This window comes from Saccharopolyspora erythraea, assembly GCF_018141105.1.
GTDB classification, from domain to species: domain Bacteria; phylum Actinomycetota; class Actinomycetes; order Mycobacteriales; family Pseudonocardiaceae; genus Saccharopolyspora_D; species Saccharopolyspora_D erythraea_A.
The window spans coordinates 3,763,716-4,225,088 of sequence record NZ_CP054839.1 but is presented as its reverse complement, the minus strand read 5'-3'; the positions used below and the strand labels follow the sequence as shown (position 1 = coordinate 4,225,088).

The following is a 461,373-nucleotide window of genomic DNA, read 5'->3' as shown; positions in this document are numbered from 1 at the left end:
GATCTCGCCGGTCGCCAGCGTGAGCACGTGGATGCCGTAGCGGCCGCCCGTCTCGGCGGCGAAGGCGACGCGGGTTCCGTCCGGCGAGAACCTCGGCTCGCGCTGGTCGGTCTGGCCTCCGGTCAACCGGGTGAGGCCCTTGCCGTCGCGGCCGGCCAGGCAGAGGTGGAAGTTCCCGTCCTGGTAGGACTGGAAGACGATCCTGCTGCCATCCGGGGAGAAATCGGGTTCGGTGGTCTCCTGCAACACGTCGGTCAGGCGGACGGCGGCACCGCCGCCGATGGGGATCGACCAGAGAACGTTCAGCAGGTCGACGACCACCGAGTCGGCGCCCGGCGCGACCGCGGCGGAGGCGTTGGTCGCCTGCGTGACCACGACCTCGCGGCTGCCCGGCGCGCCGGGCTGGGCCAGCGCCACCGGCGCCTGCCCGACGCCGTCGAGGAACCAGATCGCACCCGCGCCCGCCGCGGCCTGGCCGCCCCTGCGGAACAGAGCTCGCCGTGAAAGATCCACACGCACCTCCTGTGAGCGACTCCCCCAGCCCAGCGCGCCATGATCGGCTCCGACAGTGTCGGCGGGATGGTTTAGCGATCACAGAGACTGTGTTATTGATCACAAGTGGTTGTGCGGCCCGCCATCCGAATCGGGAGCCGCTCCCCCGGAGGCACCAGGAGGTTTCGCACGTACGCCTGACCAGCGCGAACGACGCCGGACGCGAGCGTGCGCGTCCGGCGTCGCATGCCGGCCCAGTACTTCACGGGCGGGCGGCGGTTCCGGTGTGCTCGCCGGAACCGCCGCGAGCACGCAGCCGTCGAGAACGACCCGCTAGCCTTCCTCACCCTCGAAGAAGTCGCCGACCTCGTCGACGACCTCGCCGAGCACCATGCCGCCGACGATGCCCGCGGCGGCACCGGCCGCCGCTCCGGCGATCATGCCGCCCATGCCCGGGCCGTGGTGCTCGCCGTGGTGACCGTGGTGGCCGTGGGGGTGATGCTCGTGGTGACCGTGCGGCATGGCGTGCCTGCGCTCGGCGACCTGCGTGAGCCACTCGTCGATGCGGGCGGCCCAGTCGATGTGCTCGGCTTCCTCGTAGCCGGCGTGGAAGCGCCCGAACGCGTCGTGCGAGGGTGTGAAGAATCCGCCGCGCTTGTCGGCCTCCAGCACCACGTCCAGCCCGTGCGGTCCGGCGACGAAGGTCAGCTCGACCTCGTTGACACGGCCCGCGTACTGTCCGGGCGGGTAGAACTCGATCTCCTGGTAGAACGGCAGTTCCTGGTGCACGCCGTGCAGGCGGCCGTGCTCGAGGTCGGCGTGCTTGAAGTGGAAGCCCAGCCGCGAGAACGCCTCCAGCACGCGCTCCTGCGCGGGCAGCGGGTGCACCGAGACCGGGTCGAGGTCGCCCTTGTCGACCGCCTTGGCCACCGACAGCTCGGTGCGCACGCCGAGGGTCATGCCGTGCAGGTGCCGGCCGTAGAACTCGGTCACCGGCGCCTCCAGCGGCACCGGGAACTCGAACGGGATCACCCGGTCCTCGCCCTCGGCCAGCTCGAAGCGGCCCGCCACCACGACGCGGTGGAACTCGACGACCGCGTCGCCGTCGTGGCCGCCGTGTTCGGTCTCGATCCGGGTGACCAGGCCGAGCGCGACGTGCTCGATGGTGACCGCCTGGGAACCGCCGGTGATGCGCACCTCGCCGGCGAGGACCTCACCAGGGCGGGTGCTGGGGTGGTGGAGCACCGTGTCCACCGAGGGGCCTCCGATGCCGAGCGCCCCGAGCAACTTCTTGAAGACCATCTGCCGGTCCGTTCCTTTCCTGCCGTTCCCGCCACGACGGTGGCTTCCGAGGTCGATCAGCGGTGGCGGTGCCACGCGGGAGCGCGGCTCCGCTGATCACCGCCAACACGTCCAACGCGGGTCGGCGGCGACTGGTTCCGGACCGCGCGAGCACGGTACGTGATCATCACGACACCACCGGAATGGGCGAACCCAGGCAGGTGCGGTGGAAAAGACCGCGGGCGGGGCCTCCCGGAGGAGACCCCGCCCGCGGCGCTTCACTTGAACGGACTCAGACCAGCGGCCGGTCCGTCGGCGCGATCGGCGCGGGCAGCACCTCGCGCTCGGTCAGGTAGCGGTCCACCCCGGCCGCCGCCGAGCGGCCCTCCGAGATGGCCCACACGATCAGCGACTGGCCCCGGCCCATGTCACCCGCGGTGAACACACCGTCCACAGTGGTCATGAACGAGTCGTCGCGCGCGACGTTGCCGCGCTCGTCAAGCTCCACGCCGAGCTCTTCGAGCAGACCGGCCCGCTCCGGGCCGACGAAGCCCATCGCCAGCAGCGCCAGGTCGCACGGCACCTCCTGCTCGGTGCCCTCCACGGGGACGAACCTGCCTTCCTCGCGGCGGACCTCCACCAGCCGCAGCGCCCGGACGCGGCCCTGATCGTCACCCAGGAACTCCTGGGTGTTGACCGAGAACAGCCGCTCGCCGCCCTCCTCGTGCGCCGAGGACACCCGGTAGACCATCGGGTAGGTCGGCCACGGCTGGTGCTCCGGCCGGGTCGAGGGCGGGGTGGGCATGATCTCCAGCTGCGTCACCGACGCCGCGCCCTGCCGGTGCGCAGTGCCCACGCAGTCGGCACCGGTGTCACCGCCGCCGATGACCACCACGTGCTTGCCCTCGGCGTTGATGGGCGAGCTCCCGAGGTCGCCCTCCTGCACCTTGTTGGCCAGCGGCAGGAACTCCATCGCCTGGTGCACGCCGTCGAGCTCCCGGCCGGTGATGGGCAGGTCCCTGGCCTGCGTGGAGCCGCCGGCGAGCACCACCGCGTCGAACTCCGCGCGCAGCTGCTCGACGGTGACGTCCACGCCGACGTCGACGCCGGCGCGGAACTCGGTGCCCTCCGCGCGCATCTGGCCGAGCCTGCGGTCCAGCCGGTGCTTCTCCATCTTGAACTCGGGAATCCCGTAGCGCAGCAGGCCCCCGATGCGGTCGGCCCGCTCGAAGACCACCACGTCGTGACCCACCCGCGTGAGCTGCTGCGCGGCGGCCAGGCCGGCCGGGCCGGAGCCGACCACGGCGACCTTCTTGCCGGTTCGCGCCGACGGGGGCTGAGGCTGGACCCAGCCCTCGTCCCACGCCCGGTCGACGATCTCGATCTCGACCTGCTTGATGGTCACCGGGTCGGAGTTGATGCCGACCACGCACGCCGCCTCGCACGGGGCGGGGCACAACGTCCCGGTGAACTCCGGGAAGTTGTTGGTGGCGTGCAGGCGCTCCGCGGCGTCGCGCCAGTCGTCGCGCCACACCAGGTCGTTCCACTCCGGGATCAGGTTGCCCAGCGGACAGCCCTGGTGGCAGAACGGGATGCCGCAGTCCATGCACCGGCCGGCCTGCTTGCGGACCTTGCCGGACTCGAAGTCCTGGTAGACCTCGCGCCAGTCGAGCAGGCGCAGGTCCACCGGACGGCGCTGCGGCGTCTCCCGCTGGGTCGTCAGAAATCCCTTCGGGTCAGCCATGAGCGGCCTCCATGATCGCCTCGTTCACGTCGCGGCCGTCCCGCTCGGCGGCCGACCGCGCCGCGAGCACCCTCTTGAAGTCCTTCGGCATGACCTTGCCGAAGCGCTCGACGGCGCTGTCCCAGTCCGCCAGCAGCTCCCTGGCGACCTGCGACTCGGTCTGCTCGAAGTGCCTGCGCAGCCGGTCGGTGAGGAACTCGCGGTCGGCCTCGTCGAGCGGGTCGACGTCGACCATCTCGTGGTTGACCCGCTGCGGGTCGAGGTCGAGCACGTAGGCGATGCCGCCGGACATGCCCGCGGCGAAGTTGCGCCCCGTGCCGCCGAGGATCACCACGCGGCCGCCGGTCATGTACTCGCAGCCGTGGTCGCCGACGCCCTCGACGACGGCCGTGGCACCGGAGTTGCGGACGCAGAAGCGCTCGCCCACAACACCGCGTACGAACAGCTCACCGCTGGTCGCGCCGTAGAGCAGCACGTTGCCCGCGATGACGTTGTGCTCGGCGGCGAAGGACGCCGAAGCGTCCGGACGCACCACGATCCGGCCGCCGGAGAGGCCCTTGCCGACGTAGTCGTTGGCGTCGCCGAGCAGCCGCAGCGTGACGCCGCTCGGCAGGAAGGCACCGAAGGACTGGCCCGCCGAACCGGTGAAGGTGACGTCGATGGTGTCGTCGGGCAGGCCCTCGCCGCCCCACCGCCGGGTCAGCTCGGAACCGAGCATGGTGCCGACGGTGCGGTTGACGTTTCGCACCGGAATGTCCAGCCGCACCGGCGTGCCTTCCTTCAGCGCGCCTTCGCAGAGCTGGATCAGGGTGTTGTCCAGCGCCTTCTCCAGACCGTGGTCCTGCTCGACGACCTGGTGCCGGGCGGCGCCGGGCTCCAGCTCGGGCACGTGGGTGATCGGCGCGAGGTCCAGGCCCTCGGCCTTCCAGTGCCGCACCGCGGCCTCGGTGTCGATCAGCTCGGCGTGCCCGACGGCCTCGGCCACCGAGCGGAAACCGAGCTGGGCCAGGTACTCCCGGACCTCCTGGGCGACGAACTCGAAGAAGTTGACGACGTACTCGGCCTTGCCGTCGAACTTCGCCCGCAGCTGCGGGTTCTGGGTGGCCACGCCGACCGGGCAGGTGTCGAGGTGGCAGACCCGCATCATGATGCAGCCCGAGACCACCAGCGGCGCGGTGGCGAAACCGAACTCCTCGGCACCCAGCAGCGCCGCGACCACCACGTCGCGACCGGTCTTGAGCTGCCCGTCGGTCTGCACCACGATCCGGTCGCGCAGCTTGTTGGCCAGCAGCGTCTGCTGCGTCTCGGCCAGGCCGAGCTCCCACGGGCCACCGGCGTGCTTGATCGACGACAGCGGCGAGGCACCCGTGCCGCCGTCGTGGCCGGAGATGAGCACGACGTCGGCGTGGGCCTTGCTCACACCCGCCGCGACCGTGCCGACACCGACCTCGGAGACCAGCTTCACGTGGATGCGGGCCTTCGGGTTGGCGTTCTTCAGGTCGTGGATGAGCTGCGCGAGGTCCTCGATCGAGTAGATGTCGTGGTGCGGCGGCGGCGAGATCAGCCCGACGCCCGGCGTCGAGTGCCTCGTCTTGGCCACCCACGGGTACACCTTGTGGCCCGGGAGCTGGCCGCCCTCGCCGGGCTTGGCGCCCTGGGCCATCTTGATCTGGATGTCGTCGGCGTTGACCAGGTACTCGCTGGTGACGCCGAAGCGGCCGGAGGCGACCTGCTTGATCGCCGAGCGCCGCGAGTCGCCGTTGGCGTCCGGGGTGAACCGGTCGGCGTCCTCACCGCCCTCACCGGTGTTGGACTTGCCGCCCAGCCGGTTCATGGCGATGGCCAGGACCTCGTGCATCTCCTGGGAGATGGAGCCGTAGGAGATGGCACCCGTGGCGAACCGCTTGACGATCTCCGAGACCGGCTCGACCTCCTCGATCGGCACCGGCTTGCGCGCGCCCTCGCGGAACTTGAACAGCCCGCGCAGGGTCATCAGGTCCTTCGACTGGTCGTCGACGGCCTTGGTGTACTCCTTGAAGATCTCGTAGCGCCCGCTGCGCGTGGAGTGCTGGAGCTTGAACACCGTCTTCGGGTTGAACAGGTGCGGGTCGCCCTCGCGTCGCCACTGGTACTCACCGCCGACGTGCAGCGTGCGGTGCGGCGCCTGCACGCCGTCGGACGGGTAGGCCCTGCGGTGCCGCTCGGCGACCTCCCCGGCCAGCACGTCGAAGCCGACGCCGCCGAGGCGGGAGGTGGTGCCGGTGAAGCACTTGTCCACGACCTCCTCGCCGAGCCCGATCGCCTCGAAGATCTGGGCACCGGTGTAGGAGGCCACAGTGGACACGCCCATCTTGGACATGGTCTTGCGCACGCCCTTGCCCAGCGCCTTGATCAGGTTCGCCGTCGCCTGCCTGGCGTCGGCCTCCTTGATCACGCCACCGCGGACCAGGTCCTCGACACTGGCCATCGCGACGTACGGGTTAACGGCGGCGGCCCCGTAACCGATGAGCAGAGCGACATGGTGGACCTCGCGGACGTCGCCGGCCTCGACGACCAGCCCGACCTGGGTGCGCTTCTTCTCGCGCACCAGGTGGTGGTGCACCGCACCCGTGGCCAGCAGCGACGGGATCGGCGCGTGCTCGGCGTCGGCCGCGCGGTCCGAGAGCACCAGTACGTGCGCACCGGCGTCGACCGCTTCCGAGACCTCCTCGCAGATCTCGTCCAGCCGCTCACGCAGCGCCTGACCGCCGCCCGCGACGTCGTAGGTCATCCGGATCGTCGCGGGGCGGAGCCCGGGGCGGTCGCCGTCGTCGTCGATGTGCACGATCTTGGCGAGCTGGTCGTTGTCCAGCACCGGGAACGGCAGCACCAGCTGGCGGCATGCGTCGGGGTCGTGGTCGAGCAGGTTGTGCTCGGGCCCGACGTGGGTGCTCAGCGAGGTGACCAGTTCCTCCCGGATCGCGTCCAGCGGCGGGTTGGTGACCTGGGCGAACAACTGCGTGAAGTAGTCGAACAACTGCCGCGGGCGCTTGGAGAACGCCGCGAACGGCACGTCGTTGCCCATCGAGCCGATCGGCTCGGCACCGCTGGTGGCCATCGGCCCGAGCAGCACACCCAGTTCCTCCTGGGTGTAGCCGAAGACCTGCTGGCGGTGCACCAGCGAGTCGTGCGAGGGCAGCTCGCGCTCGCGGTCGGGCAGGTCCTCCAGGTGCACGACGCCCTCGTCGAGCCACTGCTGGTAGGGGTGCTCGGCCGCCAGCCCGCCCTTGATCTCCTCGTCGTCGATGATGCGCCCGGCATCGGTGTCGACCAGGAACATCCGGCCCGGCTGGAGCCTGCCCTTGCGCACCACGCGCTCGGGCTCGACGTCGAGCACGCCGACCTCGCTGGCCAGCACGACCAGGCCGTCCTCGGTCACCCAGTAACGGCCCGGACGCAGACCGTTGCGGTCCAGCACCGCCCCGATCTGGGTGCCGTCGGTGAAGGCGACCAGGGCGGGGCCGTCCCACGGCTCCATCAGGTAGTTGTGGAACTCGTAGAAGGCGCGGCGCGCCGGGTCCATCTCGGCGTGGTTCTCCCACGCCTCCGGGATCATCATCAGCACCGCGTGCGGCAGGCTGCGCCCGCCCAGGTGCAGCAGCTCAAGCACCTCGTCGAAGGTCGCCGAGTCGCTGGCGTCCGGCGTCGCGATCGGGTAGAGCCGCTGCAGGTCACCGGGGATCAGGTCGGTGGCGAGCATGCTCTCCCTGGTGCGCATCCAGTTCCGGTTGCCGCGCATGGTGTTGATCTCACCGTTGTGCGCGATGAACCGGTACGGGTGCGCCAGCGGCCACGACGGGAACGTGTTGGTCGAGAACCGGCTGTGCACCAGTCCGATGGCGCTGGCGAAGCGCTCGTCGCCCAGGTCGGGGTAGAACGCCGGGAGCTGCGCCTCGGTGAGCATCCCCTTGTAGACGATGGTGCGCGCCGACAGGCTCGGGAAGTACACGTCGGCCTCGTGCTCGGCGCGCTTGCGCACGCAGAAGGCCCGGCGCTCGAACTGCAAGGCCGTCTCGCCCGCATCCGGCCCGCTCGCCTCGCCGTGTCCGAGGAAGAGCTGCCGGAACGAGGGCATGACCTCGCGCGCCGCCCATCCCGCGCACGACGCGTCGGTGGGCACCTCGCGCCAGCCGAGGACCCGCAGTCCTTCTTCGGACACGATCCGCTCGATCAGTGCCACGGCCTCGGCCGCGGCCTCCTCGTCGGCGGGCAGGAACGCGGTACCCACCGCGTACGCGCCCTCGTCCGGCAGCTCGAAGGGCACCGCTGAGCGGAAGAAGGCGTCCGGGATCTGGGTCAGCAGCCCGACACCGTCGCCGGTGTCGGGGTCGGCGCCCTTGGCGCCCCGGTGCTCCAGGTTCCGCAGCGCCGTCAGTGCTTTGCCGACCAGGTCGTGACTGCGTCGTCCGCGCAGGTCGGCCACGAACGCGACACCGCAGGCGTCGCGGTCGTTGGCGGGGTCGTAGAGCCCCCGCGCTTCGGCGCTACGCTGCGCCGCTCTCACATGGTGGGAATTAGGCATCGGTCCTCCCCGTCGCCAGGCCGCGGGCCGCGCGAGGGCGGAGTCACTCGACGCGTGCCCGCAAGAACCTTTCGGGCACTGACAAAAGGATGCGCCGTTGCACTCTCGGTCAGTTTGAGGCACTCTACATAGCGAGCGTCCGGAAAGCTACCGTTAAGTAACACGAGTTAATAACGCGTGACCGGTCCCACCCAATGGGAGCAACGGCGGCCACCCCCGCTGACCTCGCGAAATTCCGGCCGCCCGCGGTCCACACGCGACTCCGCAACCCCCGGTCCGTGGCGTGGTTCACGATCACCTTGTCGGCGCGGCGAAACACACGCTACCGGCCACCCCGCAAAGCACGAGCCGATGGGTGACCTGCCCCACAAATCCCTGGCGCCGCTCGGACGCCGGTGCCCGCCAGTCCACAGTCGACCCGTTGCGACGCGGATTCAGCGTGCTCCAGCCATGATCGATGCGACAGCGGGCTCCGAGACCTCGGACGCCTGGACCCTCGACCGCCTCGCACACCTGACCAGCAGCAAGAGCAACACCACTCCCAGCAACAGGTACGGGTTGCCGACCAGGTGCTGTACCGGCGTCCAGGGCCCGCCGCTGGGCATCCACCGGAAGGACGCGGTCAGCACCGCCAACGCGGTGACCACCCCGGCGGCCAGCCACCCCGCGCTGCGTTCCCGGACGGCGCAGGCCAGCATCACCAGGATCGCCGGCACGCACCACACCCAGTGGTCGGACCAGGACGTCGGCGAGACCAGCAGCGCCACCAGCGCGTTGGCCACCACCGCCAGCGGCGGTTCGACCCGGGCGATGGCGTATGCGGCGAGCAGGACGACGACCACGCACAGCACCGCCCACACCGCGGTCCGCAACGAGTGCGGCAGCTCCGAACGCGCGAGCGCCCCGGCGATCGACTGGTTGGTGTGGAAGGCCGAACCGCTGACGCCGTTGGCCGGGCCGCTTCCGAACCAGTAGTCCAGCGAGGCCGGGAAGCTCAGCAGGAAGCCCAGCACGGTGCATCCTGCCGCGGTCACCACGCCCGTCACCGCTGCCCGGAAGTCCTTGCGGACCAGGAAGAACAGCAGGAACGCCGCCGGCGTCAGCTTGATCGCGGCGGCGATGCCGACCAGCAGCCCGCGCGGCCAGCGGGGAGCGCGCGCCAGGCAGTCCATCGCGGCCAGGCCCATCAGCGCGATGTTGATCTGGCCGAGGCCGAAGGAGGCGTAAACCGGCTCCAGGAACAACGTCCACGGCAGCAGCGCCGAGGCCACCGCCAGCGCGGCGCGACGGCCCAGGTGCGGCCAGGCGTGCCGGGCGACCAGGTACAACGCGGCACCGATCGCCGCCAGGTCGACCGCGTAGAGCGTGAACAGGCCCGCCACGTGCGGGAGCAGGGCCAGCGGTGCCAGCGGCAGCAGGGCGAACGGCGGGTACACCCAGGGAAGCAGCCTCTCGGCGCTGGTCATCGGCGCACCGTGCATGATGTCGCCGCCGGAGAGCCAGGTGTGCACCGCCCACCGGTACACCTGGTAGTCGATCCCGGCGTGCTCGTCGACGCCTGCGCGGCGCAACAGCACCATCACCGCCAGCGACAGCAGCACCGCGGGCACCGACAGCGCGATGACGGCGTTGGAGTGCCGGACGAGCTTCTCCTTCAGTCCGAACCGGTCGAGCACCGTCACCGCTGGACCGGACTCTGCTGGCACCGTGGCCATGGGGCCCTCTCGATCGTGCGGCCTCGTCCGCGATCGCTCGAGGTGATCGGTGACGATCTCCGACGCTGCACAACGCTCGGCCGCGGGGACTCAAACCCGTCGAAGAACCGCAAGACTCTAACCCACGGCCGCGCACGCGCGGGCGCGCCCCCGCGCGAAGCGGCGCGGAGATCGGAAAACAGGCCGGCCGACGCTCCTGCGCGGGCTGGGCCGCGGCACTCACGCTCCGCGGCGCGCGTGTCCCGAGTAGACCGTGGAACCGCCCTGATCAGCGCATTCGACGACTCGGCACCGCGCTCCACCGACACCGGCCGGATCATGGCGATCACCCCCCGCCGCCCCGCCGCGGCGGCTAAGCTGAAGGTCATCATCGGCGAGGAGCGGAACACCACGTGATCGAACGAGTGCTGCCCGAAGGCGCGACGTGGGTCGAAACGTTCGACGACCCGGCGGAGGCGACGCTGTTCCCCGAGGAGGAGGCCGCCATCGCCCGCGCCGTGGACAAGCGGCGCCGCGAGTTCACCACCGTCAGGCACTGCGCCCGGCGGGCGATGGCCGAGCTCGGCGTGCCGCCCGCGCCATTGCTGCCCGGAGAGCGCGGAGCGCCCCGGTGGCCGGCAGGCGTCGTCGGCAGCATGACGCACTGCGCGGGCTACCGCGCGGCGGTCGTCGGCCCGGCCGACAGCGTCGTGACCATCGGGATCGACGCCGAACCGCACGAGCCGCTGCCCGAGGGCGTGCTGGACGCCGTCTCGCTTCCCGAGGAGCGGGCACGCCTGCGCGAACTGTCCACACAGGACGGATCGGTGCACTGGGACCGGGTGCTGTTCAGCTGCAAGGAGTCGGTCTACAAGGCGTGGTTCCCGCTGACCGGGGCGTGGCTCGGCTTCGAGGAGGCCGACCTGACCTTCGACGCCGCGGGCGGCACTTTCCACGCCCGGCTGCTCAAGCCCGGAGGCCAGGCCGAGGGGCGCCCGCTCACCGAGTTCGCCGGGCGGTGGCTGGCCGCCGACGGGTTCGTGGCCAGCGCCATCGTGTGGCTGCGGGGCCGGTGACGCACACGCCGAACGGGCGGCCGCGTGGCGGCCGCCCGTCTCAGGGTCCGTACCTCAGGCTGCGCCGGCGGCCTTGAGCGCCGACGCGACGGACACGACCCGCTTGGCCTGCACCGCGGCGGCGGTGCGAGCGGTCTCGTCGACCTTGAACTGGCCCTGGCCGTCGACGTGGCTGGTGCCGTAGGGGTTGCCGTCGACGAACTTCGAGCCGTCGGTGAAGCCCGGCGCGACCAGGATGCCGCCGAAGTGGTGGATCGTGTTGTACAGCGCCAGCAGCGTGGACTCCTGACCGCCGTGCAGGGTCGCGCTGGAGGTGAAACCGCTGTAGACCTTGTCGGCGAGCTCCCCCTGCGCCCACTGGCCGCCCAGCGTGTCGAGGAACTGCTTGAGCTGCGAGGACACGTTGCCGAACCGGGTCGGCGACCCGAAGATCACCGCGTCGGCCCACACCACGTCGTCGGCCACGGCCTCCGGCACGCCCGCCGTGGCGTCGGCGTTGGCCCGCCACGCCGGGTTGGCGTCGATCGCCTCGTCGGGCGCGAGCTCCCGGACCTTGCGCAGGCGGACCTGCGCGCCGGCGGACTCGGCCTGCGCGGCGAGTTCGTTGGCGATCTCGGAGATGGTCCCCGTCGCCGAGTAGTAGATCACGCTGAGCTTGACCGGCTCACCCATAACCGCTGACTCCTTCGCATGGGACGGGTCGTCCCGGCCCGTTGTCGCAGTGCCGGAGGCGGTACCGCGGCACCGGTGCCGCTCCACCAACCGGCCTCTTCACTTGCAGTGCAGACACTACCGACGCAATATCTTCCACGCAAGCCATTTGCCCGCGAGTCACTTGCGGTAGACTCTCGTGGCAGCGCTGGAGCAGGGAGGAGCAGGCCGGTGAGCAGCGAGAACACCGCCCGGCAGGGGTCGGCGGTCGACCCGTGCACCGACGACGACGAGATCGTCACCTGGTGGGGCCTGGTGATCGAGGGCTACCACGTGACCCAGGCGAAGCTCGACGCCGAGCTCGCCGAGCGCTTCGAGCTGGCTCCCGCCTCGTTCGACATCCTCCTGCGGCTGGTCCGCTCCCCCGACTGCCGCATGCCCATGACCCGCCTGGCCCGCGAGGCCGCGCTGAGCAGCGGCGGGTTCACCAAGGTGGCCGACCGGCTGGCCGCGGCCGGCCTCATCCGCCGCGAACCGTGCCCGTCGGACCGCCGCGTCACCTACGCCACTCTCACCGACCACGGCCGGGACGTCGCCGACCAGGCCAGGCGGGCGGCGGCTCGGGTGCTGCGCCAGCGCGTGCTCGCTCCGCTGGGCGTGGAGCGCTCGGCGGATCTCGCCGACGTCATGCGGGTTCTGCGCGCGGCCAACGGCCGGGAGTGCTCCGGCTGACCACGCCGCGACGCGTTCGCCCGCGCCCCGCGACGGGACACGGGCGAACGCGCTGGGCCGCTGGTCGGAGCCGCCGAGCGACTGCTCACCGGACCCGTTCGCGCACCCACACCCCGGCCGGCTTGAGCGGATCGGTGCCGGTGTAGGGCCCGCTGTCGCAGGTCCCCTCCTCGAACACCGCGCCCGACCGGTGGTCGTCGGAGAAGTTCCAGTTGGTCCAGCTGATGTTCTTCTCCGCCATCAGGTCGAGATAGCGCTGCGCCATGCCGAAGTCGTCGCCGCCGTCACCGGAAGCCTCCTGGGTGCCGAACTCGGTGACGAACAGCGGGAGCCGGTCCGCCGCCCGCGACAGCGCGCGCAGGTACTCCTCGCCGTGGGACGCGGCGTAGAAGTGGAAGGTGTAGAGGATGTTGTCCGCGTCGACCGGGTTGTCGACGATCTCCTGCTCGTCGGCTCCGTCGGAGACTCCCAGCGACGACCACGCGCGGGTGCCGACCAGCACCACCGAGTCGGGGTCCTGCGCCCGGATCACCGGGATGACCTGCTCGGCGTAGCTCTTGATCGCGGACCACTCGACGCCGTTGGGCTCGTTGGCGATCTCGTAGAAGACGTTGGGCTTGTCGCGGTGGGTGCGGGCGACCTCGGCGAAGAACGTCTTGGCCCGCTCCAGGTTGTAGTTGGGGTCACCGGGATCGAGCATGTGCCAGTCGATGATCGCGTACATCCCCCGCTGCGTCGCGGCCTCGACGTACTGGTTCACCATCGCGGTGAAGCGTTCCGGGTCCTCCTCGTAGCCGCCTTCCTGGATATACATGGAGATCCGCAGCACGTCGGCCTGCCAGTCGTGGGCGAGCGCGTCCAGCGAATCGTTGTTGACGCACTGGCCGTACCACTGCAGGCCGTGCGTGCTCATGCCGCGCAGCTGCACCGGCGCGCCGCTGCTGCCGCACAAGGTGTTGCCGCACACCGAGAGCTTGCCGTTCGCCGCCACCGGGGTGGGCTCGGGCGCGGCAGGCGGCGAGGCATCGGCGACCGCGCCCACCGCGACCAGCATCGCGGCGAGAGCCGCCGCGCGAAGGGAGTTCTGCCATCTCATGAGCGTTCTCCTTGCCACGGCGGCGGAAAACAACAGGGAAGGAAGTTTCCGGTTGCGGGACCGTAGCGAGGTGCCCGAAAGATCGTCAAGGAATCCGGGGACGCAGCGGCACAACGGCGGTACCGGCCCCGCCGGACGGCGCAGTGCGGAGACCGGCTCCGGCCGCAGCGGCTCATGCGCGGCTTCGGGGCACGGCGGCCGGGCACGGCGACCGTGCACAGCGGCCCGGGCGCGACGGCAGGGCGCGGCGGGCCGCCGCTACCCCGTCATCGCGTCGACACCGGTGAGCGCGCGGCCGATGATCAGCTTCTGCACCTGGCTGGTGCCCTCGTAGAGGGTGAGCACCCGCGCGTCGCGCAGGTACTTGCCGACCGGGTACTCGTCGATGTAGCCGTAGCCGCCGAAGACCTGCAGCGCGTTGTTGGCCACCCGGACCGCGGTTTCGCTGGCGTGGTACTTGGCCATCGACGACGCAGTGGCCAGCTCCTCCCTCGGTACGCCTCGCTCGGCGAGCGCCGCGGCCCGCCAGGTCAGCAACCGCGCCGCCTCGACCTCCACTGCCGACTCGGCGAGCAGTTCCTGCACGAGCTGGTGCGCCGCGATCGGCTTGCCGAACTGGACGCGCTCCCCCGCGTAGCGCACCGCGGCGGTGAGCGCGGCCTGCGCCACGCCCACCGCTCCGGCAGCCACCGAGATGCGGCCCTTGGTCAGCGCACCGAGCGCGATGCCCAGGCCCTTGCCGGCAGTGCCCAGGCGGACGGAGTCGGGGACGCGCACGTCCTCGAGCACCAGCTCGGCGGTCGCCTGGCCGCGCAGACCGAGCTTGCCGTGCAAGGTGTTCGCGGTGAAACCCGCAGTCGCGGTCGGCACCAGGAACGCCGTGACCCCTTCCTCCGCCCGCGCGAACACCAGGGCCACCTCGGCCCAGGTGCCGTTGGTGATGAACATCTTCTGGCCGCTGAGCAGCCAGTCGTCACCGTCGCGGCGGGCGCGGGTGGCCAGCGAACCGGCGTCGGAGCCGGACTCGGGCTCGGTGAGCGCGAAGCACCCGATGGCCTGACCGCTGGTGAGCCGGGGCAGCCACCGCTGCTTCTGCTCCGGCGTGCCGTGCGTGGCGATCGACTTTGCCACCAGCCCCAACGACACCGACACGATCCCGCGCACCGACGAGTCCCCGCGGCCGAGCTCCTCGATGACCAGCGCGTAGCTGAGCATGTCGGCCTCGACGCCGCCGTACTCCTCGGGGATGGTCAGTCCGAGGAAGCCGAGCGCGCCGAGCTTCTCCACCACTTCGAGGTCGACCTCCTCGCGGCGGTCCCACTCGCGCGCGTGCGGCACGATCTCGGCGTCGACGAAGTTCGCGGCCATCTCGCGGAAAGCGGCCTGGGTGTCGTTGAGCTGGAGGTCCATCGGGTTCCTAGTCCTCACCGCCGCCGAGGACGTCGGCGGGCGTGGTGCCGGTTTCGGTCAGTGCGAGGCCGAGCTCGACGCGCTCGACCAGCCAGCGGCCCGGCCGGTAGCGCGGATCGCCGGTTTCGGCGTGCATGTTGCGCAGGATCGCCAGGATCCGCTCGCGCCCGGCGTGCTCGCCCCACTCCAGCGGTCCGCGCGGGTAGCCGAGCCCCAGGCGCACCGCGGTGTCGATGTCGGCGGGGCGGCCGATGCGCTGTTCGGCGATGCCGCAGGCCGTGTTGACGATCGAGGCCAGCAGCCGCTGCGCGATCGTGGCGGGTGCGTCGGCGGCCACCGTGACCGGCAGTCCGGTGGCCGACAGCGCGACGTGGGCGGAGGCGGCGGCAGCGGTGTCGGCGGCCGGGTGCACGGCGAGCACGAGCCGGGAGGCGAAGTCGCCGAGCGGGTCGACGCCGAACACCCGCTGCACGGGAAGCCCTCGGCTGCGCGCGACCTGGGCGGCGCTCCGGCCGTACGGGGTCACCAGCAGGACCGCGTCCTCCGACGGTTCCTCCTCGACCACGACACCCGCCTCCCGCAGCAGGGAGACCAGCCGGTCCCGGCTCTCCGGCTCGGTGTCGTCGACCCACACGGGCCTGCGCGGGGCGTCGGGAGCGGCTGGCTCGGGCGCCTCCTGCTTGACGCCGTCGACGTAGCGGTAGAAGCCCTCGCCGGTCTTGCGCCCGAGCAGCCCGGCCTCCAGCCGGGACCTGGTGATCCCGGACGGACGCAGCCGCGGGTCGCCGTAGAAACCGGACCAGATGCTCTCCAGCACCGGGTGCGAGACGTCCAGGCCGGTGAGGTCGAGCAGTTCGAACGGCCCCATCCGCAGGCCGAGCACGTCGCGGGCGATGCGGTCCACATCGGACGGTGCCACCGCGGACTCCGACATGATCTGCAGCGCTTCGGTGGCCAGGCCGCGTCCGGCGTGGTTGACCAGGAAGCCCGGGGTGTCGGCGGCCAGCACGGGCTGATGCCCGAGTCGGCGCACCAGCTCCACCAGGCCGGCCGGCAGGTCCTGGCGGGTGCGGGCGCCGGGGATCACCTCGACCAGCTTCATCAGCGGCACCGGGTTGAAGAAGTGCAGACCGATGAACCGGGACGGGTCGGCCAGCGCGGCCCCGATCGCGGTCACCGACAGCGAGCTGGTGTTGGTGGCCAGCACCGCGTGCGGCGGGCAGATCTTCTCCAGTCCGGCGAAGAGCTCGCGCTTGGTGTCCAGGTCCTCCCGGACCGCCTCGACGACCAGGTCGCAGGAGTCGGCAGGCGCCAGCGGGTCGCCGACCGGCCGCAGCCGCGCGGTCGCGGCGCCGGCCTCCTCGGCGCTCATCCGGCCCTTGGTCACCAGCTTGCCGAACATCTCACCGACGTGGTCGACCGCCGCCGACACCGCCTCCCGGCGGGCGTCGGCCAGTTCGACGGTCAGCCCGGCCGCCGCGGCGAGCTGCGCGATGCCACGCCCCATCACGCCGGTGCCGATCACCCGGACCACGTTGACCTGCTGTGCCCACTGCCCCATCGCAGCATCTCCTCCAGAAACCGTCGTAGGACCCGCTCGGCGGGCCGGTGACCGCGTACCGGCCGGTGGCCCTCAGCGTAGATAGACCCGCCGCGGGTCGATCTCCTCCCGCAGCAACCGGAGCTCGCGGTCAGTGGGCGGCTTCGTGGTCGTCAGCTCGGCGTCGACCTCCAGCGGCCAGCCGGTTGCCTCGCGGACCTTGTCGGCGTCGACGCCCGGGTGCACCGCGACGAGCCGAAGCTCGTCCTCGGGGCTCTCCCGCCGCAGCAGTCCGAGTCCGGTGATCACCGTGGTCACGCCCCGCCCGCGCACCGGTGCGTCCGGCACGGCCGCCCGCGCTCGCGCGGGTCCCGGGCTGGTGCAGAAGTCGAGCTCGTCGACGAAGGAGCGCCGGTCGTGCCTTCTCATCACGACGAACACCTCGCGGGAGCCGGCCATCACCTCGGCCGCGCCGCCCGAGCCGGGTAGCCGGGCCTTCGGCCGCTCCCACTCGCCGATGACCGTGCTGTTGAGGTTGCCCCACCGGTCGACCTGGGCGGCGCCGAGGAAACCGACGTCGACGTGGCCGCCCTGGAGCACGAAACCGAACAGCGCCGACATGCTCAGCACCGACTCCGCCCCCGAGACCAGGAACGAGTCGCCGATGGACTCCGGCAACCGCTGCGGGTGCGCCCCGTACACGCCGGACTCGTAGACCAGGCCGACGTCGGGTGCGACGGTGCGCTGGGCCAGCGCGACCGCCAGCGTCGGCAGGCCGATGCCCGCGAACACCCGGCGCTTGCCCGCCAGCTCCCGCGCGCTGAGCACGCTGAGCAGTTCGGTGGTGGTGTACTCGGCGTCAGTCACGTGCGGCTCCGTAGTCGACCGGTGCGGACAGCGCGGATCTCGGCGTCAGGTCGTCCCAGTGCTGCTCGCCGAGCTTGGCCAGGTACTCGGAGTGGTCGGCGAGGTCGTACACCCACTCGTCGAGCCACTGCCGCAACCGCTCCGGGTCGCGGCTGATGTCCGGCCACGCGCGGTAGAAGGCCCCGTCGCGCTCGTAGTAGCCCTGGACGTAGGAGGGGTGCGCGCCGCGCGGGCACTCCACGACCGCGTCGACGACGAACTCCGGTATCAGCGTGCGGTTCGGGTCGGAGCGGATCACCTCCGGCGCCACGACCTCCTCGACGACCACGATCACCTTGCGAGCGGCGAAGGCCACCTCCTGCTGACCGCCGAGCATGCCCCAAACCTGGGTGTTGCCCGCGGCGTCGGCGCGCTGCGCGTGCAGGATCGCCACGTCCGGGTTCAGCGGCGGGACCGCGTGGACCGTCGTCCCGTCGTCGAACGGGGAGCGGACCGTCCGGATGTTGGGGTTGACCCGCGGCAGGTCGCTGCCCGCGTAGGAGCGCAGGGGGTAGAACGGCAGCCCCTGCGCCCCGGCCAGGTAGCGGCCGAGCAGCCCGTAGTGGCTGTACTCCTCGAACTCCAGCGGTTCCGGGTCGGCGTCCTCGACGCGCCTGCGCAGCTCGTGCAGCGATCCGACAGCGCTGTTGCCGACGAAGGAGGAGATGAGCTTGCGGGCGACCCCGGCGGCCAGCATCTGGTCGAAGACGATGTCGGCGGTCATGCGGACCAGCGTCAGGTCCCGCCTGCCCTGGCGGATGATCTCGTGCCCGGCCGCCACCGGGATCAGGTGCGTGAAGCCCTCCAAAGCCACCACGTCCCCGTCGCGCACGTGCGCCGAGACGGCCTCGCGCATCGTGGCGGTGCGGTCCTCGCCCACCGTGACCTCCCTCGGTTCGGGTGGATCCAACCAACCACGCCGCGGCGAGAGCGTCCAATACTGAATTCAGACGCCAGTAAGATGGAATGCCGAACAATCGAGGAGGTGCGCCGTGGAGTTCCGCCACCTGGCCGGGTTCGTCGCCGTCGCCGAGGAGCTGCACTTCGGGCGCGCCGCCGCGCGCCTGCACATCGCGCAGCCGCCGCTGAGCCAGCAGATCCGCCAGCTCGAACACGAGCTCGGGGTGCAGCTGTTCGAGCGCAACACCCGCTCGGTGCGGCTGACCTCCGCGGGGCAGGCGATGCTCGACCCCGCCCGGCAGGTGCTCGCCGACCTCGATGTCGCGACCCGGGCCGCGCAGGCAGGCGGGCGCGGCGAGATCGGGCGGGTCAGCATCGGCTTCGCCGGGGCGAGCAGCCACGAGACGCTGCCCCGGCTGACCCGCGCGGTCCGGGCGAGGCACCCCGGCATCGAGCTGGTGCTGCGCGGCCAGACCTACTCCGGCGAGGCGCTCAACAAGGTCGCCGAGGGCGAGCTCGACCTGGGATTCGTGCGGTTGCCGGTGCGCCGCGACGGAGTCGCGGTGCGGCTGGTCGAGCACGAGCACCTGGTCGCGGCGCTGCCCGCCGAGCACCGGCTCGCCGGACGAAGCGAGATCGACCTCCCCGACCTGGCCGACGAGCCGTTCGTGACCTTCCCCGGCACCCGCGGCTCAGCCGTCCGCGACGCCCTCGTGCACGCCTGCGTCACCGCGGGGTTCCACCCGCGGATCGTGCAGGAGGCGCCGGACTCCTACACGATCCTCGCGCTGGTCGGCGCAGGCGTGGGGGTGACGCTGACGGTGTCGTCGGTGCAGCACATCCGGACCGAGGGCATGGTCTACCGCCCGCTGGCGGGCCCCTCGCGGCCGATGTCGCTGGCCCTGGCGTGGCGGCGCGACAACCCGTCGGCCGCGCTGCGGTGCGTGCTCGCGGTCTCCGAGGAAGCCATGCCGACGCCGGAGTGATCCAGCCGGGCACAGCCGACTCCAGCGTGAGCAGACCCGGAAGCGATTATGTCGATCCGTGTCTTGCTGCGCGCCTGATTTGGTATTGGACGGTATCGCGCGCGGCGTGTCAGGGTGGCCGCTACCGCAGCCCGTGAGCCCGATCACGCCCTGCGGCCTCCGCTCGCTTCCCAGGACGACGCAGTCCTGCCCACGAGGAGCCCGTCCATGAGCCAAGCCGTACCCGACACCAGAGTGGCGCGCCGAGCCGGTATCGCCTCGTTCACCGGCACGACCATCGAGTGGTACGACTTCTACATCTACAGCAGCGCCTCCGCGCTGGTGCTGAACAAGGTCTTCTTCCCCACCGTCGACCCGGCCGCGGGCACGCTGGCCGCCTTCGCCACCTTCTGGGTCGGCTTCCTGGCCCGCCCGGTCGGCGGTGTGCTGTTCGGTCACCTCGGCGACCGGATCGGCCGCAAGAAGACGCTGATCACCACCCTGCTGCTGATGGGCGGCGCGACCACGTGCGTCGGGCTGCTGCCCACCTACGCCACGATCGGCGTCGCCGCGCCAGTGCTGCTGGTGGTCCTGCGCATGCTGCAGGGCGTGGCCATGGGCGGCGAGTGGGGCGGAGCGGTGCTGATCGCCTCCGAGCACGCGCCGAAGGGCAAGAAGATCCTCTACGGGGCATTCGCCCAGCAGGGCTCCCCGGCGGGCAACGTGCTGGCGACCCTGTCGTTCCTGCTGGTCGCCCAGCTTCCCGACGAGGCGTTCTCCACCTGGGGCTGGCGGATCCCGTTCCTGGCCTCCGCGCTGCTGGTGGTGGTCAGCCTGGTGATCCGGCTCAGTGTCGAGGAGTCGCCGGAGATGCGCAGGCTGATGGAGTCCAGGACGGTGGCCAAGCTTCCCATCCGGGACGTGCTGCGCAGCTCGCCGCTGGTCATCGCGCTCGGCGTGGGCGCGTGCACCATCGCGGTGTCGGCCACCTACTTCAAGTCGACCTTCGCGCTGTCGTGGGCGGTGTCGGACCTGGGCTTCCAGCGCTCGACGTTCCTCACCGTCATCCTGGTCGCCGGCATCGCCCAGCTGATCTTCCAGCCGCTGGGCGCCGTGCTGGCAACGCGCTGGGACCTGCGGCGCGCGGTCACGGTGCTGCTGGTGCCCGAGCTGGTGCTGATGCCGGCGATGTTCTGGCTGATCAGCACCGGGTCGCTGGGGCTGTCGATGCTCGGCATGGCGGTGGCGACCCTGCCGCACGCGATGTACTACGCGGCGCTCGCGGGCATCCTGGCCCAGTCATTTCCCGCGAACGTGCGCTACACCGGAATCTCGCTGTGCTACCAGCTGTGCACGACGCTGTTCGCCGGTACCGCGCCTATGCTGGGCCAGTACCTCATGAACATCAGCGGGTCCATCGTGTCGGTGGTGTTCCTGGCGGTGGCCCACGTGCTGTTGACTCTGTTCTGCGTGCTCGCCCTGCTGCGGCGCGCACCGTCCACCGAGGGCGAGCCCGTGGCCGAACGGCCCGTGGTCGCCCGGTCCGCCTGACCCGACTGCAAGTGAGGAGCAGCAATGCGCGACGCGGTCATCTGTGAACCGCTGCGAACCCCGATCGGCGGCTTCGGCGGGGTGTTCAAGACCGTGCCCGCGGCCGAGCTGGCCGCCACGGTGATCACCGCCCTGCTGGAACGCACCGGGCTCCCGGGCTCCGCGGTCGACGAGGTGATCCTCGGCCACTGCTACCCGAGCTCGGACGCACCCGCGATCGGCCGGGTTGCCGCGCTCGACGCGGGCCTGCCGGTCGAGGTCGGCGGCACCCAGATCGACCGCCGTTGCGGCTCGGGTTTGCAGGCGGTGCTCGACGCGGCGATGCAGATCCAGACCGGGGTCAGCGACGTGGTGCTCGCGGGCGGCGCCGAGAGCATGAGCAGCGCGCCCTTCTACACCACCGAGGCGCGGTGGGGCATCCGCGGCGCGGGTCTGCAGCTGCACGACTCGCTGGCGCGCGGCCGGGTCACCGCGGGCGGCGTCAACCACCCGGTGCCGGGCGGCATGCTGGAGACCGCCGAGAACCTGCGTCGCGAGTACGGCATCTCCCGGCAGGAGCAGGACGAGCTGGCGGTCCGCTCGCAGCAGCGCACCGCCGAGGCGGTCTCGGCCGGGCTGTTCGAGGAGGAGATCGTGCCGGTGACGGTGCGCTCCCGCAAGGGAGACACCGTGGTCACCGCCGACGAGCACCCGCGCCCGGACACCACGCTGGACAAGCTGGCCGCGCTGAAGCCGGTGCTGGGCAAGTCCGATCCGGACGCCACCGTGACCGCCGGCAACGCCAGCGGCCAGAACGACGCGGCGGCCGCGTGCATCGTGACCACGTCCGAGAAGGCCGCCGAACTCGGCCTGCGTCCGCTGGTGCGCCTGGTGTCCTGGGCCCGGGCTGGCGTGCCACCGCGCGCGATGGGCATCGGTCCGGTGCCCGCGACCGCCAAGGCGCTGGAGCGCGCCGGCCTGGGGCTCTCCGACATCGACCTCATCGAGCTCAACGAGGCGTTCGCCGCGCAGGTGCTGGCCTGCACCCGGGAGTGGGAGCTCAAGCCCTCCGACCTCGACCGGCTCAACGTCAACGGATCGGGCATCTCGCTGGGGCACCCGGTCGGCGCCACCGGCGGACGCATCCTGGCGACGCTGTCGCGGGAGATGCGGCGCAGGCAGGCCCGCTACGGCCTGGAGACGATGTGCATCGGTGGCGGCCAGGGTCTGGCGGCGGTCTTCGAGCGGATCTGACCCCGGCGGACCGGGCCCGCGCGGTCGGCGCGAGCCCGGTCCGTCCGGTCAGGACGCGCCCTGCGCGCTGGGGTGCGCGCCGATCTCGTCCAGCTCGCGTCCCTTGGTCTCCGGCGCCGCGACGGCCATCCACAGCGAGGCCAGCAGCAGGAGAACGCCGATCACCGCGAAGGTCATCGGCAGCCCGAGGTGCGGCCACAGCAGCGAACCGAAGATCAGCGGCACGAACCCGGCACCGATGCGGCTGACCGTCGAGGCCCAGCCGAACCCGCTGGCGCGCAGCCCCGTCGGGTACAGCTCCGAGACGTAGGCGTAGAGCGCCGGGATCGTCAGCTCGATGAGGAAGCCGAACGCGGTGATCCACGCCTTGGCCGCGAAGTCGATGTCGAGCTGGTAGGCGAACAGCACCAGCGACAGCGCCGCCAGCGGGCCGCTGGCCCCGATCACCCACTTGCGCCCGATCACGTCGACCAGCCACGCCGACACCAGCACCCCGACGATGCCGATGGCGGTCATCAGCGTGGTGACCATGAACGCCGCGTAGTTGCCGTAGCCCTGGCTGATCAGGATGCTCGGCAGCCAGGTCAGCGCGCCGTAGTAGACCAGGAAGACGGTCAGGAACAGCGCCCACGACGCCGAGGTGATACCCGCGCTGAACCGCCACAGGTCGCGCAGCTGCCCGCCGAGCGCCCGAGGTGAGAGCCTCGCCTTGGGCGCCGGTTCGGGCAGCGCCCACGGTTCGGCGGGCGCGCCGGTGCGCCGCACCAGCGCGTCGATCACCGCTCTGGCCTCCTCCCCGCGTCCCTTGCGGACCAGGTACATCGGCGACTCCGGCACCGAACGGCGCACCCAGAACAGCAGCAGCGCGGGCAGCACCATGACCAGCAGCAGCACCCGCCAGCTTCCGGTGGCCACGATCAGCCCGGCCGAGACCACGCCGCACAGCGTCGCCCCGATCGGCCACCACACGTCCATCGCGGTCAGCACCTTGCCGCGCACCTTGGCCGGGGTGAACTCGCCGACCAGCGCGTAGTCCACCGGGATGCAGCCGCCGAGGCCCACTCCGGCCAGGAACCGGAACACGCAGAAGGTGACGAAGTCCGGCGAGGCCGCACCGGCCACCGAGAACAGCGAGAACATCAGCAGGGTGAGGCTGAACGCGCGCCGGCGGCCGATGGTGTCGGCGATCCAGCCCCACACGATCGCGCCGACCGCCATGCCGATCAGGTTCGAGGTGCCCACCCAGCCGCGCGCGCCGGGCGAGAGGCCCCATTCGGCTCCGACGAGCGGGATGAGGAACCCGTTGAGGGCCACGTCCCACGCGTCGAACATGAACCCGAGGCCGCCGATCACGAAGATCATGCCCTGGGTGTTCCACTTCCACGGCAGTTCCTGGACGACCTGGTCTCCGGTCTTCATGGGAAATCCAATCGGTCTGGGCCGGCAGTGCGGACCTCAGAGGTCCATGATCGCCTTGCGCTGCCCGCCGTCGAGCGGGATGTGCGCGCCGTTGAGGTAGCTCGCCCGCGGCGAGGCGACGAAGGTCACCACGTCGGCGACCTCGTCCGGTTCGCAGATGCGGCCCAGCGGCAGCGACGCCAGCGCCAGCTCGTGCGCCCGGTCGCCGGAGACCTGCTTGTCGCGGGCGAACGCCGCTTCCAGACCCGCCCACCGGTCGGTGTTGACCGGCCCGGGGTTGACGGTGTTGCAGCGAATGCCCATCGGTCCGTACTGCTCGGCCACCGACGAGGCGAAGTTGATGTCGGCGGCGTTGGCCGCGCCCGCGGTCATCTCCCAGTAGGACGGCTTGAGGCCGTCGTTGCCGACCACCAGCACGATCGACCCCTCACCGCGCTCGCGCATGTGGCCGATCACCGCGCGCACCGTGCGCACGTAGCCGAGGAACTTCAGCTGCATGCTGCCCAGCCACTGCTCCTCGGTCAGCTCCTCCAGCAGCCCGCCCGGGGACGAACCCGCGCAGGTCACCACGATGTCGATCTTGCCGAAGCGGTCGATGGCCGCCTGCACGCACCGCTCGACCTCGGCGGTGACGCTCATGTCCCCGGCCAGCCCCAGCGCCTCGCCGCCACCGGCGGCGGTGATCTCCTTGGCCGCGCGCAGGATCTCGGCCTCGGTGCGCGAGACGACCACCACGTCGCAGCCCTCCGCGGCGAGCCGCTCCGCGGTGGCGCGGCCGATGCCCTTGCTGGCGCCGGTGACCAACGCGGTCTTGCCGTCGAGCTTCAGATCCATTGCGGACTCTCCCTTGTCGCGTCGGGGCTCACTTCGCGCCCGTGGTGGATGTGCTCAGCGAACGCGGATCCCTGCCGGGCCAGCGGTCGTTGCCGACCTGGGCCAGGAAGCGCTCGACGTGGATGTTGAACAGCTCGGGTTCCTCGAGGTTGGTGACGTGGCCGGTCTTGGGCAGCACCAGCAGGCCCGCCCGCGGCATGGTGCGTTTGAGCATGAGGTCGGTCTCCAGCACGCCCTCGTCCTCGTCACCGGCGACGATCAGGGCCGGAACCTGGCAGCCGGCCAGCTCGCCGCGCAGCGCGTACAGCGAGGGACGCGCCTTCTGCACCGCGCGCATCGTCAGCGCTGCACCCACCGGGTCGTGCTCGGCGAGCACGGCCACGTGTTCGGCGTGCCCGCGCGGGTCCTTGGTCTCGAACTGCACGCGGGCCGGGCCGTAGCCGTACCACTGGGCCAAATCGGCCGATCCCTCGGTCTCGAAGGCGGCCGCGACCTTCTCCGACTCGGCGCGGAACCTGTCCTGGGCGTCGGGATGCGCGCCGTAACCGCACCCGGCCACCACCATGGAGCGGGCCCGGGACGGATAGCGCAGTCCGAAGTGGAGGGCGCAGAACCCGCCCATCGAGTTGCCGACGACGTGGGCGGACTCCGCGCCGATGGCGTCGAGCACCGCGGCCAGGTCGTCGACCGCCCGGTACTGGCCGTACGCGGCGGGATCGCCCGGCACGTCCGACGGCGGGAAGCCCCGCGCCGCGTAGACCACGCAGCGGTAGGAGCGGGAGAAGTGCCTGATCTGCGGCTCCCAGGAGCGGTGGTCGCCCGCGAACTCGTGGACGAACACCAGCGGGACACCGCTGCCCGCCTCCTCGTAGTACAGGCGCACTCCGTCGTCGGTCGTGGCGTGGGGCATCCGGGCCTCCGTTTCCAGAACTCGTCTCGCGGCCGCGGCCGCTACCTGCGGGGAACCTCCCCGGTGAACACGGCGCCGTTCTCGGTGCGTTCGCGGGCGAGCCTTTCCAGCAGCCGCTCGCCGTGCACGACGTGCTCCTTGGCCCTGCGCACCGCGTCGGGGTCGAGGCCGGTCACGGTGCGCGCGACCGCCAGCGCCTCGGCCAGCGGGTCGTCGGCGACGCGGTCGAGCAGTCCGATGCGGACGGCTTCCTCCGGCTCGACGAAGCGCTGGCTGAAGATCAGTTCGAGGGCGTGCCTGCCGACCGTCGACGGCAGCGCCCACGGCCCCACCGAGAGCCCGTGCGCGGGACCGACGAAGCGGAAACGGGCGCGCTCGGACCCCAGCCTCACGTCGCAGGCCAGCGCGAGCTGCGCCCCACCGCCGACCGCCGCGCCGTCGATCGCCGCGATGACCGGCACCGGCGCGATGATCATCTGCTCGAACAGCGCGTACAGCTCGTCGCTGACCGATTTGCGTTCGGCGTCGGGGACCGCGAGGTCGGCTCCGGCGCAGAACCGCCCGGACGTCTGCGAACACACCACGATCGCCCGGGTGCCGGGACCGGCACCGGAGATGTGCTTGCGCAGCGCGGCGACCAGCTCCAGGTCCAGCGCGTTGTGGACCTTCGGGCGGTCCAGCGCCAGCAGCAGAACGCCGGCTTCGGGTTCGGAGGGCTTCAACGACGTGCTCATCGGCGCCCCAGCAGGGTCACGACGCGGCGGGCGGGCACGGTGTAGCGGTCGGCGCCGACGCGGACGGTGGCCTCGACGATCTCGTCGGCCAGCACGCCGCGCCGCCCGCCGCGGCCGCCCAGCAGCCTGCCCGCGACGACACCGACGGCGAGCGCGGCGGCCAGCGGCGCGATCCGCTTGGCAAGCGGTAACGCGACCAGCGACATCCCGTCGAGCTCGGCTCCGGCCGCCTGCGGTTCCGGTGCGGGTGCGGCGGTCGGCGGCGCAGAGGCGGGCTCTGCGGGTGAGGCGGCCGGAGCGGGTTCGGCGAGCAGGCCGCTGAGGTTGCCCGCGAACTGCTCCATCAGCTTCTGCGAGACGTCCCCGAGAGCGCCGCGCCCGAACTGGGCGACCTTGCCCCGGATCACCAGATCGGTGTCCAGCGACAGGACGCTTCCGTCGTCGTGCGGGCGGACCTGGACCCGCACCTTGGCCTCGGCCGCGCCGCCGCCGTGCTGGTCGGCACCCCGCGCGTCGAGAACGATGCTGCTGCCCGCGCGGTCGACCTCCAGGAAGCGCACGACGCCGCTGTAGGCCGCCGAGATCGGCCCGACCTTGACCTTCACCTTCCCCTGGTAGCCGTCGTCGCCCGAGCGCCCCTGCAGGGTGGCCCCCGGCATGCAGGGCGCGACCCGTTCGACGTCGTTGATCAGGTCGAAGACCTGCTCCGGCGGCGCGGGCAGCACCACCTCGTTGGTCAGCCGCATGGCAACTCCTCCCTCTCGCCGCGGCGAGCACGTCAGTTCGCGAGCTCGGCGACCCGCCCCGGTCCCAGTGGCAGGTGGCCGACATCGCCGGACAGGCCCAGGGCATCGCGGACGGCGTTGGCGACGGCCGCGCCGACGGCGGTGATGCCGCCCTCGCCCGCGCCCTTGACGCCCAGCGGGTTGTCCGGGCTGGGCGCGTCCTCGGTCACCAGCGCCTCGACGACACCGGGGACCTCCGCGGCCGTCGGCAGCAGGTAGTCCATGAACGTCGTCGCCTGGGGCTGTCCCTGTTCGTCGTAGTGGAAGTTCTCGTAGACCGCACCACCAAGCCCCTGTGCCACTCCCCCGAGCAGCTGACCCTCGACGAGGGCGGGGTTGACGGCCCTGCCCACCTCGTAGGCGACCAGGTAGCGCAGCACCGAGACGTGCCCGGTCCCCCGGTCGATGTCGACCAGCGCCACGTGGACCCCGTAGGGGTAGGTCATGTGGTCGGCCTCGAAGACGCGCCGCGCCTGGAGCCCCGGCGCGGTCCCGGCCTCCAGGTACCTGCTGCCGGGCGCGCATGCGGCGGCGACCTCGGCCAGCTCGACGCGTCGGCCGCCGGCGGCGAAGCCCGCCCCGTCCTGCTCGACCCACGCCTGCGGCACGTCGAGCATCAGGGCGGCGACCTGCCGGGCGCGCTCGACCACCGCCTGGGCAGCGAGGTCGACGGCGTTGCCCGCCAGCACGGTCGAGCGGCTGGCCCAGGACCCGAGCCCGAACGGCTGGAGCTCGGTGTCGCCGTTGACGACGTGGACCGCGGTGTCGTCGACGCCCAGCCGGTCGGCGGCGATCTGGGCCAGCGCGGTCTCGATGCCCTGCCCGAGCGACGTGCCGCCCGAGTGGACCCGCACCAGCCCGCTGGGTTCGACCAGCACGTCGGCGGTCTCGTGCGGTCCGAGCCCGCTCTTCTCCAGAAACACCGCGAACCCGAAGCCCGCCGTGCGGCCCTCGGCGCGCAGCCGCTCGGCTTCGGCCCGCCACGGCAGCGTCCGCTCCAGCGCGGTGCCGAGCAGCCCCGGGTAGTCGCCCGCGTCGAGCACGACGTCGGTGCCGAGCGCTCGCAACGGCCGGACGTGCGGCATTTCGTCGGCTCGCAGCAGGTTGCGGCGCCGCAGCTCGGCGCGGTCGAGACCGATCCGGTCGGCGGCCACGTCGAGCAGGTGCTCCCTGGCGAACGTGCCCTCGTAGCGGCCGGGCGCGCGGTAGGTGCCGCACGGCGTCTTGTTCGTCAGCACCACGTCGACCGCGGCGTGGTAGGCCGGGACCCGGTACGGCCCCGGCAGCATGCCGATCGTCAGCTCCGGCACCAGCAGCCCGTGCGTGCGCAGGTAGGCACCGTTGTCGTGCACGATCTCGTCGCGCAGCGCGAGCAGGCGCCCGTCGGCGTCGAAGGCGGCGGCCACGCGGTGGCGCTGCTGCCTCGAGTGGTTGAGCGCGACCAGGCTCTCCGCGCGGTCCTCGGTCCACTTCACCGGACGTCGCAGGTGCCGCGCGAGCCACGGGATCAGCAGGTCCTCGGGGTAGAACTCGCCCCGCGCGCCGAAGCCGCCACCGGCGTCCATCGCGTGCAGGCGGATCCGCTCCTGCGGCATGCCCAGCATCCGCGCGAGCACTCCGCGGTTGAACACCGGGACCTTGGTCGCACCCCATACCTGCAGCGTGCGCGCGGCGACGTCGTACTCGGCGACCAGTCCGCGCGTCTCCAGCGGCACCGCGGCGTGCCTGCCGACCTCCAGCTCGAGCTCGACGACGTGCTCCGCCGCCGCGAACGCCTCGGCGACGTCCCCGTACCCGGCCTCCAGCGTGGCGGCGGGCTTGGTGCCGGTCGCCTCCACCGCGGCGGGCAGCTCCCGCAGGTCGACCACGACGAGTTCGGCGGCGTCCTCCGCGGTGTAGGGGTCCTCCGCCACGACCACGGCCACCGGTTCGCCGACGTAGCGCACCCGGTCGGCGGCGAGGACCGGTTGCAGGCTCTCGGCGGGTTCGTCGCCGCGCGGCAGCCGGATGGGGATCGGCGGGATACCGGCCAGGTCCGCGCCGGTGATCACGGTGAGCACACCGGGCACGCCCCGCGCCTGCGCCGTGTCGATGCCGAGGATCTCGGCGTGCGCCGAGCCGGAGCGCACCACGCGGGCGTGCGCCTGGCCGATGCGGTCGACGTCGTCGGCGAAGCGGCCCAGACCGCGCAGGAGCCGGTCGTCCTCGTGCCTGCGCACACTGGTGCCGATGACGCGGTGCCCGACCGCCGCGCCGGTGGCCGGCGCCGCGGTGCCGGTGGTGCTCATGCCCGCTCCCGCCTGCTCTCGGCGACCTCGGTGACCGCCTCCACGATCCCCTGGTACCCGGTGCAGCGGCACAGGTTCGCCGAGACCGCCTCCCGGATCTCCTCCCTGGTGGCGCCGGGGTTCTCGGCCAGGAACGCCTCGGCGAGCATCAGGAAGCCCGGCGTACAGAACCCGCACTGCAAGCCGTGCCTGCGGGAGAACGCCTCCTGCAGGTCCGACAGCCGGTCCCCGTCGGCAAGGCCCTCCACGGTGCCGATCTCGGCGCCGTCGGCCTGCACGCCGAACATCAGGCACGAGCGCGCGGGCACACCGTCGACCAGGACGGTGCACGCCCCGCAGATGCCGTGCTCGCAACCCAGGTGCGTGCCGGTGTAGCCGAGGTCGTGGCGCAGCACGTCGGCGAGGGTGCGCCGGGACTCGGCCAGGACCTCGTGGGGCTCGCCGTTGACCGTCAGGCTGATCAGGTGCTGGTCCTTCATCGGTTGCGCTCCAGGGCTCGGTGGATGTGCTCCGGCCGGACGGGCAGCGCGTCGAGTTCGACGCCGGTGCCGCGCAGGGCGTCGTTGACCGCGTTGAGGACGGCGGCGGGCGCGCCGATGGTGCCGCCCTCGCCCATCCCCTTGGCACCCGTCTCAGTGAACGCGCACGGCGTCTCCAGGTGCTCGACGCCGATCTCGGGGATCTCCGAGGCGGTCGGCACCAGGTAGTCCATCAGGCTTGCCGCGGTCGGCTGGCCTTCGGCGTCGTAGCCGATCTCCTCGTACAGCGCGCCCGCGATGCCCTGCGCGACGCCTCCGCGCACCTGGCCGTCGACGATCTTCGGGTTGATCACCACGCCGCAGTCCTCGACGACGAGGTAGCGCAGGATGCGCGGACTGCCGGTTCCGGGATCGAGCTCGACCACGACGCCGTGGGTGGCGTTGGAGAACGTGCCGGAGGTCAGCACGTCGAAGGCCGCCTCGGCCGACAGGCCGGGGTCGACGTCCTTGGGAAGCCGGTTCGCCCGCAGGTAGGAGACCTCGGCGACCTCGGCGATCGGCAGCCCGTCCTCCTGGTTGTCGCGGCGGCGGCACCAGCCGTCGACCAGGTCGACGTTGCCTGCCTCGGTGTCGAGCAGGTGCGCGGCCACCGTCCGGATCTTGTCGGCCAGCCGGGAGGCCGAGAGCCGGACCGCGCCGCCGCCGATGGCCGCCGAGCGGCTGCCGAAGGTGCCCCAGCCGTAGGAGACCAGGTCGGTGTCGCCCTGGCGGACCTTGATCCGGTCCGGGTGCAGGCCGAGCTGGTCGGCCGCGATCTGCGCCAGGGTCGTCTCGTGTCCCTGGCCGTGCGCGGAGGTGCCGGTGGTCACCGTGACCCAGCCTGCCGGGTCCATCCGCGCCTCGGAGATGTCGTAGCCGGGAACGACCGCCATCTTCCGCTGCGCGAACGCCTCGGTGCCGTACCCGGTGCGCTCGTTGAAGCAGGCGAAGCCGATCCCCACGCGCCGGTCGCCGTCGCGGGAGTCGAACCAGCCCTCCTCGCGGAGGCGGCGCTCGCAGAGGTCCAGGGACTCGCGGTAGGAGCCCGGGTCGTAGGTGATGCCGTTGATGCCGGTGTAGGGGAAGGAGTCGATCAGGTTCCTGCGGCGCAGCTCCAGCGGGTCCACCGAGAGCTCGCGGGCGGCGCGCTCCATCAGCCGCTCCATCACTGCCACGATCTGCGGGCGGCTGACACCGCGGTACGGCGCGGTCGGCGCCTTGTTCGTCGCGACCGCCCTGGCCCGCGCCCGGTAGCGCGGAACGCGGTAGACGCCCGGCAGCTCCGCCGAGGCCATCAGCGGCTCGACCCCGCTGGTGAACGGGAACACCGAGTACGCCCCGACGTCGCAGCGGATGTCGGCGTCGAGCGCGAGGATGCGGCCTCCGGCGTCGAACGCTGCCCGCACGTCGTACTGCTGCTGGCGGCCGTGGAAGCTGGCCGACAACCCCTCGGAACGGTCCTCGATCCACTTCACCGGCCTGCGCAGCCGCAGGGCCGCCGCGGCCGCCGCGATCTCCTCGCGGCCCACCACGCACTTGAGCCCGAACCCGCCGCCGACGTCGGTCACCACCACCCGCACCTGCCGCTCGGCCAGGCCCAGGCAGCGCGCGGCGGCGGTGCGGACCTGGTGCGGCACCTGGGTGGAGACGTGCAGGACGAGCTGCTCGTCGCGGTCCACCCACTCGGCCAGGCAACCCCTGGGTTCCAGCGGTAAGGCGTTCTGCCTGCCGGTGCGCAGGGACGTGCGCACGACGCAGGGCGCGGAGGCCAAGACATCGTCGATCTCGTCGTCGCTGAAGGGCGCGACGTCGAGGAACGTGTTGGCCGCGAGTTCGTCGTGCACGCCCTGAGCCCCCGGTGCCAGCGCCTCCTCGATCGAGGTGACCGCCTGCCGCGCTTCGAAGTCGACCGAGGCCCGCTCTGCGCCGTCCTCAGCGGCGTACGGGTCCTCCGCGAGCACGATCGCCAGCGGTTCACCGGCGTAGCGCACGGCGCCGGTGGCCAGGATCGGCATCGAGGTCGCGGTGAACTCCTCCCGGTCCAGCAGCGCGGTCAGCCCGGAGACGCCCAGTTCCCCGCTCGCGAACGCCGCCCGCACACCGTCCACGCCGGACACCTCGGACAGGTCGACCGACACGCGGGCCGCCGAGGCGACCGGGCTGCGGACGAAGGCGGCGTGCAGCGCGTCCGGCCTCGGCCGGTCGTCGACGAAGCAACCGCGACCGGTCAGCAGCCGGTGGTCTTCCTTGCGGGCGAACGACTTGCCGATCCAGCCCTGTCCGTGCCCGGTCATACCGCCGTCGCCTCCCGGCACGCGCGGGCGACCAGCGTGCGGGTCAGCATCCGGCGGTAGTCGGCGCTGCCGTGCGCGTCGCTGCCCGGATCGATCGCGGTGGCCGCCGCCTCGGCGCAGGCAGTGAACAGCTCGTCGCCGATCTCGGCCCCGGACAGGACCTCCTCGGCCTCGGGAACCCGGACCGGCACCGCGTCGACCCCGCCCAGCGCGATCCGCCCGCCGCGGCACATCCCGCCGGCCACGTCGAGGTCCACGGCGGCGGCCACGATCGCGAAGTCCCCGGCGCGCTGGGCGAACTCCGTCAGCGCCGCGTGCGGAGCGGGGCGCGGGAACACGACCTCGACGATCATCTCGTCGGGACGCAGGGCGGTGTCGAGGAAGCCGAAGAAGAACTCCGCCGCCGGGATCGAGCGCCGCCCGCTGGTGCTCTCGGCGACGATCTCGGCGTCCAGCAGGACCGCGAGCAGGCACCACTCGGCGGTGGAGTCGGCGTGCGCGAGGCTGCCGCCGACGGTGCCCCTGGTCCGGATCGGGTAGTGGCCGATCCAGCGCGCCGCCCTGCTGAGCACGCCGAAGGAGTCGGGGATCCGCGGTGCGCGGGCGGTCTGCACCTCGTGGTGCGTGGTCAGCGCGCCGATGCACAGCGCGGCGCCGTCGGAGCGCAGGTAGCGCAGGCCGTCGACGCGGCCGACGTCGACCAGCGCGGTCGGTCGCGCCAGCCGGAAGTTCATCATCGCGACCAGGCTCTGGCCGCCCGCGAGCAGCTTGGCGTCGTCGCCCAGCTCGGTGAGCAGCTCGACGGCGCCGCGGACGTCGTGCGCGCGGTGGTACTCGAACGGTGCCGGCTTCACGCGGACTCCAATCGGCGCGGTAACGCACGGCCTCGCGCGGCGGTGAGCGGGCGCGGTCGGCGACCGCACGACGACCGGCCGGACAGCGCGAGGGTTGGCATTACCGTCGCGGACCGCGCGATGGTTCGCACGCCGGTCGGCAGGTGGCGGGGGCACGGTCGGGTGTCGGCGCACAGGACCGTGCCGGTGTGGCGGCCCTGTCGGGCGTCGCCGCAGCGGCGCCTGGCCGTCTCGGCGGTGCGGCTTCGTCGGGTGGTGACGGGCCGGCTTCCGGCGGTCTCGTCGGCGCGGCGCTGCCGGGCGACGGCGGGTCGGCGCTCGGCCGTGTCAGTGGCGCGGCTCGGCCCTGCGTCAGCGGTCCGGCGCACGGCCGTGCCGGTGGGGCGAGTCGGGCGGGCGTCATCGGACCGGCGCCCGGCCGTCTCGGCGACGCGGCGCTGTTGGGCGTCGGCAGACCGGCGCACGGCGGCCGTTTCGGCGTTGCGGCTCCGTCGGACCTCGACGGGCCGACGCACGGCCATGGCTGCAGGGCGGCTCCGTCGAAGGTCAGCGGACCGGCACACGGCCATCCCAGCCGCGCGACTCAACCGGGTGTCGGCGGGCGGCTGCAAGGTGGCCGTGTCGGCACGGACACTCGCCTTGCCAGCCGGGAGCGGTGGCGCGATCACTTCCGAGGGCCGTCGATGCCGAGCGGTAGCCGACCGCGGCGGGGAGGAAGGGCGGGGCAGGCGCTCGCTCGCGTTGGGGACAGGGTCCATGACGGCTCTCCTCTCGGTTGCCGTCGGCCTGACACTTCGTGCGATTTGATATACCATATCGCAAACCTGGTGGTCCAGCCTTCGCCGACCTCGCACGAACCCGAGCCTAGAACGCGGTTTTCGTTGTGTCACCGGCGAAAGCGCGGTACCACCAGGAGCGGACCCGGCGTGCTGGAGGACGCATTGGCGGTATCCGAGGAGTCCCGAAACCGGACGGCGTGGCTGTGCCACGGCCCCGAAGTCCACGTCGAAGACCTCGTCGCGGGCACGCTGCCGGGAGCGCTGCGCCCCGGCGACGGGCCCGCGCTGCTCTTCCCCGCCGAGAGCGAGCACTGGCTGGGCCACCGCGCGCTCGACGAGCGCAGCCGGCGCACCGCCTCCTGGCTGCTGAGCCGCGGTCTCGCCCCCGGCGACCGGGTTCTGCTCTGCGGTGGCAACTCCGCCGCATTGGTGGTGGCCTACCTGGCGATCCTGCGAGCCGGCGGCACCGTGGTGCTGGCGAACCCCGCCTACACCGCCGATGAGCTCGCCCACCTCGTCGACGACAGCCAGGCGGCGTGGGCCTTCGTCGCCCAGCCCGCGTCCGCGCTGGTCGACGTCGCGAACCAGGTCTCGCTCGACGAGCCGCTCCCCGAGCTCGAACCAGGTCCGCTCCCCCGGATCGGTACCGCTGACGTCGCCCTGCTCGCCTACACCTCCGGCACGACCGGCGCGCCGAAGGGCGTTCCGCTGACCCACGCCAACCTGCTCTCGTCGATCCGCGCCGCTATGCACGCGTGGCGCTGGAGCGCAGGCGACGTACTGGTGCACTCGCTGCCGTTGAGCCACCAGCACGGGCTCGGCGGCGTGCACGCCACGCTGCTGGCCGGTTCGTCGGCGGTGGTCCTGCCCCGTTTCGACGCCGCCGAGCTGGGCGATGCGATCCAGCGGCACGGCGCCACGGTGCTGTTCGCGGTGCCCGCGGTCTACGAACGCCTCGTGGCCGAGGTTCCCGGCGCACTGGGTGCTCCGAGCCTGCGGCTGGCGGTCAGCGGCTCGGCTCCGCTGTCGCCGGACCTCGCCGGGCGGATCGCGGCGGTCATGGGCGAACCGCCGCTGGAACGCTACGGCAGCACCGAGAGCGGGCTCGACGTGTCCAACCCCCTCGACGGTCCCCGCGTGCCCGGCACGGTGGGGCTGCCGCTGCCGGGCGTCGAGCTCCGCATCGGCACGGACTCCGGCGATCCGGTCGAAGACGGCACCGAAGGCGAGATCCTGCTCCGCGGGCCGCAGGTGTTCTCCGGCTACTGGAAGCTCCCCGATGCCACGGCCGAGGCTTTCCACTCCGGCGGCTGGTTCCGGACCGGCGACCTCGGCCGGATCGACGCCGGCACCGGCTACCTGCGCATCACGGGCCGCAAGAAGGAGCTCGTCATCACCGGCGGGCTCAACGTCTACCCCCGCGAGGTGGAGCTCGCCCTGGAGAAGCATCCGGCCGTCAGCTCCGCGGCGGTCGCCGGGCTGCCCTCGCGGCGCTGGGGCGAGCAGGTCACCGCGTGGGTGGTCGCGGAGTCGCGGGTCTCGGCCGAGGAGGTCGTGGCCCACGCCAGGAAGCTGCTGGCACCGTACAAGTGCCCGAAGCAGGTGTTCTTCGTCGACGCCCTCCCGCGCAACAGCATGGGCAAGCTGCGGCGCTCGGAGCTGCGCGAGCCGCTGGACACCTCGGAACTCGACAAGGCGGTGGCGAAGCTGTGGCGAGCGGAGTTTTGAGCTCCTCGGTGACCGGCCTCGCGGCGCGGTTGCGGGCGTCCGGCACCACCGCCACCGAGCTGGTCGCCCAGGCGCTCGGCGCCGCGCGCGCGAGCACGACCGGTGCGTTCGTCGAGCTGCTGCCCGAACGCGCGGCGCGGGACGCCGCGGTGGCCGACCGCGAGCTGGCCGCCGGGACGGATCGCGGCCCGCTGCACGGGATTCCGGTGGCGGTGAAGGACAACATCGACGTCGCCGGTGCGTGGACCCGCTGCGGCACGCGCGATCTCGGCCACCACCGCGCCGAGCGGGATGCGGCGATCGTGAGCGGGCTGCGCGACGCGGGCGCGGTCGTGATCGGCAAGACCCGCACCCACGAGCTGGCCTGGGGAATGGTGACACCCGGCTGCCGAAACCCACTGGACCCGGCGCGGATCACCGGCGGCTCCAGCGGTGGCTCGGCCGCCGCCGTGGCCGAGGGCGTCGTCCCTGTCGCGCTGGGCACCGACACCGGCGGTTCGATCCGCAACCCCGCCGCGCTGTGCGGCGTGGTCGGCATCAAGGCCGGGGTGGGCACGCTTCCGACCGATGGCATCGCGCCCCTCGCCCCCACCCAGGACTCGCCGGGAGTGCTGGGGGCGACGGTTTCCGACTGCCGCATCGCGCTGACCGCGCTCGGTGCGGAACCGACCGGGCAGCCCGTGCGCAGGGTCGGCGTGATCCGCGACCGGTGGGCCGGGCGGGTCGAGCCACCGGTCGCCGCCGCCGTCGACGACGCCGTGTCACGTCTGTGCGAAAGCGGGGTGGACGTGGTGGAGGTCGCCGTGCGCAACTCCGGCCTCGCCCCTGCGGCGTCCTACGTGATCATGCTCGCGGAGTCGGCGCGGCACTGGTGGCCCGCCGACCCCGACCAGGTCGGCCCGCAGGTGCGCGAAGTGCTGCGGCTCGGCGCGCGGGTCGCCGATGCCGACTACCAGCGGGCGCTCGCGGTCCGCCGGTCGATCATCGCCGGGCTCGACGACGCCTTCGGCCAGGTCGACGCGCTGCTGCTGGCGAGCTCACCGGTGCCGGCGAGCAGGATCGGTGACGAGCTGACCGAATGCGCGGGCCGGATGCTGCCGGTGCAGGCCGCGCACGCTTCCACGACTTCCCTGGCCTCGGTGTCCGGTGTACCCGCGCTGTCGGTGCCCGGCCTGCCGGGGCCGGGGGGACTGCCCACCGGCGTGCAGTTCCTCGCCCCCACGACCGACCCCCTGCTGCGCTGCGCGGAACTGCTGGAGCGCGGGCGCGGCGACGCAGAGAACGGATGAGCCTTGTCCCAGCCGCTGTACACCAGCAAGACCGAACTGGTCACCAGCATGCTCCGGGAGATGATCGTCACCGGTGAGCTGGCGGCGGGAACCACGCTGCGCCAGCGCGATCTGGCCGACCGGCTCGGCGTGAGCCCGACACCGGTCCGCGAGGCGCTGCGCAGGCTCGAGTCGGAGGGCCTGATCACCACCGACGCGCACCGCAGCGCCACGGTCGCCGAATCGGCGTTCGACGCCAAGGAGGAGAACTACCTGATCCGCGCCGCTCTGGAATCGCTGGCCGCGCAACTGGCGGCCAAGCGGATCACCTCGGAGCGGTTGTCGGCGATCCAGTCGGTCAACGACCGGATCGCCGGACTGGCCGAGGACGACCGAGCCTACGGCTCGCTCAACCGCGACTTCCACTTCGCCATCTACCAGGCCGCCGAGAGCCCGGTGCTGCTCTCGCTGATGCGGATGCTGTGGCAGTCGATGCCCGACGGGCCCAAGGTCGCGCGCTCCCACCGCGAGTCCGCCGAGGAGCACCAGGCGATCATCGACGCCCTGCGCGAGGGCGACAGCGCCCGGGCCGGTGAGCTCACCCGCTCGCACATCGTCGGCAGCACCCATCTGGAGGACGAGCGCCCGGCCAGGCGCAAGGGAGGCCGCTGACGCGGGGACGCTGCGGAGCACGAACGGCGCCCCAGGGACCATCCCTGAAAAGGGGTACTCTGCGCGACGGCATTCCCACCACCCGATGGGTACTCCACTGCTGAACACCCGCGTGGGTGAACCCGAATCCGGATCCGGATGCTTTCCGTACTGCTGGATCTCAATCCACTGAGGACGGAGCTTCGGAACGCTCACCCTTCGACGTCCCGATCGAATGTACTCGCTTGCGCGGACGCATACCGAGGGTCTACCGACCCCACCCACGACCTGCACCGCACACCGAGCGCAAGACCCCGACCGAACTCAGCATGGGGTTGCTGGCCGGTGACTGGGGAGGGGTCGATGGAGCAGGAGTCACGCCCGGAGGCGGCAGGTCAGGAAGCCAGCGAGCTCCTGACCGCCAGGCCCGCCGCCGACCCGGGGCGCCCCGGACCCGGCCCCGCACTGTCCACACCGGACCCTAAAGATCTCGTTCCGCTGCTGCGCGACGCGCTCGGCGCCCGCGCGGACGCATCGCGCTGGCGTGTCGCCGAGGGAGAACCGTGGTGCATGGTTTCCCCCTCCGGCGCCCGGGAGGTGCTCCAGGGCTGGAAGCTGCACGTGTCGGCCACGATGGGGACCGCGGGCGCGGTGTTGCAGCGGTGCCTGCCCGTTCTCCTCGATGCCGAGCGCCCTTTCAAGTTCGCGATCACGCTGCACCACGTCTACGCCCTGAACTCCGGGCACGCGCCGCGCTACGGCGCGGGCAAGTTCCTGACCTGCTACCCAGGGGACGACGAGCAGGCGGTCGAGCTCGCCGAGGCGCTGCACCTGGCGACCACGGGGCTGAGCGGTCCGGTGATCCTCTCGGACCGCCCGTACCGGCCGGGGAGTATCGTGCACTACCGCTACGGCTCGTTCGCCAACCGGCGCGTCCTGACCAACGACGGCCTGTACCGTCACATCATCAGCAGCCCCGCCGGGGAGCCGGTGCCCGACCTCCGGGAGCCGCGTTACACGCCGCCGGAGTGGGCGCGATGCCCCTTCCCCGCCGCCGAACCCGCGCCCGCGCCGTCCTCGGGTGACAGGCGGATCCTGCTCGGTGACCGCTTCGCGGTGCGGGAGGCGATCCGGCACGCCAACAAGGGCGGTCTCTACCGCGCTCAGGATCTGCGCACCGGAAAGCCGGTCGTGATCAAGGAGGCCCGCCCGCACACCGTCGTCGGCTCGGACGGCACCTGCGCCCAGGACATGCTGCGGGCCGAGGCCCGGGCACTGGAGGCACTGGCACCGCTGGGCGTCACCCCCGAGGTCGTCGAGTTCTTCGAACAGAGCGGGCACCTGTACCTGGCCATGCGCGACCTCCAGGGGCCGCCCTTGCGGCGGTGGGTCACCGACCGGTTCCGGCAGCACGGGCCGCGCGGGTACCTGCCCGCCGCGCTGCGGCTGGCGGAACGGCTCGTGGACAAGCTGCAAGCGGTGCACGAGACCGGACTGGTGCTGCGGGACTTCACGCCGAACAACGTCATCGTCGTCGACGACGAGCCGTGGCTGATCGACTTCGAGCTGTCGGTCCGCGCCGGGGACACGACCGGCAGGCTCTCCGCGGGCACTCCCGGCTACGCCGCGCCGGAGCAGCTGCGCGGCAGCGAGCCAGACCAGTCGGCGGACCGCTTCAGTCTCGGCGCGACGCTCGCCTACGTCCTCACCGGGGCCGACCCGCGCCTTCCCGAGGACGAGCCGGCGGGCCGGCCGCTGCGGGAGCGCCTGTCGGTGTGGCTGCCCACGGTGACGGCCACCGAGCTCCCGGCCTCGGTGACCGCGCTGATCACCGGCCTGATGGACGACGAGCCGGCCAACCGGCCCGCTCCGTCGCACGCCCGGACGGTGCTCGCGGCGGCGCCGGGCCTCGGGCATCGCTCCAGCTCGGTCGAACCCTTCGACGGCGACGAGTGGCAGGAAGCCGTCGACGGGATCGTCGACCACCTGCTGGCGACGATGAACCCCGACGATGACGACGCGCTCTGGCCCGTACCGCGCCCTGTCAACGACCCGTGCAACGTCCAGCACGGCGCTGCCGGTGTTCTGGGCGCTCTGACCTCGTACTACCGGCTGCGCGGTGGTGGCCGGGTCGCGGAGGCGATCGGCACGGCCGCCGAGTGGATCCGCCGGCGGATGCGGCAGGACGGGTTCCGCCCGCCCGGGCTGTACTTCGGCCGGGCCGGCATCGCCTGGGCCCTGCACGACGCCGCCGCCGCGCTCCGCGACCACCCCGCCGCCGACGACGCGGTGGGACTGGCCAAGGAGCTGCCGACCAGCTGGCTCAGCCCGGACATCACCCACGGGATGGCCGGGATCGGGCTCACCTACCTGCACTTCTGGCAGGTCACCGGCGACGCCGAGTTCGCCCATCGGGTCCGGCAGTGCGCCGAGGCGCTGCTGCGCTCGATGCGCCACGACTCCGACGGGCCGTTCTGGCAGGTGCCCGAGGACGCCGACTCCATCTTCGCCGGGCAGCGCTTCCACGGCTTCGCCCACGGCACCGCGGGAGTCGGCTACTTCCTGCTCGCGGCGGGGGAACTCGGCGGAGCGGCATGCGAGACGACCGCCGAGCAACTGGCACGGCCGCTGCTGCAACACGCCGTCGTGGACGAGGCCGGGGCGCGTTGGCACAGCGGGCTGGACACGGCGGAACCGCTGCTCCCCCACTGGTGCAACGGTTCCTCCGGGGTGGGGACGTTCCTGGTGCGGCTGGCCAGGCTCACCGGTGACACCCGCGCCAGGGGCATGGCCGAGAAGGCGGCCTCCGCCACGGTCGAGCACAGCCGGACCGGCGCCGTCGGCCAGTGCCACGGCTTGACCGGCAACGCGGAGTTCGTGCTCGACATGGCCGACTTCCTCGAGGAACCCGCCTACGTCGCCACCGCGCACCGGATGGCGCATGCCGTCTTCGGACGCCGGGTCTACCGCGACGGGCGGACGGTGTTCACCGACCCGGAGGGGCACGTGTCGGCGGAGTGGGCCGACGGCGTCAGCGGTGTGCTGGCGTTCCTGCTGCGCCTGCGCTACGGCGGGCCGCGCCGGTGGATGGCCGACGCCGGCGGCTGGACCGGGCAGCGGTGAGCGCGCCGAGCACGACCGCCACCGGGAGCGCGGTGGTGCGGTCGAACTTCAGCTTCGCTCCCGGCGGACGCCACGCGGCCTGCGTGCGGACGCGGGGCGCGGAGTCGGTGTTCGAGATGTGGGGGTTCGACTCGGGCGCGGCGAGGCTGCTGCGGCAGGAGCCCGCCCCGCACCGCGGCGCCCAGGCGCAGCCGCTCGCCGACGGCCGGGTCCTGCTTTTCCCCAACTCGTCCGAGCCGCACGAGCTCGTGCTGCTCGATCCCGAGGGGGGCCGCCGGGTCCTCAAGCGAGTCCACGCGGTCGCCGGGTACCTGCTGCCCCACCCCACGTCCTCGGCGCTCGGAGTGCTGGTCGCACGCGAGAGCGCCTGCCAGTCGGCGATCTGGCGGGTCACGGACGCCGGAGCCGAGCTCGTGCTGCGACTGCCCGGTTGGGTGTCCGGCGGCGTGTGGCTGGACCCCAGGCTCGAACTGCTGGGCGCCAACCTCACGACGGGCCAGGGACGGTGCGACGGCGTACTGGTCGACCTGGGGCGGAGGCGCTGGCGGACGATCCTTTCGCTGTCCCCGGAAAGCCGCGACAGCATCGTCGCGTGCCATCCCGGCACCGGCCTCCTGGTGATCGAGACCAACGCGGGCGGCCACCACCGGCTCGGCTGGGCGCGGCTCGACGGCGCGAACGCGGTCAGCTTCCCGGAGCGGCTGGACGAGGACGGACTCCGCCACCGGGCGCTGGCGATCGACCCGCCGGGCAAGCGGGTGCTCGTGCAGAGGCAGCGCGGTGCGGTGACCACGCTGCACGTCTACACGCCGCACGACGACCAGTTGCGGCAGCTCGCCATCCCCACCGGGGTCACCCGAGGGCGGGCGCACTGGTCCACCGCCGCGATCCGGGTGCCGTTCTCCTCCCCCACCAAGCCGACGACGCTGCTGACGATCACCTCGTGCGAGGAGACGTCGTACCTGCCCGACGACGGCGCGGGCGGCGAGTGGGTGGACGCCGAGCTCGTGCGGCTCAGCGCCGCGGCCGGAGGGGTCGAGGCGATCGTCTACGGCAGGGACTGGCTGAGGTCGGACCGTCTCGTGCTCGCGCTGCACGGCGGACCGCTGTCGGCGTGGCGCATGCAGTTCGAGCCGCTGTTCCAGGCGCTGGCCTCCGCGGGGGTCGCGGTCGTGGCGCCGAACTACCGCGGCAGCACCGGCTACGGGCACGAGCACCTGAGTCCGGTGCTGGAGGCCTGGGGCGGCCCGGATCTCGACGACGTGGTGGCCATCGGCGCCGACCTGGGCTCGCTGCGCGCCGACCTCCCGCGGCCGATGGTCCTCGGCGTCAGCTACGGCGCGTTCCTCTCGCTGCTGGCGGCCAGCGCCGCGCCGAAGCTGTGGTCGGCGTGCGTCGCGTTGGCGCCCCTGCTGTCGGGGGCACGCCTGCACTCCGCGAGCGCGCCATGGGTCGGGCATCGCGCGATGCGTTTGGGCGCTCTGTCCGAAATAGACGATCAGCTCGGTGCGCGCGACGTGTTGCGGCTGTGCCCGGAGATCTCGGTTCCGCTGCTGCTGATGCACGGCACCGATGACGACGTGATCCCGGTCGGCCAGTCGAGGGAGCTGCGCGACCGGCTGCTGGAGTCCGGCTGCACCGATCTGACTTACCAAGAGGTCCCCGGGAACCACCACGAGGTGGTGACCGGTGTGTCCGCGGTGGTGCGCAGCACCGTGGCCCGCTTCTGCCGCACGTGGGGGCGCCCATGACGTGAGGCGGATCGGGTGCGTTCGGGCTCGGGGCCATCCCCGGGCCGGAGGTGGTGACCGACCACCGATCGCAGTTCCAACCGGAAAACCCAGGAGGTATGTCATGTACGACGAATTCGAGCTCGACGTGACCGCTCTGCAGCAGCTCCCGGAAACCGACCCGATCGACCAGGACGGCGTGCAGTTCGGCGGCGGCGACCAGTGCCTGCTCGCGTCGAACTGCCTCCTCGCCAGCCTGCTCATCGACGACTGATCCAAGACATCCGCTGCTGGGCGGAAGTGGCCGCGCGCGCGGCCACTTCCGCCCGCTCGTTCGTACCAGGGAGGAGTCGGATGTCCGACGTCGCCATGGCGCCGCCGCGACGGCGCGGCTTCGCGCGCTTCCTGCCGCTGGAGCACACCGAGGGAGAGGACGGCGCCGCCGGGCGCGCGCTGCTCGTCGAGTGCCTCCGCGAGTGTCCGCTGTGGAGTTCGGTGCTGGTGCCTGCGGTCATCGCCAGGGCCGCCGCCGCGCTGCTGCTGCCCGCCGCCGTCGCGGAAGGCATCGACGCCGCGGTGACCGGGACTGGTGTGACGAGCGCGGTCCTCCACGTCGGTGTCGTACTGGCCGTGCTCAGCGCCACCGACGCCGCCACGGAACTCGCGAACGCCTACTACCTGGCCTCCGTCACCGCCGACCTGCGCAACCGCTTCATCCGCCACGTCCTGGCGCTCGGTGTCGCGGGCCGCCGCCGCTTCGCCTCCGGCGACCTGCTCTCCCGCCTGACCACCGACACCGCCAAGCCCGCCGGTTTCCTCCTCGTGCTGCTCAACATCGCGGTAGGACTGCTCACCCTCGCCGGTTGCGCGGTGGCGCTGTGGGTCATCGACTGGACGCTGGCGGTGACGCTGCTGGTGGGGATCCCGGTCGCGTTCGGGATAGTCCGGCTGTTCCTGTCGAGGACGGCCAAGCACTTCCTGCGCTACCAGCAGATCCAGGCCGACATCGTCGCGCGGTTCCTCGACGCCCTGCGCGGCGCCCGCACGATCCGCGCCAACGGCACCCAGGTGCGCGACGCGGCGCGCGTGCTGCGCCCGCTGGGCGAGCTCAACACCACCGGACGCGCGGTGTGGAAAGCCCAGGGACAGATCGGTTGGCAACTGCTGCTGCTCATCCCGCTGCTGCAGATCGCGGTGCTGTGCGTCGGCGGGTTCGCCCTGGCCGCGGAGCGGATCACGGCGGGCGAGTTCGTGGCGTCGGCGGGCTACGTGCTGCTGGCGGTTCACGGCTTCGAAGCCGTCGAGAGCATCGTGATGGTGCTGAAGGCCCAGATCGGCGCGACGCGGGTGGCCACCGTGCTCTCCACACCCGCTCGGGAGCCGGGTTCGCCGGTGGTGCCCGACATCGGGGCCGGTCGGCTCGACCTGCGCGGGGTCACGGTGCGCGAGGGCGACCGGGTCGTGCTCGACAACGTCTACCTGCGGATTCCAGCGGGCAGCAACGTCGCCGCGGTCGGCAGGTCCGGCTCCGGCAAGTCGGTGCTGGCCGCGGTCGCCGGACGGCTGGTGCACCCCTGCGGCGGCACCGTGACCTTCGACGGCGTCGCCTTCGCCGAGGTTTCGGAGTCGGCGTTGCGGACCTCGGTGGCCTACGCCTTCGAGAAGCCCGCGCTGCTGGGCCGCACCATCCACGACGCCATCGCCTACGGACGTCCCGGCGCCTCCCGCGCCGAGGTCGAGCGGGCCGCGCGGATCGCGCGGGCCGACCACTTCGTGCGCAAGCTCCCCGACGGGTACGACACCCCCGTGCGGGAGGCGCGGTTCTCCGGCGGAGAGGTCCAGCGCCTCGGCCTGGCGCGGGCGGTGCTGGTCGACGCGCGGCTGGTGATCCTCGACGACGCGACCAGCTCGCTCGACGCGGCCACCGAGGTCCAGGTCGCGCACGCCCTCGACCGCGTGCTGGCCGGGCGCACGTGCCTGCTGGTCGCGCACCGGGCGTCCACGGCCGCGCGCGCCGACCTGGTGGCCTGGCTGGACGAAGGGCGCGTCAGGGGCTTCGCCCCGCACGCGCAGCTGTGGTCCGACCCCGCCTACCGGGAGGTGTTCGGTGGCTGAACCGAGCAGTGTCCAGGCCGGGTTCGCGCTGCTGCGCAAGCGGCTGCGCGCCAACCGGTACGCGATGAGGAAGCTGATCATCTGGTCGTCCCTGGAAGCCGCGCCTCCGCTGGTCTCCGGCCTGCTGGTGGCGGCGGCCATCGACCGCGGGTTCCTCGCGGGTCGTCCGGACCTGGGCCTGGTGTGGCTGTCGGTCCTCGCGGCGGTGCACTGCCTGGCGGCGGTGGCGACCCGGCGGGTGTACCCGTGGCTGGCCGAGATCGTCGAACCGCTGCGGGACTACCTGGTCACCGCCCTGGTCACGGCGACCGTGCGCCGCGCGGTGGCCCAGCTCGCACCACTGGACGGCGCGAGCGTGGCCCAGTCGACCGACCAGGTCGACAGCGTGCGCAACCTGGCGGCGTCGGTCCTGCGCAACGCCCGCCAGTTCCTCACCGCACTGGTCGCCGTGGCCGGACTGGCGTTGCTGTCGCCGCTGATCGCCGTAGTCGTCGCGCCGATGGTGGCGCTCGCCGTGTTCGGGTTCCTGCGGGTGCTGCGGACACTGGTCGCCAGGCAGCGCGAGGTCGTGCTCACCGGCGAGCTGGTCACCCGCGAGGCCGAACCGGTCATCGACGCGATCCGCGACGTCGTCGCGTGCGGGGCGCAAGGCCGGGCCGCCACGGCAGTGGCCGCCGCGGTCCACCAGAACGCACGGGCGGCCCGTGCGTATGCGCTGACCCGGGTCGCGCGGGTACTGGTCCTGGCGGTGGGCGTGCACCTGCCGCTGCTGGCGCTCCTGCTGCTGTCACCGTGGCTGGTCGCACACGGTGCGGCCACCGCGGGCGTCGTCGGCGGCGCGGTGGTGTACCTGGCGCACCAGCTCGATCCGGCCATGCGGTTCCTGGTGAACGCGGGCAGCACGTGGCTGGTCGCGCTGGGCGTCGTGCTCGGGCGGCTGGCCGAGGTCACCCGGCGCGACCCCGTCCCGCCGGAGACCGGCGGGGCGCTGCCGGTCATGGCTCGCGACATCCGCGCCGAGGGCCTGCGGTTCGCCTACTCGCCCCACGCCGCCCCGGTCGTCGACGGCCTGGACTTCGCCATCGCGGACGGCACGCACCTGGCGGTGGTGGGGCCCAGCGGTGTCGGCAAGTCCACCCTGGCCGACCTGATCACCGGCATCGCCCGCCCGCAGGGAGGCCGGGTGCTGCTGGGCGGTGTCGACATCGCCGAAGTGGCCGACGTGGTCCTGCGGCGCGAGATCGCGCTGATCCCGCAGGAGGCCTACGTCTTCGCCGGCACGGTCCGGGACAACCTGACCGTGCTCAACCCCGACGCGACGCGGGAGGAAATGGAACACGCAGCACACGAGGTCGGCGCCACCGCGCTGATCGACCGGCTCGGGGGCTGGGACGCCGAGATCAGGGCGGGCGCCGACACGCTGTCGGCGGGTGAGCGCCAGCTCATCGCGCTGACGCGGGTGTGGTTGTCGCCGGCACGCGTCGTCGTTCTCGACGAGGCGACCTGCCACCTGGACCCCGAGGCCGAGGCACGGGCCGAGGCCGCCTTCCAGCGGCGCGGCGGCACGCTTATCGTGCTCGCGCACCGCATCAGCTCGGCGATGAGGGCGCAGCGGGTCATGGTGATGGACGGCGAGACCGCCGTCATCGGCACGCACGAGGAGCTGCTGACATCAAGCACGCTCTACGCCGACCTGGTCGGGTACTGGCGCGGCGCGACCGTGCCGGCTCCCCGCGGCGAATCGTCCACACCGGACGGAACGGCGGCGGGAGCGGTGCGGCCCTGAATGCCCGTCCTGGGTCTTTGAAGCGGCGAAGCCGCTTGGCCCACCCCCCGCAACCCGCACCGCCGCGGGTTCTCAGGCGCCCTCTGGCGAGGACAGCTTTTTCGCAGCGTATGGCTGATACGTCAGAAAAAGATCCCGGAGCCAGAGGGCGCCTGAGGTAACGCCACCGGAAGCGCCACGCACGGCGAGTCCTAAGACGCGCAGGGATTCCTATGCTCTGAGGTTGGGCTGATCGATCACCCAGAGCCAGCTCCCGTCGGGCTGGCGCCTGGCGACCTCCGCGGTCGTCACGCCCCGCGCCAGCTTCGTCGCGGTGAGCGCGATTTCCCCGTTGCGCAGCACGGGAAGCGGCTCACCCGGCGTGAACACCGGCCGGTCGACCAGGAGCTGTTCGTAGACCTTCCTGATCTGCTCGCTGCCCCGCACCACCTGGCCCGGCCGGAACGCCAGCACCGCGTCCGGCTCGTAGAGCTCCACGAGGCCCTCCACATCACCGGCGTTGGCGCGTTCCACGAACAGCCGCGCCAGATCTTCGGGGCGGGCGGCGCGTTCCCGCTCGGTCATGGCACCCGCCCCCGCGCGCCGGTGCCGGGCGAGAGCGGCGTTCGGCGGAGGGCCGGACCTGCCAGTCCGGGCCCTCCGCCGAACGCGTCGGGTGAACGCGGTCGCATCAGCTCGCACGTTCGCCGGTCCGGGCGGCTACGCCCGCGCCCGGTGGAAGATCAGCCGGTAGATGATGAGCAGGACCAGCGACCCGATGACCGCCCACACGAAGCTCATCACGTTGAAGCCCGACACGCCTCCGCCGCTCACGGCCGATCCCAGCCAGCCGCCGAGCAGTCCGCCGAGCACACCGATGATGATCGTCACGATGATCCCGCCCGGATCCTTGCCCGGCATGATGAACTTGGCGATCGCGCCGGCGATCAGCCCGAAAACAATCCAACTCAGGATGCCCACCGGATTGCTCCCTTCGGCCTCGGAATCCGTCTTGGCCCCATGGGTGCCCTCCGACGGGCGCGGTCACACATTTCTCCCTCACGACACCGTCCCCCGCGAACGCGCTCCGTCGCCCAAGTCAGCTCCCGACCCGACCGCACCAGTAGCATGACCAGCCGCGATGCCGCAGACCACCACCCGGGGCCGATGCCACGGCGGGGCGGAGATCACACTCGTGGCAGCGCTGGGAACACCCGGTCGACACGGCGCCGAGCCGCGGTCGCGGCGTTGGTATGACGACCCGAACGACCTACCAGAAGTGCGGAGGTCAGGCCGCGAGCGGCTCGGCGAGAGCGGACAGCCATTCGCTCCACTCGCCGGCTCGCGAGGGCGGTCCTGGCACGATCGCGGTACCGACCCACGACACGACCGGCCGGATGCCGTGCAGCGCGTTGACGAACCACGCTTCGCGCCCGGCGAGCCCGGACAGGTCGCACTCGCGGTACTCAATCGGTACGCCCAGGTCAGCGGCGCGGTCGACGACCAGCCCCGCGGTGACGCTGTCGAGCACGGGAAGCGACTGCGACGGCAGGCAGAGCACGTCGTCCTCCCACCACAGCAGCGCCGAGGTCGCGCCTTCCACCACGGTTCCCCCGGAGGTGGTCAGCAGCGCCTCGTCGGCACCGGCGTCGACGGCGCGGGCGCGTGCACGGCCCAGCCACGGCAGGTCCGGTCCCTTCGTGCGCGGCGCACTTCGCTCGTCGGGGCCGTCCAGCGGCCACACCCGGATCCGCGTGCCGAGCGGCGGTGCGGGGCGGACGCGCAGCCGCAGGCGCGGCCCCGGCGCGGCGGTGACCAGCTCGACCCGGGGGAACCAGTCGCCCTGCCGCGGCAGCGCCGCCACGACGGCGTGCCAGAACTCGCCGAGCTCCTCCGGCCCCACGTGCTCTGCGCACACCGTGCCGAAACGCGCGCGGTGCCGGTCGAGCGCCCGCACCCGGCCGCCGGTCACCAGCCATGAGTCGGCGGCCGCCATCGGAGCGTCCTCGACGGGTGCGGCGAGCAGCCCCTCCCGCCGGTCCCAAACGTAGGACTCGGCGGCGAGTTGCGGAACCGAGCGGCCCACTGTCAGTACCTCCCGCGTGCGGTCTGGTCTTCTTCGGCCCGCAGGTCGCCTGCTCCAGCCATTCGCCGAACGCCGGGACCACCGGAGAGAGCGCGGCGGCGCGCCGACTGATGCGGTTCTTCGGCCGCAGGTGGGCCAGTGCCGACCCGGTGGCTCGCACCGTCCTCAGTGGTCAGCAGCACCTCGCCCGGTCCCACATCGACCGCGGTGACGCCGGAGATCGCCGAGGCCAGGCCGGGACTGGCGCGATCGAGCAGCGCCAGGGACTCGCGATGGACGAACAGGGCGCGGTTGCCCTGCCGGACCCGGTTGGCGGGGTCGGCCTCGAGGACGGTGACCTCCAGCCCGTAGGACCGCAGCGCGACCGCCGACAGCCCGACCGGGCCCGCTCCGACGACGATGACCGCCGCCCGGGAGTTGGTGTTCCGCGCGCTCACTGCGTCTGCGCTCCTTCGCGTTCGGCTTGTCCGGAACCACCGCCGAGCCCTCCGGCCACCGCGACCAGCACCGCTCCGGCGACCTGGACGGCGCCGAGAACGACCAGCACCGCTGTGAAATCGGCGCCGCTGATCACGGCGACCAGTTGCTGTCCGGCGCTGGCGCCCACGTGCAGGGCGGAGGTGCAGAGCACCACGCCCGCACCCCGCGCGGGTGCGCTCAGTTCGCTCACCAGCCGCGTCAGCCCCGGTGCGACCACCATGATGGCGGTGACGAACACCAGCATCAACACGCCCACCACCGGCACCGAGTCACTGGCGGCGGTGTCAGCGCGCAAGGGTTGCGGCCGCTCCCGCGGCCAGCGCCAGGCCCGCCCGGTGGGTGGCGCGGTAGCGGTTGGGCAGCGGGATCGCCACCATCGCACCGACAGCGCCGCCAAGCTCACCAGCGCCAGTCGCGGATCGTGATGCTCCCCGACGCACCCCGCCAGGCGGCTCGCTGCTCACTCCGTTCCGGGCAATGTCGCGGCTGGTCATGCGTCCACAACTGGGCGCCCGGTCAGCAGGGCGACGACCCGGTCGAATTCTGGTTCGAGGAACTGCGGCGGACCGGGACGTGGAAATCCCCGCACCAAATCGCGGAAATGCCGCGCGTGGTAAAGTGATCAAGAAGTTGGAATGCGTCTCGCTTTCGGCTTCGGGGCGAATCGCCCGTTCTTCCAGCGAGTCGGGCGAGCCCGCAGTTCCGAGCACCACCCTGCCGCGGGAGCCATCCGGCGGCAGGCGCACCATCGCGGAAGTTCGAGAATCCGGGGACTTCGAGCACCACGGCAGTTCCTGCGACGCAATTCGGAACCGCCGCCGTTCACGGCACCGAGAAGCGCCGTCAGCGGATTCACGAAAGCGGCCGGACCCGCGGTCGCCGATTCCGCACCGATCAACACCGCGACTCCCGCGGCCGCGGCTCCCGCCGACGGCGGATTCCCGGCGCGCGGCCGCACGACACCGGTAAGGATGGTCAAGTTGCCACAAGAGGCACGAATCGAGCTCGCCAAGGCGTGGGGCGAGGGCTACCGCGCCCTCGCGGGAATGCACGCCGCGGTCGTCAACTCCGGCCTGGACCACACGCTGAAGGAACTCGTCTTCATCCGCGCCTCGCAGATCAACGGGTGTGCGTTCTGCCTGGACATGCACACCAAGGACGCACGCGCCGCGGGCGAGACCGAGCAGCGCATCTTCGCGTTGAACGCCTGGCGCGACACCGACTTCTTCACCGAGCAGGAGCGCGCCGTGCTGGCGCTGACCGAGGCCATCACACTGGTCACCGAGGGGCACGTGCCCGACGACGTCTTCGACAACGCCAGAAAGCACTTCGACGAGGAGGGCCTGGCCAAGGTCATCATGGCGATCGTGCTGATCAACGCCTGGAACCGCACCGGCGTCACGCAGCGCAGTCCCGTCGGCGGCTACCGGCCCCCGGCGAACTGACCTCCGGTCCACCGGACGGATTCCCGGAACGCCTCCAGGCATGACCGGCCGGCGCCGCCGCCCCGGGCCGGCGGCGCCACCGGCGTTCCTGCTGGCGGAGATCCACGACGGCCGATAGCGTCTTGCGCAGCAGTACGCAGCCCCGGGAGGCCCACCATGGCAGTTCCTCGTCGCGTGGTCATCGTCGGTGCCGGGCTCGCCGGTGCCTCCGCCGCCGGTGCGCTGCGGGAGCGCGGTTTCGACGGCGAGATCCTGCTGTTCGGCCGCGAGCGGCACCGGCCGTACGAGTTGCCCGCGCTGTCCAAGGAGATCCTGCTCGGCAACGCCGACGAACCCGCGTGGGTTCACGACGAGAACGCCTACGCCGACAGGGACATCCGCCTGCACAGCGCGACGGCGGTGGAACGGGTGTCGCTCGCCGGTCACAGCGTGCTCGACTCCGAAGGCGAGGAGCACCGCTACGACCGACTCTTGCTCGCCACCGGCTCGCACCCGCGTGCGCTGCGCGTTCCCGGGAGCGACCTGCGCGGCCTGCACCTGCTGCGCACGCTGGACGACTCGCTCGCGTTGCGCACGGCGTTGCGGCAGGCCGAGCGGGTGGTCGTGGTCGGTGCGGGCTGGATCGGCTGCGAGGTCGCGGCAGCGGCCCGCTCCCACGGGGCGGCGACCACCGTCGTCGACCCGCTGCCGCTCCCGCTGCGAGGTTCGCTCGGCGACGAGATGGGCGAGGTGTTCCGCGCGGTGCACGCCGAGCAGGGGGTCGACTGGCGGCTCGCCACGGCGGTCGCCGGGTTCACCGGTGAGGACCAGCTGACCGGCGTCGTGCTGACCGACGGCACCGAGATCCCGGCCGACATGGCGGTGGTCGGCGTGGGAGCCGCGCCCCGGCTCGGCCTCGCCGAGCAGGCGGGGCTGATCCTGACCAACGAGGTGCCCGGGGGCGGTGTCGCGGTGGATTCGACGCTGCGCACGTCGGATCCGGACGTCTTCGCCGCGGGTGACATCGCCGCGCCCGACCACCCGGTCCACGGGCGCATCCGCGTCGAGCACTGGGCCAACGCGAAGGACCAGGGAGCCCACGTCGCGGGCAACCTGCTCGACGCGGGGCAGCCGTACCGGGCCGAGCCGTACTTCTTCACCGACCAGTACGAGCTTGGCATGGAGTACCGGGGACTCGCCGACCCCAGGCACGACGAGCTGGTGGTCCGCGGCGACCTCGGCGCACGCGAGTTCATCGCTTTCTGGTTGCGGGAGGGCCGCGTGCAGGCCGCCATGAACGTCAACTGGTGGGACGACGGCGACGCGCTGCAGGCACTGGTCGATCGCCACGCCGAGGTCGACGCGCGGCAGCTGCGCTCGGGCGACCTCGCCTCGCTCGTGCCGTAGCCGACGGCGGCTCGCTCCGGTCAGCGGGGTTCGCCGGCGCGCCGAACCAGTCATGTCCAATGTGGACCACCCACGCAGACGAGGCGGATCGCTCGTGCGTCGCACATGGCCGTGGGGCTTCGTTCGGCCCCGCCGCGACCCACCCGGTTGATACGATCACGAACGTGAGCGGCACCGCAGAAGGCAAGTTGTTCGCCACCAGCGACCTGCACGTGGGCTACTCCGAGAACCGGGAGATCGTGAAGCGCCTGGTACCGGAGTCCGACGACGACTGGCTGATCGTCGCAGGCGACGTCGGGGAGTCCACCAAGCAGATCGAATGGGCGTTGGCACTGCTCAGCAGCCGGTTCTCGCGGGTGCTGTGGGTGCCGGGCAACCACGAGCTGTGGACGCCGTCGAAGGACCCCGTGCAGCTGCGCGGCGACGCGCGCTACCGCCACCTGGTCGAACTGTGCCGCAGTCTCGACGTCGTGACGCCGGAGGACCCCTATCCGGCGTGGGAAGGCGCCGGCGGACCCGCGCGGGTCGCGCCGCTGTTCCTGCTCTACGACTACTCCTTCCTGCCGCCCGGCACGTCCAACAGCACCGAGGCGCTGAAGAAGGCCTACGACACCGGCGTGGTGTGCAGCGACGAGTTCCTGCTGCACCCCGACCCGTACCCGAGCAGGGCGGCCTGGTGCGAGGCCCGGGTGACCGAGACGGAGAAGCGCCTGGAGGCGCTGGACGACGACATCCCGCTGGTGCTGGTCAACCACTACCCGCTGGTGCGCAAGCCCACCGACGTCCTCTACTACCCGGTGTTCGCGCAGTGGTGCGGCACCGAGCGCACCGCGGACTGGCACCGCCGCTTCAACGTCAGCGCGGTCGTGTACGGACACCTGCACATCCCCCGCCGCACGCGCTACGACGGCGTGCCCTTCGAGGAGGTGTCCATCGGCTACCCGCGCGAGTGGGGCAAGCGCGGTCACCCGCACGGGCTGGCGCGTCAGATCCTGCCCCTGCTCGACCCGGCGGACGGATCGTGACCGGCGGCGCTCCTGCCGACCGGGCGGGAGCGCCGACCGGCGACAGCAGGAAGGTGGAAACGAGCATGCCGAACGACGTGGTGGAGCTGATCCTGGCCGACCACCGGCGTTTCGAGGACCTGCTGCGCGAGCTGCGCAGCTCCGAGGGCGACCGGGAAAAGGCGCTGGGCGAACTCTCGGAGCTGCTCGTCGCGCACGCCGAGGCCGAGGAGTCCGACGTCTACCCGGTGCTGCGGCGGTCCTCGCAGGTGGACTCGGAAGAGGTCGAGCACGGCGCGGAGGAGCACGCCGAGGGCCATGCGGCGCTGCTCGGCCTGCTCGAGGCGGGCGGGCCGGGGACGCCGGAATGGGACCGCAAGCTCGAGGAGCTGAGCGAGTCGCTCACCCATCACCTCGACGAGGAGGAGCGCACGATCCTCAACGACGCCCGCGCGACGCTGGACGAGGCGCGCCGCGGCGAGCTCGGCGAGGCGTTCCTGCGCGCCCGCCGCGCCAGGATCGAGGAAGGCTGCGGCAGCGTCGAGTACGTCCGGGCGCTCGTCGAACGCCAGTCGTGACGCGCGGGCCGGCGGCCCGCCGGGCGCGGACCGCCGGCACCGTCGTCAGTTGACCACCTGGTCGACGAAGGAGACCAGGGCCTGGAAGAACGCGATCGGCGCGTACAGGACCGCCTTGGCACCGTCGTCGAGGGCGGACAGGAAACCGTTGACCCCGCTGGCGGCGCGCGACGGATCCTGCGCGATCACCACCGCGGCCACGACCACGGCGATCACGAACAACGCGACCAGCGCACCGACCAGGCGCAACCAGAACCGCAGCCGACGTCTGACCTTGCGAACCGCACCTTCTTCGGTCTTGGACATCGATCCTCCCGTTGCTCTCGCATCCCGGCCGGCGGCCCGCCAGGCCGGGCCGTTCCCGGCCGGGCGGGAGTGATCCCCTACGAGACCGTTGCCCCGGGCGCATGGGAACCAAACCAGCACCGGCGCACATGATCGATCAACCGGACTCGCGGTCTCTGGCCCTGACACACCGCGCCCGGCCGCCGCAACCGCCGTTCGAGTCGTTCACACCTTGCGAGGACACCGCCATGGAATTCGGGATGCTGACGATCGGGGACCTGCTGCCGGATCCCCGCACCGGAGCCCGCCCCAGCGAGAACGACCGCGTCCGGGCGCTCAGCACGCTCGCGCGCCGGGCCGAAGAGGCGGGGCTAGACGTGTTCGCGCTGGGAGAGCACCACAACCCGCCGTTCGTCACCAGTTCCGGCAGCACGCTGCTGGCCTACATCGCCGCGGTCACCTCGCGGCTGGTGCTGTGCACCGGCTCGACCCTCATCACCACCAACGACCCGGTCAGGATCGCCGAGGAGTTCGCCACGCTCCAGCACCTGGCGCCCGAACGGGTCGAACTGATCCTCGGGCGGGGCAACACCGAGGCGGTCTACCCGTGGTTCGGCAGGAGGGCCGAGGACGGCGTGGAGCTCGCCGCCGAGAACTACGCGCTGCTGCACCGGCTGTGGCGGGAGGAGGACGTCGACTGGGACGGCAGGTTCCGCACTCCCCTGCGCGGATTCACCTCGGTACCGCGACCGCTGGACGGCTCGCCGCCGCCGGTGTGGCACGGCTGCGTGCGCCAAACCGAGACCGCCGAGAACGCCGCGCGCTACGGCGACGGCTTCTTCATCAGCAACCTGTTCATCCCGATGGGCCATTTCGGGCCGCTGGTCGAGCTGTACCGGCGGCGCTACGAGGAGCACGGCCACGGCCGGGCCGAGGACGCCGTCGTCGGCGTGGGCGGGCAGATCTTCATCCGGCCGAGGTCCCAGGACGCGGTCGAGGAGTTCCGCCCCTACTTCCACAACACCCCCGTCTACCGCGAGCAGACCTCGCTCGAGCGGGTCATGGAGACCACCGCGCTGAGCGTGGGCAGCCCGCAGCAGGTCATCGACAAGACCCTCACCTTCCGTGAGCGCTACGGCGACTACCGCAGGCAGCTGTTCAGCCTCGACCTCGGCGGCATCCCGCTGGACACCGCGCTGGAGCAGATCGACCTGCTCGGCGAGCACGTGCTGCCGGTCCTCCGGCGGGAGACCGCCTCCGGGCAGGCCGGTGCTAAGTTGGTCGGATGACCAGTTCAGGTGGAGCCGGGCGGGGTGCCCGTCGCCGGGCGCACCTGGTGGAGGTCGGCGTGGAGCTGCTGGCCGAGGGCGGCTGGCCGGCGGTGACCACCCGGGCCGTGGCCGAGCGCGCGGGCGCCAACCTGGGGCTGATCCACTACCACTTCGGCGGGTCGGCGAACCTGCACGCCGCCATCGCCCGCCGGGCGACCGAGGTGGTGGTCAACCCGGTCCTCGACGAGCTCCTCGGGGCACGCGACGAGCACGCCGCGCTCAGCGCGCTGCGCAGGCTGCTGCCCGCCACCACCGACGACACGAGGGCGACGCGGCTGGCCGTGGAGCTGATCGCGGGAGCGATGCGCGACCCGCTGCTCGGGGAGGTGCTGCGCGACGAGCTGCGGCAGGCGCGTGCGGACCTCGCCGACCGGCTGGGGCAGCTCCACCGGGACTGGACGCCGCAGCGCCGGATCGGCGCCGCGACGCTGATCGTCGCCCTCCTCGACGGGCTGATGCTGCACCGGATGGTCGATCCCGAGCTACCCGCGGACCAAGCCCTGGAGGCCCTGCGGGAACTGGTGGCGCGAACGGACTCGTGACCGCGGCTACCGCGCGCCGCGCACCTCGATGGTGGACAGGAGCTCGGCCGTGGCCCGCTCGATCTCGTCCACCGCGCGGTCGAAGGCCGCGGCGTTGTGCGCCGCGGGCTGCCGGAAGCCCGACACCTTGCGCACGTACTGGAGCGCGGCGGCACGGATGTCGGTCTCGGTCACCTGCTCGGCATAGGGCGGGCGGAGCGTCTTGATGCTGCGGCACATGCCGGCATTGTGCTCCGGCGCACCGACAGGCGCCGCGCGGCATCGCTCATGCGGCAGCACGGTCGAGCTCGATCGCGCTCGCCGCCCTCGCGCCGAGCCAGCGGAAGAAACCGCTTCCCGCCCGCGACGAAAGGACGCGGTAGAGCTGGTTGCGCCGCCAGATCGCCGCCCGCGTGGGCGGGGCGAAGAACGGCCCGACCCGCGCGGCCCCTTTCTGGCATTCAGTCGCGTAGCCGCGGATGCGCCGCTCGTACCGTTCGAAGGCGACCCGGTGGTCGCCTCGGGCCGCCGCCAGCTCGGTCGCGAGCACGTACGCGCACACCACGGCCAGGCCGGTGCCCTGGCCACCGAGCGCGGCGCCGTAGCCGGCGTCGCCCAGCAGCACCACCCGCCCGGTCGAGTAGCGGTCCAGGTCGACTCGGCTGATCGAGTCGAAGTGGAGGTCGGTGGTGTCCGGGAGCGCTGCCAGCAGGCGCGGCACCTCCCAACCGACATCGCCGTAGGTCTCGGCTAGCAGCTCCTTCTGCTGCTGGAGGTCGTAGCGGTCGTAGCCGGCGTCCGGGGCGGCGAAGACGAGGATCGCCCGCGCCACGTCCGGATCGCCCGTCGCCGCGATCGCCGCGCCGCGGTTCGGCACGCAGTAGCCCAGCGCGGTGCGCCGCAGACCGAGGTGGTTCGGGACGGTGAAGCTGGCGAAGCAGTGGCCGAGGTAGTGCAGGAAGCGCGAGTCAGGGCCGAACGCCAGCGCGCGGATGCCCGAGTGCAGCCCGTCCGCGCCGACCACGAGGTCGAAGGTGCGGGGGCCTGCCCGCTCGAAGGTGACGTCCACGCCGCCCGGGGTCTGCTCCAACGAGGTGACGCGGTCGCCGAAGACGTACTCGGCGTTGCCGCGGGTCGCGTCGTGCAGGATGCGCACCAGCTCACCGCGTTCGATCTCGACGTCACCGCCGGTGAACTCCGCGGGGAGGTCGACCAGTCGCCGTCCGGTGGCGTCCACCACCGACTGCCTGCCCATCCGCGTCCGGTGGCGCCTGATCTCGTCGAGAACTCCCATGCGCTCCAGCACGCCCAGGTGCGCCGGGCCCCGGAAGTCCACCGCCTGCCCGCCACCGCGCGGTGCGGGTGCGCGTTCGACCACCGTGACGGTGAAACCGCTGCGGTGCAGCCAGTACGCCAGCGACGGCCCGGCGACTCCCGCGCCGGAGATCAGGACGTTGCCGTTGTTCACCACAAACCTCCCAGGTTCGCAGCCGCAGGGCCTTCCGGTACGCCGTACAGCTCGGAATGTCGTTATGCCGTAAGAGGTTATTGCGACGGTTTGGTGCGAGAAGCGGGTGGCTGACCTAGTGCACGCGCGCGAAGTCCACCAGCAGCAACGGTAGTCGGATAAGGTCGTCGTGGGTCTTTGCACTAGTGCAGTTCTCGCGAGCAGTGGAAAGGGACCGTGGACACTCCGCCCTGCCTCCGCGTCGTGGCCGAGATCCGGCGGCGGATCGCCACCGGCGAGCTGGCGCCGGGCGATCGGGCGCCCTCGACCCGGCGCATCTGCCAGGAATGGGACGTCGCGATGGCCACCGCAACCAAGGCGCTCGCGGTCCTGCGCCAGGAAGGTCTCGTGCGGACCACGCCGCGCGTGGGCACGGTCGTCGCGGGAGCCGAACCCGCCCCCGCGAGGGAGCCGAGCCGCGAGCACATCGCCCGCGCCGCGATCGCCATCGCCGACTCCGAGGGCCTGGCCGCGCTGTCGATGCGAGGACTCGCCGCCAAGCTCGACATTCCCACGATGTCGCTCTACCGGTACGTCGAGGGCAAGGACGACCTGCTCCTGCTGATGGCCGACACGGCCTTCGGCGAGGAGCGGATGCCCGCCGAACCGCACCCGGACTGGCGCGGGCGTCTGGAGGAGTCGGCGCGCTCGCAGTGGGCGCTGTACCGCAGGCACCCGTGGCTGGCGCACGTCGTCACGGTCTTCCGGCCGCTGCCGTTGCCCAACGTCGTGCACCACGCCGAGTGGGCGCTCGGTGCGCTGCACGGCCTGGGGCTGTACCCGGCGACGATGCTGCACGTGCACGTCGTGCTGTACGGGTTCGTGCAGGGGCTGGCCGTGAACCTCGAGGCGGAGGCAGGCGCCGAGTCCGACAGCGGGCTCACCGAACGGCAGTGGGGCGCTGCCCAGGCGTCCGCCTACGCCGTGCTGGCCGCCTCCGAAGACTACCCGGCGTTCGCGCCCGTGCTCGCCGCCTTCGCCGACGGCCACGACCTCGACCTGGACTCGGTGTTCGAGTTCGGCCTCGCCCGGCTGCTCGCGGGCGTGGAGCGGCTGGTCGGCGCCGACTGACCCCGGCCGCTAACGCGGCATGAAGCGCACGAACGGGATGCGCCGTCCCACCTCGCGGTAGTCGGCCGCGGAACCGTCGACGGCGAAGCCCATGAACCGGGCCAGCTGACGGGCCGCGGCCGGGTGGCGCGGGGCGTAGCGGGCCATGAGTTCGGCGCCCTCCTCGGCGGGGAGAGAAACGGCGGTCACCGGGAACGTCCGCCCGCGCACCTGGATGGTGACCTGCGGTGTTCGCAGGACGTTGCGGTACCAGTCGGCGTTCGGGCCGAACCCCGAGGCGACCACGTAGGAACCGTCACCGGGCTCGTGTTCGACGACCTCGACGACGACCTGTCGCATGCGCCCCGACACCCGGCCGACGTGGTTGATCAGCAGGAAGCGCCCGCCCAGCAGGCGGCCGAGACCCATCCGGCAGAGCCGGACCGGAATCCGGAAGAGAAGCCGCGCGAGCCCCGTGGGCGGACGGCGGCGGCCGAGGTCTTCCATTCCCGCTCCCGTCTTGGTCGATCGACCAAATTGGTCGCCCGACCAAGATAGCACGGCGGCGGCGCGTGTTGGCCGGTTCCGCGGTCGTGCGGTCACGGCCCGCGGCCGGGCCGCCCGCCTCGGATCAAGCTGCACCGGCCGCCCGGCCCCAGGTCAGGCTGGGCCAAGCCGCCCCGCCTCGGATCTGCTGCACCGGGCAACCCGGCCTGGGATCAGGCTGCACCGGGCCACCGGCCTCGGATCAGGCCGCGCCCAGTCGCGCGGCCACCGCCTCGGCCTCGCGCAGCACGCGGAGGACGTTGCGACCCGCCAGCTTCGCGCAGTCCTCCTCGCTCCAGCCGCGCTCCAGCAGCTCGGCGATCAGCACCGGGTAGCAGGAGACGTCGCCCAGCCCCTCCGGCAGGTCGGAGACCCCGTCGTAGTCACCGCCGAGGCCGATGTGGTCGATCCCGGCCACCTCGCGCGCGTGCTCGACGTGCGCGAGGACGTCCGCCGTGGTCGCCGCGGGCTTGGGGTGGCCGGCCTCCCACCTCGCCGCGAAGTCCTCGCGGGCTTCGAGGTCCCGCGGATCGCCGCCCTCGCGGCGCATCGCCTCGCGCAGCTCGGCGTCCCAGGCCGCCCGCGCCTCGGACACGAACGACGGCACGAAGGTGACCATGCAGACACCTCCGTTGCCGGTCAGCCGCGCCAGCACGTCGTCAGGGACGTTGCGCGGGTGGTCGGCCACCGCCCGGCACGAGGAGTGGCTGAACACCACCGGTGCCTCGGCGACGTCGAGCGCCGCGCGCATGGTGGCCGGCGCGACGTGGGACAGGTCGACGAGCATGCCCAGCCGGTTCATCTCGCCGACGACCTCGCGGCCGAAGTCGTTGAGTCCGCCCACCGCCGGCTCGTCGGTCGCCGAGTCCGCCCACGGCACGTTCTCGTTGTGCGTCAACGTCATGTACCGCACGCCGAGCCGGTGCAGTGCGCGGAGCACGCCGAGCGACTCGGCGATGCAGTGCCCGCCCTCGGCGCCCAGCAGGGACGCGACCCGGCCGTCGGCGAACGCCTTCTCGGCGGCATCGGCCGACCGCACGATCGCGAGGTCCCGCGGGTAGCGGGCGGCCAGCTCGTGGACGAGCTCGACCTGCTCCAGCACGGCGGTCACCGCGTGGTGGCCCGTGTAGCCGCATGGTACGTAGACCGACCAGAACTGGCCGCCGACCCGGCCCCGCCGCAGCCGGACCAGGTCGGTGTGCAGGCCCGGCTGCTCGACGGCCACGTCGAGCGGTCCGGGGTCGACCCGCGCGGGGTCCGCGCCGACGCTCTTGCGCAGCGCCCACGGCAGGTCGTTGTGCCCGTCGATCAGCGGGGTGCGCTCCAGCAACGTCTTGGCGCGGTTCAGGGCATCGGCTGTCGGCACGCGGTCTCCTCACGTCGTCACGGCGTCAGTGCCCTCCGCACGCTATCCCGGCGCCATCGGCCGACGCGCGGAGTTTCCCGTGCGACCGGACCGGACACGCGCGGGCCCGGCGGGTACCGAGTGGAGCACCCGCCGGGCCTTCGCGTCCACGATCAGGACGCGAGCGGATAGCGCAGCACCGCACCGATTCCGTCGGTGAGCTCGACCGAGCCGGGTTCCACCAGCACCAGCTCGGCGTCCACGCCCGCGACCGCGCGCACCAGCGCCGCGCTGGCGGGAGCGGTGGAGATCTCCTCCACGCCCATGTCCCGCAGCGGGCGCTCGTCGAGCGCGACCTGGCTGGCACGCGGACCGGTGCTCAGGTCGGACACGTCGTGCGCGGACTTGGACCACAGCAGTACCTGGACCTGCTCGCGCTGCAACGCCTCGACCGTCGGCTGCCAGCCCTCGACGGCGCGGCTGTGCCTGCCGCGCTCCTGTTCGAAGAGCCCGACCACCTCGTCCACGCGCGCCGACACCGCCGAGCCGACCGCCTCGTCGACCTTGGCCTCCAGCGGTTCGACGGCGGCCTTGCGGTCCCTGGCGCCGGCGTCGGTCTCCACGACCAGGTCCTGGACTCCCTTGCCGAGCCGTTCGCGGACCAGCTTGCGCTGCTGCACCTCACCGGCCAGCACGATCGCCTCGGCGCTGACCTTCTCGGCCGACCTGGTGATCTCATCGGCGGACTTGACCGCGTTGTGCTTCCAGGTCTCCTCCGCCGCGTGCTGGTGGTGCTTCTGCAGCTCCTCCGGCGCCGAGTGCGCCTTGTGCACCGGGTGGTCCTCGCCCTCGACGGTGCGGGTGCTCATCTCACCCTCGGCAGGCACGACCGTCAGGTCCGCCCCGACGTGGTCGACCACCGCCACGACGTGCGGCAGGCGGGGCTCACGCGCTTGCAAGTAGGGCATCAGGTGCGGCAGCGGACCGTAGCTGACGTGCTCGTCGGAGGCCAGCTCCGAGGGCAGCCCCGGCATCTCGCCGGTGAACACCACGCCCGTCCGGTCGGCGACCAGCACCTGCGCCCGCCTGCCGGTCTCCTGGCGGTGCTGTCCGACCCTCTCCTCCAGCGACGACAGGACCGCCTCGTCGACGCCCCGGCCGGCGAGCTCCTCGCGCGCCGCGCGCCAGCGCAGCCCGACCGCCTTGCCCGCGTCCTCGGCGTCGGCCGAGGTGTCCAGGTACACCGTGGCGAACGGTCCGGGACTGCGGTAGATCTCCTGCAGGAATGCCAGTTTCATGGCCACCTCCACACGAACTCACGCGCTGCGCGCCTGGCTGCGGTGCGCACCTTCGCCGATCTCCTCGACCGCCTTCGCGCAGAAGGCGGGCAGGTCCTGCGGCCGGCGGCTGGTGACCAGCCCGGCGTCGACCACGACCTCCTCGTCGACCCACTCGGCTCCCGCGTTGCGCAGGTCGGTGGCAAGGCTCGGGTACGAGGTCAGCCGCCGTCCGCGAACGACATCGGCCTCGATCAGCAGCCACGGCGCGTGGCAGATCGCCGCGACCGGCTTGCCGCGGGCGAAGAACTCACCGACGAAGCGCACCGCCGACGGGTCCTGCCGCAGGTTGTCCGGGTTGGCAACGCCGCCGGGCAGCACCAGGCCGTCGTAGTCGGTCGGCCGGACCTCCGAGACCACCTTGTCGACGGTGAAGGTGTCCGCCTTGTCCAGGTGGTCGAAGGCCTGCACCGATCCGGGCCGCACGGACACCAGTTCGGGTGTGCCGCCGGCCTCCTCGACCGCCTTCCACGGCTCGGTGAGCTCCACCTGTTCGATTCCCTCGGCCGCGACCAGGAACGCGACCTTCCGCCCTTCCAGGGCCATCACATACCTCCCGTGGTCGTCGCCACCAGCCCAGGCTTGCCCAGGCGGGGAGGCGGGCAAACATCGACGCCGACGGCCACAGTGGATGATCGGGGGACCGGCTCCGGGCCAGATCGCGCCGTTGCGCCCCACCGCCGCCTGATCAGCGGCTTCCCGGCGCCGGACGCGGGCGCGACCGAAGATCGCGATCGCCAGGAACCCGATCAGCAGGGCCACGAGCACGCCCGGGTGCGCACCGGCCCACGCCCCGCCCCGGCCGCCGAGGCCCAGCGGGCCGAGCAGGTAGCACTGCCAGCCGGCCGCCTCGTTGGTGACCAGGCCCCAGCCGATGGCGGTCGCCACCAGCAGCACGGCCGCAGGCAGCACCCGGACTTCGCAGTAGCGCCCCGCAGGCCGCTGGAGGTCGGTCTCGCTGTAGTCCCGGCGGCGCGAGGCGACGTCGGCGATCATGATCACACAGTCGGCAATCGCGGCGGTGTCCGGGCAGGTACCGGGAGTAGTCGGCCGCGACAGCGAACAGCGCGAGGATCTTCGTCGTGGTACCGACGCGAAGGAGCCGTAACTCAGCCCCAGCACCGAGACGTTGACGCCGAACCACGCCGCACGGGCGGCGCGATCACCGGAAATCCGCCGAATCGCACCAGTTCCGCGACCGCGGGCACGGTTTCGCCGCCGATGCCCGGTTTCCGCGAATCCGGCGTATGGCCTGCCCCGTGGCGAACTTCGGACACTTTCCACGTTTTGGCGTCATGGAAACAGATTTCCTGTCGTGCGTAGGCTGGTCTGCGAACCGAAGCAACACCGAACGGAGGACCACGTGACCGAACCGACCCAACCCCCGAAGCCGTCCCGGCGGACGCTCGGGCGGGGTGGCCCGCGGGTCAGCGCCATCGGGTACGGCGCCATGGGCCTCTCCGGCGTCTACGGCGCGGCCGACGACGCCGAGTCGCTGCGCCTGCTGCACCGGCTGCTGGACCTGGGCGTGGACTTCGTCGACACCGCCGACGCCTACGGCGACGGGCACAACGAGCGGCTCATCGCCGGACTGCTCGCCGAACGCAGGCAGGAGGTGTTCCTGGCCACCAAGTTCGGCGCGACCGCCGACTCCGGGCTGGGCAGGCCGGAGAACGTGCGCCGCTCCATCGACGCCAGCCTCGGCAGGCTCGGGACCGACCACGTCGACCTGTACTACCTGCACCGCCTCGACCCGGACACGCCGATCGAGGAGACCGTCGGCGCGATGGCCGAACTGGTCCAGGCCGGCAAGGTGCGGCACCTGGGGCTGTCCGAGATCAGCGCCGCGACCCTGCGCCGGGCGCACGCGGTGCACCCGATCGCCGCCGTGCAGCAGGAGTACTCCCTGTTCACCCGCGAGCCCGAGGCGGAGCTGCTGCCGGCGATGCGGGAGCTCGGAGTGGCGCTGGTCGCCTACTCGCCGCTGGGCCGCGGTGTGCTGACGGGCGCGTTCCGCGAGGTTTCCGACGTGGAGAACCTCCAGGTGCGCCAGCAGCGCTACCCCCGCTTCGCCGAGGAGAGCCTGCGGCACAACATCACCCTGGTCCAGCCGTTGCGCGAGCGCGCCGAAGAGCTCGGGCTCACCCCCGCGCAACTGGCGCTGGCGTGGCTGCTCGCGCAGGGCGACGACATCGTCCCGATCCCGGGCAGCCGCCGGATCGGCAACGTCGAGGCCAACATCGTCGCGGCCACCACGCAGTTGGACCGGCGCGTCGCCGACGAGCTCTCGGAGCTCTTCCCCGCAGACGTCGCCGCAGGTGAGCGCTACCACCCGGACGGCATGGCGCGGCTGGACCGCTGAGGTCCCGCCCCCTCGCCGAGCGGTCCCCGCGCGGGCCGGGGTCTTGCGGAAATGTGACGACCGTTCAATACTCCGCACATTGTCCTCGGCCCGCATGAGGGGGAACGACGTGGTCCACGGCAACAGCCGCCCGTTGGAGAAGGACGTCGTCCGGGACCTGCGCCGCGAGCTGTCCTACGGCCAGTACCTGCGCCTGGACCGGCTGCTCGACGCCCAGCACCCGGTCAGCGAGCCAGAGCACCACGACGAGCTGCTGTTCATCATCCAGCACCAGACCGTCGAGCTCTGGCTCAAGCTGATCCTCCACGAGCTGCGCACCGCGCGGGAGCACCTGGCCCGCGACGAGCTCAAGCCCGCGCTCAAGCAGCTCGCCCGGGTCAAGCACGTCCAGCACACCCTCACCGAGCAGTGGTCGGTGCTGGCGACCCTCACACCGGCGGAATACGTCGAGTTCCGCGGGTTCCTCGGCAGGTCGTCGGGGTTCCAGTCCTACCAGTACCGGGCGATCGAGTTCATCCTCGGCAACAAGAACGCCGAGATGCTGGAGGTCTTCGCCCACGACGAGTTCGCCCACGAACTGCTCAACGGCCTGCTGAAGGAACCCAGCGTCTACGACGAGTTCGTGCGTCTGCTGCACCGGCGAGGGCACGACGTCCCCGCCGCGTTCCTCCAGCGCGACGTCAGCCTGCCGCACACCTTCACCCCCGAGCTGGTGCCGCTGTTCCGCGGCATCTACGAGACGGCGGCCGAGAACTGGGACGCCTACGAGGCGTGCGAGGAACTGGTCGACCTGGAGGAGAACTTCCAGTTCTGGCGGTTCCGCCACCTCAAGACCGTCGAGCGCACCATCGGGCTCAAGCACGGCACCGGCGGTTCCAGCGGCGTGTCGTTCCTGCGCCGGGCGCTGGAGCTGACCTTCTTCCCGGAGCTCTACGCCGTGCGCACGGAGATCTAGGTGAGCGCCGCCCATCCGCGCGACGAGTGGCTGCGGGCGGTCTCGGCCTGGTGGGGGCGGTGGTTCGGCCGCTGCGCGGTGCGCGTCCGCGACGGCGTGGCGTCGGAGCCGGTCCCCGAAGCCCCCGCGGGCGTGCCGACGCGCGGGGTCGAAGGCACGCTGCTGCCCGGTCTCCGCGACGCGCACGTCCATTGCGGACTCGTCGACCTCCGGACCGTCCGCGCGGGCGGAATCTCCACCGCCGACGATCTCGGCAGTCCCGCGGACGTGCTGTCCCGGCTGCGCGACGATCCGGCGGCACCCCGCCTGCGGTTCGCGGGTGCCTTCCTCACCGCGCCGGGCGGATATCCCAGCGACCGCGCCTGGGCGCTGCCGGGCAGCTTCCGCGAGGTCGGCTCCGCTGCCGACGCGCGGGTCGCGGTGCGCGAACAGCGGCGGATCGGCGCGTCGTTCATCAAGATCGCGCTGCACTCCGGCGCCGGACCGCTGCTGCCGGAGTCCGTTGTGGACACCATCGTGACCACCGCGCACGACGCCGGGCTGCCGGTCGTGGCCCACGCCGAGGGCGAAGGCACCTTCGGCATGGCGATGCGGCACGGTGTGGACCGGCTCGCCCACACCCCGTGGACCGAGCAGCTCCCCGACCGGGTGCTCGCCGAAGCCGCCGAGAGCATGGTGTGGATCAGCACCCTCGACATCCACGGCCACGGCGCGGACACCGAGGCCCGCCGGACCGCGATCGCGAACCTGCGTACTTTCGCCGGGTACGGTGGCACCGTCCGGTACGGCACCGACCTCGGCAACGGGCCGCTCCCGCTCGGCGTCAACACCCGGGAGGTGGCCGCGTTGCTCGCCGCCGGGCTGAGCCCGGACGAGGTGCTGGCGTCAATGACCGACCGCGAGGCCCCACCGTGCTGGGTCGCGGGCGGGCTCGACCTGGACCCCGGCCGCTTCCCCGGTTCCCTGTCCACCGCGCGGGTCCTCGGCTGACCCGCCCCGCGAAAGGCGCCCCGACGTGCTCGACTTCCAGCAGCAGGCGAAGGAACTCGACGAGGCCGATCCGCTGCGCGACTTCCGGGAGCGCTTCCTCTCGCCCGAGGACTCCGACGTCGTGGCCTACCTGGATGGCAACTCGCTTGGCCGCCCGGCGCGGGAGACCGCCGAGCGGATGGACGAGTTCGTCCGCGGCACCTGGGCGCGGCGGCTGATCCGCGGGTGGACCGACGAATGGCTGGACTGGCCGCTCACCGTCGGCGACCGCATCGGCCGCGTGGCGATCGGCGCAGGCCCCGGCCAGGTGGTGGTCGCCGACTCGACCACGGTCCTGCTCTACAAGCTGGCCCGCGCCGCGGTCGCGGCCCGGCCGGGACGGCGTGAGATCGTGCTCGACACCGACAACTTCCCCACCGACCGCTACGTGCTGGAAGGCATCGCCGCCGAACGCGACCTGGTGCTGAGGTGGATCGAGACCGACCCGGAGGCCGGGATCACCGCGGAGCAGGTCGCGGAGGCGGTCGGCCCGGACACCGCGCTGGTCGTCTTCAGCCACGTCGCGTACCGGTCGGGATACCTCGCCGACGGTGCGGCCGTCACGCGCGCGGCCCACGACGCGGGTGCGCTGGTGCTGTGGGACCTGTGCCATTCGGCCGGATCGGTCCCGGTGCGACTGGACGACTGGGAGGCCGACTTCGCCGTCGGCTGCACCTACAAGTACCTCAACGGCGGACCGGGCTCGCCTGCGTTCGGCTACGTCAACCGCCGCCACCTCGACGACCTCCGCCAGCCGATCTGGGGCTGGATGGGCAGGCGCGACGCCTTCACCATGGGCCCCGGCTACGAGCCTGCCGAGGGGGTTCGCCGGGTGCTCAGCGGCACACCTCCGATCCTGGCCATGCTGCCGCTGCTGACCGGGCTGGAGATGCTCGAGTCAGCCGGCATCGACGCCGTCCGCGCGAAGTCGACGGAGCTGACCGGCTACGCGCTGCGGCTCGCCGACGAGTGGCTGCTGCCGCACGGTGTGAGCGTCGGCTCGCCGCGCGCGGCGGAGCGCCGCGGCGGTCACGTGACCCTGCGCCGCGCGGACTTCGGCGAACTGATCGACCCGCTCTGGCAGCGCGGGGTGATCCCCGACTTCCGCGCCCCGGACGGCATCCGGATCGGCCTCGCACCGCTGAGCACGAGCTTCACCGAGGTGCACCGGGGCATGTCGGTGCTCGCCGAGCTGGTGCGCTCTGAGGGATGACGCTGCCGGCGGGTGTCAGAGGAGCTTCCAGAGCCAGCCCAGCGGGCGCAGGCCCAGCGTGCGCGCGACCGACCGGGACGCGTGGTTGCCCGCGCTCGTGCTGTAGAACAGCACCTCCCTGTTCCGCCGCTCCCGTCGCGACCACGCCGCGACGACCGCGGGCGCGAGACGACGACCGCGGAAGTCCTCACGGGTCCAGATGCCGGCTTCCGCGGCGACGGAGTTGGCCGCCGGCGAGAAACAGATCGACACCGGCGAACCGCCGTGGACGGCCATCGCCCACTCCCCGCGCTGCCCGGTGATCAGTTCCGACCACTCCCCCGGCTCCCAGTCGGCCGGGCGCATGAGCCGCTCGGCGGCTTGCTCGCCCTTCACATCGGAGACAATGACGGGCAGCGCCGCGTCGGGTCCGCCGATGGCGCGGTCCTCGGGAAAGACGTAGGTCGGGCCGCCCTCCACCTCTGCCCCCAGGGTCTCGCCCAGGCGCGCAAGAACACGGGGAACTTCCCCGGGCGCGTAGTGCTGCTCATCGATCGGGAGCCCCGCAGCGGCGTCGTCGGCGGTGGACGGGCCGAGCGCCAGCAGCCGCGCCCGTGGCGACCACGACCACACCGCCCGGATCTGCCGGTCCCGAACCCGCACTTGCGCACCATCGGCGACGAGACCGAAGATCACGTCGATTTCCAGTGCGAGCAAACGCTTCTCGTCGCTGTCGACGCCTCCGCCGGTCGGCTCCCGGGGCTCCACTCCTACGGCCGGGGTTCGCCGTACCAGCGCCACTCGACCAGGCGCGGGCGGCCGGGCAACTCCACACGTCCGGTCGCCCAGAGCAGCGTGCGCCACGGATCGTCGTCGACCGGCACGTGCGGGAAGAGCCTCGCCAGCGCCCGCGAGCAGAGATCACCTGGCGGTGACCAGTCGAACCCGAGTCCCTCCGCGAGGTCGTGCAGATGGACCAGCGTCTCGACCACGCCCATCGCGGCGAAGCCCTCCGGGTCCGACGCCCCGAAGACGTGGTGCGCGCGTACTTCCGGCGGTGTGGTGCGCACCATGGCGACCAGCAACGCGCCACTGGCCTCCAGCACCTCCATCAGCCCCGCGACCCCGGCCGCGCGGTCGGCGTGCACCGCGTTGGCAGGACCGCCGGGCCTGCGGCTGTGCCAGACGAAGGGAACCTCTCTGTCGGCCGGTGGCCTGCGTGGGCCCAGCTGGACGGCGTATGCGAACAGGTCGTCGCCGAGGTGCTCGACCGTCTCCCAGCAGTCCCATTCCAGCGAACCCGCCTTGGCGCTCCACCGCTCCAGCGGTACCTCCCGCATCGCGGCGGTGGCGAGTTGGACCGCCCGGTCCAGATCGTCGGCGGTCACCTGTCGTTCGGATCCAGACATGCCGGTGACGGTAACGGCTGCCGGGCTGCGGAGTCGCCGGATTTTCAGCGGCAGCACCGTCGAGAACAGCTGTCTATAGCTGGCCTCCGCGCGGCGGGTGGGTCCCGTTGAGGGCGTATCTGCCGATGTGCTGGACCTTCCAGCGCACCGGGTCGTGCAGGGTGTGCGTCCGGGCGTTCCGCCAGTGCCGGTGCAGGTTGGTCTCGGCGAGGCTGGACCGGGTGCCGGACACCTCGAACAGCGCGCTGCCCAGCTCGACCGCGGCGCCGCCGGCGAACGCCTTCGCCGTGGCCACCGCGATCGAGGCAGCCGCGGCCGAGTCGTCGTCGAGGTCGGCGCGGGCCTCGTCGATGGCGGCTCCCGCCTGGTCGAGCAGCGCTTCGGCGGCCCGGACGCGGATCTCCAGCTCGCCGAAGCGCTGGATGGTCAGCGGGTCGTCGCTCGCCCGCTCGACCCCGCTGTCGGCCCACGGCCTGCTGCGGGTGCGCACGAACGCGGTTGCCTCGTCCAGCGCGGCACGCGCGATGCCCACGTCGATCGCGGCGTGCAGAACCTGCGCGAGCGCGCCGTGCAGTTGCGGACGTTCGAAGGTGCGGTGGTGCGCGACGACGTTGGCCGCGGGTACGCGCACCTGCTCCAGCCGGACCGTGCCGCTGGCCGTGGTCCGCTGCCCCATGCCGCCCCAGTCGTCGACGACGGTCAGCCCGGCGGCGTCGGACGGCACGTAGGCCACCCGCAGGGCGTCGTCGTCATCCTTGGCCAGCACCGGGATCCAGTGCGCCAGCAAGGCGCCCGTCGAGTACGCCTTCGTGCCGTCGAGGACGAAGGCGCCGCCGGGACCCGCGGTGAGCCTGGTGCGGATGTCCTGGGCGTTGCGGCTGCCCGACTCCGACTGCGCGTTGCCGAACCGCCGTCCCGCCAGCACCTCGGCGAAGAAGAACCGCTGCTGCGCCGGCGTTCCGTTCTCCCGCAGCACGTTGACGTAGACGACGTGGCTCTGCGGGATCTGCGCGATGTTGGGGTCGGCCGCGGCCAGCAGCCGGAAGACCTCCACCAGGGTGCGGGTCGACACCTCGGCACCGCCGTGCTCGGCGGGCACCGTGACGCCCAGCAGCCCGCTCGCCGACAGCACGTCGAGCTCTGCCACCGGCAGTCTTCGCCGCGCGTCCCGTTCCGACGCACCAGGGGCGAAGTCCCCGGCGAGCCGGCGCGCCTGTTCCAACGCCTCTGCGTCGCTGCCGATCACGTGCGCCCGCGTCGTGGCCTCGGCTGTCATGTGGCTCCTCGGGTGGGGCCGGGGCCGGCCGGAGCCGGCCCCGGCGGCGATCAGGTGTACCAGGTGGGCTCGGGGAGCTCTCCGAGCAGCGCGTACCGGCCGACCTCGACCCGCTTGTAGGCGACCGGGTCGTGCAGGCTGTGGGTGCGCAGGTTGCGCCAGTAGATGTCGAGCCCCACGGAGCTGGCGGTGGCCCGGGCGCCCGTCACCTCGAAGATCCGGTTGCCGATCTCCAGCCCGGTTTCGATGATCCGCTGCTTGGCCGCGGCCACCAGCACCGCGACCTCGCCGCGCTGCTCCGGGGTGACCGATTCGCGCTCGGCGTGCAGCAGCTCCTCGATCGCCGCACCCGCCCTGTCGACAAGCGACTCGGCCGCCCACAGCTTGGCCTGCAGGTCGCCGTAGGTGTCGAGGATGTGGAACTCCTCCGACGCGTGCTGCTTGTTGTCGCCGCCGTAGGGCCACGGGCGGGTCTTCTCGGTGGTGTAGGAGGTCGCGTAGCGCAGTGCCCCCTGCGCGATGCCGAGGTAGAAGTTGGCGAAGACGAGCTGGATCGTCGGCAGGTTCAACGTGTTGTAGGTCAGCGGCTGGAACTGCTTGTCCACGTAGCCCGCCGCCGACTCCCACGGGACGCGCACGCCCCGGATCTCCACGCTGCCCGACTCGGTCAGGCGCTGGCCGAGGTTGTCCCAGTCGTCGTTGAACACGATGCCGTCCTGCTGGGAGGGCACGATGGCGAAGACGTGCTTGTCGGTGCCCTCGATCACCCCTTCCAGCACGGTCAGGTCGGAGACCTTGCTGCCGGTGGAGAACGACTTGCGTCCGTTGTAGACCAGATCGTCGCCCTCGTCGGTGATGACCAGGTCGTGGTCGCGGGGGTTGACCGCACCGCCGAAGAAGTGGTCGTTGGTGGTGTAGAGCTCCTCCACGGCCGCGATCTGCTCCGGCGTGCCCACCAGGCGCACCGCCCAGGCCCACAGGTAGTGGTAGCCGAGCAGCTGCCCGATCGAACCGTCCCCGGCGGCCACCGCCCGGGTGACCCGGTAGGCCGTCGACCACGACTGCCCGCCGCCGCCGTGCTCGACCGGACCGAGCAGCGTCACCAGCCCGGAGTCCTTGAGCAGCCGGACCTCCGCGTAAGGGGTTCGGTTCGCGCGGTCGCGATGCACCGCGTCGGCCGCCAGCACGGCGGCCACCTCGTCGGCCCGCCGCACCCAGCCCTCGGCGGTGGTCGGGCGGTTCTTCCAGCTCACTGCGTTCTCTGTCGCTGTCACAGCTTCTCCCTGGTTTCCGGTGGTGCTCACTGCTTCACCGCCGCGCCGCTGCGACGGCCGGTACCTCGCCCGTTCGGTCGAGCTCGGCCTCCAGCTCCCGCACGATGGGCAGCACGCGGGTGCCGAACTGCTCGACGTCCTCCAGGTAGTGCAGGAAACCCAGCAGCAGGAGGTCCGCACCGCGCCTCTTGTACTCGACGATGCGGTGCGCGATCTGCTCCGGAGTCCCGATGAGTCCCGTCCGGAACCCGTCGTTGTACTGCACCAGGTCGGCGAACTCGGAGTCCGCCCACATCCCCTTTCCATCCGAAGTGGACTTGCCGGCCTGCGCGACCGCCTTGCGGAACCCCTCGACGGCCTCGGTGTCGGCCTTGGCCACGATCTCCCGCAGCACCTCGCGCGCCTCCGCCTCGGTGTCGCGGGCGATCACGAAACCGTTGAGCCCGAAGCGGACCGCGCGCCTGTTCTCGGCCGCGAAGGCGCGGACGTCGGCGACCTGGCCGGAGAAGCCGTCGAAGTCCTTGCCGTTGCTGAAGTACCAGTCCGAGACCCGCCCGGCGAGCCTGCGGGCCGCCGTGGAGTTGCCGCCCTGGAAGATCTCCGGGTGCGGCCGTCCCGGCACCGGGTGCGGCTGCGGGCGGAGGCTGAAGTCGTGGATCCGGTAGAAGTCGCCGTTGAGGTCGAAGTTCGACTGGGTCCACAACCCGCGCAGCACGCGGATGAACTCCTCGGTGCGCCGGTAGCGCTCGTCGTGCTCCAGCCACGGTTCGCCGAGCCCGGTGAACTCGTCCTTGAACCAGCCGCTGACGATGTTCACCGCGAACCGGCCCTGCGACAGGATGTCCGCGGTGATGCCGAACTTGGCGAGGATGGCCGGGTGCCACAGCCCCGGGTGCGCGGCCACGATCAGCTTGAGGCGCTCGGTGGCCAGCAGCAGACCGAGGCTGAAGGCCGCCGGATCGTGCTGCTGCGCGGCTCCGTAACTGGAGGCGTAGCGCACCTGGCTCAGCGCGTACTCGAAACCGCTGTTCTCGGCGAGCACCGCGAGCTTCTTGTTGTAGTCGAAGCTGAACTCGGTTCGCTGTTCGATCTTGCTGGTGACCAGGCCACCGCTGACGTTGGGAACCCAGTAGGCGAACTTCAGCGGCTCAGAGGGGGCGTCGCTGGACATGTTGTCTCCATCGGGAAAGCGCAGGATGCATCAAGCACGACGGTTCCGACGCGGAAGGCGGCGGAACACCGTCGTCAGGAAAGGCACGTTCGACCGCCTCGCGGCGGAGTTCGCCGGATAGCTCAGGCGATCACCGGATGCGGGAGGAACCGAGGGCCCGGTGAGGGAATCCGGGCGCGGGAAAGATCAGGAGCGGCGACAGGCCTGCGCCACCACGCGGTTGAGATCCACGTGACGGCGCTTGGTGAGCCGGCTTCCTGGGAACACACCGTCATACGACCAAAGCGGGACAGGGGTGTCAACAGCCCGCACTCGGCCGTTCCACTCCTCGGACGGAGGGTCCGCACACTCTCGAGGCTGTGCGACTCTGCCGACGTGTCCTCCGATCAGACCCCCGAATCCGGGCGGACGGCCGATGTCCGCACCGTCCTGGTCTCCAGCGTCATCGGCACCACCGTCGAGTGGTACGACTTCTTCCTCTACAGCACGGCCGCCGGGCTGGTGTTCGACCAGTTGTTCTTCCCCAGCGACGACCCCTACACCGGGACGATGCTGGCGTTCGTCACCTTCTTCGTCGGCTTCGTCGCCCGCCCGCTGGGCGGAGTCCTCTTCGGACACGTCGGCGACCGGATCGGACGCAAGCGGACCCTGGTGTCCACAATGGTCCTTATGGGGCTGGCCACCGCGGCGATGGGCCTGCTACCCACCTACCAGCAGGTGGGCATGCTCGCGCCGGCCCTGCTGGTGCTTCTGCGACTGCTGCAAGGGCTGGCCATCGGCGGTGAGTGGGCGGGCGCGGTGCTGATGGCCGTCGAGTACGCGCCGCCCGGCAGGCGCGCCCGCTACGGCGCCTGGCCGCAGGTCGGACTGGCGCTCGGACTGGGCCTGGGCACCGGGTTGTTCGCGCTGCTGGGCAACTCGCTCGACGAGCGCCAGTTCCTGGAGTACGGCTGGCGGATCGCCTTCGGGCTCAGCATCGTGCTGGTCTTCGTCGGCCTGGCCATCAGGCTGCGGGTGTCGGAAACCCCGGCGTTCCGCCGAATGCGCGCGTTGGAGGGCGCCGCCCGCGTGCCAATCCTCGAGCTCTTCCGGGAGCCGGTGCGCCGGCGCAACACTCTGCTGGGACTGCTGTCGCGCTGGGCCGAAGGCGCCGCGTTCAACACCTGGGCGGTCTTCTTCATCTCCTACTCGACCTCGACGCTCGGCATGGCGCGCAACGACGTCCTGGTCGCCATCATGGCGGCCTCGATCACGCTGGCCGTGCTGATCCCGGTTTTCGGCACCGTGGCCGACAAGTGGACGCCGCGACGCACGTACGCGCTGGGAGCCGCGGCCTACGGCGTTCTGGTGTACCCGGCGTTCCTCGCCTTCCAGAGCCGCGATCCGCTGCTGGTCGGCCTGGTCGTGGTGCTCCTGCTCGGTGTGGTGCACGCCGTCATCTACGCGCCGCAGGGCACCTTCTACGCGCAGCTCACACCCGTCCGGCTCCGCTACACGGGGATGTCCTTCGTGTACCAGTTCTCCGGCATCTACGCGTCGGGGCTCACTCCGCTGATCGTCACCGCCCTGCTGGCGGCCGGCGGGGGCTCGCCGTGGCTGGCGTGCGGCTACCTGGTGCTCACCGGCGTGGTCGGCGCCGTGGCGGCGCTGGCGATCCGCGAGCGCGATCTCTTCGCCACCGCCGAGACGACGACGGAGGCCGGGTCGCGCGAGTCCGTGCACGCCTGACCGCGAACGACACCGACGCCCGTCCGGGCGCCGAAACACCCATCCCGGAGGGGAGAACCAGATGAGCACGCACACGACCACCGCGAGGTGGGACGAACCGGCCGGACTGCACGCACGGGCCACGGTGGTCCTCGCCGTGGGGCGGGGCGAGAACCCGGCCGCCTACCGGCGTCTCGGCGAGCGGCTGTCCGCCGACGCCTACCGGGTCCGGATCGCCGGTGACGCCACGGCCGCCCCGGACGAGGTGACGACGCAGGTCAAAGCCCTGCTCGACGATGAGTCCGACCCGGCGCCGCGCGTGCTCGCCGGGTCCGACGCCGGGGCCCTGTTCGCCCTCCGGCTCACCGCGCAACGCGCGGTCGCTCCCGACGCGCTGGTCCTGGCGGGTCTGCCCGGTCCCGGGCGCATACCGCGTTTCGAGTCGTGGGAGGACGAGCTGCGGGAACGCACCTCCTGCCCCACCCATCGGCAGCGGCTCACCGACACCGGCAGCGGTTCGCTCGCGGTGGACCTGCCGCCGCAGTGGCACGACGAGGTGGACCTGTCCGGGATCACCGTGCCGGTGCTCGGCCTGCACGGCACCGATGACGCGATCAGCCCGCGCGCGGGAGTCCGCGGCGTCTACGCGCGGATGCCCGCCTCGAGGCTGACCAGCGTCGCCGGCGGCAAGCACGACGTCCTCAACGACCGCACCCACCGCAGCGTGGCCGCGACGATCGTGCTGTTCCTGGAATCCCTGCGGCAGAACGGGGAAACCGTGCGTGACACCGACCTCAGCGTCGAGCGGGGGATCGTCCGCGCCGCCGTGACGACCGGCTGAGGCGTTGACGGGCCCGCGCCCGTGGCGGGCCCGTCAACGCGGGGTCCGACGACCGCCGGAAACTCCCGGTTGGTTCAACGCGTTCAGTCCTGCGCGAGCTCGGGCGGAAAGCCGCCGGTGGCGATGGGGCCCCAACGCTCGATGGAGATCCGCAGCAGCGTCTTGTTCTGCCGCGCCATGGCCTCGCGGTACTCGTCCCAGTCCGGGTGCTCGCCTGAGATGCAGCGGAAGTAGTCGACCAGGCCGTCCACCGCCTCCGGCATGTCCAGGACCTCGGCGCGGCCGTCGATCTGCACGTAGGGGCCGTCCCAGTCCTCCGACAGCACGCAGATGGACACCGCGGGGTCCCGGCGGGCGTTGCGGGCCTTGGCGCGCTGCGGGTAGGTCGACACGACGATCCGGCCGTCGCCGTCGATCCCGCAGGTGACCGGCGAGAGCTGCGGCCTGCCGTCGGCGCGGTTGGTGACCAGCAGGCCGCGGTGCCTCGGACGCGCGAACTCCAGCAGCCCCGCCAGGTCGACCCGGTCGGTGGTGGCGATGGACGGTGCCATGACTCGCTTCCCTTCACCGGCGCGGCCGGACCCGCACACCGGCATCGGCGTCGTGTTCGTGGGGCCGGTGCGGCGTGCACTTGCACCGGCCGCCTCCACCCTAACCAACGCGGCCGCGCCGCGTGCGGTCACGAGCGCTCGCCCACCGCCGGCGCGAACAGGGTCCCGCGCACGCAACCGCGCAACGTCCGCACGCCGACCACGGCCCATGCGCAGACCAGTCCCGTGTAGAACAGCACCGCCGCGACGGCGAACACCGCGGCGTGGCTGCGCTCGGCGAGCTCGCTGGTGCCGGTGACGACCACGCCCAAAGGGAAGGTGAACGACCACCACGTCAGGGAGAACGGCAGCTTCGCACGTGCGGTGCGCAGGGTGATGAGCGCGGCGATCGCGGCCCAGAAGACCGCGAACCCCCACACCGGAATCCCGTAGACGAGTCCGAACACGGCAAGTCCGGTCGAGTACGGCGGTGGTACGGCCAGCGGCGCGACATCGCCGAGCAGGTTGGCCGCGGTCACCGACTGCCCGAGCGGGCCGAGCACGATCCACAGCGTCGGCACCAGCACCGCCGGGCCCTGGTTGTGCTGGGTGAGCCGCCACCAGACCAGCGTGATCACCACCGTGGAGGCCAGCAGGCCGGCGCCGAACATCGCGTAGCAGGCGATCAGCACCGACGTCCTCGCCTGGCCCGCCGCGGCGTGCGGGACCAGCAGGGCACCGCCCGCGGCCGCGACCATCGGCGGCACCAGCGGCATCAGCCAGCTCGCGAACACCGAGTCCGGAGCGGACCGGTGTCTGGTGAACATCCACAGCGGAACCAGGACCGCCGCGGCGAGACCGGTGACGGCACCGGCCGACCACAGCGCCCACGCGACGGCGACCGCCGTGCGGTCCCCGAGAACCTGCCTGCCGGCCAGCAGCGTCCCGGCTCCGACCGTCAGCAACGCCATCGGTGGCGCGCCGAAGTACTGCACCAGGAACGGGTCCGTCACACGCGGACGCCCGCGTCGACGGGCGAAGTGCAGCGCCCAGGTGATGACCGCCCCCCACGAGCAGCACCACGGCGAGCAGCCACACCGCGGTGGCGGCGAACGTGAGCGCGGGCGCGCGCACCGGCAGCGTCGCCGCGGCGTTGGCCACGATGCCGGTGCCCATGACAGAGGTGAACCAGTTCGGCCCGAAGTTGTCGACCAGCTGGCGCACGCGTCCGCCTCGGCCGCGAGGACACGGCGGGGCCGGGGCGCGGGTTCGCCTGCTCTCGGCGAAGCGCGGGATCACACCCTTTCCCAGCCGCGTTGCGGTTTGCGGTTCCCGACCAGCCGGTCACCCGACCGGCTGCGGTAGACGATGTGTGGCCGGAACAGGTAGTGCACCGGCGCGCTGAACGCGTGCACGAGCCTGCTGAACGGCCAGAGCGCGAACAGCACCAGCGCCAGGGCCGCGTGCATCTTGTAGTCGAACGGCGCCTGGGCCATCAGCTCCGGATGCGGGTTCAGCAGGAAGATGTCGCGGAACCAGGGCCCGATGGTCTCGCGGTAGTCGTAGGGGCCGCGCACGCCGTTGTCGACGGTCGTGGTCCACAATCCGGCGAGCATCACCAGCGCCAGCACGGTGTAGACGATCCGGTCGCCGCGCGAGGTGGCCTTGCGCACCGCCACGTTCCGCAGCCGCCGCCACAGCAGCAGCGCGAACCCGGCGATGGCGGCCACACCGGCCACGAACCCCATCACCAGCGAGACGACGTGGTAGTTGTGCTCGGTGACGCCGACGAGCTCGGTGAGCTGCTTCGGCACCAGCAGGCCCAGCACGTGGCCGCCTGCGACCATCAGCAACCCGTAGTGGAACAGCGGGCTGGCCACCCGCAGCACGCGCGCCTCGTGCAGCTGGCTCGAGCGGCTGGTCCAGCCGAACTTGTCGTGGCGGTAGCGCCAGACCGTGCCCACGACGAACACCGCCAGCACGACGTAGGGCAGCACGCCCCACAACAGAAGGTCTGTCGGGCTCACCTGTTGCCTCCTCTTGCGGCCGACGGGTACGGGTCCAGGCCGACGTGCTCGCGCGGAGGCGGGCCGACCGGGATCTCCTGGCGGTGTTCGCGCGGCATCGTGCTCAGCACCCCGCGGACGGCACCGACGTAGGGGGTGGTGACCTCGTCGAGCTTGCGCGCCAGCAGCTCCAGCGCGGGCCGGAAGCGGGCGAGCAGCCGCTCGCCCTCCCGCACCGCCGCGGGCCCGCCGGTGGCGGTGAACTCCAGCAGCACGGGCAGGTAGTCCGGCAGTTCACCGCCCTCGACCTGGAAGTCGTGCGACCGGTAGAGCGCCACGAGCTCGGCCAGCGCGCCACCGCGCAGCCGGGTGTCGCCGTGCAGGTACCAGGTCAGGTAGAGACCGCGCCGCGGCTTTGTGTCGAAGACCTCCACGTAGTGCTGCTCCGCCTCCCGGGCGGGCGTGCTCCTCAGGTGCTCGACGACCGCGCGCAGGTGCCCGGCCGCCTCGTGGTCGCCGAGCTCGCCGACGCAGTCGCCGAGCAGGCCGAGGTTCCGCCGCAGGGCGTCGTCCGGGTAGTGCAGGCACCACGCCGCGACCTGCCTGATGACGGCGTCGGTGCGTGCCGACGCGTGCGACCGCCTGCCGAACAGCCGCATCACGAACGCGCCCGGGTGTCGGGGAACATGCCGTCGGGCCGTCCCTCGCCGTTCCAGACGAACAGGTCCGTCCCGCCGGACTTCAGCGGCGGACCGCCCATTCCCGGGCCTCCGTCGGTGTCGAGGCTGCACGTCGTGGCGATGGACTCCAGCTCGTGGGCGTCGCCGATGCCCGCAGTGGGGATCACGTAGCGCTCGTCGTACTTGGCCAGCGCGAGCAGCCGGTACATCGAGCCCACCTCCTCGGCGGTCAGCCCCGCCGCGTCCAGCGGTGCGGCGTCGGGCTGCTCGCCGAGGTTCACCGACCGCATGAACGAGCGCATCGCCGCGAGCTTGCGCAGAGACGCCCTCACCGGGCCGACGTCGCCCGCGGTGAAAAGCTCGGCCAGGTACTCCACCGGGATGCGCAGCGCGTCGATGGCGCCGAAGAGGTTGCCCGCGTCCTCCCCGTCGAAGCCGGTCCCGGCGACCGCGTCGACCACCGGCGACAGCGGCGGGATGTACCAAACCATCGGCATGGTGCGGTACTCCGGGTGCAGCGGCAGCGCCACCTGGTAGGTGCAGATCAGGTCGCGCACCGGGGAGCGGCGCGCCGCCTCGATCCAGTCGTGCGGGATGCCCGCGCGTTCGGCCTCTGCGGCCACCGCGGGATCGTCCGGGTCGAGGAAGAGGTCGCGCTGCGCGGGGTAGAGGGCGTGGTCGTCGGTGACGGCGGCCGCCTCGGACACCCGGTCGGCGTCGTAGAGCAGGACCCCGATGTAGCGCAGCCGCCCCACGCACGTCTCCGAGCAGATGGTCGGCTGGCCGACCTCCACCCTCGGGTAGCAGAAGGTGCACTTCTCGGCCTTGCCGGTGCGGTGGTTGAAGTAGACCTTCTTGTACGGGCAGCCCGACACGCACATCCGCCAGCCCCGGCACTGCTCCTGGTCGACCAGCACGATGCCGTCCTCCACGCGCTTGTACATCGCGCCGGAGGGGCACGAGGCCACGCACGACGGGTTCAGGCAGTGCTCGCAGATCCGGGGCAGGTAGAACATGAACGACTGCTCGAACTCGAACTTCAGCTCCATCCCCAGCTCGTCGCGCAGCTTGGCCACGACCGGGTCGGCGTCGGAGTGCTCGGGCATGCCGCCGAGGTCGTCGTCCCAGTTGGGCCCCCACCGCACGTCCGCGGGAGCACCGGTGATCGCCGACGTCGGCCGGGCCACCGGGGTGTCGTCGCCGAGCGGGGCGTCGGTGAGGTTGCGGTAGTCGTAGGTCCAGGGTTGGTAGTAGTCGTCGAGCCGGGGCATGTCGGGGTTGGCGAACAGCGAGGCGAGCCTGCGCAGCCGGCTCCCGCTGCGAAGCCGCAACCGGCCCCTGCGGTCCAGCTCCCACCCGCCGCGCCAGTGCTCCTGGTCCTCGTACCGGCGCGGGTAGCCCTGACCGGGCCGCGTCTCGACGTTGTTGAACCAGACGTACTCGACGCCGCCGCGGTTGGTCCAGGTCTGCTTGCAGGTGACCGAACAGGTGTGGCAGCCGATGCACTTGTCGAGGTTCATCACCATCGCCAGCTGTGCCATGACGCGCATCAGTATTCGACCTCCTGGTCGCGGCGGCGGATCGTGGTGACCTCGTCGCGCTGGTTGCCGGTCGGGCCGTGGTAGTTCAGCGCGAACGACTGCTGCGCGTAGCCGCCGATGAGGTGGGTGGGCTTGATCTGGATCCGGGTGAGCGAGTTGTGGATGCCGCCGCGCCGCCCGTCGGTCCGGCTCTTGGGGACGTTCACCGTCCGTTCCTGCGCGTGGTAGAGGAAAACCGTCCCGGTCGGCATCCGGTGCGAGACGACCGCGCGTGCGACCACCACGCCGTTGCGGTTGACCGCTTCGACCCACTCGTTGTCCGACACACCGATGGCCGCTGCGTCGGCCGGGCTCATCCAGATCGCCGGGCCGCCCCGCGAGAGCGTCAGCATGATCGGGTTGTCCTGGTACTCGGTGTGGATCGACCACTTCGAGTGCGGGGTGATGTAGCGGACCACGACCTCGGCATCGCCTCCGGGACCGATGCGCGGTTCGCCGGAGAGCCGGTGCAGGTCCAGCGGCGGCCGGTACACCGGGAGCTGCTCACCGAGCTCGGCCATCCAGTCGTGGTCGAGGAAGACGTGCTGGCGCCCGGTGAGGGTGTGCCACGGCTTGAGCTGCTCGACGTTGATGGTGAACGGCGAGTAGCGCCGCCCGCCCGACTCGTCACCGGACCACTCCGGACTGGTCACCACCGGAGCAGGCCGCGACCTGGTGTCGGCGAAGGTGATCCGGTGCCCGGCGTCGTGCTCGGCGATCCGCGCGAGCGGCCGGCCGACGCGCTCCTCCAGCGCGCGGAAGCCCTCGACCGCGAGGCGTCCGTTGGTGGTGCCGGAAAGGGCGAGGATCGCGTCGGCGGTGCGGATGTCGGTGTCCAGCCGGGGGCGTCCCGCGGCCGCGCCGCTGCGGGCCACGCCGTTGTGGGCGCCGAGCCGGCTCAGCTCCTCTCCGACCTCCACGGTGTAGCCCTTGATCGTGGTACCGAGCTTGTCGAGCAGCGGCCCCACCGCGGCGAGCTTGTCGGCCACCGCGGGGTAGTCCCGTTCGATGACGGTCAGGGTGGGCAGCGTCCGCCCGGGAACCGGTTCGGTCTCCCCCGCCCGCCAGTCCAGCAGGACTCCGCCTGGCTGCGCGGTCTCGCCCGGAGTGTCGTGGCCGAGCGCGGTGGCGACCACGTCGCGGCGCACACCGAGGTGGTCGCGGGCCAGCTCGCTGAAGCGGCGCGCGATGGCGTGGAAGGCGTCGAAGTCGGTGCGGCACTGCCAGGGCGGGGCGACCGCGGCGTTGAACGAGTGGACGAACGGGTGCATGTCGGTGCTCGACAGGTCGTGCTTCTCGTACCAGGTCGCGGCGGGCAGCACGACATCGGAGAACATCGTCGTGCTGGTCATCCGGAAGTCCAGCGACAGCAGCAGGTCGAGCTTGCCCTCCGGAGCGTGCTCCGGCCTGCTGACCTCAGAGGACCTGCCGATGTCCGGTGCCTCCCGCGCGCGCAACGAGGAGTCGGTGCCGAGCAGGTGCCGCAGGAAGTACTCGTTGCCCTTGGCCGAGGACCCCAGCAGGTTCGACCGCCACACCGTGAGCACCCGCGGCCAGTTGGACTCGGCGTCGGGGTCCTCGCAGGCGAAGCCGAGCTTTCCGGAGCGCAGCTCGTCGACGACGTGCTGCACCGGGTCGGCGCCCGCCCGGTCCGCCTCGTCGGCCAGGTCCAGCGGGTTGCGGTCGAACGTCGGGTAGGACGGCATCCACCCGGCCCGCGCCGACCGCGCCACGCAGTCCGCCGCGGTGGTCCCGGCCAGCTTTCCCGAAGCGCCGGGCCAGGCCAGGGCGCCGGTGTCCAGCGTGTCGTAGCGCCACTGGTCGGTGTGGGTGTAGAACCACGCGGTGCCTATCATCTGCCGCGTCGGGCGATTCCAGTCCGCGGCACTGGCCAGTGTGGACCAACCGGTGAGCGGGCGGATCTTCTCCTGACCCACGTAGTGCGCCCAGCCGCCGCCGTTGCGGCCCTGGCAGCCGGTGATCAGCAGCAGCGTCAGGAAAGTCCGGTACACCTCGTCGGAGTGGAACCAGTGGTTGGTGCCCGCGCCCATCAGGATCATGCACCGGCCCTCGGAGCGGATCGCGGTGTCGGCGAACTCCCGGGCGATGCGCGTGACCCGCTCGGCCGGCACCGAGGTGATCCGCTCCTGCCACGCGGGCGTCCCCGCCGACTCGGCGTCGTCGTAGCCCTCGGGCCACTGCCCCGGCAGGCCGTCCCGGCCGACGCCATACTGCGCGAGGAGCAGGTCGAAGACCGTTGTCACCAGAGGACCTTCCGGACTCAGCCGGACCGCGGGCACCCCGCGGGTGACCTCCCGGCCGAGACCGTCCGGTTCGTCGAAGCGGGGCAGGCGCACCCGCACCGCGTCGGCGCGCTGTCCGAGCACCTCGGCGCCGTGCAGGCTCAGCAGTGGGCTGGTCTCCTCCAGATCCAGGTTCCACCGCCCCGGTTCGCCGTCGTTCCAGCGGAAACCCAGCGATCCGTTGGGCACCTGCGGCCTGCCGGTGCGCTCGTCGACGAGCACGGTCTTCCACGCCTCGTGCTCGCCTTCGCGGCCCAGGTCGGCCGCGGTGACGAACTTGCCGGGCACCAGGCCCTCGGGCCGCTCGGCGAGGGTGACCAGGAACGGCAGGTCGGTGTAGCGGCACACGTAGTCGGTGAAGAACGGTGTGCTGCGCTCGACGAAGAACTCCCGGAGCACGACGTGGCCCATCGCCACCGCCAACGCGGCGTCGGTGCCGGGGTGGGCCGCCAGCCACTCGTCGGCGAACTTGGTGTTGTCGGCGTAGTCCGGCGACACCACCACGACCTTCTGGCCCCGGTAGCGCGCCTCGGTCATCCAGTGCGCGTCGGGAGTCCTGGTTACCGGGACGTTGGAGCCCCACATCATCAGGTAGGCCGCGTCCCACCAGTCCGCGGACTCGGGGACGTCGGTCTGGTCGCCGAAGACCTGCGGGGAGGCCACCGGCAGGTCGGCGTACCAGTCGTAGAACGACAGCATCGGCGCCCCGATCAGCGACATGAACCGGGAGCCGACGGTGTGCGAGACCATCGACATCGCCGGGATCGGCGAGAAGCCCGCGACGCGGTCCGGGCCGTGCTCGGCGATGGTGTGCACGTGCGCGGCGGCGATCATCTCGACCGCCTCGTCCCAGGAGATCCGCACCAACCCGCCCTTGCCGCGCGCCCGCTGGTAGCGCCGCCTGCGCTCCGGGTCATCCACGACCGACTTCCAGGCCAGCACCGGATCACCGGTCTCGCGCCGCGCCTGGCGGTACATCTCCACCAGAACGCCGCGCGCGTGCGGATAGCGCAACCGGGACGGCGAATAGGAGTACCAGGAGAAGGACGCGCCGCGGGGACAGCCGCGCGGCTCGTACTCCGGCCGGTCCGGTCCCACCGACGGGTAGTCGGTGTCCTGGGTCTCCCAGGTGATGATCCCGTCCTTGACGTAAACGTTCCACCGGCACGAACCGGTGCAATTCACGCCGTGGGTGGAGGGGACGACTTTGTCGTGGGCCCAGCGGTCGCGGTAAAACGTATCGCCGTCCCGGCCGCCCTCCCGGTAAACGGTTCGCAGATCATCGGAAGTCTGCGCCCTTGAGAGCAGTCTGCCGATTCGGAGCAGCGCGTCACCTGCGGAAGCAGCACTTCCCTCCGCACCGCCGCGCGTCGGTACCGCACACATAATCGACTCCGGTTCCCGTTCGAATGCCGACGAGGCAACAACACGCTACGCCGCGCAATAGTAACGTTTCAACGCCCCACTCGCTGTGAAATTTGCCACCAAGGGTAACCATCCGAATGCGCAACGTGACCGTTTTGCGGCATTGTTCGCGGCTCGCCGATTCGCCCCGGTTCGCGCCGATTGATTTGCTATTTCGCATTCCGGAGAGGAATCCGACCAGGTTTTCTAACACTTTTGCATGCCTTTTCCGATCAGCGCCCTCCCACTTGTGCATGATCGGGCTTCGGGCTCCGCATCAGGCCACGCCCATTCCGAATCCGCAATTCGCTCTCACCGAATGGGTGATTCAGCGCGAGCGCGCCGGAAGCGGTCGGTTTGCGACACTTCCGCCATGGGGCCCACACCGGACTCCGGCCGCGACCGCGGTGCGGCGCTGCCCGTCGACTACGACACCGATCCCGGCCGGTTCACCGCCAACCAGGCGGCCACCCGCCTGCTGTCCGCACGCGGCGACATCCATCCCGTCGTCGCGCACCGGATCGCGGCCGAGGGCTGCCGGACCGTGGTCGACATCGGCGGCGGCAACGGCACCCTCGCCCGGTTGCTCGCCGCGCGGGGCCTGCGCCCCGTGGTGGCCGACCGGGCGGGCCACGTGTCGCGGGCGCCTCGCCCCGCGGTCCGCGCCGACGCGCTGCACCTGCCGTTCGCCGACGGCGCGTTCGACGCGGGGGCGGCCTTGTGGATGCTGTACCACCTGCCCGATCCGCTCCCCGCGCTGCGGGAGGCGCGGCGCGTCCTGCGCCCCGGCGGACTGTTCGCCGCGTGCACGAGCAGCCGCTTCAACGACCCCGAGCTCGGCTCGGTGCTGCCGGGCTGGGGAGAGCCGCTGAGCTTCGACGCCGAGAACGGACTGCCACAGCTCGCCGGCGTCTTCGATGTCGTCGAGGTCCAGCGCTGGGACGAGCCGATGGTGGAGATCCCCGACGGCGAGGCGCTCCGCCTCTTCCTCAGGGGACGCGGGCTTTCCCGGCAACGGGCCACCGAAGCCGCGCAGCACTTCGGGACGCCGTTGCGCGTCACCAAGCGCGGCATGCTCGCCTGGCTGCGCAAGCCGTAGACGAGCCACGGCCCTCCCAGGGAACCCGGGAGGGCCGTGGCTGCCGGAGGCGTCGGCTCAGCTCTTCACCGCGATGTCTTCGGCGCCGGCTCGAGCCGCGAGCGCCGAGAGCTGCTCGGCGGCCCGCTCCCGGAACCGCTCGACACCGGCGAGCTTGATGTCCTCGTATCCCCGGACCAGCTCGGGCAGCTCGGCGATGGCCGCGACCTGCTCGGTCGTGCCGGAACCGAGGTGGCGCAGCGCCTGCTCGACGAGCCTGCGGTACTCGCCGACCAGCTCGCGCTCGACCCGGCGGACCTTCGCGTAACCGAACACGTCCAGGCGCGTACCGCGCAGGCGGCGGGCCGAACGCAGCGCGCGGAACGCGACCTCGGCGGTGCGGCGCAGCCGGATCTTGCGCTTCATGCCCAGCGCACGCAGCACCGGCGGGTGCAGCAGAACCGAGACCGAGGCGCCGGATCCGAACTCGTCGCCGAGCCGGGCCTTCTCCACGGTGTCGAGGTGCAGTCGCGCCACCTCGTACTCGTCCTTGTAGGCCATCAGCTTGTGCAAGCCCTTGGCGTAGGCGACCGCGACGCGTTCGCCGCCCTCCTCGCCCGCGCGCTCGCGGGCGATCCCGGCCACCCGGCGGACATCCCGCGCGTAGCGCTGGGCGTAGGTCTCGTCCTGGTAGCCGACGAGGTCGGCGACCCGCGTGGCCAGCACCCGGCCGAGCTCGCCCGCCTCGTCGCCCGCGATCCGGCGCGCGGTCGCGTCGACCTCGACGACCGCGCGCTCCTGCGGCGCGAGCGCCCGCTCGACGGCATCGCGGTCCAGCACCGCAGCGCGGCCCCAGCGGAACGCCGCGAGGTTGGTTTCCACGGCCGCGCCGTTGAGCCGGATCGCCCGCTCGATCGCCTCGGCGCTCATCGGCAGGCACCCGCGCTGGAACGCCGCGCCGATCATCAGCATGTTCACCGGCATGTGGTCGCCGAAGAGCGCGTCGGCCATGCCCTGCGCGTCCAGCAGGACCTGCTCGGCGGTGACCGCCGCGATGCGGTCGATGGCGTCCTGCGGCGAACCCGGCACCGGGACGCGGTTGGTGACCATCGCGGCCGTGGGTACCACGGCGGTGTTGACCAGCGCGATGGTCCGGTCGGCCCCGGCGGTCTCCAGGTTCTGCTCGGCGGCCGCGCCCAGCAGGTCGAAGCCGATCAGGACGTCGACGGTCGACTTCGACGCGCGCAGCGCCCCCGCCACCGGCTGCTTGGAGATCCGGACGTCGCTGACGACCGGGCCACCCTTCTGCGCGACACCGGTCTGCTCCAGCCCGGCCGCGTGCAGGCCGTCCATGTGCGCGGCCATCTGCAGGATCTGCGACACGGTGACCACGCCGGTGCCGCCGATTCCGGGCATCCGCAGCAGCACACCGTCTTTCTGGGGGCGGTCGGCCGGCGCGGTCAGTTCCACGGGCAGCGCGGGCACCTCTCGCCGGGGCCGGGTGCCGGGCTCGACGAGCAGGAACGACGGGCAATCCCCCTTCAGGCAGGTGAAGTCGGAGTTGCAGGACGCCTGGTGGATGCGCGTCTTGCGGCCGAACTCGGTCTCCACCGGCTGCACCGACAGGCAGGTCGACTTGTCCCCGCAGTCGCCGCAGCCCTCGCACACCCGCTCGTTGATCACCACGCGTTCGGCGGGCGTCGGCAGCACGCCGCGCTTGCGCAGGCGGCGTTCCTCCGCCGCGCAGCGGTCGTCGTGGACCAGGACCGTGACGCCCTCCACCGCGGCCAGTTCGCGCTGCACGTCGGCGAAGTCGTCGCGGTGGCGCACCGTCGCGACCGGGTCGAGGGGAACACCGCGGTAGGTGCCGGGCTCGGCGGTAGTGACCACGACCTTGCGCACGCCCTCGGTGGCCAGCCAGCGGGTCAGCGCCGGGATGTCGAGCCTGCCCTCGGCGCGCTGCCCGCCGGTCATCGCGACCGCGTCGTTGTAGAGCAGCTTGTAGGTCACGTTGACCCCCGCCGCGACCGACGCCCGGATGGCCAGCGAACCGGAGTGGTGGAACGTGCCGTCGCCGAGGTTTTGCACGAAGTGCCGGTCGTCGGTGAACGGGGCGAGCCCGTTCCACTGCGCGCCCTCGCCGCCCATCTGGGTCACGCCGACCTGGTGGCCCCGGCCCTCGCCGTCGAGCAGCACCATCACGTGGCAGCCGATGCCCGCGCCCACGAGCGTGTCGTCGTCGGCCCGCGTGGAGGTGTTGTGCGGGCAGCCCGAGCAGAAGTACGGGGTGCGCGGGGCGATCGTGGGCAGCTCGATCCGCGACCGCCGCGGGTTGGCGGTGCGCAGGTAGGCCGCCGCGCTCTCCGGCAGGCGGTCCTGCCCGATGCGCCGGCCGAGGGCCAGCGCGACGTCGCCGGCCGACAGGGTGCCCCTGACGGTGAGCAGCGGACGCCCGCGGTCGTCGCGGCGCCCAACGACCAGCGGTGCGTCGGAGCGCCGGTACATCGCTTCCTTGACCTGGGCTTCCAGGAAGGGCGTCTTGTCCTCGACGACCACGACCTCGTCGAGGCCCTCCAGCATCGAGGCCAGGTGCGCGTGGTCCAGCGGGTAGGGCATGCCGATGCGGACCAGCCGCAGGCCGAGCGCCTCCATCGCGCCCTCGCCGATGCCCATGTCCTCCAGCGCGCGGAGCACGACGGCGTGGGCCAGGCCGGAGGCGACCACGCCGGTGGTGGCACGGCGGGCGCTGAAGGTCACCTTGTTCAGGCCGTGGGTCGTGCCGTAGGCGCGGGCGAGGTCCAGCCGCCGGGTGAGCACGTCGAGCTCCGCGTCCAGCGCGGGCTGCCCCAGCAGCTGAGCCGAAGCCCGGTCGGCGGTCCCGGGCACCGGGACTCCGTGACCGAGCGCGCCGAGGTCGACGGTGGCCGAGGCGTCGGCGATGTCGGCGACGATCTTCAGGCCCGCCCACAGGTTCGCGGCCCTGGACATCGCGACCGCGTGCAGACCGAGCTCGATGATCTCCGGGACCGAGGAGGGAGCCAGCAACGGCATCGCCAGGCTCTGGCACATCTGCTCACTGGCGCTGGGGATGGTGGAGGACTTGTTGCCCGGGTCGTCGCCGATCCAGGCGACCGCGCCGCCCAGCGGTGCGGTGCCCGCGATGTTGCCGTGCCGGATGGCGTCGGCCGCGCGGTCCAGCCCGGGGTTCTTGCCGTACCAGAAGCCGGTGACCCCGTCGTGCCTGCGCCCCGGCACCTGGCGCAGCAGCTGCGTGCCCGCGACGGCCGTGGCTGCCAGCTCCTCGTTGAGCCCGGCCTGGAACACCACCCCCTCCGGCTCCAGGAAGCGCTTGGCCCGGCCCATCTCCATGTCGAGCCCGCCCAGCGGCGAGCCCTGGTAGCCGGACACGAACGCGCGCGTGCCGAGGCCGCGCGACTCGTCGAGCCTGCGCTGCTCCAGGGTCAGCCGGACCAGCGCCTGGATGCCGGAGATCAGTACCCGGCCACTGTCTGCCGTGTACTTGTCGTCGAGCGACACGGCGGCGGGGTCGGTGTGCATGGCGGTCTCCATCGATGCGTGGTGAGTTGCGCCACAGCACAGCGGCGATCGCGGGGACCGCGCAAGCAGCTGGCCAGAAACGGTGTCGATCACGCAAAATCCTGTACTCGAGGTTCCGTCTGCGAGAGTTTCTTTGCGTGACGGGTGACGACTCCGACGGCAGGGCGATACGAGCTGGAGCAGGCATGGCGGAAGAGCTGGTGGACGCGGTCGACCATTCGATCCTGCGGCTGCTGCGCGAGGACGGCAGGCGCACGTTCTCCGAGATGGCGGCCGAGGTCGGGCTGTCGGTTGCCGCGGTGAAGCGGCGGGTGGACCGGCTGCGCGACATCGGGGTGATCACCGGGTTCACCGTGCAGATCGACCACTCCAAGCTCGGGTGGGCCGTCGAGGCGTTCACCGAGCTGCGCTACCTCGGCACCACCGGGGCGGGCGAGATCGTGCAGACGGCCTCGGCGCTGCCGGAGGTGCAGGCGGTCTTCACCATCGCGGGCGACCCGGACGCGCTCATCTGGCTGCGCGTCCGCGACGTCAACCACCTCCAGCAGGCCATCGAGCGGCTGCGCCGCTCGGGCAACGTCACCGGGACCAAGACGCTGATGGTGCTGGGGACCTGGATGCGCAGTTGACGCAGCCGCGGCGCGCGTGATCCGGCCGTCGGCAGTGCACTCCTGGGAAATCGCTTTCCCTTCCACCGCGCGGAAAGGGTCCTGCTGTGCGTGGAAGTGGCGTCCGGCACTCGCGACTTCTCCCGTGCGGGAACCTCTTCCCCTGGTGACCTTCCCCTCGTGGTGGGACATTCGCCGCACCGGCAGCACTTCCCACCTGGAGGGGTCATGTCCCACCACCTCAGCGGACCCGACCTGCGGTCTCCCGGCGACGACGCGCGGCTGGACCTCACCGACGTCTTCGCCTTCACCGCGCCGTCCGGTGACCGCACCGTCCTGATCATGAACGTCAACCCGTTCGCCCCCACCCGGGGCGAGCACTTCCACCCCGACGCCGTCTACCGGATCAACGTCGACACCGACGGCGACTCCCAGGCGGACGTGGCCTTCAGCTTCGTCTTCTCCCCGCCGGTCGACGGCGGGCAGACCGTCTCGGTCCACCGTTCGCTGGGACGGCGTGCCCAGTCCCACGAACCCGGCGTGGAGCGGCTCGTCGCCGACGCCCCGGTGAGCTTCGGCTCGGACCCCGCGATCGTCACCGCCGGCGGCCTGACCTTCAGCGCCGGCATCCGCAGCGACCCGTTCTTCGCCGACCTCGACGGGATCGTGCACGACTTCCAGTGGACCGGCCGCGACTCGATGGCCGACCAGAACGTCTTCGGCATCGTGCTGGAGATGCCCAACGCCGAGCTCGGGTCGAACCCGCTGATCGGCGTCTGGGCCAGGGTGAGCCTGCGCCGCGACGGGCAGCTGGTGTCCATGGACCGCGGTGCGCACCCCTCGCTGACGGCCTACTTCAACTCCGAGGACGCCAAGGACACCTACAACGCGCGCGAGCCCGCCGACGACTGGGAGAACTACCGCGACGCGTGGACCGCCGTGCTCCAGCACACCGGCGGCTACGGCGTCGAGGACGCCCACCGCGTGCTTCGCCAGGTCCTGCCCGACATCCTGCGCTACGACCGCAGCAGGCCCGTCGCCTACCCCAACGGCCGCAAGCTCACCGACGACGTGACCTCGGCGCGGCTGAACATGGTCTCCGGCGGCCGGATCACCACCGACCACATCGGTCCGCACCACGACCTGCTCGACCGGTTCCCCTACCTGGGCAACCCGCACCCGGTCGGGGCCGCCGCGATGAGCGGCTGACCGCGAACGGCAGCGGACCCCGGCCGCCCTCGGCAGCCGGGGTCCGCGCGGTGGTGCGGGTCAGCGCATGCCCGCCATGGTCCGCTCGATCTGGTCGGCGAGCTTGTTCATGATCCGCGCGTAGGAGGCGTAGCTCATCGGCGCCACGGCGTCCCACTCGACGAAGCGGTTCGCGGCCGCCGCGGGCTGGGCGGCGAACAGCGGGTTCTGCTTCATCTGCTCGGGGTTCATCGACGCGCGGCGCGTGTCCCACAGCAGGATGTCGCCGTTGTAGGCGTTGGCGTTCTCCCACGACAGGCGCTCGAAGTACCCGCCGCCCGCGGTGTCCGGGTGGGCCGGAGTGGTGATCGGGAGCCCGAGCTCCCTGACGTAGTAGTCCAGGTCGGGGTTTCGCGCGGGGACGACCACGAAGTACTCCTGCGGGGTGCCGCCGACGGCCAGGATCGTGCGGTTCTGCGACCGCAGCCGCTCACCGAGCCCGCGCAGCCGCTGCGCGGCGGCGTTGAACGCCTCCTCGTCCGCGCGCACCCGCGGCGAGTCGACGTCGCCACCGAGCGCCCGTGCCAGCTCCTCGTACTTGCGGATGCTCTCGGGCAGCGCCACGCCGGACTGCTGGACGCCGACGGTCCGCACGATCGACTTGACCGTCTCCTCCTGGTCCTGGGTGAGGTGCCACAGCCCCGCGAACTCCGCGTACTTGCCGCTGACCAGCAGATCGGGGTGCAGGGAGGCGACCCGTTCCATGTTCAGCTCGCCGTATGCCGGGCCGGTGACGTCGGTGACCTCGGCCGGGTTGACGCTGCCCGCCTCGTTCTCGGTGCTGCCGTCGTCCTTGACCAGCGGACCGAACGTGCCCACCACGCCGACCCCGAAGTCCTTGAGCGCCCCCGCCGCCGACACCTGGGCGATGACGCGCTGCGGGCGGTGGTCGGCGTTGACGGTGACACCGCGGTCGTCGGTGTAGGACCACCGGCCGCCTGCGGAGTCTGCCGCCGGCTCCGGTGAAGCGCAGCCGGCCAGAGCACCGGTGACGGCGACGAGCCCGGCGATGGCCCCGATCTTGCGACGCACGTGAACCTCCTGAAGCATTAAGGTTAGGCTAAGCTAGCACGCGATCAGACGTAGGAACGTTGGCGGAGGTCACACCCATGACGAAGGCGCGCACGGCCAGGCGGCGGCACGACGGGCAGCCTGGGTACCGGATGTACGTGGTCCGGGTGGCGCGCGCCGAACCCCTCGGGCCGAGCTTCGTGCGCCTGACCTTCACCGGCGACAGCCTGCGCGGGTTCGGCGCGGGCGGCGCCGACCAGCGCATCAAGCTGCTGCTGCCGCAGCCGGGCCGCACGATCGACGACATCCCGCACGGCGAGGACTGGTACCCGCGGTGGCAGGCGATGCCCGACGACGTGCGTCCCACGATGCGCACCTACACCGTCCGCGCCTACCGCCCAAAGGTCGCCGAGATCGACGTCGACTTCGTGCTGCACGGCGTCGACGAGGGCCACGGCGGTCCGGCCTCCCGGTGGGCGGCCGCTGCCGCCCCCGGTGACATCGCCGTCCTGTGCGGCCCGGACCGGCCGGGCAACGGCCGGATGTGGGGCTGCGAGTGGCTCCCGCCCGAGACGACGAGGCAGGTGGTGCTGGCCGGCGACGAGACGGCCCTGCCCGCGGTGGCCTCCATCGTGGAGTCGCTGCCCGCGGACGCGCGGGGGATCGTCTGCGTGGAGGTGCCGACCGCCGGGGACGTCCAGTGGTGGCGGGCGCCGGACGGTGTGGAGATCCGCTGGTCCATCCGGCAGCGGGGCAACCGCCCGACTCCGCACGGCACCCTGCTGGAGACCGCCCTGGCCGACGCGCTGGCCGAGCTGTGTGAAACCGACCGCCGGGCGGGCGTCTCGGAGCTGGACGACGTCGACGTGGACACGACGTTGCTGTGGGAGGTTCCCGAGCAGCGCGAGAGCGTGGACGCCACCGGCGGCGAGCTCTACGGCTGGCTGGCGGGCGAGGCCGCGGTGATCAAACGTCTGCGGCGGATGATGGTCAGCGACTACGGCGTCCCCCGCGGCTCGGTGGCCTTCATGGGCTACTGGCGCCAGGGCCGCTGCAACTGACCCCAGCGGGAGAACTCCGCCGGGGCGCATCGCGGGGCTGACCGGCGCTGTGCCCTGGGAGCGGATTCAGCGGGAGTAGAGCTCGAAGGCGACGCCGCGCACGCCGTGGTCCCGCTCCACGGAGTCCATGATGCCGGTGAGGAACGAGCGCGCCTGCTCACCGGGTTCGGTGTCGCCGAGAGCGGCCAGGTACGTGCGGTGCTCGGTGAGCGAGGCGATCCCGCGCTCCTGCGAGCGCGTACCGACCTCGGCGATGTGCGTCGGCTGTGGCGAACCGGCGACCGCGACCCAGCGCACCCCGCCCCAGGGTTCGAGACCGCCCTCGCGCAGTTGATCGGGGAAGATCCACCGGTTGCCCGCGTCGCCGGCCGCGTCGAGAGCGGCACGCCCCACCGCACGGTGGTCGGGGGTGTTCCACGCCCTGCCGCCCCAGGTGTCGTGGTGGTTGAGCGTGATCAGCAGCTCGGGCCGGTGCCGCCGGATCGCCGCGGTCAGGTCGCGCCGGAGTGCGACACCGTCCTCGATCACCCCGTCGCGGTGGTCCAGGAACTCGACCACGGACACGCCGACGACGTCCGCGCTCGCCCGCTGTTCCGCCTCCCGGACCCGCGCGCTCTCCCCCGGCTCCAGGCCGTCGATGCCCGCCTCACCTCGGGTGGCGAGCAGGTAGGCGATGTCGCGGCCGGCGTCCGTCCACTCCGCCACCGCGCTCGCCGCGCCGTACTCCAGGTCGTCGGGGTGCGCGACCACCGCCAGCGCCCTCGACCAGTCCTCCGGCATCCGCTCGAGTTTCTCGACCACACCGACCTCCTCGCCGACTGCGACCAGTTTCCCCCACGCAGCAGGCGGATGCGAGTCCATGCCCGGCTTCTCGGCAACCGCGAGCCGGCTTCAACCAAACGTCCACATTGGACGACTCTCGAGGCCGGCCATCCGTCTTCAAGCGCCCTTCCCCGCGGGCGGGAGCGCGCCCATGGTCTGCAGGTGCGCCATCGACCCGTAGCGCTCGACTAGACGGGCGAACTCGGCCTGGTCGTGGAACTCCAGGGCCCCGGCACCGAACTCCTTGGCCACCTCCACCGCGTATCGGGCCGCGGCGGCGATGTCGGTCTCGTGGCTCGCGCCGGTGGCGCAACCCGGGACCGCCGTGGCCGTCACGATCGCAAGTCCCACGACGGAGACGTCGGTGGCCGTGGCGGGCTGCAGGATCGAGTTGATGTGGTAGATCCCGTTGCCGTACGGCGTGATGTCCTGCGTGGTCACCGGGTATGTCACCAGCGGCTCGCCGGTGACCGTCTCCAGCAGCGCGCCCAGCCTGTCGGACACGCGCAGCACGTAGCCCTGCCGGACCGTCGGCGACAGCGCCAGGCCCTTGTGGTTGATGATCCGGTTGCCCTTGGTGGTGTCGATCGAGAGCACCGCGTCCATCTCGCGGGTGACCTCGTGGGCGTTCATGGTCGCCATGTCAACCGGCGAGTCCATGAACGGCACAGGATCGTGCGGCCGTGTCGGGGCGTCCGGGCACACGTGGGTCCGGATCGTCACGTCACCGGGCAGGACGTCGCCGCGGGCCCGCATCGACAGCAGCTTCGCGGCGGCGGCCAGCGCGGCGGCCGCGCCGTCGCCGTCGGAGACGTAACCGGTCGTCTCCGGGCGGGCCCCGACACCGCCGAGCCTGCCGACCACACCGAGCGTCGGCGCGTCGCCGCCGGCGGACTTGCCCGCGAAACCGGGGACGTGCACGCGGACGAAGTCCGTCGTACCCGCGCGGCCGCTGACCGACGTGCTCGTGACCAGGCCGGACTCACCGGCGATGCGGTCGAGGTGGTCGACGACGTCGGCCCCGCCGACCTCGGGGTGGTCGAGGAGGTCCATCACTTCGAGGACATGTTTGAGCATGGGCGCCCCTACGGGGTCGTGGACGCGGTCCGGCCTCGGGCGGCCCGCGTCGTCGATCGCTGGAGTGCGGCGCCCGCGGACAGGACGGGGGTCCATCCGCGGCGCTCGCGCGGCCACCGGCGGCGGATCGCGCCGCGCTGTGGTGTGGCGTTCACCGGGGGCGTTCGGAGCGGCCCCGGCGACCGCCTCGCTGCGGGTCATCGACCACGCCGGGCAAGGATTTCCCGCTATTCGCACAATGGCGGGATGGCCGAACCCGGAACCGCCCCTCGGACCCCGGCCGGTCTCCCGCAGACCGCCGACCGCGCGTTGCAGGTGTTGCTGGCCTTCGACCGCTCCCGCCCGGAGTGGGGCGTCACCGAGGTGGCCTCCGAGTTCGGTCTGCACACCTCCATCGCCCAGCGGCTGCTGGCGGTGCTGGCCCACCGCGGGTTCCTGGTGCGGGACTCGGCCAACCGCCGCTACCGGATCGGTCCGGCCGCGCTGCACCTGGGACGGATGTGGGACCGGGCTGGAGCGCTGGACATCCTGGTGCGTCCGCTGCTCGCCGAGCCGGCCGAGGCCACCGGACACAGCGCGCTGCTGTCGGTGCCCGACAGCGCGCACATGCGCTGCGTGCTCGCCGTGGACGGCGCCGACGGCCGGCTGCGGGGTATTTGCTGGTCAACGAGCTGTATCCGGCGCACGCCGGCGCCACCAGCAAGTCCTACTACGCCTTCCTGCCCGACGAGCAGCGCACCTGGCTGTTCACCGACCGGCCGCTGGCACGGTTCACCGAGCGCACCGTCACCGACCTCGCGCTGCTGGAGCGCCAGTTCGCCGAGGTCCGCGAACGCGGCTGGGCCTACACGGTCGGCGAGTACGACCCCGGGGTCGCCACGCTCGCGGTGCCGGTCTTCCTGCGCGACGAGCCCTACGGCAGCCTCAGCGTCGGGTGGTCGGCGGAGCGGTTCGACCACGACCCGGCCGAGTGGGCGGACCTCCTGCGCGAGGTGAGCTCGCGCATCCGCCTCCGGCTGACCCACCCCGCGCCCCGGCGTGCCCGCCGGTAGCCGCTCAGCGCATCACGTATGCGCTGCCGGGGAGCGCGGCAGCCCTGCGACTGGACCGGTTCCCCTCAGCTGCGGCGCTTGGCCTCGGCGCTGACCGAGCCGGTGGCGAGCTTCTCCAGCAGGCCGATCAGGATCGTGCGCTCGGGCCGGGTCAGCGTGGACGCCCACGCCTGCTCGCGCTCGTTGTGGGCGGTGTAGGCACCGAGGATGGCTTCCCGGCCCGCCTCGGTGAGTTCGAACGAGACCACGCGGCGGTCGCGCTCTCTCTGCCGCCTGGAGATCGTCCCGTCCCGCTCCAGTGTCTTGACCAGTGCGGACACCGCCGCCCGGCTCATCCCCGAGAGCTCGGCGACCCGCTTGCCCTCCAGCGGCCCGGCCAGCCAGAGCACGAAGAGCACGCGGAACCCCGGCCAGCTCAGGCCGCGCGGCCGGTGCACCGACGACTCCAGGTCGTACACCAGCGCGCTGGTCGCCCGGTGCAGGGTAAGCACGAGCCGCATCGCGACCGGGTCGACCTCCGGCAGTTCGCGGGAGGTCCGGTCGACCGCGTAGTCGACGAACGAGATGTAGTCCAGGGAGTCGGCGGCGGGTTCTGCTGGCATGAGCCCAGGCTAGAGGGCGGCTCGTGCGCCGTGCGGGCGCGTCGCCCGCCGCATCGCACGTGCTGCGAGCAGCCGTTCGGTGGCTTCCACTGGGTGTGCGCGCCGCGCTAGCTTCACCCCAGTTGATCAAAGCTTTGACCGAGGAGGGGCCGATGTCGGCGAAGCCGTTCGCGTCGTCGGGTGACCTGGCCGACAAGGAGCAGACGCTGGAGGTGCTGGCCGACGGCGTGTACGCGCTGACCGCCGAGGGCGATCCGAACGTCGGCGCCGTCGAGGGCGAGGACTTCCTGGTCTGCTTCGAGGCCCTGGCCACGCCCACCGCGGCCCGGGAGTGGCTGGCCAGGCTGCGCGAGTACACCGACAAGCCGGTCAAGTACCTGGTGCTGTCGCACTACCACGCGGTGCGGGTGCTGGGCGCGAGCGCCTTCGACGCCGAGGTCGTCATCGCCCACGACAACACCCGCGCCCTGATCGCCGAACGCGGCAAACAGGACTGGGAATCGGAGTTCGCCAGGATGCCCCGGCTGGCCAAGGACGCCGCGTCGGTGCCCGGGCTGACCTGGCCGACGCTGACCTTCTCCGACCGGCTCACCATCGACCTGGGCGGCGACCGGGGCAGCCTCGAGCTGCACTACTGCGGCCGCGGGCACACCGAGGGCGACCTCGTCGCCTGGCTGCCGCAGCAGCGCATCCTGTTCGCCGGCGACCTGGTCGAGGCCGAGGCCGCGCTCTACACCGGCGACGCCTTCCACCGCGAGTGGGCGACCTCCACTCTGGACGCCGTCCGCGCGCTCGGCGCCGAGGCGCTGGTCGGCGGCCGCGGCGCGGTCAGCCGGGGAACCGACGCGGTGCATGCGGCCATCGACCAGACCCGTCACTTCCTGGAGGTGATGATCCAGGAGGTCGGCGCGGTCCAGCAGCGGGGCGGCACGCTCAAGGAGGCGTTCGAGGCGACCCACGCCGCGCTGGTCGGCACCTACGGGCGTTGGCCGATCTTCGAGCACTGCCTGCCGTTCGACGTGGCACGGCTGTGGGACGAACTGTCCGGTGTGGAGCGGCCCGTGATCTGGACACCGGAACGGGACCGCGATGTCTGGGACCTGTTGCAGGGCTGAGCGAGGACCGGATGAGCGCACGGCATGGACGCGTCGCGGTGATCGGCAACGGACCGGTCGGCCAGACGGCGGCGCTGCTGCTGGCCAGGTGGGGCGTGCGGGTCGTGGTGCTGGACCGGCGGCCGGAGCGCGACCGCGCGGGTTCGCGCTCGATCTGCCAGCAGGGCGACGTGCTCGACGTGTGGGAGAGCGTCGGCGCGGGGCGGCGCATCGCCGACGAGGGCCTGACCTGGACCACCGCGCGCACCTTCTACCGGGACGCGGAGCTGTTCAGCCACACCCTCGGCGACCGCGGGCACGCCCGCTTCCCGCCGTTCGTCAACCTCTCGCAGGTCCGCACCGAGCAGATCCTCGACGAGCGGATCGCCGATGAACCGCTCGTCGAGGTCCTGTGGGACCACGAGGTCACCGAGCTGGAGCAGGACGCCTCCGGCGTGCTGCTGCGCTGCGGTGCCCGGACGTTCGCGGCCGACTACGCGGTCGCGTGCGCGGGAGGCCACGGCGACGAGGTACGCCGGATGCTGGGCGTGACCTTCGCCGGGCACTCCTTCGACGACCGGTTCCTGATCTGCGACATCCGTGCCGACCTGCCCGGGTGGGCCCACGAGCGGCGCTTCCACTTCGACCCCTCCTGCAACCCGGGACGCCAGGTGCTGATCCACCCGTGCCCCGGCTCCACCTACCGAATCGACTGGCAGGTGCCGCGCGACTACGACCTGGCGGCCGAGTCCGAGTCGGGAGCGCTGGACGCCAGGATCCGCGCGGTCATCGGCGACCACGACTACGAGATCGTCTGGAAGTCGGTCTACCGCTTCCACTCGCGGCTCGTCGACCGGATGCGGGTCGGCCGTGTGCTGCTCGCCGGCGACTGCGCGCACCTGGTGGCGCCGTTCGGCGCGCGCGGGCTGAACTCCGGGGTCGCCGATGTCGAGAACGCCGCGTGGAAGATCGCGTTCGCGTTGCACGGCGGGGCGGGCGAGGGCCTGCTGGAGAGCTACCACGCCGAGCGGCACCTCGCCGCCCGCGAGAACCTGGCCGTCACCACGACCACGATGGAGTTCCTCGTCCCGCACGGTGAAGCGCAGCGGGAGCGGCGGCGACGGGTGCTCGACAGCGCTGTGTCGGACCCGGCGGCGCGCGCCGAGGTCGACTCCGGCAGGCTCAGCGAACCGTTCTGGTACGCGGCGTCTCCGCTGACGACTCCGGACCCGAGCCGGGCGTTCAACGGACGGCCGCCGCGCGGACAGGCACCACGTCCGGGGCCCGGGGTGCTCGTACCGGACGCTCCGCTTGCCGGCCCTGACCGCACCCGCTTCCGCGAGCTGGCCCGGGACGGGTTCCTGTTCCTGACCACTGCGGGGGTCGATCCGGCACAGGTGCGCGACTGGGTGGCCGACATCGACCTACCGCTGCGCGTGACGTCGCTGGCGGAGATCGACGGTGCGGGCGCGCTCTCCTCGGCGCTGGAGGCGCGTCCGGGCGAGGTGTGGCTCGTACGGCCGGACGCCCACGTCGCCGCCGTCGTGCACCAACCGAGCGGGAACGCCCTGCGTACCGCGCTCAGACGCGCACTCGGCCACCCGATCGGCGTGCCGCACCCGCGCGGAATCCCCCGGAACCCCGCCGTGGAGTCCGAAAAGGAGGGTGGGCGCAGCTAGCAAGCACGGACAGGCATGAGAAAGACCGCAGCCTGAGTTTCCTAGGAGGTGTTGCGGTGCGGTTCCACGACGGTCACGCCCGGGCCAGCTCCCCCGCCCATCGCGGCCAGCGCCTCCGGTGCCTGCTCCAGGCCGATCACGTTGGTCACCAGCAGGTCCGGGCGCAGCGAACCGGTGGCGACCATCTCCATCATCGCCGGGTACTCGTGCGCGGCCATGCCGTGACTGCCCAGTACCTCCAGCTCGAGCGCGATGACCCGCGACATCGGCAGGCTCGGGTCCCCCGCCGCCTGCGGCAGCAGGCCGACCTGCACGTGCCTGCCGCGGCTGCGCAGGCTCGCGACCGAGTTGGCGCAGGTCTGCGGGCTGCCGAGCGCGTCGATCGACACGTGCGCACCGCCGCCGGTCATTCCGGCGACCGCCTCGGCCACGGGTACCGGCAGCGCCGAGGGGTCCAGGCACTCCTTCGCGCCGAAGCGGCGCGCCAGGGCGAGCGCGTCCGGTGAGATGTCGACCGCGATCACGGCGGCACCGCAGGCGGCGGCGATCATCACCGCGGACAGCCCCACCCCGCCGCAGCCGTGCACCACGACCCACTGCCCAGCCGTCACCCGGCCCTGGGCGACCACCGCCCGGAAGGCCGTCGCGAACCGGCAGCCGAGCCCGGCCGCGGTCGCGAACGACATCGCGTCCGGCACGGCCACGAGGTTGACGTCGGCGTTCTCCAGCGACACGAACTCGGCGAAGGACCCCCAGTGCGTGAAGCCCGGCTGCGTCTGGTGCGCGCACACCTGCTGGTCGCCCCGCGCGCACTCGGCGCACCGGCCGCACGCGCAGACGAACGGCACCGTGACCCGGTCGCCGGGCCGCCAGTTGGCGACCTCGGCGCCCACCGCCTCGACGACGCCGGACAGCTCGTGCCCGGGCACGTGCGGCAGCGCGATGTCCGGGTCGTGGCCCATCCACCCGTGCCAGTCGCTGCGGCACAGCCCGGTCGCCTCGACACGCACCACCGCGCCGAGCCGCGACGGCTCGGGATCGGGCACCTCGCGGACGACGGGGGTCCGGCCGAACTCCTCGAACACCATGGCACGCATCGATCGCACCTCCTCACCCCGGCACCGCTCGGCCGGCACACTGCTGCACGGGCTCCCCAACCTATCGAACCGGTTCGCGCGCAATTCCGGTTGCTCCGGTGGATAGCGTTGTCCACATGGCATTCCCGGAGGTTTCGACGTCCCGGTTGAAGCTGCGGCGAGTGCGCGAGAGCGACCTCGACGCGTTCGCCGCGCTGGAGGCGTCGCTGCGCGCCCGCGAGGAGCCTCCACGCAAGCCACCGGAGGTGCTGGACTGCGCGCGTTTCCTCAACGCCTTCGTCGAGGTCTGGGACCGCGGCGAGCACGGCTACTGGACAATCCTGCTCGGCGAACGTGTCGCCGGATTCGGTGGTGTGCAGCCGAAGCTGTGGCGCGACCGGCGCTGCTGGAACCTCTACTACCGCGTGGCTCCGGAATTCTGGGGCATGGGCATCGCGACCGAAACGGCGCGCGCGGCGATCGCGGCCGGCGCTTCCGCGCAGCCCGGGTGGCCGGTGCTGGTGGAGACCAGCCCGTCGAACGCGTCCGCGATCAGGGTCGCCGAACGCGTGGGTCTGACCAGGCAGCCCGCGTGTCCGGACGGCGAGTACGCGGTCCTGCTGCTGGAGCCGGGCGCCTGAGCCCGGCTCCCGGCCGGGCTCAGGCGGGCACGCCCGGCGTCTGACGTGGTAGTCGCGGCAGCCTCAGGTCGTCGATCCACCTGCGGACCGGCTTCGGGAAACAGCCCCATCGGCGCGGCTGCGCGCGCCCAGGATTCCTCAACGGCACCTCTACCTCCCGGTACCTCACCATTGCGGGCAATTCTGATCGCGCCGCGAAGCGCCCGGGAGGGCACAAAGTCACCGCTCGTCAGCCGTGGAGCTCCCGGTAGGCCCGTTGCGCCCCCGGGTGCAGCGGCACCGCGCCGGTGCCGGTCAGGGTCCGGACATCCAGGAACTGGGTGCCGACCGCCTGCCGCGGCACCAGCCGGGACGCCTGGCCGACCAGCACGCGCACGACCGTCGCGGCGACGTCGTCGGGCAGGCCGGGCGGGCACACCAGCAGGTTGGCCATGCCGACGGTCGGCACCCCGGCCCCCATCCGGTAGGCACGCGGCGGCACCCACACCTGCTCGCAGACCGCGTACCCGCACAGCCCGGGCACCGATGCCTGCAACGGGACCAGCCGGATGCCGCTGCGTTCGTCCAGTGCGCGAAGCGCGGGCGTGGGCACGCCACCCGACCACAGCAGCGCTTCGATCCGGCCGTTCTCCAACGCCGCCACCGCCTCCTCCAGAGGCAGGGCCAGCGTCCGGGCCTCGACTCCCGCGCGGGCCAGCAGGCGGGTGCCGAAGAACGTGCTGCCGGACTTCGGCGCGCCCAGCGACACCGTCCGCCCACGCAGGTCGGGCAGCCCGCGGATCGGGCTGTCCACCGGCACGACGAGCTGGACGTAGTTCTCGTACAACCGGCCCAGCGCCCTGACCTGCACCGGGGGCCCCAGCTCCCCCCGCGGTGCGGCCTGGGCCACGTCGGCGAGCAGCAGCGCGAGCTCGGCGCGGCCGTCCCGGAGGAGCTCGACGTTGGCCACGCTGCCCTCGGTGTCGAAGACGGTGGGCCTCAGCCGGGAGTCGGCAAGGGCGATCTCTTCGGCCAGCAGTGCTGCGAACTCGGAGTAGAAGCCGCCCCGCTCCCCCGCCGCGATGCGCAGAGGCAGCTCAGGCCCAGCCGGCGCGCACGCGGGCAGCACGCCGGCGAGGATCCCGGCGGCTCCCAACCGAAGCAGCCGACGGCGGTCGATGCCACTCACGGTCGATCACCTCCGTCCCGCGCGACCGGCAGTTCCACCCGAACCGACAAACCGTGCGGCTCGACCCCGGCCACGCGCAGGGAGCCTCCGCGTGCGGTCGCGAGCCGGTCGGCGATGGACAGCCCGAGCCCGGTCCCCCGGCTGCCGCGGTCGCGGTCGGCCCGCCAGAACCGGCCGGTGGCCATGGCCAGCTCGTCAGGTGCCAGTCCGGGGCCGGTGTCGGTCACCGCGAGCCGGTACCACTGCCGGTCGGCGGTCTCGGAGACGGTCACCTCGGCACCGGTGCCCGCGTACTTGACCGCGTTGTCCAGGACGACGTCGAGGATCTGGGCCAGGTCGTCCCGCGCGCACCGCGCGTCGACGCGGAACGCGGGCGGGTCGCCGGTGCGCAGCACGACGCCGGCGTCATCGGCGGCGGAGCGCCAGGCAGCCACCCGGTCCGCGACGACCGCGTGCGGATCGCACGTGGAGCCGTCGGCACCACCGTCGCGGTCGGCCGCGCTGTCGTCGGCCGTCGACAGCACCAGCAAGCGGTCCAGCAGCGCCTCCAGCCGCTCCACCTCCTCGACCGTGGACCGGTAGCTGGCCATGGCCTCCGGCTGGATCCGCCGCTCCAGCGCGTCCACCCGCAGCCGCAGCGCGGCCATCGGGTTGCGCAGCTGGTGGGAGGCGTCGGCGACCATGCGGCGCTGCCGTTCCTCGGCCTCGGCCACCGCCTCCGACATGCCGTTGAACAGCCCGGCAAGGGCACGCAGCTCCGGAGGTCCGGCGCCGACCGCCACCCGGGTCTGCCGGGAACCGGCGGCAACCGCGCGGACCCCGGACTCCAGCTCCCCGAGCGGACGCAGGATCCAGCGCGCCACGACCAGGGCCAGCACCCCGCAGGCGGCCAGCGCGCTGACCGCGCCCAGCGCGATCAGCGCCCACTGGCGGGAGATGTCGGCGGCGGCCGCGCGCACCGACACCCGCATCACCACCGCCCCGGTCACCCGGGTACCGCTGCCCACCGGGCGGTGGCGCAGCACGTCCTCGCCCGACCACGGCCGCAGCGGCGCGAGCTGCCCGGACGGCTCGTTGCGCAACGCCTGGTCGATCGGCTCGGCGACGTCCGCGGCTCGCAGCCCGCCGGTCTCCACGATCGGCCCGCGGTCGGCGCCGACCACGACCAGCGGCTCGCCGTAGAGCTCGGTGTAGCGGGTGGCCTCGCTGACCAGCTGGGCGACGTCGCCGGTGCCGCTGGCCTGGTCGGCCAGCGCGGCGAACCGGTCCAGCGCGCCGCTGCGGGACAGGGCGAGCTGCTGGGTCCGCTGAGCGGCGGTCACGCCCAGCAGCGGCAGCGCGAACGCGGCGACCGCCACGATCGAGAAGGTCAGCAGCACCAGCAGCAGGCGCCTGCGCACGGCGCTACTCCCCGAACCGGTAACCGAACCCGCGGATCGTGGTCAGCACCCGCGGGCGGTCGAGCTTGGCGCGCAACTGCGCGATGTGCACGTCGAGGGACCGGGAGATGGCCAGGTAGGCATCGCCCCACACCTCGTCCATCAGCTTCTGCCTGCTCACCGCGGTGCCCGCGTGGTTGGCCAGCACCGCCAGCACGTCGAACTCCTTCGGCGTCAGCTCGACGTCGCGTTCGCCGACCCGGACGCGGCGGGTGCGCAGGTCCACCCGCACGTCGGCCGCCGCCACCACCTCGCTCGCCGGCGAGGTGGCGCTGTGCCGCCGCGTCACCACGTCGATGCGGGCCAGCAGCTCGGCCATCCGGACCGGCTTGACCAGGTAGTCGTCGGCTCCGGAGCGCAGCCCGCGGACCACGCTGCGCTCCTCACCGCGGGCGGTCAGCACGATCACCGGCAGTTCGGCGACCCTGCGCAGCTTGCGGAGCACCTCCAGGCCGTCGACGTCGGGCAGCCCCAGGTCGAGCAGGACCAGGTCGTGCTCGCGGTGGCGGGTCAGCGCGTCGGTGCCCCGCGAGACCCGCGTCGGGCGGTGGCCGTGCGCGGTGAGGACGTCGACGAGGGCGTCGGCGACGCCGTCGTCGTCCTCGACGAGCAGCACACGCACGGCCACCTCCCGCTCAGCTCGGCTTGCTCGGCTGCGGGGCGTCCTCCAGCGACGAGCTCTGCGAGGTCTCGCGCATGCAGAGGTACACGACCAGCGAGACCAGGACGCATCCTGCCACGTACCAGTAGAACACCGGCTCGTTGCCCGCCTGCTTGAGCCACAGCCCGACGAACTCGGCGGTGCCGCCGAAGATCGCCACGGTCAGCGCGTAGGGCAGGCCGACGCCGAGCGCGCGGATGTTGGTCGGGAACAGCTCGGCCTTCACGATCGCGTTGATCGAGGTGTAGCCGGTGACGATGACCAGCCCGGCCAGCATCAGCGCGAAGGCGGCCACCGGGTTCTGCGTCGAGCTGAGCAGCGTCAGCAGCGGCACCGTCAGCAGGGTGCCGCTGACGCCGAAGCCCAGCAGCAGCTTGCGGCGGCCGATGCGGTCCGACAGCGCCCCGGCCAGCGGCTGGATGCACAGGAACACCAGCAGCGCCAGGAAGTTGATCCAGGCGACGGTGCCCTTGTCGATGCCGGAGGTGTTCACCATGAACTTCTGCAGGTACGTGGTGAAGGTGTAGAAGGCGACGGTGCCGCCGAGGGTCAGGCCGACGACCAGCAGGCACTCCCTGGGGTGGCGCAGCAGCGCCCGCACGGTGCCGCGCTGTTCCGAGCCGGACGCCGACTCCTTCTGGTAGCTGTCGGTCTCGTCCATGCCGCGGCGCAGCCACATCACGACCAGCGCGCCCACCGCGCCGATCACGAACGGGATCCGCCAGCCCCACTCGGCCATCTGCTCGCCGCTCAGCATCTGCTGCAACACGATCTGCACGCCGAGGGCGGTGAGCTGACCGGCCACCAGGGTTACGTACTGGAAGCTGGAGTAGAAGCCCCGCCGCCCCGTCGAGGCGACCTCGGAGAGGTAGGTGGCCGACGTCGAGTACTCGCCGCCCACCGAGATGCCCTGCACCAGGCGGGCCGCCAGCAGCAGCGCGGGCGCGAGGATGCCGATCGAGGCGTAGGTCGGGGTGAGCGCGATGACCAGCGAGCCCGCCGCCATCAGCGTCACCGACAGCGTCAGCGCGGCACGCCGGCCGAAGCGGTCCGCGTAGCGGCCCAGCATCCAGCCGCCGAGTGGACGCATCAGGAACCCGATCGCGAACACGCCCGCCGAGTTGAGCAGCTGCGCGGTCAGGTCACCCTTCGGGAAGAACGCCGATGCGAAGTAGACGCTGAAGGCGGTGTAGGCGTACCAGTCGTACCACTCGATCAAGTTGCCGATGGAGCCACGCATGACGTTGGCCACCACGCGCCGTTCGCCGCCCGGCCGCGCCGCCGGTGGAGCCGTCGCCACCTGTCCTGACATACCCGTCCTCCTTTCGTGAACGGACTCACATTGAGGTGGCGGCGAGGCCGCAACAAGAACGGACGGCACTCCTTTACATCCGCTTAAGGTGGAAGTCACATGTTGATCACGCGGAGCGGCTACTGACCTGCGGTTTCTCCGAATCGGAGCTGTTCATGATCGCAGTGTGATACGACCGGTTCCGACCTAGGACACCCCGCCGGACCTGGGAATGAGCGCGGCAGTCCGCTCGGCCGCCTCGTGGGCGACTTCGGGCAGCACCGAGGTGTAGATGTCGGCGGTGATACTCCGCGACGCGTGGCCCAGCATCGCCTGCACCACCTTGATGTCGACCCCGGCCGCCAGCGCGAACGTCGCCGCGCAATGGCGTAGGCCGTGGAGCCGGATCGGCGGGAGCCCCGCCCGCTTGGTCAGGACGCGGAACCGATAGAGGACCCGAGGGGGGTTCAGCGCCGATCCATCCGAGTCGGTGAACACGCGCCCGGAGTTCACCCACGCCTCGCCCAGGCGAAGCCGTTCGGCGACCTGCGTCTTGCGGTGCTCCCGCAGGACCGCCACCGTGCCCGTGTCGAGCGCCACCGTGCGCTCCCCCGCCTCGGTCTTGCTCTCCCGGATGGTGAGCGTGCGCGCGTCGAGGTCGACGTCCCGCCATTCGACGCGACATCCCCGGGTGGAAGCTGAACCGCGAGGAAGAGATCAAGCGGTGGTATAGAAATCGATCCGAGCACCGGACCGACGACTGTACCGCTTAGCGAAAAGGATTCGACCGTGACGGATCAATGGCCCAATCCGTAATCAAGTCGCGCGGCCGCCGACGAGAGAAAGAAGAAGTTCCGTTCAGGCGCCCTGACAAACGAGCCCACGTCCGACACGAGGACGTGAGCTCGTTGTGTTACATGGGTCAGACGGTCAGGTGGTCGAATTCGCCGGCCTTGGCACCGTCGATGAACGCGCGGAGCTTCGCGCGGTCGGTCGTGATGATGGTGGTCGTGTCTTCGCTCTCCACGAGGTGGATCGCACCGCCCTTGCCGGGCGCGAGGTGCAGGCACTCCTTGCCGTCGATGTGGCTTTGGCTGGCCTTGACGAACTCCAGCTCTTCGCCGTCGACGGTGAGCTTCAGGACTGGCTTCATGACGTGTCCCCTTCTTCGGGGTCACACGTACCGCGGCACCGACTGTAGCGACCCGGGGGGGGGCGCATGATCGATACGCCGACCGGGTGGTCGTCTCAGTCGTCCCAGACGACCGCGCCGGGGCGTTTCAACACGATCGGGCTCGACGTGATCGGGTTCCCGTCTCCCGTCTCGGCCTTGAAGATCTGTTCGTACTTGCTCCGCTGGCGCTCGATCTTGCTAGCGATGTCCCACTCGTCTTTCTTGACGTACTGCACCCGCCCGTCGCTCATCATCCGGGCGAGGTAGTCGAAGACCCAGTCCGGCGCCTTCGTGTGGTCCCAGTGGCTCCCGCACGCGAAGCAGTCCAGGCGGAAGACCGCCTGGCGAATGTCCGCCGGGAAGTGTGCGGCCTGGAGGCGCGTGTGCTCGTACGGGTGTAGGCACAGGTGCGGCTCGGCCCAGATGGGGCTCGGGTACTCGGGGTCTCGCCCCGGTGCAATACCAAGGTTGGTGTAGTCCACTGCCCTACTCCCCTAACGCGGCCGGGCCGCGGTCGTTCGGGTGGTCGCGTACCGCGCCGATCAGAGTAGCGCCGCGTAGCCGCGTGGTGACAGGGGGCACACACTCGAAGACCCCGCCGTGCGTGGCGGGGTCCCCAACAAGGCTGGCTGCTCATCCGCCAGTGATGCCCCCGACTGACTTGGCAGCCCCGGGAAGCAACCCATCGAGAGGTCCCTCGCCCTGCGACGACGAGGACCCCAATATGTCACCAATGCTGATGAGGCCCGCCGAAGCTGGCCCCGCCCCCAAAACCACCAATCCAGCCGCCGCAAGAATGGCCGCGGTCAAAGATCGCGCGCGCATTTGAATCCCCTCCCATCAGCGAACATGTGCATCCGAGACGTACCGAACACGCGCCACGCGCGCAGGCTCAGGGCGCCGATCGGCGGTCACACGTCCGCGAGGATCAATCGGCATCCCAGGCGTAGCGCAGCTCGTAGCCGACACCGGACATGACCATGTCGTTGACCTCGACGAGGCGATCACCGCTGTAGGTGCGCCGCTGCACGGTGAGCACCGGGCCGCTGCCGAGGTCGAGCATCTGCTTCTCGTTCGCATCGGGCATCCGCGCGCCGACGATCTCTTCGTGGAAGGTCGGCTCGAAGCCCAGATCCTCCAGCCGGGCGTGCGCACCGCCGGCTCCTGTGTCGACCTCTTCGAGCGCGGTCCCGCGGGTGATCTCGCGCGGGAGCCGGGAGACGGCGAGCATCACCGGCTGACCGTCGGCGCGCATCACGCGGTCGCGGATGCACAGCTCGTCGGTCTCCTCGATCTTGAACAGCTCGGCGAACTCCTGCGCGGGCTCGAACCACACCCGCACCGAGGACGAGGGCGTGAAGCCCTGGTTTGCGGCTTCCGCGAGAAACGCCGCCTCGTTGCGCTGCCGCCGCGCCTTGGACAGCCGCTCGCGCGAGTCCACCCGCTTCACTACCCGTGGTGGTGCCACGAAAACTCCAACCCCGTGCCGCATGTGCACCAGGCCGGCGTCCCGCAGCTCCGCGAGAGCCTGCCTGATCGTCGTGCGCGATGCGTCGAACCGCGCGATCAGCTCGGGCTCTGCGGGCAGCTTGTCGCCGACACCCCAGACCGCCGAGTCGATCTCGCCGCGGAGCACGTCCGCGATCTCCCGGTAGCGGGCCGTTGCGTTCATTCGGCACCTCTCACACGTCTGGGTCGTCTTGCCTGGCTCCCATGATCTCACTTGTAGATCGCTTGCCAAAACTCGATCACGGTGGCTAAGGCACCACTCGTCTCAGACGAGTAGAACGAGTGGAGCTAGCCGATGGCCGCCCAACCCGCCCTGAGCACCACCACTCCCTCGCCGTCCAAGTACTTCGGAGAGGTCGCGTACTGGATCTGCCCACGGGGCTCCGGTGTCCGGCACGCGACGACCACACGCCCCGGGGCGCTGGTCAACGGGAGCGCGATCAAGGCGCTCGGCGGCTGCGCGATCACCGTGCCGATGGCGACTCCCAACGACCGTGTCCCGCGCAGTCGACCGGTCACCGCCCAGTGCGAGGACTGCAAAGCGGTCGTCGTGGAGCGCGGACTCATCTCCCGCATCTGGGACTTCTAAGACCGCTCGGCCGGTGGCACGTAACGACACCAGAAAATGGTGGTCATACGTACCGCAACCACCGGACCGAGCAGCCTCCCCCACGTCATCCCCAAGACCGCCTGGCGCGGGGGAGGCACCCATCTTCGATGGTCCAGCCCACGCTGCGGAATTGGGCCGCTCCAGTCGGCGAGGGCCTCTGGCACGCCATCGGCGTCGGCGGGCGCCACCCCGTCGCGGTCTGCGGCCACGAGCTGCGGTGGCCGCTGTACCGCGCCGTCGGCGTCATCCCGCCGCTCGCCGATGGCAGAGGCATTTGCCCGACCTGCACCACCGCTGCGGGCCTGTGGGCGCTACTCCCCCGATCCCCCGCCCCGGTGCCGCCGGCACGGCGCGAGTCCCCCGCCTCGTGTGCGCCGCCCCGACACCCGGCACCGGGGCGGGAACCCAACCCACCACGGACTCGTCATCACTGGCGAGGGGCTGCACCTTTGTGCTTCGCATCGACCGAGATCGTCAGGGGTCGCTGGCACGATCACCGCCGGTCGAGCTGCGAGGTGATCCGTGTCGGTCGAAGAGGTTGCGGCGAATCTGAGGCAGGCGCTCGGCAAGATCCCGGCCGAGGCACTGACACGAGCGGGCCAAGAACTCTCCGAGGCGATCGAGACGCTGCGACCGATCGCATCGGAGAGCACCGACCCCGAACTTCACGAGGCATCCACCCAGCTCGAAGAGGCTGATCGGGAAACCGATCGCATCATCGGGATATGCAACCGGGTTCGAGAGCTGGTCACCGGATACCTCGATCAAATCGGCGCGAACGCCCAGCCCGACTCGAACTCGCCCGCCGGCGCGCGCGAACCCGCCAGGCCCCAGCCGAAGAGCCAGGTCGACAAGCTCCGGGAGGAATTGCCGGTTCACTGCTGTACGTGCCGCCGCCCACGAGTACTTCCGCACCGGAGGAGGGCAGCCAACCTCCATCGAGTGGCGGCCGGGCCGCCCCATGGCCGGGCGCTCCAACACTCTCAGATGACGATCTTGCTGGGCGGCGGTGTGTGATACGAGTGTGATGCGACGAGGACCGGAGCGGGGTACCACCGGACATCACAGCCAAGCACGAAACCGCAGGTCAGACAGGATTCGCTGACACCCGGCGGGACCGTCCATCACGGGGCGTCAGGCGTGCGATCGAACATCCGCTCAAGGTGGAAGTCACGCGCCTGATCACTGGGCGCGGTAGCGCTTGCGATCGCGCCTGTCCGCCGGTATCCGCTGGTCAGGGCTCTCCCGCTAGTCGCCGACGCGGGCGGCGAGCTTGGGTTGCCCTGGCCCGGAAAGTTCCCCGGCCACGCCGCGGCGGCCGGCCATGGTCATGAGCAGGGCCTCGGCCGGGCCTCGGGCCTGCGGTCCCCGGCCGCACGACCCGTCCAGGTCGGTCGCCACCAGCCGAACGCCGCGAGCGCGCCCGGCCCCGGATCGGAGGTGCCAGCAGGGCGCAGCGCAGGGCGGGCAGCAGCCGTTCCACCGGGATCTCGCGCGGTCGCCCCAGCGCACGCCGGATGTCCTGGTGGTGGATGAGCCCGTCGAGGAAGGCGACCATGCCCCCGAAGGCCGCGGGCAGCCCCCGTGGGTCCAGATGCCGGTGCAGCACGGCGAGCAGCTCGTCGGTGCCGCGCGCGTTGTACTCGGCCATCCCGATGGCGTTGATGCGTGAAGACCGGAATGCACCGTTGGCGAAACGCCGGGCAAGTGACCTGCCGTCCAGTTCGTCGTAGCTGACCACGTGCGCCACCACGTCGCGCACCCGCCATCCGGCGCACAGGCTCGGGGCGTCCCAGTCCCAGGTCCGCGCGCTCTTCCCGAGCCAGGCGACGCGGATCCATGGTCGCCTGTATAGCCACCGCGCCACCCACCTGACAACGGCACCTCGCCTCTCCGGCTGTCGAACACCGCCGGCAAATTGGTCGGGGACGCCCGGACGGGTGAGAATGGGTGCTCCTCACCCGAGCGGTCGCCGGGAGGTGGGCCATGCACGAAGGTGGCCCGGGGGACGGCCCCGCCCCGGACGTGGAAGCGGTCACGCGGCGCGACGACGAGCAGCACCCCGACGAGCTGGCCAGGCATTTCGCGCGGTGGCGCAGCGAGCTGGCCGAACGGCTGGCCGCCGAGCACGGCGCCGACGGGCGGCGGCTGCTCGCCCGCTACAGCGGGGCGTTCCCGGCCGGGTACCAGTACGAGGTGCCGGTCGAATGGGCGGTCGACGACATCCTGCGCCTGGAGGGGCCGGACACGCCGCTGGGCACGCTGTACTGGGACCGGCAGCGGCCCGGGGACCTGGTGCGCTTCCGCATCCGCTGGCCCGCGCCCGCCCCGCTGCTCCAGGACGTGCTGCCGATCTTCGCAGGCCTCGGGCTGCGGGTGGCCGACCACCGCTCCTACGAGATCGCCCCGGCAGGCGCCGGAGGGGCGCGGATCGACGACTTCGGCCTGGTGCACGCCGCCGGGGCGCTCACGCCGGAGCTGGCGACGCTGTTCGAGGAGACTTTCGCCGCGATGTGGCACGGCCGGGCCGAGCCGGACGGCTTCAACGAGCTGGTCCTCACCGTCGGGGTCGGCTGGCGGGAGGCCGCGCTGGTCCGCGCCGCCTACCGCTACCTGCGGCAGTCCGGGTTCGCCTTCAGCCAGCCCTACGTCGAGCAGGCGGTGGCCGACCGGCCCGACTTCGTGCGGCTGCTGCTGGAGCAGTTCCGCGCCAGGTTCGACCCCGACGCGCGCGACGGACCCGCCGCCGGGGAGCTCGACGCCGCGCTGGAGGCCAGCCTGAACGAGGTCACCGGCCTCGACGAGGACAAGACGCTGCGCAGCGTCCTCGCGTTCTTCCGGTCCGTGGTCCGCACGAACTACTACCAACGGACCGATGACGGCTCACCCAAGGACTACCTCTCGTTCAAGATCGACCCGTCCGGCATCCCCTTCGTCCCGCGCCCGCGTCCGCTGTTCGAGACTTTCGTGTGCTCGCCGCGCGTCGAGGCGCTGCACCTGCGCGCGGCGCGGATCGCGCGCGGCGGCATCCGGTGGTCCACCCGCCCGGAAGACTTCCGCACCGAGGTGCTCGGGCTGATGAAGGCGCAGACGGTCAAGAACGCGCTGATCGTGCCCGGTGGCGCCAAGGGCGCGTTCGTCGTCCGGCGACCGCTGGCCGGCCTCAGCCGCGCCGAGTCCGAGGCGGAGGTGCGCGACTGCTACGCCACCTTCATCCGCGGGATGCTGGACATCACCGACAACCTGGTCGACGGGTCGGTGACGGGCCCGCCGCGGGTGCTGCGGCAGGACGATCCGGACCCGTACCTGGTGGTGGCGGCCGACAAGGGCACCGCGCGGCTGTCGGACCTGGCCAACTCGATCGCCGCCGAGTACGGGTTCTGGCTCGACGACGCGTTCGCCTCGGGCGGCTGCACCGGCTACGACCACAAGGCCATGGGCATCACCGCGCGCGGCGCGTGGGTGTCGCTGGAACGCCATTTCGAGGACATGGGCCTGGACCCGCAACACGACGAGTTCACGGTGGTGGGCATCGGCGACATGTCCGGTGACGTGTTCGGCAACGGGATGCTGCTGTCCCGGCGGATCCGGCTCGTCGGCGCCTTCGACCACCGACACGTGTTCCTGGATCCCGACCCGGACGCGGAGACCTCCTACGCCGAGCGGGAGCGGCTGGCCGCGCTGCCCGGTTCGACCTGGCACGACTACTCCCGAAAACTGATCTCCGAAGGCGGCGGGGTCTTCTCCCGGCAGGCGAAGTCGGTGCCGCTGTCGCCGCAGGTGCGCAGGCTGCTCGGGGTCGGCGCGGAGTCCCTGGAGCCGCCGGAGCTGGTGCGAGCGATGCTGCGCGCCCCGGTCGACGTGATCTGGAACGGCGGGATCGGCACCTACGTCAAGGCTTCCGCGGAGTCGCACCTGGACGCCTCGGACCCGGCCAACGACTCGGTGCGCGTCGACGCCGGGCAACTGCGTTGCCGGACGGTGGTGGAGGGCGGCAACCTCGGGCTCACCCAGCGGGCGCGCATCGAGTACGCGCTGGGTGGCGGGCGGATCAACACCGACTTCATCGACAACGCCGCCGGGGTCAACACCTCCGACCGGGAGGTGAACCTCAAGATCCTGCTCAACACCGCGGTCGCCGACGGCGAGATCACCCGCGCGCAACGCGACGAGATCCTCGCCGCCAACGCCGACGACGTGGCGCGCGCGGTGCTGGAGGACAGCAGGCTGCAGACCCGCGTGCTCGGCGTGGTGCAGGCCGACGCCGCGGTCTACCTCGACCAGCACGCGCAGGAGATCCACAACTTCGAGCGCCACGGGCGCCTGGACCGCGAGCTGGAGTCCCTGCCCGACGACGACGGGATCGCCGAACGCCGGCAGGCGGGCATCGGGCTCACCCGGCCCGAGATCTCGGTTCTGCTCGCCCACGCCAAGAACGCCATCACCACCCAGCTGTCCGAATCGAACGTGCCCGGCGAGCAGCACCTCGCCGAGGAGCTGGTGAACTACCTGCCCGCCGCGCTCAGGTCCCGGTTCGGGCCGCTGATGCGCCGGCATCCGCTGCGGCGCGAGATCCTGACCACCGCGCTGAGCAACGACCTCGCCAACCACGTCGGCACCGGTTTCTTCTACCGGCTGGAGGAGACGACCGGAGTGTCCACACCGGACTCCGCTCGCGCCTACCTCGCGGTGCGCGACATCTTCGGGCTCAACGCACTCTGGTCCGAAGTGGACGCACTCGGTGCCCGCTGCCCCACCGAGGTGCGCACCGAGATGCTGCGCGAGCTCCAGCGTTTCTCCCAGCACGGCACCCTGTGGTTCCTCCGCAACCGCAGGCCGCCGCTGGACATCGCCGCCGAGGTCGAGTACTTCCGCCCGCAGATCCGGCAGCTCGTGCCGGTGCTGGCCGCCGCGCTGGCCGGGCCGCAGGCCGAGGCTGTGCAGCGCCAGAGCGAGGAGCTGGCGACCGCCGGCGTGCCGTTCCTGCTCGCCGGCCGGATCGCCGCACTGGCCCCGCTGGCCGCCTCGCTCGACGTGGTCGAGATCGCCCACGACCGCCGGGACGTCGGCTACGTCGCGTCGGTCTACTCGGCGCTGGACGCCGCGCTGCGGCTGGACTGGCTACAGGACCAGATCGTGGAGCTGCCGTCGGAGTCGCACTGGGCACTGCTGGCCAAGATCTCGCTGCGCGACGACCTCTTCGCGCAGCGGCGCAGGCTGACCAGCGCGGCGCTCAGCCGCTACGTGCCAGGGCAGGACACCGAGGACCTGGTGCACAGCTGGCTCGGCGCCAACGACGGCCCGGTCCGGCGCTGCCGCGAGACCGTCGCGCAGCTGCACCGCGCCGGGCAGCTCGACGTCGCTATGCTCTCGGTCGCGTTGCAGGACCTGCGCAACCTCGCCCAGATCGGCATGCAGGCCGAGCCCGAAACGGCAGCATGGGGCCGCCGCTGAACCGGGCTGGAGCGCTTTCACCAGCGGCCTCAGCCGCTCGCGGTGCGGGCCCCCCTTCCGCCGCTGAACCGGGCTACCTGGACACCTGCTCGGTCACCGGACCGGTCGCGGCGAGGTGGCCGCGTGCCAGCCACCGCTGAAGCTCCTCCTGCACCAACGCCAGCCCGGGACGTGCCGCGGGGTCTGCGTCCAGCGCCGCCAGTAGCAGGCCGCGATGCGCGCTGCGTCCGGGCAACCGGGTGCAGGGCGCGGCGTGCGCGGCGGCCATCAGCGCCGACATCTGGCTCTCCCGCCTGCCCCTGGGCGGCTCGCCGGTCAGGGCGTAGCTGACCGTTGCGGCCAGCTGCCAGGCGTCGGAGGCCGGGGTCGTCGCGGTGCCGGTGGCGGTCTCGGGAGCCAGGTAGTCGGGCGTGCCGACCATCGTGCCCGGCGAGGTCAGCGTCACGTCGCCCTGCGCCCGCGCGATGCCGAAGTCGATCAGGTGCGGTGCGCCGGAGCCGTCGACGATCACGTTGGACGGTTTGATGTCGCGGTGCAGCACGCCCTGTTCGTGCGCGGCGGCCAGCGCGCCCGCCAGGGTCGTCCACAGCCGTGCGGCAGCGACGTCGGTCAGCGGCCCGCCCGTGGTGACCAGATCCGAGAGCCCCTGGCCCCGGATGTACTCCATGACGATGGCCAGGCCGGTCTCGTCGTCGACCACGTCGTAGACGTGCACGCAGTTGGGGTGGTTGACCGCCGCCAGCGCCCGGGCCTCGCGCAGCGTCCGCTGCACCGACACCTCGTCGTCGGTGTTGGCGATCTTCACCGCGACCATCCGCCCCAGCTGGTCGTCCATGGCCAGCCACACCGACCCGAAGCCGCCGTGGCCGAGCCGCCGGATGCGGCGGAAGCGGTGTCCCCCGGCGCCGGCCGGCACGTCGGGCGGCTGCTCCGAGGGCGGGTGGCGCTGCGTGACCATCGGCGGCGCGGCGGCCGTCAGCGGCGGCTCGGCGGCCGTCAGCGGCCGTTCGGCTGCCGGCGCCGGCTGGACGGCGGTCCTCGACCGTGCCGGCCGGGACGGCGGCACGCGCGGCGGTGCCTCCGGCCTCGGCTCCGGGTGCAGGACTCCCAGCCTCGGCGCACCGACCAGCCGGACCAGCACGCAGCCCACCAGGGCGGCGGGCAGGAAGCCCAGCCACAGCAGCGCCGCGGTGTTGGCGCTCAACCAGGTGCTGAGGACGGCGAACACCGCGAACGGCAGCCACAGCAGGCGGGCGGGCCACAGCGGCCCCCGCCGGAACGCCAGCACCGCCTGCACCCGCACCACCAGCAACGACAGCAGCGGCAGCACCAGCGTGGCGCCGTAGGCGGCCAGGCGCAGCGGGGCCGCCGTGTTGGTGACCTCGTCGAGCAGCGCGGTGGGCGTGCCGAGGTAGTCGAGCTCGGGCGGCAGGACGCAGTGGGAGTTGCCCATCGAGGCGACGTCGGCGCTGCGCAGCCCGGCGGGCACGGTGCCCGCCGCGGCCTGCTCGTAGAGCCGCGCGACGGCGGTGAAGGCCGCCAACGGCAGCACCGCCCCGAAGACCACGCCCACCGCGGCGAAGGGCACGACGGTGCGGGGTGAGTAGGCGTTCCCGGTCCACCTGCGGACCAGGGCGACAACCACCGCACCGGCCAGCGGCAGGCACGCGAAGACTGCGCCGCACGCGGCGGTCGCCCACGTCCAGCCGCCCGGGCAGGTGCCGGGCACGACCGACCAGCGAAGCCAGGACAGCAACCGGCTCACCAGCGCGACGACGAGCTCCACATCCCCTCCCCCGAGAGGGCCGTGGCCTGCCACGGCGGAACCGCCCCACCACCGGGTCCGGCCGCCCGCGGGCGTCAGGACACCCGGCTCTTGCGGTCGAGCATGGCGCGGTCCGCGGTGTCCAGTGCCGACAGCAGGTCCCGGTGATCGGTCAGCGCGGCCCACCCGACGGTGACCGTCACCGGTGTACCGACCACCAGAGCGTCCCAGTTCTCGGCCGCGACCGCAGAGGCGATCCGCGCGCCGATCTCGCGCGCGGTGACCAGGTCTGTTCCGGGGAGGAACACCACGAACTCGTCACCGCCGTAACGGGCGACGAAGTCGCCCCGGCGGACCGTTCGCGCGAGGATCGCGGCGACTCTGCGCAGCACCAGATCACCCGAAAGGTGGCCGTGGACGGTGTTGACCGCTTTGAACCCGTCCAGGTCCACCACACCCACCACGGCGTGCGCGGGCCGGTCGTCGGCCTCCGCGATCCGGCGGTGCAGGTGCCTGCGGTTGGGCAGCGCGGTCAGCGGGTCGGTCAGCGCCTCGTTCTCGTACTGGCCGACGATGCGGGTCAGCGCCTCGTGGTCGAGCTGCACCCGGGCGCCGGCGACCAGGCGTTCGCGCAGTGCCTCGCCGTCCGCCGCCGAACGCCGGGTCGCCTCCCGGTCGGCGGCCAGGGCGGCGCGGAAGTCGCCGTCTGCCTGGTAGGCGATGGCGCGCACCCGGCAGATCTCGGCGGCCCCCAGCGTGTAGGGGTGGACCTCGCGGTCGGTCAGCAGTGCGAGCGCGTCCCGCGGCCTGCCTTCGGCGACGGCGGTGCAGGCGCTCACCAGCAGGCGCAGGTCGGCGGCCTCCCAGCCGGTCGCCTCTGCCGCGAACAGCGCGGGGTCGGCGTGCGCCGGCTCGCCGAGGGCGCGCAGCCGTGCCGCCGCGTAGCCGTAGTAGTACTGCTCCACGCACCACATCGCGGTGGGCGCGGTGCGCCTGCCCCAGGTGTCGAGGACACCGCGCAGCATCCGCACGCATCCCTCGGTGTCGCCCTGGTGGTCCTTCGACACCGCCCAGCGCACCGCGATCTCCGGCAGCGCGTGGTCACCGGGGGCCAGCCCGATGAGCTGGCCGGTCTCATAGGCCCGCTCCGCGGCGACCGCCGCCTGCGCGTGGAACCCGACGTAGGACTGGGTGACGGCGAGGTTGTGCCAGGCGTTGACGGCCTCGATGCAGGGCCGTTCCACCTGCTCCAGCTCGCGGGCGCTGTGCGCGAGGTGGCGGATGCAGCGCTCCAGGGAGTCCTGCACCGCGATGATCGCCGCCAGCGCGTACAGATCGCCCAGCAGCGCGTGATCGCCCACGTCGTCGAGCGTCTCGAAGGCGCGGTCGAGCAGGGGCGGGCATTCGGCCATCCGGCCGAGGTTGAACAGCGAGCCCAGCCGCAGCACGAGCGCCCGCCCCTCGACCCGCGGGTCCCCCGACGCGTCGGCAACCTGGGCGGCCAGGCGCGCCGCCGCGTCGTCGTCACCACTGCTGATCAGCCGCCTGATCTCGGTGAAGGGCGGATCGTCGCCGTCTTCCCGCGACAGCGCGATGTCCGGGGGCGTCATCGCCGTCCCTCCGCCTGGCCTGCCACGGCGACGATACTACCGCCGCGGCACTTGCGACGGCGCGAAAGCGAGCGATCACCGCGAGGTTGCCGGCTGCCGGTGATCCGACCCGCATGCCGGCTCGATCGCGTGCCCGCACCAGTTCGGTTCACTGTGGACGGATGGCATCACCACTTCCGCCCATTGGAAGCAGAAGAGAGCAAATGTCCTCTTTGGACACGAATGCGGGATCAGGAAGCCGTGCGCCCCAGGGCGTGGCGCAGGGCCGGTTCGAGGTGGCGGAAGCGGAACGGGTGCCGAACCGCCAGCAGTTGGCGCGGAACGACGCGCTGGCCGGCCAGCGCCAGCTCACGCGCCCCTTCTCCACCCAGGACGACACGGGGCGCGAACGACGGTGTGGGCAGCAGCGCGGGCCTGCGCAGCACGCGACCGAGTGTGCGGCTGTACTCGCGGTTGCGCACCGGGTTGGGCGCGACCGCGTTGACCGGCCCGCGCAGCCGGTCGTCGACGAGCGCGCGGTAGTAGACGTCGATCAGATCGTCGATGCCGATCCAGGAGGTCCACTGCTCGCCGCCACCGAGCGGACCGCCGAGCCCGGCGGCGAACAGCGGGTGCATCAGCCGCAGCACTCCGCCCGCCGCGGTCTGGACGATGCCGGTGCGGACGTGGACCACCCGCGACCCCGCCGCTCGAGCGGGTTCGGCGGCGGACTCCCAGTCCTCGACGACCTCGGCGAGGAAGCCGTCACCGCGAGGGCTCTCCTCGGTCAGCGACTCGTCGCCCCGGTCGAACCCGTAGCAGCCGATGGCCGATGCGGTCACGAACGTCCCGGTCCCCGTGCGCGCGGCGAGCTCGGCGAGCCGCGCGGTGGGGCCCACCCTGCTTTCGCGGATCCGCCGCTTGTGCTCGGCGGTGAAGCGCCCTGCGATCGACGCGCCCGCCAAGTGCACCACCGCGTCGACGCCGTCGAGCAGGTCCGGGGCCGGTGCTTCGGGCTCCCACTGCCGCTCGTCCTCCGCTCGCGGAGTGCGGCGGACCAGCCGGAGCACGCGGTGGCCACCGGTGGTGAGCAGAGCGGTCAGCGCCGTGCCGACCACGCCGGAGGAACCGGACACCGCCACGGTCAGCGGCTCCGGCCGGTGCTCGCGGGCCCAGCGGTGCGCCGCCAGGTCGTCGGCGAGCTGGCGATGGCGGTAGGCGAACATCGGACGCAGCGCGCGAGCCGGAACGGTCGTATCGACGGTGTCGGTGAGCCGCGTAGTCCCATCGCTCGCTTCGGAGAACGCATGGGTGTGCCGCCACCGGATCGCCGGGCGCAGCAAGGGCGAGGCCAGTTCGTCGGCGAACCGGCGGGGTGGGTCGTACGCCTCGGGATCGTGCTGGGCCACCCATCTCATCCCGCCCGGCAACGCGAGCACGGCCTGCCCGTCGCGCAGCGAACCGGCCTCGGCCACCACGCGCGCCGGCCCCCACGGCGGAGTCAGCCGGGTGATCGCCCCCGGACGTCCGTGCCAGGCGAACACCTCGTCGATCGGCGCGTCGATCATGCTGGAGTGCACCAAGCCCATGGCCGCGCAGGCTAGCGGGTCCGGCCGTCCGCGCCCAGCCGAGTGGGTGAGCGGCAACCGATGAGTGTCCGCGATGCCGCCCGCTCCGGGCGGAGGCACAGTGGCGGACACCGGACCGACGAGCGAAGGCGGGAGCACCATGACGACGGTGATCGCGCTGTTCACCCGCGACCTGCGGGTGCACGACAACCCGATGCTGGCCGCCGCGGCGGAGGCCGAACGCGTGGTCCCGCTGTTCGTCCTGGACGAGGAGATTTGGCGCTCGCGCTTCGCGAGCGCCCGGCGGACGCGTTTCCTCGACGAGTCGCTGACCGACCTGGACGCGAACCTGCGCGAGCTCGGTGCGCGGCTGGTGCTGCGCCGCGGAGCGCTCGTCGACGAGGTGTGCCGGATCGCCGAGGAGGTCGACGCGGCCGAGGTCCACATCAGCGCCGACGTCAGCGGCTATGCGATGCGCAGGCAGGCCCGGCTGGCCGAGGCGCTGTCCGCCCAGCGCCGGGAGCTGCGCTGCCACGACGAGGTGGTCACCGTGGTCGCTCCGGGCCGGGTGACGCCCGGTGGAGCGGACAAGGACCACTTCACCGTCTTCACGCCGTACCTGCGCCGCTGGCTGGAAACCGGCAAGCGGCCGCTGGCCGGCGAGCCGCGACGGCTGCGGCTGCCATCCCGGCTGGCCATCGGGCCGCGCCCGGCCGGTGGCTCCGCGGACAAGACGTGGCCCGGTGGCGAAACCGAGGGACGTCGGCGCGCCGACCGCTGGCTCGGCGGCGGGGTGCGCGCCTACCACGAGCGCCACGACGACCTGGCCGCCGACGCGACCTCCCAGCTCTCGCCGTACCTGCACTTCGGCTGCCTCTCCGCCCGCGAGCTCGCCGACCGCGCGGGCCGCGGCGAGGGACCGGAGGCGTTCGTGCGGCAACTCGCGTGGCGGGACTTCCACCACCAGGTGCTGGCCGCCCGCCCCGAGGCGGTGCGCGAGGACTACCGACCGCACGGCGACCGCTGGCACCGCGACGCCGAAGCGCTGCGCGCGTGGAAGGACGGCCGCACCGGCATCCCGATCGTCGACGCGGGGATGCGCCAACTGCTCGAGCAGGGCTGGATGCACAACCGGGCACGGCTGGTCACCGGCAGCTTCCTGACCAAGTCGCTCTACCTCGACTGGCGCGCGGGCGCCTGGCACTTCTTCGACCACCTCGTCGACGGCGACATCGCCAACAACTGCCTGAACTGGCAGTGGGTCGCCGGCACCGGCACCGACACCCGCCCGAACCGGGTGCTCAACCCGCTCCGGCAGGCCGACCGGTACGACCCCGGCGGCGACTACGTCCGGCGCTGGGTACCGGAGCTGGCCGGGCTCGGCGCCGGCGACGTCCACCGCCCCTGGCGGCTCGGTGACGACGAGCTCGGCAGGCTCGGCTACCCGCCCCCGATCGTCGACCTGGACCAGGCCCGGGAGCGCTTCCTCGCCCTGCGCCAGCGGTGATGCGCCGCCGATCTCACGTTCGCGGCGGCTCGTGCGTCTACCAGGTGTGCCGATGAGACCTTTCGAGCAGATCGTGGCCGACTACGGGCCGGTGGTGCTGCGGGTGTGCCGCGCGGTGCTGGGGCCCGTGGACGCCGAGGACGCCTGGTCCGAGACGTTCCTCGCCGCGCTGAAGGCGTACCCGGACCTGCCGGGTGACGCCAACGTGGAGGCGTGGCTGGTCACGATCGCCCACCGCAAGGCCATCGATGCGACCAGGGCGCGGGCGCGCGGCCCGGTCGCGGTCGCGGCCCCGCCGGAACGCCCGGCCGCGACCGGGCGGCCCGAGCAGTGGGACGGCGACCTGTGGGCCGCGCTGCGGGAGCTTCCCGCCAAGCAGCGAGCCGCGGTCGCCTACCACTACCTGGCCGGCCTGCCCTACAAAGAGATCGCCGCGATCACCGGCGGCAGCACCGACGCCGCGCGCCGCGCCGCAGCCGATGGCATCCGGCGCCTGCGCGCCACCTACCCGCTGTCCACCAGCGACGAAGGAGGGACCCGATGACGAGCTCGTCGGACCCCGGGGCCGAACGACTGTTCGCTTCGCTGCCCCCGAACGACGACGACGCCCACGCACGCCTGCACGCCCGGCTGGTCGAGGCCGCGCAGCGGGAGGGTGTCCTGGACATCGGCTACCGCACGATCGACAGCCCGGTCGGGCCGCTGCTGCTGGCGGCCACCGAGGCGGGGCTCGTGCGCGTCGCCTACGCCCGCGAGGACCACGACGGGGTGCTCGCCGGGCTCGCCGCGGCCGTGAGCCCGCGGATCCTCAACGCACCGGCACGCCTGGATGCCGTCGCACGGCAGCTCGACGAGTACTTCGCCCGCACGCGCCAGCACTTCGACCTGCGCCTGGACCTGCGCCTGTCGAAGGGCTTCCGCCGCCAGGTGCTCGCGCACCTGCCGGAGATCGGCTACGGGCGCACCGAGAGCTACGCGCAGGTGGCCACCGCTTCGGGCAGCCCGAAGGCCGTCCGCGCGGTCGGCACCGCGTGCGCGACCAACCCGCTGCCGATCGTGGTGCCCTGCCATCGGGTCGTCCGCTCCGACGGCTCGTTCGGCGGCTACGTCGGCGGACCCGAGACCAAGCGAGCGCTGTTGGACCTGGAGGGAGTGGCATGAACGACCGGACCGCATTCGCCGACCGCGTCGACCAGGCGGACTGGGACGCGGTGTACGCCGAGATCGACGACTACGGGTGCGCGCTGCTCCCGCGGCTGCTCACCTCGGACGAAGCCGCCGAGATCGCCCGGCTCTACGACGATCCCGAGCGCTTCCGGACGACCGTCGACATGGGCAGGCACCGCTTCGGGAAGGGCGAGTACCGCTACTTCCGAGAGCCCTTCCCGCAGGTGGTGGCCGAGCTCCGCAGCGCGTTGTACCGGCGGTTGCTACCGGTGGCCCGCGACTGGAACACCAGGCTCGGACGCGACGCGCGGTGGCCCGACACGCTTGAGGAGTGGCTGGCCGAGTGCCACCGCGCGGGCCAGTCGAAGCCGACGCCGATCCTGCTGCGCTACGACGCGGGCGGGTGGAACGCGCTGCACCGCGACCTCTACGGCGACAAGGTCTTCCCGCTGCAGGTCGTGGTCAACCTCGGCGAGCCGGGCGTCGACCACACCGGCGGTGAGTTCCTGCTCGTCGAGCAGCGCCCGCGCGCGCAGTCCCGGGGCACCTCGACGTTGATCCCGCACGGACGCGGGCTGGTGTTCACCACCCGGGACCGGCCGGTGCGCTCGGCGCGCGGCTGGTCGGCCGCCCCGGTGCGCCACGGCGTCTCGGCGGTGCGCTCCGGACGCAGGCACACCCTGGGCCTGGTCTTCCACGACGCGGCCTGACCGCACTCATCGGCCCAGCGGGACACGCGGGCCGCGCGGGTCGGCGGGCGCCAGGCAACTGGTCAGCGGGTCGACGAGCGAGCACAACGCGGGCGGCTGGACCAGCTCGTGCCCGGCCGGGGCGCCGCCCTCGGCGATCACCTGCCGGTAGGCGCCGACGGCGTCGGTCGGCCTGCGCGTGAGCGCCGGATCCGCGAGCGCGTCCACTGTGTACAGACCGAAGCGCGGCCGGTAGCTGCCCCACTCGTAGTTGTCCGTGATGCTCCAGTAGTTGTAGCCGATGACGTCGATCCCGTCGGCCTTCGCCCGCTGCACCCAGAAAACCGTGTCGCGCAGGGCAGCCGTGCGGGTGTAGCCGTCCTCCCGCGGCTTGGCGTCGTCGGTCGGCATCCCGTTCTCCACGACGTAGAGCGGCAGACCTGGATAGCGGTCGGAGTAGAAGCGCAGCGCGTCGTAGATGCCCTCGGGCTGCAACCGCACCTTCCAGAAGTCCGCCCATGCCGCGTGGATCGCGCTGAGGTTGCCCAGCGCGAGGCCGTAGTAGTAGTCGATGCCGACGAAGTCGAGCTTGTCGCGCACCTGGTCCATGAACCACAGGTCGGTCACGGCGTTGAAGCCCGACAGGAACGCCTGGTTGCTGGTGACCTTCCCGGTCGGGTCGATGCGGTGGACCAGGTCGTAGGCCCGCCGGTGCGCCCGCACCACGTTGGCCTGCGCCCGGGGCAGCCGGAACACGTCGAGCGCGCCGATCTCCATCTCCCGCTGCAGGAAGACGACCGGCTCGTTGATCGTCACCCACAGCACTCCGGCTCCCCGGTAGCGCTGCACGATCGCGGCGCTGAAGGCGAGCCAGTCCTCGACCGTCCGGTCCTCGGCCCAGCCTCCCAGGTCGGCCACCCAGCCCGGGTGGACCCAGTGGTTGAGCGTGATCATGGGCGTCATCCCGGCGTCGGTGATCCGCCGCACCACGTCGTCGTAGTACGCCAGCTCTGCCTCGTCCCAGACCCCGGGGGCCGGTTGCACCCGGGCCCATTCCACCCCGAAGCGGTAGGTGTTGACGCCCATGTCCCGGGCCAGCCGGATGTCTTCGGGGTAGCGGTGGCGGAAGTCGGTGGCGTTGGCGTACGGATCGACCTCGCCACCGCCCGCGCCGACGTACCTGGACCAGTTGCTGTCCGGGGCCGATCCCTCGGTCTGGTAACCGGACGACGCCACGCCCCAGTAGAACGACCGCGACCGGTCCGCGGCGCTCGCGGGCGCCGTGCTCAGCGCCGACACCAGCGCGGCGACCAGACCCACGACCGCGCCCCGGAAGACCAGACCCCACATGTGAAAGAAATTTATCTTTGTCGGCGGCTCCGATCAACGGCGCATCAGGACTCTCGTGAGGTCCCTGGCCAGCGCCACGATCAACACCAGGCCCGATCCCAGTGCGGCCACGCCGATCCCGAGCAGGAGGACCGTGTCGAACGTGAAGTGGAACCACTGCTCCGCGACGGTGGCGGGACCGGAGTCCCTGCCATTGACGTAATACCGGCAGGACACACCCGGCGAGGGCGTGCAGGTCGGCGTGTAGTGGACGATCTCGGCCAGCGCGAACCAGGTGACCGCCCCTCCACCGAGCGCGAAGACGATCGCGATCGCGGCCAGGCACAGGTTGATCAGCACCCCTCGCAACACCGCACCCCACTCCCGCTCTTGCGATGGGCCGGTCGGCGGCTCCGATCAACGCGCTTCGGGTTCTCCGACGACCTCACCACTCCGCGAGCGACCCGTCGTCGTGGCGCCAGACCGGGTTGCGCCAGCGGTGCCCCAACTCCGCCGCTCGCTCGACCGCCTTCTCGTCGACCTCGATGCCCAGGCCCGGCGCGGTCAACCGCTCGACGTGCCCGTCGTGGTAGCGGAAGACCGACCGGTCGACGAGGTAGTCAAGCAGGGCCGAGCCGCGGTTGTAGTGGATGCCGAGGCTCTGTTCCTGGATCAGCAGGTTCGAGGTCGCGAAGCCCAGTTGCAGGCTGGCCGCCAGCGCGATCGGCCCCAGCGGGCAGTGCGGTGCGACCGAGACGTCGTGGGCCTCGGCCATCGACGCGATCCGCCGCCCCTCCGAGATGCCCCCGGCGTGCGAGAGGTCCGGTTGCGCGACGGCGATCCCCTTGTCCAGCACGCGTTTGAATTCCCACCGGGAGTACAGCCGCTCGCCGGTGGCGATCGGATGCTCGTCGCGGCGGCGACGGCCCCGATGTGCTCGCTCATCTCCGGGACCAGCGGTTCCTCGACGAAGAACGGCAGGTGCGGCTCCAGCAGCGGCAGAACCCGCCGCGACATGGCCGCCGACAACCGTCCGTGGAAGTCGACCGCGATGTCGAAGTCCTCGCCCACCGCCTCGCGCACCCCGGCCAGCCGGTCGACGACTCCCCGCACCGCCGCGGGGGTGTCGATGGGGAGCATCCGCGCCGAGCCGTTCATCTTGATCGCGGTGAACCCCGCGGCCTTGCGCTCCAGCGCCGACTCCGCCAGGCCGGACGGTTCGTCGCCTCCGATCCAGCTGTAGACGCGGACGCGGTCGCGGACGTGCCCGCCGAGCAGCTGGTGGACCGGCACGCCCAGCGCCTTGCCCGCGATGTCCCACAACGCCTGGTCGATCCCGGCGACGGCGCTGGAGAGCACCGGACCGCCCCGGTAGAACCCGCCCTTGGTGAGCCGCTGCCAGTGGTCCTCGATGCGCAGCGGGTCCTCGCCCACCAGGTAGTCGGCGAGCTCGCCGACCGCCGCGGCCACCGTGTGCGCCCGCCCCTCGACCACCGGTTCTCCCCAGCCCGTGACGCCCTTTCGGTGTCGACCCGCAGGAAGCACCACCGCGGTGGGACCAGGTAGGTGCGCAGGGATGTGATCTTCACCGGTGCTCCCCTCCCGACGTCGCACACGGACGGGCGGAATCCTATGCGCGCGGGATCGCATCGGGCACCGCTCGCGCCCTCATCGCAGTCCTACCCGTGCCGCAGCGGACTCCCACTTTCCCGGGTCACCACCCGGCCGGTAGCGGCGGAGCCGCTGCGTCCGGGCGACCAGGCACCTGCCGGCGGCGAGGTCGGCCACGGATCCGCTCGCCCGCGCCTGCACGAGCAGGTTGCCCAGCGCCGTCGCCTCGGTGGGGCCGGCGACGACCGGCACGCCGCAGGCGTCGGCTGTGAGCTGGCACAGCAGCTCGATCCGGCTGCCGCCGCCGACCAGGTGGACGACGTCGAAGCCGCGTCCGCTGAGCCGCGCCGCTTCGCGCAGGGTGGCGCGGTGGGCCAGAGCGAGGCTTTCCAGCACGCACCGCGTCACCGCGGCCGGGTCGGCGGGTGGGTGCTGTCCGGTTCGCGCGCACTGCGCGGCGATCGCCGAGGGCATGTCGGCGGGCGCGATCAAGGCGGCGTCGGTCGCGTCGACCAGCGCCGCGAACGGGGCGGCCCCGGCGGCCTGTGCCAGCAGTGCCGGTTCGTCCACGGCACGGCCCTGCCGCTGCCAGCTGCGGACGCACTCGTGCAGCAGCCACAGCCCCATGGTGTTGCGCAGATACCGGACCGTGCCGTCGACGCCGAGCTCGTTGGTGAAGTTCGCCGCGCGGGACTCCTCGGTGAGCACCGGCCGGTCCAGTTCCAGGCCCGCCAGCGACCAGGTTCCGCAGGAGACGTAGGCGAACCGGTCCGCGGTGGCCGGGACGGCCGCCACCGCCGAGGCGGTGTCGTGCGAGGCCACCGCGGTCACCGGCAGCCCACCTGCGATGCCCGCCTCGCTCGCCACCCTGTCCCGCACGTTTCCCGCCGGTTCGCCCGGCGCGCGCAGCGCGGGGAACAGGCGGGACGGCAGGCCGAGCCGGTCCAGCAGCGGCCTGGACCACGATCGGCTGGTGGCGTCGAACAGTCCGGTCGTGGAGGCGTTGGTGACCTCGGCCCCGACCGCGCCGGTGAGCCAGTAGACGAGCAGGTCCGGTACCAGCAGCAGCGTCTCGGCGCGGTCCCAGTGGGCGGTGCGCGCGGCGGCCGCGAGCTGGTAGACGGTGTTGATCGGCAGGCGTTGCAGCCCGCAGATCCGGTAGTGCTCGGCGTCGTCGACGCAAGTCCGCACCAGCTCGACGCCGCGCACCCCGCGCTCGTCCCGGTAGTGGAACGGGTTGCCGAGCAGCGCGCCGTCACCGTCCAGCAGGCCGAAGTCGACCGCCCAGCCGTCGATTCCCACCGAGACGGGTGCGTGCGGCTGCGCGAGACGAAGCCCGCAGAGCACTTCGCGGTACAGGCCCAGCACGTCCCAGTGCAGACCGTCGGCCAGCCGGACCGGGTTGTTGGCGAACCTGTGCACCTCGTGCAGGTCGAGCTCCCCGGCCCCGAACCGGCCGACGATCACCCGGCCGCTGGAGGCACCGAGGTCGACCGCCGCGAAAGTCCTCTCCACAACGACCCCTTCCGCGCGTCAGCGCAGGAACGCCGCGGGAACCCCGGCATCCACCGGCACGTGCGTTCCGGTCGTGTGCGACAGGTCGCCCGCGACCAGCGCGAAAACGGCGTTGGCGACGTGTTCGGGCAGGACTTCCCGCTTCAGCAGCGTCCGCCGCGCGTAGAACTCGCCCAGCTTCTCCTCCTCGACCCCGTACAGCGCCGCGCGCTGGGCGCCCCACCCGCCGCCGAAGATGCCCGACCCGCGCACGACGCCGTCGGGGTTGATCCCGTTGACCCTGATGCCGTGGGTGCCGAGCTCGGCCGCCAGCAGCCGAACCTGGTGCGCCTGGTTCGCCTTCGCCGCGCCGTAGGCGAGGTTGTTCGGGCCTGCGAAGACCCCGTTCTTGCTGGCGATGTAGACGATGTCGCCGCCGATGCCCTGCGCGATGAGCACCCGCGCGGCCTCCCGCGCGACCAGGAAGGAACCCCGGGCCATCACGTCGTGCTGGCGGTCCCAGTCCGCGACAGTGGTCTCCAGCAGAGGTTTGGACAGCGAGAGCCCGGCGTTGTTGACCACCAGGTCCACGCCGCCGAAGGTCCGCGCCGCCACCGAGAATGCCTCGGCGACCTCCTCCTGGTCGGTGACGTCGGCGCGCACCGGCACCGCACGGCCGGGCCCGCCGAGCTCGGCCGCCGCCGCTGCCGCCGCCTCGGCGTCGATGTCGGCCAGCACGGCGCAGGCGCCCTCGGCCACCAGCCGCCCGGCGGTCGCCTTCCCGATGCCCGAGCCCGCACCGGTGACCAGCGCGATCCGGCCAGTCAGCGGCCGGGGCCCGGGGCGGCGCCGCAGCTTGGCCTCCTCCAGCGCCCAGTACTCGATGCGGAACTTCTCGGCCTCGTCGATCGGCCGGTAGCGCGACACCGCCTCCGCACCGCGCATCACCTCGATGGCGTTGCGGTAGAACTCCCCCGCCACGCGCGCGGTCTGGTGGTCGGCGCCGAAAGAGAACATCCCGACACCCGGCACCAGCACGATCGCCGGGTCCGCTCCGCGCATCGCCGGTGTGTCCTCCGTGGCGTAGCGCTCGTAGTACGCCCGGTACTCCCGCCTGTAGTCCGCGTGCAGCTCCTTCAACCGCTCGACGACCTCTTCGAGCGGTGTCGCGGGCGGCAGGTCGAGCACCAGGGGACGGATCTTGGTGCGCAGGAAGTGGTCCGGGCACGACGTGCCGAGCGCGGCCAGCCTGCGGTGCTCGGCGCGGGAAAGGAAATCCAGCACCTGTTCGTCGTCGCAGTAGTCGCCGACCTGGCGGCGGTCGGTGGAGGCCAGACCGCGGATCACGGGCGCCAGCTCTGCCGCGCGCGAGTGCCGTTGCGCCGTGGGCAGCGGTCCACACCCCTCCAGAACCGGTCCGAACGGCTCGGCTCTGCCACGTTCGCCCAGGAACCGCTCCGCGGTGCGGATGATCCACAGCGAGTTGCGCTCGCACTCCTGGCTCGTCGCTCCCCACGCGGTGATCCCGTGCCCGCCGAGGATGACCCCGACCGCCCGCGGGTGGGCGCGCCGCACCTCGGCGATGTCGGCGCCGAGCTGGAAACCCGGACGCCGCCAGGGAACCCACACCACCGCGTCGCCGAAGCACTCCCGGGTCAGCTCCGGGCCGTCGACGGCGGTCGCCAGCGCGATGCCGGAGTCGGGGTGCAGGTGGTCGACGTGGCCCGCGTCGAGCAGGCCGTGCATCGCGGTGTCGATGGAGGGCGCCGCGCCACCCTTGCCGTGCAGGCAGTGGTCGAGCAGGCCGACCATCTCGTCCTCGCGCTCCACGCCCGGGTAGACATCCGCCAGTGCGCGCAGGCGCTCCACGCGCAGCACCGCCAGCCCGTCCTCGGTGAGGGTGGAGAGGTCACCGCCGGAGCCCTTGACCCACATCACGGTCTCCTGCGCGCCCGTCACCGGGTCCGCGACCGCGCCCTTGGCCGAGACGTTGCCACCGGCGTAGTTGGTGTTCCTGCGGTCCGCGCCCAACCGGTGGGCGCGCCCGAGCAGGCTCGCGACGTCGCGGTTGCCGGTTGTGACGTCCGGGTTTCCAGTCATGTCCGCCTTTCCACGCGCCGCGTGATCCCGGCCGCCGCGCTCCGCTTCCTCGTTCACGCGCCCCATCCCGCCTGCGCCCCGCCGACCCGCTCGGCGGCGATCCGCTTGCCGTATCCGCTGCGGTGGTAGGCCGCCACCGGGTCCGGGTCCAGGCCCATGTCGGTGCGGACCTCCGCCAGCAGCGGGCGCACGTCGGTGTTGTAGGCGTCCATCAGCACCGCGTTGGCGGTGAGCACGTCACCCTCGCGCTGCGCCCGCGACAGGGCGCCGGCGTCGACCAGCAACGCCTTGGCGGTCGCTTCCTGCACGTTGAGCACCGAGCGGATCATCGCCGGGACCTTCGGCTCGATGTTGTGGCACTGGTCGAGCATGAACGCGACACCGGCGTCCTCCAGCGCGCCTGCCCGCACGATCTCGTGCATGATCCGGAAGAGCTGGAACGGGTCGGCGGCACCGGCCATCAGGTCGTCGTCGGCGTAGAAGCGGCTGTTGAAGTGGAACCCGCCGAGCTTTCCCCTGCCCAGCAGGAACGCCACGATGAACTCGATGTTGGTGCCCGGGGCGTGGTGGCCGGTGTCGACCAGGACCTGCGCGCTGTCGCCGAGCGCTGCGCAGTGGGCGTAGGCGGTGCCCCAGTCGGGCACGTCGGTGGCGTAGAAGGCGGGCTCGAAGAGCTTGTACTCCAGCAACATCCGCCGCCCCGGCCCGAGCCGGTCGCGCACCGCCGCCAGCGCCTCGGCGAGCCGGTCCTGCCGCGCGGGAATCGAGTCCTGGCCCGGGTAGTTCAACCCGTCGGCGAACCACAGGCTCAGCGTGCGGGATCCGGTTGCCGCCATGATCTCGACGCACTCCAGCAGGTGTGCCAGGGCCTTCGCCCGCACCGCGGGGTCCGGGTTGCACACGCTGCCGAGCCGGTAGTCGTCCTCCTGGAAGACGTTCGGGTTGACCGCGCCGAGCTCGATCCCGAGATCGCCCGCGTACGCGCGCAGCTCGGAGTAGTCGTCGACGCGGTCCCACGGGATGTGCAGCGCGACGCTCGGCGCCACTCCGGTGTGGGCGTGCACCTGGGCGGCGTCCTCGACCTTCTCGAACGCGTCGCGCGGCACCCCTTCCTGCGCGAAGACCTTGAACCTGGTACCGGAATTGCCGTAGGCCCACGACGGCGTCTCGATCCTCAGCGACTTCAACGCCGCCTTCACGGCGGGAGATGCGGACATTCGTGCTGGCTCCAGACAACGCTTTCCCAGGACCGCCTGCGGCCGCACCGACACCTCCGGCGACTCGGCGGACGGACCGCGGACAGATGCTTGAAACGTTTAATGCAGGGCAGGCTAGCCCGGCGGCATTGCGAGCGTCAACGCGAAGGCCGACATACGCCCGAATGCGAAGAGTCAGCCACCCATACAGCCCACGGCGCCGTTGATTCGAACGCCTTCCCGTGTTGAATCGGCCCAAGATCGAAGCCGGAGCGGGTTGACGATCAGCTCCCGCACGTCTACCTTTCCAAGGCTATAAATCGTTTCACACACGTGGCCGATACCGTCTTCGGTGGCAGACCCACCGCGGCGGCGCCACCGCCGCGACCGGAGCCGCTCCCCCGCCGATAGCCGAGCGAAGGACACCGCATGACACCCCTTGTGTCAACCTCAAGATCGAAGTCAGGCTGCGGTCTGTTGTTCGACCTGGTGTTGGGTGGCTCGGTGCAGGGTCGGGTCGTAGGGCGTGTTGTTTTGCCAGCAGCGCCACATCACCCTGACCCAGGCTCGCGCGAGGATGCGGGTGGCGTGGGGGTGGTCCTTGCCCGAGGCGCGGGCCCGGTTGTAGATGTCGGCGGCCCAGGGGCTGGCAAAGCGACTGTTCGCGGCGAAGGTGGTGATCGCCAGACGCAGGCGTTTGTTGCAGGCCCAGCGAAACGACACGCTGCGTTGTTTGCCGGATGCCTTGGTGACCGGGGTGATCCCGGCCAGTGCGGCGATCGCGTCGGGATGGCCGAACGCGGCGCGGGCGTCGCCCCACTCGGCCAGGATCTGGGCTGCGTTGATGGTGCCGGCACGGGGGAAGGACCGGAAGATTTCCCCGTCGGGGTGGGTCTTCATCTTCTCGGCGATGCAGCGGTCGAGGTCCTTGATCGCGGTATTGAGTGTGGTCAGAAGGGTGACTTGGGCCAGCACGGCGTCCCGCACCCCGGCACAGAGGTCGGGCTCGGTCACGCCGGCCGGAGCGGCACGCAGGCGGGCCAGCAGCACCGCAGCGGGCTTCTTGCCCGAGTAGCCCTGTTCGGCGCAGAACGCGGCCAGCCGCTTGTCGGTCAGCCTGGCCGCGGACGCGGCCGTTGGGTACCGGGTCAAAAACGCCAGCGCGATCGCCGAGGCGACGTTGGCAAAGATCGCCTCGGCTCCGGGCCAGTAGGCCTGCAACAGCGCGGCCAGCTGGTTGGTCGCAGCCACCCGGGCCTCGACCAGGTCGGCTCGGGTACGGACCACGGCGCGCAATCCCTTGGTGTGACCCGACAACGGCGCGGCGGGACGCAGCCGGTGGATGCGCACCCGCAGGTAGTCCGCGATCACCGCGGCATCACCAGGGTCGCTCTTGGCGCCGGAAAGCACCTCGGCTTCACGCCACGCCTTGATCGCGTTGGGTTTGACCGGCAGCACCGGATGCCCTGCCTCCAGCAGCGCATCCACCAGCCGCCCGTCCGGGCGCTCGATCGCGATCGGCATCTGCTCGGGCCGGCCGAGCTTGCCCAACCGGGCGGCCAGCCGAGCGAACCCGGCGGCGGTGTGATCGATGGTGAACGCGACGACCCTGCGGCCGTCCCGGTCCAGCACACACACAGCGTGTTCGACCGCGGCCCAGTCAATCCCGACGAAGAACAACGGCCCATCGTGCTGCGACAACAACGATGCCGCCTTCCTGATCACAATCCAGGGCAGGCACCAGACGGACACGAGGGAACCGACAGCAGAGTGGTCACTAACCGGCGCTCTACGGCGCATCCCTTTGTCATCGCTTCACGGTTCCAGGGAAGCCGGGGGCGGCAGTGTCATGCAAGCCCTCGAAGGGCGACCAAACCAGGCCGTCACCCCGACTTCCGCCTAGTTCCTACCACAAGCTCCATCCAAGAGCTCGCACGGAAGAGGGTGCACTAGTGACCGGATCGTCTGACAACGCCGTCCATCCGGACCAGACCGCGCCACCCGCGCAGCAGTGGAGGTGGTCGTTCGTTGCCGCGATGGCCGGCTACATCGACGCCGGGTCGATCGTGGCCGGTTCCGTCGCTCTCGGCTCCTGGGTGTCGCACTACGGGCTCTCCGACAGCACGATCGGCCTGCTGGGGGCGTTGAGCCCCAACGCGATCTCCGCCGGCGTCGGCGCGCTGGTCGGCGGATACATTTGCGACCGCTACGGGCGCAAGAAGATCTACGCCTACGACCTGCTGCTGTACATGTTCGGCACCCTGCTCATCGTCTTCGCCGCCGACGTCTGGATGGTCTTCACCGGCTACGTCCTGGTCGGCCTGGCCGTGGGCGCCGACATCCCGGCGTCGTGGAGCCTGATCACCGAGTTCTCGCCCGCGCGGCGCCGCGGCAGGCTCGGCGGGCTGGCACAGGTCCTGTGGTCGCTGGGCCCGGTCGTGACGCTGCTGCTCGGGCTCCTCCTGCAACCGCTGGGGATGCTCGGTGTCCGGCTGCTGTTCGCGCACCTGTTCCTTGTCGCGCTGGTGACGTGGTGGATGCGCCACGGCGTCGGCGAATCCGCCCGCTGGGAGCGGGAATCTCGCGCCACGGCGGGCACTTCGCACCCCCTGCGGGCGCTGCGCCTGCTGCTGTCCGGTCGCGGGCTGACCGCGGTGCTGGTGCTCACCGGCATGTACGGCATCTGGAACCTCTTCGCGGGCACCAACGGCTTCTACACCCCGTACCTGCTCGCCGCGATCGGCGACCAGAGCGAGGCCGCGAGCGTCGGTCTGCAGTGCCTCTACTTCCTGCTGGTGGCCGCGTTCACCGCGCTGGTGTTCATGCCGCTCAACGACCGCGTGAACCGGCGGGTGATGTTCGCGGTGTCGAGCCTGGTGCAGCTGGCCGGCGTGCTGCTGCTCGCCTTCCTCCCGCTGAGCTCGTCGGTGGCGCTCGGCTACATGGTCGCCATCGGCGTCGGCGGCGGGTTCGGCGCGCAGCACTTCTTCCAACTCTGGTCGGGCGAGCTGTTCCCCACCAGGCTGCGCAGCACCGCGCAGGGCCTCATGTTCGCCGTGGTGCGCATCGGCCTGGGCTTCTGGAGCCTGTTCGTACCGGCCGTCAGCGCCACCGGGTTCCACAACCTGGCACTCATCCTCGCCGGTTTCCTCGTGGTCTCCGGTCTCATCGGCACCCTCTTCGGCCCGAGGACCGAAGGGCTCTCCCTGGAGGAGATCGAGGCGCGGCACGGGTGGAGCGCCGACACCGCATCACCACGGGCGGCGCCGGCCGCCGACTGAGGAGGCAGGGGTGGGGTCGACCTCACCCCTGCCTCGGCTCAGTTCACCATGCCTACCGCCGATTCCCGGCCTGGGCAGGTGAGCCGGCTTCGGCGAGACCGGCCAGAGCCCGCGGCAACGGGCCGTGGTGCAGGACACCGAGCCGCTGGGTCGCGCGGGTGAGGGCGACGTATAGCTCGGCCGCCCCGCGCGGGCCGTCGGCGAGGATCCGCTCCGGTTCCACGACCAGGACGGCGTCGAACTCCAGGCCCTTCGTGTCCGACGCCGCCACCGCGCCCGGCACACCCGGTGGCCCGATCACGACGCTGGTGCCTTCGCGATCGGCTTCGTCCCGCGCGAACTCCTCGATGACAGCAGGCAGCTCGTCCTCGGTGACCTGCCTGGACCACGGCCGGACCCCGCACGAGCGGACCGACTCCGGCGGCTGGACCCCGGGTGCGAACTCGGCGAGCAACGCGGCGGCGACGGTCATGATCTCCGCAGGAGTGCGGTAGTTCACCGACAGCGAGCGGTAGACCCAGCGGCCGGGCACGTACGGCTCCAGCATCGCGCCCCACGATGTCGCACCGGCCGTCGACCGGCGTTGGGCGAGATCGCCCACCACCGTGAATGAGCGGTTCGGACAGCGCCGCATCAGCACCCGCCAGTCCATTTCGGACAGTTCCTGGGCCTCGTCGACCACGACGTGCCGGTAGGTCCAGTCCCGGTCCGCGGCGGCTCGCTCGGCGAGCTCGCGGGTGTCCTGCTCGACGAAGCGGTCCGCGAGGTCCTCGGCGTAGAGCAGGTCCGTGGCGAAGAGGTGGTCCTCGTCGTCCATCGAGTCCTGGCGGTCGACGAGGATGTCCATCACGCCGGCGGCGTACTCCGCCTCGGCCTTCCGCTCCCGCTCGGCGGCCAGCTCGGCGGACTTCTCAGCCGCCTTGTCGCGGCCCAGCAGGTCGACCAGCTCGTCGAGCAACGGCACGTCCGAGACCGTCCAGGCGTCGCCATCGGCACGCGACAGCGCTTGGTCGGCGCCTGCCGCCCGCAACCGTTCCGGCGACGTGTACAGCGACGCCAGCAGCGTTTCCGGTGTCAGCATCGGCCAGAGCTCGTCGAGCGCGGCGGTGAACCTGTCGTTGCCCGCCAACTCCGCGAGCAGGTCCGCCCGCATCTGCTCCCGCGCTTGGCGGTCCGACCGGGACAGCCAGCCCCGGCCGATCCGGCTGATCGCCCGTTCGGTGAGCACATACGTGACGATCTCGGTGAACACCGCGCGGGCCTCGTTGTGCGGTAGCCCGCTCGCGCGCGCCTCCTCCCTTGCCCACTCCGCGGTCTCGGCGTCGATCCGCACCGTGACGTCGCCCAGCTCGATCGGCACCGGCTCCTCCGGCAGCCGCTGCCGATCGGCGACCGCCGCCGCGAGCACGTCCAGGATCTTCAGCGAACCCTTGACGCGCGCGGCCTCCGGGGTGTCGTCGGCGGCGACGCGCAGACCGGGCACGAAGTCGCCGGTGGTCATGAACACCACGTCGGACTCCCCCAGCGACGGCAGAACACGGCCGATGTGGTTCAGGAACGCCGGATTGGGGCCGACCACGAGCACGCCGTGGCGTTGCATCCGCTCCCGCTGGGTGTAGAGCAGGTACGCGACGCGGTGCAGCGCCACCACGGTCTTCCCGGTGCCGGGGCCGCCCTCGATCACCAGCACACCCGGGTGGTCGAGCCGGATGATCCGGTCCTGCTCGGCCTGGATCGTCGCCACGATGTCGCGCATCCCCTCACCGCGCGGCGCGCTGACCGCCGCGAGCAGGGCCGCGTCCCCTCGGTCGGCACCGCCGGGGCGGCCGAACACCTCGTCGGTGAAGTCGGCCACCTGCCGCCCGCGGGTGTGGAACTGGCGGCGCCGGCGCATGTCCTCCGGGGACACCGCGGTGGCGACGTAGAACGCGCGGGCCGCCGGCGCCCGCCAGTCGAGCAGAACCGGTTCGTACTCGTTCTCCTCGTCGAAAAGGCCGATCCGGCCGACGTAGCGCCGTTCGCCGGAGAGGCTGTCCAGCCGGCCGAAGCACAGCCCGTTGTCGGCCACGTCCAGCCGCTTCGCCTCCCTGGCCAGGGCGCGCACCTCGACATCCCGTTCCACGGGTGTCCCACCGTTCCCCCGCAACGCCGCGTCGTACTCACCCTTCACCCGCGCCCGCTCGGCGTCGAGCCGCGCGTAGAGCCCGGCCACGTAGCCGCGCTCGGAGCGCAGTTCGTCTTCGTACTCCTGGGTTGACACATTCCCCTCACTGCGGCTTGTTACCGATCTTCGTCGTCGTCCAGTCCGGCACTTTCCCCCGGTTGGACGTTCTCGCGTGTTCACGCCGACAGTTCCCCGGCTGACGGCACACGCCCTGCGCGACTCCCGTTTTCGCAGGTCCCGGCTTCGGCTGGCGATTCTGCGGCATACCCCGGGTCTTGCCGCAAGCCCCCCGGTGCGCTATATGTTGAGAGTGGCGGGGAGTACGCACTCCCCCTTCGGCATCGCCTGCCGCCGCCCGCTCCGCGGTCAAGCACACCCGCGCTCATCGAAAGTGGACAGACGTTCCAGCGGTGGTGCTCCGGCCTCTCTCGCGCCTGCGGAGCTGTTACAGCACTCCTGGCAAGTACCGGACCGAGCGTCGCCTGTTTCGAACGCGCTGCTCCCGACTCCGGCAACTAGCTGTCAAATCCGCGTTCCGGCCTCGGGCACCCACCTACCTTGTGCGGAGTCGGCGGCACCACCGAGCCGGGCCGCGCCCACACCACGGCAGCGACCACGCTCGGCCGCGGCGGCCCCGCCCACATCGGCGCCGCCGGTGACGACCGACCTGGTACCGGAACGACCGATTGGAACCCGATGCCGCACATGGGTGCCCCGCTGCCGAGGTCCGCGTCCCCGATGCCGCGGGAGGCGGTGCTCACCGAGCTCTGCGAGTCCCTGTTCGCGCCGCTGCCGCGCAGCGACCAGCGCAGCAAGGGCGTCCAGTACGTGCGCGGGCTGCTCTCGGCGTCGGGCCGCAAGTCGATCCGCAACATCGCGGCGGCGACCGGCGGCAGCGCTTCCGAGCAGGGGCTGCACCACTTCGTCAGCAGTTCGACCTGGGACTGGGCACCGGTGCGCCATGCCTTGGCCCGCCACGTCGTCCGCACCCGCCCACCGCGGGCGTGGGTCGTGCGACCGGTGGTGATCCCGAAGACCGGGCGCCATTCGGTCGGCGTCGAACGGCGGTTCTTCCCCAGCGCGGGCCGCGTGCTCAACGCCCAGCAGGCGGTCGGCGTCTGGGCCGCCTCCGAGGTCCGGTGCGATCCCGTGGAATGGCGGCTGCGCCTCTCCGAGCGGTGGCTCTCCGACGCCGCCCGGCGCGCGCGTGCCGCGATCCCGCGGGAGATCGAACCGGAGACGCTCGGCGACTGCACCATCGCGGCCTACCTGACCGCGATGTGCCGCGGTGGGCTCCCGAGACTGCCGGTGATCTCCGACGGGCGCGACACCGACCCGTTCGCCATGACGCGGGCGCTGCAGATGACCGGAACGCCCTCCCTCACCCGGATCGCCGGATCACTCCCGCTGGTGGTCACCGACCCGACCGCGGGCCCGCGCGGCGCGGAGCCGCGGCCGGCAAAGCACATCGCCAACGCGGCCAAGGCCAGGCGCCGGCCCGCCGCGGGCACCACGCTGGCCGCCGGTGTGCGGGTCAGGATGCCCGGTGGCGCCGGGCGCTTCCAGCGCGACGACCTCCTGCTGCTCGCCGTCGGCGAGGTCGGCGCACCGTGGGCGGGCGAGCTGTGGCTGACCGATCTCGTCGACCTGGCGCCCTCGGAACTGCTGCGGCTGAGCCGGCTGCTGCGCCGGGTGGAGTCGGACTTCACCGGCATCACCGAGCAGGTCGGCATCATGGACTTCGCCGGTCAGTCGTTCGACGGCTGGCACCGGCACGCGACGCTGTCGTCGATGGCGCACGCGGCCACCGCGCTGGACGACCGCGACAGGAGTGCGCTCACCTGCGCGTCGTGAACCGCGTCACCATCGGCCACGTTCACCGGGACGGTCCACCAGCGCGGATCGCACCAGCTTGCGCGGGTGCAGAGCGGGGCGTCGCGGCCGGGTGGCCTCCCTATACTCGCGATCATGCCGGTCGAGGAGCACGGTCATCAGAACGTTCCCGCATCGCTCGGGGACGACGCCCGCCAGAAGCTCGCCGCCGACGCCGCCGTCCTCCGCGACCTGCACGTCCCGAAGCGCCCGCTGGTCCTGCCCAACGCCTGGGACGCGGTGACCGCGAGGCTGGTCGAGGAGGCTGGATTCCCCGCGGTGGCGACCACCAGCCACGCGGTGGCCGAGTCACTGGGCTTCGACGACGGCGAGGGCGCTCCGGCAGCGGAGATGTTCGCGGCCGCGAGGCGCGTCTCACGGACGGTGTCGGTTCCGGTGACGGTGGATTGCGAGTCCGGCTACGGGCTGCCCGCGGCGGAGCTGGTCGCCCGGCTGCTGTCGGCGGGCGCGGCGGGGTGCAACCTGGAGGACACCGACCACCGCACCGGCGGGCTGGCCGATCCCGGCTCCCACGCAGCACGGCTGGCCGAGGTGCGCGCGGCCGCCGACGAGGCCGGGGTCCCGCTGGTGATCAACGCGCGGGTCGACGTGTTCCTCCGCGCCGCGCTCACCGGCGATTCCCGCCCGCGGTCCGAGCTGGTCGGCGAAGCCCTCGAACGCGGCCGGGCCTACCTCGCCGCCGGTGCCGACTGCGTCTTCCCCATCATGGCCGGCGATCCCGGCACCATCGGCAGGCTGGTGGCGGGACTCGACGGTCCGGTCAACGTGCTGCACGAACCGGACGGACCCGCGCTGTCGACACTCGCCGAGCTCGGTGTGAGCCGCGTGTCGCTGGGCCCCGGGCTGTTCCGGGCGGCCGAGAACTGGCTCCGCGGCGAGCTGCGGAGCCTGTCGGAAAGCGTGCGCGAATCGGCCGGCTGAGCCTCGTGGTCCGGTCGCCGGCGAGTGCAGGCGACCGGGCGCTCATGAGGCCAGTTCGCCGTCCCCGACGAGGATCGAGCGCTGCAGATCCTGAAGTCCCCGGTTGGGTTCCAGCCCCAGCTCGCGGGTCAGGGTCTCCCGCGCGTCGTTGTAGACGCGCAGCGCGTCGGCCCGGCGTCCGCGCTGGTAGAGGGTGATCATGAGCTGCCGGTAGAACTCCTCGTGCAGCGGGTGCTCGGCGATCAGCATCCGCAGCAGCCCGACCAGCTCCTGGTGGCGGCCGAGAGCGATCCCGGTGGAGACCACCGCTTCGAGGCACTCCAGCCGCGCCTCCTCCAGCCAGGTCGAGTACCTGCTGATGATCGGCCCGCCCCGCACCTCTCCGAGCACCGGCCCGCGCCACAGCGACAGCGCGGACTGGAAGGACGTCGACGCCTCCTCGTAGCGCTGCATCCGCATGCACACCCGGCCCTTGTCCATCAGCCGCTGGAAGGCGTGCACGTCGAGGGCGCCGGGACCGACGTGCAGCACGTAGCCGGGCGACCTGGTGGTGATCGGTCTGCGCTCCTGGCCGAACCCGCCGAGGAACTTGCGCAGCTGCGACACGTACACGTAGAGCCCGTCGACGGCCCGCCGGGGCGGGTCGTCGCCCCAGATCTCGGTGACGAGCTGGTCGACCGGGACCACCTGGTTCGCCCGGAACAGCAAGGCCGCCAGCACCAATTCCACGTGCCGCGAATTGACCGGGACATCACCTCCCTGGTCCACGACCCGCAACGGTCCTAGCATTTTGTACCGCAAACTTCCTGACCCCCAGGACAAGCGATAGTTGGCCGCCACCGACACCCGCGCGACCGGACTCCTTGCAGAGTTCGATTATGTACCACCTCCAATCATGCAAGCGCAACAGCCGCGAGCGTTCGGAGCAGCCGTTGGCGCCGTCTGGTTCAGCACCGCCACGAATCAGCTCAGCCGGACAACGACATTCCACGCGCCGTGGTTCCCGCGACCGCCACCCGCCAGGACGGCGCATCGGAAGTCGTTGCAGTGGCACGGATCGGAGCCTGCGGGGGAAACGGACCGATCACCGGCGCGGCACCGCCGAACGGGCGCCGCACACCCCGGTGTCCGGCTTCACAACAAATACTCCCAATTCGGGTAACGACACGCTTCCGCGCTTCGCTGCGCGGCCGGACACCAGACGTCGCACGGCACCATTCCGCCGCATAAGAGCCATTTTAGATTCGCATTAGGTGGTGCGGTGACAATGAGCGGCGCCAACTCCCGCGGCCGGAAGGCAATGGCGTGAGTCCGCAACGACGCACGTGTGATGCATTTCCGCTGCATTCCTGGTGCATCGCGGCCGGATCGCACGCGTTGCCCGAAGCCTTCCGATGCCCGCGCCGCTCGGCCGTCCACCGGTCGGCGCACCGCACCGCGGACGGGGGTCCGGCACGAACACGTTCCGAACGCATGGGGGTTAGAACCGTGAGCACACTGGAACAGCCGCGGACGCGGCGCAGACCCACCCTGGGCGAGCTGTTGCACCACGCCGAGAAGATGGCCGAGATCGCCGTCGCCCTGCACGAGGACCACCGCACCCCCGCCGCCGCGCGGGTCGGACCGCCGGAGTCGCCGGAGCTGGTGGTCGCCAAACTGATCCACCAGGCCGGGCATCGCGCGGTCTCGGTGCGGACGAGCTGCCCCGGATGGCCGGCGTCCGGCGAGTCCCAGCTGTTCCACCACCTGCAGACCGAGCTGCTCGAACGCGGCGCGGCGATGCGTCTGCTGGTCGGCACCGGCGCGGGCACCGACGTGGCAGGCCTGCGCGGCCTGGCCGGTTCCGGCGCGCGGGTCCGGATGTCCTCCGGTGAGCTGCCCGTCATGACGATCGTGGACGGGCGGACCTGCCTGCTGGGCTCGGCCGGGGAGCACGGGCGCGTCCAGCTCGCGGTCGTCCACGACCCCGCGGTCGTGCGGGCGTTGCAGGTGCTGCACGACACGACGTGGACGCACGCGTTCGGGATCGATGCGCTGCGGGACATGGACATCGACTGGGACGACGAGTCGGTCACCCGGCAGGTGCTGCGCCTGCTGGGGGCCGGCTACACCGACGAAACCGCCGCGCGCAAGCTCAACCTCTCGGTCCGCACCTACCGCAGGCACATCGCCCACCTGATGGCGCGCCTCAAGGCGAAGTCGCGGTTCCAGGCCGGGGTGCTGGCGGCAGCGCTGGGACTGATCGAGCCGGAGCAGTTCGGTTCCAGCACCCCCGGACCGGGCGCCGCACCACCCGGACGCTGACGCCTGCGGCGTGCGCTCACCCGGGCGCCTCGAAGGTCAGGATCCGCTTCTCGGCCATGAGCGGCCTGGTCAACGGCGGCTCCGGCAGCCGGAAGCGCCTGGCCCAGGGCGGCGCGGCGCCGGCGATGACCCGGACCGACTGCTCGGCGCGCACCCGCTGCGCGCCCATCCGCGTGATGAGCGTGAGCCTGCCCGGTTCCCGGTGCGCGCCGCCACTGACTCGGCGTCGAGCACGGCGGCGAGGTGCGAATCTGTGACAGTCATCTTCCGCTCTTGGTCTGACCGGTCCGGACCTTGGTGGTTGAGCCGGGCTCGCGCGGCCCCGCCGACGCGCCCGGTTTTCCGGTGGTGCGGGCGCGATGGGCGAGGGCGGCGTCGACCCCGCACCGGCGGCGAACGGCCGCCAGACCGGTTCCCGGCTCGGACGAGCGCTCGCTCCTGCGCCGGACTCGATGTGGCCGGTCGAATCTTGCAACGGTTCAGCCGCCGCGCGACGCCGTTGACAGCTTGTTGCCGCATCGCGTTTCCGGGGCCCTGCGTCGGCGGCTGAGGTGCCGGGCTGTCCCCCGAACTTCCCCGAACCACCGAAAAACAGCACAGGACACGGAATTGGCCAACGCATGACCCAAAAAAGTCCTTTTCGTGACCTGCTCTGCTGATGTCCAGCTCTAGAGTGTTGCTTCCACAGGAGACGCCGGCCGGTCACTTGCCGTTCGTTCCACCGCAGCGCGCGGTCGGCTACCCGACAGAAGAGGCCACGCCATGTCCCACATCGCCATCGCAGGCCGAAGGCTCCACTACGAACTCGCCGGCAGTGGTCAGCCGGTAGTGCTCGTGCACGGTTCGTGGGACGACCGCTCCGGCTGGGACCCGCTGGTGCCCCTGCTCTCCTCGCGGCTGCACGTCCTGCGCTACGACCGGCGCGGCCACGGCCGCAGCGACGGCGGCACCGCCGCCGGAGCACTGAGCGAGGACGTCGAGGACCTCGCCCGGCTGCTCTGGGATCTCGGCCACGCGCCCGCCCACGTCGTGGGGCATTCCTACGGCGCCACGGTCGCGCTGCTGCTGGCCGCACGGCATCCGCGGCTGTGCCGCGGGGTGACGGTGCACGAGCCACCGCTGTTCGGAATGCTGGCGGACACCCCGCACAACGCCGAGTTCGACGACGTGCGCGAGCGCGCGGCAAAGGTCGCCGAGCTGCTCGGCGCGGGCGAGCGGGAGGTGGCCGCGCGGATGTTCATCGACGAGGTCGGGTTCGGCCCCGGCACCTGGGACGGCGAGCTCGATGCCCGGCGCAGGAGCACCTTCACCACGCACGGGCCGGTGTGGCTGGCCCGGATGGCCGACCCGGAGCCACCCACGCTGCGCGCCGAGCACTTCGCCGAGATCAGCACGCCCGTGCTGCTGACCCGCGGTGATCACGGGCTGCCCTGGTACCGGCCGATCATCGACCTGCTGGCCGACGCCATCCCCGGCGCCCGGAAGCGGACGCTGCACGGCTGCGGGCACGCGCCGCAGAACACGCACCCGCGGGAGTACGCCGCCATCGTCACCGGCGAGGCGACCGCCCCCGCCGAAGGCTGACCCCCGCGGCTTCCTCGGAGAGGCACCGGTGGCCACCGCCATGCGATGCGGGCGGCCACACCGGCGCCGAGCGAGTTTCCCGGTCGCCATGGCAACCGGGAAAACGACGGCCTGACGGGACGCGTGGCGTCAGATGACCGGCTGAGCGGGTTTGGCGAGCCTGCGCACCAGCGCGTCGGCCACCTGGTAGCCGTTCTCGATGGCCCCCTCCAGGTCCGGGTGCCAGCTGCTGCGGTCGGCCCCGGCGAAGTGGACCAAGCCGTGCGGGCGTTTGAGGTGCGGGCCGTGCGCGGTGAGCTGCCCCGGCGCGAACGCCAGGTAGCTGCCCTCCGACAGCGGGTCGGCCGCCCACCGCTTCGCCTCGGTGTACAGGCGCGGCTTCGTCAGCTCGAAGACGTCCGCCAGATCCTCGAAGAGCACCTGGACGTCGAGGTCGGCGGACTCTCCCGTGGCGAACCCGGTGGCCACCCGGCGGCCCCGCAGCCACGCCGCGGGAAGCGGCGCTCCGCCGATCACCACCCGGTGCTTGACCTTCACCGGCTCCTTGCTCACGGCGATCAGCTTCGTGGCCCGTCCGAAGCGCAGCGCGCCGTAGAGTGCCTGCTGCTGCGGGTCCAGAGGCGGGTCGAACTCCAGCGAACCCGCCTTCGACACCGGCACCGCGACCACCGCCGCACGGGCCTCCCAGCACTGGTGCGGGTCGGCGTGCACCGCGACCTTCTCGCCGTCCTGGACGACCCGGTTCACCGGCGTGCCCAGCACCACCTGGCCGCGCAGCCGCTCCCGCAACCGGATCGACAGCTGCTGCGTGCCCTCCGCGATCTGCAGCGAGAGACCATCGCGCAGCGTCGGCAGGATGCCTCCGGCGCGGTGCACCCACCACACCACTTGCAGTAGCGAAAGCCGGTCGGCGGGCACGGTGGAGAAGCTGGCGAACCCCGAGTCGAGGAGGTCGCGGGCGTGGCCGTGGACGTGCATCCGGTCCAGCCAGGAGGACCAGGACTGCTCGTCGAGCTCCGCCGCGCGGGCGGCCGTCCAAGGTGCGATCGGAGAGACGCCGACTGCCATGCGCTTCAGCTCGCGCAGCGCGCGCAACGCCGCCGGCGCCTCCGACGGGCGGATCCCCGGTACGCGCGACACCCGCGCACCGCCACCGGTCCGCCACATCACCGGCGCCACGCCGTGGAAGGCCGACGGCCGCACGGTCAATCCGAGCTGACGTGCCAGCCCGCGCACGTGGTGGTGGTGCGGACCGAAGTTCTCCGCGCCGAGCTCCACGACCTCCCCGTCCACGACGCGCGATCGGGTGTGCCCGCCCACCTCGTCGGACGCCTCGACGGTCAACGTCGTCAGCCCGGCCTGCTCCAGGTTCCACGCGGCGCTCAGACCGGCCAGTCCGGCGCCCACGACGACGACATCGACGACGTCGGCCATCGTCCACCGCCTCCCCACGGATCGTGGCGGCGCCCGTTCCGCCCCGCGAACGGGAGCCGCGAACGGGCCCGGCGCGGCGGATGGCAACCGCCTCAACAAGTCGCATTCACTGTAGTTCTGCTTTAGTGCCATGGTCTAGTCATTTGAACTGGATCAGCTTCCTGCCAGCAGGTTCTCAGGCGGCCATGGCGGGGTCTTCGACCTCCCACACCGCGCAGCGCTGCGAGGCCAGCCAGTCCAGCGCGCGGCCGGTACCGGCTCCGGAGATCGACACCCGGAACCGCCCGACGAGGGTGCCCGCAACCGGGACGACACCACCGCCGAGGTAGGTCATCGCGATGCCGAACCGGCTGACCGCCAGCGGGAGGAGCGAGCCCACGGCCGCGTACCCGACGAGCACGACGTCCACGAGACACGCATCGCCCGGCAGTCCGGAATGCGGCGGCCCCGCGACGACGGGACCCGCGACCGGGTCCAGCAGCAGCTCCGCGGTCCGGCTGCGCCGCCTGCCCAGCAGTTCGAGCACCGGCCCGCTCTCCAGCACCCGCCCGCCGTCGAGCACCACGACGTCGTCGCAGAGGCGGCGGACCACCTCCGAATCGTCGGTGGCCAGCACCACGGTGAGCCCGAGCTCGCCGCGGACCCGGTCCAGCACGGTCGCCAGCGCGCCCCCGCCGCCGGAGCCCACGTGCTCGTCGGCGTCGTCGAGCACCAGCACCGACGCCCCCGCGGCGAGCACCTGTGCGACCTGCAACCGGCGCAGTTGCTCCGGGCGCAACTGGAACAGGCTCGCGTGCGACTCCGCCCGCAGGCCGGTCAGCTCGAGCAGTTCGGCCACCCGCACCTGCCGCGCGACGCGGTCGAAACCCGCCAGCTCGAACGGCCGGGCGACGTTTCCCGCCACCGTGCACTCGTGCAGCAGCGCTTCGCTTTCCGGCACGAAGCCGACAGGTCTGCGCGCAGTGCGTCTTCGGCCGCCACGCCGCAGCGCCACCGGACGACCGGAGACGGTGACGCGGCCGGAGTCGGTCGCGTCGAGCCCGGCCAGGCAGCGCAGCAGCGAGGTCTTGCCCGAACCCGCGGGCCCGACCACGCCGCAGATCGTAGCGGGCGGGACCCGCAGGTCGACCCCATCGAGGACGGGCACCGCCCGGTGCGGATGGGTCTTGCAGAGGTTCTCGACCGCGAGCACAGCAACTCCCCCGGAAAGGCCGCACACCGGACGCGAGGAGGACCCGCTCCTGCACCGGCGGGGCAGGTGACCACCACACCGCACGGGAACCCGCGAGCCCGCGCCCGGAAAAATCCCAGCGGATGTGAGTACTACTTCAGAGCGATACTCTAGCCATATACGTCCTATCGTGCTGTTATCGATCTGATGCTTTCTGAATATGCCACGGACAGTCGATCGAAGTGAACATCCACCACGGGCGGGCATCGCATCGGCGCCACGGTGGCGCGAGGCCGTCCGCGGACCGGCCCACCCACCGGACGGCCGCACCGCGAACTAGACCACCGCCCTAGACCATGGCTACAGTCCGGTGTCGGCGGCAGCCGCCTCCCGGCCACCTCCAACACTCCCGCCGCCGCGAGACGAGGACGGGCATGACCACACACGAAGGGGGCCGGGGCGGACCTCCGCGCGCGACCGGTCCGATGATCTTCATCCTCACCCTGGCGATGGCGCTGCCGATGCTGCTGCTCTACGCCATCGGGGTGCTGGGCCCCGTGCTCGTCTCCGACCTGCGGATCAGCCGCTCGACGCTGGGCTCGCTGACGGCGGTGTGCTTCGCCGTGGCGGCCGTCCTGTCGCTGTGGGCCGGCCAGGGAGTCGGCCGGATCGGCGCCCGCAGGGCCACGATCGCGCTGTTCGGCGTCGTGGCGCTCTCCTTCGGGCTGATCTCGGTGAGCACGAGCTTCGCGATGCTGGTGGCAGGCGTGGCGCTGTGCGGACTCGCCCAGGCGCTGGCCAACCCTGCCACCAACAAGGTCATCGCGCTGCACGTCCCGCCCGAACGCCGGGGCTCGGTGGTGGGTGCCAAGCAGTCCGGGGTGCAGCTGGCCGCGCTGGTCGCCGGTGCCGCGCTGCCCACCGCCGCCGTCCTGCTGGGGTGGCGGGGCGCGCTGGCGCTGGTGATCCCGGTCTCCCTGGTCGCGCTGGCGGTCTCCTGGTCGGTCATCCCCGGTGAGCAGCCGGCACCGCTGGCGGCGGGGTGGTCGAAGCTGGTCCGCCCCAACGCGAAGCTGAGCTGGCTGATGCTCTACCAGCTGTTCCTGGGCGCCGGGCTCGCCGCGTTCACCACGTTCCTGCCGCTGTACGCCACCGAACAGCTCGCGACCGGCGAGCAGCAGGCCGCGCTGATGATCGCCGGCTTCGGCATCGCGGGCATCGTCGCCCGGATCGGCTGGACCTCCCTGGCGGGCAAGCTCGCCGAGCCGCACGGGCTCCTGCTCGGGCTCGCGCTGGCCGCGGCGGTGTTCGTCGGCGCGGTGTGGGCCAGCGGCTGGTTCGGGCTGCTGCCCGCCTGGATCGGCAGCATCGGGATCGGGTCGACAGCGGTCGCCGCCAACGCCGTGTGCATGCTCGCGGTCGTGCGTGACCGCTCGTACGGGCAGGTCACCCACGCGTCGGCGCTGGCGTCGCTGGCATTCTTCTCCGGTTTCGTGGTGAGCCCGCCGCTGGTCGGCGCGGTCGCCGACGCGGCGGGCGGGCTCGGTGCCGCGTGGCCCGTCCTGGCGCTGGAGCTGGTGCTGGCGGGCGGCTGCGCGGTCGGCCTGCGGCGGGCTTCGGTCGCGGTGCGGGCCGCCGAGGACGCCCGGTGAGCGCCGCTCCTGCGTGGTCGCCCGGTCCGGCCGGCGAGAGCTGGCAGGCTGCGGAAACGGCGGCCGGACCGTGGTCGCCGGACCGGGTGCACGGAGGTGCGGTCAACGCGCTGCTCGGGCACCTGCTCGGCGCGGTCGCGGCGGACTCGCGGGGCGAGCTCGTCCGCGTGACCGTCGACCTGCTGCGCCCGGTCCCGCTCGAACCCCTGACCGCACGCACGCACCTCCTGCGCGACGGGCGGCGCTACTCGGTGGCCGACGCGACGCTGTGCGCCGGCACGCCAGTGGCCCGCGCCGCGGCGCTGTTCGCCGTCCGCGACCAGACCGACGACCGCACCGCCGAGTCGTCACCACCGCTCACACCGCCGGAGAAGTGCCTTCCGCACCGCGAGCACGCGGCATGGCCGTCGTTCAACGACGAACACCTGGAAATCCGCTTCGACCCGGACCCACCGGACGGGCTGGCCGCGGTGGCCTGGGTCCGGCCACGCACGCCCCTGGTCGCCGGCAGCACGCCGGTCTGCGGGGTGCTCGCGGCGTCGGACCTGCTCACCGGGCTCAGCGGTGGCATCGGAACCGACGACCGCGCCGCGCTCAACGTGGACAGCACGGTGCACCTGGAACGTTCGCCCCGGCCGGGGTGGATCGGCATCGCGGCGCACCCGCTCGTGCGGCTGTCCGGCGCCCCGGTCGCCGAAGGCATCGTCCACGACGAGCACGGCAGGGTTGGGTCGGTGCGCCAGAGCACCGTGCTGGTTCCGGTGTGACCGGCTGGGCCCGTGCGAAGCCGGCATGGGTCAGCCTGCCGAGCCCGCCTCCACCTCGGCCTGCTCCGCCCTGGACGCGTTGCCCAGCACGTTGATCAGCAGGGTGCGGAGCTCGCGGCGCCGCCGCTCAGGCACACCGGCCATGAGGTCCTGCTCCAGCTCCGCGGCGATCTCCTGGGCGTCGGCGATCAGCTCCTCGCCGCGCTCGGTCACCACCAGCACGTTGCGCCGCCGGTCGCCGGGATCCCGGCGCCGCTCGACCAGTCCGCGGTCCTCCAGGTCGTCGACGACGGAGACCACCGAGCTCGGCTCGACCTCGAGGCAACCGGCGAGGAACTGCTGGGTGCACTGCTCGGGATGCAGGTGCAGCACGCTCAGTACCGAGTAGTGGCGCGGCCGGACGTCGAGGCGCTCCAGGCGCGAGCGGAACAGCTCGGTCGACAGGGTGCCTGCCTTGGCCAGCAGGAATCCGATGTTGTCGGCGATCCAGGGCGGCGCGGCGTCCCGGTCCCGTTCACTGTTCTTGGCCACACCGCACTATAGCCGACCTGCGCCAACGACTACTAGACAACACAGTTCGCCCGCTGAACGAATCTCAGCGCCCGCGACGGGGCGGGAACCAGGCACCGCAGCCCGTGTCTTTCGGTGCCGCAGAGCATGAAGACGGCGCCAGCGGGCGACAGCGCGAGCACCGGAAGTCGGCACACGCTTGCCAACTAGATGGCAAACCCTATTATTGTGCTGCCTAACTGTTCAGGAGGAAAAATGAATCCATCGCTGCGGTGGTGGGCGCTGACCCTGGTCGTGGCCGCCGAGTTCGTGGTGTTCCTCGACATCGCGATCGTCAACGTCGCCCTGCCCACGATGCGCACCGATCTCGACCTCGGCGCGGGCGAGGTGTCGCTGGTCGTCGACTCCTACCAGGTCATCTTCGGCGGCCTGCTGCTCGTCGGCGGCCGCATCGCCGACTTCTTCGGGCGCAAACGCGTGTTCCTGCTCGGCTTCGCGATCTTCACCGCCGCCTCGCTCGGTGCCGGACTGGCCACCAGCGGCGCGCTGCTGATCGCCAGCCGCGCGGTGCAGGGCCTCGGCGCGGCGCTGCTGGTGCCCGCGACGACCGCGCTGATCGTCGCGGTCTTCCAGGACGAGCGCGAGCGCTCCAGGGCTTTCGGGATCTGGGGAGCGATGCGCGCGGGCGGAGCTTCCTCGGGTGCCGCGCTCGGCGGCCTCATCACCCAGGCGCTGGGCTGGGAATGGGTCTTCCTGATCAACGTGCCGATCGGGATCGCCGTCCTGCTGGCGGGTCCCGCGCTGCTGCCGCACCTCGACGCCGACCCCGGCGCCCGCCCCGGTTTCGTCGGCGCGCTCCTGGGAACCGGCGGTCTCCTGGTGCTCAGCGCCGCCTTCGTCGAAGCGCCCAGCGCGGGGTGGACCGCCCCGCTCACGCTCGGCCTGACGGCGGGGGGCGTGGTGCTGCTCGTGCTGTTCACCGCGCTCCAGGCGCGTTCGAGCAACAAGCTCGTCCCGGGCCGGGTGCTCACCCGCACCGTGGTGGCCACGACCACGGTCAGCCTGCTCTACGGCGCCTCGCACATCCCGCTGTTCCTCCTGCTCTCCTTCTACCTGCAGAACAGCCTCCGGTACGAGCCGCTGCTCGCGGGCGCCGCGATGCTGCCGGTCGGCCTGGTCGTCATGGCCTCCTCGGCGACCCTGGTGCCCCGGCTGATGAGCCGGTTCGGCGCGCGCTCGACGCTGCTGACCGGTCTCGGGCTGCTCGCGGTCGCGCTGCTCGTGCTCGCCAGGGCACCGCACGACGGCGGCTCGTACTTCGTGGACGTGCTGCCCGCCGGCGTGGTGGCCGCGGCCGGACTGTCGTGCTGCTTCTCCGGGGTCACCGTGCCCGCCGTGGAGTCCGTTGCCGACCAGGACACCGGGATCGCCTCCGGCCTGGTCAACAGCGCGCAGCGGATCGGCAGCGGTCTGGGCGTGGCGGTCCTGCTGCCGCTGCCGGCGGCCGGATTCAACCCGCAGACACCCGCACTCGTCGGTGCCGCGGTGTTCGCGGCACTCGGAGCACTCGTGGCGATGGCCGCGATTCCGCCCAAGCAGACCGGGATCTCCGAGGTCAGGCAGGCTGAATCCGCGCGGTAGCAGCGGGTCCACCATTGACTGTTTCTGTAGTACTGCTCTAGTGTGCGACTCGCATAGCTGCCGACCGGCCGCGGCTCACGGCGGAAACGTCCACAACGGCGCGCGGTACGCCGCCGCGGCCGGAGGCTGACGTGGCCGTGGCAGCGCTCCCGCCGCAACGGCCGCACCTCCACGGCCGGTCCGACCTGAGGAGAAGCCGTGCCACACTCTCGCGGTCCGCGTGCCGACATCAGCCCACTGCCCGCCGTCATCGGGGCCGACCTGCGCGTGCCGGTGGTCTCCGGCGAACTCGTGCCCCACGCCAACCTCGACCACGCCGCGACCACACCGTGCCTGCGCCGCGTGCACGACGCGGTGCGCGACGTGCTCCCGTGGTACGCCAGCGTGCACCGCGGCACGGGCTTCGCCTCCCAGGTGAGCAGCCGCGTCTACGAGCAGGCGCGCGACTCGCTGCGCCGGTTCACCGGCGCGGCGGCCAACTCGGAGGTGCTGTTCACCCGCAACACCACCGACGCGCTCAACCTGCTCGCCCGCTGCCTTCCGCGGGGCACCCCGGTGCTGCGCTTCGACACCGAGCACCACGCGGCACTGCTGCCGTGGGCCACGGACTCCGTGGTGGGACTGGGAATGCCGGACTCGCCGGATGCCGCCGCGCGGCTGCTGTCGGCGGCTTTGCGCAGGCTCCCCGCGGGACCGAAGCTCGTCGTGCTCACCGGCGCGTCCAACGTCACCGGCGAGTTGTGGCCGGTGGCCGAGCTCGCCGAGATCGCGCGCGGGCACGGCGCCCGTACCGCGCTGGACGCCGCCCAGCTCGCACCGCACCGCCCGCTGCGCATGGCCGAGTGGCAGGTCGACTGGGTCGCGCTCTCCGGCCACAAGATGTACGCGCCCTTCGGCGCGGGCGCGCTGATCGGCTCCTCTGAGTGGCTCGCCGGCGCCCGGCCCTACCTGGCGGGCGGCGGCGCGACCGCCAACGTCACCGCGAACTCGGCCGACGGCGCGCACGTCACATGGTGCGGACTGCCCGCCCGGCACGAGGCCGGCTCCCCGAACGTGGTCGGCGCGCACGCGCTGGCGGCCGCCTGCGACGAGCTGACCGAACTGGGCTGGGACCTGGTCACCGCGCACGAGCAGGCTCTCGTCGAGCGGCTGCGCGAGGGGCTGGCGGCGTTGCCCGGTGTGCGGCCGCTGTCCATGTGGCCCGGCAGGCCGGGCGTGGGTGTGGTCTCCTTCGCCATCGATCCCCACGCCGGCAAGACCACCGACGCCGACCTGCTCGCCGCCGCGCTGTCTGCGGAGCACGGCGTCAGCGTGCGCAGCGGGCTTTTCTGCGCGCACATGCTCACCAGACGCCTGATGTCGCGGACCGGGGCCGAACCGGGCCCCGCGCTGCGCGCGAGCGTGGGCCTCGACACCACCCCCGAGCACGTCGACCGGCTGCTCGCGGGCCTGGAGCAACTGCTGCTCGACGGCCCCAGCTCCCACTACCGGCTGCTCGACGGCCGGTGGGCACCCGACCCCGACCCCCGCCCCTTCCCGGCCTTCCTCGGCGAAGCCGAGTTGCCCGCGCCCGCCTGACCGCTCGACGACGACACGAGGCGCCGATGACCCGCCGCACCCGGGCGGATCGGCCGCAAGCGGCCGAACGGCCGAATTCCCGGAGCACCCACGACGGAAACCGGGCGCCATGATTTTGCCGCCGCAATCAGAACGCGCGAACCGATTTCGGCGAATTCGCGGAATTCGAAGATCTCACCTCTCCCGGATTCCCTCGAATGCCGGTTGCGCGCTAACCTCGGTCGCGAGCTCACAGCCATGAGGGGCCAACCGGAGCCGCACCGCGAAGCGCCGGCTCCGAGTGACGCGCTTTGGGCGATGTTTCCACTGAGGCCATTGAACATCTTGGGGGTTTCGTGCGACTGGGACACGTGTCGTTATCCACCGGTACTCCTTCCAGTACGGAGGCGTCTCGCATTTCCGCGGCGCTGCGCGGACACGACGGCGTTCGCGATTGCGTCGTCGTACCGAACACAATGTTCCCGCAGGCGGGAGCGGGCCTGGTCGCCTACGTCGTCCCCGACGTCGACCCGGTCGACCACCGCCGCGCCGTGCGCCACGACTACACCGCCGTCGTCGACAAGATCACGACCGATTCCCGCGGGCGGGAATCATCGGGGGCCGGGCGTGACGCGCACAACTCCCACCTCGTGGCGAAAAGCGTTCTCGAGCTGGCATGCGGAAGTGGACGGGAACGCTTGGCCCGCGCAATCGACGCCGAACGCTATTTTGGTTTAGACCTATCTTTCGTTGCGCTCAGCGATGTGGGCGCCTCGGCACGCCGAAGCGGACTCCGACAGGTCGAGCTGACCCTAGGTGACACGATCGACGCCGAACTGTTCGAGGGTGACGATTTCGACTTGGTGGTGTGCGATTCACCCGCGCACCGCTTCCCCGACGCCGAGTACCTGCGCCGCGCCCTGACCGCCGCGCTCGCGGCGACCGGGTCCGGCGGCCGGGTGCACTTCGGCGGCATCCGGGATCTCCCGCTGGTGCGGGCGATGCACGCCGCCTCGGTCGTGTCCGGCGCGCCCGACGACGTGGAGGGCTCGGTGCTGGAAGAGCGGTGGCGGCGGCAGCTGTCCGAACAGGGCGAGCTCCTGGTGGACGCGCGCTGGTTCCGGGACTTCCCCGGTGCCGCGCACGTCGAGGTGCGCCCGCGCCCGGCCGGCTCCAGCGAGTCGGCGGCCCCGTTCTCCTTCGACGTCGTCGCCTGGCGCGACGGCACCCGCCGCACCGTGGAGGTGCCGACCTGGCTGCACTGGTCGGTCGGCGCCCTGGACCAGGCGGCCGCGCTGCTGGCCGACCGCGTCGAGGCGCTGGGGCTGCGCCGCGTCCCGCGCGCCGGTGTCGCGGGCGCGGTCAAGATCGCCAGAGTGCTGGAGAACCGCACCGGCACCCCGGCGGGCGAGCTCCGGATGCTGGCGGCCGAGGTCGACGCCGCCGCGGTCCGCCCCGAGCACCTGGCGGCGCTGGGAGCGCGCTTCGGCTACGACTGCCGCTTCAGCCGAGCCGGCGGGTGGCCGGACGGCGAGCTGGACGTGGCGTTCGTGCGGCGGTCCGACGACCAGGCCCCCGGATCCGCACCGCTGCCGCGGTTCCCGTTCGGCGAGCTCGGAGACCGGGCGCATGCCAACGATCCGGTCCACCACAGCCTGCTCGCCGAAGCCCGGACGTGGCTGGTTCCCGAGCTGCGACGGCACGCGTCCAAGGCGTTGCCCGCCCACCAGCGACCGCTGGTCCACCACCTCGTCGCCGAGCTGCCCCGCACCGAGCACGGGGCCGTGGACCTGGCGATGCTGCCGGCGCCGGACGAGACTCCCGGCCTCGGCCTGCTCGACCGCACCGCCATCTGACGGCCGGGCCCGGCCGCCTGGTGCGTCGGCGGCCGGGCGTCGTCGGCGTCCGCGATGCCCCTAGCCGACATCCGTGCTGTCTGCGATCGCGGTGCGGGAAGGCGGTTCCCGCACCGCGGCGCAAGGGTCCGCTGGAACAGTCACTCAGGCGGGCGCGGCGAAGTCGTCCACCGGGTCGGTGAAGTCGAACCCCTCGGAATCGGCGTAGGTCTTCAGGATGCGCGGTGCCATCTGGCTGATCTGCACCTCGTCGGCGCCGTCGTAGATGCGGGTCGAGCGAGCAGCCCGGTACATCACCGACAGCGGTGTGTCGTCGCACAGGCCCTCCGCGCCGTGGACCTGCACGGCGCGGTCCAGCACCGCGACCGCGGTGCGGGAGGCGGCCAGCTTGGCCACACCGAGGTCGACGTGCAGCCGCCCCTGGTCGATGCGCGCCGCCGCACGGCGAACGAGTGCACGCGCGGCGCTGATCTCGGCGTAGCTGTCGGCCACGTGCTGGCCCAGCAACTGCTTGTCCGCCAGGTGACCCCCCTGCACCCGGCGCGAGCGCAGACGTCGGCACATCAGGTCGAACCCGCGCTGGGCCTGGCCGAGCCAGTGCATCGACCGAACCGTCCTGGCCAGTCCGAGCCGCTGCTGCACCACCGCCAGCCCCGCGCCTCGTTCACCGACGACGTGGCTGTGCGGGACCCGCACGTCGCGCAGCTCGACCTCGCACTGCCCGGTGAAGTGCCCCAGGACCGGCAGCTCGCGCACGATGCCGAAGCCGGTCGCGTCGGTGGGCACGACGACGAGCGTGAACGCGTCCTTGGGATGCTTGCCCAGGCCCTCGCTGCGCGCCATCACCGTCATGAACGTGGCGCGGTCGGCGTTGGAGATGAACCACTTGCGCCCGCGCACGGTGCACCGGTCCTGGTCGAAGCGCACCTCGGTGGTGAAGCCGGAGACCTCCGAGCCGGTCTTGCCCGGCTCGGTCATCCCGTAGCTGGGCACCGCCTCCCCGCGCACCACCGGCAGCAGGAAGCGCTCCCGCACCTGCGGGGTGGCGAACCGGTCGAGCATGTGCACGTCCACCACGGTCTCGGCCCCGAACACGGCAGGCCCGTAGAACGAGCGGCCCTCCTGCTCGGCCACCAGCAGGTAGCTCGTCAGCGGCAGGCCCGCCCCGCCCAGCGAGGCGGGGTAACCGATGCCCCACAGGCCGTGGCTGCGGGCCTTGCTCTGCAACTCGACGAGCAGTTTCGCGCACACCTCGCGGCCGGCGAACATCTCCGGCTCGGCCGGTACCACGTGGGTGTCGACGAACTCCCGGACGCGTTGCGCCAGTTCCCGCGCCCTGCTCGGCGCCTTCGGTTCCGCGGTCATGGCTCTCCTCCCTCAGACCCGGGCCGGCTCGTCGCCGCGGGTGGCCGTGAAAACCTCGGTTGCCTGCCGCGCCAGCGCGCGCTTGTCGACCTTGCCCGCCGGTGTGAGGGGGAAGGCGTCCATCTCCAGCAGCACCTCCGGGAACTTGCGCGGCTCGAGGCCCTGCACGCGCAGGAACTCGGCCAGCTCCGCCACGTTGGGCACCCCGGCACCCGGTACCGCGACCAGACAGGCGGCGATGCGCTGACCGAGGTCCGGGCACGGCACCGGCACGCACGCCACGCTCAGCACCGACGGGTGCGCGGCGATGACGCCCTCGACCTGCGCGGGACTGATGTTGGAGCCGCCGCGGATGATGACGTCGCGCTTGCGGCCGCTGAGCCGCAGCCGCCCGACCGGGTCGATCACGCCCAGGTCGCCCGTGCGTGCCCAGCCGTCCGGCGTCCGGTAGCGCTCGTTGAGCTCCGGCGCGTTGACGTAGCACATCGGCGACATCGGGCCCCGGGCCAGCACCTCGCCGACCTCGCCGGGAGGCAGGTCCGCACCCGAGTCGTCGACGATGCGGATGCTGCAGACCGACGGGTTGGGCACGCCCACCGTCGTCTTCGCCGCGTGCGGCGGGTCGTCGAGGCCGTTGTGGCAGTTCACCCCGTCCGCGGAACCATAGAGGTTGATCAGGGTGCAGCCGAAGTCGGCCACGCAGCGGTCGACCGTCTGCGGGTCGATCAGCGAGCCGCCGGTGATCAGCGCCTGAAGCGACGAGGTGTCGGTACCGGCGAACTCCGGGCTGCCGATCATCCGCTGGAACATCGTCGGCACGCCCGCCAGGTGCGTGGGCCGGTGCTCCCCGATGGCCCGCAGCGCCTGGACGGGGTCGAACTTGCGTTGCAGCACGAGGGATCCGCCCAGCGCGCACAGCACGCCGAAGGTGCAGCAGGACCCGAACGACGATCCGAGCGGGATCAGGAACATGGCGCGCATCGGCTGCCCCGGCCGCTGCAGCCGCTTCAGGAACTGTCCCCGGCCCCCGATGAGGGCGTTGTGCGAGTAGGCCACGATCTTCGGCTCGGACTCGGTGCCCGAGGAAACCAGGTACCGCACCGCCGTGTCGGGGTCGGGGCTCGGCAGGTCGTCCGGGTCGGCCGGATCGGCGGCGAGCAGCTCGTCCACTGTGGTCGGAGCTTCCGCGCCGTGGACCACGACGTGACGCAGGTGCGGCAGTTCCGGTCGCAGCTCCGCCATGGTCGCGGCCAGGTCGACGTCGCCGTAGCGGGCGGGAATCACGGTCACGACGGCACCGGATCGGCGCAGCAGCGAGAGGACGTCGCGATGGCCCCGCCCGGTCGGGAAGGGCAGGACGGTCGCGCCCAGTGCCGCGGTCGCCAGCTCCACCGCGCAGGCCAGTGCGGAGTTCGGCAGCTGGCAGGCCACGACCTCGCCGGGGCGCACGCCCAGGTCGCGCAGTCCCGCCGCCAGCCGCAGCGCCTTCTCCCGCAGTTGCGCGTAGGTCGTCACGCCGTCGTCGTCGAAGACGGCGGGCTGGTCGGGTTGTGCGGCGGTCTTGCCGAGGAAGAGGTCGAACACGGCCGCGCCCGGGTAGATGCCCTCCTCCGACCACAGGCGGCGCAGGTGCTGCGGTACGAGGTCTGGCAACGGCAGAGTGCTCACTGGAACCTCCATGGAGAAGCGACCACAGCGCAACCGTGGTGCTGGAAGACGTCTGCGAAGTCCTCGCGTCGCGGCAGGTCGGCGAGGTCGATCTCGACCTGGGCGGCGGGCACCGCGTGGCGGCGAAGCAGTTGCTCCCACTCGTGGGCCGGCCGCGCGGCCAGTGCGGTACGCAGCGGGCCGGCCAGGTCCTGCGGCCTTGTTCCCGGAGCCGGAGCGAGGCCGGTCGCCGCGGTCAGGCGCTCGATCTCGTCCTCGTCGGCGCACACCGCGAGCAGTCCGTCGGCGGTCTGGAAAACCTCGTCCAGCGCGGGGGATTCGGGCGTCTCCCCGGCGAGTTGCTCCGCCAGCAGCGTCGTCGCGGCCGACAGCAGCGACGTGTCGACGCGGCAGCCCGCACCGCTGCGCCGCACCGCGATGAGACCGGCGAGGATTCCCTCGGCTGCGACGAAACCGCCGAGCACGTCCAGCAGCGTCATCAGCGACGGGTGCCGGTCCTCGCCGCCGGGCGTGACGGCGTCGGCGACACCGGCGTGCGCCTGCACCATGAAGTCGGTGCCCAGCGGCGGCCGCTCCCCCAGCGCGCTGCCCCAGCCGGAGGCGTAGGCGTACACCAGCCGCGGGTTGACCTCGTGCATGTGCTCGGCGTCCAGGCCGAGCTGGGCTGCCTTGCCCGGCGCCCAGTTGTGCAGGAAGACGTCGGCGTCGCGGACCAGCTCCAGCACCGACCGCTGCCCCGCGGGGTCCTTGATGTCGATCTCGACGATCTGCTTGGCGTGGTTGAGCGCGGCGAACCGGGCCGAGACATCCCCCGCCATGGGCGGGATCCCGCGCAGCGGATCGCCGCCCGGCGGCTCGATGCGGATGATCTCGCCTCCGAGCAACGACAGCAGCCGGGTGGCCATCGGCCCCTGCACTCGGCGCGAGGACTCCACGATCCGCATGCCGGCGAGCGGGAGCTCCCCGGCCGCCGGCGGATCGGAGTGCGCGGAGCCCTCATCCCGGGCTGCCGCGGGGGCGAACTCCCACGGCGCACCGCTTCCGCGGGAAGGCCACAGGTCCGGGTCCGCGCGGCGCTCGGCCACCGTCCGGACCCGGCACACGCTCATCCCGGTCCGCTCCGCGATCTCGGTGATGCGCGCGAAGTCGTGCTCGCGCAGCGCCTCGACGAGCCCGGGGGCCAACGGGCTGACCGCACCGGGATAGCGCAGCACGAACGGCCGCCAGCTCCGGCTGACCGCCTCGATCGGCGCGCCGACCTCGGCCCAGAACCGCTGCCACGGCTCGACGTCCAGCGCCTCCAGCTCGAAGAGCACGCCGTCGGACGAGACGAACGGCGGACGCGGGCTGCCGTCCTGTGCCCCCGGCAGCAGCTTCTCGGCGTCCTCGGACGCGCTGGCCGCGCCGATGTACTGCGCGACGGACATGACCGCCGCGTGCTCGAGCGCCAGGTCGACAGCACCGACCGGCGCTCCCCGCAGCCGGGCGAGGGTCGCGGCGAGCACTCCCTGCACCGCGGTGACACCGGCCAGCACCGACGCGTAGTCCACGCCGATGCGGCGGACGACGGGTTCGGCGCGGCTGTGCACCGACATCAGGCCGCACCGAGCCTGCGCGGTGCTTTCGCGGAACGTCCGGTCCGGGTCGGCACCGCAGACCCCGCGCAACCGCAGCTCGACGGAGCCGTCCAGGCCTGAGAGGGTGGTGACGCCGGGATCGCACTGCTCAGCGACAGCTCTTCTGGCGCCGAGCAGGCCGAGATGCGCGTCTATCACGCGCTGCGACACCCCGAATCCGGTCGGAAATACCTCGCCGCGCGCATACTGCATGCCCGAAAGCGGGCCGTGGTCGAACGGAGCAAGATCCTGCACCGCGTTGAGGGACGGGCCTGCGGTCACGCGGTTACCTCCCCAGCAAAGGAAATCCGGTCCCCAGTGGATACGGAAAACGGCGGTCGTACCGGTGTCGGCCGACCGGTGCCTGCGCGGATTCCCGCGCACTCGGCGAACCGCGCTGGGAGTAGAGCACTAGAGTTGTGGTCTAGTCAAGCAACGCCGTGACCAGCTCAGTCGGCCACCTCCGCCGAAACTCTCGCCGATTACGACGTCTGGAGCCCGCGGACCGCGCCGGAACCGGGCACGGTCCGGTCACGAGTGGCTCAAACCAACTGGACCAACGCGCTGGAGCGCCACTACAGTCCGTCGGCGGGAACGCCGATTCCGGGGGATGGTGAGCGATGGCCGGCTACGAACGAGCACTGGAACGATCACTGCTCGGGGTGCGGACCACGCTGGAGGAGGTCGGCGACCGGTTCCCGATGTTCGCGCGGCATCCCGGCGACACCTGGACCACCTCGCGCCGGGGTTCGTGGACGGGCGGATTCTGGGTGGGCCTGCTGTGGCTGCGCGCCGCCGTCACCGGCGAACGAGCACACCTGCGGACGGCCTCGGACTGGACGGAGTCGCTGCTGCCGCGCGCCGACGACTCCACGTCGACCAGGGCCATGACGTTCTGGTACGGCGCGGCGCTCGGACACCTGCTCACCGGCGACGCGCGGGCCGCCGAGGTCGCGCACATCGGCGCCAAGGCGCTCGCGGCGGACTTCCGGCCGGAGCTGGGCATCATCCCGATGGGCACGGCGTTCGGCACCGGGGACGCCGGGCTGCGCGAGTCCTTCGTGGACCCGCTGGCCGCGCTCGTGCGGCTGCTGCCATGGGCGGACGGTGCTCACACCGCCCTTGCCCGCTCCCACCTCGACGAGCACGTCCGGCTCTGCCTCAACGCCGGCGGCGCGGTGTCGGCGCACCTGCGCTGGGATGAAGCGACCTCGCAGCTCCGCCCAGAGCCGCGCCCCGGCACCTGGTCGCGGGGACAGGCGTGGGCACTGCTGGGCCTCGCCGAGGCCGCGACCGCACTGGACGGCGCGTACCTGCCGTTCGCGCACGCGGTCGCCGAGCACTGGCTCAGAACCCGGCCGCACCAGCCGCCACCGGACCGCACGGACGGCCCGCCCGCCGCCCTGGACACCTCGGCGGCGGCGATCAGCGCGTCGGCGCTGATCACGCTCGGGCGCAGGTGCGAGTCCGGTCGCCGCTACCGGGACTTCGCGATGGCCACCGTCGACGCGCTGGTCGGCGAGCACCTCACCGGGACCGGGGCGCTGCTGCACGGCAGCTACCGCACCGGCCCGGACGGCACCGAGTCCGTGGAGACGGTGTGGGGGAACTTCTTCCTCACCCTCACACTGGCACAGCTCACCGGCGCGGTCGGTCCGCTGTGACCGACTCCCGGCGCGACTCCCCCGCTCCCGACGCCGTCCGCGGCCGGCTCGGCAGGCGCGCTCAGCTCAGGAGGTGGAAGCGCAGGGTGCTCACCGCCCAGCGCTCCCACTCCGGAACCGACCAGCCGCGGTCGACCACGAGCAGCTCGAACACCTCCGGCCCCAGGATCGTGAACGAGATGTCCACCGCGCGCTGCAACGTCAGCCCCTTGGGCAGCGCTTGCTTCTTGCGCAGCGCCAGCAGGAAACGGCGTTGCACGATGCGGCGCTGCTCCTGGTTGTTGGACCACAGCTCGGCCACGGTCGGGTCGGTGTCGGAGGCCCTGGACAGCACGTTGAGCAGCGACGCGACCCGCCGGTAGACCTTGGCGGTCCCCTTCACCTGGAGCTCGAGGTGGCGGACCGGGTCGGGCTCCTCGATCACCTCGCGCACCCAGGCCCGCTCCAGGGTGGGCACCGGCTCGTCGTCACCGGCGACGGTGAGGTCGATCAGCCGCTTCAGGATGTTGGTCTTGTTCTGGAAGGTGAAGTACACCGTCTGGACCGCGACTCCCGCCTTCTTGGCGATCATGTCCATAGTGGCGCTGGAGTACCCGCGCTCGACGAACAGGACCAGCGCAGCGTCGAGGATCTTGTCAGCGGCACCCTTAGCCTTCTTCGCGGCCATGTGGCTCCTTGCGTCGCGCCGGATCGGGAGGGGGGAGGGGGTGGACATCAATCTAACTCACCGTCATGGACGAAGGGGGCCGACACCCGGCCCCGCGCGGCCCGGTGCGATCACTGGCCTGTGCGTTCCTACTCCGCGAGACGGCGCATGTGGAAGGGCCGCCGGGCGCCCGATCACCGGGATCGGCGTCCTTCCCGCCGCGCGCGGTGCTCCCGCGCTCCCGCACCTGCGGCCGTGAGCCGGGATCGACAGCAGGCGCGTGGTCACGCTCGGTGGTCACGCACTCTCGGTCCGCATCGGACCCGGACGCGCCACGAGTACATGGCTTCGGCTTTCTGTATCGATTCACTGGTGAGCCCATGCAGGTGACTTCCGGGCGCCGCGACACCCCGCCCGATCCGGCCACCAGAGTGCTTGACTAGAGTATCGCTCTAGTGCTTTGGTAACGACGTCCGTGGTCGTGCCCGAACCGAAGGAGAGGCCGCCGCATGGCCGTTGAGCACGACTCGCAGGCAACTTCGCGCCGCCTGCTCCTCGCGGTGGTCGCCGACGGCACCAGTCGCGGCTGCGCCGAATCCGCATCCGCGGCGCTGGAGCACCTGACCGGAGAGGCCGGCAACGCCCCGCAACCCGCACAGCTGCGGGAGGTGGTCCGCCGGGCACGCAGGTTCCTCGACCTCGCGGTGCCCGAGGCCGAGCCCGGGCTCGTCGTCGCCGAGTCGCTGGACGACCTGGCCGCGAAGCTGGCGGCCGACCCGGACCCGCGCCCGGCGACGCTGACCCTGCTGGTGCTCGACCACCGCGAGTTCCGGAACTCGGCGATCGAGGCGGCGGCCCGCGTCGAGGAGCGCTTGGCCAAGCTCACCGCCGCCCTGCCCGAGCGGGTGCGCTTCGCCCCCTCCCCCGCAACCGTCCAGCTGCACACCGATCCGCCCGCGCAGGCCCGCATCGGCCTCGGCGCGTTCGCGCCGCGCTGGCCCGCACCGGTGCCCTGGGCCGCCGTGGCCGACCTGGTCTGCTCGTTCACCGACTCGGTGCAGCTGGAGCAGATGTCACGGCTGCACGTCCCGGTGCCGCCGACGACGCTGGCCACCGCGATCGCCGGCTTCCTCGACGAGCGGGCCGGCACCGCCTGGGGGCTGCACTGCTACACGGGCTCGGTCGTCGCGCGCGCGATCGACGACCTTGAGAGCCACGCGTCCGCGAACGGGAACCCGGTGCTGCGGGGGCCGAGCGAGCACAGCCTGGCGTGCGCGATGCACGCGCGCTGGCAACTCGACGGCGCTCCCGGGCTGGTCGTGGTGACCAGCGGGATGATCGACGAGCTCCGGGGGACGCTGGCCAACCTGCGTTCGGCGCGGGCGAAGGGCTTCATCCTGTGCGCCGACTCCAAGCCCGGCCAGTGGTACCCGTTCCAGGGCACGATCAGCGCCGCGGAGGACTCCCGCGAGGTGGTCCGGGCCAGGGGACTGCCCGTGGTGCACATCGACCACACCTCCCGCATGGCCGAGGGCCTGTCGGCCGCCTTCGCCGCGTATGACGCCGGTCAGGGGCCGGTCGTGCTGTTCGCGACCAAGGAGGTCCTCGACAGCGCCAAACCCGTCGAGATCACCCGCGGGGAGCCCGCTCCCGCGCGGGCGTCGGCCGTGGTGCCCGGATTCTCCGAACTGCTGCGGCTGCTCGAAGGCGAACCCGTCCGGCTGCTGTGCCAGCCCGGCGCGCTGCGCCCCGGAGCTGCCGACCGGTTGCGGGAGCTCGCGCGCCGGACAGGTCTGGCGTTGGCGGACTCCCTGACGCAGCCGGGCGTGGTTTCCCGGTACCACGGGGGAATCCGCGTTCCCGAGTACCTCGGAACCATGAGCCTGTACGGAACATCGCCGCGAGTCCACGAGTTCCTGCACCACGACGACCGCCCGCGTCCCGCCGACGAGCAGGCGCTGCTGTTCCTCGGCAGCCGGATCGAGGAGATCGACACCCTGCTCTCGCCCCGCAGCCTCCAGCGGTCCCGGATCGTGCAGGTGGCCGAGGACGACCGCGACCACGCCCCGTTCACCGACCTCGGCCTGGCCTGCCCGGCCCCCGAACTGCTCACCGCACTCCTGGAGCGCGTCGACGTCGATCCCCGGGTGCTGGCGGCGCGGCGTGCGGCGATCGAGTCCACGAGGGACTCCTTCTCCGACGTCGTCGGGCTGGTACCGGCGCTGCCGATGACCCCGAACTACTTCTTCCGGCAGCTGCACGACGTCCTCGACGAGCTGATCCGCGAACGCGGCTACCACTACACCGGCGTCTACGACGTCGGACGAGCCGGGCTCTCGGCGGTCTGCGACCTGCCGAGGACCGGCCCCGGGTTCTCCGGCTGGGCCGGGCGGGCGCTGATGGGCGACGCGCTGCAGTCGGTGCCCGCGATCGCGCTCACCCGCGACGACAACGTGCTGGCCTTCGTCGGTGACGGCGCGTGGGCGATGGTGCCCGACATCCTGCCGACGCTGGTGCAGCAGATCGCGGCGGACGGCCGCCCGCACCGCGGCAACCTCACGGTCTTCCGGTGCGTCAACGGCGGCCACTCCATCATTCGCACCTACCGGGAAGCACACCGCCCGTCGGCGGTCAGCGCGCAGACCGGCGTGCTGAGCTTCGTCGACGACGACTGGACCCGGCACGTCGACGACGTCACCGTCCGCCACCGGCGGATCATCTCCGCCGATCCCGGCGAGCTGGCGGCTCTTCTGACCGAGCCGGCGGCCATCAACCTCTGCACGGTCCAGCTGGCGCACAACAACGAGGGCGACGGCCTCGGGCTGGCCGGCCTCGGTTGGCAGCGCGACGTCCTCTCCGAACGCGGCCTGGCGTTCACCGCGTCGAACCGCCGGCCCGCGCGGCCGGACAGTCCGATGAGGACCGACGCGTGATGCCGCGCTGCTGCCGACCGCGACTTCGCGCGGATTGGAGAAGCTCGTGAAGTTCGGTTTCCTCGCCCACCCGGTGAACACCGGGCAGCTCAACTACGTGCGCGCCGCGGCGCTGCTGTCGAGCATGGCCGGCGAACGAACCGGCCGCGCGGCGTCCGGCACCGCCCGGCACACCGTGCCCATGCCGATGTTCGGCACCGTGGTCTCGGCCACCGGCGACCGTTGCGAAGGCGACCTGCGGTACCTGCCCCACACCGCCGAGGACCTGTTGCGCCGCGCGACCGACGCCGTCGACCACGTCGTCGCCCAGGTCGAGGACCTGCGCCGGTCGGGCGCTCAGCTGGTGGGGCTCGGCGGGGCGACCTCGATCGTCGGCAACCGCGGGCTCACCACGCAACGACGCGTCGACGTGCCGCTGACCAGCGGGAACTCGCTGACCACCTACTCGGCGCACGAGTTGCTGCGCACCGTCGTCGCTCGGCTGGGCCGGCGTCCGTCCGACGTCGAGATAGGCATCGTCGGCTTCCCCGGCGCGATCGGCCTGGCCATGGCCAGGCTGCTGCTCGACGACGGCTGCCGGCTGCACTTGGTGCACCGCAAAGGTCGGATACGGCCCGAACAGCTCCTGGACGAGCTGCCCGCCGACGCGCACGAGCGGGTCACCATCGGCGACGACGTCGCCGAGTGCCTGCGGCGCACGCGTCTGATCGTGGCGGCCTCCTCGGCAGGCGGCCTCATCGACTGCGACGACCTGCGACCCGGCTCGGTGGTGGTCGACGTCGCGCTGCCTCGCGACGTGCGGCGTCCCGTTCGCGAGCGCCGCGACGTGCTCGTCCTGGACGGCGGCCTGGTCTCGGCCTCCGACGCGGTGGTGCTCGACGGGATGGAGGCGGCCACCAGCGAGCAGATCAACGGGTGCCTGGCCGAGACCGTCGTGCTCGCCCTTGAGGAGCGCGCCGAGTCGTTCAGCATCGGCCGGGAGCTCGACCCCGGGCGCGTGCGCGAGATCGGCGAACTGGCCCGGCGGCACGGTTTCCTGCCCAGCGCGCCGTCGAGCTGGGGCCGTCTGGTCGGGCTCGACCGCCTCGACGAGCTGCCCGGCTGGTCCGCCGCGCGGCCGGACCCGGCCGAGGCGACCAGGCGCCGCTTCCGCGACAACGTCAACCCGCCGCTGGCCGGCTTCTACGCCGTGCACGGCATGGACCGCGTGTTCACCCGCGGCAGCGGCAGCACGCTGACCACCGCAGACGGCGTGGAGTACCTGGACTTCATCGGCGGCTACGGCAGCCTGAACGTCGGGCACAACCACCCCGCCGTCACCGCCGCGGTCACGGAGTTCGTGGCGTCCGGAGAGCCCACGTTCGTCCAGTACGCCTCGATCCCCCACCGGACCGCCGAGCTGGCGGAGCGGCTGTGCGAGATCGCGCCGGGCGGCATGCGGCGGGTGTTCTTCAGCAACTCCGGCGCGGAGGCGGTCGAGGCGGCGCTGAAGCTGGCCAGAGCCGCCACCGGCCGCACCCGCTTCGTGCACGCCGAGAACAGCTACCACGGCAAGACCTTCGGGGCGCTGTCGGTGACGGGCCGGGACCACTACCGCGACCCGTTCCGGCCCGTGTTGCCCGACTGCGTGGGAGTGCCCTTCGGCGACGAGGACGCCCTGCGCGAAGCGATCGCGGGTGCGGCGGCGTTCATCGTCGAACCCGTGCAGGGCGAAGGCGGCGTGGTCCTCCCGCCGCCGGGCTACCTCACCGCGGCGCAGCGGATCTGCCGCGAAGCGGGCGCGGTGTTCATCGTGGACGAGATCCAGACCGGACTCGGGCGCACCGGTGCGATGTTCGCCTGCGAGCACGAGGGCGTCGAACCGGACGTGCTGTGCGTGGCGAAGTCGCTGTCGGGCGGGCTGGTCCCGATCGCCGCGACGCTGTCCACCTCCGAGGTGTGGGACGCCGCCTACGGGTCGTCGTCGGGATCGCTGCTGCACACCTCCACCTTCGGTGGCGGCAACCTCGCCTCGGTGGCCGCGCTGGCCACCCTCGATCTGATCGAGTCGGAGAAGCTCGCGGCGCGCGCCGAGGTGATGGGGCGGCGTCTGCGGGAGGCGCTGACCGAGGCGTGCGCGCCGTTCGAGTTCGTGGGCGAGGTGCGCGGGATCGGCCTGATGAACGCGATCGCCTTCGACGCCCGCTACGACGGGGCCGTGCGCACCGCGGTCGAGGACATGGCCTCGCGGCTGCCGGGTGACTTCCGGGCGATCGCCCGGCTCCTGCCCGACCCGGTGCGGGAGGTGCTGCGGCAGGCCGGCTCCAGCGTGGAGACCGCGCTCGGCGACCTGCTGTGCCTGCGCTTCGTGGCAGCGATGGGCCGCGACCACCGGATCCTCACCTTCGTCACCGCCAACCGCAACCAGGTCGTGCGCCTCCAGCCACCGCTGGTGGTCACCGAGGCCGAGCTCGACCGGTTCGCCGAATCCGCCCGCGCGGTCTGCGAAACCGTCACGGGCATCCACAACAACTGGGAGTGATCATGGACCGCAAGGAGATCTTCGGGCGCATCGAGCAGGTGCTCTCCGAGCAGCTGGGCATCCCCGCCGAGCAGATCACCGAGGAGGCCGACCTGCGCGAGGACCTCGGCATGGACTCGCTGGACCTGGTCGAGCTGGTCAGCGCGCTCGAGGACGAGGTCGGCATGCGCGTGGAGCAGAACCAGCTGGAGGGCATCGAGACCGTCGGGCACGTCATCACCCTGACCCTCGACCTCGTGGCTCAGCTGACCACCGCCTCGGCTGCCGAGAAGCCGGAATCGGCGTCGTGACCGGCCTGCACGAGGTCGTCGTGACCGGCATGGGCGTGGTCAGCCCGCTGGGCGTCGGCAGCGAGCAGTTCCACGCCAACCAGCAGCTCGGCCGCAGCGCCGTCCGGCGCGTCACCGCCTACGACCCCGGCGACGACCCGGTGCGCATCGCGGCCGAGGTGGACCTGCCCGAGCAGTTCCAGTTCACCCGGCGCGACCAGCTGCGCACCGACCGGTGCACGCAGCTGGCGATCGTCGCCGCCCGGCTGGGCGTCGAGGAGGCCAAGCTCGACCTCGCCGCGTCCGACACCTCGCGCATCGGCGTGGTCATCGGCTCCGGCATGGGCGGTGTGGGGACCTGGGAGCGCAACTGCCTGGCACTGCACGAGTCCGGAGTGCGGGCGATGCGCACCAAGACCGTGCCGATGTCGATGATCAACGACCCGTCGGCGTCCATCGCGATCCGCTACGGCACCACCGGCCCCTGCACGACGGTCACCACTGCCTGTGCCTCGGGCGCCGACGCGCTGGTGACTGCGGCGCAGATGATCCGGCTCGGCGAGGCCGACGTGGTGCTGGCAGGCGGTGCCGAGGCGCCGCTGTCGCGCAGCGTCCTGGCCGGCTTCGCGCGCCTCGGCGCGCTGTCGGAGGACAACGACGCGCCCGAGAGCGCGTGCCGTCCGTTCAGCGCCGACCGGACGGGCTTCGTCATGGGCGAGGGCGCGGCGGTGCTGGTCCTGGAGTCCGCCGAGCACGCCACCGCGCGCGGGGCGCAGGTGCGGGCGCGGCTGGCCGGCTACGGGCGCTCCGCCGACGCCTACCACGTGACGATGCCGCACCCCGAGGCCGCCGGTGCGCGGGCGGCCATCGTCGCGGCGCTGCGCGACGCCGGTGCCCGGCCGTCCGACGTCGACTTCGTCAACGCCCACGGCACCGGCACCGCGCTCAACGACCACGCCGAAGCCCTCGCCATGCGTGCGGTGTTCGGCACCTGCGTGGAGCGGATCCCGGTCACCGCCACCAAGTCGCTCACCGGGCACTCGCTCGGCGCGGCGGGGGCGGTCGAGGCCGTGGCCACCGTGCAGGCGGTGGCCAGCGGGGTCATCCCGCCCACGGCCAACCTCCGGGTCCCCGATCCCGAGCTCGGCATCGACGTGGTCCACGGCGGACCGCGCGAGGCGCGCATCGGCCTGGCGCTGTCGAACTCGTTCGCCTTCGGAGGGCACAACGTCGTGCTCGCCTTCGCCCCACCCCTGTAGCGCTCCGACGACACACCTCGAGGACCGGCCATGACCGCAACGCCCGTGCGATCGCAACAACAGCAGAAGCCGCCATTGCTGGCCCGGGTGGGCGCGGGAGCGGCACGCCGCTTCCGCGCGGTCCTCGTGCTGGCCGCACTCGTGTGCGGGGCGGCGCTGGCGCTCAGCGCCGGCGTCAACGACCAGCTCGCGGGCGGCGGCTACACGCCGTCGGACTCCGAGTCGGCGGTGGCGCAACGGACGCTGAGCGAGCGGTTCCAGGGCGGCACCCCGAACCTGGTGCTGGTGGCCGAGCCGGCGGCGACGCTGGACGCTCCCGAGACCGTCGACGCGGCGCGGCGGTTGCAGCAGGCGGTCCGGGACTCCGGCAAGGCCGACTGGGTGCACTCGTTCTGGGAGACCGGCGACCCGGCGCTGGTCGCCCCGGACGGCCGCGCCGCGATGTTCGCGGTGCGCCTGAGCGGCGAGGAGGACCACGCGCAGCGCGCGTCGCGCGACCTGGTGCCCGAGCTGCAGCGCGACTTCCCGGGACTGCGCCTGTCGGCCACCGGTGAGGCGCAGGTCAACGCCGAGGTCAACGAGCAGAGCCAGGTCGACCTGGTGTGGGCGGAGCTGCTCGGCGCCCCGCTGGTCGGCCTGTTGCTGCTGCTGGTGTTCCGCACCCCGCTGGCGGCGCTGCTGCCGCTGGCGATCGGCGCCGTCTCGGTGACCCTGACGCTGGCGGTGCTGACGCTGCTGACCGAGGTCACCGACGTGTCGATGTTCGCCATGAACATCACCACCGCGCTGGGCTTCGGCCTCGCGGTGGACTACAGCCTGTTCATCGTCACCCGCTACCGCGAAGAACTCGCAGCGGGGCGCACGATGGACGAGGCCATCGCCACCAGCACCGCCAAGGCCGGCCGCACCGTGCTGTTCTCCGCGGTGACCGTCGCGGTGTCGCTGGCCGCACTCCTGGTCTTCCCGCTGTACTTCCTGCGGTCGCTGGCCTACGCGGCACTGCCGGTGGTGCTGATCGCGGGAATCGCGAGCATCGTCGTGCTGCCCGCGCTGCTGCGGCTGACCGGCCGGCACCTCGCGCGCTGGGACGTGCTCAGCCGGTTCATCGGGCCACCTCGCACCGAGGGGCCGATGTGGCACCGGATCGCCACGTCGGTCATGCGGCGCCCGCTGCTCACGTCGCTGCCGGTGATAGCACTGCTGCTGGTGTTCGCGATCCCCTTCGCCGACGTCCGCTTCGGGCTCACCGACGAACGCGTGCTGCCGCCCGACGCCGGCTCCCACCGGGCCGCGGCGATCGTCGACGAGCGGTTCCCGCAGGCCAAGCAGACCACCGTCGAGGTGCTGCTCACTGGCGCGGGACCGCAGGAAGCGGAGCGCTACGCACAGGAGCTCTCCCGGCGCGCGGGCGTCACCGGTGTCCAGGCTCCCGGCGCGGTCTACGTCGAAGGCGCGCCGGTCGCTCCGGGCCAGCCGGCGCGCACCAGCGACGCGACATCCTGGATCACGATGGCCGTCGACCACGAGCCCTACGACACCGCGGCCGAGGAACTGGTGCGCTCCGTGCGGGCGGCCCCGGCGCCCGGCGAGCTGGCCGTCGCCGGCGACACGGCGGTGCTGGTCGACACCAAGGCGAGTCTGCTGGAACGGCTCCCGGCCGCGCTGGCACTGCTGGGCCTGAGCACCCTGGTGCTGCTGTTCCTGTTCACCGGCAGCGTGCTGATCCCGTTCAAGGCCATCCTGATGAACCTGCTCAGCCTGACGGCCAGCTTCGGCGCCGCGGTCTACGTCTTCCAGTACGGCAACCTGCGGTGGCTGGTCGGCGACTTCACCGTGACCGGGCACATCGAGGTCACCATCCCGGTGCTGATGTTCTGCATCGCGTTCGGGCTCTCGATGGACTACGAGGTCTTCCTGCTGTCCCGGATCCGCGAGCAGTACCTGATCGGCGGCCACAACGAGGAGGCGGTGGCCATCGGGCTGGAACGCACCGGCCGGCTGGTGACCGCGGCGGCGGGCATCGTCGCGGCGGTGCTGCTGGTGCTGGCCACCTCGCAGCTCTCCATCCTCAAGCTGCTGGGCGTCGGCCTCACACTGGCGGTGGTCGTCGACGCCGCGCTGGTGCGGGCGGTCATCGTGCCCGCGTTCATGCGGCTGATGGGCCGGGCCAACTGGTGGGCACCGCCGTTGCTGCGCCGGGTGCACCGCAAGATCGGGATCTCGGAGTCGGGGGACTGAGGTGGAGATCGACCCCGCGGTCATCGGGCGCTCGTACCCGGGCGTGGCACCGCATCCGGTCGGGGCGGGCGAGATCGCCCGCTTCGCCGACGCGATCGGCGATCCCCACCCCGCCTACCGCGACGCCGAGGCGGCGCGGGCGGCCGGGCACCCGGCGGTCGTGGCACCACCCACCTACCCGATCGTGCTGTGCGGGGCGGCGCTGGAACGGCTCATGGCCGACCCCGACCTCAACCCGGGCGGCCTGGCGATGGTGCACCGGGGGCAGAGCTTCGACATCCGGCGCCCGATCCGCGCGGGCGACCACCTCCGGATCACCCCCACGATCACCGGCCTTCGGATACTCGCCGGCGTACCGGCGCTGACCGTCACCACAGATATATCCACAGTGGAAGGCGAACCGGTGTGCACGGCGACGTCGTCGGTCGCGCTGATCCCGGCCGGGGCGGCGGATTCGGAGGCAGCCGGGGCCGGGTCGACGTAGGCGATATCAAACGTTCTCGTGCGGTGCTGCGGGCGCCAGCCGTGCCACTGGTGGTAGCGGTGAGTGCTTCCCGGATGCCTGGAACGCCTGGATCACGAACGCGGCGAAGCGCCGGGAAGCCGCGACCCCGGGCGGCTGTCGATCCCGCGCGGATGCCCCGGTTGGCCATGAGCATGAGGACCAGGTCGTCGAGGACGAAGTCAGGGCGCAGGTTGCCGGTTGCCTTCGCGCGACGGGCCACTTCGGCAACCGCCTTCAGCGCGTGCTCGCGGTCCGAGGCGAGATCCTCCGCGTCCGGACAGGCGGACATGAAGGCTTCGGTGAAGCCCCGGTCGCGTGCGTGCATCTCGCAGGTCTTCTCGATCACGAGGCGGAAGCCACGCCACGGATCCGGATCGGCAGTCCCTTCGTCGACGAGGGCGCGACATACGCGCACCTGGCCCGCGAAGACTTCGGCAACCAGCATCCGCTTGGTCGGGAAACGCCGGTACACGGTGGCGGGGCCGACTCCGGCGCGCCTTGCGATCTCCCGCATCGGCACGTTCAGACCCTCGGCGGCGAACAGCGCGCGGGCCGCGTCGAGGATGCGCTCACGGTTGTCGTGTGCGTCGGAGCGCAGGATGCGAGGCAAACCGTCGGTCACCACTCTCACTTTAGCCAACCGGACGGTGGCGTCCGTTAACGTCGGCGGGCGTGAGAGCTGCGCTGATCCGTGTGCGGCCCCTCGAACGACCACCGGCGTCCGCCGCACGGCGACCGTGCGCGGCGCCTGGATGAATCCCGACAGACCCAGGACATGGAGACGGCGTGAAGGCAGTCGCGATCCGGACGTTCGGACCTCCCGAGGGTCTGGCGGTCATCGACATCCCCGCCCCGGCCCCCGCTGCCGGCCAGGTGCTGATCGAGACGGAGGCGATCGGCGTCGGCGGGGTCGACATTGTGATCCACAGCGGTGCTCTCGCTTCCTCCGGATTCGAGGGAGGCCACATTCCCGGAAGCGAGATTGCGGGCCTCGTGACGGCGGTCGGCGACGGCGTCGACGCGTCATGGGTCGGTCGGCGCGTGTGGGCGCTGACCGGCGTGGGCGGCGGCTACGTCGAAAAGGCGGTCGTCCCGGCCGAGGAGATCGTCCCGCTCCCGGCGAACCTCTCCGCTGCCGACGCGGTGACGCTCGGCAGCTCCGGAGTGGTGGCACATTTCGGCCTGGCCCGCGCCCGCTTCGCCCCTGGTGAGTCAGTGCTGGTGCGCGGCGCGGCAGGCAGCATCGGGATCATGACCGTCCAACTCGCCGCGCGGGGTGGCGCCGGCGCGGTGGCGGTCACGACGTCGTCGGCCAAGCGCGGGGCTCGCCTGCGCGAGCTGGGCGCCACCCACGTGCTGGACCGCAACGGCGAGGGAGGCGAGGACGCTCCCTCGGGCTACGACGTCATCATCGACATCGTCGCCGGTGCGGACATGCCCGCGTTCTTCGCCAAGCTCAACCCGAACGGTCGAATGGTGGCCGTCGGCATCGTGGGAGGGCAGCCGCCGGCGGAGTTCGGCATGGAGATGTTCGCGGCGTTCCGGAAGTCGATGTCGTTCGCCACCTTCAGCGCCGACACCGTCCCCGAGTCCGACCGGCGTGCCGCCACGACCGAGCAGTTCGCTGCCGCTGGTCGCGGTGAGCTGCCCACGGTGGTGCACGAGCTGCTGCCGTTGGACCAAGCCGTGCTGGCGCACCGGAAGATGGACGCCGGCGAGGTGTTCGGCAGGGTCGTGCTGACCCCGTGACCCCGGCGGGCACTCACGATCTTGGTCGTCCCGCAACGCTTCTACGGTTTCGCCACACTGCCACACGCATCAGATGGTGGTCAGGTCGTCGAGCAGCGATCGTGCGGCGGTGAAGTCGGCCGGGCCTCCGGCCGCGGCCACGTAGGAGTCCGGTCGCAGCAGCGCGAAGCGCTCCCTCGGTCCGCCCAGCGGGAAGTGGGCGACCACGTCCGGCAGCTCGCCGGCCAGTTCCCGGCCGCGACGGGCGAGCTCGCAGTCCGGACCGCCCCAGGTGACGAGCTGAAAGCGTCCGGCGAGGCGGTCGTCGGGCTTGGGGAGCAGGTGCGGGTTGCGGGTGCCCGGCCGCGGTGACGCCCGCCAGGCCGACGACGAACGAGCCTGGCGCTCCTCGCCAAGCAGCACGTCCGGGTAGCGGCTGCGCCAGCCCGCGAGCAGCGGCGCCCACCAGCGGTCCATCGCCCCCACCGCTTCCAGCCCGCCCCACACCACGTCGCGGACCCGCCGGGCCAGTGGCCCGGCCACCGCCTGCCGGGCCATCCGGCCGGTGGTGGCCAGGGTCTGGCGGATGGCGACCCGCCGTTCGGCCTCGTAGCTGCGCAGAATCGCGGGGTCGAACCTGCCGTGGACCACGCCGGCGAGCTTCCAGGCGAGGTTGCGGGCGTCCTGGATGCCCAGGTTGAGCCCCTGCCCGCCGATCGCGCTGTGGACGTGCGCGGCGTCCCCGAGGAGGAACGCGCGGCCGGTGTGCAACGTGGCGGCCGCGCGCTCGTGGCTGACGAAAGTGGACAGCGCGCGCAGCTCGCCCACGCGCAGACCGCCGGGTCCGCGTTCGTCGAGCAACCTCTGCACCTGCGCCGGGCTCACCTGCGTCCCTTCGGCGATGGCGCCGGAGATCCGGAACTCGCCGCCGGGCAGCGGTGCCACCAGCACCACGCCGGTCTCACCGAGGAAGTAGTGGATCGAGTCGCGGCTTATCTCGCCTTCGAGCCGTCCTTCGGCGAGCAGGAACGTGGTGGGCAGCTGCTCGCCTTCGAAAGACACGCCGAGCTGCTCGCGGACCTGGCTGCGCAGCCCGTCGGCCGCGATGAGCCAGTCCGCTTCGAGGTCGGTCGTCGTGCCGTCGGGGTGCTGCGCCGACGCCACGACCGACTCGTCGTGCTGGACGACCTTGGTGATCCGGACGCCGCGTTCGGCCGAGCCCCCGTACCGGACGAGCGCCTGCTCCAGCAGCGCGCTGGTCCGCTCCTGCGGCAGCAGCAGCGGGGCGTTCTCGGCGCCCAGGCCGACGCGCACCGTCCGGCCAGTGCTGAGGTGGTAGGACAACGCTTGGGGGCGCAGCCCCGCTTCGCGCGCGGTCGCGCCCACGCCGAGTTCGTCCAGCACCTCCAGCACCGGCGGCCACAGCAGGATGGCGCGCGATCCGGTGCCGGCCACCGGCTCGGAGTCCACGATCGTGACCCGGACCCCGAGCCGCCGGAGCTCCGCGGCGACCGCGAGCCCACACGGGCCCGCTCCTACGACGAGAACGGTGTCGTGCTGCTTCATCGGGTCTCCTCGGCTGGAGTGGCCGTCAGCCACTCGTGGACGATCTCGGCGGTGCTCGCGGCGTGGTCCTCGAGCACGGTGAAGTGGTCGCCGGGCAGTACGGAGCCGTGATGCGGCTGGTGCCACTGGCGGTCAGGTGCGTCTTGCGGCTGTTCGGCCGCCTGCCCCAGCAGGACGGGCGCGCCGATCTCGGCGGGTTTCCAGTCCGACAGCAGGCGCAGGTAGCCGCCCATCGCGGTGAGGCGGGTGTCGCTGAGCGCGTCGAGGCCGGTCAGCCGGGCGAACATCCCGTCGAGCACCGCGGGCGCGAGGCCGGGGCCCGGCAGGAAGGTGTCGATCAGCACGACCGCGGCCGGCCGCATTCCGTCGCGTTCCAGCGCCGCCGCGACCGCGTGGGCGAGCAGTCCTCCGGAGGAATAGCCGACGAGCGCGGCCGGAGCGTCCCCGGTCCTCGTCCGCACCGCGTGCGCTGCGGCGTCGACCAGTGCGTCGAGGTTCGCCGGCAACGGCTCGTCCGTAGCGAACCCCGGCAGCGACAGTGCGGACACCGCGCGCCGACCGCGCAGCGCGGCGGCGAACCGCGCGAACTGGTGGGCCCCGGAGGTGGCGAGCACGGAGGGCAGGCAGATCAGCTCGGGCCCCTCCCTGCCCTGCGCCAGTTCGGCGACACCCGGTGCCGCACCGCAGTCGGCGGCGGAGTCGAACGCGGGACGCAACTTCGCGGCGACCGACAGCAGATCGACGAACTCCGCGGTCTTGCCAGCTTCCCTGGCCTGCGCGTACATGGCGGAGATCGGGTCCGCTCGCGGCTCGGCGGCGTCTCCTACGAGCTCGCTCCTCAGGTACCGGGCGAGGTCGTCGGCCGTGCGGTGGTCGAACAGCGCCGACGCGGGCAGCCGGAGTCCGGTCGCGCCGCTGAGCCGGTTCCGCAGTTCGAGCGCGGTCAGCGAGTCGAAGCCCTGCTCCAGGAACCCGCGCTCCGGGTCGACCTCCGACGGTGTGGCGTGTCCGAGAACCGAGGCGGCCCGCGTCCGCACCAGGTCGACCAGCACCCGGTGCTGCTCCTGGGCACCGAGCCCGGTGAGCCGGGCCGAGATGCCCGCGGACTCGGTCGGCGCGTCCGCGGCTTCGGGCCGGAACTCCGCGATCAGCGGGCGGGGGCCGGACGCGGCGTACGCGGCGGCGAACCGCTGCCAGTCCAGGTCGGCGACGACGACCTGCGAACGGCTGCATGCGTACCGCAGTGCGGCGAGCGCGCGTGCCGGTGGGAGCAGGCGGATGCCACGTCCGCCCAACCGCTCGGCACGCGCCCGGTCGGTGTCGGGGTCGGTGCCGTCGGCCCACGGTCCCCATGCGATCGAGGTCGCGGGCAGTCCTCGGGCACGCCGGAACCCGGCCAGCGCGTCCAGCGTCGCGCTCACCGCCGCGTAGGCGCCCTGCCCCACCCCGCCGAACGTGCCGGCGACCGACGAGAACAGCACGAAAGCGGCCAGGTCCGCTCCGAGGGTCAGCTCGTGCAGGTTCCAGGCCGCTTCGACGCCGGCGCGGAACACCCGCTCGACGCGCTCCGGGCCGAGCGCGTCGAGCGGCGCCTCGTCCAGGAGTCCGGCGGTGTGCACGACCGCGGTCAGCGGGTGCTCCTCCGGTACCGACGCCAGCACCTTGGCCAGCGCCTCGCGATCAGCTGGATCGCACTCGGCGATCCGCACCCGCACGCCCGCAGCGCTCAGCTCGGCCCTCAGATCGTCGTCGGCCGCTGCTCCCGGATCGACGGTCAGCAGCAGGCTCTCCACACCGCTGGCGGCCAGCCACCGTGCGACGTGCGAGCCCATCGGTCCGCAGCCGTCGGTCACCACCGTGGTACCCGACGCCGGCCATGCCGTCTCCTGCCGTTCCTGCGTCCGGGACCGGGCCAGTCGACGAGCGCGGACTCCGGACTCGCGCACGGCGAGCTGCTCCTCTCCCCGCGAATCCGCCAGGACCGAGCACAGCAGCCGCAGCGCATCGTCGTCGGGGTCCGCGGGCAGGTCGACGAGTCCGCCCCAGCGGCGCGGCTCCTCCAGCGCCACGGTCGAACCGAGCCCCCACACTGCGGCCTGGCGGGGCCGGACGACCGGGTCCGACTCGTCGACCGAGACCGCGCCGGAGGTGACCAACCACAGCGGCACGTCCACCGCTGACGTCGACAACTCCCGCACCAGTGCGAGATTCGCCGCGAGCCCGGTGCACACCGCGGGATGCCGGGGATGCGGCCGGTCGTCCAAACCCAGCAACGAAACCACGCCTCGCAGCTCGTCCTCGGCGAACCCGTCGGCCACCGGCTCCGGGTCGAGGTCGTGCGCGGACAGCTCGACGCGGCGCACCCGTGCGCCGTGCCGTTCCATCGCCCGCACGCACTGCTCGGCCCGCGCGGACTCGACGGACGGGACGACGACGAGCCATACGCCGGACAGCCGGGGAGCGGCGTGGTCGCGCACCGGCTCCCACCCGACCCGGTACCGCCAGGAGTCCACAGCGGACTTCTCCAGTCGATCCCGGTTCCACGAAGCCAACGCCGCGGTCACCGGACCGAGCTGATCTTCGCCGACGTCGAGCACCTTCGTCAGCGACGGCAGGTCCTGCCGGTCGACCGCATCCCAGAACTCGGCCTCCTCCGGGTCGCGGGAGTCCCGGACCTCAGCGCGGCGGGGCTTGGGCCAGTACCGCTGGTGCTGGAACGCATAAGTGGGCAGGTCGATCCGGACAGCACCGGTGCCGCCGTAGCTCGCGGCCCAGTCCACGTCGACGCCGCCGGCGAACGCCTCTCCCGCCGACCGCAGGAACCGCGCCAAGCCGCCCTCGTCGCGACGCAGCGTCCCGGTGGTGCTGACGCTCGCCCCCAGTTCGTCTGCCGTCTCCTGGACACCTGGCATCAGCACTGGATGCGAACTCACCTCGACGAAACAGCCGTAGCCCTGTCCGAGCAGAGTGCGCACCGCTTGGTCGAAGCGGACCGGTTCGCGCAGATTGCGATACCAGTAAGCCGCGTCCAGCTCTTTGCCATCGACCCACTCGGAGATCACCGTGGAGTAGAACGACACCTCCGCAGTTCCCGGTGCGATCCCGGCCAACGCCTCCGGCAACCGCTCGGCCAACGCCTCCACATGAGCGGAATGCGACGCATAATCCACCGGAATCCGCCGAGTACGCACCTCACGGCCGGAACACTCGGCGAGCAATTCCTCCACCACGTCGACATCACCGGACACCACGGTCGAAGACGGTCCGTTCACCACACCGACGGAGAGCCGATCACCCCGTGACCGCACCATTTCCTCGACTTCGCTGACCGGTAGCGCGATGGAAGCCATCGCGCCCCGCCCCGCCAACATCTCCGCGATCAGCCGACTCCGCACGCACACCACACGCGCCGCATCCCGCAACGACAACACACCCGCCACACACGCCGCCGCGATCTCACCCTGGCTATGACCCACCACCGCCGCGGGCACGACACCATAGGACTCCCACAACGCCGCCAACGACACCATCACCGCAAACGACACCGGCTGAACAACATCAACCCGATCCAACGACGGCGCACCCACACCACCACGCAAAACGCCCAGCACCGACCAATCGACAAACCGCTCGATCTCCTCAGCACACTCGGCGAAGCGCGCAGCGAACACCGCCGACTCGGACAACAGGTCCACAGCCATCCCCTGCCACTGCGCACCCTGACCCGGGAACACGAAAACCGCCCGATCCACCCCGCTCGCAGACCCCGCGTCGCCGCGGCCCTCCGCCAACTCCGCGAGCTGTTCAAAGAACTCCTCGCGGTCGACACCCACCAAGACCGCACGGTGGTCGAGCACCGGACGCGAGGCGAGGGAGAACCCGATGTCGGCGAGGTCGGCGCTCTCGTCCGTCGCCAACGCCACCAGCCGTTCCGCGTACCCCGACAGAGCTTGCGGTGACTTGGCCGAAAGCACCCACGGGAGCACCGGCGCGCGGTTCTGCCGGGGATCGGTGGTCGCAGGCTCGGGTTCAGGTGCCTGTTCGACGAGCACGTGGGCGTTCGTGCCGCCGACGCCGAAAGCCGACACACCCGCACGCCGGGGCTGGTCCCCCTCCGGCCAGCGGACCTGCTCGGTGAGCAGTGAAACCGCTCCGGCCGACCAGTCGACTTCGGATGAGGGTGCGTCGACGTGCAGAGTTCTGGGCAGCACACCCGCCCGCATCGCCATGACCATCTTGATCACACCGGCAACACCGGCAGCGGATCCGGAGTGGCCGATGTTGGACTTCACCGAACCCAGCCACAGCGGGTGGTCGGCAGGACGATTCTGCCCGTAGGTGGCCAGCAACGCGTGCGCCTCGATCGGGTCGCCGAGGGGTGTGCCGGTGCCGTGGGCCTCGACCGCGTCCACCTCCGCCGACGAGATCCGCGCCGCGCCGAGCGCCTGGCGGATGACGCGCTCCTGCGACGGACCATTCGGCGCCGTCAAACCATTGCTCGCACCATCCTGGTTCACCGCACTACCACGAACCACCGCCAACACCCGATGCCCAAACCGCCGAGCATCCGACAACCGCTCCACAACCAGCAGACCCACACCCTCCGACCACGCCGTCCCATCCGCCGCCGAGGCAAACGACTTGCACCGCCCATCCGGCGCCAACCCCCGCTGACGACTGAACTCCACGAACCCCGCGGGAGTGGAGAGCACCGAAACCCCGCCTGCCAGCGCGAGCGAGCACTCGTCGCGGCGCAGCGACTGGCACGCCAGGTGCAGCGCTACCAGCGAAGACGAGCAGGCGGTGTCGACGGTGACCGCGGGTCCCTCCAGCCCGTAGGTGTAGGAGATGCGGCCGGACAGCACGCTCAGCGCGTTGCCGGTGAGCAGGTAGCCCTCGAGGTCCTCGTCCGCCGCGCTGACGAGCATGCCGTAGTCCTGCGTGCCGCTGCCGACGAAGACGCCCGTCCGGCTGCCGTGCAGGCGGTGGACGTCGATCCCGGCGCGTTCGAACGCCTCCCACGACGTCTCCAGCAACAACCGCTGCTGCGGATCCATCGCCAACGCCTCACGCGGCGAAATCCCGAAGAACCCCGCATCGAAACCCGCCGCGTCGTCCAGGAAACCACCCTCACGCACGTAACTCCTGCCCGCACGATCCGGATCCGGGTCGAACAACCCCTCCACATCCCAACCCCGATCACCCGGGAATCCCGAGATCACGTCGCGGCCTTCGGCGACCACCCGCCACAGGTCCTCCGGGGAGCCGACCCCGCCCGGGTAGCGGCAGGCCATCCCCACCACCGCGATCGGCTCCGACTCGCGTTCGTCGGCCTCCCGCATCCGCTGGCGCGCCTGGTGCAGGTCGACGGTGACCTTCTTGAGGTACTCGCGAAGGCGCTGGGCGTCGTCGGTCATGGTCAGCTCAACTCCGTGTCGATGAACCGGAAGATCTCCTCGTCGCTGGCCGCCCCGATGCGTTCGGCGGCCGACACCTCGTCGTTCGCCGGTACCGGTGCCAGTTCGGTGACCAGTGCCTGCAACCGGGTGAGCACCCGGCGGCGCTCACCTTCGTCGTCGAGCGCGGAGACGGTGCCGCGCAGGCGGTCCAGCTCCTCGTCCACCGAGCCCGCGACGGGCGCGGCCGGGGTGAGCTGCCGAAGCAGGTGCTCGGCCAGCCGCTCCGGTGTCGGGTGGTCGAAGACAGCACTCGCGGTGAGCTTCGCGCCGGTGGCCGCGCCGAGGCGGTTGCGCAGTCCGACCGCGGCGAGCGAGTCGAAGCCGAGCTCGGTGAACGCCCGCCCGGCAGGCAACGCCTCCGGCGCCGGATGTCCGAGCACGGCCGCCACCTCGCGGCGGACCAGCTCGACGAGCCGGCGTTCGCGCTCGTCGTGGGACAGTCCGGCCAACCCTGCCGCGAACTCCTGGCCGTCTTCCGCTGCCTCGCCGTTCGCGGCGCCGAGCACGCGGCGCACTTCCGGCAGTTCCGCGAGCAGCGCGCTCGGCCGGGCCGCGTTGAAGGCCGGAGCGAACCGCTCCCAGTCCACGTCGACGACTGCGACCGCCGTGTCCCCGTTCAGCAGCGCATCGCGCAGTGCGCCGAGTGTCCGTTCGGAGGGCATCGGCAGCACCCCGCGCTTGCGGAGCTGCTCGCGGCGAGCCTGCTCGGTGGTCTCGTCCTCGGCGCCCATGCCGGCGTCGGCCCAGGGCCCCCAAGCGATCGAGGTGACCGGTCTCCCCAGAACCCGCCGCCGGTCGGCGAGCGCGTCGAGAACCGCGTTCGCCGCGCCGTAGGCGCCCTGTTCGCTACCTCCCCAGACACCTGCGACCGACGAGAACAGCACGAACGCCGCGAGGTCGGTGTCCAGCGTCAGCTCGTGCAGGTTGAGCGCGCCGCGCACCTTCGCCCGCGCGGTGGCGGCGAACTCCGCGGGCCCGGCGTCCAGCAGGGCACCGGCACCCAGCACCCCGGCGGTGTGCACGACGGTGGTCAGCGGCAGGTCCGCGGGAATCCCGTCGAGCACGCGCGCCAGTGCGTCGCGGTCGGCGACATCGCACGCCGCCAGCGTCACCGGCACGCCCAGCTCCGCTTCGAGCGCGTCGTGGTCGATGCCCGTGTCGTCGTCGACGGTGAGCACGAGGTGCTCCGTCCCCTGCTCCACGAGCCACGCCGCCACCCGCGCACCCATCTGTCCGGTGCCGTCGGTGACGAGCGCGGTGCCGCTCGCCCGCCACTCGCGGGTCGCCGCGGTCTCCGCCAGCGGAGCCCGCACCAGCCGCCGTCCCACGACTCCCGACTCGCGGATCGCCACCTGGTCCTCGGCACCGGTGGCGGCGATGACCGCGCAGAGCCGATCGGCGGAGTGCTCACCGGCCTCGGCCGGGAGGTCGACGACACCGCCCCACTGCCGCGGCAGTTCCAGTGCGACCGTCCGCGCCAGGCCCCACACCGCGGCTTGGCCGAGGTCGCGGACCGGGTCGGCGTCACCGGTGGAGACCGCGCCGGAGGTCAGCAGCCACAGCGGTGTGCCGGCAGCCACGTCCGCGACCGCCGTGACCAGAGCCAGGTTCGCGGTGAGGCCGAGCGGAAGCGACGGATGGTCCGGATGTGCGCCCTCGGCGAGCGCGAGCAGCGAGACGATTCCACCTGGTTCCCCTTCGGCGGCCAGCTCTGCGCTCACGGTCGTGCGGTCGGCTTCCGCGGCGTCGACGACGATGCGCACGACGTGGACGCCGCGTTGTTCCAACGACCGCGCGCACTGGTCGACCCAGGTCTTCACAGCCGGGTCGCTCGGCGCGACGACGAACCAGGTTCCGCGCAACCCGGCCGCGGGAGCTTCGGGCACCGGACGCCAGGCGACGCGGTAGCGCCAGGAGTCCAGCATCGAGCGGTCCCGCTTCGCGCGCCGCCACGACGAGAGCGCGGGCAGCGCGGAGGCGAGGGACTGGTCGCCGTCGAGGCCGAGCAGGTCGGTCAGCGCCCTGGGATCATCGGCCTCCACCGCGTTCCAGAAGCCGGCGTCATCGGTGTCCCTCGCGCCGTCGTCACCGCCGGCGGCCTCCAGCCAGAACCGTTCGTGCTGGAAGGCGTAGGTCGGCAGGTCGACCCAGCGCTCGGCGCCGCTGAACGCCGGCGACCAGTCCACCTCGGCGCCGTGCACGTGGGCTTCGCCCACCGAGCGCAGGAACCGGTCGAGCCCGCCTTCATCCCTGCGCAGCGATCCGACGGCCCGCGCGCCCTCCGCGGTCTCGTCGATCGCCGGCACCAGCACGGGGTGCGGACTCACCTCGACGAAAAGGCCGTGCCCGTCCTCGGCCAGGCAGCGCACCGCCTGTTCGAACCTCACGGGTTCACGCAGGTTGCGATACCAATAAGCCGCATCCAGCTCTTCGCCATCCACCCACTCGGAAGACACCGTGGAATAGAACGGCACCTCCGCAGACCGCGGCGCGATCCCGGCCAACGCCTCCGGCAACCGCCCGGCCAACGCCTCCACATGAGCAGAATGCGACGCATAATCCACCGGAATCCGCCGAGTACGCACCTCACGGCCGGAACACTCGGTCAGCAATTCCTCCACAACCTCGACATCACCGGACACCACCGTTGAGGAAGACCCGTTGGTGGCGGCCACCGTCACGCGTCCGTCGAACCGCCGGATCATTCCGTCGACCTCGTCAACGGGCAGCGCGATGGAAGCCATCGCGCCCCGCCCCGCCAACATCTCCGCGATCAGCCGACTCCGCACGCACACCACACGCGCCGCATCCCGCAACGACAACACACCCGCCACACACGCCGCCGCGATCTCACCCTGGCTATGACCCACCACCGCCGCGGGCACGACACCATAGGACTCCCACAACGCCGCCAACGACACCATCACCGCAAACGACACCGGCTGAACAACATCAACCCGATCCAACGACGGCGCACCCACACCACCACGCAGAACGCCCAGCACCGACCAATCGACAAACCGCTCGATCTCCTCAGCACACTCGGCGAAGCGCGCAGCGAACACCGCCGACTCGGACAACAGGTCCACAGCCATCCCCTGCCACTGCGCACCCTGACCCGGGAACACGAAAACCGCCCGATCCACCCCGCTCGCAGACCCCGCGTCGCCGCGGCCCTCCGCCAACTCCGCGAGCTGTTCAAAGAACTCCTCGCGCTCGACACCCACCAAGACCGCACGGTGCTCCATGCTGGCCCTGCGCGCGGACAACATCTGTCCGATGTCCGCCGGGTCGGCGTCGGTGGTGGCGAGCCAGGCCCGCAGCCGCGCCGCCTGGTCGCGCAGCGCGGGTGTGCTCCGGGCCGACAGCGGCCACGGGACCACTGCCTTCGGTGTCTCCGGCCGCTCCGCGCTCTTCTCCACCGGCGCTTGTTCCAGCAACACGTGCGCGTTGGTGCCGCTGATGCCGAACGAGGACACCGCCGCGCGCAACGGATGGTCGTCTCCGGCCCACTCGACCGGCTCGGTCAGCAACGACACGTCACCGGCCGACCAGTCCACGGCGGCCGACGGTTCGTCGACGTGCAGGGTCCTGGGCAGCACACCCGCCCGCATCGCCATGACCATCTTGATCACACCGGCAACACCGGCAGCGGCCTGCGTGTGCCCGATGTTCGACTTGATCGACCCCAACCAGAGCGGCCGGCCGGCGGGGCGGTTCTGCCCGTAGGTGGCCAGCAACGCCTGCGCCTCGATCGGGTCGCCCAACGCGGTGCCGGTGCCGTGCGCCTCGACGACATCGACGTCCGCAGTGGACAGTCTTGCGTCGGCGAGCGCCTGGCGGATGACCCGCTCCTGCGACGGACCATTCGGCGCCGTCAAACCATTGCTCGCACCATCCTGGTTCACCGCACTACCACGAACCACCGCCAACACCCGATGCCCAAACCGCCGAGCATCCGACAACCGCTCCACAACCAGCAGACCCACACCCTCCGACCACGCCGTCCCATCCGCCGCCGAGGCAAACGACTTGCACCGCCCATCCGGCGCCAACCCCCGCTGACGACTGAACTCCACGAAGGTGCCGGGTGTCGCCATGACCGTCACGCCACCGGCCAGCGCCAGGGAGCACTCCCCCTGTCGCAGCGCGCGCACTGCCAGGTGCAGAGCGACCAGCGACGAGGAGCACGCCGTGTCCACCGTGACCGCCGGGCCTTCCAGCCCGTAGGTGTAGGAAAGCCGGCCGGAGGCCACGCTGCCCGCGGTGCCGGCGCCGAGATATCCCTCCACCGACGCGGGTGTGGCCGGCAGCCGGGTGGCGTAGTCGTGGTACATCACGCCGACGAACACGCCGGTCTGGCTGTGGCGCAGTCCCGCGGGGTCGATCCCGGCGCGTTCGAACGCCTCCCACGATGCCTCCAGCAACAACCGCTGCTGCGGATCCATCGCCAACGCCTCACGCGGCGAGATCCCGAAGAACCCGGCATCGAAGGCAGCCGCGTCGTGCAGGAAACCGCCTTCCCGGACGTAGCTCTTGCCCGCGCGGTCCGGATCCGGGTCGAACAACCCCTCCACATCCCAACCCCGATCACCGGGGAACGCCGAGATGCCGTCCTCGCCGTTGGCGACCAGCCGCCACAGGTCCTCCGGTGACCGCACCCCGCCCGGGTAGCGGCAACCGATTCCCACGATCGCGATGGGATCGGTGTCCGCAGCCGCCGTGGTGGTGACCGGCCGGACGCGCTCCGGGGCCGCGTCGGTCAGCCGCTGCCGGAGGTGCTCGGCGACCGCCGCCACCGTGGGGTGGTCGAAGGCGAGGGTGGCGGCCAACCGCACTCCTGCCGTCCTGGTGAGACGGTTGCGCAGTTCCACCGAGGTCAGCGAGTCGAAACCGAGATCGGTGAACGCGCGCTGAGCGTCGATCGCGTCCGGCCGATCGTGCCCGAGGCTGGCGGCGACGGCCGCGCGGACGGTGTCGACCAGCAGCCGGGTCTGCTCCGCCTCGCCGAGGCCCGCCAGCCGGGGCGCGAGCGTCGACGTCGTGGCGCGGTCGGGCCGCGGTGCGACCTTCACCAGGCCGCGCAGGAGCGGCGGGAGCTCGCCGGTCCGCGCCTGTTCGCGCAGGGCGGCGGTGTCGAGCCGCACCGGGGCCAGCAAGGTCCGGCCGGTGGCGGCGGCGGTGTCGAACAGCCGCATCCCCTCGTCCGGTGCCAGTGCGGACATGCCGAGCCGCGCGAGCCGCTTGCGCGCCGCCTCGTCTAGCTCGCCGCTCATGCCGCCCGACCACAGCCCCCAGGCCAGGGACTGCGCGGGCAGCCCTTCGGCCCGCCGGTGCATTGCCAGGGCATCGAGGAAAGCGTTCGCGGCGGCGTAGTTGCCCTGTCCCGGGCTGCCCAGCATCCCGGCTGCGGACGAGAAGAGCACGAACGCGGTCAGCGGCGCTTCGCGGGTCAGCTCGTGCAGGTTCCACGCGGCGTCGGCCTTCGGCCTCAGGACCCGGTCGACCCGTGCCGGGGTGAGCGACTCCACGACACCGTCGTCCAGAACCCCGGCGGCGTGCACGACGCCGGTGAGCGGACGCTCGCCGGGAATGGCGTCCAGAAGTGCCGCCAGGGCCTCGCGGTTCGCGACGTCGCACGCCGCGATGGTCACCGTGGTGGCGCCGAGACCGATCAGCTCCTCTTCGAGTGCACCGGCGCCGTCGGTCGCGCGTCCGCGACGACCGGCGAGCACGACGTGGCGGACTCCGTGTTCGGCTACAAGATGCCGGGCCACCTCCGCACCCAGCGCGCCGAGTCCCCCGGTGATCAGCACGGTGCCGTCGCCGTCCCAGCGCGGTAGGTCGTCCGCTTCGGCGCGCTGCGCGCGGACCAGTCGCGGCGTCAGCACGGCGTCCCCGCGAAGTGCGACCTGCGGTTCTCCGGATGACACGGCGCTGAGCAGGGCAGCGCCCGGCGCATCGTCCACGTCGAGCAGGCCGAAACGTCCCGGGTTCTCCGACTGCGCGGACCGCACGAGGCCCCACACCGGTGCGGCGGCCATCTCCGGCACGTCCGCACTGTCTCGAGTGGCGACGGCTCCCCGTGTCACCAGCACCAGTCGCGTCGCGTTGAACCGATCGTCGGCCAGCCATGTCTGCAACAGCGGCAGTGCGCGGTGGGCGAGTTGTGCCGCACCCGAAGCGGCGTCCGAATGCATCGGCGCCAGGACCACCTCGGGCAGTTCGGCGGCAGCCGCGGATTCGACGTCCGGGTAGACCACGACCTCGGCCCCGGCTGCCCGCAGTTCCTCCGCGACCCCGAGGTCGTCACCGAGCACACCAACCGTGCCGGGCACCGCAGCCGGGCCCGACCGGGCGGCCCACTCCACGGCGAACAACGCATCAGCGTCACCGGAGGAGGCGAGCAGCGACTCGGGAACCGGCCGCAGCACCAGCGATTCCACCGACGCCACCGGTGCGCCGGTCTCGTCGTGGACGGCCAACGAGGCAGTGCCCTCGCCGGTGATGTCGACCCGCACGCGCAGGGCCGTGGCCCCGGGCGCGTGCAGCGTCACGCCACTCCACGAGAACGGCAGCCGCGCCTGCTCGCCCTCTCCGCCGAAGCCGAGGACGTGCAGCGCGGCGTCCAGCAGCGCCGGGTCCAGGACGAACCCGCCGACCGGAGCTCGTTCGGACTCCGGCGCGGCGACCTCGGCGAAGACCGTGGTGCCCCTCCGCTTCGCGCTGCGCAACCCGCGGAACGCGGGGCCGTATTCGAACCCGCGCTCGGCGAACACCTCGTAGAGCCCGTCGAGGTCGAGTTCCTCACCGTCGTCCACCGGCCAGTCGTCCGGTTCGCCGGCAACGTCGACCACGGGCGCGAGCGTCCCGCTCGCATGCCGCGTCCACGACTCGGAGAGCGCGGAGTCGGGTCGCGAGTAGCAGTCCAGCGCTCGCCTGCCGGACTCGTCGGCAGGCCCCACCACGAGCTGGAGCGCGACCTTGCCGTGTTCGGGCAGCACCAGCGGGGCATCGATGGTCAGCTCGGCCAGTTGACCGCACCCGAGTTCCGCGCCCGCGCGCAACGCGAGGTCGACGAAGGCGGTGCCGGGCAGCAGCACCCTGCCGGACACGACGTGGTCGGCGAGCCACGGGTGGCTCGCGGCCGAGAGGCGTCCGGTGAACAGGAACCCGTCCTCGTCGGCCAGTGGCACCGCCGCGCCGAGCAGCGGGTGGCCGAGCGCGTCGAGCCCGGTCGAAGACGCGTCGGCGCTGGTGCTCGGCAGCCAGAACCGCCGCCGCTGGAAGGCGTAGGTCGGCAGCTCCACCCGCGCCGGCTCCCGGCCCGCGACGACGGCGGACCAGTCCGGCTCGACCCCGTGGACGTGCAGCCGGGCGACGGCCTCCAGCAGACTCGGGCCTTCGGCGCGGTCGCTGGGCGACAACGGCACGATCACCGCGTTCTCAGCGGCTTCCGGGAGGCAGTCCTGCGCCATCGCCGACAGCACCCCGCCCGGGCCGACCTCCGCGAACGCGGTGACGCCTGCCTCGGCGAGGCGCTGGACGGCGGGCAGGAACCGCACGGCGCCCCGCAGGTGGCGTACCCAGTGCTCCGGCGCGGCGATCTCCTCTGCGCTGAGCACCTCGCCCGTCGCGGTGGACACGATCGGGATCTCCGGCCGTGAGAACTCCACCCCCGACACCGCGGAGCGGAACTCTGCGAGAATTCCGTCCATGTGCGGGGAGTGGGCGGCGTGGCTGACCCGCAGCCGCCGGATCCTGCGTCCCCGTTCCTGCCACTGCCCGGCGATCCGCTCGACGACGTCGGCATCGCCGGAGAGCACCACGGAATTCGGACCGTTCACGGCCGCGATGCCGACCCTGTCCTCCAGGCCGGCCAGCATCTCCGACACCGCATCTTCGCCTGCCTGGACCGCGACCATCGCACCTCCGGCCGGGGCTCGCTGCATCAGCCGGCCCCTGGCAGCGACGAGCGCCGCCGCCGCGTCGAGGCCGAGCGCCCCGGCCACGTGGGCGGCGGTGAGCTCGCCGATCGAGTGCCCCGCGACGAAGTCCGGGCGCAGGCCCCAGCTCTCCAGCTGGCGGAACAGCGCGACCTCGACGGCGAACAGCGCCGCCTGGGTGTACTCGGTCTGGTCGAGCAGCTCGGCCACCTGCGATCCCGCCTCGGCGCGCAGCACCTCGCGGACCGGGCGTCGCAGGTGGCGGTCGAGCTCGTCGCACACCGCCTCGAAGGCGCTCGCGAAGCCGTCGAACTCGGCCGGCAGTTGCAGGCCCATGCCCAGCCGTTGCGAACCCTGCCCCGGGAACAGGAACGCGAGCTTGCGCGGACCGGTCGCCGCACCGATGACGAGGTTCGCCGCCTCCTCGCCCGCCGACAGCGCGTCGAGTCCCCGCAGCAGATCCGCCCGGTCAGCGCCCAGTACGGCTGCCCGATGCGGGTGCATGGCCCGTCCGGCGACCAGCGAGTAGCCGACGCTCGCGGTGTCCTGCTCCGGATGCGTCTCGGCGTGCGCCCTGAGCCGGCTCGCCTGGTCGCGCAGTCCTGGCTCGGTGCGGGAGGTGACGATCCACGGCAGCGGACGGGGTTCGGCGCCCGACGGCCGCGCGACCGCCTCCGGGGCCTGCTCCACGATCACGTGCGCGTTGGTTCCGCTCACGCCGAAGGACGACACGGCCGCGCGGCGCGGCCGCTGGCTCTCCGGCCACGGAGTGGTGCCGGTCAGCAGCGCGACCGAGCTCGGCGACCAGTCCACGTGCGGGCTCGGCTCGTCGACGTGCAGCGTCCGGGGCAGCAGCCCTTCCCGCAGCGCCAGGACCACCTTGATGACGCCCGCGACACCGGAGGCGGCCTGAGTGTGGCCGATGTTGGACTTGATCGACCCGAGCAGCAGCGGCCGGTCCGCCGGCCGGTCCTGGCCGTAGGTCGCCAGCAGCGCCTGCGCCTCGATGGGATCGCCGAGCGTGGTGCCCGTGCCGTGTGCCTCCACGACGTCGACGTCCTCGGTGGACAGCTTCGCGGCAGCGAGCGCCTGGCGGATCACGCGTTGCTGCGACGGGCCGTTGGGCGCGGTCAGGCCGTTCGACGCGCCGTCCTGGTTCACCGCCGAACCCCGCACCACGGCCAGCACCCGGTGCCCGAGCCGCTGGGCGTCGGTGAGCCGCTCGACGAGCAGCATGCCGACGCCCTCGGACCAGCCGGTGCCGTCGGCCGAAGCGGAGAACGCCTTGCAGCGCCCGTCGGCCGCCAGCCCGCGCTGCCTGCTGAACTCGACGAACATGCCCGGAGTCGCCATCACTGTCGCCCCGCCGGCCAGCGCCATCGCGCACTCGCCGCGGCGCAGCGCCTGCGCCGCGAGGTGCAGCGAGACCAGCGACGACGAGCACGCGGTGTCCACCGTCATGGCCGGCCCTTCCAGGCCGAAGGAGTACGCGATGCGGCCGGACGCAACGCTGGCCGCGCTCCCGGTCAGCCGGTAGCCTTCGACGCCCTCGGCCGTCTGGTGCAGCATGGGGCCGTAGTCCTGGCGCATCACCCCGACGAAGACGCCGGTCTGGCTGCCGCGCACCTGCCCGGGGTCGATTCCCGCCCGCTCGAACGCCTCCCACGAGGTCTCCAGCAGCAGCCGCTGCTGCGGGTCGGTGGCCAGCGACTCGCGGGGGTTGATCCCGAAGAAGTCGGCGTCGAAGTCGCCGGCGCCGCGCAGGAACCCGCCCTCCCGCACGTAGGACTTGCCCGGCCGGTCGGGGTCCGGGTCGAACAGCGAGTCGAGGTCCCAGCCGCGGTCGGTGGGGAAGGCGGTGATGCCGTCGCCGCCGGCCACCAGGAACCGCCACAGCTCTTCCGGGGTGGACACGTCCGGGGGAAACCGGCACGCCATGCCGATGATCGCGATCGGCTCGTCCTCGGCGACCTCGACGGCCGCGGACACCGGGGTCCGCGGGGTGGCGCCGAGGACTTCCAGCCTCAGGTGCTCGACCAGGACCTGCGGTGTCGGGTAGTCGAACACCAACGTCGCGGGAAGCCGGATCCCGAGCCGTGGCGCGAGCCGGTTGCGCAGTTCGACCGCCGACAGCGAGTCGAAGCCGAGGTCGCGGAACTCCCGCACCGCGTCGACGGCTTCCGCGTCGCCGTAACCGAGCACTGCGGCGGCCTCGGCGCGGACCAGCGCGAGCAACGCCTGCTCCTGCTCGGCCGCGGTCATCCCGGTCAGGCGGTCGCGCAGCGAGGTTTCCCCGTCCCCGGTACGCGCTTTCGCCGCGCGCCGCGACGGTGTTCTGACCAGGCCGCGCAGCAGGTCCGGAGTCGTCTCGCCCGCTCTGGTGCTCAGCTTGGCCGGCACCAGGACCGCATCGTCGAGCGCGAGACCCGAGTCGAGGAGGCGCAGGCCGTCCTCGGCGGAGAGCGCGGCGACACCGGAGCGCTCCATGCGGGCGAGGTCGGCCGCGGTGAGCCGCCCGGTGATCCCGCTGCTCTGCTCCCACAAGCCCCACGCCAGCGACAGCGCGGGCAGCCCCTCGGACCGCCGCTGGTGCGCCAGCGCGTCCAGAACGGCGTTGGCCGCCGCGTAGTTGGCCTGGCCCGGACCGGCCAGGGTGCCCGCGAGCGAGGAGAACAGCACGAACGCCGCCAGGTCGTGGTGGCGGGTCAGCTCGTGCAGGTTCCACGCGGCGTCGGCCTTCGGCCGCAGGACGCGGTCGACGCGCTCGGGCGTCATCGACTCCAGCAAGGCGTCATCGGTGACACCGGCTGTGTGCACCACCGCGGTCAGCGGATGCGCTTCGGGGAGCGCGGAGATCAGGGCGGCAACAGCGTCCCTGTCTGCGACGTCGCAGGCCGCGATCGTCACGTCGATGCCGAGCTCCGCCAGCTCCGCTTCGAGCCGCCGGGCGCCCTCGGCGTCGCGGCCCCGCCGGCTGGTGAGCACCAGGTGCCGCACGCCGTGCTCGGCGACGAGGTGCCTGGCCACGAGGGCACCCAGCGTCCCGGTGCCTCCGGTGATCAGCACCGTGCCGCCGGGGTCGAGCGCGGCCGGCACGGTGAGCACGACCTTGCCGGTGTGCCGGGCCTGGCTGACGTGCCGGAACGCTTCGGGGGCGCGCGAGACCGGCCAGGAGGTGATTGGGGGAAGGCTCAGCGCGCCGCGTTCGAACAGCTCGAGCACCTCGGCGAGCATCACCTGCACCCGCTCCGGTGGGACGCGCATCAGGTCGAACGCCTCGTAGGCGACACCCGGATGCGCCTCGGCGACCTCGTCAGCACCGCGGATGTCGGTCTTGCCCATCTCCAGGAAGCGACCGCCGCGCGGCAGCAACCGCAGCGAGGCGTCGAGGTGCTCACCGGCGAGGGAGTTCAGCACCACGTCGACACCGCGCCCGCCGGTGACGGCGAGGAAGTGCCGTTCGAAGTCGAGAGTCCGCGAGGACGCCAGGTTCTCCTCCTCCACGCCCAAGGCGCGCACGGCGTCCCACTTGCCCGGGCTGGCCGTGCCGAAGACGTGCGCACCGAGGTGGCGGGCGAGCTGCACGGCCGCCGTGCCGACACCGCCCGCGGCGGAGTGCACCAGCACCGACTCGCCCGCCCGCAGCGCACCGAGCTCGACCAGCCCGAGGTAAGCCGTCAGGTAGGCGATCGGGACCGCGGCGGCCTGCTCGTAAGACCAGTCGCGGGGGATGCGCGCCACGGTGCGGTGGTCGGCGACCGCGAAGGGGCCGAACGATCCGCCGAACAAGCCGGTGACCCGGTCGCCGGGGGCCAGGCCGGTCACGTCCGGCGCGACCTCGGTGACCACACCCGCGCCCTCACCGCCGAGCTGGACCTCACCCGGGTACATGCCCAGCCCGATCAGCACGTCGCGGAAGTTGACCCCCGCGGCGCGCACGGCGATCCGGACCTGTCCAGGCTTCAGCGGGGCCTGCGCCTCCGGTGCCGGGACGAGCGCGAGGTTCTCCAGCGTCCCCTTGGCGGTGACGTCGAGCCTCCACGGCCCCGACGGCGCGGACAGCGCCGACCGCCTGGCCAGCCGCGGCACGAGGACCTGGCCGGCGCGGACGGCGAACTGCGCCTCCCCGGAGACCAGCACCGAGGGCAGTGCGTGCGAGGAAGCCGCCGAGTCGTCGAGATCGGCCACCACGATCCGGCCCGGGTGTTCGGCCTGCGCGGAACGCAGCAACCCCCACAGCGCGGCGTGGCCGAGCTCCCGGACGTCCGGGGCGACCGCGCCCGACGTCACGACGAGGAGCCGCGTCCCGGCATACCGCTCCTCGGCGGCGAACCGCTGGACCAGCTCCAGTCCCCACCGCGTGGTCTCGCGCACCGACGCACCTGCCGGTGCCACGCCGACCACGACGTCGGGCACGACTTCCGCGGCGACCAGCCCCTCGATGTCGGTGAAGGAGTCGACACGCAGATCCCCCAGGTCGGGCAGGAGATTCGATGCGCCGAGCACGGCCCAGCGACCGACGGCGGGTTCACCGGTCAGCGGCAGCTCTTCCCATGCGAGGTGGAAAAGCGAGTCGTGCGGCCGTGAGGCGTCCGGCGTCGCGGCGGGCAGCGGGCGGAGCACCAGCGAGTCCACCGAGGCGACCGGCGCGCCGTCGGCATCGGCCAGCTCCAGAGCGACCGCGTCACCGTCAGCCGGTGCGAGCCGGACCCTCAGGTAGGACGCCCCGGTGGCGTGCAGCCGGACGCCACCCCATGCGAAGGGGAGCTGGGCCTGCTCCGCGTCCGGGCGAAGGGCGAGGGCGTGCAGGGTCGCGTCGAGCAGTGCCGGGTGGATGCCGAACGAGTCCGCCGCCGCGATGCCGGAATCGGGGAGTTCTATCTCGGCGAAGACCTCGGCACCGCGCCGCCAGGCCGCCCGCAGCCCCCGGAACGCGGGTCCGTACTCCAGGCCGAGCGCTGCCAGCTCGTCGTAGAGGGCCTGCACGCTCAAAGCTTCGGCGCCCGAAGGCGGCCATTCCCGCGATTCCACTGGCGCCTCTGGAGCGCTCGGGCTCAGCGCTCCGGACGCGTGCAGCGTCCACGGGTCGTCGTCCTGCGCGTCGTCCGGCCGGGAGTGGACCTCGATGCCCCGCGTGCCGGACCCGTCGGGCTCGGACACCTCGATCTGCAGGCATGTCGCGGCGTTCTCCGACAGGGGCAGCGGTGCGTGCAAGGTGAGTTCGTCGATCCACGTGTAGCCGACCCGGTCTCCGGCGCGCACCGCCAGCTCGACGAATCCCGTGCCCGGGAACAGCACCTTCCCGGCGACGACGTGGTCGGCGAGCCACGGTTGCGACTGGATCGACAGCCTGCCGGTCAGCAGCAGCCGGTCCGAGCCTGCCATGGAGATCGCCGCGTCGAGCAGCGGGTGCTCGGCCGCGCTGATGCCCGACGAGCGCAGTGCGCCGACGGCCTGCCTGCTCTGCAACCAGTAGCGCTGCCGCTGGAACGGATATGTCGGCAGGTCGACCCGTCGAGTCTCGTGCTCGGCGAACACGCCCTCCCAGTCGACACCGATGCCCCGGACGTGCAGCTGCGCCGTCGCTGACAGCAGCGACCGGCTCTCCTCGTGGCCGGCGCGCAGCGCGGAGGCCGCGGCGATGCCGGGAACGCACTCCTGGGCGGCGGAGCTGAGAACGGTGTCGGGGCCCAGCTCCAACAAAGTGTTCACGCCTTGGTCGCCGAGGGTCCGCATGCCGTCGAGGAAGCGGACGGTGTCACGGACATTGCGCACCCAGTAGTCCGGACTGACCAACTCCGCACCGGCAAGCGCACCGGACACCGTGGAAACGAACGGAATCCGCGGCGCGTTCAGCGACACCGACGCAACGATCTCGCGGAACTCCTCCAGCATCGGATCCATCAACGGCGAATGAAACGCATGACTCGTCCGCAACCGCTTCACCCTACGGCCCTGGAAACACTGCTCGATCTCCGCGACCGCGGACTCATCTCCCGACACGACGACCGACAACGGACCATTCACCGCCGCGATGGAAACCCGGTCGCTCAACAACGGCGCGACTTCTTCTTCCGAAGCCGCCACCGCCACCATCACCCCAGAATCGAGGGCTTGCATCAACCGGCCCCGCGCCGAAACGACCTTGCACGCATCCGCAAGCGACAACACCCCAGCAACATGAGCAGCCGCCAACTCACCCACCGAGTGGCCCAGCACGAAGTCGGGAGCCACGCCCCACGACTCCAACAGCCGAAACAGCCCCACCTCAACCGCAAAAGTCCCGGACTGCGCATACAAGGTCTGATGGATCAAGTCGTGGTCATCACCGGACAACACCCGCTGAACCGGCACATCCAACCCAGCACACACCGCACCGAATGCCTCAGCGAACACCGGAAAGCGAGAACACAACCCCGCACCCATCCCCCAACGCTGACCACCCTGACCACCAAACACAAAACCCGACTTGCCCGGAGTCGTCCGTCCGCGTACCGATCCGGTTTCGGACAGCCCGCTCAGCAGTTCGTTCCGCCGCTCCGCGATCACGACCGCGCGGTGGTCCAGGGCCGCCCGCGAGGTCGCCAGCGAATACGCCACGTCGGTGAGGTCCGCCGCGGGATCGTCGGCGAAGTGCGCGGCGAGGCGTTCCGCCTGCGCGGTCAGTGCTGCTTCGCTGCGAGCAGAGAGCAGGAACGGGGTCGGGCCGATGCTCCTCGGTTCCCGCGGCTCATGCGACGGGTCGCCTTGTTCGAGCACGACGTGCGCGTTGGTTCCGCTGATGCCGAACGATGACACCGCGGCACGACGCGGGCGATCGACCTCAGGCCACGCCACCGCATCCTTCAGCAACGACATGGCACCCGAAGACCAATCCACATGCGAAGACGGCTCATCCACGTGCAGAGTCTTCGGCAGAAGGCCATGGCGTAACGCCATGACCATCTTGATCACGCCCGCCACACCAGCAGCCGCCTGCGTATGCCCCAGATTCGACTTCACCGAACCGAGCCACAACGCCAGCTCACGTCCCTGCCCGTACGCGGCCAACAACGCCTGCGCCTCAATCGGATCACCAAGCGCAGTACCCGTACCATGCCCCTCAACCACATCAACATCCTGAGTGGACAAACGGGCATTGGTGAGCGCCTGCAAGATCACCCGCTGCTGCGACGGACCATTCGGCGCCGTCAATCCATTCGACGCCCCATCCTGATTCACCGCCGAACCACGCACCACCGCCAACACCCGATGCCCGAGCCGCCGAGCATCCGACAAACGCTCGACCAACAACATCCCCGCACCCTCGGACCAACCCGTGCCATCCGCACCATCCGAAAACGCCTTGCACCGACCATCCGCCGCCAACCCACCCTGACGAGCGAACTCCACGAAGGTGCCCGGGGTCGCCATGACGGTGACACCGCCCGCGAGCGCCATGGAGCACTCACCGGATCGCAGGGCCTGCACCGCGAGGTGCAGCGACACCAACGAGGACGAACAGGCCGTGTCCACGGTGACCGCCGGCCCCTCGATCCCGAAGGTGTAGGCCACCCGGCCGGTCGCGATGCTCGCGGCGTTGCCGTTGCCGATGAACCCCTCAAGCTCGCTGGGCACCGCGTCCATCAGGGTGGCGTAGTCGTGGTACATCACGCCCGCGAACACACCGGTCCGACTCCCCCGAACCGACAACGGATCAACACCAGCCCGCTCGAACGCCTCCCACGACACCTCCAGCAACAACCGCTGCTGCGGATCCATCGCCAACGCCTCACGCGGCGAAATCCCGAACACCGACGGATCGAACTCAGCCGCCTCGTGGAGGAAACCGCCTTCGCGCACGGGAAGGTCCCGCACGTCCCACCCGCGGTCGGCCGGGAAGGCCGACACCGCGTCGGTGCCGGCGGCCAGCAGCCGCCAGAGGTCCTCCGGCGAGGTCACGCCGCCCGGATAGCGGCACGCCATGCCGACGATCGCGATCGGTTCGCGGTGGGCGTCCTCGACCTCGCGGAGGCGGCGCTGCGCGTTCTGCGCCTCGGCCAGGGCCCGCTTGAGGTAGTCCCGGAGCTTTTCCTCATTCGCCACGCGAGTTCATCCCCCTGCTGCGTTCGCTTCAGTTCGACCCGAGCTCGTCGACCAGGCCGAACAGCTCGTCGTCGCTCACGGTCGAAAGGTCCCGGTCATCCGGGTGGTCGTTGTCGTCGCCCCACTTCGCAAGCAGGGCGGTGAGCCGCATCGTGATCCGCGACCGATCGAGCTGTTCGGCCGACGCCTCGGCCAGGGCCGCCTCCAGTCGGTCCAGTTCCGCCGACACCGACGCGGCCGGGTCCGCGCCTTCGAGCGGGAGCTGCGTCAGCAGGTGATCGGCGAGGGCGGCGGGATTCGCGTAGTCGAAGACCACCGTGGCCGACAGCCGGACATCGGTCGCCGCCGACAGCCGGTTGCGCAGTTCGACGGCGCTCAGCGAGTCGAAGCCGAGGTCCTGGAAAGCCTGTTCCACGCCGATGAGTTCCGGCGACCCGTACGCCAGGACCCCGGCGACCTCCCGGCGGACCAGGTCGAGCACGGTCTGCCGCCGTTCGGCCGGGGGCTGCCCGCCGAGGCGGGCGAGGAGCGAACGCGGTCCGGACATCGCGACCCGCCGTTCCGGTCTCCTGACGAGACCGCGCAGCACCGGGGATATGTCGTGCTGTCCGGCGAGTGCGGCGGTGTTCAGCCGCATCGGGAGCAGGACGGCGTCGTCGGTGGCGAGTGCGGTGTCGAACAACCGCAACGCCTCCTCGCTCGGCATCGGCACGATCCCCGACCGAGCCATCCGAGCCAGATCCGAATCCGACAACCCACCGGTGATCCCACTGCGCTCCCCCCACAAACCCCACGCCAGTGAGTGCGCGGGCAGGCCCGCGCTGCGGCGCCGGTGCGCGAGCGCGTCGAGGAACGCGTTGGCAGCGGCGTAGTTCGCCTGCCCCGCGCTGCCGATCGTGGCCGCGGCGGAGGAGAAGAGGACGAACGCCGACAGGTCGAGGTGCCGCGTCAACTCATCCAGCACCAACGCACCGTCCACCTTGGCACGCAGCACGCCCTCCACGCGCTCGGCGGACAACGACGACACCACACCGTCGTCGACCACACCCGCCGCGTGCACCACGGCGGACACCGGGAACTCCGCCGGAACCGACGCCAGCACCCCGGCGACCGCCTCCCGATCGGCCACATCGCACGCCGCGACCGAGACCTCGGCACCGAGACCCGCCAACTCGCCGACCAGGTCGTCGGCGCCGCCGGAACGGCTCAGCAGGAGCAACCGCCGCACACCGTGCTCGACGACCAGATGGCGAGCCACCAAACGACCCAGCACACCAGTGCCGCCGGTCACCACCACCGTGCCACCGGCGTCCCACACCACCGAGCCCGATCCCGGCACGCGCTCCAGGCGCGGCGCGAAAACCCGGCCCGACCGCACCAAGCACTCCGGTACATCGACAACGCCGGGCAGGGCTCGGCAGGAGGCCGGGTCGTCATCCAGGGCCACCACCGCGACCCGACCGGGGTTCTCGGCCTGGACCGAGCGAAGGAATCCCCACACCGCCGCGGAGGCCATGTCGATTTCCGGGTCCCCGGTGCACACGGCCAGCCGCGTCGAGGCGAAGCGCGGCTCGGCCGACCAGGTTTGGACGATGTCGAGCATCCGGACCGTCGCCCGCGTCGCACCGCCTGTCGTGCTGCCCGCGATAACCACCACCTCAGGCGGCTCGTCGCCGCTCGACAGGCATTCGGTCAGGTCGGCGTAGGACCTGGGGACCGGCAACGCCTCTTCGAGCGCTTCGAGGCCGGTGCCGACGAGCGCCCAGCGCTCCGTTCCGACATGGGACGCGGACGTGGTCTCCGGGACCCAGGACATCCGGAACAGCGAACCACCGCTGGACGCGGCGATCTGGTCGCTTGTCACGGGGCGGACGGTCAGCGACTCGATGGAGCCGACCGGCGCGCCCGTGCCGTCGGCCAGCGACACGGCCACGGTGTCCTTGCCAGCACGGGCGATCCGCACGCGCAGCTCCGACGCACCCACCGCGTGCAGACCCAGACCGCTCCAGGCGAACGGCAGCGCGGCACCCTCCAGGTCCGCGCCGGACAGGTAACGGATCGCGTGCAACGCCGCATCGAGCAACGCCGGGTGCAACCCGAAGCGCACGGCGTCCGCGTCATCGGGCAAGGCCACCTCGGCGTACAGGTCGCCGCCCCCGTGTCGCCACACCTGCCGCAGGCCCTGGAAACGCGGCCCGTAGTCGAGCCCGGCATCCGCCAGCTCCGCGTAGCAGGAGGAGACGTCCACGACCGCGGCATCCCGCGGCGGCCATGCCGTCAGGTCCGCGGCTTCCGCGGCGACCGGCCCGAGGACGCCACGCGCGTGGCACGTCCACCCCTCATCGTGGTCACGGGGTTCGGGACGCGCGTGGATCGTCAGCGGCCTGCGTCCGGCAGCGTCGGCTTCCTCCACCCGGAGCTGGAGCTGGACAGCGCCGCTCTCCGGGAGGGTCAGCGGCACTTCGAGGGTCAGTTCCTCCACCCCGCCGCAGCCGGTTTCCTCCGCCGCGCGCAGCGCCAGTTCGGCGAGAGCGCTGCCGGGAACGACGACCGCTCCGTGGACCAGGTGGTCGCCCAGCCACGGGTGCGTGCGGCGGGAGATCCGGCCGGTGAAGATCGTGCCGTTGCCCTCGGCGAACTCGACCACGGCGCCGAGGAGGGGGTGCTCGTCACCGTCGAGCCCGGCCGCGCCGACGTCACCGGCGTCCTCATCCGCTTCGAGCCAGTAGCGCTGCCGCTGGAACGGATACGTCGGCAGGTCGACCTGCCGGGCGCCGGTCCCCGCGAAGTACGCCGCCCAGTCGACGGCCGCACCACGGACGTGCAGCCTGCCCAGGCAGTCCGAGACGCTGTCCGGCTCGGGGCTGTCGCGACGCAGGACCGGGAGGAACGCGGCGTCGGAGTCGGGCAGGCATTCCTGGCCAGCCGCCGACAACACCCCATCCGGACCCAGCTCGACGAACGTGTCGACACCCTGCTCATGCATGGCCCGAACACCATCCAGGAAGCGCACGGTGTCACGGACATTGCGCACCCAGTAATCGGCAGTCTTGACCTCGTCATCGACAAGAGCACCCGTCACCGTGGAAACAAACGGAATCCGGGGAGCACTGAGCGACACCGACGCGACGACGGCGCGGAACTCCTCCAGCATCGGATCCATCAACGGCGAATGAAACGCATGACTCGTCCGCAACCGCTTCACCCTGCGACCCCGAAAACGCTCCTCGATCGCGGCGATCTCGGACTCCTCACCCGAAACCACCACCGACGACGGACCATTCACCGCCGCGACCGCCACCCGGTCGGACAACAACGGAACAACCTCATCCTCCGAGGCCACCACCGCCAACATCACCCCCGGCTCCAAAGCCTGCATCAACCGGCCACGAGCCGCCACCACCTTGCACGCATCCCGAAGCGACAACACCCCAGCAACATGAGCCGCACCCAACTCACCCACCGAATGACCCAACACGAAATCGGGAACCACACCCCACGACTCCAGAAGACGAAACAGCCCCACCTCAAGCGCAAAAATCCCACACTGCGCAAACAAGGTCTGATCGATCAGACCCCGATCGTCACCGGACAGCGCCTCACCAACCGGCACCCCCAACTCATCACACACCGCACCAAACACCTCAGCAAACAACGGGAAACGAGCACACAACCCCGCACCCATCCCCCAACGCTGACCACCCTGACCACCAAACACAAAACCCGACTTGGTCGGAGCCGCCAAGTGCCCGGTCGTGGAGCCTTCCGCCAGTGACGCCAGGTTCGTGATGAGTTCCCGGCGGTCGGCCGCCGTCACGGACTCACGGTGTTCGAGCGATGAGCGGGACTTCGCCGTGGAGTAGGCGATGTCGAGCACGGTGAGTTCGGGGTGCGCCTCCACGTGGCGGCGCAGCTGCTCGGCCTGCTCCCGCAGTGCTTCCTCGCTTCGGGCGGAAAGGAGCACCGGAGCACCGCCGCCCGCTTCCGCCGACTGGGCGTCCTCGGCCGGTGGAGCCTGTTCGATGATGACGTGGGCGTTGGTTCCGCTCACTCCGAAGGAGGACACCGCGGCGCGGCGGGGCCGATCCACCTCGGGCCAGGCCACCGCATCCCTCACCAACGACACCGCACCCGAAGACCAATCCACATGCGACGACGGCACACCCACATGCAACGACTCCGGCACCACACCACGCCGCAACGCCAACACCATCTTGATCAGGCCCGCCACCCCAGCAGCCGCCTGCGTATGCCCCAGATTCGACTTCACCGAACCCAACAACAACGGCACAGACCGATCACGACCATAAGTCGACAACAACGCCTGCGCCTCAATCGGATCACCAAGCGCAGTACCCGTACCATGCCCCTCAACCACATCGACCTGATCCGGGCGGAGACCCGCGTTCGCCAGCGCCTCACGGATCACCCTCTGCTGTGATGGCCCGTTCGGTGCGGTGAGACCGTTCGAGGCCCCGTCCTGGTTCACGGCCGAACCCCGCATCACCGCCAACACCCGATGCCCCAGCCGCCGAGCATCCGACAGGCGCTCGACCAACAACATCCCCGCACCCTCGGACCACCCCGTGCCATCCGCACCATCCGAAAACGCCTTGCACCGACCATCCGACGCCAACCCACCCTGACGAGCGAACTCGCGGAACGGGGTGGGTGCGGACATCACCGTGGCCCCGCCGACCAGCGCCATCGAGCACTCCCCCGCTCGCAGCGACTGCGCCGCCAGGTGCAGGGCGACCAGCGAGGACGAGCACGCCGTGTCCACGGTGACCGCCGGCCCCTCGAGCCCGAAGGTGTAGGCCACCCGGCCGGATGCGACGCTGCCGAGGTTCCCGTTGCCCAGGTAGCCTTCCAGCTCACCGGGGATCTGCCGGACGCGTGCGGCGTAGTCGTGGTACATCACGCCTGCGAACACACCGGTCCGGGAGCCCCGAACCGACAACGGGTCAACACCAGCCCGCTCGAACGCCTCCCACGACACCTCCAGCAACAACCGCTGCTGCGGATCCATCGCCAACGCCTCACGCGGCGAAATCCCGAAGAACGCGGGGTCGAAATCTCCCACGGCGTCGAGGAACCCGCCCCGGCCGATGGGCAGGTTCCGAACGTCCCAGCCCCGGTCTGCGGGAAAGTCCGCGATGACGTCGGTGCCGTCGAGAACGACCTGCCACAGGTCTTCGGGTGAGTTGATGCCTCCCGGATAGCGGCACGCCATGCCGACCACGGCCAACGGTTCGTCGTCCCTGGCGGTCACCGTCGCCGGCGCGCTGGAGACCGCCGGCTGTCCGGCGACCTGGCCCACCAGGTGCGCGGCGAGGGCGTTCGGCGTCGGGTAGTCGAACAGCAGCGTGGCGGGCAGCCGCAGTCCGGTGATCTCGTTCAGCCGGTTGCGCAGTTCGACGGCGGTCAGGGAGTCGAAGCCGAGTTCGGAGAACGCCTGGTCCGGGCCGATCGCAGCGCCGGAAGGGTGGTCCAGGACGACGGCGGCCTGACCGCGGACGAGTTCCAGCGCGACCTCGGCGCGCCGGGACTCGGAGAGCCCTTCCAGCTGCGCCGCCCATGAGGAACCCCGCTCCCGGAGCGGCTGCCTGCGCCGCGTGCGCACGAGACCGAGGAAGACCGCCGGTACGTGGTCCAGCCGTTGGAGAGCGTCGACGTCCAGCCGCATCGGGAGCAGGACGGCGTCGTCGGTGGCGAGTGCGGTGTCGAACAACCGCAACGCCTCCTCACTCGGCATCGGCACGATCCCCGACCGAGCCATCCGAGCCAGATCCGAATCCGACAACCCACCGGTGATCCCACTGCGCTCCCCCCACAAACCCCACGCCAGTGACTGCGCGGGCAGGCCCGCGCTGCGGCGCCGGTGCGCGAGCGCGTCGAGGAACGCGTTGGCAGCGGCGTAGTTCGCCTGCCCCGCGCTGCCGATCGTGGCCGAGGCGGAGGAGAAGAGGACGAACGCCGACAGGTCGAGGTGCCGCGTCAACTCATCCAGCACCAACGCACCGTCCACCTTGGCACGCAGCACCCGGTCGAGCCGCTCCGGTGTCAGCGCGGAGACAACTCCGTCGTCGACGACACCGGCGGCATGCAGCACCGCGCGCAACGGGAACTCCGCCGGAATCGATGCCAGCACCTCGGCGACGGCGTCCCGATCCGCCGCATCACAGGCGGCGACCGACACCTGGGCACCGTGCGAAGCCAGCTCGGCATCCAGGCCACCGGCTTCGCCGGAACGACTCAGCAGCACCAACCGGCGCACGCCGTGCTCGACCACCAGGTGCCGCGCCAGCAGACGCCCCAGGGCTCCGGTGCCGCCGGTCACCAACACCGTGCCGTCGGCATCCCACACCACAGGCTTCTGCCCGTGCACCCGCTCCAGCCGCGGCACGAACGCCCGGCCAGTGCGCACCAAGCACTGCGGCTCGTCCAGCGCACTTCGCAGTGCGTTCCACGAAGCCGGGTCGTCATCGAGATCGACCGCAGCGACGCGACCGGGTGCCTCGGCCTGGACCGAACGCAGGAGACCCCACACCGCCGCGGACGTCATGTCCGCGACACCCGACTCGTCGGCGACGGCGCCTTTGGTCACGAAAACCAGGCGCGCATCGGCGAACCTCTCGTCGGCGAGCCACGACTGGACGGTCTCCAGCACCGCACCGGCCTTGGCCGATGCCGAGTGATCGTCCGGGTCGACCAGGACGAACACGTCGGTCACGGTCGTTCCGCCGTCCAGCGCATCGCCGAGCGCGGCCAAATTCGGGTAGCGGGATGCGGGCCGCCCGAAATGCCCGTCGCCGACCACCGCCCAGCCGTCGCCCCCGCTGTCGGTACCTGACTCGAACGGCACCCACCGGAGCCGGAACAGCGATTCGCCTGCATCGGCTCGGGCTGCCTCGATCTGCTGCGCGCTCACGGGGCGCAGTGATGCGGAATCGATCGCGGCCACCGGCGAACCCGCGTCGTCGGCGATGTCGACGGTGACGGCATCGCCGCCTGTGTGCGAGAGACGTACTCGCAGGGACGAAGCGCCGGTAGACCACCACCGCACGCCACTGAACGCGAAAGGCAGGCGGAGCGGACCGTCCGGTGACGCCACCGCGAGCGCCTGCAGAGCGGCGTCGAGGAGGGCCGGGTGCAGGCCGAAGTCCTCGGCATCACTGACCACTTCGCCGGACAGCACGATCTCGGCGAAGACCTCGTCGCCGCGGCGCCAGGCCGCGCGCAACCCCTGGAACGCCGGACCGTAGTCCAGTCCGGAGTCGGCCAGTGATTCCTGGAGCTGGACGAGGTCGACCTCGTCGGCGCTGCGCGGCGGCCATTCCTGGAATCCGGGGGCGGACTTTTCCTCGCTCCCGGCGAGAACACCTGTGGCGTGCGTGGTCCACGGGCCTTCCACATCGGCGTCGCCTGGCCGAGCGCAGATCTCGACCGTTCGACGCCCCGTCGCGTCCGCGGTGCCGACAACGACCCGAAGCGCCACGTCACCGCTTTCCGGCAGCACCAGCGGTGCGGCGAGCGTGATCTCCTCGACCCCGCTCGCACCGGTCACCTCGGCCGCGCAGCGCGCGATTTCGACGAAGGCGGTGCCCGGGAACAGGATCCGGCCAAGTACCCGGTGGTCGGCGAGCCAGGGATGCGTCCGGACGGACAACCGCCCGGTCAGCACCGGACCCGTCTCGCCCGGGATCGACACGAGGGCGCCCAGCAGCGGGTGGTCGAGCGTGCCGATCCCGGCGGATCTGATGCCGCCGGCCGAAGCACCCGGCTCCAGCCAGTAGCGACGGTGCTGGAACGCATACGTCGGCAGATCGGTCCGGCGGACGTCGAGGCCGTGGAACACGGCTTCCCAGTCAGGCGTGCGGCCGCGCACGTGGAGCTTGCCGATCGCGGCCAGCGCGCTCTCGGTTTCGGGCTGATCGCGGCGCTGGATTGGCACGAAGAGCGCATCCGAGTCGGGCAGGCATTCCTGGCCAGCCGCCGACAACACCCCATCCGGACCCAACTCGACGAACGTGTCGACACCCTGCTCATGCATGGCCCGAACACCATCCAGGAAGCGCACGGTGTCACGGACATTGCGCACCCAGTAATCGGGTGTCGTGACCTCGTCATCGACAAGAGCACCCGTCACCGTCGACACGAACGGAATCCGGGGAGCACTGAGCGACACCGACGCGACAACCTCGCGGAACTCCTCCAACATCGGATCCATCAACGGCGAATGAAACGCATGACTCGTCCGCAACCGCTTCACCCTGCGACCCCGAAAACGCTCCTCGATCACGGCAACCTCGGACTCCTCACCCGAAACCACGACCGATGACGGGCCATTCACCGCCGCGACCGCCACCCGGTCGGACAACAACGGAACAACCTCATCCTCCGAGGCCGCCACCGCCAACATCACCCCCGGCTCCAAAGCCTGCATCAACCGGCCACGAGCCGCCACCACCGTGCACGCATCCCGAAACGACAACACCCCAGCAACATGAGCCGCACCCAACTCACCCACCGAATGACCCAACACGAAATCGGGAACCACACCCCACGACTCCAGAAGACGAAACAGCCCCACCTCAAGCGCAAAAATCCCACACTGCGCAAACAAGGTCTGATCGATCAGACCCCGATCGTCACCGGACAGCGCCTCACCAACCGGCACCCCCAACTCATCACACACCGCACCAAACACCTCAGCAAACACCGGGAAACGAGAACACAACCCCGCACCCATCCCCCAACGCTGACCACCCTGACCACCAAACACAAAACCCGACTTGCCGATGCGGCCGGCGGTCCCCGTCAGCACGTCCGCCGCGGGTGCGCCCTTTTCAAGCACGTGCAGGCCATCGATGAAGTCCTGGCGGGCGGAGCCGAGAAGTACCGCGCGGTGCTCGAACGCGGAGCGCGTCGTCGCCGCCGAGTACGCGATGTCGGCCGGATGTGCTTGCGGGTGCAGCTCGGTGTGCCGTCGCAGGGCGGCGGCCTGGTCGCGCAGGGCGGTTTCGCTGCGAGCCGACACCACGAGCGGGACGGCCGACGGCGGGCGCTTCGCGGTCGCCTCCGCCGCGACTCTTTCCGGCGCCTGCTCCAGGATGAGGTGGGCGTTGGTTCCGCTGATGCCGAAGGCGGACACCGCCGCACGACGCGGCCTGTCCTCCGGCTCCGGCCACGGCTGCGGATCGGTGAGCAGGGAGACCGCGCCCGACTCCCAGTCCACGTGCGACGAGGGCCGGTCGACGTGCAGTGTCTTCGGCAGGAGGCCGTGGCGCAGGGCCATGACCATCTTGATCACGCCCGCCACACCTGCCGCGGCGAGGGTGTGGCCGATGTTGGACTTCACCGAGCCCAGCCACAGCGGGCGGTGCCGATCCTGCCCGTAGGTCTCCAGCAACGCCTGCGCCTCGATGGGATCGCCCAGGGCGGTTCCGGTGCCGTGCGCCTCGACGGCGTCGACGTCGGCCGCGGACACGTCCGCGCCGGCGAGCGCCGCCCGGATGACGCGCTGCTGCGACGGGCCGTTCGGCGCGGTCAGACCGTTGGACGCACCGTCCTGGTTCACCGCCGAACCCCGCACGACGGCCAGCACCGGATGCCCGAGCCGCTGGGCGTCCGAAAGCCGTTCCACCAGCAGCATGCCGACGCCCTCGGCCATGCCCATGCCGTCCGCGGTGTCGGAGAAAGCCTTGCAGCGCCCGTCGGCTGCCAGCACCCGCTGGCGGCTGAACTCCACGAACGTGCCGGGTGTCGCCAGCACGGTCACGCCGCCGGCCAGCGCCATCGAGCACTCGCCGCGACGCAGCGCCTGGCACGCCAGGTGCAGGGACACCAGCGATGTCGAGCACGCCGTGTCCACTGTCATCGCCGGGCCTTCCAGGCCGAGCGAGTAGGCGACGCGGCCCGAGGCGACGCTGGGCACCACACCGGTGACCAGGTGGCCTTCGACGCTCTCGGGCGCGTCGAGCAGCGGGGGCCCGTACTCCTGGTAGTTGTGGCCGACGAAGACGCCCGTCCGGCTGCCGCGCAGCGCCGCCGGGTCGATGCCCGCGTCTTCCATCGCCTCCCAGGCGGTTTCCAGCAGCAGCCGCTGCTGCGGGTCCATGGCCAGCGCCTCGCGCGGGCTGATGCCGAAGAACGCGGCGTCGAAACCGCCGGGGTCGTCGAGGAAACCACCCGACCGCACGTAGGACCTGCCGGACCGCGCGGGGTCGGGGTCGTAGAGGCCGTCGAGGTCCCAGCCCCGGTCTGTGGGGAAACCGGAGATCACGTCGCGGCCGTCGGCCAGCACCTGCCAGAGCTCGGCGGGCGAGGTCACGCCGCCCGGGTACCGGCAGGCCATCCCCACGATCGCGACGGGTTCCCGCTGCGCGTCCTCGACCTCCCGGAGGCGCCGGTTCGCCTTGCGCAGGTCCGCGGTGACCCGCTTGAGGTACTCGCGGAGCTTGTCTTCGTCAGCCATTGCCAGCAGTTCCCTCGTCAGGTGGTGCCGAGCTCTTTCTCGATGAGGTCGAACATCTCGTCGTCGGTGGCCGCGTCGAGGTCCTCGCGGTCCGGGTCGGCGGCGACCTCCTCCGCACCGACGGCCGAGAGCAGGGCGCGCAGTCGCGTCTCGACCTCGGCCCGTTCGTCCTCGTCGATTCCGCCGGCCGCCACCGCGGCCGCGATCCGGTCCAGTTCAAAGAACACCGGCACCTGCGAATCGGATGCAGTGCGCACGAGCCGGGAACGCAGGTGCTCGGCGACAGCGGCGGGTGTCGGGTGGTCGAATACCAGCGTCGCGGGCAGCCGCAGCCCGGTGGCGGCGTTGAGCCGGTTGCGCAGCTCCATCGCGGTCAGCGAGTCGTAGCCCAGCTCGCGGAACGCGCGCCCGTCGTCGATCGAGTCCCCGTCGCCGAGGCCGAGGACGAACGCCGCCTGCTCCCGCACGAGCGCCCGCAGCGCCGCGCTCTGGTCGGCTTCGCCGAGCGCTGCCAGCCGTTCCGGCCACGACGACTCGGGCTCGCCCGGCCCATCGTCGGCGGGGGCCGGCGCCGCCTCCGGCACCTCGTCGAGCAGCGGGCGCGGGCGTGCGGAGGTGAACAGCGGCACGAAGCGCTCCCAGTCGACGTCGGCGACCGACACCACCGCTTCGTCGTGGTCGAGCACCTGCCGCAACGCCGTCAACGCCGGTCCGGGCGCGATGAGCGGCAGACCTTGGCGGCGCAGTTGGTCCGCATCGACGCCTTCGGGGAATCTCGCACCGTCCCACACACCCCACGCCACCGACGTGATCGCGCGCCCGTCCCCACGCAGGTGCTCGGCGAAGGCGTCCAGGTAGGCGTTGGCCGCCGCGTAGGCACCGTGGTCGCCGCTGCCCCACACCCCGGCGATGGAGGAGAACAGCACGAAGGCGTCGAGCCGGTCCGGGTCGAGCAGTTCGGCGAGGTGACGCGCGCCGTCGACCTTGGCCGCCATGACGTCGGCGAACTCCCGCAGGTCGGTGTCGGCCAGCGCGGCCAGGCGCATCAGCGCGGCCGCGTGCACCACCGAGCGCACCTCGCGTCCTTGGGCGCGCAGGCGTCCGAGCAACGCCTCGACAGCGTCGCGGTCGGCCATGTCGCACGCCTCGAAGCTCACCTCGGTGCCCAGTTCGTGCAGTTCCTCGGCGAGTTCGGCGGCCCCGTCCGAGTCCGCGCCCCGCCTGCTCACGAGCACGACGTGCTCGGCGCCGTTGCCCGCCAGCCAGCGCGCGATCTCCGGGCCGAGGGCACCGGTTCCGCCGGTGACCAGGGCGGTGCCGCGAGGCCGCCAGCGCCGCACCGGTGCTCCGGTGACGGGCGCACGCACCAGCCTGCGCACGAGTACTCCGCTCTCCCGCAGCGCCAACTGGTCCTCGTCGCCCCAGCCTCCGGCCAGCGCGCCGCAGAGCCGGGCCAACGCGGTTTCGTCCGGGTCCTCGGGCAGGTCGACGAGTCCGCCCCACTGCCGGGGGTGCTCCAGGGCGGCGACCCGCCCCAGCCCCCAGATCTGGGCCTGTTCCGGGCGGCGCAGACGTTCGGCACCCGCGGCGACCGCGCCCCGCGTGAGCATCCAGACGGGAATGCGGCGGTCGAGATCGCTCATCACCTGGACCAGGGCCAGCGTGACGGCCAGGCCGACCGGCACCACGGCGTGGTGGGGATGCCTTCGCCCGTCCAGCCCGAGCAGCGAGACCACCGCGCGCACGTCCGGCTCCTCGCCGAGCACTCGCCCCAGCCGGTCGGCGAACGCCGCGCGATCGGTGTCCTTCTCCCCGCACTCGACGGTCACCGCCCTGGCGCCGCGCTCGGTCATGGCGCGCACGGTCGCGGCGACCCATGGCTGGTGGCGCTCGGCGTCCGGCACGAGGACCAGCCACGTGCCCGGCAGCGACGCGGGAGCCGACGGTTCGGGTGCCTCCCGCCACACGACGCGGTAGCGCCAGTCCTCCACGGCGGCGAGGTCGTGGCGCCGCCGGTGCCACGCCGAAAGGCTCGGCAGCACGCTGCTGAACGGTTCGTCGCCGGTGATGTCCAACGTGGCCGACAGCTCGGCTAGATCGGCGCGCTCGACAGCGTCCCAGAACCCGGCCTCAGCCGGGTCCTGCGCCCGGGAAGCGGCGGGTTCGGCGTCCTCCAGCCAGTAGCGCTGCCGTTGGAAGGCGTAGGTGGGCAGATCCACCCGGGCGGCCCCGGTGCCGGCGAACAGCGCGCGCCAGTCCACCGCCACACCGCGCACGTGGGCTTCGGCGAGCGAGGCCAGGAAGCGGTCCCACCCACCGTCGTCGCGGCGCAGCGTCGTCAGCACCGCGGCCGCCCGGCCGCAGGCGTCGACGGTCTCCTCGATCCCCTGCGCCACGACCGGGTGCGGGCTCACCTCGACGAAGGTGTCGAAGCCCGCCTCGATCGCCGCCCGGACCGCCTCCTCGAAGCGCACGGTCCGCCGCAGGTTCCGGTACCAGTAGCCGCCGTCCATCTCGCGGGTGTCGGCCTCGGCGCCCGTCACCGTCGAGAAGAGCGTGACTTCGCCGCCACGCGGCGAGATCGGCGCGAGCACGTCGACGAGTTCGTCCTCGATCCGCTCCACGTGGGCGGAGTGGGAGGCGTAGTCCACCGCGATCCGGCGGGCGCGCGCACCCCGCGCCTCGCAGTCGGCCAGCAGCGCTTCCACGTCCGGCACCGCGCCGGAGACGACGGTCGACGACGGCCCGTTGACCGCCGCGACCGACAGCCGGTAGCCGTCGAGCAGCTTCTCGGCCTGCTCCGCGGGCAGCGCCACCGACGCCATCGCGCCGCTGCCTGCGAGATTGCGCAACGCGGCGCTGCGCAGGGTCACGACCCTGGCCGCGTCGGTCAGCGACAGGGCTCCCGCGACGCAGGCGGCGGCGATCTCGCCCTGCGAGTGGCCGATCACCGCGGCGGGCTGCACGCCGCAGGACTTCCACAGCTCGGCCAGCGACACCATGACGGCGAAGCTGACCGGCTGCACGACCTCGACCGCGTCCAGCGACGGTGCTCCGTCGGCGCCGCGCAGGACGTCCAGGACCTTCCAGTCCACGTGGGCCTCGACTGCCTCGGCGCACTCGCGCATCCGGCGCCGGAAGACCTCGGACCCGTCCAGCAGCTCCAGCGCCATGCCCTGCCACTGCGCGCCCTGGCCGGGGAAGACGAACGCCACGCGGCCGCGTGCGCCGTCCGCCCGCCCTCGCACGATCCCCTGCTCTTCGCGTCCCTCGGCCAATCCGCCGAGCGAGCGCAGGAGCTCGTCGCGGCCTGCGCCGAGCACCACGGCGCGATGCGCCAGAGCCGCGCGGCCGGTCGCCAGCGAGAGACCGAGGTCCGCGGCGTCCTGTTCCGTGTGGTCGCGCACGTGCGTCAGCAGCCGCGCTGCCTGCGCCCGCAGGGCTCGGTCGCTGTCGGCCGACAGCACCCACGGCACCACCGGCAGCTCGCGCCGCGACGGCTCGGCCGGTGCGGGTTCCACGGCCTGCTCCAGGATCACGTGCGCGTTGGTGCCGCTGATGCCGAACGCCGAGACCGCCGCGCGGCGCGGCCGTCCGCTCTCGGGCCACGGTCGCGACTCGATGAGCAGTTCCACCGCACCCACCGACCAGTCGACGTGCGGGGACGGCTGGTCGACGTGCACGGTTCGCGGGAGCGTCCCGGAGCGCATGGCCATGACGCTCTTGATCACCCCCGCGACACCCGCCGCCGCCTGGGTGTGCCCGATGTTCGACTTCACCGATCCGAGGTGCAGCGGAATTTCGCGGCCCTGCCCGTAGGTCTCGATGAGCGCCTGGGCCTCGATCGGGTCGCCGAGGGTGGTGCCGGTGCCGTGGGCCTCGACCAGGTCGACGTCCGCGGTGGACAGCCGCGCGTCGGCCAGCGCATGGCGGATGACGCGCTGCTGCGCGACGCCGTTCGGGGCGCTGAGCCCGTTGGAGGCGCCGTCCTGGTTCACCGCCGAGCCCGGCACCAGCGCGAGCACCGGATGCCCGTTGCGGCGGGCCAGCGACAGCGGCTCGACCAGCAGCAGGCCGGCTCCTTCCGACCAGCCCGTGCCGTCTGCGGCGGCGGCGAACGGCTTGCACCGCCCGTCGGGAGCCAGGCCGCGCTGCCTGCTGAACTCGGTGAACGTGCTCGGAGTCGCCATCACGGTCACGCCGCCGGCCAGCGCCATCGAGCACTCGCCGCGGCGAAGCGCCTGACACGCCAGGTGCAGCGCGACCAGCGATGAGGAGCACGCGGTGTCAATGGTGACCGCCGGGCCCTCCAGCCCGAAGGTGTAGGCGACGCGCCCGGAGGCCACGCTCGCGGTGTTGCCGGTCAGCAGGTGACCTTCGACGCCTTCAGGCACTTGGCGCAGCCGGGACGCGTAGTCGTGGTACATCACGCCGGCGAACACGCCCACGTCGGTGCCGCGCACCGAAAGCGGGTCGATTCCGGCCCGCTCGAACGCCTCCCACGAGGTCTCCAGCAACAACCGCTGCTGCGGGTCCATCGCCAACGCCTCACGGGGGCTGATGCCGAACAACGCCGGGTCGAATTCGTCGGCGTCGTGCAAGAAACCGCCCGCCCGCACGTAGGAGGTACCCGCGCGGTTGGCGTCGGCGTCGAACAGGCCGTCCAGTGCCCATCCGCGGTCGGTGGGGAACGCCGAGATGGCGTCGCCGCCTTCGGAGACCAGCCGCCAGAGGTCTTCCGGCGAGGCGATGCCACCCGGGTACCGGCAGGCCATCGCCACGATCGCGATGGGTTCACCGGTGGTGGCGGTGACCGCTGCGGAGGTCGAGGGCCGGTCCCCGGTGCCGGTCAGCACCGTCAGCAGGTACCGCGTCAACGCCTGCGGTGTGGGGTGGTCGAAGACGACCGTGGTCGGCAGCCGCTCGCCGGTGGCGGTGTTGAGGCGGTTGCGCAGTTCGACCGCGGTGAGCGAGTCGAAGCCGAACTCCTTGAACGGCCTGTCCGGTCGCACCGACTCGGGGTTCTCGTGCCCCAGCACGGCGGCGGCGTGGGTCCGCACGAGCTCCTGCACGAGGTGTTCGCGGTCGGCGGGGGACGCTGCGGCCAGCCGCCGGGACAGCGAGGACGCGCCGCCGGACTCCGTTCGACGGGATTGCCGGGAAGAAGTCGGCACCAGACCACGCAGCACCGGCGGCAGTGCGTCGCGCTGGGCGCGCAGCGCCGAGACGTCGAGGCGAGCCGCGACGAGCACGGCGTCGTCGAGCGCGGCGGCGGTGTCGAACAGCGCCATGCCCTCGGCCGAGGACAGCGGCACCACGCCGCCGCGGGCCATCCTGGACAGGTCGGCGCCGTCGAGGTGGCTGGTCATGCCGCTGCGTTCGGCCCAGAACCCCCACGCCAGGGACTGCGCGGGCAGGCCGCGCGCCCGGCGCTGCGCGGCCAAGGCGTCCAGCACCGCGTTCGCGGCGGCGTAGTTCGCCTGGCCCGGGCTGCCGAACACACCCGCGACGGAGGAGAACAGCACGAACGCCTTCAGGTCGGCGTCGCGGGTGAGCTCGGCGAGGTTCAGCGCCGCGTCCGCCTTCGGGCGCAGCACGTGGTCCACGCGCTGCGGCGTCAGCGACTCGATGACGCCGTCGTCGAGGGTGCCTGCGGCGTGGACGACAGCGGTCAGCGGCCGTTCCGGAGGTATGGAGGCCAGCAGTTCGGCCAGCGCGGCCCGGTCGGCGACGTCGCAGGCCGCGACGGTCACCTCCGCGCCCAGGCCGGTCAGCTCCTCGCACAGCTCGGCCGTCCCCGGGGCAGCTCCACCACGGCGGCTGACCAGGAGCAGGTGCCGGACGCCGCGCTCGGCTACCAGGTGGCGGGCCAGGATCCCGGCGAGCGTGCCGCCGGCGCCGGTGATCAGGACGGAGCCGTCACCGTCCCAACCCGACGGTGCCGCGGCTTGCGGTGCGCGCCCGAGTCGCGGCACCAGCACGGCGCCGGCGCGCACCGCGTGCTGTTCGTCTCCGAGCTGGGGAAGCACGCGCAGCGAGGCGTCGTGGTCGTCGATGTCCACCAGCACGAAGCGGTCCGGGTTCTCCGCCTGGGCGGAGCGCAGCAGACCCCACACCGCCGCGGCGGCCAGGTCGGGAACGTCCTCGCCGGCCTTCGCCGCGACGGCCCCGCGCGTCACCAACACCAGCCGGGAATCGGAAAACCGTTCTTCCGCCAGCCACTCCTGCGCCAGCGCGAGAGCCCGGTGCACCACCCCGGCGATCTCGCCCGCCGTGTCGAGCTCGACCAGCACCGACGGTGGTACCGGGTCCTGCGCGGCCGCCAGCTCGGTGAGGTCCTGGTAGTGGCCGGTGCATCCCGGCAATCCGCGAAGGGAGGACGCACCGACGACCGCCCACTCCCCCGGCGCCGAGGGGGCCGCGCCGACCCACTCCAGCCGGAACAGCGAGTCGTGCCGGGCGATGTGGAGCCGGTCGGGCGAAACCGGGCGCATCACAAGGGAGTCCACAGTGGCCACCAGGTCACCGTGCTGGTCGGTGGCCACCAGCGACAAGGCGACGGCGTCTGCGGAGGCCGCCCCGGCAGGTGCCAGCCGCACCCGCAGCGTCGAAGTCCCGGTGGAGTACGCGCGTGCGCCGCTGAAGCTGAACGGCAGCAGAGTCCCATCGGGAACCGAAGGCAGCAGCCCGGCCACGTGCAGGGCGGCGTCCAGCACCGCTGGGTGGACCACGTAGGCCCCGGCTGTCGTGGAGATTTCCTCGTCGAGCACCACCTCGGCGAAGACCTCCTCGCCCCGGCGCCACGCCGCACGAAGGCCCTGGAACACCGGCCCGTAGCCGTAGCCCTGCTCCGCCAGGCGGTCGTAGCGGTCGTCGACGTCGACCGGCTGCGCACCGGCAGGTGGCCAGGTGGCGTCCGGCATCGGAGTCACATCGTCGCCAGGCGAGAGCACGCAGCTCGCGTGGTGCGTCCAGTCGTCCCCGTTCGCGTCGTCCTCAGGCAGCGAGTGGATCTCCAGCGACCGCTGCCCGTCCTTCTCCGGTGCGCCTACGACCAGTTGGAGCCGGACGCCACGATCGTCGGGCAGCACCAGCGGGCTGTGCAGGGTCAGCTCGTCGACCAGGTCGCAGCCGGCCTGCCGGCCGGCGTGCAGCGCCAGTTCGAGGAACGCGGTACCCGGCAGCAGAACCGCGCCCAGGACGGCGTGGTCGGAAAGCCACGGCGAGGTGCGGGTCGACAACGCCCCGGTGAGCATCCAGCCGCCGGTCCCGGCGACCGGTGTCGCCGCGCCGAGCAGCGGGTGCTCCGCCGATGCCAGCCCGAGGTCGGACGGGTCCGAAGCCGAACGGGGTGCCTCGAGCCAGTAGCGCTGCCTCTGGAACGGGTAGGTCGGCAGTGCGGCGGGCACCACGCCCGAGCCGTCGAACGGCGCGGACCAGTCGACCGCCATGCCCCGCACGTGCGCTTCGGCCATCGAGAGCAGGAAGCGGTCGAGACCACCCTGCTCGCGGCGCAGCGACCCGGTTGCCAGGCCGCTGAATCCTGCCGCCTCCAGCGTGTCCTGCACCCCGACCGCCAGCAGCGGATGCGGGCTGACCTCGACGAAGAAGCGGTGACCCCGGGATGTCATGGCGCTGACCGCCGCTTCGAAGCGGACGGTGTGGCGCAGGTTGCGGTACCAGTACTCGGCGTCCAGCTCGCGGGTGTCGATGCGGTCACCGGTCACCGTCGAGTAGAACGGAATCCGCGAGGCTCGCGGAGAAATCCCCGCGAGCAGCGTGCGCAGGCGCACGTGGATGGACTCGACCTGCGCGGAGTGCGAGGCGTAGTCGACCGGGATCGACCGGGCGCGGAACCCTTCGGCCGTGAACGCGGCCAGCAGCTCGTCGAGCGCCGCGCGTTCACCGGAGAGCACCACCGACTCCGGTCCGTTGACCGCCGCGACCGAAACCCGCCCATCGATCCTCGAGACGACTTCGTGCTGCGGCAGCGACACCGACAGCATCCCGCCCAGCCCGGACAACTCGGTCAGGGCCTCGCTGCGCAGCGCAACGACCGCTGCCGCGTCCTCCAGGGACAGCGCTCCCGCGACGCAGGCCGCGGCGATCTCCCCCTGGCTGTGCCCGACGACCGCGGCGGGCTCCACTCCGTAGGAACGCCACAGCGAGGCCAGAGCGACCATCACCGCGAAGAGCGCGGGCTGCACCACGTCGACCCGCTCCAGCGACGGCTGCCCCGGATCACCGCGCAACACGCCGAGCAGCGACCAGTCCACGTGCCGCTCCACCGCCTCCGCGCATTCGCGCAGGCGGGCGGCGAAGACCTCGGACTCGGCCAGCAGCTCCAGCGCCATCCCCTGCCACTGACCACCCTGGCCGGGGAAGACGAACGCGGTCTCGCCCGAGATGTCGGCGGTCCCGCTGACGACGTTCGCGGCCGTGTTCGCGCGCCCCAGCGCGGTCAGGCCGCCGAGCAGCTCCTCGCGACCCCGCCCGACGACGACAGCCCGATTCGGCAACGATGCCCGCGCACCGCAGGCCAGTGCCACGGCCTCCGACGGCAGGTCGTCCACGTGGGACGAAAGTTCGATGGCTCGTTCACGCAGCGCGGAGTCGGTGCCTCCGGAGAGCGGCCACGCGAGGGCGGCCATCGACAGCTCAGCTCGCTCGTCGCGCTGCTGCACCTGCGGGGCCTGCTCGATGATCGCGTGCGCGTTGGTTCCGCTGATGCCGAAGGACGACACCGCAGCACGGCGGGGACGGTCCGCGCGTGGCCACGGGGCCGGCTCGGTCAGCAGCGACACCGCGCCCGAGGTCCAGTCCACATGCGGGGACGGCTGCTCCACGTGCAGCGTCTTCGGCAGCAGCCCGTGGCGCAAGGACATGACGACCTTGATCACACCGGCGACGCCCGCCGCCGCCTGGGTGTGGCCGATGTTGGACTTGACCGAACCCAGCAGCAGCGGTTCGGTCCGCTCCTGCCCGTAGGTGGCCAGCAGCGCGTGGGCCTCGATCGGATCGCCCAGCGAGGTGCCCGTACCGTGCGCCTCCACTGCGTCCACATCGGACTGTTCGAGAGCCGCGGCGGCCAGCGCCTGCCGGATGACGCGCTGCTGCGACAGTCCGTTCGGGGCCGTCAGGCCGTTCGACGCGCCGTCCTGGTTGATCGCGCTGCCGCGCAGCAGCGCCAGCACCGGATGCCCGTGCCGCCGCGCGTCGGAGAGCCGTTCCAGCAGCAGGACACCCGCGCCCTCGGCCCAGCCCGTCCCGTCGGCCTTGGCGGAGAATGCCTTGCAGCGGCCGTCCGGAGCCAGCCCGCGCTGCCTGCTGAACTCCACGAACATGCCCGGGTTCGACATGACGGTGACCCCGCAGGCCAGCGCGGCCGTGCACTCCCCGTCGCGAAGCGACCGCGCCGCCAGGTGCAGCGCCGTCAGCGACGACGAGCAGGCTGTGTCCACGGTGACCGCGGGCCCTTCGAGGCCGAAGGTGTAGGCGATGCGCCCGGACGCCACGCTGGGCGTGGTGCCGGTCAGCACGTAGCCGTCGAGCCCGTCGCCTGCCTCGTGCATCCGCGGCCCGTAGTCGTGCGCGGTCGCGCCGACGAACACCCCGTACGGACTGCCCGGCAGCGACATCGGATCGATCCCGGCCCGCTCGAACGCCTCCCACGAGGTCTCCAGCAACAACCGCTGCTGCGGGTCCATCGCCAACGCCTCACGGGGGCTGATGCCGAACAACGCCGGGTCGAACTCGTCGGCGTCGTGCAGGAAACCGCCGTGGCGCACGTAGCTGGTGCCCGCGCGGTCCGGGTCCGGGTGGTGCAGGGCGTCCAGGTCCCATCCGCGGTTCACCGGGAACTCGCCGATCGCATCGCCCCCGTCGCGCACGAAGTTCCACAGCTGCTCCGGCGTGCGGATACCGCCCGGATACCGGCAGGCCATGGCCACGATCGCGATCGGCTCGTCCGATGTCCGAGCTTCGGTGCTCACCGCACGAGCCGGAGTCGTGCCGGTCAGCTCCGCGCGCAGACCGCGGGCCAGTGCGGCCGGCGTGGGGTGGTCGAAGAGCAGCGTCGCCGGCAGTGCCTTTCCGGTCGCCTCCGCGAGCTCGTCGCGCAGCTCCACCAGCATCAGCGAGCCGAAACCGAGCTCCTTGAACGAAAGCCGCTGGTCGACCGCGTCCGGCGCGTCGTGTTCCAGGACCGCTGCGGTGTGCCGGAGAACCAGCTCCAGCACGGCGTGGTCCTGCTCGTGCTCCGGCAGGTCCGCGATCCGGTCGGCCAGTGGCTGCCGGGCCCGCGGTGCGGAAGGTGCCGCGTCATCGACGGTGGAGCCGGTCAGCCAGAACCGCCGTCGCTGGAAGGGATACGTCGGTAGCTTCACCCGCGTCGCACCGTCGTAGACCGCTTGCCAGTCCACGCCGACGTCGCGCACGTGCAGCCGCGCCAGTGCCGACATCGCCGAGCGCCGCTCGCCGCGTTCCGGCCCACGCAGGAGGGGGACGAACGCGACGTCCGCGGACTCGCCGTCGAGGCAGTCCCGTCCGAGTGCCGACAACGCACCGTCGGCGCTCAGCTCGAGGAACGTGGTGACGCCGCCTGCCATGCAGCTCCGGATTCCGTCGGCGAACCGCACGGCCTGGCGCGCGTGGTTCGCCCAGTACTCCGGCGAACCGATCTCGTCGTCGGTGAGCACCTGGCCCGTCACGTTGGAGACGACGGGGATGCGCGTGGGCCGCCAGTCGGCCCGCGCGGCCGCCGCGCGGAAGTCCGCCAGCATGCCGTCCATCCGCGGCGAGTGGAACGCGTGGCTCACACGCAGGCGCTTGGCCTTGCGTCCGCGACGCGCCCAGCGGTCCGCGATCGCGAGCACCGGCTCCTCGTCCCCGGCGATCACGGTGGACACCGGGCCGTTCACCGCCGCGATCGACACCCGGCCGGACGCCGACACCACGTCTGCCGCCAGCTCGGCTTCGCTCGCCCGCACCGAGACCATCGCGCCACCGGCGGGCAGCGCCTGCATCAGCCGTCCCCTGGCCGCGACCAGCGCGCAGGCGTCCTCCAGCGACAGCGCTCCGGCGACGTGCGCGGCTGCCAGCTCGCCGACGGAGTGCCCGAGCACGACATCGGGCGCGACGCCCCAGTGCTCGGCCAGCCGGAACAACGCGACCTCGACGGCGAACAGGGCAGGCTGGGTGTGCTCGGTCTCGTCCAGCAGCGCGGCCTCGGCCGAGTCCGGCTCGGCGAACACCAGCTCGCGCAGCGGGCGGGACAGGTGCGGGTCCATCGCGGCGCAGATCTCGTCGAAGGCCCGCGCGAAGACGCTGGAACCCGCGTGAAGCTCGCGGCACATGCCCGGCCGCTGGCCGCCCTGCCCGCCGAACAGCAACGCCACGCCGCCCGGCACCGGCACGCCCCGGACCACGTTCGCGCTCACGTCGTCCTGCGCCAGGGACCGCAGTGCACCTTCCAGCGCCCCTGTTTCGTCGGGCAGCAGCACCGCGCGGTGCCGCAGCGGCGCACGAGTGGCGGCCAGCGAGTACGCGACGTCGACCGGCCGCGTGCCGGATTCCGCCAGGTGGTCCCGCAACCGCCCCGCCAGCTCGCGGAGCGCCGCCGGTGTGCCTGCGGAAACGGGCATGACGACCGGGAGTTCTTCGGAGGGTCGCGCGTCGTCGTCGGGTTCGTCGCGCACCGGCGACCACTCCGACAGCACGACGTGGCAGTTCGTCCCGCCCATGCCGAACGAGCTCACCCCGGCCACGAGCGGATCGGCGCCCGCGCCGGGCTGCTCGAGACCCGTGAGCACCCGGAGTCCCAAGTCCGGCAACGGGATCGCGGGATTGGGTTCGTCGAAGTTCAGGCTGGGCACCAGTTCCCGGTGCCGGAGGCACAACACCGCTTTGATCAGCCCGGCGATGCCCGCGGCCCCCTCCAGGTGGCCGATGTTGGTCTTGGCCGACCCCACCGGCAACGGCGAGCTCTCGCCCCGGGCCGTCCCGAGAACGGCTCCGAGCGCGGCGGCTTCGACCGGGTCTCCCACCGGCGTGCCGGTGCCGTGCAGCTCGACGAACCCGACCGCGGCCGGGTCGATGCGCGCCCGCCGGTAGGCCTGCCGCAGCACCCGTTCCTGCGCTTCGCGGCTCGGCGCGGTGAAGCCACCCTCACCCGGGCCGTCGTTGTTGGTCGCGCTGCCCCGGATGACGCAGTAGATCTCGTCGCCATCGGCGATGGCCTTCGACAGCGCCTTGAGGACCACGACACCGCCGCCCTCACCGCGCACGTACCCGTTGGCGCGGGAGTCGAAGGTGTAGCAGCGCCCGTCCGGCGACAGCGCGCCGAAACCCTCCACCACGTGGTAGCCGTCCGGCGCGATGTTGAGGCTCACGCCACCGGCGAGCGCCACGGAGCATTCGCCGTCGCGCAGGCTGCGGCAGGCCAGGTGCACGGCCACCAGCGACGACGACTGCGCGCTGTCGACGGTCATGCTCGGACCGCGGAAGCCGTGCGCGTAGGAGACGCGGTTGGCGATCATGCCGCGGTTGGTGCCGGTCAGGGTGTGCTGCGTGGCGCTCCGATCCCCGGCCCGGTGGCGGAGTGCCGCGTAGTCGTCCGAGGTGGCACCGAAGAACACGCCGGTGCTGTCGTCCGGACCGCCCGGGATGATCCCGGCATCCTCGAGGGCTTCCCAGGTCAGCTCCAGCACCAACCGCTGCTGCGGATCGAGCAGGGCCGCTTCCCGCGGCGAGATCCCGAAGAACTCCGCATCGAAGCGGTCGACCTGGTCGAGGAAGCCCGCGCGCAGCGCGCCACCGGAGACCGCCGTCGGCAGCTCCGGGCCGTCCGCGCTCCAGCGGGTCGCGGGCGCTTCGCCCACCGCCTCCACGCCGTCGCGCAGCAGCCGCCAGTACGCGGGGACGTCCGGCGCTCCCGGCAGCCGGCACGCCAGGCCGACCACCGCCACGGCCTCGTCCCCGGCCGTCACCGAGCCGCCGATCCCGACCTCATCGCTGCCTGCCACCCGAACCCACCGCTCCGGTCGTCACGCCGCGCGGAGGAACACGGGAAGCTCCGCGAACCCCCGCAACACGAGGTTGTTGATGCGCGGGGCGTCGTCGGTCGCGAGCTCGACGCGCAGCCCGGCCAGCGCGGTGAGCGCGACCTGCGTCGTCAGGCGCGCCAGCGGCGCCCCGACGCAGAAGTGCGCACCGATACCGAAGCCGAGGTTGCGTTCTGGCTTGCGGGACACGTCCAGGCGGTCCGGGTCCGGGAACGCGCGCGGGTCGCGGTTGGCCGCGCCGACCAGCAGCATCGCGCCTTCGCCCGCGCTGATCGCCTGGTCGCCGATCTCGGTGTCCTGCAACGCGGTCCGCATGCCCGCCGTCTGCACCGGCGAGTCGTAGCGCAGCAGCTCCTCGACGACTCCGGCCACCTGGTCCGTGTGCGAGCGGAACCAGTCGAACTGATCGGGGTTTCGCAGCAGCGCGTTGACGCCGTTGCCGATCAGATGGGCGGTGGAGAGGTATCCCGCGCTCAGCAGCAGCCTGCACGTGCTGACCAGTTCGGTCATGCTCAGGTTGCGGCCGTCCTCCTCCACCGCGACCAGCGCGCTGACCAGGTCGTCCGCCGGTTCGGCACGCCTGCTCGCGGCCAGCTCGGCGAAGTAGCCGTCGAACTCGGTGCGGGCCTGGTCGCGGCGCTGCATCTCCTCGGGGCTGAGCATGAAGTCCGGGTCGAGACCGCGGCCCAGGGCGCCGGACCACTCCTCGAAGAGCGGCTTGTCCTGCGGCGGCATGCCGAGCAGCTCGCTGATCAGGTTGGACGGCAGGGCGAACGCCAGCTCGGCCATCAGGTCGACCGGTTCGTCCGCGGGCTTGGACATCGCCGCCGCCAGCAGCTCGCCGACCAGCCGTTCGGCCGTCGGTCGCAGCCGCTCGACCATCCGCGCCGAGAACGCCTTGGTCACCAGCGACCGGATCCGGGTGTGGTCCGGCGGGTCCATGAACACGAAGGGCCGCACCACGTTGCCGTCGGCGTCGCGGGTGATCTGGGAGGCGACCAGCCGCCCGTCGCCGTGGCCGAACTTCGGGTCGCGCAGCACCGCCGAGCATTCCCGGAAACCGGTGACGACCCACATTCCCGGCTGCGTGCACAACGCCGGAGCGGTTTCGCGCACCAACCGGAAGAACGGATACGGGTCGGCCTGGAATGCCGGATCCAGCGGGTCGAAAGGCAGCAGATTCGCCGCGAAGTCGAATTCGCCGGAGGGCGTGTCGATATCGCCAACGGACATGGGCAACACCAATCGTCTCGATATCAATTCGTGCGGGCGCCGCAGCGCCGCGAAGGCGGTGCTGGAAAGGCGGCGGGCCGCGGGGTGGGGTCGGCGCGGCGCTAGGACGACGCGGTGAGCGCGACCGGAACGCGCAGCGCCACCGTGTGCTTGCTGTTGCGCGCCCACGGAACGGGCCCGGTGAGCTCGATGCGCTCGACCCGGTCGAGCAGTTCCTCCAGCAGCACGCGCAGCTCCATCCGGGCCAGGAGGGGGCCGAGGCAGGTGTGCGCGCCGTGCCCGAAGGCCACGTGCGGGTTCGGCGAGCGCCGGATGTCGAAGCGGAACGGGTCGGCGAACACCCGCGCATCGCGGTTGGCCGAGGCCCACCAGAGCGTCACCTTGTCGCCCTCGCGGATCAGCACGTCGCGGAAGCGGATGTCCTCTGTGGCCGTGCGGCGGTTGTAGGGCGTCGGGCTCGACCAGCGCAGGGCCTCCTCCACCGCGCCGCCGAGCAGCGACCGGTCGGCGCGCAGCGCCTCCCACTGCTCGGGGTGCTCGACCAGGGCGAGCAGGCCGATCGCGACGGCGTTGCGGGTGGGCTCGGTGCCCGCCAGCGAGACCAGGTTGAAGAAGACCTCGCGCTCGTAGTCGGCCAGCGGCGCCTGGCCGTGGCCCTCGGGGATCTCGCCGGTGGCGATCAGCGACATGAAGTCGCCGGCGGGCTCGGCCCGCTTGGCCCGCACCAGTTCGCAGCCGTACTTGTACATGTCCAGCAGCGCCGCTTGGCTGCGGCCGGTCGCCTCGCCCTCGTCGCGGTCCTCGTAGCCCATGGCGATCTCGGCCCAGTCCACCAGCCGGCCCCAGTCCTGCCGGGGGACGCCCAGCAGCGCGGCGATGACCTCGACCGAGTACCGGCCGGCGACCTCGGCCTGCAGGTCGCACGTCCCGCGCTCCAGCACCGCCGACACCAGCGCCGAGGCGCGTTCCCGCACCACCGGCTCCAGGGCGGCCACCGCGGGCGGGCACACCGCGGGCGAGACGACGTCCTTGATCAGCTGGTGCCGCGGGTCGTCCATCATGTTGAGCATCCCGCCGGCGTAGGTGCCTGCCGGGAGGTCGTCGAGGTGGGTGCCGCCGCCTTCCCGGCCGCCCCCGCCCTGGGAGGAGAAAACCGGGTTCCCGGCGGCTTCGACGATGTCCTCGTACCGGCTCAGCACCCAGAAGCTCTCACCGTCGCGGGTCCGGCCCGGTGGGTGCAGCAGGACCGGCTCGTCGGCGCGCAGCCTGTTGAAAACCTCGTGCGGGAACCCACCGGAAAATCGGTCCTGATCTGTCAGGTCGAAACCACCGAGGACCGCCGGGAGCTGATCGGAAACGGATTCCGACGCATTGCGCGACGTCGGTAATTCAGGCTGATCGACCGTCACTTGCTACCCCCAGGAACTTCCCTGCCATGCGGTGTGTCACAGCCTGCCGCAGCGCCGGCGATTCCGTCAAGTGCCTTCAAACGAATCCGATCAACCGCCATCAGGATGAGGAATTCGCCGGACGGCCACGTCCAGGACCACGACAACAAAACATTTCGCGTCCCGCAAGAATGCGCGGAAGTGGCGCACGCTGGGACTACGTCGGCACAATTGCGCGTATCCACAGGTGGTCCATCCAAAATGGACACGCTCAGGCATACGTCCGGAATGCGCAACTTCCGGCCACGAAACGGACACGGCCGACGCGATTTCGACGTGGCCCCACGCGTGACAACGATCCGGTGGGCGCCGGGTTCCGGCGCACCGCCGAGGTGCCGGGGCAGGCCGCGGCACCTCGGCGGCGAGCCACGTCAGGCCGACCGCAGCGGGAGCTCGGCGAGCCCGCGCAGGACCAGGCTCCCGGTGCGCGCGGGCCGCGGACCGTCGAGCACCAGCTCGTGCTCGACGAGCAGGCCCAGCGCGGCCTGCGCGGTGAGCCGCGCCAGCGGAGCACCGAGGCAGAAGTGGATGCCGACGCCGAAACCGAGGTTGCGCCCGGGTTTGCGCGACACGTCGAGCCGGTCGGGATCGTCGAACACCGCCGGGTCGCGGTTGGCCGCGGCCAGCAGCAACAGCACCGGAGAACCCGCGGCGACGGCGTTGCCGTCGACCTCGGTGTCGCGCAGGGCGACCCGCGAGACGAGCTGGATCGGCCCGTCGAAGCGCAGCACCTCCTCGACGGCGTCGCCGACCCGGCCGGGGTTGGCGCGCAGCCACGCGAGCTGGTCCGGGTTCTCCAGCAGCGCGAGCATCCCGTTGCCGATGAGGTGGACCGTGGTGGCGTAGCCGGCGCTGAGCAGCAGCGTGCAGGTCACGACCAGCTCGGTCGCGGTGAGCCGGTCGCCCTCCTGCTCGACGGCGACCAGCGCGCTCACCAGGTCGTCGCCCGGTTCCGCCCGCCTGCGGGCCGCCAGCTCGGCGAAGTACTCGTGGAAGTGCGCCCGCGCCTCCTCGCGCCGCGCCAACTGGTCGGGCGACTGCATGAAGTCCGGGTCCAGCCCGCGGCCCATCGCCTCCGCCCAGGCGCGGAAGCGCTCCTGGTACTCCGGGTCGACGCCGAGCAGCTCGCACAGCAGCCGCCCGGTCAGCGGATACGCGACCTGCTGGATGACGTCGGCGCCACCGCCGTCGGCCAGCGCCGCGGCCAGCAGCTCGCGGGCCAGCTCCTGAGCGCGCGGCCGCAGCCGCTCGACGATCCGCGCCGAGAACGCACTGCTCACCAGCGAGCGGATGCGCGTGTGCTCCGGCGGATCGGCGAAGGTCAGCGGCCGCACCGTGTTGCCGTCGTCGTCGGTGGTGAAGTGCCCGGCGGCGAGTTCGGCCTCACCCCAGCCGAAAGCCTGGTCGCGCAGCACGGCGGAGACCTGCCGGTGCCCCGAGACCAGCCACAGGCCACCCGGGGTGGCGGTGACGGGACCGGATTCCCGGACCTCGCGGTAGGCGCGGTGCGGGTCGGCGCGGAACTCCGGGTCGAATGGGTCGAACAGCAGCAGCTGCCGGACCACGTTGGAGTCGACGGGTGGTGCACCCTCGGTCGTCGACATGTCTGGAGCACCTTTCGTGAGTCCCCGCGGATGCCGTGCCGGGAAGGAACTCCGGGCGCCCACCAATGGCGGATCGTCGGCGGGGAGAGGAACGGTTCGGGAGCCGTGCGTCCGCGAACCGCTTGACGGAGCACTGTTCCCCAGATGCATTGCGACGCGACAACCGGCGCGGTGGACCTAGCAGGATGACTCTTCGCCATCCATCCCCCGATCGGGTGTCGGGCGGAGGCTAACACGGCCCCCTCCGGCCGTCAACGCACTCCGCACTCGCCGACCGGCGGCGAATGTCGTTGCATGCCAAGGAATTCCCACGCTGATCAACCGGAGAGCCACCTCGTCGGAGTCGACCTGGATGGCCTGCAGCCGACAAGCCCGCGTCCGCCCCCGGCGGCGAAAGCCGGCCCGAATGCGGCGGCGCGCCCGAGGTCCAATGTGGTCCCCCGGGTCCGCGACAGGCACCGCACCGAACCCGCGAGCGCAGTGCTCAGGGAGCCGCCGATCCCGGCCGCGCATCGCCCACCGGGTCGACGTAGCGCATGACCAGCGTGGCGACCACGTCGGTGTCCGGTGCCTCGTAGACGTGGTCGACCCCGCCGTCGAACCGGAGGTAGTCGCCCGGTCCCAGTGTCACCGGGTCCCGCTCGGGGCCCGCGACCAGCGTTCCGGAGTGGACCAGGAGCTGCTCGACGACCCGGGGCTGGTGCCCGGACGAGACGTACCGGCTGCCGGCCCGCACGTGCACCCGGTAGACCTCCTGCCGGCAGCCGCCGATCACGGTGCGGTCCATCAGCTGCACGTCGACGGTGCGCCCGGAAAGGCCGGCGCCGCCCTTGCGCACGAGCACCTGCCGACCGCCGTCGGCAGCCTCGGCCTCGACGAGCAGTTCGCCCAGCGGCACTTCGAGCACCTGCGCGAGCGCGTAGAGCGTCTCCAGGGTCGGGTTGCGCTGTCCGGCCTCCAGCTCCGACAACGTGCCCTTGCCGATGGCGGCGCGGCGGGCGACCTCCGACAGCGACAGGCCCCGCGCCGACCGGACCGCGCGCAGGTTCGCACCCACCACCTTGACCAGTTCCAACCGGCCTCCTAGCATCCGATCGTTCCACAAACAGAACGATCCGCGAACGGAAGTCCCGTGCAGCTGCACCGACGCGCCTCCCGCGTCCTCCCAGTGTCCTCCCTCGTCGCGGGAGCCCTCACCACGCTGGTCGGGGTCACCAGCTCGGCCGCCATCGTGTTCCAGGCCGCCGGGGCGCTCGGCGCGGGCCCTGCCGAGATCAGCTCGTGGGTGCTGGCACTGGGCGTGGGCATCGGCATCACCTCGATCACGCTGTCCCTCCGCCACCGCGCACCGGTGGTCACCGCCTGGTCCACGCCGGGCGCCGCCCTGCTGGCCACGAGCGCACAAGGTACCTCGATGGCCGAGGCGGTCGGCGCGTTCCTGGTGGCGGCCGCCCTGACGGTGCTGGTCGGGGTCACGGGCTGGTTCGAGAAGGCGGTCGACCTCATCCCGGCCTCGATCGCGTCCGCCCTGCTCGGCGGCGTGCTGCTGCGCTTCGGCCTCGACGTCTTCACCACCATGCGCACGCAGTTCTGGCTGGTGCTGGCGATGCTCGGCGGCTACCTGGTGTGCAAGGCGCTGATCCCGCGGTACGCGGTCCTGGTCGCTCTCGTCGCAGGGGTCGCGTTCGCGGGCGCGCAGGGCACCCTCCACTTCGAAGAGGTCCGGCTCGCCGCGGCGGTTCCGGTGCTCACCTGGCCCGAATGGTCCGCACACGCCGTGTTCAGCATCGCGATCCCGCTGTTCGTGATCACCATGACCTCGCAGAACCTGCCGGGCGTGGTCACGTTGCGCGCGCACGGCTACTCGACGCCGGTCTCGCCGGTGCTGTCCTGGACCGGTGTGGTCAACCTCGTCCTGGCGCCGCTGGGCTGCTTCGGCATCAACCTCTCCGCCATCACGGCCGCGCTGTGCATGGGACCCGACGCGCACCGCGACCCCGCACAGCGCTACCGGGCCAGCGTCGTCTCCGGTTTCTTCTACCTGCTGCTGGGAGTCTTCGGCGCCACGCTCGCCAGCTTGCTCGGCGCGTTCCCGGTCGCGCTGGTGGCCGCTCTCGCCGGCATCGGACTGCTCGACACCATCGGCGGCTCGCTGGCCGGCGCGACCGCCGACCCCGGCAGCCGCACCGCCGCGCTGATCGCGTTCCTGGTGACCGCATCGGGGCTCGCGCCGCTCGGGATCGCGTCGGTGTTCTGGGGCCTGGTCGCCGGACTCGCCGCCCACGCGATCAGCCGCATGTCCAGGATCCGCGAACGCAACACCGACGGAGACGTCCAGCCCGTCCACAGTGGCGAATCCTGAACTGCTTGCCGGGCCGATCGAGATTCCTACACTACCCCCCTATAGTATCCGGGTCGTGGTCCCGCGCCCGCGACGGCCGCATGCCGTCCGCGACTGGAGGGGTCGATGAACACCGCAGCGAGGCTTTCCGCCTACGGCGCGGCGCTCGCGCTCGTGTTCGGCGGAGCATGGGTGACCGGGGCCGCCCTCGGCCCGTCCCCGAGCAACGCGGCGGAGGAGCCCCACGGCCGCACGGCAGTGGAGGGTCTTGCCGGCCACTTCGGTCCGGACCACCCCGATGACGGCCACAGCCATGGCGGGGAGGAACGCGGCCACGGCGCGGAACCGGTCCCGGCCGGGCTGTCCTCGACCAACGGCGGCTACACCCTCTCCCCCACCACGACGACGCTCCCGCGCGGCGCTGTCAGCGAGTTCTCCTTCCGCATCACGGCCCCGAGCGGGAAGGCGGTGACGGGGTTCAAGGTCGAGCACGACAAGCGCATGCACCTCGTCGTCGTGCGCCGGGACACCGCGGGCTACGAGCACCTGCACCCGGAGATGTCCCCCGACGGCACGTGGCGGGTGCCGATGCGCATCGACACGGCGGGGACCTACCGCGTGTTCGCCGACTTCGTCCCAGCAGGCGGCACCGCGCAGACGCTCGGCGTCGACCTGTCGGTACCCGGCGAGTTCAGTCCCGCCGCCCACCGGCCGAGCCGGATCGCGGAGGTCGACGAGTACCAGGTGCGCCTGGAAGGCGACCTGGTCGCCGGAAAGTCCGCACCGCTGACCGTGGAGGTCACCCGGGACGGTCGCCCGGTCACCGACCTGCAGCCCTACCTCGCCGCCTACGGACACCTCGTCGCGTTGCGCGCAGCGGACCTGGCGTACCTGCACGTGCACCCCGAAGGCGAGCCCGGCGACGGCACCACACCCGCCGGGCCGCGAATCACCTTCAACGCCGAGGTGCCCTCGGCCGGCACCTACCGCCTGTTCCTGGACTTCCAGCACGGCGGGAAGGTCCGGACCGCGGAGTTCACCGCGGACGCCCTGCCCGAGACCGCCGGGACGACCGGGAGCTGACTGCGCCGTCGACGTCGACGTCTCGGAATCGTTGGTCCGCAACGACTCGGCTCGGGAGCTGCGCGATCGGAGGAAACCCGCGCGGCGAACGCCCAGAACTGCGACTCCGCGCGCACTCGCGCGGCAAGCTGCCCGAAGCCCAGGGCGCACGCCCGTTCTCCGCACTTCAAGGAGCCGAATTGAGAACCCCCTCCGGACCCGGCCGACGCTCGGTCGTCGCCGTCGTCTCGCTGCTGTTCGCCTTCACCGCCGGGACGGCACAGGCCCTTCCCGCCGACCGGGCGCAGCCGCAGGCACTTCTGTTCGCCACCAGCAACACCGCGGTCATCACCGATCCCGGGGACCCCAGGCTGGACACGCCGCTGACCGAGTTCGCCCGCGCAGTCCGCGGCGTAATCCGGGACAACGGCGCCCGCGACGGCCGTTCGGAGCTGCTGGACGGCGTGTTCTGGTCCGGAGAGCTCCAGCGGGCCACCTACGAGCGGTCGCGCTCGTTCGACGTGCGCGAGACCGACCCGATCGAGCTGCACCACATCGCCGACCTGGTGCGCAAGGAGTTCGGCCAGGAGTCGGTGCTGACCTTCGAGCACCTGGCGCGCGACTCCGCGCGGACCGACGCGTTCCTCGTCGAGGTCCCCGGCGTGGACGTCACCGACCTGCACGACGGGTTGGTGGCCGACCCGCTGGCAAGGGAACGTCTCGGGGGCGGGTCGGTCGCCATGGACGGCGAGCTGGTGCTCGTCGCCGAGCTGTCCGACCTCGAGCTCGCCCGCGAGTTCGTCGTGCGGCTCGGAGGCCGGTGGGACGGCGCCAACCTGCGGTACGGCGACCGGGAGTTCGTCGGCTGAGCCCGGGCCCGGCCGCCGGCCATCAACCGCCGGCGGCTGCCGTCCCGTCGTCGTCGATCCCCAGCGCGAGCCGCATCGCCGCGAGGTGAAGACCTCGGTAGCCGTCCCGGTCCATCACGCCGGCCCGGGACGCCGTGGCCATGTCGCAGCCGTCGACCAGCGCCGACAGCAGGTCGACGGTGTGCCCCAACGGCAGCCTGGGACGGAAGACGCCCTGCCGCGTCCCTTCCTGGACCAGATCGCTCAGGATCTCCCGCCACATCCGGAAGACGCGCTGCACACCGCCGCGCAACTCCGGATGCCGAGCCGCGGCGGCGCAGAACTCCGTCCACGTCGCACTCCGGCGTTGCAGTTCCGGGTCGTCGGCGAGCGTCTCGACGAGCAGCACGAGCCGGTCCAGCGGATCCTGCTGTCCGGCGACGACGCCGCGCCAGCGGGCGATCAGGTCGTCGACCGACCACTCGAACGCCGCGGCGAGCAGTTGCGACCGCGACCCGAAGTAGTGCTGGATCAGCCCGATCGACACCCCGGCCGCCGACGCCACGTCGCGCAGCCGGACACCGTCGAACCCGTGGGTGGCCAGCGTGCCCGCCGTCACCCGCAGGACGTGCTCCCGCTGGCCCTGATCGCCTTCAGCCATTGCCCACCGCACCTCCGCCGCTGGTCAGCACCTCTTGCAAGGTCCAATAATAACGTATTATTGCCGCTACCGCGCACTCGGGCCCTCTCCCGCCGAGCTCCTGACGCCAACCGCCGGGTTCTCGCAGCGCACCCCGCCCCCGACGCCTCGCGGCGCACGCGCACGCGCACGCGCACGCGCACCGAATGGACAGCCATGCCGGACTCGCCGTCGACCCCTCCCCCGCGACCCGCCCTCCGACGCACGCTCACCTGGCGCGACGGCTTCGCCATCGCCATGACGCTCCCGACCGGCCTGCTGGTCACCGGCGGCTACGCGATCGGCACGATCGGCGCGTGGACGGCGATCTGCATCTGGGTGGCGGCGACCCTGATCGGGTTGCTGCAGAACATGCTCTTCGCCGAGATCCCCTCGATGTTCCCCGGCAGCTCCGGCGGCATCACCCGGTACGCGGCCGAGGGGTGGAAGCGCTACTTCGCCCCGCTGAGCGCCGTCGCGGCGTTCGGGTACTTGATCGGCTGGTCGTTCAGCATCGCGGTGAACGCCGCCGCGATCGGCGAGCTCGTGCACTCGCAGTGGTTCCCGCAGGTCACCGGCGGATTTCGGCTGCTGTCGCACGAGATCGGGCTCCCGGAGCTGATCGCTCTGCTGGCGATCGCGGGAGGCTGGGCGCTGAACTACTTCGGCGTCAAGATCGCGGCGAACCTGAACAAGTGCATGAGCGTGGTCGTCATCGCCGGCCTGGCCGCCCTGGTGGTCAGCTCGCCGGCGAGCGGCGGCTGGGACCTCGGCCACCTGACCTGGTACCAGGGCGGGAACTGGCTGACGCTGGTCGTCTGGTTCTACGTCACCGCGTGGACCACCTACGGCACGGAGATCTGCGCGTCGTTCGCGCCCGAGTACCGGGACCCCGCTCGCGACACCGCCCGCGCGCTGCAACGGGCGACGCTGTTCATGGTCGTGGTCTTCTTCGCCGTCCCGCTGGCGATGTCGGGCGCGATCGGCGAGCAGCGCATCTCCGGCGACCCGCTCTCCGCCTTCGCCATGGCGTTCCAGCAGTCGCTGGGCACCTCCTCGTGGATCGGCGTGTCGATCCTGGTGGTCGCGTTGTTCCTGGGCATGGTCTCGACGACCGCCGACGGCGGACGGGCGCTCTACGGGCTCGCCGAGGACGGCATGACGCTCCGGCAGCTGCACTGGCTGAACCGCTGGGGCGTGCCCGGCCGGTCGCTGACGCTGGACGCGGTGATCAACGCCGTGATCCTGCTCCTGCTCGGCGAACCGCTGAGCATCCTGCTGGCCAGCAACCTCGGCTACCTGGTGGCGATGACGCTGGCCGTCGGCTCCTTCCTGCTGCTGCGCAAGGACAGGCCGCACTGGCCGCGGCCGATCAGGCGCGGCCGGATCTGGGTTCCCGTTGCCGCGGTGCTTTTCGTGCTCGTGGCCGGCATGACCCACCCGTCGCTGGCGGGCTACGGCGGATTCCGGGAGACCGCGGCAGGGGTCGGCATCCTGCTCGTCTCGGTGGTGCTGTTCGCCTACCGGCGGCTGGTGCAGGACCGCCAGCCACTCCAATGGCGGATCGAGACTCCGGCCCTGCCGCCCGACAATTCCGGACTCGCGGCACAAACCGCCCCGGCCGACGGGAAACCAACGCAGAAATGAGGATCGACGTGGACGACTCCTACGACGTCATTGTTGTCGGCGCCGGCTTCGCAGGGCTGACCGCCGCCCGCGAGCTGTCGCTACGCGGCCGCTCGGTCGTCGTGCTCGAAGCGCGCGACCGCATCGGCGGGCGCACGTGGACCGACGTCCGGTTCGGCAGGCCGCTGGAGATGGGCGGCACCTGGGTGCACTGGCTCCAGCCGCACACGTGGAGCGAGATCACCCGCTACGGGCTGGATGTCGAGCCGAGCCCGGGGTCCGAGGAGGTCTACTGGATCGCGGGCGGGCAGGTGCACCAGGGCACTCCCGGGGAGTTCGACGCGCTCATCGAGCACGGCATGGACCGCCTCGCCGAGGACAGCCGGAAGTTCTTCGAGATGCCCTACGAGCCGCTGCGGCACCCGGGCCTGGACTCGATCGACCACGAGTCCGTCGTGGACTACTTCGGGGGGCTCGACCTCGGCCCCGCCGAACGGGAGGTGACCACCGGCGTGTGGGCGGAGCACTTCAACGCCCCGGCCGAGGTCTCCGGGCTGGCGCAGGCGATGCGCTGGTGCGCCGCGGCGTCGGGCGACTGGCGGCTGCTGCACGAGGCGACCTCCGGTTACCGGCTCAGCACCGGCACCGCCTCCCTGGCCTCTGCCATGGCCGAGCACGGCACCGCCGAGTTCCGCCTCGGTACGGTCGTCACCGCGATCGGCCAGGAGGACGGGCGGGCGACAGCCACCACCGCGGACGGAAAGCACTACACCGCACGACGAATCGTGTGCACGCTCCCGCTCAACGTGCTCGGTTCCATCGACTTCCAGCCGGGCCTGCCGGCGGCGAAGCTGGCGGCGAGCGCGGAGCGCACCGCTTCGCAGGGGTTGAAAACCTGGATCCGGGTGCGCGGGCACGTCGCCCCGTTCACCGCCTACGCACCGGACGACCACGCGCTCACCTTCGTCCGGCCGGAGTACACGGTGGATGGCGACACCGTCCTGGTCGCGTTCGGTACCCGGGCCTCGGATCTCGATCCTACCGACGCGGACGGAGTCGCACGGGCCTTGCGCTGCTGGCGCGACGATCTGGAGGTCGTCGACGTCACGGGCCACAACTGGATGCAGGACGCCTTCTCCCGCGAGACCTGGCCGATGCAGCGCCCGGGACAGCTCACCAGGTATCTGGCGGCACTGCGGGAACCGCACGGCGGCGTCCACTTCGCCGGTTCCGACATCGCGGGCGGCTGGGCGGGTTTCATCGACGGCGCGATCGAGTCGGGCCTGCACGCCGCGCGGCACGTCGAGACCGCGCTGCGCGCCGGCTAGGGCCGGTCCGGCGGATCTTGCCGGACAGGCCATTGCGGCGCCGCACGACCGGATCCTGGAGCAGCTCAGCTGTCAGGCCAGGGTCATCGTCATGCAGCCGGTCCAGCAGCTCGGGTCGAACGGAGCGCACATTCATCCGCTCCAGGACCGTGAGCTTGGCGGTCTCCCCGCAAGCGGTGCAGAGCGCGAGGAGCCAGGCGCCGATGAGCTTGTACCGCAGCAAGGAGGAGCGCGGCGCACATGCGCGACGCGCGACGATTCAGCGCTCGGGAGGTCTCACAGGGTCTACAACGGCACGTCCTTGACCAGACGACTTGGTCCGGCAGGACGGTAACGGCGCACAGCGGCGCTGCTCCACCGGCTCGGCCTGCCCGCTGCCGCTTCGTGCGGGTGTGCGCAGGAGTGCGCTCCCGCACACGATCACCACGCATAGTTCCGCGCGGTCACGGGTATCTCCTCGCCAGTGCGAAAGGTCGTCCGTCCGCTCCCCGCGGCGCGAGCGGACCGATCGGAGGTCGTTCATGTCCGACGAACAGCCACCGGGCCAGCAGCAGGCGCACCCGGGCACGACCCGGGCGATGGAGCCGGTGCCGCGCGACGAGATGCGCGACTACCGCGGGCGCGAGCTGCTGGCGGGCGAACGGGCGCTGATCACCGGTGGCGACTCCGGCATCGGCCGCGCGGTGGCCGTCGCCTTCGCCAAGGAGGGCGCCGACGTCGCCATCGCCTACCTCTCCGAGCAGGAGGACTCCGATGCCCAGCGCACCGCCGAGCTGGTGCGCGACCAAGGTCGGCGCTGCGAGCTGCACCGGAGCGACCTGGCTTCAGAGGAGGCGTGCCAGGACCTGGTGCGTCGGACCGTCGAAGAGCTCGGCGGGCTCGACGTGCTGGTCAACCACGCCGGCACGCAGGCGCCGGTGGAGAGCTTCACCGACACCACCACCGAGCAGTTCGACCGGACGTTCAAGGTCAACGTCTACAGCCCGTTCTGGCTGATCCGCGCGGCGCTGCCGCACCTGGGCGAGGGCTCGGCGATCATCAACACCGGCTCGGTCAACGGGCTGCGCGGCAACAAGACGCTCATCGACTACTCGGCCAGCAAGGGCGCCATCCACGTGCTGACCATGTCGCTCGCGCAGTCGCTGGCCGGCGAGGGCATCCGGGTCAACTGCGTGGCCCCCGGACCGGTGTGGACGCCGCTGATCCCCTCGACCCTGCCCGAGGACCGCGTCGAGGGCTTCGGCGGGCACGTGCCGATGGGCCGGATGGCCCACCCGGACGAGATCGCGCCCTCCTACGTCTTCTTCGCGGCCGATCAGCTTTCCAGCTACTACACCGGTGAGGTGCTGGCGCCGGTCGGCGGCGAAACCCATCCAGGCTGACGAACCGCACCGGCAGAAGGGGTGAGCATGAAGGCAGTAACGTCCCTGCCGCACGAAATCCGCGAGGACGAACACGTCTGGATCCCCCTCCCGGACGGCACCCGGCTCGGCGCGCGCATCTGGCGGCCCGTCTCCTCCGACGACGAGCCGGTTCCGGCCGTGCTGGAGCTGATCCCGTACCGCAAGCGCGACTTCACCGCGCTGCGCGACTCCATCCACCACCCGTACATGGCCGGTCACGGCTACGCCTGCGTGCGGGTGGACCTGCGCGGCAGCGGCGAGTCCGAGGGGGTGCTGACCGACGAGTACCTGGAGCAGGAGCTCTCCGACGGTGAGGACGTCCTGGCGTGGCTGGCCGAGCAGCCCTGGTGCGACGGCCGCACCGGGATGATGGGCATCTCCTGGGGCGGTTTCAACGCCTTGCAGATCGCCGCGCGCAAGCCGGCGAGCCTCAGCGCGATCGCGACGGTCTGCTCCACCGACGACCGCTACGCCGACGACGTGCACTACATGGGCGGGTGCCTGCTCAGCGACAACCTGTCGTGGGCCTCGACGATGTTCGCCTACAACTCCTGCCCGCCCGACCCGGAGCTGGTCGGGGACCGCTGGCGGGAGATGTGGTACGACCGCCTGGAGCACAGCGGGCTGTGGCTGCACGAGTGGCTGAGCCACCAGCGCCGCGACGACTACTGGCGGCACGGCTCGATCTGCGAGGACTACCACGCCGTGCAGTGCCCGGTGCTGGCCGTCAGCGGGTGGGCCGACGGCTACTCCAACGCGGTGTTCCGCCTGCTGGAGAACCTCGACGTGCCGCGCAAGGGGCTGATCGGCCCGTGGTCGCACAAGTACCCGCACCTCGGCCAGCCCGGCCCGGCGATCGGGTTCCTGCAGGAGCTGGTCCGGTGGTGGGACCGGTGGCTCAAGGGCATCGAGAACGACGTCATGGAAGGTCCGATTCTGCGGACCTGGATGCAGGAGAGCGCGGTCCCGTCCACCGCCTACGCGGAACGGCCGGGCCGCTGGGTCGGCGAGCCGGACTGGCCGTCGCCCGCGGTGCACGCGCACGAGTTCCTGCTGGACGAGAACACGCTGGTGTCCGGGGACGCCGGTGTCGAGGACAGGCCGCTGCCCATCGAGTCGCCGCTTTCGGTCGGGCAGTTCGCCGGAAAGTGGTGCTCCTACAACGCGCCACCCGATCTGCCCTACGACCAGCGCGAGGAGGACGGCGGGTCGCTGGTGTTCGACACCGAGCCGCTCGGCGAGCGCTGCGAGATCCTCGGCGCCCCGGCCGTGGACCTGGACTTCGAGGTCAACCAGCCGGTCGCGATGGTCGCCGCCCGGCTCTCCGACGTGCACGCCGACGGGCGCGCCACGCGCGTGACCTACGGCCTGCTCAACCTCACGCACCTGGACGGCCACGCCGAACCGGAGACGCTGGTGCCCGGCAAGCGCTACCGTGCACGCGTGTACCTCAACGGCTGCGCCCAGGCGTTCCCCGAGGGGCACAAGATCCGGTTGTCGCTGTCGACGTCGTACTGGCCGCTGGCCTGGCCGCCGCCGAAGCCGGTGCGGCTGACCGTCCACGCAGGTACCTCGAAGCTGGTGCTGCCTGCCCGGCCGCGTCCGGAGACCGAGCCCTACGGCGACTCCCCCTTCGGGGAGCCCGAGGGCACGCCACCGCTGTCGGAGACCCGGCTGGTGCCAGGCGACCAGCGCTGGACCGTCTCGCGCGACCTCGTGGGCTACGAGTCGGCGCTGGAGGTCGTCAAGGATCTCGGCGTCGTGCGCCTGGACGACATCGGCCTCAAGCTCAAGCGCCGCGCCTACGAGCGCTACTCCTGGGTCGGTGACGACTTCGGGTCGGTGTGCGGCGAGAACGAGTGGCGCATGCGGTTCACGCGCGAGGACTGGGACGTCGAGACCGTCACGAAGACCGTGCTCACCTCGACGCCCGACGACTTCGTCCTGCACGCCCAGCTCGACGCCTACGAGGGAAGCAACCGGGTGCTGTCGAAGAACTGGCAGCACACCATTCCCCGCGACCACGTGTAGGGCTCCGCGGACCGGCCGGCGTCCGGGCGCGCTCCCACCCGCCCGGGCGCCGGTCACCTGCGGTGCGCGGCGGCCGCGGCGACGCAGAAGACGGCGAACGCCGCGAACCCGGCGGCGATTGCCACCAGCGCGACCTGCCCGAACGGGTAGCCGGCGAGGAGGTGCAGGGCCTGGTCGAGCCCACCCGACTTGCGCGCGTCGACCGAGAGGGCCGCGGCGGCGAACAGCCCCGCGATGCTCAGGTAGGCCAGGCCCTTCGCGATCCAGCCCACGACCCCCAGGCGCCGCACCCACCTGCGCACACCACCGGGGAACGAGCGCATGTCCATGTCCTCCTCGAAGCTGCGCAGGACACCGCGGCGAATGGTCGCGACGGCGACCGCGAGGACGACCGCGGCCACCAGCCCGACCAGGAGACCGCCCGCGGGCAGGGTGAGCAGCGTCGCGGTCAGCCCCTGCTGCTGGCTGTTGCCCGAACCGGTCGGGCTGCCCATGAGCTGTTTCACCGCCAGCCCGCCGATGCCCACCGCGACCACGCCGCGACCGGCCGCACCGAGCTGCCTGGTGACTCGGACGGCCTGCTCGCGCACCCAGCCGAAGCCGATCAGCGCAAGGCAGAACTGCGACAGGGCGAACCCGAACAGGCCCACCGCCAGGACCACCAGCACCACCGTGCCCATCGGCTGCGCGGCGAGCTTGCCGATCGCCCCCTGCGGAGCGGCGTGCTCGGCGCGGTCGCCCAGCGCGATCTGCAGCGCCAGTCCGGCGATGACCAGGTGCACCAACCCGTAGGCCGACCAGCCCGCGACGCCGAGGAACCGGACCAGACCGCTGTTCTCCACCTGCCGCGCTCGGCGCACCAGACCAGCCACCGCAGTGACGCTACCCGCGTCGCACCTGCTCAGCAGTCGTCCGCGGCCGGGCCCCCGGGGAAACCGCGGTAGTTTCCCCGCTCCGCCGCCCGGGTAGGTCCCCTGACAGGGCCGATACCGCCGCGATGGGAGGAACCGCGATGAGCGCCAGGGAATCGATGCGCGTAGTCGTCGTGGGGGCGACCGGCAACATCGGCACCAGCGTCGTCGAAGCGCTCGGTGCCGATCCGGCGGTGTCCGGAATCGTGGCGATGGCCAGGCGCGAGCCCGCGCAACTCGGCCCCAAGGCGACCTGGGTCCGAGCCGACGTCACCAGCGACGAACTGGTGCGGCACTTCCGGGGCGCCGACTGCGTCGTGCACCTGGCGTGGATCTTCCAGCCGACCCACGACCCGGTCACGACCTGGCGCAACAACGTCATGGGGAGCCTGCGGGTCTTCGACGCGGTGGCCGAGGCGGGAGTACCCGCCCTGGTGCACGCCTCCTCCGTCGGCGCCTACTCGCCGGGGCCGCGGCGCGCGGTCGACGAGTCGTGGCCGACGCACGGCTGGCCGGGTGCGGCCTACACGCGCGAGAAGGCGTACCTGGAACGCAGCCTGGACACCTACGAGCGCGAGCACCCGGACATCCGCGTCGTGCGGATGCGGACCGCATTCTCGTTCAAGACCCAGGCGGCTTCCGAGCAGCGCAGGCTCTTCCTCGGGCCGTTCGTGCCGAACCGGCTGGCGCGTCCGGACCTCGTCCCGCGCATCCCGGCGCTGGCCGGCCTGCGGTTCCAGGCGGTGCACAGCAGCGACCTCGGGGAGGCGTACCGGCTCGCGGTGCGTTCGGACGTCTCCGGCGCCTTCAACGTCGCTTCCGAACCGGTGATCGACTCGGAGGTGCTGGCGGAGCTCTTCGGGGCGCGGACGTTCCGGATGCCGGTGTGGCCGGCACGAACCGCGCTCGCGGCCGCGTGGCACTTGCACCTCGTACCCGCGTCCCCGGGCTTGTTCGACGCCTTCCTCCGCCTGCCCGTCATGGACATCTCGCGAGCGCATTCGGTGCTGGACTGGTGGCCGAGGCGCAGCTCCACCGAGGCGGTCGAGGAGTTCGTGCACGGTCTCAGGGAGACCGCGGGCGCCCCGACTCCCCCTCTGCAACCCAGGATTCCGGGCGGACGAGTCGCGGAGATCAGGACCGGAGTCGGCCAACGCCAGTAGCGGGCGCACGCCCACAGTGGACGGAGTTGTGGCCTATCCCCCGGGTCCAGCCGGGCGCGACCTATCGCCCGGAAAGCGCGCACAGCCGGAAGAGCGGCTTCACCTTCGGCTTGGGCGCTCTTCTCCTGGCCAAGGCGTAGACGGCGATGCCCACCGCGGCGGATGCAGCGACGTAGACCCAGACGTCGTTGCGCGGGTCGCCAACTCGATGCGCCACGTCGGCGGCGCGGTCCTGAGTGCCCTTCACCCGCTCGTACACCGCCTGCTTGGAGCGCTCCGGCGCCCGCGCGCGGTTGGCGAGCTCCTGGATGGTCTCGCCCAGCTCCTCCCGGGTCAGCTCCCGGTCCGCGTCCAGCCGATCCGCGTCGTCGTCGCCGGTGTCGCGGCCCCGGTGCTTCGCGCTCATCGCCGGCCCGCCTCCTTCACCAGCTCGACGTCCTCCCGGACCTCGCCGATGGTCCGCTCCGGCACGGCCGGTGCGGCCCGGCGCAGCCGGGAGCGGCCCACCAGAGCGGCGCCACCGGACACCAGCAGCAGCACCACCGCCACGATCAGCGCCGCCAGCCAGGCGGCGAGCACCAGCGACAGCAGCAGGACCACCGTGGCGACCAGCGTCGCTCCACCCAGCAGGCCGAACACGCCCGCCGCGCCGAGCGCGGCGGCGCCCTTGCCCGCCTCCTTGCCGCGCTCCCGCATCTCCCGCTGCGCGAGCCGCATTTCGGTGCGGACCAGGTGCGTGAGCTGTTCGCTGAGGTCGGCGACCAACTGCGGGGTGGAACGCTCGGCCGCAGAAACCCGGTGCACGGGCTGGACTCGCGTCGCCATGGTCGGCCCCTTCCGGTTTCTGCCGGCGGGCTAGCGCCGCCGGCTTCGCGTCAGCGCTCAGGGCGCTCCCGCTCGCTCACGAACGGCTCCTCGCCCGGGTCGTCGTCGGCGGGCGGCTCGGCGTCGAGGGACTCGTCGGCGCGTGTCGGGTGGTTGCCCCGCAACCGTCCCTCCATCTCCTTCTCCAGCTCGTCGTCCCTCATCGGACTGTGCTTGTCACTACCGCGCGTCATCAGGCGGCCTCCTTCCATTGCTCGGTCGCCGCTGCGGCCCGCGGCACGACATCGACCTACCCAATGCCCAACGCCGGGCAAACGTGATCGGCATCCCCACCGGATGCGTCGAACAGCCTTGCAATCCGGTTCCGGCCGGATGCGCACGGATGAGCCGGCACGACGAGGTCTCTGCTCGCCGCCGCTTGGGCTGCGAGCAGAGACCGTCGTGAGGGGCACCTAGGCTTCTCGCGAGGACAGCTTCGACGCCGCGTATCGGCCATACGTCAGTCGAAGATCCCGGAGCGAGAAGGCGGCTGAGGTTCCGCCAGGCGACCCACTACGCAAACCACATCCGAAACACGTCCTACTAGCTCGTGGCGCCCTCCGCCGGGGTCTGCGCGGTGCGCTGGGCCTGCGTGCCGGTCGCCGGCTCCTGCGCGGTCTTCTTGACCGGCGTGGTGGTGTTGCCGCCTGCCGGAGCGTGCGTGTGCTCCTCGACGCGCGCCGCCGTCAGCTCCTCGTCGAGCACCTGGACCTGCTGGCGGGAGCGGACCTTGGCCAGCACGCCGATCGTGATGCCGTGCGCCAGCGCCAGGATCAGCAGCAGAACCCCCAGCTTGGCGACCGTGCTCTCCAGCGGGGTGCCCACGTCCAGGTTCACGGTGGAGATCAGCGCCAGCACTCCCAGCGTGGCCAGGTGGAAGACCACCGTGATCAGCTGGTTGACCGAGTCGGCGACCTTGGAATCGGGGTAGACGGCTCTGAGGTACGTGGTGCCGCTGCGCCTGATGAGCTGGCCGTCGACGACCACCAGCACCACGCCCACGATCAGGAACATCACGTACGAACCGGCATCGGCTGCCATCGTCAGACTCCCTTCCGGGCTCGGCTGATCGCGATGATCACGCCTCACCGCGGTACCCGGAGGCGGAGCCGATCCAAACACCGCAGCGGCCCGGACGACGATGCTTCGCCTCATCGGCGTAGCGCGGCACTGCTGCCGGGCCTGCGCAGTGGTTGTCCAAGTCCGGCCTGCGGCGTTGCGCGCGGGGCCAGCCGCGCCGGGCACCGGCCTGGGACCACCGGACACTCGCTGGAGGAGACTTCGTGGGTCCTGGGCAGCCCCGCCGCGGTGGTCGGCGGCGGTGATGAGCCGGTGGAGCGTGTCGGTCATTTCCTCGAGCCGTGCCGGGGCGGGCGCCCTCGCACACCCGCCCCGGACACGTCTGAACCCGAGCCACCGCCGACGAGCACGCCGACACCGCCGTCGGACCGCGGCCACCGTCATCGCCACCGTCCACAACGGACACCAGCGGTCCGGCCACGCACTGACGCCGCGGGCCGCCGGGCTCAGCTGCCGATGCGTAGGGTGGTGTCCGGGCGGAAGAAGTGGACCTCGTCGAAGTCGCGCAGGGTCACCCGGAGCCGCTCCCCCAGCCGGGGAGGGACCCGCCCGTCGACCCGCACGACCACGCGCTTCTCCTCGCCACCGTGGGACAGCGTCCCGTGCACGTAGCCATCGGCACCGAGCTCCTCGACCAGTTCGACGGTGAGGTCGAAACCGGCTTCGCTCTCGCCCGCGGGCCGCAGGCACTCCGGCCGGACGCCGAACACCACCCGCGAGAGGTCACCGACCTCGGCCGCGACGTCGCGCGGCAGCGGGACGGTCAGGCCGCCCAGCTCGATCCCGTCGCTGCCGGGGACCACCTCCAACAGGTTCATCGACGGGGAGCCGATGAAGCTCGCCACGAACGAGTTCGCCGGGTGGTCGTAGAGCTCGCGGGGCGAGGCGCACTGCTGCAGCAGCCCGTCCTTGAGCACCGCCACCCGGTCGCCCATCGTCATCGCCTCGACCTGGTCGTGGGTGACGTACAGGGTGGTGGTGCCCAGGCGCCGCTGGAGACCGGCGATGTTGGCGCGGGTCTCCACCCGCAGCTTCGCGTCCAGGTTGGACAGCGGCTCGTCCATCAGGAACACGCTGGGCTCGCGCACGATCGCCCGGCCCATCGCCACCCGCTGCCGCTGACCGCCGGAAAGCGCCTTCGGCTTGCGGTCCAGGTACTTGCCGAGGTCGAGCATCTCGGCGGCCTCGGTGACCTTGGCGCGGATCTCGTCCTTCGGCCTGCCCCGCAGCTTGAGGGCGAAACCCATGTTCTCGGCCACCGTCATGTGCGGGTACAGCGCGTAGGACTGGAACACCATCGCGATGTCCCGGTCCTTCGGCGGCAGCCCGGTCACGTTGCGCTCGCCGATGCGGATGTCGCCCTCGTTGACGTCCTCCAGGCCCGCGAGCATGCGCAGCGCCGTGGACTTGCCCGAGCCCGAGGGGCCCACCAGCACCAGGAACTCGCCGTCGGCCACCTCCAGGTCGAGCCGGTCGACCGCGCGGACCGGGGTGCTGCCCGGGTACACCCGCGAGGCGCTCGCGTAGACGACTTCAGCCATTGAAGTGCTCCTTGTTCGTAACTTCTGCCGCAATGCTCGTCGGTGCGGAAGGAGGATCCGCGCTGCGCGCGGATGGCCCTGCGGGCCACTTGAAGCCCCATCGGGGGCTTCAAGCCGGTTACTTCACCGCGCCCATGGAAAGGCCGCGCACCAGGTGGTTCTGGGCGATCCAGCCGACCACCATCACCGGCAGCGAGGCCAGCAGCGCCGCCGCCGAGAGCTGCGCCCAGTACAGGCCCTCGCTGGTGATGAAGCCGACCAGGAAGACCGGCACCGTCCCCGCCTGGGCCGCGGTGAGGTTCACCGCGTAGAAAAACTCGGTCCAGGAGAAGATCACGCAGATCAGCGCGGTGGCGGCGATGCCGGGCGCGACCACCGGCAGCACCACCCGGAACAGCAGCGTCGGCAGGTTCGCGCCGTCCACGCGGCCCGCCTCGACCATCTCCTTCGGCACCTCCAGGAAGAACGAGCGCATCATCCACACCGCCAGCGGCAGGTTCATCGCGGTGTAGAGCACGACCAGCGCCCAGACGTTGTCCAGCAGCTTGAGGTTCTGCGAGATGACGTAGAGCGGGATGATCGCCGCGACGATCGGCAGCATCTTGGTGGACAGGAAGAAACCGAGCGCGTCGCGGGTGCCCGGCACCGCCGCGATCGACAGTGCGTAGGACGCCGGCACCGCCATCAGCAGCACCAGCACCGTCGACACGACGGTCACGAACGCCGAGTTGCCCAGGTAGGGCAGGAACCCGCGCTCCAGGACCCCGGCGAACTGCTCCAGCGTCGGGGTGAACACCAGCCGCGGCGGGTCGGTGTAGGCGTCGGCCTCCTGTTTGAAGGAGGTCAGCACCATCCACAGCAGCGGGAACACGAACAGGACCGCGACCAGCCAGGTGAACGCCGTCAGCGCCGACCGGCCGAGCGGAGTGCCGGCACGCGTACTCATCTCGCCTCCCCGCTCACCCCGAAGGTGCGGAACATCAGTCGCAGCGCGAAGGTCGCCACGACCAGGGTCAGAACCACCACGATCACGCCCATCGCCGAGGACTGCCCGACGTCGAAGCCCTCGAAGGCGCGCTGGTAGATGTAGTAGGGCAGGTTGGTGCTCGCGGTTCCCGGCCCGCCCTGGGTCATCAGGAAGATCGCGTCGAAGCTGTTGACGACGTAGATCGCGCCGAGCAGCACCGCGAGCTGCATGTACCGGCTCAGCTGCGGCAGCGTGATCGAGGTGAAGATCCGCCAGCGCCCGGCACCGTCGACCTGCGCGGCCTCCAGCACCTCGCGGGACTGCGCCTGCAGCCCGGCCAGCACCAGCAGCATCATGAACGGCGTCCACTGCCACACGACCTGGGCCATCACCGAGGCCAGCGGGTACTCCGACAGCCAGTCGGTGTCACCGCCGAAGACGAAGTTCAGCAGCCCGTAGGTCGGGTCGAACATCGTGGTCTTCCACAGCAGCGCCCCGGCCGCGGGCAGGATCAGGAACGGGGTGATGAGCAGCGTGCGCACCACACCCCTGCCGACGAACTGGCGGTCGAGCAGCATCGCCAGCCCGAGTCCCAGCAGCAGCGCCACCAGCACGCAGACCACGGTCAGCAGCACCGTGTTGAGCATCGCGCCGCGGAACTGGCTGTCGGCGAAGACGTCGACGTAGTTGCGCAGCCCGACGAAGTGCCGCGACCCGGGGCGCACCAGGTTCCAGGACTGGAACGAGTAGAACACCGTGAGCAGGAACGGCACCTGGGTGACCACGACGGTGAACAGCAGGGCGGGCATCAGCGGTGCCCGGCGCTTCCACGCCGTCGCCGACCACTTGCCCGCCTGCTTGCGCGGTTGCGGTCCTGCGGTTCCCGTTCGCTCGGCGACGTCCTGCGCGGGCTGGGTCGGAGTCGTGGGGGTGGTCGGAGTCATCTCGTCTCCCGGTACGACTCGCCGACGGTCTCGGCGTACTCCTGGGACTGCCGCAGCGCCTCGTCGACCGAGATCTGTCCGGCCACGGCGGCGGAGAGCTGCTGGCTCACGCGGGTGCCCAGGTCCTGGAACTCCGGGATGCCCGCGAACTGGATGCCCGGGTAGGGCACCGGACGGGTCATGGTGTTGGCCTGGGTGGCGCGGTTGATCCCGTCGAGGGTGGGCTGGGCGTAAGCCTGCGCGGCCTGCTGGTACTCGGGGATCTGGTAGGTCGACAGCCGGCAGCCCGGCGGCACCCGGTTCCAGCCGAAGGTCGTGCCGACCTCCCGCACGAACCGCTTGTCGGTCATCCACCGCATGAACCGCCACGCGGCGTCCTTGTCCTCGGCGACCTTCGGCATCGCCAGCGACCACGTGTAGAGCCAGCCGCTGTCGGGCGTGCGCTCCACCGGCGCGGCCACGTACCCGGACTTGCCCACGACCTTGCTGCTGGTGGGGTCCTCGTTGGTGCCGGCCATGACGGTGGCGTCGTACCACATCGCGGCCTGCCCCTGGGCGTAGCGCGTGCCGCACTCGGAGAACCCGGCGCTGGAGGCGCCGACCTCGCCGTGCTCGCGCACCAGGTTCACGTAGAACTCCGCGGCCGCCCGGAACTCCGGCGAGGTCAGCTGCGCGTTCCAGTTCTCGTCGAAGTAGCGGGCCCCGAAGGTGTTGGCGACGGTGGTGAACGGCGCCAGGCTCTCGCCCCAGCCGGGCTTGCCGCGCAGGCAGATCCCGGCGACGCCCGCCTTGTCGTCGTCGAGCTTCGCGGCGAACTCCGCGACCTGCCGCCAGGTCGGCCGCTCGGGCATCTTCAGCCCGGCGCGGTCGAAGAGGTCCTTGCGGTAGGTCAGGAACGAGGACTCGCCGTAGAACGGCACGGCGTGCATCGCGCCCTGGTAGGACAGCGAGTCGCGGATGCTGGGGATGAAGTCGTCGGGGTCGTAGCCGGGGCTGGCGTCGATGTAGGGCTGCAGGTTCTCCAGCCAGCCGTTGGCCGCCCACTGCTGGGTCTCGTAGTTGCTGATCATCACCACGTCGAACTCGCCGCCCTCGGTGGCGGTGGACGAGGTGATCTTGGCGCGCGCCTGGTTCTCGGGCAGCTGCACGAACTTCAGGTGGATGCCCGGGTTCTCGCGTTCGAACCGGTCCGCCAGCGCGACCGCGTCCTCCATCTGCGGGTTCGACACGATCGCCACGACCAGTGTCCGCCCGCCCGCACCGAGCGCCCCGGCGCCCGCGCACCCGGTGAGCATCAGCAGTGCCGCCACCGCGAGCAGCGCCAGCACTGGGTTCCGCCGCCTGCTACGCATCGACACCTCCCGGTAGCACCTGCACCTTCAGTCCCGCACCGCTGCGCATCAGTTCCAGCGCCTTGGGGAAGTCCTCCAGAGTCAGCCGGTCGGTGAGCAGCTCGTCCGTGTTCACCGCACCCGATGCCACCAGGTCCAGCGCCGCGCCGTAGCTGTGCAGCACCGCCATCGAGCCGACGATGGTGATCTCGTCGTTGTAGATGCGGAACGGCGACAGCGACACCCTGGCCTCGGCAGGGGCGACGCCGAACACGAGCAGCCGGCCGCCGCGGCGCAGCGAGTCGAAGGCGGCCTCGATCGCGGGGGCCGCCCCGGTGCAGTCCACCGCGGCGTCGAAGCGCTCGCCGTCCAGCTCGGCGACATCGCCGGCCACGGCCACCGCGCCCAGCCTGCTCGCCCGGCCCAGCCGCGCGGTGTTGCGGTCGACGACCGTGACGTGGGCGCCGCCGCGCTGCAAGAGCTGCTGCATCAGCAGGCCCATCGTGCCCGCGCCGACGACCAGGAAGCGCTCACCGGCCTCCACGCCGATCTGGCGCACGCCGTGCACCGCGCACGACACCGGCTCGACCAGCGCGCCCTGCTCCCAGGTCATCTCGTCGGGCATCCGGTAGCAGGTCGCGGCGGGTACCGACACGTACTCGGCGAACGCACCGTTGACGGTGTCGCCCGTGGCGTTCCAGTTCGCGCAGAGGTTGCCGTGCCCGGAACGGCAGGGGGTGCAGTAGCCGCAGAACAGCGACGGGTCCACCGCCACGCGGTCGCCGATCCGGAAGTCGCCCGGGGCCTCGGACCCGAGCTCGACCACCTCACCCGCGAACTCGTGCCCGGGCACGATCGGATACGGGGTGGGCGGGAAGTGCCCGTCGGCGATGTGCAGGTCCGTGCCGCAGATGCCGCACGCACCGACCTTGATCACCACGTCCCGCTCCCCCGGACTGGGGTCCTGCACGTCGCCCACCCGGACCGAACCGGGCCGGTCAACGATCGCGGCTCGCATGCCACTCCTCCCGCTCGTTTGAGCACTCACGTGAGCGAGCGCCCTCGCAACATGTCGAGAATTGAAGACACAGCCCGGAGTTACGTCAACCTTTCCGGGGGATTTCAATGCTATTGTGCTCATATGAGCAGGAACTCACCCACTCCCGGGCTCGGCGAGACCATCACCGCCGCCGCCATCGCGCGCCGGTTCTACCTCCAGGGGCAGTCCAAGCTGGAGATCGCCGAGGAGTTCGGGATCAGCCGGTTCAAGGTCGCCCGCATAATCTCAGCAGCTCAGGAGAGCGGACTGATCCGGATCGAGTTCGACATGCCCTACCCGATCGACGTGCCGCTCTCCGACGAGATCCGGTCCGCCTACGGGCTGCGGCAGGTGCTCGTGCTCAACCGAGCGCACACGGACGAGGAACGGCCCGAGCGGCGCAGGCGGATCGGCGCGCTGGCCGCCGAACTGCTCTCCGAGATCGTCACCTCCGACGATGTGATCGGGCTTTCCTGGGCACGGTCGGTCAACGCGATGGCCGAGTCGATCCGCTCGCTGCCGAGCTGCCCGATCGTGCAGCTGTGCGGGGTGCAGGCGGGCATGGACATGCGCGACCGCTCGGTGGAGACCGTCAACCGGGTCGCGGCCGCCACCGGCGGCCAGGCGTACCCGATCTACGGCCCGCTGGTGCTGCCCGACCGGCGCACCGCGCAGATCCTGCGCGAGCAGCCCGGCATCGCCGAGACCTTCGCCCGGTTCCGGCAGCTGACCAAGGCGGTGGTGAGCATCGGGGCGTGGCAGGAGGGCGAGTCCACGGTCTACGACGCGTTGAGCCCGGCCGAGCGCGAGGCGATCGGGCGTCGCGGGGCCACGGCCGAGGTCGCGGCCCGGCTGTTCGACGCCGAGGGCAACGCGCTCTCGACCGGACTGGCGCACCACGTGCTGGCGATCACCCAGGAGGAGCTGCGCCGAGTCCCGGAAGTGGTCGCGCTGGGTTACACCGAGCCGAAGGCGGCCGCGATCGACGCGGTGCTGCGCTCGGGCATCGTCACCACCCTGATCACCGACGCCGAGGCCGCCGACGCCCTGCTGGAACGGGCCACCCGGCGCCCTCCCCAAACCGCGGCGCAGGAGTGACCCCGGCCGACGTCGCCGCCCCAGCCGTGAGTTTTCCGGGTCGCTGTGGCAGCCCAGAAGACCCACGGGATTCCCTTGCGCATGCACCGTCGGCGCCCGGTCTCGTCATCCTCGGGTAGTCATCCTCCGGGCGCCCTCCGCCCGCCACTTTGCCCGACGAAAGTCCACAGCCCGCCGCACTTTCGCGGGTAGCCCGATCGAGTGAAGATCTTTTAGCCTCCGTACCCGCTCGGTGAAGGACGCCGAGCGTGGGAAGAGGGAGAGCTCCTTTGGGCAAGCGATCGATCGTCGCAGCTCTGCTGGCCGCTTCCGCCGCGACCGCGCTGACCGCGGGATCGGCGGTGGCCGCACCGGGCGCGGGCGGCGCCCAGCCGTTCATCGTCGGCGGGCAGGACGCGACCGAGACCTACGCCTTCATGGCCGGGATGCAGACCAAGGACGGCGAGCACAACTGCGGCGCCGCCGTGATCAGCCCGGAGTGGCTGGTCACCGCGGCGCACTGCGTCACCGACTCCAGCAACAACCAGCCGCACGACCCGTCGCAGTGGCAGTACCGGATCGGCACCACCGACCGGACCCAGGGCGGCGAGGTCGTCGAGGTGGACAAGTTCGTCCCGCACGAGAAGTGGAGCTGGACCGGGTCCGGCAACTTCGACGTCGCGCTGGTGCACCTGGCCAAGCCCGTGCAGGCCGCCCCGGTCGAGATCGCCGCCGAGTCGCCGAAGGCTGGCGCGGAGGTGCGCGAGATCGGCTGGGGGCTGACCTGCCCGGAGCGCGGCTGCGGCGATGCCCCGGTCAAGCTGCAGCAGCTCGACACCACCATCGCCGAGGACCAGGCGTGCCGCGCGGTGCCGGACTCGGGCTTCGACGAGGCCAGCGAGCTGTGCATGGACAACAAGGGCGGCGCCGCGAGCGCGTGCTTCGGGGACTCGGGCGGTCCGGCCGTGGTCAAGGCGGGCGACCGCTGGACGCTGGTGGGCGCCACCAGCCGCGGCCAGAGCGCCAACTGCCCCGAGCACGCCGGCATCTACACCGACGTGACGGCGTACAAGGACTGGATCGCCCAGCACACCGGCGGTCAGGTCGCCTCCGCGCGCTGAGCGCACGACGGCAGAGGTCTCCCGCGGACCGCGACGGGCTCGCGGGAGACCTCTTCTTTATGCACACTGTTGCATTGCAACTTGATGCATACTAGGTTCCCGGTCATGGCGTTGGAGCACGCGATCCTGGTGTCGCTGGAGGAGCGGTCGGGATCCGGTTACGAGCTGGCCCGGCGCTTCGGCAAGTCCATCGGGTTCTTCTGGGCGGCGAGCCACCAGCAGATCTACCGGACGCTGAAGCGCATGGTCGAGCTCGGCTGGATCTCGTGCGACGAGGTGGCCCAGGAGAGCCGGCCGGACAAGAAGGTCTACCGCGTCAACGCCGACGGCCGCGCTGAGCTCGCCCGCTGGCTGGCCGAGCCGGTGGAGCCCGGCGCGATCCGCAACGACCTGGCGGTGAAGATCCGCGGGGCCTCGGCGGGCGACGTCGGCGGCGTGCTCGACGAGATCGCAAGGCACCGCCGGCGCCACGCCGAGCGGATCGAGGTCTACCGGACCATCGAGCAGCGCGACTTCGGCGAACCGGACCAGCTCACCGGCAGGCATCTGCACCAGTACCTCGTCCTGCGCGGCGGCATCCGCGTCGAGCAGGCGTTCGTCGACTGGTGCGACGAGGTGCTCGCGGCCTTGCGCTCCGACCACGACTCCCGAACCACCGAAGGCGATCACCGATGAGCGAGTTCCCGCACCTTCTCAGTCCAGTCGATCTCGGGTTCACCACCCTGCGCAACCGCGTGGTCATGGGCTCGATGCACACCGGTCTGGAGGACCGGGCCAAGGACTTCCCCCGGCTCGCCGAGTACTTCGCCGAACGTGCCCGTGGCGGGGTGGGCCTGATGGTGACCGGCGGTTTCGCCCCGAACCGCACCGGGTGGCTGTACCCGTTCGCCTCGAAGCTGACCACCCGGGCCGAAGCGCGCAGGCACCGGCTGGTCACCGACGCGGTGCACGAGGCGGGCGGCAAGATCGTCGTGCAACTGCTGCACGCGGGCCGCTACGCCTACCACCCGCTGTCGGTGTCGGCCTCCGCGGTCAAGTCGCCGATCAACCCGTTCCGGCCGCGTGCGCTGTCCGACCGCGGCGTCCGCGCGCAGATCCGGGCGTTCGCCCGTGCCGCCCGGCTGGCCCGCGAGGGCGGCTACGACGGCGTGGAGATCATGGGCTCCGAGGGCTACCTCATCAACCAGTTCCTGGCGCCCCGCACCAACCTGCGCACCGACCGCTGGGGCGGTTCGGCGGAGAACCGGCGCCGGCTCGCCGTGGAGATCGTCCGCCAGTGCAGGCGGGCCGCCGGGGACGACTTCATCATCATGTACCGGCTGTCCGCGCTGGACCTGGTCGACGGCGGGCAGACCTGGCAGGAGGTCGTCGACCTCGCCACCGCCGTCGAGGAGGCGGGTGCGACGATCATCAACACCGGCATCGGCTGGCACGAGGCACGCGTCCCGACGATCGTGACCTCCGTGCCCCGCGCGGCGTTCACCGGCGTCGTCGGCAAGCTGCGGTCCCACGTCTCGATCCCGGTGGTGGCCTCCAACCGGATCAACATGCCGCAGGTGGCCGAGGAGGTGCTCGCCCGCGGGGACGCCGACATGGTCTCGATGGCGCGTCCGCTGCTGGCCGACCCGGCCTGGGTGGCCAAGGCGGGCGAGGGCCGGAGCGACGAGATCAACACCTGCATCGCCTGCAACCAGGCCTGCCTGGACCACACGTTCTCGCAGAAGAAGGCGTCGTGCATGGTCAACCCGCGGGCCGGCAACGAGACGCTGCTCAACCTGCTGCCCGCGCGGACGGCGAAGAAGATCGCCGTGGTCGGCGCGGGGCCCGCGGGGCTCTCCGCCGCCGTCGGCCTCGCCTCGCGCGGGCACCGGGTCGAGCTGTTCGAGGCCGACGGGGAGATCGGCGGCCAGTTCGGCATCGCCCGCCGCATCCCCGGCAAGGAGGAGTTCGCCGAGACCATCCGCTACTACCGCCGCCAGATCGAGCTCACCGGTGTCGGCCTGCACCTGAACACCAGGGTCGGTGCGGCCGATCTGGTCGACGGCGGCTACGACGAGGTCGTCGTGGCCACCGGGGTGGCGCCGCGGGTGCCCGACATCCCTGGCATCGGCCACCCTTCGGTGCTGTCCTATGTGGACGTCGTTCGGCACGGCAGGCCGGTCGGCGAGCGCGTCGCGGTGATCGGGGCGGGCGGCATCGGGGTGGACGTCAGCGAGTTCCTCACCCATGCCGAGTCCCCCGCCCTCGATCTGGAGGCGTGGAACGCCGAATGGGGCGTTACCGGTTCCGATGACGCGCCGGGCGGTCTCACCGAACGCAAGCCGGAACCGTCGCCGCGCCAGGTATACCTGTTGCAGCGCAAGACATCGCGCATCGGACGCGGACTGGGCAAGACGACGGGCTGGGTGCACCGCGCGGCGCTGAAGGCAAAGCGGGTCGAGCAGCTCACCGGCGTGAACTACGACAAGATCGACGACGCCGGCCTGCACATCTCGTTCGGCCCGGAGCACGAGCGGCCCCGGGTGCTCGAGGTCGACTCGGTGGTGGTGTGCGCGGGCCAGGAGTCGGTGCGCGACCTCGTCGACGAGCTGACCGTCAAGGGCGTGCTCACCCACGTCATCGGCGGGGCCGACGTCGCCGCGGAGCTCGACGCCAAGCGCGCGATCGACCAGGGCACCCGGCTGGCCGCCGCCATTTAGGACATGTTCCGGATGCGGCTTGCGTAGTGGGTCGCCTGGCGGAACCTCAGTCGCCTCCTCGCTCCGGGATCTCCGACCGACGAAGGTTCGGCACGTTCCGTGGTCGGCGCAGGACTGCAGACCCGCGTGGTCGTTTGCGGCGGTGTCTCGACGGGTAGTTCGACCGGCTGGCTCCGATGACGGTGCTGGCCGGCGCCCGCGACGTGCTGCTGAGCGACGCCAGGCGGCTGCGGGGGCTCGCCGCCGAGCGCGGCGCGGGCATCGACTACGAGGAGTACCCGGGCATGTTCCACGGATGGGTGCTGCAGTCGATCCCCGAGGCCAGGCGCGCGACCGAACGTCTCGTGCGCACCCTCGACTCGGGCGTGCCGCACACGCGAACGGTGTGACGCCGACTCGACGGGGCGAGGCGGCCCGTCGTCACGCATAGTCGCACCGGGCGCGGGGTACCTATCCCACCATGGACGATGGTGCGGCGGACGCGTCGCTGTGGCTGGAGGCCGACCGGCCGGACTTCCCGGAGCTGCGCGGCGAGCGGCGCTACGACGTGGCGGTCGTGGGCGGCGGGATCGCCGGGCTCACCACCGCGCTGCGGCTCAAGCGCGGCGGCGCGCGGGTGGCCGTGGTGGAGGCCGAGCGCGTGGCCGCCGGTGCCACCGGCAACAACACCGCCAAGGCGACCGCCTTGCAGTCCACTGTGTACAGCGCGGTCCGCGCCCACCGCGGCGCCGAGGCCGCCGAGGTCTACGCCGCGGCGAGCACGTACGCGGTGGAGGAGATCGCGCGGATCGCCGAGCGGGAGCACATCTCGTGCGACCTGCGGCGGAGGCCGGCGTGCACCTACGCCACCCTCGAGGACCTCGCCGCCCTCGAGGAGGAGGCCGACGCCACCCGGGACGCCGGGCTCGACACGGTGTTCGGCAGCGACACCGACCTGCCGTTCCCGGTGGCCGGAGCGCTGCGGCTGGCCGAGCAGGTGGAGTTCCAGCCGGTCAGCTACGTGATCGGGCTGGCCCGTGCGGTCGCCGGCGACGGCAGCGACGTGTTCGAGCACAGCCGGGCGCTGGAACTGGAGGAGGGCTCGCCGTGCCGCGTCGTCGCGCAGCGCGGTGCGGTCGTGGCCGACCAGGTCGTCGTCGCCACCCACTACCCGGTCTGGGACCGTGGCGCGTTCTTCGCCAGGCTCGAACCGCAGCGCTCGTACTGCGTGGCCGCCCGCGTGCGCGGCACGCCACCGCAGGACCTTTCGATCAACGCGGGGACGCCGAAGCGGTCGGTCCGCTCGTACGGGAACCACCTGGTGGTGTGCGGCGAGGGGCACCCTACCGGCCACACCGGTGTGGGTCCGGAGGTCTACCAGCGCCTGGAGGACTTCGCCCGCGAGCACTGGGAGGTCGAGGCGGTCACGCACCGGTGGTCCGCCCAGGACCCCACGCCCTACGACCGCTTCCCCATGGTCGGCCACTACACACCGTGGTCGTCGCGGGTCTTCGTGGCTACCGGGTTCATGAAGTGGGGACTGACCGGCGGCACCTTCGCCGCCACCGTGCTCGACGACCTGATCGGCGGGCGGCACAACGACTGGGCCGACGCGCTCTCGCCGAACCGCTTCTCGCCCTGCTCGGCGATCGAGCTGGCCAGGATGAACCTCGGTGCGGGGGCCGACTTCGTCCGCGACCGCTTCACCCGCTCCCAGGTCGACCTGCCGGGCGAGGTTCCGCATGGCCAGGCGCGGGTGGCGCGCGAGGGCGCGGAGCTGACCGGGGTCTACCGGGGCGAGGACGGCGTGCTGCACGGAGTCGGTCTGCGTTGCACGCACCTCGGTTGCCTGGTGCGGTTCAACGCCGCTGAGCGCAGTTGGGACTGCCCGTGCCACGGTTCCCGGTTCGACGTCGACGGCGCGGTCCTGGAGGGTCCGGCCGTGCGGCCCCTGGAGGTCAAGCGGCTGGGGCGGCCGGACTGATGGGCCTGCAGGAGCACCCCGCCGCCCCCACCACGCAGCATCCCCCGGTGCAGGGCGGGGTGACGATCGGCGCGGAAGAGGAGTTCCTGCTGGTGGACGCCGCGTCGGGCCAGCTCGCGCCGCACGCAGAGGCGGTGCTCGAAGAGGCCGCCAACGGCCCGCTGGGCGCGCCGGACGCGCTGCTGCACGCCGAGATGCTCAACACCCAGCTCGAGGCCGCGACGGGGTGCTGCCGGACGCTGGAGGAGTTGCGCTCACACCTCGTGGCGGCGCGGACGTCGCTGGCCAGGGCCGCGTCGACGGTCGGTGCGCGGGTTCTCTCGTCGGGCACTCCCGTCCTCGCGGTGGAGGGCACCGGCACCAGCCGCGGCCAGCGGTTCGCCGACATCGCCGAACGCTACCGGGCGGTGGCTTCGGACTACCACGTGTGCGGCTGCCACGTGCACGTCGGCGTCCCCGACCGCGACACCGCGGTGGCCGTGGTGAACCACCTCCGGCCGTGGCTGCCGACTCTGCTCGCGATCTCGGCGAACTCGCCCTTCCACCTCGGCCACGACACCGGGCACGCAAGCTGGCGCGGGGTCCAGCAGCGGCTGTACCCCGGCTCCGGCGTCCCGCCGCACTTCCCGTCGCGGGACGCCTACGACCGCGAGGTAGCACGCCTGGTCGACTGCGGGGCGCTGGTGGACGACCGGATGTCGTTCTGGCTCGCGCGGCCCTCGCCCCACCTGCCCACCGTGGAGCTGCGGGTGGCCGACGCCCTGATCACCGCGGAGGAGACCGTGTTGCAGGCGGGACTCTCCCGCGCGCTGGTCCGCGCGGCGCTCGACGACCTCGCCGCGGGCCGGGAGGCCGACGAGGTGTCCGACCAGGTCGCCGCCGCAGCGGTGTGGACCGCGTCCCGGTACGGGCTCCGCGGACCCGCCGTGGACCCGGTGCCCGCCCGGCGCGTCCCCGCGCCGGAGATGGTGGAACGGCTGCTGCGCCGGGTTGCTCCCGCGCTGGAGGAGACCGGGGACTCGGCTCTCGTCCGGGAGGCGCTGGCGCACGTGACCGGCGTCGGCACCGGCGCCGAGCGGCAGCGGGCGGCGGCCGCCGCCGGAGGACCGCGCGAGGTGGTCGCCATGCTCGCGGCGGCCACCGCACCCGGGCGCACCGACCGGCTGCGAACCTGATCCGTGTTCCAGGAAAGGACCCCAGAAGTGCGCACCACGGCAGCATTCGACGACCAGGCCGTCGGGGCGGCCCTGCCCGCACCTCGCGGACCCGTCTCGGCCGCGATCCTCGACGCGCTGGCCAATCCTCCCCCGCCCGGCCCGCTGCCGTTGGCCGAGGCGGAACGCGCCGCGCCCTACGGCGAGGACCTGGCGCTCGCCCTGCACGTCTGCTACGAGCTGCACTACCGCGGCTTCCGAGTTGTTTCTCCGGACTGGGAATGGGATCCCGACCTGCTGCGCCTGCGCGGCGCGCTCGAACGGACCTTCCTGTCCGCGCTGCGCGCCGACGTCGAGGGCGGCGACGACGTCGAGGGAACGCTCGAGGCCCTGCTGGTCGAGCCCACCGGCGGCACCGTCTCGCACTACCTGCGCGACCACGGGAAGTGGTGGCAGCTGCGCGAGTTCTTCGCGCACCGGTCGATCTACCACCTCAAGGAAGCCGACCCGCACGTGTGGGTCGTACCGCGGCTGCAGGGCCAGGCCAAGGCCGCGCTGGTCGCCGTCGAGTTCGACGAGTTCGGCGGCGGCCGGGGCGAGCGGATGCACGCCCGCCTGTTCGCCGACCTGCTGGCCGGCGCCGGGATGTCCGGCGACTACCTGCACTACCTCGACGCCGTGCCCGCACCTCAGATCTCGATCGTCAATCTGATGTCGTTGCTGGGACTGCACCGCGGCCTGCGCGGTGCGCTCGTCGGGCACTTCAGCGCCGCGGAGATCACCACCGCGCCCAACGCCGACCGGATGGCCCGCGCGCTGCGCCGGCTCGGCGCGGACCCGGCGTGCACGCACTTCTTCACCGAGCACGTCGAAGCCGACGCCGTGCACGAGCAGATCATGCGCCGCGACGTCGTGGGCGACCTGCTCGCCCGCGAACCGGCGCTGCGCGCGGACGTCGTGTTCGGCGTGCAGGCCACCGATCTGCTCGAGGACGCCTTGGCGCGGCACCTGTTCGACTGCTGGCGCGACGACCGCACATCGCTGCGCGAACCCCTGCCGGACGACGTACGGGACGTGCGCGAGGGCTAGCGACTTCCACAAACGGCGTCCGCCGCCTGCGGTGTGGGACCCCCGCTCGCAACCGACTCCTGCAACATCCCCGGCTACCGCTGGTCGTCGCGTGCTCGGCGACGGTGGCTGGTGTCGCAGAACGGGTACCGCCGGCTGCGGCGGCACGCGCACACGGCCACCACGAACCGATCCGAGCACACCGTCGTGCCGTCGTCCAGGACCAGTTCCACCGGTCCCTCCACCAGGATCGGGCCGCCCCGCACCAGCGTCACGCGCCGCCGGTCGCGGTCGTCATCCCTGCCGCTCACCACGGACCACCACCAGTTCCTCGTCGCGCTGCCCCGGCTCGATCAGGCCGCAGCGCTCCAGCATCGGCGCGCGGGCGCGCAGCACCGGGCCGAACCCCTGCCTCCGCTGGGCCACCACCGACGCGTGCATGCCGCGGCGCCGCAGCTGCCGCAACGTCAAGTCCACATCGGACAGATCGGAGTGCACCACCAGCAGGATTCCGCCCGGGCTCAGCAGATCCGGCGCGAGCCCGCACAGCCGGTCCAGCAACGCACGGCCCCCGCGCCCGGCCTCCCACGCCCGCGCGGCCCCTCTGGCCGGCACCTCGTCGGCGTCCGACGGCACGTACGGCGGGTTCGAGACCACCGCGTCGAAACGCTCGCCGCCGAAACCCTCCAACGCGTCACCGTGCGCGACCCGCACCGGCATGCCGCGCAGCAAGGTGTTGATGCTCGCCGTGACGACCGCCGGCACGGAGACGTCCACCGCCACCACGCTGCCCGCTCCGGCGCGGACGGCCGCGACGGCCAGCGCGCCGGTACCGGTGCCCACGTCGAGCACACGGCCGCCCCTGCGCAGCCCCGAGTCGCTCAGCACCTCGGTGAGCAGGTGCGTGTCACCCTGCGGGCGGTACACGCCGGGCAGTCGAAGCAGGCGCATACCCGTGGTTTTCCTCCGATGTGGACGGCGAAACGTTCTGGCACCCCGCCACATCGCGAAGGCCACCACCGCTCTGCCAGGGACGGTCAGCCGGGTGCATGGGGGTCCTCGCCCGCGCCCAGGGTGGCGAGCCGCTCGACGAGCGCCGGGTCGCCCGGGTGCAGCGCCTCCGGCGCGTCCTGGTGGCCCTCCAGGTCGCCGGAGTCCAGCACCCGCAGCCAGGCCGACACGACCTCGGCGTCCGGCACCAGCGAGGCGGCGTCGGACTCGATGCCGACGCGGTAGAAGTGCTCGCCGTGCTCGTCGCGGTAGCCCCAGCCGCGATAGGGAGTCCAGAACACCAGCACGCCGGGCACCCCGCCCAGCTCGATCTCGATGCTCGGGCTCTCGGCGCCGGAGCGGGAACCCTCGAAATCCAGGCCGAGCATGCCGGCGGCGTCCCGGACCGCCGCGAGGTAGCTCGCCACCACGTCGGTCAGCTCCCGTTGACCCTGCGTGCGTTCGCGGACCTGTTCGTTCAGCTGCTGATCATTCATGTGCGGCTTACCTGCCAACCTTCTGGAGTAGTGCTTCGCGGACGCCGCGCGACCGCCTCCGCCCGTCAGGACGCCGAGCCGTCCGTCGCGCCCGGCCACGACGTGGTGGCTGGCCCGGCGCCCCGCGTTTCCCGCGCCGTGACGGCCAGGTCAGCGCCGCCAATGCCACAGCCGGTGCCACCGGCGTCGCGGGCGGTACTGGCCAGCCCTTCCGCGCGTCGACTCACGGCTTTCCTCCCCGGCTGCGATGTGCGACGGGCGAGCCGCGACGCTTCGCGGCGGCGCGGCCCTGCTCCGGCCTCGTTGCGGAGCTGTGCGCGGGTGCCGCTGGGCGGCCGGTGATCAGTGGCTGCGGCCGGTGAGGGCGTCGCGCATCCGGTCGATCATGCCCACGCCCGGGTCGAGGACCTTGTTCGCCGGCGGCCGGTCCGGCGCCGACGGGTGCGGCCGGGTCGGCGCGACCTTCTTCGCCTGCACGATCTTGTCGCCCATTTCCCGCAGATACCGCGGTGAGCACACGTCGCGCAGGCGGGGGAACAGGTCCCGCTCCTCATCCTCGACGTGGTGGCGGATCTCGCTGATCAGCTCCCGGACGAGCCGGTCGAAGTCGGCGCTGCCGGGATCGAGGTCCTCGATCCGCTTCATGACCGACTCGGCCTCGGCGTGCTCCCGGATCTCGTGGTCGGCGATCTCGTCGCCGTCGGGCAGGTGCTCGCGTGCGGCCGGGTAGAGGTGCTGCTCCTCGGCGACCGAGTGCCGCACCAGTTCGGTGATGATGTGGTCGACGAGGTCGCGGCGTGCCTCCGCGGACAGTCCGCCGCGCTCGTACTCGCCGAACGCCGACTCCACGTCGCGGTGGTCCTGGATCAGCACGTCGACGAGGTCACCGTTGTTCTGCGTTTCCTGGGCCATACCGGTCTCCTCACGCTGCGAAGCGAACCACTCGCTCTGGCGTTGCCTGAGCCGCCACGGGCTAAACCCTTCGCACGAGTGAGCGCGGCGCGAGCCTGACACTTCGTGGACGGGCCGCGACGAGCCAGGAGCTCCGAAGGAGCAGGGCGGAGCCGACCGGGGCGCGGTCAGGCCGCGGTGCTCGTGTCGGGCTCGATCAGCTCCAGCAGGCGCTCGCGGTGCAGTTCGGCCACCGGGGCCTGCAAATCGGGGTGGCGCAGCAGGAACGCCGCGTTCTGCTCGCGGCGCCCCGGCTCGGTGAGCCGGCCGAAGGAGGACGCCGGGACGCCTGGGGGCGCGGGCGGGAGCGCGGCGACCGCGCGGGCGGCCAGCGCCGGGTCCGCGAGCAGGCAGCACGCCCAGCTCGCGACGACCTCGTCGACCCAGGTGCGCCAGGCGTGGTCGGGGTGCTCCAGGTCGTGGACCTCGGTGCCCGCGAGCCAGTCCAGCCGCGCCGAACCGCCCGGGCCCGCGAGCACGACCAGCGCGGCGTCCACCTTTGTCGGGTAGCGCAGCGAGGCCGCCACGGTCACCGCCTGCTGCGCCTGCGCCTCGGCCAGCGCGCGGTCGAACGCTCCGCCGGAGGCCGGGTAGGCGGCGTTCAGCCACCGCGTGGTGGCCGCGACGACCGACGATAGATCCACCGACACGCGGAGGTGCCCTCGCTTTCCTCGCATCCGCTCGACTGTGCACGAACGGTGATGTTTTGCCTGGCCACACCACCGTAACGAGTTGTTTCACGTACTTGAAGACCTTGCCGCAGAGGTGAGCAATCACACCGGGTGCACGACTGCTGTGGTAGTGCCGTCCGACGAGGTATGGCCCAATCTGCGCCGGGGTTAGCACGTCCGATGCCGACGCGCAGGAGTCGATCGAGCATGGACGACGGGCTCGGCACGCGGCGCCACCCGGACGCAAGCACCGCCCGACATCCGGCTCGGCTTCGGCGAGCTGGCGGCCTACCTCGGCGGGACGACGCTGGGACAGCCCCATCGCCAGGAGCCGTTCTGACCGGCGACGCCCCGGGCCGGGCTGCGGGCGGTCACGACAGGCCCAGGTGATCGCCCATCGAGTAGTCGGGGTGGGCGTGCACCAGCCGCCACGCGCCTCCGACGCAGTCGTCGGGCAACGGCGGCAGCACGTGGCTGTCCCGTTCCGTGCTGAACGTGTGATCGCATCCGCCGTCGCACTCGTACAGGCCGCCCAGCGGGGCCTGTTCACCGGGCTTGCGGAGCTTGCCGACCACGGCCATCGAGATCAGATCCTTCCACCGGCGCCCCTGAGTCCTCCGCCGCGCGGCATGCCGCCGCGACCGCGCCGACGGCGCTGCGCGGACGTCCACCGAGATACCCCCGCCGGTACGGCGGAAAACCGCGTCTCGCAGGGCTCCGGTACTCGCCGGAGGCAGTCGAACACGATCCGCGTTGTTCGACGCTGGTCGAATGGAACCCGTCGATGCCGGGTAAGCAGACGGTCGTGATGAATTCGATCGAGAACGTGTTCGTGCTGGGACTCGACGACCGAAACCTCGCGCTCCTGCACGAGCTGCCGCACCTGAAGCAGTACCGGTTCCACTCCCTGCTGAGCAAGGAAGAGCTCATGGGCGGCGAGGTGGAGCTCGCCGAGTACCTGGAGAAGGCGCAGGAGAAGCTCGACGCCTTCGACGGCAGCGTCGACGCGATCATCGGCTACTGGGACTTCCCGGTCAGCTCGATGGTGCCGATCCTCTGCGAGCGCCACGGGCTGCACGGCCCCAGCCTGCAGTCCGTGGTCAAGTGCGAGAACAAGTACTGGAGCCGTCTGGAGCAGCAGGAGGTCACCGACGCGCACCCGCGGTTCGCGCTGGTCGACGTGGAGCACCCGGAACTGCCGGACCTGCGGTTCCCGTTCTGGTTGAAGCCGGTCAAGTCGTTCTCGTCGGCGCTGGCCTTCCGGATCGACGGCGCCGAGGAGTTCGAGCACGCGGTCGAGAAGACCCGCGGCGAGATCGGCATGGTCGGCGGTGCCTTCGAGTACCTGCTGTCCATGCTCGACCTCCCGCCGGAGATCGACGAGCGGACCGGGCAGATGTGCGTGGCGGAGGAAGAGGTCCGCGGCCGCCAGCTCACCGTCGAGGGCTACAGCGACACGCACGGCGAGCCCAACGCCTACGGCGTGATCGACTCGGTCTGCTACGAGGGCTCGACGAGCTTCCTGCGCTACCAGTACCCGTCGAGCCTGCCGCAGGAGGTGGCCGACCGCGCCTGCGACATCGCGGTCCGGGTGATCCGCCAGATCGGGCTCTCGTCGTCGACGTTCAACATCGAGTTCTTCTGGGATCCCGACCGCGACGCGCTCAACATCCTGGAGGTCAACCCGCGCCTGTCGCAGTCGCACGCCCCGCTGTTCGAGTACGTCGACGGCGTGCCCAACTACCAGTCCATGGTCCGCCTGGCGCTGGGGCGCGACCCGCAGCAGCCGAGCGGGCAGGGCGAGCACGCGGTGGCCGCCAAGTGGTACTACCGCACGTTCGGCAACGCGCTGGTGCGCAGCGTGCCGTCCGAGGAGGACGTGGCGCGGGTGCGCGAGGAGATGCCCGGCACCATCGTGGACATCGTCGCCAACGAGGGCGAATGGCTCTCCGACCTGCCGGCGCAGGACTCCTACAGCTACGAGCTCGCGGCGATCTACCTCGGCGGGAGCGACGAGGAGGACCTGGTCGCGAGGTACAACCGGGCGCTGGAGCTGCTGCCGTTCGAGCTGGAGGAGGAGCCGCGCTGAGGCCTCGCGATGCCCGCTTTTCGGGCCGCGTTGCTCGGGTATCCGATTGGGATGAGTTCCGCGAAGGAGTCCGGGCGGCTCACCGAGTACCAGCGCAAGCGCGACTTCAGCCGCACCAGCGAGCCGTCCGGCCGGGAGGGCGGCGCGCGCCCCGGCGGCAACCGGTTCGTCGTCCAGCGCCACCGCGCGCGGCGCCGCCACTACGACCTTCGGCTCGAGCTCGACGGCGTGCTGCTGAGCTGGGCCGTGCCCAAGGGCCCGACGCTGGACCCGAAGGCCAGGCACCTGGCCGTGCGGGTCGAGGACCACCCCATCGAGTACACCGACTTCGAAGGCGTGATCCCCGAGGGCGAGTACGGCGGCGGGGACGTCATCGTGTGGGACCGCGGCACGTGGGAGCCCGCCGAGACCGATGACCCGGCCGAGGCGATCGAGGCCGGGAACCTGCACTTCGACCTGCACGGGGAGAAGCTCGGCGGGCGCTTCGTGCTCGTCCGGCGCGGCGACGACGACTCGGGCAAGGAGCAGTGGCTGCTGCTGCACAAGAAGGACGAGCACGCCGAGGCGGGGTGGACGGCCGAGGACCACCTCGAGTCGGTCAAGAGCGGCCGGACGAACGAGGAGGTCGCCGCCGCCCCGGACGCGATGTGGCGCAGCGACCTGCCCGCTTCCGAGGCGGAGGTCCCCGTGGACCGCGAAACGGCCGGGAAGTCCAGCCGCGGCTCGCGGTCCGGAGAGCGCAAGACGGCCCGGTCCACCGGATCCGGCAGCGCAGCGTCGGGCAAGTCCTCCGGCACCGGTTCGTCCGGCAAATCCCCCGGCACCGGCTCATCCGCCAAGGCTTCCAGCGCATCCTCGTCGAGCAAGGCCGGATCCGGGACGTCGAAGAAGGCCGACACCAAACCGGCGAAGACGCGGGAGAAGTCGGGTGCGAAGCAGCGAGCCACCACCGCGCGCAGGTCCGGGCGCAAGGCGGACAAGGAGAAGTCCGGAGGCGGACGCGACGAACGACCTCGGTGGGACCCGCCCTCGGCGGCGGAGCTGGCAGCGCTGGACGAGCTCGGCGCCAAGGGGTCGTGGGGGGTCGGCGGGCGCCGCCTGGCGCTGACCAACCTCGACAAGGTCCTGTTCCCGGCCCGCGATGACGAACCGGCGGTGACCAAACGCGACTTCGTCCGCTACCACGCGCGGATCGGACCGGTGATCCTGCCCTACCTGGCCGACCGGCCCCTCAACACCCACCGCTACCCCGACGGCGCGGACAAGCCCGGCTTCTGGCACAAGGAGGTACCGAGCCACGCGCCGGACTGGCTCACCAGGTGGCGCTACGAGGCGGCCGACCCGGACGAGACGCAGCACTACGTCATCGCCGACAGCGTCCCCGCGCTTGCCTGGCTCGCCAACTACGCAGCGCTGGAGCTGCACCCGTGGACGTCGTGCGCCTCCGACGTGGAGCACCCGACGTGGGCGCTGTTCGACATCGACCCGGGGCCGAAGACCTCGTTCGAGGACGTGCTCGCCCTCGCCCGGCTGCACCGCACCGCGCTGGAGCACCTCGGTGTGCGGGCAGGGCCCAAGGTCACCGGTCAGCGGGGCGTGCAGATCTGGGTGCCCATCGCGCCGCGCTACACCTACCAGGAAACCCGCCGCTGGGTGGAGAAGGTGTCCAGAGCCATCGGTGCCACCGTGCCCGACCTGGTCAGCTGGGCGTGGCAGAAGAACGAGCGGCGCGGGCTGGCCCGCCTGGACTACACGCAGAACGTCGTCAACAAGACGCTCGTCGCGCCCTACAGCGCGCGCCCGCGCCCGGGGGCGCCGATCTCGGTGCCGGTCGGTTGGGACGAGCTCGACGACCCGGACCTGACGCCCGACCGGTGGACGATTCGCACCGTCTTCGACCGCCTCGACGAGGTGGGCGACCCGTTCGCCCCGCTGCTCGGACTGGAGCAGGAGCTGCCACCGATCCAGTGAACGGGGCTCACTGCTCGTCCTCGTCGAACTCGTCCTCGATGCTGGGTGGCGGTGGCGGGTGCTCGGGATCGTGGATCTCCACGTGTCCCTCCTGCTCGGTGTCCGGCCCGCGTTCGTCGCCGCGTTCGGCTTCGAGATCGCGTCGGGCAGGATCGGCCGGTTCGGACGGGTGAGCACTTCGGCCCGGCTCCGCCATGACGTCCTCCTCTGCTCGTCGAATGCGCCGCCGCTCCCACGAAGGCGTGCTCCAGGAATACCCGGAGCAGTCCCCCGAGAATCAGATGGGAGGCGGCGGGATTCCGCGGCGCAACGCGAAGCATCCGACTCACGCCGACTGCCCGGCAGCCGGTGCGAGGTGACCCTCACGATCGCGAGATTGCCTTCCTCGGCAAATCCCGATGTGATTACCGCGGCGAGACGTGTTCCGGATACTTTCCGCCTGGGTGCTGGGTTCGTCGCGGGGGTACGGGGCTGGTTCCGGGGAAGGAAGACTGACGATGGACTGGGGAATCACCACCGCGGACGTGCGGGACGCGGGCGAGGTCATGACCGTGCAGCGCGCGGCGTACGTGTCGGAGGCGCAGCTCTACGACAACCCGCATTTCTCCGCGCTGTCCGAGCCGATCGAGGAGATCCGCGACGCGATCGCGGCGGGCCGGGTGCTGGTGGCCAAGGCGGGCACGCGGATCGTCGGGGCGGTGCGCGGTACCCGGAAGGGCGAGGAGTGCCACGTCGGCCGTCTCGTGGTGGCGCCGGACATGCGGGGACGTGGCATCGGTGCGGCTCTGCTGCGCGCGGTCGAGGCCCGGAACAGGACGGGCGTGCGGCGTTTCGTGCTGTTCACCGGCGATCGGAGCGTTGCCAACATCCGCCTCTACCTCAAGGCCGGTTACCTGGAGACCGATCGGAAGGTGGTGGCCGAAACGTTGTCACTGGTCTACCTGGCGAAACCGTCGGAATGAGGAGACATGGCACCACCCTCGCCCTTCCCTCGCCGCCGCCTGCTGCAGGCCGGCGGCATCCTCGCCGGCGGCGGGATGCTCGGCACACGCTCCGCGGCGAGCGCGGATGCCGACGGCAGCGCCACCGCGACGATCACCGCCGGTACGAACATGTCGGCCGCCGTCTCACCCGACGGATCGACCGTGGTGGTCGATGTGCTCAGCACGTTGTGGGCGGTGCCCGTTCAGGGCGGGGAAGGCCGGCGGCTCACCCCGCGGGCGATGGAGGTGACCCAGGCGTCCTGGTCGCCGGACGGAAGTTCCGTGGTCTGCCAGGTGTATTCGGAAGGCTACTTCCACCTGTACCTCGTGCCCACCGGCAGCGGCGTACCACGCAGGCTCACCGAAGGCCCGCACGACCACCGGGAACCGCACTTCTCGCCTGACGGCACGCGCATCGCGTTCTCGTCCGACCGCGGCGGCCGGTACGGCATCCACGTGGTCGACCTCGCGACGGGCCGGATCGCGCCGTGGACCGCGCCCACCGGCGAGGAGTCGCAGCCGAGGTGGTCGCCCGACGGGAGCCGGATAGCCGTGGTGGTCGACAACGCCGCCATCGACGCGGTGAACGAGGCCGGGGAGCGCACGCGGCTCGCCGAGTCCGACGGCTCTCGCCTGTACGCGCCCGGCTGGCACCCGGACGGGAACACGATCGCCCACGTCGAGATGGACGGCCCGTTGCCCCGCAACCAGGGTGCCGGCACGGCTCGGATCGTCGTCGCCGGGACGGTCGTGTCCGCGCCGGAGGAGGACGTGTTCCCCTTCGCACCCACCTGGTTGTCGGCAGCCCGCCTCCTCTACACCGCCGACGGCCGGATACGGGTCCGGGACCTGCCCTCCGGAGTACACCGCGACATCGCGTTCAGCGTGTCGGCCCCGGTGCGCACTCCGAAGCCGACTGCCCCGGCCGCGTTCCCCGAAGCGGGCCGCCACCCCGTTCGCGGCATCGCCGGCCCGGTCCTCTCCCCCGGCGGCGACCGGATCGCCTTCTGCGCGCTCGGCGATCTCTGGGTGAGCGACCTGGACGGACGGGCCCAGCGCCTGACCCACGACCGCTTCCACGTCTGCGACCCGGCGTGGTCGCCGGACGGAGGCCGGATCGCCTACTGCAGCGACCGGTCGGGCACCACCGGAATCTGGGTGCGCGACCTGCGAACCGGCGACGAGCACCGCCTCACCGCCCCTGCCTCGGCGGCGGTGTCGCCGTCGTGGTCACCGGACGGGACGCGCCTGGCGTTCCAGGACCGGGACGGCGCGACCCACGTGCTCACACTCTCCACCGGCGAAGTGCGCGAGGTGGTCGACGCGGTGCGCGCCCCGGGACGGCCTACCTGGTCACCGGACGGTGCGACGATCGCCTTCGCGGCGCAACGGCCGGTGTCGCGGCGCTTCAGGGAAGGCGCGAACCAGATCCTCACCGTCCGGGTCGAAACCGGGGCGATCGCCTACCACGAGGTGCTGCCGAACCGCTCGCTGAGCGGGCGCGGGGTGGACGGGCCGGTGTGGTCGCCCGACGGTTCGTCGTACGCGTTCGTCATGGGTGCCGTGCTGTGGGTGGTGCCCGTCGATGCCTCCGGCGCGCCGACCCGCCTACCGCGCCAGGTCACCACCGAGATCGCCGACGCGCCGTCGTGGCACCCCGACTCGCGGACACTGCTGTACCTCAGCCTCGGTGAACTGCGCATGGCCGACTCCCGCGAGGGCATCTCCCGCGCGGTTCCGCTGAACCTCACCTGGTCCCCGGCCCGCGTCAGCGGGCGAACCGTGGTGCGGGCGGGCGCGCTGTGGGACGGGGTCCGCGACGTGCTCCGCCGCGACGTCGACCTCGTGATCGACGGCGACCGCATCGGCGAAGTCACCTCGCGCCGGGAGTGGCCGCACAGCGCGGTCGTCGACGCTTCCGGGCTCACCGTGCTGCCCGGCCTGGTCGACATGCACGCGCACGTCCACCTCGAAGGCCGGTTCTTCGGCTCCCGCCAGGGCAGGCTGTGGCTGTCCTTCGGCGTGACCAGCGTGCGTTCCCCCGGCGATCCCGCCTACCTCGCCGTGCAGCACCGGGAGGCGACCGCCTCGGGTGACCGGCTCGGTCCCCGCTACTTCGCGGCGGGCGAGCCGATCGACGGCAGCCGGGTGTACTACGGCTTCACCCGGCCGACAGCCGACCCGCGGGAGGCGGCCCGAGAGCTCGAGCGGGCACGTGCGCTGCGCTACGACCTGCTCAAGACCTACGTCCGGCTGCCGTCGACAGCCCAGGAGCAGGTGGTCCGCGCCGGAACGGGTCTGCCGGTGACCTCGCACTACGCCTACCCGGCGGCGCGGTTCGGGGTGCACGGCATGGAGCACCTGGGCGCGACCAGCAGGCTCGGCTACTCCCAGACGCTGAGCAGGCTCGGCCGCTCCTACGGCGACGTGGTCGCGCTGATCAGCCGGGCAGGAATGTCGATCACACCAACCCTGTTCGTTTCCGCCGTCCTGCTGGCCGGCGACGAATCGTGGCTCACCGACGAACGGATCACCAGGCTCTACCCCACGTGGGAACGCGACGCGCTGCGCGAGACGATGGCGCTGGTGTCGCGAACACCCGAGACCACAGCGGGACTCCGGAAGATGCTCGCGGCCAATGTGGACACCGTGCGCCGGATCAGCGACGCCGGTGGTCTCGTGGTCTGCGGAACCGACGCCCCGATCGACCACCTCGGCGTCAGCCTGCACCTGAACCTGCGCGCACTGGTCGCCCACGGTATGACCGCAGGCGACGCCCTCCGCACGGCCACCGGCAACGCCGCGCGAGCGCTCAACGCGAGCGACCAGCTCGGCGCGGTGCTGCCGGGCAGGTACGCCGACCTCACCGTGGTCGACGGCGACCCGCTGTCGGACATCACCCGTGCCGCCGCGGTGCGCAAGGTGATGGTCGGCGGTGTCCTGCACGAGGTGACCGAGCTGCTCGACTTCCCCGCGCAGGAGCGGACACCAGCGGCGCAGCGGTCCGCGCCGCAGCCCCGCTCGGAGTTGTGGTGGCACGGCCGCCACGACGCCTTGCACGCCTGCTGCTGATCCCGCCGGTCAAGGCACCTGGCCACCGGCACGCTCGCGTGCGATCTCCTCGGCCGTCTCCGTGCGCAGACGTTCGAGGAGATCGAGCTGCCGGTTCGCCCGGTCGAGCAGTTCGTCGAGCTTCCCGGCGTCCAGCCGGGACAGCCGGCCGGCCATGATGCGCAGCGTCCGCCAGCCCGCGGCCTTGCCCTGCACGCCGAGGAACATCGCTTCGAGCTCAACCAGCGTGCTCAGCGGTGAACCGCGCAGCAGCCGGCCGTTGAGCTTGAACCTGCTGAGCTTCTCCCCCGCCCACGCCACCACGAGCTTGTGGCGGGCGATGGAGAACCCGAGCGTCCGGATGATCCGCACCAGTTCCGCTCGGTCCTCCCGGACTTCCTCCGCGAGTTCGTCCAAGGCGGCCCCCGTGGACGTGCCGCGATGGCCCCGTGCCAGCCTGCGGGCCAACTCCAGCCCTCCGGTCGACCCGGCGAGGTGGTCGTTGAGGTAAATCGCCAGCAGCGGCTTCGCCGGACCTGCGTTTTCGTTGCCCGACAAGGTGACCCTCCCCGCTTCGAGACGGGGCACCCGGTGCACACGGCAGCCGGACGCCACCGACGGAGTGCCCGTTCGCCGGAGCCGCGAACCAGCGCGACGGCATCACCCCGCGACCGGTCACGACCCCAGCGCCGCGGCCACGACCTCCAGGTCCGAGACCAGGCCCCGGTACGCCTCGCGGCGGTCCGGCGCCCGCACCACCGCCGAGGGGTGGGTGGTGGCCAGCAACGACACCGGGCGCGGTTCGACGCCTGCGATCTCGGGGAAGTCCAGCAGCACACCGCGCTCCCTGCTGATGCGGAAGTCGCCGCCCATCAGCGCCTGCGCCGCGGTGGCGCCCAGGCACACGACGATCTCGGGGCGCACCACCCGCAGCTCGGCGACCAGCCACGGCCGGCAGGCGCGCATCTCGGTGGTGCTCGGCTTCTTGTGGATCCGGCGCTTGCCGCGGTCCTGGGGCACGAACTTGAAGTGCTTCACGGCGTTGGTCAGGTAGGCGTCGCCGCGCTCGATGCCCGCCTCCGCGAGCGCGCGGTCGAGCAGCCCGCCCGCCGGACCGACGAACGGCTCGCCCTCGATGTCCTCGCGGTCCCCGGGCTGCTCGCCGACGAACAACAACCGCGCTCTCGAGGGTCCGGACCCGAAGACCGTCTGGGTGGCCGACTTGTAGAGGTCGCAGCCCCGGCAGTCCCGCGCCGCGTCGCGCAGCGCGCGCAGTCCGCCCCGGGAAGGCACGAAGGGTTCGGCCGTCGACTCAGAGACCTGCATTTCCGCCTCCACAACGTGCTACGGGCCCGCCGTCGGTGAGCGTGTTCACTCAACCGGATACCCACTCGCACGCACCGAAACGGAACGGCACCGCTCGGACACCGAGAGCTCAGCGAATCACGACCGGCCGCCTCCTCCCCGCCCCTGCGCGGACGCGGCGGGACGGCTCGCCGAACGCCGCCGGTAGGATTCCGCTCCGGCGATCAGCCTCAAGTCCGCTGCGACGCCGGGTGACCGGACCGGCCGCGCGGGTGCGCCGACGCCGTGCTGCACAGTGATGGTCGACACGTCTGGGGTCGGGGTGGGGCGAGGACACCGCGCGAGCGAGGAGCGGGCCGCGGAGCAGGGCGTCCGGTTCGACGAGCTCCTCGACGAGCACTCCCAGGTGCTGAACCTGCTCGACGACACGGTCGCCCTGCGCGGGCTCGCCCAGCGGATCCGCGACGAGTGCGGCGCGCACATCGGCCTGGCAGGGCCCGTGGAGTCCGACCGGTTGCTGGTGCTGCGGCAGTGGAACGGCACCTGGGCCGACGGGCTGCACGACCTGCACGTGCCGATGGGTCTGGGCCTGGGCGGGCTGTCCTTCGCCGAGCTGCGGCCGGTCTGGGTGGACGACTACTGCGCATCCGAGCTGATCACGCACGACTTCGACCGGCCGATCTCGGCCGACGGGATCCGGACGATGCTGGCGGTGCCCATGGTCCGGGCCGGGCGGGTCCACGGCGTGGTCTACGCGGCGATGCGCGAGATCACCGACTTCGGGGGCAGGCGGCTCGACGCCGCGGTGAACGTCGCCAACAGCGGCGGACTGGCCTTGCAGACCGCGAACGCGGCGCGGCGCCAGCGCGAGACGGCCGCGGCCGCCGAGCGGCGCCGGATCGCCTCCGCGCTGCACGACTCGGTCGGCGCCCAGCTGTTCCGGATCGGCGCCGAGCTGCGCGACCTGCGCACGCACGCCGAAGACGGCAGCACCGCGCTGCTGGACCGCCTGGTGTCGCTGGAGAACCAGATCGCCGAGACGGCCTCGGCGTTCCGCGAGTCGGTGCACGCCCTCGACCACGGCGAACCCTCCGGCGGGCTGGCGGCCACCCTGTCGGGCGACTGCGCGGCGTTCCAGCGGCGCACCGGAGTCACGGCGCAGGCCGTGGAGATCGGCACCACGCCCGACTGCGGCCCGCACCGCACGCGGGTGCTGGTCGCGGCGGCACGCGAGGCGCTGCTCAACGTCGAGAAGCACGCCGCCGCGCATTCGGTGCTGATCAGCGTGATCGCGCTCGACGACGGCGTCGCCGTGTCGGTGGCAGACGACGGCAACGGCTGGAACGGCCACGGTGCGGGGCACAACGGCATCGGGCTGCGGTCGACCGCCGACCGCGTCGAGGAGGTCGGCGGGACCATGTCCGTGGTGACCAACGAGGATGGTGGCCTGACCGTGCGCGTCTGGGTTCCGCTGTGGTGAGCGAGGACATCCGGGTCGTGGTCGTCGACGACCACCCCGTCGTCACCGACGGCGTCCGCCTGCTGCTGCGCGACAACCCCGCGATCCGCGTGGTCGGCAGCGCCGCCGACGCCGCCACCGCGGTGCGGCTGGTCGGCGTGGCGCAGCCGCACGTCGTCCTGCTGGACCTGCGGCTGCCGGATGCGATGGCCAGCGAGATCGTGGCTCCGCTGCGCGAGGCCGCCCCCGCGGCGCGCATCCTGGTGTTCACCGCCTACCGGGACCACGCGGCGCTGCAGGCGACGCTGGACGCGGGGGTCGACGGCTGCCTGCTCAAGGACGCGGGCGCGACCGACCTGGTCTCGGCCGTGCACCAGGCCGCGCACGGCATCCCGATCTTCGATCCGCGGGTCGGCGAGCGGGCCGCGCCCCGGATGCGCTCGCGCCTGCACGACACCGGGCTCACCCAGCGCGAGTACGACGTGCTGCGCCACGCCGCCGCCGGGCGGACCAACCCGGAGATCGCCGAGCGGCTGGGCCTGACCCGCCACACCGTCACCGGCTACCTGCGCAACGCGATGCGCAAGCTGAACGCGCGCAACCGGATCGAGCTCATCACCAAGGCCGCGCAGTCCGGGTTGCTGTAGCGGTCCGCGGCTTCGGCGCAGCCCCCACATCTGGGGGGTCCCGTTGTGCGAACTACGTCTCACACGAGACTTCGCACACCCGACGATCCGCGCGTTTGCGCACTTCGGCGACGGTCCGCCCGATCCGCCCAGCGTTCGGCGCCGCCGGGCGGGCGCCGAGAGTGATCAGCCATGAACAAGACACCCAACCTGCTGATCGTGCTCGTCGTCGGAGTCATCGCCGTCGGACTCCTGCTCGCCGCCGTGTCCCTCGGCTGAAGGCGGCCACGGGTGGACGAGCTGCCGTCGCGGACGCGCGACTCGTCCACCCGCACCGCCTTCCGGGGGCGACATCGGCGGTGAGAGCGGAATTCGCTGCTCCCGGCATCCGTCCACTCCGGACTTCGGGGCACTCACCGTGATCGCGCGGTGACCTGGAAGCGGCGACGGGCGCGTAAACCGTGCGCCAACCGGGTACCAAGGGGCTGACGGCGCAAGCGATCATAGGGAGGACCTGTGACTTTGCACGCGAAGTCGGTGGACGTGGCCTGCCCCGTGCACACCGTCTACAACCAGTGGACGCAGTTCGCCGAGTTCCCGAGGTTCATGGAGGGCGTGGAAAGCGTCCAGCAGCTCACCGACACGCGCACGCACTGGGTGGTCTCGGTCGGCGGGGTCCGGCGGGAGTTCGACGCGGTGGTCACCGAGCAGCATCCCGACGAGCGCGTTGCGTGGCGCTCGACCACCGGGCCGAAGCATTCCGGCGTGGTCACCGTGCACCGCCTCGACGACGAACGCACCCGCGTGCACCTCCAGTGGGAGTTCGAGCCCGAAGGCGCGGTCGAGAAGGCCGGCGAGGTCACCGGGGCGGTCGGGACGCGCGTCCAGGACGACCTGGAGCGCTTCAAGGAGTTCGTGGAGTCCCGCGGGCAGGAAACCGGTCAGTGGCGCGGTGATGTGTCCGCGGCACCGCAGCAGCACCAGTCGACCGAACTGTGACCAACGCCGCCACCGCGGCACGCGCACATCATCCGACCTGGAGCTTTCCCGTGCCCAACGCCGTGATCCCCGCACCGGGCGGGCCGAGGACCGCGTTTTCGGCTCGCGATGGGGGTTTAGGCGCGGGGAGAACGGGGAACCGATCAGTTCGGGGCGATGGTTTCGCGCCCCGTGGTGGTTGGCCGGTGGGCCCCGCGGTTGCGGTCGGCAAGGGCGGGGCCCACTGCGTCGTGCCCACCTTTCCGAGCCCATCTGACCTGCGAGGACGAGGGTCCGAAGACCCTTGCGGAATATGAGATAGTACGGCCGTGACTTCGTTCGATTCGTCTGTGCACGCTGATGATGTCGATCCCGTGGGCGCCGCGGTGCAGGTGTCCACATCCGTGGAATGGCGGGACAAGGCGGCGGTCCTGTCGGTGTCGGGAGACGTCGACATGGTGACCGCGCCGCAGGTCGAGCAGGAGCTCTCGGCCCTGCTGGAGCAGCAGCCCGAGGTCCTCGTGGTCGACCTCGCCGAGGTCGGTTTCTTCGCCTCGGCCGGGCTCACCGCCCTGGTGGCCGCCTACAAGCAGGCCGAAGGACGCACCGGGCTGCGGGTGGTCGCCACGAGCTCGGCGACCGTGCGTCCGCTGAAGGTGACCGCGCTCGACCGCAAGATCCCGGTGTTCGACTCGGTCGAGGCCGCCCTGGCCTGACATCGGCGGCACCGCCGCAGGCCGACCGACTACCGGGTTCGCCGCCGGCCCGCGCGAGCGGGCCCCGGCGCGACAGGGGGGGGGCGACGCGCGACCCCGAGAACGTAGTTGTGGCCCAGCAGCGAAATGAGTGAACCCATGAACATCGACTGGCCCGCACCAGGCGCGCCCGCGGACCCGGCTGACCTGCACTGCGCCGGGGTACCCGCCGAACCGCGGCAGCTGTCGCGGCTGCGTCACCGGTTGGTGCAGTGGGCGGCGCGCACCGCGCTTGGCACAGACCAGTCCGAAGCACTGGTGTTGGCGACCTACGAGGCGTTGGCCAACACCGCCGCGCACGCCTACCCCGACGGGACGGGCGTGGTGGACCTGCACGCGAGCTACCACCCCGCGTCTGGGTCGGTGGAGGTGACGGTGACCGACCACGGCCGGTGGCGGCCGCCGCCGGCCGACCGCGACGGGCTCGGCGGGCGCGGCCTGGTGCTCATCCGGAACATGACCGACCACACCGACGTCGAGTTCGGCCCCGCTGGTACCCGGGTGACCATGCGCTGGAACCTCCAACGCACGACGGCTCAGACCGTCTGATCCCGGTACTCCGGGCGGACGCGCGCGGATTCCGCCGTCCGCGACGGGTTTCACGCGAATGCGACCAGTTCGCCGCCGACCGGCAAGCAGCGCCGGTCGGCGGCGAAACGGCTTTGCGGGCCCTTCTGCGTCGCGCACCTCACAGCCCGGCGGAATTCCGGCCATCGCGTGGTTTGGCGCCCGTTGATCCGGGGTAAGGGTCAGCCGTGGATCAAGTGACGTACGTGCCGTGGTCGAGAGGCGCTGAGTGATGGTGGAGCAACAGATGGTCGATGGCCAGCCCGGAGCGGCCGTGTCCAACGCGGTGGAGATCCGGGTGGCCGCGCAGCCGGGACCGCTGGCGGTGATGCGCGCGGTCGCGGGCGACCTGGCCATCCGCGCGGACTTCGACGTCGACGCCATCGCCGACGTGCGGCTGGCGGTGGACGAGGCGTGCGCGACGCTGGTCGCGCTCGCGCTGCCCGGAACGTGGCTGACCTGCCGGTTCCGCACCGAGCACGACAGGCTCGTGTTCACCGCCGAGGTGGTCGGCGAGCACGCCGCCGGACCGCGCACCGACACCTTCGGCTGGCGGGTCCTCACCGCGCTGGCCGACGAGATCAGCAGCGGCCACGACCCGGTCGGCGACGGCACCCACGTGGTGCGCGTCGAGCTCGCGAAGTCACGGGTGGAGGTACCCGGGTGAGCACCGCCAGGACCGGTTCGCGCAACGAGTACGAGGACCTGGAGCCGCTGTTCGCCGAGCTGGCCGAACTGGACGAGCAGGACGGCCGCCACCAGGAGCTGCGGGACCGGCTGGTCACCGAGCACCTGCCGGTCGCCGAGCACATCGCGCGCAGGTTCCGCCACCGCGGTGAGACCCACGACGACCTGGTGCAGGTCGCCACGCTGGGGCTGATCAAGGCGGTCGACCGGTTCGACCCCGGACGCGGAGTGAGCTTCATGTCCTACGCCGTGCCCACGATCATGGGCGAGGTGCGCAGGCACTTCCGCGACGCGGGCTGGTCGGTGCGCATGCCGCGCCGGATGCAGGAGCTGCACCTGTCGGTCTCCTCCGGGATCTCGGTGCTCTCGCAGGAGCTCGGTCGCGCGCCGACGCCCAGCGAGCTGGCCGCCCACCTCGAGCTCAGCGTCGACGACGTCCAGCAGGGCCTGGAGGCGGGCAACGCCTACCGCAGTGCGTCGCTGGACGACCTGCTCACCGGTACCGACGACGTGCCTCTGGGCGAGGCCATCGGCTTCGACGACTCCGAGCTCGCCGAGGTCGAGGACCGCGAGACGATCCGGCCGCTGCTGGCCGAACTGCCCGAGCGGGAGCGGCGGATCCTGGTGATGCGCTTCTTCCGCGGCATGACCCAGACCGAGATCGCCGAGCAGGTCGGTGTCTCCCAGATGCACGTCTCGCGGTTGCTGACGCGCACGCTGAGCTGGCTGCGCGAACGCCTCGACGGCGGGTCCGCCGACGAGGATGGCGACCGGACCGGGTGACCTCCGCGGTACACGACTGACTTCGTCCGGACGGCGCGCCGGTGCCTCGAAGGCGCGCGGCGGCGGATCGCGCGGTGCGCACGCCTCAGCGAAGCACCGCGTGGATTCCCCTTCGCGCGCAACGGTTTTCACCGGGCGCGCCGCTTCGGCGCGCCCGGAATCCCGGCTCATTCCAACGGATCGGCGACTGCCGCACATCGCGGATGACGTGATATACACCGTTGGTCAACAGTCGAGGCGGGCGAATCCGGCCACCGACTGACCTGACGTGACCGGGACAGCGGGCGCGGCCGGTTGGCACGCCGCGCGGCGTCGCCCGGCACGCTCGGCGCCCCTCGGCACACCGGACCCGGCAGCGGCCCGGTGGCGGTGGGCGAGCGTGAGGAAGGAACGCACGTGGTGGTCGCTGACCATGCACCGCATACCGATGACGACGCCCGCGTCGAGCGGGCCCGGCTGGCCGCGCTGGCCCGCTACGACGTCCTCGACGACGAGCCGCTCGGCTCCCTGGACCGCGTCGCTCGGCTGGCCGCCCGGCTGCTCGACGCGCCGATCGCGACGGTCACGCTGGTCGACGACGACCGGATCTGGTTCAAGGCAGGCCACGGGTCGCGGCGTCTCACCCACACCGGCCGGGAACCGGGCCTGGCGGCCTCGGCGATCGGCCAGGACGAGCCCTACGTGGTGCGCGACGCGCTGAACGATCCGCGGACCGCCCGGCACCCGCTGGTGACCGGCGATCCAGGCGTCCGCTTCTACGCGGCGGCGCCGATCACCACGCTGGACGGCCACCGCCTCGGCACGGTCGACGTCTACGACACCTGCCCGCGCGACATCGGCGCGCGGGAGCTGGAGGCGCTGAGCGACCTGGCGGGGGTGGTGATCGACGAGCTGGAGCTGCGGCTGTCGGCGCTGACCACGGTGCGCGCCGAGCGCAGCAGGCGCCAGGCCAGCGATCGGACCCGCGCGACGATGGAAGGCTTCGCGGCCACTCTGCAGCGCACGTTGCTGCCCCCGTCGCTGCCCAACGTGCCGGGGCTGGAGCTGGCGTGCCACTACCACGCCGCGTCCCCGCAGAACGTCACCGGCGACTTCTACGACGTCTTCTCCCTCGGCGACGGCAGGTGGGCGTTCTTCCTCGGCGACGTCTCCGGGCACGGCGCGTCAGCCGCGTCGGTGACGTCGCTGACCCGCTACACGCTGCGCGCCGCGGCCCTGCACCACACCGACCCCGCGGCCGCGCTCGCCGAGCTCAACACAGCGCTGCTGATCGACCCGCACGTGCGTCAGCAGTGCACGGTGCTGTTCGGGCTGCTGCGGACGACGCCGGAGGGCGGGTTCGACATCACGCTGGCCTCGGGCGGCCACCCGCCCGCCCTCAAGCTCGGACCGGGGCCCGGCGTCGTGGAGCCCATCTGCCCGGACGGCGGCATGCTCGCCGGCGCGTTCCCCGACGCCGAGTTCGCCACCTGCCGGACGTACCTGCGCCCGGGCCAGACCCTGCTGCTCTACACCGACGGGCTCACCGAGGCGCGCCCTGGCGGGAAGTTCTTCGGCGAGGACGGGCTGGCCGACTTCTGCGCCGACCGCGGCGAGGCCGGCGCGGTACGGCTCATCGGGGAGCTCACCGCACTGATCGGTGGTTTCCGCCCGCCGCCCGCCGACGACGTCGCGCTGCTAGCCCTGCACGCACCGCACACCGCGAGCGGCGGTGAACCGCCAGCCTGAGCGGGGTGCCGGCACGTCGCGCGGCGCGCGGCCGGACGGCTCCCCGGGCCGCCTGGCGTGACGGCCGGCTGTGTTATACCTGGACGGGCCATCGGATCAGACCCGGCGCAAGTGGGGAGAAACCGTGTCGGCCGAGCCCACCGCGGACACCGGACGCGACGAGCCCGGCGCCCAGGCGCTGCGGCTGTGCGAAGTCAGCGATCCCCCAGCCGGCCTCCGAGTCGCCGGCGAGATCGACATGACCACCCACGCGCACTGGAACCGCGCACTGCGGAGCGCGGTGGGCGGCGGTAGCGGGGACGTGCACCTGGACCTGGCCGAGCTGGTGTTCATCGACGCCCGCGGAACGGCTCTGGTGGTCGACGCCGCGCGCAACCTGCCCTCGGGGCGGCGGTTCGTGCTGCACCGCCCGCCGAGCTGCCTTCGCCGCATCCTGCGGGCGCTGTGGCCCACGGGCGTGCCGACGATCACCCTGCGGGAAGAGGTGAGATGAGCACGGCCACCGGGGGCGCCAGGACGGACGAGCGGTTCGCCCATCCCGCCCTCTTCTACTCCGGCCGCGACGAGTACCTGGCAGGCACCCTGCCGTTCATCGAAGAAGGGCTGCGCGAAGGCGACCCGGTCGCGGTGGCGGTTCCCGGCCCCAACCTGGCGCTGCTGCGCGACGCGCTGGGCGCCGCGAGCGAGCGGGTCGAGATGCTCGACATGACCGAGGCCGGGCGCAACCCCGGCCGCATCATCCCCGGCGTGCTGCGGGGCTTCGCCGACGACCACTCCGGCCGGCACGTGCGCATCGTCGGTGAGCCCGTCTGGCCGGGGCGCTCGGAAGCCGAGTACCCCGCGTGCGCCCAGCACGAGGCGCTCATCAACCTGGCCTTCGCCGGGCGGGCGGCGACAATCCTGTGCCCCTACGACGCGGGCAACCTCGCCCCCGAGGTGATCGCCGACGCCTGCGCCACCCACCCGACGCTCATCGGCCCGGACGGGCGGCGGTCCAGCGACCGCTACGACCCGCACCGGATCGTCGAGACCTACAACCGGCCGCTGCCCGAACCGCCCGCGACGCGGGCGCGCACCGTCGACGCGACCAACCTCGGCGAGATCCGCCGGTGGGTCACCGACCGCGCGGGCGACCTGGGGCTGAGCGGGGAAAGGCTGGGCGACCTGGAGCTGGCCGCCACCGAACTGGCGACCAACAGCGTCGCGCACGGCGGCGGGGCCGGCGTCGTGGCCCTGTGGGCGCACGACGGCGACCTGGTGTGCGAGGTGCGCGACTCGGGGCACATCACCGACCCGCTGGCGGGCCGCCTGCCCGCCGACGCCGAGCAGCTCGGCGGGCGCGGGCTCCTGCTCGTCAACCACCTCGCCGACCTGGTGCGCGTGTGCACCGACGAGCTGGGCACCACCATCCGCATCCACGTGCGGCTGCCCTGAGACCACTGTGGACGGAGTTCAGGCGCCGCCCTCCCGGCCTGGCTCCGGGCGCCGCGCGGCCGGGATGGCATCGCCCGCGGGCGCGTCGCTGCGGCCGTAGTGGTGCGTGGTGAACATGTAGACCAGCCCGACCGCCACGACCACCGCTCCGCACAGCAGCACGATGTAGTTGTCGTACCAAGGGGCTTCGGGTGTGCGCGGCCACGAGATGTTCACCATCGCGCCGATGCCGTAGACCAGTGCCCCGACGTTGACGACCATGCCCCAGCGGCCGAGCTGGAACTCGCCGGTCGGCTGCCACCCCTTCATCCGCGCGCGCAACGCGGCGAGCACGACCATCTGGAACGCCATGTAGATGCCCAGGATCGCGAACGAGACGATCTTGGTCAGGGCGTCGGTCGAGACCAGCGACCCGACCGCGAGCAGAGCCGGGATCACACCGGCCAGCAGCAGCGCGTAGGGCGGGACGTGCCGGGCGTGGGAGAACTTGCGCAGCAGCCGGTAGCCGATGATCATCTCGTCGCGGGCGTAGGAGTAGGCCAGCCGGCCCGCGGCGGCCTGCAGGCTGATGGTGCAGGACAGGAACGAGATCAGCACCACGCCCATCACCACCCGCGCGCCGACGGTCCCGAAGGCGCTGTTGAGCACGTTGATCAGCGGGTCGGGGTCGGCGCCGGAGATGACGGCCTGGTAGTCGGGAACGGCCAGCAGCAGCGTCAGGCAGGCGAAGGACGCCGCCGCACCACCGATGTAGATGGTGCGGCGCATCGCCTTGGGCACGTTCTTGCCCGGGTTGGGCACCTCCTCCGCGGTGTCCCCGCATGCCTCGAACCCGTAGTACTGGTAGAAGCCGATGATCCCGGCGGCCAGGAAAACCGGCAGGTACGAGCCGGTGCCTGCGGTGCCGAAGTCGTCGAACAGCACACCCAGCCCGTGGTAGCGATGGGTGAACAGCAGCCAGAAACCCACGATCAGCGCACCGATCAGTTCGGCGGAGAAGCCGATGATCGCCGCCATCGACAGCACCCGCGTGCCCCCGTAGTTGATCAGTGTGGCCACCACGATCAGGCCGATGGTGCACAGCACCGTCGCCTCCACCGTCGGCGTGAAGCCGAACATCAGCGCGATGTAGGGCCCGGCACCGTAGGCGACGCTGGTGATGGTCACCAGCAGCGCGACCAGGTACACCCAGCCCGACATCCACGCCCACCGCTTGCCCCACAACCGGCGCGACCACGGGTAGATCCCGCCCGCCAGCGGGTACTGCGCGACGATCTCGCCGTAGACCAGGGCGACCAGGAACTGCCCGGCCCCGGCGAGCAGGAAGCTCCAGATCATCGGCGGGCCACCGGTGGCCAGCGCCACGCCGAACAGCGTGTAGGTGCTCACCACGGGCGACAGGTAGGTGAAGCCCAGCGAGAAGTTCGCCCACAGGCTCATGTCGCGCCGGAACTCGGAGGTGTAGCCGAGCTCGGTCAGCCTTGCGTCGTCCGCCCCGCCACGGGAGTCCGAAGTGGACATCCTGGGTACCTCCCGGCTGTCAGGTCGTGATCAGGTCGACGGCTCGTTCGGCGACCATCAGCACGGCGACCATCGGGTTGATCGTGGGCATCCGCGGGAAGATCGACGCGTCGACGACCCGCAGCCCCTCGATCCCGCGCACCTTCAGGTTCGGGTCGACCACCGCGTCCCGGGCCCGTGCCGGTCCCATCGCGCAGGTGCCCGCCGGGTGGTAGACGGTGTGCGCGGCGCGACGGCCGTACTCCGAGAGCTCCTCGCCGCCGGTCACCTGCGGTCCCGGGGCGACCTCTCGCACCAGCCAGGAGCGCAGCGGCTCGGTGGCGGCGACCTCGCGCGCGATCCGCAGGCCCTCGACGATGGTGAGCTCGTCGTGGCTGTCGGGGTCGGTGAAGTACTCGAAGTCGAGCGCGGGCTTCTCGTCGGGGTCGGCGCTGCGCAGCCACAGCCGGCCGGTGCTGCGTGCGCGCGGCACGTTCGGCGTCATGCACACCCCGTTCTCGACGGCCGGATAGCCCAGGCGTTCGGTGTTGATCGTGAACGGCACCTGGTAGAAGTGGAACATCAGGTCCGGCCGCGGGTCGGAGACGTCGCGGCGCACGAACAGCCCCGCGTCGGAGTCCATCACCGAGTTCGGCGGCAGCGGGCCGTCGGTCTCCCACACGATCACCGACTCCGGGTGGTCGAGCAGGTTCTCGCCGACCCCCGGCAGGTCCGCCACCACCTCGATGCCGAGCCTGCGCAGGTCGTCGGCCGGGCCGAGACCGGAGAGCATCAGCAGCCGGGGCGAGTCGACGGCACCCGCGCAGACCAGCACCTCGCGGTCGGCCATCACCGTCGCGGTGGATCCGTCGGCGTGGCGCACCTCCACGCCCTGCGCCCGACCACCGCGCACCAGTAGCCGGTAGGCCCAGGTCTCCAGCATCAGCTCGAGGTTCGGGCGGTCGAGCACCGGGTGCAGGTAGGCCACCGACGCCGACGAGCGCTGACCGGTCTCCGGGTCGTAGGCGACCGAGAAGAAACCCGCCCCGTCGTGGAAGGGCCGCGCGTTGAAGTCCTCGACGACCGGCACGCCCAGCGCGCTCGACGCCGCGGTGACGAAGTCGACGGCGACGGGGTTCCGGTCCTTGTCGGCGACCGGGACGATGTTGTTGCGCAGCCGTTCCCAGTAGGGCTCCATCGTCTCGGCGTTCCAGCCGACCCGTCCCCAGTCCTCCCAGTCCTGCGGGAAGGGCTTGAAGCTGATCAGCGTGTTGTGCGAGGAGCAGCCGCCCAGCACGCGGGCCCTGGAGTGCACGATGTGGGAGTTGCCGCGCGGCTGGTCGACCGTGGTGTAGCCGTAGTCCAGATCGGACTCCAGCAGGTTGATCCAGTTGCGCAGGTTCAGCACGCGTTCGTCGCCGACGTCGCTCGGACCGCCCTCGACGACGCAGACCGTGCGGTCCGGGTCGGCGCTGAGCCGCGCGGCGAGCACGCATCCCGCGGTCCCCCCACCGATGATCACGTAGTCGTAGCTCGCCTCGACCGCCACCGCCGACCTCCGTTCAGCCGCGGAACCAGCGCATCGGCTCCGGTCTGATGTTCTGGTAGATGTGCTTGGCCTCCCGGTACTCGTCCAGTCCGGACGGCCCGAGCTCGCGCCCCACCCCGGACTGGCCGAACCCGCCCCACTCCGCCTGCGGCAGGTAGGGGTGGAAGTCGTTGATCCAGATCGTGCCGTGGCGCAGCCGGTTGGCCATCCGCTGCGCCCGGCTCGCGTCGTTGGTCCACACCGCCCCGGTGAGCCCGTAGCGCGTGTCGTTGGCCAGCTCCACGGCCTCGTCCTCGGTGCGGAACCGCTCGACGGTGACGACGGGCCCGAACACCTCCTCCTGCACGACGCGCATGCCGCGGTCGCAGTCGGCGAAGACCGTGGGCAGCAGGAAGAACCCCGCGGCGAGCTTCGGGTCGTCCGGCCTGCGGCCGCCGGTGACGAGCCGCGCGCCCTCGCCGCGGGCGATCTCGACGTACTTCTCCACCTTCGCCAGGTGCTCGGCCGACACCAGCGGCCCGGTCTCGCTGTCGGGGTCCAGGCCGTCGCCGACGCGGATGCGCCCGGCGCGGTCGGCGAGCTCGGCGACGAAGCGGTCGTGCAGCTCGTCGGCGACGATCAGCCGCGATCCCGCCGAGCACACCTGACCGGAGTCCAGGAAGGCCGCCGCCAGGGCGTAGTCCACCGCGGTTTCGAAGTCGGCGTCGGCGCAGACGACGTTGGGGTTCTTGCCGCCGAGCTCCAGCGCGACCTTCTTCACACTCTCCGCCGCGCCCGCCATGATCTTGCGCCCGGTGAGCAGTCCACCGGTGAAGGAGACCAGGTCGACCTCGGGGTGCGACACCATCGCCGCGCCCACGGTCGCACCGTCGCCGAGCACGAGGTTGACCACGCCCGGCGGGGCACCGGCCTCCTCCAGCAGCCCGACCATCCTGATGGTGCTGAGCGGGGTGATCTCGCTCGGCTTGAGCACGAAGGTGTTGCCAGCGGCGAGCGCGGGCGCCACCTTCCAGGACGCCTGCAGCAGCGGGTAGTTCCAGGGCGCGATGAGCGAGCAGACGCCCACGGGCTCGTAGACCACCCGGCTGACCGCGTCGGGACCGGCGTCGACGTTGCGGCCGGCGTCCTTGCCGGTCATGTCGGCGTAGTAGGAGAACGCCGCGGTGACGTCGTCGACGTCGATGCGGGCTTCGGCGATCGTCTTGCCGGTGTCGAGGGTTTCGGCCCTGGCGATCTCCTCCTTGTCGCGCTGGAGCATCCGGGCGACGGCGCGCAGCACCTCGGCGCGCCGACCGCTGGGGCCGAAGGCCCAGTCCCCGTCGTCGAAGGCCCGCCTGGCGGCCCGTACCGCTCGGTCCACGTCGGTCTCGTCGGCTTCGTCGACGGTGGTGAGCACGCTCGCGTCGAACGGGTTGATGACCTCGCGCTCGCGCCCGTTGCGAGCGGCTGTCCACCGACCGTCCACGTACAGGCTGGGCACGCCGGACACCTACTTCCCTCAACCGGGGGTCGGATGCCGAAATGGTCCCTCAGCCGCCGGGCCGCGGCGACCCGGCGGAATTGAACGGCGGTGCCAGCGGGGGGGGCACAACGTGAGCACGGTTCGGTTCCGGGCTCCGGCGGCCGGCCCGCGTGCCGCGTGGCGCGCGAACGGCCTCGGGTGTCCCGTGTGGACCGTCAGGGCACCAGGACCAGGCGGATCGCGTCACCGTCCCTGCTCTGCAGGCGTTCGACCGCCTCGGCGGCGCCGGCGAGCGGGGTGTGCGCGCTCACCGGTCACCTCCCGGACCGCCGACGTCGAGACCGCGTCTGGCGATCGCAGCCTGCTCGAACAGCAGCTCGTCCGGAATCTGGACCAGGGTGTCCTCGCGTGCGATCGCGTACCGCGCCCAGCCGCGGTCATCGCGCCTGGCCACCGGAACCCAGCACCGCCGTCGCGCCATGACCAGGCCCAGCGGCCGCTCCCGTGCGCCCTGTCCCCCGCCTCATCCCAGGTCGTCCTCGCGGCGGGTGCTGTCCTGGATGTGCTGTGCTTCGGCCCAGTAGCTGTCGGCGTCGGAGGCCGCGGCGTTCAGGACCTGGTGCAGGTGCCGCAGGTGCTCCACGGCCCGGTCCAGCGCCTCCTGCGGGTGGTCGCGCAGGGCGTCGCGGTAGAGCCGGTCGCGGTCGGTGCCGTCGAACAGGTCCACCAGGCTGCGGGTGAAGTAGTCGAGGCTGCTCAGCACGCCCAGCAGCGCGGAGCCGTAGGCGGGCCAGTCCGGCCGCCGCAGCGATGCCGTGCTCAGCCCGCTCGCGGCCTGGTCGAGTGCCTCGCGGGCCTGGTAGACGCTCTCCAGCGGGTGCTTCGGCGGCGTGCTGGCGTTCTCGGACATCCCGCGACCTCCCGCTCCGGCCCTGCCGGTGGTCAGCCGGTGGCGGCCGGGCCCTTCGGCCGGGCCGGGACCGCCGCACCGAGCACGACTCCTCGGCGAGCCACGTCTGCTTGCCGACATCCTCACAGCCCAGGCGCGACTCCGCCCGGTCGCGACGGCGACAGCCCGCCGGGCGCGGCACCCGGCGGGCTGAGGCACGCGGCGGTGGTCACGCCGAAGGCGGCAGCACGCCTCCGCGCAGTTCCCAGCGCCTGCTGATGACGTTGCGGACCCAGTGCAGCTCGGCTTCCTGCTCCCACGGCCGCAGCGACGCGTGGTACTGGTCCCACAACCGGTTCTGGGTGGCGATGAAGCGGCGGAAGGCGCCCCGCCTGCGCAGCGGGGTCGGCGTGAGTGTGCTCATGGCGGTCACCCCTCGGAGGTGCTGGTGGCTTGTGTTCTGTTTCATAAGCGGCGTCCGCCGCTTGCGGTGGGGACTCAGGTCGCACCGCCGCGGGTTCTCAGAAGCCTTCTGGCGAGGACAGCGCCGATGTGGCGTGGACAATTCACGAGGCCGGCGACCCCGGAGTGAGAAGGCTTCTGAGGTTCCGCCACCCGCCCCGCTACGCAAACCACTTCTGAAAATTTCCTCGGCCGACTGGCTCATGGCACTCAGTGTGCGAGGCACCAAATCCCGCCAACAGTGGCGCTCACGCCGTTGTGCCGCAAAATCCTGCCAGCTACCGTGGGGACATGCTGCGATCCGTCTCGGCGGTCGTGATGCAGGGAGTCGCCCCCTTCGAGCTGGGCGTGATCTGCGAGGTCTTCGGCGTCGACCGCACCGGAGACGGTGTGCCGCCGTTCGACTTCCGCATCTGCGGCGAGCACGCCGGAGAGCCCGTGCGCACCACGACCGGCATGAGCCTCGTGCCCGACCACGGGTTCGACGGCCTGCGGGGCGCCGACGTGGTGGCCGTGCCCGCGGGCACGCTGCGTGACACCTACCCGCCCCACCTGCTCGACGCGCTGCGCGACGCCGCGGCCGACGGCGCCACGCTGCTCTCGGTCTGCACGGGCGCGTTCGTGCTCGGCGCGGCGGGACTGCTCGACGGCCGCCGCTGCACGACGCACTGGTACCAGGCCGACGCGTTCCGTCGCCGGTTCCCGGCGGCCCTGCTCGACCCGGACGTGCTCTACGTCGACGACGGCAACATCGTGACCAGCGCGGGCACCGCGGCGGGCATCGACGCGTGCCTGCACCTGGTGCGCCGCGAGCTCGGCTCCCGGATCACCGGCCGGATCGCGCGCCGCATGGTGGTGCCGCCCCAGCGCGACGGCGGGCAGCGCCAGTTCATCGACCTGCCCACCCCGGAGCACCCCGGCGACAGCCTGCAACCGCTGCTGGACTGGATGGGCGACCGGCTCGCCGACGACCACACCGTGGCCGACCTCGCGCGGCAGGCGCGTATGTCCGAGCGGACCTTCGCCCGGCGCTTCGTCGCCGAAACCGGCACGACGCCGAGCCGCTGGCTGGCGACCCAGCGCGTGCTCTACGCCCGGCGGCTGCTCGAGGACACCCAGAACGGCATCGAGCAGATCGCCCGCGACTGCGGCTTCGGCACCGCCGCGCTGCTGCGCCACCACTTCCGCCGCGTCGTCGGCGTCACCCCGACCGACTACCGGCGCACGTTCTCCCAGAAGCGCGCCGCCGCCTGATCCTCCACTGAGGACCGGACTTTCCGGTAGTCCATCGGGGAAACCGGCTTGCCCGCTCGTTCCCCGGCGACAGGTCCTGACCGAGCCCACCGGCATCTCGGACGCCCCGGCGGCGTAGCCGGTGCTGGACCAGCGCATGCTCTCCGACCCGTTCCACCGGGAGTGGAAAACCTGTTGCCGTGCAACGGGGGCCGCAGCAGTATCGACCGCAGTTGTCGTCTCCGGAGGAGAAGAGCATGCGAGCAGCGTTCATGTCCATCCAAGAGGAACTCACCTCCCACCAGAAGGACATGACGCCGCATGCGCACCCTGAACCTCGGAATCCTCGCCCATGTCGACGCCGGTAAGACCAGCCTGACCGAGCGGCTGCTGCACGCCGCCGGAGTCATCGACGAGGTCGGCAGCGTCGACGCCGGCAGCACGCGGACCGACTCCACCGCGCTGGAACGCCGGCGCGGCATCACCATCAAATCCGCCGTGGTGTCCTTCGTCGTCGACGACGTCGCGGTCAATCTGATCGACACCCCGGGCCACCCCGACTTCATCGCGGAAGTCGAACGCGCGCTCGGCGTGCTCGACGGAGCCGTGCTGGTGATCTCGGCGGTGGAGGGCGTGCAGGCGCAGACGCGCCTGCTGATGCGCACGCTGCGGCGGCTGCGGATTCCCACGCTCGTGTTCGTGAACAAGATCGACCGCGCGGGGGCCCGGCACGAAGAACTGCTGCGCGACATCACCGGGAAGGTGGCGCGAGGGAGCATTCCGATGGGAACGCCCGTCGGCCTGGGCCGTCCCACCGCACGGTACGTGCCCTTCAGCGCCTCGGACCGCGACTTCGCGGCCGCCCTGCTGGAACTGCTCGCCGAGCACGACGACGCGTTGCTGGCCGCCTACGTCGACGGCGTGCCGGAGGTTTCCCACTCCAGGCTGCGGCGCGAGCTCGCGGCGCAGACCTCGCGGGCGCTGGCGCACCCGGTCTTCTTCGGCTCGGCGATCACGGGTGCGGGTGTCGAGGCCCTCATGTCGGGGATGGCGGAGTTGCTGCCCGCGTCCCGTGGGGACGAGGACGGTCCGGTGAGCGGCACCGTGTTCAAGGTCGAGCGCGAAGCGGGCGGAAGCAAGGTCGCCCACGTGCGCATGTTCTCCGGGACGGTGCGCGTGCGGGAGGCCGTGCGAGTCCGCGGCCAGGAGCACAAAGTGACCGCGATCCACGTGTTCGACCGCGGGTCCGCCGTGCGACGGCAGTCGGTGGCCGCGGGCCGGATCGCACGGCTTTCGGGTCTCGGCGATGTTCGGATCGGGGACGCGATCGGCGTACCGCGCCCGACCGCCGGACAGCACCACTTCTCGCCGCCGACGCTGGAGTCCGTCGTCCTTGCGCGCCATCCCGCGGACAGACCCGCCCTGCACACCGCGCTCGGCGTGCTCGCCGAACAGGACCCGCTGATCGGTCTGCGCCATGACGGCCCGCGCGGGGAGCTTTCGGTCTCGCTCTACGGAGAAGTGCAGAAACAGGTCATCCAGGCGACGCTGGCCGACGAGCACGGCATCGAGGTGACGTTCCGCGAAACCACCACGATCTGCGTCGAACGGCCCGCGGGTAGCGGGTCGGCGGTCGAGGTGATCGGCGAGGACCCCAACCCGTTCCTGGCGACCGTCGGACTGCGGGTCGATCCCGGGGAGGTGGGCACCGGCGTCGAGTTCCGACTGGCGGTCGAGCTGGGCTCGCTGCCTGCGGCCTTCGTCAGGGCCGTGGAGGAGACGGTGCGGGAGACGCTTTCGCAAGGGCTGTGCGGGTGGCAGGTGACCGACTGCGTGGTCACCATGACCCGCAGCGGCTACTGGGCGCGGCAAAGCCACTCGGGCGGGGTGTTCGACAAGAGCATGTCGAGCACCGCGGGCGACTTCCGCAACCTGGCCCCGCTGGTGCTGATGGACGCGCTGCGCCAGGCGACCACGACCGTCCATGAGCCCGTGCACCGCTTCCGCGTCGAAATCCCCTCCGACACGTGCGGGATCGTCCTCTCGACGATGCAACGGCTGCGCGCGGTGCCGCGCACGTCCGCGGTGCGGGACGAGGTCTGCGTGGTCGAAGGCGACGTACCCGCCGCGTGGGTGCACGAGCTGGAGCAACGCCTGCCCGGACTCACCCGGGGCGAAGCCGTGCTCGAATCCGCCTTCGACCGCTACGAACCCGTTCGCGGACCCGTGCCCACTCGGCCCCGAAGCGACCACAACCCCCTGGACCGCAAGGAATATCTGCTCCGCGTGGCGAGGCGGGTCTGACACCCGCGGGTCTCAACCGTGCACAGTGGACGCAGCTGTGCGGCGGGCGAAGCGGTCGGCGCGGAAGGGTTCCAGCACCGCGGGGCGGGTGCCCTCCAGCAGGAAGGTGGTGAGCGCTTCGGCGGCCGGGGCCGCCAGCGTCATGCCGAGCATCGCGTACGCCGTGGCGACGAACACGTTGCGGTAGCCGGGAAACCGGTCGACGATCGGCAGCCCGTCCGGTGCGATCGGCCGCATGCCCATCCAGATCTCGCGCTCGGCACGCCAGTCGACACCGCGCAGCATCGGCCGCGCACCGCGGACCACGGCGTCCACGCGGCGCTGGTCGATGCGGGCCGACTGGCCGCTGAACTCCATGCCGCCCGCGATCCGCAGCCGTGCGCCCATCGGGGCGCACGCGACGTGCGCGTCGAGCAGCAGCGTCGACCGGTCCGGCAGGACGTCGGTGGGCACGTCGAAGCTGTAGCCCTTGCCCGCGACCACCGGCATTCGCCTGCCGAGGCGGCCGGTAAGGGTGGCCGCCGCCGCGCCGGTGGCGATGACGACCGAGCCCGCCTCGCGCTCACCGGCCGTCGTGGACAACCGCCCGGCCTCGTCGCCGGTCGTCGAGAGCCCGGTGACGGTGACGCCCTCCTCGATCACGACACCTCGCGCGCGCAGGTGTTCGGCGAGACCGGCGACGAGAGACGCCGGATCGACCTGCACGTGCGCGTGGATCTCGACCCCGGCCCGGACGAGCTCGGACAGCGCGGGTTCCCGCTCCCGCAGGGCGGGTCCGTTCAACGCGGTCTCCGGAAGCCCCGAGGTGAGCAGGCGCAGCGGCCGCAGCGCGTGCAGGAAGTTCTGCACCGCGCGCGGATCGCGGGCGACGGCGAGCAGGCTGGTGCGGCGGTGGGTGAAGTCGACGCCGTCATCGGCCAGCTGGTCCAGCAGCGGGAACGTGCGCCGACCGAGCTCGCCGAGAGCGCGGGCACCGGCGGCGTAGCGGCGGGGCGTGCAGTGGCGGGCGAACTTCAGCAGCCACGGGCCGAGCGCGGGGACGGCACGCGGCGACACGTGCAGCGCCGAGTCCGCGTTGCGCAGCTTGCGCAGGCCGTCCAGGGCGAGTCCGGCCTCCGGCAGCGGGCCCGTCTGCGCGGGGTTCACCCAGCCGGCGTTGCCGTGCGAAGCACCGGCACCGGCGTGCACGGATTCGCAGACGGTGACCCGCACACCCCTGCGGTTCAGCTGGTGGGCGACGCAGAGCCCGGCGATGCCGGCTCCCACGACGAGGACGTGCTCGCGTGTTCGGGACATCGTCGAACCTCCTCCGCCGCGGGCGGATCCGCCGACGCGGACCTCGGTCATCGTCCCCGCGCCGGTGCCCGGACTTCCAGGGCTGTCACTCGACTGCCGTAATGAACCAGTGTGCACTAAGGTAGGAAGTGATGACCCGGACCCGGCTCAACCCCTCCGACCGCCGCGACCAACTCCTGCGCACCGGCGCCCGGCTCTTCGCGGAGCGGCCCTACGACGACGTCCAGATCGAGGAGATCGCGTCGCACGCCGGCGTCTCACGCGGGCTGATGTACCGCTACTTCGCCACCAAGCGGGAACTGTTCCGCGCCGTCGTCGGCCGGGCGACCGAGCGCATCGCGGTGCGGACCGCACCCGAGGCGAGCGGGATCGGGCCTGGCACCACCACGCCGGAGCAACGGCTCGCTGCGCAGGTCGAGGTGTTCCTCGAGCTGTTCGACACCGACGCCGACCTGATGCGGGTGCTGCACGCGGGCACCGCATCGGCCGACGAGGAGGTTCGGCGGATCATCACCCAGGGCGCACGACGGCACGAAGACCACGTCCTCGAGCAGTTGGGAGCGACGCCTACCGGAGTGCTGCGGGCAGCGGTGCGGAGCTGGATCGTCATGGCCCGCACCAGCGCCCTGGACCGGCTCGACAACCCCGGCATCTCGCGCGGCGAGCTCCGGGAGATCTGCTTGCGCGGCCTGCTCGCTCTCACGGGGACGCATGCCGGTCGGGCGTCGGCCGCCGACAACACCTCCGCCCAGGCCCCACCCCCGGGCCTTGCGGATACGTCGATGTATCGAATACCTTCCGGCGGCGAGGTGAGCGACATGGCGACGGCGACGACCACCACCCCGCCCGGCGATGCCGGGCCCGCGGCCGGGGAGTCCGCGCCGGTGACCACGCGCCGCGCCCGCACGCGGCAGCGCCTGCTCGACGCCGCGCTGGATGCCTTCGCCGAGGAGGGCTTCGGCCGCACGACCATCGAGCAGGTCTGCGACCGGGCGGGCTACTCGCGCGGCGCCTTCTACTCCAACTTCTCCTCGCTGGACGAGCTGTTCCTCGCGATGTGGGAGCAGCGCTCCGACCGCATGCTCGCCGACCTGCGCGCCGCCTTCGCCGACACCTCCGCCGAGAGCCCGGAGGAAGCGCTGCGCACCGCACTGGCCGCGATCCCGGTCGACGACGCCTGGTACCGCGTGACGGCCGAGTTCACCGCGCACGCGCTGCGCAACCCCCCGCTGCGCCGGGTCATGGCCGCGCGGGAGAAGTCCATCCAGGACACCGTCCTGCCGATCGTCGCGGGCGCGCTGCGGCGGTCCGGACGCCGCGTCACCGACGAGGTCGCGCTGGGATACGCGCTGGTTGCCGTGCACGACGGCACCACCGTGCAGGTCCTGGTGGAGCCCGACGACCGCGAGGTGCGCGTGCGGCGCGAGGAGCTGTTCCGCCGCGTGCTCGACGCCTACAGCGAGCCGACCACGGAGGAGACCCGATGACCGACCAAGCCGACGTGATCGTGGTGGGGGCGGGCCTGGCCGGCCTGGTCGCGACCTACGAGCTGACCCGCTCCGGGCGCCGGGTCCTGGTGCTGGACCAGGAGAACGAGGCCAACCTCGGCGGTCAGGCCTTCTGGTCGCTGGGCGGCCTGTTCCTGGTCGACAGCCCCGAGCAGCGGCGCATGGGCATCCGGGACTCCTACGACCTGGCGCTCGCCGACTGGCTCGGCTCGGCGGGCTTCGACCGGGAACGCGAGGACCACTGGCCGAGGCAGTGGGCCGAGGCGTACGTGGGATTCGCCGCCGGGGAGAAGCGCCGGTACCTGCACGACCTCGGGCTGCGGGTCACGCCGATGGTCGGCTGGGCCGAACGCGGCGGTGGCAGCGCGACCGGGCACGGCAACTCGGTGCCCCGCTTCCACATCACCTGGGGCACCGGTCCGGAGGTCGTGCGGGTGTTCCGGGAGCCGGTGCTCGCCGCGGCCGCGCGCGGACTGGTGGAGTTCCGCCACCGCCACCGCGTCGACGAGCTCGTGGTCGAGAACGGCGCGGCGGTCGGCGTGCGCGGCACGGTGCTCACGCCCTCGTCGCTGCCGCGCGGTGCGGCGTCGTCGCGGGAGGCAGCCGGGGAGTTCGAGCTGCGCGCCCAGGCGGTGGTCGTGACCTCCGGGGGCATCGGTGGCAACTCCGGGCTGGTGCGCGAAAACTGGCCGGTCGACCGGCTGGGTCCGGCGCCGAAGTCGATGATCACCGGCGTCCCCGCGCACGTCGACGGGCGGATGCTGGGGATCAGCCGGGACGCGGGAGCCTCGGTGGTCAACTCCGACCGCATGTGGCACTACACCGAGGGGATCAAGAACTGGGACCCGGTCTGGCCCGACCACGCGATCCGGATCATCCCGGGTCCGTCGTCTTTGTGGCTGGACGCGACCGGGCACCGGTTGCCCGCGCCGCTGTTCCCCGGCCACGACACGCTCGCCACGATGCGCCACATCCTCGGCACCGGCCACGAACACACCTGGTTCGTCCTGACCCGCGCCATCGTGGAGAAGGAGTTCGCGCTGTCGGGCTCCGAGCAGAACCCCGACCTCACCGGCAAGGACCTCAAGCTCGTGCTGTCCCGCGTGAAGAAGGGCGCCCCCGGACCCGTGCAGGCGTTCCTCGACCACGGTGAGGACTTCGTGGTGCGCTCGACGCTGCGCGAGCTGGTCGACGGCATGAACGCGATCGCCCCCGATCCGGGACTCGAACTCGAGCAGGTCAGGCGCGAGGTGGTGGCGCGCGACCGCGGGGTCGGCAACCCCTACTCCAAGGACCTGCAGCTCATGACGGTCAAGAACGCGCGATCGTACTGGCCGGACAAGCTCACCCGGGTCGCCAGGCCGCACCGCCTGCTCGACCCCGCGCAGGGCCCGCTGATCGCGGTGCGGCTGCACCTGCTCACCCGCAAGACCCTCGGCGGCCTGGAGACGAACCTCGACTCGCAGGTCGTCCGCCCGGACGGGTCGGTCTTCGACGGGCTGTACGCGGCGGGCGAGGTCGCCGGCTTCGGCGGCGGCGGTGTGCACGGCTACAACGCGCTGGAGGGCACCTTCCTCGGCGGGTGCATCTTCTCGGGGCGGGCGGCCGGGCGCGCGCTGGCGAAGGACCTGGCGTGAGCCGCAGGGCGCTCGTCACGGGCGCGTCGTCGGGGATCGGTGCGGCGGTGGCCGCGGCGCTGGTCGAGCGCGGCTACCAAGTGATCGGTACCAGCCGCGATCCGGCGGCGCTCGAGGATCCGGTGCCGGGGGTGAACTACCTCCCGCTCGACCTCACCGACGACGCCTCCATCGAGGCCTGCGCCGCGGCGGCGGGCGAGGTCGACGTGCTGGTCAACAACGCGGGTGAGAGCCAGAGCGGGCCGTTCGAGGAACTGCCCGCGGCGGCGGTCCAGCGGGTGTTCCAGCTCAACGTGTTCGGTGCCGTGCGGCTGACGCAGCTGCTGCTGCCGGGAATGCGCGCTCGCGGGCGGGGACGCGTGGTCGTGGTCGGCTCGATGCTGGCGAGCTTCCCGCTGGCGTTCAGGTCGTCGTACGTGGCGTCGAAGGCGGCCATCAAGGGATTCGCGAGTGCCGCGCGGCGCGAGCTGTCGCCGTACGGGATCGCGGTCACCACGGTCGAGCCCGGGGCGGTCCACACCGGAATCAGCCAGCGGCGGACGCAGTACATCGTGGACGGTTCGCCGTTCACCGACGAGTACCGCGCGATGGCGACCGCGCTGGACGCCAACGAGCGCAACGGGATTCCTGCTTCGAAGGTGGCGGCGACCGTCGTGCGCGCGGTGGAGTCCGCGCGCCCGAAACCGCACTACGCGGTGGGCAGCAACGCGCCGGTCGTCTTCGCCTTGCGCCGCCTGCTGCCCCGGACCTTCGTCGAACGCGTGGTGTCCCGGCGCCACGGTCTGAGGCCGTGATGCCGCCTGGGGCCGCCGTGGTTCGGGCCGGGAGCAACGGACGGCTGGATCCGTTCAGGCGCAGCGGTTCCGCTCCGCGGTGACCGCCACCGTGGCGCAGACCATCGTGAAGCCGCCGCCCATCACGTCGATGGCGGCCCCGACCTCCTCCAGCACCTGCGCCACCAGGTCCGGCGGGAGCCGGGTGAGGCTGCCGAAGCTGGGGATCAGGTCCAGCCACTCGTCCCGGGTGCGGGACCACTCCCAGTCGAACCGCCACTGCTCGGGTCCGCTGAACGCGCCCGCTTCCCTGATCCCTTCGGCGGCCTTGGTGAACAGCGCCTGGTAGCCGTCCACCGCCTTCTTCGGACTTGTGGTGCGGTGCCACGGCGCGTCGGGCATGAGCCTCCGGCAGGCCGCTTCCAACGCGTCCGCCACCTCCGGCGGGCTCTCGAACGCGTGCCAGAACGCCGCCAGTCGTCCTCCGGGCCGCAACACCGCCGCCGCCTTGGCCGCGCCCGCGACCGGATCGACCCAGTGCCAGGCCTGTCCGGCGACGACCGCGTCGAACTCCCGCCCGGCGGGGTCCCATGCCTCGAACGTCGCCACCTCGACCTCTACCCCGGTGCCGCGCGCGAAGTCAGCCATCCGCGCGTCGGGTTCGACACCGAGCACCTCGCAGCCTGCGGCCTGGAACTGCCGGGCCTGGATGCCGGTGCCGCAGCCGACGTCGAGAACACGGGGCCCCGGGGCCGCGTCGACGACGGCTGCCACCAGATCTTCGGGATAGCGGGGCCGGGTCCGGTCGTAGCGTTCGGGATCGGTGCCGAACGACTCCGCCACGTCTCGATGCCGATGAGGCTCGTCCTCGGAAGAGCCGGTCCGGTCCGGCGGTAAAGTGGGCATGCGCCCACTCTAGTGGGCAAGCGCCCACTCGTCGACTACGGGAAGGAGCCTGACCGTGCCAACAGGGGTGCACATCCGCGACGTCCGCGAGCAGCTCTTCGATGCCGCTGAGCGCATCCTGCTCCGCGACGGGCCGCACGCGCTCACCAGCCGCGCGGTCACCGCGGAGGCGGGCTGCGCCAAGGGCGTGCTGCACCGGCACTTCGCCGACTTCGACGGCTTCCTCGCCGAGCTCGTCCTCGACCGGATCGGGCGGATCGAGGACCAGGGCGTGAACCTGCGCGAAGCCGCCGGGACCGGCACGGTCGCCGGCAACCTCACCGACGCGCTGACGGCCGTGTTCGAGTCGGTCGCCGTCGCGATCGTCGGTCTGGTCACCTTCCGGGACGACCTGCGAGCCCGGCTGCGGCAGGCGAGGCCGGGCGGCGGCGTCCCGGTCCTCGGGGAGGCCACGACCGCGATCGCGTCCTACCTCACCGCCGAGCGCGACCGCGGTCGCATCGCGGCGGGCGCCGACGTCGACACGCTCGCCCCCACGCTGATCGGCGCCGCGCACCTGTTGTTCGCCGACCGGGAAAGCGGGCCTCCGGAGGCAGAAACCGTCCGCAAGGTCGTGACCACGGTCCTCGCCGGCGCGAAGCAGGAACCGCCACGGGACACCTGACACACCGGGAGAGCCATCCCGCTCGTCGTCCACTTCGGACGGACGGGTGACGCCGCGTTCTGAGCGCTCAGATCACCTTCGAGAGCCCGGCGCAGGAGAGTTCGAGGGTCTCCAGACCCGAATCCGCGTCGCCGTCCGCGTCGCCGTTCCACTGCACGGGCACGACATCCTCCAGCGCCCAGCAGGCCAGCGGCGCCCGCTCCGGTCCGAGCATCGTGATCTCGCCGCCCTCGGTCCCGGGCTCGTCGCTCCCGCCGTCGTCCATCCAGGCCGACACCACCGCGGCGTGGCGGGTCCACGGACGGCTCAGGACGATGGCGCCGGACTCGTGACCGGACTCCAGTCCCCGACAGCCGGTGAACACACCGAGGTCGTGAGCGCCGATGACGACCTGGAAGAGCCCCTCGCTGCTGTCGGACACGGCTGCCTCCTCCTGGCGCACCGGGGCGTGGCGGTGCTGGCGACGCGGGGCGCCCTGGGAACGGAGTCTGCGGGGCGCGGTGGACCTCCTCAACCCGGAATGAGCGCTTTCACACCCGCGAGCGCTCTCCCCCGGCTCTTGAGCTCGATCATCGGCTGTCCGCTGCCGCCACAGTTCGAGCCCGAGCCCGATCCGGAAGCCTGTTCAGGGCAGCGAGATCAGTGCCACGGCCGACGCCGCGCACAGCAGCCCGGCGCGGCGGGCGCGGGTCAGCCTCTCACCGAGCACGACCAGCCCCAGCAGCACCGGGATGGCCGGGTACAGGGCCGTGAGCACGACCGCGACCGACAGCAGTTGCTCGCGGGCGGCCAACGTGAACAGCACGATGGCCAGGCTCCCCAACGCTCCCGCCGCGACGGCGCCGCAGGCGACGGCGGGTCGCAACCGCAGCCGCGCCGGACGGCGCAGCACCAGCGGCAGGATCACCAGCACCGACGCCGCGCGGCTGGCCACCACGGGCCACAAACCGGCGGCGGGGTCCACCTGCGCCAACGCGATGAACTGCAGGGCGAAGCCACCGCCCGCGACCAGCGCGTCCCGGACACCGGCAGCGGAGCGGCTCCTGCCAGCACCGCCATCGGAGCCGGAACGGGAGACGAGCCAGAGCGCGGGCGCGGCGGCGGCGATCCCGCACCACGTCAGCGCCTCGGGGCGGTCCCCCAGCAGCGCGACGCCGACCAGCACCGGCAGTACGACCGCGGCGACATCGCTCAACGGCGCCACGACGCTGAAGGCACCGGCGCTCATCGCCCGGTAGAGGAACACCACGCCCACGCCGGTGCCCACCCCGGAAAGCGAGCCCCACAGCAGCGGCGGCGGGCTCACCTCGGTCGCCGCGACCCACGGGGCGACACCGAGGACCAGCACCGTGCCGGCCGCCTGCGCGACCAACGCCACGGCCGCGCTGTCCGCCTGGCGCGCGAGCAGCCCGCCGAGGAAGTGCGTGCTGCCGAAGCAAAGCGCCGACAGCAGTGCGAGCACCTCACCCATCGCCGAACCCTTCCCGGGCGCGGTGCTCCCGGTCGGCCCGACCCACCGGGCAGACGGCGCCGCGGGCGACGCAGGAACCCCGGTCGCACAGCCGGCAGAGCCGCTCGGCGTCGCCGGAGCGGCGGTACAGGCCGGTGAGCAGCTTGGCGAGCAGCTGCTCCAACTGCTCGCGCTCCGCACGGTCGAGCGCGCCCACGACCTCGCCGAGCGCGCCGCCACGGGCACCGAGCAGGCCGTCGGCGGTCTCCCGCCCGGCGTCGGTGAGCCGCACCGCCACCGCCTTGCCCCAGGTGGCCTCGCGGCGCACCAGGCCCTGCTTCTCCAGTGCGTCGACCATGCGCGCGGCAGCCGACTGGCTCAGCCCGACGCGGCGACCCAGCTCGGTCACGCTCAGCCCCGCCGCGTCGGCCAGGACCACCAGCGCGGCGGCGCCGCTAGCACTGGTGCCGGCCGCGGCCGTCGCGCCGGCCAGGAGCCGGTCGCTGACCGCCAGCGCCGCGGCCCCGAGCAGGTTCCCCAGCCGTCCGGTGTCATGCATGACTCATGCATAACATCACTGACCTGCTATTACAAGACGTGAACGGCGATGGATGGGAGACCGGCGCAGCGGCCGCCGATGCCCCGCGTCAGGACGACAAGGCACGCCCCGCTCGGTACAGGTCCCTCAGCAGCGCCACCTCGGCGCCGTGGTGCACGGTCTCCCTCGTGATGTGCAGGACCAGCGTGATGTAGGGGTGGTCCGCCCACGGCCCTTCCGCTTCGCCGACCGGCGAGGCGAGCGCGGCATCGTCGAGCCCGAGCACCCCTTCGCGCCACGCGCGGTAGTTCGTCTCGAGCATGGCCAGGGCGGTGGCGGCATCACCGGGCCACCGGGCGGAGGCGAGGGTCAGCGAACCGTCGCCGAAGTGGGCGCTGGCGCGGATGCCGAAGACCTGGACGGCGATGTGGGCCAGCCGCCAGGCGATGGTGGTGACCGGCGGCGGCTCGGGCACCGGCCACGCCCAGTCGATCATGAACGTGCCGTCGTCCTGCACGCGCACGCTCCAGCAGCCCTCGACCGGCTCCCAGAAGTACTCGTCGTCGGTAAGCCCCTCGAGCCGGGGCCACAGCTGGTGCTCCCAGTAGAAGTCGAGCTGGCCGAGCAGCTCGTCGCGCCAGTTCATCACGCCTCCTCGACGGTGCGGGACGCCTCCGGCCGCCGCGAGCGCACCGCCGCGGACCCAGGACACCGCGCGCCCGGCGCCCGCGATGCTCCCACGCCGGAGGAACGCCATGCCTCTTCCCGGTGGCACGAGCGGGTGATTTCACCGCCATGGCGAGTGCCGCCGCTGAGCGCAACCGAATGTGGGCACCCGGCGCGGACGCCGGTGCTCCAGCGCGCACGCCGGGCGCGTTGCCGCGCCAGCTCTTACGTTGACCAGGTGGCGAATGGTTCCGCCGGCCCGGTGCAGCCGGGCGACAACCGGCTCCCCAGAGCGCTGACCGTGCTGCTCGGGATGGCGGCGGTCGTCGTGGTCGTGGCCGGGATGCGGTCGGCGTCGTGGCTGATCGCGCCGACCTTCCTGGCGCTGACCATCGTCATCGCCACGAACCCGGTGCCGGTGTGGCTGGTCCGCAAGGGCGTGCCGCGCTGGCTGGCCACTGTCGTGCTGGTCGTGCTGGTGTACGCGGTGCTGATCACCTTCGCCGTCGTGGTGCTGCTGTCGATCGCCCGCCTGGCCACGATCCTGCCCCAGTACACCTCGCGCGCCGAAGCGCTCCTGGCCGGCCTGACGCACGAGCTGGCGCGGTTCGGCATCGGCCCCGAACAGGTGAAGAACGCGGCGGGGAAGGTCGACTTCGGCAAGCTCACCGGACTCGTCGGCTCGCTGCTGTCCGGTGTGGCCAGTGTGGGCACCAACCTGGTGTTCCTGCTGGCGCTGCTGCTGTTCATCAGCGTCGAGACCGGTGCCGTGGGGACCCGGATGGCCATGGTCGCCGACGGCCACCCCGAGGTGGCCCAGGCGCTGCGCGACTTCACCCTCGGTACGCGCAGCTACCTGGTGGTCTCCACGGTGTTCGGCGGGATCGTCGCGGTGCTGGACGTGATCGCGCTGCTGCTCCTCGGGGTGCCGCTGCCGATCCTGTGGGGACTGCTGGCGTTCGTGACGAACTACATCCCCAACATCGGCTTCATCCTCGGCGTGGTGCCTCCGGCCCTGCTCGCGCTCCTGCAGGGCGGATGGGAGCTGGCGGTCACCGTCGTGGTGGTCTACTGCGTGCTGAACTTCGTGATCCAGAGCATCATCCAGCCGCGCTTCGTCGGTGACGCGGTCGGACTGTCGGTGACCGTGACGCTGCTGTCGCTGGTGTTCTGGACGTGGGTCATCGGCGCGCTCGGGGCGATCCTGGCCATCCCGCTGACCCTGCTGGCCAAGGCCGTGCTTGTCGACTGCGACCCCAACGCCCGCTGGGCCGGCGCGTTCCTGGTGTCCGACCGGGTCAGCCGCACCCGCATCGAGAGCTAGCCGGGCGCTACCCGCCGGAGAGCACGAGTGCGATGAAGATGCCGCAGACGACGATGTTGATGAGCCAGCTGTTGCTGTTCATCCACTCCCGGACCTTCGGCATGGCGGTGACCGCCCGCCGGTGGAACAGCAGGTAGGCGATGAGCGGCAGCGCGGCGATCAGCACGGTGAGCGCGATGAACGGCACGGCCGCGACCAGTCCCAGGTCGCGGTGCTCCAGGTTCGTGCCGACCGTCAGCATGATGATCACGTCCGACGGCATGGTCAGGATCAGCACGAGGCCGGTCTTGAACGCGGTCGCCGGTGAGGCGGTCAGCAGGGTGCTGAGCCACTTCGGCGGCTTGGACGTGCTCCGCTGCACGTAGTTCTTGACCGCGAGCAGGATCAGCAGACCGACGAGGACGATCTGCACCACCTTGCCGACGACGCTCGCGGTGTGGGACTCCCCGTCGATGTGCACGGCGTTGCCGAGCAGCGCGGCGAGCCCGCGCGTCACCGCGATGCCCGCGGTCGCGGCCACCGCCACGCCCAGCAGGAACGCCAGCGAGGCGCGCACCGCCCGCTGCGAGGTGACCAGCACGATCGCCGACATGATCTGCGGGCCGGCCATCATCGTGATGGCCAGGGGCAGGATCTGCAGAGTCACGGCTTCCCCCCACGCCGCCGCGGTCAGTTCGCCGCACGGGTACCCCGCTCGGTGGACCGCCATGCTCGGCGGGCGTTCCACTGGCGTCGCCCGCGCGCGGCGCGCATTGTGGTCGCACGCGGCACGGCCGCGTGGCGTGCGGACCGCCCCGCCCGTCGGTGAGGAACCGCCACCGGGTGCGAGGTGCCGATGGTGCGAACGTCAGTTCCCGCGGTGTTCGCCTCGTGGCCCGACGCGCCCGCGCCACCCGGCGAGCGCTTCGGGCTCTGGGCGTACTTCCTGCTGTTCGTGCTCGTCCTGCTCTCGTCGGCGGGTGTGCCGTTCATCGGCACGGTGTCGGTGGGAGGTGCGGCCGTGCTCGCCGCCCACGGCCACCTCGACCTCATCCCGGTGCTGGTCGTGTCGGTGCTCGGCGGCGAGGCGGGCGGGATCGTCGGCTACCAGATCGGGGTGCGGTGGGGCCGCCGCCTCCTGCTCCGCCCCGGCCGAGGGCTGGAAAAACGACAGAAGGTGCTGGTTCAGGGCGAACGCCTCTACGCGAAGTGGGGCAGGCTGGCGGTGTTCTTCACCACCGCGATGATCTCCGGTGCCGCGAAGATGAAGTTCTCGCAGTTCGTCGTGTGGAACCTCATCACGACGACCGCGTTCGTCCTCGCGGTGGGTCCGGCGTCCTACGGCGCGGGGCGCATCGTGAAGGGGGACCGCGACTCGACCAGCATCGGGCTGCTGGTCTTCGGGGTCGCGGTCGCGGTGGTGATCGTGTGGTACGCCGTGACGCGCCGACGCCGACGGGCCGCGCCGGCGCCGGAAAGCTGATGGCGATACGTGAGAGAGAAGATCCCGGAGCCCGGCATACATGAGAAAGAGATCCCGCAGCGAGAGCACGCCTGAGGTTCCGCCACCCACACCTCTCCCACCAAGGCGAGTTCAAAAAACAGCCTCTGAGCGCCACGCGAGGTGAGTCCAAAGACAGGCACTCAGACCAGCACGTTCTTGTAGAACAGGTTGCAGCGCCGGTCGCCGGCCGCACCCGATGCGAAGCCGAGGAACAGGCGGGTCTCGCCCGCCTCGGTCCGGTACACCGCCATCCCCTCTGGTTCGCGGTAGGTCAGGCTCTCCCCCGCTCTGGTGATGACCGGACCTTCGGCGATCTCACCGGTGTTGATGTCGACGCTGGTCACGCGGGAGTTCAGCGTCGGGCTGGAGTCGTAGGACTCGCCGTCGAGCAGGTACAGGTACCGGCCGTGGGCGGTGTAGCCCTGGAAGACCGGGGCCGGGGAACCCAGCGCGGGCTGCGCGAAGTCCGCCAGTCTGGTGCCGAAGTCACCGGCCGAAGCCCGGGCCAGCTCGTACACCGCGAACCGCTTCGCGCCGCCGCGGTGGTAGCGGACGACGAGCCTGCCGTGGACGGGATCCACCGCGCAGGTGTGCTCGGTGGCGTCGGCGACCGGCGTGAACTTCGCCAGCGCCGTCGAGGAGTTCGGCAGCGTCGCGCCGTCGCGGAACTCGAAGCGCGCGAGCCGGCGTCCGTAGCCGTTGGCGTTGGCGTCGACCTCGGTCCACAGGTAGGAGGCCGAGCCGACGGGCTCCGCGGCGATGGAGACGCCGTGGCCGAACCCGGTCAGGTACATGTACCCGAGCTGGTTGCCCGCGAAGTCCAGCCGCGTCACGCACAGGTCGCCCGCGGCCGAGCCGGTGCCGTTCCTGCGCTGCACCACGAAAAGACGGCGATTGACGTTGTCGAAGGTGAAGGACTGCTGCACCGTGTCGTCGCGCAACGGCTTGTGCCGGAACAGGTCGTGCGACGGTGCCTTGAGGTCGAACCGCTTCGACGCCGGTACGTCCGCCGCTCCGGCGATCGGACCCGTCGCTCCGGCGATCGGACCCGCCACCGCGGCGCCCGGGCCCGCCGCCGCGCCGAGTCCGGCGGCAGCGGCGAGTCCGGCACCTGCTCGCAGCAGGCCGCGCCGGTTGAGTCGCATGGAAGGCTCTGCCACTTCGTGTCTCCTCGTTCTCGTTGCATGCCGCCCGCCTCCGGACGGCGACCGTGCGGAACCACCGATGCTGGTGGAGATTGCTAGGTGCGCCACGCGCGATCAATGAACCGAACGGCCGCTTTCACACGCAGCAGGTCGTCCGGATGGAACCCGCGGGCAGCACTCCACTCGCGACACTCGCCGTCTCCGCCGGCGGATGCCTCGCATGTGACGCATCTGGTGCCGGGGCCGTTCCCCGGGCAGCATCGGCACGTGGACGCTCTCCTCGCGGATGTGCTCGCCGATCTCGGAGTCGTCGGCGGCAGGGCGGTGGACCTGACCGGTGAGCCGCGCCCGCACGTGCTCGGATCGCCGCTGGACGTCGCAGGCTGCGCGGTCGCGTCGGTGGCCGCGTGCCTGACCGCAGCCGCCGAACTGGCGCATGTGCGGACCGGCCGCAGGCCCGAGGTCGCAGTCGACACCGGTCACGTGGCGGCCGCGGTGCTCAGCGAAGCCCTGCTCCGCGACCCGAACGGGCGGGCGCTGGCCGGGTTCGCGCCGCTCTCCCGGCTGTGGCCCGCGGCCGACGGCTGGGTCCGCACGCACGCCAACTACCCCTGGCACCGGGCTGCCCTGCTGGACGTCTTCGGACTGCCCGGCCGCGGCGACACCGAGACGGCGCTAGCCGAAGCCATCGCGGAACTCCCCGCCCTGGAAGTCGAGCGCCGGGTCTACGACGCGGGCGGACTCGCGGTTGCCGCGCGGACGGCGACCGAGTGGCGCCGCGGCGACGGGGGCCGCGCGGTGGCGGACGTACCGCTGGTGGCCTTCGACCAGCCGGGAGCACGCGTCCCGCTGCGCGCGGCACCGGGCGCGTTGCCTGCGTCCGGGCTGCGGGTACTGGATCTGACCAGGGTGATCGCCGGGCCTGTCGGCACCCGCATGCTGGCGGCCCTCGGGGCCGACGTGCTGCGGGTCGACCCGCCGCACCGCCCGGAACTGCCGCTGCACGCCGTCGACGGCGTGATCGGCAAGGCCAGCGCAGCGCTGGAGGCCACCGGGGACAGCGGGCAGCGCATGCTGCACGCGCTGGTCGACCAGGCCGACGTCCTGGTCACCGGTTACCGGCCCGGCGCGCTCCGGGCGCTCGGCCTGGAGCCGGAGCAGGTGGCCGAACGGCATCCGGGCACCGTCGTCGTCACCCTCTCGGCATGGGGGACGAGCGGTCCGTGGGCCACCCGCCGCGGCTTCGACAGCCTGGTGCAGATCGCCTCCGGCATCGGCTGGGCGACCAGCGCGGACGGCGCCCGCCCTGGCGCGCTGCCCTGCCAGCTCCTCGACCACGCCACCGGCTACCTCGTCGCCGCCGGCGCGCTGGCCGCGCTCGCCGAACGAGCACGCACCGGAAGGATCCGGCACGTCCGCCTCTCCCTGGCGCGCACCGCGCGATGGCTCCTCGACCAAGGCGTCCACGACGACACCGGCGGCGGGCAGCGCTGGGAACCCGACCGCTACCGGGTCCCGCTCGGCGGCGGGTGGACCGGGATCGCTCCGCCCGGCCGGCTCGACGGCGCCGCGCTCACGTGGCCGCACCTGCCGCCGCGCTATGCCGAAGCCGTCCTCGCCTGGCCCTGACCAGCTCTGCCGACAGGTTCGACAGCACACCCACCCGCCTCCGCACGACTATCGGGTGAATTCCGCGCGGCGGTCCGCATGCCGGGCACGCGACGCTACTCATGGCTGGCACCGGGCCCTGACCGACTCGCCGCCGCATCCGGCGGCCCGCGGGTGTTGACGGCGCTCCGAGACGGCGGTCACTATTGCGCTATACGCAGCAGGGTGCGCAATAAGCAACACCAGTGCTGGCTCGCCCGTCGACGAGCCGGGTCCCACGCCCGGCGGTGCAGTTAGGGAGTGGCAGATGAGGGTTCTGCTCGCCGACGCGTTCCCCGCCGAGCACGTGGCCGCGCTCACCGAGCACGGCCACGACTGCGACTACCAGCCGGACACGACCACCGAGCAGCTCCCCGAGCGGCTCACCGGCCGCGAAGTGCTCGTCGTGCGCAGCACCGCGGTCCCCGCGTCGGTGATCGAGGCGGCGGACTCCCTGCGCCTGGTCATCCGCGCGGGTTCGGGGACCAACACCATCGACTGCGAGTCGGCGGCCGAGCGCGGCATCCACGTCTGCAACGTGCCCGGCCGCAACGCGATCGCGGTAGCCGAGCTCGCGTTCGCGCTGATGCTCGCGCTCGACCGCAGCGTGTGCGACAACGTCGACGACCTGCGGGCCGGCCGCTGGGACAAGAAGCGCTACTCCCGCGCCCGGGGAATCCACGGCCGCCGGGTCGGGATCGTCGGGCTCGGCCAGATCGGGCTGGCCTTCGCCGAGCGTGCCGCGGCGTTCGGCACCACGGTGCACGCGGTGGCCAAACCCGGCCGCAGCCCGGAGACCGCCGAACGCGCCAGTGCGATCGGCATCCGCTTCGTCGACGACCTGACCACGCTCGCGCGGACCTGCGACGTGCTCTCCCTGCACGTGCCCGCGACCTCCGGCACCCGCAACCTGGTCGACGCCGAACTGCTCGCGCACGTGCAGCCGGGCACGATCATCCTCAACACCTCGCGCGGCGAGCTGCTCGACGAGGACGCGCTCATCGCGGCCATGGAGGAGAAGGACGTGCGGGCGGGCATCGACGTCTTCACCGACGAGCCCGCGACCGGGACGGGGCACATCGAGTCGCGACTGGCCCGGCATCCCAACGTCTACGGCACCCACCACATCGGGGCCTCCACCGAGCAGGCCCAGCACGCCGTGGCCGCCGAGGCGGTGCGGATGGTCGACGCGTTCGAATCCGGTTCGGTGCTGAACTGCGTGAACCTCGACGGGGTGCGCCTGGCGCAGTCCACGACGCGCAGCGGCGAACCCTCGTGAGCGCCTACCCCGTCCGGCAGGCCGCCCCGCCGGAGCACCGCGGCATCACCCTCCGCCCGCCTCGCACACTGCTGACCGGACCGCACGGCGCGAACGGGCCGGCCCTGCGGCTGCCCGATCCGGCGATCGTGGTGTACCGGCTCGAATCCGGGCAGCACCGGCAGACCGGCGTCGTGGTCGAGGTGTCGGTGGACGACTACCGCAACGGCCGGATCCGCCGCCACGAGGACACCCGGCCGGAGCACGTCCGCCAGATCGCCGAGCTGACCGAGAGCACCGGGACCGAGCAGACCCCGGTGATGCTCGTCCACAGAGGACGTGGCGTGCTGAGCGCCCGGCTCGCCGCGATCACCGCCCGCGAACCCGACGTGCGGGTGGCCAGGGGCGGGGTCGCGCACTCGGTCTGGATCCACGAGAGCGCCGAGCTCGCGCGCGAGCTCACCGACGAGGCCGGTCGCATCGACGCGCTCTACATCGCCGACGGCCACCACCGGATGGCGGCGGCCGAACTCCACGCCGACCGCGGGCGCCACCTCGGCCAGGACCACGCCTTCACCCTGGCCGCGCTGTTCCCCGGCGACGAGACTCGCATCCTCGGATACCACCGGTGCTTCGCGCTCGCGGAGCGCGCGTCGGCGCGGGACGTGCTCGACCGGCTGGCCGCCCATCCGGGCACCGCGCGGATCGAGGAAACCGCCGCGGCCGTCACTGCTCCCGGAGCTGTGGCGGTGGGGCTGGGCGACCGCTGGTACCGGCTGGCGCTGCGGCCCCGGAACCGCCGCTCGCTCGACGCCTTCACCGTCGACGAGGAGCTGGTGCCCGCGCTGAGCGGTCTCACCGACCACTCCGCGACGATGACCGGCAGCCACCACGCCATGGAGTCCTGCTGGTGCGCGGGCAGGAACGCGGTCCGGCTCGTCCCGCACCCGCCGACCATCGAGCAGCTCATGGAGACCTCGGACGCCGGCGTGCCCATGCCGCCGAAGTCGACCTGCTTCGACCCCAAGCCCATGCCGGGGCTGTTCGTCCGCGAGCTGGCCTAGGCGTCCGGCGAGGCGCGTTGCCGCCGCGGCGTTCGCCGACCTGAGCTTCCCGCCGATGGCCGGCAGGGTCCCGCTCACCTGCGCGGTTGATCCCCGCCGGAGGCTTCTGTACCTACTAGTATGTACGATAGAGCCGTGGACACGCGGGAACGACTCATCCAGAGCACCTGCGAGCTGCTGCGGGAGCGCGGCTACGTGGGAACCAGCCCGAAGGCGATCCAGCAGCGAGCGCGCGCGGGCCAGGGCAGCATGTACCACCACTTCACCGGCAAACCCGACCTGGCGCTCGCCGCGATCACCCGCAGCGCCGAGGACATGCGCGACAGGGCCGAGGCCGAGTTCACCGGTCCGGGCACCGCGGTCGAGCGGCTCACCGCCTACCTGCGCCGGGAGCGCGATGCCCTGAAGGGCTGCCCGGTCGGCCGCCTGACCCAGGACCCGGACGTGATGGCGGACCCGGTGCTGCGCCGACCCGTCGAGGAGACCTTCCGCCGGCTCACCGAACGGATGGCCGGACTGCTGGAGCAGGGCCGAGCCGAAGGGGAGCTCGGCGCCGAACTCGACCCCGCGAGCACGGCCACCGCGCTGGGGGCGGTGCTGCAGGGCGGCTACGTGCTGGCTCGCGCCGCCGACTCGGCCGAGGTGCACACCCGGGCCGTCGACGGCGCGCTCGGCCTGCTCGCCGGTCACCGAACGACGCCCTCCCGGAAGGAGGACCGCTGACATGCCGTTCGTCCGCATCGATGCGCTCAAAGCCGACGGCGACCGGCTCGAAGCGCTCGGCACAGCCGTGCGCGACGCCATGGTCGAGACGATCGGCATCCCACCCGACGACCGCTTCCAGGTGCTGGTCAGCCACGACGGCACCAGCAGCACGCTGCGCTACGACGACTACCTCGGCGTGCACCGCGACGACGGCATCGTCTACGTCGCGATCACGATGCGCTCGGGACGCACGCCCGCGCAGAAGCGGGCGCTGTACCGGCGGATCGCCGAGCTCGCCCACGAGTACGCGGGCGCCGAGCCGCGCAACGTCTTCATCACGGTCACCGAGAACGAGTCGATCGACTGGTCGCTGGGCCACGGGGTGGCGCAGTACGCCGATTCCCGCGACGCGGACGGCGAGGCGGTTTCCGGCCGGTCGCACAGATCGCCGGGCTAACACATCCGGAGCGGAAATCGAGCTCGGAGTAGTTCACCGCTGCACGGAATATGTCGGATCGTTATTCATCCTCGATGCGGCGGGGGGTGCCGTTGTTCCTCCGTTTTCAACGATATTCTCCGGACCGAGTGCCGCCCGCATTCCACGTCCGCAAAAGGGTTATCGCGTTGAGCCGAAGAGCTGAGTACCGACGCGGGTGCATCGTGGTGGTATCAGTGGTCTTGACCGCGGCCTAGGTGTGGTTCGGACACATCCCGCAGTACCGCAGGCGAAATGTCAGCAAACCGCCTAGTGGCTCCCTGGGTGCGGGTGTAGGTCGCCCGAAGCCGCTCGGGTCTCTTGGCCGGCCGCCATGCTTTTCCCTTGCGGGGCAGCAGGTCCAACGGGCCGAACTCGTCGACGCACAGCACCCGGCAACCGACCGCGGCGGCCTCGCCGAAGCGTCCCGCACGCCGCAGTGCCACGGCGGCCGAGGCGGCGGCCTCGACGGCCAACAGCGCCAGGCCGTGCTCGCGCAGCGCCGTGGCCGTGTCGAGCAGGACTTCCGGCGCCGCTTCCGCGAGCACGCGGACGAAGCGCACCCACAACGCCGCGACCGGCCCCTGGAGTTCGCCCGCGAGGTCGTCCAGCCGTTGCGCGGCCTGCTCGGCGAAACCGAGCCGGGCCAGGCACAGCAGCGACCGGGCCGCTTCCAGCCGCGCGCCCGCGGCCTGCGCGTCGGCCGCGCAGGTCCACAGTGCGTCGGCCGGCTCCCCAGCGTCGTCCCCGCCCCACCTCGCTCGCGCGGCGACCAGCCTGGGCACCCGGCCGCTGTCTGGTGGCAGTTCGGCCGCCTCCGCCAGGGCGCGGGCCGCGCGTTCCCTGCGCCCACTCAGCCCGGCGACTTCGACGACGTCGGCAAGGCAGCGCGCCCGGGCGGGCGGGCCGCGGACGACCGGGTGCGCGCGCATGATGGTGGACGCCTCCACCAGCAGCGGCAAAGCGGTCACGAGGTCCCCGGTGAGCTCGGCCAGCTCGCCGAGGGCGTGGGCCCACATCGCCTGGGCCGGGCGGTGCTGGGCCCGCACCGCCTCGCGGTAGCCGGCTCGCGCCCGCTGCCGGGCACGGTCGTGGTCACCGGCGTAGCCCAACGCGATGACGAGGGCGATCTGGTCGAGGTCCGACGGCGGCTGGAAACCGCCAGCCCGGCGGCCGGGCCGGTCGGCCGCGGCGACGGCGTCCAGCGGCCGGCCCGCCGCCGTCAGCGCGCCGATCTCGGCGAAGGCCGGACGTGGTGCGCCCGCGGCGGAGTCGAGCATCGCCAGCGCTTCGTCCACCCTGCCGGTGGCAGCGGCGAATCCCGCCCGCAGCGCCACCGCGACACCGCGCAGCGGCTCGTCGGCTTCCCGCGCGGCAGCGGCGAGCTGATCGCAGCTGTGCTGCGCACGACCCGATTCCGCGAACAGGCGCGCCGCTGAACCCACCGCGGCCACCGCCGCCGTCGGCCCCGGTACGTCGATCGCCGATTGGAAGCACGCCTCGGCATCACCGGCGCGCCCGAGCCACAGCCGGCACTCGCCGGCGATCACCGCGGCCTCCGGGCACGTGCGTTCTCCCGCTTCGAGCATTCCGGCCAGTTCCATACCCACGTGGTAGTCGCCGCTGTCGCGCGCCACCCTTGCCGCTTCGAGCACGCGCTGCTCGTCCGGTGCGCCACCGGCACCGCGCCACCGCAGAGCGCGGGCGAGGCCGGCCGGGGTGGTGCGGGGGTCGGCCAGCAGCGACTCCGCGAGCAGCCCGCGCCAGCGCCGCTGGTCCAGGTTCGGCGTCCGGTGGCGCAGGAACATCCCGTGCAGCGGGTGCGCCAGCCGCACCGCGTCGCCCTGCGCGCCGAGCTCGACGGTGACGACGTCCTCGGCCTCCGTCCCTGCGATCGCCTCCCAGTCCGCGACGCGTTCGAGGTGGTGCAGCGGGAGCCGACCGCCCGCCACCGCCAGCCAGACCGCCACGTCGTGGCTGGCCTGCGAGGAACCGCCCCACTGCCGGCACGCCAGGTGGTGCAGCCGCGCCGGGAACGGGAGCTCGTCCACGAGCTGCCACAACCCGCTTCCGGCCCGGGAGAGCGCGGACGACTCGCATGCACCCCGCACGAGTTCCCGCACCCACAGCGGGTTGCCCTGCGCCATGTGCGCGACCGCGTGCACCAGCGCCGCGTCGACAGGGCCACCGAGCACGCCGGAAAGCACCTCGGCGACCTCCTCCACGCCCAGCGGGCGCACGGCGACCCACCTGGCCCCCAGGTCCTTCCACACCGCCGTCACCGCGTCCGGGGCGTCGGCCTCGGTGTCGACGGTGAGCACGACCCGCACCCGGCCGTCGGCGGCGAGCGCGTGCAGCAGGGCTGCCGACTGCGGGTCCAGCAGGTGCGCGTCATCCACGGCGACCACGTGCCGACCGGTGTCCTCGGCGGCGGTGTAGGCGTCGACGGTCGTGCGGATCGCGGTGGCCATCGACGCCGTCGCCATCGACGCGGCGTCGGCACCGCGCAGGACCCGGGCCATGGCACCGAACGGGATCTCCCGTCCCGCGGCGGTACCGTGCACCAGTTCCGTCCGGTACTCGAGTTCCGAGACCGATCGGAGCACTTCACGGAGCAACCGGGAGCGTCCGGTCCCGCGCCGTCCGGCGATGACCACCCCAGGGCACTGCGGGTCGCCCACCGCCTCGCAAGCCGCCGAGAGTTCCGCGCCTGCCGACTAGCGGTCCTTCGTCAGGCACGGTCCCATTTCTAGTGCGCCGCACGACCACCTCCAACGGCCGCCGGGCTTCCGGTGCCGGAACTGCTCATGCGCTTGCGGTTCCACCGCCGTTCGTGCAGGGTGACCGCCGCAAGCGGCGGAAGCAGTAGGAACCGGTCACCGCCAGCAGGAGCGGCCCCCACGCCATCATCGGCGCGTAGCAGGCGGCCATCACCGCGCCCGCGAACCCGCGTGGCGCACCAGGATCCGCGGTCACCCCTGCCTCGCCCCACTGCGCCGCACCCACCCCCGTGACCGCGCTCAGCGCGACCGCGCCGCAGAACGCGGGGACGGCGGCGAACAGCAGCGGAATCGGCCTGCCCGCCAGCACCGGAACCCAGCTCGGCACCACCTCACCCCAGCGCCGCACCAGTCCCAGTGTCAGCAGCGCCAGTACTTCGACGCCGACGCTGAGCGCCACGACCTTCACCGTCTCCCACCCCGGCAGGCCCGCGCTCCGCAGCCACGCCTCGCTGAAACCGACGGGCACTCCCAGCCCGAGCGCGATCCGCCACAGGCCCGACGGCACCGCGCACAGCGCTGCCGCGTGCGCCGCACGGACTGCCCACTTCGGCGGGCCTGCCGCCCCGGCGCCAACCACCACGGGCACATTCGTATCGCAACGCCGCGAGCCGAGGAGAAGCCGCCACAGATGTTCATCGAGTCTTGCCGCGGGATTTCCGCCCGCGCGGCGGGAAGTCATGCCACGAAGCCGCGAGCCTGCACGCGCCGGAGCGCGCCCCGCCTCACTCCTCGTCGCTGAGGCCGATCCACATCAGCTTCTCCTGCTCGCGCTTCGCCAGCTTGGAGACCACGAGGTCGTAGGAGTCCTCGATCATCTCCAGGACGAGGCGGTCGGGCACCGAACCGTCGAGGACCACGGTGTTCCAGTGCCGCTTCGGGAGGTGGTAGCCGGGCGTGATGGCCGGATACGTGCCGCGCAGCTGCACCGCCAGCTCCGGGTCGCACTTCAGGCTCACCCGCAGCGGACTGGCGTCCAGCCTGCTGAGCGCGAAGATCTTCCCCACGACCTTGAAGACGCTGTTGGCCTCGTCGAAGGGGAACTCCTCGCGAGCACCGGCGAACCCCAGACAGGCGGCCCTGAGCTCCTTCGGCGTCATTGCGGCAGCCTAACCGCTCCCCCTGACAGCTCACCCCCGGTTGAGGCGCGGGCGCGTGCCCGGCAGCGGGCCGGGCCGCTCGGACGGCGGGCCACATCCCGGGAGGCCGACGTCCGCTCGCCGTGGGCGAGCATTCGCACCCGATCGGAAAGCAATTCACCGGAATTACGAGATATGCGACACCACTCTGATGGTCCTATCGCGGCCGATCCCATCTTCGCTGGAAGGAGGGCTTGTTACTGGGCGAACGGGTGATTCACCTCAGAGCGTGATCACTCTGTGCATACTACCTATCAGTATTTCCGAAAACTGCCTCACTCCTTCAGCCCATCCGCATCACCGATACGGCGGCTTGGTGCGCCCGGAAAAACGTGGCGAAATTTATCGACGGCACCTGCGCCGAAATTCGAAGACGCCGGTCGCGGTTTCCCGCTAACCCCGATCGATGACTCACGTCCCCACACGACTCACGTCCCAACACCGAGAGGGCTGGAATGGATCTGCGGTACGAGGCTTTCTGCTTCGCCGATCCGCTCTTCTTCGACGAGCAACGCCGGCACTCCGGTTCTCAGGACGAGTACGCCCGACAGCTGCCCGAGCCCGGAAGCGACTGGGTGCAAAGCGCACTCGGAACATGGCGCATGCTGCGCCCGGCCGAGGTCGTTCTCCCCGAGCAGGGCTGGAAAGTGCACGTGTCGGCCACGCTCGGCAACGCAGAACGGGTGCTGGCCGCGGTCCACCGCTACTGCCTGCGAGAACGCATCGCGTTCAAACACCTGCGCGGCCCCCGCGTGCTCCTCGCGCGCAACGCCAAATACGCGCCGCGCTCGGCGAGCGGGAAGCTGGTCACCATTTATCCGGTGGACGACGGACACCTGGCCACCGTGCTCGCCGAATTGGCACCGCAATTGCGGGGCGAACCGGGTCCTTACATCCTCAGCGATCTGCGTTATGAGCAGGGCCCGCTGTACGTTCGTTACGGCGGATTCGTGGAACGCTGGGTCGAGTTCGACGGAACCCGGGTTCTCGCCATCACCGGGCCGGACGGCGAGCTGGTTCCCGACAAGCGCAACCCGGGATTCTCCTTGCCCGAGTGGGTGTCCCCGCCGGAGTGCCTGAGCGCGTCGCTGGCCGCCCGCAAGGGCGGCGACCGCGCCGCCTTCGGGTACCGCGTCACCTCGTCGATGCACTTCTCCAACGGCGGCGGGGTCTACCGCGCCGTCCGCAAGTCCGACGGCGCCGAGGTCGTGCTCAAGGAAGCCCGCCCGCACGCGGGACTGGACCGCGACGGCACCGACGCCGTGGCCCGGCTGCACCGGGAACACGAGGTGCTGCGCCTGCTCGACGGCATCGGCGGTGTCCCCGCCGTGCACGAGCTGTTCCAACTGTGGGAGCACACCTTCCTCGCCATGGACCTGGTTCCCGGCACACCGCTGGGCACGTGGCTGGCACGCACCTATCCGCTCACCCGGCAACACCCCACCGAGCAGGAGATCGCCGACTACACCCGGCGCGCCCTGGCACTGCTGGAGCGGGTCGAGCGGCTGCTGGACCGCGTGCACGAGCGCGGCGTGGTCTTCGGCGACCTGCACGGGCTGAACGTCCTCGTCGACGAGGACGACGAGGTCTCGGTCATCGACTTCGAGATGGCCTCCACCGACTCCGCCGCCGCACGGCCCGCGCTCGGCGCACCCGGGTTCCGGGCGCCCGAGGGGCGCACCGGCGTCTCCATCGACCGGTACGCGCTGGCCGCGCTGAAGCTGTGGATGTTCCTGCCGCTCAACCCGCTGCTGGAGCTGGCGCCAGGCAAGCTGGCAGGGTTCGTCGACGTCGTCGAGCGGCGGTTCCCGCTTCCCGCGGGCTTCGGCGACCAGATCCGCCGCGAGCTGCTCGGGACCGAGACTTCGGTGACCGAGCTCGACCACGCCGTCCCGGACTGGGGCGTGGTGCGCAAGGGCCTGGCCGAGGCGATGCTCTCCTCGGCGACGCCCGAGCGCGAGGACCGGCTGTTCCCCGGCGACATCGAGCAGTTCCGCGTCGGCGGCACCTGCTTCGCCTACGGCGCCGCGGGTGTGCTGCACGCGCTGGACTCCGCCGGGCTCGGCCGCTATCCCGAGCACGAGCGCTGGCTGGTCGACGCGGTGCGACGCACCGCACCGGCCCGGCCCGGTTTCCTGGACGGCGCACACGGCATCGCCCACGTGCTGGAGAACCTCGGCCACCACGACGACGCCGACGCCCTGCTCGACGGCGCCGCGACCCTGGTCGAGCAGACCCGCGACCACGGTTTCGGCAGCGGACTGTCGGGGATCGCGCTGAACCTGCTGCACTTGGCGTCCACAAGGGACGATCGCGAGCTGCGGGAGTGCGCCCGCGACCTGGGCGACCGGTTGGCCGACGCGCTGCGCGTTGCCCTGCCGCCGGGCTCGGTGGGACGCGCCGGCCTGCTCGACGGCTGGTCCGGCCCGGCGCTGCTGTTCACCCACCTGCACGACGACACCGGCGACCGCGGCTGGCTCGAACTCGCCGACCGCGCGCTCCTGCGCGACCTCGACGAGTGCGTGGCCACCGACGACGGCGCGTTGCAGGTCCGCGACAGCGGCACCCGGACGCTGCCCTACCTCGCGGTCGGCAGCGCCGGAATCGCCCTGGTCGCCGAGGAGCTCGCCGCGCGCCACCCGGACGCGACCTGCCTGGAGCGCCAGCCCGAGCTGCTGCGCGGCTGCCTCGGCGAGTTCGTGATCCACCCGGGCCTGCTCTTCGGGCGCTGCGGTCTGCTCGCCGCACTGGCCGCGGCGAACCGCCGCGCCCCCGATCCGATGTGGACCGACGCGGTCTCGCGGCACCTGACCGCGCTCGGCTGGCACGCGATCCCGCACGGTGACGGCGGAATCGCCATGCCCGGCAACCAGTTGCTCCGCCTGTCGATGGACCTCGCCACCGGCGGCGCCGGTGTGCTGAGCGCCGTCGCGGCGACGCTCGACGGTCACGGCCGCGTGCTGCCGTTCTTCGGCAGGCCGAACGCCTGACCCACCACCCCAGGAACTCCGGCCGGACCTCGGCCGGTGATCGAGAACACCCGGAAAGGAACACCACCATGGAGATGGTTCTGGAGCTGCAGGAGCTCGACGCCACCAACGAGCTCGCCTACGGCGACTCCAGCTACGGCGGCGGCGCGAGCAACCTGAGCCTGCTGGCCTCCTGCGCCAACAGCACGGTCAGCCTGCTGACCTGCCACTGACGCGGCAAGGGTGCGAGAGCGGCGCAGGACAGGTGCGCCGCTCTCGCACCGCAACAGTCTGGCGCGCGGCCAGCGCGACGACAAGGAGCAGCCACATGGCCGGTGCAGGCGATCGCCTGCTGCGCTCGGCGGTGCGCCACGACCGCGGGACCGCGGCTCTGCTGCTGTTCACCGCTCTGCTCGCGGCCGCCGCGAGCATCCTCCTGCCGACGGCCCTCGCCGACGCCGTCGACTCCGTCCTGGAAGGCGGCGGGGCGTCCGCGCGCGTGCTGTGGCTGGTCTTCCTGGGCGCGGCCCAGGTGCTGGCCGAGGTCGCCGGAGTCGCCCTCACCGCGCGGCTCACCGCCGCGGCCGCCGCCCGCCTGCGTGCACTGCTCGCGACGGCGCTGGTCCGGTCCGGCGGCCGTTCCCCGGTCGCCGACGGCGACGCCGTCAGCCGGATGACCGGCGACTGCGCGGGTGCGGGCCAGATCGTCTCGGTCGTCGTCCAGCTCTGCACCGCGCTGCTGCTGGCGGCGGGAGCCGCCGTGGCCCTGGTGCTCATCGACTGGCGTGTGGCCCTGGTGCTCGTGGTCGCCGTTCCGGCCGCTGTGCTGCTCGCACGCTCCCACCTGCGGCACACCGCCGGCGACGTGCTCGCCTACCAGGAGGCGGCGGGCTCGCTCGGGGCGCGGCTGCTCGACGCCGTACTGGGGTTGCGCACGATCGCCGCCACCGGGGTCGCCGAGCAGGAGTCCGCGCGCGTGCTGCGCCCGCTGCCCGAGCTGAGCGCGGCCGGTGCCGGGATGTGGCGCACCCAGGCCCGGATGATGTGGCGCGGCGGCCTGCTCCTGCCGTTCGTCCAGGCCGCCGTGTTGTGCGCGGCCGGGTTCGGCGTACTGGCCGGTGATCTCAGCGTCGGCGACGTGCTCGCCGCGCTCGGGTACGCGACGCTGGCGCTGGGGATCGTCCGGCAGCTGCCGCAGTTCACCGCGCTGTCGCGCGCGCGGTCCTGCGCGGACCGGATCGCGGCCCTGCTCGACCACGCTCCACCACCTCGCCCGAGAATCCCGTTGCCCCGCGGACGCGGACACGTCGAGCTGCGCGGTGTCGGGGTCGACGGTGCGCTGGATGACATCGACCTCGTGGTTCCCGGCGGTGACGTCGTAGCGGTCGTCGGCCGCTCCGGGTCCGGCAAGTCCGCACTCGCCGAAGTGCTGGGCGGCCTGCGCGCACCGGACCGCGGCGACGCGTTGCTCGACGGCGTCCCGGTCGACGCGGCCGAACGCACCGCCGTCGGCTACGCCTTCGAACGCCCGGCGCTGCTCGGCGAGTCGGTCGCCGCCGCCGTCGCCTACGGCAGCGGCGCGGACGACGCGGCGGTGCGCTCGGCGTGCCGCACAGCCGACATCGACGACCTGGTGACCCGGCTCCCGTCCGGCTACGCGACGCCGCTGTCGAAGACCCCGCTCTCCGGTGGTGAAGCCCAGCGGCTCGGTCTGGCCAGGGCGCTCGCCCGGCGGCCGAGGCTGCTCGTGCTCGACGACGCGGCCGCCGCGCTGGACACCGCGACCGAAGCCCGGGTCGAGAACGCCGTCGCCGACCAACATCCGGGGCTGACCCGCGTCGTGGTGACCCACCGGGCCGGTACCGCGCGTCGCGCGGACTCCGTGGTGTGGCTGGACGCGGGACGCGTGCGCGCAGTCGCACCGCACGGCGCGCTGATGGACGATCCCGCCTACCGCGCGCTCTTCGCCGAGGAGGTCCAGCCGTGACTGTCGGCACCGAGCACTGGCGCGCACTCGCCGGGCGCTGGCGCGCCTGCTCGGTGCTCGCGGCCTACTCGCTGCTGGAGGCGCTGCCCGCGTTGCTCTCCGGTGGACTCGTGCAGCGAGCTGTGGACGACGGGTTCGCCGCCGGGGACCCGCTGACCGGTCTGGCCTGGCTGTCCGCCTTCGCGGCCGCGGCAGTGGCGGGGGCGTTCGGCGTCCGGTTGGTCTGGCAGCGGCTCGGCACGATAGTCGAACCGCTGCGCGACGCGCTCGTGCGCACAGTCGTGCGGGGCGTCCTGCACGACACCGCCCCGCCGCGCGGCGGCCCGGACGCGGCGGGGGTCGCCCGGATCACCCAGCACGTGGAGGTCGTGCGCGACGCCACGGCTGGTCTGCTGGTGCAGGCCCGCGGACTCGTGGTGAGCACGGCCGCCGCACTGGTGGGCATCGCATCGCTGTCGGGGACGCTGGCGTGGCTCGCCTGGCCACCGGTGGTGGTCTCGGTAGCGGTGTTCCTGTGCCTGCTGCCCGCGCTGGCGCGCAGGCAGCGCGGGCTCGCACTCGCCGACGAGGCCACCGCGGCGGCGACCGGCACCGTGCTGGCGGGCATGCGCGACGTCGTGGCCTGCGGCGGTCAGGACATCGCCGAGGACTCGATGCGCACGGCGATCCGTTCCCAGGCCGACGCGGCGGTGCGGATGTCCAACGCCGCCGCCGTGCGCACCGCCGTGGTCGCCGTCGGTGGGTTCCTGCCGGTGGTGCTCGTGCTCGCCGCCGCGCCGGGTGCGGTCGCCGCGGGCGAGCTGACCGCCGGCGCGGTGCTCGGCACTCTGGTGTATCTGACCGGCACCCTGCACCCGGCGCTGCACGGGTTCGCCGCGACCGCGAGCACGGTCGTGGTGCGCCTGCTCGTCGCGCTCGACCGCCTCGGCGAGGTTCGCCCGCCCGCACCGCCGCGCGCCACCGCCGTGCCGGCCGGAGTCGCGGTCCGCGTGCGCGGGCTCACGCACCGCTGGGGTGAGCACGCCGAACCCGTCCTGCGCGACTTCGACATCGACCTGACTCCCGGCGATCACCTGGCGGTGGTCGGCCCGAGCGGCATCGGCAAGTCCACCCTCGCGTCGTTGCTCACCGGCACCGTGCAGCCGTGCGAGGGACGAGTGCTGGTCGGTGGCGTACCGGTCGCCGAGATCGACCCCGCGCACCGCCACCGCCTCATCGCCTTCACTCCGCAGGAGTCCTACCTCTTCGCCGGTAGCGCGCGGGAGAACCTGGCGCTGCTGGCACCCCGCGCCGACGACGCGCACCTGATGCGCGCCGCGTCCGCGGTCGGCGCCGACGCGCTGCTCGACCGGCTGGGCGGGCTGGACGCAGCGCTCGGCCACGCGGGCGCGGGACTGTCCGCCGGGGAACGCCAGTTGCTGGGACTGGCGAGGGTCTTCGCGAGCCCGGCGCGGATCGTCGTGCTGGACGAGGCCACCGCGCACCTCGACGGTGCGGCGGAAGCACGAGCGGAGCGCGCTTTCGCAGCCCGGGGCGGCGTCCTGGTGGTCATCGCGCACCGGCTGGCCTCGGCCCGCCGCGCCGACCGGATACTGGTCATGGACGGCAGGCGGGCTGTGCTCGGCGAGCACGAACAGCTGCTCGTGCGCTCGCGGCACTACGCCGACATGACCCAGGCGTGGGCCGGAGCCGGCTCCACGCGATGACCGCCGGCCCGGATGTCGTTGCCTCACAGGCGGTTCTGCCTGCGCATCGCCCGCGGACGGCCGTCCGGGTCGATGAGCGCACGCGCGGTCGGCCGCGCCCACACCTTGCGCGCCACCGACGGGGCCGGGCGGGGATGGATGCGCAGGTGTCCTCGCGGCCGGGGTTCGGTCCGCGCCGAGTTCCGCCAGTCCTCCAGGGCTTCGGAGGCGCGCCGCAGCACCTCCATCCCCCGCAGCGGGTCGACCAGGTCCTCGTCGTCGTCTTCGCTCCGGCCCAGGTGCTCCCGCCACAACCGCAGCCGCAGCTCCGCCGCGAACGGGCGGTCGCCGCCGGTGCCCTCGTCCACCACCGCGGCGGTGAGCTCCGAGTCGTAGGTCCACGACCGGCGGTTGAGGTTGGCCGAGCCCACGGCCGCCCACTCGTCGTCGACGACGCACACCTTGGAATGCACGTAGACGGGCAGCCCCTCGCTGTTCTCCAGCTCGTAGACCTGGACCCGGTCACCACCGGCCGCGTACAGCTCGTCCAGCGCCTCCCGATGCGCGACGTCACTGGTCGCGACCTGGACGACGCCGTCCTTGTCCGGCCCGTCGGGCAGCACCGCGACCAGGCGCAGCTCCGGCTCGCGCCGCAGCGCCTCGGCGAACACCTCGGCCACCATCGGCGACCAGAGGAACTGGTCCTCGACGTAGACGAACCGGCGCGCGTTGCCCAGCGCCTTGCGGTACCCGCGCGCCACGCTGCGCTCGCCGTGCGGCGCGAACGGATAGGGCGGCAGCTTGCTCGGGTAGGTCCGCAACAGCTGCACGACGTGTCCTCCGCACCGAGGCGGCGGGGGCTGTTGCGGCGGGAGTTCAACGGTCTCGCCCCGACTGCCCCGGATCCTCTCGTAGAGCCACAGCAGCGGTTTGCGCCGCAGCGCCGCGGAGTCGTTCCACCGCTCGCGGAAGCAGTGCTCGACGTCGGCCACCGCGGGCCCGCGCACCTCCAGGTGCGCGTCGTGCCACGCCGGCTGATCGCCGAACACCCCGGCGATCGACGCCTGCACCTGGGGATCGCCGGGGTGCCCGGGATCGTCGCGCCGGCTCGCGCACGGGTCCAGGCCCCCGACGAAGGCGACGTCGGTGTCCGGCCGCCCCGGCCTGCGGATCACGATGTACTTCTGGTGGTGGCAGCCGACGGCGCGCACCCGCTGGTCGAACACCGCCTCCCCGCCGAGGCTCTGCAGCAGCGTGACGAAGCTGTCGTTCTCCGGCACGAAGTCCTTCCTGGCGTCCACGTACGGACACCAGAACAGCCCGTGCACGGCCGCTCCGGCCTCCAGCGCCCGGACGAGCATGCCGCCGATGGAGTGCCCCGAGCCGTCGAGCCGCTCGGCGGGATCACCGATCCACGCCGCGAGGTAGATCTGGTCGCCCTCGCCGATGCCGGCCAGCTCGTCCCGCAGCCTGCGGAAGTAGTCGACGCCGTCGATCAGCGGCCGCACCAGGTTGCCGCGGGACCACGCCGCCCCGTCCGCGTGACGGCGGTCGAGATCGGTCGCGGGGTTGCCCCGTTCGTCGCTGCTGAGCAACCACTTCTCGGCCGGACAGCCGTCCTCGACGTGCTCCACCTGGCAACCGACCTCCCCGTCACCTGAACCGCGCCGCGGTCGCGCCTTCCGGCCGCGCCGCCAACGTCGTCCCCACGTTTGATCACCGCCTGGCGGCACGCCGAAACATCACGCAGGTCAGCGGGACCGGACGCGGAGGGGCACCCGCGGCGTCGATCACGCCGCAGCGAAGTTGATCACGGTGGGTTCCGGCGACCGCCTGGGGGACGACCGGCCCGGTGAGAAGCGAAGTCCGGTCGGTGGACGGGACTCGGCTCGGCTGGCCAGGCCGCGGGGCGCACCGATTGGCTTTGTCCCGGGAAGGCACGGTGCCTTCCGTGAGGAGAGGACGCACATGCGCAAGTCACTGTCCCGGGTCATGGTGTCGGCCGCCGTCCTGCTCGGCGGTGTGCTGGTGGCGCCGCTGGCCACGACGCCCGCCGCACAGGCCAACGTCTTCGACTGCATCGACCACGCCGTCAACAGCGGCGCCACGAACCAGCAGGCCGCGGCCGCCTGCGAGAAGCCCACGACAGACGAGTGCTACCAGGCCTTCCGCGCCGCCCACGGCGCGCAGTCCTGGGCTCAGGACGCCTGCGAACGGGGCCGAGAGGACTGACCCGGGCACGAGCGCGGCCGGGCCCGGCGCCCGGAAGCGCGGTCCAGGACGGCTCCGAGATCGCGGCTTCGGGCAGCCGTCCTGGAATCCGGGCGCGGCCCACCTGCTCAGCCGGCGCTCCAGCGGAAGCCGGCGCTGAGCGGGTCGTGGTCCGACAGCGGTGCGCCGCTCTGGGTGCGGAAGCCGGAGCGCTCGTTGCGGTAACTCGTCGCCTCGAGGGCGACGCCCGCGCCACCCCGGTAGAAGATCTTGTCGACCACCTCGCACCGGTCGGCGGTCTCGTCGTCGCAGACCGGCGCGGGCTCGCCGACCGCGGGCGGGACTCCGCCGCGCACCAGCCGCGCCCAGACGTCCTCCAGACCGTTGCGCTGCGCGAACTCGCGCACGATGTCGCCGCTGCTGGTGTAGCGGGAGTTGGTGTCGCCCATCACCACCACCGCCCGGCCGGCCGAGTGCTCGGCCATGTGGTCCGAGACCTGGATCAGGTTCGACCGCCGCGCCGCCTGGTCCAGCGGCGCGTCCCCGGCGTCGGCGTGCAGGTTGTAGAAGTCGATCTCGACCCCGGGCGCGACCTCGACGCGGGTGAACGTGAACCCCTTGGGCGTCAGGCAGTCCGCCTCGTTGATCCAGCACTTCGACCACGTCAGGCGGTCGAGGCCGCTCAGCGGGAAGTCCGAGAGGGTGTTGAGCCCCGAGCCGAACGGCACTCCCCCGCTCGTGGGTGTGCGGTGCGGGTGGTCGTCGGCCTCGTACAACGCGTCGTGGTAGTTGAAGTCCTCCTGCACGTGCACCACGTCGTAGGGCCGGATGCGCTCACCGATCACCGGCGTGTTGTTCGCGGGGTCGCTGCCCGACAGCGGCTCGGGCAGCCCGGCCACGTTGTAGGTGAGCACCGTGAACTCCCCGCCCGGAACCGCGGGCGCGGCGACGGCGGCGGACGGCGTCGCGGCGAGCAGTCCCGCGAACAGCATTGCGGCGGTGCGCCTCATCCCAGCCCCTTCCCACTCGAAGCGTCCGGTCGTCGACCGGCCAAACATGAGCGAATCTCACGTTTGTGTCCCTGTCAACCGCCGTCCGGCTGTGGCCGGAAACCCGCGCAGGGAAGGGAAAAGCACGCCGACCCAAGGACCGTGGCCCGCCAATCGAGGAGCCGGCTACCGGTGCGCATTGCATCGGAGCATTCGAAGTCGGTTGCCCTCCGGCACTAATCCCCCCACAGCCCGCGACGGGCAGATCGCCCCTTTTCCGGTGCTATTGGCCACGACCACTCACACTGCCCGGAGGGGCGGCCGAAACACGCTCGACACTGTGGTATTCCAAGCCCCTACTACCCGCCCAATGCCGACGTCGGCCGCCCCCGATAACACGGATACGTGATCAATGCGCAAGCACCCCCACCCGCCTCGGGAACCAGCCCCGGCTGTGCATCGCAGGCGCCGCGGATGGCAGCAACCTGCCAGGTACATGGCAGTAATCACGTCGGCGGACCACCGAACCGAGAGTGCGGCTCCGGCCACTCGCCGTGGGGCCGACCGGCGCCGCGGAGCCTCCCGGAGCGGGTTGGCGGCCGCAACGCCCCTGCCGGAACCTGCACTTTGGCGATTCCTTACGACTTTTGGTTCGGATCATGGGGCGTGTTCTACATTTCAATACTGGCCGGTAACAGAGATCGTGTCCCATCGTGGGGCTAGACCGCCCTCGGACAGGTGCAGTGAATCAGGAGGCTCGAGTCGGTGTTCAGTCGTGTTGCCATCGTCAACCGCGGAGAGGCCGCGATGCGGCTTGTCCATGCCGTGCGGGAGCTCGCGGCGGAAACCGGGGAGCGGATCGAGACGGTCGCCCTCCACACCGACGTCGACCGCACCGCCACCTTCGTGCGGGAGGCGGACCTGCGCTATGATCTCGGGCCGGCCTCGGCCCGCCCCTACCTCGACCTCGGCGTGCTGGAGCGGGCGCTGGTCGAGTCCGGCGCCGACGCGGCCTGGGTCGGCTGGGGCTTCGTCGCCGAGGACCCGGCCTTCGCCGAGCTCTGCGACAAGATCGGCGTGACCTTCATCGGCCCCAGCGCCGAGGCGATGCGCAGGCTCGGCGACAAGATCGGCGCGAAGCTGCTCGCCGAGGAGGTCGGCGTGCCGGTGGCGCCGTGGAGCCGCGGCGAGGTCACCGACCTCGACGGCGCGCGGCGCGCCGCCGGTGAGATCGGCTACCCGCTGATGCTCAAGGCGACCGCCGGCGGCGGTGGCCGCGGCATCCGCGTGATCAACAACGAGCAGGAGCTGGCCGAGGCATACGAGCGCACCCGGATGGAGGCCGAGCGGGCCTTCGGCAACGGCGCGGTCTTCCTCGAGCGGCTGGTCACCGGTGCCCGCCACGTCGAGGTGCAGGTGATCGCCGACGGCCAGGGCACCGCGTGGGCGCTGGGCGTGCGCGACTGCTCGGTGCAGCGCCGCAACCAGAAGATCATCGAGGAGTCCGCCTCCCCGGTGCTGACCGCCGAGCAGAGCCGGGAGCTCAAGACCGCGGCCGAGCGGCTGGCACGCGCGGTGGAGTACCGCGGCGCGGGCACCGTGGAGTTCCTCTACCACCCCGGCGAGGAGCTGTTCGCCTTCCTGGAGGTCAACACCCGCCTGCAGGTCGAGCACCCGATCACCGAGGCGACCACCGGCGTCGACCTGGTGAAGGCCCAGCTGCACGTGGCCGCGGGCGGCAGGCTCGAAGGCGAGCCGCCCGCCGAGCTCGGGCACGCCGTCGAGGCCCGGCTCAACGCCGAGGACCCCGACCGCGACTTCGCGCCCTCCCCGGGCAAGATCGTGCGCCTGAGCCTGCCCGCGGGACCCGGCATCCGGGTCGACACCGGCGTCAGCGAGGGCGACACGATCCCCGCCGACTTCGACTCGATGATCGCCAAGATCATCGCCTACGGCAGCGACCGCGAGCAGGCGCTGGGCAGGCTGCGCCGGGCGATGGCGCAGACCACCGTCATCGTCGCGGGCGGCGCCACCAACAAGAGCTTCGTGCTGGACCTGCTCAACAGGGACGAGGTGGTCGACGGCAGCGCCGACACCGGCTGGATCGACCGGGAGCGCGCCGCCGGCGGGCTGCGCTCGCACCAGCACTCCGCGATCGCGCTGGCCGCCGCCGCCGTGGAGGCCTACGAGGACGCCGAGCTGGCCGCCCGCCAGCAGTTCCTGTCCACCGCCCACGGCGGCCGCCCGCAGGTGCGCCACGAGACCGGGCGCCCGCTGGAGCTCAAGCTGCGCGACGAGAGCTACCGCGTGCTCGTCGCGCGCGTCGGCCACCAGCGCTACCGGATCGGCATCGACACCGGGTCCCAGCAGCACACCGCCGACCTCGAGATCGAGCGCTTCGACTCCCACACCGGCCAGATCGTGGTCAACGGGCAGCGGTTCCGGCTGGTCACCGACACCCACGGCCCGGTCCACCTGGTCGAGGTCGACGGCGTGACCCACCGGGTCAGCCAGGACGAGGGCGGCGTGCTGCGCTCGCCCGCGCCCGCGCTGGTCGTCGCGACGCCGGTCGAGATCGGCGAAGAGGTCGAGGCGGGCGCGCCGGTGCTGGTGCTCGAGAGCATGAAGATGGAGACGGTGCTGCGCGCCCCGTTCCGCGCGAGGCTGCGCGAGCGGATGGTCGCGGCGGGCAGCCAGATCGAGACCGGGGCACCGCTGCTGCGGCTGGAGCCGGTCGGCGATCAGGACGCCGCCGAGGAGTCCGAGGCCGCGAGCCCCGTCGAACTCGTGCTTCCGGCCGTCCCGAGCGCCCGGGACGCCCACGAGCGCGCGGCGCGCGGTCTGCAGGACCTGCGCAGCGTGCTGCTCGGCTTCGACGTGGACCCGCACGACGAGCAGCGCGTCCTCGACGACTACCTGGCCGCGCGCGCGGAGCTGGTCGCGGCCGGGCAGCGCCCGCTCGACGGTGAGATCGAGCTGCTGCAGGTGTTCGCCGACCTCTCCGAGCTGAGCCGCAACCGGCCCGCCGGGGAGGAGGCCAAGGCCGACACGCGGGTGCACAGCCCGCGCGAGTACTTCCACACCTATCTGCAGAGCCTGGACGTGGAGCGGGCGGGCCTGTCCGAGACGTTCCAGCAGCGCCTGCTGCGGGTGCTCGGCCACTACGGCGTCCAGGGGACCGACCGGACCCCGGAGCTGGAGGAGGCGGTCTTCCGCATCTTCCTCGCCCAGCAGCGCGCCTCCTCGGACGCGGCGGTGGCGACCACCCTGCTGCGGCACTGGCTCGCCGAGGTGCCGCCGCCCGGTGAGACGCGCACGGCGGCGGGCCTGGTGCTGGAGCACCTGGTCGCCGCGACCCAGCTGCGCTTCCCCGCCGTCTGCGACCTGGCCCGCACCGTGGTCTTCCACTGGTTCGCCCAGCCGATGCTGCGGCGCAACCGCGCGGAGGTCTACTCGGTGGTGCGCGGGCACCTGCGCCACCTCGACGCCCACCCCGACGCCCAGGACCGCGCCGAGCGGATCGCCGAGATGGTCGGCACGGGCGAGCCGCTGGTACGGCTGCTCGGACAGCGCATCGGCCGCGAGGGCACCGACCCGGCGCCGCTGCTCGAGGTGCTCACCCGCCGCTACTACGGCAACCGCGCGCTCGAGGGCGTGCGCACCACGCAGGTCGCCGATGGCACCGCGGTCGTCGCCGAGTACCAGGACGGGCACCCGCGCGTGGTGGCCACCGCGGTCGACTTCGCGGCGCTGCCCGAGGCGGTGCGCGCGATCGGCGAGCTGGCCGCCGACGGCGACCTGGTCGCCGACATCTACCTGACCTGGGCCGACCAGCCCGAGGACACCGACGCGATGGCCGCCGAGCTCGGCGCGGCGCTGGGGACCCAGGGCCTGCCCGGCCAGGTCGGCCGGATCACCACCACCGTCGCGGGCCGCAGCGGTGCGGTGATGCACCACCACTTCACCTTCGAGCCCGCGGCCGAAGGGGTCGCCGAGCAGCGTCTGATCCGCGGCCTGCACCCGCTGATCGCCGAGCGGCTGCAGCTGCGGCGGTGGCGCGACTTCGACCTCACCCGGCTGCCCTCCGCCGACGAGGAGGTCTACCTGTTCCGCAGCGTCGCGCGGGAGAACCCCTCCGACGAGCGCTTCGTCGCCATGGCGCAGGTACGGGACCTGACCCCGCTGCGCGACGACGAGGGCAGGCTCGTGGCGCTGCCCGGGGCCGAAGGCGTGCTCACCGGCTGCCTGGACGCGATCCGCAAGGTCCAGGCGCGGGTGCCCGCCAGGCAGCGTTCCAGCACCAACCGGATCGTCATCTACGTCTGGCCGCCGGTGGAGCTCACCGCGGAGGAGCTGCGCGCGCTCGGCAAGCGGGTGCTGCCCACGACGGCGGGCGCGGGCCTGGAGGAGGTGCTGTTCCTGGGCCGCAGGCGCGACGGCGAGACCGGGGAGCTGCGCGAGGTCGCGGTGCGGGTCGGCTACGAGGCCGGCTCCGAACCGCGGGTGTCGGCCGGTGAGCCGCAGGCCGAGCGGATCGAGCCGCTGAACAGCTACCGCCAGAAGGTGCTGCGCGCGGCCAAGCGCGGCACCGTCTACCCCTACGAGCTGACCGGGATGCTCGCGGGCGGCCATGGCACCTTCGTCGAGCACGACCTCGACGAGGACGGGGTGCTGGTGCCGGTGGACCGCCCGAAGGGCCAGAACTCCGCCGCGATCGTCGCCGGTGTGGTGACCACGCCGACCGAACGCCACCCCGAGGGCGTCACCCGCGTCGTCCTGCTGGGCGACCCGACCAAGTCGCTGGGCGCGCTCTCCGAACCCGAGTGCTCCCGCGTGATCGCCGCGCTGGACCTGGCCGAGCGCATGCGGGTTCCGCTGGAGTGGTTCGCGCTGTCGGCGGGCGCCCGGATCTCGATGGACTCGGGCACCGAGAACATGGACTGGGTGGCCGCCGCCCTGAAGCGGATCGTGCACTTCACCCAGGACGGCGGCGAGATCAACGTCGTCGTGGCCGGGATCAACGTCGGCGCCCAGCCGTACTGGAACGCCGAGGCCACGATGCTGATGCACACCAAGGGCATCCTGGTGATGACGCCGGACTCGGCGATGGTGCTGACCGGCAAGCAGTCGCTGGACTTCTCCGGCGGCGTGTCGGCCGACGACAACTTCGGCATCGGCGGCTATGACCGGGTGATGGGCCCCAACGGCCAGGCGCAGTACTGGGCGCCGAACCTGGCCGCCGCCCGCGAAGTGCTGATGTCGCACTACGACCACACCTACGTCGTGCCGGGTGAGGAGGCGCCGCGCCAGGCCGCCACCACCGACCCGCGCGACCGCGACGTCTGCGACTACCCGCACGAGTTCGCGGGCAGCGACTTCACGACGGTCGGCGAGATCTTCTCGTCGACGGCCAACCCGGACCGCAAGAAGTCCTTCGACATCCGCACCGTGATGCGGGCGCTGGCCGACCAGGACCACCCGGTGCTGGAGCGCTGGGCGGGCATGGCCGATGCCGACACCGCGGCGGTGCAGGACGTGCACCTCGGCGGCCACCCGGTGTGCCTGCTCGGCATCGAGTCGCGTCCGGTGCCGCGGCACGGGTTCCCGCCCACCGACGGCCCCGACACCTACACCGCGGGCACGCTGTTCCCCCGTTCGTCGAAGAAGGCGGCGCGGGCGATCAACGCCGCCAGCGGCAACCGGCCGCTGGTGGTGCTGGCGAACCTGTCCGGGTTCGACGGCTCGCCGGAGTCGATGCGCAAGCTGCAGCTGGAGTACGGCGCCGAGATCGGCCGGGCGATCGTGAACTTCCGCGGCCCGATCGTGTTCTGCGTGATCTCCCGCTACCACGGCGGCGCGTTCGTGGTGTTCTCCAAGGCGCTCAACCCGAGTATGACGGTGCTCGCCGTGGAGGGCTCCTACGCGTCGGTCATCGGCGGCGCCCCCGCGGCGGCGGTGGTCTTCTCCGGTGAGGTCAACGACCGCACGGCCAAGGACCAGCGGGTCCGCGACCTGGAGACCCGCCTGGCCGAGGCCGGCGACGCCGACCGCACCGCGCTGACGCTGGAGCTGGCCGAGACCCGCCGGGCGGTGCACGCCGAGAAGCTGGGCGAGGTCGCAGCCGAGTTCGACCGGGTGCACAGCGTCCAGCGGGCCGTGGAGGTCGGCTCGGTCGACGCGATCATCCGCGCGCACGAGCTGCGTCCGCAGATCATCGAGGCGATCGAGAAGGGCATGCTCCCGCAGTGATCCGCTGAACCGAGGGAAGGGCCCCGGCCTGTGATCTGGTCACTTGCCGGGGCCCTTTCCCGCCTGGGCAGGCGAGCGCTGCCGGAGCTGCGCCGAACGGCGGATGGGAGGGCCGCCGTTCCCAGTAGCACTCACACCTCCGGCTCGCCGCCGACCGGCTTGGTCCGGCCCGGACCTGTGGTCGGACGGCGAAGTTGATGTCGGCCGTCGGCTACGATGCGTCGCGCGTTGAACACGAGGACGAATGGGGACGGCGTGACTGATCCGGCAGGGGCTGTGGGACGGCAGGCCAGCTCCGGGGCTTGGCCCGACCTCGTCGACGTCGACACCGACGAGGTCTCGATCGCCCGCGTCTACGACTACTGCCTCGACGGCAAGGACAACTTCGCGGTGGACCGCGCCGCGGCCCAGGCCATGATCGAGGTCGTCCCGGAGACTCCGCTGCTGGCCAAGGCCAACCGCTGCTTCCTGCGCGCGGCGGTGCGCCACCTCGTCGGTGAGGCGGGCATCCGCCAGATCCTCGACATCGGCTCCGGACTGCCGACGGCGGGCAACGTGCACGAGATCGCGCAGGAGGCCGCCTCCGACGTCCGCGTCGTCTACGTCGACAACGACCCGATCGTGCTCGCCCACGGGCGCGCGCTGCTGGCCACCGACACCCGCACCGCCGTGATCCAGGGCGACCTGCGGGAGGCCGACGCGGTCTTCGACCACCCCGAGACCCGGCAGCTCATCGACACCACCGAGCCGTTCGCGGTGCTGCTGGGCGGGATCCTCATGCACCTCGAGGACGAGGAGGACCCCGAGGGGGTCGCGGCGGGTATCCGCGACCGGCTCCCCGCGGGCGGCTACCTGCTGGTGTCCAACACCTGCGACACCGGCGAGCCCCGTGCGCGCGAGCTGGCCAAGGCCTTCGCCGAGAACGGGATGGGCAACCGCTGCTTCCGCACGTGGGAGGAGCAGATCCGCTACTTCGACGGTCTGGAGCTGGTCGAACCCGGGCTCGTGCCGAACAACCGGTGGCGGCCCGGGCCGGACGTCCCCGACCCGGACAACCCCGCTCACGCGCTGCACATCGGCGGGCTCGGCCGCAAGCCCTGATCAGACCGCGATCCCTGACCGGAAGCACCGACCACGCCGCGCGTCCGGCGTCAGGGCGCGGGTTCGACGAGGAACGCCTGGCTCTCCGCGCCCGTGCACGGCTCCACCACCGCCTCGGCTCCTTCGGCGGTGTCCGAAGCCGCGATCCCGACGCACCCTTGCCCCTGCACGCGGAGCGCGAACGCGCCCCGGCCCCAGACCTCGGTGGGCTGCAGGCGGAACGAGCTCGCCTTCTCGCAGGCGTCCCACGGTTCGAGTAGGCCGGCGGCGGGCCCGTCAGTCAGCGCCTTGAGGCAGCCCGTGCCGAACCCCGGGTGGTGCCACTGGATGCGTCGCAGATCCCCGCCCACCGGCTCCAGCACGGTCGTCTGCGGCGCGATCTCCTCGCACGGCCGCTGCACCGCGACCAGCGACGAGTAGCGGCCGTCCCGGACCTGGCCGTCGGTGAGGCACAGCCGCGGGGCGGCGACCGGACGCAGCCGGACCCGTTCACCTGCCGCGGGACGGCCGACCGCGGCTCCGGTCACCGCGGTGTTCTCGCCCGGTCCGTCCGACGGCAGCAGCATCCATACCGCGGTAGTGGCGGCGGCCATGACGGCGACGGCCGCCACGAACGGGAGCAAGGCGCGCGAGTACCTGCGCGATGACGACCGCGCGCGCTCGTCTCCAGCGGGTTGCGCTGCATCGCGGGCGGCGTCCGGCTCCGTGCTCGCGAGAGATTCCCCTGCACCGTGGGAGATCTCCCTGTCGGCGAGCGCATCGCGGGCCCGGAGCCAGGCCGGTACCTCGTCCCCGCGTCCGCACGCGTGCAGGAAGACCGCCAGCAGCTCCGGACGCGGCAACCGCTTGCCGCCGAGCACGTCGGCCAGCGTGCTGCGCGCCAGGACCTGGCCGCGCGCGGCGGCGCGCTCCTCCAACTGGCGGTAGGTCAGGCCCGAGCGCTGCTTGAGCCGGCGCAGCAACGCGATGAACTCGTCGGCGTCGCGCGCCTGGTGCGGGGAGATCTCCTGTTCCACGACCGACATCCTCGTCCGCCCGCCACGGGGCGACATCGGCCATTCGAGCAGTACCGGACACCTCCGGCGGTCCGGTCGCGCGGTCTCGGACAGGGCTGCGAGCAGGCCGGACAGATCCGGACAGTCCGGGACGTCCCGCCGCTCTTGCCGCCGGGTCCGCCGCCTCAGAAGACTTCCGGGGGCAGCAGGACGGCGGGCGCCGCAGCGATGCGGGAGCCGCGACCGCTGCGACTCACCATCCATCCCGGTGCGGGTCCCGCACCGGTTTTCTCCACCAACACGAGGAGTTGCTCGATGTCCGATCGCGCAGGACTGAAGACCGCCGCACGATCCGCGGGCCTGGTCGCCGCGGGAGCCGCCATGCTGGTCGCGGTCTCGGCGGGCACGGCGCACGCGGCGACCAACTGGAACGCCCAGAACACGCCGGCCGACATCGTCGGGGCCCACGCCTGGGGCACCATCGACGACGCGGAGCGCTTCATCCTCCGGGTGAACATCAAGGACACCGCGGGCGACAGCCACGGCGCCCGCGTGTACGTCCGCGTCACCTACGCCGACGGCGGCACCCGGTCGGAGAACCTGAGCGCCTCCGGCAAGGGCGTCACCAACAGCACGACCTGGAACTTCGCGAGCAGCGCCAGGAAGTTCGAGGTCCAGGAGTGCCTCACCGAGGGCGGCGCCAAGTACGAGTGCGGCGGCTGGCACACGATCTACTGAGCCGGATGCTGACGCGGTTGGCCGGAGCGCACTGGGGGTTCCGGCCAACCGCGGTCATCCTCACTCCAGCACGGTGATCGCCCCGGCGGGGCACAGTTGCGCGGCCTCCCGGACCGCGTCGTGCTCACCGGCGAGCGGCGCGGCGTCCAGCAGGAGCACCCTGCCGTCCTCGCCGTCCTGGTCGAACACCTCGGGTGCGGTCAGAGCGCACATCCCCGCCCCGCAACAACGTTCGCGGTCCACCTCGACGCGCATCCTCACGCCCCGTCCCAGGTGACCGGCAAGCTGTGCACGCCGTAGATGTTCATGTCACCGCGCAGCGGGACCTCCTCGGGCGCGACAGCCAGGCGCAGGCCAGGGAACCGGTTGAACAGCGCGGGAAAAGCGACCCGCATCTCGACGCGGGCGAGCTGCTGACCGAGGCACTGGTGGATGCCGTGGCCGAAGGACAGGTGCCCGGCGGCGTGCCGACGCAGGTCCAGCGCGTCGGGGTCGGCGAACTTCCGGGGGTCGCGGTTGGCGGCCTGGACCGACAACGTGACCGTCTCCCCCGCCCTGATCAGCGTGCCGTCGATCTCCACGTCCTCCAGCGCGGCCCGCATGCCGGTGTGGGCGATGCTCAGGTACCGCATGAGCTCCTCGACCGCTCGGTCCGCGTCGCCCTCGCGCAGCTCCGCGATCTGCTCCGGGTTCCGCAGGAGGGCGAAGGTGCCCAGCGCCAGCATGTTCGCCGTCGTGTCCAGGCCGGCGGCCAGCAGCAGCCCCCCGATGCCGGCGAGCTCCTCGTCGGTGAGCTCGGTCGCGGTCAGGTCGCTGAGCAGGTCGTCGGTCGGCTCCGCGCGCTTGGCCGGCACCAGCTCCCGGACGAACTCCTGGATCTTGGCGAAGGAGTCGAACTGCTCCTCCGGCGTGAGGTCCCGGTTCCCGGATGCCGCCACCAGGCCCAGGAACTCCTCGAGCCTGCCGTACGGGACGCCGAGCAGCTCGCAGATCATCAACGCCGGGACCGGCTGCGCGTAGGTCTCGACCAGGTCCACCGGCGGACCGAGCCGCTGCATGACATCCAGGCGTTCCGCGGTGATCTGCTCGACCCGCTCGGTGAGCATGCGCATCCGCCGCACCGTGAACTTGCCCGTCAGCAACTTGCGGTACCGGGTGTGCTCCGGCGGGTCGATCCCGGTGATGTCCCCGACCTGAGCCGGCGGTATCCGCGCGGGAAGTCCCGGCATGGCGACCGGAAAGTGCATCAGCTCGTAGCGGGAGCTGAAACGCCGGTCGGACAGCACCGCGCGGACGACCGCGTGGCCAGTCGCCAGCCAGCCCACGTGCCCGTCGCCGTAGACCAGCCTGGTGAGCGGACGCTGCCCGCGGATCTCCGCCAGGACCTCCGGCGGGTCGAAGGGACAACCCGAGGGCCGGTCCCTGGGCAGCGACTCCAGTACGTCGTCCGCGTTGTGCGGCGCGTGCTCCTGCATCTTCTCCTCCAGTGGTGGGTGGAACCGGCCGCGGTCAGACCCGCGCCGGCGTCTCGCCGTTGTCCGGCTGCGGTTCCGGGCGGCGGATGAAGAGGGCGATCAGGCCGGCGACGACGGCGACCGCCGCGGCGATGACGAACACGACGTGCAACCCGTCGACGAACGTGTGGTGCGCCGCCGCGGTCACGGTCCGCACGAGCTCGCCCACCTGCTCAGCGGGCATCCCCGCGTGCTGCAACTGCTGCGCCAGTCCCTGCTGGGCGGCGGGCGCGAAGCCGAGCGAGACGGCCTGCTGCGTCTGCGGGTCGGTGATGATCCGCTGCACGGCCGCGTCGCCGCCGGAGGCGGCCCGCACCGCGACACCGAACCCCGAGGTGACCACCGAGGCGAGGACGCTGCCGAGGACGGCGACGCCGAGCGTGCTGCCGAGCTGGCCCGCCGACTGCTGGATGCCCGAGGCGGCACCGGACCTGCCCACCGGCACGCCGGCCACGACCGCCTGGATGGCGGGCATCATCAGGAATCCCACGCCGAACCCGGCCAGCACCAGCGAGGGCACCAGGGTGAGCGTCGACGAGCCGACGTCCACGCGCAGCAGCAACAGCAGCGACACCGCCGTGCACACCGATCCGAGGACCATCGTGGCGCGCATGCCGAACCTCCCGGTGAGCCAGCCGGCCATCGGTGAGGAGACGGCGAACACCACGGTCAGCGGCAGCATCGCGACGGCCGTGGCGATCGGGCCGTTCCCGCGGACTCCCTGCAGGTAGAAGGTCAGGTAGAACAGGATCGCGAAGAAGGCGAACATGATGACGACCATGAGCACCGCGCCCAGCGAGAAAGTACGGTTCGCGAACAGCCCCAGCGGCACCATCGAGTTGCGCACCCGGCGCTCCACTGCGACGAAGACACCCAGCAGCACGATGCCCGCGCCGAGGAAGCCGAGGGTGTTCACCGACGCCCAGCCGTGGGCGGGCACCCCGTTGACCGCCCAGACGACGCTGAGCATCGCCAGGGTCAGGACGAGCGCCCCCCAGAGGTCGAGCCGCCGCGAACCGCGCTCGGCGGTCTCGCTGATGACCAGGGAGCCGACGACCACGGCGAGGACGCCGACGGGCAGGTTGACGTAGAAGGCCCACGGCCAGCTCGCGTACTGCACGAGCACGCCGCCCAGGATCGGCCCGCCCGCCGTCGACACCGCCGAGATCGAGCCGAAGATCCCGAAGGCCATGGACAGCTTCTCCGGCGGGAACGCCGCGCGCAGCACCGCCAGCCCGGCGGGCGCGATGACCGCGGCGAAGACGCCCTGCAGCACCCGCGCGGCGATCAGCATCTCGATCGACCCGGACAGCCCGCACAGCAGGGAGGCCAGCGAGAAGCCCCCGATGCCGGTGAGCAACGCCTTCTTGTGCCCGATCCGGTCGGCGAGCGCGCCTGCCGGGATCAGCAGGCCGGCCACCACCAGCAGGTAGGCGGTGGTGACCCAGGAGATGCCCTCCAGCCCGGCGCCGAGGTCGGCGGCGATCACCGGGTTGGCGATGGCCACGATCGAGCCGTCGAGCTGCACCACCATCGCCCCGAGCCCCAGGGCCAGCATCGCCAGCCACGCCCTGGGCGCACGCGCCGGCCCCGAGCCGGGCCGGTCGCCGGGTTCCGGCGCCGCGGCCGGGCGATCACTTGCCGGAGCACTCATGATGACCTCACTTTTACAGTGTTCAAGTCCGTCGCTTGAACACTGTAAAAGAAGACTTGAACACCGTGCAAGTGGGTTCCTGAACGCTGTGCAAGAGGTCGGCTATCCTGACGCCATGCCGCGCGAGACGCTGACCCGCGACCAGATCGTCCGGGCCGCCATCGAGCTGCTCGACGCCGAAGGCGTCGAGGGCCTCAGCATGCGGCGCCTCGGCCAGCGGCTCGGCTCGGCCGCCACCGCGGTGTACTGGCACGTGGGCAACAAGGACAACCTGCTCGGCCTGGCCGGCGACCAGGTGTGGGCCGAGGTCGACCTGCCCGCCCCCGAGGAGTCCGGCTGGCGCGCCGCGGCCGGCGCGCTCGCCCACGGCACCTACGCGATGCTCGCCCGCCACCCGTGGCTGGTCCCGGCCATCGGCGCCCACTTCCTCTACGGCCCGGGACTCGCCCGCTACCAGGACCACTGCTACGCCGTGCTCGAGGAGGCCGGCTTCGCGGGCACCGACCTGGACTGGGCGATGAACGCCCTGTTCACGTTCGTACTGGGGACCGCGCTCAACGACTCGACCGAGGCCGCGATGAAGGCGCAGATCCGCCGGGAGGGCGGCGACGAGCAGGAGCGCCTGGAGGAGTTCTCCTCCTGGGCCAACGGGATCGCGGCGCAGTACCCGCGCCTTCAGGCCCGCATCGCCGAACTCGGCGAGGGCGACCAGGAGGAGCTGAAGGCGGAGAGCTTCGAGTTCGGGGTGCAGACGATCCTCAACGGCCTCGAAGCCCGGCTCGCCGCCACCGCGGACGCCCCGGCGCAGACCCGCTGATTTCCGGAACCCCGCCCTCTGGGCCTGCACGCCGGACAGCTCACGACCAGGCGGTCCACCTCCAGCGAGGCAGCACCCAGCAGGGCGGCACACCTGGAGACCGGCCTCTTGACCATGTCCGCCTACACGGGTCCGACGCGCGCTGGCACCCCCCTCCGCCGCCCCCCGCACAGCACACCGTCGACCACAGTGGACGCTCACCCGGATGAGTGACGAGCGAAACCTCCCGCCTACTCGCCGTGGTCGGACTCACGTCGTCTGAGCTGGACACGCCCGGGCCGAGTCCTGAAACTGGATACAGGACAGCCGATGAGGGCGCGAACCGAAATCGTCTGTCCAATTTCACAGTCGGCACTGGATCGATTCAGTTCCGCTGAGTGACCCTCCGGCGCGAGGGAAGCTCCACCCCCGTCTCGACAGCGGCGACCACGACCCCGACGTCGCCACCCCGACTCTGCTTCTCGAGAGGAGAACTGTGCCCTTCGCGCTGCTCGCGCTTGCCCTCGGCGCATTCGGCATCGGTACGACGGAGTTCGTCATGATGGGCGTGCTGCCGCAGGCGGCCGCCGATCTCGGCGTTTCCATCCCCACCGCGGGCCACCTGATCACCGGCTACGCGCTCGGTGTGGTGATCGGTGCGCCGACTCTGGCCGTCCTCGGTGCCCGGCTGCCCCGCAAGGCCATGCTCGTCTCGACGATGAGCCTGTTCACCGTCGGGAACCTGCTCTTCGCGCTGTCCCCCAGCGCCGAGATCGGCATGGCGTTCCGCTTCCTCGTCGGCCTGCCGCACGGCGCCTTCTTCGGCATCGGCGCGGTGGTGGCCACCAGCCTCGCCGGCGAGGGCAACCGCGCCAAGGCGGTCTCGATGATGTTCATGGGCCTCACGCTGGCCAACGTCGTCGGCGTCCCGCTGGGCACGCTGCTCGGCCAGCAGTTCGGCTGGCGGGCCACCTTCGTCGTGGTCGCCGCGGTCGGCCTGGTCGCCGTCGCCGCCATCGCCCGGCTCGTCCCCGACCAGGGGCGTCCCGACCCCCAGCAGGCCTCGGTGCGCGGCCAGCTCGCCGCCTTCCGCAACCCGCAGATCTGGCTCGCGCTGGCGATTGTCACCTTCGGCCTCGGCGGGACCTTCGCCTGCCTGAGCTACCTGACCCCGATCCTCACCGACGTCTCCGGCTACTCCCCGACCGGCGTGACGCTGCTGCTGGTGCTGGCCGGGCTGGGCATGACGCTGGGCAACTACCTGGGCGGCCGCATCGCCGACAAGGCTCTGATGCCTGGTCTCTACGGCGCGCTCATCGGCATCACCGCGGTGCTCGGCACCTTCGCGATCACCTCGTCGGACAAGGTGGCCGCCGCGGTGACGGTCTTCCTGATCGGTGTGGGCGGCTTCATGGTCGCGCCGATCATGCAGACCATGGTCATGTCCAAGGCCGGCGGTTCGCCGGTGCTGGTGTCGGCCGCCGTGCAGTCGGCGTTCAACATCGCCAACTCGATCGGCGCCTACGCGGGCGGGCTGGTGATCGCCCACGGACTCGGCCTGCTGGCCCCGAACCTGGTCGGGGCGATGCTGTCGGTGCTCGGTCTCGCGCTGGCCGTCGTCTCCGGCGGCCTGGAGCGCAGCACGCGGCGCCGGACCGCCGCCCGGGAGGTCCCCGCGCGCGACATCCCGGTGGTCGAGCCCAGGACCGAGCCCGCCCTGGTCCCGGCCTGACCGACTGCCCCCGCGGCATCCACGAAAGCGGCTCGACGTCGGCACGACCGGCGTCGAGCCGCTTTTGTGTCCACATCGGACCCTCACGGCCACCCTGGCCTACCTGCCCGCTGCACGCACGCCGAGTCCAGCCGAAGATGCCGGTGCTTCCCGCCCTCGCACCGGACCGCGGGCATCCCCGATCCGGGCGATCGCCAGCCCTTGGCCCGCGGCGGCGAGGAGCATGAGCGCGATGCCTGCGGGGTAGCCGCCCGTCGCGTCGATCAGCAGCCCCATGAGCAGCGGACCGAGACCGGCGGCGAGGTAGCCGGCGCCGAGGGCGAATCCGCTGACTGCCGCGCTCGTCCCGGCGTCCGGAGTCCGCCAGGCGATGACGGCGAGCCCGAGCGGGAAACCCGCGCCTCCGGCCACGCCGAGCAGCACCACCCACGGCCACGGGCCGACCACCGGCGGGACCGGCAGGAGCAGCGCACCGAGGGTTCCGGTCACCGCGCAGGCCAGCGTCAGCGTCGACCAGAACCGCCACCGCCTGCGGCGCTCGGCCAGCGCGGGGACGAGCAGCCCGGCCGGGATGTGGGCCAGGCTCCACACCGCGAGCAGGAGTCCGGCGTGCTGCGCGCCGATGCCGTGGGAGGCGTAGTAGGCGGGCAGCCAGGTCGACCAGCCGTAGACGAGCAACGACGTGCCGCCCTGGTAGCAGGCCGCCCAGCGACGCAACCCCCCGCAGGAGGATGGAGAACCCGGGGTTCGCGCGGTGCGCGAGCGCGTCATCCGGCGGGTGAGCACCGTCCAAACCACGACGGCGAGCAGCGCGGGCACGGCCCAGGCGGCCAGGGAGAACGACCAGCCGCCGAGGACCCTCGCGACCGGCACCGCGGCGGCACTGGCCACTGTGGAGCCCAGCATCATGGCCACCACGTAGCCGCCCGTCACCGCGCCGACCCTGCCCGGCAACCGGTCCTTGACCACACCGGCCAGCAGCACACCGGCCACCCCGAGGCCGAGTCCGACCAGGACGCCGCCCGCGATCAGCGAGGCCAGCGAGGGCACGCCCCTGACGAGGCCGCCCGCCGCGACCAGGGCCACCGCGGCACCGAGCGCCCGCTCGCGGCCGAGGCGCGCCCCGACCGCCGAGCCCGCGAAGGATCCGGCCGCCATCATCAGCACCACCGAGGACTGCACGAGACCGGTCACCCCCGCCGGGGCCGCGAGATCCCTGCCCGCCATCGCCAGCAGCGGCGGATAGCCCGCCAGCGGCGACCGGAGGTTGACCGCCAGCAGGAGCAGACCGGCCAGCACGACCAGCGGATGCGCTCCAGGGACGGCACGTGCGTCCGGATCGCTCGCGGACACGGGTCGGCCCGGCAGGAACGTGCTCATGAGAAACACCCGCAGCATCGAAAGGGGTATAGTTCGTTATATCGGTTACCGTAGTCCGGTGGAGGTAAGAGGTGCAAGTACTTTTAGACGATTACGTCTGGGCCTCGGGTATCGCGACCGCGCTGGTCAACACAGCACCGGAGGTGGCTGTGAGCACCGGCGACCTGCTCGCCGACCCGGACTCGCTGGGGCGCTTCCTCGCCGGGCACGGCATCCACCCGGACGCGCTGGCCGACGGCCGGACGCCCACCACAGAGGACATCGCGGAGGTCCACGAGGTGCGCGGCGTCCTTCGCGAGGCCATCGAGGCACCCGACGCCGCCACGACGACCGGCCTGGTCGAGTCCCTCCTGCGCGACGTCGCTCACGGACCGGGGCTGCGCCAGGACGCCGACGGGCGCTGGCAGTGGAGCGTCGGCTCACGACCGGACGCACGAGCCGCCGAGGAGGTCGCGCTGGTCACCGGCGTCGGCCTGCTCTCGACGCTGCGCGTGCTCGGCCACGACCGCTTCCGCGGTTGCGGCAGCCCCACCTGCAACGGCGTCTTCGTCGACACCAGCCGTGGCGGCCGCCGCCGCTACTGCGAACCGGAGATCTGCGGCAACCGCCTCAACGTCGCGAAGCACCGGGCGCGCGCACGCGCCGCCCGGGAGGCCGCCCAGCGGCGGGAACGCTCACCCGGACGCTGAGTCGCGGGATTCCGCCGCGGACGCGGCTCGACTTCCGAGGTGACGGCGCGGGTGCGGGTGCGGATGCGGACCCCGTCGTGCGCGCGGCCCCGGGCGAGCGACGCGGCGTGCAGGCAGAACCGCACCCACATGTTGAGCTGCATCTCCTTGGCCAGCCGCGCCCGGGAGTAGAGCAGGTGGACGAGCGTGCTGCCCGGCCGCGCCCAGGCTTCGATCTCGAAGCGCAGCCCGTCGCCTTCCGGCCGGGCGCGGAACTCGATCTGCCCGGCCTCCAGGTGTCCTCGCAGCGTCAGCAGGTGGAACGAGGTCGGCAGGCAGCCGACCACCCGGACCGGCGCGTTGAACGGGCCCGGCATGCGGACCACGAGCTCGTCACCGAGCCCCAGCGCCTCACCTCCGCCGCGGGTCCGGTGCACCCTCGCGACCTCGCGCGGAAGCGCCTGGTTCATGTCGGCCATCACCGCGCCCATGAGCTCGGCCGCGTCCAGCTCGTTGTCCACGATCCGCACGCCGAAGGTCCGGTGGTACAGCGGTCCCGTGCCGTCGGCGAGCAGCTGGCAGTTCTCGTCGAGCAGCTCGGCGGGCGGCGCGGGCGGCAGGTCCGACGCGTCGCCCGCCTCCTCGGACCGGTGCAGCGGCGTGATCTGCCAGAGGTAGCGCCACGACACCAGCGCCATGCCGAAGAGCCACTGCGCCACCACGAGCGGTCGGCGCGTCGCGGGAGTCTCGTAGGCCACGTCGGCGTTCCTTTCGCGCGGGACCCCCGGAACGGGGATGCTCGTGGCATGCCCCGGGACGCGCTGGACGACACAGGGAGGCCCCATGCTCGTTCGGGTGATGCACCGCGTCGGGCTCCGCAGCGCCCACTTCCACGCCCTCTCGCTGGGGTCGGTCGTGCTCTGCCTGGGCCTGTGGATCCGCGCCAAGACCGTCGACCAGACCATGCGCGGCAACGCCGAGCGCCGCGCGCTGTTCACCGGGTTGTGGCCCCCGACCCTGTGGCTGATCGGTGACTCGCTGCGCGAGCTCGAATGAGGGCCTGATGCGCGCCCGGCTGCTGGGCGGGGTCGACTACGCCGCGTCGTTGCGGGGACTGCGGCACCGCCGGGTCAACTTCAGCGCCGCCGAGGTGTCCGCGCCGGCCTGGCACTTCGACACGCGCCGCCACCACATCGCCCTCGAACGCCCGGGCCCTCCCGCCCCCGGCGGCGCCTGGGAGAGCGCCCGCGAGCTCATCCGGGACTACGAGTTCTCCCCTCCGGAGATCGTCCGCGCCGTCTACGACCGCCGCTCGCCCCTGCTCGGCCGCGACATGCTGCTCGAGGGCCGCTTCCACGGGGCGCGGTTCCACATGGGCGTCCGGGTCACCGCCGTGACCGACGAGGTCCGCGGGGACTCGCAACGCGTGTGGGGCTGGTCGTACGAGACGCTCGAAGGCCACCTGGAACGCGGCAGGTTGAGCTACGAGGTGGTCAAGGACCTGCGGACGGGCGTGGTGTGGTTCGTCATCAGGGGCTTCTCGCGGGTCTCACCGGACGTCGGGCCGCTCCTCCGGCTGGGCTGGCGGTTGTTCGGCCGCCGCACGCAGCTGCGTTTCTACGCCCGGTGCGGCGCCCGTCTGCGTGCACTCGTGCGGTTGCGCATGGCGGGTGTCGGCGCCACCCCGAACACGATCGGCGAGAGCAGGCTGGTCCTGGTTCCGTCGGGGACACGCCCCGGCATCGGCGACCGCTTGGGCGTGCGGTGGCACCACCCCAGCACGTGATCGGCGCAGCAGGTGGCCTCCGGGTGGGGCCCTCAGCGATCACGTGGTTCCGGATCGGTCTCGTCGTCGAGTGGATGGTCACGGCGGGAGTGCTCCGCGACCACCTCGATTGCTCGGGCGACGAGCCGCTCGACACCGCTCTCCTGTCCGGATCGCGGTTGCACCGGCGGCTCTGCGCTACGACGGGAAAGAGCGGACGGAACGCAGGTCCGTCCATCATGGACCTCCGCGGCCGACGGCCGGCGATCCGCCCGCTCTTCCCGCACGATCAAACCTCGCGACTCATCGCGACGACCGTTCGACGGCCGGGGCCGGATCCGCCGCCGGACGCCCGCGGCGAGCGGCGAGGTAGCCGACGAACGCGGCCAGCGCGAGGACCGGGGTGATGTAGAGGGCGATGCGGGTTTCGGCGTCGAAGGCGAGCAGGACGACGACCAGGGCGAGGAAGGCCAGGACGACGTAGTTGGAGTAGGGGGCCAGGGGCATGCGGAAGGTGCCCGCGGGCAGGGTGCCGGTGGAGACCTTGCGGCGGTAGCCGAGGTGGGCGATGAGGATCATGCCCCAGGTGAAGATCGCTCCCACGGTGGAGGCGCTGGTGATGTAGGTGAAGGCCTGCTCGGGCACGAAGTAGTTGAGCACGACCCCGATGAGCATGGCCACGAAGGTGACCGCGATCGCTCGTGCGGGCACGGCCCGGGAGCTGAGCTTGGAGACCGCTCGCGGGGCCTGGCCGTCCTGGGACAGGGTGCGCAGCATCCGTCCGGTCGAGTAGATGCCGGAGTTGCACGAGGACAGCGCGGCGGTGGTGACCACGAAGTTGACCACGCCGGCCGCGGCGGGGATGCCGATCAGGGTGAAGGCGTGCACGAACGGGCTGCCGTCGGCGGGGAACTGGTTCCATGGCACCAGCGCGCACAGCGCGGCCAGCGCGCCGACGTAGAAGATCAGGATGCGCAACATGATGGAGTTGACCGCGCGGGGCAGCACCTTCTTCGGGTTCGCGCTTTCGCTGGCGGTCTGGCCGACCATCTCCACGCCGATGAAGGCGAACATCACGATCTGGAACGACAGCAGTGCCTGGGTCGAGCCGTTGGGGAACATCCCGCCGTGGGCCCACAGGTTCGACACCGCCGCGGTGTCGCCGACGTCGGAGAACCCGAAGACCAGGATGGCCGCGGCCAGCACGATCAGTCCGACGATGGCCACGACCTTGACCAGGGCGAACCAGAACTCGAACTCGCCGAAGAGCTTGACCGCGATCAAATTGACCCCCGAGAGCACGATCAGCGCGCCCAGCGCGGGAATCCACTGCGGGACCTGGGGGAACCAGAACTGGAAGTACTCGCCCACCGCGGTGATCTCGGCCATGCCGGTCACGATCCACACCAGCCAGTAGCCCCAGCCGGTGGCGAACCGCGCCCACGGTCCGACGAACTCCCCGGCGTACTCGGCGAACGAGCCGGACACCGGCCGGTACATCAGCAGCTCGCCCAGCGCCCGCATCACGAAGAAGATCATCAGGCCCGCGACGGCGTAGATGAGGATCAGACCGGGCCCGACCTGGTTGAGCGCCTTGCCCGAACCGAGGAACAACCCGACACCGATCGCACCACCGATCGCGATCATGTTGATGTGCCGGGTACTCAGATCCTTCCGGTACTCCTCGCCCACTGGCTCCGACATTGAAAACGGACTCCCTTCCGCAAACCTCCCCGGCCGGCGCTGCGCTCGACCGGCCGAGTGCCGGGGACCACAGTGAGGCGTCCGCCATACGACGTCATCGTTGCGCGAGCACCATGTGGGCTGATCCGGTTGTGCTCCGACGACATCCGTCCTGTTCAGGCAGGAGGGAAAACCTTTGCTCTGCAATGCTGTTCGTCGCCGCCGACGACCGTGCCGGTTCCGGAGTGGATCGACGGGAGCGGGCTCGTAGGTTTCATCCCAACAAGGTGTCCGCCGTTTTCGGGAGAAGCCCGCGCTCGTCGGCTACGTGCCGCTCCCGTTCGTCACCGGCTTGCGACGGCCCCTTCGCCGCGCGCGTCCACCAGCCTGGCGCGGACGGCACGCCCCGGGTCCCCGCCCGCCTCGGCGCTGTCGAGCGGCACGGACATGACCAGCGCGGCGGCCCCCTGCGTCCAGTTGCGGTCGTCCCAGCGATCCACCTCGACCGGAACGTCGTTGCGCGACCTGGGCAGGTGGGCCCGCAGCGCCGGCTCGAAACCGGGTTCCCAGTACCGCCAGCCCGCGATGCCCTCGCCGTAGACGACCACGCTCTCCGGGTCGATCACGTTGAGCAGGGACGCGACCGAGCGGCCGAGCTTGCGCCCCGCCTCCCGCAGGATGGCCGATGCACCCGCGTCACCGGCGGCAGCGGCGTCATGCAGAGCCGCGATGCCCTGGTCTGCCGAGAGGATCCCGTCGCGCCGCGCTCGGGCGACCAGCGCGCGGTCTCCGATGACCGCTTCCAGGCAGCCGTTGTTGCCGCACACGCAACGGGGACCGTCCAGCTCGAACGGGGTGTGGCCGAGTTCCCCGGCGTCGCCGTGCGCACCGCGGTAGACCGAGCCACCGGAGACGATCGCGGCGCCGATGCCGACACCGATGGTGATGATCACGAGGTTCTGCCGCGTCCTGCCGCGCCCGTACAGGCACTCGGCGACGGCGAGCGCGTTGACATCGTTGTCGACCAGCACCGGCAGACCCAGCATCGAGCGCAGGCGCCGACCGAGCGGCAGCCCGTTCCACCCCAGGATGTCGGCGTTGACCACGCCCTCCCAGCGGTCGCTGACTCCCCCGGGCACGCCGAGACCGACGCCGAGCAGCGAGCCGGCGCCGCCCTCGCACTCACCGGCGAAGGACAGGATCGCGTCGGCGAGCGCTCCGAGGGCGTCGGCCGAGCCCGGGTCGAAGTCCGCGGTCGCGACCCGCCGCACGGTGCCGTCCAGCCGCACGTCCGCGATCGCCAGGTGATCCGGCGTCACCTTGACACCGATGGCGTGCCTGGCGGCGCCCGCCAGCCCCAGGAGCTGAGCCGGACGACCGCCACGCGAGGGGGCGGCGGCCAGCTCCGCGAGCAGTCCGCGCTCGATCAGGTCCTTGGTGAGCTGGGTGACCGACGCCGGGCTCAGGTCCAGCCGCCGTGCGATCTCGGTACGGCTCAGCGATCCGGCGGTACCCGCCAGGGCGAGGATCGCGGCGCGGTGGAGGTCGGCCGACTGCGAGGCCACCCGGCACCCCTTTCGACAAGAACAAAGAAAGACAATGCTAAGCCGCCGCCCCGCGGCGGTCAACGCCAGGGCACACCCGCGCGGCGGACCTTCCCTTGCCGCAACGTCGCTTCCAGCGAAACCACGTGTCACCGCCGACGCACGCCCCTTGACGTGGCCACCGTCACCATCTAGGTTTCCACCCACTTAATTCATATCCGAAAAAACTGGTGCGGTTCGCAGACGAGCCGGCGGAGCGCGATCCGCTCCCCGTCCCGCGACCGCACCACGGGAGCAACCGACCGCGGCCCGCGAACCTCGCGGCCTCCGAGACCGCCTCGCCGCCCGGCGCGGTGGCCGCGCTCCCGCCTTCGGCGACCGTCGCATCAAGGGAGATCGACGTGAAGTTCAGACGCGCGACCTCTGTATCGATCATGATCAGCGCGCTCGTCCTCCCCAACGCCGCCTGCGGTGCCGGGGACCGCGAGCACGCGGCCACCGAGCCGCTCGAGGGTCGCGGCCCCATCACCTTCGTCACCGGCAAGGACGACTACGGCGTCAACCCCAGGCTGGTCGCCGAGTGGAACCGCACGCACCCGAGCGAACCGGTGCGGCTGATCGAGCTGCCCGCCTCCGGTGACGAGCAGCGCCAGCAGATGATCCAGAACGCCCAGACCCGGTCGGAGGCGTTCACCGTGCTCGACCTCGACAGCGTCTGGGTCTCGGAGTTCGCTGCCAACCGCTGGATCACCGAGCTGCCGGAGGAGCAGTTCGACACCTCGAAGTACCTGGGGCCGCCGGTCGAGACCGCGCTCTACCGCGGCCGGCTGTTCAGCGTTCCGGCCAGTTCGGACGGTGCGATGCTCTACTACCGCAAGGACCTGCTCGACGAGGCCGGTGTCGCGCCGCCCACGTCGCTGGCCGAGCTCCGGCAAGCGTGCGGGCGCGTCCTCGCGCTCCCGAGCGCCGCCGGGATGTCCTGCTACACCGGGCAGTTCGAGAAGTACGAGGGCCTCGTGGCGAACTTCGCCGAAGTCGTCCACGGCGCGGGCGGCAAGATCGTCGGCGACGACGGCAGGCCCGACGTGAACACCCCGCAAGCCAGGCAGGCGCTGGACTTCCTGGTGAGCGGGCTGCGTTCCGGGATGATCCCGCAACAGTCGATCGCCTTCAAGGAACCGGAGTCACGCCGCGCCTTCCAGGAAGGCCAGGTGGTGTTCAGTCGCTGGTGGCCCTCCCAGTGGTCGCTGCTGAGCAAGACCGACGGCTCGTCGGCGGTCGCGGGGAAGTTCGCCGTCACCGCCCTTCCCGGGCTCGCCGGGCCCGGCGTCTCCAGCCTCGGCGGCCACAACGTGGCGATCTCCTCCTACGGCAGGAACAAGGCCACCGCGCTGGACTTCATCAAGTTCCGGGCCGGCGAGGAGCAGCAGCGCAAGTACCTGGAGCAGGGAGCCATGGCCCCCACCATCGCCTCGCTCTACGACGATCCGGCACTGCGGGAGCGCTACGCGTACCTGCCGGTGCTCAAGCAGTCGATCGCCGGGGCGGAGCCGAGGCCCCGAGTCGTCGACTACGGCGAGGTGACCCAGGCGATCCAGGACGAGGTCTACGACGCGCTGACGGGTGCCAAGACTTCCGAGCAGGCGCTGGCAGACCTGCAGAGCCGTCTCGAGGGACTGATCGAGCTGTGACTCACGACGTGATGGGCCGCAACCGCCGCGACGAGGCGGGAGCGGATCCGGCTGCGAGGGATGGCATGACGATGACGACCGGTACCGCGACCCGCCCCTCCGGCGGAGTGCGGCGGCAGGACGGGCGGGAACGGCGCAAACGCACGCGCGCGGCCGGGACGACGCGGCTGGCGGGCATCCTGCTCTCGCCCACGCTGCTGGTCCTCGGCCTGGTGGTGTTCTACCCGCTGCTTTCCGCGCTGCGCCAGTCCTTCTTCACCGAGAACGACGAGCTCGACGCCGAGGGTTTCGTCGTCGAGGGCGAGAAGTTCAACGGGCTCGGCCACTACTTCGACGCGATCGCCGGTGACGGTGCGGCGAGGTTCTGGAACGCGGTGTGGAACACGACGATGTTCACCACCACGACGGTCGTGCTGGAAGTCGTCCTGGGGATGGCGATGGCGCTGGTCATGCACCGCGCCTTCCGGGGACGGGCGCTGGTCCGCGCCGGCATCCTGGTTCCCTGGGCGATCCCGACCGCGGTGTCCGGCCTGCTCTGGCGGTGGATCTTCGCGCCGGACGGGATAGCCAACGTGGTGCTGGGCCAGCAGGTCGTCTGGAGCGCCGACGGGCCGCAGGCGCAGCTCGCGGTGATCATCGCCGAGGTGTGGAAGACCGCCCCGTTCGTCGGGCTGCTGACCCTGGCGGGACTGCAGGTGATCCCCAACGAGGTCTACGAGGCCGCCGTGGTGGACGGGGCAGGCGGCTGGCGCCGGTTCCTGCACATCACGCTGCCGCTGGTGAAACCCGCTCTGCTGGTCGCGGTGCTGTTCCGGGTACTGGACGCGCTGCGCATGTTCGACCTGCCCTTCGTCCTCGTCGGACAGCAGAAGCAGTCGGTGGAGACGCTGTCGATGCTCGCATGGCAGGAGGCGACCAACGTCCGCTACGGCGCGGCCGCGGCCTACGCCACGATCATGTTCCTCTACGTGGCGCTGGTGGCCTTCGCCCTCGTGAAGCTGCTGGGCACCGACGTCGTCGGGGAAGCCCGCACGCAGCTGCGCTCCCGGCGGGTCCGCTCCCGCGAGGCGGTGGTCGCATGAGCACCCCGCAGTCCGGCCGCGGGCGCTCGCGGGGTGCCGCGTGGAAGCGCTGGCTGCCCACCGCGGGCATCGCCGCCATCGTGCTCTACTGCCTCGCACCGTTCTACTGGATGGTGGTGACGGCGTTCCGGCGGCCGTCGGACCAGTTCGACAACTTCCCGGTGCCGCGCGTCTGGTCGTTCGAGAGCTTCCTCGCGGTCTTCGAGCCCGGTACCGGCTTCGGGCGCGCGCTGCTCAACAGCCTCGTCGTGGCCGGGTGCACGACGGTGCTGACGCTGGTGGTCGGGGTCTCGGCGGCCTACGCGCTGGCACGGCTGCAGTTCCGCGGAAAGGCGCTGGTGCTGGCCCTGATCATCGCGTGCAGCATGTTCCCTGGGATCTCGCTGGTGGTCCCGCTGCTCGGGCTGTTCACCGAGCTGGACTGGATCAACAGCTACCAGTCGATGATCGTGCCGAGCATGTCCTTCGCGCTGCCGCTGGCGGTGTGGAACCTGACGACGTTCTTCCGGCAGATGCCGGTGGAGCTCGAGCAGGCGGCCATGATCGACGGCTGCACACCGGCGCAGGCGTTCCGCAGGGTCATCGTGCCGCTGGCCGCTCCCGGCGTGTTCACCACCGCCATCCTCACCTTCATCATGTCCTGGAACGAGTTCATCATCGCGCTGTCCGTGGTGAACGAGCAGGACATGCAGACGGTCACCGTCGCCATCTCCAAGTTCACCGGCGCGCAGGGTTTCGAGCAGCCCTTCGGCACCCAGATGGCCGCCGGTGTCGTGGTCACCGTCCCCCTGGTGGTCGCCGTGCTCCTCTTCCAGCGCCGAATCGTCGCGGGCCTCACCGCCGGCGGCGTCAAGTAACCGGCCAGAAATCCCCGCAGCAGAGGGAGAAACTCGAATGCAGCAGCAGTCCCGGACCGGTTCCACCGGCGAGGCCACCGCGCCGTGGTGGCGCGACGCGGTGATCTACCAGGTCTACATCCGCAGCTTCGCCGACGGCGACGGCGACGGGATGGGCGACGTCGCGGGCATCCGGTCCCGGTTGCCGTACCTGCGCGACCTCGGCGTCGACGCGATCTGGATCAACCCCTGGTACGTCTCGCCCCAGGCCGACGCGGGCTACGACGTCGCCGACTTCCGCGACATCGACCCCCGCTTCGGCACCCTGGCCGACGCCGAGCGGCTCATCGACGAGGCCCACCGGCACGGCATCCGCGTCATCCCCGACATCGTCCCCAACCACACCTCCGACCAGCACGAGTGGTTCCGGGCGGCGCTGGCCGCCGGCCCCGGCAGCCCCGAGCGGCAGCGCTACGTCTTCCGCCCCGGTCGCGGACCCGGCGGTACGCAGCCGCCGAACAACTGGATCTCCAACTTCGGCGGGTCCGCGTGGACGCGGGTGACCGAGCCCGACGGCAGCGCCGGCGAGTGGTACCTGCACCTGTTCGCACCCGAGCAGCCGGACCTGAACTGGGCCGACCCGCAGGTGCGCGAGGAGTTCGAGTCGATCCTGCGGTTCTGGTTCGACCGCGGCGTGGACGGGTTCCGCATCGACGTGGCGCACGGGCTGGTCAAGGACCCCGAACTGCCGGACGCGCTGGCTCCGCAGGGCTCCGGGTACGTCTACCCCGACGGCGAGCACCCGCACTGGGACCGCGACGAGGTGCACGAGATCTACCGCCGCTGGCGGAGCATCGCCGACTCCTACCCCGGAGAACGCAAGTTCGTCGCCGAGGCGTGGACCGACACCCCGCGCCGGTTGGCCAACTACGTGCGCGAGGGCGGCCTGCACACCGCCTTCAACTTCGACTTCCTTCAATGCCCCTGGGACGCCGCGCGGCTGCGGGAGGTCATCGACCGCACGACCGACAGCCTCGCCGACGTCGGCGCGCCCGCGACGTGGGTGCTGTCCAACCACGACGTGGTCCGGCACGTCACCCGCTACGGACGTCCGCCGGTGGACTGGCGCCCGGGGACGCTGTTCCGGTCGCACGGGTCGCTGGACCTGGAGCTCGGGACGCGGCGGGCGCGGGCGGCCGCCCTGCTGATGCTGTCGCTGCCTGGTGGGGCCTACGTCTACCAGGGCGAGGAGCTCGGGCTGCCGGAGGTCGAGGACCTGCCCGAGGAACTGCTGCAGGACCCGACGTGGGAGCGGTCCGGGCGCACCGAGCGGGGCCGGGACGGCTGCCGGGTTCCGATCCCGTGGTCGGGCACCCGTTCGCCGTTCGGCTTCAGCGCCGGCGACGGTCCGGCGCAGCCGTGGCTGCCGCAGCCGGAGGGGTGGAAGGACCTCACCGCGCAGGCCCAGCAGGGCGATCCGAACTCGATGCTCGAGCTCTACCGCTCGGCGCTGCACATCCGCCGGGACCACCCGGCCCTCGGCGAGGGCGACCTGCACTGGGAGGACGCCGGAGATGGGGTGCTCTCGTTCCGGCGGACGCCCGGATTCCGCTGCGTCTCCAACACCTCGGGCCAACCCGAGCAGTTGCCGCCGCACAACGGGGTCCTGCTCGCCAGCGGGCCGCTGGACGACGGGCTGCTGCCGCCGGACACCACGGTCTGGCTCCAGCTGTGACCGCCCCACCGGACAACGATCGAGGAGGTCGGAGAACATGGCGACCGTCGCCTACGACGAGGTGACGCGGCACTACGGTGGCGCGGACCGTCCCGCGGTGGACGGGCTCGACCTGGAGATCGCCGACGGCGAGTTCCTGGTGCTGGTGGGCCCGTCCGGATGCGGCAAGTCCACCAGCCTGCGAATGCTGGCCGGCCTGGAGGAGGTCGACTCCGGTGCGGTCCGCATCGGCGACCACGACGTCACCGGACTGTCCCCCAGGGACCGCGACATCGCGATGGTGTTCCAGAACTACGCGCTCTACCCGCACATGACCGTGGCCCGGAACATGGGCTTCGCGCTGAAGATCGCCGGAACGCCCGAGCACGAGATCCGGCGCCGGGTCGCCGACGCCGCCGAGCTGCTGGACCTCAGCGGCTACCTGGACCGCAAGCCCCGGGCGCTCTCCGGCGGTCAGCGGCAACGGGTCGCGATGGGACGTGCCATCGTGCGGGAACCGCGGGTGTTCCTGATGGACGAGCCGCTGTCCAACCTGGACGCCAAGCTGCGGGTGTCGACCCGCACGCAGATAGCCGCACTGCAACGGCGTTTGGGCGTCACCACGGTCTACGTCACCCACGACCAGGTGGAGGCCATGACCATGGGCGACCGGGTGGCGGTGCTGGACGGGGGCGTGCTCCAGCAGTGCGCTCCCCCGCGTGAGCTGTACGAGCGTCCCGCCAACGCCTTCGTGGCGGGGTTCGTCGGCTCACCCGCCATGAACCTCCTCCGCTGCGCGCTGACCGACGCGGGTGCCCGCATCGGTGGCCTCGACGTGCCCCTGCCCAGGGCGACCCGGGCCGCCGCGGCGGGTGATGCCGAGGTCGTCATCGGCTTCCGGCCCGAAGCGGTCCGCCCCGGGTCGCCGGACGACGGGTTCGAGGTGGCGGTCGACCTCGTCGAGCAGCTCGGCGCGGACGCCTACGTCCACTGCACCCTCGCCCACGCGGAGCCCAACGGGATCATCACGCGCGCGGACCCCCGCGACGCACCGGAGAAGGGCCGGAAGATCCGGCTGCGCGTAGAGCCCGAGCACGTGCACGCGTTCTCCGCGTCCACCGGGGAACGGCTGCCCGCCTGATCAGTCCGGTGCGGGCGGGCACCCGCCCGCACCGGATCAGCCGGCCGCGCTGAAGTGGCGCCGCAGCGAGCTGTGCGCGCCGTCGAGGTGCTCGCGCATGCACCGCACGGCCGCCTCCGCCCCGCCGTCGCGCAGCGCGTCCAGCACCGCGCGGTGCTCGGCGGCGATGCGATCGCGCCCCAGCGTCAGGCGCGTCTGGACCATGCAGAGGTGGATCTCGCCCTGGATCGTCCGGTAGAGCCTGCTGAGCCGGGGGCTGCCGATCGCGTCGACCAGGATCTGGTGGAACCGCAGGTCTGCTTCGACGAACGTGCTGTGCGACGTGGACGGCCGCAGGCGGTCGAGGTCGGCCACAGCGCGCTCGGCCTCCTCCAGCACGCCGCCGTCCACCCCGGCCAGGCCCCGCACGACCTCCAGCTCCAGCGGAATGCGAACCAGGAACAGGTCGTCGATGTCGCCTATCCCCAGGCGCGGAACGGTGGCGGGCTTGTTGGCCTCGCGCTGCAGCAGCCCCTGGTGGACCAACGTGGAGATCGCGCTCTTGGCCGTGGGGCGCGAGACGCCGTACTCGGCGGCGACCTCGTTCTCGGCCAGCGTCGTGCCCGCCTGGATCTGGCCGTCCAGGACCCGGTCGCGCAGGGATGCCACCAGTGCGTCCACGACCGAGACCGTGGACAGCGTGGTGAACGCCTGGCGCGCCATGGTGCCTCCTTATCGATCCACCGCAATCGTCGCACAGCTGACTGCCATCCCGGCGTTGACAGCCTCGCGTTCATGTCTCATTGTCTGACAACGATACGTGAGACACGCCACTCATGTCAGCGACGACGGGAGGGCCGATGCAGGTCTACGAGCAGGACTACGCCCCACTCTGGGGCTCCCTCGGGTGGAGCGCGCTGTTCGCGGCCTTACCTCTCCTGACGCTGTTCGCCCTGCTCGGCGGCCTGAGGTGGAAGGCGTGGAAGGCATCCCTGGTCGCGCTCGCGGTGGCGTCGGCGGTCGCGCTCGCCGTCTACGGCATGCCGTTCGGGCAGGCGGTGCTGGCCGGCACCGAGGGGGCGGCGTTCGGCTTCATGCCGATCCTGTGGATCGTGCTCAACGCCATCTGGATCTACAAGCTCACGGAGCTGACCGGGTGGGACGCGGTGCTGCGGCGCGCATTCGGCACGCTCTCGGACGACCACCGCGTCCAAGCGGTGATCATCGCGTTCTGCTTCGGTGCGCTGCTGGAGGCGCTGGCCGGCTTCGGCACCCCGGTCGCGGTGACGGCGGCGATGCTGATCGCCCTCGGTCTCCAGCCGATCAAGGCCGCCGCCGTCGCCCTGGTGGCCAACACCGCACCGGTCGCCTTCGGCGCGATCGGCGTGCCGATCACGACCCTCGGCGAGATCACGGGACTGGACGCGGCGGAGGTGGGTGCGGTGGTGGGCCGCCAGACGCCGGTGCTGGCCGCCGTCGTACCGCTGGTCCTGGTGTTCATGGTCGACGGGCGCCGCGGCCTGCGCCAGACCTGGCCCGTCGCGCTCGCGACCGGCCTGGCCTTCGGCGTCGCCCAGTTCGTGAGCGCGAACTACATCTCCTACCAGATCGCCGACATCGTGGCCGCCTTCGCCGGCGCGCTCGCCGCGATCGTGGTGCTGCGGGCGTGGAAGCCGCAGAAGCAAACCGTGCCGGTCTCCTCCGGCGGGGGCTGGGACCCGGCCGACGGCGAGCCTGCGGGCGAGCGCCCCTCGCGGGGCTCGGCCCTGCTGGCCTTCGCGCCTTACCTGATCGTGGTCGTGCTGTTCGCGATCACGACCTCCGGACCGGTGTCGGACTGGCTGTCCGAGCACGCGACCTGGAAGTGGCAGTGGCCCGGCCTGCACGTGGTGGACAGCTCCGGCGAGGCCCTGTCGGCGATCACCTTCAAGTTCGAGCTGCTCAACGGCGGGACCGTGCTGCTGCTCGTCGGGGTGCTCACCGCGCTGCTCTACCGCGTCGCACCGATGCGCGCGCTGCGCGCCTACGGCGCGACCTTCGCGCAGTTCCGCTGGACGATCCTCACCGTGATGGCCGTGCTCGCGCTGGCCTACGTCATGAACCTCTCCGGACAGACCATCACCCTCGGGCTCTTCCTGGCCCAGGCGGGCGCCATGTTCGCGCTGCTGTCGCCGGTGGTCGGCTGGCTCGGGGTGGCCGTCACCGGCTCGGACACCTCGGCGAACTCGCTGTTCGGCCTGCTCCAGCTCACCGCCGCGCAGCAGACCGGGCTGTCGGCGCAGCTGCTGGCGGCGGGGAACAGCTCCGGTGGCGTGCTCGGCAAGATGATCTCGCCGCAGAACCTGGCGATCGCCGCGGCCGTGGTGGGGCTCGAGGGCCGCGAGGGCGAGCTGTTCCGCCGGGTCGTGGGCTGGAGCCTGGCCCTGCTCGCCCTGATCTGCGCGCTCGTCTACCTCCAGTCGACCCCGGTCCTGGGGTGGATGGTGAGCTGATGACGCTGCCGAAGCAGGACACCGACGCGCTGGCGGCCATCGTCGGAGCCGAGCACGTGCGCGTCGAGCCGGGAGAGCTGGCGCCCTACGCGCGCGACGCCACGCCGCTGTTCCACGCCGAGCCCGACGCCGTGGTTTTCCCCGCCACGACCGGGGAAGTCGCCGAGGTGCTCAAGCTCGCCACCGAACGCGGCATCCCGGTGACACCGCGCGGTGCGGGGACCAACCTCTGCGCCGCCACCGTCGCCGAACGCGGCGGCATCGTGCTCGTGCTCACGCGGCTGAACCGGATCCTGGAGATCAGCCGGGAAGAGCTGCTGGCGCGGGTCGAGCCGGGTGTGACCACCGCCCGGCTCGCCGACGCGGCAGGCGCGGAAGGCCTGCTCTACGCCCCCGATCCGGGCAGCCGCACGGCGTCCACAGTGGGCGGCAACGTCGCGACCTGCGCGGGCGGTCTGCGCGGCCTCAAGTACGGCGTCACCCGCAACTACGTCCTCGGTCTCACCGCCGTGCTGCCGACCGGTGAGGTCGTCCGCACCGGCGGACGGCTCTGGAAAGACGTGGCGGGCTACGACCTGACCCGCCTGCTCACCGGCTCCGAAGGCACGCTCGCGGTGATCACCGAGGTCACCGTGGCGCTGCTGCCCACCCCGGCGGGCAGCGGGACCGGAGTGGCCTACTTCGGCTCGCTGGCCGACGCCTGCCGGGCCGTCACCGCCGTCATCTCGGCGGGCCTGGTCCCCGCGACGCTGGAGTTCCTCGACCAGAAGTGCGTTGCCGCCGTGGAGGAGTTCGCCGCGCTCGGCCTGCGCACGGACGCGGGAGCGCTGCTGCTGTTCGGCGACGACGGCACCGACGACGTGGTGGCCGGCAACCTGGCGCGGATGGCCGAGGTCTGCACGTCGGCGGGCGCGCTGGAGGTGACCTTGGCCGAGGACGTCGCGCGGTCCGAGGCCCTGCTGGCGGCCCGGCGGTGCTCGCTGCCCGCGCTGTCGCGGCTGAACTCCCTGACCATCTTGGAGGACGCGACCGTGCCCCGGCCGAAGCTGGCCGAGATGGTCGACCGCATCGACGCGATCGCGGCCCGCCACGAGCTGATGATCGCGACCTTCGGCCACGCGGGCGACGGCAACCTGCACCCGACCTGCGTGCTGGACCCCGACGACGCCGGCGCCGTCGACCGCGCGCACAAGGCGTTCGCCGAGATCTTCGCCGCCGCGGTCGAACTGGGCGGCACCATCACCGGCGAGCACGGCGTCGGCGCCGCGAAGCTGCCCTACCTCGCCGACCGCATCGGACCCGAGCAGGTGGCGCTGCTGCGGCGGATCAAGAGCGCGTTCGACCCCGCCCACATCCTCAACCCCGGAAAGCTGGGATCATGACCGAGCCGGCCGAGCGCGGGATCTTCGGCAAGGACCTGCTGGACCGCTGCATCTCCTGCGGCTTCTGCCTGCCCGCCTGCCCCACCTACGAGCTCACCGGCGACGAGGCGTCCTCGCCGCGCGGGCGCATCACGCTGATGCGCGCGCTGGAGACCGGACGGCTCGACGAGGACGATCCCACCCTCGCCGAGGAGTCGTCGTTCTGCCTCGGCTGCCGCAGCTGCGAGACGGTGTGTCCGGCGGGCGTGGAGTACGGCACGCTCCTGGAGCAGTGGCGCGACCACCAATGGCGGGGCAGGCGCCGCCCGTGGATCGCACGGCTGCTCATGGCGGTGGTGTCCCGGACGTGGCTGCTGCGCCTGCAGGGCCTCGTCCGGCGCCACGCCCGTACCCGCAAACGGGAAGACGGGCCCGCGCTGATGCTCGGTTGCGTCGAGCGCGGCCTGTACCCGCGGGTCAGCCGGGCGGCACGGGCGCTTCGCCCGGAGCTCACCGCCCCGGCGGCCCAGGGCTGCTGCGGCGCGCTGCATGCCCACAACGGCGACTCGGCCAAGGGCGCCGAGCTCGCTCGCGAACTCGGTGAGCGCCTGCCGGGGCGGATCGTCACCACCGCCGGGGGCTGCGCGGCGCACCTGAGCACCCACCTGGGTCGCGACCGCGTCAAGGAGGTCGGCGAGTACCTCGCCGAGGCCGGCCACCGGGCGCTCGGCGAGGTCCGCGCCGGAGACCGCCGGGCGCGCGTCGCGCTCCAGGACTCGTGCCACCTGCGCAACGGCATGGGCGTGACCCGCCAGCCCCGCGACCTGATCCGGGCCGTGGCCGACTACGTCGAGCTGCCCGGCGCCGGCGACTGCTGCGGTGCCGCGGGCACGTACGCGATGCTGCGTCCGAAGGACAGCCGCGCCGTGCTGGACCCGAAGCTCGACGCGATCGAGCAGTCCGGTGTGGACTACGTCGTGGCCGTCAACCCGGGCTGCCTGCGCCAGTTGCAGCAGGGTCTGCGAGCACGCCGCTCCACCGTCCGCGCGCTGCACCTGGTCGAGCTGCTGAGGGAGGCGCAGAACGCGCGGGAGTGAACTGGAGGCCGGTTCCAGGACACGCTCTGTGCAGCCATCCGAGCCATGCCCTAACCGCCGTCGCGCGAGCCGTGGAAGGCGCCGCGGTAGGCGTGCGGACTGGTGCCGACGACGCGCTTGAAGCGGTCGCGGAAAGCCGTCGGCGAGCCGAACCCGACCTGGGTGCCGATGCGGTCCACCGGGTGGTCGGTGGACTCGAGCAGGTACTGGGCCTGGCGGACGCGCGCGCGGTGCAGCCATTGCAGCGGTGTCGTGCCGGTCTGCTCGCGGAACCGCCGGTTGAGCGTGCGGGTGCTCATACCCGCGTGCGCCGCGATGTCCTCCAGCGCGAGGTCTTTCGCGCAGTTGTCCTCCATCCAGCGCAGCACCGGTTCGAGGACCGCGCCCCGCGGCACGGGCGGCTGGTCGTGGACGATGAACTGCGCCTGCCCGCCCTCGCGTTCCAGCGGCATGACCGACAGCCGTGCCGCGTCGGCGGCGACCGCCGAGCCGTGGTCGCACCGGATCATGTGCAGGCACAGGTCCAGCCCGGCCGCGGCTCCCGCCGAGGTGAGGAACTGGCCGTTGTCCACGTAGAGCACGTCGGGGTCGACCTCGACCCCGGGGTGCCGCTGGGCGAGTTCGGCCGTGCCCATCCAGTGCGTGGTCGCCCGCTGCCCGTCGAGCAGTCCGGTGGCGGCGAGGACGAACGCGCCCACGCAGATGGAGGCCATGCGGGTGCCGCCGGCGGCGGCCCGCCGCAGCGCGTCGAGGACCTCGTCCGGCACCGGGTCCTCGGGCTCGGAGCAGCCGGGCAGGATGATCGTGTCGGCGTCGGCCAGTGCCTCCAGGCCCCACTGCGGTTGCAGCGTGAACGCTCCGGCGTCGACCGCCGGGGCGTTGCCGCAGACGCGGACCCGGTAGGCGGGTCGGCCGTCGGGCAGCCGGGCGAAGCTGAACACCTGGAGCGGCGTGGCCAGGTCGAAGGGGATCACCTTGTCCAGGGCGAGAATGGCCACCGTGTGCATGGCGACATGCTAGGGACCCATCTGATTCCAGCCAAGCGCACCATCAGCCAGTTCCCACATAACCGCAGCTCATCGAGTTGGCGAGAATCCGTTGCCATGTGGCATTCCAGCCCGTTCCCGATCAAGCGTATCGCGGCTAGCTTCGTGCTGACCAAGCCCGAGGAGGACTGGACCGCAGATGCTTGCCCAGATCGTGTTGTTCGACGGGTTCGACCCGCTCGACGTCGTCGCCCCGTACGAGGTGCTCAGCGCCGGCGGAAACGCTGCCGGTGGCGCGCTGGAGGTGGAGCTGGTCTCCGCCGAAGGTGCGCGAGAAGTCCCCAGCGGTGTCGGCGCGTCGTCGCTGCGCGCGACCGCGCGGCTGGCCCCGGAGCGCGGCGGCCTGCTCGTCGTGCCGGGCGCGGCCGGACGCCTCGAAGGCGACGGTGACGACACCGTCGTGGCCATCCTCCGTCGTGCGCTGGGCACCGAGCTGCCCGGTCTGCTCCGGGAGGCCGTCGACCGTTCCGGTTTCATCGTGTCCACCGTGTGCGGGGGCTCGTTGCTGCTGGCGATGGCCGGGCTGATCCGGGGTCGACGGGCGACAACGCACCACCTCGGCCTCGATGGGCTCACGGCGGCCGGGGTGACCGCGATCAAGGCCCGCGTCGTCGACGACGGCGACCTGGTGACCGGGGCCGGTGTCACCTCGGGACTCGACCTGGGGCTCTACCTCCTCGAGCGTGAGCTAGGACCTCGTGTCGCGCTCGCCGTGGAGGAGCTGTTCGCCCACGAGCGCCGCGGCACCGCGTGGCGCGACACCGGAGCTGCCGCGGTGCCGTTCGCCGCCGACGGTGCTGGAGCGGCCGCGTGACGAAGGTGCTGCTGTCGATCCACGTCCTGGCCGCCATCATCGCGATCGGACCGGTCACGGTCGCCGCGAGCATGTTCCCCGCAGCGGCGCGGCGTGCCCTGGCCGCCACCGACGCCGGGTCCGGGTCGGCGGTCGTCCACACGCTGCACCGCGTCTGCCGGGTCTACGCCGTGGTGGGGATCGTCGTGCCGGTCTTCGGGCTGGCGACCGCGAGCAGCCTGGGCGTGCTGGGCGACGCGTGGCTGATCGTGTCGATGGTGCTGACCGCCGCCGCGGCGGCGGTGCTGGGTCTGCTGGTGATCCCGCGCCAGTCCGCCATCCTCACCGACCTCGGCACACCTGCCGGGAGCACGACCGAGGCCATCGCCGAGACCCGGCGCAGGGCGCTCGCGCGGCTGGCCATGCACACCGGGATCTTCAACGTGCTGTGGGCAGTCGTGACGGTGCTGATGATCGTCCGCCCCGGCTCGACGACGGGGGTCTGACCGTGAGCTCCTGGCAGGTGCTGCGGATCGCGGCCGGCGTCGAACTGGTGTCCCTGGTCGTGCTGTTCACCAACCTGGCCACCGTGCACTGGGACGGGGTCTCCTCCCTGATCGGCCCCGCGCACGGGTGCGCGTACCTGGTCGTCGTCGTACTGGCATTCGCCCGCCGGGCGGGCGCACGGGTGTGGGTGGCGGCGATGGTCCCGGGCTTCGGCGGACTCATCGTCCTGCGGCTTCTCGCCGGGTCCGCGGACCAACATCCCATCGACCAGCGTGCATTGAAATCCGAGGACGGTTAGGGGCGGTGGCAACACGCCAGGTCATCTGGTCGAGGCCGACCGGGCACGTCAGCGGCCTTCCGGCGAAGGCGGCTCGGAGACGGCCGCAGGGGGCACCGTGCTCGCCTGGATCAGCTTGCGGGCGCCCCGGTCCAGGGCGGTCAGCAGCGCGGGCACCGCGATCGAGGACGACTCGTCGAGCTTGTCGCGCAGGCTGAACTGGTCGTGCGCCTCGTGCAGCAGCCGGCGCTGCTCGGGGTCGCCGACCTGGGGCAGCAGCCGGCGTTCGATCACCCCGCAGGCACCCTCGGCGATCTGGTCCAGAGCGTCGAACGACGGCGGGATCAGGCTGGCGATGGTGGCCAGGGTGTCGAGCTCCCGCGCGGGGCCGACTTCGACGACGTCGACGGCCACGGTGGCCCGCCGCTCCAGGTGCCAGGCGATGAAGTCCCGGAGGTGGGCGTAGAGCTCCGCGGCGGCACGAACCCGGTCCGAGTCGTCGGCGTACCCGTGGGAGAAGTACTCGGTGGTGCAGTCGAGCATCGCGCTCGGATCTTCGAACATGTCGGTTCGCTCCGGCTTCGGCGGTTTCCGAATTCCGCAGTGGGCGTGCGATCGCGAGCAATGATGCACCACCGCCGATCAAGGGGAACCGCGACCTCCGAATTGTTACCTTTGGCGGCGGAATGGCGAATTTCCCGGCCGGATCGTTCCAGTTGCGCAGGTGGAGAACGCGATGTGCTCATCAAGTCCACCGGTGCGGAGCCGAGCCCGGTCGCACTACCGGAATGACCGCGGAATCAAGGCCCACCACCGAAGTGCCTTTCAGGCTGCGTGAGCCCCGAGCCGATCGACGGTTTCGGTGAACCCCTTCCACGCCGTCTCGGTGTCGGAAGTGCGCTCGTGCGGACCGCGGAACCAGGCCACGAACTCGGCGACGTCGACCAGGTTCCAGCGCAACCGGTAGAGCGCGAGCGCGTCCGCGTCGGGTTCCCGTCCGGTCACCTCCGCGTACCGGGCGAGTGCGGCGGGGTCGCCGGAAACCACCGCCAGGTCGCGTTCGGGAACGGCCAGGCCCACGGTGTCCCAGTCGACCAGGCGGTACCCGTCCTCCCGTGCCAGCAGGTTGCCCGGATGCGGTTCGCCGTGGGTGACGACATGCCGCGCGCCGCGCGCCCGCACGGCATCGGCGAGCCGGTCGAAGTCGGCCAGCCGGTCGCGGACGAGGCCCGCGTGCTCGGCTACCAGTTTCCGGGCGGGCTCGGCGAAAGGCCCGCCCTCCCACGCGACGGAGAGCTCGCCGAGTGCGGCTTCCAGCCCGGCACGGCCCGCCGGGTCAAGCACGGCCGGCGGCGTGCATTCCGGTGGTGTGCGGGCGTGCAGGGATGCCAGTCGAGCACCTGGTTCCGTTGCGCCGCCGTCAGTTCCTGCCCGAACTCGCCGGATTCGCCGGTGACGAGCGGGAAGACGCTCATCGCGTAGCGGTCGTCGAGTGCGACGACCGGATCACCGCCGGCGGAACGCAGGGGCGCGACCACGAAGTCCAGGCCGTCCTCGTGCAGGGAAACCGCGGTGCCCATCGCACGGCGCAAGCCTTCCAGCGCCGCCGCCGCGCCGCGTCCGCAGTGCTCCTTGTGTTCGAGGTCGGAGACGGTGACGAACCACAGTCGCCCGCCGCCATCGCCGGCTTTCCAGTGGTAGTCACCGAAACCGACGGGGACGTAGGTCGTCGTGGTGGCGCGGATGCCAAATTCTTCCATACCGCGCAACACTTTTTCTGCGCCCAGGCACCGAGGGAGTTCTTGCACACCGTCACGCTAGCAGAGTCTTCAGTGCGGCTTCAGCCGTCGAAACCGCACCGCGGCGGCGGGAACACCCGTTCGGTCTCCCGGGCTCGCCTACGGAACACGCCCGGCCTCGGGTTCCTCCTCACCGCGAGCCGTGAGCACCGGGCTGATGAGAAGGTCGTAGACCAATGCGCCGATCACACCTCCGATGAGCGGGCCGATGATGGGGATCCAGAAGTAGCCGCTGAACCACTCGTAGGTCCCGGGCAGCGCGATGTCCCCCCAGCCGGTGAGGAACGTCCACAGCCGGGGACCGAAGTCGCGCGCCGGGTTGATCGCGTAGCCCGCGTTGGGACCGAAGGTCAGCCCGATCACGGTGACGACCATCCCGATGAGATACGGCCCCATGTTCGCCGCGGGAGCGCTGTTGCGCTTGTCGGTGAGCGCGCAGATCAGCAGGAGCAGCACGGCGGTGCCGACGATCTGGTCCAGCAGCGGCCCCCACCACGATCCCCCGAAGTACTCCGCCGGGAAGGTGGCGAAGATCGCGAAGGTGTCCAGGGACTCGCTGCGCGGCGTCCCGGCCTTGGTGTTGAACGCGTCGATCGCCCAGCTGTAGACCGCATACACCAGCGCCGCCGCGACGAACGCCCCGACCAGCTGCGCGATCCAGTACGGGACCACCTTGCGCCAGGGGAACACCCGCCGCACCGCCAACGCCAGGCTCACGGCGGGGTTGATGTGGGCACCGCTGACACCGCCCGCGGTGTAGACGCCGAACACCACGGCGAAGCCCCAGCCGAAGGCGATGATCAGCCAGTTGGCGGGACCGAAGGAGTCGGTCTGGCGCCCCGACCCGGGCAGCCCGGCCACCGCGACGGCGACCGAGGCGCAGCCCAGCAGGATCAGGACGAACGTGCCGAGGAACTCGGCGAGCATCTCACCACCGAGGCCCGCTCGGTAGCCGCGGCGGCCTTGCCCGGACTCAGCCATTGCTCCCCCTCCTCTTGCGGTGGACGAGGGCAGCAGGCCCTTACCTCCCCCAGCGGGCGGCACGGACCCGCACGGCCCGTAGTACACAAGAGCTACCCGCTGAGCCGCGCCCTACACCCGCCCGCACGAGGCCGACTTGGATGCGAAGCGATTTCGGCTCGGCGCCGCCCGCCGCGCGGTCGACAGGTGCGAACGCGCGTTCGCCGCTCCGCCCCTGGACCCGCACACGCGGCATCACCGGGAAAGCGAGGCCAGCTCCGCGAAGCGCAGGACCTCGGCGCGCACCACGGACAGGACGTCCGGGTTGGCCTCGGCGAGGTAGAAGTGCCCGCCCGGGAAGCGGTGGCCGCGGAACGCGCCGGTGGTCGACCGCTCCCACGCCGCGAGCTCATCGCGGTCGACCTCGTGGTCGTCCTCCCCCACCATGGCCACCACCGGGCAGTGCAGCCGCCGGCCTTCGGGCGCGGTGAAGCTCTCGCTGAGCGTGAAGTCGGCTCGCAGCGTGGGCAGCAGCAGCTCGACCAGCTCCGGGTTGTCCAGGACCTCCCGCGGGGTACCGCCGAGCCGGCCCAGCTCGGCGAGGAACTGTTCGTCGGAGAGCTCCGAGAGCCGCCTGCGCCGGGTGGGCAGGTTCGGTCCGCGACGCGCGGACGCGATCACCCCCAGCGGCCCGGTCCGGCGGGCGACCTCCCACGCCAGGCCGGCGCCCATGCTGTGGCCGAAGAAGGCGTGCGGGCGGTCCAGCGACGGCGCGAGCTCGCGGGTGACCTGCTCGGCCAGCGCCTCCATCCTGGTGTGCGCGGGCTCGCCGATGCGCGCCTCGCGGCCGGGCAGCGGTACCGGGACCACCTCGATCTCCGGGCCAAGCACCCCCACCCACGGCCGGAAGGCGGCCATGCCGCCGCCGGCGTGCGGGAAGCAGAACAGCCGGATGGGTTGCACCTGCTCGTCCTCTCGAGTCCGCCCGTCACCGCCGACGAGCACGTTTCCTGGTTCAGGCGGTGGCGCGGCCACCTACGCGTAGCGCCGGTACTTCCACACCGACAGCGGCACGAACACCAGCAGCATGCCGCCGATCCACAGGAACGCGCCCAGCGCCGACGGCGCCACCGGGCCGCCGAGGAACAGGTTCCGGCAGGTGTCGGTGACCAGCGTCGTCGGGTTGACCTGCGCGAACGCCCGAAGCCAGCCGGGCATGGTGTCCAGCGGTACGAACATCGAGCTGCCGAACTGCAGCGGGATCGTCCAGATGAACCCGATCGACTGCACCGTCTCCGGGCTCTTGAGGGCCAGGCCGATGAAGGCCGAGATCCAGCACAGCGCGAACCCGTAGGCCAGCAGCACCCCGAACGCGGCCAGCGCCGCCAGCGGGTCGGTCTGCACGCGGAAGCCGATGACCAGCGCGAAGACGAACATCACCAGCTGCCCGAGCAGCACCCGGCACATGTCGGCCGAGATCCGGGCCGACAACACCGCCGAGCGCGCGATCGGCAGCGCCCGCAACCGGTCCATCACGCCCTTGCTCGCGTCGACGTTGAGCGTGACGCCGGTGAGGCGGGAGGCGAACGACACCGTCTGCACCATGATCCCGGGCAGCAGGTACTGCTTGTAGTCGCTCTGGTCGCCGTTGGCGATCGCCCCGCCGAAGACGTAGACGAAGATCAGCGTGAAGATCATCGGCATCAGCGTGGCGTCGAGGATCGCTCCCCGGTCGTTGACCACCTGCAGCAGGTTGCGGCGGGCGATGGCGCCGGTGTGGCGCAACGTCGCGCGTGGTCCGACTCGGCCGGAGACCTCCCGCATGCGCGACGGCTTCGACGGCGGTCCCTCGCGGCGCGGCGACTTCGGCGGGTTCTCACCACGCTGCGGCGGTTCCTCGCGGCGCGGCGTCCGCTGCGGAGCCGCCGCGGGCGGCGGCCCGGACCTGGCGGGCGGGGGCGGCTGCGGCGCGGGCCGGCCGTGCGGGACCGGGACCGACCCGCCGCGGCTGCGGCGGCGGACCGCCCGGCCGCTGCGGCGCGGCGGGCCCGCGCCCCGGCGGTCGCTGACCCGGTGGCGGCACGGCCCGCTGGCCCGGCGCCTGCGGCGGCGGGCCCGGCGTGCGGCGCGGCATCTGGCCTCCGGTGGGAGCGGCCATCAGAACACCCTTCGCAGCACGACCGTCGCGTCCGGGTCGGCCGGACGGTGCGGCTTGTCGGTGAGGGTCAGGAAGACCTCGTCCAGGCTCGGCAGGTGGGTGTCGACCCCGGAGATGGGCAGCCGGGACGCGGCGAGCATGTGGATCACCTCGGTGAGCTCGGACTCGTTGACGATCGGCACCGACACCAGCGAGTTCTCGGCGTCCACCCGGAAGCTGCGGGCGCGCATGGCGGTGAGCCTGCACGCGAGCTGGTCCAGGTGCTCCTGGCCTGCCGTGCGCACGCGCAGGACCTGCCCGCCGACCCGGGCCCGCAGCTCGCTGCTGGTGCCGGAGGCGATGACCCGGCCCTGGTCCATCACGACCACCGAGTCCGCCAGCGCTTCGGCTTCCTCCATGTACTGCGTGGTCAGCAGCACCGTGGTCCCTTCGCCGACCAGCGCGCGCACGGAGTCCCAGAGGTTGTTGCGGCTGCGCGGGTCCAGGCCGGTGGTGGGTTCGTCGAGGTAGAGCACGGCGGGGTCGCCGACCATGCTGGCGGCCAGGTCCAGCCGCCGGCGCATGCCCCCGGAGTACTTGCCTGCGGGTCGCGACGCGGCCTCGACCAGGTCGAACTGCTCCAGCAGCTCGTCGACCCGCGCCCAGGCGCGCTTGCGCGGCAGGTCCAGCAGCCGGGCGATCATGTAGAGGTTCTCCCGGCCCGAGATGCCCTCGTCGACCGAGGCGTACTGGCCGGTCAGCCCGATGAGCCTGCGCACCTGGTTGGCCTGCTTGACCAGGTCGTAGCGGCCGATGCGGGCCCGCCCGCCGTCAGGCCGGATCAGGGTCGACAGCATCCGCACGGTGGTGGTCTTGCCCGCGCCGTTGGGCCCGAGCAGGCCGAGCACGGTGCCTTCCGGGATCGTCAGGTCGACCCCGTCGACCACCCGGCGTTCGCCGAAGCGCTTGACCAGTCCCTCGACCTGGACGGCAGCCGTCATGACGCGGGGTCCCGCGACGGGCGGCGCGTGGCGGTCCACATGAGACTGACCCTTCGTCGGCGTACGTCTGCTCACTCGCACCGCACGCTAGACCCCGGACTTATCGGGCCAATATCGGAAAAGGAATCGATATCGCCGCAAAAGCAGGCTTGCCTAAGTTCCCTGCCCGGGTCGCCGTGTGCGAACGGCGAGGAGTCGAGGAGAACCGGAGGATGGTGCACATGTCGGTGGCAGTCCGCACCGAGTTGCCCGCGCAGACGGCGGTGGTGGAGCCGTCCGCGGCACAGGAGATCGAACGGGTGGCGCTGGGCCTGCTGCCCGTCGCGCGGGGCACGATCGACGACCCGAGCTGGGTGTCGGCGGCGCGTGAGGCGTGGGAGGAGCTGCCCGCATCGGTGCGCACGGCGATCCGGGGGTTCCGCCGGGATTCCGGCACCACGGGTGCGCTCGTGGTCAGCGGCCTCCCGCTGGGGCCCGGCGAGGTGCCCGACACCCCGACGGCCGACGGTTCCGTGCAGCGCACCGCCACCATCTCGGCGGCGGTGCTGATGATGTTCGCCTGCGGGCTCGGCGATCCCGCCTCGTTCCGGCCGGAGAAGTCCGGCGCGCTGGTGCAGGACGTGGTTCCGGTGCCGGGCAAGGAGGAGTTCCAGGGCAACGCGGGCTCGGTGCTGCTGTCGTTCCACGTCGAGAACGCCTTCCACCCGCACCGCCCCGACTTCGTGATGCTCTCGTGCCTTCGGGCCGACCACGAGGCCGTCGCCGGGCTGCGCACCGCGTGCATCCGGCAGGTCGACCACCTGCTCAGCGACGCCGCGCGGGAGGCGCTGTTCCGCGCCGACTACGTCACCGAGCCACCGCCGTCGTTCGGCTCGGCCGACGGTGACCCGACCCCGCACGCCGTGCTCAGCGGCGCGGAGGACGACCCCGACCTGAAGGTGGACTTCGCGGCGACCAGGCCGCTCACCCCGCAGGCGCGCGAGGCGATGGACGAGCTGCAGAAGCTGTTCGCCGACAACGCCCACACCCACTACCTGAACCCGGGATCTCTGGCCATTGTGGACAACAGGGTCACCGTGCACGGGCGGACCGCCTTCGAGCCCCGCTACGACGGCAGGGACCGCTGGTTGCAGCGCAGCTTCGCGCTGGCCGACTTCCGCGCGTCCCGCGAGCACCGCACCGCCGACGGCTACGTGCTCGACTAGTCCGGGTGTCCGGCGGCACCCGGCACGCCGGACCACCGGCCGGGTCGGCGAAAAAGTTCCGATAACGAGGCAAAAGGCGACGCGCATAGCGTTGGGCGCGGCCAGCCACTACTGGAGGGAGAGCCTCGGTTGAACCAGTCACCCGCCGGAGGGCGCGGATTCTGGGCGGAAGTGCTGGAGAGCGCAGCCTTCACGCCGATCCCCCGCTGGTACGAACCCACCGTCGGACCGGAGCCCCGGACCGAGGTGCACGAGCGCCTGCTGCCCGCTGCGACGGTCGAGGCGCTTCGCGCCGCTTCCGACGCGCTCGGCGTGCGTCCCGGCACCGTGCTGCTGGCCGCTCACGTCAAGGTACTCGCCGAGGTCACCGGCGAACGGCACGTGGTGACCGGCTACTGGACCGGCGAGGGCGACCCGATGCCGTGCTCCCTCGCGCTGCCGGACGGTTCGTGGCGCGAGGTCGTCGAGCACGTCGGCCGCGCCGAGACCGCCCTCCGCGAGCACCTGCCCGGCTCGCTTTCCGAGCTGGGCGGCACCGGGCCGCTTTTCGACACCGTCTTCGACCTCGCGGGCTCGGCCGCCGGAACCGACCACGCGGCGCTGCACGTCAGCTGCACCGGCGACGCGCTGCGGTTGAGCTACCGCGTCGAGCTGCTGAGCCCCGAGCAGGTCGGCCGCCTCGGCGGGTACTACCTCGCCGCGCTGCGGCTGATCGGCTCGGACCTCGACGCCGCGCACACCGAAGCGTCGCTGCTGTCGGACGAGGAGGTCGAGTTCCAGCTCACGGGGCTGGCAGGCCCGGAGCGCGCGCTCCCGGACCTGCGCGTGCACGAGCTGTTCGAGCAGCGCGTGGACCGGCACCCGGACGCCGTCGCGGCGGTCCACCAGGGCCAGGAGTGGACGTACCGCCGGCTCGACGAGCGCGCCAACCAGATCGCCAACGCCCTGCTGGACCGCGGACTGCGGCGCGAGGACGTCGTCGCCGTGGTCACCGACCGCAACCTGGACTGGATGGCCTCGGTGCTGGGCGTGTTCAAGGCAGGCGGCTGCTACCTGCCGGTGGAGCCCGACTTCCCGGCCGACCGGATCGCCAGGACGCTGGGGCGCAGCGAGTGCCGGTTCGCGCTGGCCGAGACGGGTCGCACCGCCAACCTCGACCAGGCCGCTGCGGAGGCCGAAGTGCTGCCGCTGCGCGACATCGACGGCGACACCACCAGACCCGGGGTGCGGGTCGAGGCTGACCAGCTCGCCTACGTGTACTTCACCTCCGGCTCCACCGGCGAGCCCAAGGGCGCGATGTGCGAGCACGCCGGGATGATCAACCACCTGTTCGCCAAGATCGACGATCTCGGCATCGGCGAGGGCGCGGTGGTCAGCGAGACCGCTCCGCAGTGCTTCGACATCTCGCTGTGGCAGCTCGTGAGCGCGTTGCTGGTCGGTGGGCGGACGCTGATCGTCGAACAGGACGTGATCCTCGACGTGCAGCGCTTCGTCGACACGATCGCCGAGCACGGCGTGCAGATCGCGCAGCTGGTGCCCTCGTACCTGGAGACCGTGCTGTCCTGTTTGGAGGACGCGCCCCGGGCGCTGCCCTCCCTCCAGTGCGTCTCGGTCACCGGCGAAGCGCTGAAGAAGGAGCTGACCCAGCGCTGGTTCGCGACCTACCCCGAGGTGCGGCTGGCCAACGCCTACGGGCTCACCGAGACCTCCGACGACACCAACCACGAAGTCATGTCCGCGGTTCCGGACCGCGAACGAGTGCCACTGGGGCCCGCGGTGAACAACACCCGCGTCTACATCGTCGACGAGCGGCTGCGGCCGGTGCCGCTGGGCGCGCCCGGCGAGATCGTCTTCTCCGGCGTGTGCGTGGGCCGCGGCTACATCAACGACGAGGAACGCACCAGGGCCGCATTCCTCCCCGATCCGCACCTGCCCGGGCAGCGGCTGTACCGCTCCGGCGACTTCGGCCGGTGGCTGCCGGAGGGCAAGGTCGAGTTCCTCGGCAGGCGCGACGCGCAGGTCAAGATCCGCGGGTTCCGTATCGAGATCGGTGAGATCGAGAACCAGCTGCTGCGCGCTCCCGGCGTGCGCGACGGCGCGGTGGTGGTGACCGAGGACGCCGGCGGCAACAAGCACCTCGTCGCCTTCTACACCGGCCAGGATGACATCGCCGCCGACGAGTTCAAGGGCTTCCTGCGGCGGAGCCTGCCGCACTACATGGTTCCCGAGCACTTCCACCGCTGCCCGGCGCTGCCGCTGACGGGCAACGGCAAGACCGACAAGAAGGCGCTGACCGCGCTCGCCGCCGAGCGCGCGACCGCCGCAGGCAAGCACCAGCCGCCGCGAACGCCCACCGAGCGCATGCTCGCCGGGAAGTGGGCCGAGGTGCTGGGCGTGCCGGTGTCCGAGATCGGTCGCGACGACCACTTCTTCGACCGCGGCGGCACCTCGCTGTCGGCGGTGCGGCTGATCATCAAGCTCGACCGGCAGGTCTCGCTGAAGGACGTCAACGGCCGCCCCGTGCTCGCCGACCTGGCCGCGGTCATCGACGGCAGGACCGGCGCCGGCGGAGGAATCCTGCAACGTCTGTCCACAGGGGATGGCTCGGGTCACGGGCTGGTCGTGTTCCCCTACGCAGGCGGCGGGCCGGTCAACTTCCACGCCTTCGCCCAAGCGTTGCAGTCTCGCGGCATCGCGGTGCACGCGGTGGAACTGCCCGGTCACGACCTCGGCGCCGACGCGGGATCGTTCGCGGAGCTGGAGCAGATCGTCAAGGAGGTCGTCGCCGAGATCGGCGGGCTGGGCCTGCGCACGGTCTCGCTGTGGGGCCACTCCGCGGGTGCCGCCTTCGCCGCGTACACGGCCCGGCTCCTGGAGGAGCAGGGCACCGCGGTGCACCAGGTGATCGTCGCCGCGCGCGCGATGGACACCGTCGAGGAGTTGCAGGCCGACATCGCCGAGGCCGGCTCGCTCCCCCTGGAGCGGATCAAGCAGCGGCTCAGCGCGCAGGAGGCGTTCCGCGAGCTCGCCCAGCTGCGCACCGAGCACGCCGACAACGTCGCGCAGGCGTACCGGCACGACGTGCGCAGCGCGGCGCAGTACCTCGTCGACGTCCAGGTCAACCCGCCGCAGCCGCGGCTTTCGGCACCGCTCACCGTCGTCTTCGCCGAAGGCGACCCCGGCAAGGCCGAGGGTCTGGCACGGCACCGCCGGTGGGAGGCCGTGGCGCGGCACGTCGACCACCGGCAGATCTCCGGTGGCGGCCACTACTTCCTGGCCACCCACGCCGCCGAGGCGGCGGCCGTCGTCCGCGGCGCCGCCGAGTCCCCGACCGCCTGAAGAACCGAAAGGTACGACCGATGGCTTCACCAGCCGCTGACCTCGACCTCGCCCTCACCGCGGGCAAGCCGGCGATCCTGCACGCCGGCGACGTCGCGGAGGCCGCGCCGTGGGTCGACGCGCACCGCGCCGAGCTGCGTTCGCTGGTCGACGAGCACGGCGCCGTCCTCGTGCGGGGCCTGCCGCTGAGCACCGCCGAGGAGTTCGGCCGCATCAGCGGGGACCTCGCCGGGCCGCTGATGCGCGAGCGGGAGGCGTTCGCCCGCCGCTGGACCTACGCCGACGGCGTCTACTCCTCCTCGAAGTGGCCGCCGAACCAGCCGATGTGCATGCACCACGAGCTCAGCTACACGCTGGAGTTCCCCGGCCTGATGATGTTCGCCTGCCTGGGCGCCCCGGCCACCGGTGGCGTGACCGGCGTCGCCGACGCGAGCGCGGTGCTGCGGGCGCTGCCCGCCGACCTCGTCGAGCGGTTCGAGCGGGAGGGCTGGCAGCTGGCCCGCAACTACAACGAGATGGTCGGCGTGCCGTGGCAGGAGGCGTTCGGCACCGAGGACCGCTCCGAGGTCGAGCGCTACTGCCGGGAGAACTCCGTCGAGTTCGAGTGGGACGACATGGACGGGCTGCGGACCAGGCAGCGCCGGTCGGCGGTCATCCGCCACCCCAGGACCGGCGAGCGGGTGTGGTTCAACCAGATCGCGTTCCTCAACGAGTGGACCATCGACCCGGAGGTCCGCGACTACCTCGTCATGGAGTTCGGCCCCGACGGGCTGCCGTTCAACAGCCGCTACGGCAGCGGAGAGCCGATCGGCGACGACGTGATCGCGCTGCTCAACAAGGTCTACGAGGAGCACACGCTGCGCGAGCCGTGGCAGGCGGGCGACCTGATGCTGGTCGACAACATCGCCCGGGCACACAGCCGCGAGCCCTACGAGGGCTCCCGCGAGGTGCTGGTGGCCATGGGCGACCCGGTGCACCTCGCCGAGTGCTCGCCGACCATCGCACTGCCCTGACCGCCCCCGACCACCGACCCCGGAGTAGAAGCATGTCCGCAGTCCCCTCGTTCACGGTGATATCCGGTGCCGAGGTCCAGAAGTCGCTCGATGGCCGCCAGAAGCAGGTCGTCGACATCGTGGAGGCGGCCTACCGGCTGCACGGCGAGGAGCAGACGGTGAACCCGCCGTCGTACTTCCTGCGCTTCCCCGACCGCCCCACCTCCCGCATCATCGCGCTGCCCGCCTCACTCGGCGGGGACTCCGCGGTGGACGGCATCAAGTGGATCTCCAGCTTCCCCGGCAACGTCGCCGCCGGGATCCCCCGCGCCTCGGCGGTGCTGGTCCTCAACGACCACGACACCGGATACCCCTTCGCGTGCCTGGAAAGCTCGGTCATCAGCGCCACCCGCACGGCCGCCTCGGCCGCGCTGGCCGCCGACCGCCTCACCCGCGACCGCGGCCGTCCCCGCCGGGTGGGCTTCTTCGGCGTCGGCCTGATCGCCCGGTACCTGCACGACTACCTGCAGGCCACCGGCTGGAGCTTCGACGAGATCGGCGTCCACGACCTCTCCGCCGAGCACGCCGACGGGTTCCGCGGCTACCTGGAGCGGGCCGAGCCCGGGCCGCGGATCACCGTGCACGACAGCGCCGAGGAGCTCATCCGCTCCAGCGACCTGGTCGTGTTCGCCACCGTCGCGGGCACCCCGCACGTCCACGACCCGGCGTGGTTCGAGCACAACCCGCTGGTGCTGCACGTGTCGCTGCGCGACCTGTCGCCGGAGATCATCCTTTCGGCAGCCAACGTCGTCGACGACGTCGAGCACTGCCTCAAGGCCGACACCTCGCCGCACCTGGCCGAGCAGCGCACCGGCAACCGCGACTTCCTCGATGGCACGATCAACGACGTGCTCTCCGGGCGGCTCACCGTTCCCGCCGACCGGCCGGTGGTGTTCTCCCCGTTCGGCCTGGGGGTGCTGGACCTGGCCGTGGGCAAGTTCGTCTACGACGAGGTCACCCGCAACGGCCATCCGACGGTCGTGCCCGACTTCTTCTCCGAGCTCAAGCGCTACGGCTGAGCTCCAGGGGCCTCACCGCAACACGCTCGGTTCGTTCCCGCCAAGACGGAGATAGCTCGGTGCCCATCATTTCGCAGCCGCACGAATTCAACGAGGACGACCTCTACGTCGACCTCCGGCCCACCTTCGGCGTCCCGCTGTACGTCAAGTGCGAGGGGTTCAACTTCGCCGGGTCGATCAAGCTGAAGGCCGCCGACGCGATGGTGGCCGCGGCCGAGCGGTCCGGGGTGCTCGGTCCCGGCTCGATCCTGGTCGAGTCGTCGTCGGGCAACCTCGGGGTGGCGCTGAGCGTGATCGCCGCCAGCAGGGGCTACCGGTTCGTGTGCGTGACCGACTCGCGGTGCAACCTGGCGACCAAGCAGGTGATGGAGTCGCTGGGCTGCGAGGTGCACACCATCACCGAGCCCGACCGCGACGGCGGGTTCCTGGCCGCCAGGCTCGCCCACGTCCGCGAGCTGTGCGAGGGCGACGACCGCTACCTGTGGCTGAACCAGTACGCCAACCCGGACAACTGGTCGGCGCACTACCGGACCACCGCGCCCTCGATCGACCGGGCCTTCCCGAAGCTCGACGTGCTCTTCGTCGGAGCGGGCACCACGGGCACCCTGATGGGTTGCGCCCGGTACTTCAAGCGGTTCCGGCCCGCCGTGAAGGTCGTGGCGGTCGACGCGGTCGGCTCGGTCACCTTCGGCGGCCCGGCCGCGCCCCGCATGATCCCCGGCCTGGGGACCGGGGTGCGGCCGCAGCTGCTCGACGAGTCCTTCGTCGACGACGTCGTGCTGGTCGACGAGATCGACACCGTGCGGACCTGCCACCGGCTGGCCGCGCGCGGCTTCCTGTTCGGTGGCTCCACCGGCACGGTCATCAGCGGCGCGACCCGGTGGATGGACGTCAACGACGCCGGCCCCGCCACGACGGCGGTGACCATCGCCCCTGACCTCGGGGAGCGCTACCTCGACTCGCTGTACCAGCCGAGCTGGGTGCGCGAGGTCTACCAGACCGATGCGCTCGACCTGGCCAGCGGCGGTGTAGGGGCGCGCTGAGCCGAGGCACCGGCAGTGTGCGAACACCCACCGCGGAGAAACCGTGGTGGGTGTTCGCATGCGTGGGTCCGGGCGGGTCAGGTCAGCGTGGCGATGACGTGTGCGGCGGCCTCGGCGAGGAGGGCTTCATCGTACTCGGCGTCCTTGGCGGGCTTGCTGGACATGATCGCGATCACCAGCGGTGCGGAGTCCGGCGGCCACACCACGGCGATGTCGTTGAGCGTGCCGTGATCACCGGTGCCGGTCTTGTTCGCCACGGTCCAGCCCGGCGGGATGGCGGCCTTGATGCGCCGGGCACCGGTGGTGCCGCGCTGGAGCAGGTCGCGGAGGAAGACGCGCTTGTCCTCGGGGAGCGCGTCCTTGAGCACCAGCTTGTCGAAGTCGGTGCCGAACGCGCGAGGCGAACTCGTGTCGCGGGGGTCTCCCGGAGCGGCCTCCACGATCAGCGGTTCGACCCGGTCCATCCGGGTCACCTCGTCCCCGAGGCCGCGAGCGTAGGCGGTCAGCTCGGCAGGCCCACCGAGATCGCGCAGCAGCAGGTTGCCCGCCGTACCGTCGCTGTAGCGGACCGCGGCGTCGCACAGCTGGCGGATCGTCATCCCCGTGGCCACGTGCTGCCTGGTGATGAACGAGCTCTTCATGAGATCGCCCTCGCCGTAGGTGACGAGCGCGTCCAGGTGCGACATCGGGTTGCGGTGCAGGACCGCGGCCGTCGCCAGCGCCTTGAACGTCGAGCAGAACGCGAAGCGTTCGTCCGCCCGGTGGGCCACGGTCGCTCCGGTGCCGGTGGCCAGGGCGTACACCCCCAGGCGCGCACCGAACTTCCGCTCCAGCCCGGCCAGGCGGTCGTCGTGATCGGGCGCCACGACGGCGGGCGGAGGCGCCGCCGGAGCCTCTCCCCTCGCGCATCCGGCCAGCGGCACGAGCGCGGCCATTCCCAGCAGAGCGCGGCGTGTGACCGCCGGACGCGATGCCGTCATCGTCTTCCTCCCTCTGGTGGGCCCGCTGCCATCATGGCGGGCTCCGATGGACGCGGCGACAGAATTTCGCCTGCCGCGCAACGACGAACGGCGGAGGTGACCGCGGGAGCAGTCGACCTCCGCCGTGCGGGGCGCGGGATCAGTTCCCAGCCGCCTCCATCGCCTCGACGAGGCTCCTGGGCCGCAGGTCGGTCCAGTGCTCCTCGACGTAGGCCAGGCAGGCGTCGCGGGTGTCCTCGCCGTGAACCTCGGTCCACCCGGCGGGCACCTCGGCGAAAGCGGGCCACAGCGAGTGCTGGCCCTCGTCGTTGACCAGCACCAGGTACGTGCCGTCGGGGTCCTCGAAGGGGTTGGTCATCGGACTCGTTCCTCTCTGCCGCGTCACCGGGCCTTGTCCAGCACCTCGGCCAGGCGGCCGACGGTGGGGTGGTCGTAGAGCTGGTGCACCGCCATCCTGGCGGGCAGCGTGCCGTTGATGCGCGCGACGAGCTGCGCCGCGCGCAGGGAGTTGCCGCCGAGCTCGAAGAACGCGTCGTCACGTCCGACCCGCTCGCGGCCGAGCACCTCGCCCCAGATCACGGCGAGCCGCCGCTCCAGGTCCGTCTCCGGCTCGACGTGGCGGCGGCGCTCCCGCGCCGACGCCGCACGCGCCACCGCCAGCAGCCCGGCCTGGTCGACCCGGCCCGCCGCGTCGCGCGGGACGCGGTCCACCCGCGTGAAGCGCACCGGCGCCTCGCACCGGGCGACCAGCTCGGCGGTGGCCTCGCACAGCTCCGCCTCGTCCACGCCGGCACCGCTGTAGGCGACCACGATCTCGGTGCTGCGCGAGTGTTCCGGGGCGAGCTCGGCGATGATGTTCTCGTTGCGGCCGTCGAGCCCGATCAGCAGGTTCACGCGGTCCTGGCCCAGCGCCGTCAGCAACGACGACAACCCGCTCGCGTCGTCGATGGGCACGAACCCGCGCGAGGCCGCGGCGGCCGACGGGCTGCCCCGGTTCATCCCGCTGCCGGTCCACATGCTCCACGACAGGCAGCGCACCGGCCTGCCGAGCTCGTGGCCCCAGTGGTCGGCGAAGCCGTTGAGGAAGCTGTTCGCCGAGGAGTACGCGCCGAAGGAGCTGCCGCCGAACTCGGCGTTGACCGACGAGAACAGCACCAGCAGCGTGTCCGGCCGGTCGCGCAGCACCTCCGCGATGGCCATCGTGCCGTGCACCTTGGCCCGGTAGGTCCGGGCGAACTCGCCGCGCGAGGCGCGTGCGACCGTGTGCTCCTCCAGCCGGGACCACTGCTGCGAGACGTCGTTGCTCGCCAGGTGCAGGACGCCGTCCAGCGGCCTCCCCCACCGTCGCTCGGCCTGCGCAACGGCGCTGTGCAGGGCGGCGGTGTCACCGACGTCCAGCGCCCGGTACTCGATCTCGCCGAGCGTGCGCAGGTCTGCCAGCCGCTCCGCCTTCGGCGTCCCCTCCGCGACCGGACTGCGTCCGATCAGCAGCAACCGCGCCTGGTAGGCCGCCAGCAGGTATTCGGCGATCTGCTGCGCGATGCCGCCGAGACCGCCGGTGATCGCGTACACCCCGCCCTGGACCAGCGCCGGGGAGCTGTCGGCTTCGGGCTCGACCGGTCGCAGCCTGGGCACCAGCCTGGTGTCACCGCGGTGTGCGACCACGTCGGCATCGGGCATCGCGGCGAGCTCGGCGCGCACGATCGCGGGCCACCGCTCGGGCGTGGCAACCGGCAGGTCGACCTGCCGCAGCACCGGGACCGCGCTCTCGGCGACAGCCGTGCGGACCAGGCCGGGCAGTGCGCCCTTGGCGACGTCCACCGCGTCGCCGTCGCCGGTGCGCACTCCGCCGGTGGTCAGGACGAGGACCTCGGGCCGACGCTCCCACGAGGCCAGCTCGGCGAGCAGCATCCGCACCGACAGCACACCGGAGCGGAGCCCGGCGTCGACGTCTCCTCCCGGTGTCGCCGCCCATGCGTGCACCACGGCGTCGATCCGGCCGAAGTCGCTTCGAACCGCGGTCAGCAGTTCGCGGTAGTGCGCCGGGTTGGCGTCGTCGATGGAGAAGCGGTTGCCGTCGCGTGCGAAGCGCGTACCCGGCAGGACGACCACGTCGTGCTCGCCGAGCCACTGCTCCCGCTCGGCGTCTGCGAACAGCACCCGCACACCCGTGCGGGATTCGGACTCCACGATGGACTGCGCGGTCCAGACCCGCTCGAAGAACCAGTTGTCCTCGGACGGGGGCTCCTCCTCGGCCGGGCCGTCCTCCAGGGCGCGCAGCGCGTCGACGAACTTGCCCGCACGCAGGTCGGCGACGAGCTGAGAACGCTGGATCTTGCCGCTGCCGGTCTTGGGGAACGCCTCTCGCTCGACCGGGACCACCAGGTGCGGCTGCAACCCGATGTCGGAGGCCAGCCTGGCCCTGATCTCGGCCACCGTGCCCGCCACGTCGGCGGACGCGGGCACGAAGAAGACGACCAGCCGGTCGGTGTCGGTGCCCTCCCCCGCGTCGTTGCACGCGGCCACGAAGGTGACCTCGGTGCCGGGCACCTGCTCCACGACGGACTCGATGTCGAAGTTCAGGTAGTTCACACCCTGGATGACGATGAGGTCGCTGTCGCGTCCGGTGAGCGTCAGCCTGCCGTCGTGGACGAAGCCGAGGTCACCGCTGTTGAACCAGCCGTCCTCGGTGCGGGCCTTCCGGTTGGCCTCGTCGTTGCGGTAGTAGCCGGTCATCATCGTGCTGCCGGAGAACTGCACCCGGCCGACGTGGTCCTCGGGCAGCGGCCGGTCGTGGTCGTCGGCGATCCGCAGCGCCAGCCCCGGCAGCGGGCGTCCGACCTCGGTGAAGGTGATGACCTCCGGGACGTCCCGCGGCGGCACCACGCGCAGTCTGCCGCCGAGCGAGGCTTTCTCGACGCTGATGGTGCCCTGCGCCGGGTCATGGGCCGAAAGCCTGGAGTAGATGGTGCCGGAGGCGATCTCCGACATCCCGAAGGTCGGCAGCAGCGCGTCCGCGGGCAGGCCGTAGGGCCGCAGCACCTCCAGGAACCGCTGCGCGGTGCGGGTCACGACCGCCTCACCGCCGTTGCAGATGTGGCGCAGGCACGACAGATCCCACGCGCGCCCGGCCGCGCGTTCGGCGTTGTCGTTGAACAGCGAGAAGGCGAAGTTCGGGGCCCAGGTGTTGGTCACCCGGAAACGGTGCACCCAGTCCATCCACACCAGCGGGTCGGCCAGGAACGCGTCCGTCTCGGCGTTGACGTGCTGGTGGCGCAGGACCACGTTGCTGACGTTGTGCATGATGACGCCGCCGACGTGGTCCATGGGGATCCAGTTCAGCGACACGTCGTGCTCGCCGAAGCCGTTGGCCACAGCGCTGGCCAGCGTGCGGGCGATGATGCTGGCGTGGGCGTGCCGGACGCACTTGGGCACACCGGTGCTGCCCGAGGTGAGCAGCTGGACGGCCGGGTCGCCGGGTTCGACCGGCTGGGGCTCGGCGTCGGCACCGGCGCGGCGCAGTTCCTCGTTGCAGTAGGCGGTGATCTCGGCTCCCCAGCCGGAGCCGAGCCCCCGGACCCCTTCCAGCAGCTCGGCGTCGGTGAGGATCACCGGGCGGCCCAGTAGCTCCCACGCGTTGCGCAGCTTGCGGGTGCCGGCGTTCTCGCGCTCGAACCCGAGCGGGACCCCGCACGGGGTCGGAACGTAGCCGCCGAGCACGCACGCCCAGAACGCGGTGACGAAGTTCCGGTTGCCTGCGAACTGGAACAGCACCGAGGCGCCCGGCGCCAGCCCGTGTTCGCGGAGCCCGGCGAGCAGCTCCCGCGCCTCGGTGAACAGCTCGGCGTAGCTCTGGAAGCTCTCACCGCCGTCGGCGGCGATGAACGTCGTTCCGCGATCGGGGGCCAGTTCTGCGGCCAGCCGCAAACCTTCCTGCAGGGTCCTCGGGGCCGACGGGTCGTGCGGCAGCTCGCCGCCGTGGACCTCGGCCGTCGGCAGGTCCGCCCCGCCGACCTCACGCTCGGCGGGCACGCCGGTGACCGGCGTGCGCGTGGGCGCCGCCGCCCGCGACCTCGCCTGCCTGCGGACGGCGCAGGCGGCGTCGGAGACACCGGCGTGCGCGCGGACCGCCGCGGACAGCTCCGCCATCAACTCGCTGGACATCTGGGCCGAACCTCCTCGCTGCGCGGCTGCTCCCCGCCGAGGAGGAGCCGCCCGATCTCCTCCGCCAGCTCCCGGGGACGGTCGTTGAGGTAGAAGTGGCCGCCCTCGAACATCCGGAGCCGGAAAGCGCCGCTGGTCTGTTCCTGCCACGCCCGCATCTCCCGCTCCGGGGCGCGTTCGTCGTCCTGTCCACCAAGGACGGTGATGGCCGCCTCCAGCGGCGGCTCGGGGCGGTACTCGTAGCGCTCGCCGAGGGTGAAGTCGGCGCGCAGCGCGGGGAGCAGCAGCCGCATCAGCTCGGGGTCGCCGGCCACGGACTCGGCGGTCCCGCCCAGCGAGCCCAGCGCCGCGACGAACTCCTCGTCGGGCAGCTCGTGGATCGGCTCGGCCACCGGCGGCCGGTCCGGCGCGACCTGACCGCTGAGCAGCAGGTGCTCCGGCTGCGGCCCGCCGCGCCCGCGCAGCGCCCGGGCCAGCTCGAAGGCCAGCAGCGCCCCGCCGCTGTGGCCGAAGAACGCCAACGGCCCCCGCAAGTAGGGACGCATCGTGAGCCCGAGAGTGCGCACCGCGGCGGTGAGGTCGGTCAGCGGCTGTTCGCGGATCCGGTCCTCCCGGCCGGGGAGCTGGAGCGCGATCAGCTCGACCTCCGGGGGCAGCAGCCGCGGCCATTCGGCGAAAGTGGCCGCACCGGCGCCGGCGTGCGGGAAGCAGAACAACCGGACCCGCGGGTCGGGACGCCGAGCACGCCGTACGAACGGCGACTCGACGGTGAACGAGTCGAGCATGCGACCGACCATAGGAACGGCGTTTATCGGGGCAATATCGCGGGCACTTCCATGGCTCGCCGGGGCGGCCGGCGGGCGATTCGCATTGAGGGCAGGACGGTGGGTCCTGTCCCCGCATCCACGCGAACAGGACCCACGGACCGAATCGGTGTTCTCCGCGGCGGTGGTGATCGTCCGCCGCCAACCGAGGAAAGTCGGTTGTCAGGACGGCATCGCGGCCTCCGCCGGCTGCCGGTCGGCCATCCGCTGCCGCACCAGAGCCGCGATCTCGCCGAGCGGACCGCTGTCGAGCATCTCGTCGTGCGTGCAATCGACGCGCTCCACGCACACCCGGCCGCGCACGTACGGCTCCCACTGCGGGCCGAGGCCGTCGTTGGACCGCGACGTCATCAGCAGCACGTCGCCGTCGACGACGTCGGGCCGGTGCCCGGCTGCCAGCCGGACGCTGTTGACTATGGCGTCCACCGCGGACGGCAGATGCCGCGCGGGCAGCACGCTCAGCACGCCCTCGCCGAGCGCCTGCGCGATGCGGCCGCGCTGGTGCTCGGCGCTGCCGCGCTCGGTCTCGCCGACGACGTCGTCGAACAGCCGGGCCAGCACCTCGTGCTCGGCCAGGCCGAGGTCCGAGGTGGACGAGTCCAGCATCGCCAGCACCCCCACCTGCTCGCCGCGCGACTGCAGCTCCGCGGCCACCGCGTGCGCGATGTTGCCGCCGAGGGAGTAGCCGAGCAGGTGGTACGGGCCCCGCGGCCGGGCCTTCTGGATCTGGTCGGCGTAGTCCGAGGCAAGCTCACCGAGGCTGCGCGGCAGGGCGTCCCGGCCGTCGATCCCGCGCAGCTGCAGGCCGTGCAGCGGCAGGTCGGTGTGGCGCAGCAGACCCGAGTAGCACCACGACAGCCCGGTGGCCGGGTGCACGCAGAACAGCGCCGGACCTTCCCCTCCGCGCAACCCGAGCAGGACGTCGAAGCCGTCGCCGTCATCGTCGAGCAGTTCGGCGAGCTCGGCGACGGTGGGCGCGCGGAAGACCGACTGCACGCCGAGCTCCGCGCCGAGCACCTCGCGGACCCGGCTTACGAGCTGGGTGGCCAGCAGCGAGTGTCCGCCCATCTCGAAGAACCCGTCGTCGATGCCGACGGTGCCCACGCCCAGCACCTCGCCGAAGAGGTCGCAGAGCACTTCCTCCCGCGGCGAACGCGGCCTGCGGTACGCCCCCACCGGCGCGGCGAGCGGGCGCGGGAGCCGGTCCCGGTCGAGCTTCCCGTTGGCCGTCAACGGCATCTCGTCGAGCGCCACGACCGCCGAAGGCACCATGTAGTCCGGCAGCGCCTCGCGCGCGTGCCGCAGCAGCTCCGGCGCGGTCGCGTGCCCGACGATGTAGCCCACGAGCCGCCTGTCACCAGGCCGGTCCTCGCGGACCACCACGCGTGCCTGCCCGACGTCGGGATGTGCGGCCAGGACCGCCTCGACCTCGCCCGGCTCGATCCGGAAACCGCGCACCTTCACCTGGTCGTCGGCACGTCCCAGGTACTCCAACCGCCCGTCGGCACCCCATCTGGCGAGGTCGCCGGTCCGGTACATCCGGGAGCCCGGCGGGCCGAACGGGTTCGCGACGAAGCGCTCGGAGGTGAGCCCGAACCGGCCGCGGTATCCCTGCGCGAGGCCGGGACCGGCGGCGTAGAGCTCGCCGGCCACCCCGGTCGGCACCGGTCGCAGACGGGAGTCCAGGACGTAGGCGGCGGCACCGTCCAGCGGGCGGCCGATCGGCACCGGGTGCACGCCGGGTTCGCTCCGGGCCCAGGTCACCTCCACGGTGGCCTCGGTCGGACCGTAGGCGTTGATCATGGTCCGGCCCCGGCCGAAGAACTCGACCAGCTCGGCCGGGCACGGCTCGGCGCCGGTGATGAGGCACCGCAGGTGCGGCAGCTCCACCCTGGGCACGGTCGCCAGCACCGACGGCGGGATGTGCAGGTGCGTGACTCGCTCGCGGTCCAGTTCGGCGGCCAGCTCTGCCCCGGTCGCGGTCCGCCTCGGTACCACCAGGCACGCACCCGTCAGCAGCGCCATGCACAGCTCCGCCACCGACACGTCGAAGCTCGGCGACACGTACTGGTACACGCGGCTGTCCTCGCGCACCCCGTAGGAACGCACGTGGTTGCCCGACAGCGTCGCGAACCCGGCGTGGGAAACCACAACGCCCTTGGGCAGTCCGGTCGAACCCGACGTGGTGATGACGTAGGCGGCGGACTCCGCTCGCAGCGGTGCGTTGCGCTCCGCGTCGGTCGGGTCGGTCGCCGGGTGCGCGGCGAAGCCGGAATCGATCAGCAGGGCCGGACGCGGCAGTTCGACACCCGCGGTGGAGACCACCAGCGCGACGTCCTGGAGCAGGTGGCGGATCCGCTCGGCCGGGTACTCGACGTCCACGGGCAGGTAGGCGGCACCGGTCTTGAGCACGGCGGTGATCGCCACGACCAGTTCGCCCGACTTCGGCAGCGCCAGCGCCACCACGTCGCCGGGCCCGATCCCGAGGCCGATCAGGTGGTGTGCCAACCGGTTCGCCCGCTCGTTGAGCTCGGCGTAGGTCCAGCGTCCGTCGAGGGAGTCCACCGCGAGGTTGCCCGGCACGCGGCGCACCTGTCGCTCGAAGAGCTCCGGCCAGCTCGGTTGCGCCGACGGATCCGCCGGACGCACCGCCAGTGCCTCGCACTCCCGGCTGGTCAGCACGTCCACCTGCGACAGCCGGAGCCGCGGGTCGGTCACCACCTGCTCCAGGAGCCGGACGAAGCGCTCGGCCACCGACCGGGCGGTGTCCTCGTCGAAAAGGTCGGTGCTGTAGGAGACGACGCCGTCCACTCCCGCCGGGCGCCCCACCCCGTCCCGGTTCTCGCGCACGCTCAGGGCCAGGTCTACCTTCGCCGCGCCCGCTCCGGCGCCTTCCACCTCGACGTGCAACCCGGGCCACCGCGGCTCGTCGCCGTCGTCCTCGCCCTGGAAGGCGAACGCGACCTGGAACAGCGGGTGGTGCGACAGCGAGCGCGCCGGGTTGACGATCTCCACCAGCCGCTCGAACGGGACGTCCTGGTGCGCATAGGCCGCCAGGTCCGCTTCCCGGACCCGCGCCAGCAGGTCGGCGAAGGTGGGATCGCCCGAGGTGTCGGTCCGCAGCACCAGCGTGTTCACGAAGAACCCGACAAGCTCGTCCAGCGCCGGGTCTGCGCGACCGGCCACGACGGTGCCGACCGGGATGTCCTCGCCCGCGCCGAGCTTGGTCAGCACGGCCGCCAGGCAGGCGTGCAGGACCATGAACGCCGTGGCGTCGTGCTCGGCCGCGAGCCGCGACAGCGCGGCGTGGGTGGCGGCGTCGATGACGAACTCCAGGGAGTCGCCCCGGTGCGAGGCCACCGCCGGCCGAGGCCGGTCGGTGGGCAGCTCGATCCGGTCCGGTGCTCCCGCCAGGGTCCTGCGCCAGAACGACAGTTGCCTTGCCACGCCGGAACGCGGATCGTCCTCGTCGCCGAGCACTTCGCGCTGCCACAGCGCGAAGTCGGCGTACTGCACGGGAAGCTGAGTCCACTGTGGCGCATTGCCGCGGACGCGCGCCCCGTAGGCCGACGCGAGGTCGCGGACCAGCGGCCCCTGCGACGTGCCGTCGGCGGTGATGTGGTGCAGCAGCACCAGCACCACGTGCTCGCCGGGACCTCCCTCGAACATGACGACCCGCAGCGGTACCTCGCGCGCCAGGTCGAACGAGTAGCGCGCCGCCTCTTCCAACGTCCCGGTCCCGTCGACGACCACCGGTTCGACGCGGTCGAGGACGTGCTGGTGCGGCGTGCCGCCGACGTCGGGGAAAACCGTGCGCAGGCTCTCGTGCCTGGCCACCACGTCGGCGACCGCCGCCCGCAGCGCATCCCGGTCCAGCTCCCCGGAGAGCCGCAGCACCAGCGGGATGTTGTAGGTGGGGCTCGGCCCCTCCATCTGGTGCAGGAACCACAGCCTGCGCTGCGCGAACGACAGCGGGACCAGCTCCGGCCTGGCCTTCGGCTCCAGCGGTGGGCGCACCGGTCCTGACGTGCCGAGCCGTTCGGAGATGCCGGCGACCGTGGGCGACTCGAACAGCGCCCGGATCCCCACGTCCGCACCCAGCTCCGCGCGGATGCGGCTGATCAGCCGCGTGGCCAGCAGCGAGTGCCCGCCGAGCTCGAAGAAACCGTCGTCGATCCCGACGGAGTCGACGCCCAGGACTTCGGCGAACAGTCCGCAGAGGACTTCCTCGCGCTCGTCGCGGGGGGCCCGGCCGTCCTCCTCGCCGGCGAACTCCGGGGCGGGCAGGGCATTGCGGTCCAGCTTGCGGTTGCCGGTCAGCGGCAGCGTGTCCATCGTCACGAACGCGACCGGCACCATGTACTCCGGCAGCCGGTCGGCCACGTGGTCGCGAAGCCCGGCCGCGTCGAGCTCGCCCTCCGGCACGACGTAGGCCACCAGCCGCTTGTCGCCGGGGGTGTCCTCGCGCACGATCGCGGCGGCGTGCCGGACGTCCGGGTGCTGGTTGAGGACGGTGTCGATCTCACCGAGCTCGATCCGGAATCCGCGGATCTTCACCTGGTCGTCGACCCGCGCGACGAACTCCAGCATGCCGTCGGCATTCCACCGCGCGATGTCCCCGGAGCGGTAGAACCGGGAACCGGGCGGGCCGAACGGGTCGGCCACGAACTTCGACGAGGTCAGGCCGGGGCGGTTCAGGTAGCCGCGGGTCACCAGGTCGCCCGCGATGTAGAGCTCGCCCTCGACGCCGACCGGGGCCGGCCGCAGGGCCGCGTCCAGCACGTACATCCGGGTGTTCCAGATCGGCCGCCCGATCGTCACCACGCCGGAGGGCACCGGTTCGCCGGGCTCGATCCGGAACTCGGTGCAGCCGACCGTGGTCTCGGTCGGCCCGTACTCGTTGATCACCGTCGCCTCCGGGTGCCGGGCACGCCACTGCTCCAGCACCTCCCCCATCAGCGACTCGCCGCCGAGGACGAGCTGGCGGGTCGGCGAGCACTCCGGCGGCAGCGTCAGCAGCACCGGCAGGTGGCTCGGGGTGGCCTTGACGAAGGTGGGCCGGTGGCCGCCCAGTTCGGCCGACTCGTCGAGCTCGACGAGCTGCGCGCAGCCACCGGTGGTCAGCGGGGCGAACAGGCCGGTGACGGTCAGGTCGAACGACACCGGCGAATGCACCAGCGCGCGTCCGGCGACGGCCGGGTACGCCGAGCGCACCCACGACAGGTAGCCGTTGAGCGAGTCGTGCTGGACGACCACGCCCTTGGGCCTGCCTGTCGAGCCCGAGGTGAAGATCACGAACGCGGCGTTGCGCATGCCGGGCGACCGCCGCGGATCGCCGTCGTCCACGGTGGACGTGTCGATTTCGTCGACGAGCAGCCGCGGAGTGGCAACCGGAATCCGATCCGCGAAGCCGCGGTCGGTCAGCACGAGCACCGGGCGGACGTCGTCGAGCATGAACTCGATCCGCTCCGCCGGGTGCGTTGGGTCCAGCGGCAGGTAGGCGCCGCCGGTCTTGAGCACCGCGAGCAGCGCGACGACCAGGTCCACCGACCTGGGTAGCGCGATGGCCACGAACCGCTCGGGTCCCGCGCCGCGTTCGAGCAGCAGCCGGGCGAGCCGGTTGGCGCGGCGGTTGAGCTCGGCGTAGTCGATCTCGGTGTCCCCGAACGCGACCGCCGGGGCGTGCGGGGTGCGCATGACCTGCTGCTCGATCAGGTCCGGCAGGGCCACCGGCACGACCTCGCGCGCGGTGTCGTTCCAGCGCCGCAGGACGCGGTCGCGCTCGTCGGCGGGCAGCACGTCCAGCTCGCCGATCGTCGTCGCCGGATCGGCGGCCACCTCGGCGAGCACCCGCACCAGCCGGGCCGCGATGGAATCGGCGGTGCGCTGGTCGAACAGGTCGGTGGCGTATTCCAGCACGCCCCGCAGACCGGTCGGGGCGCCGCCGTCGTCGTAGGACTCCTCGACGTGGAAGGTCAGGTCGACCTTGGCCATGTCGGTGCTGCTGCTCTCGCGCTCGACGACCAGACCGGTCAGGCCGAACTCGGTGCGCTCGTCGCGGTGGAAGTCGAGCATGACCTGGAACAGCGGGTGCCGCGACATCGACCGGGCCGGGTTGACGACCTCGACCAGCCGCTCGAACGGGACGTCCTGGTTGGCGTAGGCGGCCAGGTCGGCCTGGCGGACCCGGCCGAGGAGGTCGGTGAAGGACGGGTCTCCGGAGGTGTCGGTGCGCAGAACCAGCGTGTTCACGAAGAACCCGACCAGTTCGTCCAGCGCCTCGTCACCCCGGCCGCTGACCGAGGTGCCGAGCGGGATGTCGGTCCCGGCGCCCATCCTGGTCAGCAGCGCCGCGATCGCACTCTGCACCACCATGAACACGCTCGCCTGGTTCGACCGGGCCACCGCGGCCAGCAGGCGGTGGACCTCGGGTCCGACCTCGAACTCCACCCCCTCGCCCCGGTTGGTGGCGACCGCCGGGCGCGGCCGGTCGGTGGGAAGCGACAGCTCCAGCGGCACACCGTCGAGGCTGGACCGCCAGAAGTCGAGCTGGCGCGCCACCAGGCTCTCCGGGTCGTCCTCACGGCCGAGCAGGTCGCGCTGCCACTGGGCGTAGTCGGCGTACTGCACCGGCAGCGGCGACCAGCGCGGACCGCGGCCCTCACAGCGCGCCGCGTAGGCGGTGGCCAGGTCTCGCGCGAGCAGACCGCTGGACCTGCCGTCCCCTGCGATGTGGTGCAGCAGCACGAGAAGCACGTGCTCCTGCGGACCCAGCACGAACAGGCTCGCCCGCAGCGGCGGTTCCGCGGCGAGGTCGAACGGCGTGCGCGCCGCGTCGGCCACCTGCTCCTCGACGCGATCGGCCGCAACGACGTGCAGCACCGGCAGGCCCGGCAGGACCCGCTGGTAGGGCATGCCGCCGACGGTGGGGAACACGGTGCGCAGGCTTTCGTGCCGCTCGGCGACGTCGCCGATCGCCGCCTGGAGGGCGTCGGTGTCGAGGGGGCCGGAAAGCCGCAGTGTCATCGGGATGTTGTAGGTGGCGCTGGGCCCTTCGAGCTGCTGGAGGAACCACAGCCGCTGCTGGGCGAACGACAGCGGGACGTGCTCCTGGCGCGGCACGGGGCGCACCGCCGGGCGCGCCTCGCCCGCGCCGTCCAGCCGGGCGGCCAGACCTGCCACGGTCGGCGACTCGAACACCGCGCGCACCGCGAGCTCCACGTCGAAGGTGGCGCGGATGCGGCTGATCAGCCGGGTCGCCAGCAACGAATGGCCGCCCAGCTCGAAGAAGCTGTCCGCGGGACGCACCCGGGCCACGCCGAGGACTTCCGCGAACAGGCCGCAGAGGATCTCCTCACGCGGTGAACGCGGCGCCGAGCCGGAAGTCGAAATCTCCTGCTCCGGAGCGGGAAGCGCCCTGCGGTCGAGCTTGCCGCTGGTGGTGAGCGGCAACGCGTCGAGCTCGACGAACGAGGTCGGCACCATGTAGTCGGGGAGATGGCGCCGCAGGTGCTCGCGCAGCGGCCCGGCCTCGCCGACCACGTAGGCGGTCAGCCTCTCCTGCCCCTGGCGGTCGCCGCGCACGACCACCGCGACCTGGCCGACCGAGGGGTGCTCGCGGGCGACGGCCTCGATCTCGCCCAGCTCGATGCGTGCTCCGCGCACCTTGACCTGGTCGTCGGCCCGGCCGGCGAACTCCAGCACCCCGTCCGAGCGCCACCGGGCGAGGTCACCGGACCGGTACATCCGGCTGCCCGGCGCGCCGAACGGATCGGCCACGAACCGCTGCGCGGTCAGCGGCGCACGCCGGTGGTAGCCGTGGGCGAGCTGGGTGCCCGCCAGGTACAGCTCGCCGGTGGTGCCGACCGGCACCGGGCGCAACGCGCCGTCGAGCACGTAGAGCCGGGCGCCGGGCACCGGCTTGCCGATGGGGGCGGGATCGTCGACCCGGCCCGGCTCGCAGTCGTGGTAGGTGACGTCGATGGTCGCCTCGGTCGGGCCGTAGAGGTGGTGCAGCCACACGTCGAGCACCTCCCACACCTGGCGCTGCAGGTCCGCGGGCAACGACTCGCCGCCGGTGAACACCCGGCGCAGCGAGGTGCACTCCCGGGCCTGCGGTGTCTCCAGGAACATCCGCAGCACCGGGGGTACGAAGTGGACGGTGGTGACCCCGTGCTCGCGGATCACCGCGGCCAGGTGGTCGACGTCGCGGTGACCGCCGTCGGCGGCGAGCACCAGCGTGGCGCCTTCGGTGAGCGTCCAGAAGAACTCCCACACCGAGACGTCGAAACCGGCCGGGGTCTTCTGCAGCACCCGGTCCGAGGCGTCGAGCCCGTAGGCCCGCTGCATGCCGTCCAGGCGGTGCAGCACCGCGCGTGCCGGGACCACGACGCCCTTCGGGCGACCGGTGGAGCCCGAGGTGTAGAGCACGTACATCGGGCCGGCGACCGCGCGTCCCGGGTTGGTGGCCGGGTGCTCCGGCAGCGGCTGGTCCAGCAGGAGGACGTTGCGCGCGCGGACCCGCACGTCGCTGGTCGTGACGACGAGATCCGGCGCCGCGTCGCGCAGGATGTGCTCGATGCGCTCGGCAGGGTGGTCGGGTTCCACCGGCACGTACGCGGCACCCGCCTTGACCACCGCGAACAGGGCGGTGACCAGTTCCACCGACCTGGCGACCGCGACCCCCACCAGGCTCCCCGGACCGACACCGGCCGCGATGAGGTGGTGCGCGAGACGGTTGACCCGCTCGTTCAGCTCGCGGTAGCTGACGGTGCCGCCGTCGTGCACGACGGCCGGGTGCTCGGGTGCCAGGCGGACCCGCTCCTCGAAGCGCTCGACGACGCTCGGGCCCTCCGGAGCGGGCTCGTCGTCGTTGAACTCGTGCAGGATGCGGTGCCGCTGCACGGTTTCGAGCAGTTCGACGCGCCCGAGTGGCTGGTCCGGGTCGGCGGCGAACGCCTCGAGGAAGCGCCGCAGGCGCGCCAGGAGCTCCGCGGCGTCGAACTCCTCGGGGCGGTGGTCGAGCCGGAGCTGCAGCCCGTCCTCGGTCCTGGCCACGACCAGGCCGAGCGGGTAGTGCGTGGCTCCCCCGCCGTCGACGCCGGTGATGCGCGGGCCTGCCTGGTCGTCCTCGTCGTCGGCGAGCGAATCCAGCGGGTAGTTCTCGAACACCAGCAGCGTGTCGAACAGCGGCCCGAGCCCGGCGGCGCGCTGCACCTCGGCCAGGCTCACGTGCTGGTGCGTCAGCAGCCGCGACTGCTCGGCCTGCAAGCGCGCGAGGTTCTCGGCCACCGACGCCGCCGGGTCAAGTCGCACCCGCACCGGGAGCGTGTTGATGAACAGGCCGATCATCGTCTCGATGCCCTCGATCTCGGGCGGCCGGCCCGACACCGTCGCACCGAACACCACGTCGGCGGAGCCGGTGAGCTGTCCCAGCACCGCGGCCCAGGCGCCCTGCACGAGCGTGTTGACGGTCAGGCCGCGCCGCCTGCACAGCTCGTCCAGTTCGTCAGCGGGCATGGTCAGCCAGGCGCGTTCGGGCAGAGCCGCGGTGCGGCCGGCCTCCGCGACGCGCGTCGGTGCGTCGAGGCCGGACAGCGTTTCGCGCCACACCCGCTTTGACACCGCCGGGTCCTGTTCGGACACCCACCGCAGGTACCGCTTGTACGGGGTGACCGGCCGCAGGCCGGCCGCCGCTCCGTCGCGGTAGAACGCGAAGAGCTCGTCGATCAGCAGCGGCGCGGACCAGCCGTCCAGCAGGAGGTGGTGGTTGGTGATCACCAGCCGGCTGGTTCGGTCCGGCAGCCGCACGAGGGTGCAGCGCAGCAGCGGTGGGGTGCCCACGTCGAATCGGCGCACCCGGTCGGCCGCGAGGAAGTCGTCGAGCCCGCCGGCCGGGAGGTCGACGACCTCCCACGCGGGTTCGACGTCGCGGACCACGTACTGGATCGGCTGCCCGCCCTTGCGCTGGCGGAAGCCGACCCGCAGGTTCGCGTGCCGCTCCAGCAGCAGCCGCAGCGCCGCCCGGAACCGCTCCGGGTCGACCGCGCCCGCCAGTTCGAGGACGAGCTGGGTGTTGTAGACCTCCACGCCGTCGGAGTCGTAGAGGCTGTGGAACCACAGCCCCTCCTGCAACGGCGACAGCGGGAGCACGTCTTCCAGCCTCGACTGGCTCATCTGGGGATTCCAATCCGCGCGGACCCCTGGCGGGGCCGAAATCTTGTCGGACCGGATCCGGCCGCGTGGGCGGCCGGATCCGGTGTGGGACCAACGCCGGCTCACTCCAGCCCGAGCTCGGCTTCCAGCTCGTCGATCTCGTCCTGGCTCAGCGTGTCCAGCGACAGGTCCGACGGGGTGTGCCCGCCGGCGTCGGGGTCTTCGACGTGCACCACGAGAGCCCGCAGCGCCTCGGCCCACGTGCGGGACAGCCGCTCGACGTGCCCGCGCTCGACCACCGAGGTGGCCCAGCTCCAGGTCGCCGAGAGCCGCGGTCCCTCCGCGGTGTCCTCGGTGACGGCGTTGACCTCCACCGCGTGCGGCAGCGGCATCCTGGGATCCCGGCCCGACGGCACCGGCACGTCGTCGGTGGTGGCGAAGTCGTGCTGGTCGCCCCCGCCCTGGAACCGGCCGAGGTAGTTGAAGCCGATCTCGGGCACCGGGTAGGCCGCCAACTCCGCGGCCGTCCCCGGGTTGAGGTGGCGCAGCAGGCCGTAGCCGATGCCGTTGTCCGGGATCTCCCGCAGCTGCTCCTTGAGCTGCTTGACGACCTGGCCCAGCGCGGCCGTGCCCGCCAGCAGCTCGCCGGTGTCCACCGCGCCGGGGTCCAGCCGCACCGGGTGCAGGTTGGTGAACCAGCCGACCGTGCGGGAGAGATCGCCGTCGACGACCGGCTCCCGCCCGTGGGACTCCACGTCGACCACGACGTCGCTGCGCCGGTCGCCGTCCTCGCCGCGCACGTGCAGCACGGCGACGGCCAGGGCGACCAGCAGCACGTCGTCGACTCCGGCGTGGAACCGCGCGGGCACCGTCGTCAGCAGCGCCCTGGTGTCCTCGGCCGGGATCGTGATCTCCAGCTCGCCGGCCTCGGAGCCCGGTCGCGGTCGCGCACCCGGTTCCCCGAGCACGCCCTTCCACAGCTCCAGTTCGCGCACGCGCTCCGGTCGCACCGCTTCTTCGGCGAGCCGCTGGGCCCAGCGGCGCAGCGACGTGCGCACCGGCTCCAGCCCCTCCCCCGCGGTGTGCCAGGCGATCGCGAGATCCGGCAGCAGCACCCGCCAGGAAACCCCGTCGACCGCGAGGTGGTGGACCACGACCAGCAGACGGCCGGCGGCGCGCCGTCCCGCGTCGAACCACACGAACCGGGCCACGACACCGTTCTCCGGTGCCAGCCGGTCACGCGCCGCGTCGCCGTGTTCGGCCACGACCTCGGCGAGCGCGGTGTCGTCGAGCCCTTCGACGTCCACCCGCCGCACGAGATCCGCGGCCCGGACCTCGCCCCGTGGCAGCACTTCCGGCCGCCAGCCCGGGTTGAGCCGCAGCCGGAGGGCATCGTGGGTGTCGACCAGCGCCTGCACCGCCGTCGTGAGCCGGTCGGCTCCGAGGTCGGCGGGCACCCGCAGCGCCATCGACTGGTTGAACCCGGCGAAGTGCTCGGTGTGCTCGCGCAGCCAGTGCATGATCGGCGTCGAGGGGAACTCGCCGATTCCGGCACCCGCTTCTTCCTCGACCTCGCCGCCGTCGCCCGCGGCCACCGCCAGCCTGCGCACCGTGCGATGGGCGAAGACGTCCTGCGGACTGATCACGAGTCCTTCGCGGCGGGCCCTCGCAACCAGTTGCAACGACAGGATGCTGTCGCCGCCGAGCTCGAAGAACCCGTCGTCGGTGCCGACCTGAGGCACCCGCAGCACCTCCGCGAACAGTCCGCACAGGACTTCCTCGCGGCGGGTCCGCGGCGCCGCTCCCGAGGTGGCGACGAAGTCGGGCGCGGGCAGCGCCCTGCGGTCCACCTTGCCGTTGGGCAGCAGTGGCAGCTCGTCGAGCAGGACGAACGCCGAGGGCAACATGTAGTCCGGCAGCGCGCTCGCGGCCAACGCCCGCAGGTCCGAGGGCTCCGGACGCTCGACCTCCGGCACGACGTAGGCCACCAGGCGCCTGTCTCCGGGGTTGTCCTCCCGCACCAGCGCGGTGACCTGGCCGACGCCGGGGTGCCGGTCCAGCGCCGCTTCGACCTCCCCCAGCTCGATGCGGAAGCCGCGCACCTTGACCTGGTGGTCGGCGCGACCGGCGTAGTGCAGCACGCCGTCCGCGCTCCACCGCGCGAGGTCGCCGGTGCGGTACATGCGTTCGCCCGCGGTGCCGAACGGGTCGGCCACGAAGCGCTCCGCGGTCAGCCCGGCCCGGCCCGCGTAACCGCGTGCGAGGCCGGACCCGGCGACGTACAGCTCGCCGGTCGTGCCCGGCGGCACCGGGCGCAGGTCCGCGTCCAGGACGTACACCCGCGCGTTGGTGACGGGCCCGCCGATCGCGGGCACGACCTCACCCGCCAGCGGCGCGCTCATCGTCGCGCACACCGTGGTCTCGGTCGGGCCGTAGGCGTTGATCATCGTGCGATCCCGCGACCACTTCGCCACCAGCGCGGGCGGGCACGCCTCACCCGCGACGACGAGCGTGGTGCCGGCAGGAAGCGCGTCGTCCGGCAGGACTCCGAGCGCGGTGGGCGGCAGGGTGAGGTGCGTGATCCGCTGCCGTGCGACGAGCTCGGCCAGCGCCTCGCCCGGCAGCAGCTCATGCGCCGGAGCGAGCACCAGGCACGCACCCGAGAGCAACCCCATGCACATTTCCCAGGCCGCTGCGTCGAAGCTCAGCGCCGCGAACTGCAGCACCCGGCTCGAGCCGTCCACGCCCAGGGTCTCCCGCTGCGCGGCGAGAAGGCTCGCGATGCCGCCGTGGGTGACGACCACGCCCTTCGGGCGTCCGGTGGAGCCCGAGGTGTAGATCACGTAGGCCGCGCCCGCCGGGGCCAGCACGCCCCTGTCGGCTGCGGTGACCTCGGTGGCGGGGAGTCCCGGCAGGGCCTCGGTGGTGTCGTCGCCGTCGAGCGGCACCAGCCGGACGCCCGCATCGGCCAGGGCGTCCGCGCTCGCCACGTCGGTGATGACGAACTCGGGACGACCGTCGTCGAGCATGAACCGGATGCGCTCGGCCGGGTAGGACAGGTCGATGGGCAGGTAGGCGGCGCCGGACTTGAGCACGGCCAGCAGCGCCACCACCAGGTCGGCCGACCTGGGCAGCGCCACGCCGACCAGCCGCTCCGGCCCGGCCCCCCGGGTGATCAGCCAGCGCGCCAGCCGGTTGGCCCGGCGGTCCAGCTCGGCGTAGTCGAGCTCCGCGCCGTCGAACGCGACCGCCGGTGCGTCCGGAGCCCGGCGGACCTGCTCGGCGAAGAGGTCCGGGAACGACCTCGGTTCGATGTCACGAGCGGTGTCGTTCCACGTTGCCAGCAGGCGGGTGCGTTCGTCCGCCGCGAGCAGGTCGATGTCGCCGACCGGCGTGTCCGGATCCGCGACCACGGCGATGAGCAGCCGCTCGAAGCGCTCGACGAGCACCCGGACCGTCTCCCGCTCGAACAGGTCGGTGGCGTACTCGACGATGCCTTCGAGCCCAGCGGCGCTCTCCTCCATGCTGAAGGACAGGTCGAACTTCGCCACGCCGGTCCCGGCGCCCTCCACCTCGGCACGCAGACCGGTCAGCTCCGGTGCGGCACCGGCGGTCTGGAGGTCCAGCAGCACCTGGAACAGCGGGTGGTGCGACAGCGAACGCGCCGGGTTCAGCACCTCCACCAGCCGCTCGAACGGCACCTGCTGGTGCGCGTAGGCCGCCGCGTTGGTCTGGCGGACGCGGTCGAGCAGCTCGGCGAAGGTCGGGTTCCCGGAAACGTCGTTGCGCAGCACCAGGTTGTTGACGAAGAACCCGACCAGGTCGTCCAGCGCCGGATCGGTCCGCCCCGCGACGGGAGTGCCGATCGGGACGTCTCCGCCTGCGCCCAGCTTCGACAGCAGGGCCGCCAGACCCGCCTGCAACACCATGAACACCGTCGTTCCGCGCGACCGCGCAAGCTCGGTGACCGCCGCGTGCAGCTCGGTGCCGAAGGTGAACTCCAGCAGGTCGCCGCGGTGCGAGGCGACCGCCGGCCGCGAGTGGTCGGTGGGCAGCTCGGTCCGCTCGGGCAGGCCGGCCAGTGCGCTCCGCCAGAACCCGATCTCGCCAGCGAGCACGCTCGCCGGGTCGTCCTCCGAGCCGAGAACGTCCCGCTGCCACAGCGCGTAGTCGGCGTACTGGACCGGCAGTGCCGTCCACTGCGGCGCATCACCGCGGGTTCGTGCCGCGTACGCCTCGGAGAGGTCGCGCAGCATCGGTCCCTGCGACCAGCCGTCGCCGGCGATGTGGTGCAACAGCAGCAGAAGCGTGTGCTCCTGGGCTCCGGTGCTCCACAGCGTGGCCCTGATCGGCAGTTCGGCGCCGATCTCGATCGCGGCGCGAGCGGCCTCGGCCAGTTCGGCGTCCGGATCGCCGGTGCCGACCGCGAAATCGACCCGCGCCTCGGCCGGGTCCAGCACGAGCTGGTACGGCGTGCCGTCGGAGTCCGGGAAGACGGTGCGCAGGCTCTCGTGCCTGCCGACGACGTCGTTGAGAGCCGCTTCCAGTGCGGGCACGTCCAGCTCGCCGGACAGCCGCAGCACGAACGGCATGTTGTAGGTCGCGCTCGGTCCCTCCAGGCGGTGCAGGAACCACAGCCGGTACTGCGCGAACGACAGCGGCACCCGGGCCGGCCGCGGCCCGGCCACGGGACCGCGCCGCGCACGGCCCGCGGCGTCCAGCGTCCCCGCCAGGCCCGCGACCGTCGGGTTGACGAACAGCTCCCGGACGGGCAGCTCGACGCCGAGCTCACCGCGGATCCGGCTGACCAACCGCGTCGCCAGCAACGAGTGACCACCCAGTTCGAAGAAGCCGTCGTCGATACCGACGCCGTCCACCCCGAGCACTTCGCCGAACATCGCGCACAGCACCCGCTCGCGCTCGTCGCGCGGTGCGCGCCCGGTGCCGGAGAATTCCGGGTCGGGCAGGGCCTTGCGATCCAGCTTCCCGTTGGGCGTCAGCGGAAGCTCGTCGAGCACGACGAACGCCGACGGCACCATGTACTCGGGCAGGTGCTTGCGCGCCAGGTCCCGGAGCGCACCGGTGTCGACGACCTCACCGGCCGCCGCAACGGCATAGGCGACGATCCGCTTGTCCTCATCGGCACCCCGGATGGCGGCCGCGACCTGCGCGACCCCGGGCTGAGCGGCCAGGCAGGCTTCGATCTCACCGAGCTCGATGCGGAAGCCGCGCACCTTGACCTGGTCGTCTACCCGCGCGACGTACTCCAGCCTGCCGTCCCGGCGCCACCGCGCCAGGTCTCCGGTCCGGTACATGCGCTCGCCCGGCGCCCCGAAAGGGTCCGCGACGAACCGCTCGGCGGTCAGCCCGGGCCGGTTGGCGTAGCCGCGAGCGACGCCGCGACCCCCGATGTAGAGCTCACCGACCACGCCTGGCGGCACCGGCCGCAGGGCGGCGTCGAGCACGTGCACCGCGGTGTTGGCGATCGGCCCGCCGATCGGCGGGACCTCGCCGCCGGTGACCGTCGCGGCCGCCGACCAGATGGTGGTCTCGGTGGGACCGTAGAGGTTGGTGACCCGGCCGCCGAGTTCGAGCATCCGCCCGGCCAGCGCCGCGGGCAGCGCCTCACCGCCCACGAGCATCCGCAGCCCGCGCACCCGCTCCGGGACCTCCGACACCAGGGCCTGCCACAGCGACGGGGTGGCCTGCACGTGGCCGACCCCCGTGCGCTCGATCAGCTCGCCGAGCGCGTGCGGGTCGCGCACGGCGTCCTCGTCGGCGAGGACGACGGTCGCGCCGCTCACCAGCGGCAGGTACAGCTCCAGCGCGGCGATGTCGAACGACACCGTCGTGACGGCGAGCATCCGCTCGTCCTGCGCCAGACCGGCGTCCTCGTGCATCGACGCGAGGAAGTTGTCGAGACCGGCCCGCGGAACCTGCACGCCCTTGGGGCGCCCGGTCGAGCCGGAGGTGTAGATCGCGTACGCGAGCTGACGCCCGTCCCGGACCGCGCCCGGCGCGTCCGCACGTTCCTCGTCGCCGACGAGCACGCGCCGCGTCGACTCCGGTGCGGAAACTCGAGAACCCTCGTCGCAGACCAGGATCGCCGGGTCGGCGTCGGACAGGATGTGCGCGAGCCGTTCGGCCGGGTGACCGGGATCGACCGGCAGGTACGCCGCACCCGCCTTGGCCACCGCCAGCAACGCCACCAGCAGTTCGGGCGTGCGCGGCAACGCCACGGCGACGATCGTCTCCGGTGCGGCCCCGCAGTCGAGCAGGCGGTGCGCCAGCGCGTTGCTGCGGCGGTCCAGCTCACGGTAGGTCAGCTCCCGCGACGCGGTCACGATCGCGGTCGCGCCAGGCCGCTCCCGCACGCGGGCCTCGAACAGCTCCACGAACGTCGCTTCCGGGACGGGCCGGCGCGTGTCGTTCCACGCCGCGAACCGCTCCTTCTCTGCCGGAGCCAGGATTTCCAGCGCCGACACCGCACGCCCGGGGCCGGCGACCGCTTCGGCCAGCAGGCGGCCGAACCGGTCGACCAGCTCCTCGACCGTGCGCGCATCGAACAGGTCCGCCGAGAACTCCAGGTCACCCTCGATCCCGGCGGGGTTGCCGTCGGAGTCGGAGGTCTCCCGCAGCTCCAGCGAGAGGTCCATGGTGACCGAGCCGGTGTCGAGCCCCTCGACCTCCGCGTGCAGACCGGGCATGCCCAGGTCGTCGGCGCCGGCGTCGTGGACGGTCATCATGACCTGGAACAGCGGGTGGTGCGACAGCGAACGCGCCGGGTTCAGCACCTCCACCAGCCGCTCGAACGGCACGTCCTGGTGCGCGTAGGCCGCGAGGTTCGTCTCGCGCACCCGCTCCAGCAGCTCGGCGAAGCTCGGGTCGCCGGAAACATCGTTGCGCAGCACCAGGTTGTTGACGAAGAACCCGACCAGGTCCTCCAGCGCCGCGTCGGAACGCCCCGCGACCGGCGTGCCGATCGGCACATCGGTCCCCGCGCCCAACCGCGACAGGACCGCGGCCAGACCGGCCTGCAAGACCATGAACACCGTCACCCCACGCGACCGCGCCAGCTCGGTCACCGCCGCGTGCAGCTCGGCGTCGAAGCGGACGTCGACCGCACCGCCGCGGTGGGACGCGACGGTCGGACGCGGCCGGTCGGTGGGCAGCTCGAGCCGGGCCGGCAGTCCGGCGAGCCGGTCGCGCCAGAACTTCACCTGGGTCGAGACCAGGCTCGCCGGGTCGTCCTCGGAACCGAGCAGTTCGTGCTGCCACGCGGTGTAATCCGCATACTGCACCGCAAGCGGCTCCCAGTCCGGCGCACCGCCGCCGACGCGGGCGGCGTAGGCAGAGGCCAGGTCGCGCAGCAGCGGCTCGGTCGAGCCACCGTCGGCGGCGATGTGGTGCAGCAGCACCAGCAGCGTGTGGCGCCGGCCGTCCTCGCCGAACAGGGTCGCCCGGACGGGCAGCTCCGAGGCGAGGTCGAAGCAGTACCGCGCGGCGTCGACCAGACCGCCGGGGCTCGGCGGCAGCACCGCGAACGGCGCTTCCCGGTCCACCACGACCTGGTACGGCACACCGTCGGCCTCGGCGAACAGGGTGCGCAGGCTGTCGTGCCGCGCCACCACGTCGCCGAACGCGCCGCGCAGGGCTTCCACGTCGAGCTCGCCGGAAAGCCGCAGCACCAGCGGGATGTTGTAGGCCGGGCTCGGACCCTCCATGCGGTGCAGGAACCACAGCCGCCGCTGGGCGAACGACAGCGGCACCCTGTCGGGCAACGGCATGCGGCGCAGCGCCGGACGCGCGTCACCGGCCTCGGCGAGCCGAGCGGCCAGCCCGGCGACGGTCGGCGCCTCGAACACCGCGCGCACCGGCAGCTCCACACCGAGGGCGGAGCGGATGCGGCCGGTCAGCCGGGTCGCGCGCAGCGAGTGACCGCCGACGGCGAAGAAGTTGTCGTGCGGGCCCACCTCGTCGACGCCGAGGACCTCGGCGAACAGCCCGCTCAGCAGCTCTTCCTCCGGCGAGAGCTCCCGGTCCTCCTCGACCACCTGCTCCGCGGACTCCCGCACGCGGAACTCCAGCCGCCCGTCGGCCCGCCACCTGGCGCGCTCCCCGGTCGGGAACATCCACCGCCCCGCCGTGCCGAACGGGTTCTCGACACCTTCGGCCAGTTCCGGCGTGCTGACGTGGACCTCGCCGAACACCCCGGGCGGAACCGGCCGCAGGTGTTCGTCGAGCACGTAGACCGCCACTCCCGGCGCGGGCCGCTCGGCGCCGGGCTCGCCGGTCGTGGCGACGCCGGTCTGCGCCCAGCCGCGCCAGGTCTCGACCTCGACCTCCGGGAAGTGCCGCCGGAACCCGCCCAGGTCACTGGCCGCGGTGTCGCTCCCGAAGCGGACGAGCCGTTTCAGCGTCTCCGGCACGAAATCCTGCTCCACGGCCACCCGGCACAGCTCGTCCAGGAGGGCGTGCGGCAGCACGACTTCCTCGATCCGGTCCCAGTCCAGCCAGCCGAGCAGGTCCGACGCGCTGCCGGACAGCTCCTCCGGCGGCGCGACCGAACCGTCCACTATGGAGGGGTCGATGCCCGCGACCGCGACGGCACCGCGGTCGCGGGTGGACCTCTCGCCGACCGGCGGCAGCACGATGCGACGCTCGTCGTCGTGGAGCAGCTCGACGGATCCCAGGCGTGCGTCCGGGTCCGCGACCAGCGCTTCGAGCAGGGTCACGAACCGCTCCGAAAGGCGCCGCACGGTCGCGTGGTCGAAGAGGTCGACCGCGAACTCCAGGTCGCAGCCGATGCCGCCCGGCTCGCCGCCGACGTGGCGCTCCTGCAGGTGCAAGGTCAGGTCGAAGCGCGCCGCGGACATGCCGACGTCGAGGAACCGCGCCCGCAGCCCCGGCATGGCGAAGCTGCTCTCGGCGTCGTTCTCGAACACCATCATGACCTGGAACAGCGGGTGGTGGCTCAGCGTGCGCACCGGGTTGACCGCTTCCACGATCCGCTCGAACGGCACGTCCTGGTGCGAGAACGCCGAGAGGTCGGCCTCCCGGACCCGGCCGAGCAGCTCGCGGAACGTCGGGTCCCCGGCGGTGTCGGTGCGCAGCACCAGCGTGTTGACGAAGAAACCGACCAGGTCCTCCAGCGACTCGTCGCCGCGGCCGGCCACCGGCGTGCCGATCGGGATGTCGGTGCCCGCGCCGTGCCTGCTCAGCAGTCCCGCCAGCGCCGCCTGCACGACCATGAACAGCGTCGTGTCGGTCTTGCGGGCCAGCTCCAGAAGCTTCGCGTGCAACTCCGCCGGAACGACGAAGCCGACTTCCTCGCCCTCGTAGGAAGCAACCGCCGGCCGCGGCCGGTCGGTGGGCAGCTCCAGGCGGTCGGGCAGGTCGGCCAGCGCCTGCTGCCAGTGCGCGATCTGCCGGGAGACCACGCTCCCGGGGTCGTCCTCGGAACCGAAGATCTCCCGCTGCCAGAGGGTGTAGTCGGCGTACTGCACCGGCAGCGGCGGGAGCTGCGGCTCCTGGCCCTGCCTCTGCGCGGCGTAAGCCGCCGAAAGGTCGCGGGCGAACGGCTCGTCCGAGCCGCCGTCGGTCGCGATGTGGTGCATCAGCAGCAGCAACACGTGCTCCTCGGCACCGACGCGGAACAGCGTGGCCCGCAACGGGCACTCCGAGGTGAAGTCGAACGTGTGGCGCGACTCCTCCGCCAGCCGCTCGTCCAGCTCGTCCGGTGCGACCTCGACGGTCCTCAGGCCGGGGAAGGTGTCGACCACGTGCTGGTGCGGCTCGCCGTCCACCTCGGGGAAGACCGTGCGCAGGCTCTCGTGGCGGTCGAAGACGTCCCGCACCGCCGCCTCCAGCGCGGCGGCGTCGAGCTCACCCTCCAGCCGCAGCACGAGCGGGACGTTGTAGGTCGCGCTCGGCCCCTCCAGCCGCGACAGGAACCACAGCCGCTGCTGCGCGAACGAGAGCGGGACGCGGTCCGGACGCGGGCGCGCGGTCAGCGGGATCCGCGGTGCCTCCGACGCCTCGTCGAGGCGGCCCACGACACCGGCCACCGTCGGCTCGGTGAACAGCGACCGCACCGACAGCTGCACGCCGAAGGTCGCGCGGATCCGGCTCAGCAGCCGGATCGCCGACAGCGACTGCCCGCCCAGCTCGAAGAAGCTCTCCTCGGGCTCGACCGGCCTGCCGAGTCCGAGCACCTCGCCGAAGAGTCCGCACAGGATCTCCTCGCGCGGCGAACGCGGCCCCCGGCGCTCGTGGCGGCGCGACAGCGCGGGCAGCGCGGCGTAGTCGACCTCCCCGTCTACCACTGGCAGCGCGTCGACCGCGATGAACCGCGACGGGACCGCGTACTCGGGAAGCTGCGACTCGGCGTGGGCGCGCACGGCGGCCGGGTCGGTGGTGTAGGCGACCGGCTGCCCGTCGTCGTCGATCGTCATCGCCACGCCCGCCGCGCAGGCCAGGATGCGCTCGACCTCGTCGAGCGACACCCCGATGCCGCGCAGCCGCACGTACCTCCCCTTGCGGGCGACGACCTCGATGTGGTCTCCGCGCCGGCGTGCGCGGTGTCCGGTGGCGACCGGCCCGCCGCCGGTGTCGACGTGGAGCTCACCGACCACACCGGCGGGAAGCGGACGCCCCGCCTCGTCCAGCACCAGCTCCCGCGCGCCCGGTGCCGGGTGCTCGCCCGGCTCCAGGACGTCGAGCTCGCCTAGCTTGCGGTCCGGATCGGCCGTGGCGCTGCGCAGCAGCCGGAGCAGCCGCTCGCCGAAGGAGTCCACAGTGGCCCGTTCGAACAGGTCGGTGGAGTACTCGATCTCGCCGACGATGCCCGCGTACGAGCCGTCGGCGGCGTAGCGCTCCTGCAACCGGATGTCCATCGCGAACTTCGCCACGCCCGCGACGACGTCCTCCAGCTCCACCTCCAGGCCTGGCAGCCCGACCTCGACCTCGTCGAAGTTCTCGAAGGTCAGCATCACCTGGAACAGCGGGTGGTGCGACAGCGAGCGCACCGGGTTGACCGCCTCCACGATCCGCTCGAACGGCACGTCCTGGTGCGCGAACGCCGCCAGGTCGGTCTCGCGCACCCGCTCCAGCAGCTCCCGGAACGTCGGGTCGCCATGCGTGCGGGTGCGCATGACCAGCGTGTTGACGAAGAAGCCGAACAGGTCTTCCAGCGCCTCGTCGGTACGGCCGGCCACCGGCGTGCCGATCGGGATGTCGGTGCCCGCGCCCATGCGGGTCAGCAGCGCGGCGACACCGGCCTGGATCACCATGAACTGCGTGGTGTTCGTGGCGCGGGCGACCTCGTCGACCGCCCGGTGCAACTCGGCGTCCAGGCGCAGCGGCGCCTCGTCGCCGAGGTAGCTCGCCGCCGCGGGGCTCGGGTGGTCGGTGGGCAGCTCGATCTTCTCCGGCAGGCCGCGCAGAGCCTCCGCCCAGAACGCCATCTGGCGGCTGATCGCGCTGCCCGGGTCGTCGACCGAGCCCAGCAGCTCCCGCTGCCACAGCGTGTAGTCGGCGTACTGCACCGGCATTCGCTCGAACACCGGCGCCTCGCCGCGCAGGCGGGCGGCGTAGGCGGTGGCCAGGTCGTTGCCGAGCAGCGACTCCGACCAGCCGTCGCTGACGATGTGGTGCATCAGCGGCAGCAGCGCGTGGCGGTCGCCGCCGAGGCGGAACAGCCAGGCCCGGATCGGCAGTTCGGTGGCGATGTCGAAGTGGTGGCGCGACGCCTCGGCCAGCGCCTCGCCCACCGCCGCCTCGTCGACGTCGACGACCTCCAGCACCGGCCGCGCCTGCTCGGGCGGCAGCACCACCTGATGCGGCGCACCGCCGTGCTCGGGGAACAGCGTCCGCAGCGACTCGTGCTGGGCGACCACGTCGGCGAAAGCGGCACGCAGCGCCTCGACGTCGAGCTCACCGGTCAGCCGCAGCACCAGCGGCACGTTGTAGGTCGCGCTCGGCCCTTCGAGACGGGAGAGGAACCACAGCCCCTCCTGCACGAACGACAGCGGCAGCCGCTCGGGCCGCGGCATCGGCCGCAGCGCCACCCGCGCGCCGTCGGCGCCGTCGAGGCGTTCGGCCAGCCCCGCGACGGTCGGCGTCTCGAACAGCGCGCGCAGCGGCAGCTCCGCGCCGAAGGCCGACCGGATGCGGCTGACCAGCCTGGTGACCAGCAGCGAGTGGCCACCGAGGTCGAAGAAGCTGTCGTCGATGCCGACGCCGGGCACCTCCAGCACCTCGGCGAAGAGCCCGCAGAGGATCTCCTCGCGCTGGTTGCGCGGCGCACGGCCGCCGGCCAGCACCGACAGGTCGGGTGCGGGCAGGGCCTTGCGGTCCAGCTTCCCGTTGGCCGTCAGCGGCAGCGACTCGAGCCGGACGACGGCGGCGGGCACCATGTAGTCCGGCAGGCTCGCCCCGACGTGGCGGCGGACCTCGGCGGGGTCGATCTCCTGCGCGGAGACGACGTAGCCGACCAGGCGCTTGTCGCCCGGCTTGTCCTCGCGCACGACGACCGCGGCCTGCTCCACCGCCGGGTGGTTCAGCACCTGGGCCTCGATCTCGCCCAGCTCGATGCGGAAACCGCGGATCTTGACCTGGTCGTCGGCGCGGCCGAGGTACTCCAGCACTCCCCTGCCGTTCCAGCGCACCAGATCGCCGGTGCGGTACATCCGCGTGCCGGGAGCGCCGAAGGGGTCGGCGACGAATCGCTGCGCCGACAGGCCGGCGCGGCCGAGGTAGCCGCGGGCCAGCCCCGCACCGGACACGTGCAGCTCTCCCGGGACGCCCGGCGGCACCGGCCGCAGGGAGTTGTCCAGCACGTAGAGGCCGAGGTCCGGGATGCCTTCGCCGATCGGGCTGCGCGGGTCGGCGGTGTGGGCCGCCTCCAGCGGGAAGTACGTGACGTGCACCGTGGTCTCGGTGATGCCGTACATGTTGACCAGCCGCGGCGAGTCCGGTGCGTGCCGCCGGTACCAGTCGTCCAGCTTGGACGGTTCCAGCGCCTCGCCGCCGAAGACCACGTGGCGCAGCGACAGCCGGTCGCCCAGCTCCGGATTCTCCCGGTCGGCCTGCGCAAGCTGGTAGAACGCCGACGGCGTCTGATTGAGCACGGTGACGCCCTCGCGGACCAGCAGCTCCAGGAACTCCTTCGGCGAGCGGCTGACCACGTGCGGCACCACGACCAGGCGGCCGCCGTGCAGCAGCGGCCCCCACAGCTCCCACACCGAGAAGTCGAAGGCGTAGGAGTGGAACAGCGTCCAGACGTCCTCGCCGCCGAAGCCGAACCAGTGCTCGGTGGCGGTGAGGAGCCGGTGGACGTTGCGGTGCGGCACGACGACGCCCTTGGGACGGCCGGTCGAGCCGGAGGTGTAGATGATGTAGGCGGCGTTGTCCGGGCCCGCCGTCTCGCCCAGGTCGCTCGCGTCGTATCCGGACAGGTCGAGGTGGTCCAGCACGAGGCGTTCCACGCCGGTGTCCAGCTCGGTCGCCGAGTCGGTGACCACGACCGCCGGGGCGGCGTCGGCGAGCATGAACGCGACCCGGTCGGCCGGATAGCCGGGGTCGAGGGGCAGGTAGGTGGCACCGGCCTTGAGCACCGCCAGCAGCGCCACCACCAGCTCGGCCGACCTCGGCAGCGCCAGCGCGACGACGCGCTCGGCCCCCGCACCGCGCTCGACCAGGGCGCGTGCCAGGCGGTTGGCGCGCGCGTCGAGCTCGGCGTAAGTCAGGCGCTGGTCTTCGAAGACCAGCGCGGTCGCGTCGGGCGTGCGCCTCACCTGCTCGGCGAACAGGGCCGGGATGGTCCGCGCGTCGGTGTCCGCGTCCCGCACGGTGGGCATCAGCGCCCGGCGCTCGGCGGACGAGAGCAGGTCGATGTCGTCGACCGGGCGGTCCGGGTCGGCCACCACCGCGTCGAGCAGGCGGACCAGGCGCTGTCCCATGGAGGCCACGGTCTCGTGGTCGAACAGGTCTGTGGCGTACTCGATGAGCCCGGCCATGCCCAGCGGCGTGCCGTCGGCGGCGTAGTCCTCGCGGAAGTCGAAGTCGAGGTCGAACTTCGACGAGCCGGAGCCGATGTCGTGGAAGCTCGCCCGCAGACCCGGCAGGTCCAGCTCGGCCTCGGCGTTGTTCTGGAACAGCACCATGACCTGGAACAGCGGGTGGTGCGCCATGGAACGCGGCGGGTTGAGCACCTCGACCAGCCGCTCGAACGGCACGTCCTGGTGGGCGTAGGCCGCCAGGTCGTTCTTGCGGACCCTGCCGACCAGCTCCCGGAACGTCGGCCTGCCGGAGGTGTCGGTGCGCAGCACCAGGGTGTTGACGAAGAACCCGACCAGCTCTTCCAGCGCCTCGTCGGAGCGGCCGGCGATCACGCTGCCCAGCGGGATGTCGTGGCCGGCGCCCATCCTGGTCAGCAGCGCCGACAGCGCGGCCTGCACCACCATGAACAGCGTCGTGCCGGTCTGGCGCGCCAGCTCCACCAGCCCGCGGTGCAGGTCGGCCGGGATGGTGAACTCGACCTCGCTGCCCTGGTACGAGGCGACCGCCGGACGCGGCCGGTCGGTGGGCAGTTCGAGCCGTTCGGGCAGCCCGGCCAGGTTCTGAGACCAGAACGCGAGCTGCTTGGACACCAGGCTGCCGGGATCGGTCTCGCTGCCGAGCAGTTCCCGCTGCCACAACGCGTAGTCGGCGTACTGCACCGGCAGCGGAGCCCACCCCGGAGCCTGGCCCCGCAGCCGCGCCGCGTACGCGGCCGACAGGTCGCGGCTCAGCGGGGCGTCGGACCAGCCGTCGCTGGCGATGTGGTGCAGCAACAGCAGCAGCGCGTGCTCCTGCTCCCCCAGGGAGAACAGGCAGACCCGCAGCGGGAGTTCGGTGGACAGGTCGAAGCTGTAGCGGCCGAGATCGCGCAGGTGCTCGGCCAGCCCGTCCTCGTCGGTCCGGACGAACTCGACCTCCGGAACCGAACTCTCCGGCGGCAGCACGACCTGGTGCGGGGTGCCGTCGGTCTCCGGGTAGACCGTGCGCAGCGTCTCGTGCCGGGCCACCACGTCACCGATCGCCCCTCGCAGCGCGTCGGTGTCCAGCTCGCCGGACAGGCGTAGCAGCAGCGGCTCGGTGTAGGTCGCGCTGTCGTCCTCCAGCTCGTGCAGGAACCACAGCCGCCACTGCGCGAACGACAGCGGCATCGGATCGGGCCGGGTGAAGGGCTCCAGCACCACCCGGGTGCGGTCGGCGTCCCCGAACTGCGCCGCGAGCCCGGCGACCGTCGGCTGCTCGAACAGGTGCCGCAACGACAGCTCCACCCCGAACATCGAGCGCAACCGGCTCAGCAGCCGGATCGCCGACAGCGAGTGCCCGCCGAGCTCGAAGAAGCTGTCGTCGATGCTCACCTCGGTGGTGCCCAGCACGTCGCGGAACAGTCCGCAGAGGATCTCCTCACGCGGAGTGCGCGGCGCGCGGCCCGTCTTCTCTTCCTCGGCGACCTCGTCCGCGCGGCCGGCCGCCCGCACGCGCTCGTCCTCGGCGAGCACGCCGGTCTCGCCGACCGGCTGGTCCGGGCGTTCGACGAACGCGTGCAGCAAAGCCAGCATCTGCCGCGAAAGCCGTTCCGCGCTCGCGCGGTCGAACAGGTCCGGCCGGTACTCGAACCGCAGGCGAAGCGTCCGGCCCGGGATGACCGACAGCGTCAGCGGGTAGTGCGTGGCGTCGTGGTCCTCCAGCCCGGTGACCTCCACGCCCGGCACCGGCGTCCACGACTCCCCCGGCTCGTGCGGGTAGTTCTCCACCACGGTCAGCGCGTCGAAGAGCTCACCGGTCCCCAGCAGGTTCTGGATGTCGTTGAGGCCGAGGTAGTGGTGCTCCAGCAGCCTGGACTGCTCGTCCTGGACGCGGGACAGCAGCTCGCCCAGCGACTCGCCTGCGCGCAGCCGGACGCGCACCGGCAGCGTGTTGATGAACATGCCGACCATCGACTCGACCCCGGGCAGCTCCGACGGGCGGCCCGAGACGGTGCTGCCGAAGACGACGTCCTCGCGGTCGAGGTTGCGCGCCAGCAGCAGGCCGAAACCGCCCTGGACGACGGTGTTGAGGGTGAGACCGCGGCTGCGCAGCCACTGCTGGAGCCGGTCGGCGAAGTCGGCGGGCAGGTCCAGCACGAGCTGCTCCGGCGTGACCACGGAGTCACCGGAGTTACCGAACAGCGTCGGCTCGACGCCGTCCAGCGCCTCGCGCCAGACGCGCTCGCCGGCGGCGCGGTCGCGCTCCGCCAGCCACGCCAGGTAGTCCTGGTACGGCGCGACCCGCTCCACGTCGCCGCCGCGGTACAGCGCGAACAGCTCGTCGAGCAGCGACTGCATGGACCAGCCGTCGAACAGGATGTGGTGGTTGGTGACGACGAAGCGGTGTTCCCGCTCCCCGAGGCGGATCAGCGTGAACCGCAGCAGCGGCGGCCGGGTCAGGTCGAATCGTCGACTCCGGTCGGCGGTGGTCAGCTCGGCGACCGCGGCATCCTTGTCGTCCACTTCGGACAGATCGGCCTCGGTCCACGGCAGCTCGACCTCGTCCGGGATCACCTGCACCGCGCGGGGCAGGCCCTCGTAGCGGAAACCGGCGCGCAGGTTGTCATGCCTGCGCAGCAGATCCGCCGCGGCGGCGCGCAGCGCGGGCGCGTCGAGCTCGCCGTCGAGCCGGAAGACCTCCTGCACGGCGTAAACGTCGGGGGCCTGGTCGTCGTAGAGGGCGTGGAACAGCAGGCCCTCCTGCAACGGGGCCAGCGGCAGGATCTCGCGGACCGGGCCGTGCTGCTCCAGCTGCTCGATCTGGCTCTGCGACAGCGCCACCAGCGGCACGTCCGACGGGGTGAGCCCGGCGTCGGCGGTCTGCTCGGCGAGCAGGCGCAACGCCTCCAGCCACGCGTCGACCAGCTCGGCCACGCGGCCCTCGTCGAGCAACGCACCGGCCCACGTGCAGGTGATCCGCAGCCGCGGCCCCGCCGGGTGCTCCTCGGTGATCGCGTCGATCTCCAGCGGGTACGACAGCGGCAGCCCGGCGTCGGCTCCGCCACCCAGTGCCGAGCCGTCGGCGGCCCAGTCGGCGGCGGCCTCCCCGCCGCCGAAGCGGCCGAGGTAGTTGAACCCGATCTGCGGCGCGGGGCGCGCGGGCAGCGAGTCGCGCAGGATGCCGTAGCCGATGCCGTTGCCCGGCACGCCGCGCAGCTGCTCCTTGACCCGCTTGAGCACGCGTGACCGGGTCCGGCCGTCGGCCAGCTCGTCCACGCCGCGCACGCCGGAGTCCAGGCGCACCGGGAAGGCGCTGGTGAACCAGCCCACGGTCCGGGAGAGGTCCAGCCGCTCGGCGATCTCCTCGCGGCCGTGGCCCTCCAGCTCGACCACGACGGCGGACTCCCCGGTGTCCCAGCGGCGCTGCACGTCGGCGAGACCGGTGGCCAGGCCGGCCAGCAGCACCTCGTTGGCGCGGGCGCGAACGGCCGCGGCCACGTCGGTGAGCAGCTTGCCGGTCAGCTCCGCGGGCAGTTCGCGGGTCAGCGTGCGGGCGGAGCCGCGCACGTCGCGGGTGAAGTCCAGGGCCACGTCGCCGAAGGGGGTGGACTCGTGCGAGGTGACGTCGGTCCACATCGGCAGCTCGTCCTGCCTGCCCGCCGCGGAGTCGCGCAGCACGTGCGCCCAGTGGCGGAACGACGTGCCGACCGGTTCCAGCCGCACCGGCCGTCCGGCCCGGATCGACTCCCACGCCGCGCGCAGGTCGGAGACCAGGACGTCCCAGCTGACACCGTCCACCGCGAGGTGGTGCACGAGCACGACCAGCCGCCCCGGCTCCTCGCCTGCGTCGAGCCAGCAGACCTGCAACACGCGGCCCGCGGCCGGGTCCAGCGCGGCTTGGGCGCGCTCGGTCTCCTGCTGCACCATGTCGGCCATGTCGACATCGCGTGCGTCCACACGACGCACGAATCCGGTGCCGACCTCGGGCGTGATCACCAGCTGGCCGGACTCCAACCGCATCCGCAGCACGTCGTGGTGGGCCACCAGCGCGTGCACGGCGGCCTCGAGGTCGGGTTCGGTCATCGCGGCGGGAGCGCGCAGCACCGTCGACTGGAAGTAGCCGCGGATGTCGCCGCCGCGCTCCAGCAGGCTGCGCATGATCGGCGTCAGCGCCACCGCACCGTTCGGCTCCCACACCGGCACGTCGCCGGTCGTGGCGGTCTGGCGGGTGGCGACCGCGGCCAGCCGGGCCACGCTCTTGTGCTCGAAGACGTCGCGAGGCGTGAGCACCAGCCCGGCCTTGCGGGCGCGGCTGACGAGGCGGATGGCGACGATGCTGTCCCCGCCGAGGTCGAAGAACCCTTCGTCCACCCCGAAGTCCGACACCCCGAGCACCTCGGCGAACAGCTCCGCGAGCTGATGTTCCTGCGGGGTACGCGGGCCGCGCACGGCCTCCCGCGCCACCGGCGCGGGGAGCCGCCGGCGGTCGACGGAACCGCCGGCGTCGCGCGGCATTTCCTCCAGCAGCACGAAGTCCTGGGGAACCAGGTAGGACGGGATCCGGCGTTCGAGGTAAGCGCGCAGATCGGCCACGCGCACCGATCCGGCCACCACGTAGGCGATGAGACCGCTGTCGCCGCCGGCCACGAAGGCCTCGGCCACGGCGGGGTGCGCGGCCAGCTCGTCCCGCACCCGGCGGGCGTCCAGGCGGATGCCGCGGACCACGACCTGCTCGGCATCGGCCACGTGGATCCGCTCGTCCGGCGCGAGGAGCTCGAGCTCGGTGAGCCGCGCGTCCGGCGTCGCCGCGGCCGAGCGCAGCAACGCGGCCAGCCGCTCCCACAGCAGTTCGACGCCCTCGCGGCCGAAGAGGTCGGTGCTGTACTCGATGATCCCGTCGGCACCCGCGGGCACGCCGTCCTCGCCGTGGTGTTCCCGCAGCCGCAGGTCCAGATCGAACTTGGCCACGCCGATGGACACCTCGTCCACCTCGGTCCGCGCGTCCGGGAAGTCGGGCCTGGCCTCGGCGAGCGTCTCGAAGGTCAGCATCACCTGGAACAGCGGGTGGTGCGACAGCGAACGCGCCGGGTTGACCGCCTCCACGACGCGGTCGAACGGCACGTCCTGGTGGGCGAACGCGGCCAGGTCGGTTTCCCGCACCCTCGCCAGCAGCTCTCGGAAGGTCGGATCACCCTGCGTTCTGGTGCGCAGCACCAGGGTGTTGACGAAGTACCCGACCACGTCGTCCACATCGGACGAACCGCGGCCCGCCACCGGAGTGCCGAGCGGGATGTCGGCACCGGCTCCGAGCCTGGTCATCAGCGCGGCCAGCGCGGCATGGACGACCATGAACGGGGTGGTGCCGGTCGACCGGGCCAGACCCGCCAGCGCGCGGTGCAGCTCGACGTCCATCCGGACCCGCAGCACGTCGCCGCGGTGGCTCGCGCTCGCCGGACGAGGGTGGTCGGTGGGCAGCTCGACGAGGCCGGGCAGGTCCGCGAGCTCGTCCTCCCAGAAGCGGATCTGCCGGGACAGCGGACTCGTCGGGTCGTCCTCGGCACCCAGCGCGGCACGGACGCGCCGCATCTCCGCGGCGTAGCCGGTCGGGAGCTCCGCCCACCGCGGCGCGCGACCGTCCAGCCTGGCCCGGTATGCGGCGGACAGGTCGGCGACCAGCGGCCGCTCCGACCAGCCGTCGGCAGCGATGTGGTGCATCAGCAGCAGAACCGCGTGCTCGCGCGGTCCCGAGGACACCACGCACACCCGGAACGGGATCTCGTTCAGCAGGTCGAACGGGTGCCGGGCCTGGCGGACCAGCTCGGCCTCGACGTCGGCGGTCTCGACGAACTCGACGTCGGCCTCGGTGGACTCCACCCGCGGGCGCGGACTGCCGTCATCCTCGGAGAAGGTGGTGCGCAGGGTCTCGTGCCGCAAGGCCACGTCCTGCACGGCCTGCCGCAGAGCGGACTGCTCGAGCGGGCCGTCGATCCGCACGACCAGCGGGATGTTGTAGGTGGCGCTGGGGCCTTCCAGCCGGTGCAGGGACCACAAACCCATCTGCGCCGCCGAGAGCTCGGCGACCCCCGCCTGCGGCTGCGCGGATTCGGCGAGGCGTTCCGCGCCGGCCAGGCGCTCGGCGAGCGCGGCGACGGTCGGGGCCTCGAAGACGTCGCGCACCGAGACCTCGACCCGCATGCCCGACCGGATTCCGCGCACCAGGCGGGTCGCCAGCAGCGAATGCCCGCCCAGCTCGAAGAACCCGTCGTCGACACCGACCCGCGTCACGCCCAGGGCCTCGGCGAACAGCTCGCACAGCACCGCCTCCCGCTCGGTGCGCGGTGCCTGCCCGGCGTCGGCGCCGGCCCACGGGTCCGGGAGGGAGCGGCGGTCGACCTTGCCGTTGGGGGCCAGCGGCATCCGGCCGATCACCGCGAACGACGCCGGCACCATGTGCTCGGGCAGCGCGGCGGCGGCCCGGCTCCGCAGGGTCTGCACCCCGACCGGCTCGCGGAGCACGACGTGGGCGACGATGGCTCGCTCTCCCGCCGGGGTCTCGCGCACCGTCACCGCGGCCTGGGCGACCTCGGCGAAGCCCGCCAGCACCGACTCGATCTCGCCCAGCTCGATGCGGAAACCGCGGATCTTGACCTGGTCGTCGGCCCGGCCCAAAAACTCCAGCTCCGCGCCGTTCCAGCGCGCGAGGTCGCCGGTGCGGTACATGCGCTCGCCCGGCGCGCCGAACGGGTCGGCCGGGAACCGCTCGGCGGTCAGCCCCGGGCGCCGCAGGTACCCGTGCGCGAGCTGGACTCCCGCCACGTACAGGTCGCCCTGCTCGCCCGGCGCCACCGGCCGCAGCCGCGCGTCGAGCACGTGCACCCTGGTGTTCCACAGTGGACGCCCGATGGGTAGCGGACGCGACCCGATGGCCGGGTCGTAGTCCCAGTGCGTGACGTCGATGGAGGCTTCGGTGGGGCCGTAGAGGTGGGCAAGCCGGACGCCCCAGCGCCGCACCACCCTGGCGGCCAGCGCGGGGGGCAACACCTCACCCGCCACGAACACCAGCCGCAGGGCAGGCGACGGCTCGCCGAGGTCGACGTCGGCCGCCACCGCCAGCAGCGACGGCACGAACTGCGCGACGGTCACCCGGTGCCGGTCCACGAAGTCGATCAGGCGCTCGGGGTCGCGCACGACGTCGGCCGAGGCCAGGCACAGGGTCGCGCCGACGATCAGCGGCAGCCAGATCTCGGTACCCGCCGCGTCGAAGCTGATCGCGGTGCGGGCCAGCACGCGGTCATCGGCGCGCAGCCCGCACGTCTCGGCCTGCCACAGCATGTGGTTGACCACGCCCTCGTGCGGCACGACGACGCCCTTGGGCCGCCCGGTGGATCCGGAGGTGTAGATCACGTAAGCGGGATGCCGCGCGGTGGCGCCCACGAGCGAATCGTCCACATCGGACCCATCGCTCGCGGGCTCGTCCACGAGTGCCACGGTGGCTTCGGTCGAGGGCAGGCCCGCGGCGATCTCGCCGGTCGTCAGCACCAGTGCGGGCCGAGCGTCGGCGAGCATGAACGCGACGCGCTCCGCCGGGTAGTCCGGGTCCACCGGCAGGTACGCCGCGCCGGTCTTGAGCACCGCGAGCAGGCTGACGACCAGCTCCGGCGTCCGCGGCAGCGCCAGCGCCACCACGTCTCCCGGCCGCACTCCGAGCCCGGCCAGCCGGCGGGCGAGCCGGCTCGCCCGCTCGTCGAGCTCGCCGTAGGTCAGCGGCCGGCCCTCGGACCGGACGGCGACCGCGGCCGGATCCCGGCGCGCGCTGCGCTCGACCAGCTCCGCCAGGGTGGCATGCCCGTCCGAGCCGCGCTCCGCCAGATGATCCATGCCAGCCCACTCCTCGAAAAGAACACAATCCCGCTATTCCGCCGCGAGGCTAACCACGACAATTTTCGGGTCGTTATCGTGTCCATTTCCGGGCTTCGCGCGCATGCGTGCGACTCTTCACCGGTGCAGTAGCATCCCGCGCCGACGAGCCCTTCGGAGAGGACTTGAAATGGGAAACCTGGACACCGGGATCATCAGCCTGCTCATCGCTTCCGGCACGCTGCTGCTCAGCCTGCTGACCCTGGCCCGGATCCAGCGAATGCGGCTCGAGAAGGAGTACCGCCTGCGAAACGAGGAGTCCACCCGGATCGCCTCCGAAACGCATCAGATGCGCACCGAGCTGAATGCGCTCAAGGAGCAGATCCGGGAGCTGCACAAGCTGCTGACCGAGACCGCGTGAGCGCTCAGCCGACCGAAGGCGGGGCGAACTCGGGCGGGAACCACGCCGGGTGCGACCGCTCGAACGCGTGGGCCAGCCGCAGCAGCACCGGCTCGCTCCACGCCCCGGCCATGAACGTGATCCCGATCGGCAGTCCGCGCACCGCTCCGGCTGGCACGCTGATCGCCGGGTAGCCGGCCAGCCCCGGCACCAGGGCGCTGCCGCGCGCGTCCGGGTCGCCGTGTACGTGGTCGATCTTCCACGCCGGTCCGCCGGTGGGCGCGACCAGGGCGTCGAGCCGGTGCTCGGACATGACGGCGTCGATCCCCTCGTCGCGGGCGAGCCTGCGCATGGTGGCCAGCGCCGAGAGGTAGGCCGGGTCCGCGAGGTCCCCGCTGAGCGCGTCGACCATTTCCAGCGTCTCCTGGCCGAAGTGCGGCATCTCGGTCTCCGCGTGCTCCCGGTTGTAGGCGATCAGCTCGGCGATGCTGCGCGGGTGCTCACCGGGCGTCGCGGCAAGGTAGGCGTCGACGTGGTGCTTGACCTCCTGCAACTGGGCGAACATCAGCCCCTCCTCGGACAGCATCCGCGGCAGGCTGGGGATGTCGGCGCGGTCGACGATGACCGCACCGGCCCCGGCCAGCACCCGGATCGCCTCCTCCGCGACCGCGTCGGCGTGGTCGTCGTAGCCGAAGAACGACTCCCGCGGCACGCCGATCCTGACGCCTGAAAGCTCCGCCCTCTCCAGGCAGCCCAGGTAGTCGCGCCGGAACCGGCCGGCGCCGGCACCGGTGGCGGGGTCGCGCTCGTCGACCCCGGTCAGCACCCCGAGCACGGTGGCCGCGTCGGCCACACTCCGGCACAGCGGCCCGACGGTGTCCAGGCTCCGGACCCCGGGGATCATGCCCGCCCGGCTGGTCAGCCCGACGGTCGGCTTGAGCCCCACCACGCCGTTGACCCCGGCCGGACCGAGGATCGAGCCGATCGTCTCGGTGCCCAGGGCAGCGGGGCTGAGCCCGGCGGCGACCGCAGCCGCCGATCCGGAGCTCGACCCGTGCGGAGACCGGTCGAGCCGGTAGGGGTTGCGGCCCTGGCCGCCACGGGCGCTCCAACCGCCGGAACCGCTGATCCAGCCGCTCTTGTTGGTCTTGCCGAGCACGATCGCACCCGCCTCGATCAGCCTGGCCACCACGGTGGCGTCGCGCTCAGGGCGCGCGCCGAGCAGCGCCGTGGTGCCGTTGGTGGTCCGCAGCCCTCCCGCGGTCTCGAGGTTGTCCTTCACCAGCACCGGGATGCCGTGCAGCGGTCCGCGCACCTGCCCCCGCCGCTGCTCGGCGTCGCGCTCCTCGGCGATCTCGAGCGCTCGCGGGTCGGTCTCCAGCACGGCGCGCAGCTGCGGACCGCGCAGGTTGAGCCGATCGATGCGGTCGAGGTGGTATCCGACCAGCTCCACCGCGCTGAGCCGCCGCCCGGCCAGCGCCGACCGCAGTTCGGCGATGCCCGCCGCGGCCAGCGCGTCGTCGCCGCGGGCAGCGTCCGTTCCCATGATTCCCATATAAGCCTGCCTTCGTTATCGGATCCCTATCGATCCCCTGAGAACCGGATGAGAATTTCCCCTCCGGCAACTGTTCGCGATGGCAACAGGTCCAGGTCGTCGCGCCATTCGCCCCATTGCACGCCCGATAAATGCCAACTGCCCGGATTTCGGGGTGAAACCGATCGGCGAGCGCGGACGTCACTTCGGCAACGACCCCTTCTGATGGCCCGTTAGAGTGAACCGCGTGTCGCTCGGGACACACTGGGGGTTCGGCCTTGGGGGGCCACGCAAAGCGCACGGACAGCTGCTTCTACTGGGGGGAGCAGCAGAAGGAAGACACATGACGGATCGTCTCGAATTCGGGCTTCTCGGGCCCTTGCACCTGGAGTACCGGGGAAGGAGGATCGCGGTCGGAGGACCTCGCCAGCGGATCGTGCTGGCCATGCTGTTGTTGAATCCGGACCGAGTCGTCTCGATCGACCGCATTTCGGAGGCGATCTGGAACGGCCGCCCTCCCGCCACCGCCCGCACCCAGGTGGCGATCTGCGTCGCCGAACTGCGCAAGGCGTTCCGCTCGGCGGGCTTCCGCGACGACGTGGTGCTGACTTCCTCTCCCGGCTACATGCTCCGCCGCGCCGACCACGAACTCGACGTGCTGTCCTTCCAGGCCCGGCTCACCGAAGCTCGTTCCCTCACCGCCAGGAGGGAGTTCGAGCGTGCGACCGAGGCCTATGACGCCGCCCTCGCGCTGTGGCGGGGCCGCGCGCTGTGCGACATCTCGTCGGCGGTGGTGGAGATCGAGGTCGAGCGGCTGCAGGAGCAGAAGCTCGTGGTGCAGGAGGAGCGCACCGCGCTGCATCTGCAGCTCGGCAGGCACCGCGAGCTGATCAGCGAGCTGACCACGCTCGTGGAGGAGCAGCCGCTGCGCGAGCAGACCCGCGCGCAGCTCATGCTCGCCCAGTACCGCGCCGGGCGGCGCGCCGAGGCTATGGAGACCTTCCGACAGGCGCGAAGGCACTTCATCGACGAGATCGGCCTGGAGCCGGGTCCGACCCTGCAGGAGCTGCACGAGGCGATCCTCAGCGACGACCCGTCGGTGCGGCTGCCCTCCCGGCAGCGCCAGGCGAGCTCGACCGCCATCCCCGCCGGTACCTTCCCCGCCGACATCTCCGCCTTCTGCGGGCGCGAGAGAGAGCTGTCCGATTTGGACATCCTGCTGCACCGGCCGCCCGGCGTCGTCGGCCTGCTCACCGGCAGCGCCGGCATCGGCAAGAGCGCCCTTGCCGTGCACTGGGCGCACCGCGCGGCCGACCGGTTCCCCGACGGCGTGCTGTACGTCAACCTCCACGACTGCTGCCGCGCGCCGCAGGACTCCGACGCGGTGGACGTGCTGCACAGCTGCCTGCGCCAGCTCGGCATCGCAGCCTGCGACGTCCCCGGCGACCTCGACGACGCGAAGTCGCTCTACCGCGGGCTCACGCAGAAGCGCGACGTCCTCGTGGTCCTCGACAACGTCGCGTCCTACGGGCAGATCCGCCACGTCATCCCGGGCGGCACCGGCGCCAGGGCGCTGATCACCAGCCGCAACCAGATCAGCGAGCTGATCGACACCTCGCTGTGGCTGCGCGTGCAACCGGTCGGGCACGAGGAGGCCGCCGAGATGCTCGGCGCGCTCGTCGGCCACCGCGCCGCCGCCGAACCCCGCGCGCTGCGGGAGCTGGCCGAGCTGTGCGACCGGATCCCGGCCGCGTTGCGGATCGCGGGCACCAAGCTCATCGCCAAACCGCACTGGCCGATCCAGCGGCTGACTAGCCGGATGCGGGACCCGCGCACCCGGCTGGACCACCTCGAGCACGGCGAGCAGAGCCTGCGCAGGCGTTTCCAGACCGGCTACCGGCGACTGGCGCCCGAAGCGGCACGGATGTTCCGCCTGCTGGGCGGGCTGGAAACCGCGGAGTTCGGCCTGCACGACGCTGCCACCCTTCTGCGCTTGGACACCGGCGAAGCGGAGAACATGCTGGAGAGCCTGGTCGACGCCCACCTGCTGGAGGGCGTGGACGGGCTGGAGACCGACGAGGCCTGCTACCGGTTCCTGCCGCTGCTGGGGGCGTTCGCGCGGGAACTGCACCGCGCCGAGGAGCGGACCGCCGAGGCGGCCCGGCCCAAGCCACCCCGGCTGGTGGCCGCGGGAGGGAAGCGGGAGCTCAGGTTCGCGATGTGAGTGCCCACTCCAGCACCGCCATGGCGCTGTACATCTTGTTGCCGGCCTGATCGAAGGCGATCGACCGCGGCCCGTCCAGCACGGCCGCGGTCGTCTCCTCGCCGCGGTGGGCGGGCAGGTCGTGCATGAACCACGCGTCCGGATACCCGGCGAGCAGCTCACCGCCCACCTGGAACGGGGCGAACACCGACCGCCAGTCCGGGTCCGGCTTCGTGGTGCCGGTGGTCTGCCAGCGCGTGGTGTAGACGATGTCGGCTTCCGCGGGCAGGCCGGTCATCTCCTCGCTCTCCCGCAACACCGAGCCCGACTCCTCGGCGTAGCGGGCGGCCTGCTCGCGCACGTGCGGTTCGAGTCCGTAACCCGGCGGGGTGTGCAGGTGCAGCTCGGTCCCCTCGAACCGGGTGAGCGACAGCGCGAGCGCCGCCGCGGTGCTGTTTCCCTCGCCGACGTAGAGGACCCGGGCACCGTCGACCGCGCCCAGGTGGCGCTGGATCGTGGTGAGGTCGGCCAGCGCCTGCGTCGGGTGCTCGTGCGCGCTCATCGCGTTCACCACCGACATCCCGGGCGGCGCGGCCAGCGCCCGCAGCTCCTCGGTGCTACCCGCGGTCCGGCAGACCAGCCCGTCGAGCATCCGGGACAGCACCTGCGCGGTGTCCTCGACGGTCTCACCGGTGTTGAGCTGGAGGTCCCCCGGCCCGTAGCCGATGATCCTGGCCCCCAGCCGCAGGGCCGCCGACGAGAACGCGGTGCGGGTCCGGGTGGAGGTCTTGCGGAAGTAGACCCCGATCACGGCGCCGGCCAGCGGCTCCCCCGTCCTGGCACCTTCGGCGTGGGCGACCCCGCTGCGCACGATCTCTCGGATCTCGGCCAGTTCCAGGTCCGCCAGCGAGATGAGGTCCGCGCGGTCCGGGCGGCCGATCGAACTCCGGGCTGTCATGGGGTCTTCCTCCGTGGGCTTCGCGAGCGACTGGTCACCGCGCGCCGTGCAGCCGCACGCGGCGCCCGAAGCCTGACATCGCGCCTTATTCCCGCCATATCGAAATTTGCGCCGGACCGGGTGAGCCGCGCGTAGCGCTTTCCGGACGGTCCGATGTGGAGCTCTCGGAAGCGGGGCGACGGCCTCGCCGAGACCGCCGCCGCTCCTCATCCGACCGGCGTGAAGGTGCCCAGTGCGGCTTCGACCGCCGAGGCCGCCGCCAGGCACAGGTCCTCCCGGAAGTGTCCGCCGATGATCTGCACCCCCATCGGCACGCCGTCGTCGACCCCGGTCGGCACCGCGACCGCGGGAACCCCCGCGAACGTCGTGGCCGTGCACAGCCGGATCGCCAGGCCGATCCGCTTGTTCTGCTCCGCGTCGAGCACCTCCGCGTCCCCTGGCGGCTCGGTGGAGACCGGGCCGAGCACCAGCGGGAACCCGGTGAGGAACCGGGCCCAGTCGCGCAGGATCGCGTGCCGGTCGGCGGTTGCCCGCAGGTACTCCTCCAGCCCTGTCTGCGGCACCTGCCGCATGCTCAGCTCCATGTGACGGGCGCTCCCATCGGTGAGCAGAGGGCGGATCCGCGGCCAGGACGAGCGGAACTCGCTGGTCACCAGCTTGCCGTAGCATTCGAGCGCGTCGGCCAGCCGTGGCACGTCGGTCTCCTCGACCTCGTAGCCCGCGTCGGAGAGCACCCCGGCCGCCCGGTCGACCGCGGCCCTGACCCGCGGATGCACTCCCCACCCGCCGGGATCGGCCACCACGGCCACCCGGATCGGCCCCGGCAGCGGCGGGCCGTCCAGCGGCGCCGGGACCGCGCGCGGGTCCCTCGGGTCGGTGCCGGCCAGCACCTCGAAGCAGGTGCGCAGGTCGTGCACGGACCGGGCGATGGGACCGTCCTTCGGCAGGAGCTGGGAGGCCAGCGCCGGCTCGTGACCGCCGATGCGGTGCTCCATCGGGAAACGGCCGTAGCTCGGGTTCAGCGCGGTGATCCCGCCGTTGAGCGCCGGACCCCGCACCGAGCCGCCCGAGTCGTTGCCCAGTCCGACCGCGGCCATGCCCGACGCGACCGCCGCGCCGTCGCCGCCGCTGGTGCCGCTGGGGTCGCGGATGGTGCCCCACGGGTTGAGCGTCTCGCCGAAGAGCTGGCTGTTGGTGTACCCGCCGATGGTCATGTCCGGCATGTTGGCGTGGCCGATCGGGATGGCGTCGGCTGCGCGCAGCCGCGCCACCGGCGGCGCGTCGTCGGCTGCGACGCTGTCGCGGAACCGGGGCACGCCGTGCGTGGTCGGCACGCCGGCGATGTCGATGTTCTCCTTCACCGTGAACGGGACACCGGCCAGCGGGCCGAGCGGCTCGCCTGCCGCCCGCCGCCGGTCGATGCCCGCGGCGGCCGCTCGCGCGCTGTCGGCCAGCAACGCGGTGATGGCGTTGTACTTGGGATTGGCCTCGGCGATGCGCTCGAGGTGCGACTCGATCACTTCACCCGCGCTGATCTCGCCGGAGCGCACCGCCGCGGCCAGTTCGGTGGCCTGCATCTTCCACATGGCAACGAAGATACACACCAGTATTCAGATACAACACTGAATATCAACAAAGCCTGTTCAGTCCGCCGCACCCTTCCTGCGCACGGCGCTCGGGGTGCTCCCCCACCAGCGGCGGCAGCACCGGCTGAGCGCGGACTGCTCGGAGAGGCCGAGCATCCCGGTCACCTGGCTCATCGGCATGTCCGTGGTCGTCAGGTAGCGCCGGGCCGCCTCCCTGCGCACGTCGTCGACGACCCGCGCGAAGGACGTCCGCTCCCCCGCCAGCCGCCGCTGCATGGTCCGCGGGTGCATGTTGATCAGCTTGGCGACGGCACCGATCTCGGGAGGTGCCGTGCCCAGCGACTGCGCGACCACCGCGCGGACCCGCGGGGCCAGGAGCGTGACCTCGCCCGGCGCCTGCTCGGCCAGAAACCCCAGCGCCAATTGCCGCACCCGTTCGTCGCTGCCGGTGAGCGGCCGGGCGGCCAGGCTGCGCGGCAACCGCAGCATCGGCGCACTGCCGCCCGCCCGGACGGCCACGCCGAAGAACTCCTCGTGGGCGCGCAGCGAGCGAGGGGTGTGCGGCAGTTCCACGGTGCGCAGGCCGTAGGGCCCCGACACCAGGAACTCGATGGCCCGGTGCAGGAAACCGAGGGCCAGGTCGGTGGCCTGCACGGCGATCGGCGCCCCGGGCGGCAGACCGTAGCGCAGCGCCGCCACCCCGCGCGCGCCGTGCGGGTCGTCCTCCAGCACCAGGCTCAGCGAGCGGGCGTGCACGAACAGGTAGCGGGAGGTGCACTCCAGCGCGTCCCCGACGCTGGGCGAGTTCTGGATGGCCAGTGCGAGCGGGCCGAGCATGCCCAGGTCCTGGCGGGCGGCCACGCGAAGGCCGAGGTCGGGGCAGTCGAGCTCGGCGGCGGCGATCTCCAGCACCTCGGCCAGCACGTGATCGGGCACCAGCAGGTCGTCGACATCGAGCGCGGCGACCGGCAGGCCGGCCGCCCTGGCGTGGTCCTCCGCTCGGCCGCCCAGCTCGGCCACCGTCGCGCGGAACCCTCGCAACCCGGCCGAGCGGATCATCGACATGTCGTCCAGAGTCAAAACTTTGTCGCGTAGGGTCAAGGGCCGAGCCCGAACAGCCAGGACACTGGGGACCATGACCGCCACCGCACCGCAACCGGAGCACCTCGACGTCGTCATCGTGGGGGCCGGGCTCTCCGGCATCGGGGCGGCCTACCGGCTCCAGACCGAGTGCCCCGGCCGGTCGTACGCGGTCCTCGAGGCCCGCGAGGCGATGGGCGGGACGTGGGACCTGTTCCGCTACCCGGGCATCCGCTCGGACTCGGACATGTTCACCCTCGGCTACCCGTTCAAGCCCTGGCGCGAGGCGAAGTCGATCGCCGACGGACCGTCGATCCTGAGCTACATCAGGCGCACCGCCGCCGAGCACGGCATCGACGAGCGCATCCGCTACCGCACGAAGGTGGTCTCGGCGGACTTCTCGACCCGGACCGCGCGGTGGACCCTGACCCTCGACGTCCGCGACGAGGCAGGCCGCTCCGAGCAGCGCACCCTGACCTGCGACTTCCTGTACACGTGCGCCGGGTACTACGACTACGACCAGGGCCACGACCCGGTTTTCCCAGGTGTGGAGTCCTTCGGCGGCACGGTCGTGCACCCGCAGTTCTGGCCGGAGGACCTGGACTACCGGGACAAGCGGGTCGTGGTCGTCGGCAGCGGTGCCACCGCGGTCACGCTGGTGCCCTCGATGGCCGAGGACGCCGCGCGCGTCACGATGCTGCAGCGCTCTCCCACGTGGATCAGCCCGGTCCCGGGGCGGGACCGCATCGCCGACGGGATCCGCGCGGTGCTGCCCGCAGACCTGGCGCACCGCCTCCTTCGAGCCAAGAACATCGCGTTCACCACGGGCTTCTACCAGTTCTGCCGCCGGTGGCCGAACGCCGCGCGCAAGCTGCTCACCAGGCTGAGCACCCGCGTGCTCAAGGACCCGGAGGCGGTCCGGGAGCACTTCACCCCGAGCTACCGGCCGTGGGACCAGCGCCTGTGCGCGGTCCCGGACGCCGACCTGTTCCGGGCGATCCGCGGCGGCAGGGCCGAGGTCGTCACCGACCACATCGAGTCCTTCGTGCCCGAGGGCATCCGGCTGCGGTCGGGCCGGGTGCTCGAAGCCGACGTCGTCGTCACCGCCACCGGCCTGCGGCTGCTGGCCTTCGGCGGTATCGCGCCCCACGTCGACGGGCGCCCGGTCGAGCTGTCGGAGCAGTTCGTGTGGCGCGGGGCGATGCTGACCGGCATCCCGAACTTCGCCATGTGCATCGGCTACACCAACGCCTCCTGGACGCTGCGGGCCGACCTGTCGTCGCGCCTGGTGTGCAAGATCCTCCAGCTGATGGACCGGCACGGCTACGCGGCGGTGGTCCCGGAGCCCGACCGGAAGCTGGCCGAGCGGCCGCTGCTCGACCTGGACTCCGGCTACGTGCGGCGCTCGATCGACGCGTTCCCACGCCAGGGACACCGGTGGCCGTGGCGGATGCGGCAGAACTACCCGCTGGACGCCATGGCCACGCTGCGCGGCGATTTCGCCGGGGACCTCTCGGTGACCCCGCGCTCGGCGGTTCGCGGTGCCGGCGCGATGGAAGCCGCCGGCTGACCGGCTCCGCCACCGGGCGTGGCGGACACCGGGCGCCTATGTGGCCCGTCTGCGCGGATGCGGTCCGAACCGCGTCCGGCGCCGGGCAGCACCACCGGACCGCTTGCGCCGACGCGGGTTCAGCGCGGTGAAGGACGATCCGATGCTGTGCACGAAGGACCGCCCTCGCGCGGGTACCGCCCGCAACGAGCCGCCAAGACCGCTCCGGAGCTTCGACGACACTGCCCGGACTCGTCGCGCGACTTTCCGGCTGCCGTGGCGCACGACGAGCTTCGTGCTGCGCCAGAGGCCGAGCACCGCGGCGGCCAACTTCGAAAGCAACAGCTTGATCCGCAACATCACCGCAACATCACCACCACCAGCCCCAGCGACAACACCTGGGCCGCCGCGGAAAAAGGGCGCTGGAACGGTGATTCTACGCCGTTCCGACCGCGACGACCGCGACGAACGGGAGCCGGGACGCTGGTTCACAGCGGCGAGACCGGGGCCTCCCAGCCGTTGGCAGTGGTCCCCCACTCGCCGTCACGTTTCCACCCCGCCGCCCGCAGCTCCGCCTCGGCCTCGGCGGGGTGGGTGACCGACGGCGGGACCTCGAACTCGGCGACCGTCCTGCCGCGATCGTCGCGCACGACGATCTGCGGGAAGAGCCTGCCTGCCGAGTTCACGAAGTGCGCGGTGTTGGCCATCTCTCGAAGACTTTCCATCCGAAGTGGGAAGAGGAGATCCAGAGTGACACCACATCCGGTCGCCGCACCAGCGAACCCGGGAGGAATCCTTTCTACGGAGCAGCGTCCTGTCGTGCAACGAAGTACACAGTCACCCGACCTGAGCAACCGTTCCCGGAGACGGGCGAATTCGCCGCGCCATCCGTCCACTGTCGATCAAGCTTCGGCCCGCGCGCCCGTTCCCGGCTCAACCGGACAACCGGTGCAGGGCCTCCCCGATCCGGTTCGCGGCATCGACCACGACCTCCTGCCGGTACGCGGTGAAGCAGAGCCGGAAGTAGCCCTCGTCGCGGCACGACAGCGTCCGTCCGGGCAGCAGCACCACGTCGGCCGCGTCGGCGAGGTAGGCGGCAAGCGCCGCCTCCGAACGCCCGGCTCCGGGGAACATCCCGGCACCGTCGCTCGCGGCGGTGTCCACGGTGCCGAGCCACCTGGTCAGGTCCACCCATAGGAACTGGGCGCAGTTGGCGTTCTCGCCGTGCACGCACGCGATGTCCCAGTCGGCCAGCGCGTCCTCGACCGCGGTGAACTGCGCCGTTAGCCGCTCGCTGTAGCTTCGCATCGCGACGTCCCAGAACGGCAGGCCGTCGACCCGCGCCTCCAGCAGCCGCAACGCCACCCGGTGTTTGAGCGAGTCGAAGGGGCTGAACCAGGAAAGCGACGCCACCTTCGGCTGCTCCCCGCCCTTCATCGCGGCGCGGACCGCGGGTGACCGCGAGACGATGAACCCCGCGCGGAATCCGGAAAGACCGAAGTCCTTGGCCAGTCCCCAGACGACGTGGACCCGCTCGCGGGCCGCCTCGGAACGGACCGCGTCCAGCGCGAGCGCGCTGACGAACTCGGGTTCGCTGCCGGCGAGCTGCGAATGGCGGTACATCTCGTCGGAGATGACGTGCATCCCCTTTCCCAGCGCCCAGGCGAAGATCTCCTCCAGCAGGTCCTTCCGGTAGTTGACTCCGAGCGGGTTGTGCGGGTTGGTCAGGACGAGCAGCTTGGGTGCGGGGTCGGCGGTGGCGTAGGTGTCCTCGAGGTTCCGCAGACTCAGTTCGAAGCGCTTGACCGGGTCCGGATCTCCCGGCACACCTGCATGGGCGTACACGCAGCGGAGCTGCGGACGTTGCTCGAACGACCACTTGAAGCCCTGCCAGCAGGGCGCGGGGATCAGCACCCCGTCTCCGGCCTGCAGGAAGCCGGAGCCGCGCAGCGCCAGCGCGACGCACTCCAGCGCGGAGGACACGCCCGCGGTGCCGAAGACGTCGTCCGGCCGGACCAGCACCTCCGGGACCGGCCACTTCGGAGCCAGCGACTTCTCCAGCCGTTCGGCCATCAGCTCCCTCAGCCTGGGACTGCCGTAGGGGGTGACGTAGCGCAGGCCGTCCTCGGACAACCCGGCGAGATCGCCGAAGACGTACCGCTCGAGCAGCGGGTAGATCGTCACGTTCTCGGCCACCGCGAGATTGGTCTTCTGCGGCCGCGACTCGTGCTCGGCGAGGTCGCGTCCCAGGACGAGCCGCTGCTCGGCGTCGGGGAAGCCATCGACGAACTGCTGCCAGGAGACGGCGGGGGTGGACGTCTTCGCGGAATCGGGCACGGCTGTCTCCGTTCTCGACCGGCACGGTTGGTCGAACAGCGCCGACTCACTGTAGTGACCGGATCGGCCGGACGGCCGCCCGAGACCGGCGCTCACAACCCGTTCGGTACGCCATCCACCCCTGGTGGGCGACGCCGGAAAGCACCACTGGCGACGAGGCGTGAGCGAGCCGAAAACAGGGTCCACAGTGGAACAGGAATGTCCAGCGGTCGGAACCGGAGTGAGCCCCGGTGTTTCGAAGAACGGGCATCCAACCGCACACCAGGGTGGCCCGCCCTGCACGGACGGGCCGACCCGCGTCCTCAGCCCCTGGGCCCTGTCCTCAGCGCGGTCCCCAGCGCCTTGGTGAGCCACCCGAGGTCGTATCCGCGGTAGCGCTCGGCCTCGCTCATCCGGGCCCGGTGGTCGTTGAGCGACCAGCTCGCGCGGTGCGCCTCGGCGAGCCACGCACGGACGTGGCGGCCCAGTTCGCTTTCCGGGCTGACGGGCACCGGTGCCGTGCTCTCGGAGGCGGCGGCGAGGGCGTCGGCCAGTCCCGGTGTGCCGGTCAGCCCGTGCTTCGCCGCGAGCCGCCGCACCTCGGCCACGGCGTCGGCGACCTGCTGCCCGGTGACCTCGGGCCTGACCGCGTCGCTGAACCACGGTTCGACGTGCGCGCTGACCAGTGGCGCGGTGAGCTGCTGGCGCGTGGGCAGGGCGCTGGTGAAGCGCTCGGCGAGCCGCAGCGAGCGCGAGTAGGCGTTGTCGAACTGGTCATCGTCCTCACCCAACGCGAAGCCCACCTCACGCATCTGCGGAAGCAGCCGATCGGGCTCCGCCCCGTAGCGGTGGTTCGGGAACAGCGGGTCGAACCCGGTGATCAACACACCGTCGACCGCGTATCCGCCCTCCGATTCGGCGTAGTCGTGGCGCAGCAAGGAGAACGCTTCGGTGCCACGCGACAGCGCGGCCACCAGGAGGGCGCCCTCGTACCCACTGGGCTCGAACACGACAGTCCACTCGCCCAGTCCCAGGGCCGATGCCATGGTGGGATAGCCGTCCTCGAAGTTGTTCAGGCTCCCGATCTCCTCCGGCGTGCGAACGGCGATGGTGTCGGCAAAGGCGCCGAAACGCCGCAACGCCTCCTCGGTGCCGACTCCCTTGATGAAGGTGAGGCAGTAGATCTCGTCCAGGTGGTCGTCCGCACCGGCGTGCGCGTCGGCCCAGGCGAGGTCGCCGATGTCGTTCACGCTTGCACCTCTCAGTCGTCTGGCGCGTGCGTCCGCGACGCTGGACGCGGGCCCCGACAACCCGGCCGCAGCGGACCACACATGTCCGATGTAGACACTCGACGACGCCCCTTCTGGCGGGGTGTTCCCCCTAGCTGATCCCCATCCGACCTCGGGCGAGGTGCCGCTCCCCGCGAATCCGGGGGCCTGCTCCCTCGCCCCCGGACCCGCCGGACGGCAAGGTCTTCCTACCGGAGAACCTCGGGAGCCGTTCCATGCACAACAACTTCGTCGGCCACCTGCTCGGCGGCCTTCATCCAGTACACCTCGGGCTCGACGAGCCGGAGCCGGGCGTCGTGGTCACCCACGGCAACCTGCGCCCGCGTGACCGCCGCGGGCGGGCCAGGACGTTGGTGAGCCGGCTGCCGCTCTTCCACGACCTGGGGCTGATCGGTCCACTGGTCAGCGTGGGTTCGGTCGCCACGCCCCAGGTGTCCTCGACGTCGCCGCTACGTGACGAGCGCGACGATCGCGAGCATGGCTGGGAAGCTGAGAAGCGAGGTGGTGAGCACCGCCTCGCGCGCCAGCGTCGCGCCCTGCTCGAAACGGACGGCGTAGCCGAACACGTTCTGCGCGGTGGGCAGTGCCGCGCAGATCACGGCGGCCAGCAGCTCCGTTCCCCGCAGCTGGAACAGCGCGCCCATCAGCACCGCAAGCAGCGGCTGCACGACGTTCTTGATCACGACGATGGTGGCGAGAGCGGGCATGCCCGCCGGTGAACGGCCGGGCCGCGGCGCCCCGTGCAGCGAGATGCCGAAGGCCAGCAGCATCGCGGGCACCGCGAGATCGGCCAGCAGCTCGATGGGCGCGAGCACCGGTTCCGGCGGCACATACCCGGTCCCGGACGCGATCAGGCCCGCGGCGGTGGCGAGCGCGATGGGGTTGCGCAGCGGAGCCGTGATCGAGCGCAGCAGGCGCGGTTTCTCGCCGCGTGCGCGTTCGGCGAGGATGTCGAGCGCCGTGGTGAACAACGGGGTCAGCACGGCGAGCTGGAACAGCAGGACGGGCGCGATCTTGCTGGCGTCGCCCAGCGCGTAGGTGGCGATCGGGATGCCCAGGTTCCCGGCGTTGACGTAGCCGCTGGCCATCGCACCGACCGTGGTCTCGGCCGCGGGCCTGCGCCGCAGCAGCGCGAAAGGCACGTAGAGCAGGCAGGCCGCCGAGCTCGTCACCGCCGTGACCACCAGCGCGCTGGAGAGCACGGTCGAGAGTTCGGCGCGCATCAGGGTCACGAAGAGCAGCGCGGGCGAGGCGATGAAGAAGGCCGCTCTGGCCAGCACCTCGGTCGCCGCGGCCCCCAGCAGCCGGGTCCGCCCGGCCAGGTACCCGATCGCGACGACGGCGCCGATGACCAGGAAGCTCTCGATTACGCCGTTCATACTGCTGTCACGTACGTACACCGTACTTCTGTGACGCCGGTCGCTCTCGAGCGGCCGGGGGTTGTTCGAGTGGCCGGACCAGCGGCTGCCCGTCCTCTGAGGACCCGTCTTTGATCTTCGAAGCGGCGCAACGGCTTGGCCCACCCCCGCAACCGGCACCGCCGCGCAAGACGAGCCCGAAAACAGCCTCTGCGGACCGACAGCGAACGGGCGACTGGGGCGGACCGCGCGGGGCGTCACCGGTGGCGGTCGGGGGTGCGGCCGTTCGGGGCAGCGGTGTGGGCCGAACGTGCGTGCCGCCGGGAAGCCGGACACAGCCCGCACAGAGCGTTAACCAGAGGTAGCACAACGAGTCCGAAAAGCCTCTGACCTGTCACATTCGGCGAGTTACGCTAGTCGCTTCCGGGAGTATCGGCCGACGGACAGGAGGCCAAGATGACAACCGCTTCCGCTCTGGCGCTGGTCGCCGTTATCACCTTCCTCACCGCCCATGCCATTGTCGTGGGGATCGCGGAGATCGTCACGACGCTCAGGACGGGGGTGAGCCGGTCATGAGCATCCTCCTCGACCGGGCCGAGGACCGCACCGGTCCCGCGCTGTGCGCGCTGTGCGAACGACCGCTCGCAACCTCACCGTCGGACGACTTCTGCTCGGAGAGCTGCCAGCAGAAGTGGCACGCCGCCTACAAGGTCGACCAGTCCATCACCAGGGGCAAACGACCGGCGGCCTGACCCGTCACCCGCGGCCGCGGGGCGCCTGACGCGCCTCGCGGCCGCTCCACGTCCAGGGCGATTCGCCCGATTCCCCGCGGGAGGCAACAGTTCGGTCGCTGTCGTTGACATGTCCGTCGCGCCGACTATACGTTGCACATCAAACCACCCCGATTGCAACATGTGCAACAACTGACCGCTGAGGCACCGCAACGCAGCGGACCACCCCAGGTCTCCGCTCCTCGCCGCCGGCTCCCCGATCGTCGAGCCCGCGTGCTGCGCCGTGCCACCACACCCGATCTCCCTCCCGCATCGGCAGAAAAGCAGAGGTGGCGTTGATGGTGACGTCGAGCCGCAACGGCGCGGACCTCTCCGACCCGTCGGAGGCGTTCCCCGCCAAGCACATCCCGCAACCGCAGGTGCGCGACCTCCCGGCGCCGCCGGCCCGGCAGTGGCGCTACATCGGCCCGGGCGTCGTGGCCGCGGGCGTGGGCATGGCCAGCGGGGAGTTCATCCTCTTCCCCTACATCTCCTCCCAGGTCGGGCTGACCTTCGTCTGGGCAGCGCTGCTCGGGCTGATGACCCAGTACTTCCTCAACATGGAGATCGAGCGCTACACGCTGGCCACCGGGGAAACCGCGGTCACCGGCTTCAGCAGGCTGTGGCGGCACTGGGGCCTGGTCTTCGCCGCCATGGCCTACTTCGCCAACATCTGGCCCGCGTGGACGACCAGCTCCGCGACGCTGGTGACCTACGTCTTCGGTGGAGACGTCGCGGTCGTGTCGGTGGCCATCCTGGTGCTGGTCGGGCTCATCCTCACGCTCGCGCCCACTGTCTACAGCGCGCTGGAACGGGTGCAGATGGTCAAGGTGGCGGCGTTGCTGCTGCTCATCGTCATCACCTCGGTGTTCGTCTTCGGCGCGTCGACCTGGTCCGGTGTGCCGACGATCGTGACCCAGCCGCGCTTCCCCGCCGCCGAGCTCGGGTTCGCCCTGCTCCTCGGCGCGCTGGCCTTCGCCGGCGCCGGCGGTGGCCAGAACCTCGTGCAGAGCAACTGGATCCGGGACAAGGGCTTCGGCATGGGCCACCACGTCCCCAAGATCGTCTCGCCGCTGACCCGCGAACCGGAGGCGCGCGGCCAGGCCGGGTTCATCTTCCCGCCCACCGAGCAGAACCTGACCCACTGGCGGGCGTGGTGGCGCTTCGCCAACAAGGAGCAGCTGCTCACCTTCGTCGGGATCTCCTTCGTGTCGATCGTGTTCATGTCGCTGCTGGCCTACACGACCGTCTTCGGCACTCCCGGGCTCAGCGACGACGTCTCGTTCCTGCGGGTCGAGGGCGAGCGGCTGATGGCCGCCGCGGGCGGCTGGTTCGGCTACTTCTTCTGGATCGTGGGCGCGGTGTCGATGTTCAGCGCCGCGCTGGGCATCGTCGACTACACCAGCCGGCTCGCCGCCGACGTGCTCAAGACCTCCTACTTCCCCAACGCCTCGGAGAGCAAGGTCTACGCGGGACTGGTGTGGGGCCTGGTCCTCATCGGCACCGTCATCGTGTCCGTCGGCTTCGACCAGCCGCTGGTGCTGGCCACGATCGCGGCCTGCACGGGCGGGGTGATGATGTTCGTCTACTCCGGCCTGCTGATCGCCATCAACCGCAGGATGCTGCCCAAGCCGATCCGCATCAGCGGCTACCGGCTGGCGGCGCTGGTCTGGTCGATCCTGCTATTCGGGGTGCTCGCCGTGCTGACCGTGCAGCAGCAGATCGGCGAGCTCTTCGGCTGACCCCATCAGCGCCGGCCGCCCGCGGGGCGGCCGGCGCATGCGCAAGGAAGGACCCATGACCGGCAAGATCCCCCTCGCCCCCATCTCGCGGGCGCGGCAGTTCCCCAGGTGGTCGCAGATCCGCGAGGTGGTGCGGTTCAAGAAGCCGACGTTCGGGCTGACCGCGCGGCGGCTGGAGAACGCGCTCACCGTCGAGCACCTGCGCAGGGCTGCCAGGCGGACCACCCCGCGCTCGGTGTTCGACTACGTCGACGGCGCGGCCGAGGAGGAGATCACCGCGGCGCGCAACATCGCGGCGTACCGGCGCGTGACGTTGCGCCCGGAGGCGCTGCACTCGGTCGCCGACCCGGAACTCGGCGTGGACCTCTTCGGCAAGCGCATCCCGATACCGCTGGTGTTCGCGCCGACCGGCTACACGCGCATGATGCACCACCACGGCGAGGCGGCGGTCGCCCGCGTCGCCGAGCACTTCGGCGTGCCCTACTCGCTGTCGACGGTGGGCACGACGTCCATTGAGGACGTTCGCGGCGCCGCGCCGGGTGGCGACCTGTGGTTCCAGCTCTACCGAACCAACGACGCGGCGACGAACGAGCTGCTGGTGTCCAGGGCCGAGGCCGCCGGCTACTCGACGATGCTGCTCACCGTGGACACCTCGGTCGCGGGAAAGCGACTCAAGGACGTGGTCAACGGACTGACCATCCCGCCCGCCCTGACCGCCAGGACGATCCTGAACATGTCGATGTTCCCGGCGTGGTGGTACAACAAGCTGACCACCCCGGGCATCGGCTTCGCCTCGCTTTCCGGCGTCGAGGGCAACCTCTCCTCCGAGGACGTCGCCCGCACCCTGTTCGACCCGGGACTGGACTTCGCGGCGCTGGAGTGGCTGCGCGAACGCTGGCCGGGCAAGCTGCTGGTCAAGGGCATCACCACGCCGGAGTCCGCCCGCGAGGTGGTGCGACGCGGCGCCGACGGCGTGGTGGTCTCCAACCACGGCGGCCGGCAGCTCGACCGCTCGGCCGCGACGCTCGACGTGCTGCCCGCCGTGCGCGCCGCGGTCGGCCCGGAGGCGACGGTGCTCATCGACGGCGGGATCCGGCACGGACAGGACATCGTGGCCGCACGCGCCTCGGGCGCGGACGCCGCGATGGTCGGCCGCGCCTACCTCTACGGCATCATGGCCGGCGGCCAGGACGGCGTCGTCCGCGCCTACGAGATCCTCGCCGACGAGTACCAGCGGTGCATGCAGCTGCTCGGCGTTCGGCGCACCGAAGACCTCGGCGAACGCCACGTCGCGCTGCCCCGATCGGCGGAGCTGCACGGAAACTGAGACTCCGGTGCGCCTGGTTTCCGCTGCGCCGAACGGAAACCAGGCGCCCTCCCTGCGCCTTTCCCGTTATCGTCCCGGTATTCTCCCGGCAAATCCGCAGTTCCTCCATTCCGGCAACGCCCCCCGCGAGGGGCCCGGCTCGCCTAGATTGATCAGCACTGCGCGTGCACTTCGCGCAGCAGGAATGCTGGAGGAACAACCGAATGACCAAGAACCTGCGGGTGCGGTCGCGCAGGCGCGCCGCGGTCCTGGCCGCGGTGACCGCGGCCGGCACGCTCACGAGTCTTGGAACGGCGCACGCCGATGGTCCCGGCGGCGAGGTGACGCCCTACATCATCGGCGGCTCGCCCGCGGACCAGACGTACTCGTTCATGGCCTCGTTGCAGTACGAGCGCGACGGGGACTCGAACTCCCACCGCTGCGGTGGTGCCCTGGTCAGCCCGGAGTGGATCGTGACCGCCGCGCACTGCGTCACCGAGCCCGGCACGAACGGCGCGCCGTTCACCGTCATGGACCCCGCGCTGTTCCACGTGCGGATCGGCAGCACCGACCGCAACTCCGGTGGCAGCGTGGCCAAGCTCCGCGAGATCGTGGTGCACCCGGACTACCAAGCAAAGCCCGACCGCGCGGAGGGCAGCGACATCGCCCTGCTGCACCTGGACGGGCCGACCGACCAGGCGCCTGCCCCGATGGCCGACGCGATCAGCGAGCCGGGCACGGCCGTCCGCGAGATCGGCTGGGGCTACGTCTCCAACGACGACGCGGGCGACCCGACCAAGCTGCCGACGCAGCTCCAGCAGCTCGACACCGCGATCATCCCGCCTGCCACGCAGAAGTGCGTGGCCGACGCCGAAGGCGACGACTCCTGGGGCATCCGCGACGGCGACGTCTGCGCGGACAACCCGGAGGGCGTGCGCGGACCGTGCGGCGGTGACTCCGGTTCGCCGCTGCTGGTCGCCGAGGGCGACCGCTGGAAGGTCGTCGGCGTCGACAGCCGGGGCGTCGGCTCCGTCTGCGGCGAGTCCCCCGACATCTACACCAGCGTCGGCGACTTCCGCGACTGGGTGGACAGCGTCATCGCCTGATCTGCCTGAACGCGCGACCAGCTGATCACCTGATCAGCAGGCCCGGGGCCCTGCCACTGCGAACGCGGCGGCAGGGCCTCGTCGTCCAGGCTCCCGGCTCCGCCGGACGGCGGCTTCAGCCTCCCCACGACGGCAGGCGGACGTCGAGCAGATGCACCCGCGCCGGGCCGTCAGGTGTGGAGTAGGTGATGTCGGCGCCCGCGCTGCTGCCGGCCAGCGCCAGCGCCAGTGGGCTGTCGGAGGTCATCGTCCGGTCCTCCTCGCCCTCCGGCACCTCCTCCGGGATGCCCACGACCCGCAGCTCCTGCACCGTGCCGTCCTCGAACCGGACCCGCACCTCCGAACCGGGCGGCAGCCCCTCGGCCCCCTTGCCTGCCCGCCGGTCGCGCCCGGTCAGCCGCCGTTCGAGTGCGGCGATGCGGTCGTCGTACCAGGCCAGTTCGTCGGCCCCTTCCAGTGCCTGGGAGTCGTCGCCGCGGTCTCCGACGGGATCCCGTTGCGAGAGGTCCTCGGCGAGCTGACGCCGCTGTTCGCGCAGCGACCGCACTTCCTCCTCCAGCCGCGCACGAGCCTCCGGAGGCAGGTCCGGGCCGCTGCTGTTCATGCCGTCCTCCCCTTTCACCGGGGGCGTCCCCGCAGTATCGGCCATACCGGCCACGGCGGCACGCGGACCACGCACACCCGTTCGACCGAAGTGGACGATGGAGCGGGTCGACCGATCGTGACCTCGCCCGGCAGGACACGGAGCGTGACCGGATACTGGCCACCGCACGTCGCACCCACACGCCCAAGACCTGCGGAGAATCCTCATGGAGTTGACCGTTCTCGGTTGTTCGGGAAGCGCGCCCGCACCGGAGTCGCCGTCGTCCGGGTACCTCCTGCGTTCCGGAAGCACGAGGCTCGTGATCGACCTCGGAAACGGCACCATGGGGCCGTTGCAGCGCTGGACCGACCCGTTCGACGTCAACGCGCTGCTGCTGACCCACCTGCACCCGGACCACTGCGCCGACTTCGCTCCGCTGGCGGTCTACCTCCGGTACCGGCCGAACAAGCCGTACGACCCGAAGCAGCGGCGCATGCAGGTCTACGCGCCGCCGGAAGCGCCGAGCCGGCTCGCCGCGCTGTACGCGCCCAGCGCCGAGGAGCTCGGGCGGACCGACCTGACCGACGTCTTCGAGTTCCTCGAACCGCCGGTCGAACCGGTCCGCGTCGGGGACTTCGAGATCCGCGCGTTCCCGGTCGACCACCTGTGCCCGACGTGGGGCCTGCGCATCGAGGCCGAGGACCAGGTGTTCGCCTTCACCGGCGACACCGGCCCCAGCGACCAAATCGCCAAGCTCGCGGCGGGCGCCGACGTGCTGCTGTCCGAAGCGTCCTGGTTGGACTCCCCGGACCAGCCCACCGGCATGCACCTGTCCGGCAAGCAGGCCGGTGCCGCAGCGGCGTCGGCGGGCGTGCGCAGGCTGCTACTCACGCACTACTCGCCGTGGACCGACCAGCAAGCCCTGCTCGGCGAAGCCCGCGAGGCCTTCGACGGCCCCGCCGAACTGGTTCGCGCGGGCAGCACCTACACGATCTGACCTGCGGCCGACCCCGCCCGGCAACGGGGCCGGCCGCCTGTTCGCCGGCGCAGTGCGCGTGTCGTGGTCCGGTCAGTCCTCGAGCATGTCGTAGACCGCTGCGGCGACGGCACCGAAAGCGAGATGGGGGATGACGTCCGACGCCCACGAGCTCGCGGGCCACTCCCGGGGGTCGGTCACACCCAGCGCGGTCATGGGCCCGACGCTGCCGACGTTCGCGGCAGCGCCCGCGATCAGCGCCATCACCGGCAACGGCGCTCGCGGCAGCGCCGACCGCGCCACGGCGCAGGCCAGCCCCGCCCCGAGCCCGGTGGCGATGCCGAGCAGGGCACCGATCCCGGCGCGCCGGTTGCCTGCCGTCTCGGCGCCGGAGCCGTCCGGGTCCAGCGTTTGGTGCGTGATGTCCTCCACCCGGTGCACCGTCTCTTCCGGAGTGGTGCTGGCAGGGCGGCCGCGCAGCGCCATGTCGAGGTAGGTGACGGCGTTCAGCGCGGTCGTGCCTGCCGCGCCCGCGGCCAGGCCGTGCAGGAACCGACGTGACATGGGCACCTCCTGTAAGACCCGAGAAGGGGATACCCACTCGGCACCCCGGCAACGCTTGTCGCACGCACAAGGGAGCGCGGAAATCCTCTGGTCATTCCACTGTGTCCTGACCGCGCGACCCCGCGGGTCACCGGATGATCATTCGCCGCGCACGGCCAAGTCCGGCTCACGCACCATGAACACGTCCACAGCATCCTCGGTCTCGAGTGCGAATCCGTGCCGCTCGTACAGCCGCCGGGCCGGGCTGCCCTGCAGCACGTTCAGCCGGACCACGGTGCCGTCGCGGTCGCACCGCTCCAGCAGCACGCGCAGCACGTTCGTACCGATGCCGCTGCCCTGCACCTGCGGGGCCAGGTAGAAGTGCTCCAGCCAGTGCGCATCCTCGGCCGGCCGCAGCGACACGCAACCGGCGAACACGCCGCGCACCTCGATCACCCAGGTGTGCGCGGGCGCGAACCCGTCCCGCAGCCGCTGCCGCACCCGCTGCTCGTCGTACCGCCCGAGCCGCTCCAGATCCGCCCGCAGCACAACGGCCCGCAACTCCGCCACCGCTTCGACGTCGGCCACCGAAGCCGGTCGAAGCCCCCAGTCCGCCATGATCGCCAGACTACGGCGGGAAACTCCGCTCTCGTCAATCCGCGTCCACCTCGGACCAGTCCGGTGTGACCGGCAGGCCGTTGGCGTGCCGGTGCTCGCAGATCCGCTTCAAATTCTCCAGCTCGGTCCGGTGCCCGGCGTGGAACAGGTCCCAGAAGTCGCCGACCCACGGCCGGTCCGGCGAGGTGGCGAGCTCCGGCCACGGGTTCCTGTCGTAGTGGGGGTGCCGGCAGTTGGTCCACAGCACCACCGCACCCGGCCGGTCGAGGACGGGACCGGCGTCGACGACGCGCATCAGGTAGATCATCCACAGGTGCTCGCCCTGGTCCCACGCGCAGTGGTAGTCGACCGTCATCGGATCGGGGTTGGCCACCGTGCGGGTGTAGATGCGGGTGCTGTCGCCGCACAGCATCTCGTCCCCGACCCACAGCCCGGGTTCGCCGGTCTCGGTCAGCCCGCGCACGGACAGCGTCCACTCCGCGAGGCTGCGGGTGTCGGCCAGGTACTCGTAGACCTCGCGAGCCGGCGCGTCGATGTGCTCGCTGAGCGAGCAGTACCGGCCGAAGACCTCGTCATGCCGCCATGTCGGCGGGGTGAGCTCCCGCATCCGCACCACCGTCTCCGAGCGCGGGCAGTTCTCGATGCGGACCAGGCCGGCAATACCGCTCAAAGTGGACACGAGACCATCTCCTCACCGTGGAACGAACAGGCTTGCGGGACCTCGCAACATCATCCGCCTCCACGTCGGACACTGCTCGCCGATGCGAGCACCGGCCTGCACGCGGTCACCGCGCTGCGCGACCGGACGTCCACGCACAGTTGCCGGTCCACACGGGCCGAAACCCGTCGCGGGCGAGTCGCTAGGGTGGCTGGTCGGACCGTTGAACGATTCACGGCGAAGGGAATCCGGTGACCGCTCCAGCCTCGACCGCCGAAGAGCTGACCGCCCAGCTAGACCGCGCCCGCCAGGACCACGCGGACCTGGTCGCACGCGGACTGCGCCTGGACCTCACGCGAGGCAAGCCGTCGCCGCGCCAGCTCGACCTCGCCGAAGACCTGCTGGGCGCGCAGGTGCCGGCGGTCTCCGCGGACGGCACTGACCTGCGCAACTACGGCGGGCTGCAAGGGCTGCCGGAGCTGCGGGCGATCTTCAGCGACTCGCTGCAGGTGCCGGTGGAGCAGCTGCTGGCCGCCGGGAACTCCAGCCTGGAACTGATGCACGACGCGCTGGTCTTCGCCCAGCTCGGCGTGGTGCCGGGCGGCGAGCGCCGGTGGGCCGACGAACCCGAGATCGCCTTCCTGTGCCCGGTTCCGGGCTACGACCGGCACTTCGCGCTGTGCGAGCGGTTCGGCATCAGGATGATCCCGGTGCCGATGACCGCGGAGGGCCCGGACATGGACGCCGTCGAGCGGATCGCCGCCGAGGACGCGAGGGTCAAGGGCATCTGGTGCGTGCCCAAGTACAGCAACCCCGACGGCACCGTCTACTCCGCCGAGACCGTGCGCAGGCTCGCCGCCATGGCCACCGCGGCCCCGGACTTCCGGATCTTCTGGGACAACGCCTACGCGGTGCACCACCTCGGCGACGAACCCGCCGAGATCGCCGACATGCTGGGGCTCTGCGCCGAGCACGGCAACCCAGACCGGGCGTTCGTCTTCGGCTCCACCTCGAAGATCACCTTCGCAGGCAGCGGCGTCGCCTTCTTCGGCTCCTCCCCCGCCAACGTCGAGTGGTGGCTGGGCTGCACCGCCAAGCGCAGCATCGGGCCCGACAAGATCAACCAGCTCCGGCACGTGCGGTTCCTCCGCGACGCCGAGGGGCTGCGGGAGCACATGCGCCGGCACGCGGCGCTGCTCCGGCCGAAGTTCGACGCGGTCGGCAAGATCCTCACCAGCGAGCTGGGCGGCACCGGTCTGGCCTCGTGGACCAGCCCCGCCGGCGGCTACTTCATCAGCCTCCGGGTGCCCGAGGGCTGCGCCCGGGCGGTGGTCGCCAAGGCCAAGGAGGCGGGCATCAACCTCACCCCGGCCGGCGCGACCCACCCCTACGGCGACGACCCGGCCGACCGGGTGATCCGCATCGCGCCGACCTACCCGGAGCTGCCCGAGGTAGAGCAGGCGATCGCCGCGCTGGCCACCTGCGTGCGCCTCGTCGGCACCGAGAAGCTCCTCACCGACCTGAACAGCTGAGCGGAAGGGGTGGGGCCGCGGCCCCACCCCTTCCGCCGCCAACCGCACGGCGCTCAGCCACCGCGAGCCCCGGCGGACCGGCCAGGGTCGCGCCGCGCGGTCTCGCTCTCGCGGACCAGCAGGAACACCCCGACGACCACGGCGAGCGCACCGGTGACCTCACCGGCCAGCGCCGCCGCGTCGGTGCTGATCCGCTCGCCGAACCAGCTCACCCCCGCCACGACGCCGACCAGGGGGTCGGTCACGGCGATCACGGTCAGCGCCGGGGACAGGAAGATCCCTTCGCGGAAGGCGTTCTGGCTGAGCAGGAACCCGACCGGGCCGATCAGGCACACCACGTACAGCGACCAGTGGTGCAACGGTGCCAGGAGCCCCGCGTCGCGGACCTCCCCTGCGATCACCTTGAGCAGCGCGGCGGTCACGCCGTAGAGCAGTCCGGTGGCCAGGGCCAGCGCGAGCACCCGGATCTCGGGGCGCGCGTGGACGACCACGAGCGCGCACGCGAACAGGACCAGCGCGAGCAGGACGCCCAGCGGCAGGGCCTCGACTCCGATGACGTGGTCGGTGCTCTCGGTGGGGCGCGCGCTGGACAGGAACAGCGACAGCCCGCCGATGCAGCACAGGACGCCGGCCAGCAGGGTCCGGTCCAGCCGCTTGCCCGCGCCCCAGGCGGCGAACGTGGCGCCGAACAGCAGGCCGCTGAGCAGCAACGGCTGCACCAGCGACAGCGGACCGAACGCCAGCGCCACCATCTGCAACGACAGTCCGGCGACCACCGCGAGCACGCTGGCGACCCACGCGGGGCGCTGGACCAGCAGCCACAGCAGCCTTGGGCTGACCGTCGCCGTCACCTCGGTGCTCTTGGCCTCGCGCTGCTGCACCGCGCTGGCCAGGCCGAACGCGGCAGCGCCTACCACGGCCGCCGGAACGGCGACGAGCAGATGCGCGCCGTCCATCGCCAATCCCCCTTCCTGCCCGCGGCACCGGCCGTCACAACCGCCGGAGCGATGGCCACAGCCGCGACCACGGCTGCTGCCTGCCCGTGCACAACCAGACCCGCACGTGGTGCGGGGCGTCGCCGGCGACCGGCACCACGGTGCGGAAGTGTTCCCGCAGCGCTCCGGGATCGCCTCCCACGAACAGGGTGGTGGCGTGCTGTTCGGACGGCGCTCCGAAGTACCAGAACCCCCGGTGCGGGCTGCGGACCTCCGGGCGGTCCCGGCCCGGCCAGAGCCGCTCCAGGGCGCTCGCCTGCCAGTAGTGCTCGGCCACGACGACCGTGGTGCGGCGCTGCTCCGGCGCGACGTGCTGGTAGGCGCGCTGCACCGGTTCGACGACGTGTCGCCAGCCGCCCGAGTTGTTCGACAGCGCCCTCACGTGGTCGACGGCAGGCGTCTGGACGGCCACCGCGAGCGCGAGCACCACCGCCGCGGACAGCGCCCAGGCGGGCCGGCTGGTCAGCCACCGCGCGGCCGATCGCCCGTTCTCCACGCGGACCGCGGCCACCGCCCACAGCAGCGGGAGCAGGCCGAAGCAGTAGTAGTACCGACCTCCGGCCGCCACGAAGAAGACCACGACACCGGCGCTCGCCCAGCCCAGCCACCGATAGTCGCGCAACGCCGGCGAGCGCAGCAGCGCCCGCAGACCCACGCACGCCATCCCGGCGCCGATCGGCACACCGGCGGTCAGCAGGAGCAGCGGGACCACGGACACCCGGCCACCGCCGAGCTGTTCGATCTCGGCGGGCACCACGGCGGCCATCCGCAGCTGCGGCCACCCGTGCCCCGCTTGCCACAGCACACTGGGCAGCAGGGCGGCGAAGGCCAGCCCCGCACCTGCCCACAGGCGCGGGCGCAGCGCGATGTCTCGCGGACCGACCAGCAGAGCGCTGATCAGTGCCGCCGCGCAGAACACCAGGACGAGGTACTTGGCCTGCAGGGCCACCGCCACCACGAGCCCCGCGCCGAGCAGCAGGCGGTCGCCGCGGGTCCTCACCCACCGCACAAGCACGAAGGTCAGGACCGCCCACATGAACGCATCGACCGTGGGCGTCACCAGCAGGGCGCCCGTCACGGCCAGGTGCGGTGAGACCGCGAACGTCGCCGCTGCCACGACCTGTGCCTTGCGGCCACCGCCGAGCTCGCGGGCCAGCAGTCCGGCGACGAACACCCCGCACGCGGTCAGCGCGAGCGCAGGCAGCCGCAGGACAGGCACCGAGCCGGGCGCCGCGGCGTCGGCGGCGTGGGCCAGCAGGGGCAGCAGCGGCGGCTGGTCGGCATAGCCCCAGTCCGGCCGGTCCCCCGCTGCCAGGAAGTACAGCTCGTCGCCGTGGGGTTCGAGGGTCACCGCGAACACGAGCAGGAGCCCGGCCCACGCGGCCGCGATGCCGCCGAGCGCTCCCACCGCCGGCCGAGCCATCGGCGTGACGGGCGGCGGCGAGGCCGAAAGGACGTTCGTGCGTGCGCCGGGCCGCATGTTCACCCGCCGGCGACCGCGGTGCCCGCGCCGGGCAACACCGGCGGATCCGCCTGGTCGAGCAACATCATCACCACCGCCCGAGGTGAGCGCTCCCCGCTTCGGCTACCCGCCGACGCCACCGGCAACCCACGCCCGGCACCGTGGCGCGAACCGGTGTTCGAGCCGCCCGCGCCGACGGGCCGACCCGCCCGCACGCGGTTAGGGTCTGTTCACACGCGGCGTCTGCCGCTTGCAGTGTGTAGCTAGACCCAGATCGCACCGCCGCCGGTGCTCAGAAGCCACCTGCTGAGGACAGCGCCGACGTCGTGATCGGCCATTCATGATCTCGGCGATACCGGTGCCGGCAGGTTTCCGAGATTCCGCCACCCGCACCGCTACGCAAACCACGTCCGGCGCATTCCCCGGCCTGCGGAGGGCACGAGCCACCTGGGAGGAACCTGTCTCGTGACTTCCCCACCACGTCGTCTCCTGCTGCTCAGCGCCACCATCGGCGAAGGGCACAACGCCACCGCACGCGCCGTCGAAGAGGCCGCCCGGCGGGTGTGGCCCGGCTGCGAGGTGTCCTGGCTGGACGTCCTCGAACAGATGGGGTCCTGGGTACCGGCGAGCTTCAACTGGATCTACGCCGCCAACGTCGAGTCGACGCCGTGGCTCTACGACTGGTTCTACCGGGCGCTGTGGCGCCGGCGGTGGTTCGCCGACGGATCGCGCCGGTTCGTGGGCTCCTGGAGCGGGCGCCGACTGCGGCGGCGAATCGCCGAGCACCGGCCGGACCTGATCGTGTCCACCTACCCGCTCGGTACGGCGGGGCTGGACTGGCTGCGGCGCCGCGGCGAGCTCGACGTGCCGCTGGCCGCAGTGGTGTCGGACTTCTGCCCGCACCCCTTCTGGGTTTACGCACGGATCGACGCGCACTTCGTCATGAGCCAGGTGAGCCTGCGCGAGCTGCGCCGCGCCGAACCCGAGGCGGTGGGCGCGGTCTGCGCGCCACCGGTGGTCACGGCGTTCCGGCCGACCGACAGAGCGACCGCGCGCAGGCAGTTCGGGCTGCCTGAGCAGGGCGTCACCGTGTTGGTCTCCTGCGGATCACTCGGTTTCGGGTCGGTCGAACGGGCCGTGGACGCCTCGCTCGCGGTGGAGGGGGTCGGCCGCGTCGTGGTCGTGTGCGGCCGCAACGACGCGTTGCACCAGCGCTGCGCGCGGCGGGCCGAACGCGACCACCGCCTGGTCCCCCTCGGCTGGACCGACGACATGCCCGCGCTGACCGCCGCCGCCGACGTCGTGGTGAGCAACGCCGGTGGCGCCACCGCGCTGGAAGCGCTCGCCTGCGGCCGGACCCTGGTGATGTTCGAACCGATCGCGGGCCACGGACGCGCCAACGCGGAGCTGATGGCCGAGGCCGGGCTGGCCGAGCTGTGCCCCCGTTCCAGCGACCTGACCGGCCTCCTGTGCACGCTGACCACCGACCCCGCCGAACTGCCGCGCCGGGAGCGGACCGCCCTCGAGCACAGCCGCATCGCGGACTTCACCGAGCAGGTCGCCGCGCTCGCCGGGCTCCGGCGGCAGCAGGCCGCCGAGACCATGCGCGCCCAGGACGCGTTCTTCGTCCACGCCGCCACCCCGCGCACACCCCAGCAGGCCGGAGCCGTCCTCCGGCTCGACGGTGGCACCCGCTCCACGCAGGAGTGGCGCGAGCACCTCCGCGCGCTGGTCCAGCACCGGGCACCGGGCCTGCCGCTGCTCACGCGCCGGCTGGTGGAGCGCGGGCACCGCAGGCCACGCTGGCAACACGTCGAGGAATTCGACCCGGCACGACACGTCCGCTGCCGCGAGTTGCACTCCGGTACCGCGCGGGAGTGGCACCAGGCCCGGCACGCGTTCTTCGGCACTCCGGTGCGAGCTGACGGTCCCCCCTGGGAACTGCTCCTGCTGCGCGATGCCCGCACGAACCGGACCGAACTGCTGGCCAAGGCACACCACGCCCTGGGTGACGGAGTGGCGATCACCAGCGCGCTCCTGCGCCTGCTCTCCGACGACCTGACCCGTGCGCCGGACCAACCGGCCGACCGGCCACCGGCACGGCGGCCTGGGGTGGGAGTGCTTCTTCGCGGTCTCGCCCACCTGGCGAGCGCGGGGTTCGCGCCGTCGACGGGTCTCGAGGGTCGCAGCACGGCCGGGCGCTCCTTCGCGTGGCGGGAGGTACCGGCCGCCGACGTGCGGGCCCGCGCACGCGCGCACGGGACGAGCAGCACCGCCGTGCTGCTGGCGGTCGTCGCCGAAGCCCTGCACCGCCTGGTCGACGACCGCACCGGCACCACCCCGGGGCAGCGGTTCCGGGTCATGGTCCCCAGGACCGCGCGGCTGCGCCACTGTGTCGGCGTCGACGAGCCGGGCAACCACACCCGCACGCTCGTCGTGGACCTGCCCATCGGGCCGATGCCGCCCGCGCGGCGCGTCGCCCAGGTCTCCGAGCGGGTGGCGCGGGCGGAGGAAGGCGAGCAGCCGACCGCCGCCGGGGCGGTTCTCGCGGCGCTCGGGCTGCTGCCCGCACCCGTGCACCGGTGGGCGGTCCGGCACGTCTACCACCGCCGTTTCTTCGGCGCGGTGATCTCGGTGCTGCCCGGCCGCCGGCGTCCGGTCCGCATCGGCGGCGCGCGGCTGACCCGAGTGTTCCCCGTCCTCTCGCTGGCCGAGGGAGTGGGCCTCGCGGTGGGCGTGGTGAGCTGGGCCGACACGGCCGGCTTCGGCGTCACCACCGACTCCGCGCTGCTGCCGGACGCCGCCGCCTTCGCCGACCGGCTGCTGGACGCCTTCGACGCGCTGGAGGTACCGGCACGCGGAGAAGAATCGCTGCGGGGACGGTGATCGACGATGGAGATGCGCGGGCGCACCGCGCTGGTGACGGGCGCGTCGTCCGGCATCGGCGCGGCCACGGCCACGGCTCTGGCGGCGGCGGGCTGCCGGCTGGTGGTCACCGGCCGGGACGAGCACCGCCTGGCCGAGGTCGCCGAGCGGACGGGCGCCCGGTCAGTGGTGGCCGACCTGACCGACCCGGCGCAGCTGCGGCACGTGGCCGAAGCGGCCCGCGACGCCGACCTGCTCGTGCACAGCGCGGGCGTCGGCTGGGCCGGAGACCTCACCGCGATGCCGCCCGACCGCGTCACCGGCCTGGTGGCGCTCAACCTGACGGCACCGGTGCTGCTCACCCAGGCCGCCCTGCCCGGGATGTCGCAGCGGCGGCGGGGCCACGTCGTGTTCGTCTCGTCGATCGCGGTCGTCGGGGTGCGCGACGAAGAGGTGTACGCGGCGACCAAGGGCGGACTGCGGGCCTTCGCCGCGAGCGTCCGGTTCCAGGCGGCGACGCGGGGCGTCGGTGTCACCACGGTGTTCCCCGGAGCCGTGCGCACACCGTTCTTCGGCAACCGCGGCCGTCCCTACGCCCGCGGGTTCCCGCGGATGGTCGCGCCGGCCGCGGTGGCAGGCGCCGTGCTCGACGGCGTGCGGAGGGAGCGCGCCGAAGTGTTCGTACCGCGCTGGCTGTCGGCGGCCGCCCGGCTCCACGGTGCCTTCCCGGGCGCCTTCCACCGCGCCGCCCGTCGCGCCGGGTGACCGCGCCGCTACCCCGCGGCGGCGGGCCTGCGGCCGAACCGCAGCTGGATGCCCTCGCCCCGCAGCTCGCGGCGGAACCACAGCAGCGACGCCACCGCGGCGACGGCGACCAGGCCGAACGATCCGACCGTGCTCACGAGCAGGAAGTGGTCGATCGTGGCCTGGGCGAGCGCCCACAGCGTCGTCAGGCCGTTGACCGTGAAGACCGCCGCCCACAGCACCGACACCCGCCGGAAGAACCACTGCACGCGCGTGTTGCCGATCAGCTCCGGCGGCAGGACGCAGAAGTCGCCCGCGAGCTTGACCAGGAAGGGGTTCTCCAGCCGCAGGGTCACCAGCAGCGCCAGCGCGAGCAGGAAGTTCTGCAGGCTGGGCTCCAGGAAGTACACGAACGAACTGCCGGTCGCGAACCCCAGCGCGGTGCGGGCGACGAGCAGCGCGGTGGTCGCCCACAGCACCATCGGGACGGGGGCGCGCAGCACCAGCCGGACCACCAGGGCGGCCAGCGCCCAGCCGAGCGCGGCCAGCAGACCACCGGTCAGGTCGGTGAGCCGGAACAGCACGTAGAACAGCAGCAGGGGCACGAACACCGTTTCGCCGAGGTGCTTGGCGGCGTGCCACAGGTGCGATGCGAGACCGTCGAGGTGCACGACGTGGGGGCGGTGGATCGGTCTGTCCTCACCCGGCCGGAACATGCGTCCCTGGCCGTCGGTCGGGGGCACGTCGCGGACCACTGTACGGCGTCACGGGCTCGTGTCCAGCCCGTTCAGGACCGCAGTGCGCGAATCGACTCCCGCAGGGACCCCATCGTGGCCAGCACCGCGGTCGGCTCGTAGCCGCAGTGGGCCATGCAGTTGGCGCACCGCGGGTCGCGGCCCCGGCCGTAGGCCGACCAGTCGGTCTCCTCCAGCAGCTCCCGGTAGGTCTGGGCGTAGCCGTCCGACATCAGGTAGCAGGGCCGTTGCCACCCGTACAGCGAGTACGACGGGATCGCCCACGCGGTGCAGGCGAAGTCGACCTCTCCCGCCAGGAAGTCCAGGAACCGCGGCGAGTGGTTGAACCGCCAGCCCCCGCGGCGGCCGTCGGCGAAGACCTTGGAGAACAGCTCCCTGGTTTCGGCCACCCCGAGGAAGTGCTCCTGGTCGGGAGCCTTGTCGTAGGCGTAGGCCGGCGACAGCATCATGCGGTCGACGCGCAGCTCGTCGTTGAGGAAGTTGAGGACCTCGATCACCGATGCCGGTGTGTCGCTGGTGAAGAAAGTGCTGTTCGTGGTCACCCGGAACCCGCGCCGCTGCGCCTCCCGCACGTTGTCCACCGCCTGGGCGAACACGCCCTGCTTGCACACCGACTCGTCGTGGCGCTGCTCCAGCCCGTCGATGTGCACCGCCCACGAGAAGTAGGGCGAGGGCCGCAGCTCGTCGATCTTGCGGGGCATCAGCAGGGCGTTCGTGCACAGGTAGACGAACTTCTTGCGCCGCACCAGCTCGGCGACCAGGACGCCGATCTCCGGGTGCATCAGCGGCTCGCCACCGGCGATCGACACCACCGGCGCGCCGCACTCCTCGACCGCCGCCAGCGCCTGCTCCACCGGCATTCGCCGCTTGAGCACTCCGGCGGGGTGCTGGATCTTGCCGCACCCCGCGCAGGCGAGGTTGCAGGCGAACAACGGCTCCAGCTCCAGGGTGAGGGCGAACTTCTCCCGCCGCCTGAGCCGCTGCTTGACCAGATGGGCGCCGACGCGGAGCGCCTCACGGACCGGGATTCCCATCGGGCACCTCCTTCGCGATGCCGAAGCCGACGTTGCCCCCGGTGGCCGGGTCCGCGGTGCCGGCAGGAGGCTCCGGGCACACCGCCCTGGCCCACCGGTCCAGCGCCGGGCCGAGCTCGCGGAGACGGCAGAGCGCCTTGATCCCCCGCCGGACCGTGCCAACGCCGGCGAGCGGCTCGTCCGCCGTGTCGACGACCACGCGCACGACCGCCAGCGGCCGCCCGGCGGCGGCGCGGGCCAGCCACAGCGACTCCATGTCGACTCCGAGTGCCCCGGAGGCGGCCAGCACCGCGCGCTCGGTGTCGCTCACGACGTGGCCGGTGCTGACGACCGGCCCGCAGTGCACCAACAGGTCACCACGCCCGACCTCCTCGGCCAGCAGGCGCGCCGACGGGCACGGGACCGCGCCGTGCGGACCACGGACCTCGCTTGCGACGATCACGTCACCGCTGCGCACGGCCGACCCCAGGCCACCCGCGAACCCGGCGACCGCGAACGCGTCGGCGTCCTCCTCGGCCAGACGGGCGGCCCGGCAGGCGCTGCGCACCGGCCCGTACCCGGTCCGCCGGACCTCGCGCCGCGCCGGCCCCGCCCGCAGGGCGAGTGCTTCGACCCGCAGCGGCGCGCACACCAGCAGTCGCGGCGTCATCCGCTGCCGCCCGACTGCCCGCGCCGCGCCTGTTCGTAGCGGCCGAGCGCGGTCACCGGGAACACCAGGCGGTAGAGGTGGTAGTTGATGTAGAAGTCGCCGGGGAACCCGGTTCCGGTGAACTGCGGCTCGTCCCAGGTCCCGTCCGGGCGCTGGGTCTCGGCGAGGAAGCCCACACCCCGGCGGACCGCGTCGGTGTCGTGGAGGTCCACGGCCAGCAGGGCCAGCAGCGCCCACGCCGTCTGCGAGGCCGTCGACGTGCCCCTGCCGACCCACACCGGGTCGTCGTAGGAGCGCAGGTCCTCGCCCCAGCCGCCGTCCTCGTTCTGGTGCACCTCCAGCCACCGCACCGCGCGTCGCAGCGCGAGGTGGTCGCGCCGCATGCCCGCGCGCACCAGCGCCGGAACTGCCGCGCCGGTGCCGTAGACGTGGTTGGCGCCCCACCGGCCGAACCAGGAGCCGTCGGGTTCCTGGTGGTCGAGCAGCCACCGCACGCCCCGGCGCACGGCCTCCCCCTCACCGCGGCCGAGCACGCACAGCGCTTCCACGACGTGGGCTGTCACGTCCGCCGACGGCGGGTCGATCACCGCACCGAAGTCGCAGAACGGCAGCTCGTTGACGAGCTCGCGGGTGTTGTCGGCGTCGAAGGCGCCCCATCCGCCGTCGGCGGACTGCATCCCGGACATCCAGCGCACTCCGCGGTCGATCGCGGCTCGGACCGCCCCCGGACGCTCGTGGTCGACGCCGTTCAGCGCGAGCACGACCTCGGCGGTGTCGTCGATGTCGGGATAGCCGTCGTTGTCGAACTCGAACGCCCACCCGCCCGGGGCGAGGTCCGGTCTGCGGACCGACCAGTCGCCCTTCACCCGGATCTCCTCGGCCAGCACGAAGTCCGCGGCCCGCCGCAGCGCCGGGTGGTCGGCGGCCAGCCCGGCGTCGCGCAGCGCCTGCATGCTCAGCACGGTGTCCCACACCGGGGACTGGCACGCCTCCAGCCTGCGGACCGTGCCCTCGGGGGTCTCCTCGCGGACGAGGAACCGCTCCAGGCCGGCGAGACCCTGCCGCAGCACGGGATGGCCGAGCGGATACCCGAGCAGGTGCAGGGCCAGCAGCGAGTAGACCCATGGCGGCTGGATGCCTCCCCAGGAGCCGTCGGCCTCCTGCCGCGCCACGATCCATTCCGCGGCGCGCCGCATCGCGTGCTCGCGCAACCCCTTCAGCGGCCGCCGCTGGTAGCTGTGCAGTGCCCGGTCGAGGACCTGGAACGCGCCTGCACAGGACAGCCTCGGGACCTTCCTCCGGCGCCGACGGCCGGAGTGCAGTTCGGCCAGACCCACCCCGAGATCACGTCGCGGGCGCAACGTGCACACGACGGTGAGCGGCACGATGGTCTGCCGCGCCCAGCAGCCCCAGTCCGCCAGGTTCAGCGGTACCCACGGCGGGAGCAGCACGAGCTCAGGCGGCATGGCGGGAAGGTCGTCCCAGGACCATTCGCCGAACAGCGCCAGCCAGATGCGAGTGAACACCCGGGTCGCCTCGATGCCGCCGCGCTCCAGGATCCAGGCGCGGGCCGCGGCCATGTGCTCGGAGTCGACGTCGTCACCGGCGAGCTTGAGCGCGACGTAGGCCTCCACCGTGGTGGACAGGTCGCCGGGCCCGCCGTGGAACTGCGCCCACGTGCCGTCCGCCCGTTGCCGGGAGCGGATCCAGCGCGCGGCCTGCTCGGTCTCGGTTTTGGTGAGGATGCCGAGGAAGCGCCGCAGCAGCAGGTCCTCGGCGTCCATCGTGACGTTGGTTTCCAGTTCGCCCTTCCACCAGCCCTGCTCGTGTTGCAGGGACAGCAGGTGTTCACGGGCGGCGGCCAGGGCCTCGGCCGGCGCGGCGGTCCGCTGGAGCAGCTCTTCGGTCAACGTTGCCTCCGGACGATGAACTCGGCGAGCTCGGTCAGCGACTCGACCGCCTCCGGGTTGCCTGCGGACTTGGGAAGATGCCGGTGCGCCGAGGCCAGGCGGCGCTCGCACTCGTCCTGGGTCCACTGCTGCGATCCGGCCCTGCTCACCATGTCGGCGGCCTCGTGCAGCTCGGCTTCGGTGAGCGGTTCCTCCTTGCCGTACAGCTCGCCCAGCCGCTGCCCCGCCTCGGTTCCCGAGGTGAGCGCGTGCACGATCGGCACGGTCTTCTTGCGGGCGCGCAGATCGGAGAGCACCGGTTTGCCGGTGACCTCGGGATCTCCCCACAGCCCGAGGAGGTCGTCGACGAGCTGGAACGCCATCCCCAGCTCGGAGCCGAAGGCGTGCAGCCGCTCCACCGTCTCGCGCGCGGCGCCGACGTGGAGTGCACCGATCGACGTCGAGCACGCCAGCAGCGCCGCGGTCTTCTCGTGTGCCATGTGCAGGCACTCGTCGAGCGTGACGTCGCGGCGGTGCTCGAAGTCGAGATCGGCGTTCTGGCCCGCGATCAGGCTCCGCACCGCCGCGCACAGCGCACGTGCCGACGCGATCGCGTCCCCCGACGTCGAGTCCAGCAGCACCTCGGTCGAAAGGCCGAGCAGCGCGTCGCCGGCCAGCAGCGCGGCCGGGCGTCCGAACACCGTCCACGCCGTGGGGCGGTGCCGTCTGGAAGTGTCGCCGTCCAGCAGGTCGTCGTGCAGCAGCGAGAAGTTGTGCACCAGCTCCACCGCCGCCGCCGCGGGTACGGCCTGCGCACCGTTGGGGGCGACCGCCTGCGCCGAGAGCAGCACGAGCGCGGGCCGCACGGCCTTGCCGCCGCCCCCGTTCGGCGACCCGTCGGCGTTGGTCCAGCCGAAGTGGTACTCGCACACACCGCGGGTGTCCGGGTCCAGCTTGCCGATGACCTTCCGCAGCTCGGGGTCGACGGCGGTCCGCGCGGTCAGCAGCGCTGCCGGCAGCGTCGGTGTCATGCGGTCACCTCCAGGTCATGGCGGGCTCTGCGCAGGTCGGCGTCGACGGCCTCGGCGGCTCGACGGCCGCTGCGGACCGCGCCTTCGGTGGTGTCCGGCCAGCCCGTCGCCGTCCACGCTCCGGCGAGCACGAGCCCGGGCAGACCGGTGCGGGCAGGCGGCCGGAGCTCCGCCGTGCCGGGCGCCTGCCGGAAGGTGGCGTTCGGCTCGCGGCTGACGAAGAAGTCCAGGACCCGCGCGTCGCGTGCGCGGGGGAAAAGATCCCCCAGAGCGGGCAGGAACTCCTCCCGCAGGTCCGCGGTCCGCGTGTCGAGGCAGTCGTCCGCCGCCGACAGCGAGATCGCGAGGTACTGGCCCCTTCGCACGCCCGCGGCACGGCTGCGGTCGAACACGAACTGCACCGGCGAGTCGACGACGGCGGCCATGTCCAGGTCGGTGACGGGCCGGTCGTAGACGACGTGCACGTTGACGATCGGCGACGCCGACAGGCGTTCCCACCGCGCTGCCTCCGCCATGCCGAGCCCGGAGAGCAACGAGGCCGCGCGGCGGTGCGGCACGGCGACCACCACCGAGTCCGCGCCGATCTCACCACCGTTGCGGACCGCCACCGACCACCGCTCGCCGCCGCGGCGCACTGCGCTGACCGTGCTGCGCAGCCGCACGTCCACTCCTGCCGCGGTGAGTGCTTCCCCGGCCGCCTGTCCGTGCAGTTCTCCCAGCGGGCGGCGGTAGAACCCGATGTCGCCGTTGCTCGCGCCGTCCAGCAGTCCGCGCCGGAACACCACGGCCGCCAACGCCATCGATGCGTCGTCGGGTTGGGCGTTGAGCGCCGCGACCGCCAGCAGACCCCACAGCAGCCGGACCGAACGCTCCGTCTCACCGCGGTCGCGCAGCCAGTCGCCGAGGCTGCTCCGGTCGAGTTCCGGGTCGTCGACGTCGAGCGCTCGCAGCCCCATCGCGGTGCGCGCGACCCGAATCCGCTCGGGCAGCGTCAGCATCCGGTGTCCGAAAAGGACCGGAGCCAGGTGCGCGGGCGCGGGCAGGTTCCACCGCCGCAACACCGATCCTCGCCGCAGCGGCGCCAGCACGGGGACGCGGAAGCGCGGCTGGACCTCGACCCCGTCGGCGACGCCCATGCGGTCGAGCAGCGCCGCGTATTCGGAGTAGCAACGCAGGAAGACGTGCTGGCCCGTGTCGACGACGAGGTCCTGGCGCTGGAACGAGCTCGTGGCGCCGCCGAGCCGGGGACGGCCTTCGAGGAGCGTGACGTCGTGGCCGCGGTCGGCGCAGTCGAGCGCGGCCGTGATGCCGGCCAGCCCGGCCCCGACCACGACGATCTTCCCGCCGCCGGTGCCGATCACGGGGCACGCCCCGCCAGCGAGCGGGCCGCGACACCGGCTTTCTTCCACGCGGGCAACGACATCCGGCCGCGCAGAGCCTGCTGGGGATCACCGGTGATGCGGTGCAGCAGCTCGTGGTAGATGCCCGCCATGGCGGCGCAGCACGCGCGGCTGCGCCTGTCCAACAGGGGCAGCAGCCCCAGGCCGTCGGCGTACCACACTTCGGCGCGCTGGGCCTGCGCATCGATGAGCGCCTTCCACCCGGGCTCGTCGATGCGCAGGTCTCCGTCGCGGTCGGCTTCCATGCCCACCCCGAAGCGCTCCAGGTCCGCGGCGGGCAGGTACACGCGTCCGTTGCGGAAATCCTCCCGCACGTCCCGAAGGATGTTGGTGAGCTGGAGCGCCACGCCGAGCGCGTCGGCGCGCGGTCGCGCCTCGGCGAGGTCCGCCGCGCCGAACACACCGAGCGACAGCCGCCCGACCGACCCCGCCACGCAGCGGCAGTAGTGCACCAGTTCGGCGAAAGTGCCGTAGGTCGCGCCGCGCACGTCGGACTCGCAACCGTCGATCAGCTCGTCGAAGGCGGCGAGCGGGATCGGCATCCGTTGTGCCGTGGCCGCAAGCGCCACCACGACAGGGTCCGACGAGTCCACGGTGGCCGAGTGCACGGCGACCCTGGCCTGCTTGAGCCTGCGCAGCTTCTCCTCGCAGGGCAGGTCGCCGTCGCCGATGTCGTCCACCCGCCGGGCGAAGGCGTACACGGCCGACAGCGCCCGCCGCTTCGGCCCGGGCAGCAGGCGGATTCCGTAGGAGAAGTTGCGGGCCTGCTCGCCGGTGATCCGCTCGCACTCCGCGTAGGCCTCGCGAATCCGCGCCGGAGAAGCCGTCATCGCCCACCCCCCACCAGCCACAGCCGCGCCCACTCCCCCGCGGTGCGCAGGCGGGTCGGCCGCACGTCGACCGCGAGCGGGTCGTAGCCCGCCGCCTCGAACGCCGCGGCCGTGGCGCAACCCCCCGCCACGTACCCGGCCACGGCGACGGAGCCGAGGCCGGAAAGCAGGTGGACCAAGGGAGAACCCGCGCGCAACATGCGGCGGGCCCGGCCGACCTCGAAGCGGATCAGGCCGCGCAGCTTGGTCGGGGCAACGGTCCGGCGCAGGTCGTCGTCACCGCAGCCGAAGCGCTTAAGGTCCTCGGCGGGCAGGTAGACCCGGCCCTGCTCGATGTCCTCGCGGATGTCCTGGCAGTGCTCCAGCACCTGCAACGCGGTGCAGATCTTGTCGGACAACGAGACCAGCGCGGGCTCTGGCCGCCCGAACACGTGGAGGACCGCCTCCCCGACCGGATTGGCCGACAGCGCGCAGTAGCCGCGCAGGTCGTCGAACGTCTCGTAGCGCCGGACGCGCTGGTCCTGCCGGTTGGCCTCGATCATCTTCGCCAGCAGCTCGCGGGGAATCCCGCACTCGCGGACGGTCGGACCGAGCATCCGCAGGACGGGGGTCCGCGCCGTGCCCTGGTAGCAGCGCCCGAGCTCGGCGTCCAGCAGGTCCAGCAGCGTGCCGCGGTCGCCTGGCGCTTCGTCCCCTGCGTAGTCGACGAGCCGGAAGAACCCGTAGAGCGCAGCCAGGTGCCGGCGAACCCTGCGCGGCAGGAGCCCAGCGGCCACCGGGAAGTTCTCGGACCGCATGCGCTCCAGCAGCGTCGCCGCTCCCGGAAGCTCGCCCAGCGCACGGGCGTCGTCCTCGAAGACGCCCTCGAAGCGCGCGTGGTCGCCCTGCGCCACCAAGTGATTCCCCCCTCGAACATCCTGGCGGCCCACCGGCGGAGGGGAGAGTGCTTCCCGCACGCCGCCGCATGGCGCCGGGCACCACCGTCGCACGGGCTGTCCACCCGCGCACGCCGTAACAGCGCGCGCGACAGCGGATGTCCTCAGTGGATCTCGGACAGGAAACTCTTACCACCGAAGGAATCTTGGTTCGTGGCACACAGTGGAATCCGTACACGAGGAGCCGACTTCGCTGTGGTACCAACCGGAACCAGCAGCGGCAACCTTTCCCGCTCGGCACGGCGAACGGCCGCGCCCGGGTCCTCCGCCACCCAGCGGGGCTGACGGGTGCGCTGCTTCTTGCGTTCCCACGGCGACGAGTCGGCGCCGTTAAGCGTTTTCGAAGCGCAGCCCGGCGCCCTATTGAAGGTTTCCCGGCGACCGACCACCGCCTACCGCAAAGCGCTCCAGCGCCGTCGCGGAATTAATCCCCGCCCGGATTCGTCGAAACGAATCGCTTCCACGAAGCCACCGCGGTCAAGCTGACGCGCAAATTTCTATTGTGGACTATTTCTGCCCCTGTCCGTCGTTGACGTTCGACGAGAACCGCGCCTCGACCACGACAACCACGGGGCGTACCGAACCGATCCAGGCCGCCTCACCGGGCACGTTGCCCGACCGAAGGGAGAAGGATTCCGCCACCCTTCCGGGTTAACTGGAATATTCACCTCGCCGCCGTTGGCGAATTCTTTTCATTCGTTGCGGGCAAGTGCGAATGTCATTCCGAAGAGTGGCGCGCATTGCCGCGGTTCCGGATCGCCGATAACTTCGCAAGAGGCATCCGCACGCACGGAAAACGGAGAAATCGTGGTGAAAGCCCTGCGCGAGGTGCGGAAGAAGAGGCGGCACCACCAGCGGGCAATTCCGCCGCCCGGCCGATCCGCCGGTACTCCTTCCGCAACCCGAACCGACCTGCTTTCGCACCGAATCCCGCACTTCGCTCCCGACGCCGGCTGGTGGCGGTGAACCACCCCGTGCGCATGCACGCCTCTACGAACGACAGGAGAAGCGCATGACGATGCTGCCCGAAGCCGCCCGGCCGGCACTCGCCCGCGACGCCGCCCCGGCGAACCCGACCCGGCTGCGCCATCCCGCCTTCCTGCTCAACGCGCCGTTCTCGTTCAGCACCGAGGTGCCGAACAACATCTGGATGCGGGAGTACCCGGAGCAGGAGCGCCCGGTGGACCACCACCGCGCGATGGCGCAGTTCCTGCGGCTCCAGGCGTGCCTGGCCGAGCACGCGCTGGTGTACGTGCTGCCGACACCGCGCACGAGCGGTCTGCAGGACCTCGTGTTCACCGCGAACCTGGGCATCGCCCTGGACCACCTGCCCGACGGCGACGACGTGGTCGTCGCGAACTTCACCTCCGCTCCCCGGCGCGGCGAGACCGAGGTCGGGGTGGGCTTCTTCGAGTCGATGGGCTATCGCACGCACGTGGCACCGCACCGCTTCGAGGGCGAGGCGGACCTGAAGCACCTGCACGGCAACGTCTACGTCGGCGGCTGGGGGATGCGCTCGGACCCGGCGGTCCACGACTGGTTCGAGCGGACCTTCGACATGCGGATCGTGCGCGTGGAGATGACCGATCCCTACCTGTACCACCTCGACTGCTGCGTCTTCCCGCTGACGCGCGAGCACACGCTGGTGTGCACCGAGGCGTTCACGACGCGCGAACTGGACGAGCTCGCCCGGCACACCGAGATCATCGACGTGTCCATGGCGTCCAGCCGCATCGGCCTGTGCAACTCGGTGCGGCTGGACCGCACGGTGGTCAACGGCTCGAACCTGCACGGCATGCGTCCGGGCACCGAGGAGCACCGGATGGAGAGCGCGAAGAACGACGAGCTGGCCGCGATCGCCGACGCGCACGGGCTCGGCGTCACCCACATCGACCTCAGCGAGTACCACAAGGGCGGCGCGGACCTCTCCTGCATGGTGATGCACCTCAACCGGTACTCCTACGACCGGCCGGCGAGTCGTCCGCCCGCTGACGCGGTGGATCCGGAGCCGGCGGCGACCGCAGGCAGCGGCCCGCGACTGGTCGTCCAGCCCGGCACCCCGGCCGGCGAGCAGCGGAGCAAGCAGGATGCCTGAGCTGACGTGGCGGCCGCTGCGGGCCGCCGACGCGCTGGCGTGGGCGGCGTTGATGCGCGCCATCCCGCACCGGGACCGGCCGGTGGACCACGTCGACACCGCCGACTTCGTTCGCACCCTGGCCGCTCCAGGCATCGACGAGGAAGACTCGATGGGCGTCTTCGCGGGCCCGGCGCTCGTGGGCTGCTCGATCGTGCGGCCCGCCGCCGACGGGAACCGGTGCGACATCGAAGGAGGCGTGCACCCCGGCCACCGAGGCCAAGGCCTGGGCGGCCGGCTGCTCGACTGGGCGGTGGCACGAGTGGCCCAGCGCCCGCCCCGGCCACAACGGATCGGCGTGTGGTGCGCCGAGCACAACGAGGCGCACAGGAAACTGGTGACGCAACGGGGACTGCGCCCCGACCTGCTGTACCACGAGGTGTACTCCCGGCTGGAGAGCGTGCCGCCCTTGCCAGCGCCCTCGCTGCCCGACGGACTGGTGCTGCGGGCCTACACCACCGACCTGGACGAGGCGGTGCGCGCGGCGCACAACGACGCGTTCACCGGGCAGCTCGAGGACGGCCACGTCGACCGGGACCGCTGGCGGCGCGACTTCACCGGCTGCGCCTCCTTCCTGCCCGAGCTGTCGTTCGTGGTGCTCGACGCGCGCGGGGTGGTGGTCGCGCACCTGCTGTCCTACGCCCACGACGCCAGCCCGCACGCCACGGGGCAGCGGGACCTCAAGGTCGAGTACATCGGCACACGACCAGGATTCCGCGGCCGCTTCCTGGACCGGGTGCTGCTCGCCGAGAACGACCGGGTGGCGCGGGCACGCGGCTACGTCGGGATGGCGTTCTCGGTGGACTCGGCCAATCCGACGGGCGCGCTGCGCGTGTTCGAGCGCATCGGTGTCTACGACCCGCGGCGCGACGACTGCATCACCTGGGTGCTCCACGAAGGCGATCCGCTCGGACACGAGCGCGGCGCTGCCGTGGCCGCGGAGGGAGAACACGCGTGATCGACGACCTGCTCGCCGCCGGCCCGGCGGCCGAACCGGTGGAGGCGGTGCACCGCAGGCTTCGCGGTTTCCTGGACCGCCACCGGCCGCCGACGCCGTGCCTGGTGGTGGACCTGCCGACGATCGCCCACCGCTTCGGGCAACTCACGCGGCTGTTCCCTTCCGCAGTGCTGCACTACGCGGTGAAGGCCAACCCCGCGCCGGAGGTGGTGTCGCTGCTGGCCGGTCTCGGCGCGTCGTTCGACGTGGCCAGTCCGGCCGAGGCGGAGCTGTGCCTGGAAGCCGGCGCGGCACCGGACCTGCTGTCCTACGGCAACACTGTCAAGAAGGCGTCGGACGTGGCGCGCGTTCACGACCTCGGCCTCCGATTGTTCACAGTGGACAGTGAGCCGGACCTGGTCAACGTGGCCGCCGAGGCTCCGGGTTCCGACGTGCTCTGCCGGGTCTTCGCCGAGCCGCCCGGGGCGAGCACGCCGTTCGGCCGCAAGTTCGGCTGCGAGCCGGAGCTGGCGGAGTCGTTGCTGCGCCGCGCGGGCAGGCTCGGGCTGCGACCGCGCGGGTTGTCGTTCCACGTGGGCACCCAGCAGCTCGACCCGCGCGCGTGGGAGCACGGCATCGCCACCAGCGCCCGGCTGATGGACCGGCTGGCCGAATCGGGCGTCCTTTTGACGACGCTGGACCTCGGCGGCGGGCTCCCGGCGGCCTACCGCGACGGCGCGCCGCCGCTCGCCGAGTACGCGGCCGCGATCGAGGAGTACCTCGACCGGTACTTCGGCGCGGCGCGGCCGGAGGTCGTGCTGGAGCCGGGAAGGGCCGTGGTCGCCGACGCCGGTGTGCTTCGCAGCGAGGTCGTGCTGGTGTCCCGCAAGGCCTACGAGCACCGGCACCGCTGGGTGTATCTGGACGTGGGCAGGCACAACGGGCTGACCGAGACCGAGGACGAGTTCATCACCTACGCGCTGGCGACGCCGCACGACGGCGGCCCCACCGGGCCGGTCGTGCTCGCCGGGCCCACCTGCGACGGCGACGACGTGCTGTACGAGCGCAACACCTACCACCTGCCGCTGGACCTCCACGCGGGAGACCACGTGGACGTGCTCGCCGCGGGCGCGTACACCGCCAGCTGCGCCACCGTCGGGTTCAACGGCTTCCCACCGCTGCCGACCGTCCACTTGGGACCCGACGGCGAGCCGGTGGGCGAGGTGGCCCGCCATGGCTGACCGCGAGCACCGCTTCGCAGGCAGGCACGTGATCGCCGAACTGGTGTCGGTCGAGTCGGAACTGCTCGACGACGAGGAGTTCCTGCGCCGGGCGCTGGGAGAGGCGCTGGGCGCGGCGGGCGCCACCGTGTGCGGGATGAGCTCCCACCGGTTCCAGCCGCAGGGCGTGACCGTGCTCGCGATGCTGACGGAGTCGCACGCGTCCGTGCACACCTACCCGGAGTTCGGCGCCGCGTTCGTGGACGCGTTCACCTGCGGCAGCACCGCGGACCCGGAACTGGCGGTGCGGCTGCTCGTGCGTGCGCTGGACGCCTCCGTCGGGCAGCTGCGCACCCTGCGGCGCGGTACTCGACCGGCGCACGCGCTGGCGGACCCCGTCAGTTGATCCCTTGCCCCCGGGCCAGCCGGCCGGGCAGCAGGTAGCCGTGAGGATGGGAGACTCCTTTGAGCAGTTGGCAGTTGCAGGAACCGGTCGTGGACCAGCCGCGGCAGAGCGCGTCACCGGTGCGGGTCGCCACCGAATGGGAGCCGTTGCGCGAGGTGATCGTCGGCATCGTCGACGACATGCGCGTCCCGGAGTGGGACCCCTCCGCGCGGGCCGTGGTCCCGCGGCACGGCCGGGCCCCGCTGACGGGCTGGGCGGGCCGCCGGTTCCCGGCGGAGCTGGTGGAACTGGCCCGGCGCGAGGTGGACGGCCTGGCCGACTTCCTGGAACGCCAGGGCGTGGTGGTGCGCCGCCCGGAGCCGGTGGACCACCACCGGCCGGTGGTCACCCCGCACTTCTCCACCGGCGGCGGCTTCCACTCGGCGATGCCGCGCGACAGCCTGTTCGCCATCGACGACCTCGTCGTGGAGACTCCGATGGCGTGGCGGTCCCGCTACTTCGAGACCTTCGCGTTCCGGCCGATCCTGCGGGACTACTTCGAACGCGGCGCCCGCTGGACCGCGGCGCCCAAACCGCAGCTGCGCGACACCACGTGGTGCGACGACCGCATCGAGGACCGCGACGAGTTCGACCCGGTGATCAACGAGGACGAGCCGCTGTTCGACGCCGCCGACTTCGTCCGCATCGGCGGCGGGGTGGTCGTGGGCCAGCTCAGCCACGTCACCAACCGCACCGGGGTCCGCTGGCTGCAACGGCACCTCGGGCCGGAGTACCGGGTGCTCACCTACGTCTTCGACGACGACGGCCCGATGCACATCGACACCACGCTGCTGCCCATGGGCGAGGGCCGGGTGCTGGTCAACGAGGCGTGGGTGTCGAGGCTGCCCGACGTCTTCGCCGGGTGGGAGGTGCTCGTGCCGCCACCTTCGCAGCTGCCCGCGGCGCACCCGCTCTACTACACCAGCCAGTGGATCCACTGCAACGTGCTGATGCTCGACGAGCGGCACGTGCTGGTGGAGGCGGCGGAGGAGGACTTCGCCGCGCACCTGCGCAAGTGGGGCTTCGAGCCGATCCCGTTGCCGTTCAAGCACTTCCAGACCTTCGGCGGGTCCTTCCACTGCGCCACGCTCGACGTGCGCCGCGGTTGAGGGACCGGTGGGTGTGCTGCGCCCGCAGCACACCCCGTCAGCCTGTGGGCATCCGCGGTGGACAGCAGCTGCTGGAACTCCCAGCCGCGGCCCGGCCTGGGGCTCATGCCGCGGCGGCCGTCCGCCTGGACCGCCGGCGCACCACGAGCACGGCGATCACGGCCACGGCGGCACGTCGTCCGCCGGATCGCGGGTACCAGCGGGTCGCGGCGCCGAACCGCGAGGTCAGTCCTGCGCGGGCCGGTCCACCGACAGCTTCCGCGCCAGGAACCCGGTCCAGGCCAGGCCCGCCGCGGTGACGAACAGGACGCCCGCCGCGCCGAGCCCCGCGGCGACCAGGCCCACCGCGCCCGGGACGACGACCTGACCGGCCCGGTTGCCGGTCAGCCGCAACGACATCGCCAGGCCCCGGGTGCCCGCGGGGGCGGACTCGGCCAGCCACGACATCGTCAGCGGCTGGCCGACGCCGAGGCCGAAACCCGCGGCGGTGACGGCGGTGGCCAGCAGCCAGACCGGCACCGGGGCCGCCGCGGCCGCCAGGCCCGCGGCCGACATCAGCACGCTCAGCACCAGCAGCCTGCGGCGGCCGAGCCGGGCCGCCAGCCTGCCGAGGAACAGCCGCGAGACCATCGACGCCGCCGCGCGCAGGACGAGCAGTGCGCCGATCAGCCCGGACGCGATGTCTCGTTCGGCGCCCAGCGCGGGCAGGTAGACCAGCGAGATGTCCACCGCGGCCAGCACGACGCAGCTGGTGAACAGCGCCCGGCCCAGACCCGGCAACCGCAGGAGCGTGCGGACGCCGACGCGTTCGGCGGCCTCCGGACGCCGCGGCGCACCGCCGGACCCGACGACGAAGGACAGCGCGAACAGCACGACCGCGATCGCGGTGGCGCCCTGGAAGATCGGCGTGGTGTCGGGAATCGCCTGAGACCCTCCGAACAGGACGATCAGTCCCGGGCCCGCCGCCTGCCCCAGCGAGGCGGCGAAGGTGTAGTAGCCGAACGCCGTGTCCATCCGCCCTGATCCGGACGTGTTGGCCACCAGCGCCTGCTGCGCGACCACCGCCCCCAGATGCGCGGTGCCCAGCACGACACTGCCAGCCAGCAGGCCCGGCACGCTGCCACCGAGCAACAGCAGCACCGCGCCCGCCGCGCACATCAGCAGGCTGCCCGCGACCATCACGCGGCGCTCCCCGATCCGGTCCACGACGTGCCCGGCAGGCAGCGCGAGCACGAGCGGCACCAGGGCGAAGGTGCCCGAGAGCAGGCCGAGCCAGGAGGCGGGAACCTCCAGCTCCAGCGCCCGATACGACATCGCGGGCCGCAGCACGAAGGTGATGAGCTGGGTCAGGGCGGCGTGCGCGAGCAGCGCCCAGACCCGTGGCCGGGCGGTCATGCCGGCTCCGCGGGGATCTGCAGCCCGGCAGGCGACCGGTGAGCGATGCTCGCCCACCCGCGATCGCACGCCACCGCACTCCCGGTCATCAGCGGTACCGCCGGTTCCACCATCCGCGAACCCCCTCGCTCCGAGCTACAACCTCGCTCTTGCACGCCGGTTCCGCCACAACACATGAGTACCGACACACAAAAGATCGCCCGGCCCCGCAGGCAGCGCACGACGGGACGGATCGGCGGACGGCTGTTCTGCCCCGCCTATCCCATTGCGACGACCCGACTCCGGCGAATCTGCGAGCCATGGACCGTGCGCGCTGCCGACCTCCCCTACCCGCCGTACTCGCGGACGGGCGTTCCCCTGCCCGCGCCGGGTACGCGGAACAGCGCTCCCGACAGCGGGTGCCGCCGGAGGTCGGCCTCCACCCGCGATGTGGTGACGAACAGGTCGGTCAGGCCGGGGCCGCCGAAGGTGCACGCGGTCACCTGGGAAGCCGGCACGCCGATCCGGTCGACCAGCCTGCCTTCGGGTGAGTACCGATGCACCGCACCACCACCCCACAGCGCGACCCACAGGTGTCCTTCGGCATCGACCGTCAGGCCGTCGGGAGCGCCGAGCTCCGGCTCGATGCGGACGACGGGCCGTCGGTTGCGCAGTGTGCCGTCGACGTGGTCGAAGACGTCGACGCGTTGTGTCGGCGTGTCCACGTAGTAGGCCGATGTCCCGTCCGGGCTCCATGCGAGGCCGTTGGAGATCGTGACACCGCCGAGCACCGTCGAGACGGCACCGTCGGTGTCCAATCGGTACAAAGCTCCTCGGCCGGGCTCGGCGGTGTAGGACATCGATCCGCAGTAGAAGCGGCCCTCGGGGTCGCATCCGCCCTCGTTCATCCTGACGGCCGGGTCGCTCCACAGCTCGCCGAGCGCGCGGATCTCGGTCAGCCCGGCATCGCCGAGGGCGAACCCCCGCTCCAGCGCCAGCACCGCGCCACCACCTCGCCGGGGCCGTAGCGCAGCCACGACGGAACCCACGTGGGCCCGGTGCACCTGGCCCGCCGGCTCCAGGGTGAGGACGTCCCCGGCGAGCATGTCGACCCAGCGGAGCCCTGGCCACTCCGGATGCCACACCGGGCCTTCACCGTGATGGGCGCAGGGGTCGGTGACCTGCACGACGTCGTGTTCGGACGGCAACGAGAACCTCCAGTGCGAAGTCAGGGACGAAGCAGCACCTTCACCGTCCGCTGCCGCTCGGCACCGAGAACGCGCAACGCCTCGGCGGCGTCGTCGAGACCGAACTCGCGGCTGATGATCCGCGCCGGATCGAGCAGACCACCGGCGAACGCACGCACCGCGTGGGTCCACGCGCGGGAGGGGGCGCCGAAGACCGTGTGCAGGGTGATCTGGGAGAGCAGGAGGTGACTCGGCGACAGCGAGCGCTCGTCGCCGGCGGGCACACCGGTCAGCACGACTCTGCCGCCGCTTCTCGCCAGCCTGGTCGCCAGGTCCGCCGTATCCGGCGCCCCGGCGGCTTCGAGGACCGCGTCGAAGCGGCCGGAACGGCGCTGGGCCTCCTCCGGGCTGGTCCAGGTCGTGGCGCCGCACTCGGTCGCGAGGTCCGCGCGAGAGGACTCGGGGTCGACGACCACCAGTTCCGCCGGTGAGGCGGCCGCGAGCAACTGGGTGGCCAGCAGCCCCAGGCTGCCCCCGCCCACGACCGCGACCCGCTCGCCGGCCTCGGTGGCCAGCCTGAGGCACGCTTCGGCCACGCACGCGGCCGGTTCGAGCACCGCGGCGGCCCGCAGGTCCGCGTTGTCCGGCAGCACGTGCAGCAGCCGCGCCGGGAGCGTGAGGTGGTCGGCCCACGCTCCCGGCCGGGTGAAGCCGGTCTCGTCGTACCCGCCGCTGCAGAGGTTGTTCTGCCCCCGGCGGCACGCGTCGCACACCTGGCAGTTGCGGAAACCCTCGCCCACGACGTGGCGGCCGACCAGCTCGCCCGCCACGCCGGCGCCGACCTCGACGACCGTTCCCGACCACTCGTGGCCGGGAACCACGGGGTAGCGGACGAACTCGGCCGGGCGCCGCCCGGTGAACACCTCGCGGTCCGAGCCGCAGATGCCGCTCCACGCCACCCGCACGAGCGCCTCTCCCGGGCCGGGCGGGCGCGGCTCGGCGGATTCGACCCGTAGCTGTCCGGGTCTGTCGATGACGACTGCGCGCGGTGTCGTCCGGAACTCTGTCACTCGGACCCCTTGGTCCCGCGGAACTGCCAGTCCTCGGCGTAGAGGTCGAAGTGCGCGCCCGCCGGCGGGTGCTCGAGCACGAAGTCGACGTCCAGCTCGACGCCCAGGCCCGGGGCCTCCGGCAGCTCGAAGTAGCCGTCGACCACCTCCGGCAGGCCCGGGGCGGCCTGCTTGACGTGCTGGTCGGCGAAGTCGTTGAAGTGCTCCTGGATCTTGAAGTTGGTAGCCACCGCCGCCAGGTGCAGGTTCGCGGCGGTCAGCACGGCGCCGCCGACGTTGTGCGGTGCCACCAGGACGTAGTGCGTCTCTGCGGTGGCGGCGACCTTGCGGGTCTCGAGGATGCCGCCGAAGTGCCCGATGTCGGGCTGGATGACGTCGGCCGCCTGGCGGGCGAACAGCTCGCGGTACTCGATGCGGTCGTGGACCCGCTCTCCCGTGGCCACGGGGATGTTCACCTGACGGGCGACCTTGGACAGCGCCTCGAAGTTCTCCGGCGGCACCGGCTCCTCGATCCAGCCCGGGTCGAAGCGGCTCAGCTCACCCGCGATGCGCACCGCCTCGGCGGGGGTGAACCTCCCGTGCATCTCGACCAGGATCTCCACGTCCGGGCCGACGGCGTCGCGCACCGCCTCCACCAGCTCCACCGAGCGGCGCCGCTCCGCGGGCTCCAGCTCCCACCTGCCGGGCCCGAACGGGTCGAACTTCAGCGCGCGGTACCCGCGCTCGACGACCCGCCGTGCCGCGCCGTGGAACTCCTCGGGGGTGCGCTCGACGGTGTACCAGCCATTGGCGTAGGCCTTGACGCGGTCGCGGACCCTGCCGCCGAGCAACCGCCAGACCGGCTGGCCGAGGGCCTTGCCGATGATGTCCCAGCAGGCCATCTCGACGCAGGCGATGCCCGACATCGCGATCTCGCCCGCGCGGCCGTAGTCGCCGTGCTTCATCCGCCACACCAGGGACTCGATGTCGAAGGGGTCCGAGCCGATCACGTGCCGCTCGGCGGCCTCGCGCAGATAGCCGCGCAGGGCCTCGGTGTGGCCGAGCATCCGGGTCTCGCCGACACCGACGAGGCCCTCGTCGGTGCGGACCCGGACGTAGGTCAGGTCCCGCCACGGCGTGCCGAGGACGAAGGAGTCGACGTGGGTGATCTTCATGTGCTGCCTTCCGGTTTTCACGGGCGCGGGACGGCCAGGTCGTCGGCGGGCAGGGGCGACGCCTTCGCCTCGGGCGCGTAGCGGTCGAGCAGGCCGAGGCCGATCTGCGCGCGACGCACCCGCTCCCGGGCCAGCGCCACCGCCGTGGGCGTCAGGTGCGTTCCGCTGGGGTAGATGTTCGGGGCGTTGCGCAGGCCGAACTTGACGTACACGGGAGCGGCCACCCGCACGATCTCGGCGATCTCGTGGTGGCGCACGAACCCGCCCATGTCGTCGGGTGACTCGACGTAGACGTCCAGCGGCAGGTCGGCGACCGCGCGGATCGAGGCCAGCTGGCCGGTGCTGAGGTCGGTCGGCACGTTGTAGCTGTCGGCGCCGAGGTCCTCGGCGATGCGCACGGAGACCGGGTTGGCCAGCCCCATCTGCACGCTGATCTTGAACCGCATCCCGGGCGGGAGGTCGCCTTGCTCGCGCATCTTCGCGGCGACCTTCAGCACGCCAAGATCGGTGATCAGCACCGATCGGATTCCGGCCTCGGCGGTGCGGCGGATGTCCTCGAGCACGTGGACGAGCTGCTCGGTGCCGCGCGCCTGGGCCGCGACCGGACCGCCCCCGGGCGCGAGGGCCATCGCGCCGGTGTCCCAGCCCGCCAGCGGCCTGGCGAACAGGCTGAGCTCGACCGAACGCCCGGCGGCAGCGACGGCCATGCCGCGCAGTTCGCCGTCGGTGAGCAGCATTCCGCCGCTGCCCTGGGAGATGCGGTGCACGACGACGTCTCGGCGCGACGCCTCGTCGAGCACCGCCTCGAGCACCTCGGGGCTTTCGGTGCTCGGGATCTCCACCCGGTACTGCGCGCCGTCGGGGAAGCGCTTCGCGCTCGTCGCGGCCGCATCGTCCTGGGGCATTCCCAGCGACCGCAGGAACTCACGGGTTCTCAGCACTGCCGGTCTCCTCTCCGCCGGTGTCGTGCCTGAGCGGGCGCAACAGCAGCCACAGCACGAACAGGCCACCCACGACCAGCATCGCCAGGCCGGTCCACAGGTTGATGTTGATGCCCTGCGACTTCGCCAGACCGGCCTCGTCCGGGAACAACCCGGCGCCGCCGATCAGCAGGCCGTAGACCAGGAACAGCCCGCCGATCACCGTGCGAACGTCGAACAGCTTGGCCGCGGTGCCCGACTGCGTCTCCAGCTCCGCGACGCTGGCGGAGCGGTCGTCTTCCGGCATCTCTCGCCCTCCCGGTGTTCGGAATCCAGCGTGCTCACAACGAGAACGGGACGTAGCAGAGCGCGGCGAGCACCATGGCGCTCCACCCCAGCAGCGCCGGCCGCCGGTACCAGGCGCCGTCACCGGGCGCCACCTCCCCGGCGCCACGCGCGACCGCCCGGCTGTAGACCAGGCCCTCCAGCTCCGCGTCCGTCTTCGGCGCGGTCGCGAGCGCGATCGGCACGCTGACCGCGACGTCCACGGCGAAGGCGATGATCGAGGAGATCATGTTCGCACCCTGGTCGGTGCTGATCGGCACGAATCCGCCCTTGTAGGCCAGGTAGAAGCAGATCGGCGCGAGAGTTCCCAGCAGCAGCCCCCAGAACCCGGCCTTCGCGGTCATGCGCTTCCAGAACAGCGCCAGGATGAACGTCGCGAACAGCGGGACGTTGAAGAACGAGAACAGGGTCTGCATGTAGTTCATGATGTTGCTGAACGAGGCGGCGATGAACGCCGTGCCCATGCCGATCAGCACGCCCACGGCGGTGATGACCCGCCCGACCCGCAGGTAGTGGGCGTCGGGCATGCGCGGCCTGATGTAGGCCTGCCAGATGTCGGTGGTGAACACCGTGTTGAAGCTCGACACGTTCGCGGCCATGCCCGCCATGAAGGAGGCCATCAGGCCGGTCACCGCGAGGCCGAGCACGCCGCTTGGCAGCAGGTCGCGCATCAGCAGCGGGATCGCGTCGTTGTAGTCGTAGCCGCTGCCCGCCTGCCCGATCGCCGGTTCCACCAGCAGCGCGATGATGCCGGGCAGCACCACGATCAGCGGGATGAACATCTTCGGGAACGCCGCGATCAGCGGAGTTCTCCTGGCCGCCGAGAGGTTCCTGGCCGACAGGGAGCGCTGCACCTCGGCGAAGTTCGTCGTCCAGTAGCCGAAGGACACCGCGAACCCGAGCCCCAGGGTGATGGTCAGCCAGTTCGCGCCGAGCGGGTTGTCCTGTCCGAAGCCGGTGCCGCCCCATGCGGTCAGGAAGTCCGCACCGGGACCGGCGACCACCTTGTCGACGAAGCCGTCCACACCGCCGACGCGCACCAGGCCCAGCACCGTCAGCGGAACCAGCGCGGCCACGATGACGAAGAACTGCAGGACCTCGTTGTAGATCGCCGAGGACAGTCCACCGATTACGATGTAGGCCAGCACGAACACCCCGGCGACCACGATCGACAGCGGCAGCGGCCAGCCGAGCAGCGCGCGCAGGACGATGGCCAGCGCGTACAGGTTCACCCCCGCGATCAGCACCGAGGCGACGGCGAAGATGACGGCGCTGAGCAGGTGCGACGACCGGCTGAACCGCAGCAGCAGGAACTCCGGGACGCTGCGGACCTTCGAGTTGTAGTAGAACGGCATCATCACCAGGCCCAGGAACACCATCGCCGGGATCGCGCCGATCAGGTACCAGTGCACGGTGTAGGCGCCGTACTGGGCACCGTTGGCCGCCATGCCCAGGATCTCCGTCGCGCCGAGGTTCGCCGAGACGAAGGCCAGCCCGGTCACCCACGCGGGCAGGGACCGCCCGGACAGGAAGAAGTCCAGGCTGTTGTTGACGCTTCGCTTCGCCGCGAAGGCGATTCCCAGCACCACGGCGAAGTAGATGACCAGGATCAGGTTGTCCAGCCAGTTCATCGACAGGCGCAAGCCGTCGGCAAGTGTGTGCATGGTCGACGTTTCCTCGTCTTCGTCGGCGGAGGTGGTGCCGCAACCCGGAACAGCACGTTCGATATCTCGGACGTTGTTCGGAACGTACGCGAGGACTTCGACCCGGTCAACACCGATGATCGCGTTTCTCGATCCCGGTTTTCCTTGATATAGAAGGGAATTCGCGCATCAGCAACAGCCCCTGCGCATTGGTGGCGCAAAGGTCTCGTTTGCCGAAGTTCCCTACCGCAACCGCGTCAGCGGCGCACCGCGGTCAGCTTTTCCGCATCCCAGTGCTTTCGCGCACGATCAGCTCCGCAGGCACCACCGAACGCGCGGGCGTCTCCCGGCCCTCGATCCGGCTGAGCAACCGGTCGAATGTCTTACGGCCGAGCGCGAGGAAGTCCTGTCTGACCGTGGTGAGCGGCGGCGAGAAGTAGGCCGCCTCGGGGACGTCGTCGAACCCGGCGACGCGCACGTCTTCGGGAACCTTCCTGCCCGCCTCCGAAAGCGCGCGCAGCAGGCCGAGTGCCATCTGGTCGTTGGCCACGAACACCGCGTCCACGCCGTCGCGGCCGATCAGCTCCCTCCCGATCTCGTAACCGGACCGCGGGCTCCAGTCCCCCCGCAGCACCGGAGGTTCATCCGCGCCGCGACCGGAAAGCACGGCGCGCCAGCCCTCCTCGCGCGCCTGCGTCTCCAGCCAGCCGTGCGGGCCCGCGATGTGCCACACCGTCTCGTGCCCGAGCGCCAGCAGGTGCTCGGTCGCCCGGCGCGCACCGTCGCGCTGGTCCACCGCCACCACCGGCACCGGCGCCTCGTCGGTGTCGGCCACCGCGACGAGCGGCACGTCGCGGGGCGCGGTCTCCAGCGCGCGCCCGGCCGCGACGTGCGGAGCGATGACCACCGCCCCCTCCACGCCCTGCCTGCGCAGGCTCTCCACGGCGTCGACGATCAGTGACCGCTCGGGAGCGCTGACGCTGGCGACCGACACGCCGTAACCCGCCTCCCGCGCGGCGTTCTCCACCCCGAACAGCGTGCTCGCCGGCCCGTAGAGGACCGAGTCGAGCGCGACGACGCCCAGGGTTCGCGAGCGGCCGGTGGCCAGCCCGCGGGCGAGGGAGTTCGGCCGGTACCCGAGGCGCTCGATCGCGTCCAGCACCCGGCGGCGGGTATCGGCGCGCACCGGGCCCGCGCCGTTGACCACGCGGGACACCGTCATGTGCGAGACACCGGCCAGCGCAGCCACATCGGCGAGCGAGGGCGGCCGGCCCGCCGGAAGAGGCTCCGGCTCGGATGTGCCGTCAGACCGCCTGACCACCAACCGGCTCCCTTCGCACGTTCCGCTGGGGATGAGTGTTAGCGGTAACACAATCGCCGTCAAGGGCCGATCGGACGCCAAGCCAGTGCAGGTGGACCGGATTGTTAGCGAGCACATCGATCACCGGGCCAGGTCTGCCGGTTGCACGGCGCGGCCTTGCGATACGTCACGGCGAGGCCCGCTGCGGACTCCTGACCGCCGGGTGTGCGGTTGACTGTCGACAGATGGCTATCATCGGGGCGTGGCGGAAGAGGCACTGCACAGTCTGGATCGCAAGACGCTGCGCGAGCGCGCACTGGTGGCACTTCGTTCGGCGATCCTCTCCGGGCACTACCGGCCGGGCGACCACCTCGGCGAGGTCGAGATCGCCTCACGGCTGTCGATCAGTCGGGGGACCGTGCGCGAGGCACTGCGCCACCTGCAGCAGGAAGGTCTGGTCACGCCGGGCATGCGGGGAATGCTGCGCGTGCGCAGCCTTTCCCGCGAACAGGTGCACGAGCTGTTCCGCGTGCGCGGCGCGCTCGAGGGCCTGGCGGTCGCCGAGATCGTCCAGTCGCCGAAGCACGCGAACGCGGTCGCCGAGCTGACCGCCGCGCTCGACAAGCTGGAAACCGGCACCGGCGACCTGCCCGAGCAGATCGAGGCCGACCTGTCCTTCCACGCGCTGCTGTGCGAGCTGTCCGGCAACTCCGTGCTGCTGGACACCTGGCGCCACCTCGAAGGCCCGATCCGGGTCGTGGTGATGAGCGCCGCGGGCGAGAACCGCAGCACGCTCATGTCAGCGGCCCACCACCGCCCGATCGTCGATGCGATCGAGCGCGGCGACGCCGAGGGCGCGACAGCCGTGCTCAAGGAACACATGTCCGCCGCGGTCGAGGTTCTGACCAGCGCGAACTAGCTTCCCTTGGCTGTTCCGGCCGTGGTGCGCAGGCGGGCCTGACACCCACGTAGCCGGACAGCACAGCCGGCACCACGGCCAGGGACTCCCCCTTGACATGCCTCGTACGACGTCTAGCATCATCTCCCAACACTCGACTGTTAACACTCAACATCGAGCGCCTACCCGATCGAGGAGGATCGCGATGGCCGGTTGGATCGGCGACAAGGAGGCTGCCGTTGTCTGATCGAATTCAAGCGCTGCGAGGCGCGGCCCGCCGCATCCGGCTGCACGCGCTGAACATGGGCGAGGTGCAGGGACAGGGATACATCGCCCAGGCCCTCGGTGTCGCCGACATCCTGGCGGTTGTGTACTCCGACCAGCTTCGCTACCGCCCCGAGGACCCGGAGTGGCCCGAGCGCGACCGGTTCCTGCTCTCCATCGGCCACTACGCGATCGCCCTGTACGCGGCGCTGGCCGAGGCCGGTGTCCTCGACGTCGAGGAGCTGCAGACCTACGGGTCGGACGGTTCGCGGCTGCCGATGTCAGGGATGGCCAGCTACACCCCCGGTATGGAGATCTCCGGCGGCTCCCTGGGACACGGCCTGGGCGTGGCCACCGGGATGGCGATGGGCCTGCGCCACCAGGGAAACCCGGCGCGGGTGTTCAACCTGCTCTCCGATGGCGAGCTGGACGAGGGCTCGACGTGGGAGGCGGCCCTGGCCGCAACGCACCACGGCTTGGACAACCTGACCGCGATCGTCGACGTCAACGCCCTGCAGGCGGACGGTCCGACCGCCGGGGTGCTGCGCACCGAGCCGGTCGCCGACAAGTGGCGGGCCTTCGGGTGGCACGCGCTGCGCGTCGACGGCAACGACGTCGACGCGCTGGTCGCAGGGTTCGACGAACTGCGCGAGCACCGTGGTTCCCCGTCGGTGCTCGTCTGCGACACGCAGGTCGGGCGGGGCGTGCCGTTCCTGGAGGCACGGGAGAAAGCGCACTTCATGCGGGTGGAGGAGCACGAGTGGCAGCTCGCTCGCGAACAGCTCGAGGAGGTCGGGGCATGACGACCACGGGCAGGAGGCTCACCACCTCGGCCATGATCGCGTCCTTCGTGGACGAAGGGCAGAAGACGACGAGCGCTCCCTTCGGGCACGCCCTGTCGCGGTTGGCCGAGCAGCGGCCGGAAGTCGTGGGCTTGTCCGCGGACCTGGCCAAGTACACCGACATGCACGTCTTCCGGGAGGCCCACCCCGACCGGTTCTTCCAGATGGGCATGGCCGAACAGGCGATGCTGGGCGCGGCGGCCGGGATGGCCGAGGTGGGGCTGGTGCCCTTCGCCTCGACCTACTCGGTGTTCGCCACGCGACGCGCCTACGACTTCCTCTGCCTGGACATCGCCGAACCCGGGCTGAACGTCAACGTCGTGGGAGGTCTGCCCGGTCTCACCACCGGGTACGGGCCGAGCCACCAGGCGACCGAGGACCTGGCGATCCTGCGCGGCATGCCGGGACTGACCATCGTGGACCCGTGCGACTCGGTCGACATCGAGCAGGCGGTGCCCGCGTTGGCCGACGCGCCGGGGCCGAGCTACCTGCGGCTGCTGCGCGGTTCGGTCGCGACCGTGCTCGACGAGTACGACTACCGCTTCGAACTCGGCAAGGCGGCGGAGCTGCGGACCGGCCGTGACGTGCTGATGATCTCCACCGGGCTGATGACCATGCGCGCCCTGACCGCGGCCGCGGAGCTGGAGGCCGACCACGTCGACGTGGCGGTGCTGCACGTGCCGACGATCAAGCCGCTGGACCGCGACGCGATCCTGCGGGAGACGGCCGGGGACCGCCTCGTGGTGACGTTGGAGAACCACACGGTCGTCGGCGGCCTGGCCGAGTCGGTCGCCTCCTGCCTGGCCTTCGCCGGAGCCGGCGTGCGGATCGTGCCGATCGGGCTCCCCGACGAGTTCCTCGCCGCGGGCGCGCTGCCCACGCTGCACGACCGCTACGGACTCTCGGTTCCCGAGATCAAGAAGCGTGTCCTCGCCGAGCTTTCCTGACCGGAGCCAGCCAGCTCGGGGTGGCCCGCCGGACAGGCCGGGAGCGCTTGCTCTCTCGGCCTGTCCTCCGAATGTCCGCGAACGCCGCCGCTTTCTCGCCTGACGCCGTTCCTTCTGCGCCGCGAGAGCGTCGAGCATGTCCGCCAGACTGCTCGGGGCGCGGTCGTACCTCACCGTCTCAGCGGCGTCTCGCAGGCGTCGCGACGCCCGAGCCGAGGACACCTCCGACGCCGGCTTCGCCACCTCTGTGGCGGCGCGTTCGGCCTCTGTCCACGATCGCACCTCCACGAGCGCGGGAACGAGCATCGCGCCACCGACATAAGAGGCCCACCGGTAATGGCGTGGCACGGCTTCCAACGCCGAAGCGTGGAAATCCACCGCTCGTCGTGCCTTCCGACGGAGCCCCGCCCGGCACTCCAGAAGTCCCCGGGCTCTCGGCGGGTGTTGTCCGCGAGCGTAGCGAAGGATCAGCCCCGCAGTTGCACTCCTAGCAGTGGGCTACCGGTCGTGTCGGCAGCCCCTTCAGCCCCGGATCGCCCGCCCGAGGATGTGGGGTGCGGCCGGGTTGAGCGGGGCCCACCTGTGTCGGTCGGAGTCACTGGCGAAGCGGCCGTCGGTGGGCGGTGACCCGAAGTCACCTCCGGGCCTGGGCAGCCACGTCGGCCTCATCCGCCCAGTCGCCAACACCGTGCACCGTGTCGACCAAGTGCGCGTTGCCGTGGCTCGTCCCGATGTCCCCGGCATGCACGGTCAGGAACCCCGCGCCACGCCCCCACCTGACCGTGTAGACCTCCCGCGACGACACGACCTCCACATGCCACGCCATCGGAAGATGCACCTCCTTGGTCACGAATGCGACTCCGCCGAAGTCGGCGTCGCGTTCACGCACAACGGGCACACCTGACAACCACCGCCGGGCACGTCGGTGATCTCGTGGCGCTCGAGTTCCAGCCCGCACGCGCACACGGCCCGCACACGTTCCCTGTCGATGTTCACGACGGCGTGCGCCTGCTGCAACGTCAACCTGTGATGCCGCCGCAAGACCCACACGAACGGGACTTCGACAGGCGCAACGCGCCGACGGTAGGGAGCCTGACGCTCGTCGTCGGCCTGGTAGTCGAGCGGCATCGCGGTCACCATCGCCCATCTTCTGTCCGTCGCGTGGAAGGTGTCTTTCAGCAATCCCGATCCGGGGACGTCTCTACGTAGCTTCGAGACTGCGTAGGGTGATCGATACGGCTTCGGTGTTCACAGACGTTCACAGCAGGGCAGGTGCGATGACGACCGGCGGGGACTTGCGTGCGGCCCGCGAAGCCGCGGGCTGAGCCTGGCGCGCATGGCGCAACGGACGCATTTCGCCAAGTCGTACCTGAGCATGGTGGAAACCGGGAAACGTCCCGTCCCTGCGGACGTGGTCGCTTCCTACGAACAGGTCCTCGGCATTCCGTTGGTGGGCAGCCGCAGAGACCCGATGCGGCTCGCCCACGAATGGCTCGTCACCGAGTCCCCCGTGGCGACGCACACGCGTTCAGGTCGAAGAGTCGGGGCGTCTCTGGCCTCAGAGCTGGAACGTCGTGTCGTCGAACTGCGCCATCTCGATGACGTGGTGAGCAGCCGCGAACTGCTACCGGCCGTGTCGAAGGAACTGAGCGATGCGAAAAGCCTCGTGAGATCGGCTTCGTATTCCGAGATGACCGGTCGTCGGCTGTTCACCGCGGTCGGCGAACTCGCGCAACTCGCGGGTTGGATCGCCAGTGATGCCGGGGCATACGCGGACGCCCAGCGGTTCTACCTCTCCGGTGTCGACGCGGCGAGCGAGACGGGCGGCCGCGTTCTGGCGGCCCAACTGCTTTCCAGCCTGAGCTACCAGATCGCCACCGTCGGCGACCCGCGAGATGCTGCGCTGCTGGCGCGTACAGCCGCGGTGGGAGCGACCGGCGCAACTCCAGTCGTTCGCGCGCTGCTGCTCGAACGGGTCGCGTGGGCTTCGGCGAAATCACGCGACGTCGATGGGACTTGGCGTGCTCTGGATGAGGTCGACGACGCGTTCGAGGAACGTGGCGCGGATGAGCCGGAATGGGTCTACTGGCTCGATCGCGGCGAAATCGACGTGATGGCCGGTCGGTGCATGATCGGGCTGGGAGGCCCACCGACGCGGAACCGCTGCTGACCGCCGCCATCGAGAGCTATCCGCCGGAACACGCTCGCGAAGTGGCCCTGTACCTCTCGTGGTTGGCCGAGTCGCACGCGCGGGTGGGCGCGCTCGACGCCGCCCGGGACGCTGTGGCGCGGGCGCAGCACTACGCCGCGACCATGCCCTCCGCCCGCACCGAAGCGAGAATTCAAGCCGTGCAGCGGCTGCTCTGACCAGAAGCGAGCCGCGCTCCCACGTCCGACGCCACGAACCCTTCAGGCCCGGATCGCCCGCCCGAGGATGTGGGGTGCGGCCGGGTTGAGCGGTGGCGTGCCGACGTTGAAGTGCTCGACCTCGACGATGTCGAAGCCCGCCCGGCGGATGGCCGACTCCGCGTCCCGGTTGGGGTGGCAACCCCTGAAACAGCGCATCCACACGGGGGTGGCGGCGTCCTGCACGTAGGGTGCCACGTGTCCCGGCGCCCGGACGTGTTCGTAGAAGCGCAGTTCACCCCCCGGTCGCAGACAGCGGCGCACCTCGGCCAGAACGCGGTCCGGAGACGGCACCGTGCAGAGCAGGAGGCTCACGACCGCCGCGTCCTGCGACGCGTCCGCCACCGGCAGTGCGGTGGCCTCCCCCGCCACGACGTCGACGGGTATGCGCGCGACCTTGGCCGCGCCTGCGGCGAAGTCGCGCAGCACGTCGTCGGGTTCCACCGCGCGCAACTCCGCCACGTCCGGCGGGTAGTGGATGAAGTTCAACCCCTGGCCGGCGCCGATCTCGATCACGCGGCCCCGCAGACCCTCCAGCAGCTTCTCCCGAAGAACCGCCCGGCCCACTGCCTCGGCGCGGAGCTGCCGCGCACTCCGGCGCACGGAACGACGCACGCGGGAACCAGCCCCAGCGCGGGCGTCCGGCATCAGAAACAATTGCTCCGCGCGCAATTCCCACTCGAAACCAACTCTGCCGCCGCCAACGCTAGTGGAAAGCCCGCCGGGGACAAGGGACTTGGTCCTGGTTCTCCGAACAGCGCCGCGCGGAGATCCGCCGCGTCAACGGGAAACAGCAACGCACTGACGACTGCAAGGTTCGGCCGACCAAGGTGGTATGCCGGTTTATTCCAGTCCCGCGCAGCAACGAACCCGCCAACCGGCAACAGCGACGGTACACCTGCGCAGGTCCCCGCCGACCGCGTTGCGGTTCGGCGGGGACCTGCGTCCGGGCCTCAGCCCGGCTTGGAGCGGTGCGCCTCCGCGTAGTCGTGCTGGAACTGTTCTTCCAGCGCCTCGAGAGTGCGTCCCCGCGTCTCCGGCAGGTACTTCACCAGGAACACCAGCGTCGCGATGTTGACGGCGGCGAGGATGAAGAAGGTGTTGCCACCGAGCGCGTTGATGAGGATGGGGAAGGTGAACGCCACGGTGGCGTTGCTGATCCACTGCGCGAAGATCGCCACACCCATCGCGAAACCGCGCAGCCGGATGGGGAAGATCTCCGCCGTCACCAGCCAGTAGACGGTGCTGATCATGCTCTGCATGAAGAACAGGAACACGAGCATGACGGCCAGCACGACGTAGCTGCGGACGGTGGATTCCGGCAGCAGGAAGCAGCCGCCGAGCAGGACCAGTGAGACCGTGATGCCTGCCTGGCCGGTGATGACCATGGGACGGCGTCCGACCCGGCCCAGCAGGAAGATGCCGAT

General features: G+C 71.9%; 334 protein-coding genes and 6 pseudogenes (2 of these 340 running past the window's edge). 154 read left to right on the top strand and 186 right to left on the bottom strand.

From position 1 onward, the window contains the following. From HUO13_RS18955 to HUO13_RS18935, 5 genes are all read right to left on the bottom strand, one after another. Window positions 1–513: the beginning of an amidohydrolase family protein gene (locus HUO13_RS18955; RefSeq protein ID WP_249123858.1), read on the bottom strand. The gene continues 2,625 nt to the left of window position 1, outside the view; the window shows 513 of its 3,138 coding nt (coding positions 1–513); the start codon lies at window positions 511–513; its stop codon lies beyond the left edge, outside the window. Window positions 514–825: 312 nt separating this feature from the next. Beyond that, window positions 826–1,794, bottom strand: coding sequence for a sporulation protein (locus HUO13_RS18950; protein ID WP_211896472.1), 969 nt, complete (start codon window positions 1,792–1,794; stop codon window positions 826–828). Window positions 1,795–2,065: 271 nt separating this feature from the next. Then, window positions 2,066–3,517 carry a glutamate synthase subunit beta gene (locus tag HUO13_RS18945; RefSeq protein WP_211896471.1) on the bottom strand — a complete coding sequence of 484 codons (1,452 nt, stop codon included), beginning with the start codon at window positions 3,515–3,517 and terminating at the stop codon, window positions 2,066–2,068. Then, complete coding sequence (gene gltB / locus HUO13_RS18940; RefSeq protein WP_211896470.1) at window positions 3,510–8,078, bottom strand: glutamate synthase large subunit; 4,569 nt, start codon at window positions 8,076–8,078, stop codon at window positions 3,510–3,512. The genes HUO13_RS18945 and gltB overlap by 8 nt, the downstream gene beginning before the upstream one ends. Before the next feature lie 434 nt (window positions 8,079–8,512). After that, entirely contained in the window at window positions 8,513–9,784 is a 1,272-nt protein-coding gene (locus HUO13_RS18935; RefSeq protein ID WP_432757754.1) for a glycosyltransferase family 87 protein, read from the bottom strand. A 246-nt stretch (window positions 9,785–10,030) separates the two neighbouring features. Here HUO13_RS18935 and HUO13_RS18930 point away from each other — a divergent pair, with 246 nt between their 5' ends. Further along, a complete protein-coding gene (locus tag HUO13_RS18930) occupies window positions 10,031–10,189 on the top strand; it encodes a hypothetical protein (RefSeq protein WP_211896469.1) in 159 nt (52 codons plus the stop codon). Further along, window positions 10,186–10,848 (top strand): 4'-phosphopantetheinyl transferase family protein, encoded by a 663-nt coding sequence (locus HUO13_RS18925; RefSeq protein ID WP_211896468.1) that lies wholly within the window; start codon window positions 10,186–10,188, stop codon window positions 10,846–10,848. The genes HUO13_RS18930 and HUO13_RS18925 overlap by 4 nt, the downstream gene beginning before the upstream one ends. A gap of 54 nt (window positions 10,849–10,902) precedes the next feature. Here the strand turns inward: HUO13_RS18925 and wrbA are convergent, their stop codons facing one another. Continuing rightward, window positions 10,903–11,520 carry an NAD(P)H:quinone oxidoreductase gene (gene wrbA / locus HUO13_RS18920; protein ID WP_211896467.1) on the bottom strand — a complete coding sequence of 206 codons (618 nt, stop codon included), beginning with the start codon at window positions 11,518–11,520 and terminating at the stop codon, window positions 10,903–10,905. Between the two features lie 210 nt (window positions 11,521–11,730). Here wrbA and HUO13_RS18915 point away from each other — a divergent pair, with 210 nt between their 5' ends. Then, window positions 11,731–12,231 (top strand): MarR family winged helix-turn-helix transcriptional regulator, encoded by a 501-nt coding sequence (locus HUO13_RS18915; protein ID WP_211896466.1) that lies wholly within the window; start codon window positions 11,731–11,733, stop codon window positions 12,229–12,231. 85 nt (window positions 12,232–12,316) lie between these two features. Here HUO13_RS18915 and HUO13_RS18910 read toward each other — a convergent pair whose 3' ends face one another. The 5 genes from HUO13_RS18910 to HUO13_RS18890 all read right to left on the bottom strand — a co-directional run bounded on the left by HUO13_RS18910 (window position 12,317) and on the right by HUO13_RS18890 (window position 18,063). Beyond that, a complete protein-coding gene (locus HUO13_RS18910; RefSeq protein ID WP_211896465.1) occupies window positions 12,317–13,327 on the bottom strand; it encodes a glycoside hydrolase family 5 protein in 1,011 nt (336 codons plus the stop codon). A gap of 258 nt (window positions 13,328–13,585) precedes the next feature. Next, the gene (locus HUO13_RS18905; protein WP_211896464.1) at window positions 13,586–14,737 is read right to left on the bottom strand and encodes an acyl-CoA dehydrogenase family protein; all 1,152 of its coding nucleotides are present in this window, start codon (window positions 14,735–14,737) and stop codon (window positions 13,586–13,588) included. A 7-nt stretch (window positions 14,738–14,744) separates the two neighbouring features. Beyond that, entirely contained in the window at window positions 14,745–16,298 is a 1,554-nt protein-coding gene (locus HUO13_RS18900; RefSeq protein WP_211896463.1) for a 3-hydroxyacyl-CoA dehydrogenase, read from the bottom strand. Window positions 16,299–16,370: 72 nt separating this feature from the next. Continuing rightward, a complete protein-coding gene (locus HUO13_RS18895) occupies window positions 16,371–17,144 on the bottom strand; it encodes a CoA-transferase subunit beta (RefSeq protein ID WP_211896462.1) in 774 nt (257 codons plus the stop codon). Continuing rightward, complete coding sequence (locus HUO13_RS18890; RefSeq protein WP_249123856.1) at window positions 17,137–18,063, bottom strand: CoA transferase subunit A; 927 nt, start codon at window positions 18,061–18,063, stop codon at window positions 17,137–17,139. The genes HUO13_RS18895 and HUO13_RS18890 overlap by 8 nt, the downstream gene beginning before the upstream one ends. Window positions 18,064–18,175: 112 nt before the next feature. On the opposite strand from HUO13_RS18890, the gene HUO13_RS18885 reads away from it, so the two are divergent. The 3 genes from HUO13_RS18885 to HUO13_RS18875 all read left to right on the top strand — a co-directional run bounded on the left by HUO13_RS18885 (window position 18,176) and on the right by HUO13_RS18875 (window position 21,832). Next, on the top strand, window positions 18,176–19,069 hold the full coding sequence (locus HUO13_RS18885; RefSeq protein ID WP_211896461.1) for a LysR family transcriptional regulator: 894 nt from the start codon (window positions 18,176–18,178) through the stop codon (window positions 19,067–19,069). Window positions 19,070–19,276: 207 nt separating this feature from the next. Beyond that, window positions 19,277–20,599, top strand: coding sequence for an MFS transporter (locus HUO13_RS18880; protein ID WP_211896460.1), 1,323 nt, complete (start codon window positions 19,277–19,279; stop codon window positions 20,597–20,599). A gap of 24 nt (window positions 20,600–20,623) precedes the next feature. Beyond that, on the top strand, window positions 20,624–21,832 hold the full coding sequence (locus HUO13_RS18875) for an acetyl-CoA C-acetyltransferase (protein ID WP_211896459.1): 1,209 nt from the start codon (window positions 20,624–20,626) through the stop codon (window positions 21,830–21,832). 48 nt (window positions 21,833–21,880) lie between these two features. Here the strand turns inward: HUO13_RS18875 and HUO13_RS18870 are convergent, their stop codons facing one another. The 9 genes from HUO13_RS18870 to HUO13_RS18830 are packed head-to-tail and all read right to left on the bottom strand — an operon-like array spanning window position 21,881 to window position 32,468. Then, on the bottom strand, window positions 21,881–23,251 hold the full coding sequence (locus HUO13_RS18870; protein WP_211896458.1) for an MFS transporter: 1,371 nt from the start codon (window positions 23,249–23,251) through the stop codon (window positions 21,881–21,883). Window positions 23,252–23,287: 36 nt separating this feature from the next. Continuing rightward, window positions 23,288–24,085, bottom strand: coding sequence for an SDR family NAD(P)-dependent oxidoreductase (locus HUO13_RS18865; protein WP_211896457.1), 798 nt, complete (start codon window positions 24,083–24,085; stop codon window positions 23,288–23,290). A 28-nt stretch (window positions 24,086–24,113) separates the two neighbouring features. After that, window positions 24,114–24,995 (bottom strand): alpha/beta fold hydrolase, encoded by an 882-nt coding sequence (locus HUO13_RS18860; RefSeq protein WP_211896456.1) that lies wholly within the window; start codon window positions 24,993–24,995, stop codon window positions 24,114–24,116. A gap of 41 nt (window positions 24,996–25,036) precedes the next feature. Further along, complete coding sequence (locus tag HUO13_RS18855; RefSeq protein WP_249123855.1) at window positions 25,037–25,729, bottom strand: enoyl-CoA hydratase/isomerase family protein; 693 nt, start codon at window positions 25,727–25,729, stop codon at window positions 25,037–25,039. After that, window positions 25,726–26,475 (bottom strand): SRPBCC family protein, encoded by a 750-nt coding sequence (locus tag HUO13_RS18850; protein WP_211896455.1) that lies wholly within the window; start codon window positions 26,473–26,475, stop codon window positions 25,726–25,728. Before HUO13_RS18850 ends, HUO13_RS18855 begins: the two co-directional genes overlap by 4 nt. Before the next feature lie 32 nt (window positions 26,476–26,507). Beyond that, window positions 26,508–28,802 carry a xanthine dehydrogenase family protein molybdopterin-binding subunit gene (locus HUO13_RS18845; protein ID WP_211896454.1) on the bottom strand — a complete coding sequence of 765 codons (2,295 nt, stop codon included), beginning with the start codon at window positions 28,800–28,802 and terminating at the stop codon, window positions 26,508–26,510. Further along, window positions 28,799–29,281, bottom strand: a complete 483-nt coding sequence (locus HUO13_RS18840) for a (2Fe-2S)-binding protein (RefSeq protein WP_211896453.1) — start codon at window positions 29,279–29,281, stop codon at window positions 28,799–28,801. The genes HUO13_RS18845 and HUO13_RS18840 overlap by 4 nt, the downstream gene beginning before the upstream one ends. Then, window positions 29,278–31,614, bottom strand: a complete 2,337-nt coding sequence (locus tag HUO13_RS18835) for a xanthine dehydrogenase family protein molybdopterin-binding subunit (RefSeq protein WP_211896452.1) — start codon at window positions 31,612–31,614, stop codon at window positions 29,278–29,280. Before HUO13_RS18835 ends, HUO13_RS18840 begins: the two co-directional genes overlap by 4 nt. After that, window positions 31,611–32,468 (bottom strand): FAD binding domain-containing protein, encoded by an 858-nt coding sequence (locus HUO13_RS18830; RefSeq protein ID WP_211896451.1) that lies wholly within the window; start codon window positions 32,466–32,468, stop codon window positions 31,611–31,613. The genes HUO13_RS18835 and HUO13_RS18830 overlap by 4 nt, the downstream gene beginning before the upstream one ends. Window positions 32,469–33,394: 926 nt before the next feature. Here HUO13_RS18830 and HUO13_RS18825 point away from each other — a divergent pair. The 8 genes from HUO13_RS18825 (at window position 33,395) to HUO13_RS18790 (ending at window position 45,648) form a co-directional block, all read left to right on the top strand. Continuing rightward, on the top strand, window positions 33,395–34,975 hold the full coding sequence (locus HUO13_RS18825) for a class I adenylate-forming enzyme family protein (RefSeq protein WP_249123854.1): 1,581 nt from the start codon (window positions 33,395–33,397) through the stop codon (window positions 34,973–34,975). A gap of 8 nt (window positions 34,976–34,983) precedes the next feature. Next, a complete protein-coding gene (locus HUO13_RS18820; RefSeq protein WP_249123853.1) occupies window positions 34,984–36,264 on the top strand; it encodes an amidase in 1,281 nt (426 codons plus the stop codon). A 3-nt stretch (window positions 36,265–36,267) separates the two neighbouring features. Further along, on the top strand, window positions 36,268–36,915 hold the full coding sequence (locus HUO13_RS18815) for a GntR family transcriptional regulator (protein ID WP_211896449.1): 648 nt from the start codon (window positions 36,268–36,270) through the stop codon (window positions 36,913–36,915). Window positions 36,916–37,257: 342 nt separating this feature from the next. Next, window positions 37,258–40,017: a class IV lanthionine synthetase LanL gene (lanL, locus tag HUO13_RS18810; RefSeq protein ID WP_211896448.1), complete on the top strand. Its 2,760-nt coding sequence runs from the start codon at window positions 37,258–37,260 to the stop codon at window positions 40,015–40,017. After that, entirely contained in the window at window positions 40,014–41,768 is a 1,755-nt protein-coding gene (locus HUO13_RS18805; RefSeq protein WP_249123852.1) for an alpha/beta hydrolase family protein, read from the top strand. Before lanL ends, HUO13_RS18805 begins: the two co-directional genes overlap by 4 nt. A 103-nt stretch (window positions 41,769–41,871) precedes the next feature. After that, window positions 41,872–42,021: a VenA family class IV lanthipeptide gene (locus tag HUO13_RS18800; protein WP_211896447.1), complete on the top strand. Its 150-nt coding sequence runs from the start codon at window positions 41,872–41,874 to the stop codon at window positions 42,019–42,021. An 80-nt stretch (window positions 42,022–42,101) separates the two neighbouring features. Next, window positions 42,102–43,862 (top strand): ABC transporter ATP-binding protein, encoded by a 1,761-nt coding sequence (locus HUO13_RS18795; protein ID WP_211896446.1) that lies wholly within the window; start codon window positions 42,102–42,104, stop codon window positions 43,860–43,862. Further along, a complete protein-coding gene (locus HUO13_RS18790) occupies window positions 43,855–45,648 on the top strand; it encodes an ABC transporter ATP-binding protein (RefSeq protein ID WP_249123851.1) in 1,794 nt (597 codons plus the stop codon). Before HUO13_RS18795 ends, HUO13_RS18790 begins: the two co-directional genes overlap by 8 nt. Window positions 45,649–45,858: 210 nt before the next feature. Here HUO13_RS18790 and HUO13_RS18785 read toward each other — a convergent pair whose 3' ends face one another. The 5 genes from HUO13_RS18785 to HUO13_RS18765 form a co-directional block, all read right to left on the bottom strand. Next, entirely contained in the window at window positions 45,859–46,212 is a 354-nt protein-coding gene (locus HUO13_RS18785; protein WP_211896445.1) for a YybH family protein, read from the bottom strand. 135 nt (window positions 46,213–46,347) lie between these two features. Continuing rightward, window positions 46,348–46,608 carry a GlsB/YeaQ/YmgE family stress response membrane protein gene (locus tag HUO13_RS18780; RefSeq protein WP_211896444.1) on the bottom strand — a complete coding sequence of 87 codons (261 nt, stop codon included), beginning with the start codon at window positions 46,606–46,608 and terminating at the stop codon, window positions 46,348–46,350. A 307-nt stretch (window positions 46,609–46,915) separates the two neighbouring features. Further along, a complete protein-coding gene (locus HUO13_RS18775) occupies window positions 46,916–47,713 on the bottom strand; it encodes an aminotransferase class IV (protein ID WP_211896443.1) in 798 nt (265 codons plus the stop codon). Between the two features lie 2 nt (window positions 47,714–47,715). Beyond that, entirely contained in the window at window positions 47,716–48,150 is a 435-nt protein-coding gene (locus tag HUO13_RS18770; RefSeq protein WP_249123850.1) for an FAD-dependent monooxygenase, read from the bottom strand. Then, window positions 48,147–48,488: a hypothetical protein gene (locus HUO13_RS18765; RefSeq protein ID WP_211896442.1), complete on the bottom strand. Its 342-nt coding sequence runs from the start codon at window positions 48,486–48,488 to the stop codon at window positions 48,147–48,149. The genes HUO13_RS18770 and HUO13_RS18765 overlap by 4 nt, the downstream gene beginning before the upstream one ends. A 676-nt stretch (window positions 48,489–49,164) precedes the next feature. On the opposite strand from HUO13_RS18765, the gene HUO13_RS18760 reads away from it, so the two are divergent. From HUO13_RS18760 to HUO13_RS18745, 4 genes are all read left to right on the top strand, one after another. Next, window positions 49,165–49,638: a carboxymuconolactone decarboxylase family protein gene (locus HUO13_RS18760; RefSeq protein ID WP_211896441.1), complete on the top strand. Its 474-nt coding sequence runs from the start codon at window positions 49,165–49,167 to the stop codon at window positions 49,636–49,638. A gap of 156 nt (window positions 49,639–49,794) precedes the next feature. Further along, on the top strand, window positions 49,795–51,024 hold the full coding sequence (locus tag HUO13_RS18755) for an NAD(P)/FAD-dependent oxidoreductase (protein ID WP_211896440.1): 1,230 nt from the start codon (window positions 49,795–49,797) through the stop codon (window positions 51,022–51,024). Window positions 51,025–51,188: 164 nt separating this feature from the next. Further along, window positions 51,189–52,049 carry a metallophosphoesterase family protein gene (locus HUO13_RS18750; RefSeq protein ID WP_211896439.1) on the top strand — a complete coding sequence of 287 codons (861 nt, stop codon included), beginning with the start codon at window positions 51,189–51,191 and terminating at the stop codon, window positions 52,047–52,049. A 65-nt stretch (window positions 52,050–52,114) separates the two neighbouring features. Next, window positions 52,115–52,606 carry a hemerythrin domain-containing protein gene (locus HUO13_RS18745; RefSeq protein WP_211896438.1) on the top strand — a complete coding sequence of 164 codons (492 nt, stop codon included), beginning with the start codon at window positions 52,115–52,117 and terminating at the stop codon, window positions 52,604–52,606. Between the two features lie 45 nt (window positions 52,607–52,651). On the opposite strand, the gene HUO13_RS18740 is transcribed toward HUO13_RS18745, so the two are convergent. Beyond that, window positions 52,652–52,912, bottom strand: a complete 261-nt coding sequence (locus HUO13_RS18740) for a hypothetical protein (protein ID WP_211896437.1) — start codon at window positions 52,910–52,912, stop codon at window positions 52,652–52,654. 227 nt (window positions 52,913–53,139) lie between these two features. On the opposite strand from HUO13_RS18740, the gene HUO13_RS18735 reads away from it, so the two are divergent. Both HUO13_RS18735 and HUO13_RS18730 read left to right on the top strand, forming a co-directional pair. Next, complete coding sequence (locus HUO13_RS18735; protein ID WP_211896436.1) at window positions 53,140–54,180, top strand: CE1758 family FMN-dependent luciferase-like monooxygenase; 1,041 nt, start codon at window positions 53,140–53,142, stop codon at window positions 54,178–54,180. After that, a complete protein-coding gene (locus tag HUO13_RS18730; RefSeq protein WP_211896435.1) occupies window positions 54,177–54,764 on the top strand; it encodes a TetR/AcrR family transcriptional regulator in 588 nt (195 codons plus the stop codon). Before HUO13_RS18735 ends, HUO13_RS18730 begins: the two co-directional genes overlap by 4 nt. 6 nt (window positions 54,765–54,770) lie before the next feature. Here HUO13_RS18730 and HUO13_RS18725 read toward each other — a convergent pair whose 3' ends face one another. Both HUO13_RS18725 and HUO13_RS18720 read right to left on the bottom strand, forming a co-directional pair. Next, a complete protein-coding gene (locus tag HUO13_RS18725) occupies window positions 54,771–54,983 on the bottom strand; it encodes a DUF2277 domain-containing protein (RefSeq protein WP_011874222.1) in 213 nt (70 codons plus the stop codon). A gap of 46 nt (window positions 54,984–55,029) precedes the next feature. Next, a complete protein-coding gene (locus HUO13_RS18720) occupies window positions 55,030–56,211 on the bottom strand; it encodes an FAD-dependent monooxygenase (protein ID WP_211896434.1) in 1,182 nt (393 codons plus the stop codon). A gap of 216 nt (window positions 56,212–56,427) precedes the next feature. On the opposite strand from HUO13_RS18720, the gene HUO13_RS18715 reads away from it, so the two are divergent. Next, the gene (locus HUO13_RS18715; protein WP_211896433.1) at window positions 56,428–57,321 is read left to right on the top strand and encodes a TetR/AcrR family transcriptional regulator C-terminal domain-containing protein; all 894 of its coding nucleotides are present in this window, start codon (window positions 56,428–56,430) and stop codon (window positions 57,319–57,321) included. 9 nt (window positions 57,322–57,330) lie between these two features. Here the strand turns inward: HUO13_RS18715 and HUO13_RS18710 are convergent, their stop codons facing one another. From HUO13_RS18710 to HUO13_RS18695, 4 genes are all read right to left on the bottom strand, one after another. After that, the gene (locus HUO13_RS18710) at window positions 57,331–57,807 is read right to left on the bottom strand and encodes a nitroreductase family deazaflavin-dependent oxidoreductase (protein WP_211896432.1); all 477 of its coding nucleotides are present in this window, start codon (window positions 57,805–57,807) and stop codon (window positions 57,331–57,333) included. 241 nt (window positions 57,808–58,048) lie between these two features. After that, window positions 58,049–59,212 (bottom strand): dipeptidase, encoded by a 1,164-nt coding sequence (locus HUO13_RS18705; RefSeq protein ID WP_211896431.1) that lies wholly within the window; start codon window positions 59,210–59,212, stop codon window positions 58,049–58,051. A gap of 152 nt (window positions 59,213–59,364) precedes the next feature. Beyond that, the gene (locus HUO13_RS18700) at window positions 59,365–60,489 is read right to left on the bottom strand and encodes a hypothetical protein (RefSeq protein WP_211896430.1); all 1,125 of its coding nucleotides are present in this window, start codon (window positions 60,487–60,489) and stop codon (window positions 59,365–59,367) included. 18 nt (window positions 60,490–60,507) lie between these two features. After that, window positions 60,508–61,074 carry a type 1 glutamine amidotransferase domain-containing protein gene (locus HUO13_RS18695; protein WP_211896429.1) on the bottom strand — a complete coding sequence of 189 codons (567 nt, stop codon included), beginning with the start codon at window positions 61,072–61,074 and terminating at the stop codon, window positions 60,508–60,510. Between the two features lie 817 nt (window positions 61,075–61,891). Here HUO13_RS18695 and HUO13_RS18685 point away from each other — a divergent pair. From HUO13_RS18685 to kynU, 4 genes are all read left to right on the top strand, one after another. Continuing rightward, complete coding sequence (locus HUO13_RS18685; protein ID WP_211896428.1) at window positions 61,892–62,890, top strand: aldo/keto reductase; 999 nt, start codon at window positions 61,892–61,894, stop codon at window positions 62,888–62,890. A 94-nt stretch (window positions 62,891–62,984) separates the two neighbouring features. Continuing rightward, window positions 62,985–63,845, top strand: a complete 861-nt coding sequence (locus HUO13_RS18680; RefSeq protein WP_211896427.1) for a tryptophan 2,3-dioxygenase — start codon at window positions 62,985–62,987, stop codon at window positions 63,843–63,845. Continuing rightward, window positions 63,846–64,835 (top strand): amidohydrolase, encoded by a 990-nt coding sequence (locus HUO13_RS18675; RefSeq protein ID WP_211896426.1) that lies wholly within the window; start codon window positions 63,846–63,848, stop codon window positions 64,833–64,835. A 25-nt stretch (window positions 64,836–64,860) separates the two neighbouring features. Continuing rightward, window positions 64,861–66,087 (top strand): kynureninase, encoded by a 1,227-nt coding sequence (kynU, locus tag HUO13_RS18670; protein ID WP_211896425.1) that lies wholly within the window; start codon window positions 64,861–64,863, stop codon window positions 66,085–66,087. Between the two features lie 15 nt (window positions 66,088–66,102). Here the strand turns inward: kynU and HUO13_RS18665 are convergent, their stop codons facing one another. From HUO13_RS18665 to sfnG, 5 genes are all read right to left on the bottom strand, one after another. After that, window positions 66,103–66,783 (bottom strand): GNAT family N-acetyltransferase, encoded by a 681-nt coding sequence (locus HUO13_RS18665; RefSeq protein WP_249123849.1) that lies wholly within the window; start codon window positions 66,781–66,783, stop codon window positions 66,103–66,105. Window positions 66,784–66,836: 53 nt separating this feature from the next. Continuing rightward, entirely contained in the window at window positions 66,837–67,475 is a 639-nt protein-coding gene (locus tag HUO13_RS18660; RefSeq protein ID WP_211896424.1) for a hypothetical protein, read from the bottom strand. Between the two features lie 73 nt (window positions 67,476–67,548). Further along, a complete protein-coding gene (locus HUO13_RS18655; RefSeq protein ID WP_211896423.1) occupies window positions 67,549–68,751 on the bottom strand; it encodes an SfnB family sulfur acquisition oxidoreductase in 1,203 nt (400 codons plus the stop codon). A 50-nt stretch (window positions 68,752–68,801) separates the two neighbouring features. Next, window positions 68,802–70,004, bottom strand: a complete 1,203-nt coding sequence (locus HUO13_RS18650) for an acyl-CoA dehydrogenase family protein (protein WP_432757860.1) — start codon at window positions 70,002–70,004, stop codon at window positions 68,802–68,804. Between the two features lie 55 nt (window positions 70,005–70,059). Beyond that, complete coding sequence (gene sfnG / locus HUO13_RS18645) at window positions 70,060–71,196, bottom strand: dimethylsulfone monooxygenase SfnG (protein ID WP_211896421.1); 1,137 nt, start codon at window positions 71,194–71,196, stop codon at window positions 70,060–70,062. Window positions 71,197–71,571: 375 nt separating this feature from the next. On the opposite strand from sfnG, the gene HUO13_RS18640 reads away from it, so the two are divergent. Together HUO13_RS18640 and HUO13_RS18635 are read left to right on the top strand one after the other, a co-directional pair. Then, window positions 71,572–72,924 carry an MFS transporter gene (locus tag HUO13_RS18640; RefSeq protein WP_211896420.1) on the top strand — a complete coding sequence of 451 codons (1,353 nt, stop codon included), beginning with the start codon at window positions 71,572–71,574 and terminating at the stop codon, window positions 72,922–72,924. A 61-nt stretch (window positions 72,925–72,985) separates the two neighbouring features. Continuing rightward, complete coding sequence (locus HUO13_RS18635; protein ID WP_211896419.1) at window positions 72,986–73,744, top strand: alpha/beta hydrolase; 759 nt, start codon at window positions 72,986–72,988, stop codon at window positions 73,742–73,744. Between the two features lie 83 nt (window positions 73,745–73,827). Here the strand turns inward: HUO13_RS18635 and HUO13_RS18630 are convergent, their stop codons facing one another. The 7 genes and pseudogenes from HUO13_RS18630 to HUO13_RS18605 form a co-directional block, all read right to left on the bottom strand. Next, window positions 73,828–74,295, bottom strand: coding sequence for a PPOX class F420-dependent oxidoreductase (locus HUO13_RS18630; RefSeq protein ID WP_211896418.1), 468 nt, complete (start codon window positions 74,293–74,295; stop codon window positions 73,828–73,830). Window positions 74,296–74,423: 128 nt separating this feature from the next. Next, entirely contained in the window at window positions 74,424–75,287 is an 864-nt protein-coding gene (locus tag HUO13_RS18625; protein WP_282973687.1) for a TDT family transporter, read from the bottom strand. A gap of 115 nt (window positions 75,288–75,402) precedes the next feature. Then, window positions 75,403–75,450, bottom strand: a pseudogene (locus HUO13_RS38110) (hypothetical protein); the annotation flags it as partial. A 119-nt stretch (window positions 75,451–75,569) separates the two neighbouring features. After that, window positions 75,570–76,301 (bottom strand): respiratory nitrate reductase subunit gamma, encoded by a 732-nt coding sequence (gene narI / locus HUO13_RS18620; protein WP_211896417.1) that lies wholly within the window; start codon window positions 76,299–76,301, stop codon window positions 75,570–75,572. Then, window positions 76,298–76,939: a nitrate reductase molybdenum cofactor assembly chaperone gene (narJ, locus tag HUO13_RS18615; protein ID WP_211902978.1), complete on the bottom strand. Its 642-nt coding sequence runs from the start codon at window positions 76,937–76,939 to the stop codon at window positions 76,298–76,300. Before narJ ends, narI begins: the two co-directional genes overlap by 4 nt. Further along, the gene (gene narH / locus HUO13_RS18610; RefSeq protein WP_211896416.1) at window positions 76,939–78,510 is read right to left on the bottom strand and encodes a nitrate reductase subunit beta; all 1,572 of its coding nucleotides are present in this window, start codon (window positions 78,508–78,510) and stop codon (window positions 76,939–76,941) included. Before narH ends, narJ begins: the two co-directional genes overlap by 1 nt. Then, window positions 78,510–82,229, bottom strand: a complete 3,720-nt coding sequence (locus HUO13_RS18605; RefSeq protein ID WP_211896415.1) for a nitrate reductase subunit alpha — start codon at window positions 82,227–82,229, stop codon at window positions 78,510–78,512. The genes narH and HUO13_RS18605 overlap by 1 nt, the downstream gene beginning before the upstream one ends. 391 nt (window positions 82,230–82,620) lie before the next feature. Here HUO13_RS18605 and HUO13_RS37545 point away from each other — a divergent pair, with 391 nt between their 5' ends. Further along, on the top strand, window positions 82,621–83,346 hold the full coding sequence (locus HUO13_RS37545) for a class I SAM-dependent methyltransferase (protein WP_249123848.1): 726 nt from the start codon (window positions 82,621–82,623) through the stop codon (window positions 83,344–83,346). Between the two features lie 57 nt (window positions 83,347–83,403). Here HUO13_RS37545 and HUO13_RS18590 read toward each other — a convergent pair whose 3' ends face one another. Then, window positions 83,404–86,895, bottom strand: coding sequence for an indolepyruvate ferredoxin oxidoreductase family protein (locus tag HUO13_RS18590; RefSeq protein ID WP_282973684.1), 3,492 nt, complete (start codon window positions 86,893–86,895; stop codon window positions 83,404–83,406). A gap of 173 nt (window positions 86,896–87,068) precedes the next feature. Here HUO13_RS18590 and HUO13_RS18585 point away from each other — a divergent pair, with 173 nt between their 5' ends. Together HUO13_RS18585 and HUO13_RS18580 are read left to right on the top strand one after the other, a co-directional pair. Continuing rightward, window positions 87,069–87,512, top strand: a complete 444-nt coding sequence (locus HUO13_RS18585; protein WP_211896413.1) for an Lrp/AsnC family transcriptional regulator — start codon at window positions 87,069–87,071, stop codon at window positions 87,510–87,512. A 207-nt stretch (window positions 87,513–87,719) separates the two neighbouring features. Then, window positions 87,720–88,700, top strand: coding sequence for a DUF4331 family protein (locus HUO13_RS18580; RefSeq protein ID WP_211896412.1), 981 nt, complete (start codon window positions 87,720–87,722; stop codon window positions 88,698–88,700). Window positions 88,701–88,760: 60 nt separating this feature from the next. Here HUO13_RS18580 and HUO13_RS18575 read toward each other — a convergent pair whose 3' ends face one another. After that, window positions 88,761–89,771, bottom strand: coding sequence for an ABC transporter substrate-binding protein (locus tag HUO13_RS18575; RefSeq protein WP_211896411.1), 1,011 nt, complete (start codon window positions 89,769–89,771; stop codon window positions 88,761–88,763). Window positions 89,772–89,848: 77 nt separating this feature from the next. Here HUO13_RS18575 and HUO13_RS18570 point away from each other — a divergent pair, with 77 nt between their 5' ends. Further along, the gene (locus HUO13_RS18570) at window positions 89,849–90,811 is read left to right on the top strand and encodes a siderophore-interacting protein (RefSeq protein ID WP_211896410.1); all 963 of its coding nucleotides are present in this window, start codon (window positions 89,849–89,851) and stop codon (window positions 90,809–90,811) included. Window positions 90,812–90,877: 66 nt separating this feature from the next. On the opposite strand, the gene HUO13_RS18565 is transcribed toward HUO13_RS18570, so the two are convergent. Together HUO13_RS18565 and HUO13_RS18560 are read right to left on the bottom strand one after the other, a co-directional pair. Further along, window positions 90,878–91,612, bottom strand: coding sequence for a PIG-L deacetylase family protein (locus tag HUO13_RS18565; protein ID WP_211896409.1), 735 nt, complete (start codon window positions 91,610–91,612; stop codon window positions 90,878–90,880). 138 nt (window positions 91,613–91,750) lie between these two features. Further along, the gene (locus tag HUO13_RS18560; RefSeq protein WP_211896408.1) at window positions 91,751–92,710 is read right to left on the bottom strand and encodes a DUF1177 domain-containing protein; all 960 of its coding nucleotides are present in this window, start codon (window positions 92,708–92,710) and stop codon (window positions 91,751–91,753) included. Between HUO13_RS18560 and HUO13_RS38260 the strand changes: the two are divergent. Together HUO13_RS38260 and HUO13_RS37535 are read left to right on the top strand one after the other, a co-directional pair. Continuing rightward, a pseudogene (locus tag HUO13_RS38260) lies at window positions 92,699–93,097 on the top strand (helix-turn-helix domain-containing protein); the annotation flags it as partial. The gene HUO13_RS18560 and the pseudogene HUO13_RS38260 sit on opposite strands and share 12 nt — an antisense overlap. A gap of 269 nt (window positions 93,098–93,366) precedes the next feature. Next, on the top strand, window positions 93,367–93,762 hold the full coding sequence (locus HUO13_RS37535) for an IclR family transcriptional regulator (protein ID WP_249123847.1): 396 nt from the start codon (window positions 93,367–93,369) through the stop codon (window positions 93,760–93,762). Between the two features lie 65 nt (window positions 93,763–93,827). Here the strand turns inward: HUO13_RS37535 and HUO13_RS18550 are convergent, their stop codons facing one another. Continuing rightward, window positions 93,828–94,364: a MarR family winged helix-turn-helix transcriptional regulator gene (locus tag HUO13_RS18550; protein WP_211896407.1), complete on the bottom strand. Its 537-nt coding sequence runs from the start codon at window positions 94,362–94,364 to the stop codon at window positions 93,828–93,830. Window positions 94,365–94,516: 152 nt separating this feature from the next. On the opposite strand from HUO13_RS18550, the gene HUO13_RS18545 reads away from it, so the two are divergent. After that, window positions 94,517–95,479 (top strand): MBL fold metallo-hydrolase, encoded by a 963-nt coding sequence (locus tag HUO13_RS18545; RefSeq protein WP_211896406.1) that lies wholly within the window; start codon window positions 94,517–94,519, stop codon window positions 95,477–95,479. A gap of 11 nt (window positions 95,480–95,490) precedes the next feature. Further along, entirely contained in the window at window positions 95,491–97,137 is a 1,647-nt protein-coding gene (locus HUO13_RS18540; RefSeq protein ID WP_211896405.1) for an FAD-dependent monooxygenase, read from the top strand. Between the two features lie 41 nt (window positions 97,138–97,178). On the opposite strand, the gene HUO13_RS18535 is transcribed toward HUO13_RS18540, so the two are convergent. Continuing rightward, window positions 97,179–98,234: a zinc-dependent alcohol dehydrogenase family protein gene (locus HUO13_RS18535; RefSeq protein WP_211896404.1), complete on the bottom strand. Its 1,056-nt coding sequence runs from the start codon at window positions 98,232–98,234 to the stop codon at window positions 97,179–97,181. Between the two features lie 116 nt (window positions 98,235–98,350). Here HUO13_RS18535 and HUO13_RS18530 point away from each other — a divergent pair, with 116 nt between their 5' ends. Beyond that, window positions 98,351–98,854 carry a GNAT family N-acetyltransferase gene (locus HUO13_RS18530; protein WP_211896403.1) on the top strand — a complete coding sequence of 168 codons (504 nt, stop codon included), beginning with the start codon at window positions 98,351–98,353 and terminating at the stop codon, window positions 98,852–98,854. Window positions 98,855–99,083: 229 nt separating this feature from the next. Here the strand turns inward: HUO13_RS18530 and HUO13_RS18525 are convergent, their stop codons facing one another. From HUO13_RS18525 to HUO13_RS18490, 8 genes and pseudogenes are all read right to left on the bottom strand, one after another. Continuing rightward, a complete protein-coding gene (locus tag HUO13_RS18525; RefSeq protein WP_211896402.1) occupies window positions 99,084–100,022 on the bottom strand; it encodes a TAXI family TRAP transporter solute-binding subunit in 939 nt (312 codons plus the stop codon). Beyond that, window positions 100,019–101,422 (bottom strand): sensor histidine kinase, encoded by a 1,404-nt coding sequence (locus HUO13_RS18520; RefSeq protein WP_211896401.1) that lies wholly within the window; start codon window positions 101,420–101,422, stop codon window positions 100,019–100,021. The genes HUO13_RS18525 and HUO13_RS18520 overlap by 4 nt, the downstream gene beginning before the upstream one ends. A 4-nt stretch (window positions 101,423–101,426) precedes the next feature. Beyond that, window positions 101,427–102,083: a response regulator transcription factor gene (locus tag HUO13_RS18515; protein WP_249123846.1), complete on the bottom strand. Its 657-nt coding sequence runs from the start codon at window positions 102,081–102,083 to the stop codon at window positions 101,427–101,429. A 13-nt stretch (window positions 102,084–102,096) separates the two neighbouring features. Further along, entirely contained in the window at window positions 102,097–103,434 is a 1,338-nt protein-coding gene (locus HUO13_RS18510) for an MFS transporter (protein WP_211902548.1), read from the bottom strand. A 186-nt stretch (window positions 103,435–103,620) separates the two neighbouring features. Continuing rightward, window positions 103,621–104,085, bottom strand: a pseudogene (locus HUO13_RS18505) (tyrosine-type recombinase/integrase); the annotation flags it as partial. Window positions 104,086–104,335: 250 nt separating this feature from the next. Continuing rightward, window positions 104,336–104,566: a DUF397 domain-containing protein gene (locus HUO13_RS18500; RefSeq protein WP_211902547.1), complete on the bottom strand. Its 231-nt coding sequence runs from the start codon at window positions 104,564–104,566 to the stop codon at window positions 104,336–104,338. A gap of 95 nt (window positions 104,567–104,661) precedes the next feature. Next, window positions 104,662–105,069 (bottom strand): hypothetical protein, encoded by a 408-nt coding sequence (locus tag HUO13_RS18495; protein WP_211902546.1) that lies wholly within the window; start codon window positions 105,067–105,069, stop codon window positions 104,662–104,664. Window positions 105,070–105,515: 446 nt separating this feature from the next. Continuing rightward, window positions 105,516–106,259 carry a GntR family transcriptional regulator gene (locus HUO13_RS18490; RefSeq protein ID WP_211902545.1) on the bottom strand — a complete coding sequence of 248 codons (744 nt, stop codon included), beginning with the start codon at window positions 106,257–106,259 and terminating at the stop codon, window positions 105,516–105,518. A gap of 132 nt (window positions 106,260–106,391) precedes the next feature. On the opposite strand from HUO13_RS18490, the gene HUO13_RS18485 reads away from it, so the two are divergent. Both HUO13_RS18485 and HUO13_RS18480 read left to right on the top strand, forming a co-directional pair. After that, window positions 106,392–106,685 carry a hypothetical protein gene (locus HUO13_RS18485; protein WP_211902544.1) on the top strand — a complete coding sequence of 98 codons (294 nt, stop codon included), beginning with the start codon at window positions 106,392–106,394 and terminating at the stop codon, window positions 106,683–106,685. A gap of 543 nt (window positions 106,686–107,228) precedes the next feature. Further along, on the top strand, window positions 107,229–107,723 hold the full coding sequence (locus HUO13_RS18480; RefSeq protein WP_211902543.1) for a hypothetical protein: 495 nt from the start codon (window positions 107,229–107,231) through the stop codon (window positions 107,721–107,723). Window positions 107,724–107,940: 217 nt separating this feature from the next. Here the strand turns inward: HUO13_RS18480 and HUO13_RS18475 are convergent, their stop codons facing one another. Then, a complete protein-coding gene (locus HUO13_RS18475) occupies window positions 107,941–108,573 on the bottom strand; it encodes a maleylpyruvate isomerase family mycothiol-dependent enzyme (RefSeq protein WP_249125018.1) in 633 nt (210 codons plus the stop codon). Window positions 108,574–108,692: 119 nt separating this feature from the next. Between HUO13_RS18475 and HUO13_RS18470 the strand changes: the two genes are divergently transcribed. Then, on the top strand, window positions 108,693–112,160 hold the full coding sequence (locus HUO13_RS18470) for an NAD-glutamate dehydrogenase domain-containing protein (protein WP_211902542.1): 3,468 nt from the start codon (window positions 108,693–108,695) through the stop codon (window positions 112,158–112,160). Window positions 112,161–112,233: 73 nt separating this feature from the next. Here the strand turns inward: HUO13_RS18470 and HUO13_RS18465 are convergent, their stop codons facing one another. The 3 genes from HUO13_RS18465 to HUO13_RS18455 all read right to left on the bottom strand — a co-directional run bounded on the left by HUO13_RS18465 (window position 112,234) and on the right by HUO13_RS18455 (window position 117,103). Then, the gene (locus HUO13_RS18465) at window positions 112,234–113,946 is read right to left on the bottom strand and encodes a serine/threonine-protein kinase (RefSeq protein WP_211902541.1); all 1,713 of its coding nucleotides are present in this window, start codon (window positions 113,944–113,946) and stop codon (window positions 112,234–112,236) included. Window positions 113,947–114,020: 74 nt separating this feature from the next. Then, window positions 114,021–115,535 (bottom strand): GGDEF domain-containing protein, encoded by a 1,515-nt coding sequence (locus HUO13_RS18460; protein ID WP_211902540.1) that lies wholly within the window; start codon window positions 115,533–115,535, stop codon window positions 114,021–114,023. A 230-nt stretch (window positions 115,536–115,765) separates the two neighbouring features. Further along, on the bottom strand, window positions 115,766–117,103 hold the full coding sequence (locus HUO13_RS18455) for a TIGR01777 family oxidoreductase (protein ID WP_211902539.1): 1,338 nt from the start codon (window positions 117,101–117,103) through the stop codon (window positions 115,766–115,768). 139 nt (window positions 117,104–117,242) lie between these two features. Between HUO13_RS18455 and HUO13_RS18450 the strand changes: the two genes are divergently transcribed. From HUO13_RS18450 to HUO13_RS18435, 4 genes are read left to right on the top strand one after another with little or no spacing between them, the layout of a single operon-like run. Next, window positions 117,243–118,589 (top strand): cryptochrome/photolyase family protein, encoded by a 1,347-nt coding sequence (locus HUO13_RS18450; RefSeq protein ID WP_211902538.1) that lies wholly within the window; start codon window positions 117,243–117,245, stop codon window positions 118,587–118,589. 52 nt (window positions 118,590–118,641) lie between these two features. Continuing rightward, window positions 118,642–119,133, top strand: coding sequence for an RNA polymerase sigma factor (locus tag HUO13_RS18445; RefSeq protein ID WP_211902537.1), 492 nt, complete (start codon window positions 118,642–118,644; stop codon window positions 119,131–119,133). After that, complete coding sequence (locus HUO13_RS18440) at window positions 119,130–119,750, top strand: methylated-DNA--[protein]-cysteine S-methyltransferase (RefSeq protein WP_211902536.1); 621 nt, start codon at window positions 119,130–119,132, stop codon at window positions 119,748–119,750. The genes HUO13_RS18445 and HUO13_RS18440 overlap by 4 nt, the downstream gene beginning before the upstream one ends. Then, window positions 119,747–120,466, top strand: a complete 720-nt coding sequence (locus tag HUO13_RS18435) for a 2OG-Fe(II) oxygenase (RefSeq protein ID WP_211902535.1) — start codon at window positions 119,747–119,749, stop codon at window positions 120,464–120,466. The genes HUO13_RS18440 and HUO13_RS18435 overlap by 4 nt, the downstream gene beginning before the upstream one ends. A gap of 6 nt (window positions 120,467–120,472) precedes the next feature. Here the strand turns inward: HUO13_RS18435 and HUO13_RS18430 are convergent, their stop codons facing one another. The 7 genes and pseudogenes from HUO13_RS18430 to HUO13_RS18400 form a co-directional block, all read right to left on the bottom strand. Further along, window positions 120,473–121,795, bottom strand: a complete 1,323-nt coding sequence (locus tag HUO13_RS18430) for a glycoside hydrolase family 1 protein (RefSeq protein WP_211902534.1) — start codon at window positions 121,793–121,795, stop codon at window positions 120,473–120,475. Between the two features lie 33 nt (window positions 121,796–121,828). Continuing rightward, window positions 121,829–122,146: a hypothetical protein gene (locus HUO13_RS18425; protein WP_211902533.1), complete on the bottom strand. Its 318-nt coding sequence runs from the start codon at window positions 122,144–122,146 to the stop codon at window positions 121,829–121,831. Window positions 122,147–122,219: 73 nt separating this feature from the next. Continuing rightward, a pseudogene (dgoD, locus tag HUO13_RS18420) lies at window positions 122,220–123,424 on the bottom strand (galactonate dehydratase). Window positions 123,425–123,442: 18 nt separating this feature from the next. Next, complete coding sequence (locus HUO13_RS18415) at window positions 123,443–124,900, bottom strand: rhamnulokinase (RefSeq protein ID WP_211902532.1); 1,458 nt, start codon at window positions 124,898–124,900, stop codon at window positions 123,443–123,445. An 18-nt stretch (window positions 124,901–124,918) separates the two neighbouring features. Further along, on the bottom strand, window positions 124,919–126,979 hold the full coding sequence (locus tag HUO13_RS18410; protein WP_211902531.1) for a bifunctional aldolase/short-chain dehydrogenase: 2,061 nt from the start codon (window positions 126,977–126,979) through the stop codon (window positions 124,919–124,921). A gap of 53 nt (window positions 126,980–127,032) precedes the next feature. Continuing rightward, window positions 127,033–128,196, bottom strand: coding sequence for an L-rhamnose isomerase (rhaI, locus tag HUO13_RS18405; RefSeq protein ID WP_211902530.1), 1,164 nt, complete (start codon window positions 128,194–128,196; stop codon window positions 127,033–127,035). Between the two features lie 441 nt (window positions 128,197–128,637). Then, window positions 128,638–129,927, bottom strand: coding sequence for an IS110 family transposase (locus HUO13_RS18400; protein WP_249124048.1), 1,290 nt, complete (start codon window positions 129,925–129,927; stop codon window positions 128,638–128,640). A gap of 200 nt (window positions 129,928–130,127) precedes the next feature. Between HUO13_RS18400 and HUO13_RS18395 the strand changes: the two genes are divergently transcribed. Further along, window positions 130,128–131,456, top strand: a complete 1,329-nt coding sequence (locus HUO13_RS18395) for an MFS transporter (protein ID WP_211902529.1) — start codon at window positions 130,128–130,130, stop codon at window positions 131,454–131,456. A gap of 52 nt (window positions 131,457–131,508) precedes the next feature. On the opposite strand, the gene helR is transcribed toward HUO13_RS18395, so the two are convergent. Further along, the gene (helR, locus tag HUO13_RS18390) at window positions 131,509–133,716 is read right to left on the bottom strand and encodes an RNA polymerase recycling motor ATPase HelR (RefSeq protein ID WP_211902528.1); all 2,208 of its coding nucleotides are present in this window, start codon (window positions 133,714–133,716) and stop codon (window positions 131,509–131,511) included. Window positions 133,717–134,316: 600 nt separating this feature from the next. On the opposite strand from helR, the gene HUO13_RS18385 reads away from it, so the two are divergent. Together HUO13_RS18385 and HUO13_RS18380 are read left to right on the top strand one after the other, a co-directional pair. Further along, complete coding sequence (locus tag HUO13_RS18385) at window positions 134,317–135,474, top strand: IS701 family transposase (protein WP_211902527.1); 1,158 nt, start codon at window positions 134,317–134,319, stop codon at window positions 135,472–135,474. Window positions 135,475–135,588: 114 nt separating this feature from the next. Continuing rightward, entirely contained in the window at window positions 135,589–136,434 is an 846-nt protein-coding gene (locus tag HUO13_RS18380; protein ID WP_211902526.1) for an isocitrate lyase/PEP mutase family protein, read from the top strand. A 42-nt stretch (window positions 136,435–136,476) separates the two neighbouring features. On the opposite strand, the gene HUO13_RS18375 is transcribed toward HUO13_RS18380, so the two are convergent. Beyond that, the gene (locus HUO13_RS18375; protein ID WP_211902525.1) at window positions 136,477–137,163 is read right to left on the bottom strand and encodes an AfsR/SARP family transcriptional regulator; all 687 of its coding nucleotides are present in this window, start codon (window positions 137,161–137,163) and stop codon (window positions 136,477–136,479) included. 759 nt (window positions 137,164–137,922) lie between these two features. Here HUO13_RS18375 and HUO13_RS18370 point away from each other — a divergent pair. Further along, on the top strand, window positions 137,923–138,738 hold the full coding sequence (locus HUO13_RS18370; RefSeq protein ID WP_211902524.1) for a helix-turn-helix transcriptional regulator: 816 nt from the start codon (window positions 137,923–137,925) through the stop codon (window positions 138,736–138,738). A 16-nt stretch (window positions 138,739–138,754) separates the two neighbouring features. Here the strand turns inward: HUO13_RS18370 and HUO13_RS18365 are convergent, their stop codons facing one another. Further along, on the bottom strand, window positions 138,755–138,907 hold the full coding sequence (locus tag HUO13_RS18365) for a hypothetical protein (RefSeq protein ID WP_211903430.1): 153 nt from the start codon (window positions 138,905–138,907) through the stop codon (window positions 138,755–138,757). A 593-nt stretch (window positions 138,908–139,500) separates the two neighbouring features. On the opposite strand from HUO13_RS18365, the gene HUO13_RS18360 reads away from it, so the two are divergent. Continuing rightward, on the top strand, window positions 139,501–140,322 hold the full coding sequence (locus tag HUO13_RS18360) for an alpha/beta fold hydrolase (RefSeq protein ID WP_211902523.1): 822 nt from the start codon (window positions 139,501–139,503) through the stop codon (window positions 140,320–140,322). Window positions 140,323–140,451: 129 nt separating this feature from the next. On the opposite strand, the gene HUO13_RS18355 is transcribed toward HUO13_RS18360, so the two are convergent. Beyond that, on the bottom strand, window positions 140,452–141,756 hold the full coding sequence (locus HUO13_RS18355) for a flavin monoamine oxidase family protein (RefSeq protein WP_211902522.1): 1,305 nt from the start codon (window positions 141,754–141,756) through the stop codon (window positions 140,452–140,454). A 175-nt stretch (window positions 141,757–141,931) separates the two neighbouring features. Beyond that, on the bottom strand, window positions 141,932–142,948 hold the full coding sequence (locus HUO13_RS18350) for an ATP-binding cassette domain-containing protein (RefSeq protein ID WP_211902521.1): 1,017 nt from the start codon (window positions 142,946–142,948) through the stop codon (window positions 141,932–141,934). A 413-nt stretch (window positions 142,949–143,361) separates the two neighbouring features. Here HUO13_RS18350 and HUO13_RS18345 point away from each other — a divergent pair, with 413 nt between their 5' ends. Next, window positions 143,362–144,579, top strand: a complete 1,218-nt coding sequence (locus tag HUO13_RS18345; RefSeq protein ID WP_211902520.1) for an MFS transporter — start codon at window positions 143,362–143,364, stop codon at window positions 144,577–144,579. Beyond that, window positions 144,576–145,346 (top strand): thioesterase family protein, encoded by a 771-nt coding sequence (locus HUO13_RS18340; RefSeq protein ID WP_211902519.1) that lies wholly within the window; start codon window positions 144,576–144,578, stop codon window positions 145,344–145,346. Before HUO13_RS18345 ends, HUO13_RS18340 begins: the two co-directional genes overlap by 4 nt. A 30-nt stretch (window positions 145,347–145,376) precedes the next feature. On the opposite strand, the gene HUO13_RS18335 is transcribed toward HUO13_RS18340, so the two are convergent. Next, window positions 145,377–145,877 carry a MarR family winged helix-turn-helix transcriptional regulator gene (locus HUO13_RS18335; RefSeq protein ID WP_211902518.1) on the bottom strand — a complete coding sequence of 167 codons (501 nt, stop codon included), beginning with the start codon at window positions 145,875–145,877 and terminating at the stop codon, window positions 145,377–145,379. Window positions 145,878–146,111: 234 nt separating this feature from the next. Here HUO13_RS18335 and HUO13_RS18330 point away from each other — a divergent pair, with 234 nt between their 5' ends. The 3 genes from HUO13_RS18330 to HUO13_RS18320 all read left to right on the top strand — a co-directional run bounded on the left by HUO13_RS18330 (window position 146,112) and on the right by HUO13_RS18320 (window position 150,910). Further along, window positions 146,112–147,497, top strand: coding sequence for an MFS transporter (locus HUO13_RS18330; protein ID WP_211902517.1), 1,386 nt, complete (start codon window positions 146,112–146,114; stop codon window positions 147,495–147,497). 198 nt (window positions 147,498–147,695) lie between these two features. After that, window positions 147,696–149,075, top strand: coding sequence for an aminotransferase class V-fold PLP-dependent enzyme (locus HUO13_RS18325; protein WP_249125014.1), 1,380 nt, complete (start codon window positions 147,696–147,698; stop codon window positions 149,073–149,075). 455 nt (window positions 149,076–149,530) lie between these two features. After that, window positions 149,531–150,910 carry a class I SAM-dependent methyltransferase gene (locus HUO13_RS18320; protein ID WP_249125013.1) on the top strand — a complete coding sequence of 460 codons (1,380 nt, stop codon included), beginning with the start codon at window positions 149,531–149,533 and terminating at the stop codon, window positions 150,908–150,910. A gap of 144 nt (window positions 150,911–151,054) precedes the next feature. Here HUO13_RS18320 and HUO13_RS18315 read toward each other — a convergent pair whose 3' ends face one another. Genes HUO13_RS18315 through HUO13_RS18305 form a run of 3 tightly spaced genes read right to left on the bottom strand, consistent with a single transcriptional unit; the run spans window position 151,055 to window position 155,841 of the window. Beyond that, entirely contained in the window at window positions 151,055–152,275 is a 1,221-nt protein-coding gene (locus tag HUO13_RS18315) for an acyl-CoA dehydrogenase family protein (protein WP_211902516.1), read from the bottom strand. Window positions 152,276–152,287: 12 nt separating this feature from the next. Continuing rightward, window positions 152,288–153,943, bottom strand: a complete 1,656-nt coding sequence (locus HUO13_RS18310) for a class I adenylate-forming enzyme family protein (RefSeq protein ID WP_249125011.1) — start codon at window positions 153,941–153,943, stop codon at window positions 152,288–152,290. Continuing rightward, window positions 153,940–155,841, bottom strand: a complete 1,902-nt coding sequence (locus HUO13_RS18305; RefSeq protein ID WP_211902515.1) for a CoA transferase — start codon at window positions 155,839–155,841, stop codon at window positions 153,940–153,942. The genes HUO13_RS18310 and HUO13_RS18305 overlap by 4 nt, the downstream gene beginning before the upstream one ends. A 338-nt stretch (window positions 155,842–156,179) precedes the next feature. Between HUO13_RS18305 and HUO13_RS18300 the strand changes: the two genes are divergently transcribed. Continuing rightward, on the top strand, window positions 156,180–157,223 hold the full coding sequence (locus HUO13_RS18300; RefSeq protein ID WP_211902514.1) for a glucuronyl hydrolase: 1,044 nt from the start codon (window positions 156,180–156,182) through the stop codon (window positions 157,221–157,223). A gap of 61 nt (window positions 157,224–157,284) precedes the next feature. Here HUO13_RS18300 and HUO13_RS18295 read toward each other — a convergent pair whose 3' ends face one another. After that, a complete protein-coding gene (locus HUO13_RS18295) occupies window positions 157,285–157,890 on the bottom strand; it encodes a TetR/AcrR family transcriptional regulator (RefSeq protein ID WP_211902513.1) in 606 nt (201 codons plus the stop codon). Between the two features lie 488 nt (window positions 157,891–158,378). On the opposite strand from HUO13_RS18295, the gene HUO13_RS18290 reads away from it, so the two are divergent. The 6 genes from HUO13_RS18290 to HUO13_RS18265 are packed head-to-tail and all read left to right on the top strand — an operon-like array spanning window position 158,379 to window position 167,573. After that, entirely contained in the window at window positions 158,379–160,802 is a 2,424-nt protein-coding gene (locus tag HUO13_RS18290) for a hypothetical protein (protein WP_211902512.1), read from the top strand. 46 nt (window positions 160,803–160,848) lie between these two features. Continuing rightward, window positions 160,849–163,323 (top strand): aminotransferase class III-fold pyridoxal phosphate-dependent enzyme, encoded by a 2,475-nt coding sequence (locus tag HUO13_RS18285; protein WP_249125010.1) that lies wholly within the window; start codon window positions 160,849–160,851, stop codon window positions 163,321–163,323. 2 nt (window positions 163,324–163,325) lie between these two features. Continuing rightward, a complete protein-coding gene (locus HUO13_RS18280) occupies window positions 163,326–163,613 on the top strand; it encodes an acyl carrier protein (protein WP_211902510.1) in 288 nt (95 codons plus the stop codon). After that, a complete protein-coding gene (locus HUO13_RS18275; protein WP_211902509.1) occupies window positions 163,610–164,851 on the top strand; it encodes a beta-ketoacyl-[acyl-carrier-protein] synthase family protein in 1,242 nt (413 codons plus the stop codon). The genes HUO13_RS18280 and HUO13_RS18275 overlap by 4 nt, the downstream gene beginning before the upstream one ends. A gap of 30 nt (window positions 164,852–164,881) precedes the next feature. Then, a complete protein-coding gene (locus HUO13_RS18270; RefSeq protein WP_249125009.1) occupies window positions 164,882–167,089 on the top strand; it encodes an MMPL family transporter in 2,208 nt (735 codons plus the stop codon). 1 nt (window position 167,090) lies between these two features. Next, window positions 167,091–167,573: an FAS1-like dehydratase domain-containing protein gene (locus HUO13_RS18265; protein ID WP_211902508.1), complete on the top strand. Its 483-nt coding sequence runs from the start codon at window positions 167,091–167,093 to the stop codon at window positions 167,571–167,573. Here the strand turns inward: HUO13_RS18265 and HUO13_RS18260 are convergent. After that, window positions 167,458–168,216 (bottom strand): TetR/AcrR family transcriptional regulator, encoded by a 759-nt coding sequence (locus tag HUO13_RS18260; protein ID WP_432757843.1) that lies wholly within the window; start codon window positions 168,214–168,216, stop codon window positions 167,458–167,460. The genes HUO13_RS18265 and HUO13_RS18260 overlap by 116 nt on opposite strands. 164 nt (window positions 168,217–168,380) lie before the next feature. On the opposite strand from HUO13_RS18260, the gene HUO13_RS18255 reads away from it, so the two are divergent. Next, window positions 168,381–169,343 carry a zinc-binding dehydrogenase gene (locus HUO13_RS18255; protein WP_211902507.1) on the top strand — a complete coding sequence of 321 codons (963 nt, stop codon included), beginning with the start codon at window positions 168,381–168,383 and terminating at the stop codon, window positions 169,341–169,343. 69 nt (window positions 169,344–169,412) lie between these two features. Here HUO13_RS18255 and HUO13_RS18250 read toward each other — a convergent pair whose 3' ends face one another. From HUO13_RS18250 to HUO13_RS18210, 9 genes and pseudogenes are all read right to left on the bottom strand, one after another. Next, a complete protein-coding gene (locus HUO13_RS18250; protein WP_211902506.1) occupies window positions 169,413–170,888 on the bottom strand; it encodes an FAD-dependent monooxygenase in 1,476 nt (491 codons plus the stop codon). Next, a pseudogene (locus HUO13_RS18245) lies at window positions 170,885–176,302 on the bottom strand (type I polyketide synthase); the annotation flags it as partial. The pseudogene HUO13_RS18245 and the gene HUO13_RS18250, both read right to left, overlap by 4 nt. A 5-nt stretch (window positions 176,303–176,307) precedes the next feature. Continuing rightward, window positions 176,308–192,378: a type I polyketide synthase gene (locus tag HUO13_RS18240; protein ID WP_211902504.1), complete on the bottom strand. Its 16,071-nt coding sequence runs from the start codon at window positions 192,376–192,378 to the stop codon at window positions 176,308–176,310. Between the two features lie 28 nt (window positions 192,379–192,406). Further along, window positions 192,407–202,855, bottom strand: a complete 10,449-nt coding sequence (locus HUO13_RS18235; protein WP_211902503.1) for a type I polyketide synthase — start codon at window positions 202,853–202,855, stop codon at window positions 192,407–192,409. Between the two features lie 17 nt (window positions 202,856–202,872). Further along, on the bottom strand, window positions 202,873–215,877 hold the full coding sequence (locus HUO13_RS18230) for a type I polyketide synthase (protein ID WP_211902502.1): 13,005 nt from the start codon (window positions 215,875–215,877) through the stop codon (window positions 202,873–202,875). A 21-nt stretch (window positions 215,878–215,898) separates the two neighbouring features. Beyond that, window positions 215,899–217,149, bottom strand: coding sequence for a cytochrome P450 (locus tag HUO13_RS18225; protein ID WP_211902501.1), 1,251 nt, complete (start codon window positions 217,147–217,149; stop codon window positions 215,899–215,901). Between the two features lie 101 nt (window positions 217,150–217,250). Further along, window positions 217,251–218,558, bottom strand: coding sequence for a cytochrome P450 (locus HUO13_RS18220; RefSeq protein ID WP_211902500.1), 1,308 nt, complete (start codon window positions 218,556–218,558; stop codon window positions 217,251–217,253). A gap of 410 nt (window positions 218,559–218,968) precedes the next feature. Beyond that, entirely contained in the window at window positions 218,969–220,201 is a 1,233-nt protein-coding gene (locus HUO13_RS18215) for a cytochrome P450 (RefSeq protein ID WP_211902499.1), read from the bottom strand. 484 nt (window positions 220,202–220,685) lie between these two features. Beyond that, window positions 220,686–221,276, bottom strand: coding sequence for a helix-turn-helix domain-containing protein (locus HUO13_RS18210; RefSeq protein ID WP_211902498.1), 591 nt, complete (start codon window positions 221,274–221,276; stop codon window positions 220,686–220,688). Window positions 221,277–221,369: 93 nt separating this feature from the next. Here HUO13_RS18210 and HUO13_RS18205 point away from each other — a divergent pair, with 93 nt between their 5' ends. From HUO13_RS18205 to HUO13_RS18195, 3 genes are all read left to right on the top strand, one after another. Further along, window positions 221,370–222,563 carry a benzoate/H(+) symporter BenE family transporter gene (locus HUO13_RS18205; protein ID WP_249125008.1) on the top strand — a complete coding sequence of 398 codons (1,194 nt, stop codon included), beginning with the start codon at window positions 221,370–221,372 and terminating at the stop codon, window positions 222,561–222,563. Between the two features lie 105 nt (window positions 222,564–222,668). Further along, window positions 222,669–223,625, top strand: coding sequence for a hypothetical protein (locus tag HUO13_RS18200; protein WP_211902496.1), 957 nt, complete (start codon window positions 222,669–222,671; stop codon window positions 223,623–223,625). 179 nt (window positions 223,626–223,804) lie between these two features. Continuing rightward, window positions 223,805–224,473 (top strand): hypothetical protein, encoded by a 669-nt coding sequence (locus HUO13_RS18195; RefSeq protein WP_211902495.1) that lies wholly within the window; start codon window positions 223,805–223,807, stop codon window positions 224,471–224,473. A 22-nt stretch (window positions 224,474–224,495) separates the two neighbouring features. Here the strand turns inward: HUO13_RS18195 and HUO13_RS18190 are convergent, their stop codons facing one another. After that, the gene (locus HUO13_RS18190) at window positions 224,496–225,113 is read right to left on the bottom strand and encodes a TetR/AcrR family transcriptional regulator (RefSeq protein ID WP_211902494.1); all 618 of its coding nucleotides are present in this window, start codon (window positions 225,111–225,113) and stop codon (window positions 224,496–224,498) included. 195 nt (window positions 225,114–225,308) lie between these two features. Between HUO13_RS18190 and HUO13_RS18185 the strand changes: the two genes are divergently transcribed. Next, window positions 225,309–226,778: an APC family permease gene (locus HUO13_RS18185; RefSeq protein WP_282976800.1), complete on the top strand. Its 1,470-nt coding sequence runs from the start codon at window positions 225,309–225,311 to the stop codon at window positions 226,776–226,778. Further along, the gene (locus HUO13_RS18180) at window positions 226,775–228,085 is read left to right on the top strand and encodes a flavin monoamine oxidase family protein (protein WP_211902492.1); all 1,311 of its coding nucleotides are present in this window, start codon (window positions 226,775–226,777) and stop codon (window positions 228,083–228,085) included. Before HUO13_RS18185 ends, HUO13_RS18180 begins: the two co-directional genes overlap by 4 nt. Here the strand turns inward: HUO13_RS18180 and HUO13_RS18175 are convergent. Continuing rightward, window positions 228,015–228,308, bottom strand: coding sequence for a DUF1062 domain-containing protein (locus HUO13_RS18175; protein WP_249125007.1), 294 nt, complete (start codon window positions 228,306–228,308; stop codon window positions 228,015–228,017). The two genes, HUO13_RS18180 and HUO13_RS18175, sit on opposite strands and share 71 nt — an antisense overlap. Window positions 228,309–228,606: 298 nt before the next feature. Here HUO13_RS18175 and HUO13_RS18170 point away from each other — a divergent pair, with 298 nt between their 5' ends. After that, window positions 228,607–229,467, top strand: coding sequence for an SDR family oxidoreductase (locus HUO13_RS18170; protein ID WP_211902491.1), 861 nt, complete (start codon window positions 228,607–228,609; stop codon window positions 229,465–229,467). A gap of 27 nt (window positions 229,468–229,494) precedes the next feature. Beyond that, the gene (locus HUO13_RS18165; protein WP_211902490.1) at window positions 229,495–231,519 is read left to right on the top strand and encodes a CocE/NonD family hydrolase; all 2,025 of its coding nucleotides are present in this window, start codon (window positions 229,495–229,497) and stop codon (window positions 231,517–231,519) included. 53 nt (window positions 231,520–231,572) lie between these two features. Here the strand turns inward: HUO13_RS18165 and HUO13_RS18160 are convergent, their stop codons facing one another. Then, on the bottom strand, window positions 231,573–232,391 hold the full coding sequence (locus HUO13_RS18160) for a DUF1206 domain-containing protein (RefSeq protein WP_211902489.1): 819 nt from the start codon (window positions 232,389–232,391) through the stop codon (window positions 231,573–231,575). Between the two features lie 140 nt (window positions 232,392–232,531). Between HUO13_RS18160 and HUO13_RS18155 the strand changes: the two genes are divergently transcribed. Then, on the top strand, window positions 232,532–233,593 hold the full coding sequence (locus tag HUO13_RS18155; RefSeq protein WP_249125004.1) for an NAD-dependent epimerase/dehydratase family protein: 1,062 nt from the start codon (window positions 232,532–232,534) through the stop codon (window positions 233,591–233,593). Between the two features lie 61 nt (window positions 233,594–233,654). On the opposite strand, the gene HUO13_RS18150 is transcribed toward HUO13_RS18155, so the two are convergent. From HUO13_RS18150 to HUO13_RS18110, 9 genes are all read right to left on the bottom strand, one after another. After that, on the bottom strand, window positions 233,655–233,999 hold the full coding sequence (locus HUO13_RS18150) for a DUF3618 domain-containing protein (RefSeq protein WP_211902488.1): 345 nt from the start codon (window positions 233,997–233,999) through the stop codon (window positions 233,655–233,657). Then, on the bottom strand, window positions 233,996–234,418 hold the full coding sequence (locus tag HUO13_RS18145) for a phage holin family protein (RefSeq protein WP_211902487.1): 423 nt from the start codon (window positions 234,416–234,418) through the stop codon (window positions 233,996–233,998). Before HUO13_RS18145 ends, HUO13_RS18150 begins: the two co-directional genes overlap by 4 nt. A gap of 50 nt (window positions 234,419–234,468) precedes the next feature. After that, window positions 234,469–234,651, bottom strand: coding sequence for a hypothetical protein (locus HUO13_RS18140; protein WP_211902486.1), 183 nt, complete (start codon window positions 234,649–234,651; stop codon window positions 234,469–234,471). A gap of 349 nt (window positions 234,652–235,000) precedes the next feature. Beyond that, entirely contained in the window at window positions 235,001–235,498 is a 498-nt protein-coding gene (locus HUO13_RS18135; protein ID WP_211902485.1) for a hypothetical protein, read from the bottom strand. A 485-nt stretch (window positions 235,499–235,983) separates the two neighbouring features. Further along, complete coding sequence (locus HUO13_RS18130; protein WP_211902484.1) at window positions 235,984–237,078, bottom strand: ABC transporter ATP-binding protein; 1,095 nt, start codon at window positions 237,076–237,078, stop codon at window positions 235,984–235,986. 118 nt (window positions 237,079–237,196) lie between these two features. Then, complete coding sequence (locus HUO13_RS18125; protein ID WP_211902483.1) at window positions 237,197–238,024, bottom strand: carbohydrate ABC transporter permease; 828 nt, start codon at window positions 238,022–238,024, stop codon at window positions 237,197–237,199. Further along, window positions 238,021–238,989, bottom strand: a complete 969-nt coding sequence (locus HUO13_RS18120) for a carbohydrate ABC transporter permease (protein WP_211902482.1) — start codon at window positions 238,987–238,989, stop codon at window positions 238,021–238,023. The genes HUO13_RS18125 and HUO13_RS18120 overlap by 4 nt, the downstream gene beginning before the upstream one ends. Continuing rightward, window positions 238,986–240,341, bottom strand: coding sequence for an ABC transporter substrate-binding protein (locus HUO13_RS18115; protein WP_211902481.1), 1,356 nt, complete (start codon window positions 240,339–240,341; stop codon window positions 238,986–238,988). Before HUO13_RS18115 ends, HUO13_RS18120 begins: the two co-directional genes overlap by 4 nt. Then, entirely contained in the window at window positions 240,334–241,338 is a 1,005-nt protein-coding gene (locus tag HUO13_RS18110; protein ID WP_211902480.1) for a zinc-dependent alcohol dehydrogenase family protein, read from the bottom strand. Before HUO13_RS18110 ends, HUO13_RS18115 begins: the two co-directional genes overlap by 8 nt. Window positions 241,339–241,461: 123 nt before the next feature. Here HUO13_RS18110 and HUO13_RS18105 point away from each other — a divergent pair, with 123 nt between their 5' ends. From HUO13_RS18105 to HUO13_RS18070, 8 genes are all read left to right on the top strand, one after another. Next, window positions 241,462–242,457, top strand: coding sequence for a sugar-binding transcriptional regulator (locus HUO13_RS18105; RefSeq protein ID WP_211902479.1), 996 nt, complete (start codon window positions 241,462–241,464; stop codon window positions 242,455–242,457). Between the two features lie 269 nt (window positions 242,458–242,726). Beyond that, window positions 242,727–243,557 carry a S1 family peptidase gene (locus HUO13_RS18100; RefSeq protein ID WP_211902478.1) on the top strand — a complete coding sequence of 277 codons (831 nt, stop codon included), beginning with the start codon at window positions 242,727–242,729 and terminating at the stop codon, window positions 243,555–243,557. 105 nt (window positions 243,558–243,662) lie between these two features. Then, window positions 243,663–244,232 (top strand): PadR family transcriptional regulator, encoded by a 570-nt coding sequence (locus HUO13_RS18095; RefSeq protein ID WP_211902477.1) that lies wholly within the window; start codon window positions 243,663–243,665, stop codon window positions 244,230–244,232. Next, the gene (locus HUO13_RS18090; RefSeq protein WP_211902476.1) at window positions 244,229–246,256 is read left to right on the top strand and encodes an NADPH-dependent 2,4-dienoyl-CoA reductase; all 2,028 of its coding nucleotides are present in this window, start codon (window positions 244,229–244,231) and stop codon (window positions 246,254–246,256) included. Before HUO13_RS18095 ends, HUO13_RS18090 begins: the two co-directional genes overlap by 4 nt. 176 nt (window positions 246,257–246,432) lie before the next feature. Continuing rightward, window positions 246,433–246,645, top strand: a complete 213-nt coding sequence (locus HUO13_RS18085; RefSeq protein ID WP_249125002.1) for a hypothetical protein — start codon at window positions 246,433–246,435, stop codon at window positions 246,643–246,645. A 71-nt stretch (window positions 246,646–246,716) separates the two neighbouring features. Then, the gene (locus tag HUO13_RS18080) at window positions 246,717–248,219 is read left to right on the top strand and encodes an FAD-dependent oxidoreductase (protein WP_211902475.1); all 1,503 of its coding nucleotides are present in this window, start codon (window positions 246,717–246,719) and stop codon (window positions 248,217–248,219) included. Further along, window positions 248,219–249,394 carry a carboxylate-amine ligase gene (locus HUO13_RS18075; protein ID WP_211902474.1) on the top strand — a complete coding sequence of 392 codons (1,176 nt, stop codon included), beginning with the start codon at window positions 248,219–248,221 and terminating at the stop codon, window positions 249,392–249,394. The genes HUO13_RS18080 and HUO13_RS18075 overlap by 1 nt, the downstream gene beginning before the upstream one ends. A 27-nt stretch (window positions 249,395–249,421) precedes the next feature. After that, the gene (locus HUO13_RS18070) at window positions 249,422–250,462 is read left to right on the top strand and encodes an iron-containing redox enzyme family protein (protein ID WP_211902473.1); all 1,041 of its coding nucleotides are present in this window, start codon (window positions 249,422–249,424) and stop codon (window positions 250,460–250,462) included. Window positions 250,463–250,536: 74 nt separating this feature from the next. On the opposite strand, the gene HUO13_RS18065 is transcribed toward HUO13_RS18070, so the two are convergent. The 6 genes from HUO13_RS18065 to HUO13_RS18040 form a co-directional block, all read right to left on the bottom strand. Further along, a complete protein-coding gene (locus HUO13_RS18065; RefSeq protein WP_211902472.1) occupies window positions 250,537–250,752 on the bottom strand; it encodes a CDGSH iron-sulfur domain-containing protein in 216 nt (71 codons plus the stop codon). After that, the gene (locus HUO13_RS18060) at window positions 250,736–251,392 is read right to left on the bottom strand and encodes a HemK2/MTQ2 family protein methyltransferase (RefSeq protein ID WP_211902471.1); all 657 of its coding nucleotides are present in this window, start codon (window positions 251,390–251,392) and stop codon (window positions 250,736–250,738) included. The genes HUO13_RS18065 and HUO13_RS18060 overlap by 17 nt, the downstream gene beginning before the upstream one ends. A gap of 86 nt (window positions 251,393–251,478) precedes the next feature. Then, the gene (locus HUO13_RS18055; RefSeq protein ID WP_211902470.1) at window positions 251,479–251,928 is read right to left on the bottom strand and encodes a hypothetical protein; all 450 of its coding nucleotides are present in this window, start codon (window positions 251,926–251,928) and stop codon (window positions 251,479–251,481) included. A 342-nt stretch (window positions 251,929–252,270) separates the two neighbouring features. Next, window positions 252,271–252,840, bottom strand: a complete 570-nt coding sequence (locus tag HUO13_RS18050; protein WP_211902469.1) for a hemerythrin domain-containing protein — start codon at window positions 252,838–252,840, stop codon at window positions 252,271–252,273. 167 nt (window positions 252,841–253,007) lie between these two features. After that, on the bottom strand, window positions 253,008–253,556 hold the full coding sequence (locus HUO13_RS18045) for a hypothetical protein (protein WP_249125000.1): 549 nt from the start codon (window positions 253,554–253,556) through the stop codon (window positions 253,008–253,010). 365 nt (window positions 253,557–253,921) lie between these two features. Further along, entirely contained in the window at window positions 253,922–254,131 is a 210-nt protein-coding gene (locus tag HUO13_RS18040; protein WP_211902468.1) for a hypothetical protein, read from the bottom strand. A 203-nt stretch (window positions 254,132–254,334) separates the two neighbouring features. Between HUO13_RS18040 and HUO13_RS18035 the strand changes: the two genes are divergently transcribed. Continuing rightward, window positions 254,335–255,639: an ATP-grasp domain-containing protein gene (locus tag HUO13_RS18035; protein ID WP_249124998.1), complete on the top strand. Its 1,305-nt coding sequence runs from the start codon at window positions 254,335–254,337 to the stop codon at window positions 255,637–255,639. Between the two features lie 51 nt (window positions 255,640–255,690). Next, window positions 255,691–257,610, top strand: coding sequence for a non-homologous end-joining DNA ligase (gene ligD, locus HUO13_RS18030; RefSeq protein ID WP_211902467.1), 1,920 nt, complete (start codon window positions 255,691–255,693; stop codon window positions 257,608–257,610). 7 nt (window positions 257,611–257,617) lie between these two features. Here the strand turns inward: ligD and HUO13_RS18025 are convergent, their stop codons facing one another. Further along, window positions 257,618–257,806, bottom strand: a complete 189-nt coding sequence (locus HUO13_RS18025) for a hypothetical protein (RefSeq protein ID WP_211902466.1) — start codon at window positions 257,804–257,806, stop codon at window positions 257,618–257,620. Window positions 257,807–258,107: 301 nt separating this feature from the next. Between HUO13_RS18025 and HUO13_RS18020 the strand changes: the two genes are divergently transcribed. After that, window positions 258,108–258,572, top strand: coding sequence for a GNAT family N-acetyltransferase (locus HUO13_RS18020; protein ID WP_211902465.1), 465 nt, complete (start codon window positions 258,108–258,110; stop codon window positions 258,570–258,572). A gap of 6 nt (window positions 258,573–258,578) precedes the next feature. Further along, window positions 258,579–261,665: an amidohydrolase family protein gene (locus tag HUO13_RS18015; RefSeq protein ID WP_211902464.1), complete on the top strand. Its 3,087-nt coding sequence runs from the start codon at window positions 258,579–258,581 to the stop codon at window positions 261,663–261,665. A 9-nt stretch (window positions 261,666–261,674) separates the two neighbouring features. Here the strand turns inward: HUO13_RS18015 and HUO13_RS18010 are convergent, their stop codons facing one another. After that, entirely contained in the window at window positions 261,675–262,202 is a 528-nt protein-coding gene (locus HUO13_RS18010; protein ID WP_211902463.1) for a hypothetical protein, read from the bottom strand. A 117-nt stretch (window positions 262,203–262,319) separates the two neighbouring features. Next, entirely contained in the window at window positions 262,320–262,970 is a 651-nt protein-coding gene (locus HUO13_RS18005) for a UdgX family uracil-DNA binding protein (RefSeq protein WP_211902462.1), read from the bottom strand. 277 nt (window positions 262,971–263,247) lie between these two features. Between HUO13_RS18005 and HUO13_RS18000 the strand changes: the two genes are divergently transcribed. From HUO13_RS18000 to HUO13_RS17955, 10 genes are all read left to right on the top strand, one after another. Continuing rightward, window positions 263,248–264,429: a GAF domain-containing sensor histidine kinase gene (locus HUO13_RS18000; RefSeq protein WP_249124996.1), complete on the top strand. Its 1,182-nt coding sequence runs from the start codon at window positions 263,248–263,250 to the stop codon at window positions 264,427–264,429. Further along, window positions 264,423–265,055 carry a response regulator gene (locus HUO13_RS17995; protein ID WP_211902461.1) on the top strand — a complete coding sequence of 211 codons (633 nt, stop codon included), beginning with the start codon at window positions 264,423–264,425 and terminating at the stop codon, window positions 265,053–265,055. The genes HUO13_RS18000 and HUO13_RS17995 overlap by 7 nt, the downstream gene beginning before the upstream one ends. A gap of 495 nt (window positions 265,056–265,550) precedes the next feature. Then, window positions 265,551–266,033, top strand: a complete 483-nt coding sequence (locus HUO13_RS17990) for an SRPBCC family protein (protein WP_211902460.1) — start codon at window positions 265,551–265,553, stop codon at window positions 266,031–266,033. 308 nt (window positions 266,034–266,341) lie between these two features. Further along, on the top strand, window positions 266,342–266,728 hold the full coding sequence (locus HUO13_RS17985) for an STAS domain-containing protein (RefSeq protein WP_249124993.1): 387 nt from the start codon (window positions 266,342–266,344) through the stop codon (window positions 266,726–266,728). A 138-nt stretch (window positions 266,729–266,866) separates the two neighbouring features. Continuing rightward, window positions 266,867–267,316, top strand: coding sequence for an ATP-binding protein (locus tag HUO13_RS17980; RefSeq protein ID WP_211902459.1), 450 nt, complete (start codon window positions 266,867–266,869; stop codon window positions 267,314–267,316). 265 nt (window positions 267,317–267,581) lie between these two features. Continuing rightward, window positions 267,582–268,001, top strand: a complete 420-nt coding sequence (locus HUO13_RS17975; protein WP_249124992.1) for an ATP-binding protein — start codon at window positions 267,582–267,584, stop codon at window positions 267,999–268,001. Further along, window positions 267,998–268,804, top strand: coding sequence for an RNA polymerase sigma factor SigF (locus HUO13_RS17970; RefSeq protein WP_211902457.1), 807 nt, complete (start codon window positions 267,998–268,000; stop codon window positions 268,802–268,804). Before HUO13_RS17975 ends, HUO13_RS17970 begins: the two co-directional genes overlap by 4 nt. 399 nt (window positions 268,805–269,203) lie before the next feature. Further along, window positions 269,204–270,532, top strand: coding sequence for a PP2C family protein-serine/threonine phosphatase (locus HUO13_RS17965; RefSeq protein ID WP_249124990.1), 1,329 nt, complete (start codon window positions 269,204–269,206; stop codon window positions 270,530–270,532). A 124-nt stretch (window positions 270,533–270,656) separates the two neighbouring features. Then, on the top strand, window positions 270,657–271,025 hold the full coding sequence (locus tag HUO13_RS17960; RefSeq protein ID WP_211902455.1) for an STAS domain-containing protein: 369 nt from the start codon (window positions 270,657–270,659) through the stop codon (window positions 271,023–271,025). Beyond that, entirely contained in the window at window positions 271,022–271,966 is a 945-nt protein-coding gene (locus HUO13_RS17955) for a sensor histidine kinase (protein ID WP_211902454.1), read from the top strand. Before HUO13_RS17960 ends, HUO13_RS17955 begins: the two co-directional genes overlap by 4 nt. Window positions 271,967–271,984: 18 nt before the next feature. Here the strand turns inward: HUO13_RS17955 and HUO13_RS17950 are convergent, their stop codons facing one another. From HUO13_RS17950 to HUO13_RS17925, 6 genes are all read right to left on the bottom strand, one after another. Then, window positions 271,985–273,487: an APC family permease gene (locus HUO13_RS17950; protein WP_211902453.1), complete on the bottom strand. Its 1,503-nt coding sequence runs from the start codon at window positions 273,485–273,487 to the stop codon at window positions 271,985–271,987. A gap of 19 nt (window positions 273,488–273,506) precedes the next feature. Further along, window positions 273,507–275,015 (bottom strand): GMC family oxidoreductase, encoded by a 1,509-nt coding sequence (locus HUO13_RS17945; protein WP_211902452.1) that lies wholly within the window; start codon window positions 275,013–275,015, stop codon window positions 273,507–273,509. A 13-nt stretch (window positions 275,016–275,028) separates the two neighbouring features. Next, window positions 275,029–276,495, bottom strand: coding sequence for an aldehyde dehydrogenase family protein (locus HUO13_RS17940; RefSeq protein WP_211902451.1), 1,467 nt, complete (start codon window positions 276,493–276,495; stop codon window positions 275,029–275,031). A gap of 289 nt (window positions 276,496–276,784) precedes the next feature. Continuing rightward, window positions 276,785–276,931, bottom strand: coding sequence for a hypothetical protein (locus HUO13_RS17935; RefSeq protein WP_211902450.1), 147 nt, complete (start codon window positions 276,929–276,931; stop codon window positions 276,785–276,787). Between the two features lie 69 nt (window positions 276,932–277,000). After that, window positions 277,001–277,387, bottom strand: coding sequence for a hypothetical protein (locus tag HUO13_RS17930; RefSeq protein WP_211902449.1), 387 nt, complete (start codon window positions 277,385–277,387; stop codon window positions 277,001–277,003). A 208-nt stretch (window positions 277,388–277,595) separates the two neighbouring features. After that, window positions 277,596–277,790, bottom strand: coding sequence for a hypothetical protein (locus tag HUO13_RS17925; protein WP_211902448.1), 195 nt, complete (start codon window positions 277,788–277,790; stop codon window positions 277,596–277,598). Window positions 277,791–278,119: 329 nt separating this feature from the next. On the opposite strand from HUO13_RS17925, the gene HUO13_RS17920 reads away from it, so the two are divergent. Continuing rightward, window positions 278,120–279,082: a GlxA family transcriptional regulator gene (locus HUO13_RS17920; RefSeq protein ID WP_211902447.1), complete on the top strand. Its 963-nt coding sequence runs from the start codon at window positions 278,120–278,122 to the stop codon at window positions 279,080–279,082. A 300-nt stretch (window positions 279,083–279,382) separates the two neighbouring features. Further along, a complete protein-coding gene (locus HUO13_RS17915; RefSeq protein ID WP_211902446.1) occupies window positions 279,383–281,365 on the top strand; it encodes an elongation factor G in 1,983 nt (660 codons plus the stop codon). Window positions 281,366–281,377: 12 nt separating this feature from the next. Here the strand turns inward: HUO13_RS17915 and HUO13_RS17910 are convergent, their stop codons facing one another. Continuing rightward, window positions 281,378–282,661 carry an NAD(P)/FAD-dependent oxidoreductase gene (locus tag HUO13_RS17910; RefSeq protein WP_211902445.1) on the bottom strand — a complete coding sequence of 428 codons (1,284 nt, stop codon included), beginning with the start codon at window positions 282,659–282,661 and terminating at the stop codon, window positions 281,378–281,380. A 131-nt stretch (window positions 282,662–282,792) separates the two neighbouring features. Between HUO13_RS17910 and HUO13_RS17905 the strand changes: the two genes are divergently transcribed. The 3 genes from HUO13_RS17905 to HUO13_RS17895 are packed head-to-tail and all read left to right on the top strand — an operon-like array spanning window position 282,793 to window position 286,600. Then, window positions 282,793–284,148 carry a TetR/AcrR family transcriptional regulator gene (locus tag HUO13_RS17905; RefSeq protein ID WP_211902444.1) on the top strand — a complete coding sequence of 452 codons (1,356 nt, stop codon included), beginning with the start codon at window positions 282,793–282,795 and terminating at the stop codon, window positions 284,146–284,148. Continuing rightward, window positions 284,145–285,806 carry an FAD-binding dehydrogenase gene (locus HUO13_RS17900; RefSeq protein ID WP_211902443.1) on the top strand — a complete coding sequence of 554 codons (1,662 nt, stop codon included), beginning with the start codon at window positions 284,145–284,147 and terminating at the stop codon, window positions 285,804–285,806. The genes HUO13_RS17905 and HUO13_RS17900 overlap by 4 nt, the downstream gene beginning before the upstream one ends. Then, window positions 285,803–286,600, top strand: a complete 798-nt coding sequence (locus tag HUO13_RS17895) for an SDR family oxidoreductase (protein ID WP_211902442.1) — start codon at window positions 285,803–285,805, stop codon at window positions 286,598–286,600. The genes HUO13_RS17900 and HUO13_RS17895 overlap by 4 nt, the downstream gene beginning before the upstream one ends. Window positions 286,601–286,654: 54 nt before the next feature. On the opposite strand, the gene HUO13_RS17890 is transcribed toward HUO13_RS17895, so the two are convergent. After that, on the bottom strand, window positions 286,655–287,485 hold the full coding sequence (locus HUO13_RS17890; RefSeq protein ID WP_211902441.1) for a class I SAM-dependent methyltransferase: 831 nt from the start codon (window positions 287,483–287,485) through the stop codon (window positions 286,655–286,657). A 55-nt stretch (window positions 287,486–287,540) separates the two neighbouring features. Between HUO13_RS17890 and HUO13_RS17885 the strand changes: the two genes are divergently transcribed. After that, a complete protein-coding gene (locus tag HUO13_RS17885) occupies window positions 287,541–288,149 on the top strand; it encodes a TetR/AcrR family transcriptional regulator (protein ID WP_211902440.1) in 609 nt (202 codons plus the stop codon). A 67-nt stretch (window positions 288,150–288,216) separates the two neighbouring features. Here the strand turns inward: HUO13_RS17885 and HUO13_RS17880 are convergent, their stop codons facing one another. From HUO13_RS17880 to HUO13_RS17865, 4 genes are all read right to left on the bottom strand, one after another. Continuing rightward, the gene (locus tag HUO13_RS17880) at window positions 288,217–288,570 is read right to left on the bottom strand and encodes a hypothetical protein (protein ID WP_211902439.1); all 354 of its coding nucleotides are present in this window, start codon (window positions 288,568–288,570) and stop codon (window positions 288,217–288,219) included. A 204-nt stretch (window positions 288,571–288,774) separates the two neighbouring features. Continuing rightward, window positions 288,775–289,620 (bottom strand): EamA family transporter, encoded by an 846-nt coding sequence (locus HUO13_RS17875; protein ID WP_211902438.1) that lies wholly within the window; start codon window positions 289,618–289,620, stop codon window positions 288,775–288,777. Beyond that, complete coding sequence (locus tag HUO13_RS17870) at window positions 289,613–290,158, bottom strand: MarR family winged helix-turn-helix transcriptional regulator (RefSeq protein ID WP_211902437.1); 546 nt, start codon at window positions 290,156–290,158, stop codon at window positions 289,613–289,615. Before HUO13_RS17870 ends, HUO13_RS17875 begins: the two co-directional genes overlap by 8 nt. Window positions 290,159–290,246: 88 nt before the next feature. After that, window positions 290,247–290,783: a DinB family protein gene (locus tag HUO13_RS17865; protein ID WP_211902436.1), complete on the bottom strand. Its 537-nt coding sequence runs from the start codon at window positions 290,781–290,783 to the stop codon at window positions 290,247–290,249. 258 nt (window positions 290,784–291,041) lie between these two features. On the opposite strand from HUO13_RS17865, the gene HUO13_RS17860 reads away from it, so the two are divergent. After that, window positions 291,042–292,127 carry an AI-2E family transporter gene (locus HUO13_RS17860; protein WP_211902435.1) on the top strand — a complete coding sequence of 362 codons (1,086 nt, stop codon included), beginning with the start codon at window positions 291,042–291,044 and terminating at the stop codon, window positions 292,125–292,127. A 7-nt stretch (window positions 292,128–292,134) separates the two neighbouring features. Here HUO13_RS17860 and HUO13_RS17855 read toward each other — a convergent pair whose 3' ends face one another. Then, the gene (locus tag HUO13_RS17855; protein ID WP_249124987.1) at window positions 292,135–292,773 is read right to left on the bottom strand and encodes a GAP family protein; all 639 of its coding nucleotides are present in this window, start codon (window positions 292,771–292,773) and stop codon (window positions 292,135–292,137) included. A gap of 189 nt (window positions 292,774–292,962) precedes the next feature. Here HUO13_RS17855 and HUO13_RS17850 point away from each other — a divergent pair, with 189 nt between their 5' ends. Then, entirely contained in the window at window positions 292,963–293,589 is a 627-nt protein-coding gene (locus HUO13_RS17850; protein WP_211902433.1) for a DedA family protein, read from the top strand. 161 nt (window positions 293,590–293,750) lie between these two features. On the opposite strand, the gene HUO13_RS17845 is transcribed toward HUO13_RS17850, so the two are convergent. Beyond that, window positions 293,751–294,770 (bottom strand): teichoic acid biosynthesis protein C, encoded by a 1,020-nt coding sequence (locus HUO13_RS17845; protein ID WP_211902432.1) that lies wholly within the window; start codon window positions 294,768–294,770, stop codon window positions 293,751–293,753. A gap of 252 nt (window positions 294,771–295,022) precedes the next feature. On the opposite strand from HUO13_RS17845, the gene HUO13_RS17840 reads away from it, so the two are divergent. The 5 genes from HUO13_RS17840 to HUO13_RS17820 all read left to right on the top strand — a co-directional run bounded on the left by HUO13_RS17840 (window position 295,023) and on the right by HUO13_RS17820 (window position 299,886). Beyond that, the gene (locus HUO13_RS17840; protein WP_211902431.1) at window positions 295,023–296,384 is read left to right on the top strand and encodes a CoA transferase; all 1,362 of its coding nucleotides are present in this window, start codon (window positions 295,023–295,025) and stop codon (window positions 296,382–296,384) included. 286 nt (window positions 296,385–296,670) lie between these two features. Then, a complete protein-coding gene (locus tag HUO13_RS17835) occupies window positions 296,671–297,681 on the top strand; it encodes a 3-phosphoglycerate dehydrogenase (protein ID WP_211902430.1) in 1,011 nt (336 codons plus the stop codon). After that, complete coding sequence (locus HUO13_RS17830) at window positions 297,678–298,724, top strand: DUF1015 family protein (protein WP_211902429.1); 1,047 nt, start codon at window positions 297,678–297,680, stop codon at window positions 298,722–298,724. Before HUO13_RS17835 ends, HUO13_RS17830 begins: the two co-directional genes overlap by 4 nt. A gap of 135 nt (window positions 298,725–298,859) precedes the next feature. After that, on the top strand, window positions 298,860–299,447 hold the full coding sequence (locus HUO13_RS17825; protein WP_211902428.1) for a TetR/AcrR family transcriptional regulator: 588 nt from the start codon (window positions 298,860–298,862) through the stop codon (window positions 299,445–299,447). Between the two features lies 1 nt (window position 299,448). Next, entirely contained in the window at window positions 299,449–299,886 is a 438-nt protein-coding gene (locus HUO13_RS17820; RefSeq protein WP_211902427.1) for a tautomerase family protein, read from the top strand. 212 nt (window positions 299,887–300,098) lie between these two features. On the opposite strand, the pseudogene HUO13_RS37530 reads toward HUO13_RS17820, so the two are convergent. From HUO13_RS37530 to HUO13_RS17805, 3 genes and pseudogenes are all read right to left on the bottom strand, one after another. Beyond that, a pseudogene (locus HUO13_RS37530) lies at window positions 300,099–302,597 on the bottom strand (hypothetical protein); the annotation flags it as partial. 112 nt (window positions 302,598–302,709) lie between these two features. Then, the gene (locus HUO13_RS17810) at window positions 302,710–303,273 is read right to left on the bottom strand and encodes a hypothetical protein (RefSeq protein WP_249124983.1); all 564 of its coding nucleotides are present in this window, start codon (window positions 303,271–303,273) and stop codon (window positions 302,710–302,712) included. Between the two features lie 136 nt (window positions 303,274–303,409). Beyond that, window positions 303,410–303,784 carry an MmcQ/YjbR family DNA-binding protein gene (locus HUO13_RS17805; protein WP_211902426.1) on the bottom strand — a complete coding sequence of 125 codons (375 nt, stop codon included), beginning with the start codon at window positions 303,782–303,784 and terminating at the stop codon, window positions 303,410–303,412. A 494-nt stretch (window positions 303,785–304,278) separates the two neighbouring features. Between HUO13_RS17805 and lanKC the strand changes: the two genes are divergently transcribed. From lanKC to HUO13_RS17785, 4 genes are all read left to right on the top strand, one after another. Then, window positions 304,279–306,813 carry a class III lanthionine synthetase LanKC gene (gene lanKC / locus HUO13_RS17800; RefSeq protein ID WP_211902425.1) on the top strand — a complete coding sequence of 845 codons (2,535 nt, stop codon included), beginning with the start codon at window positions 304,279–304,281 and terminating at the stop codon, window positions 306,811–306,813. A 68-nt stretch (window positions 306,814–306,881) separates the two neighbouring features. Then, window positions 306,882–307,025 carry a SapB/AmfS family lanthipeptide gene (locus HUO13_RS17795; RefSeq protein WP_211902424.1) on the top strand — a complete coding sequence of 48 codons (144 nt, stop codon included), beginning with the start codon at window positions 306,882–306,884 and terminating at the stop codon, window positions 307,023–307,025. Between the two features lie 95 nt (window positions 307,026–307,120). Then, entirely contained in the window at window positions 307,121–308,779 is a 1,659-nt protein-coding gene (locus tag HUO13_RS17790) for an ATP-binding cassette domain-containing protein (protein ID WP_211902423.1), read from the top strand. After that, window positions 308,776–310,485 carry an ATP-binding cassette domain-containing protein gene (locus HUO13_RS17785; protein ID WP_211902422.1) on the top strand — a complete coding sequence of 570 codons (1,710 nt, stop codon included), beginning with the start codon at window positions 308,776–308,778 and terminating at the stop codon, window positions 310,483–310,485. Before HUO13_RS17790 ends, HUO13_RS17785 begins: the two co-directional genes overlap by 4 nt. A gap of 23 nt (window positions 310,486–310,508) precedes the next feature. Here HUO13_RS17785 and HUO13_RS17780 read toward each other — a convergent pair whose 3' ends face one another. Beyond that, window positions 310,509–312,098 carry a phospholipase D family protein gene (locus HUO13_RS17780; RefSeq protein ID WP_211902421.1) on the bottom strand — a complete coding sequence of 530 codons (1,590 nt, stop codon included), beginning with the start codon at window positions 312,096–312,098 and terminating at the stop codon, window positions 310,509–310,511. Window positions 312,099–312,432: 334 nt separating this feature from the next. Here HUO13_RS17780 and HUO13_RS17775 point away from each other — a divergent pair, with 334 nt between their 5' ends. Further along, window positions 312,433–312,696, top strand: a complete 264-nt coding sequence (locus tag HUO13_RS17775; RefSeq protein ID WP_211902420.1) for a hypothetical protein — start codon at window positions 312,433–312,435, stop codon at window positions 312,694–312,696. A 107-nt stretch (window positions 312,697–312,803) separates the two neighbouring features. Here HUO13_RS17775 and HUO13_RS17770 read toward each other — a convergent pair whose 3' ends face one another. Next, window positions 312,804–313,685 (bottom strand): endonuclease/exonuclease/phosphatase family protein, encoded by an 882-nt coding sequence (locus tag HUO13_RS17770; RefSeq protein WP_211902419.1) that lies wholly within the window; start codon window positions 313,683–313,685, stop codon window positions 312,804–312,806. Window positions 313,686–314,429: 744 nt separating this feature from the next. Between HUO13_RS17770 and HUO13_RS17765 the strand changes: the two genes are divergently transcribed. Beyond that, entirely contained in the window at window positions 314,430–319,913 is a 5,484-nt protein-coding gene (locus HUO13_RS17765) for a biotin carboxylase N-terminal domain-containing protein (RefSeq protein ID WP_211902418.1), read from the top strand. A 255-nt stretch (window positions 319,914–320,168) separates the two neighbouring features. Continuing rightward, entirely contained in the window at window positions 320,169–321,014 is an 846-nt protein-coding gene (locus HUO13_RS17760) for an SAM-dependent methyltransferase (protein ID WP_211902417.1), read from the top strand. 50 nt (window positions 321,015–321,064) lie between these two features. Here the strand turns inward: HUO13_RS17760 and HUO13_RS17755 are convergent, their stop codons facing one another. Next, the gene (locus HUO13_RS17755; protein WP_211902416.1) at window positions 321,065–322,030 is read right to left on the bottom strand and encodes an RICIN domain-containing protein; all 966 of its coding nucleotides are present in this window, start codon (window positions 322,028–322,030) and stop codon (window positions 321,065–321,067) included. A 294-nt stretch (window positions 322,031–322,324) separates the two neighbouring features. Between HUO13_RS17755 and HUO13_RS17750 the strand changes: the two genes are divergently transcribed. Continuing rightward, window positions 322,325–322,747, top strand: a complete 423-nt coding sequence (locus tag HUO13_RS17750; RefSeq protein WP_211902415.1) for a hypothetical protein — start codon at window positions 322,325–322,327, stop codon at window positions 322,745–322,747. A gap of 60 nt (window positions 322,748–322,807) precedes the next feature. Here the strand turns inward: HUO13_RS17750 and HUO13_RS17745 are convergent, their stop codons facing one another. From HUO13_RS17745 to HUO13_RS17735, 3 genes are read right to left on the bottom strand one after another with little or no spacing between them, the layout of a single operon-like run. Beyond that, entirely contained in the window at window positions 322,808–323,002 is a 195-nt protein-coding gene (locus HUO13_RS17745) for a ferredoxin (RefSeq protein WP_211902964.1), read from the bottom strand. 2 nt (window positions 323,003–323,004) lie between these two features. Continuing rightward, a complete protein-coding gene (locus HUO13_RS17740) occupies window positions 323,005–324,222 on the bottom strand; it encodes a cytochrome P450 (protein ID WP_211902414.1) in 1,218 nt (405 codons plus the stop codon). A gap of 34 nt (window positions 324,223–324,256) precedes the next feature. Further along, window positions 324,257–325,915 carry an MFS transporter gene (locus tag HUO13_RS17735; RefSeq protein WP_249124982.1) on the bottom strand — a complete coding sequence of 553 codons (1,659 nt, stop codon included), beginning with the start codon at window positions 325,913–325,915 and terminating at the stop codon, window positions 324,257–324,259. Between the two features lie 115 nt (window positions 325,916–326,030). Between HUO13_RS17735 and HUO13_RS17730 the strand changes: the two genes are divergently transcribed. Beyond that, window positions 326,031–326,732, top strand: a complete 702-nt coding sequence (locus tag HUO13_RS17730) for a TetR/AcrR family transcriptional regulator (protein WP_211902413.1) — start codon at window positions 326,031–326,033, stop codon at window positions 326,730–326,732. A 475-nt stretch (window positions 326,733–327,207) separates the two neighbouring features. After that, window positions 327,208–328,443, top strand: coding sequence for an MFS transporter (locus HUO13_RS17725; protein WP_211902412.1), 1,236 nt, complete (start codon window positions 327,208–327,210; stop codon window positions 328,441–328,443). 99 nt (window positions 328,444–328,542) lie between these two features. Here the strand turns inward: HUO13_RS17725 and HUO13_RS17720 are convergent, their stop codons facing one another. Then, the gene (locus HUO13_RS17720) at window positions 328,543–329,823 is read right to left on the bottom strand and encodes an MFS transporter (protein ID WP_249124981.1); all 1,281 of its coding nucleotides are present in this window, start codon (window positions 329,821–329,823) and stop codon (window positions 328,543–328,545) included. A 71-nt stretch (window positions 329,824–329,894) separates the two neighbouring features. On the opposite strand from HUO13_RS17720, the gene HUO13_RS17715 reads away from it, so the two are divergent. Continuing rightward, on the top strand, window positions 329,895–330,512 hold the full coding sequence (locus tag HUO13_RS17715) for a CGNR zinc finger domain-containing protein (RefSeq protein WP_211902410.1): 618 nt from the start codon (window positions 329,895–329,897) through the stop codon (window positions 330,510–330,512). Here HUO13_RS17715 and HUO13_RS17710 read toward each other — a convergent pair. After that, window positions 330,401–331,249, bottom strand: coding sequence for a DUF1990 family protein (locus HUO13_RS17710; RefSeq protein WP_249124980.1), 849 nt, complete (start codon window positions 331,247–331,249; stop codon window positions 330,401–330,403). The genes HUO13_RS17715 and HUO13_RS17710 overlap by 112 nt on opposite strands. Before the next feature lie 85 nt (window positions 331,250–331,334). Between HUO13_RS17710 and HUO13_RS17705 the strand changes: the two genes are divergently transcribed. Then, window positions 331,335–331,547, top strand: coding sequence for a hypothetical protein (locus tag HUO13_RS17705; RefSeq protein WP_211902409.1), 213 nt, complete (start codon window positions 331,335–331,337; stop codon window positions 331,545–331,547). Window positions 331,548–331,554: 7 nt separating this feature from the next. Continuing rightward, window positions 331,555–332,277, top strand: coding sequence for a DUF1990 family protein (locus HUO13_RS17700; RefSeq protein ID WP_211902408.1), 723 nt, complete (start codon window positions 331,555–331,557; stop codon window positions 332,275–332,277). 282 nt (window positions 332,278–332,559) lie between these two features. Here the strand turns inward: HUO13_RS17700 and HUO13_RS17695 are convergent, their stop codons facing one another. Continuing rightward, complete coding sequence (locus HUO13_RS17695) at window positions 332,560–333,960, bottom strand: amino acid permease (RefSeq protein ID WP_211902407.1); 1,401 nt, start codon at window positions 333,958–333,960, stop codon at window positions 332,560–332,562. A gap of 323 nt (window positions 333,961–334,283) precedes the next feature. Continuing rightward, window positions 334,284–335,504, bottom strand: a complete 1,221-nt coding sequence (locus tag HUO13_RS17690) for an ROK family transcriptional regulator (protein WP_211902406.1) — start codon at window positions 335,502–335,504, stop codon at window positions 334,284–334,286. A gap of 380 nt (window positions 335,505–335,884) precedes the next feature. Here HUO13_RS17690 and HUO13_RS17685 point away from each other — a divergent pair, with 380 nt between their 5' ends. The 5 genes from HUO13_RS17685 (at window position 335,885) to HUO13_RS17665 (ending at window position 341,947) form a co-directional block, all read left to right on the top strand. Continuing rightward, entirely contained in the window at window positions 335,885–337,174 is a 1,290-nt protein-coding gene (locus HUO13_RS17685) for an ABC transporter substrate-binding protein (protein WP_211902405.1), read from the top strand. A 71-nt stretch (window positions 337,175–337,245) separates the two neighbouring features. Beyond that, entirely contained in the window at window positions 337,246–338,256 is a 1,011-nt protein-coding gene (locus HUO13_RS17680) for a carbohydrate ABC transporter permease (RefSeq protein ID WP_211902404.1), read from the top strand. Then, the gene (locus tag HUO13_RS17675; protein WP_211902403.1) at window positions 338,253–339,113 is read left to right on the top strand and encodes a carbohydrate ABC transporter permease; all 861 of its coding nucleotides are present in this window, start codon (window positions 338,253–338,255) and stop codon (window positions 339,111–339,113) included. Before HUO13_RS17680 ends, HUO13_RS17675 begins: the two co-directional genes overlap by 4 nt. A 37-nt stretch (window positions 339,114–339,150) precedes the next feature. Beyond that, window positions 339,151–340,827 carry a glycoside hydrolase family 13 protein gene (locus HUO13_RS17670; RefSeq protein ID WP_211902402.1) on the top strand — a complete coding sequence of 559 codons (1,677 nt, stop codon included), beginning with the start codon at window positions 339,151–339,153 and terminating at the stop codon, window positions 340,825–340,827. Window positions 340,828–340,864: 37 nt separating this feature from the next. Further along, window positions 340,865–341,947: an ABC transporter ATP-binding protein gene (locus HUO13_RS17665; RefSeq protein WP_211902401.1), complete on the top strand. Its 1,083-nt coding sequence runs from the start codon at window positions 340,865–340,867 to the stop codon at window positions 341,945–341,947. Window positions 341,948–341,983: 36 nt separating this feature from the next. Here the strand turns inward: HUO13_RS17665 and HUO13_RS17660 are convergent, their stop codons facing one another. After that, window positions 341,984–342,649, bottom strand: coding sequence for a GntR family transcriptional regulator (locus HUO13_RS17660; RefSeq protein WP_211902400.1), 666 nt, complete (start codon window positions 342,647–342,649; stop codon window positions 341,984–341,986). 137 nt (window positions 342,650–342,786) lie between these two features. On the opposite strand from HUO13_RS17660, the gene HUO13_RS17655 reads away from it, so the two are divergent. The 3 genes from HUO13_RS17655 to HUO13_RS17645 are packed head-to-tail and all read left to right on the top strand — an operon-like array spanning window position 342,787 to window position 346,876. Further along, window positions 342,787–344,418, top strand: a complete 1,632-nt coding sequence (locus tag HUO13_RS17655) for an L-lactate permease (protein ID WP_211902399.1) — start codon at window positions 342,787–342,789, stop codon at window positions 344,416–344,418. After that, the gene (locus HUO13_RS17650) at window positions 344,418–345,800 is read left to right on the top strand and encodes an FAD-binding oxidoreductase (RefSeq protein WP_211902398.1); all 1,383 of its coding nucleotides are present in this window, start codon (window positions 344,418–344,420) and stop codon (window positions 345,798–345,800) included. The genes HUO13_RS17655 and HUO13_RS17650 overlap by 1 nt, the downstream gene beginning before the upstream one ends. Next, window positions 345,797–346,876 carry a (Fe-S)-binding protein gene (locus HUO13_RS17645; RefSeq protein ID WP_211902397.1) on the top strand — a complete coding sequence of 360 codons (1,080 nt, stop codon included), beginning with the start codon at window positions 345,797–345,799 and terminating at the stop codon, window positions 346,874–346,876. The genes HUO13_RS17650 and HUO13_RS17645 overlap by 4 nt, the downstream gene beginning before the upstream one ends. 50 nt (window positions 346,877–346,926) lie before the next feature. On the opposite strand, the gene HUO13_RS17640 is transcribed toward HUO13_RS17645, so the two are convergent. Beyond that, on the bottom strand, window positions 346,927–347,883 hold the full coding sequence (locus HUO13_RS17640) for a GlxA family transcriptional regulator (protein ID WP_211902396.1): 957 nt from the start codon (window positions 347,881–347,883) through the stop codon (window positions 346,927–346,929). A 178-nt stretch (window positions 347,884–348,061) separates the two neighbouring features. On the opposite strand from HUO13_RS17640, the gene HUO13_RS17635 reads away from it, so the two are divergent. The 3 genes from HUO13_RS17635 to HUO13_RS17625 are packed head-to-tail and all read left to right on the top strand — an operon-like array spanning window position 348,062 to window position 349,520. Then, complete coding sequence (locus tag HUO13_RS17635) at window positions 348,062–348,736, top strand: DJ-1/PfpI family protein (protein ID WP_211902395.1); 675 nt, start codon at window positions 348,062–348,064, stop codon at window positions 348,734–348,736. Beyond that, a complete protein-coding gene (locus HUO13_RS17630) occupies window positions 348,733–349,221 on the top strand; it encodes a DUF2269 family protein (RefSeq protein ID WP_211902394.1) in 489 nt (162 codons plus the stop codon). The genes HUO13_RS17635 and HUO13_RS17630 overlap by 4 nt, the downstream gene beginning before the upstream one ends. 2 nt (window positions 349,222–349,223) lie before the next feature. Further along, window positions 349,224–349,520, top strand: coding sequence for a DUF3817 domain-containing protein (locus tag HUO13_RS17625; protein WP_249124979.1), 297 nt, complete (start codon window positions 349,224–349,226; stop codon window positions 349,518–349,520). Between the two features lie 48 nt (window positions 349,521–349,568). Here the strand turns inward: HUO13_RS17625 and HUO13_RS17620 are convergent, their stop codons facing one another. From HUO13_RS17620 to HUO13_RS17595, 7 genes are all read right to left on the bottom strand, one after another. After that, window positions 349,569–350,063 (bottom strand): hypothetical protein, encoded by a 495-nt coding sequence (locus HUO13_RS17620; protein ID WP_211902393.1) that lies wholly within the window; start codon window positions 350,061–350,063, stop codon window positions 349,569–349,571. A 261-nt stretch (window positions 350,064–350,324) separates the two neighbouring features. After that, a complete protein-coding gene (locus tag HUO13_RS37525; protein WP_249124978.1) occupies window positions 350,325–350,843 on the bottom strand; it encodes a phosphotransferase family protein in 519 nt (172 codons plus the stop codon). Then, complete coding sequence (locus tag HUO13_RS37520; protein ID WP_249124976.1) at window positions 350,741–351,307, bottom strand: hypothetical protein; 567 nt, start codon at window positions 351,305–351,307, stop codon at window positions 350,741–350,743. Before HUO13_RS37520 ends, HUO13_RS37525 begins: the two co-directional genes overlap by 103 nt. Before the next feature lie 90 nt (window positions 351,308–351,397). After that, window positions 351,398–352,279: an MIP/aquaporin family protein gene (locus HUO13_RS17610; RefSeq protein WP_211902392.1), complete on the bottom strand. Its 882-nt coding sequence runs from the start codon at window positions 352,277–352,279 to the stop codon at window positions 351,398–351,400. 234 nt (window positions 352,280–352,513) lie between these two features. Beyond that, window positions 352,514–353,221 (bottom strand): thioesterase II family protein, encoded by a 708-nt coding sequence (locus HUO13_RS17605; protein WP_211902391.1) that lies wholly within the window; start codon window positions 353,219–353,221, stop codon window positions 352,514–352,516. Window positions 353,222–353,293: 72 nt separating this feature from the next. Beyond that, entirely contained in the window at window positions 353,294–354,082 is a 789-nt protein-coding gene (locus HUO13_RS17600) for an ABC transporter permease (RefSeq protein WP_211902390.1), read from the bottom strand. 333 nt (window positions 354,083–354,415) lie between these two features. After that, window positions 354,416–355,396 (bottom strand): ATP-binding cassette domain-containing protein, encoded by a 981-nt coding sequence (locus HUO13_RS17595; protein WP_211902389.1) that lies wholly within the window; start codon window positions 355,394–355,396, stop codon window positions 354,416–354,418. A 221-nt stretch (window positions 355,397–355,617) separates the two neighbouring features. Between HUO13_RS17595 and HUO13_RS17590 the strand changes: the two genes are divergently transcribed. The 5 genes from HUO13_RS17590 to sbnA all read left to right on the top strand — a co-directional run bounded on the left by HUO13_RS17590 (window position 355,618) and on the right by sbnA (window position 363,054). Next, complete coding sequence (locus HUO13_RS17590) at window positions 355,618–356,601, top strand: clavaminate synthase family protein (RefSeq protein ID WP_249124975.1); 984 nt, start codon at window positions 355,618–355,620, stop codon at window positions 356,599–356,601. Between the two features lie 129 nt (window positions 356,602–356,730). Further along, a complete protein-coding gene (locus HUO13_RS17585) occupies window positions 356,731–359,940 on the top strand; it encodes a non-ribosomal peptide synthetase (RefSeq protein WP_211902387.1) in 3,210 nt (1,069 codons plus the stop codon). Window positions 359,941–359,960: 20 nt separating this feature from the next. Beyond that, on the top strand, window positions 359,961–360,953 hold the full coding sequence (locus HUO13_RS17580) for a TauD/TfdA family dioxygenase (RefSeq protein ID WP_211902386.1): 993 nt from the start codon (window positions 359,961–359,963) through the stop codon (window positions 360,951–360,953). A 32-nt stretch (window positions 360,954–360,985) separates the two neighbouring features. Further along, window positions 360,986–362,011, top strand: coding sequence for a 2,3-diaminopropionate biosynthesis protein SbnB (gene sbnB, locus HUO13_RS17575; RefSeq protein ID WP_211902385.1), 1,026 nt, complete (start codon window positions 360,986–360,988; stop codon window positions 362,009–362,011). A 59-nt stretch (window positions 362,012–362,070) separates the two neighbouring features. Beyond that, the gene (gene sbnA / locus HUO13_RS17570; protein ID WP_211902384.1) at window positions 362,071–363,054 is read left to right on the top strand and encodes a 2,3-diaminopropionate biosynthesis protein SbnA; all 984 of its coding nucleotides are present in this window, start codon (window positions 362,071–362,073) and stop codon (window positions 363,052–363,054) included. A 77-nt stretch (window positions 363,055–363,131) separates the two neighbouring features. Here the strand turns inward: sbnA and bla are convergent, their stop codons facing one another. From bla to HUO13_RS17540, 6 genes are all read right to left on the bottom strand, one after another. After that, window positions 363,132–364,034: a class A beta-lactamase gene (bla, locus tag HUO13_RS17565; RefSeq protein WP_211902383.1), complete on the bottom strand. Its 903-nt coding sequence runs from the start codon at window positions 364,032–364,034 to the stop codon at window positions 363,132–363,134. A 139-nt stretch (window positions 364,035–364,173) separates the two neighbouring features. Further along, window positions 364,174–364,392, bottom strand: coding sequence for an MbtH family protein (locus HUO13_RS17560; RefSeq protein WP_009948746.1), 219 nt, complete (start codon window positions 364,390–364,392; stop codon window positions 364,174–364,176). A 23-nt stretch (window positions 364,393–364,415) separates the two neighbouring features. Further along, complete coding sequence (locus HUO13_RS17555) at window positions 364,416–368,198, bottom strand: SDR family NAD(P)-dependent oxidoreductase (RefSeq protein WP_211902382.1); 3,783 nt, start codon at window positions 368,196–368,198, stop codon at window positions 364,416–364,418. Further along, window positions 368,183–368,983 (bottom strand): thioesterase II family protein, encoded by an 801-nt coding sequence (locus HUO13_RS17550; protein WP_249124973.1) that lies wholly within the window; start codon window positions 368,981–368,983, stop codon window positions 368,183–368,185. The genes HUO13_RS17555 and HUO13_RS17550 overlap by 16 nt, the downstream gene beginning before the upstream one ends. A gap of 201 nt (window positions 368,984–369,184) precedes the next feature. Continuing rightward, window positions 369,185–379,198, bottom strand: coding sequence for a non-ribosomal peptide synthetase (locus tag HUO13_RS17545; RefSeq protein ID WP_211902380.1), 10,014 nt, complete (start codon window positions 379,196–379,198; stop codon window positions 369,185–369,187). Window positions 379,199–379,299: 101 nt separating this feature from the next. Continuing rightward, window positions 379,300–401,076 carry a non-ribosomal peptide synthase/polyketide synthase gene (locus HUO13_RS17540; protein ID WP_211902379.1) on the bottom strand — a complete coding sequence of 7,259 codons (21,777 nt, stop codon included), beginning with the start codon at window positions 401,074–401,076 and terminating at the stop codon, window positions 379,300–379,302. Between the two features lie 169 nt (window positions 401,077–401,245). On the opposite strand from HUO13_RS17540, the gene HUO13_RS17535 reads away from it, so the two are divergent. Next, window positions 401,246–401,476 (top strand): hypothetical protein, encoded by a 231-nt coding sequence (locus HUO13_RS17535; RefSeq protein ID WP_211902378.1) that lies wholly within the window; start codon window positions 401,246–401,248, stop codon window positions 401,474–401,476. A 4-nt stretch (window positions 401,477–401,480) separates the two neighbouring features. On the opposite strand, the gene HUO13_RS17530 is transcribed toward HUO13_RS17535, so the two are convergent. Further along, the gene (locus HUO13_RS17530) at window positions 401,481–403,001 is read right to left on the bottom strand and encodes an amidase (protein ID WP_249124971.1); all 1,521 of its coding nucleotides are present in this window, start codon (window positions 402,999–403,001) and stop codon (window positions 401,481–401,483) included. Window positions 403,002–403,332: 331 nt separating this feature from the next. On the opposite strand from HUO13_RS17530, the gene HUO13_RS17525 reads away from it, so the two are divergent. After that, window positions 403,333–405,213: an AfsR/SARP family transcriptional regulator gene (locus HUO13_RS17525; protein ID WP_249124966.1), complete on the top strand. Its 1,881-nt coding sequence runs from the start codon at window positions 403,333–403,335 to the stop codon at window positions 405,211–405,213. Here HUO13_RS17525 and HUO13_RS17520 read toward each other — a convergent pair. From HUO13_RS17520 to HUO13_RS17505, 3 genes are all read right to left on the bottom strand, one after another. After that, entirely contained in the window at window positions 405,197–406,150 is a 954-nt protein-coding gene (locus HUO13_RS17520; RefSeq protein WP_211902376.1) for an ornithine carbamoyltransferase, read from the bottom strand. The two genes, HUO13_RS17525 and HUO13_RS17520, sit on opposite strands and share 17 nt — an antisense overlap. Before the next feature lie 206 nt (window positions 406,151–406,356). After that, the gene (locus HUO13_RS17510) at window positions 406,357–407,736 is read right to left on the bottom strand and encodes an amidase (RefSeq protein WP_249124964.1); all 1,380 of its coding nucleotides are present in this window, start codon (window positions 407,734–407,736) and stop codon (window positions 406,357–406,359) included. Window positions 407,737–407,793: 57 nt separating this feature from the next. Continuing rightward, the gene (locus tag HUO13_RS17505; protein ID WP_211902374.1) at window positions 407,794–408,801 is read right to left on the bottom strand and encodes an AraC family transcriptional regulator; all 1,008 of its coding nucleotides are present in this window, start codon (window positions 408,799–408,801) and stop codon (window positions 407,794–407,796) included. 70 nt (window positions 408,802–408,871) lie between these two features. On the opposite strand from HUO13_RS17505, the gene HUO13_RS17500 reads away from it, so the two are divergent. After that, complete coding sequence (locus tag HUO13_RS17500; protein ID WP_211902373.1) at window positions 408,872–410,386, top strand: flavin-containing monooxygenase; 1,515 nt, start codon at window positions 408,872–408,874, stop codon at window positions 410,384–410,386. Between the two features lie 467 nt (window positions 410,387–410,853). Here the strand turns inward: HUO13_RS17500 and HUO13_RS17495 are convergent, their stop codons facing one another. From HUO13_RS17495 to HUO13_RS17480, 4 genes are all read right to left on the bottom strand, one after another. After that, window positions 410,854–411,090, bottom strand: coding sequence for a hypothetical protein (locus tag HUO13_RS17495; protein ID WP_249124961.1), 237 nt, complete (start codon window positions 411,088–411,090; stop codon window positions 410,854–410,856). Between the two features lie 208 nt (window positions 411,091–411,298). Continuing rightward, window positions 411,299–412,702, bottom strand: coding sequence for a pyridoxal phosphate-dependent aminotransferase (locus HUO13_RS17490; RefSeq protein ID WP_211902372.1), 1,404 nt, complete (start codon window positions 412,700–412,702; stop codon window positions 411,299–411,301). Between the two features lie 302 nt (window positions 412,703–413,004). Further along, a complete protein-coding gene (locus HUO13_RS17485; protein ID WP_211902371.1) occupies window positions 413,005–413,931 on the bottom strand; it encodes a DUF6461 domain-containing protein in 927 nt (308 codons plus the stop codon). A gap of 488 nt (window positions 413,932–414,419) precedes the next feature. Then, a complete protein-coding gene (locus tag HUO13_RS17480; protein ID WP_211902370.1) occupies window positions 414,420–415,349 on the bottom strand; it encodes an AEC family transporter in 930 nt (309 codons plus the stop codon). Between the two features lie 551 nt (window positions 415,350–415,900). Between HUO13_RS17480 and HUO13_RS17475 the strand changes: the two genes are divergently transcribed. The 4 genes from HUO13_RS17475 (at window position 415,901) to HUO13_RS17460 (ending at window position 420,252) form a co-directional block, all read left to right on the top strand. After that, entirely contained in the window at window positions 415,901–416,080 is a 180-nt protein-coding gene (locus tag HUO13_RS17475) for a hypothetical protein (RefSeq protein ID WP_211902369.1), read from the top strand. 317 nt (window positions 416,081–416,397) lie between these two features. Continuing rightward, entirely contained in the window at window positions 416,398–417,840 is a 1,443-nt protein-coding gene (locus tag HUO13_RS17470) for an Nramp family divalent metal transporter (protein WP_211902368.1), read from the top strand. A gap of 55 nt (window positions 417,841–417,895) precedes the next feature. Beyond that, window positions 417,896–419,167 (top strand): alpha-hydroxy acid oxidase, encoded by a 1,272-nt coding sequence (locus tag HUO13_RS17465; RefSeq protein WP_211902367.1) that lies wholly within the window; start codon window positions 417,896–417,898, stop codon window positions 419,165–419,167. A gap of 203 nt (window positions 419,168–419,370) precedes the next feature. After that, window positions 419,371–420,252: a S1 family peptidase gene (locus tag HUO13_RS17460; RefSeq protein WP_211902366.1), complete on the top strand. Its 882-nt coding sequence runs from the start codon at window positions 419,371–419,373 to the stop codon at window positions 420,250–420,252. Window positions 420,253–420,367: 115 nt separating this feature from the next. On the opposite strand, the gene HUO13_RS17455 is transcribed toward HUO13_RS17460, so the two are convergent. Continuing rightward, a complete protein-coding gene (locus HUO13_RS17455; protein WP_211902365.1) occupies window positions 420,368–420,856 on the bottom strand; it encodes a GreA/GreB family elongation factor in 489 nt (162 codons plus the stop codon). 205 nt (window positions 420,857–421,061) lie between these two features. On the opposite strand from HUO13_RS17455, the gene HUO13_RS17450 reads away from it, so the two are divergent. Continuing rightward, complete coding sequence (locus HUO13_RS17450; RefSeq protein ID WP_211902364.1) at window positions 421,062–421,832, top strand: MBL fold metallo-hydrolase; 771 nt, start codon at window positions 421,062–421,064, stop codon at window positions 421,830–421,832. 72 nt (window positions 421,833–421,904) lie between these two features. Here the strand turns inward: HUO13_RS17450 and HUO13_RS17445 are convergent, their stop codons facing one another. The 3 genes from HUO13_RS17445 to HUO13_RS17435 form a co-directional block, all read right to left on the bottom strand. Further along, window positions 421,905–422,375 carry a hypothetical protein gene (locus tag HUO13_RS17445; RefSeq protein WP_211902363.1) on the bottom strand — a complete coding sequence of 157 codons (471 nt, stop codon included), beginning with the start codon at window positions 422,373–422,375 and terminating at the stop codon, window positions 421,905–421,907. Window positions 422,376–422,513: 138 nt separating this feature from the next. Further along, entirely contained in the window at window positions 422,514–422,972 is a 459-nt protein-coding gene (locus tag HUO13_RS17440) for a GNAT family N-acetyltransferase (protein ID WP_211902362.1), read from the bottom strand. Window positions 422,973–423,006: 34 nt separating this feature from the next. Continuing rightward, window positions 423,007–423,651, bottom strand: coding sequence for an SRPBCC family protein (locus HUO13_RS17435; RefSeq protein WP_211902361.1), 645 nt, complete (start codon window positions 423,649–423,651; stop codon window positions 423,007–423,009). A gap of 230 nt (window positions 423,652–423,881) precedes the next feature. Between HUO13_RS17435 and HUO13_RS17430 the strand changes: the two genes are divergently transcribed. Beyond that, the gene (locus HUO13_RS17430; RefSeq protein WP_211902360.1) at window positions 423,882–425,162 is read left to right on the top strand and encodes an aminotransferase class I/II-fold pyridoxal phosphate-dependent enzyme; all 1,281 of its coding nucleotides are present in this window, start codon (window positions 423,882–423,884) and stop codon (window positions 425,160–425,162) included. A 53-nt stretch (window positions 425,163–425,215) separates the two neighbouring features. On the opposite strand, the gene HUO13_RS17425 is transcribed toward HUO13_RS17430, so the two are convergent. Both HUO13_RS17425 and HUO13_RS17420 read right to left on the bottom strand, forming a co-directional pair. Next, window positions 425,216–426,118: a DMT family transporter gene (locus HUO13_RS17425; RefSeq protein ID WP_211902359.1), complete on the bottom strand. Its 903-nt coding sequence runs from the start codon at window positions 426,116–426,118 to the stop codon at window positions 425,216–425,218. A 34-nt stretch (window positions 426,119–426,152) separates the two neighbouring features. Next, complete coding sequence (locus HUO13_RS17420) at window positions 426,153–427,580, bottom strand: glycosyltransferase family 39 protein (protein ID WP_249124959.1); 1,428 nt, start codon at window positions 427,578–427,580, stop codon at window positions 426,153–426,155. Between the two features lie 504 nt (window positions 427,581–428,084). Here HUO13_RS17420 and HUO13_RS17415 point away from each other — a divergent pair. Both HUO13_RS17415 and HUO13_RS17410 read left to right on the top strand, forming a co-directional pair. Beyond that, window positions 428,085–430,505, top strand: a complete 2,421-nt coding sequence (locus HUO13_RS17415) for a WS/DGAT domain-containing protein (RefSeq protein ID WP_211902358.1) — start codon at window positions 428,085–428,087, stop codon at window positions 430,503–430,505. A 6-nt stretch (window positions 430,506–430,511) separates the two neighbouring features. Beyond that, entirely contained in the window at window positions 430,512–431,249 is a 738-nt protein-coding gene (locus HUO13_RS17410; RefSeq protein ID WP_211902357.1) for an SDR family NAD(P)-dependent oxidoreductase, read from the top strand. An 8-nt stretch (window positions 431,250–431,257) separates the two neighbouring features. On the opposite strand, the gene HUO13_RS17405 is transcribed toward HUO13_RS17410, so the two are convergent. Genes HUO13_RS17405 through hpnC form a run of 8 tightly spaced genes read right to left on the bottom strand, consistent with a single transcriptional unit; the run spans window position 431,258 to window position 439,709 of the window. Then, window positions 431,258–431,971 carry a VC0807 family protein gene (locus HUO13_RS17405; protein ID WP_249124958.1) on the bottom strand — a complete coding sequence of 238 codons (714 nt, stop codon included), beginning with the start codon at window positions 431,969–431,971 and terminating at the stop codon, window positions 431,258–431,260. A 44-nt stretch (window positions 431,972–432,015) separates the two neighbouring features. Next, complete coding sequence (gene hpnH, locus HUO13_RS17400) at window positions 432,016–433,017, bottom strand: adenosyl-hopene transferase HpnH (RefSeq protein ID WP_211902356.1); 1,002 nt, start codon at window positions 433,015–433,017, stop codon at window positions 432,016–432,018. Beyond that, complete coding sequence (locus HUO13_RS17395; protein WP_211902355.1) at window positions 432,998–433,666, bottom strand: hypothetical protein; 669 nt, start codon at window positions 433,664–433,666, stop codon at window positions 432,998–433,000. Before HUO13_RS17395 ends, hpnH begins: the two co-directional genes overlap by 20 nt. Beyond that, window positions 433,663–435,576 carry a squalene--hopene cyclase gene (gene shc, locus HUO13_RS17390; RefSeq protein WP_211902354.1) on the bottom strand — a complete coding sequence of 638 codons (1,914 nt, stop codon included), beginning with the start codon at window positions 435,574–435,576 and terminating at the stop codon, window positions 433,663–433,665. Before shc ends, HUO13_RS17395 begins: the two co-directional genes overlap by 4 nt. After that, window positions 435,573–436,586 (bottom strand): polyprenyl synthetase family protein, encoded by a 1,014-nt coding sequence (locus tag HUO13_RS17385; protein ID WP_211902353.1) that lies wholly within the window; start codon window positions 436,584–436,586, stop codon window positions 435,573–435,575. Before HUO13_RS17385 ends, shc begins: the two co-directional genes overlap by 4 nt. Further along, window positions 436,583–437,947 carry a hydroxysqualene dehydroxylase HpnE gene (gene hpnE, locus HUO13_RS17380; protein WP_211902352.1) on the bottom strand — a complete coding sequence of 455 codons (1,365 nt, stop codon included), beginning with the start codon at window positions 437,945–437,947 and terminating at the stop codon, window positions 436,583–436,585. Before hpnE ends, HUO13_RS17385 begins: the two co-directional genes overlap by 4 nt. Then, window positions 437,944–438,816, bottom strand: a complete 873-nt coding sequence (gene hpnD, locus HUO13_RS17375; RefSeq protein WP_211902351.1) for a presqualene diphosphate synthase HpnD — start codon at window positions 438,814–438,816, stop codon at window positions 437,944–437,946. The genes hpnE and hpnD overlap by 4 nt, the downstream gene beginning before the upstream one ends. Next, window positions 438,813–439,709, bottom strand: a complete 897-nt coding sequence (gene hpnC / locus HUO13_RS17370; protein ID WP_249124957.1) for a squalene synthase HpnC — start codon at window positions 439,707–439,709, stop codon at window positions 438,813–438,815. The genes hpnD and hpnC overlap by 4 nt, the downstream gene beginning before the upstream one ends. A gap of 1,054 nt (window positions 439,710–440,763) precedes the next feature. Between hpnC and HUO13_RS17365 the strand changes: the two genes are divergently transcribed. The 5 genes from HUO13_RS17365 to HUO13_RS17345 are packed head-to-tail and all read left to right on the top strand — an operon-like array spanning window position 440,764 to window position 445,596. Then, window positions 440,764–441,846 carry a dimethylarginine dimethylaminohydrolase family protein gene (locus HUO13_RS17365; RefSeq protein WP_211902349.1) on the top strand — a complete coding sequence of 361 codons (1,083 nt, stop codon included), beginning with the start codon at window positions 440,764–440,766 and terminating at the stop codon, window positions 441,844–441,846. Then, window positions 441,839–442,843 (top strand): GNAT family N-acetyltransferase, encoded by a 1,005-nt coding sequence (locus HUO13_RS17360; protein WP_211902348.1) that lies wholly within the window; start codon window positions 441,839–441,841, stop codon window positions 442,841–442,843. The genes HUO13_RS17365 and HUO13_RS17360 overlap by 8 nt, the downstream gene beginning before the upstream one ends. Next, window positions 442,840–444,063 carry a type III PLP-dependent enzyme gene (locus HUO13_RS17355; protein WP_211902347.1) on the top strand — a complete coding sequence of 408 codons (1,224 nt, stop codon included), beginning with the start codon at window positions 442,840–442,842 and terminating at the stop codon, window positions 444,061–444,063. The genes HUO13_RS17360 and HUO13_RS17355 overlap by 4 nt, the downstream gene beginning before the upstream one ends. Continuing rightward, window positions 444,056–444,448 (top strand): adenosylmethionine decarboxylase, encoded by a 393-nt coding sequence (gene speD, locus HUO13_RS17350; protein ID WP_211902346.1) that lies wholly within the window; start codon window positions 444,056–444,058, stop codon window positions 444,446–444,448. The genes HUO13_RS17355 and speD overlap by 8 nt, the downstream gene beginning before the upstream one ends. 59 nt (window positions 444,449–444,507) lie before the next feature. Next, the gene (locus HUO13_RS17345; protein ID WP_249124956.1) at window positions 444,508–445,596 is read left to right on the top strand and encodes an amidinotransferase; all 1,089 of its coding nucleotides are present in this window, start codon (window positions 444,508–444,510) and stop codon (window positions 445,594–445,596) included. Between the two features lie 225 nt (window positions 445,597–445,821). Here the strand turns inward: HUO13_RS17345 and HUO13_RS17340 are convergent, their stop codons facing one another. The 8 genes from HUO13_RS17340 to HUO13_RS17305 form a co-directional block, all read right to left on the bottom strand. Continuing rightward, entirely contained in the window at window positions 445,822–446,991 is a 1,170-nt protein-coding gene (locus HUO13_RS17340; protein WP_211902345.1) for an MFS transporter, read from the bottom strand. Between the two features lie 326 nt (window positions 446,992–447,317). Continuing rightward, window positions 447,318–448,178, bottom strand: a complete 861-nt coding sequence (locus HUO13_RS17335) for an SMP-30/gluconolactonase/LRE family protein (protein WP_211902344.1) — start codon at window positions 448,176–448,178, stop codon at window positions 447,318–447,320. A gap of 20 nt (window positions 448,179–448,198) precedes the next feature. Next, window positions 448,199–449,227, bottom strand: coding sequence for a zinc-dependent alcohol dehydrogenase (locus HUO13_RS17330; RefSeq protein ID WP_249124955.1), 1,029 nt, complete (start codon window positions 449,225–449,227; stop codon window positions 448,199–448,201). Further along, window positions 449,224–450,381, bottom strand: coding sequence for a mandelate racemase/muconate lactonizing enzyme family protein (locus HUO13_RS17325; RefSeq protein ID WP_211902343.1), 1,158 nt, complete (start codon window positions 450,379–450,381; stop codon window positions 449,224–449,226). Before HUO13_RS17325 ends, HUO13_RS17330 begins: the two co-directional genes overlap by 4 nt. A 17-nt stretch (window positions 450,382–450,398) precedes the next feature. After that, on the bottom strand, window positions 450,399–451,286 hold the full coding sequence (locus HUO13_RS17320) for a U32 family peptidase (RefSeq protein ID WP_432757859.1): 888 nt from the start codon (window positions 451,284–451,286) through the stop codon (window positions 450,399–450,401). A 19-nt stretch (window positions 451,287–451,305) separates the two neighbouring features. Beyond that, window positions 451,306–451,608 carry a hypothetical protein gene (locus HUO13_RS17315; RefSeq protein ID WP_211902341.1) on the bottom strand — a complete coding sequence of 101 codons (303 nt, stop codon included), beginning with the start codon at window positions 451,606–451,608 and terminating at the stop codon, window positions 451,306–451,308. Window positions 451,609–451,642: 34 nt separating this feature from the next. Next, entirely contained in the window at window positions 451,643–453,310 is a 1,668-nt protein-coding gene (locus HUO13_RS17310) for a sodium:solute symporter family protein (protein WP_211902340.1), read from the bottom strand. Between the two features lie 253 nt (window positions 453,311–453,563). Continuing rightward, window positions 453,564–454,610 (bottom strand): LacI family DNA-binding transcriptional regulator, encoded by a 1,047-nt coding sequence (locus tag HUO13_RS17305; protein WP_211902339.1) that lies wholly within the window; start codon window positions 454,608–454,610, stop codon window positions 453,564–453,566. 241 nt (window positions 454,611–454,851) lie between these two features. Here HUO13_RS17305 and HUO13_RS17300 point away from each other — a divergent pair, with 241 nt between their 5' ends. The 3 genes from HUO13_RS17300 to HUO13_RS17290 all read left to right on the top strand — a co-directional run bounded on the left by HUO13_RS17300 (window position 454,852) and on the right by HUO13_RS17290 (window position 457,540). Then, window positions 454,852–455,508 (top strand): GntR family transcriptional regulator, encoded by a 657-nt coding sequence (locus HUO13_RS17300; RefSeq protein ID WP_249124953.1) that lies wholly within the window; start codon window positions 454,852–454,854, stop codon window positions 455,506–455,508. Window positions 455,509–455,726: 218 nt separating this feature from the next. Then, on the top strand, window positions 455,727–456,554 hold the full coding sequence (locus HUO13_RS17295) for a transketolase (protein WP_249124952.1): 828 nt from the start codon (window positions 455,727–455,729) through the stop codon (window positions 456,552–456,554). Continuing rightward, complete coding sequence (locus tag HUO13_RS17290) at window positions 456,551–457,540, top strand: transketolase family protein (RefSeq protein WP_211902338.1); 990 nt, start codon at window positions 456,551–456,553, stop codon at window positions 457,538–457,540. The genes HUO13_RS17295 and HUO13_RS17290 overlap by 4 nt, the downstream gene beginning before the upstream one ends. Window positions 457,541–458,174: 634 nt before the next feature. Here the strand turns inward: HUO13_RS17290 and HUO13_RS17285 are convergent. Together HUO13_RS17285 and HUO13_RS17280 are read right to left on the bottom strand one after the other, a co-directional pair. Then, the gene (locus HUO13_RS17285) at window positions 458,175–458,390 is read right to left on the bottom strand and encodes a hypothetical protein (protein ID WP_211902337.1); all 216 of its coding nucleotides are present in this window, start codon (window positions 458,388–458,390) and stop codon (window positions 458,175–458,177) included. Next, entirely contained in the window at window positions 458,387–458,668 is a 282-nt protein-coding gene (locus HUO13_RS17280; protein WP_211902336.1) for a hypothetical protein, read from the bottom strand. Before HUO13_RS17280 ends, HUO13_RS17285 begins: the two co-directional genes overlap by 4 nt. 208 nt (window positions 458,669–458,876) lie before the next feature. Between HUO13_RS17280 and HUO13_RS17275 the strand changes: the two genes are divergently transcribed. Both HUO13_RS17275 and HUO13_RS37510 read left to right on the top strand, forming a co-directional pair. After that, on the top strand, window positions 458,877–459,710 hold the full coding sequence (locus tag HUO13_RS17275) for a helix-turn-helix domain-containing protein (protein ID WP_249124951.1): 834 nt from the start codon (window positions 458,877–458,879) through the stop codon (window positions 459,708–459,710). A gap of 41 nt (window positions 459,711–459,751) precedes the next feature. Beyond that, window positions 459,752–459,907, top strand: coding sequence for a hypothetical protein (locus tag HUO13_RS37510; RefSeq protein ID WP_249124950.1), 156 nt, complete (start codon window positions 459,752–459,754; stop codon window positions 459,905–459,907). 42 nt (window positions 459,908–459,949) lie between these two features. Here the strand turns inward: HUO13_RS37510 and HUO13_RS17270 are convergent, their stop codons facing one another. Together HUO13_RS17270 and HUO13_RS17265 are read right to left on the bottom strand one after the other, a co-directional pair. Continuing rightward, entirely contained in the window at window positions 459,950–460,561 is a 612-nt protein-coding gene (locus tag HUO13_RS17270; protein WP_249124949.1) for a class I SAM-dependent methyltransferase, read from the bottom strand. A gap of 338 nt (window positions 460,562–460,899) precedes the next feature. Further along, window positions 460,900–461,373 carry the 3' end of a sugar porter family MFS transporter gene (locus tag HUO13_RS17265; protein WP_211902334.1) on the bottom strand. Its footprint extends 966 nt past the window's final position, so 474 of the gene's 1,440 nt are visible here — the last part of the coding sequence; the start codon falls outside the window, past its right edge; the stop codon is at window positions 460,900–460,902.

Coding starts and splice junctions, on each gene's coding strand:
- HUO13_RS18950 (WP_211896472.1), bottom strand. CDS start 1,794: ATGGTCTTCAAGAAGTTGCTCGGGGCGCTCGGCATCGGAGGCCCCTCG.
- HUO13_RS18760 (WP_211896441.1), top strand. CDS start 49,165: ATGGTCAAGTTGCCACAAGAGGCACGAATCGAGCTCGCCAAGGCGTGG.
- HUO13_RS17365 (WP_211902349.1), top strand. CDS start 440,764: ATGACGATGCTGCCCGAAGCCGCCCGGCCGGCACTCGCCCGCGACGCC.
- HUO13_RS18110 (WP_211902480.1), bottom strand. CDS start 241,338: ATGCGAGCCGCGATCGTTGACCGGCCCGGTTCGGTCCGGGTGGGCGAC.
- HUO13_RS17790 (WP_211902423.1), top strand. CDS start 307,121: ATGGCCGGTGCAGGCGATCGCCTGCTGCGCTCGGCGGTGCGCCACGAC.
- HUO13_RS17315 (WP_211902341.1), bottom strand. CDS start 451,608: ATGCCGGAAGACGACCGCTCCGCCAGCGTCGCGGAGCTGGAGACGCAG.
- HUO13_RS17360 (WP_211902348.1), top strand. CDS start 441,839: ATGCCTGAGCTGACGTGGCGGCCGCTGCGGGCCGCCGACGCGCTGGCG.
- HUO13_RS18165 (WP_211902490.1), top strand. CDS start 229,495: ATGAAGGCAGTAACGTCCCTGCCGCACGAAATCCGCGAGGACGAACAC.
- HUO13_RS17310 (WP_211902340.1), bottom strand. CDS start 453,310: ATGCACACACTTGCCGACGGCTTGCGCCTGTCGATGAACTGGCTGGAC.
- HUO13_RS17505 (WP_211902374.1), bottom strand. CDS start 408,801: ATGTCGATGATCCGCTCGGCCGGGTTGCGAGGGTTCCGCGCGACGGTG.
- HUO13_RS17500 (WP_211902373.1), top strand. CDS start 408,872: ATGACCGCCACCGCACCGCAACCGGAGCACCTCGACGTCGTCATCGTG.
- HUO13_RS18115 (WP_211902481.1), bottom strand. CDS start 240,341: ATGCGTAGCAGGCGGCGGAACCCAGTGCTGGCGCTGCTCGCGGTGGCG.
- HUO13_RS17395 (WP_211902355.1), bottom strand. CDS start 433,666: ATGACGCCGCGACTGCTGGTGTGCGCGCCGCTGCGGGTCGAAGCACTC.
- HUO13_RS17910 (WP_211902445.1), bottom strand. CDS start 282,661: ATGTCCCGAACACGCGAGCACGTCCTCGTCGTGGGAGCCGGCATCGCC.
- HUO13_RS18845 (WP_211896454.1), bottom strand. CDS start 28,802: ATGAGCACCACCGGCACCGCGGCGCCGGCCACCGGCGCGGCGGTCGGG.
- HUO13_RS17865 (WP_211902436.1), bottom strand. CDS start 290,783: ATGAACTGGCGCGACGAGCTGCTCGGCCAGCTCGACTTCTACTGGGAG.
- HUO13_RS17950 (WP_211902453.1), bottom strand. CDS start 273,487: ATGTCCACTTCGGACTCCCGTGGCGGGGCGGACGACGCAAGGCTGACC.
- HUO13_RS17735 (WP_249124982.1), bottom strand. CDS start 325,915: ATGAGTGCTCCGGCAAGTGATCGCCCGGCCGCGGCGCCGGAACCCGGC.
- HUO13_RS17275 (WP_249124951.1), top strand. CDS start 458,877: ATGGCGCAACGGACGCATTTCGCCAAGTCGTACCTGAGCATGGTGGAA.
- HUO13_RS18380 (WP_211902526.1), top strand. CDS start 135,589: ATGCCGGTCGAGGAGCACGGTCATCAGAACGTTCCCGCATCGCTCGGG.
- HUO13_RS18910 (WP_211896465.1), bottom strand. CDS start 13,327: ATGAGATGGCAGAACTCCCTTCGCGCGGCGGCTCTCGCCGCGATGCTG.
- HUO13_RS17925 (WP_211902448.1), bottom strand. CDS start 277,790: ATGAGCACACTCACGCCGACCCCGCTGCGCAGGCGGGGCGCCTTCCGC.
- HUO13_RS18035 (WP_249124998.1), top strand. CDS start 254,335: ATGCCGGGTAAGCAGACGGTCGTGATGAATTCGATCGAGAACGTGTTC.
- HUO13_RS17805 (WP_211902426.1), bottom strand. CDS start 303,784: ATGACGCCGAAGGAGCTCAGGGCCGCCTGTCTGGGGTTCGCCGGTGCT.
- HUO13_RS18005 (WP_211902462.1), bottom strand. CDS start 262,970: ATGCAGGTCTCTGAGTCGACGGCCGAACCCTTCGTGCCTTCCCGGGGC.
- HUO13_RS18875 (WP_211896459.1), top strand. CDS start 20,624: ATGCGCGACGCGGTCATCTGTGAACCGCTGCGAACCCCGATCGGCGGC.
- HUO13_RS17875 (WP_211902438.1), bottom strand. CDS start 289,620: ATGGGTGAGGTGCTCGCACTGCTGTCGGCGCTTTGCTTCGGCAGCACG.
- gltB (WP_211896470.1), bottom strand. CDS start 8,078: ATGCCTAATTCCCACCATGTGAGAGCGGCGCAGCGTAGCGCCGAAGCG.
- HUO13_RS18905 (WP_211896464.1), bottom strand. CDS start 14,737: ATGGACCTCCAGCTCAACGACACCCAGGCCGCTTTCCGCGAGATGGCC.
- HUO13_RS17440 (WP_211902362.1), bottom strand. CDS start 422,972: ATGGCGGACTGGGGGCTTCGACCGGCTTCGGTGGCCGACGTCGAAGCG.
- HUO13_RS17680 (WP_211902404.1), top strand. CDS start 337,246: ATGACGACCGGTACCGCGACCCGCCCCTCCGGCGGAGTGCGGCGGCAG.
- HUO13_RS18580 (WP_211896412.1), top strand. CDS start 87,720: ATGTCCCACCACCTCAGCGGACCCGACCTGCGGTCTCCCGGCGACGAC.
- HUO13_RS17720 (WP_249124981.1), bottom strand. CDS start 329,823: ATGAGCACGTTCCTGCCGGGCCGACCCGTGTCCGCGAGCGATCCGGAC.
- HUO13_RS18410 (WP_211902531.1), bottom strand. CDS start 126,979: ATGACTGGAAACCCGGACGTCACAACCGGCAACCGCGACGTCGCGAGC.
- HUO13_RS17635 (WP_211902395.1), top strand. CDS start 348,062: ATGCTTGCCCAGATCGTGTTGTTCGACGGGTTCGACCCGCTCGACGTC.
- HUO13_RS17700 (WP_211902408.1), top strand. CDS start 331,555: ATGCGCGCCCGGCTGCTGGGCGGGGTCGACTACGCCGCGTCGTTGCGG.
- HUO13_RS18075 (WP_211902474.1), top strand. CDS start 248,219: ATGGGCCTGCAGGAGCACCCCGCCGCCCCCACCACGCAGCATCCCCCG.
- HUO13_RS18040 (WP_211902468.1), bottom strand. CDS start 254,131: ATGGCCGTGGTCGGCAAGCTCCGCAAGCCCGGTGAACAGGCCCCGCTG.
- lanKC (WP_211902425.1), top strand. CDS start 304,279: ATGGATCTGCGGTACGAGGCTTTCTGCTTCGCCGATCCGCTCTTCTTC.
- HUO13_RS18490 (WP_211902545.1), bottom strand. CDS start 106,259: ATGAACGCAACGGCCCGCTACCGGGAGATCGCGGACGTGCTCCGCGGC.
- sbnB (WP_211902385.1), top strand. CDS start 360,986: ATGTCCGCAGTCCCCTCGTTCACGGTGATATCCGGTGCCGAGGTCCAG.
- HUO13_RS18855 (WP_249123855.1), bottom strand. CDS start 25,729: ATGAGCACGTCGTTGAAGCCCTCCGAACCCGAAGCCGGCGTTCTGCTG.
- HUO13_RS18385 (WP_211902527.1), top strand. CDS start 134,317: ATGCCGCACATGGGTGCCCCGCTGCCGAGGTCCGCGTCCCCGATGCCG.
- HUO13_RS17545 (WP_211902380.1), bottom strand. CDS start 379,198: ATGAGCCAGTCGAGGCTGGAAGACGTGCTCCCGCTGTCGCCGTTGCAG.
- HUO13_RS17530 (WP_249124971.1), bottom strand. CDS start 403,001: ATGGGAACGGACGCTGCCCGCGGCGACGACGCGCTGGCCGCGGCGGGC.
- HUO13_RS18025 (WP_211902466.1), bottom strand. CDS start 257,806: ATGGCGGAGCCGGGCCGAAGTGCTCACCCGTCCGAACCGGCCGATCCT.
- HUO13_RS18180 (WP_211902492.1), top strand. CDS start 226,775: ATGAGGATCGACGTGGACGACTCCTACGACGTCATTGTTGTCGGCGCC.
- HUO13_RS17730 (WP_211902413.1), top strand. CDS start 326,031: ATGCCGCGCGAGACGCTGACCCGCGACCAGATCGTCCGGGCCGCCATC.
- HUO13_RS18020 (WP_211902465.1), top strand. CDS start 258,108: ATGGACTGGGGAATCACCACCGCGGACGTGCGGGACGCGGGCGAGGTC.
- HUO13_RS17595 (WP_211902389.1), bottom strand. CDS start 355,396: ATGACGGCTGCCGTCCAGGTCGAGGGACTGGTCAAGCGCTTCGGCGAA.
- HUO13_RS18695 (WP_211896429.1), bottom strand. CDS start 61,074: ATGGCCCTGGAAGGGCGGAAGGTCGCGTTCCTGGTCGCGGCCGAGGGA.
- HUO13_RS18900 (WP_211896463.1), bottom strand. CDS start 16,298: ATGGGGCAGTGGGCACAGCAGGTCAACGTGGTCCGGGTGATCGGCACC.
- HUO13_RS18655 (WP_211896423.1), bottom strand. CDS start 68,751: ATGACAGCCGAGGCCACGACGCGGGCGCACGTGATCGGCAGCGACGCA.
- HUO13_RS18215 (WP_211902499.1), bottom strand. CDS start 220,201: ATGTCGACGACCGAGGGTGCACCACCCGTCGACTCCAACGTGGTCCGG.
- HUO13_RS18535 (WP_211896404.1), bottom strand. CDS start 98,234: ATGCGTGCCATGGTGTTCGAGGAGTTCGGCCGGACCCCCGTCGTCCGC.
- HUO13_RS18150 (WP_211902488.1), bottom strand. CDS start 233,999: ATGAGCGCGAAGCACCGGGGCCGCGACACCGGCGACGACGACGCGGAT.
- HUO13_RS17495 (WP_249124961.1), bottom strand. CDS start 411,090: ATGGAAAGTCTTCGAGAGATGGCCAACACCGCGCACTTCGTGAACTCG.
- HUO13_RS17675 (WP_211902403.1), top strand. CDS start 338,253: ATGAGCACCCCGCAGTCCGGCCGCGGGCGCTCGCGGGGTGCCGCGTGG.
- HUO13_RS18225 (WP_211902501.1), bottom strand. CDS start 217,149: ATGTCCGTTGGCGATATCGACACGCCCTCCGGCGAATTCGACTTCGCG.
- HUO13_RS17480 (WP_211902370.1), bottom strand. CDS start 415,349: ATGAACGGCGTAATCGAGAGCTTCCTGGTCATCGGCGCCGTCGTCGCG.
- HUO13_RS17290 (WP_211902338.1), top strand. CDS start 456,551: ATGACGACCACGGGCAGGAGGCTCACCACCTCGGCCATGATCGCGTCC.
- HUO13_RS18570 (WP_211896410.1), top strand. CDS start 89,849: ATGACGAAGGCGCGCACGGCCAGGCGGCGGCACGACGGGCAGCCTGGG.
- HUO13_RS18170 (WP_211902491.1), top strand. CDS start 228,607: ATGTCCGACGAACAGCCACCGGGCCAGCAGCAGGCGCACCCGGGCACG.
- HUO13_RS18470 (WP_211902542.1), top strand. CDS start 108,693: ATGCACGAAGGTGGCCCGGGGGACGGCCCCGCCCCGGACGTGGAAGCG.
- HUO13_RS18080 (WP_211902475.1), top strand. CDS start 246,717: ATGGACGATGGTGCGGCGGACGCGTCGCTGTGGCTGGAGGCCGACCGG.
- speD (WP_211902346.1), top strand. CDS start 444,056: ATGGCTGACCGCGAGCACCGCTTCGCAGGCAGGCACGTGATCGCCGAA.
- HUO13_RS17475 (WP_211902369.1), top strand. CDS start 415,901: ATGAGCATCCTCCTCGACCGGGCCGAGGACCGCACCGGTCCCGCGCTG.
- HUO13_RS17915 (WP_211902446.1), top strand. CDS start 279,383: ATGCGCACCCTGAACCTCGGAATCCTCGCCCATGTCGACGCCGGTAAG.
- HUO13_RS17465 (WP_211902367.1), top strand. CDS start 417,896: ATGACCGGCAAGATCCCCCTCGCCCCCATCTCGCGGGCGCGGCAGTTC.
- HUO13_RS17850 (WP_211902433.1), top strand. CDS start 292,963: ATGGTGCGAACGTCAGTTCCCGCGGTGTTCGCCTCGTGGCCCGACGCG.
- HUO13_RS17660 (WP_211902400.1), bottom strand. CDS start 342,649: ATGGCGCGCCAGGCGTTCACCACGCTGTCCACGGTCTCGGTCGTGGAC.
- HUO13_RS18105 (WP_211902479.1), top strand. CDS start 241,462: ATGAGCAGGAACTCACCCACTCCCGGGCTCGGCGAGACCATCACCGCC.
- HUO13_RS17425 (WP_211902359.1), bottom strand. CDS start 426,118: ATGGACGGCGCGCATCTGCTCGTCGCCGTTCCGGCGGCCGTGGTAGGC.
- HUO13_RS18840 (WP_211896453.1), bottom strand. CDS start 29,281: ATGAAGGACCAGCACCTGATCAGCCTGACGGTCAACGGCGAGCCCCAC.
- HUO13_RS17775 (WP_211902420.1), top strand. CDS start 312,433: ATGCGCAAGTCACTGTCCCGGGTCATGGTGTCGGCCGCCGTCCTGCTC.
- HUO13_RS18270 (WP_249125009.1), top strand. CDS start 164,882: ATGACCGCAACGCCCGTGCGATCGCAACAACAGCAGAAGCCGCCATTG.
- HUO13_RS17870 (WP_211902437.1), bottom strand. CDS start 290,158: ATGCATGACACCGGACGGCTGGGGAACCTGCTCGGGGCCGCGGCGCTG.
- HUO13_RS17930 (WP_211902449.1), bottom strand. CDS start 277,387: ATGTCCGAGAACGCCAGCACGCCGCCGAAGCACCCGCTGGAGAGCGTC.
- HUO13_RS18835 (WP_211896452.1), bottom strand. CDS start 31,614: ATGACCGGGCACGGACAGGGCTGGATCGGCAAGTCGTTCGCCCGCAAG.
- HUO13_RS17385 (WP_211902353.1), bottom strand. CDS start 436,586: ATGACACCGACGCTGCCGGCAGCGCTGCTGACCGCGCGGACCGCCGTC.
- HUO13_RS18320 (WP_249125013.1), top strand. CDS start 149,531: ATGTTCCCGCAGGCGGGAGCGGGCCTGGTCGCCTACGTCGTCCCCGAC.
- wrbA (WP_211896467.1), bottom strand. CDS start 11,520: ATGGGTGAGCCGGTCAAGCTCAGCGTGATCTACTACTCGGCGACGGGG.
- HUO13_RS18735 (WP_211896436.1), top strand. CDS start 53,140: ATGGAATTCGGGATGCTGACGATCGGGGACCTGCTGCCGGATCCCCGC.
- HUO13_RS17470 (WP_211902368.1), top strand. CDS start 416,398: ATGGTGACGTCGAGCCGCAACGGCGCGGACCTCTCCGACCCGTCGGAG.
- HUO13_RS18485 (WP_211902544.1), top strand. CDS start 106,392: ATGGCCGCCCAACCCGCCCTGAGCACCACCACTCCCTCGCCGTCCAAG.
- HUO13_RS17610 (WP_211902392.1), bottom strand. CDS start 352,279: ATGGCTGAGTCCGGGCAAGGCCGCCGCGGCTACCGAGCGGGCCTCGGT.
- HUO13_RS18365 (WP_211903430.1), bottom strand. CDS start 138,907: ATGGGCGCGCAGCGGGTGCGCGCCGAGCAGTCGGTCCGGGTCATCGCC.
- HUO13_RS18700 (WP_211896430.1), bottom strand. CDS start 60,489: ATGAAACTGGCATTCCTGCAGGAGATCTACCGCAGTCCCGGACCGTTC.
- HUO13_RS18300 (WP_211902514.1), top strand. CDS start 156,180: ATGGCCGGCTACGAACGAGCACTGGAACGATCACTGCTCGGGGTGCGG.
- HUO13_RS18090 (WP_211902476.1), top strand. CDS start 244,229: ATGAGCGAGTTCCCGCACCTTCTCAGTCCAGTCGATCTCGGGTTCACC.
- HUO13_RS18795 (WP_211896446.1), top strand. CDS start 42,102: ATGTCCGACGTCGCCATGGCGCCGCCGCGACGGCGCGGCTTCGCGCGC.
- HUO13_RS17650 (WP_211902398.1), top strand. CDS start 344,418: ATGACGCTGCCGAAGCAGGACACCGACGCGCTGGCGGCCATCGTCGGA.
- HUO13_RS18060 (WP_211902471.1), bottom strand. CDS start 251,392: ATGCGCCTGCTTCGACTGCCCGGCGTGTACCGCCCGCAGGGTGACACG.
- HUO13_RS17450 (WP_211902364.1), top strand. CDS start 421,062: ATGGAGTTGACCGTTCTCGGTTGTTCGGGAAGCGCGCCCGCACCGGAG.
- HUO13_RS17600 (WP_211902390.1), bottom strand. CDS start 354,082: ATGCGGGAGGTCTCCGGCCGAGTCGGACCACGCGCGACGTTGCGCCAC.
- HUO13_RS17640 (WP_211902396.1), bottom strand. CDS start 347,883: ATGCACACGGTGGCCATTCTCGCCCTGGACAAGGTGATCCCCTTCGAC.
- HUO13_RS18330 (WP_211902517.1), top strand. CDS start 146,112: ATGAATCCATCGCTGCGGTGGTGGGCGCTGACCCTGGTCGTGGCCGCC.
- HUO13_RS18460 (WP_211902540.1), bottom strand. CDS start 115,535: ATGACGCCCCCGGACATCGCGCTGTCGCGGGAAGACGGCGACGATCCG.
- ligD (WP_211902467.1), top strand. CDS start 255,691: ATGAGTTCCGCGAAGGAGTCCGGGCGGCTCACCGAGTACCAGCGCAAG.
- HUO13_RS17510 (WP_249124964.1), bottom strand. CDS start 407,736: ATGTGGAAGATGCAGGCCACCGAACTGGCCGCGGCGGTGCGCTCCGGC.
- HUO13_RS18200 (WP_211902496.1), top strand. CDS start 222,669: ATGAACACCGCAGCGAGGCTTTCCGCCTACGGCGCGGCGCTCGCGCTC.
- HUO13_RS18250 (WP_211902506.1), bottom strand. CDS start 170,888: ATGAAGCAGCACGACACCGTTCTCGTCGTAGGAGCGGGCCCGTGTGGG.
- HUO13_RS17920 (WP_211902447.1), top strand. CDS start 278,120: ATGCTGCGATCCGTCTCGGCGGTCGTGATGCAGGGAGTCGCCCCCTTC.
- HUO13_RS17325 (WP_211902343.1), bottom strand. CDS start 450,381: ATGAAGATCACCCACGTCGACTCCTTCGTCCTCGGCACGCCGTGGCGG.
- HUO13_RS18155 (WP_249125004.1), top strand. CDS start 232,532: ATGAGCGCCAGGGAATCGATGCGCGTAGTCGTCGTGGGGGCGACCGGC.
- lanL (WP_211896448.1), top strand. CDS start 37,258: ATGGAGCAGGAGTCACGCCCGGAGGCGGCAGGTCAGGAAGCCAGCGAG.
- HUO13_RS18510 (WP_211902548.1), bottom strand. CDS start 103,434: ATGTCAGGACAGGTGGCGACGGCTCCACCGGCGGCGCGGCCGGGCGGC.
- HUO13_RS18190 (WP_211902494.1), bottom strand. CDS start 225,113: ATGGCTGAAGGCGATCAGGGCCAGCGGGAGCACGTCCTGCGGGTGACG.
- HUO13_RS18135 (WP_211902485.1), bottom strand. CDS start 235,498: ATGGCAGCCGATGCCGGTTCGTACGTGATGTTCCTGATCGTGGGCGTG.
- HUO13_RS17420 (WP_249124959.1), bottom strand. CDS start 427,580: ATGGCTCGGCCGGCGGTGGGAGCGCTCGGCGGCATCGCGGCCGCGTGG.
- HUO13_RS17820 (WP_211902427.1), top strand. CDS start 299,449: ATGCCGTTCGTCCGCATCGATGCGCTCAAAGCCGACGGCGACCGGCTC.
- HUO13_RS18455 (WP_211902539.1), bottom strand. CDS start 117,103: ATGGGCTTGGTGCACTCCAGCATGATCGACGCGCCGATCGACGAGGTG.
- HUO13_RS17740 (WP_211902414.1), bottom strand. CDS start 324,222: ATGCAGGAGCACGCGCCGCACAACGCGGACGACGTACTGGAGTCGCTG.
- HUO13_RS18295 (WP_211902513.1), bottom strand. CDS start 157,890: ATGGCCGCGAAGAAGGCTAAGGGTGCCGCTGACAAGATCCTCGACGCT.
- HUO13_RS18055 (WP_211902470.1), bottom strand. CDS start 251,928: ATGAATGATCAGCAGCTGAACGAACAGGTCCGCGAACGCACGCAGGGT.
- HUO13_RS17460 (WP_211902366.1), top strand. CDS start 419,371: ATGACCAAGAACCTGCGGGTGCGGTCGCGCAGGCGCGCCGCGGTCCTG.
- HUO13_RS17455 (WP_211902365.1), bottom strand. CDS start 420,856: ATGAACAGCAGCGGCCCGGACCTGCCTCCGGAGGCTCGTGCGCGGCTG.
- hpnH (WP_211902356.1), bottom strand. CDS start 433,017: ATGGGAATCCCGGTCCGTGAGGCGCTCCGCGTCGGCGCCCATCTGGTC.
- HUO13_RS18755 (WP_211896440.1), top strand. CDS start 49,795: ATGGCAGTTCCTCGTCGCGTGGTCATCGTCGGTGCCGGGCTCGCCGGT.
- HUO13_RS18125 (WP_211902483.1), bottom strand. CDS start 238,024: ATGAGTACGCGTGCCGGCACTCCGCTCGGCCGGTCGGCGCTGACGGCG.
- HUO13_RS17645 (WP_211902397.1), top strand. CDS start 345,797: ATGACCGAGCCGGCCGAGCGCGGGATCTTCGGCAAGGACCTGCTGGAC.
- HUO13_RS17560 (WP_009948746.1), bottom strand. CDS start 364,392: ATGACCAACCCCTTCGAGGACCCCGACGGCACGTACCTGGTGCTGGTC.
- HUO13_RS17655 (WP_211902399.1), top strand. CDS start 342,787: ATGCAGGTCTACGAGCAGGACTACGCCCCACTCTGGGGCTCCCTCGGG.
- HUO13_RS18000 (WP_249124996.1), top strand. CDS start 263,248: ATGGTCGACACGTCTGGGGTCGGGGTGGGGCGAGGACACCGCGCGAGC.
- narJ (WP_211902978.1), bottom strand. CDS start 76,939: ATGCGGCTGTTCGGCAGGCGGTCGCACGCGTCGGCACGCACCGACGCC.
- HUO13_RS18550 (WP_211896407.1), bottom strand. CDS start 94,364: ATGCCAGCAGAACCCGCCGCCGACTCCCTGGACTACATCTCGTTCGTC.
- HUO13_RS17540 (WP_211902379.1), bottom strand. CDS start 401,076: ATGGATCATCTGGCGGAGCGCGGCTCGGACGGGCATGCCACCCTGGCG.
- HUO13_RS18355 (WP_211902522.1), bottom strand. CDS start 141,756: ATGGCCGACGTCGTCGATGTCGTCGTCGTGGGCGCCGGACTGGCCGGT.
- HUO13_RS17670 (WP_211902402.1), top strand. CDS start 339,151: ATGCAGCAGCAGTCCCGGACCGGTTCCACCGGCGAGGCCACCGCGCCG.
- HUO13_RS17550 (WP_249124973.1), bottom strand. CDS start 368,983: ATGCTCGACTCGTTCACCGTCGAGTCGCCGTTCGTACGGCGTGCTCGG.
- HUO13_RS17750 (WP_211902415.1), top strand. CDS start 322,325: ATGTCCGATCGCGCAGGACTGAAGACCGCCGCACGATCCGCGGGCCTG.
- HUO13_RS17555 (WP_211902382.1), bottom strand. CDS start 368,198: ATGTCCAGCGAGTTGATGGCGGAGCTGTCCGCGGCGGTCCGCGCGCAC.
- HUO13_RS18235 (WP_211902503.1), bottom strand. CDS start 202,855: ATGGCTGACGAAGACAAGCTCCGCGAGTACCTCAAGCGGGTCACCGCG.
- HUO13_RS18945 (WP_211896471.1), bottom strand. CDS start 3,517: ATGGCTGACCCGAAGGGATTTCTGACGACCCAGCGGGAGACGCCGCAG.
- HUO13_RS18140 (WP_211902486.1), bottom strand. CDS start 234,651: ATGACGCGCGGTAGTGACAAGCACAGTCCGATGAGGGACGACGAGCTG.
- HUO13_RS18050 (WP_211902469.1), bottom strand. CDS start 252,840: ATGGCCCAGGAAACGCAGAACAACGGTGACCTCGTCGACGTGCTGATC.
- HUO13_RS18145 (WP_211902487.1), bottom strand. CDS start 234,418: ATGGCGACGCGAGTCCAGCCCGTGCACCGGGTTTCTGCGGCCGAGCGT.
- HUO13_RS18880 (WP_211896460.1), top strand. CDS start 19,277: ATGAGCCAAGCCGTACCCGACACCAGAGTGGCGCGCCGAGCCGGTATC.
- HUO13_RS18095 (WP_211902477.1), top strand. CDS start 243,663: ATGGCGTTGGAGCACGCGATCCTGGTGTCGCTGGAGGAGCGGTCGGGA.
- HUO13_RS18345 (WP_211902520.1), top strand. CDS start 143,362: ATGACCACACACGAAGGGGGCCGGGGCGGACCTCCGCGCGCGACCGGT.
- HUO13_RS17795 (WP_211902424.1), top strand. CDS start 306,882: ATGGAGATGGTTCTGGAGCTGCAGGAGCTCGACGCCACCAACGAGCTC.
- HUO13_RS17770 (WP_211902419.1), bottom strand. CDS start 313,685: ATGAGGCGCACCGCCGCAATGCTGTTCGCGGGACTGCTCGCCGCGACG.
- HUO13_RS18545 (WP_211896406.1), top strand. CDS start 94,517: ATGTCGGCGAAGCCGTTCGCGTCGTCGGGTGACCTGGCCGACAAGGAG.
- narH (WP_211896416.1), bottom strand. CDS start 78,510: ATGCGCGTCATGGCACAGCTGGCGATGGTGATGAACCTCGACAAGTGC.
- HUO13_RS18290 (WP_211902512.1), top strand. CDS start 158,379: ATGGCCGTTGAGCACGACTCGCAGGCAACTTCGCGCCGCCTGCTCCTC.
- HUO13_RS18435 (WP_211902535.1), top strand. CDS start 119,747: ATGAACGACCGGACCGCATTCGCCGACCGCGTCGACCAGGCGGACTGG.
- rhaI (WP_211902530.1), bottom strand. CDS start 128,196: ATGTCCGCATCTCCCGCCGTGAAGGCGGCGTTGAAGTCGCTGAGGATC.
- HUO13_RS18130 (WP_211902484.1), bottom strand. CDS start 237,078: ATGGCTGAAGTCGTCTACGCGAGCGCCTCGCGGGTGTACCCGGGCAGC.
- HUO13_RS18085 (WP_249125002.1), top strand. CDS start 246,433: ATGACGGTGCTGGCCGGCGCCCGCGACGTGCTGCTGAGCGACGCCAGG.
- HUO13_RS17280 (WP_211902336.1), bottom strand. CDS start 458,668: ATGCCGCTCGACTACCAGGCCGACGACGAGCGTCAGGCTCCCTACCGT.
- HUO13_RS17695 (WP_211902407.1), bottom strand. CDS start 333,960: ATGTCGGAGCCAGTGGGCGAGGAGTACCGGAAGGATCTGAGTACCCGG.
- bla (WP_211902383.1), bottom strand. CDS start 364,034: ATGACGGCATCGCGTCCGGCGGTCACACGCCGCGCTCTGCTGGGAATG.
- HUO13_RS18800 (WP_211896447.1), top strand. CDS start 41,872: ATGTACGACGAATTCGAGCTCGACGTGACCGCTCTGCAGCAGCTCCCG.
- HUO13_RS17620 (WP_211902393.1), bottom strand. CDS start 350,063: ATGTTCGAAGATCCGAGCGCGATGCTCGACTGCACCACCGAGTACTTC.
- HUO13_RS17410 (WP_211902357.1), top strand. CDS start 430,512: ATGGAGATGCGCGGGCGCACCGCGCTGGTGACGGGCGCGTCGTCCGGC.
- HUO13_RS17835 (WP_211902430.1), top strand. CDS start 296,671: ATGAGGGTTCTGCTCGCCGACGCGTTCCCCGCCGAGCACGTGGCCGCG.
- HUO13_RS18860 (WP_211896456.1), bottom strand. CDS start 24,995: ATGCCCCACGCCACGACCGACGACGGAGTGCGCCTGTACTACGAGGAG.
- HUO13_RS17980 (WP_211902459.1), top strand. CDS start 266,867: ATGAACATCGACTGGCCCGCACCAGGCGCGCCCGCGGACCCGGCTGAC.
- HUO13_RS18745 (WP_211896438.1), top strand. CDS start 52,115: ATGCCGAACGACGTGGTGGAGCTGATCCTGGCCGACCACCGGCGTTTC.
- HUO13_RS18430 (WP_211902534.1), bottom strand. CDS start 121,795: ATGTGGGGTCTGGTCTTCCGGGGCGCGGTCGTGGGTCTGGTCGCCGCG.
- HUO13_RS17975 (WP_249124992.1), top strand. CDS start 267,582: ATGGTCGATGGCCAGCCCGGAGCGGCCGTGTCCAACGCGGTGGAGATC.
- HUO13_RS18635 (WP_211896419.1), top strand. CDS start 72,986: ATGAGCACGCACACGACCACCGCGAGGTGGGACGAACCGGCCGGACTG.
- HUO13_RS17590 (WP_249124975.1), top strand. CDS start 355,618: ATGTCGGTGGCAGTCCGCACCGAGTTGCCCGCGCAGACGGCGGTGGTG.
- HUO13_RS18440 (WP_211902536.1), top strand. CDS start 119,130: ATGACGAGCTCGTCGGACCCCGGGGCCGAACGACTGTTCGCTTCGCTG.
- HUO13_RS18540 (WP_211896405.1), top strand. CDS start 95,491: ATGAGCGCACGGCATGGACGCGTCGCGGTGATCGGCAACGGACCGGTC.
- HUO13_RS18185 (WP_282976800.1), top strand. CDS start 225,309: ATGCCGGACTCGCCGTCGACCCCTCCCCCGCGACCCGCCCTCCGACGC.
- HUO13_RS18870 (WP_211896458.1), bottom strand. CDS start 23,251: ATGAAGACCGGAGACCAGGTCGTCCAGGAACTGCCGTGGAAGTGGAAC.
- HUO13_RS18360 (WP_211902523.1), top strand. CDS start 139,501: ATGTCCCACATCGCCATCGCAGGCCGAAGGCTCCACTACGAACTCGCC.
- HUO13_RS18585 (WP_211896413.1), top strand. CDS start 87,069: ATGGCGGAAGAGCTGGTGGACGCGGTCGACCATTCGATCCTGCGGCTG.
- HUO13_RS17320 (WP_432757859.1), bottom strand. CDS start 451,286: ATGCCCCAGGACGATGCGGCCGCGACGAGCGCGAAGCGCTTCCCCGAC.
- HUO13_RS18605 (WP_211896415.1), bottom strand. CDS start 82,229: ATGTGTGCGGTACCGACGCGCGGCGGTGCGGAGGGAAGTGCTGCTTCC.
- HUO13_RS17745 (WP_211902964.1), bottom strand. CDS start 323,002: ATGCGCGTCGAGGTGGACCGCGAACGTTGTTGCGGGGCGGGGATGTGC.
- HUO13_RS18280 (WP_211902510.1), top strand. CDS start 163,326: ATGGACCGCAAGGAGATCTTCGGGCGCATCGAGCAGGTGCTCTCCGAG.
- HUO13_RS17445 (WP_211902363.1), bottom strand. CDS start 422,375: ATGTCACGTCGGTTCCTGCACGGCCTGGCCGCGGGCGCGGCAGGCACG.
- HUO13_RS17705 (WP_211902409.1), top strand. CDS start 331,335: ATGCTCGTTCGGGTGATGCACCGCGTCGGGCTCCGCAGCGCCCACTTC.
- HUO13_RS18315 (WP_211902516.1), bottom strand. CDS start 152,275: ATGACCGCGGAACCGAAGGCGCCGAGCAGGGCGCGGGAACTGGCGCAA.
- HUO13_RS18590 (WP_282973684.1), bottom strand. CDS start 86,895: ATGGAGACCGCCATGCACACCGACCCCGCCGCCGTGTCGCTCGACGAC.
- HUO13_RS18045 (WP_249125000.1), bottom strand. CDS start 253,556: ATGCGAGGAAAGCGAGGGCACCTCCGCGTGTCGGTGGATCTATCGTCG.
- HUO13_RS17525 (WP_249124966.1), top strand. CDS start 403,333: ATGACGGATCGTCTCGAATTCGGGCTTCTCGGGCCCTTGCACCTGGAG.
- HUO13_RS18680 (WP_211896427.1), top strand. CDS start 62,985: ATGAGGGGGAACGACGTGGTCCACGGCAACAGCCGCCCGTTGGAGAAG.
- HUO13_RS17665 (WP_211902401.1), top strand. CDS start 340,865: ATGGCGACCGTCGCCTACGACGAGGTGACGCGGCACTACGGTGGCGCG.
- sfnG (WP_211896421.1), bottom strand. CDS start 71,196: ATGTCCAGCGACGCCCCCTCTGAGCCGCTGAAGTTCGCCTACTGGGTT.
- HUO13_RS18560 (WP_211896408.1), bottom strand. CDS start 92,710: ATGCTCAAACATGTCCTCGAAGTGATGGACCTCCTCGACCACCCCGAG.
- HUO13_RS18850 (WP_211896455.1), bottom strand. CDS start 26,475: ATGCGGCTGACCAACGAGGTGGTGCTGCCCGCGCCGCCGGAGCAGGTC.
- HUO13_RS18445 (WP_211902537.1), top strand. CDS start 118,642: ATGAGACCTTTCGAGCAGATCGTGGCCGACTACGGGCCGGTGGTGCTG.
- HUO13_RS37545 (WP_249123848.1), top strand. CDS start 82,621: ATGGGGCCCACACCGGACTCCGGCCGCGACCGCGGTGCGGCGCTGCCC.
- HUO13_RS18500 (WP_211902547.1), bottom strand. CDS start 104,566: ATGAAGCCAGTCCTGAAGCTCACCGTCGACGGCGAAGAGCTGGAGTTC.
- HUO13_RS18710 (WP_211896432.1), bottom strand. CDS start 57,807: ATGGAAGACCTCGGCCGCCGCCGTCCGCCCACGGGGCTCGCGCGGCTT.
- HUO13_RS17340 (WP_211902345.1), bottom strand. CDS start 446,991: ATGACCGCCCGGCCACGGGTCTGGGCGCTGCTCGCGCACGCCGCCCTG.
- HUO13_RS17900 (WP_211902443.1), top strand. CDS start 284,145: ATGACCGACCAAGCCGACGTGATCGTGGTGGGGGCGGGCCTGGCCGGC.
- HUO13_RS17580 (WP_211902386.1), top strand. CDS start 359,961: ATGGCTTCACCAGCCGCTGACCTCGACCTCGCCCTCACCGCGGGCAAG.
- HUO13_RS17535 (WP_211902378.1), top strand. CDS start 401,246: ATGGGAAACCTGGACACCGGGATCATCAGCCTGCTCATCGCTTCCGGC.
- HUO13_RS17890 (WP_211902441.1), bottom strand. CDS start 287,485: ATGCCCACTTTACCGCCGGACCGGACCGGCTCTTCCGAGGACGAGCCT.
- HUO13_RS18660 (WP_211896424.1), bottom strand. CDS start 67,475: ATGTCTGGATCCGAACGACAGGTGACCGCCGACGATCTGGACCGGGCG.
- HUO13_RS18725 (WP_011874222.1), bottom strand. CDS start 54,983: ATGTGCCGCAGCATCAAGACGCTCCGCCCGCCCTATGCCGAGCAGGTG.
- HUO13_RS18740 (WP_211896437.1), bottom strand. CDS start 52,912: ATGTCCAAGACCGAAGAAGGTGCGGTTCGCAAGGTCAGACGTCGGCTG.
- HUO13_RS18530 (WP_211896403.1), top strand. CDS start 98,351: ATGGCATTCCCGGAGGTTTCGACGTCCCGGTTGAAGCTGCGGCGAGTG.
- HUO13_RS18865 (WP_211896457.1), bottom strand. CDS start 24,085: ATGGATCTGAAGCTCGACGGCAAGACCGCGTTGGTCACCGGCGCCAGC.
- HUO13_RS18120 (WP_211902482.1), bottom strand. CDS start 238,989: ATGACTCCGACCACCCCCACGACTCCGACCCAGCCCGCGCAGGACGTC.
- HUO13_RS18015 (WP_211902464.1), top strand. CDS start 258,579: ATGGCACCACCCTCGCCCTTCCCTCGCCGCCGCCTGCTGCAGGCCGGC.
- hpnD (WP_211902351.1), bottom strand. CDS start 438,816: ATGACGGCTTCTCCGGCGCGGATTCGCGAGGCCTACGCGGAGTGCGAG.
- HUO13_RS18785 (WP_211896445.1), bottom strand. CDS start 46,212: ATGACCGAGCGGGAACGCGCCGCCCGCCCCGAAGATCTGGCGCGGCTG.
- HUO13_RS17955 (WP_211902454.1), top strand. CDS start 271,022: ATGAGCACGGCCACCGGGGGCGCCAGGACGGACGAGCGGTTCGCCCAT.
- HUO13_RS18630 (WP_211896418.1), bottom strand. CDS start 74,295: ATGGCACCGTCCATCGCCACCACCGACCGGGTCGACCTGGCGGGGCTG.
- HUO13_RS17520 (WP_211902376.1), bottom strand. CDS start 406,150: ATGACAGCCCGGAGTTCGATCGGCCGCCCGGACCGCGCGGACCTCATC.
- HUO13_RS18450 (WP_211902538.1), top strand. CDS start 117,243: ATGACGACGGTGATCGCGCTGTTCACCCGCGACCTGCGGGTGCACGAC.
- HUO13_RS17905 (WP_211902444.1), top strand. CDS start 282,793: ATGACCCGGACCCGGCTCAACCCCTCCGACCGCCGCGACCAACTCCTG.
- HUO13_RS18730 (WP_211896435.1), top strand. CDS start 54,177: ATGACCAGTTCAGGTGGAGCCGGGCGGGGTGCCCGTCGCCGGGCGCAC.